General features: G+C 67.7%; 424 protein-coding genes, 5 tRNA genes and 10 pseudogenes (2 of these 439 only partly in view). 215 read left to right on the top strand and 224 right to left on the bottom strand.

The annotated features are described in order from the left end of the window. On the top strand, nt 1–396 hold the end of the coding sequence (locus tag QE389_RS11145) for a beta-lactamase induction signal transducer (RefSeq protein ID WP_307367279.1). It extends 1272 nt beyond the left edge of the window; the window shows 396 of its 1668 coding nt (coding positions 1273–1668); its start codon lies beyond the left edge, outside the window; its stop codon occupies nt 394–396. 2 nt (nt 397–398) lie between these two features. Here the strand turns inward: QE389_RS11145 and QE389_RS11140 are convergent, their stop codons facing one another. Both QE389_RS11140 and QE389_RS11135 read right to left on the bottom strand, forming a co-directional pair. Then, on the bottom strand, nt 399–803 hold the full coding sequence (locus QE389_RS11140) for a YidB family protein (RefSeq protein WP_307367277.1): 405 nt from the start codon (nt 801–803) through the stop codon (nt 399–401). Nucleotides 804–896: 93 nt separating this feature from the next. Beyond that, a complete protein-coding gene (locus QE389_RS11135) occupies nt 897–1034 on the bottom strand; it encodes an entericidin A/B family lipoprotein (RefSeq protein ID WP_307367275.1) in 138 nt (45 codons plus the stop codon). A 147-nt stretch (nt 1035–1181) separates the two neighbouring features. On the opposite strand from QE389_RS11135, the gene QE389_RS11130 reads away from it, so the two are divergent. The 3 genes from QE389_RS11130 (at nt 1182) to rplS (ending at nt 2755) form a co-directional block, all read left to right on the top strand. Then, nucleotides 1182–1499, top strand: a complete 318-nt coding sequence (locus QE389_RS11130; protein ID WP_307367273.1) for a zf-TFIIB domain-containing protein — start codon at nt 1182–1184, stop codon at nt 1497–1499. A gap of 56 nt (nt 1500–1555) precedes the next feature. Then, a complete protein-coding gene (gene trmD / locus QE389_RS11125) occupies nt 1556–2260 on the top strand; it encodes a tRNA (guanosine(37)-N1)-methyltransferase TrmD (protein ID WP_307367272.1) in 705 nt (234 codons plus the stop codon). A gap of 69 nt (nt 2261–2329) precedes the next feature. Further along, a complete protein-coding gene (gene rplS / locus QE389_RS11120) occupies nt 2330–2755 on the top strand; it encodes a 50S ribosomal protein L19 (RefSeq protein ID WP_307367269.1) in 426 nt (141 codons plus the stop codon). Between the two features lie 114 nt (nt 2756–2869). Here rplS and QE389_RS11115 read toward each other — a convergent pair whose 3' ends face one another. The 11 genes and pseudogenes from QE389_RS11115 to trmB form a co-directional block, all read right to left on the bottom strand. After that, entirely contained in the window at nt 2870–3355 is a 486-nt protein-coding gene (locus tag QE389_RS11115) for a PA2169 family four-helix-bundle protein (protein WP_307367268.1), read from the bottom strand. Nucleotides 3356–3428: 73 nt separating this feature from the next. Then, complete coding sequence (locus QE389_RS11110; RefSeq protein ID WP_307367266.1) at nt 3429–4226, bottom strand: tryptophan 2,3-dioxygenase; 798 nt, start codon at nt 4224–4226, stop codon at nt 3429–3431. Between the two features lie 153 nt (nt 4227–4379). Next, complete coding sequence (locus QE389_RS11105) at nt 4380–4910, bottom strand: CHAP domain-containing protein (RefSeq protein WP_307367264.1); 531 nt, start codon at nt 4908–4910, stop codon at nt 4380–4382. Nucleotides 4911–4945: 35 nt separating this feature from the next. After that, complete coding sequence (locus QE389_RS11100) at nt 4946–6088, bottom strand: acyltransferase (RefSeq protein WP_307367262.1); 1143 nt, start codon at nt 6086–6088, stop codon at nt 4946–4948. A gap of 76 nt (nt 6089–6164) precedes the next feature. Further along, on the bottom strand, nt 6165–7643 hold the full coding sequence (locus tag QE389_RS11095; protein ID WP_307367261.1) for a carotenoid oxygenase family protein: 1479 nt from the start codon (nt 7641–7643) through the stop codon (nt 6165–6167). Nucleotides 7644–7664: 21 nt separating this feature from the next. Then, nucleotides 7665–8096 (bottom strand): DUF2141 domain-containing protein, encoded by a 432-nt coding sequence (locus tag QE389_RS11090; RefSeq protein ID WP_307367259.1) that lies wholly within the window; start codon nt 8094–8096, stop codon nt 7665–7667. A 248-nt stretch (nt 8097–8344) separates the two neighbouring features. Continuing rightward, nucleotides 8345–11410 (bottom strand): translation initiation factor IF-2, encoded by a 3066-nt coding sequence (gene infB, locus QE389_RS11085; protein WP_307367257.1) that lies wholly within the window; start codon nt 11408–11410, stop codon nt 8345–8347. A gap of 144 nt (nt 11411–11554) precedes the next feature. After that, nucleotides 11555–12178, bottom strand: a pseudogene (locus QE389_RS11080) (RNA-binding protein); the annotation flags it as partial. A gap of 18 nt (nt 12179–12196) precedes the next feature. Continuing rightward, on the bottom strand, nt 12197–13954 hold the full coding sequence (gene nusA / locus QE389_RS11075) for a transcription termination factor NusA (RefSeq protein WP_307367247.1): 1758 nt from the start codon (nt 13952–13954) through the stop codon (nt 12197–12199). After that, nucleotides 13954–14550, bottom strand: coding sequence for a ribosome maturation factor RimP (rimP, locus tag QE389_RS11070; protein ID WP_307367245.1), 597 nt, complete (start codon nt 14548–14550; stop codon nt 13954–13956). Before rimP ends, nusA begins: the two co-directional genes overlap by 1 nt. A gap of 129 nt (nt 14551–14679) precedes the next feature. Continuing rightward, nucleotides 14680–15393, bottom strand: coding sequence for a tRNA (guanosine(46)-N7)-methyltransferase TrmB (gene trmB / locus QE389_RS11065; protein WP_307367242.1), 714 nt, complete (start codon nt 15391–15393; stop codon nt 14680–14682). 150 nt (nt 15394–15543) lie between these two features. Between trmB and QE389_RS11060 the strand changes: the two genes are divergently transcribed. The 4 genes from QE389_RS11060 (at nt 15544) to arfB (ending at nt 19380) form a co-directional block, all read left to right on the top strand. Then, nucleotides 15544–17025 carry an amidohydrolase gene (locus QE389_RS11060; RefSeq protein WP_307367240.1) on the top strand — a complete coding sequence of 494 codons (1482 nt, stop codon included), beginning with the start codon at nt 15544–15546 and terminating at the stop codon, nt 17023–17025. Then, nucleotides 17025–18404 carry an amidohydrolase family protein gene (locus tag QE389_RS11055; RefSeq protein WP_307367238.1) on the top strand — a complete coding sequence of 460 codons (1380 nt, stop codon included), beginning with the start codon at nt 17025–17027 and terminating at the stop codon, nt 18402–18404. The genes QE389_RS11060 and QE389_RS11055 overlap by 1 nt, the downstream gene beginning before the upstream one ends. Before the next feature lie 119 nt (nt 18405–18523). Continuing rightward, nucleotides 18524–18982, top strand: a complete 459-nt coding sequence (locus QE389_RS11050) for a YaiI/YqxD family protein (RefSeq protein WP_307367236.1) — start codon at nt 18524–18526, stop codon at nt 18980–18982. Further along, the gene (gene arfB, locus QE389_RS11045) at nt 18979–19380 is read left to right on the top strand and encodes an alternative ribosome rescue aminoacyl-tRNA hydrolase ArfB (RefSeq protein WP_307367234.1); all 402 of its coding nucleotides are present in this window, start codon (nt 18979–18981) and stop codon (nt 19378–19380) included. The genes QE389_RS11050 and arfB overlap by 4 nt, the downstream gene beginning before the upstream one ends. A 15-nt stretch (nt 19381–19395) precedes the next feature. On the opposite strand, the gene QE389_RS11040 is transcribed toward arfB, so the two are convergent. The 5 genes from QE389_RS11040 to QE389_RS11020 all read right to left on the bottom strand — a co-directional run bounded on the left by QE389_RS11040 (nt 19396) and on the right by QE389_RS11020 (nt 23794). Then, complete coding sequence (locus tag QE389_RS11040) at nt 19396–20016, bottom strand: hypothetical protein (RefSeq protein WP_307367232.1); 621 nt, start codon at nt 20014–20016, stop codon at nt 19396–19398. 179 nt (nt 20017–20195) lie between these two features. After that, the gene (locus QE389_RS11035; protein ID WP_307367230.1) at nt 20196–20687 is read right to left on the bottom strand and encodes a hypothetical protein; all 492 of its coding nucleotides are present in this window, start codon (nt 20685–20687) and stop codon (nt 20196–20198) included. A 14-nt stretch (nt 20688–20701) separates the two neighbouring features. Then, nucleotides 20702–22189: a 2-polyprenylphenol 6-hydroxylase gene (gene ubiB / locus QE389_RS11030; protein WP_307369052.1), complete on the bottom strand. Its 1488-nt coding sequence runs from the start codon at nt 22187–22189 to the stop codon at nt 20702–20704. An 80-nt stretch (nt 22190–22269) separates the two neighbouring features. Further along, nucleotides 22270–23058 (bottom strand): class I SAM-dependent methyltransferase, encoded by a 789-nt coding sequence (locus QE389_RS11025; protein ID WP_307367227.1) that lies wholly within the window; start codon nt 23056–23058, stop codon nt 22270–22272. Between the two features lie 31 nt (nt 23059–23089). After that, on the bottom strand, nt 23090–23794 hold the full coding sequence (locus QE389_RS11020) for a Crp/Fnr family transcriptional regulator (RefSeq protein ID WP_307367225.1): 705 nt from the start codon (nt 23792–23794) through the stop codon (nt 23090–23092). Between the two features lie 114 nt (nt 23795–23908). On the opposite strand from QE389_RS11020, the gene QE389_RS11015 reads away from it, so the two are divergent. From QE389_RS11015 to QE389_RS11005, 3 genes are all read left to right on the top strand, one after another. Continuing rightward, nucleotides 23909–24214, top strand: a complete 306-nt coding sequence (locus QE389_RS11015) for a 4a-hydroxytetrahydrobiopterin dehydratase (RefSeq protein ID WP_307367224.1) — start codon at nt 23909–23911, stop codon at nt 24212–24214. Further along, nucleotides 24211–25005 carry an SDR family oxidoreductase gene (locus QE389_RS11010; RefSeq protein ID WP_307367222.1) on the top strand — a complete coding sequence of 265 codons (795 nt, stop codon included), beginning with the start codon at nt 24211–24213 and terminating at the stop codon, nt 25003–25005. The genes QE389_RS11015 and QE389_RS11010 overlap by 4 nt, the downstream gene beginning before the upstream one ends. Before the next feature lie 89 nt (nt 25006–25094). Continuing rightward, nucleotides 25095–25171, top strand: a tRNA-Arg gene (locus QE389_RS11005). Nucleotides 25172–25239: 68 nt separating this feature from the next. On the opposite strand, the gene QE389_RS11000 is transcribed toward QE389_RS11005, so the two are convergent. From QE389_RS11000 to QE389_RS10990, 3 genes are all read right to left on the bottom strand, one after another. Next, complete coding sequence (locus tag QE389_RS11000) at nt 25240–25530, bottom strand: DUF167 domain-containing protein (protein ID WP_307367220.1); 291 nt, start codon at nt 25528–25530, stop codon at nt 25240–25242. Between the two features lie 72 nt (nt 25531–25602). Beyond that, the gene (locus QE389_RS10995; protein WP_307367218.1) at nt 25603–26532 is read right to left on the bottom strand and encodes an electron transfer flavoprotein subunit alpha/FixB family protein; all 930 of its coding nucleotides are present in this window, start codon (nt 26530–26532) and stop codon (nt 25603–25605) included. A gap of 1 nt (nt 26533) precedes the next feature. Further along, complete coding sequence (locus tag QE389_RS10990) at nt 26534–27298, bottom strand: electron transfer flavoprotein subunit beta/FixA family protein (protein WP_307367216.1); 765 nt, start codon at nt 27296–27298, stop codon at nt 26534–26536. Nucleotides 27299–27414: 116 nt separating this feature from the next. On the opposite strand from QE389_RS10990, the gene QE389_RS10985 reads away from it, so the two are divergent. Then, on the top strand, nt 27415–27759 hold the full coding sequence (locus QE389_RS10985) for a hypothetical protein (RefSeq protein ID WP_307367214.1): 345 nt from the start codon (nt 27415–27417) through the stop codon (nt 27757–27759). Nucleotides 27760–27784: 25 nt separating this feature from the next. Here the strand turns inward: QE389_RS10985 and QE389_RS10980 are convergent, their stop codons facing one another. Beyond that, the gene (locus QE389_RS10980; protein WP_307367212.1) at nt 27785–28357 is read right to left on the bottom strand and encodes a cob(I)yrinic acid a,c-diamide adenosyltransferase; all 573 of its coding nucleotides are present in this window, start codon (nt 28355–28357) and stop codon (nt 27785–27787) included. Between the two features lie 4 nt (nt 28358–28361). Next, nucleotides 28362–28565: a twin transmembrane helix small protein gene (locus QE389_RS10975; protein WP_307367210.1), complete on the bottom strand. Its 204-nt coding sequence runs from the start codon at nt 28563–28565 to the stop codon at nt 28362–28364. Between the two features lie 140 nt (nt 28566–28705). Between QE389_RS10975 and QE389_RS10970 the strand changes: the two genes are divergently transcribed. Beyond that, complete coding sequence (locus tag QE389_RS10970) at nt 28706–30883, top strand: TonB-dependent receptor domain-containing protein (RefSeq protein ID WP_307367208.1); 2178 nt, start codon at nt 28706–28708, stop codon at nt 30881–30883. A gap of 123 nt (nt 30884–31006) precedes the next feature. Further along, a complete protein-coding gene (locus tag QE389_RS10965) occupies nt 31007–32161 on the top strand; it encodes a hypothetical protein (RefSeq protein WP_307367206.1) in 1155 nt (384 codons plus the stop codon). Nucleotides 32162–32202: 41 nt separating this feature from the next. Here QE389_RS10965 and QE389_RS10960 read toward each other — a convergent pair whose 3' ends face one another. Further along, the gene (locus QE389_RS10960; protein WP_307367204.1) at nt 32203–32952 is read right to left on the bottom strand and encodes a dienelactone hydrolase family protein; all 750 of its coding nucleotides are present in this window, start codon (nt 32950–32952) and stop codon (nt 32203–32205) included. 118 nt (nt 32953–33070) lie between these two features. On the opposite strand from QE389_RS10960, the gene QE389_RS10955 reads away from it, so the two are divergent. Together QE389_RS10955 and QE389_RS10950 are read left to right on the top strand one after the other, a co-directional pair. After that, entirely contained in the window at nt 33071–33697 is a 627-nt protein-coding gene (locus tag QE389_RS10955) for a PadR family transcriptional regulator (RefSeq protein ID WP_307367202.1), read from the top strand. Then, complete coding sequence (locus tag QE389_RS10950) at nt 33694–34497, top strand: siderophore-interacting protein (RefSeq protein ID WP_307367201.1); 804 nt, start codon at nt 33694–33696, stop codon at nt 34495–34497. The genes QE389_RS10955 and QE389_RS10950 overlap by 4 nt, the downstream gene beginning before the upstream one ends. Here QE389_RS10950 and QE389_RS10945 read toward each other — a convergent pair. Next, nucleotides 34484–35104 carry an alpha-ketoglutarate-dependent dioxygenase AlkB gene (locus tag QE389_RS10945; protein ID WP_307367198.1) on the bottom strand — a complete coding sequence of 207 codons (621 nt, stop codon included), beginning with the start codon at nt 35102–35104 and terminating at the stop codon, nt 34484–34486. The genes QE389_RS10950 and QE389_RS10945 overlap by 14 nt on opposite strands. A 240-nt stretch (nt 35105–35344) precedes the next feature. Here QE389_RS10945 and dnaK point away from each other — a divergent pair. From dnaK to QE389_RS10925, 4 genes and pseudogenes are all read left to right on the top strand, one after another. Then, nucleotides 35345–37250 (top strand): annotated as a pseudogene (gene dnaK, locus QE389_RS10940) (molecular chaperone DnaK). Between the two features lie 172 nt (nt 37251–37422). Next, nucleotides 37423–38625, top strand: a complete 1203-nt coding sequence (gene dnaJ / locus QE389_RS10935) for a molecular chaperone DnaJ (RefSeq protein ID WP_307367196.1) — start codon at nt 37423–37425, stop codon at nt 38623–38625. After that, on the top strand, nt 38622–39371 hold the full coding sequence (gene dapB, locus QE389_RS10930) for a 4-hydroxy-tetrahydrodipicolinate reductase (protein WP_307367194.1): 750 nt from the start codon (nt 38622–38624) through the stop codon (nt 39369–39371). The genes dnaJ and dapB overlap by 4 nt, the downstream gene beginning before the upstream one ends. A 112-nt stretch (nt 39372–39483) precedes the next feature. Then, entirely contained in the window at nt 39484–40407 is a 924-nt protein-coding gene (locus QE389_RS10925) for a DMT family transporter (protein ID WP_307367192.1), read from the top strand. Between the two features lie 3 nt (nt 40408–40410). Here QE389_RS10925 and dut read toward each other — a convergent pair whose 3' ends face one another. After that, nucleotides 40411–40872 (bottom strand): dUTP diphosphatase, encoded by a 462-nt coding sequence (gene dut, locus QE389_RS10920; RefSeq protein WP_307367190.1) that lies wholly within the window; start codon nt 40870–40872, stop codon nt 40411–40413. Then, entirely contained in the window at nt 40869–42095 is a 1227-nt protein-coding gene (gene coaBC, locus QE389_RS10915) for a bifunctional phosphopantothenoylcysteine decarboxylase/phosphopantothenate--cysteine ligase CoaBC (RefSeq protein ID WP_307367188.1), read from the bottom strand. The genes dut and coaBC overlap by 4 nt, the downstream gene beginning before the upstream one ends. 109 nt (nt 42096–42204) lie before the next feature. On the opposite strand from coaBC, the gene QE389_RS10910 reads away from it, so the two are divergent. Further along, nucleotides 42205–42735: an S-type pyocin family protein gene (locus QE389_RS10910; RefSeq protein WP_307367186.1), complete on the top strand. Its 531-nt coding sequence runs from the start codon at nt 42205–42207 to the stop codon at nt 42733–42735. Between the two features lie 34 nt (nt 42736–42769). Then, on the top strand, nt 42770–43624 hold the full coding sequence (locus QE389_RS10905) for an HAD family hydrolase (RefSeq protein WP_307367184.1): 855 nt from the start codon (nt 42770–42772) through the stop codon (nt 43622–43624). 2 nt (nt 43625–43626) lie between these two features. Here QE389_RS10905 and QE389_RS10900 read toward each other — a convergent pair whose 3' ends face one another. Genes QE389_RS10900 through sdhC form a run of 6 tightly spaced genes read right to left on the bottom strand, consistent with a single transcriptional unit; the run spans nt 43627 to nt 47844 of the window. After that, nucleotides 43627–43974 carry a PilZ domain-containing protein gene (locus QE389_RS10900; protein WP_307367182.1) on the bottom strand — a complete coding sequence of 116 codons (348 nt, stop codon included), beginning with the start codon at nt 43972–43974 and terminating at the stop codon, nt 43627–43629. Nucleotides 43975–44016: 42 nt separating this feature from the next. Beyond that, on the bottom strand, nt 44017–44337 hold the full coding sequence (locus QE389_RS10895; RefSeq protein WP_307367180.1) for a 2Fe-2S iron-sulfur cluster-binding protein: 321 nt from the start codon (nt 44335–44337) through the stop codon (nt 44017–44019). Between the two features lie 53 nt (nt 44338–44390). Further along, nucleotides 44391–45185: a succinate dehydrogenase iron-sulfur subunit gene (locus tag QE389_RS10890; protein WP_307367179.1), complete on the bottom strand. Its 795-nt coding sequence runs from the start codon at nt 45183–45185 to the stop codon at nt 44391–44393. A gap of 1 nt (nt 45186) precedes the next feature. Beyond that, the gene (gene sdhA, locus QE389_RS10885) at nt 45187–46971 is read right to left on the bottom strand and encodes a succinate dehydrogenase flavoprotein subunit (protein ID WP_307367177.1); all 1785 of its coding nucleotides are present in this window, start codon (nt 46969–46971) and stop codon (nt 45187–45189) included. 7 nt (nt 46972–46978) lie between these two features. Then, the gene (gene sdhD / locus QE389_RS10880) at nt 46979–47383 is read right to left on the bottom strand and encodes a succinate dehydrogenase, hydrophobic membrane anchor protein (protein WP_307367176.1); all 405 of its coding nucleotides are present in this window, start codon (nt 47381–47383) and stop codon (nt 46979–46981) included. Further along, a complete protein-coding gene (gene sdhC, locus QE389_RS10875; protein ID WP_307367173.1) occupies nt 47380–47844 on the bottom strand; it encodes a succinate dehydrogenase, cytochrome b556 subunit in 465 nt (154 codons plus the stop codon). The genes sdhD and sdhC overlap by 4 nt, the downstream gene beginning before the upstream one ends. 163 nt (nt 47845–48007) lie before the next feature. On the opposite strand from sdhC, the gene QE389_RS10870 reads away from it, so the two are divergent. Both QE389_RS10870 and alaS read left to right on the top strand, forming a co-directional pair. Beyond that, nucleotides 48008–48874 carry a pirin family protein gene (locus QE389_RS10870; protein ID WP_307367171.1) on the top strand — a complete coding sequence of 289 codons (867 nt, stop codon included), beginning with the start codon at nt 48008–48010 and terminating at the stop codon, nt 48872–48874. Between the two features lie 144 nt (nt 48875–49018). Beyond that, complete coding sequence (gene alaS / locus QE389_RS10865; protein WP_307367169.1) at nt 49019–51667, top strand: alanine--tRNA ligase; 2649 nt, start codon at nt 49019–49021, stop codon at nt 51665–51667. Nucleotides 51668–51671: 4 nt separating this feature from the next. Here the strand turns inward: alaS and QE389_RS10860 are convergent, their stop codons facing one another. From QE389_RS10860 to QE389_RS10850, 3 genes are all read right to left on the bottom strand, one after another. After that, a complete protein-coding gene (locus QE389_RS10860; protein ID WP_307367167.1) occupies nt 51672–52238 on the bottom strand; it encodes a DUF2939 domain-containing protein in 567 nt (188 codons plus the stop codon). Next, on the bottom strand, nt 52235–52825 hold the full coding sequence (locus QE389_RS10855; RefSeq protein WP_307367165.1) for a DUF2939 domain-containing protein: 591 nt from the start codon (nt 52823–52825) through the stop codon (nt 52235–52237). The genes QE389_RS10860 and QE389_RS10855 overlap by 4 nt, the downstream gene beginning before the upstream one ends. Before the next feature lie 151 nt (nt 52826–52976). Next, nucleotides 52977–54197, bottom strand: a complete 1221-nt coding sequence (locus tag QE389_RS10850; protein WP_039246750.1) for an NADP-dependent isocitrate dehydrogenase — start codon at nt 54195–54197, stop codon at nt 52977–52979. A gap of 151 nt (nt 54198–54348) precedes the next feature. Here QE389_RS10850 and QE389_RS10845 point away from each other — a divergent pair, with 151 nt between their 5' ends. Both QE389_RS10845 and QE389_RS10840 read left to right on the top strand, forming a co-directional pair. Next, nucleotides 54349–54561, top strand: coding sequence for a DUF2945 domain-containing protein (locus QE389_RS10845; protein ID WP_307367161.1), 213 nt, complete (start codon nt 54349–54351; stop codon nt 54559–54561). Beyond that, nucleotides 54558–55706 (top strand): DUF1176 domain-containing protein, encoded by a 1149-nt coding sequence (locus tag QE389_RS10840; RefSeq protein WP_307367158.1) that lies wholly within the window; start codon nt 54558–54560, stop codon nt 55704–55706. The genes QE389_RS10845 and QE389_RS10840 overlap by 4 nt, the downstream gene beginning before the upstream one ends. Nucleotides 55707–55725: 19 nt before the next feature. Here the strand turns inward: QE389_RS10840 and QE389_RS10835 are convergent, their stop codons facing one another. The 10 genes from QE389_RS10835 to QE389_RS10790 form a co-directional block, all read right to left on the bottom strand. Beyond that, nucleotides 55726–57567, bottom strand: coding sequence for a DUF885 family protein (locus QE389_RS10835; protein ID WP_307367156.1), 1842 nt, complete (start codon nt 57565–57567; stop codon nt 55726–55728). Nucleotides 57568–57787: 220 nt separating this feature from the next. Then, nucleotides 57788–60022: a polyribonucleotide nucleotidyltransferase gene (pnp, locus tag QE389_RS10830; protein ID WP_307367154.1), complete on the bottom strand. Its 2235-nt coding sequence runs from the start codon at nt 60020–60022 to the stop codon at nt 57788–57790. A gap of 251 nt (nt 60023–60273) precedes the next feature. Further along, a complete protein-coding gene (rpsO, locus tag QE389_RS10825; RefSeq protein WP_307367152.1) occupies nt 60274–60543 on the bottom strand; it encodes a 30S ribosomal protein S15 in 270 nt (89 codons plus the stop codon). 81 nt (nt 60544–60624) lie between these two features. Then, nucleotides 60625–61554 (bottom strand): tRNA pseudouridine(55) synthase TruB, encoded by a 930-nt coding sequence (gene truB, locus QE389_RS10820; RefSeq protein WP_307367150.1) that lies wholly within the window; start codon nt 61552–61554, stop codon nt 60625–60627. Between the two features lie 247 nt (nt 61555–61801). Next, nucleotides 61802–62254, bottom strand: a complete 453-nt coding sequence (gene rbfA, locus QE389_RS10815; protein WP_307367148.1) for a 30S ribosome-binding factor RbfA — start codon at nt 62252–62254, stop codon at nt 61802–61804. Between the two features lie 84 nt (nt 62255–62338). Next, the gene (locus QE389_RS10810; RefSeq protein WP_307367147.1) at nt 62339–63061 is read right to left on the bottom strand and encodes a DUF2459 domain-containing protein; all 723 of its coding nucleotides are present in this window, start codon (nt 63059–63061) and stop codon (nt 62339–62341) included. Nucleotides 63062–63072: 11 nt separating this feature from the next. After that, nucleotides 63073–63657, bottom strand: a complete 585-nt coding sequence (locus QE389_RS10805) for a hypothetical protein (RefSeq protein ID WP_307367145.1) — start codon at nt 63655–63657, stop codon at nt 63073–63075. Between the two features lie 43 nt (nt 63658–63700). Beyond that, complete coding sequence (locus QE389_RS10800; RefSeq protein WP_307367143.1) at nt 63701–64213, bottom strand: hypothetical protein; 513 nt, start codon at nt 64211–64213, stop codon at nt 63701–63703. A 38-nt stretch (nt 64214–64251) separates the two neighbouring features. Further along, a complete protein-coding gene (locus QE389_RS10795; RefSeq protein ID WP_307367141.1) occupies nt 64252–65184 on the bottom strand; it encodes a Gfo/Idh/MocA family protein in 933 nt (310 codons plus the stop codon). A gap of 4 nt (nt 65185–65188) precedes the next feature. Continuing rightward, nucleotides 65189–66346 (bottom strand): DegT/DnrJ/EryC1/StrS aminotransferase family protein, encoded by a 1158-nt coding sequence (locus QE389_RS10790; RefSeq protein ID WP_307367139.1) that lies wholly within the window; start codon nt 66344–66346, stop codon nt 65189–65191. A 207-nt stretch (nt 66347–66553) separates the two neighbouring features. Here QE389_RS10790 and QE389_RS10785 point away from each other — a divergent pair. The 4 genes and pseudogenes from QE389_RS10785 to QE389_RS10770 all read left to right on the top strand — a co-directional run. Next, nucleotides 66554–66976, top strand: a pseudogene (locus tag QE389_RS10785) (AGE family epimerase/isomerase); the annotation flags it as partial. 46 nt (nt 66977–67022) lie between these two features. Further along, entirely contained in the window at nt 67023–67643 is a 621-nt protein-coding gene (locus tag QE389_RS10780) for an AGE family epimerase/isomerase (RefSeq protein ID WP_307367137.1), read from the top strand. Then, nucleotides 67640–68155, top strand: a complete 516-nt coding sequence (locus QE389_RS10775) for an HAD family hydrolase (protein ID WP_307367135.1) — start codon at nt 67640–67642, stop codon at nt 68153–68155. Before QE389_RS10780 ends, QE389_RS10775 begins: the two co-directional genes overlap by 4 nt. Before the next feature lie 64 nt (nt 68156–68219). Beyond that, nucleotides 68220–69104 carry an alpha/beta fold hydrolase gene (locus tag QE389_RS10770; protein ID WP_307367133.1) on the top strand — a complete coding sequence of 295 codons (885 nt, stop codon included), beginning with the start codon at nt 68220–68222 and terminating at the stop codon, nt 69102–69104. A 6-nt stretch (nt 69105–69110) separates the two neighbouring features. Here QE389_RS10770 and QE389_RS10765 read toward each other — a convergent pair whose 3' ends face one another. Further along, on the bottom strand, nt 69111–70085 hold the full coding sequence (locus tag QE389_RS10765) for an ABC transporter ATP-binding protein (RefSeq protein WP_307367131.1): 975 nt from the start codon (nt 70083–70085) through the stop codon (nt 69111–69113). 185 nt (nt 70086–70270) lie between these two features. Here QE389_RS10765 and QE389_RS10760 point away from each other — a divergent pair, with 185 nt between their 5' ends. The 7 genes from QE389_RS10760 to QE389_RS10730 all read left to right on the top strand — a co-directional run bounded on the left by QE389_RS10760 (nt 70271) and on the right by QE389_RS10730 (nt 76445). Further along, nucleotides 70271–70633 carry a hypothetical protein gene (locus tag QE389_RS10760; RefSeq protein ID WP_307367129.1) on the top strand — a complete coding sequence of 121 codons (363 nt, stop codon included), beginning with the start codon at nt 70271–70273 and terminating at the stop codon, nt 70631–70633. Further along, nucleotides 70606–70845 carry a zinc-finger domain-containing protein gene (locus tag QE389_RS10755; RefSeq protein ID WP_307367127.1) on the top strand — a complete coding sequence of 80 codons (240 nt, stop codon included), beginning with the start codon at nt 70606–70608 and terminating at the stop codon, nt 70843–70845. Before QE389_RS10760 ends, QE389_RS10755 begins: the two co-directional genes overlap by 28 nt. 82 nt (nt 70846–70927) lie before the next feature. After that, entirely contained in the window at nt 70928–71368 is a 441-nt protein-coding gene (locus QE389_RS10750) for a VOC family protein (RefSeq protein ID WP_307367125.1), read from the top strand. Continuing rightward, nucleotides 71368–72003, top strand: a complete 636-nt coding sequence (locus tag QE389_RS10745; protein WP_307367123.1) for a DUF6655 family protein — start codon at nt 71368–71370, stop codon at nt 72001–72003. The genes QE389_RS10750 and QE389_RS10745 overlap by 1 nt, the downstream gene beginning before the upstream one ends. Before the next feature lie 47 nt (nt 72004–72050). Further along, nucleotides 72051–74972, top strand: a complete 2922-nt coding sequence (gene polA / locus QE389_RS10740; RefSeq protein ID WP_307367121.1) for a DNA polymerase I — start codon at nt 72051–72053, stop codon at nt 74970–74972. Between the two features lie 83 nt (nt 74973–75055). Then, entirely contained in the window at nt 75056–75535 is a 480-nt protein-coding gene (locus tag QE389_RS10735; RefSeq protein ID WP_307367119.1) for an Rrf2 family transcriptional regulator, read from the top strand. Between the two features lie 4 nt (nt 75536–75539). Then, nucleotides 75540–76445, top strand: a complete 906-nt coding sequence (locus tag QE389_RS10730) for an NAD(P)/FAD-dependent oxidoreductase (RefSeq protein WP_307367117.1) — start codon at nt 75540–75542, stop codon at nt 76443–76445. An 8-nt stretch (nt 76446–76453) separates the two neighbouring features. Here QE389_RS10730 and QE389_RS10725 read toward each other — a convergent pair whose 3' ends face one another. The 11 genes from QE389_RS10725 to QE389_RS10675 all read right to left on the bottom strand — a co-directional run bounded on the left by QE389_RS10725 (nt 76454) and on the right by QE389_RS10675 (nt 88156). Continuing rightward, entirely contained in the window at nt 76454–76918 is a 465-nt protein-coding gene (locus tag QE389_RS10725; protein ID WP_307367116.1) for an OsmC family protein, read from the bottom strand. A gap of 12 nt (nt 76919–76930) precedes the next feature. Continuing rightward, nucleotides 76931–77623 carry a GNAT family N-acetyltransferase gene (locus tag QE389_RS10720; protein ID WP_307367115.1) on the bottom strand — a complete coding sequence of 231 codons (693 nt, stop codon included), beginning with the start codon at nt 77621–77623 and terminating at the stop codon, nt 76931–76933. Nucleotides 77624–77699: 76 nt separating this feature from the next. After that, nucleotides 77700–78752 carry a tryptophan--tRNA ligase gene (trpS, locus tag QE389_RS10715; RefSeq protein ID WP_307367112.1) on the bottom strand — a complete coding sequence of 351 codons (1053 nt, stop codon included), beginning with the start codon at nt 78750–78752 and terminating at the stop codon, nt 77700–77702. Between the two features lie 127 nt (nt 78753–78879). Then, nucleotides 78880–80475, bottom strand: coding sequence for a murein biosynthesis integral membrane protein MurJ (gene murJ, locus QE389_RS10710; RefSeq protein ID WP_307367110.1), 1596 nt, complete (start codon nt 80473–80475; stop codon nt 78880–78882). Nucleotides 80476–80512: 37 nt separating this feature from the next. Next, nucleotides 80513–83248: a [protein-PII] uridylyltransferase gene (gene glnD / locus QE389_RS10705; protein ID WP_307367108.1), complete on the bottom strand. Its 2736-nt coding sequence runs from the start codon at nt 83246–83248 to the stop codon at nt 80513–80515. Between the two features lie 44 nt (nt 83249–83292). Continuing rightward, a complete protein-coding gene (gene typA / locus QE389_RS10700; protein ID WP_307367106.1) occupies nt 83293–85125 on the bottom strand; it encodes a translational GTPase TypA in 1833 nt (610 codons plus the stop codon). 156 nt (nt 85126–85281) lie between these two features. Beyond that, a complete protein-coding gene (locus tag QE389_RS10695) occupies nt 85282–85779 on the bottom strand; it encodes a GNAT family N-acetyltransferase (protein ID WP_307367104.1) in 498 nt (165 codons plus the stop codon). Then, complete coding sequence (locus QE389_RS10690; protein WP_307367102.1) at nt 85779–86213, bottom strand: DUF1178 family protein; 435 nt, start codon at nt 86211–86213, stop codon at nt 85779–85781. The genes QE389_RS10695 and QE389_RS10690 overlap by 1 nt, the downstream gene beginning before the upstream one ends. Continuing rightward, nucleotides 86210–87058: a carbon-nitrogen hydrolase family protein gene (locus QE389_RS10685; RefSeq protein WP_307367100.1), complete on the bottom strand. Its 849-nt coding sequence runs from the start codon at nt 87056–87058 to the stop codon at nt 86210–86212. Before QE389_RS10685 ends, QE389_RS10690 begins: the two co-directional genes overlap by 4 nt. Before the next feature lie 6 nt (nt 87059–87064). Next, nucleotides 87065–87322, bottom strand: a complete 258-nt coding sequence (gene grxC / locus QE389_RS10680) for a glutaredoxin 3 (RefSeq protein WP_307367098.1) — start codon at nt 87320–87322, stop codon at nt 87065–87067. Nucleotides 87323–87349: 27 nt separating this feature from the next. After that, the gene (locus QE389_RS10675) at nt 87350–88156 is read right to left on the bottom strand and encodes a ComF family protein (RefSeq protein WP_307367096.1); all 807 of its coding nucleotides are present in this window, start codon (nt 88154–88156) and stop codon (nt 87350–87352) included. Here QE389_RS10675 and QE389_RS10670 point away from each other — a divergent pair. Next, nucleotides 88155–89093: a methyltransferase domain-containing protein gene (locus QE389_RS10670; RefSeq protein ID WP_307367094.1), complete on the top strand. Its 939-nt coding sequence runs from the start codon at nt 88155–88157 to the stop codon at nt 89091–89093. The two genes, QE389_RS10675 and QE389_RS10670, sit on opposite strands and share 2 nt — an antisense overlap. Here the strand turns inward: QE389_RS10670 and QE389_RS10665 are convergent. From QE389_RS10665 to QE389_RS10650, 4 genes and pseudogenes are all read right to left on the bottom strand, one after another. Further along, entirely contained in the window at nt 89090–89284 is a 195-nt protein-coding gene (locus QE389_RS10665; protein ID WP_307367092.1) for a Flp family type IVb pilin, read from the bottom strand. The two genes, QE389_RS10670 and QE389_RS10665, sit on opposite strands and share 4 nt — an antisense overlap. A gap of 26 nt (nt 89285–89310) precedes the next feature. Next, a complete protein-coding gene (locus QE389_RS10660) occupies nt 89311–89709 on the bottom strand; it encodes a (deoxy)nucleoside triphosphate pyrophosphohydrolase (RefSeq protein ID WP_307369049.1) in 399 nt (132 codons plus the stop codon). An 11-nt stretch (nt 89710–89720) separates the two neighbouring features. After that, nucleotides 89721–91098, bottom strand: a pseudogene (gene argJ / locus QE389_RS10655) (bifunctional glutamate N-acetyltransferase/amino-acid acetyltransferase ArgJ). 1 nt (nt 91099) lies between these two features. After that, nucleotides 91100–91996: a peptidylprolyl isomerase gene (locus QE389_RS10650; protein ID WP_373458349.1), complete on the bottom strand. Its 897-nt coding sequence runs from the start codon at nt 91994–91996 to the stop codon at nt 91100–91102. A gap of 247 nt (nt 91997–92243) precedes the next feature. Here QE389_RS10650 and secA point away from each other — a divergent pair, with 247 nt between their 5' ends. Together secA and QE389_RS10640 are read left to right on the top strand one after the other, a co-directional pair. Then, on the top strand, nt 92244–95093 hold the full coding sequence (gene secA / locus QE389_RS10645) for a preprotein translocase subunit SecA (RefSeq protein WP_307367090.1): 2850 nt from the start codon (nt 92244–92246) through the stop codon (nt 95091–95093). 62 nt (nt 95094–95155) lie between these two features. Continuing rightward, the gene (locus QE389_RS10640) at nt 95156–96319 is read left to right on the top strand and encodes an aminotransferase class V-fold PLP-dependent enzyme (protein ID WP_307367088.1); all 1164 of its coding nucleotides are present in this window, start codon (nt 95156–95158) and stop codon (nt 96317–96319) included. Between the two features lie 7 nt (nt 96320–96326). Here QE389_RS10640 and QE389_RS10635 read toward each other — a convergent pair whose 3' ends face one another. Continuing rightward, nucleotides 96327–97250 carry a hypothetical protein gene (locus QE389_RS10635; protein ID WP_307367086.1) on the bottom strand — a complete coding sequence of 308 codons (924 nt, stop codon included), beginning with the start codon at nt 97248–97250 and terminating at the stop codon, nt 96327–96329. A 461-nt stretch (nt 97251–97711) separates the two neighbouring features. On the opposite strand from QE389_RS10635, the gene QE389_RS10630 reads away from it, so the two are divergent. Both QE389_RS10630 and QE389_RS10625 read left to right on the top strand, forming a co-directional pair. Then, the gene (locus QE389_RS10630; RefSeq protein WP_307367084.1) at nt 97712–102562 is read left to right on the top strand and encodes an NAD-glutamate dehydrogenase; all 4851 of its coding nucleotides are present in this window, start codon (nt 97712–97714) and stop codon (nt 102560–102562) included. Between the two features lie 129 nt (nt 102563–102691). Continuing rightward, nucleotides 102692–103159, top strand: coding sequence for a universal stress protein (locus QE389_RS10625; RefSeq protein ID WP_307367082.1), 468 nt, complete (start codon nt 102692–102694; stop codon nt 103157–103159). Between the two features lie 15 nt (nt 103160–103174). On the opposite strand, the gene QE389_RS10620 is transcribed toward QE389_RS10625, so the two are convergent. Further along, nucleotides 103175–104344 (bottom strand): MltA domain-containing protein, encoded by a 1170-nt coding sequence (locus QE389_RS10620; RefSeq protein ID WP_307367080.1) that lies wholly within the window; start codon nt 104342–104344, stop codon nt 103175–103177. Beyond that, on the bottom strand, nt 104344–104967 hold the full coding sequence (gene timA, locus QE389_RS10615) for a TIM44-related membrane protein TimA (RefSeq protein ID WP_307369043.1): 624 nt from the start codon (nt 104965–104967) through the stop codon (nt 104344–104346). The genes QE389_RS10620 and timA overlap by 1 nt, the downstream gene beginning before the upstream one ends. 192 nt (nt 104968–105159) lie before the next feature. Here timA and secB point away from each other — a divergent pair, with 192 nt between their 5' ends. Next, the gene (gene secB / locus QE389_RS10610; RefSeq protein WP_307367078.1) at nt 105160–105684 is read left to right on the top strand and encodes a protein-export chaperone SecB; all 525 of its coding nucleotides are present in this window, start codon (nt 105160–105162) and stop codon (nt 105682–105684) included. A 55-nt stretch (nt 105685–105739) separates the two neighbouring features. On the opposite strand, the gene dnaQ is transcribed toward secB, so the two are convergent. From dnaQ to QE389_RS10585, 5 genes are read right to left on the bottom strand one after another with little or no spacing between them, the layout of a single operon-like run. Further along, nucleotides 105740–106474: a DNA polymerase III subunit epsilon gene (dnaQ, locus tag QE389_RS10605; protein WP_307367076.1), complete on the bottom strand. Its 735-nt coding sequence runs from the start codon at nt 106472–106474 to the stop codon at nt 105740–105742. A gap of 50 nt (nt 106475–106524) precedes the next feature. Next, the gene (gene coaE / locus QE389_RS10600) at nt 106525–107154 is read right to left on the bottom strand and encodes a dephospho-CoA kinase (protein ID WP_307367074.1); all 630 of its coding nucleotides are present in this window, start codon (nt 107152–107154) and stop codon (nt 106525–106527) included. Continuing rightward, entirely contained in the window at nt 107151–107984 is an 834-nt protein-coding gene (locus QE389_RS10595) for a shikimate dehydrogenase (RefSeq protein WP_307367072.1), read from the bottom strand. The genes coaE and QE389_RS10595 overlap by 4 nt, the downstream gene beginning before the upstream one ends. Further along, complete coding sequence (locus tag QE389_RS10590) at nt 107981–108598, bottom strand: nucleoside triphosphate pyrophosphatase (RefSeq protein ID WP_307367070.1); 618 nt, start codon at nt 108596–108598, stop codon at nt 107981–107983. The genes QE389_RS10595 and QE389_RS10590 overlap by 4 nt, the downstream gene beginning before the upstream one ends. Next, nucleotides 108595–109455: a pyruvate, water dikinase regulatory protein gene (locus QE389_RS10585; RefSeq protein ID WP_307367068.1), complete on the bottom strand. Its 861-nt coding sequence runs from the start codon at nt 109453–109455 to the stop codon at nt 108595–108597. Before QE389_RS10585 ends, QE389_RS10590 begins: the two co-directional genes overlap by 4 nt. 459 nt (nt 109456–109914) lie before the next feature. On the opposite strand from QE389_RS10585, the gene hemE reads away from it, so the two are divergent. From hemE to QE389_RS10530, 11 genes are all read left to right on the top strand, one after another. After that, complete coding sequence (gene hemE / locus QE389_RS10580) at nt 109915–110985, top strand: uroporphyrinogen decarboxylase (protein WP_307367066.1); 1071 nt, start codon at nt 109915–109917, stop codon at nt 110983–110985. Further along, complete coding sequence (gene hemH, locus QE389_RS10575) at nt 110982–112043, top strand: ferrochelatase (RefSeq protein WP_307367064.1); 1062 nt, start codon at nt 110982–110984, stop codon at nt 112041–112043. Before hemE ends, hemH begins: the two co-directional genes overlap by 4 nt. Further along, nucleotides 112040–112507: a CopD family protein gene (locus QE389_RS10570; protein WP_307367062.1), complete on the top strand. Its 468-nt coding sequence runs from the start codon at nt 112040–112042 to the stop codon at nt 112505–112507. Before hemH ends, QE389_RS10570 begins: the two co-directional genes overlap by 4 nt. Nucleotides 112508–112730: 223 nt before the next feature. Next, nucleotides 112731–114155 (top strand): transcription termination factor Rho, encoded by a 1425-nt coding sequence (gene rho, locus QE389_RS10565; RefSeq protein ID WP_307367060.1) that lies wholly within the window; start codon nt 112731–112733, stop codon nt 114153–114155. A gap of 103 nt (nt 114156–114258) precedes the next feature. Beyond that, nucleotides 114259–114483, top strand: coding sequence for a DUF6489 family protein (locus QE389_RS10560; protein ID WP_307367058.1), 225 nt, complete (start codon nt 114259–114261; stop codon nt 114481–114483). 45 nt (nt 114484–114528) lie between these two features. After that, entirely contained in the window at nt 114529–115836 is a 1308-nt protein-coding gene (mnmE, locus tag QE389_RS10555; protein ID WP_307367056.1) for a tRNA uridine-5-carboxymethylaminomethyl(34) synthesis GTPase MnmE, read from the top strand. Nucleotides 115837–115930: 94 nt separating this feature from the next. Then, a complete protein-coding gene (gene mnmG, locus QE389_RS10550; protein ID WP_307367054.1) occupies nt 115931–117811 on the top strand; it encodes a tRNA uridine-5-carboxymethylaminomethyl(34) synthesis enzyme MnmG in 1881 nt (626 codons plus the stop codon). Then, nucleotides 117811–118443 (top strand): 16S rRNA (guanine(527)-N(7))-methyltransferase RsmG, encoded by a 633-nt coding sequence (rsmG, locus tag QE389_RS10545; RefSeq protein WP_307367051.1) that lies wholly within the window; start codon nt 117811–117813, stop codon nt 118441–118443. Before mnmG ends, rsmG begins: the two co-directional genes overlap by 1 nt. After that, nucleotides 118424–119242 carry a ParA family protein gene (locus QE389_RS10540; protein ID WP_307367049.1) on the top strand — a complete coding sequence of 273 codons (819 nt, stop codon included), beginning with the start codon at nt 118424–118426 and terminating at the stop codon, nt 119240–119242. Before rsmG ends, QE389_RS10540 begins: the two co-directional genes overlap by 20 nt. Nucleotides 119243–119282: 40 nt before the next feature. Further along, a complete protein-coding gene (locus tag QE389_RS10535; protein WP_307367047.1) occupies nt 119283–120173 on the top strand; it encodes a ParB/RepB/Spo0J family partition protein in 891 nt (296 codons plus the stop codon). Nucleotides 120174–120200: 27 nt separating this feature from the next. Beyond that, the gene (locus QE389_RS10530) at nt 120201–120392 is read left to right on the top strand and encodes a hypothetical protein (RefSeq protein ID WP_307367045.1); all 192 of its coding nucleotides are present in this window, start codon (nt 120201–120203) and stop codon (nt 120390–120392) included. 246 nt (nt 120393–120638) lie between these two features. On the opposite strand, the gene holA is transcribed toward QE389_RS10530, so the two are convergent. From holA to QE389_RS10510, 4 genes are all read right to left on the bottom strand, one after another. Next, nucleotides 120639–121691 (bottom strand): DNA polymerase III subunit delta, encoded by a 1053-nt coding sequence (holA, locus tag QE389_RS10525; protein WP_307367043.1) that lies wholly within the window; start codon nt 121689–121691, stop codon nt 120639–120641. A gap of 10 nt (nt 121692–121701) precedes the next feature. Then, a complete protein-coding gene (gene lptE, locus QE389_RS10520; RefSeq protein WP_307367041.1) occupies nt 121702–122193 on the bottom strand; it encodes an LPS assembly lipoprotein LptE in 492 nt (163 codons plus the stop codon). Then, nucleotides 122193–124772: a leucine--tRNA ligase gene (leuS, locus tag QE389_RS10515; RefSeq protein ID WP_307367039.1), complete on the bottom strand. Its 2580-nt coding sequence runs from the start codon at nt 124770–124772 to the stop codon at nt 122193–122195. Before leuS ends, lptE begins: the two co-directional genes overlap by 1 nt. 235 nt (nt 124773–125007) lie before the next feature. Next, on the bottom strand, nt 125008–125466 hold the full coding sequence (locus QE389_RS10510) for a DUF3576 domain-containing protein (RefSeq protein ID WP_307367037.1): 459 nt from the start codon (nt 125464–125466) through the stop codon (nt 125008–125010). A 363-nt stretch (nt 125467–125829) separates the two neighbouring features. On the opposite strand from QE389_RS10510, the gene QE389_RS10505 reads away from it, so the two are divergent. Then, a complete protein-coding gene (locus tag QE389_RS10505) occupies nt 125830–126213 on the top strand; it encodes an NtrZ family periplasmic regulatory protein (RefSeq protein WP_307367035.1) in 384 nt (127 codons plus the stop codon). Here the strand turns inward: QE389_RS10505 and QE389_RS10500 are convergent. Then, nucleotides 126203–126937 (bottom strand): thiamine phosphate synthase, encoded by a 735-nt coding sequence (locus QE389_RS10500; protein WP_307367033.1) that lies wholly within the window; start codon nt 126935–126937, stop codon nt 126203–126205. The two genes, QE389_RS10505 and QE389_RS10500, sit on opposite strands and share 11 nt — an antisense overlap. On the opposite strand from QE389_RS10500, the pseudogene QE389_RS10495 reads away from it, so the two are divergent. Further along, nucleotides 126867–127584 (top strand): annotated as a pseudogene (locus tag QE389_RS10495) (YggS family pyridoxal phosphate-dependent enzyme). The gene QE389_RS10500 and the pseudogene QE389_RS10495 overlap by 71 nt on opposite strands. Nucleotides 127585–127647: 63 nt before the next feature. Then, entirely contained in the window at nt 127648–128334 is a 687-nt protein-coding gene (locus tag QE389_RS10490) for a response regulator transcription factor (protein WP_307367031.1), read from the top strand. Here the strand turns inward: QE389_RS10490 and QE389_RS10485 are convergent. Next, on the bottom strand, nt 128325–128939 hold the full coding sequence (locus QE389_RS10485; protein ID WP_307367030.1) for a YitT family protein: 615 nt from the start codon (nt 128937–128939) through the stop codon (nt 128325–128327). The genes QE389_RS10490 and QE389_RS10485 overlap by 10 nt on opposite strands. Before the next feature lie 63 nt (nt 128940–129002). Here QE389_RS10485 and QE389_RS10480 point away from each other — a divergent pair, with 63 nt between their 5' ends. Then, nucleotides 129003–130502: a PLP-dependent aminotransferase family protein gene (locus QE389_RS10480; protein WP_307367028.1), complete on the top strand. Its 1500-nt coding sequence runs from the start codon at nt 129003–129005 to the stop codon at nt 130500–130502. Between the two features lie 3 nt (nt 130503–130505). Here the strand turns inward: QE389_RS10480 and QE389_RS10475 are convergent, their stop codons facing one another. The 4 genes from QE389_RS10475 to QE389_RS10460 all read right to left on the bottom strand — a co-directional run bounded on the left by QE389_RS10475 (nt 130506) and on the right by QE389_RS10460 (nt 136296). Continuing rightward, nucleotides 130506–131492, bottom strand: coding sequence for a hypothetical protein (locus QE389_RS10475; protein WP_307367026.1), 987 nt, complete (start codon nt 131490–131492; stop codon nt 130506–130508). A gap of 68 nt (nt 131493–131560) precedes the next feature. Further along, nucleotides 131561–132358, bottom strand: a complete 798-nt coding sequence (locus tag QE389_RS10470; RefSeq protein ID WP_307367024.1) for an exodeoxyribonuclease III — start codon at nt 132356–132358, stop codon at nt 131561–131563. 209 nt (nt 132359–132567) lie between these two features. After that, nucleotides 132568–133260: an outer membrane lipoprotein carrier protein LolA gene (locus QE389_RS10465; RefSeq protein ID WP_307367022.1), complete on the bottom strand. Its 693-nt coding sequence runs from the start codon at nt 133258–133260 to the stop codon at nt 132568–132570. A gap of 591 nt (nt 133261–133851) precedes the next feature. Further along, nucleotides 133852–136296, bottom strand: coding sequence for a DNA translocase FtsK (locus QE389_RS10460; protein WP_307367020.1), 2445 nt, complete (start codon nt 136294–136296; stop codon nt 133852–133854). Between the two features lie 166 nt (nt 136297–136462). Here QE389_RS10460 and QE389_RS10455 point away from each other — a divergent pair, with 166 nt between their 5' ends. After that, nucleotides 136463–137716, top strand: coding sequence for a UbiH/UbiF/VisC/COQ6 family ubiquinone biosynthesis hydroxylase (locus QE389_RS10455; protein ID WP_307367019.1), 1254 nt, complete (start codon nt 136463–136465; stop codon nt 137714–137716). A 118-nt stretch (nt 137717–137834) separates the two neighbouring features. Here QE389_RS10455 and lpdA (QE389_RS10450) read toward each other — a convergent pair whose 3' ends face one another. Beyond that, complete coding sequence (gene lpdA, locus QE389_RS10450) at nt 137835–139271, bottom strand: dihydrolipoyl dehydrogenase (RefSeq protein ID WP_307367017.1); 1437 nt, start codon at nt 139269–139271, stop codon at nt 137835–137837. A 167-nt stretch (nt 139272–139438) separates the two neighbouring features. After that, nucleotides 139439–142090, bottom strand: a complete 2652-nt coding sequence (locus QE389_RS10445; RefSeq protein WP_307367015.1) for a TonB-dependent receptor — start codon at nt 142088–142090, stop codon at nt 139439–139441. A gap of 453 nt (nt 142091–142543) precedes the next feature. Here QE389_RS10445 and QE389_RS10440 point away from each other — a divergent pair, with 453 nt between their 5' ends. Then, complete coding sequence (locus QE389_RS10440; RefSeq protein ID WP_307367014.1) at nt 142544–143662, top strand: phytase; 1119 nt, start codon at nt 142544–142546, stop codon at nt 143660–143662. Between the two features lie 115 nt (nt 143663–143777). On the opposite strand, the gene QE389_RS10435 is transcribed toward QE389_RS10440, so the two are convergent. From QE389_RS10435 to QE389_RS10415, 5 genes are all read right to left on the bottom strand, one after another. Beyond that, nucleotides 143778–144050 carry an HPr family phosphocarrier protein gene (locus QE389_RS10435; protein ID WP_307367012.1) on the bottom strand — a complete coding sequence of 91 codons (273 nt, stop codon included), beginning with the start codon at nt 144048–144050 and terminating at the stop codon, nt 143778–143780. After that, nucleotides 144047–144451 carry a PTS sugar transporter subunit IIA gene (locus QE389_RS10430; RefSeq protein WP_307367010.1) on the bottom strand — a complete coding sequence of 135 codons (405 nt, stop codon included), beginning with the start codon at nt 144449–144451 and terminating at the stop codon, nt 144047–144049. Before QE389_RS10430 ends, QE389_RS10435 begins: the two co-directional genes overlap by 4 nt. Nucleotides 144452–144570: 119 nt before the next feature. Continuing rightward, nucleotides 144571–144999: an HPr kinase/phosphorylase gene (locus QE389_RS10425; RefSeq protein ID WP_307367008.1), complete on the bottom strand. Its 429-nt coding sequence runs from the start codon at nt 144997–144999 to the stop codon at nt 144571–144573. Then, the gene (locus QE389_RS10420; RefSeq protein ID WP_307367006.1) at nt 144996–146639 is read right to left on the bottom strand and encodes a stimulus-sensing domain-containing protein; all 1644 of its coding nucleotides are present in this window, start codon (nt 146637–146639) and stop codon (nt 144996–144998) included. The genes QE389_RS10425 and QE389_RS10420 overlap by 4 nt, the downstream gene beginning before the upstream one ends. Beyond that, nucleotides 146608–147312, bottom strand: coding sequence for a response regulator transcription factor (locus QE389_RS10415; RefSeq protein ID WP_307367004.1), 705 nt, complete (start codon nt 147310–147312; stop codon nt 146608–146610). The genes QE389_RS10420 and QE389_RS10415 overlap by 32 nt, the downstream gene beginning before the upstream one ends. A 250-nt stretch (nt 147313–147562) precedes the next feature. On the opposite strand from QE389_RS10415, the gene QE389_RS10410 reads away from it, so the two are divergent. Continuing rightward, on the top strand, nt 147563–149272 hold the full coding sequence (locus tag QE389_RS10410) for a hypothetical protein (protein ID WP_307367003.1): 1710 nt from the start codon (nt 147563–147565) through the stop codon (nt 149270–149272). Between the two features lie 20 nt (nt 149273–149292). Here QE389_RS10410 and QE389_RS10405 read toward each other — a convergent pair whose 3' ends face one another. Continuing rightward, nucleotides 149293–150501: an NAD(P)/FAD-dependent oxidoreductase gene (locus QE389_RS10405; protein WP_307367001.1), complete on the bottom strand. Its 1209-nt coding sequence runs from the start codon at nt 150499–150501 to the stop codon at nt 149293–149295. A 42-nt stretch (nt 150502–150543) separates the two neighbouring features. After that, nucleotides 150544–151935 (bottom strand): adenosylhomocysteinase, encoded by a 1392-nt coding sequence (ahcY, locus tag QE389_RS10400; RefSeq protein WP_307367000.1) that lies wholly within the window; start codon nt 151933–151935, stop codon nt 150544–150546. Between the two features lie 147 nt (nt 151936–152082). Here ahcY and QE389_RS10395 point away from each other — a divergent pair, with 147 nt between their 5' ends. Beyond that, nucleotides 152083–152490 (top strand): Tat pathway signal protein, encoded by a 408-nt coding sequence (locus tag QE389_RS10395; protein WP_307366998.1) that lies wholly within the window; start codon nt 152083–152085, stop codon nt 152488–152490. 16 nt (nt 152491–152506) lie between these two features. Here QE389_RS10395 and QE389_RS10390 read toward each other — a convergent pair whose 3' ends face one another. Continuing rightward, on the bottom strand, nt 152507–154669 hold the full coding sequence (locus QE389_RS10390; RefSeq protein WP_307366997.1) for a primosomal protein N': 2163 nt from the start codon (nt 154667–154669) through the stop codon (nt 152507–152509). Nucleotides 154670–154879: 210 nt separating this feature from the next. On the opposite strand from QE389_RS10390, the gene fsa reads away from it, so the two are divergent. The 4 genes from fsa (at nt 154880) to QE389_RS10370 (ending at nt 158540) form a co-directional block, all read left to right on the top strand. Then, on the top strand, nt 154880–155533 hold the full coding sequence (gene fsa, locus QE389_RS10385; RefSeq protein ID WP_307366994.1) for a fructose-6-phosphate aldolase: 654 nt from the start codon (nt 154880–154882) through the stop codon (nt 155531–155533). 36 nt (nt 155534–155569) lie between these two features. Continuing rightward, the gene (locus tag QE389_RS10380) at nt 155570–156286 is read left to right on the top strand and encodes a DUF484 family protein (RefSeq protein ID WP_307369040.1); all 717 of its coding nucleotides are present in this window, start codon (nt 155570–155572) and stop codon (nt 156284–156286) included. Beyond that, nucleotides 156268–157212, top strand: coding sequence for a tyrosine recombinase XerC (locus QE389_RS10375; protein ID WP_307366992.1), 945 nt, complete (start codon nt 156268–156270; stop codon nt 157210–157212). The genes QE389_RS10380 and QE389_RS10375 overlap by 19 nt, the downstream gene beginning before the upstream one ends. 80 nt (nt 157213–157292) lie before the next feature. Beyond that, nucleotides 157293–158540 carry a retropepsin-like aspartic protease gene (locus QE389_RS10370; protein WP_307366989.1) on the top strand — a complete coding sequence of 416 codons (1248 nt, stop codon included), beginning with the start codon at nt 157293–157295 and terminating at the stop codon, nt 158538–158540. On the opposite strand, the gene QE389_RS10365 is transcribed toward QE389_RS10370, so the two are convergent. Further along, on the bottom strand, nt 158527–159318 hold the full coding sequence (locus QE389_RS10365; protein ID WP_307366987.1) for an SDR family oxidoreductase: 792 nt from the start codon (nt 159316–159318) through the stop codon (nt 158527–158529). The genes QE389_RS10370 and QE389_RS10365 overlap by 14 nt on opposite strands. Before the next feature lie 140 nt (nt 159319–159458). On the opposite strand from QE389_RS10365, the gene QE389_RS10360 reads away from it, so the two are divergent. Next, nucleotides 159459–159836 (top strand): hypothetical protein, encoded by a 378-nt coding sequence (locus QE389_RS10360; protein WP_307366985.1) that lies wholly within the window; start codon nt 159459–159461, stop codon nt 159834–159836. 15 nt (nt 159837–159851) lie between these two features. On the opposite strand, the gene QE389_RS10355 is transcribed toward QE389_RS10360, so the two are convergent. The 5 genes from QE389_RS10355 to dapF form a co-directional block, all read right to left on the bottom strand. Then, nucleotides 159852–160667, bottom strand: coding sequence for a transglutaminase family protein (locus tag QE389_RS10355; protein WP_307366983.1), 816 nt, complete (start codon nt 160665–160667; stop codon nt 159852–159854). Nucleotides 160668–160676: 9 nt separating this feature from the next. Then, nucleotides 160677–161096, bottom strand: coding sequence for a YraN family protein (locus QE389_RS10350; protein ID WP_307366982.1), 420 nt, complete (start codon nt 161094–161096; stop codon nt 160677–160679). Continuing rightward, complete coding sequence (rsmI, locus tag QE389_RS10345; protein ID WP_307366980.1) at nt 161093–161968, bottom strand: 16S rRNA (cytidine(1402)-2'-O)-methyltransferase; 876 nt, start codon at nt 161966–161968, stop codon at nt 161093–161095. The genes QE389_RS10350 and rsmI overlap by 4 nt, the downstream gene beginning before the upstream one ends. Before the next feature lie 7 nt (nt 161969–161975). Next, nucleotides 161976–164309, bottom strand: a complete 2334-nt coding sequence (locus QE389_RS10340) for an NADP-dependent malic enzyme (protein ID WP_307366978.1) — start codon at nt 164307–164309, stop codon at nt 161976–161978. A gap of 216 nt (nt 164310–164525) precedes the next feature. Further along, entirely contained in the window at nt 164526–165371 is an 846-nt protein-coding gene (gene dapF, locus QE389_RS10335) for a diaminopimelate epimerase (protein WP_307366976.1), read from the bottom strand. A 156-nt stretch (nt 165372–165527) separates the two neighbouring features. On the opposite strand from dapF, the gene QE389_RS10330 reads away from it, so the two are divergent. The 4 genes from QE389_RS10330 to QE389_RS10315 all read left to right on the top strand — a co-directional run bounded on the left by QE389_RS10330 (nt 165528) and on the right by QE389_RS10315 (nt 171850). After that, the gene (locus tag QE389_RS10330) at nt 165528–166325 is read left to right on the top strand and encodes a potassium channel family protein (RefSeq protein ID WP_307369038.1); all 798 of its coding nucleotides are present in this window, start codon (nt 165528–165530) and stop codon (nt 166323–166325) included. 97 nt (nt 166326–166422) lie between these two features. Continuing rightward, the gene (locus QE389_RS10325) at nt 166423–168624 is read left to right on the top strand and encodes a prolyl oligopeptidase family protein (protein WP_307366974.1); all 2202 of its coding nucleotides are present in this window, start codon (nt 166423–166425) and stop codon (nt 168622–168624) included. Nucleotides 168625–168790: 166 nt separating this feature from the next. Further along, a complete protein-coding gene (locus QE389_RS10320) occupies nt 168791–171022 on the top strand; it encodes a prolyl oligopeptidase family protein (RefSeq protein WP_307366972.1) in 2232 nt (743 codons plus the stop codon). A 66-nt stretch (nt 171023–171088) separates the two neighbouring features. Beyond that, nucleotides 171089–171850, top strand: a complete 762-nt coding sequence (locus QE389_RS10315; RefSeq protein WP_307366970.1) for a thioredoxin family protein — start codon at nt 171089–171091, stop codon at nt 171848–171850. Between the two features lie 7 nt (nt 171851–171857). On the opposite strand, the gene QE389_RS10310 is transcribed toward QE389_RS10315, so the two are convergent. After that, entirely contained in the window at nt 171858–172967 is a 1110-nt protein-coding gene (locus tag QE389_RS10310; RefSeq protein WP_307366968.1) for a phosphotransferase family protein, read from the bottom strand. 20 nt (nt 172968–172987) lie between these two features. Beyond that, a complete protein-coding gene (gene glpK, locus QE389_RS10305) occupies nt 172988–174499 on the bottom strand; it encodes a glycerol kinase GlpK (RefSeq protein WP_307366966.1) in 1512 nt (503 codons plus the stop codon). Nucleotides 174500–174565: 66 nt separating this feature from the next. Between glpK and QE389_RS10300 the strand changes: the two genes are divergently transcribed. From QE389_RS10300 to QE389_RS10290, 3 genes are all read left to right on the top strand, one after another. Further along, nucleotides 174566–175546, top strand: a complete 981-nt coding sequence (locus QE389_RS10300; RefSeq protein ID WP_307366965.1) for a threonine/serine dehydratase — start codon at nt 174566–174568, stop codon at nt 175544–175546. A 60-nt stretch (nt 175547–175606) separates the two neighbouring features. Continuing rightward, entirely contained in the window at nt 175607–176062 is a 456-nt protein-coding gene (locus tag QE389_RS10295; protein ID WP_307366963.1) for a MaoC family dehydratase, read from the top strand. 248 nt (nt 176063–176310) lie between these two features. Continuing rightward, nucleotides 176311–177471 carry an OmpA family protein gene (locus QE389_RS10290; protein WP_307369036.1) on the top strand — a complete coding sequence of 387 codons (1161 nt, stop codon included), beginning with the start codon at nt 176311–176313 and terminating at the stop codon, nt 177469–177471. A gap of 123 nt (nt 177472–177594) precedes the next feature. Here the strand turns inward: QE389_RS10290 and QE389_RS10285 are convergent, their stop codons facing one another. Then, complete coding sequence (locus QE389_RS10285) at nt 177595–177765, bottom strand: hypothetical protein (protein WP_307366961.1); 171 nt, start codon at nt 177763–177765, stop codon at nt 177595–177597. 143 nt (nt 177766–177908) lie between these two features. After that, the gene (locus tag QE389_RS10280) at nt 177909–178583 is read right to left on the bottom strand and encodes an OmpA family protein (RefSeq protein WP_307366960.1); all 675 of its coding nucleotides are present in this window, start codon (nt 178581–178583) and stop codon (nt 177909–177911) included. 210 nt (nt 178584–178793) lie between these two features. Between QE389_RS10280 and QE389_RS10275 the strand changes: the two genes are divergently transcribed. Next, the gene (locus QE389_RS10275; protein ID WP_307369034.1) at nt 178794–179705 is read left to right on the top strand and encodes an isopenicillin N synthase family oxygenase; all 912 of its coding nucleotides are present in this window, start codon (nt 178794–178796) and stop codon (nt 179703–179705) included. Nucleotides 179706–179722: 17 nt separating this feature from the next. Here the strand turns inward: QE389_RS10275 and QE389_RS10270 are convergent, their stop codons facing one another. The 5 genes from QE389_RS10270 to QE389_RS10250 all read right to left on the bottom strand — a co-directional run bounded on the left by QE389_RS10270 (nt 179723) and on the right by QE389_RS10250 (nt 184964). Continuing rightward, the gene (locus QE389_RS10270) at nt 179723–181663 is read right to left on the bottom strand and encodes a ubiquitin-activating E1 FCCH domain-containing protein (protein ID WP_307366957.1); all 1941 of its coding nucleotides are present in this window, start codon (nt 181661–181663) and stop codon (nt 179723–179725) included. Nucleotides 181664–181779: 116 nt separating this feature from the next. After that, nucleotides 181780–182472: a monofunctional biosynthetic peptidoglycan transglycosylase gene (mtgA, locus tag QE389_RS10265; protein WP_307366955.1), complete on the bottom strand. Its 693-nt coding sequence runs from the start codon at nt 182470–182472 to the stop codon at nt 181780–181782. A gap of 3 nt (nt 182473–182475) precedes the next feature. After that, nucleotides 182476–183441 carry a WD40 repeat domain-containing protein gene (locus QE389_RS10260; protein WP_307366953.1) on the bottom strand — a complete coding sequence of 322 codons (966 nt, stop codon included), beginning with the start codon at nt 183439–183441 and terminating at the stop codon, nt 182476–182478. A gap of 47 nt (nt 183442–183488) precedes the next feature. After that, nucleotides 183489–184391, bottom strand: a complete 903-nt coding sequence (locus tag QE389_RS10255) for a pirin family protein (protein WP_307369031.1) — start codon at nt 184389–184391, stop codon at nt 183489–183491. Nucleotides 184392–184475: 84 nt separating this feature from the next. Beyond that, a complete protein-coding gene (locus QE389_RS10250) occupies nt 184476–184964 on the bottom strand; it encodes an Lrp/AsnC family transcriptional regulator (RefSeq protein ID WP_292088488.1) in 489 nt (162 codons plus the stop codon). Between the two features lie 149 nt (nt 184965–185113). Between QE389_RS10250 and QE389_RS10245 the strand changes: the two genes are divergently transcribed. Genes QE389_RS10245 through QE389_RS10235 form a run of 3 tightly spaced genes read left to right on the top strand, consistent with a single transcriptional unit; the run spans nt 185114 to nt 189166 of the window. Beyond that, on the top strand, nt 185114–186361 hold the full coding sequence (locus QE389_RS10245) for a 3-methyl-2-oxobutanoate dehydrogenase (2-methylpropanoyl-transferring) subunit alpha (RefSeq protein ID WP_307366950.1): 1248 nt from the start codon (nt 185114–185116) through the stop codon (nt 186359–186361). A 59-nt stretch (nt 186362–186420) separates the two neighbouring features. Next, complete coding sequence (locus tag QE389_RS10240) at nt 186421–187488, top strand: alpha-ketoacid dehydrogenase subunit beta (protein ID WP_373458347.1); 1068 nt, start codon at nt 186421–186423, stop codon at nt 187486–187488. Between the two features lies 1 nt (nt 187489). After that, nucleotides 187490–189166 carry a 2-oxo acid dehydrogenase subunit E2 gene (locus QE389_RS10235; RefSeq protein WP_307366946.1) on the top strand — a complete coding sequence of 559 codons (1677 nt, stop codon included), beginning with the start codon at nt 187490–187492 and terminating at the stop codon, nt 189164–189166. On the opposite strand, the gene QE389_RS10230 is transcribed toward QE389_RS10235, so the two are convergent. Continuing rightward, nucleotides 189163–189651, bottom strand: coding sequence for a hypothetical protein (locus QE389_RS10230; protein WP_307366944.1), 489 nt, complete (start codon nt 189649–189651; stop codon nt 189163–189165). The genes QE389_RS10235 and QE389_RS10230 overlap by 4 nt on opposite strands. Nucleotides 189652–189712: 61 nt before the next feature. Between QE389_RS10230 and lpdA (QE389_RS10225) the strand changes: the two genes are divergently transcribed. Further along, entirely contained in the window at nt 189713–191107 is a 1395-nt protein-coding gene (gene lpdA / locus QE389_RS10225) for a dihydrolipoyl dehydrogenase (protein WP_307366942.1), read from the top strand. Here the strand turns inward: lpdA (QE389_RS10225) and QE389_RS10220 are convergent, their stop codons facing one another. Continuing rightward, complete coding sequence (locus tag QE389_RS10220) at nt 191108–191902, bottom strand: SDR family oxidoreductase (RefSeq protein WP_307366940.1); 795 nt, start codon at nt 191900–191902, stop codon at nt 191108–191110. A gap of 7 nt (nt 191903–191909) precedes the next feature. Next, nucleotides 191910–192380, bottom strand: coding sequence for an Rrf2 family transcriptional regulator (locus tag QE389_RS10215; protein ID WP_307366938.1), 471 nt, complete (start codon nt 192378–192380; stop codon nt 191910–191912). 169 nt (nt 192381–192549) lie between these two features. On the opposite strand from QE389_RS10215, the gene QE389_RS10210 reads away from it, so the two are divergent. The 7 genes from QE389_RS10210 (at nt 192550) to QE389_RS10180 (ending at nt 203487) form a co-directional block, all read left to right on the top strand. Further along, nucleotides 192550–194526 carry a potassium transporter Kup gene (locus QE389_RS10210; RefSeq protein ID WP_307366936.1) on the top strand — a complete coding sequence of 659 codons (1977 nt, stop codon included), beginning with the start codon at nt 192550–192552 and terminating at the stop codon, nt 194524–194526. A gap of 35 nt (nt 194527–194561) precedes the next feature. Next, complete coding sequence (locus QE389_RS10205; RefSeq protein WP_307366934.1) at nt 194562–195893, top strand: RsmB/NOP family class I SAM-dependent RNA methyltransferase; 1332 nt, start codon at nt 194562–194564, stop codon at nt 195891–195893. A gap of 47 nt (nt 195894–195940) precedes the next feature. Continuing rightward, the gene (rpe, locus tag QE389_RS10200) at nt 195941–196606 is read left to right on the top strand and encodes a ribulose-phosphate 3-epimerase (RefSeq protein ID WP_307366932.1); all 666 of its coding nucleotides are present in this window, start codon (nt 195941–195943) and stop codon (nt 196604–196606) included. Further along, nucleotides 196603–198420, top strand: coding sequence for a heparinase II/III family protein (locus QE389_RS10195; protein ID WP_307366930.1), 1818 nt, complete (start codon nt 196603–196605; stop codon nt 198418–198420). The genes rpe and QE389_RS10195 overlap by 4 nt, the downstream gene beginning before the upstream one ends. Nucleotides 198421–198500: 80 nt before the next feature. Then, a complete protein-coding gene (gene purH / locus QE389_RS10190) occupies nt 198501–200120 on the top strand; it encodes a bifunctional phosphoribosylaminoimidazolecarboxamide formyltransferase/IMP cyclohydrolase (RefSeq protein WP_307366929.1) in 1620 nt (539 codons plus the stop codon). Nucleotides 200121–200265: 145 nt separating this feature from the next. Beyond that, the gene (locus QE389_RS10185) at nt 200266–201165 is read left to right on the top strand and encodes a dienelactone hydrolase family protein (protein WP_307366927.1); all 900 of its coding nucleotides are present in this window, start codon (nt 200266–200268) and stop codon (nt 201163–201165) included. A 279-nt stretch (nt 201166–201444) separates the two neighbouring features. Further along, a complete protein-coding gene (locus QE389_RS10180) occupies nt 201445–203487 on the top strand; it encodes a S8 family peptidase (protein ID WP_307366925.1) in 2043 nt (680 codons plus the stop codon). A gap of 28 nt (nt 203488–203515) precedes the next feature. Here the strand turns inward: QE389_RS10180 and grpE are convergent, their stop codons facing one another. Together grpE and hrcA are read right to left on the bottom strand one after the other, a co-directional pair. Continuing rightward, complete coding sequence (gene grpE, locus QE389_RS10175; protein ID WP_307366923.1) at nt 203516–204178, bottom strand: nucleotide exchange factor GrpE; 663 nt, start codon at nt 204176–204178, stop codon at nt 203516–203518. Then, nucleotides 204175–205236, bottom strand: coding sequence for a heat-inducible transcriptional repressor HrcA (hrcA, locus tag QE389_RS10170; RefSeq protein ID WP_307369028.1), 1062 nt, complete (start codon nt 205234–205236; stop codon nt 204175–204177). Before hrcA ends, grpE begins: the two co-directional genes overlap by 4 nt. A gap of 116 nt (nt 205237–205352) precedes the next feature. Between hrcA and rph the strand changes: the two genes are divergently transcribed. The 3 genes from rph to QE389_RS10155 all read left to right on the top strand — a co-directional run bounded on the left by rph (nt 205353) and on the right by QE389_RS10155 (nt 207877). Then, nucleotides 205353–206078, top strand: a complete 726-nt coding sequence (rph, locus tag QE389_RS10165) for a ribonuclease PH (protein ID WP_307366921.1) — start codon at nt 205353–205355, stop codon at nt 206076–206078. 28 nt (nt 206079–206106) lie between these two features. After that, nucleotides 206107–206640 carry a hypothetical protein gene (locus tag QE389_RS10160; RefSeq protein ID WP_307366919.1) on the top strand — a complete coding sequence of 178 codons (534 nt, stop codon included), beginning with the start codon at nt 206107–206109 and terminating at the stop codon, nt 206638–206640. 334 nt (nt 206641–206974) lie between these two features. Further along, nucleotides 206975–207877 (top strand): dienelactone hydrolase family protein, encoded by a 903-nt coding sequence (locus tag QE389_RS10155; protein WP_307366918.1) that lies wholly within the window; start codon nt 206975–206977, stop codon nt 207875–207877. Nucleotides 207878–207919: 42 nt separating this feature from the next. Here QE389_RS10155 and glmM read toward each other — a convergent pair whose 3' ends face one another. Beyond that, nucleotides 207920–209269 (bottom strand): phosphoglucosamine mutase, encoded by a 1350-nt coding sequence (gene glmM, locus QE389_RS10150; protein ID WP_307366917.1) that lies wholly within the window; start codon nt 209267–209269, stop codon nt 207920–207922. Nucleotides 209270–209427: 158 nt separating this feature from the next. Here glmM and glmS point away from each other — a divergent pair. Next, a pseudogene (gene glmS, locus QE389_RS10145) lies at nt 209428–211243 on the top strand (glutamine--fructose-6-phosphate transaminase (isomerizing)). Here glmS and QE389_RS10140 read toward each other — a convergent pair. The 7 genes from QE389_RS10140 to QE389_RS10110 form a co-directional block, all read right to left on the bottom strand. Continuing rightward, nucleotides 211230–211877, bottom strand: coding sequence for a helix-turn-helix domain-containing protein (locus QE389_RS10140; RefSeq protein ID WP_307366916.1), 648 nt, complete (start codon nt 211875–211877; stop codon nt 211230–211232). The pseudogene glmS and the gene QE389_RS10140 sit on opposite strands and share 14 nt — an antisense overlap. A gap of 52 nt (nt 211878–211929) precedes the next feature. Then, the gene (locus QE389_RS10135) at nt 211930–212673 is read right to left on the bottom strand and encodes a Crp/Fnr family transcriptional regulator (protein ID WP_307366914.1); all 744 of its coding nucleotides are present in this window, start codon (nt 212671–212673) and stop codon (nt 211930–211932) included. Continuing rightward, entirely contained in the window at nt 212670–212933 is a 264-nt protein-coding gene (locus QE389_RS10130) for a hypothetical protein (RefSeq protein ID WP_307366912.1), read from the bottom strand. The genes QE389_RS10135 and QE389_RS10130 overlap by 4 nt, the downstream gene beginning before the upstream one ends. 72 nt (nt 212934–213005) lie before the next feature. Beyond that, a complete protein-coding gene (locus QE389_RS10125; RefSeq protein WP_307366910.1) occupies nt 213006–214505 on the bottom strand; it encodes a phosphomannomutase/phosphoglucomutase in 1500 nt (499 codons plus the stop codon). A 37-nt stretch (nt 214506–214542) separates the two neighbouring features. Further along, nucleotides 214543–215628, bottom strand: coding sequence for a glycosyltransferase family 1 protein (locus tag QE389_RS10120; protein WP_307366908.1), 1086 nt, complete (start codon nt 215626–215628; stop codon nt 214543–214545). Between the two features lie 109 nt (nt 215629–215737). Beyond that, nucleotides 215738–217954, bottom strand: coding sequence for an AGE family epimerase/isomerase (locus tag QE389_RS10115; protein ID WP_307366906.1), 2217 nt, complete (start codon nt 217952–217954; stop codon nt 215738–215740). 128 nt (nt 217955–218082) lie between these two features. Continuing rightward, the gene (locus QE389_RS10110) at nt 218083–218544 is read right to left on the bottom strand and encodes an Lrp/AsnC ligand binding domain-containing protein (protein ID WP_307366904.1); all 462 of its coding nucleotides are present in this window, start codon (nt 218542–218544) and stop codon (nt 218083–218085) included. Between the two features lie 109 nt (nt 218545–218653). Between QE389_RS10110 and putA the strand changes: the two genes are divergently transcribed. The 7 genes and pseudogenes from putA (at nt 218654) to QE389_RS10075 (ending at nt 227605) form a co-directional block, all read left to right on the top strand. Further along, nucleotides 218654–221785 (top strand): bifunctional proline dehydrogenase/L-glutamate gamma-semialdehyde dehydrogenase PutA, encoded by a 3132-nt coding sequence (gene putA, locus QE389_RS10105; protein WP_307366902.1) that lies wholly within the window; start codon nt 218654–218656, stop codon nt 221783–221785. A gap of 67 nt (nt 221786–221852) precedes the next feature. Continuing rightward, nucleotides 221853–222612: pseudogene (locus QE389_RS10100) on the top strand (IS5 family transposase). Nucleotides 222613–222696: 84 nt separating this feature from the next. Beyond that, complete coding sequence (locus tag QE389_RS10095) at nt 222697–224010, top strand: glycosyltransferase family 1 protein (RefSeq protein WP_307369024.1); 1314 nt, start codon at nt 222697–222699, stop codon at nt 224008–224010. Nucleotides 224011–224108: 98 nt separating this feature from the next. Further along, a complete protein-coding gene (locus QE389_RS10090; protein WP_307366899.1) occupies nt 224109–224885 on the top strand; it encodes an ABC transporter permease in 777 nt (258 codons plus the stop codon). Between the two features lie 18 nt (nt 224886–224903). Next, entirely contained in the window at nt 224904–226070 is a 1167-nt protein-coding gene (locus QE389_RS10085) for a chain-length determining protein (RefSeq protein ID WP_307366898.1), read from the top strand. Beyond that, a complete protein-coding gene (locus tag QE389_RS10080; protein WP_307366896.1) occupies nt 226067–226744 on the top strand; it encodes an ABC transporter ATP-binding protein in 678 nt (225 codons plus the stop codon). Before QE389_RS10085 ends, QE389_RS10080 begins: the two co-directional genes overlap by 4 nt. A gap of 3 nt (nt 226745–226747) precedes the next feature. Continuing rightward, the gene (locus tag QE389_RS10075) at nt 226748–227605 is read left to right on the top strand and encodes a hypothetical protein (RefSeq protein WP_307366894.1); all 858 of its coding nucleotides are present in this window, start codon (nt 226748–226750) and stop codon (nt 227603–227605) included. A 77-nt stretch (nt 227606–227682) separates the two neighbouring features. On the opposite strand, the gene QE389_RS10070 is transcribed toward QE389_RS10075, so the two are convergent. The 5 genes and pseudogenes from QE389_RS10070 to QE389_RS10050 all read right to left on the bottom strand — a co-directional run. Further along, complete coding sequence (locus tag QE389_RS10070) at nt 227683–228504, bottom strand: lipopolysaccharide assembly protein LapB (protein WP_307366892.1); 822 nt, start codon at nt 228502–228504, stop codon at nt 227683–227685. Beyond that, nucleotides 228501–229418, bottom strand: a complete 918-nt coding sequence (locus tag QE389_RS10065; RefSeq protein ID WP_307366890.1) for a hypothetical protein — start codon at nt 229416–229418, stop codon at nt 228501–228503. The genes QE389_RS10070 and QE389_RS10065 overlap by 4 nt, the downstream gene beginning before the upstream one ends. Next, nucleotides 229419–231650: a glycosyltransferase gene (locus QE389_RS10060; RefSeq protein WP_307366889.1), complete on the bottom strand. Its 2232-nt coding sequence runs from the start codon at nt 231648–231650 to the stop codon at nt 229419–229421. A 29-nt stretch (nt 231651–231679) separates the two neighbouring features. After that, the gene (locus tag QE389_RS14700) at nt 231680–232252 is read right to left on the bottom strand and encodes a glycosyltransferase (RefSeq protein WP_373458346.1); all 573 of its coding nucleotides are present in this window, start codon (nt 232250–232252) and stop codon (nt 231680–231682) included. A gap of 39 nt (nt 232253–232291) precedes the next feature. Continuing rightward, nucleotides 232292–232444 (bottom strand): annotated as a pseudogene (locus tag QE389_RS10050) (IS5/IS1182 family transposase); the annotation flags it as partial. A 60-nt stretch (nt 232445–232504) separates the two neighbouring features. Here QE389_RS10050 and QE389_RS10045 point away from each other — a divergent pair. The 5 genes from QE389_RS10045 to dapD all read left to right on the top strand — a co-directional run bounded on the left by QE389_RS10045 (nt 232505) and on the right by dapD (nt 237479). Continuing rightward, nucleotides 232505–233071, top strand: a complete 567-nt coding sequence (locus tag QE389_RS10045) for a hypothetical protein (protein ID WP_307366883.1) — start codon at nt 232505–232507, stop codon at nt 233069–233071. Nucleotides 233072–233213: 142 nt separating this feature from the next. Then, a complete protein-coding gene (locus QE389_RS10040) occupies nt 233214–234920 on the top strand; it encodes a glycosyltransferase (RefSeq protein ID WP_307366882.1) in 1707 nt (568 codons plus the stop codon). A gap of 89 nt (nt 234921–235009) precedes the next feature. Further along, a complete protein-coding gene (gene argB / locus QE389_RS10035; RefSeq protein ID WP_307366880.1) occupies nt 235010–235939 on the top strand; it encodes an acetylglutamate kinase in 930 nt (309 codons plus the stop codon). After that, a complete protein-coding gene (locus QE389_RS10030) occupies nt 235936–236613 on the top strand; it encodes a pyrimidine 5'-nucleotidase (protein ID WP_307366878.1) in 678 nt (225 codons plus the stop codon). Before argB ends, QE389_RS10030 begins: the two co-directional genes overlap by 4 nt. Continuing rightward, complete coding sequence (dapD, locus tag QE389_RS10025) at nt 236610–237479, top strand: 2,3,4,5-tetrahydropyridine-2,6-dicarboxylate N-succinyltransferase (RefSeq protein ID WP_307366876.1); 870 nt, start codon at nt 236610–236612, stop codon at nt 237477–237479. The genes QE389_RS10030 and dapD overlap by 4 nt, the downstream gene beginning before the upstream one ends. On the opposite strand, the gene QE389_RS10020 is transcribed toward dapD, so the two are convergent. The 8 genes from QE389_RS10020 to QE389_RS09985 form a co-directional block, all read right to left on the bottom strand. Then, entirely contained in the window at nt 237480–238802 is a 1323-nt protein-coding gene (locus QE389_RS10020) for a HAMP domain-containing sensor histidine kinase (RefSeq protein WP_307366874.1), read from the bottom strand. Between the two features lie 192 nt (nt 238803–238994). Then, the gene (locus QE389_RS10015) at nt 238995–240209 is read right to left on the bottom strand and encodes a tetratricopeptide repeat protein (protein WP_307366872.1); all 1215 of its coding nucleotides are present in this window, start codon (nt 240207–240209) and stop codon (nt 238995–238997) included. A 31-nt stretch (nt 240210–240240) separates the two neighbouring features. Then, a complete protein-coding gene (thrS, locus tag QE389_RS10010; RefSeq protein WP_307366870.1) occupies nt 240241–242169 on the bottom strand; it encodes a threonine--tRNA ligase in 1929 nt (642 codons plus the stop codon). A 3-nt stretch (nt 242170–242172) separates the two neighbouring features. Then, nucleotides 242173–242403, bottom strand: coding sequence for a membrane protein insertion efficiency factor YidD (gene yidD, locus QE389_RS10005; RefSeq protein WP_307366869.1), 231 nt, complete (start codon nt 242401–242403; stop codon nt 242173–242175). Between the two features lie 96 nt (nt 242404–242499). Next, entirely contained in the window at nt 242500–242955 is a 456-nt protein-coding gene (locus tag QE389_RS10000; protein WP_307366867.1) for an iron-sulfur cluster assembly scaffold protein, read from the bottom strand. 43 nt (nt 242956–242998) lie between these two features. Next, nucleotides 242999–243445, bottom strand: a complete 447-nt coding sequence (locus QE389_RS09995) for an SMI1/KNR4 family protein (protein ID WP_307366865.1) — start codon at nt 243443–243445, stop codon at nt 242999–243001. A 12-nt stretch (nt 243446–243457) separates the two neighbouring features. Next, nucleotides 243458–244129 (bottom strand): HAD-IA family hydrolase, encoded by a 672-nt coding sequence (locus tag QE389_RS09990; protein ID WP_307366863.1) that lies wholly within the window; start codon nt 244127–244129, stop codon nt 243458–243460. 42 nt (nt 244130–244171) lie between these two features. Continuing rightward, complete coding sequence (locus QE389_RS09985) at nt 244172–244891, bottom strand: tetratricopeptide repeat protein (protein WP_307366861.1); 720 nt, start codon at nt 244889–244891, stop codon at nt 244172–244174. A gap of 180 nt (nt 244892–245071) precedes the next feature. Between QE389_RS09985 and QE389_RS09980 the strand changes: the two genes are divergently transcribed. Next, nucleotides 245072–245809, top strand: a complete 738-nt coding sequence (locus tag QE389_RS09980) for a hypothetical protein (protein WP_307366859.1) — start codon at nt 245072–245074, stop codon at nt 245807–245809. Between the two features lie 49 nt (nt 245810–245858). After that, a complete protein-coding gene (locus QE389_RS09975) occupies nt 245859–247238 on the top strand; it encodes a M17 family metallopeptidase (protein WP_373458308.1) in 1380 nt (459 codons plus the stop codon). Nucleotides 247239–247240: 2 nt separating this feature from the next. Here QE389_RS09975 and QE389_RS09970 read toward each other — a convergent pair whose 3' ends face one another. Further along, on the bottom strand, nt 247241–247720 hold the full coding sequence (locus tag QE389_RS09970) for a hypothetical protein (protein ID WP_307366857.1): 480 nt from the start codon (nt 247718–247720) through the stop codon (nt 247241–247243). Nucleotides 247721–247903: 183 nt separating this feature from the next. Between QE389_RS09970 and QE389_RS09965 the strand changes: the two genes are divergently transcribed. Beyond that, entirely contained in the window at nt 247904–248689 is a 786-nt protein-coding gene (locus tag QE389_RS09965; protein WP_307366856.1) for an NlpC/P60 family protein, read from the top strand. Here QE389_RS09965 and mmcB read toward each other — a convergent pair. The 3 genes from mmcB to thpR are packed head-to-tail and all read right to left on the bottom strand — an operon-like array spanning nt 248686 to nt 250262. After that, entirely contained in the window at nt 248686–249129 is a 444-nt protein-coding gene (gene mmcB, locus QE389_RS09960) for a DNA repair putative endonuclease MmcB (RefSeq protein ID WP_307366854.1), read from the bottom strand. The two genes, QE389_RS09965 and mmcB, sit on opposite strands and share 4 nt — an antisense overlap. A gap of 48 nt (nt 249130–249177) precedes the next feature. Next, the gene (locus QE389_RS09955) at nt 249178–249726 is read right to left on the bottom strand and encodes a GNAT family N-acetyltransferase (RefSeq protein WP_307366851.1); all 549 of its coding nucleotides are present in this window, start codon (nt 249724–249726) and stop codon (nt 249178–249180) included. Further along, nucleotides 249723–250262, bottom strand: a complete 540-nt coding sequence (gene thpR / locus QE389_RS09950) for an RNA 2',3'-cyclic phosphodiesterase (protein WP_307366849.1) — start codon at nt 250260–250262, stop codon at nt 249723–249725. Before thpR ends, QE389_RS09955 begins: the two co-directional genes overlap by 4 nt. A 130-nt stretch (nt 250263–250392) precedes the next feature. Here thpR and QE389_RS09945 point away from each other — a divergent pair, with 130 nt between their 5' ends. Next, nucleotides 250393–251142 carry a Bax inhibitor-1/YccA family protein gene (locus QE389_RS09945; RefSeq protein ID WP_307366846.1) on the top strand — a complete coding sequence of 250 codons (750 nt, stop codon included), beginning with the start codon at nt 250393–250395 and terminating at the stop codon, nt 251140–251142. A gap of 161 nt (nt 251143–251303) precedes the next feature. Beyond that, on the top strand, nt 251304–252320 hold the full coding sequence (locus QE389_RS09940) for a hypothetical protein (protein ID WP_307366843.1): 1017 nt from the start codon (nt 251304–251306) through the stop codon (nt 252318–252320). Here QE389_RS09940 and QE389_RS09935 read toward each other — a convergent pair. Then, the gene (locus QE389_RS09935; protein WP_307366842.1) at nt 252317–252658 is read right to left on the bottom strand and encodes a DUF2794 domain-containing protein; all 342 of its coding nucleotides are present in this window, start codon (nt 252656–252658) and stop codon (nt 252317–252319) included. The genes QE389_RS09940 and QE389_RS09935 overlap by 4 nt on opposite strands. Before the next feature lie 287 nt (nt 252659–252945). Then, complete coding sequence (locus QE389_RS09930; protein WP_307366839.1) at nt 252946–254316, bottom strand: trypsin-like peptidase domain-containing protein; 1371 nt, start codon at nt 254314–254316, stop codon at nt 252946–252948. Nucleotides 254317–254456: 140 nt separating this feature from the next. Here QE389_RS09930 and QE389_RS09925 point away from each other — a divergent pair, with 140 nt between their 5' ends. From QE389_RS09925 to QE389_RS09910, 4 genes are all read left to right on the top strand, one after another. Then, nucleotides 254457–254756, top strand: coding sequence for a DUF6356 family protein (locus QE389_RS09925; RefSeq protein WP_307366837.1), 300 nt, complete (start codon nt 254457–254459; stop codon nt 254754–254756). Nucleotides 254757–254850: 94 nt separating this feature from the next. Beyond that, nucleotides 254851–256011: a 23S rRNA (adenine(2503)-C(2))-methyltransferase RlmN gene (rlmN, locus tag QE389_RS09920; RefSeq protein WP_307366836.1), complete on the top strand. Its 1161-nt coding sequence runs from the start codon at nt 254851–254853 to the stop codon at nt 256009–256011. 128 nt (nt 256012–256139) lie between these two features. Further along, nucleotides 256140–256580 (top strand): DUF350 domain-containing protein, encoded by a 441-nt coding sequence (locus tag QE389_RS09915; protein WP_307366833.1) that lies wholly within the window; start codon nt 256140–256142, stop codon nt 256578–256580. 6 nt (nt 256581–256586) lie between these two features. Further along, nucleotides 256587–257423 carry a serine protease gene (locus QE389_RS09910; protein WP_307366831.1) on the top strand — a complete coding sequence of 279 codons (837 nt, stop codon included), beginning with the start codon at nt 256587–256589 and terminating at the stop codon, nt 257421–257423. A gap of 77 nt (nt 257424–257500) precedes the next feature. On the opposite strand, the gene QE389_RS09905 is transcribed toward QE389_RS09910, so the two are convergent. Together QE389_RS09905 and QE389_RS09900 are read right to left on the bottom strand one after the other, a co-directional pair. Next, nucleotides 257501–260374, bottom strand: a complete 2874-nt coding sequence (locus QE389_RS09905; RefSeq protein WP_307366829.1) for a pitrilysin family protein — start codon at nt 260372–260374, stop codon at nt 257501–257503. A 104-nt stretch (nt 260375–260478) separates the two neighbouring features. Continuing rightward, complete coding sequence (locus QE389_RS09900; protein WP_307366826.1) at nt 260479–261348, bottom strand: isoaspartyl peptidase/L-asparaginase family protein; 870 nt, start codon at nt 261346–261348, stop codon at nt 260479–260481. Between the two features lie 183 nt (nt 261349–261531). Between QE389_RS09900 and QE389_RS09895 the strand changes: the two genes are divergently transcribed. Continuing rightward, nucleotides 261532–262533 carry an NADPH:quinone oxidoreductase family protein gene (locus QE389_RS09895; RefSeq protein ID WP_307366824.1) on the top strand — a complete coding sequence of 334 codons (1002 nt, stop codon included), beginning with the start codon at nt 261532–261534 and terminating at the stop codon, nt 262531–262533. A gap of 27 nt (nt 262534–262560) precedes the next feature. Here the strand turns inward: QE389_RS09895 and QE389_RS14695 are convergent, their stop codons facing one another. Next, nucleotides 262561–262947 (bottom strand): putative immunity protein, encoded by a 387-nt coding sequence (locus QE389_RS14695; RefSeq protein WP_373458307.1) that lies wholly within the window; start codon nt 262945–262947, stop codon nt 262561–262563. A gap of 37 nt (nt 262948–262984) precedes the next feature. After that, nucleotides 262985–263383 (bottom strand): YkvA family protein, encoded by a 399-nt coding sequence (locus QE389_RS09885; protein ID WP_307366820.1) that lies wholly within the window; start codon nt 263381–263383, stop codon nt 262985–262987. A gap of 54 nt (nt 263384–263437) precedes the next feature. Here QE389_RS09885 and QE389_RS09880 point away from each other — a divergent pair, with 54 nt between their 5' ends. Beyond that, the gene (locus QE389_RS09880) at nt 263438–264220 is read left to right on the top strand and encodes an SDR family NAD(P)-dependent oxidoreductase (RefSeq protein ID WP_307366818.1); all 783 of its coding nucleotides are present in this window, start codon (nt 263438–263440) and stop codon (nt 264218–264220) included. Nucleotides 264221–264427: 207 nt separating this feature from the next. After that, nucleotides 264428–264502: transfer RNA gene (locus QE389_RS09875), tRNA-Gly, on the top strand. 112 nt (nt 264503–264614) lie between these two features. Here QE389_RS09875 and QE389_RS09870 read toward each other — a convergent pair. The 6 genes from QE389_RS09870 to ccmA are packed head-to-tail and all read right to left on the bottom strand — an operon-like array spanning nt 264615 to nt 267800. Beyond that, nucleotides 264615–264890 (bottom strand): hypothetical protein, encoded by a 276-nt coding sequence (locus QE389_RS09870; RefSeq protein WP_307366816.1) that lies wholly within the window; start codon nt 264888–264890, stop codon nt 264615–264617. Nucleotides 264891–264924: 34 nt separating this feature from the next. Then, complete coding sequence (locus QE389_RS09865; protein ID WP_307366814.1) at nt 264925–265473, bottom strand: DsbE family thiol:disulfide interchange protein; 549 nt, start codon at nt 265471–265473, stop codon at nt 264925–264927. Beyond that, the gene (ccmD, locus tag QE389_RS09860; protein ID WP_307369021.1) at nt 265470–265688 is read right to left on the bottom strand and encodes a heme exporter protein CcmD; all 219 of its coding nucleotides are present in this window, start codon (nt 265686–265688) and stop codon (nt 265470–265472) included. Before ccmD ends, QE389_RS09865 begins: the two co-directional genes overlap by 4 nt. Nucleotides 265689–265704: 16 nt before the next feature. Next, nucleotides 265705–266424 (bottom strand): heme ABC transporter permease, encoded by a 720-nt coding sequence (locus QE389_RS09855; protein ID WP_307366812.1) that lies wholly within the window; start codon nt 266422–266424, stop codon nt 265705–265707. Between the two features lie 42 nt (nt 266425–266466). Further along, nucleotides 266467–267180: a heme exporter protein CcmB gene (gene ccmB, locus QE389_RS09850; RefSeq protein WP_307366810.1), complete on the bottom strand. Its 714-nt coding sequence runs from the start codon at nt 267178–267180 to the stop codon at nt 266467–266469. Beyond that, entirely contained in the window at nt 267177–267800 is a 624-nt protein-coding gene (ccmA, locus tag QE389_RS09845) for a heme ABC exporter ATP-binding protein CcmA (protein ID WP_307366808.1), read from the bottom strand. The genes ccmB and ccmA overlap by 4 nt, the downstream gene beginning before the upstream one ends. 236 nt (nt 267801–268036) lie before the next feature. Between ccmA and acnA the strand changes: the two genes are divergently transcribed. Together acnA and QE389_RS09835 are read left to right on the top strand one after the other, a co-directional pair. After that, nucleotides 268037–270763 (top strand): aconitate hydratase AcnA, encoded by a 2727-nt coding sequence (acnA, locus tag QE389_RS09840; RefSeq protein ID WP_307366806.1) that lies wholly within the window; start codon nt 268037–268039, stop codon nt 270761–270763. A 183-nt stretch (nt 270764–270946) separates the two neighbouring features. Next, entirely contained in the window at nt 270947–271405 is a 459-nt protein-coding gene (locus QE389_RS09835) for a hypothetical protein (protein ID WP_307366804.1), read from the top strand. 10 nt (nt 271406–271415) lie between these two features. Here the strand turns inward: QE389_RS09835 and QE389_RS09830 are convergent, their stop codons facing one another. After that, nucleotides 271416–272315 (bottom strand): hydrogen peroxide-inducible genes activator, encoded by a 900-nt coding sequence (locus tag QE389_RS09830; protein WP_307366802.1) that lies wholly within the window; start codon nt 272313–272315, stop codon nt 271416–271418. 120 nt (nt 272316–272435) lie between these two features. Here QE389_RS09830 and katG point away from each other — a divergent pair, with 120 nt between their 5' ends. After that, the gene (katG, locus tag QE389_RS09825; protein WP_307366800.1) at nt 272436–274706 is read left to right on the top strand and encodes a catalase/peroxidase HPI; all 2271 of its coding nucleotides are present in this window, start codon (nt 272436–272438) and stop codon (nt 274704–274706) included. Between the two features lie 155 nt (nt 274707–274861). Beyond that, the gene (locus QE389_RS09820) at nt 274862–275443 is read left to right on the top strand and encodes a DJ-1/PfpI family protein (RefSeq protein ID WP_307366798.1); all 582 of its coding nucleotides are present in this window, start codon (nt 274862–274864) and stop codon (nt 275441–275443) included. On the opposite strand, the gene QE389_RS09815 is transcribed toward QE389_RS09820, so the two are convergent. Further along, nucleotides 275430–276203 (bottom strand): glutaminyl-peptide cyclotransferase, encoded by a 774-nt coding sequence (locus QE389_RS09815; protein ID WP_307366796.1) that lies wholly within the window; start codon nt 276201–276203, stop codon nt 275430–275432. The genes QE389_RS09820 and QE389_RS09815 overlap by 14 nt on opposite strands. A gap of 5 nt (nt 276204–276208) precedes the next feature. Continuing rightward, nucleotides 276209–277036 (bottom strand): TerC family protein, encoded by an 828-nt coding sequence (locus tag QE389_RS09810; RefSeq protein ID WP_307366793.1) that lies wholly within the window; start codon nt 277034–277036, stop codon nt 276209–276211. Between the two features lie 388 nt (nt 277037–277424). On the opposite strand from QE389_RS09810, the gene QE389_RS09805 reads away from it, so the two are divergent. From QE389_RS09805 to QE389_RS09770, 8 genes are all read left to right on the top strand, one after another. Then, a complete protein-coding gene (locus tag QE389_RS09805) occupies nt 277425–277979 on the top strand; it encodes a F0F1 ATP synthase subunit delta (protein ID WP_307366791.1) in 555 nt (184 codons plus the stop codon). 73 nt (nt 277980–278052) lie between these two features. Further along, on the top strand, nt 278053–279585 hold the full coding sequence (gene atpA, locus QE389_RS09800) for a F0F1 ATP synthase subunit alpha (RefSeq protein WP_307366788.1): 1533 nt from the start codon (nt 278053–278055) through the stop codon (nt 279583–279585). Between the two features lie 8 nt (nt 279586–279593). Further along, nucleotides 279594–280136: a hypothetical protein gene (locus QE389_RS09795; protein WP_307366786.1), complete on the top strand. Its 543-nt coding sequence runs from the start codon at nt 279594–279596 to the stop codon at nt 280134–280136. After that, nucleotides 280136–281014, top strand: coding sequence for a F0F1 ATP synthase subunit gamma (locus QE389_RS09790; RefSeq protein WP_307366784.1), 879 nt, complete (start codon nt 280136–280138; stop codon nt 281012–281014). The genes QE389_RS09795 and QE389_RS09790 overlap by 1 nt, the downstream gene beginning before the upstream one ends. 37 nt (nt 281015–281051) lie before the next feature. Further along, nucleotides 281052–282590: a F0F1 ATP synthase subunit beta gene (gene atpD, locus QE389_RS09785; RefSeq protein ID WP_307366782.1), complete on the top strand. Its 1539-nt coding sequence runs from the start codon at nt 281052–281054 to the stop codon at nt 282588–282590. A 2-nt stretch (nt 282591–282592) separates the two neighbouring features. Beyond that, complete coding sequence (locus QE389_RS09780; protein ID WP_307366780.1) at nt 282593–282862, top strand: ATP synthase F1 subunit epsilon; 270 nt, start codon at nt 282593–282595, stop codon at nt 282860–282862. A 521-nt stretch (nt 282863–283383) separates the two neighbouring features. Then, nucleotides 283384–283698 (top strand): hypothetical protein, encoded by a 315-nt coding sequence (locus QE389_RS09775; protein ID WP_307366778.1) that lies wholly within the window; start codon nt 283384–283386, stop codon nt 283696–283698. Nucleotides 283699–283749: 51 nt separating this feature from the next. After that, the gene (locus tag QE389_RS09770) at nt 283750–284880 is read left to right on the top strand and encodes a serine hydrolase domain-containing protein (RefSeq protein ID WP_307366776.1); all 1131 of its coding nucleotides are present in this window, start codon (nt 283750–283752) and stop codon (nt 284878–284880) included. A 220-nt stretch (nt 284881–285100) separates the two neighbouring features. On the opposite strand, the gene rarD is transcribed toward QE389_RS09770, so the two are convergent. Together rarD and QE389_RS09760 are read right to left on the bottom strand one after the other, a co-directional pair. Continuing rightward, nucleotides 285101–286024, bottom strand: coding sequence for an EamA family transporter RarD (gene rarD, locus QE389_RS09765; protein ID WP_307366774.1), 924 nt, complete (start codon nt 286022–286024; stop codon nt 285101–285103). 159 nt (nt 286025–286183) lie between these two features. After that, nucleotides 286184–287230, bottom strand: coding sequence for an aspartate-semialdehyde dehydrogenase (locus QE389_RS09760; protein ID WP_307366772.1), 1047 nt, complete (start codon nt 287228–287230; stop codon nt 286184–286186). A 148-nt stretch (nt 287231–287378) separates the two neighbouring features. On the opposite strand from QE389_RS09760, the gene zapE reads away from it, so the two are divergent. Next, nucleotides 287379–288482 (top strand): cell division protein ZapE, encoded by a 1104-nt coding sequence (gene zapE, locus QE389_RS09755; RefSeq protein WP_307366770.1) that lies wholly within the window; start codon nt 287379–287381, stop codon nt 288480–288482. Nucleotides 288483–288610: 128 nt separating this feature from the next. Here zapE and mdh read toward each other — a convergent pair whose 3' ends face one another. Beyond that, nucleotides 288611–289573, bottom strand: a complete 963-nt coding sequence (mdh, locus tag QE389_RS09750; RefSeq protein ID WP_307366768.1) for a malate dehydrogenase — start codon at nt 289571–289573, stop codon at nt 288611–288613. Nucleotides 289574–289710: 137 nt separating this feature from the next. On the opposite strand from mdh, the gene QE389_RS09745 reads away from it, so the two are divergent. Both QE389_RS09745 and QE389_RS09740 read left to right on the top strand, forming a co-directional pair. Then, a complete protein-coding gene (locus tag QE389_RS09745) occupies nt 289711–290607 on the top strand; it encodes an SIMPL domain-containing protein (protein WP_307366767.1) in 897 nt (298 codons plus the stop codon). Nucleotides 290608–290609: 2 nt separating this feature from the next. Beyond that, a complete protein-coding gene (locus QE389_RS09740) occupies nt 290610–291008 on the top strand; it encodes an HIT domain-containing protein (RefSeq protein ID WP_307366765.1) in 399 nt (132 codons plus the stop codon). A 139-nt stretch (nt 291009–291147) separates the two neighbouring features. Here the strand turns inward: QE389_RS09740 and QE389_RS09735 are convergent, their stop codons facing one another. Further along, nucleotides 291148–291984 carry an aldo/keto reductase gene (locus QE389_RS09735; protein ID WP_307366763.1) on the bottom strand — a complete coding sequence of 279 codons (837 nt, stop codon included), beginning with the start codon at nt 291982–291984 and terminating at the stop codon, nt 291148–291150. A gap of 47 nt (nt 291985–292031) precedes the next feature. On the opposite strand from QE389_RS09735, the gene QE389_RS09730 reads away from it, so the two are divergent. Beyond that, the gene (locus QE389_RS09730; protein ID WP_307366761.1) at nt 292032–293018 is read left to right on the top strand and encodes an alpha/beta fold hydrolase; all 987 of its coding nucleotides are present in this window, start codon (nt 292032–292034) and stop codon (nt 293016–293018) included. On the opposite strand, the gene QE389_RS09725 is transcribed toward QE389_RS09730, so the two are convergent. Further along, nucleotides 293000–293992: an LLM class flavin-dependent oxidoreductase gene (locus QE389_RS09725; protein WP_307366759.1), complete on the bottom strand. Its 993-nt coding sequence runs from the start codon at nt 293990–293992 to the stop codon at nt 293000–293002. The genes QE389_RS09730 and QE389_RS09725 overlap by 19 nt on opposite strands. Before the next feature lie 86 nt (nt 293993–294078). Between QE389_RS09725 and QE389_RS09720 the strand changes: the two genes are divergently transcribed. The 8 genes from QE389_RS09720 (at nt 294079) to QE389_RS09685 (ending at nt 302493) form a co-directional block, all read left to right on the top strand. Then, a complete protein-coding gene (locus QE389_RS09720) occupies nt 294079–294339 on the top strand; it encodes a ribonuclease (RefSeq protein WP_307366757.1) in 261 nt (86 codons plus the stop codon). Nucleotides 294340–294414: 75 nt separating this feature from the next. Beyond that, complete coding sequence (locus QE389_RS09715) at nt 294415–294930, top strand: hypothetical protein (RefSeq protein WP_307366755.1); 516 nt, start codon at nt 294415–294417, stop codon at nt 294928–294930. Beyond that, entirely contained in the window at nt 294927–295739 is an 813-nt protein-coding gene (locus tag QE389_RS09710; RefSeq protein ID WP_307366753.1) for a PA-phosphatase, read from the top strand. The genes QE389_RS09715 and QE389_RS09710 overlap by 4 nt, the downstream gene beginning before the upstream one ends. Nucleotides 295740–296048: 309 nt before the next feature. Further along, nucleotides 296049–296675 (top strand): right-handed parallel beta-helix repeat-containing protein, encoded by a 627-nt coding sequence (locus QE389_RS09705; RefSeq protein ID WP_307366751.1) that lies wholly within the window; start codon nt 296049–296051, stop codon nt 296673–296675. Between the two features lie 68 nt (nt 296676–296743). Next, nucleotides 296744–298687 (top strand): M20/M25/M40 family metallo-hydrolase, encoded by a 1944-nt coding sequence (locus tag QE389_RS09700; RefSeq protein WP_307366749.1) that lies wholly within the window; start codon nt 296744–296746, stop codon nt 298685–298687. A 78-nt stretch (nt 298688–298765) separates the two neighbouring features. Further along, nucleotides 298766–300406, top strand: coding sequence for an MHYT domain-containing protein (locus tag QE389_RS09695; RefSeq protein ID WP_307366747.1), 1641 nt, complete (start codon nt 298766–298768; stop codon nt 300404–300406). A gap of 232 nt (nt 300407–300638) precedes the next feature. Further along, nucleotides 300639–301721 (top strand): recombinase RecA, encoded by a 1083-nt coding sequence (gene recA, locus QE389_RS09690; protein WP_307366746.1) that lies wholly within the window; start codon nt 300639–300641, stop codon nt 301719–301721. A 175-nt stretch (nt 301722–301896) separates the two neighbouring features. Continuing rightward, on the top strand, nt 301897–302493 hold the full coding sequence (locus tag QE389_RS09685) for a hypothetical protein (protein ID WP_307366744.1): 597 nt from the start codon (nt 301897–301899) through the stop codon (nt 302491–302493). Nucleotides 302494–302565: 72 nt separating this feature from the next. On the opposite strand, the gene QE389_RS09680 is transcribed toward QE389_RS09685, so the two are convergent. The 4 genes from QE389_RS09680 to QE389_RS09665 form a co-directional block, all read right to left on the bottom strand. Next, on the bottom strand, nt 302566–304758 hold the full coding sequence (locus QE389_RS09680) for a 3-hydroxyacyl-CoA dehydrogenase NAD-binding domain-containing protein (protein ID WP_307369018.1): 2193 nt from the start codon (nt 304756–304758) through the stop codon (nt 302566–302568). Between the two features lie 17 nt (nt 304759–304775). Further along, nucleotides 304776–305981 carry an acetyl-CoA C-acetyltransferase gene (locus tag QE389_RS09675; RefSeq protein ID WP_307366742.1) on the bottom strand — a complete coding sequence of 402 codons (1206 nt, stop codon included), beginning with the start codon at nt 305979–305981 and terminating at the stop codon, nt 304776–304778. Nucleotides 305982–306162: 181 nt separating this feature from the next. Beyond that, on the bottom strand, nt 306163–306381 hold the full coding sequence (locus QE389_RS09670; RefSeq protein ID WP_307366740.1) for a hypothetical protein: 219 nt from the start codon (nt 306379–306381) through the stop codon (nt 306163–306165). 55 nt (nt 306382–306436) lie between these two features. Beyond that, nucleotides 306437–307663: a PQQ-dependent sugar dehydrogenase gene (locus QE389_RS09665; RefSeq protein WP_307366738.1), complete on the bottom strand. Its 1227-nt coding sequence runs from the start codon at nt 307661–307663 to the stop codon at nt 306437–306439. A 181-nt stretch (nt 307664–307844) separates the two neighbouring features. Here QE389_RS09665 and QE389_RS09660 point away from each other — a divergent pair. Further along, nucleotides 307845–307921: transfer RNA gene (locus QE389_RS09660), tRNA-Met, on the top strand. Nucleotides 307922–308231: 310 nt separating this feature from the next. After that, nucleotides 308232–308573, top strand: coding sequence for a hypothetical protein (locus tag QE389_RS09655; protein WP_307366736.1), 342 nt, complete (start codon nt 308232–308234; stop codon nt 308571–308573). A gap of 4 nt (nt 308574–308577) precedes the next feature. On the opposite strand, the gene QE389_RS09650 is transcribed toward QE389_RS09655, so the two are convergent. Beyond that, complete coding sequence (locus QE389_RS09650) at nt 308578–309249, bottom strand: TlpA disulfide reductase family protein (protein WP_307366734.1); 672 nt, start codon at nt 309247–309249, stop codon at nt 308578–308580. A 70-nt stretch (nt 309250–309319) separates the two neighbouring features. On the opposite strand from QE389_RS09650, the pseudogene argH reads away from it, so the two are divergent. The 5 genes and pseudogenes from argH to QE389_RS09625 all read left to right on the top strand — a co-directional run bounded on the left by argH (nt 309320) and on the right by QE389_RS09625 (nt 314023). Beyond that, nucleotides 309320–310685 (top strand): annotated as a pseudogene (argH, locus tag QE389_RS09645) (argininosuccinate lyase). Continuing rightward, on the top strand, nt 310682–310918 hold the full coding sequence (locus tag QE389_RS09640) for a hypothetical protein (protein ID WP_307366733.1): 237 nt from the start codon (nt 310682–310684) through the stop codon (nt 310916–310918). The pseudogene argH and the gene QE389_RS09640 overlap by 4 nt, the downstream one beginning before the upstream one ends. A 3-nt stretch (nt 310919–310921) precedes the next feature. Beyond that, a complete protein-coding gene (gene lysA, locus QE389_RS09635; RefSeq protein WP_307366731.1) occupies nt 310922–312196 on the top strand; it encodes a diaminopimelate decarboxylase in 1275 nt (424 codons plus the stop codon). Between the two features lie 46 nt (nt 312197–312242). After that, the gene (locus QE389_RS09630) at nt 312243–312890 is read left to right on the top strand and encodes a hypothetical protein (RefSeq protein ID WP_307366730.1); all 648 of its coding nucleotides are present in this window, start codon (nt 312243–312245) and stop codon (nt 312888–312890) included. Nucleotides 312891–313030: 140 nt separating this feature from the next. Then, nucleotides 313031–314023: a cation diffusion facilitator family transporter gene (locus QE389_RS09625; RefSeq protein ID WP_307366728.1), complete on the top strand. Its 993-nt coding sequence runs from the start codon at nt 313031–313033 to the stop codon at nt 314021–314023. A 13-nt stretch (nt 314024–314036) separates the two neighbouring features. Here QE389_RS09625 and QE389_RS09620 read toward each other — a convergent pair whose 3' ends face one another. After that, nucleotides 314037–314894: a glutamate racemase gene (locus tag QE389_RS09620; protein WP_307366726.1), complete on the bottom strand. Its 858-nt coding sequence runs from the start codon at nt 314892–314894 to the stop codon at nt 314037–314039. Nucleotides 314895–315022: 128 nt separating this feature from the next. On the opposite strand from QE389_RS09620, the gene QE389_RS09615 reads away from it, so the two are divergent. After that, nucleotides 315023–317215, top strand: coding sequence for a M3 family metallopeptidase (locus QE389_RS09615; protein WP_307366724.1), 2193 nt, complete (start codon nt 315023–315025; stop codon nt 317213–317215). Nucleotides 317216–317338: 123 nt separating this feature from the next. Continuing rightward, nucleotides 317339–318304: a magnesium and cobalt transport protein CorA gene (locus QE389_RS09610; RefSeq protein WP_307366721.1), complete on the top strand. Its 966-nt coding sequence runs from the start codon at nt 317339–317341 to the stop codon at nt 318302–318304. A gap of 24 nt (nt 318305–318328) precedes the next feature. Here the strand turns inward: QE389_RS09610 and ppc are convergent, their stop codons facing one another. After that, nucleotides 318329–321028, bottom strand: coding sequence for a phosphoenolpyruvate carboxylase (ppc, locus tag QE389_RS09605; protein WP_307366719.1), 2700 nt, complete (start codon nt 321026–321028; stop codon nt 318329–318331). A gap of 194 nt (nt 321029–321222) precedes the next feature. Between ppc and QE389_RS09600 the strand changes: the two genes are divergently transcribed. Together QE389_RS09600 and QE389_RS09595 are read left to right on the top strand one after the other, a co-directional pair. Then, nucleotides 321223–322416, top strand: a complete 1194-nt coding sequence (locus QE389_RS09600) for a divergent polysaccharide deacetylase family protein (RefSeq protein ID WP_373458306.1) — start codon at nt 321223–321225, stop codon at nt 322414–322416. A 137-nt stretch (nt 322417–322553) separates the two neighbouring features. Then, entirely contained in the window at nt 322554–323030 is a 477-nt protein-coding gene (locus QE389_RS09595; protein ID WP_307366715.1) for an RNA pyrophosphohydrolase, read from the top strand. 52 nt (nt 323031–323082) lie between these two features. On the opposite strand, the gene QE389_RS09590 is transcribed toward QE389_RS09595, so the two are convergent. After that, nucleotides 323083–323556 carry an Hsp20 family protein gene (locus QE389_RS09590; RefSeq protein ID WP_307366713.1) on the bottom strand — a complete coding sequence of 158 codons (474 nt, stop codon included), beginning with the start codon at nt 323554–323556 and terminating at the stop codon, nt 323083–323085. A 268-nt stretch (nt 323557–323824) separates the two neighbouring features. On the opposite strand from QE389_RS09590, the gene QE389_RS09585 reads away from it, so the two are divergent. From QE389_RS09585 to QE389_RS09575, 3 genes are all read left to right on the top strand, one after another. Continuing rightward, complete coding sequence (locus QE389_RS09585) at nt 323825–324658, top strand: class I SAM-dependent methyltransferase (protein ID WP_307366711.1); 834 nt, start codon at nt 323825–323827, stop codon at nt 324656–324658. Between the two features lie 90 nt (nt 324659–324748). Further along, nucleotides 324749–325672, top strand: coding sequence for a class I SAM-dependent methyltransferase (locus QE389_RS09580; RefSeq protein WP_307366709.1), 924 nt, complete (start codon nt 324749–324751; stop codon nt 325670–325672). Continuing rightward, nucleotides 325669–326718, top strand: coding sequence for an alpha/beta fold hydrolase (locus QE389_RS09575; RefSeq protein WP_307366707.1), 1050 nt, complete (start codon nt 325669–325671; stop codon nt 326716–326718). The genes QE389_RS09580 and QE389_RS09575 overlap by 4 nt, the downstream gene beginning before the upstream one ends. A 7-nt stretch (nt 326719–326725) precedes the next feature. Here the strand turns inward: QE389_RS09575 and hisN are convergent, their stop codons facing one another. Both hisN and QE389_RS09565 read right to left on the bottom strand, forming a co-directional pair. Continuing rightward, nucleotides 326726–327511 (bottom strand): histidinol-phosphatase, encoded by a 786-nt coding sequence (gene hisN / locus QE389_RS09570; protein ID WP_307366705.1) that lies wholly within the window; start codon nt 327509–327511, stop codon nt 326726–326728. Between the two features lie 50 nt (nt 327512–327561). Continuing rightward, on the bottom strand, nt 327562–327933 hold the full coding sequence (locus tag QE389_RS09565) for a helix-turn-helix transcriptional regulator (protein WP_307366702.1): 372 nt from the start codon (nt 327931–327933) through the stop codon (nt 327562–327564). 178 nt (nt 327934–328111) lie between these two features. Here QE389_RS09565 and QE389_RS09560 point away from each other — a divergent pair, with 178 nt between their 5' ends. After that, complete coding sequence (locus QE389_RS09560) at nt 328112–328366, top strand: GlsB/YeaQ/YmgE family stress response membrane protein (RefSeq protein ID WP_307366700.1); 255 nt, start codon at nt 328112–328114, stop codon at nt 328364–328366. Between the two features lie 207 nt (nt 328367–328573). On the opposite strand, the gene QE389_RS09555 is transcribed toward QE389_RS09560, so the two are convergent. Continuing rightward, the gene (locus QE389_RS09555; RefSeq protein WP_307366698.1) at nt 328574–329122 is read right to left on the bottom strand and encodes a hypothetical protein; all 549 of its coding nucleotides are present in this window, start codon (nt 329120–329122) and stop codon (nt 328574–328576) included. A 448-nt stretch (nt 329123–329570) separates the two neighbouring features. On the opposite strand from QE389_RS09555, the gene QE389_RS09550 reads away from it, so the two are divergent. After that, nucleotides 329571–330935, top strand: coding sequence for a GNAT family N-acetyltransferase (locus QE389_RS09550; RefSeq protein ID WP_307366695.1), 1365 nt, complete (start codon nt 329571–329573; stop codon nt 330933–330935). 4 nt (nt 330936–330939) lie between these two features. On the opposite strand, the gene hemW is transcribed toward QE389_RS09550, so the two are convergent. Then, nucleotides 330940–332103 (bottom strand): radical SAM family heme chaperone HemW, encoded by a 1164-nt coding sequence (gene hemW, locus QE389_RS09545; RefSeq protein WP_307366692.1) that lies wholly within the window; start codon nt 332101–332103, stop codon nt 330940–330942. Then, nucleotides 332096–332698: an RdgB/HAM1 family non-canonical purine NTP pyrophosphatase gene (gene rdgB, locus QE389_RS09540; RefSeq protein WP_307366690.1), complete on the bottom strand. Its 603-nt coding sequence runs from the start codon at nt 332696–332698 to the stop codon at nt 332096–332098. Before rdgB ends, hemW begins: the two co-directional genes overlap by 8 nt. 466 nt (nt 332699–333164) lie before the next feature. On the opposite strand from rdgB, the gene QE389_RS09535 reads away from it, so the two are divergent. Genes QE389_RS09535 through QE389_RS09525 form a run of 3 tightly spaced genes read left to right on the top strand, consistent with a single transcriptional unit; the run spans nt 333165 to nt 334621 of the window. Further along, nucleotides 333165–333767, top strand: a complete 603-nt coding sequence (locus QE389_RS09535) for a DUF2975 domain-containing protein (RefSeq protein WP_307366689.1) — start codon at nt 333165–333167, stop codon at nt 333765–333767. A 24-nt stretch (nt 333768–333791) separates the two neighbouring features. Further along, nucleotides 333792–334031, top strand: coding sequence for a helix-turn-helix transcriptional regulator (locus tag QE389_RS09530; protein WP_307366687.1), 240 nt, complete (start codon nt 333792–333794; stop codon nt 334029–334031). After that, nucleotides 334028–334621 carry a Smr/MutS family protein gene (locus QE389_RS09525; protein WP_307366685.1) on the top strand — a complete coding sequence of 198 codons (594 nt, stop codon included), beginning with the start codon at nt 334028–334030 and terminating at the stop codon, nt 334619–334621. The genes QE389_RS09530 and QE389_RS09525 overlap by 4 nt, the downstream gene beginning before the upstream one ends. Nucleotides 334622–334688: 67 nt before the next feature. Here QE389_RS09525 and QE389_RS09520 read toward each other — a convergent pair whose 3' ends face one another. After that, complete coding sequence (locus tag QE389_RS09520; protein ID WP_307366683.1) at nt 334689–335327, bottom strand: TetR/AcrR family transcriptional regulator; 639 nt, start codon at nt 335325–335327, stop codon at nt 334689–334691. 192 nt (nt 335328–335519) lie between these two features. Next, nucleotides 335520–337355, bottom strand: coding sequence for a cation:proton antiporter (locus tag QE389_RS09515; protein WP_307366681.1), 1836 nt, complete (start codon nt 337353–337355; stop codon nt 335520–335522). A gap of 150 nt (nt 337356–337505) precedes the next feature. Between QE389_RS09515 and QE389_RS09510 the strand changes: the two genes are divergently transcribed. After that, nucleotides 337506–339626 carry a M13 family metallopeptidase gene (locus tag QE389_RS09510; protein ID WP_307366679.1) on the top strand — a complete coding sequence of 707 codons (2121 nt, stop codon included), beginning with the start codon at nt 337506–337508 and terminating at the stop codon, nt 339624–339626. Between the two features lie 364 nt (nt 339627–339990). On the opposite strand, the gene hisS is transcribed toward QE389_RS09510, so the two are convergent. Further along, nucleotides 339991–341481 carry a histidine--tRNA ligase gene (hisS, locus tag QE389_RS09505; protein ID WP_307366677.1) on the bottom strand — a complete coding sequence of 497 codons (1491 nt, stop codon included), beginning with the start codon at nt 341479–341481 and terminating at the stop codon, nt 339991–339993. A gap of 151 nt (nt 341482–341632) precedes the next feature. Between hisS and QE389_RS09500 the strand changes: the two genes are divergently transcribed. Both QE389_RS09500 and QE389_RS09495 read left to right on the top strand, forming a co-directional pair. After that, entirely contained in the window at nt 341633–341836 is a 204-nt protein-coding gene (locus tag QE389_RS09500; RefSeq protein WP_307366675.1) for a hypothetical protein, read from the top strand. Next, nucleotides 341833–342414: an ATP-dependent Clp protease proteolytic subunit gene (locus QE389_RS09495; RefSeq protein WP_307366673.1), complete on the top strand. Its 582-nt coding sequence runs from the start codon at nt 341833–341835 to the stop codon at nt 342412–342414. Before QE389_RS09500 ends, QE389_RS09495 begins: the two co-directional genes overlap by 4 nt. Before the next feature lie 90 nt (nt 342415–342504). On the opposite strand, the gene QE389_RS09490 is transcribed toward QE389_RS09495, so the two are convergent. Together QE389_RS09490 and hslV are read right to left on the bottom strand one after the other, a co-directional pair. After that, nucleotides 342505–343605, bottom strand: coding sequence for a DUF4268 domain-containing protein (locus tag QE389_RS09490; protein WP_307366672.1), 1101 nt, complete (start codon nt 343603–343605; stop codon nt 342505–342507). A gap of 59 nt (nt 343606–343664) precedes the next feature. Further along, complete coding sequence (gene hslV, locus QE389_RS09485; RefSeq protein WP_307369015.1) at nt 343665–344237, bottom strand: ATP-dependent protease subunit HslV; 573 nt, start codon at nt 344235–344237, stop codon at nt 343665–343667. A 152-nt stretch (nt 344238–344389) separates the two neighbouring features. On the opposite strand from hslV, the gene QE389_RS09480 reads away from it, so the two are divergent. Continuing rightward, nucleotides 344390–344797 carry a BLUF domain-containing protein gene (locus QE389_RS09480; protein WP_307366671.1) on the top strand — a complete coding sequence of 136 codons (408 nt, stop codon included), beginning with the start codon at nt 344390–344392 and terminating at the stop codon, nt 344795–344797. Between the two features lie 120 nt (nt 344798–344917). After that, nucleotides 344918–345656: pseudogene (locus QE389_RS09475) on the top strand (ThiF family adenylyltransferase). A gap of 6 nt (nt 345657–345662) precedes the next feature. On the opposite strand, the gene QE389_RS09470 reads toward QE389_RS09475, so the two are convergent. After that, nucleotides 345663–345914 carry a hypothetical protein gene (locus QE389_RS09470; protein ID WP_307366670.1) on the bottom strand — a complete coding sequence of 84 codons (252 nt, stop codon included), beginning with the start codon at nt 345912–345914 and terminating at the stop codon, nt 345663–345665. A 118-nt stretch (nt 345915–346032) separates the two neighbouring features. Beyond that, the gene (locus QE389_RS09465; protein ID WP_307366669.1) at nt 346033–347019 is read right to left on the bottom strand and encodes a D-glycerate dehydrogenase; all 987 of its coding nucleotides are present in this window, start codon (nt 347017–347019) and stop codon (nt 346033–346035) included. Between the two features lie 67 nt (nt 347020–347086). On the opposite strand from QE389_RS09465, the gene QE389_RS09460 reads away from it, so the two are divergent. From QE389_RS09460 to QE389_RS09445, 4 genes are all read left to right on the top strand, one after another. Next, a complete protein-coding gene (locus tag QE389_RS09460; protein ID WP_307366668.1) occupies nt 347087–347659 on the top strand; it encodes an SH3 domain-containing protein in 573 nt (190 codons plus the stop codon). 128 nt (nt 347660–347787) lie between these two features. Next, nucleotides 347788–348321 (top strand): 3-hydroxyacyl-[acyl-carrier-protein] dehydratase FabA, encoded by a 534-nt coding sequence (gene fabA, locus QE389_RS09455; protein WP_307366666.1) that lies wholly within the window; start codon nt 347788–347790, stop codon nt 348319–348321. A gap of 75 nt (nt 348322–348396) precedes the next feature. Next, nucleotides 348397–349614, top strand: coding sequence for a beta-ketoacyl-ACP synthase I (fabB, locus tag QE389_RS09450; protein WP_307366664.1), 1218 nt, complete (start codon nt 348397–348399; stop codon nt 349612–349614). Nucleotides 349615–350027: 413 nt separating this feature from the next. Continuing rightward, nucleotides 350028–351071 (top strand): aspartate-semialdehyde dehydrogenase, encoded by a 1044-nt coding sequence (locus QE389_RS09445; RefSeq protein ID WP_307366661.1) that lies wholly within the window; start codon nt 350028–350030, stop codon nt 351069–351071. Nucleotides 351072–351080: 9 nt separating this feature from the next. Here QE389_RS09445 and truA read toward each other — a convergent pair whose 3' ends face one another. The 9 genes from truA to QE389_RS09400 form a co-directional block, all read right to left on the bottom strand. Next, nucleotides 351081–351824 (bottom strand): tRNA pseudouridine(38-40) synthase TruA, encoded by a 744-nt coding sequence (gene truA, locus QE389_RS09440; protein WP_307366659.1) that lies wholly within the window; start codon nt 351822–351824, stop codon nt 351081–351083. Next, nucleotides 351824–352759, bottom strand: a complete 936-nt coding sequence (fmt, locus tag QE389_RS09435; RefSeq protein WP_307366657.1) for a methionyl-tRNA formyltransferase — start codon at nt 352757–352759, stop codon at nt 351824–351826. The genes truA and fmt overlap by 1 nt, the downstream gene beginning before the upstream one ends. 27 nt (nt 352760–352786) lie before the next feature. Next, nucleotides 352787–353029: a hypothetical protein gene (locus QE389_RS09430; RefSeq protein WP_307366655.1), complete on the bottom strand. Its 243-nt coding sequence runs from the start codon at nt 353027–353029 to the stop codon at nt 352787–352789. Then, a complete protein-coding gene (gene def, locus QE389_RS09425; RefSeq protein ID WP_307366653.1) occupies nt 353029–353619 on the bottom strand; it encodes a peptide deformylase in 591 nt (196 codons plus the stop codon). Before def ends, QE389_RS09430 begins: the two co-directional genes overlap by 1 nt. Before the next feature lie 72 nt (nt 353620–353691). Further along, on the bottom strand, nt 353692–354093 hold the full coding sequence (locus QE389_RS09420) for an acyl-CoA thioesterase (protein ID WP_307366651.1): 402 nt from the start codon (nt 354091–354093) through the stop codon (nt 353692–353694). A gap of 35 nt (nt 354094–354128) precedes the next feature. Next, nucleotides 354129–354701 (bottom strand): hypothetical protein, encoded by a 573-nt coding sequence (locus QE389_RS09415; RefSeq protein ID WP_307366649.1) that lies wholly within the window; start codon nt 354699–354701, stop codon nt 354129–354131. Between the two features lie 5 nt (nt 354702–354706). Then, nucleotides 354707–355864, bottom strand: coding sequence for a polysaccharide biosynthesis/export family protein (locus tag QE389_RS09410; protein WP_307366648.1), 1158 nt, complete (start codon nt 355862–355864; stop codon nt 354707–354709). A gap of 30 nt (nt 355865–355894) precedes the next feature. Next, entirely contained in the window at nt 355895–357175 is a 1281-nt protein-coding gene (locus QE389_RS09405) for a glycosyltransferase family 1 protein (protein WP_307366646.1), read from the bottom strand. Between the two features lie 10 nt (nt 357176–357185). Further along, nucleotides 357186–358178, bottom strand: coding sequence for an SIS domain-containing protein (locus tag QE389_RS09400; protein ID WP_307366644.1), 993 nt, complete (start codon nt 358176–358178; stop codon nt 357186–357188). A 168-nt stretch (nt 358179–358346) separates the two neighbouring features. On the opposite strand from QE389_RS09400, the gene otsB reads away from it, so the two are divergent. From otsB to QE389_RS09385, 3 genes are read left to right on the top strand one after another with little or no spacing between them, the layout of a single operon-like run. Further along, on the top strand, nt 358347–359105 hold the full coding sequence (gene otsB, locus QE389_RS09395) for a trehalose-phosphatase (RefSeq protein ID WP_307366641.1): 759 nt from the start codon (nt 358347–358349) through the stop codon (nt 359103–359105). A gap of 3 nt (nt 359106–359108) precedes the next feature. Beyond that, nucleotides 359109–360893 carry a glycoside hydrolase family 15 protein gene (locus QE389_RS09390; protein ID WP_307366639.1) on the top strand — a complete coding sequence of 595 codons (1785 nt, stop codon included), beginning with the start codon at nt 359109–359111 and terminating at the stop codon, nt 360891–360893. A gap of 57 nt (nt 360894–360950) precedes the next feature. Next, a complete protein-coding gene (locus tag QE389_RS09385) occupies nt 360951–362360 on the top strand; it encodes a trehalose-6-phosphate synthase (protein WP_307366637.1) in 1410 nt (469 codons plus the stop codon). Here the strand turns inward: QE389_RS09385 and QE389_RS09380 are convergent. From QE389_RS09380 to QE389_RS09360, 5 genes are all read right to left on the bottom strand, one after another. Continuing rightward, the gene (locus QE389_RS09380; RefSeq protein ID WP_307366635.1) at nt 362339–363328 is read right to left on the bottom strand and encodes an esterase-like activity of phytase family protein; all 990 of its coding nucleotides are present in this window, start codon (nt 363326–363328) and stop codon (nt 362339–362341) included. The two genes, QE389_RS09385 and QE389_RS09380, sit on opposite strands and share 22 nt — an antisense overlap. Nucleotides 363329–363342: 14 nt before the next feature. Then, entirely contained in the window at nt 363343–365253 is a 1911-nt protein-coding gene (cobT, locus tag QE389_RS09375) for a cobaltochelatase subunit CobT (protein WP_307366632.1), read from the bottom strand. A 91-nt stretch (nt 365254–365344) separates the two neighbouring features. Beyond that, on the bottom strand, nt 365345–365902 hold the full coding sequence (locus QE389_RS09370; RefSeq protein ID WP_307366630.1) for a phthalate transporter: 558 nt from the start codon (nt 365900–365902) through the stop codon (nt 365345–365347). Next, nucleotides 365899–366780 carry a 3-hydroxybutyryl-CoA dehydrogenase gene (locus QE389_RS09365; RefSeq protein WP_307366629.1) on the bottom strand — a complete coding sequence of 294 codons (882 nt, stop codon included), beginning with the start codon at nt 366778–366780 and terminating at the stop codon, nt 365899–365901. Before QE389_RS09365 ends, QE389_RS09370 begins: the two co-directional genes overlap by 4 nt. 114 nt (nt 366781–366894) lie before the next feature. Beyond that, nucleotides 366895–367218 carry a YggT family protein gene (locus QE389_RS09360; RefSeq protein ID WP_307366627.1) on the bottom strand — a complete coding sequence of 108 codons (324 nt, stop codon included), beginning with the start codon at nt 367216–367218 and terminating at the stop codon, nt 366895–366897. Between the two features lie 170 nt (nt 367219–367388). Between QE389_RS09360 and QE389_RS09355 the strand changes: the two genes are divergently transcribed. From QE389_RS09355 to QE389_RS09335, 5 genes are all read left to right on the top strand, one after another. Continuing rightward, nucleotides 367389–367464, top strand: a tRNA-Ala gene (locus tag QE389_RS09355). Then, nucleotides 367426–369030 carry a site-specific integrase gene (locus QE389_RS09350; protein ID WP_307369012.1) on the top strand — a complete coding sequence of 535 codons (1605 nt, stop codon included), beginning with the start codon at nt 367426–367428 and terminating at the stop codon, nt 369028–369030. Before QE389_RS09355 ends, QE389_RS09350 begins: the two co-directional genes overlap by 39 nt. A gap of 115 nt (nt 369031–369145) precedes the next feature. Next, nucleotides 369146–369445 carry a helix-turn-helix domain-containing protein gene (locus QE389_RS09345; protein ID WP_307366625.1) on the top strand — a complete coding sequence of 100 codons (300 nt, stop codon included), beginning with the start codon at nt 369146–369148 and terminating at the stop codon, nt 369443–369445. A gap of 17 nt (nt 369446–369462) precedes the next feature. Further along, complete coding sequence (locus tag QE389_RS09340) at nt 369463–370737, top strand: type II toxin-antitoxin system HipA family toxin (RefSeq protein ID WP_307366623.1); 1275 nt, start codon at nt 369463–369465, stop codon at nt 370735–370737. A 262-nt stretch (nt 370738–370999) separates the two neighbouring features. Further along, nucleotides 371000–371809 carry a site-specific integrase gene (locus QE389_RS09335; protein WP_307366621.1) on the top strand — a complete coding sequence of 270 codons (810 nt, stop codon included), beginning with the start codon at nt 371000–371002 and terminating at the stop codon, nt 371807–371809. Between the two features lie 421 nt (nt 371810–372230). Here the strand turns inward: QE389_RS09335 and QE389_RS09330 are convergent, their stop codons facing one another. Beyond that, nucleotides 372231–372887: a Panacea domain-containing protein gene (locus QE389_RS09330; RefSeq protein WP_307366619.1), complete on the bottom strand. Its 657-nt coding sequence runs from the start codon at nt 372885–372887 to the stop codon at nt 372231–372233. A gap of 618 nt (nt 372888–373505) precedes the next feature. On the opposite strand from QE389_RS09330, the gene QE389_RS09325 reads away from it, so the two are divergent. The 5 genes from QE389_RS09325 to QE389_RS09305 are packed head-to-tail and all read left to right on the top strand — an operon-like array spanning nt 373506 to nt 379717. Then, nucleotides 373506–375596 (top strand): TonB-dependent receptor domain-containing protein, encoded by a 2091-nt coding sequence (locus QE389_RS09325; protein WP_307366617.1) that lies wholly within the window; start codon nt 373506–373508, stop codon nt 375594–375596. After that, nucleotides 375596–376537, top strand: coding sequence for an alpha/beta hydrolase (locus tag QE389_RS09320; RefSeq protein ID WP_307366616.1), 942 nt, complete (start codon nt 375596–375598; stop codon nt 376535–376537). The genes QE389_RS09325 and QE389_RS09320 overlap by 1 nt, the downstream gene beginning before the upstream one ends. Continuing rightward, nucleotides 376534–377688, top strand: a complete 1155-nt coding sequence (locus QE389_RS09315; RefSeq protein WP_307366614.1) for an ABC transporter substrate-binding protein — start codon at nt 376534–376536, stop codon at nt 377686–377688. The genes QE389_RS09320 and QE389_RS09315 overlap by 4 nt, the downstream gene beginning before the upstream one ends. A 35-nt stretch (nt 377689–377723) precedes the next feature. Then, nucleotides 377724–378857 (top strand): YncE family protein, encoded by a 1134-nt coding sequence (locus QE389_RS09310; protein ID WP_307366612.1) that lies wholly within the window; start codon nt 377724–377726, stop codon nt 378855–378857. A gap of 2 nt (nt 378858–378859) precedes the next feature. Continuing rightward, on the top strand, nt 378860–379717 hold the full coding sequence (locus tag QE389_RS09305) for a class I SAM-dependent methyltransferase (RefSeq protein WP_307366610.1): 858 nt from the start codon (nt 378860–378862) through the stop codon (nt 379715–379717). On the opposite strand, the gene QE389_RS09300 is transcribed toward QE389_RS09305, so the two are convergent. Next, complete coding sequence (locus QE389_RS09300; RefSeq protein WP_307366607.1) at nt 379714–380484, bottom strand: ABC transporter ATP-binding protein; 771 nt, start codon at nt 380482–380484, stop codon at nt 379714–379716. The genes QE389_RS09305 and QE389_RS09300 overlap by 4 nt on opposite strands. Beyond that, nucleotides 380481–381566: an iron ABC transporter permease gene (locus QE389_RS09295; RefSeq protein ID WP_307366605.1), complete on the bottom strand. Its 1086-nt coding sequence runs from the start codon at nt 381564–381566 to the stop codon at nt 380481–380483. The genes QE389_RS09300 and QE389_RS09295 overlap by 4 nt, the downstream gene beginning before the upstream one ends. Before the next feature lie 35 nt (nt 381567–381601). On the opposite strand from QE389_RS09295, the gene QE389_RS09290 reads away from it, so the two are divergent. Together QE389_RS09290 and QE389_RS09285 are read left to right on the top strand one after the other, a co-directional pair. Next, a complete protein-coding gene (locus QE389_RS09290; protein WP_307366603.1) occupies nt 381602–382369 on the top strand; it encodes an alpha/beta hydrolase in 768 nt (255 codons plus the stop codon). Then, a complete protein-coding gene (locus tag QE389_RS09285; RefSeq protein ID WP_307366602.1) occupies nt 382366–383208 on the top strand; it encodes a rhamnogalacturonan acetylesterase in 843 nt (280 codons plus the stop codon). The genes QE389_RS09290 and QE389_RS09285 overlap by 4 nt, the downstream gene beginning before the upstream one ends. A 103-nt stretch (nt 383209–383311) precedes the next feature. Here QE389_RS09285 and QE389_RS09280 read toward each other — a convergent pair whose 3' ends face one another. The 5 genes from QE389_RS09280 to QE389_RS09260 all read right to left on the bottom strand — a co-directional run bounded on the left by QE389_RS09280 (nt 383312) and on the right by QE389_RS09260 (nt 388862). Next, nucleotides 383312–383932: a peptidylprolyl isomerase gene (locus tag QE389_RS09280; protein ID WP_307366600.1), complete on the bottom strand. Its 621-nt coding sequence runs from the start codon at nt 383930–383932 to the stop codon at nt 383312–383314. Between the two features lies 1 nt (nt 383933). Next, nucleotides 383934–385286 carry an MFS transporter gene (locus QE389_RS09275; protein ID WP_307366598.1) on the bottom strand — a complete coding sequence of 451 codons (1353 nt, stop codon included), beginning with the start codon at nt 385284–385286 and terminating at the stop codon, nt 383934–383936. Between the two features lie 16 nt (nt 385287–385302). Next, entirely contained in the window at nt 385303–385932 is a 630-nt protein-coding gene (locus tag QE389_RS09270; RefSeq protein ID WP_307366596.1) for a glutathione S-transferase family protein, read from the bottom strand. Between the two features lie 29 nt (nt 385933–385961). Further along, nucleotides 385962–388172 carry a TonB-dependent receptor gene (locus tag QE389_RS09265; protein ID WP_307366594.1) on the bottom strand — a complete coding sequence of 737 codons (2211 nt, stop codon included), beginning with the start codon at nt 388170–388172 and terminating at the stop codon, nt 385962–385964. A gap of 75 nt (nt 388173–388247) precedes the next feature. Then, nucleotides 388248–388862, bottom strand: a complete 615-nt coding sequence (locus tag QE389_RS09260; protein WP_307366592.1) for a TetR/AcrR family transcriptional regulator — start codon at nt 388860–388862, stop codon at nt 388248–388250. 254 nt (nt 388863–389116) lie between these two features. On the opposite strand from QE389_RS09260, the gene QE389_RS09255 reads away from it, so the two are divergent. The 6 genes from QE389_RS09255 (at nt 389117) to QE389_RS09230 (ending at nt 396103) form a co-directional block, all read left to right on the top strand. Further along, nucleotides 389117–389656, top strand: a complete 540-nt coding sequence (locus tag QE389_RS09255) for an RNA polymerase sigma factor (protein WP_307366590.1) — start codon at nt 389117–389119, stop codon at nt 389654–389656. A gap of 63 nt (nt 389657–389719) precedes the next feature. After that, a complete protein-coding gene (locus QE389_RS09250) occupies nt 389720–390658 on the top strand; it encodes a DUF4880 domain-containing protein (protein ID WP_307366588.1) in 939 nt (312 codons plus the stop codon). Between the two features lie 94 nt (nt 390659–390752). Beyond that, on the top strand, nt 390753–394346 hold the full coding sequence (locus tag QE389_RS09245; protein ID WP_307366586.1) for a TonB-dependent receptor domain-containing protein: 3594 nt from the start codon (nt 390753–390755) through the stop codon (nt 394344–394346). Between the two features lie 9 nt (nt 394347–394355). Then, nucleotides 394356–394946 carry a biliverdin-producing heme oxygenase gene (locus QE389_RS09240; protein WP_307366584.1) on the top strand — a complete coding sequence of 197 codons (591 nt, stop codon included), beginning with the start codon at nt 394356–394358 and terminating at the stop codon, nt 394944–394946. Then, nucleotides 394939–395367: a YbaN family protein gene (locus QE389_RS09235; protein WP_307366582.1), complete on the top strand. Its 429-nt coding sequence runs from the start codon at nt 394939–394941 to the stop codon at nt 395365–395367. The genes QE389_RS09240 and QE389_RS09235 overlap by 8 nt, the downstream gene beginning before the upstream one ends. Continuing rightward, nucleotides 395357–396103 carry an energy transducer TonB gene (locus QE389_RS09230; RefSeq protein WP_307366580.1) on the top strand — a complete coding sequence of 249 codons (747 nt, stop codon included), beginning with the start codon at nt 395357–395359 and terminating at the stop codon, nt 396101–396103. The genes QE389_RS09235 and QE389_RS09230 overlap by 11 nt, the downstream gene beginning before the upstream one ends. 165 nt (nt 396104–396268) lie before the next feature. Here QE389_RS09230 and QE389_RS09225 read toward each other — a convergent pair. Then, a tRNA-Arg gene (locus QE389_RS09225) sits at nt 396269–396345 on the bottom strand. Between the two features lie 150 nt (nt 396346–396495). Between QE389_RS09225 and QE389_RS09220 the strand changes: the two genes are divergently transcribed. Then, the gene (locus QE389_RS09220) at nt 396496–398286 is read left to right on the top strand and encodes a gamma-glutamyltransferase family protein (protein WP_307366576.1); all 1791 of its coding nucleotides are present in this window, start codon (nt 396496–396498) and stop codon (nt 398284–398286) included. Between the two features lie 61 nt (nt 398287–398347). Here QE389_RS09220 and QE389_RS09215 read toward each other — a convergent pair whose 3' ends face one another. Together QE389_RS09215 and QE389_RS09210 are read right to left on the bottom strand one after the other, a co-directional pair. Then, a complete protein-coding gene (locus tag QE389_RS09215) occupies nt 398348–399193 on the bottom strand; it encodes a lipid A-modifier LpxR family protein (RefSeq protein ID WP_307366574.1) in 846 nt (281 codons plus the stop codon). Between the two features lie 173 nt (nt 399194–399366). Then, complete coding sequence (locus tag QE389_RS09210; protein WP_307366572.1) at nt 399367–401262, bottom strand: ribonucleoside-diphosphate reductase subunit alpha; 1896 nt, start codon at nt 401260–401262, stop codon at nt 399367–399369. Between the two features lie 275 nt (nt 401263–401537). On the opposite strand from QE389_RS09210, the gene QE389_RS09205 reads away from it, so the two are divergent. Both QE389_RS09205 and QE389_RS09200 read left to right on the top strand, forming a co-directional pair. Next, nucleotides 401538–402287 carry a phosphatase PAP2 family protein gene (locus tag QE389_RS09205; RefSeq protein WP_307366570.1) on the top strand — a complete coding sequence of 250 codons (750 nt, stop codon included), beginning with the start codon at nt 401538–401540 and terminating at the stop codon, nt 402285–402287. A gap of 69 nt (nt 402288–402356) precedes the next feature. Continuing rightward, entirely contained in the window at nt 402357–403673 is a 1317-nt protein-coding gene (locus tag QE389_RS09200; RefSeq protein ID WP_307366567.1) for a sorbosone dehydrogenase family protein, read from the top strand. Between the two features lie 70 nt (nt 403674–403743). On the opposite strand, the gene QE389_RS09195 is transcribed toward QE389_RS09200, so the two are convergent. Then, on the bottom strand, nt 403744–404145 hold the full coding sequence (locus QE389_RS09195) for a DUF805 domain-containing protein (protein ID WP_307366565.1): 402 nt from the start codon (nt 404143–404145) through the stop codon (nt 403744–403746). A 140-nt stretch (nt 404146–404285) separates the two neighbouring features. Beyond that, nucleotides 404286–405524, bottom strand: coding sequence for an argininosuccinate synthase (locus QE389_RS09190; protein ID WP_307366563.1), 1239 nt, complete (start codon nt 405522–405524; stop codon nt 404286–404288). Nucleotides 405525–405742: 218 nt separating this feature from the next. Between QE389_RS09190 and QE389_RS09185 the strand changes: the two genes are divergently transcribed. After that, a complete protein-coding gene (locus QE389_RS09185) occupies nt 405743–408595 on the top strand; it encodes a pitrilysin family protein (protein ID WP_307366562.1) in 2853 nt (950 codons plus the stop codon). 260 nt (nt 408596–408855) lie between these two features. On the opposite strand, the gene yihA is transcribed toward QE389_RS09185, so the two are convergent. The 4 genes from yihA to rpmH are packed head-to-tail and all read right to left on the bottom strand — an operon-like array spanning nt 408856 to nt 411868. After that, nucleotides 408856–409509 (bottom strand): ribosome biogenesis GTP-binding protein YihA/YsxC, encoded by a 654-nt coding sequence (gene yihA, locus QE389_RS09180; RefSeq protein ID WP_307366560.1) that lies wholly within the window; start codon nt 409507–409509, stop codon nt 408856–408858. Then, nucleotides 409506–411302: a membrane protein insertase YidC gene (yidC, locus tag QE389_RS09175; RefSeq protein WP_307366558.1), complete on the bottom strand. Its 1797-nt coding sequence runs from the start codon at nt 411300–411302 to the stop codon at nt 409506–409508. Before yidC ends, yihA begins: the two co-directional genes overlap by 4 nt. After that, the gene (gene rnpA, locus QE389_RS09170; RefSeq protein WP_307366556.1) at nt 411299–411703 is read right to left on the bottom strand and encodes a ribonuclease P protein component; all 405 of its coding nucleotides are present in this window, start codon (nt 411701–411703) and stop codon (nt 411299–411301) included. Before rnpA ends, yidC begins: the two co-directional genes overlap by 4 nt. A 30-nt stretch (nt 411704–411733) precedes the next feature. Next, entirely contained in the window at nt 411734–411868 is a 135-nt protein-coding gene (gene rpmH / locus QE389_RS09165; RefSeq protein ID WP_003164000.1) for a 50S ribosomal protein L34, read from the bottom strand. 242 nt (nt 411869–412110) lie between these two features. Here rpmH and QE389_RS09160 point away from each other — a divergent pair, with 242 nt between their 5' ends. Together QE389_RS09160 and QE389_RS09155 are read left to right on the top strand one after the other, a co-directional pair. Continuing rightward, a complete protein-coding gene (locus QE389_RS09160; protein ID WP_307366554.1) occupies nt 412111–412740 on the top strand; it encodes a TVP38/TMEM64 family protein in 630 nt (209 codons plus the stop codon). Next, entirely contained in the window at nt 412737–414206 is a 1470-nt protein-coding gene (locus tag QE389_RS09155) for a sensor histidine kinase (protein ID WP_307366552.1), read from the top strand. The genes QE389_RS09160 and QE389_RS09155 overlap by 4 nt, the downstream gene beginning before the upstream one ends. A gap of 14 nt (nt 414207–414220) precedes the next feature. Here QE389_RS09155 and QE389_RS09150 read toward each other — a convergent pair whose 3' ends face one another. Further along, the gene (locus QE389_RS09150; protein WP_307366550.1) at nt 414221–414484 is read right to left on the bottom strand and encodes a hypothetical protein; all 264 of its coding nucleotides are present in this window, start codon (nt 414482–414484) and stop codon (nt 414221–414223) included. 143 nt (nt 414485–414627) lie between these two features. On the opposite strand from QE389_RS09150, the gene QE389_RS09145 reads away from it, so the two are divergent. Then, nucleotides 414628–415161, top strand: a complete 534-nt coding sequence (locus tag QE389_RS09145; protein WP_307366548.1) for a hypothetical protein — start codon at nt 414628–414630, stop codon at nt 415159–415161. A 144-nt stretch (nt 415162–415305) separates the two neighbouring features. On the opposite strand, the gene QE389_RS09140 is transcribed toward QE389_RS09145, so the two are convergent. Then, the gene (locus QE389_RS09140; RefSeq protein ID WP_307366546.1) at nt 415306–416355 is read right to left on the bottom strand and encodes a ribonucleotide-diphosphate reductase subunit beta; all 1050 of its coding nucleotides are present in this window, start codon (nt 416353–416355) and stop codon (nt 415306–415308) included. A gap of 267 nt (nt 416356–416622) precedes the next feature. On the opposite strand from QE389_RS09140, the gene QE389_RS09135 reads away from it, so the two are divergent. Further along, on the top strand, nt 416623–417009 hold the full coding sequence (locus tag QE389_RS09135) for a VOC family protein (RefSeq protein WP_307366543.1): 387 nt from the start codon (nt 416623–416625) through the stop codon (nt 417007–417009). A gap of 6 nt (nt 417010–417015) precedes the next feature. Here QE389_RS09135 and QE389_RS09130 read toward each other — a convergent pair whose 3' ends face one another. The 5 genes from QE389_RS09130 to QE389_RS09110 all read right to left on the bottom strand — a co-directional run bounded on the left by QE389_RS09130 (nt 417016) and on the right by QE389_RS09110 (nt 421367). After that, nucleotides 417016–418476, bottom strand: a complete 1461-nt coding sequence (locus tag QE389_RS09130) for an NAD-dependent succinate-semialdehyde dehydrogenase (RefSeq protein WP_307366541.1) — start codon at nt 418474–418476, stop codon at nt 417016–417018. A gap of 99 nt (nt 418477–418575) precedes the next feature. Further along, nucleotides 418576–418713 (bottom strand): entericidin A/B family lipoprotein, encoded by a 138-nt coding sequence (locus tag QE389_RS09125; RefSeq protein WP_307366540.1) that lies wholly within the window; start codon nt 418711–418713, stop codon nt 418576–418578. A gap of 43 nt (nt 418714–418756) precedes the next feature. Continuing rightward, entirely contained in the window at nt 418757–420448 is a 1692-nt protein-coding gene (locus QE389_RS09120) for a sensor histidine kinase (protein ID WP_307369009.1), read from the bottom strand. Between the two features lie 113 nt (nt 420449–420561). Further along, nucleotides 420562–421170, bottom strand: coding sequence for a sigma-70 family RNA polymerase sigma factor (locus QE389_RS09115; RefSeq protein WP_307366539.1), 609 nt, complete (start codon nt 421168–421170; stop codon nt 420562–420564). Continuing rightward, the gene (locus QE389_RS09110) at nt 421167–421367 is read right to left on the bottom strand and encodes a NepR family anti-sigma factor (protein WP_307366538.1); all 201 of its coding nucleotides are present in this window, start codon (nt 421365–421367) and stop codon (nt 421167–421169) included. The genes QE389_RS09115 and QE389_RS09110 overlap by 4 nt, the downstream gene beginning before the upstream one ends. Before the next feature lie 194 nt (nt 421368–421561). Between QE389_RS09110 and QE389_RS09105 the strand changes: the two genes are divergently transcribed. The 3 genes from QE389_RS09105 (at nt 421562) to QE389_RS09095 (ending at nt 424049) form a co-directional block, all read left to right on the top strand. Continuing rightward, entirely contained in the window at nt 421562–422356 is a 795-nt protein-coding gene (locus tag QE389_RS09105; RefSeq protein ID WP_307366537.1) for a response regulator, read from the top strand. A gap of 257 nt (nt 422357–422613) precedes the next feature. After that, a complete protein-coding gene (locus tag QE389_RS09100; RefSeq protein WP_307366536.1) occupies nt 422614–423633 on the top strand; it encodes an NADP-dependent oxidoreductase in 1020 nt (339 codons plus the stop codon). A gap of 8 nt (nt 423634–423641) precedes the next feature. After that, the gene (locus tag QE389_RS09095) at nt 423642–424049 is read left to right on the top strand and encodes an acyl dehydratase (RefSeq protein WP_307366535.1); all 408 of its coding nucleotides are present in this window, start codon (nt 423642–423644) and stop codon (nt 424047–424049) included. A 63-nt stretch (nt 424050–424112) separates the two neighbouring features. Here the strand turns inward: QE389_RS09095 and QE389_RS09090 are convergent, their stop codons facing one another. Together QE389_RS09090 and QE389_RS09085 are read right to left on the bottom strand one after the other, a co-directional pair. Further along, on the bottom strand, nt 424113–424895 hold the full coding sequence (locus tag QE389_RS09090; RefSeq protein ID WP_307366533.1) for a SapC family protein: 783 nt from the start codon (nt 424893–424895) through the stop codon (nt 424113–424115). Between the two features lie 110 nt (nt 424896–425005). Further along, nucleotides 425006–427051, bottom strand: a complete 2046-nt coding sequence (locus QE389_RS09085) for a TonB-dependent receptor (RefSeq protein ID WP_307366531.1) — start codon at nt 427049–427051, stop codon at nt 425006–425008. Nucleotides 427052–427162: 111 nt separating this feature from the next. Here QE389_RS09085 and QE389_RS09080 point away from each other — a divergent pair, with 111 nt between their 5' ends. The 11 genes from QE389_RS09080 (at nt 427163) to rimM (ending at nt 436590) form a co-directional block, all read left to right on the top strand. Continuing rightward, nucleotides 427163–427666, top strand: a complete 504-nt coding sequence (locus QE389_RS09080) for a Fur family transcriptional regulator (RefSeq protein ID WP_307366530.1) — start codon at nt 427163–427165, stop codon at nt 427664–427666. A 16-nt stretch (nt 427667–427682) separates the two neighbouring features. Then, a complete protein-coding gene (locus QE389_RS09075; protein WP_307366529.1) occupies nt 427683–428573 on the top strand; it encodes an alpha/beta fold hydrolase in 891 nt (296 codons plus the stop codon). Between the two features lie 168 nt (nt 428574–428741). Then, nucleotides 428742–429338 carry a nicotinate-nucleotide adenylyltransferase gene (locus QE389_RS09070; RefSeq protein ID WP_307369006.1) on the top strand — a complete coding sequence of 199 codons (597 nt, stop codon included), beginning with the start codon at nt 428742–428744 and terminating at the stop codon, nt 429336–429338. Between the two features lie 155 nt (nt 429339–429493). Next, the gene (gene rsfS, locus QE389_RS09065; protein ID WP_307366528.1) at nt 429494–429928 is read left to right on the top strand and encodes a ribosome silencing factor; all 435 of its coding nucleotides are present in this window, start codon (nt 429494–429496) and stop codon (nt 429926–429928) included. Nucleotides 429929–429946: 18 nt separating this feature from the next. Beyond that, nucleotides 429947–430411 carry a 23S rRNA (pseudouridine(1915)-N(3))-methyltransferase RlmH gene (gene rlmH / locus QE389_RS09060; RefSeq protein ID WP_307366527.1) on the top strand — a complete coding sequence of 155 codons (465 nt, stop codon included), beginning with the start codon at nt 429947–429949 and terminating at the stop codon, nt 430409–430411. Nucleotide 430412: 1 nt separating this feature from the next. Then, entirely contained in the window at nt 430413–431492 is a 1080-nt protein-coding gene (locus QE389_RS09055) for a murein hydrolase activator EnvC (RefSeq protein WP_307366525.1), read from the top strand. Nucleotides 431493–431658: 166 nt separating this feature from the next. Beyond that, nucleotides 431659–433029, top strand: a complete 1371-nt coding sequence (locus tag QE389_RS09050; RefSeq protein ID WP_307366523.1) for a S41 family peptidase — start codon at nt 431659–431661, stop codon at nt 433027–433029. 68 nt (nt 433030–433097) lie between these two features. Further along, nucleotides 433098–433478 carry a hypothetical protein gene (locus QE389_RS09045; protein WP_307366521.1) on the top strand — a complete coding sequence of 127 codons (381 nt, stop codon included), beginning with the start codon at nt 433098–433100 and terminating at the stop codon, nt 433476–433478. Nucleotides 433479–433821: 343 nt separating this feature from the next. Continuing rightward, complete coding sequence (ffh, locus tag QE389_RS09040) at nt 433822–435372, top strand: signal recognition particle protein (RefSeq protein ID WP_307366519.1); 1551 nt, start codon at nt 433822–433824, stop codon at nt 435370–435372. Nucleotides 435373–435396: 24 nt separating this feature from the next. After that, the gene (gene rpsP / locus QE389_RS09035; RefSeq protein WP_307366517.1) at nt 435397–435936 is read left to right on the top strand and encodes a 30S ribosomal protein S16; all 540 of its coding nucleotides are present in this window, start codon (nt 435397–435399) and stop codon (nt 435934–435936) included. 120 nt (nt 435937–436056) lie between these two features. Beyond that, on the top strand, nt 436057–436590 hold the full coding sequence (rimM, locus tag QE389_RS09030; protein WP_307366515.1) for a ribosome maturation factor RimM: 534 nt from the start codon (nt 436057–436059) through the stop codon (nt 436588–436590). On the opposite strand, the gene QE389_RS09025 is transcribed toward rimM, so the two are convergent. Further along, entirely contained in the window at nt 436587–436763 is a 177-nt protein-coding gene (locus QE389_RS09025) for a YegP family protein (protein ID WP_307366513.1), read from the bottom strand. The two genes, rimM and QE389_RS09025, sit on opposite strands and share 4 nt — an antisense overlap. A gap of 161 nt (nt 436764–436924) precedes the next feature. Here QE389_RS09025 and QE389_RS09020 point away from each other — a divergent pair, with 161 nt between their 5' ends. Together QE389_RS09020 and QE389_RS09015 are read left to right on the top strand one after the other, a co-directional pair. Next, nucleotides 436925–437626, top strand: coding sequence for a glutathione binding-like protein (locus tag QE389_RS09020; protein WP_307366511.1), 702 nt, complete (start codon nt 436925–436927; stop codon nt 437624–437626). 56 nt (nt 437627–437682) lie between these two features. Beyond that, entirely contained in the window at nt 437683–438078 is a 396-nt protein-coding gene (locus tag QE389_RS09015) for a DUF3597 domain-containing protein (RefSeq protein ID WP_307366509.1), read from the top strand. A gap of 129 nt (nt 438079–438207) precedes the next feature. Here QE389_RS09015 and QE389_RS09010 read toward each other — a convergent pair whose 3' ends face one another. From QE389_RS09010 to phnC, 7 genes are all read right to left on the bottom strand, one after another. Then, complete coding sequence (locus QE389_RS09010; RefSeq protein ID WP_307366507.1) at nt 438208–439377, bottom strand: benzoate/H(+) symporter BenE family transporter; 1170 nt, start codon at nt 439375–439377, stop codon at nt 438208–438210. Nucleotides 439378–439469: 92 nt separating this feature from the next. After that, a complete protein-coding gene (locus QE389_RS09005) occupies nt 439470–440267 on the bottom strand; it encodes an enoyl-ACP reductase (RefSeq protein WP_166622031.1) in 798 nt (265 codons plus the stop codon). Between the two features lie 101 nt (nt 440268–440368). Further along, complete coding sequence (gene galU / locus QE389_RS09000) at nt 440369–441247, bottom strand: UTP--glucose-1-phosphate uridylyltransferase GalU (RefSeq protein ID WP_307366505.1); 879 nt, start codon at nt 441245–441247, stop codon at nt 440369–440371. Between the two features lie 119 nt (nt 441248–441366). After that, complete coding sequence (locus QE389_RS08995) at nt 441367–442431, bottom strand: substrate-binding domain-containing protein (RefSeq protein ID WP_307366503.1); 1065 nt, start codon at nt 442429–442431, stop codon at nt 441367–441369. 91 nt (nt 442432–442522) lie between these two features. Then, nucleotides 442523–443338 (bottom strand): phosphonate ABC transporter, permease protein PhnE, encoded by an 816-nt coding sequence (gene phnE, locus QE389_RS08990; RefSeq protein WP_307366501.1) that lies wholly within the window; start codon nt 443336–443338, stop codon nt 442523–442525. Further along, complete coding sequence (phnD, locus tag QE389_RS08985) at nt 443335–444342, bottom strand: phosphate/phosphite/phosphonate ABC transporter substrate-binding protein (RefSeq protein ID WP_307366499.1); 1008 nt, start codon at nt 444340–444342, stop codon at nt 443335–443337. Before phnD ends, phnE begins: the two co-directional genes overlap by 4 nt. Continuing rightward, entirely contained in the window at nt 444339–445148 is an 810-nt protein-coding gene (gene phnC / locus QE389_RS08980) for a phosphonate ABC transporter ATP-binding protein (protein ID WP_307366497.1), read from the bottom strand. The genes phnD and phnC overlap by 4 nt, the downstream gene beginning before the upstream one ends. Nucleotides 445149–445490: 342 nt before the next feature. On the opposite strand from phnC, the gene QE389_RS08975 reads away from it, so the two are divergent. Further along, nucleotides 445491–446756: a type III PLP-dependent enzyme gene (locus QE389_RS08975; RefSeq protein ID WP_307366495.1), complete on the top strand. Its 1266-nt coding sequence runs from the start codon at nt 445491–445493 to the stop codon at nt 446754–446756. Nucleotides 446757–446969: 213 nt separating this feature from the next. Next, nucleotides 446970–448025, top strand: a complete 1056-nt coding sequence (locus QE389_RS08970) for a deoxyhypusine synthase (RefSeq protein WP_307366493.1) — start codon at nt 446970–446972, stop codon at nt 448023–448025. A 7-nt stretch (nt 448026–448032) separates the two neighbouring features. Here the strand turns inward: QE389_RS08970 and QE389_RS08965 are convergent, their stop codons facing one another. Then, nucleotides 448033–449175: a Rieske 2Fe-2S domain-containing protein gene (locus QE389_RS08965; protein ID WP_373458305.1), complete on the bottom strand. Its 1143-nt coding sequence runs from the start codon at nt 449173–449175 to the stop codon at nt 448033–448035. 110 nt (nt 449176–449285) lie between these two features. Between QE389_RS08965 and QE389_RS08960 the strand changes: the two genes are divergently transcribed. Both QE389_RS08960 and QE389_RS08955 read left to right on the top strand, forming a co-directional pair. Further along, a complete protein-coding gene (locus tag QE389_RS08960; RefSeq protein WP_307366492.1) occupies nt 449286–450257 on the top strand; it encodes an alpha/beta fold hydrolase in 972 nt (323 codons plus the stop codon). 106 nt (nt 450258–450363) lie between these two features. Next, nucleotides 450364–451920 carry the 5' portion of a transglycosylase domain-containing protein gene (locus tag QE389_RS08955; protein ID WP_307366490.1) on the top strand. 540 nt of this gene lie beyond the right edge of the window, so 1557 of the gene's 2097 nt are visible here — the first part of the coding sequence; it begins with the start codon at nt 450364–450366; its stop codon lies beyond the right edge, outside the window.

Raw genomic sequence — 451920 nt, 5'->3', positions numbered from 1 at the left:
ATGATGGACTTGGCCTTGGGCGCGCCGGTGATCGATCCTTTCATGCGAGCAACCGGGCTGTACGGCGTATTCTCGACCTTCGGGGTCGGCGCTCCTCTCGCTCGGCTGATGGTCGCCATCGCCGGGGAGAACATTGCTGGCGGCTTCGCCGGCGCCGCGTTTGTCGCCTATCTGTCAGCACTTTCAAACAGACTGTTCGGCGCGGTTCAGTTCGCTGTCTTCACATCCTTGGCGCTCCTCATCGGGACGCTGGGGCGCGCCCCCCTAGGCGAACTGGTGGACAGGGCTGGCTTCGCGCCGATGTTCCAGTTCGCCGCAGCCATCGGTCTGGTCGCCGTGGTGTTCTGCGTCCTCGAATGGGTCAGACTAACCTTGGAAAAGCGCCGAAAGCGATAGCCTCAGCGCTTCAGGAAGCCGCCGATCATGTCGCCCAAGCCGCCCGCAAGCCCGGCCGGCAGCTTGGCCAGCAGGTCGTCGGCGCCGTCGATCCGACCGCCGGGGGTCATGCGGTCGATGGCTTCGGGCAGCAGGCCCGCCAGGGTCTCGCCCGCCTGCTGGGGCGTGACGCCCATCTTGGCGGCCATGTCGGCCAGGGGGCCGTGGCCGATCACGGCGGCGATCTGTTCGGCCGAGATATTGGCGTTGGCGCCGGTCCCGATCCAGGAGCCGACCACGTCGGCCAGGCCGGCCTGATTGAACTTTTCGACCAGGCCGCCGACGCCGCCCTGGCCCCGCAGCAGATCGCCTAGGCCGCCGGCCGCGTCGCCGCCCAGGCCGTTCAGCACATTGTCCAGCATGCCCATGATCCGTCTCCTTCTGGGTTGAGAGCTCAAACTACCCTCTGACCGCAACGGAAACGAGAAGGCGGGTCGGCCCCTCGTCTCCCTGCAACGGCCTCAGTGTTTGGCGTCGTTGGCGCCCTGTGTCACGGCCGAACCGGCCGCCGACACGTCGCGGCCGACGCCGGCGATGGTGTTGCAGGCCGAGACAGCCAAGGCGGCGGCCACCAGCGACAGGGTGACGATCTTGCGCATGACGAACCTCCTTATGGTCAAGCTCCGTCCCAACGCCCAAGCTTGACCTTGGTTGCAGGGGTGCGGCGCGCGCCGACGCGGCAACGGGTCGCGCTGCGCCGGGGAAAGGTCGTCGCCATCTTGGGGACTGACCGATACGGAGATTCCATGCCGCTTCTGATGTGCCCCAACGACAGCGCGCCCATGACGACCGTCGAACGGTCGGGCGTTCAGTTCGATATGTGCCCGACCTGCCGGGGCGTCTGGCTGGATCGCGGCGAGCTGGAGAATCTGATGGCCGCCGCCTCGGGCGAGGCGCGCGGCGCCCCTGTCGCGCCGGCCCCCGCCTACGCTCCGCCTCAAGCCAGCCACGACAGCCGGACCCGCTTCGATGATCGGGAGCGTGATCGGGACCGCTATCGGAACGACGACGATGACCGGCGCAAGAAAAAGAAGCGCATGGATATCTTCGACATCTTCGACTGACGCCGACGACCGCCTCGCCTCGCGGGCAGCGGGGCTTTGGTGTATGAGCCGCCGCCATGCCCTTTACCGTCACCGTCCTGACCATGTTTCCCGAGTCCTTTCCCGGCCCGCTCGGCGTGTCGCTGATCGGCACGGCCTGGCGCGAGAAGGGCCTATGGAGCCTGGACACGGTTGACATTCGCGCCTTTTCCACAGATACGCGCGGCTTCCTGGACGACACCCCTGCGGGCGGCGGTCCGGGAGCGGTGTTGAAGGCGGACGTTGTAGCTCGGGCGGTCGATAGCCTGCCGGGGCCGAAACGGCCGCTTTTGTACATGAGCGCCCGGGGTCGGCCCCTGACCCAGGCGCGCGTCAAGGAATGGGCGCAGGCGGACGGAATCGTCGTGCTGTGCGGTCGTTTCGAGGGGGTGGATCAGCGGGTGCTGGATGCACGCGGATTCGAGGAGGTCTCGGTCGGAGACGCGGTTCTCGCCGGCGGCGAGGCGGCGGCCATGGTCGTGATCGAGGCGTGCGTAAGACTGATCCCCGGCGTGCTCGGCTCAGGCGACAGCCTGTCGTCCGAAAGCTTCGAGGACGGGCTTCTGGAACATCCGCAGTACACGCGACCGCGGACGTTCGAGGGGCTGGAGATACCCGAGGTGCTGCTGTCGGGCGATCACAAGAAGATCGCGGGATGGCGCCAGGCGCAGCGGGAGACGACGACGCGGGAGCGGCGGCCGGACCTCTGGGCGGCGCATCTCGCTCAGCCCCGCAAGGCTTGACCTTGCGGATCTGCGGGGCTCGCCCCGCCAAATGACAGGTAAAGAGCGCCAAGCTCGAGGAGAAATGACATGAACATCGTTCAACAGCTGGAAGCTGAAGAAAAAGCCCGCGTCCTGGGCGAACGCAAGATCCCGGAATTCCAGCCCGGCGACACCCTGCGCGTCAATGTGAAGATCAAGGAAGGCGAGCGCGAGCGCGTTCAGGCCTTCGAAGGCGTCTGCATCGCCCGTGACGGCGGCGGCGTGAACGAGACCTTCACCGTCCGCAAGATCTCGTTCGGCGAAGGCGTCGAGCGCAAATTCCCCATTCTGTCGCCGAACGTCGAATCCATCGAAGTGAAGCGCCGCGGCGTCGTGCGGCGCGCCAAGCTCTATTATCTGCGTGATCGTCGCGGCAAGTCGGCCCGTATCGCCGAACGCCAGACGGTCCGTCCGGCCAAGGGCGTCGTGATCCCTGAAACCGGCTCGGTCGACAAGAGCAGCGACGAAGCCTAAGTCAGGCCCTGTTTCGAAATGACGAAGGCCCCGGCGAAGACGCCGGGGCCTTTTTCATGTCTGCGCGCCAAGGTCAGTGGGCCAAGCTCAGTGGGCCAGGGTCAGTGGCCAGGGTCAGTGGGGAAAAAGGGGGCTGGCCTCGGTTCGCTGGCCTTTCAGACTGTGCTTCAGGGCCTCCATCTGCTCGTGCTCGGCCTTCACGGCCGCATGGGTCCGGCGAATGGTCTCGCGCGTGGTGGCGGAGATGGCCGTATCCTCCAGGGCCTTGTCGTATTTGTCGGCGATGAAGCCCTCGCCCGAATTGATCGACCCTACGACGGAATCATCGTTGCGAAGCAGGGCGTGCTTCACATCCAGGAAGGCGCGGTGGGCCTTGGCGAGGATGGAGCCGTCGGATTCCGGATCGCCGCCCAGGCTGCGCACGGCGGCCGACAGGTCGTCGGCGATTTGCTGGCGTTCAGCGGCTCGGCGTTCGAACAGGGCGCGATAGTGGGCGTCGTTCGTCTGCTGGGCGGCCTCGCGATAGCCGTCCGCGCTGTCCAGCGTCGTTTCGATCAGGCCGTTCAGGACCTTGATGTCGTGGGCGTTGGGATTGCTCATCTCATCCATTCCTTCCGCAGTTGCGGTTAGGGACGAAATGGACGGGCTGCGGCCTTGGTTGCCGCCTGCGACATCAAAGTTTGGTGCGCAGAGACCACAGCTCGGGGAAACAGCGCTTGGTCAGGGTCGAGGCCAGATAGGTCGCCCCTTCGGTGCCGCCGGTGCCGCGCCGCCGCCCGATGATTCGTTCGACCGTCACGACGTGCTTGTGCCGCCAGGTCAGAAGCGCATCGTCCAGATCGACCAGCTTTTCGGCCAGCTGATACAGCGCCCACCATCGCTCGGTATCGCGATAGACCTCCAGCCAGGCGGCCTCGACGGCCTCGGACGGCTCATAGGGTTGGGTCACGTCGCGGTTCAGCACGGCGGCCGGCGCCGGCAGGCCCGCGCGCGCCAGCTGGGCCAAGGCGTCGTCATAGAGGCTGGGTGCGGCGATGGCGGCCTTCAGCGCCGCATGGGCGGCCGGGCGTTCGACATGGAACTTCAGGAAGCTGGCGTCTTTCAAGCCCAGCATGGCCTCGAAGCGCCGAAACTGATCGCTCTGAAAGCCGGAGGACGAACCCAGCACGCCCCGGAACCGCAGATAGTCCGCCGGCGTCATGGTCGACAGGATGTCCCAGCTCTGGGTCATGACCGCCTGGATGCGGCTGACCCGCGCCAGGCTCTTGTAGGCGGGCACCAGATCGCCGCCGCGCACCAGGGTCTGGGCCAGGGCCACCTCGTGCAGCATCTGCTTCAGCCACAGTTCCTTGGTCTGGTGAATGATGACGAACAGCATTTCGTCATGCTGGTCCGACAGCGGATGCTGAGTCGAAAGCAGGTCGTCCAACGCCAGATAGCCGGCGTAGGTGATGTCGCTGGATTGGGTCATGGACCGCCTATCGCGCGTGTCTGGGAAAGGTGCAACCATGCCCTCGCTCATCCCCGGCGAAAGCCGGGACCCGACGTTCTGGGCGGTGATCTGTGCGAGCGATCCGAGCGACAGGACTGCGTCCCGGCTTTCGCCGCGATGAGCGCGATCAGATCAGTGCTGGCCTTGGCCAGTCGCGTTGGCGGCGATCTGACGGCCGGCGTCGAAGGCGTCGCGTGCGCCTTTGTAGATGAAGCCGTAGGTCGGATAGACGGTGGTGCCCAGGCCGTTGATCGGATTGTACCAGACCTTGACCTGCGACCAGTCGTTGGCGGGCGAAACGTCCACGACGGTGACGTTCTCCTCCACCTTGCCCCGGCTGCCGCCCCAGTTGGCGTGGGTCACGCGCACGACGCGGTCGGTCAGAATGTCGGAGACGACGGCGACGTGGCCCCGGCTCATGCGGCCCTCGGGACGGAACACCAGGACGGAGCCGGTTTCAGGCGCCTTTCCGGTGCGGAAGTTGGCGGTGGCCTGGCGCCACCAGGTCCAGGCGTCGCCGAAGATGTTGATGCCCGAGAACATGCGGGCGAAGGTCACGCATTGCCAATACGGCTCGTCAGCCTTTGCGGAAGCGGGCAGGGCGCCCAGCGCAAAAAAACCGAGGGTCGCCGCAACCGCGGCGGCTTTCAGCCGTTTGGTCATACTTAGGGTATCCCGACTTGCCTAAGGGAATCCCTTTAGGCCACGGGTTCACGCCCTGTAGCAAGTTGTTTCGGCGTATCGCCGTCCTTCATATTCCTGTCTAAATCCTTGCTCTTGCGCGCGGCCATACCGCGCAAAGCCTTGCGCGCCGGGTGTTCGACAAGGTGGTAGGACACGGCGGCCCCCACGGGCAGCAGGGCCAGAATTCCCAGCCACACGAAAATTTGAAGCTGCTTGTCCGGCGCATCCGTCAGCCTGGCGGCCAGGCCCACGGCCAGCAGTTTCCATGGCACGCAGACCATATAGACGGAATAGCTGATCTCGCCCAGATACACTGCGGTGCGCGAAGCCAGCCAGCCGGCGCGTTCGTTGGGCAGGGAGGCCAGCGACAGGATCAAGGCGCCGGCCAGGAGGACGGTGATCGCGTCCCACAGCCCCAGGGCGGCGCTGAGGACCATCAGGCCGAAGCTAATCGCCGCACATATCCAGGGCGCCTTCAGCGGCGCCTTGCGGTAGACGAGGTACAGGGCGCACCCCAGGGCGAAGCACGGCACGATCCGCAGCGCCCCCCAACGAATGGTGGCCTCGGTCAGGGAAAAGCCCGCCGCCTGCTCGAACCCGAAATACAGCACCGCCAGGAAGGCCGCGCCCCCCACCACGGCCGCGATCGGCTTGTCGCGCAGGCGCCAGAAGACGAAGGCGAACAGGGGAAAGCACAGATAGGCGAACCATTCGGCCGAAATCGACCATGACGGATGGTTCCAGCCCGCCACCGGCGCCAGGCCCCAGGCGTGGACCATCAGCAGATTGGCCGGCAGCGACGCCCAGGACAAGACATTGGCGTCCACGCTCATCCCCGCGATCAGGGCCGCCGCCGCCAGAAGGCCGACCCCGACCAGGGTGGCGACATGCAGCGGATAGATCCGCGCCACCCGCGCCCAAAGAAAGCCGCGATAGGAGAAACGCTTTTCGCCCGCCGCCTGCAGATAGACGTGGCTGAGGATGAAGCCCGACAGGACGAAGAACAGCTCAACCCCCAGATACCCCCTGGACACCAGGCCGGATGGCCCCGCCCCGGCCAGGTTTTCCCAGAAGGTATAGATGGCGACCCAGATCGCCGCGCCGAAGCGAAGGGCGGTGATCGGCTTCAGATCGGCGGGGGTCTGGACGGGGGTCATGGTGTCACCTTGGCACGTCAGCCTTGTCGAACCGTGAAGGCCCGCAAGGGTTGTGCCCGGCGCCTCCAGCCCCGGATCAGCCGATCCAGGCGCCGTGGAAGCCTGCCGGCAGGGCGACGTCGGCCTGCCAGGTCGCCACCGGCCCGTCCGCAATGCGCGCGACATCGAAGACGTGCAGTTCGGTGCGTCCGTCCTTCAGATTGACGGACGGGCCGACCAGCCAGGCCTGGTCTTCGGCCGCCGCGCCGGGCTTGGGCACGAAGACCGCCTCTTCCACCACCTGATGGACGCCGAATTCGAAGGCGTTCGACCGGCCGCTGCTCCAGTCGTGCACCGCGAGGCCCGTCGGCAGGGGGCGGCCGCGCGTCTCGCCCCAGGTGTGGGCGGTCAGGCGGCGTTTCAGGCCCGTGCGGCGCGGATCGGCCTTGGGGAATTCGCCGACCACATTGCTGGAGACCATGTCGGCGCGACCATCGGGGTGCAGGGTGACGAGAGCCAGCCTGGCCGGCTCGCCCGGCACCACGCCGCGCCCATCGACCAGCACCTTGGCCCCATCCACCGCAAAGCGGGGATCGCCGCTGGCGGCCACATCGAAGCGGATCGTTCCGTCCTGCTCGGCCCAGGCGTCGCCCAGGTGGAAGTGGAAGAAGGCCGGCAGCTCGTAAAGCCGGCGCTGCGACAGGTCGGCCTTGTCCAGCACCAGAACCTGCGTGCCGATCTCGGGCCGCCACTTCAGGGCCGAGACGACCGGCAAGGCGTGCCCCTCGAACACCCAAGGCTGCAGCACCAGGATCAGGTGCCGATCCGTGGCGGTGAAGTCGTGCATATAGCTGGCGCGCGGCAGGGTTATGATCTGGGCGTCGTTCAGACTGCGATCCGGATTCAGCCGCCAGATCACGGCCTGACCGCCGGCCGTGCCGACGTTCCAGATCGCGCCGTCGGGGGCATAGCGCGGGTGGGCTTGGAACGGCATGCCCTTCAGGTCGTCGCGCAGGGTGACGAACCCCTTGGTCGACAGGTCGGACGTCTCCATCGCCAGGGGCGATCCGGCCTCCCACAGAGCCCAGATCTTGTCGCCGGCCGCCATGACGGCGGTGTTGGCGGCGTTGGCGTCGTCGTTGGAGCCGATGCGCGCGCGCGCGTCGCCCTTCGTGCCGAAGCCCGGCGTGACCACGGCCTCCAGTTCGGTCTCGTTGCGGCGCTTGGGCGTATCGGCGAAGCGGGCCTCCAGCGTCGCCTGGCCGTCCCCGATACGGAAGGCCCGCATCATGCCGTCGCCGTCGAACCAGTGGGTGGCCGAGCCGCCGGGCCGACGAAACTTGGCCGGGCCGTTGCGGTAGAGGGCGCCCTCAAGCCCCTGGGGCGCGCGTCCATGGATCAGGCGCATCGCCTGACGCGGGGTATCGCCCTCGACGTCGCGGGTGGCCAGCGCCCAATCGGCCGGCGCGTTCTGGACCGCGTCCAGAGCGGCGGCGGCGCGCACCATTTCGGGCGTGGCGACGGCCGCAGACAGGGCGGCGGCGCCCATCAGGAAGGAACGGCGGGAAGGGGTCATGATGAGGCTCCGTCGACGCGCTTATTTCAGGTTGATGGTCTGAACGGTCGCGCCGGCGGCGGCGAACTTGGCGCGCTCCCACGACGCCGGCCCCATGTTGCCGACCGCATTGTTGGAGAAGGCGTAGGGTTCCGTCGGCAGGCCGAAGGGGTTGGTGTTCATCTTCGCGTCGCCGTTCAGGTCGTGGAAGGCGCGCACGGCGTAGTCGCCGTCGGGCAGGCCGTCGAAGGTGACGTGCGTCTCGCCCGCCGCCGCATCCAGCATGGCGACCTTGGCCGGCCGGCCCTGACCGCCATAGGCGGCGGCGCTGTCGAACACGGCGACCATGATCTTGCCCTGGTGTGCGGCGGTCGGGAAGGACAGGGTCAGGTCGGCGGCGAAGGCGGGCGAGGCGACAAGGGCCGCGACGGTCAGGGCGGCGACGGGAGCGAAGGCGGAGGACAGGGTCTTCATGGCTGGGGTCCAGTTCTGGACGAGGACCGCCGATCGGCCCTCGGTGACCCCAGGCTGCCGGCGCCCTCCCTGGATCGCCAGCGTTTCTGCGGCAACGCACGCCCTGCTTTCGCCAACGACCGAGTCCGACCGTTCACGAAGCGCGAACGGACAGCCGCGACCGCTGGCGAGGACAGCCCACGAAGAGACCATGAAAAAGGCCCGGAACCTGAGTTCCGGGCCTCGTCTGACGGCTTCGCCGTCCGGACCTAGTCCAGGGTGCGCTTGATCTCTTCGACCGTGAAGCACTCGATGTAGTCGCCTTCCTTGATGTCCTGGAAGCCCTGGAACTGCATGCCGCACTCCTGGCCCGAGGGCACCTCGTTGACCTCATCCTTGAAGCGTTTGAGCGTGTTGAGCACACCCAGCTCCAGCACCACCACGTCGTCGCGGATGATGCGGACGCGGGCGCCCTTGCGCACGACGCCTTCGGTAACGCGGCAACCGGCGATCTTGCCGATCTTGGAGATGTCGAAGACCTGCAGCACCTGGGCGTTGCCCAAGAAGGTTTCGCGTTGCAGCGGCGCCAGCATGCCCGACAGCACGCCCTTCATGTCGTCCAAGAGGTCGTAGATGATCGAGTAGTAGCGGATCTCCACGCCTTCGCGGTCGGCCAGTTCGCGCGCCTGTTTCGACGCACGAACGTTGAAGCCCAGGATCGGCGCGCCGGCCGACTTGGCCAGGTTGACGTCGCTCTCGGTGATGCCGCCGGCGCCGGAATAGACGATGCGGGCGCGGACTTCGTCGTTGCCCATCTTTTCCAGAGAGGCGGCGATGGCTTCGCCCGACCCCTGCACGTCGGCCTTGATGACCACCGGCAGTTCGCTGATCTTCTTGGAGCCCAGCTTGGCCATCATGTCGACCAGGGAGACCGAGCCGCCCGACACCTGGGCCTTCTCGCGCTTCACCCGCTGACGATATTCGGTCAACTCGCGGGCGCGGGCCTCGGAATCCACCACGGCGAAGACGTCGCCGGGCGACGGTGCCTCGTCCAGACCCAGGATTTCGACCGGGACGGACGGACCGGCTTCGGTCAGTTGCTCGTTGCGCTCGTTCAGCAGGGCGCGAACCTTGCCCCACGATCCGCCGGCGACGACGATGTCGCCGCGCTTCAGCGTGCCGCGCTTGACCAGGACGGTGCCGACCGGGCCGCGGCCCTTGTCCAGCTTGGCCTCGATGACCACGCCTTCGGCCGAACGATCGGCGTTGGCGCGCAGATCCATGACCTCGGCCTGCAGCAGGATGGCGTCGAGCAGACCGTCCAGGTTGATCCGCTCCTTGGCGGACACCTCGATGATCTGAGTTTCGCCGCCTAGGCTCTCGGCGATGACTTCGTACTGCAGCAGTTCGTTGACGACCTTGGTCGAGTTGGCGTCCGGCTTGTCGATCTTGTTGACCGCCACGATCAGGGGCGCATTGGCCGCCTTGGCGTGCTGGATAGCCTCGATCGTCTGGGGCATGACGCCGTCGTCGGCGGCCACGACCAGCACCACGATGTCGGTCACATTTGCGCCGCGCGCCCGCATGGCCGAGAAGGCGGCGTGGCCCGGGGTGTCCAGGAAGGTGACTTTCTGGCCGTCTTCCAGACGCACCTGATAGGCGCCGATGTGCTGGGTGATGCCGCCGGCTTCGCCCGCCGCCACGTCGGTGGTGCGCAGCGCGTCCAAAAGCGAGGTCTTGCCGTGGTCGACGTGGCCCATGATGGCCACGACGGGGGCGCGGGTCTCGGTGGCGCCCTCGTCGTCCGCCTCGGCGATGAAGCCGGTTTCCACGTCGCTCTCGGACACGCGCTTGACCGCCATGCCGAACTCTTCGGCCACCAGTTCGGCGGTGTCGGAATCGATCACGTCGTTGATCTTCATCATCATGCCCTGACGCATCAGGAACTTGATGATGTCGACGCCGCGCACAGCCATCCTGTTGGACAGTTCCTGCACGGTGATGACGTCGGGGATGACCACTTCGCGCGGACGGTTCGGGGCATCGGTGGACCCGCCCTTGCGCTTTTCCTTCTCGCGTTCGCGGGCGCGGCGGACCGAGGCCAGCGAGCGCATCCGCTCGGCGGCGTCGCCGTCGCCGACCACGGACTGGATGGTCATGCGGCCTTCGCGGCGCTTGGGCTCGCCGCGCGTGCGGCTGACCGCCTTGCCGGCGTCGGAGAAACGCTTCTCGCGGTCGTCGTCACGGCCGACCGGGCGGCCGAAACCGGCGCCGGGCGCGCGGCTGGGCCGCGCCACTTCCGGCGTGGCGGGCGGGGCGTTGGGGGCCGCACGGCCGCCAGGACCCGTGCGCGGACCGCCGGGACGGGCGGCGCCCGGCGCCGGACGCGGATTCAGGGCCGAATAGCGGACCGGCTCGGCCGGCTTGGCGCCTTGCGGACGCTGGCCGCCGGGGCGGGCGCCCGGACGATCACTCTGAGGACGGTCGCTTTGGGAACGATCGCCCTGGGGACGGTCGCCTTGCGGACGATCCGAATAGGACCGCTCTCCACCGCCCATCGCCTGTTCGCGGGCCGATCGGCCGCCGAAGGCGGGGCGTTCGGCCGGAGCGCGTTGAGGATTGCCGGGCTTGGGCACGCGCTGACCGAAGTTCACAACCGGGCGCGCAGGCGCGGCCGGACGGGCCGGAGCGGCGGGCGCCGGGGTCGCGGCGGTCGTCGGAGCGGGCGCAGCCGGAGCCGGGGTCGGAGCCGCAGCGGCGGGCGCGGCCGGCTTGGGCGCGGGCTTGGCCGGGGCGGGCGCGGCGGCGGCCAGCTTAGCGGCCTCGGCGCGGGCGGCTTCGGCGGCGGCCTTGGCGGCGGCGGCCTCGTCGCGGGCGGCCTGGGCGGCGCGCTCGGTGGCGGCGGCGCGTTCGCGCTCGGCGGCTTCGCGCGCGGCCTTTTCGGCGGCGGCGGCGCGTTCACGCTCGGCGTTGGCCTGGGTGGCCAGGGCGATGGCGCGGCGACGCGCCTCCTGTTCCTCGGGCGACAGGGCGCCGCCGGCGGGTTGGGCCGAACGCGACGCCTGCGGACGCGGCGTCTGAGGCGCTGCGGCTTGCGGACGGGCGACGTCGAAGCCCTGCGGGCGTTGCGGCCCGCCGGCGCCGACGCGGCGTTTGGTCTCGACCACCACCGTCTTGGAACGGCCATGGCTGAAGCTCTGCTTCACGGTGCCGGTCGAAACCGATCCCGCGGCGCGCGGCTTCAGGCTCAGCGGCGCACGCGGTCCCGTCTGGGACGGCGTTCCGCCGGTGTTCGAACCCTGGCCTTGGTTGGTCTTGTCGTTTTCGTCGTTCATCCGGTCGCTTTACTTGGGGCGGAAAAGCCCGCCGTCGTCTCGATACCCATAAACGGCCGTGAGCCCGTCTCCGCCCCAGGAGACAGGCCCGCGCCCGCCAAAATCCTCAGTTCGCCCCTGGGGGGCGCGCTCTCCCGCCGTTTCGTCCTCTTCACCGGAAATCTCCCAGTGAGGGGGACGAAGCGGCCGAAATCCAGCCAGTCGTTCGACCTCCAAGGTCCAGCGATCAGCGCGTCCGCCCGCAAGCAGGACGGCGTGTATCGCATTTTCCAGCCCAAGGGCCAAACTCAAATCGTCCGCCGTAAAGGCGCCGCAGACCTTGGCGGTCTGATGGCGAGCCAATGCGAGGATTTTACCACGGCCGTCAGAGGCCCCGTCAACGGCCTCGATCACCCAGGCGGCCTTGCCCGACCGCAGGGCCGCGGCGGACTTTTCGAAGCCAGAGATAAGCACGCCTTCGCGCCGGGCAAGACCCAGCTGGTCCAGACAGCGCCGCGCCAGAAGCCGCTCCACCGTGTCGGCCAGGCCCGCCGACGCGGTCAGGCGCGTCCTGGCGGCGCGGGTGAAGCCGTTCTTCTTGACCGCCGCCTCCACCGAGGCGCGGCTGGCCTCGACCCACAGGCCGCGACCGGGCAGCTTTCGCCCCAGGTCGGGAACCACCTGGCCGTCGGGCCCGGCGACGAAGCGGATCAGACGAGATTCGTCCATGACCTGGTGGCTGACCAGGTCGCGGCGTTCTCTATCGATCGTTGCGTCGCGCAAGCTCATGAACGGCCAGGGTCTCCATCAGGCGTTCGACGGTTCGGAGTCCTCAGAGAGGGCCTCCGCGTCGTCTTCGGTCACATCCGCGGCCGCGTCCTCGGCCAAGTCCTGGGAAGGAGCGTCGCCGAACACCTGGTCCGGATCGTATTCGCCCTCGGCGTAGTCTTCCTCGTACTCCGGCTCGGGCTGCGGCAGTTCCGAAGCATCGATCCAGCCGGCCGCCACGCGCGCCTGCAGGATCAGCAGCTCGGCGTCTTCCTGGGCCAGGTTGAAGCTTTCCAGGACGCCCGGGACCTTCACCCGTTCGCCGTTCCTGACTTCATAGCCGCCACGGATTTCGTCAGTGGCCAGGTCCGCCAGGTCTTCGACCGTCTTGACGCCGCCCTCTCCGAGCGCGACCGCCATGGCCAGGGTCACGCCCGGCACGTCCAGAACGGCGTCCTCGACGCCCAGTTCGACGCGCTTGGCGTCCAGCTCGGCGGCCTGCTTGTCCAGGAATTCGCGGGCGCGGGTCTGCAGCTCCTCGGCCGTCTCTTCGTCGAAGCCTTCGATCTCGGCGACCTCATAGGCGTCGACATAGGCCAGGTCTTCCACCGTGGCGAAGCCTTCCGTGACCAGCAACTGGGCGATGACCTCGTCCACGTCCAGGGCTTCCTGGAACAGGGCGGTGCGTTCGGTGAACTCGCGCTGACGCCGTTCCGAGTCCTGGGCCTCGGTGATGATGTCGATCTGCCAGCCGGTCAGCTGGCTGGCCAGGCGCACGTTCTGGCCGCGGCGACCGATGGCCAGCGACAGCTGCTCGTCCGGCACGACCACTTCCACGCGACCAGCTTCCTCGTCCAGCACGACCTTGGAGACTTCGGCCGGGGCCAGGGCGTTGACGATGAAGGTCGGCTCGTCCGGATTCCACTGGATGATGTCGATCTTCTCGCCCTGAAGCTCGGCGACGACCGCCTGCACGCGCGAACCGCGCATGCCGACGCAGGCGCCCACAGGGTCGATGGAGCTGTCGTTGGACAGGACAGCCATCTTGGCGCGCGAACCCGAGTCGCGGGCGGCGGCGCGAATCTCGATCACGCCGTCATAGACCTCGGGCACTTCCTGGGCGAACAGCTTGGCCATGAAGCCAGGGTGGGCGCGCGACAGCATGACCTGCGGACCCTTGGCCTCGGGCCGAACGTCGTAGATGTAGGTGCGGATGCGGTCGCCGATGTTGAACACTTCGCGCGGAATGGACTGGTCGCGGCGCATGACGCCCTCGCCCCGGCCCAGATCGACGATGGTGTTGCCGTACTCGACGCGCTTGACCGTGCCGTTGACGATCTCGCCGACGCGGTCCTTGAACTCTTCGTACTGGTTGGCGCGCTCGGCCTCGCGGACCTTCCCGGTCACGACCTGACGCGCCATCTGGGTCTGGACGCGACCGAATTCGAACGGCGGCAACTGCTCGACATATTCCTTGCCGACCTCGGCCTCGGGGTCGCGCTTCAGGGCGTCGCGCAGACGCACCATGGCGCTGTCGTTGAACTCTTCCAGTTCGTCTTCCGGCGTCCAGTCGTCCTCGACGATGGTGACGTGGCGGGTCAGGGACAGTTCGCCGGTCTTGTGATCGATCTTGGCGCGGATGTCGTGATGGGCGCCGTAACGCGACTTGGCGCCCTTCTGGATCGCCTCCTCGATGGCCTCGATCACGATCTCGCGGTCGATGTTCTTCTCGCGGGCCACGGCCTCGGCGATCTGCAGCAGTTCGAGGCGGTTGGCGGAAATACCGGTGACGGCCATCAGGCGTTGTCCTCAGAAGGGGTCTTGGTGTCGGTTGCGTCTTCGGCCGCCCCTTCGGGCAGGCCGTCGTCTTCAGGTTCGCCGCGGGCGGCGCGGATGGCGGCGCCCCGTTTCATCAGGGCGTCGGTCAGGACCAGCTTGGCGTCGCTAAGCCAGTCGAAGGGGATCAGGGCGGTGTCGTCCTCGCCCTCTAGGTCGATAAGGACATTGCCGTCCTCATAGCCGGCCAGCACGCCCTTGAAGCGTTTGCGGCCCTCGATCATCCGGTCGGTCTCCAGCCGCGCCTCCTCGCCCTCGAACAGGTCGAAGTCGATGGGGCGGGTCAGGGGCCGGTCGATGCCTGGCGAGGAGACCTCCAGCAGATATTCGCCGGGGATGGGGTCGGCGGCGTCGAACACCTCGGACACCGCGCGGCTCAGCTTGGCGCACTGTTCGACCGAGATGTCGTGGTCCGAGGGACGTTCGGCCATGATCTGCAGCCGCTGACGCTTTGAGCCCGACATCAGGCGCACGCGCACCACCTCCAGGCCGAGCGAGCCCGCGATGGGGTCGATCAGCTCCAGCAGTTGGCGGTCCTGGGCGGTCTTTGCGCGCAAGCGTCGAATATCCAAAACAAAAGCGGCGGTCCGTCCGGGCCGCCGCTTGGAACGACGCCGTTGGACGCCGGTCTAACGATGTGGAAGGCCATATAGGCCTTTCACATTCGCTTGTCAGCCCTCTTCTGTTCAGACTCGCCTGAACTCCAGAAAAACGGGCGTGGTGTCGCCCAGCTTCTTTTCCTCGTAGCGGGTGACGACATGGTCGACGGGCGGGACGAACCAATCCTGATCGGCCGCCCCCACGCGCGTCAGGCCCGGCGTGCGGTCCAGACGCTCCAGCGCCCATTCGGCGTAATCCAGCCAGTCGGTGACGAAGCGCAGGGCGCCGCCCGGTTTCAGGATGCGGGCGAAGGCCCGGGCCGTCTCGTCCTGCAACAGGCGGCGCTTGTTATGACGCGCCTTGTGCCAGGGGTCGGGAAACAGGATCAGCACCCGATCGACCGAGCCGTCGGGCAGGGCGTCCACCACATCGCGCGCATCGTCGGCGTGGATGCGGACGTTTTTCAACCCGCCCTCCTCCACATGACGCAGGGCCGAGGCGACGCCGTTCAGAAACGGTTCGCAGCCGATCATCAGCACGTCGGGCCGACGCGCCGCCTGGGCCGCCATATGTTCACCGCCGCCGAAACCGATCTCCAGCCAGACCTCCGTCGCACCCGGCATCATCGCCTGGGGGTCCAGCGGCCCGGCCCTGGGATCGGGCACGGCGATGGCCGGCAACAGGGTGTCCATCAGGGCCGCCTGGCGCGGCTTGATCGGGCGCGCCTTGATGCGGCCGAACGAGCGCAGCGGGCGATCCAGATGGGGATTGTCGTCCTCGGGGGGCAGATCGGCGGTCATGGGCTGCCGTTAGCCGCCGCCGCCTGCGACGTCTAGGACCGCCCCGCCCGGCGCGCGTCGAAACCTTTTGACGCTCCCGACCGAAACACTCTTCTATGCGCGCCGGAGGGACGTCGTCGCACGGCGTCCACATGGGATAAAGGGGTTCCGATGATCGGACATCATCTGCGGGGCGTCGGCCTCGCGGCGCTGGCCAGCGCGGCCTTGGGGCTGACGGCCTGCGCCACCACGGGCGAGACCAGGCCGGACACGGCCCAGGCGCGCCCGGCGCGCGATACGGCCCTGGCGGCCGGGCTGGATCCGTCCAAGACCCTGGACCCCTATCCTTCGACCTACCAGCCCCTGCCGCGAGAGAACTTCGCCGTGGTCGGGGCCACCGTCCTGACCGGCACGGATCGCAAGATCGAGAACGGCGTGGTGGTGGTTACGGACGGCCGCATCGCCGTCGTTGGCGACGCCTCCACCCCCGTGCCCGTCGGCTACAAGGTCGTGGACGCGCGCGGTCGCTATGTGACGCCCGGCGTCATCGACGTGCACAGCCACCTGGGCGTCTATCCCTCGCCCGGCGTGCAGGGCATGAGCGACGGCAACGAGGCCACCAGTCCCAACACCGCTCAGGTCTGGGCCGAACATTCGCTGTGGCCCCAGGATCCCGGCTTCAACACCGCGCGCGCGGGCGGCGTGACCACGCTTCACATACTGCCCGGCTCGGCCAATCTGTTCGGCGGGCGCGGCGTGACCATACGCAACGTGCCCTCGATCACCAGCCAGGGGATGAAGTTCCCCGGCGCCCCCTACACGCTGAAGATGGCCTGCGGCGAAAACCCGTCGCGCGTCTATGGCGGCCGCAACCAGAGCCCGGCGACCGGCATGGGCAATATGGCCGGCTATCGCGCCGCCTTCATCGCCGCGCGCGAATACAAGGCCAAGTGGGACAGATGGCAGGAAACCCACGAGGGAACGCCCCCGACCCGCAACCTGCAGAACGAGACGCTGGCAGGCGTTTTGGACGGCTCCATCCTGATCCAGAACCACTGCTATCGCGCCGACGAGATGGCGCTGATGATGGATATGGCCAAGGAGTTCGGCTACCGCGTCACCACCTTCCACCACGCGACCGAGGCCTACAAGATCGGACCGCGCCTGGCCGCCGAGGGTGTCTGCGCGGCCATGTGGACAGGCTGGTGGGGCTTCAAGATGGAAGCCCTGGACGCCATCGAGGAGAACGCGGCCCTGGTCGACGCGCCGCAGGGGTCCTGCGCCGTCATCCACTCCGACGACGCCGAACTGACCCAGCGCCTGAACCAGGAGGCCGCCGCCGCCTTGTCGGCCGGTCGCCGCGCGGGGCTGAACATCCCAGAGGAACACGCCATCGCCTGGTTCACCTCCAACGCCGCCAAGGCCATCGGCATCGCCGACCAGACCGGCTCGCTTGAGCCCGGCAAGCGCGCTGACGTGGTGATCTGGAGCGCCGATCCCTTCTCCATCTACGCCCGCGCCGATCAGGTGTTCATCGACGGCGCCCTGGCCTTCGACCGCGCCGACCCGGCCTATCAGCCGACCAGCGACTTCGAACTGGGCCAGCCCGGCTATGGGCTGAGCGCCGCCAACGTCAAGGAAGGAGCCCGCTGATGCGCCTGTCTCACATTCTCGCGGGCGCCGTCGCGGCCCTGTCTCTCGCCCCTGCCGCCTTCGCTCAATCCGGGCCTCAAACCGCGCGTAGCGCGGTAGGCCCCAATGAAGTCGTGGCCATCGTCGGCGGTCGTGTCCTGACCGGAACCTCCGTCATCGAAAACGGCACGGTCGTCATGCGCGACGGCAAGATCGTCTCGGTCGGCGCGGGGGCCGCCCCGGCTGGCGCGCGCGTCATCGATGCGGCGGGCAAGACGGTGGCGCCCGGCTTCGTCGCCGTCGATTCCGGCCTGGGCGGCGCCGAAGTCGGCTCGGTCAGCGGCACCAACGAGTTGCGCAATCGCTCCAACACCCTCAGCGCCGCCTTCGACGTCTCCTACGGCCTGGACCCCTGGTCCTTCACCCTGCCGGTGGCGCGCCTGGGCGGCATCACCCGCGCCGTGGTCGTGCCACAGCACCCGGGCTCGTCCGGCGGCCATGTGCACGAGGACGACACCGCCGGGGCCGGCGACGGCGGCTTCCAGACCCCCGGCCTGTTCGCCGGCCAGGCGGCCGTCATTCAGCTGGCTCAGGGGCCGGACATCCTGGTCAAGTCGCGCGTGGCCATGGTCGCCCCGTTCGGCGAGGCCGGAGCCGACATCGCCGGCGGAGCGCGCGGCGCCCAGTTCGTCCTGTTCAAGGAGACGATGGCCGAGGTTCGCCTCTACGCCCGCAACAAGGCCGCTTATGAACGCGCGGGCCTGCGCAGTCTCAGCCTGTCGCGCGCGGACCTGGAAGCCCTGATCCCCGTGGCCAATGGAACCCAGCCGCTGATCGTCACCGTCCACCGCGCCTCGGATATCCGTCAGGTGCTGCGTCTGGCGCGCGAGGAAGGGATCAAGATGATTCTGGACGGGGCCGAGGAAGGCTGGCTGGTCGCCGGCGACATCGCTGCGGCGGGCGTTCCGGTCCTTCTGAACCCCCTGTCCAACCTGCCCAGCGACTTCGAGATGCGGGCCGCGCGGGCCGAGAATGCGGCGGCTCTGAACGCCGCCGGGGTGCTGATCGCCATCAAGGGCAACGAAGGCTCGACCCACCGCGCGCGAGAGGCCCGCTACAACGCCGGCAACGCCGTCTCGCACGGCCTGCCCTATGGCGCGGCCATCGCGGCCCTGACGACCAACCCGGCCAGAATCTTCGGCATGGAGGGCCGGTTCGGCCAGATCGCGCCCGGCGCCGCCGCCGACGTGGTCGTCTGGTCCGGCGATCCGCTGGAGCCGCTCAGCCAACCGTCGGCCATCTTCATCGACGGGGTCGAACAGCCCCTGACCAGCCGCCCGCTGCTGCTGCGCGACCGTTATCGCCAACAGACGCCCATGCCGCCGGCCTATCGCAACTGAGGATCACACTGGGACGAACGAAGGGCGGGGCCGCATGGTCCCGCCCTTTTGCTTTGGGGCGCACATCCAAAACCACTATGCTGGGCCGCAAGAAGCGAAGCGCGATAGGCCCCATAAGAATGCCCACCGTCCTCTACATCGACGCCGACGCCTGCCCGGTGAAGGAAGAGGTCTATCGCGTGGCGCGACGCTATGGGCTGAAGACCTATGTCGTGTCCAACGGCTGGATGCAGGTCCCACGCGAAGCCCTGATCGAGCAGGTGGTGGTGGACGCCGGCCCCGACGTGGCCGACGACTGGATCGCCGAACGGGCGGGCGAAGGCGACGTGGTCGTCACCGCCGACATCCCCCTGGCCGACCGCTGCCTGAAGGCCGGCGCTCAGGCCTTGAAAGCCAACGGCCAGCCCTTCACGCCGGATTCCATCGGCTCGGCCCTGGCCGGGCGAATGATCGGCGAGCATCTTCGCTCCATCGGCGTGGCGACCTCGGGACCGCCGCTCTTTTCGACCGCCGACCGCTCGCGCTTTCTGCAGGCTTTGGACCAGGCCGTTGTCCGGGCGCGCAAGGCCGCGCCATGACGACCATCCCCGAGGAGGAGCTGGAGTTCCGCTTCTACCGCGCCGGCGGGCCGGGCGGGCAGAACGTCAACAAGGTCTCCACCGCCGTGCAGATGCGGTTCGACGCGAAGAACTCTCCCAGCCTGACCGAGCCGGTCAAGGCGCGGCTGATGAAGCTGGCGGGCAGCCGACTGACCCTGGATGGGGTCATCCTGATCAACGCCGTGCGTCACCGCACCCAAGAACGCAACCGCGCCGACGCCATGGAACGATTGCAGGCTATGGTGGACGAGGCCTCGATCAAGCCGGTCTTCCGCGTCCCGACCCGCCCGACCCGCGCCTCCAAGGAGCGCCGCCTTCAGGCCAAGACCAGCCGCTCCGCCATCAAGTCCGGCCGGGGCAGGCCCAGCCTGGACTGACATCCGGACGGACCGTCAGCATTCATATCGGCTGCAATAGCGGCGTCGAAGTTCCTTAAGGGCATCCAGTTCGCGCGGAGTTTCGGCGGGGATGCTGGCCATGAACGCCTCTTGCGTCGGCGTCGAAACCTTCTCGCCTCTCAGAATGCGCTTCAGATCGCGCTCGCTGAATAGATGAGTCAGTTGCACGGCGCGCACCTCCTTCAGATCGGCTTCACTGAAGGGCATGAGTTCGTCGATCCAGGCCGAAACCACCGCCCTCCGATCGTGATCCAGACCGTCCAGCCTGTCCCAGGACTCTTCCGTGGGATCATCCGCGCCAGAAACGACCTGCCGCGCCAAAGCCAGAACCTCAGGCGTCGGTGCAGGCAAAGAGCTCTGGCGACCTGGAGCCGATGGAAACGCCTCAACCGTGAAGTTGACCCGCGTGCGAAATGAGCCGCCGACGATTCGCTCGCCAGATCGCGCCGCCCGTATGGTTCCGCTCGCGGCGACGAGACGCGCCGCCGCCCCGAAACCCAGGCCGGGCGGGGACTCTGCGATCACTCGACAATTGAACGGATGGCCGTCCTCGTCGGCGCGGCATTGCAATGTGGCGGAACCGCCAATTCCCAACCAGGTCGCGAAAGCCGGCATCAGCGCTTGCGTCAGCTCACCGTCCGGGCATCGATTCCCATCGAGCCTCAACATAGGTCTGTGCGTAAGTTGGGGCGGCAAACGCCAACACGACGCACATCACGCTCAGTCCGAGAAGTTTCATCGCCACCCCGCTTGAGGCGATGATGATCAGAGAAGCTAGGCCGTGTCCAGAACGCTCAGTCCTGCGCGGGGCGGAACAGGAGAGCGGCGATCTTGTCGTCGGCGTCGAAGCCGATCATCCATTCCGTGACCTGATTGTCGAACGTCACCCTGAACAGTTGGGCTTCGCCTTCCTGACGTTGATAGGCGACCGACTTGATCGCGCCGAAGCTCTTGATCAGCGGCGTGACCTGCGCCGACTGCTCGCGGATCTTGGCGGCCAGATTGGGGGTGAAGGCCGAATAGTCGAAGCCCGAGCCTTGCGCCGCCGCGATGACGCCGCGCAGGGCCTCTTCCGCGCGGGCGATGTCGGGGGCCTGGGCCTCCGAGGCGGGCGCGGCGGGGCGAGCGGCCGGGGCTTGGGCCTGAGCCGGCGCATCGAAGCTGTTGGGCACGGCGCCGGCGGCCGCGCCGTCGGACTGGGCCAGGGCCGCGCAGGGCGCGATCATCAGGGCGGCGGCGGCAAGAGGCGCGCTTGCCAGGGAAAGAGTCTTCAGGGTCGTCTTCATGACGAAGCCTCCGGTCAGTGCAGATAGGGCCACAGGGACAGACCCAGGGACGCCAGGGCCGCGATTGTCGCGACCGTGACGGAAACCGCCACCCAAGCGGGGGTTCCCGACTTTTCCATGACCACCGTCGCAGGCGGCGGCGGGTTCTGCGCCAGGCGCGAGACGGCGCGGGCGGCGGCGATCATCTCGTTCAGGGCGTCACGGGCCTGGGCCTGCGGCCCCAGTTCGCGGCGGATCCAGCGTTCGACCACCGGCTGGGCCGCCTTCCACAGGTCGTGATCGGGGTTCAGGCGGCGGGCCACGCCTTCAACCGACACCATGGTCTTCTGCAGCAGGATCAGTTCGGGTCGCAGCCGCATGTCGAACAAGGCGGTGATCTCGAACAGCTGACCCAGCAGGCGGCCCATCGACACCTGGCTGGCGGCGCGGCCGATCACCGGTTCGCCCACCGCGCGCAGGGCCTGGGCGAAGGTCTCGACCGAATGGTGCGGGGGAACGTAGCCGGCCTCGAAATGCACGCGGGCGATGCGGTCGTAGTCGCGGCTGATGAAACCCCACAGGATTTCGGCCAGATAGCGCCGCTCGGCCGGTCCCAGCCGCCCGACGATGCCGAAGTCGATGGCGGTCAGGTGGGCGGGGGCGCTGGCGAACAGATTGCCCTCGTGCAGGTCGGCGTGGAAGGCGCCGTGGTCCAGCGCCTGCACCAGAAAGGCGCGCACCACATTGTCGGCCAAGAGGTCCGCGTCCAGCCCCGGCAGATCGCGCAGGGCCGGATCGGTCATGGGCACGCCCGGCGCCCATTCCAGCGTCAGCACCCGCTTGCCGACCCCGTCCCAGACCACGGGCGGGGCGGTCATGTAACCGTCCTTGGCCATGACCTCGGCCATTTCGCTGGCGGCGGCGGCTTCCAGCCGCATATCAAGCTCCAGGTCCAGCGACCGAGCGATGGTCTCGACGAATGCCTGGGGCTCCAGCCGCCGCGCGGCCGGTATGAAGCGCCAGACCAGGGCCGCGCCCAGCCGCATGGAGTCCAGGCCGTCGGCGACGCGCCGCTCCACACCGGGACGCAGCACCTTGACCGCCACCGCCCGGCCGTCGGCCAGGGTCGCGCGGTGCGCCTGGGCCAGGGAGGCGGCGGCCACCGCAGGCCCCAGGCCGATGAACAGGCTGTCGACCGGCCGACCCAGCGACCGTTCGATCTCGCGCCGCGCCACGTCCTCAGGGAAGGGCGGCAGGGCGTCCTTCAATCGCCCCAGGTCGCGGGCGAACGCCAGGCCGAAGATATCGGCGCGCGTGGCCAGCACCTGGCCCAGCTTGATCGCCACCGGCCCCAGATGCTCGAACGCCTGGCCCAGACGCTGGCCGGGCCGCCCCTGTCGTCCGGCGCGGCCTGAGAACATCTGCACGAAGCGGGCGAAGGGCCGGGTCCAGGCGGGCAGAAGCGGCGTCACCTCGCGCGGGATCAGGGCGTCGTGACGCGCCAGCACCCACAGCCAACCCATCAGCCGCAGGAACGCGGCGACCGGGTGCTGCACCGCCACGGTCGCGGGCGGCGGCGGAGCCGTGCGATAGATTCTGCTGGTCAGATCGCCCACCCGTGGTGGATGGCGGCGATCCCGCCCGACAGATTGGTCACGGACACCCGCTTGAAGCCGGCGTCCTCGATCAGGGCCTTGAACGCCGACTGGTCTGGAAAGCGTCGGATGCTCTCGACCAGATACTGATAGCTGTCGCGATCCTTGGCCACCCAGCCGCCGATGCGCGGAATGGCGTGGAAGGACCAGGCGTCATAGACCTTGCGGATCGGGCCGGTCGTAGGCCGCGAAAACTCCAGGCACAGGAACCGGCCGCCGGGCTTGAGCACACGCCGCGCCTCGGCCAGGGCCTTGTCGATATGGGCCACGTTGCGGATGCCGAAACTGATCGAATAGGCGTCGACCGAAGCGTCGGGAAGCGGCAGATTCATCGCGTCCCCGACCGACCAGCTCATTTCCGGCTCGCCGCCCTTGTGGACCCCCGCTAGGATCATTTCGGCGTTGTAGTCCAGCACGATGACCGAGGCGTCCTCGCCCCCGCGCCTCGCTTGCGCCGCGCGCGCCATCTTGGAATAGCGACGCGCCATGTCGCCGGTGCCGCCCGCCACGTCCAGGATCGTCTCGCCCGGACGGGGGTTCAGCTTGGCGGCGGCGATGTCCTTCCAGATGCGGTGGACGCCCACGCTCATCAGGTCGTTCATCACGTCGTAATTGGAGGCCACGGAATCGAACACGCCGCGCACCATCCTCACCTTCTCGCGCGCATCCACGTCGCGGAATCCGAAGGAGGATCGGTCGCCCTGGGAATGCGGGCCGTGCGGGGAGGCGTCGGTCATGGCGACGGTCTAGCGCGTCGCGGCGGCCGCGTCACGCCGCCTGAGGACGTGGAAGATGCAGCTCCCGAGCCACTTCGCGCATCAGGCCGTAACAGCCGCACGACGCCGCCTCCAACCCTTCGCGGTCGGCGACCCGGAGCCAACCGCGCCCCCGCTCGATCAGGCCCCGCTTCTCCAGCACCGCCCCGACCTCGGAAACCGTGGCGCGCCGGACCCCCAGCATGCCCGCGATGTCGGCCTGGGTCAGATCCAGCCGGTCGTCCTCGGCTCGGTCGTGCAGCGTCAGAAGCCAGCGCGCCAGCCGTTCGTCCAGGGTGTGCTGGGCGTTGCAGGCCGCGGTCTGCTGCACCTGGGCCATCAGTCCTTCGGTATAGCGCGACAGGGCCAGGCGCAGGCTATCGCTGACCTCCAGCGCCGCGCCGAAAGCCTCGGCGTCGCAACAGGCCGCCAAGCCCTCGCGCTGGCTGACCGCACGACTGACGGCGCGGGCGTTCATCGGACCGCACGTCACCCCGACCAAGCCTTCGCGGCCGATGGCGGCGGTCTCCACCGCCTTGTCGTCGGGAAGCAGGGTCATCAGGGAGACCACGCCCTTCAGCGGAAACCAGACCTGGTCCACCGGCGCCCCGGCGTCGAACAGCACCTGGCCCCGCGCCATGTCGCGCAGGTGCAGATGGGGCTCGATCCGCGCCCGGTCCTCGACGTCTAGGTCGGCGATCCACAGATTGTTTCTCATCGCGCACTCCCGGGTCAAACGGTGACGCTTGCTAAACGCCAAGCTTGGCCGCCCGTTCCCCCGCTTGCCGTCGTCGGCCGGGCGCCTTAGCCCTGTCGCAAAAGAGGAACGCTCATGACCCACGCCCGCCTTGACCCTGCGGAAATCCTGAATTCGCTTCCGCACTGGCGGTTGGCCGAAGACGTCCGGCCGGCCCTGACCCGCACCCTGCGCTTCGCCGATTTCAACGCCGCATTCGGCTTCATGACGCGCGTGGCCATGGCTGCGGACAAGATGGATCACCACCCCGAATGGTCGAACGTCTATGACCGGGTCGAGGTGCTGCTGACCACGCACGATGCCGGCGGCGTGACCGAAAGAGACGTGGCCCTGGCCCGCTTCATTGATCAAACCGCCGCCGAAATGGGGGTCCGTGCATGAGCGCCCAACATCCCGGCCGCGTCGCCGGCAAAAAGGTTCTGATCACGGGCGCCGCCGGCGGCCTGGGCGAGGCCATGGCCTTCATGATGGCGCGCGAGGGCGCGACCCTGGCCCTGTCCGACGTCGATGGCGACCGGGTCGTGGATCTGGCCCGCCGCGTCAACGCCCAGACCCCCGACGCGGCCTTCGCCTACGCCCACGACGTGGCCAGCGAGGACGACTGGGTCCGCGTGGTCGCCGACGCCGCGCGGGACCTGGGCGGCCTGTCGGTCCTGGTCAACAACGCGGGGGTCGGCGGCCCGCTGGCCTTCGTCGAACAGGACACGGTCCAGAACTGGCAGCGTCAGTACGAGATCAACCTGCGCTCCATCATGCTGGGCGCCAAACACGCCCTGCCGCATCTGCGCGCCTCAGCCCCGGCCTCCATCGTCAACATTTCTTCGATCGCCGGCTTGGCCGCCGCCCCCGGCATGGGCGCCTATAACGCCACCAAGGCCGGCGTCTGGATGTACACCAAGACCCTGGCGCTGGAGGCGGCCAAGGCGGACTGGAACGTGCGCTGCAACTCGGTCCACCCGGTCTTCATCAAGACCCCGATCCTGGACCCCTTCATCGCCATGGCCGGCGGGGACGAGGCCAAGGCCGCCGAACGCCTGGCGCGCGGCATTCCCCTGAAGCGGATCGGGGAGCCCGACGACGTCGCCTATTGCGTCCTCTATCTGGCGTCCGACGAATCCAAATTCGTCACGGGGTCCGAGTTCAAGATCGACGGCGGCATGACGGCCCAATAGGCTCCGAACGCCTCAATCCGCGCATTCGGGATTGAGGCGGCCCCCACCTTGCTGTAAGCGCGTCTTCCCGGCGGACCGATCCGCCCCGCGCACCCGTAGCTCAGCTGGATAGAGCGTTGCCCTCCGAAGGCAAAGGTCACACGTTCGAATCGTGTCGGGTGCGCCATTTCTCTCCGAGAGCATTCACGTCAGGCGTCACCCAGGCGAGATACGATGGCCTTACCGGGGCAAGCTTTAATCCGGGCGTGTGACGCCGCTCAGGCGCGCTTCCAAGGCGGCCTCGTCCAGGCCTTCGACCACGATCATCTTCAGGCGCGATTGGCCGCCGCGCGTCAGGGCCACCGACGATTTCGGCGTCCCCAGGGTCTTGGCCAGAAATTTGATCAGGGCGACGTTGGCCTCTCCATCCACCGGGCGGGCGCGCACGCGGACCTTCAGCACGCGCCGACCATCGGGATCGACGTCCCAGCCGTCGATGCGGTCGGCGGCCGCGCCGGGCTGAAGCTTGATCGGCAGTTGGGCCATGGGCGCTTTCACGAACGAAAAAGGGCGCGACGTCCGACGTCGCGCCCTTCTCTATAGGCCCGGCTGACCCGATCAGCCCAGAGCGGCCATCAGCTCGGGCACAGCGGTCTTGTAGTCCGCGACCAGGCCATAGTCGGCGACCTGGAAGATCGGGGCGTCCGGGTCCTTGTTGATGGCGACGATGGTCTTGGAGTCCTTCATCCCCGCCAGGTGCTGGATCGCGCCCGAGATGCCCACGGCGATATAGAGCTGGGGCGCGACCACCTTGCCGGTCTGGCCGACCTGATAGTCGTTCGGCGCGTAACCCGCGTCGACGGCCGCGCGGCTGGCGCCGATGGCGGCGCCCAGCTTGTCGGCCAACGGCTCCATGATCGCGTGGAATTCGTCGGCCGAGCCCAGGGCGCGGCCGCCCGAGACGATGATCTTGGCTGCGCCCAGTTCCGGACGATCCGACTTGACCATTTCCTCCGACACGAAGGCGGTCTTGGGCGCCTCCGCGCCGGCGACGACTTCCACAGGGGCCGAGCCGCCCTCGGGGGCGGCTGCGAAGGCGGTCGGACGCACGGTGATCACCTTCTTGGCGTCGGACGACTGGATCGTCTCCAGCGCATTGCCGGCATAGATCGGGCGCACGAAACTGTCCGACGAAAGAACCTCGACGATGTCGGAAATCGGGGCGACGTCCAGCTTGGCGGCGATGCGCGGAGCGAAGTTCTTGCCGTCGGTCGAGGCCGGGGTCAGGATCGCGTCGTAGCCGGCGGCCAGCGGAAGGACCGTCGCCTCGACCGCCTCGGCCAGGGCGTGACCCAGACCGGCGCTCTCGGCCAGCAGCACCTTGCGGACACCGGCGATTTTGGCGGCGCTGTCGGCGGCGGACTTGGCGTTCTGACCCACGACCAGAACGTCCACGTCGGACGACAGGGCCAGGGCGGCGGTCACGGTCTTGTGGGTGGTGTCGCGGACGGCGGAGCCGTCGTGATCGGCGATGACGAGGACGGCCATATTACAGCGCTCCCGCGGACTTGAGCTTGGAAACCAGTTCGGCCGCATCGGCGACCTTGACCCCGGCCGACCGCTTGGGCGGCTCCGTGACCTTGAGGACCTTCAGACGGTCGGCGACATCGACGCCGTAGTCGGCGACCGCCTTGAGGGCGATCTCCTTCTTCTTGGCCTTCATGATGTTGGGCAGGGAGGCGTAGCGCGGCGTGTTCAGCCGCAGATCCACCGTGACGACCGCCGGCAGTTCGGCGGCGAGGGTCTGCAGCCCGCCATCGACCTCGCGCGTGACTGTGGCCTTGCCGCCCTCGATGACCAGTTTCCCGGCGAAGGTGGCCTGGGGCCAGTCCAGAAGAGCGGCCAGCATCTGGCCCACCGCATTGTTGTCGCCGTCGATGGACTGTTTTCCCATCAGGACCAGATCGGGCTTCTCCTCCTCGACCACCGCCTTCAGCAGCTTGGCGACGGCCAAGGGCTCCAGGTCCGTGTCCGACTGGATCAGCAGACCGCGATCCGCGCCCATGGCCAGGGCGGTGCGGATCGTCTCCTGGGCCTGGGTCACGCCGATGGAGACCACGACGATCTCGTCCGCCGTTCCGGCCGCGTGATGCTCCTTGCCTTCCTTTAGACGCACGGCCTCTTCGACGGCGATCTCGTCGAAGGGATTCATGCTCATCTTGACGTTGGCCAGATCGACGCCCGACTGGTCCGCCTTCACGCGGGCCTTGACGTTATAGTCGATCACCCGTTTGACGGGGACGAGTACCTTCATGGGTCTATCCGTGAAATCGCCTGAATGCAGGGGCAGGACATGGAGCGGTCGCGAAGGCCTGTCAACGTAACGCCGCGTCAGGTTTTCCCGCCGACGCCCCCTTAACGGACCCCGAGATGAAGCGTTTCCTGACCTTTCCCCGCCTGGCCATGATGTTCACCGCCGCCTTCGCTCTGGTCGTGGCGGGCATCTTCGTCCTTCAGGACTATTGGGTCGCCCCCGGCAAGCGGTGCGAGGCGGAGGGCAAGTGGTACGATATGGACAATCGCATCTGCGCCCAGCCGATCTCCATCGCCCAGATCACCGGACGCCCCATCGGCGTCTCGCGCGCCCAAGCCTCGGACGAAAAGAACCGCGAGCTGATTCGGATCGAAACCGAACTGGCCGCCCAGGACCGCGCTCGCGCGGCCGAGGTCGAGCGCCAGAAAGCCGCCCTGTCCCGGGCCACCCCCGCGAACTGAGGCCGTTCAGCGCTGATCGCCGGGCTTATCGAGTCCCGCCCGGCTTCCATTTGACGTCGTCGGCGCCGTTGGCGTTGGCGCGACGACCGGCCACGAACAGGTGGTCGGACAGGCGGTTCAGATATTTCACCGCCGCCGGATTGACCTCTGCGCCCGCCTCCATCAGCCGAACCGTCTCGCGCTCGGCGCGGCGACAGACGGTTCGGGCGACGTGCAGATGGGCCGACAAGGACGAACCGCCCGGCAGGATGAAGCTGTCCAGCGGTTTCAGGCTTTCGTTCATCCAGTCGATCTCGCGTTCCAGCCGCTCGACCTGGCTGTCCAGGATGCGCAGGGCCTCCCAGGCGGGCGGCGGGTCCAGCGGGGTGGCCAGGTCGGCGCCCAGATCGAACAGTTCGTTCTGGATGCGGCCTAGCATGGCGTCGATCCGGTCGTTCTGGCCGCTGTTCAGCCGGGCCACGCCGATGACCGCGTTCAACTCGTCCACGGCGCCATAGGCCTCGACCCGACGATCCGTCTTGGACACGGGCGCGCCAGAGGCCAGGCGGGTCTGGCCCTGGTCGCCCGTGCGGGTATAGATTTTGTTCAGCGTCACCATGGTCTCAGCCCCCGCTGGTCGCCTTCCAGACCATGCCGCCGACCAGCAGAAGCACCGCCGCCGCCTGCAGGGCGACGCGCAACCGCATCAACCGATTGGAATGGGTCCGCGCATAGTCCCCGCCGCGAAATAGCGAATAAAGCCCCAGGCCCAGAGTGACCGTCACGGCCAGGATGGCGAGGGCGATCAGGATGTCGATCAACTGCATGGCCTCCTTCTAGGCCCGCCCCACCGCCCTGACCAGCGACGGCTTGCCGCCGTCCTCTTGCGACCGATGGGCGCACCCCCCTTGGTCCGGGCCTGCGAATGATGTTGAGAGGCGCTCGCAACTAAGGGGCCTGTTTGCTTATGACCATCTCGACCCGCGCGCGGCTGATGTCGGGCGCCGCCTTCGTCCTTACCCTGAACGTCGCCGGCGTCGCCCAGGCCAAAGGTCCAGCCGACGATCAGCCGCGCGCGCCGTCGTCGCCTGCGGCGGAACTGGAGGAGGTGGTGGTCACGGCGTCCGGGTTCGAGCAAAGGATCAACCAGGCGCCGGCTTCGATCAGCGTCCTGCCCCGCGCCGAGATCGAGGAGACGCGCGCCGTCTCCATCGCCGAGATCCTGAACACCGTCGAAGGCGTCGACACCGGCGCCGCCGTCGGCAAGTCGGGCGGCCAGACCATCAACATCCGGGGCATGGGCTCGGACTACACCCTGATCCTGATCGACGGCCGGCGCCAGAACACGGCCGGCAGCGTCACGCCCAACGGCTTCGGCGAGACCGCGACCAGCTTCCTGCCTCCCGTTTCGGCCATCGAACGGGTCGAGGTGGTGCGCGGGCCCGTGTCCACCCTCTACGGCTCGGACGCCATGGGCGGAGTGGTCAACATCATCACCCGCAAGATCGGCGACCGCTGGGCCGGCGGTGCGACCGCGCACTATACCGTCCAGGGCGACGACGAGTTCGGCCCGATCCGGGGCGGCGACCTCTATCTGGCCGGCCCCTTGGTCAAGGATCGCGTCGGACTGTCGCTGCGCGCCTCCCGTTCGGAACGCGAACAGTCGCGCCTGACCTTCCAGGACGCCTCCGGCGCCGAGGCGCCCGTGACCGGCTTCGGCCGCAGCGCCACCGCCAACCGGATCTGGTCCGCGGGCGCCCGCCTGGCCTTCGACCTGCACCCGGATCACGACCTCTGGATCGACGCCGACGTAGCGCGCCAGTGGTACGACAACGCCAAGGGCCAGATGGGCACGGCGACCACCGCCGGCGGCTATGACAAGTTCCTGGAGTTCAACCGCGACCAGATCGCGATCGCCCACAACTGGCGCCTGCCCTTCGGTGTCCTGGAATCCAACTACTCCATCGGCCGCACCGAGACGGTGGGCCGCATCATCCCCCACGGCGTCGCCGGCGCGGGCGGCCCCCGCACCCTGGAGAGCGAGAACCGCATCGTGGACGCCAAGCTGTTCTCGCAGTGGGGCGCGCACACCTTCACCGTCGGCGGCCAGCACTGGGAGGCCGAAATGACCGACGGGGTGGTCTCCGGCGCGTTCCGCCACACCCAATGGGCCGTCTTCGCCGAGGACGAGTGGCGATTCACCGACGCCCTGGCCCTGACGGTCGGCGCCCGCCACGACGACCATTCGACCTTCGGCGCCCACTTCAGCCCCCGCGCCTATCTGGTCTGGAACCCGTCCGAGGTCTGGACGGTCAAGGGGGGGATCAGCCAGGGCTTCAAGACGCCCCGGCTGGAACAGCTGGCGCCGGGCATCAACGGCTTCGGCGCCCAGGGCCGCCTGCCGCTGCTGGGCAGCCCCGGCCTTCAACCCGAGACCTCTACCTCGACCGAGTTCGCCGTCCTGTATGACGACCGCGACCGCCTGCGGGCCAGCGCGACCCTGTTCCACAACCAGTTCGACGACAAGATCGCCAGCGGCGTGCCCATCGCCAACTGCCTGTTCGGCCTGACCACTTCCCAGTACGCGGCGGGCGGATACAGCACCTCCGGCTGTTACGACGTGGGCTTCTACACCCCCTATATCGCCACGGTCGCCACCTTCGGCCAGTCGGTGAACATCGACGAGGCGGTGACGCAAGGAATCGAGGCCACCGCCCGCTATCGCTTCGCCGAAAGCTGGACGGTGCAGGGCAACTACACCTTCACCGACAGCGAGCAGAAGTCGGGCGCGGCGGTCGGAATGCCCCTGACCGACACGCCGCGCCACATGGTCAACGGACAGGTGCGCTGGACGGCGACGGACCGGATGAATCTGTGGCTGCGCGGCGATTATCGGTCCGAACGCTATCGGGGCGCGGGTGCGGCCCAGGACGCCCTGGGCGATTACGGCGCCTACAGCCTGTTCCACCTGGGGGGCGCCTATCGGGTGGACGATCACCTGACCGTCCATGCGGCGGTCTATAACCTGTTGGACAAGGACTTCGTCAGCCTGCTGCCTTATGGCGCGCCGGTCGCCTATGCGCCGGAGTACGCCAACAACCAGGAACCGCGCCGCCTTTGGGTCTCCGTCAGCGCGGCCTTCTAGGGCCTGAATAACGCTTCAGCCGGAACCGCAGAGCAGTGCCGTCTAAAACGATCAGCCTCTAAGCGTCTTTCTTTTTTGAACGGCTAAGCCATTGGTCATCATTGTCTGCATACAGTGCAGTCCATGATCGATCGCGCCGTCCGCAATCTGGAACATCTGAAAGGCTCGGCCTCGACCGCTCGGGTGCTGAACCTGCTGAGCGTGTGGGAAGAACATGGCGACAGCCGCGCGGATGGCGCCGTGCGCAATCCCGACTGGGCGGCGCGGCCCATCTTCCGCACCCCGGCGCTGAACAGGTCGCTGATCATCAAGCACCGGCTGCGCCGCAATGAGACGGATCTGTTCACCGGTCGTCGCCAGGTCGCCACCAAACTGCTGGTGCCCATCGACGACCACGAACTTAAGACCGGCGGCCGCTACGCCTTCGTCAATCAGATTGGTTTCGAGCGGGTGATGATGGAGGCGTTCGGCATCGCCCCCGGTCATCCGGACCTGCAGACCCTGCGTCTGATCGACAAGCTGCCGTCGCTGGACCCTTTTCTGCTGCGCGAGCAGCTGCGTCGGGGCGGCCTGGACCCTTCGCCCTGTTATTTCTCGATCAGCGAGAGCGATCTTCAGCGGATGCAGGCTTTCGTGCGCGCCGAGATCGAGCCGCTGGTGACGCTGAGCCTGGGCGAGGACACCTTGGCCGTGGCGTCCGATTCCGCCTCGCGCATGGCCGCCAAGATCCTGTCGAACTCGCCTGGCGATCAGCTGGACGCCCTGCGTCTGACCCTGCGCCTGGCGCCCGAGCAGTATCAGGAGGGCGTCTTCTGCTGGAAAGGCTTCCTCTACTACAAATGGACCTTGGGGGCCCTGCTGAGCGACGTGGCCGCCGTCGCCGAATCCGTCCGCACCATCAAGCCGATCGGCAGGGCCGACACGTCGGCCAAGGAATATATCGCCCGCAGCCGCGACGTGCTGCGCGCCCGCATCATCAAGACCTGCGACGAGGTCAGCCGCACCCTGCGCGTCTATGACGACGCCTACGCCAAGCTGACGCGCGAGGGCCAACCGACGGCCTTCCGCGACTTCCTGCTGGATGCGCCGGCCATGTTCGCCAAGCTGGGCGACCAGCTGGGCGCGGTGCAGCACATCGTCAGCTACTGGCGCTTCCGTTTCGCCCCCGGCGCCTCGCCCGTCAATGTCGACGAGCTCATGGACATCTTCATGGACTTCGAAACCGGCCTTCTGGGCCGGGGGGAATTCCCGGACGCCCTGCCCAGCGCCGCCGCCTGAGAAACGCACCCCTCCTGAGAACGGGGGCCTGAGACAGGGCGTCAGAACGCCGGCGCCACATCGTTCAGGAAGGCCTGGAACCGGCGAAGCGCTTCCTGCGTCAGGGCGGGGTCGTGGCGCATCGGCCCGTTGTTCGTCGGCTCGTCGAAGGCGTGGGTGCCCCCCGCGATCCAGCTTTCCACATCGGCGCCGCAGTGGCGGATCATGGCGTTGACCTGTTCGGCGTTCCGCACCGTGGTCAGATGGTCTTGCCTGCAGGTCACGGCCAGGACGCGGGGGCAATGCCGCCAGGGCTTCATCCGGTTGAAGGCGAACGGCCCGATATAGGGATAGGCCAGCCACACCGCCTTGACGCCGGACAGGTCGGCGGAGTCCGGGTCCATCACCCCCATGTCGCCGGGCCGTCGTTCGCCGCTCATCATCTCCATGATCGACCAGCCGCCGTGGCTCCAGCCGGCCAGGGCCAGGCGTCGGGGATCCACGTCCGATCGCGCCGACACGGCCTGAATGGCCGCCAGGACGTCGCCCGCCCTCTCATAGCCCCGAAACGTCAAGCCGGTGCAGACCGTCGTCAGGGTGAAGGCCCGACCCCAGCCGCGCGGACCGTAGGAATCGACGACGAAGGCCCGCCAGCCCGCCGCCTTCGCCGCCTCGGCATAGCGGGGCAGGTGGGCGCGCGGACCTCCGCAGCCGTGAAACAGCAGCACGGCCGGTCGAGGCTTGTCGTCGTTCGGGCCGACGACGGTGACATGGGGCGCCAGCCGCGCCCAGCGGCGTTTCAGATCGTCCATGTCTTCTTAGGCCGCAAGGCGGGTCCGAGCGCCAGCCCCCACGCTCCGCCCCTTGCGCATTTCGATATTTCGATATATCTGAACAGACGTGATTAGATATATCGAAAAGGAACGGGCGATGCGATCCCACAAGAGCTTCCGCGGCCACGGCTGCGGCGAAAAACATGAACGGCGCAGCTTCGGGGGGCTGGGCTTCACGGGTTTCGGCTTCGGCCGGGGCATGCGGGGCGGCGGCTTCGGCCCCGGCTGGAGCGATCGTCCCGAGGGGCGCGGCCACGGACGACGCGGCGGCGGCCGTCTGTTCGACCACGGCACGCTGCGCTGGGTGCTGCTGTCGCTGATCGCGGACAAGACCAGCCATGGCTATGAGCTGATCAAGGCGGTGGAGACGCGCCTGGGCGGCGCCTATTCGCCCAGCCCCGGCGTCATCTATCCCAGCCTGACCCTGCTGGAAGAGATGGGCGCTCTGGTGTCGGAGACTCAAGGCGGCAAGAAGCTGTATTCCATCACCGAGGCGGGCCGCGCCCTGTTGGCCGAGAACGTCGAGGTGCTGCGCGCGGCCGAGGCGACCATGGGCAAGTTCGCCGCCCGCGCCGTGCGCCCGGCCGCCATTCAGGACGCCATCGGCCGGCTGCGCCAGGCCGTCCACACCCGCGTGACCGGCGAAACCGCCCTGACGGACGCCCAGGTGGAGGCCATCGCCGCCGCGATCGCGGCCGCGGCCGAGACGGTGGAAAAGGCATGAGCGCCCGCGACATCCAGCGGGTCCGACATGCGCTGAAATTCCGCGCCCTGACCGTCGCCACGGTCCAGGACCTGACCCCCTCGCTGCGGCGTGTCGTGCTGGAAGGGCCGGATCTGGAAGGATTCATTTCTCTGGGCTTCGACGACCATGTGAAAATCTTCCCGACGGCGGAGGGCCAGCCGCCGATCCTGCCGACCCCTGGTCCGGACGGGCCGGTCTTTCCCGAGCCGCGCCCGACGATGCGCGATTATACCCCCCGCGCCTTCGACCCCGCGATCAACCGACTGACGCTGGACTTCGTAACGGGTCACGGCGGGCCCGCCACGGAATGGGCCATGGCCGCCCGGCCGGGCGCGATCCTGGGCGTGGGCGGACCGCGCGGTTCCTTCGTCGTGCCGACCGACTACGCCGACCACGTGCTGATCGGCGACGAGACGGCCCTGCCCGCCATCGCGCGACGGCTGGAGGAACTGCCCGCCCAGGCCCGCGCCCATGCGGTGATCGAGGTCGGGACCGCCGCCGACAGGATCGCTCTGGAAAGCCCGTCGCAGGCCGCCGTGACCTGGGCGACGCGCGACGGCGCGCCACGCGGCGAGGGTCTGGCCCTGCTGGAGGCGGCCGAAACCGCCCTGGCTAGGGTCGATTCGGCCGACGCCTATGTCTGGATCGCCGCAGAGGCGGCCGTGGCCAAGGCGCTGCGGGCGGTCGCGCTCGACCTCGGCTTCTCGCCCAGGGCGATGAAGGCGGCCGGCTATTGGCGGCGCGACGAGCCGGGCGGCGAAAAGATCAGCCTGGACTGAGGCCGGCGCGACGCAGCGTCAGATTCAGACGCCCGCCGCCCGGGATCAGGCGCGACGACCCTTCCAGCACCCGGTCGATCCCGTGCCGAGCCAGCCGCGCCGGGCCGGTCAGGGCGCAGACGTCCCCGCTCTCCAGCCTCAAGGTCAGGGTGCGCCCGGCTTCGGCCGGACCGATGCGAAACATCCCCGCGTCGCCCAGCGACACCGACAGGACCGGGATCGACAGGTCCGCCTCGTCCCGGTCCTGATGCAGACCCATCCGGGCGCCGTCGCGGTAAAGATTGACCAGACAAGCGTCCGGCGCCGGGCCGCCCACCGTCGCCGCCCACAGGTCAAGAAGCGCCTGGGGAATATCCGGCCAAGACGCGCCGGTCTGCGGATGTGTGGGCTGATAACGATAGCCGCGCCGGTCCGAGACCCAGCCCAGCGGCCCGAAATTGCTCATCTGCACCGACAGCGGCCGGCCGCCCGGCGTCACCGGCCGATACAACGGCGCCGTTTCCAGCCGTGCGAACACGGCGTCCAGCAGTTCGACCTGGGCGCCGACGCCCAGCGCGCCCGGCCACAGCCGAAACCCCGCCAAGGCGGTCTTGACCTCTGAAATCATGCACGGCCTGCGAACATGGGCCGATCCTGCGCGAAAACCGGCCGCATCGCACGGCTGAATCGCAGATCGCCCTTGCAGGCCAAGGGCTCTTTCCCATATCGGGGCCAGCTTCGGAGAAACCCCGCAAAAGCTGGGGCTATCCGGCCCACCTAAACGCCAACCCAACTGGGGGCGGTCACGCGCGGCGCTTCGTCGAAGGCCGCCGCATCGCCCGCCGATACGAAAGAGAACAGAACGCGCATGGCCAAGATCATCGGCATCGACCTCGGCACCACCAACTCGTGCGTCGCCGTCATGGACGGCAAGAACCCCAAGGTCATCGAAAACGCGGAAGGCAACCGCACCACCCCCTCGGTCGTCGCCATTCAGGACGGCGGCGAAACCCTGGTCGGCCAGCCGGCCAAGCGTCAGGCCGTGACCAACCCGGCCAACACCTTCTTCGCCATCAAGCGCCTGATCGGCCGCAACTTCGACGACCCCGTCGTGGCGAAGGACAAGGGCATGGTGCCCTATGACATCGTCAAGGGCCCGAACGGCGACGCCTGGGTGCGCGCCTTCGGCAAGGACTATTCCCCGCAGCAGATCTCGGCCTTCATCCTGACCAAGATGAAGGAAGCGGCCGAGGCATATCTGGGCGACAAGGTCACGCAAGCGGTCATCACCGTCCCGGCCTATTTCAACGACAGCCAGCGCCAGGCCACCAAGGACGCCGGCAAGATCGCCGGTCTGGAAGTGCTGCGTATCATCAACGAGCCGACGGCGGCGGCCCTGGCCTATGGTCTGGAAAAGAACGACGGCCAGAAGATCGCCGTCTATGACCTGGGCGGCGGCACCTTCGACGTCTCGATCCTGGAGATCGGCGACGGCGTCTTCGAGGTGAAGTCGACCAACGGCGACACCTTCCTGGGCGGCGAGGACTTCGACCTGCGCCTGGTCGACTACCTGGCCGACGAGTTCAAGAAGGAGCAGTCGGTCGATCTGCGCCAGGACAAGCTGGCCCTGCAGCGCCTGAAGGAAGAGGCCGAAAAGGCCAAGAAGGAACTGTCCTCGACCGCTCAGTACGAGGTCAACTTGCCGTTCATCACCATGAACGCCTCGGGCCCGCTGCACCTGAACATCAAGCTGACCCGCGCCAAGCTAGAATCCCTGGTCGACGACCTGATCCAGCGCACCATCGAGCCTTGCAAGAAGGCCCTGGCCGACGCCGGCCTGAAGGCATCGGACATCGACGAAGTGGTTCTGGTCGGCGGCATGACCCGCATGCCCGCCGTGCAGGAAGCCGTGAAGAAGTTCTTCGGCAAGGAGCCGCACAAGGGCGTAAACCCTGACGAGGTCGTGGCCCTGGGCGCCGCCGTCCAGGCCGGCGTTCTGCAAGGCGACGTCAAGGACGTGCTGCTGCTGGACGTCACGCCCCTGACCCTTGGCATCGAAACCCTGGGCGGGCGTGTTCACCCCGCTGATCGAACGCAACACGACCATTCCGACCAAGAAGAGCCAGACCTTCTCGACCGCCGACGACAACCAGTCGGCCGTGACGATCCGGGTCTTCCAGGGCGAGCGTCCGATGGCGGCCGACAACAAGCTGTTGGGTCAGTTCGACCTGATGGGCATTCCGCCCGCGCCGCGCGGCATGCCGCAGATCGAGGTCGCCTTCGACATCGACGCCAACGGCATCGTCAACGTCTCGGCCAAGGACAAGGCGACCAACAAGGAGCAGTCGATCCGCATCCAGGCCAACGGCGGCCTGTCGGACGCCGATATCGACAAGATGGTCAAGGAAGCCGAGGCCAACGCCGCTTCCGACAAGGCCAAGAAGGACCTGGTGGAGGCCCAGAACGCCGCCGACAGCCTGATCCACTCGACGGAGAAAGCCCTTGCCGATCACGGCGACAAGGTCGGCGCCGACGAGAAGGCGGCCATCGAGACCGGCCTGGCCGATCTGAAGACCGCCCGCGAAGGGACCGACGCCGAGGACATCCGCGCCAAGACCAATACCCTGGTCCAGGCGTCGATGAAGCTGGGCGAGGCCATGTACGCCGCCCAGCAGGGCTCAGGCGACGCGGCCGAGGGCCAGCCGGCCGACGACGGCGTGGTCGATGCGGAGTTCGAGGAAGTCTCGGACGAGGACGACAAGAAGAGCGCCTGACCCATGTCGGGCGGCTGAACGAAACGGCCCCGCTTGTCTTGCGATAGGCGGGGCCTTTTCTTGACGCTTGCATCATGCGTCCCGGCCCCCATGTCAGCCGGGACAGCGTTTCGACCAGCGTTCGCAAAGAGACGCGGCGGAACGTCAGGGGAAGTATGAGGACGAACGCCCTATGGCGCGTGACTATTACGAGGTTCTGGGCGTCGAACGCACCATCGACGCCGCCGGTCTGAAAGCGGCCTATCGCAAGCTGGCGATGGTCCATCACCCGGACCGAAACGGCGGGTCCGAAGAGTCGGTGACGGCCTTCAAGGAAATCTCCGAGGCCTACAGCGTCCTGTCCGACGACCAGAAGCGCGCCGCCTATGACCGCTACGGCCACGCCGGGGTGAACGGCAGCGGCGGCGGCAATCCCTTCGGCCAGGGCGGTCAGGGCTTTTCGGACATCAACGACATCTTCTCCCAGGTGTTCGGCGATGCGTTCGGCGACGCCTTCGGCGGCCGCCAGAGCCGGGGCCAGCAGAGCGGCCCGCGTCGCGGTTCGGACCTGCGCTACGATCTGGAGATCACCCTGGAGCAGGCCTACAAGGGCGCCGAGGTGGACATCGCCGTTCCCTCCACCCTGACCTGCGACACCTGCGAGGGGTCGGGCGCCAAGCCAGGCACCAAGCCCGTCACCTGCACCACCTGCCACGGCGCGGGCCGAGTGCGTCAGGCCAACGGCTTCTTCCAGGTGGAACGCACCTGCCCCCGCTGCCACGGCACGGGCCAGATGATCGCCGATCCCTGCACGACCTGCCACGGTCACGGCCAAGTGCGAAAGACCCGCACCCTGAACCTGAAAATTCCCGCCGGTGTGGACGACGGCTCGCGCATCCGCCTGTCGGGCGAGGGCGACGCCGGCCAGCGCGGCGGCCCGCGCGGCGACCTCTATGTCTTCCTGTCGGTCGCGCCTCACGATCTGTTCGAGCGGGACAATCTGGACCTGCTCGTCACCGTGCCCGTGCCCATGACGGTGGCCGCCCTGGGCGGCGAGATCGACGCCCCCTGCCTGGTCTCGGACGCCTGCGACGGCAAGTGCAAAGCCTCGGTCCAGGTGCCGGCCGGCGCCCAGACGGGCAAGACCGTGCGGATCAAGGGCAAGGGGATGCCCCACCTGAACGGCCGCAACCGGGGCGATCTGGTGGTTGAACTGTTCGTCGAGACGCCCACCGACCTGACCCCCCGCCAGAAGGAACTGTTGCAGGAGCTTGCCCTGTCGTTCGGGGAGGCGCAGAACCCCCGGAACTCCAGCTTCGCCGGAAAGGCCAAGCGCTTCTGGGCCGACATCCTGGGCAATCAGGACGCGGACGGGTCGAAAGAGAACGTGGTTTGAGCGCCATCTTCCACGCCGGCATTTCCGGCTATCGCGGCCGTATGGGCCGGGCGGTGTCCCAGGTGCTGGATGCGCGCGACGACGTGGTCGTCGCCGCCCGTTTCGACTGGGGCGAGACGGCCGATATCTCGCTGTGCGACGTCATCATCGACTTTTCGACGCCGGATGCTTCCGTGGCTCTGGCCCAGGCGGCGGCGGCGCGCGGCGCGCCCGCCCTGGTCATCGGCTCCACCGGCATGACGCCCGATCAGGACGCCGAAATCCTGAAGGCGTCCGAAACCGTGGCCATCGTCAAGAGCGGCAACTTCTCCCTGGGCGTCAACGTCCTGATCGGTCTGGTGCAGCAGGCGGCCCAGCGCCTGGACGCCCAGGAATGGGACATCGAGATCACCGAGAGCCATCACCGGCGCAAGGTCGACGCCCCCTCCGGCACCGCCCTGATGCTGGGCGAAGCCGCCGCGGAGGGCCGGTCCGCGGACCTGTCGGACCTGCGCAGCCCGCCCTATGACGGCGTGCAGGGCGAACGCGAACTCGGCAAGATCGGCTTTTCCTCCATCCGGGCCGGCGGCGTCATCGGCGAACATTCGGTCCTCTTCGCATCCGAGGCCGAGGTCCTGACCCTCGGCCATTCGGCTATCGACCGTTCCTTGTTCGCCAAGGGCGCCGTCGCGGCCGCCGCCTGGGTCCGTTCGCGCCGTCCGGGGCTCTACGACATGCAGGACGTGCTGGGCTTCAGACAGGCCTGACGGTCCGCCGCCGCATCGGCGGTGAATAGTGCTAGTGAGCGAGGGGGGTGAGCGGATGTCCTCGCCGTTCACGCTCACGTCTTGCTCACTAGCACTATTCACCAAAGGCCCCATGACTGCCCATCCCGACACAGAGACCGCCGCCAAGGGAATCGCCCTGAGGATCGCGGCGGCGGGCTGTTTTTCGATCATGGCGGCGGTGCTGAAGCTGGCGTCCCTAGACGGGGTGGGCGCGCCCGAGATGCTGTTCTACCGCGCCTTCTTCGGCCTGCCGGTGGTGCTGATCTGGGTGCTGGGCCGCCCGCACGGGCTGAAGGCCCTGACGACGCGCCGACCGTGGGCCCATGTCGGGCGCAGCGCCCTGGGCATCGCCTCGATCCTGTGCGTCTTCCAGCCCCTGACCCTGCTGCCTCTGGCCGACGCCACGACCCTCAGCTTCACCGCCCCGGTCTTCGCCACCCTGCTGTCCTTCCTGATCCTGAAGGAGCCGGTTGGACCGCGTCGCTGGGCTGCCGTGGCCCTGGGCTTCGTCGGCGTCGTCATCGTCATGCGGCCGGGTGCGGGTGATCACGCCGTTCCATTGGTCGGGATCGGGTTCGGCCTGGCGGCGGCGGTCCTGACGGCGGGCGTCACCATCACCCTGCGCCAGTTGCGCGACACCGAGCACGTCGCCGCCATCGTCTTCTGGTTCTTCGTCGCCTCGTCCGTCGTGGGCGCGATCTTGCTGCCCTTCGTCGGTCATTGGCGGTCGCCCCAGACTCTGGCGCTGCTGATCGCCTCGGGCATTGTCGGGGGTCTGGCCCAGTTGTTCATGACCGGCTCGCTGCAGAAGGCGCCGGTCGCCGTGGTCGCGCCCTTTGACTATCTGCAGATCATCGGGGCGGTGATCTTCGGCTGGTGGCTGCTGCACACGCCGCCGAGCCTGAACACCCTGGCCGGCGCCGCCCTGATCGCCTCCAGCGGCCTCTACACCGCCTGGCGCGAACACGTCCGCCGCAAAGGCGGCCTGATCCAGCCGACCGCGCCGCCGGTATAGGGCTCAGCGCCCCGTCGATCCGAACCCGCCGGTCCCGCGCGCGGTGTCGTCCAAGGTCTCGACCTCGACCCAGTCCGCCCGCTCATGCCTGGCGATGACCAACTGGGCGATGCGTTCGCCACGGCGAATGAGGAAGGGTTCGGCCCCAAGGTTGGCGAGGATGACGCCGCACTCGCCGCGATAGTCGCTGTCTATCGTGCCCGGCGCGTTGGGGCAGATGATGCCGTGTTTCAGCGCCAAGCCCGAACGGGCCCGCACCTGGGCCTCGTAACCCAGCGGCACGGCGATCTTCAGCCCCGTGGGCACCAGGGCGCGCTGGCCCGGGGCCAAGGTCATCGGCTGGTCGTCCGGCACGGCGGCGCGCAGATCCATGCCCGCCGCACCCGACGTCTCATAGGCCGGCAGAGGCAGGCCCTCGGCGTGAGGGAGGCGCTGAATCTCCACGGCGAGCGGGGCATGGGTCATGCGGGGTCCTTGAAATGTTCGGCGATGCGGGCGGCCAGAGTGCGGGCCACGGCGGTCTTTGATTGATGCGGCCAGGCCTCGGTTCCATCGGCCGAGATCAACAGGACGGCGTTGCCCTCCGCGCCGAACACCCCCTCCGAGACGTCGTTGGCCACGATCCAGTCGCAACCCTTCCTCGACAGCTTGGCCCGGGCGTTGGCCTCAAGGTCCGAGGTCTCGGCGGCGAAGCCGATGACCAGGGCCGGCCGATCGGGTCCCGGCGCGGCGATCCCGGCCAGGATGTCGGGGTTTTCGATCAGGGCCAGGGTCGGCGGCCCGCCCGGCCCCTTCTTGATCTTGCCCCCGGCGATCGTGTCCACGCGCCAGTCGGCCACGGCGGCGGACAGGACGGCGATGTCGGCGGGAAGCGCGGTGCGCGTCGCGGCCTGCATCTCCAGCGCGCTCTCCACATCGACACGCTTCACGCCCGCCGGCGCGTTCAGTCCCGTCGGCCCGGACACCAGCGTCACCTCCGCACCCAATTCGGCCAGGGCGGCGGCGATAGCGTAGCCCTGTTTGCCGCTGGAGCGATTGGTCAGGCCGCGCACCGGATCGATCGGCTCGAACGTAGGACCGGCCGTGACCACGGCGCGACGGCCCTTCAGCGGTCGTCCGGCGGCGGCCAAAAGACCTTCGATCGCCTCCAGAATGGCGGCGGGCTCTGCCATCCGGCCGGCGCCATACTCGCCGCAGGCCATCTCGCCCTCGTCCGGGCCGACGACGGCGACGCCGTGGAAGCCCTCGAAGCCCTTCAGCCGCGCCACATTGGCCTGAACCGCTGGATGCAGCCACATCCGCACGTTCATCGCCGGCGCCATCAGCACCCGCTTGTCCGTTGCGATCAGGGTGGTGGAGGCCAGGTCGTCCGCCAGGCCGTTCGCCGCCTTGGCGATCAGCCCGGCCGTCGCCGGCGCCACGACCACCAGATCGGCCCAACGCGACAGCTCGATATGGCCCATGCTGGTCTCGTCGTCGGGATGGAACAGGCCGGACCGCACCGGATGGCCGCTCAGGGCCGCCAGCGACAAGGGAGTGACGAACTCGGCCCCCGCCTCGGTCAGGATGACGCGCGTCTCGCCTCCCGCCTTGGCGATCAGCCGCACCAGTTCCAACGCCTTATAGGCGGCGATGCCGCCGCCGACGATCAGCAGCACCTTGCGGTTCGAAAGGGATCGGCTGTTCATGCTCTCGGTCTAGCCGTCCCGCGCGACCACGTCGAGACGGCAGACAAGAACATTGCATGAACTGATCGGTTGTGCTTGTCTCACGTCGAGCGAGCATCCGGAGGGACGAATGAGACAGAGAGCGAAGGGTTCGGGATGGGCGGGGACGGCGACGGCGCTGGCCCTGCTGGCTCTGGCGGGCTGCGACCGGCCCTCGGCGGTGGAGACGCGGGAACGGGCGGCGGGCGGCGATGCGCCGCTGGCCCTGGCCTCCACGCCCGAGACGGCGGACGCCCAGGCGCCGCAGACTGCCCAGCCCAAGTCGGTCCTGACCGCCAATCGGCGCGAGACGACGGACGCCAAGGTCGCCCGCCTGTTCGACCGCAACGGCGCCGCCTTCGGCGCTCGGACGCCCGACGACTATCTGACCAAGGTGGCGGCCTTCACCTCCAAGCCGCCGCGGGACGTCGAGACGGTGAAGCGCCCGAACGGCGACACCCTGATCTATCAGGCATCGACCAACACCTTCGCGGTCGTGGCCCGGGACGGCACGGCGCGCACCATGTTCAAGCCCACGACCGGCGCCGCCTATTGGAGCGAACAGAAGGCGGCGGCGCCCACCTTCGGCCGACGGCGACAATCGACGGACGCGGCCGGCTGATATAGACGGGCGGGATCAACCCAGGATCCCGCCCATGGCCGCTTCGATTCCGGCGCTGAAGACCGCCCTGATCTATGATTTCGACGGCACGCTGGCGCGCGGCAATATGCAGGAGGTCAGCTTCATCCCCTCGGTGGGCATGGACATCGGCGCCTTCTGGGCCGAGGCCGAGCGCCTGACCAAGCAGGCCGACGGCGACGGCATACTGATGTATATGCAGCTGATGCTGCACCATGCGCGCCAGAACGGCGCGCCCGTCACGCGCGACACCCTGCGCCAGCATGGCGAGGCGGTGGCCCTGTTCGAGGGGCTGAAGGACCTGTCCTGGTTCGACCGCATCAACGCCTTCGGCGCCCGATACGGGCTGGAGATCGAACACTACATCATCTCCGCCGGGCTAGAGGAGATGATCGACGGCACGCCGATCCGACCCGCCCTGACCCACGTCTTCGCCTCCCACTATGTCTATGACGACAAGGACGAGGCCGCCTGGCCGGCGGTGGGCGTCAACTACACCACCAAGACCCAGTATCTGTTCCGCATCAACAAGGGCGTGAAGAACCACTGGGAACACGAACGCATCAACCACTTCATCCCCGACGACGAACGCCCGGTGCCGTTCGAGCGGATGATTTTCATCGGCGACGGCGACACCGACGTTCCCACCATGAAGATGATGCACACCAAGGGCGGCTTCTCCATCGCCGTCTATGATCCGCGCTCGAACGAGAAGGACCAGAAGAAAGTCTATTCTCTGATCTCGGAGGACCGCGTGAACTTCGTCGCCGCCGCCGACTATCGCGAGGGCTCGGCCCTGGACCTGATCGTCAAGGGTCTGATCGGCCGGATCGCCATCAACGCCGGCGCCATGCCGTCCGACGCCGCCTGATCCTAACGCCCGCCGGCCCTCAGCCAGGCGTCCCGCGCCTGGACCAGACGCGCCGGGGCCAGGCCGCGCAGGGATTTGGCCCCGGTCTGTTTCAACCCGGCGTCGTGGGTCTTCTGCCATACGACGGTCGCCGGATAGGCGACGGCTTCGGCCACATCGACCACCACCACCTCACCCGGCAAGGCGGCGCCGCGATCCAGCCGCACCCGCATCCCCCCGTCCGACAGATCGACGATGACGCAGGCCGTCTCCATCCCCGGCGCGCAGACGACGCCCCGCGCGTTCAGGGGGCGTCGAGGCGCGGCGCGGCGCTCGTCCGTCGGGATCGACTTGGGCTTGAACAGGCTCATGCTGTTCCAACGCGCCAGATCGATCGTGGCGCCCGGATCATCTCAGTGCTGATTTTCCGGCAGGCGGACCACCAAGCCATTCAGGGCGTCGGAGACGCGGATCTGACACGACAGGCGGCTGTTCGGCTCCACCTCCTCGGCGAAATCCAGCATGGATTCCTCCATGGCGCTGGGCTTGCCCGTCGCCTCGCGCCAGGCATCGTCGACATAGACGTGGCAGGTGGCGCAGGCGCAGGCCCCGCCGCAGTCCGCGTCGATGCCCGGCACATTGTTGCGGATCGCGCCTTCCATGACGGACAGGCCCGGCTTCACGTCGACGACGTGTTCGGTTCCGTCATGTTCGATATAGGTGATGCTGACCATGCGCCGCTCTTAAACGAGGCGGCGCCGGAGGCAAGGCCCCCGGCGCCGGATACTCAGGCCGCCTTCTTGCGGCTGGGGGCGACCATCAGCTTCTTGGTCTCGGCGATGGCCTTGGCCGGGTTCAGCCCCTTGGGGCAGACCTGGGCGCAGTTCATGATCGTGTGGCAGCGATACAGTTTGAACGGGTCTTCCAGATCGTCCAGGCGCTTCTGGGTCGCGTCGTCGCGGCTGTCGGCGATCCAGCGATAGGATTGAAGCAGCGCCGCCGGGCCCAGATACTCTTCCTGGTTCCACCAGTAGCTGGGGCACGAGGTCGAGCAGCAGGCGCACAGGATGCACTCGTACAGGCCGTCCAGCTTTTCGCGCTCGGCCGGGGTCTGAAGGCGTTCCTTCTCGGGATCGGGCGTGTCCGACTGGAGATACGGCTGGATCGAGTCGTACTGGGCGTAGAACAGGCTCAGGTCCGTCACCAGGTCCTTGACCACCGGCTGGTGCGGCAGGGGGGCGATGGTGATGTTGGACGACGAGCACTCGTCCCATCCCTTGGTGCAGGCCAGAGTGTTGCGCCCGTCGATGTTCATCGAGCAGGAGCCGCAGATGCCCTCGCGGCACGACCGTCGGAACGACAGGGTCGGGTCGATCTGGTTCTTGATATGGATCAGGGCGTCCAGCAGCATGGGCCCGTGATCGTCGGACGACACCTCATAGACGTCCCAGCGCGGATCTGCGTCCACCTCGGGATCGTAGCGATAGACCTTGTAGGTCTTCACGTTCTTGGCGCCGGCCGGCGCCTTGTGAACCTTGCCCTTGCTGGGCTTGGAACCCTTGGGGAGAGACAGCTGAACCATCTTAGTAAACCCGCGCCTTCGGCTCGATGTACGAGACGTCGTCAGTCATGGTGTAGTTGTGCACCGGGCGATAATCGATCTGGACCTGCGCGCCGGGACGTTTCCACGCCAAGGTGTGCTTCATCCATTGAACGTCGTCGCGCTCGGGATAGTCCTCGCGGGCGTGGGCGCCGCGCGATTCCGTGCGGTTCAGGGCGCCTTCGATCGTCACCGTCGCCTGGGCGATCAGGTTGTCGTACTCCAGCGTCTCGATCAGATCGGTGTTCCAGATCAGGCCGCGATCGGTGGTCTTGATGTCGGCGCCGGCGGCGTCGATGGCGCGCAGCTTCTGCACGCCCTCTTCCAGCGTCTTGCCGGTGCGGAAGACCGCCGCATCGGCCTGCATGGCGCGTTGCATCGACAGGCGCAGCTCGGCGGTCGGGGTCGAGCCGTCGGCGAAGCGGAAGCGGTCCAGGCGCGCCAGGTGGGCGTCGATCTGGGTCTTGGGCGCCGACGGCACGGCTGACGCCTTGTCCACCACCTCGCCGCAGCGCAGGCCGACGGCGCGTCCGAACACCACCAGATCGGTCAGGGAGTTTGAGCCCAGGCGGTTGGCGCCGTGCACCGACACGCAGGCCGCCTCGCCCACGGCCATCAGGCCCGGAACCACGCTGTCGGGGTCGCCGTCGCGCAGCGTCAGGACTTCGCCGTGATAGTTCGTTGGGATGCCGCCCATATTGTAGTGGACGGTCGGCAGGACCGGGATCGGCTCCTTGGTCACATCGACCCCGGCGAAGATCTTGGCGCTTTCCGAAATGCCCGGCAGGCGCTGGTGCAGGATTTTCGGATCCAGGTGGTCCAGGTGCAGGAAGATGTGGTCCTTGTTCGGACCCACGCCGCGGCCTTCACGGATTTCGATGGTCATGGAGCGCGAAACCATGTCGCGCGGGGCCAGGTCCTTCACGGTCGGCGCGTAACGCTCCATGAAGCGTTCGCCTTCCGAGTTGGTCAGATAGCCGCCCTCGCCGCGCGCACCCTCGGTGATCAGGCAGCCGGCGCCATAGATGCCGGTCGGGTGGAACTGCACGAACTCCATGTCCTGCAACGGCAGGCCGGCGCGCAGCACCATCGCATTGCCGTCGCCGGTGCAGGTGTGGGCCGAGGTGGCGCTGAAATAGGCGCGGCCGTATCCGCCGGTCGCCAGAACCACCATCTTGGCGCGGAACTGGTGAAGCTGGCCGTTGTCGAGCTGAAGCGCGGTGACGCCGGTGCAGGCGCCGTTCTGCATGATCAGGTCCAGCGCGAAATATTCGACGAAGAACTTCACTTCCCGACGCACCGACTGGCCGTACAGGGTGTGCAGGATGGCGTGGCCGGTGCGGTCGGCGGCGGCGCAGGTGCGCTGCACCGGGCCTTCGCCGAAGTTGCGGGTCATGCCGCCGAAGGCGCGCTGATAGATCTTGCCTTCTTCGGTGCGGCTGAAGGGCACGCCCCAGTGTTCCAGCTCATAGACCGCCTTGGGGGCGTTACGGACCAGATATTCGATGGCGTCCTGATCGCCCAGCCAGTCCGACCCCTTGACGGTGTCGTACATGTGCCATTGCCAGCTGTCCTCGCCCATGTTGCCGAGCGAGGCGGAGATGCCGCCCTGGGCCGCCACGGTGTGGGAGCGGGTCGGAAAGACCTTGGTGACGCAGGCGACCTTCAGCCCCTGCTGGGCGGCGCCCAGGGCGGCGCGCAGGCCCGATCCGCCGGCGCCGACGACGACGACGTCGTATTCGTGATCGATGAGTTCGTAAGCAGCCATTGGACGATCAGGCTCCGAAGCCGGCGGGCAACGGCGCGGATCCCAGCGCCATCCGCGTGATGAAGAAGACGCCGGCCGCCGCCAGCACCAGGCAGATCAGATTGACCAGCAGCACCAGGGCGCGCCGCGCGCCCGCATGGGGCACATAGTCCTCCAGGATGACCTTCCAGGCCAGGCTGGCGAAGCCGCAGAAGATCACCAGGGTCAAGCCCGCCAGGACGGCGTTCAGCGCATTGGCGAACCAGGCCGAGACCGCGCCATAATCGGCGCTGGCCAGGGTGTGGATAGTCGACAGCACCCACAGCCCCAGCGGCATCAGGGCCAGTTGCAGCACGCGCTCGTTCAGCCATTCCGAGGCGCCGTGGCGCTCGGAAACCTTGACGTTGTTCTTGAACTTGACCGGGCTGCTCACAGCGCGACCCTCCCTGAAGCGAACAGCACGACCCAGAACAGGATGGCCAGAGGAACCGGCGCCCAGACCGCGATATGGGCCATCAGCGTCGCAGGCTTCAGCGTCAGGCCGTGACCGGTGTCATTGACCAGGTGGCGGCCGCCGTTCAGCACGAAGGACAGGACCACCACCGTCAGGCCGAACCCGACCAGCAGCCCCAGGGGCGAGCCCGCCAGGGACAGGAAACAGGCGTAGTGTTCGGGGCCGAACGCCAGGGCGCCCAGCCAGCCGACGACGATCACGGCACCGACGCTGGCGGCGATGATGGTGGCCCGGAACAGGATGGAGGCGGCCATGGTGACGTGCCAGCGCCACACCTCCATGAAGGGCGACATCGGCGTGACGCGGCCGTTGGGCTGGGTGACGTAACGGCCGGTTCGGTCGCCAGGCGCACCCCGATGGGTCGGGTTGGGCTGAGTCATGCGAATCGTTCTCAAAAGCGAATGAATTCAATCGCCGTGTGCGGTTGCGAAGGCTTTTGTGACCCCAAGGGGCCGGTGTCAACGGACGGGGGAAAAACATCGTCGCCGCGGCGTTCGGTTTCGCTCGCTCGCCATCGCCAAACCGCCACCCTATATGTAGCGGATGTCAGACCTGACCCCGCGCCCCGTCCGTCGCCTCCATCCCGCCCATCGCGACGACATCGGCGATCTGGTCACGCGCCGCCCCCTGCCCGGCCCCGGCCTGGAGCAGATCGACCCTTTTCTGTTCCTGAATCATCACGGCCCTCAGACCTATCCCCCGAACAACGCCGGCCTGCCGTTCGGCCCCCACCCGCACCGGGGCTTCGAGACCGTGACCTTCATCCTGGAGGGCGAACTGGCCCACAACGATTCCGGTGGCGGCGAGAGCATCATCAAGGCGGGCGGGATCCAGTGGATGACCGCCGGCTCGGGCCTGATCCACGCCGAACTGTCCCCGGCCGCCTTCAAGCGCGACGGCGGGCCGATGGAGATTCTGCAGCTGTGGGTCAACCTGCCGTCGCGGCTGAAGATGACCAAGCCGGACTATATCGGCCTGCAGAAATCCGACATCCCGACCTTCACCACCGAGGCCGGCGTCACGGTCGAGCCCGTCTCCGGCGAGTGGCTGGGCGTCAAGGCGCCGATCCAGTCCCTTATCGACATCCATCTGGCGGTGGTGCGCCTGCCGGCCGGCGCACGGTTCAAAGCGCCGATCGCCCCCGGCCGCAACGTGTTCCTCTATGTCGTGAAAGGGGCCGTCGCGGTCGCCGGTTCGCCCGTGTCCGAATGGAACCTGGCCGGTCTGGGCGACGGCGACGGGGTCGAGATCACCGCCGCATCCGACGCCGTGATCCTGCTGGGCCACGCCGAACCTATCGACGAGCCGGTCTTCAGCCACGGCCCCTTCGTCATGACCACACGCGAAGAGATCATCCAGGCGATCCAGGACTATCAGGCCGGGAAGTTCGGTCCGCCGCCGAAGGTGTAGCGTCCCTCTCTTCTCCTCATCCTGAGCCTTGCGCCCGAGATGAGGAGCAGGGGAAAGGAGCCCGCCCTGCAGATGATGCGTTCGCCGCCGAAACCCTATATGACGCCGGTTCCTTAGCGACCGCCGAGCCGAAGACACGCCCAAATGCCCAGCCTGAACGAGATTCGCGCCACCTACCTCGATTTCTTCGCGGCCGACGGTCACGAGAAGGTGCATTCGGCCCCCCTGGTGCCGCAGAACGATCCAAGCTTGCTGTTCGTCAACGCGGGCATGGTGCCGTTCAAGGATTATTTCACCGGCGCCGCCAAGCCGCCCTATCCGCGCGCGACCAGCTCCCAGAAATGCGTGCGCGCCGGGGGCAAGCACAACGACCTGGACAATGTCGGCTACACCGCGCGTCACCTGACCTTCTTCGAGATGCTGGGGAACTTTTCCTTCGGCGACTATTTCAAGGAACACGCCATCGAGAAGGCGTGGAGCCTGGTCACCCAGGACTTCGACCTTGATCCCAAACGCCTGCTGGTCACCGTCTATATCGACGACGACGAGGCCGCCGGGATCTGGAAGAAGGTCACGGGCTTCTCCGACGACAAGATCATCCGCATCGCCGGCTCGGACAATTTCTGGGCCATGGGCGACTCGGGTCCGTGCGGCCCCTGCACCGAGATCTTCTGGGATCACGGCGACAAGATCGCCGGCGGCCCTCCCGGTTCGCCCGACGAGGACGGCGACCGCTACGTCGAAATCTGGAACAACGTCTTCATGCAGTATGAGAAGGAGAACGATCAGATCGTTCGCAGCCTTCCCAAACCCAGCGTGGACACCGGCATGGGTCTGGAGCGGATGACCACCGTGCTTCAGGGCGTGCATTCGGTCTTCGAGACCGACCTGTTCAAGACCCTGATCGCCGCGTCCGAAGACGCCACCTCGACCAAGGCCGAGGGCGACCAGGCCGCCAGCCACCGCGTCATCGCCGACCACCTGCGGTCTTCGTCCTTCCTGATCGCCGACGGCGTCACCCCGTCGAACGAGGGTCGGGGCTATGTCCTGCGCCGCATCATGCGCCGCGCCATGCGCCACGCCCACCTGCTGGGGGCCGCCGATCCCCTGATGCACCGTCTGGTGCCGACCCTGGTTTCCCAGATGGGCGACGCCTATCCCGAACTGGCCCGCGCCCAGCCCTTCATCGAGGACACGCTGAAGCAGGAGGAAATCCGCTTCCGCACCACGCTCGGACGCGGCATGACCCTGTTCGACACGGCGGTTCAGGGCTTCAAGCCCGGCGACATGCTGGACGGCCAGACCGCCTTCACCCTGTCCGACACCTACGGCTTCCCGCTGGACCTGACCCAGGACGAGGCCCGCCGTCGCGGCTTCTCGGTCAATGTCGACGGCTTCGAGGCCGCCATGGCCGAACAGCGCCAGCGTTCGCGCGAGAACTGGAAGGGTTCGGGCCAGACCGCCAACGCCGGCGAATGGCTGGCCGTGCGCGACCGGATGGGGCCGACCGTCTTCACCGGCTATGACGCGGTCGAGGGCTCGGGCGAGGTCCTGGCGATCATGAACGGGGGCGCCCCCGTCGAAACGGCCGAGGCCGGCGACATCGTCGAAGTGTTGTTCGACACCACCCCCTTCTACGCCGAGAGCGGCGGCCAGACCGGCGACCAGGGCGCGCTTGAATGGCCGGGCGGTGCGGCCGAGGTGCTGGACGTCAAGAAACACGCGGGCGACCTGCACGTCCTGTCGGCCCAGATCACGGCCGGCACGCTGGAGATCGGCGCCCGCGTCGCCCAGTCGGTCGACGCCGACAAGCGTACGACGACTCGCGCCAACCACTCGGCCGCCCACCTGCTGCACACCGCGTTGAAGAATGTGCTGGGCCCGCAGGTCGCCCAGAAGGGCCAACTGGTGGACGCCGAGCGCGCCCGCTTCGACTTCAGCCACGCCGCCCCCGTCACCGAGGACGAACTGGCCGCCATCGAGGCCGAGGTCAACGCCGTCATCCGCCAGAACGTCCCGGCGGAGACGAAACTGATGGCCCCCGCCGACGCCATCGAGGCCGGCGCCATCGCCCTGTTCGGCGAAAAATACGGCGACGAGGTTCGCGTCCTGACGCTGGGTCGTTCGCTGGTCAGCGACAACGCCCCCTATTCGGTCGAACTGTGCGGCGGCACCCACGTCGCCCGCACCGGCGACATCGGCCTATTCAAGGTGATCCAGGAAACCGGCGTCGCCGCCGGCGTCCGCCGCATCGAGGCCCTGACCGGCGAGGCCGCCCGCCTGTATCTGGAAGGTCAGGCCAAGGTCGCGCGCAACCTGGCCCGGGACTTCAAGATTCAGACCCTGGACGTGCCGGCCCGCGTCGAGACCCTGCAGGGTTCTGTCCGGGCGCTGGAAAAACAGGTCGCCGAACTGAAGAAGCAGCTCGCCCTTGGCGGCGGCTCTGGCGCGTCCGCCGCGCCGGAGGAGATCGGCGGCGTCAAGCTGATCGCCCGCGTGCTGGACGGCGTGGACGGCAAGGGTCTGCGCGGCGTGGCCGAGGACTTCCGTAAACAGGTCGGCACGGGCGTCGTCGCCCTGATCGGCGTCACCGAAGGCAAGGCCGCCGTCACCGTCGCCGTCACCTCGGACATCGTCGGCTCGGTCAACGCCGCCGACCTGGCGCGCGCGGCGGTCATCGCCATGGGTGGTCAGGGCGCGGGCGGAAAGCCCGACTTCGCCCAGGGCGGCGCGCCCGACGGGTCCAAGGCCGAAGAGGGTCTGGCCGCCGTACGGGCCGCCATGGCGGGCTGACCCGTCAGGCCATCGGGTCGGGCGTCAGATCGACGCCCGAAAGCCGCCAGGTGAACGGCCCGCGCCGGCTCATCAGCAGCACCAGCGGATCGTCCGGCCGATCCTCCCGCGTCAAGGTGACGGCGAAGGTGTTCAGCCCGCGATAGGCCCAGGACTGATGCACTTGGTCCTTAGGCGGCGCCGGGGTGTCGGAGGGCGGCGCCCCCGCTTCGGGCTCCGGCTTTTCGGCCGAACGCACCATGGCCGCGACAGCCTGGGGCGTGACCAGATTGTCGACCGCGCCGTCCACCAGCGACGGAGCCAGCAGCATGCCCAGGGCCGTCAGGCCCACATCCCCCTTGGCCCGCTCGCGGATTTCCAGAGGGGCCCGGGCGTTCAGCTCCTCGCGCAGGCTGGCGCGCAAAGCCGGAAAGTCGACCCGCCGCTCCAACTGGGTCGCGTCGCCCGCCCGCGCCGCCTGGATCAGGCCCTGGGCCGCCAGGAAGGGTGAGACGAACAGGGCGATCGACAGGCCGCCCGCGACGACGATCACAGCCCCCCACAGAAGCGTCTTGGTCGAGGGTCGGCTCATGGCGTGTCCTTTCGCGGGGTCTGGGCAGGCGAGGTCGGGGCGGGCGGGGCGGCGCCGTCGGGCAGGCCGATCTGAACCAGGGTCCAGGCGAACGGTCCGCGCCGCTCGAAGGTGAAGAAGGTGCGCGATCCGCCCTTGTCGGGGATCGCGAAGCGCGCGCGGTTCACGCCCCAGAACGTCGGCCGGGGCCAGGGCTTGTCCACGCGGGCGTCGGTGGCGGCCGTGGTTGTCCACTGGTTCGCGTAACGGCCTTCGCCCCGCGTCAGGGCTGACAAGGCGGCAGGCGTCAGATAGGCGTCCACGTCCGGATGGCGCAGGATGGGGTTCTGCTCGAACTGGCGACGCACCGCGCCGATAGGATCTTCCAGAAAGGAGGGGGCGGGGGCCATCGCATCGGGCCGCCCGGTAAGCTGCGGCCGCAACGATTGACGCACCGCCGAAAAGTCGATCAGCCGAGACAGCCCCTGAACATCGCCGGCCTCGGCCGCCGAACGGATGGCGAAGAAGGCCACCCCGGGCGCCGCGAAGAAGGACACGGTCGCCAGGACGACCGCCGCCAGCAGCAGATTTGCGAAAAGGCGCCTCACCCGAACTCCCTCATGACCCCGATCATGCACGGCTTGCACCCGGGCACAACGAAAAGCCCCGCCGGAGCGATCCGGCGGGGGTGGGAGTTCTTTGTCGTCCTGCCGCGCTTCGCGCGACTTGAGGACTGCGCCTTGCGCGAGGGTACGAGCCTCAGCCGACGTCGGGCAGGGCGGTCTTCAGGTTCTCGGCGACCTTGTCGAGGAAGCCCTCGGTGGTCAGCCAGCCCTGTTGGTCGCCGACCAGCAGGGCCAGGTCCTTGGTCATGAAGCCGGCCTCGACGGTGTCCACGACCACCTTCTCCAGCGTATCCGCGAACTGGTCCAGCGCCGCGTTGCCGTCCAGCTTGGCGCGGTGCTTGAAGCCGCGCGTCCAGGCGAAGATCGAGGCGATGGAGTTGGTCGAGGTGGCCTCGCCCTTCTGGTGCTGGCGATAGTGGCGGGTCACGGTGCCGTGGGCGGCTTCCGTCTCCAGCACCTTGCCGTCCGGCGTCATCAGCACCGAGGTCATCAGACCCAGAGAGCCGAAGCCCTGCGCCACCACGTCGGACTGCACGTCGCCGTCATAGTTCTTGCACGCCCAGACGAAGCCGCCCGACCACTTCATCGCCGCCGCCACCATGTCGTCGATCAGGCGGTGCTCATAGGTCAGGCCGCGCGCCTTGAACTCGGCGGCGTAGTGTTCGTCGAACACTTCCTGGAACAGGTCCTTGAAGCGGCCGTCATAGGCTTTCAGGATCGTGTTCTTGGTCGACAGATAGACCGGGTAGTTGCGCTGCAGGCCATAGGCGAAGCTGGCGTGGGCGAACTCGCGGATCGAGGCGTCCTGGTTGTACATGGCCATGGCCACGCCGGCGCCCGGGGCCTTGTAGACCTCGTGCTCGATCACTTCGCCATCCTCGCCGACGAACTTGATCGTCAGGGTGCCGGGGCCGGGCATCAGGAAGTCGGTGGCCTTGTACTGGTCGCCGAAGGCGTGACGGCCGACGACGATCGGCTGGGTCCAGCCGGGCACCAGGCGCGGCACGTTCGAGCAGATGATCGGCTCGCGGAAGACCACGCCGCCCAGGATGTTGCGAATGGTGCCGTTCGGCGACTTCCACATCTTCTTCAGGCCGAACTCCTGCACGCGGGCTTCGTCCGGGGTGATGGTGGCGCACTTCACGCCGACGCCGTGTTTCTGGATCGCGTGGGCGGCGTCGATCGTCACCTGGTCGTCGGTGGCGTCGCGGTGCTCCATGCCCAGGTCGTAGTAGTCCAGCTCGAGATCCAGGAACGGGAAGACCAGCTTGTCCTTGATCATCTGCCAGATGATGCGGGTCATTTCGTCGCCGTCGATGTCGACGATGGGGTTTTCGACCTTGATCTTGGCCATGCTTGGGGTCCGCCTCTGGATATGGGGGAAGGAATGTCGTGGCGGCGGTATAGCGAGGCCGCGCGCCCGCGCAAAGCCCGCCGTCTTCCAGCGGAACCGATGCGTCGGCGGATCGCTAAAGCTTAAGCCAGATCATCACGGAGCGAAGCCCATGTCCCGCAAGACCTTCAAGGCCGGCGACAAGGTGAAATGGGATCATAGCCAGGGGACGACCACGGGCACGGTGCTCAAGAAGGTCACATCCGAAACTCAAGTCAAGGGTCACAAGGTGGCGGCCTCCAAGGACAATCCGGAATATATCGTCGAAAGCGCCAAGACCGGCGCCCAAGCCGCGCACAAACCATCGGAACTTAGGACGGCATGATCGCCCGCGAACTGAAATCCCTGATGCTCGGCGTCGCCGCCCTGACGCTGCTGGCGGGCTGCGGGGATCGAACGGACAAGACGGCGCCCGCCGCGCCCGCCGCCCAAGCCCCGTCGGCCGCGCCGTCCGACCCGCCGGTTCTACAAATCCGCAGCGAGACCCGCGCCTTCATGGATTGGCAGGCCAGCTGCGGCAACGACGGACACTGCTGGGCCTTTGGCTTTGCGCCCGATTTCGGCGCAGGCTGGATACGCATCGCCCTGGCGCCGGGTCCGGACGCCCAGCCCCAGGTCGCCTTCGGCTTCTGGCCCGACAGCGACGGCGCCGCCGTGCAGCGGCTGTCTCTGGACGTCGACGGTCGGGTCTTCCCGGCCAGCCTGAGCCCCGACGGAACCAAGGAGGCGCCGATCGGCGTGATCTTCGGGGGCGACGCCCGCAGGGTGATCGACGCCTTGGCCCACAGCAAGACCCTGACCCTCCGAGGCGGCGCGAACCAGGCCGTGTCGCTGAACGGGGCGGCGGCCTCCCTGCTTTGGATCGACGACAAGCAGGGCCGTCTGGACACCCCGACCGCCCTGATCCGGCGCGGGACCAGGCCGATCTCCGCCGTGCCGACGGCCCCGCCCCTGCCGACCGTGACCTTGGCCTCGGCGGTCAGTCAGGCCGGCTTCGGCGACACGGACCAGACCGTGCCGAGCGCGCTTCTCAGCCGCAGCGATGTCGCCAACTGCCTGAAGGAATCCGCGACGCCCGACGTTACGGACACTGTCGCTTCGGCGCGACTGGACGCCAATACCGAGCTGTGGGCCATTCCCTGCGGCGCCGGCGCCTACAACATAACCCAGGCCTGGTTCGTGACCGGACCGGGCGGCCGGGACGCGCGACCCGTCGCCCTGGTCGGAACCGGCGGCCCAGGCGCGGACCCCACGACGCCCGACAACACCACCATAAACGGCGCCTACGATCCCAAGACCCGCCTGCTGACGGCCTTCCCCAAGGGGCGCGGGATCGGCGACTGCGGGACGCTGCAGACCTGGGGCTGGACCGGGCGTCAGTTCGTCCTGACGCAGGAGCAGACCATGGGCGAATGCGCCGGGGTCGATCTCGACTACTGGCCCACGACCTGGCGCGCCCGAACTAACTGACCGACGTTAGGCCCAGGCGTCACGCCTGGGTCGCCGTCCAGTCCTGCACGATCCGTTCGAGCACCGACAGGGGCACGCCGCCGGCGGCCAGGGCGGTGTCGTGGAAACCCTTGATGTCGAACCTGGGGCCCAGCGTCGTCTTGGCCCGCTCGCGCAGCCGCACCCATTCGTTGTGACCAACCTTGTAGGCGCAGGCCTGACCGGGCCAGCCGCAATATCGCTCGACCTCTGACGTCGCCGCGCCTTCCTGATCGCCGTAGGCTTCCATCATGTAGCGGATGCCCTGTTCGCGGCTCCAGCCCTTGGAATGGATGCCGGTGTCGACCACCAGGCGCGCGGAGCGGAACATCAGCGACTGCAGATAGCCGATCCGACCGACCGGATCGTTCTCGTAGACGCCCAGTTCGTCGGCTAGCTGCTCGGCGTACAGGCCCCAGCCCTCGACATAGCTGGAGAAGCCCAGGAGGTTCATCAACAGCGGAGCCGAAGGGCTTTCCTGCTGCAGGCTGATCTGCAGGTGATGGCCCGGCGTCGCCTCGTGATAGGTCAGGGTCGGAAGGGTCCAGGACGGCCATTCCGCCGTATCCTTCAGATTGATCCAGTAGATGCCGGGCCGCGTCCCATCCAGGCTGGCCGAGTTGTAATAGCCCATGGGCGCCCCGGCCTCGATCTCGGGCGGAACGCGCTTGATCTCGACCCTGGCCTTGGGCAGGCGGCCGAAGGCGTTGGGCAGGCGGCCTTGCATGTCGGCCATCTGGGCGTTCAGCTTGGCGATGAGCTCGGCCTTGCCCGCGTCCGTGTTCGGATAGACGTATTTGGAATCGTCCCCCAGGGCCTTGATCCGCTCGGCGACCGAGCCCTGCGTCATCCCTTGCGCTTTCAGCAGTTCGTCGGCGCGCGCGGTCAGCTCGGCCATCTGATCCAGGCCCGTGCGGTGGATCTCCTCGGCCGTCAGCCGGGTGGTGGTGATGAACTTCAGGCTGTTGGCGTAATACCGCTCGCCCTGCGGCAGACGGCGCACCGAGGCTTCATGAGAGGCCCCCGGCTGGGCCGCCTTCAGGACCGCGTTCTGGGCCGCCAGGGCCGGATAGACGCGCTGGGTCAGCAACCGCTCGACCTGGGCGTCCCAGTCGCCGCTCAAACCCTTCTCGCGCGTCCGGTCGCGCACCGACTGGGTCAGGGGCGAGGCGGCGACAGGCGTGGCCAGAAAGCCGTCCTGCTGGCGCACGGCCTTGGCCAGGATGAAGTCGGGCGGCACGACGCCCAGGGCGTAGTCCTCCTTCAGCCGGTCAGTCTCGGCCAGCAGGACGTCTGCGAAGGCGTTGACGCGGGCCACATAGGCGTCGGCGTCGGCCGCCGTCTCGATGGTGTGCTGATTGGCCAGAAAGTCGGGCGTCGACTGATAGGCGCCGCCCTGCTGGCTGACACGATACGGATTAGGCCAGCCGCCCTGGCCATAGGGGATGGCGTAGGTGGCGATGGTGTCGTCCAGACTGGCCTTCAGGCTGTCGTAATAGTTGAGGTTGCGCGGCGTCAGGGCGGCGCGGTCGATGCGCGCCAGTTCTGCCGCCTGGCGGCGGGTGAAGGCGCGCTGGTCGTCCTCCTGCGCGCGGGTCGGCGCGGTCAACTTCGACTTGGCGGCGGCCCGTGCGCCCTTGTCCAGGCCGAACAGGGTCACGACCTCGGGCGAGCGATCCAGCGTCTCCTCGAACGTCCGATCCATGAAGGCGCGGAAGGTCGCGTCCGCTGGGCCGCCCTCGACGGATGCGGCGGTCTGGCTGCGGGCGAAGGCGCATCCGCCCACGGCGGCGAGACCCGCGCCCACGGCGGCGGACTGAAGCAGGCGACGACGATCGAGCATGAACCTTCTCTCCACGAAAACGACGCCGCAATGGAGACTCGCAGCGCCCCACCCGCAAGTGAAATCCGCGACAGGCGCCGGCGACCCTGCACGGTCCAACGCACGAAAAAGCCCGGCGGAGCGCTCCGCCGGGCCTCTTTCGTCAGGGGTGACGCCGTCTCTTGGAGACATAATCGCCTCAGCCGGAATCGCGTAGCGATTCCGGCTCAACCGACCAGGCTTAGTCGCGACGACGACGGCCGCGGTCGCCGCCGCGATCACCGCCCTCGCGCTTCGGGCGACCGCCGGTGTCTTCCGACAGCGGGGCTTCGCCGCGTTCGGCGCGTTCGGCGTTGATCTTGTCGGTGATGTCTTCGCCGGTTTCCTGATCGACGACCTTCATCGACAGCTTGGTCTTGCCGCGATCGTCGAAGCCCAGGAACTTGACCTTGACCTCCTGGCCTTCCGACAGGACGTCGGCCGGGTTGGCGACGCGCTCCAGAGCGATCTGGGACACATGGACCAGGCCGTCCTTGGCGCCGAAGAAGTTCACGAAGGCGCCGAAATCGACGACCTTCACCACCTTGCCGGTGTAGATCGCGCCGACTTCCGGTTCCGAGGCGATGGACTGGATCCAGGCCTTGGCGGCGTCGATCTTCTCCTGGTCGTTGGCGGCGATCTTGATCGTGCCGTCGTCCTGGATGTCGATCTTGGCGCCGGTCTTTTCGACGATCTCGCGGATCACCTTGCCGCCCGAACCGATCACTTCACGGATCTTGTCGACTGCTATCTTGACGGATTCGATCTTGGGCGCGAACTCGCCCAGTTCGGTGCGGGCGCCGTCGATGGCCTTGTCCATCTCGTCCAGGATGTGCAGACGGCCGGCCGAGGCCTGGGCGATGGCCTGCTTCATGATCTCCTCGGTGATGCCGGGGACCTTGATGTCCATCTGCAGCGAGGTGATGCCTTCGCGGGTGCCCGCGACCTTGAAGTCCATGTCGCCCAGGTGGTCTTCGTCGCCCAGGATGTCGGACAAGATGGCGAACTCGCCCGACGGCTCCAGGATCAGACCCATGGCGATGCCCGAGACCGGACGGGCCAGCGGCACGCCGGCGTCCATCAGGGCCAAGGACGAACCGCAGACCGTGGCCATGGAGGACGAGCCGTTGGACTCGGTGATCTCCGACACCAGACGGATGGTGTAGGGGAAGTCTTCGCGCGAGGGCAGCATCGGACGGATGGCGCGCCAGGCCAGCTTGCCGTGGCCGATCTCGCGGCGGCCGGGCGATCCCATGCGGCCCGCTTCACCCACCGAATAGGGGGGGAAGTTGTAGTGCAGCAGGAAGCTTTCCTTGTAGGTGCCGGTCAGGCTGTCGATGTACTGCTCGTCCTCGCCGGTGCCCAGGGTGGCGACCACCAGGGCCTGGGTCTCGCCGCGAGTGAACAGGGCCGAACCGTGGGTGCGCGGCAGGACGCCGACTTCCGACACGATGGCGCGGACCTTGTCCAGGGCGCGGCCGTCGACGCGGTGGCTGTTTTCGATGATGTCGCGGCGCAGGACCTCGGCTTCGCACTCCTTGAAGGCGGCCGAGAATTTGGAGGCGTCGACGCCGTCCGGGTTCTCGTCGGTCTTCACCAGGGCGGCGGCGGCGGTCTTCTTGGCCGCATCGACGCCCGAGCGGCGCTCGTACTTGCCGGGGTGGGTGTAGGCGGCCTTGATGTCCTCGCCGACCAGCGACTTGATCGAGGCGACCACGTCCGAGTGATCCTCGGCCTGGAAATCGAAGGGCTCCTTGGCGGCGTGTTCGGCCAGGTCGATGATCGCGTCGATCACCGGCTGCATGCCGGCGTGGGCGAACATCAGAGCCTTCAGCATCAGGTCTTCCGACAGCTCCTTGGCTTCGGATTCGACCATCATCAGGGCGTCCTGGGTGCCGGCGACCACCAGGTCCAGGTCCGAAGTCGGCATCTGGTCGATGGTCGGATTCAGGACCAGTTCGCCGTCGATCACGCCGACGCGCGCCGCGCCGATCGGGCCCATGAAAGGCACGCCCGAAATGGTCAGGGCGGCCGAGGCGGCGACCATGCCCAGGACGTCGGGATCGTTTTCGAGGTCGTGCTGCAGCACCGTGACGACCACCTGGGTCTCGTTCTTGAAGCCCTTGACGAACAGCGGGCGGATCGGACGGTCGATCAGGCGGGAAACCAGGGTCTCCTTCTCGGTCGGACGGCCTTCACGCTTGAAGTAGCCGCCCGGGATCTTGCCGGCGGCGAAGGTCTTTTCCTGGTAGTTGACGGTCAGGGGGAAGAAATCCAGGCCGGGCTTGGGCGAGCGGCCATAGACGACGGTGGCCAGGACCACGGTCTCGCCATAGGTCGCCAGCACGGCGCCGTCGGCCTGACGGGCGATACGGCCCGTCTCCAGGGTCAGCGGGCGTCCGGCCCACTCGATCGTCTTGCGTTTGATATCGAACATGTCTCGTCTTTCGTGTCCCGGGCGGCGTATTCCGCGCGGGGTCCCATCATGGGGCGGATGCGTCGGCGTTCAGTCCTTCGATCCAGAGGCTCCCGCGCCATCGCGGAAACCCGGTGAGGACCGGCATTGGCCCTCGCGTCTGCGCCGTTGTCCTGCGGCGCCCAGGTCGTGCGAGGGGACGTCTAGGCACACAACGAGGCGCGGACGTGACCGCCCGCGCCTCGAAATGATCTCTACGTCCGTCCGGCGCCTTAGCGGCGCAGGCCCAGCTTGGCGATCAGCGCTTGGTAGCGGGCGCTGTCGGTCTTGTTCAGGTGGTCCAGAAGGCGACGACGCTGCGACACCATCTTGAGCAGGCCGCGGCGCGAGTGGTTGTCCTTCTTGTGGGTCTTGAAGTGTTCGGTGAGGTTGGAGATGCGTTCCGACAGGATCGCGACCTGAACCTCGGCCGAGCCGGTGTCGCCGGCGGAGCGGGCGTTATCGGCGATGATCTCGTGCTTGCGTTCAGCAGTAACCGACATCGAAAGAGTCCTTTCTTGGCCTATCGCGCTTTCGCGCTGCTTGAGGCCGTGGGGTCTCGGCCCTTGCCTTATGGCGCAGACCTAGAGGTTGAAAACGCGGTCGGGTTCTAGCCGGCCGGCCCGCAACTGACAGAGGGCGACGAGGGTCTGGCCCTGAAAGGCTGAAACCGTGCGCGAACCGTCCGAAAGACGGCCTTTGAGGGTTTCCACCTGACGGGGGAGCAGAACGATCGAACGTCCCTGCCGAAGCGAGAAGGCGTCCTGGTCCGTCACGGCCAGCTCCGGGATGTCGTCCAGAGCGGTCGCTACGGCAAGCAAGCCTTCCGAGGCGGCGCTCCTATGCACCATTTCCTCCAGAGAATCCAGCGTCACCGCATTTTCCGTGCTGAACGGGCCGACCCGCTCGCGCCGCAAGGCCGACACATGACCCTCGGCGCCCAGGGCCTGGGCCAGGTCGCGGGCCAGGGACCGGACATAGACGCCCTTGCCCGTCAGGATGCGGATCTCGACATGGTCGGGGTCGGGCGCGCCGGTCATCTCGGCCGAATGAATGACGACGCGCCGGGCCTGAAGCTCGAACGCGGCCCCCTCGCGCGCCAAGTCGTAGGCGCGCGCGCCGTCCACCTTGATAGCCGAAAAGCGCGGCGGGACCTGGTCGATCTCGCCCACGAAGGCCGGCAAAGCCGCGCGGACCTGTTCGACCGTAGGCCGCACGTCGGAACGCGCGACGATCTCACCCTCGCGGTCCACGCTGTCGGTCGAGACGCCCCAGTTGATCGTGAAACGATAGACCTTCTTCGCCTCCATCATGAAGGGCACGGTCTTGGTCGCCTCTCCCAGCGCGATGGGCAGGATGCCGCTGGCCAGGGGGTCCAGCGTCCCGGCGTGACCCGCCTTCTGGGCGTTGAACAGGCGGCGGATGCGACTGACGGCCTCGGTCGATCCCATCTCGAACGGCTTGTCCAGGCAGACCCAGCCATCGACGATGTCGCCCCTCTTCTTGCGCGCCATTATGCTTGGCCTACCGCGCTTCGCGCTGCTTGAGGCCGGAAGGATGCTTGGCCTACCGCGCTTCGCGCTGCTTGAGGCCGGAAGGATGCTTGGCCTACCGCGCTTCGCGCTGCTTGAGGCCGGAAGGATGCTTGGCCTACCGCGCTTCGCGCTGCTTGAGGCCGGAAGGATGCTTGGCCTACCGCGCTTCGCGCTGCTTGAGGCCGGAACATTTGGGACTCTGCGAACGCCGAACGAGGCTTGGCCATCAGGCGTCGTCCTCATCGTCGCGGCGTTCCAGATCGGCCTGGACGCGAGGATCGGCGAACAGACGGTCCATGTGGCTGGCGGCGTCGAAGCTTTCGTCGTGACGGAAGCGCAGGTCGGGCGTGAACTTCATGTCCAGCTTGGAGCCCAGGCGCCCGCGCAGGAATTTGGCGTGGACGTTCAGGGCCTTGATGATCTCGCTCTCGTGGCCTGTGGTTTCGGCCGCCTCGACGCCCGCGCCCAGAGGCTCCACGAAACAGGTGGCGTGCTTCAGATCGGGTGACAGCCGCACCTCGGTCACGGTGACGGAGACGCCGTGCAGGGCCTCGTCGTGGATTTCCTCCTCGCGGAAGACATCGACCAAGGCGTGACGGATCAGCTCGCCGGCGCGCAGCTGGCGCTGGCTGGGACCGGCCGGGCCGGAGGCGTTGCGGGTGTGTTGCTTGCGGGACATCGGCCCCTCCTTCTTTCATCGCCGACGGCCGATTATCGGCGCGACCGGGGATCGGACCCGGCGGACTGGCGGAAGCCGGGCGGTCTAGTCACCTAGCGCGGCCCTGTCCAGTTCGGGTTCAGTCCCGGCCCAGTTCCGGCCATGTTCCGGCGAGGTCTGGCGACGCGCCGTGCGCAGCACCTCGACCGAGAGGATCGACCGGACCGGCCGGATGGGCAGGCCCGCCGCATTCAGCACCTGGGCGCTCCAGTGATTGCACAGATGTAGGATGGAAAAGGTTTCTCGGCTGGCGAAGAAGCGGGCATCGTCGCCAGGCCGAACCGCCGCGACGCGGGGTCCGCCATTCGAAAGGTCCAGCGACGCCTCGATCCGATCCGCCATCCGATCGAAGGCGGGCCGCGTCAGAAGCAGGGTCGCACGGCCATCGGCGGCATAGCGCGCCTGCGGGTCTTGGATTTCCGGGTCCAGCATGAGGACTGAGGGATTGCCCGGCCGGAAAAAAGCGCGGGCGCCGTCAGACAGGCGACTGCTGATCGGGCTTTGATCGACATAGAATTTCGCATCGCCCCAGCCGATCACGATCCAGTCGCCCGGCGCCAATTCGGCGACCGCCTGGGCCAGCCGACCGCCGCGCTGCATCAGGGCCGCGCGCGGAACGACCAGGTCCGTGTGGAAGCCATTGTCCAGCAGATAGGCGGTGATCCGCTGCGATCCCGCGTGGGACGACGTGGAACGACCGGGCGTCGTCCAGGTCAGAAGCGCGGCTGTAACGCCCAAAAGAACGGCCAGGATCAGACCCCGTCGCATCGGATCGGGCCTCAGCGGTTGAGAGCGACGACGGGGCACAGCCGGTCGTCGGTCGCCAAGCGTCCCGGCGGCGGCCCCTGGCGCACCGGCAGGACAATCACCCCGTGGCGATGAACGGCCAGGGCCAGCCAGCCCACCGCATGGCCGGCGCACAGGCGCGAGCCCTGATCCGCGACGACCCGGCGGACCTCGACCTGAGCGGCCCGCGGCGCCTGCATGATCTCGGCGAAGGTGCGGGCGGCGCTGGCGGGCTGATCGGCCGGGACCAGGCGATGCGGCGCCGTCTCCAGTCGTGCTCTATCCCCGCGCGCCGCCGCCGCACCCGTCACCGTCGCCCCATCGAACGCCAGCGTCATGGCCCCATCGGCCGTGCGATAGGCGCCGGACAGAATTGCATCCCCGATCTCGACCCGGTCGGGCGACAGGATCGACAGGGGCGGCTGGCTATGCGGCAGGGCGTCAGCGAAACTCAGCCGATGCAGGGCCGGCTTCACCACCACGGCCCCGATCAGGACGCAGGCGAAGGCGCACAGGCCAATGGCTGTCAGCAACCAGGCCGGCGGGGGTGCGTCAGAGGCTGTGTGGGACACGCTCATGCGCCCAATCTAGAACGCCGTGCGCCGGGGGTCGAATCCGTCGTCAGTCGGCGCGGGGGGACACTCCGGCCGGAGCCGTCTGCCACTCCCCCCGCCAATCGTATCGCAGGGTGACGCAGTGACGGAAGGCCCCGTCGCTCCATCGGCCGACCGCCTGCATCGTCAGGGGACGCGGCGCGCGCATCCGCCCCACGATCAGCCAGGTCTCATCGGCGCCGGGGCACAGGGCGCGCGCCAGACCGCGGCCGTCGCCCGCAGGGTCGATGGCGTAGAGATCGCGCTCCTCGGCGCCTTGCGGCAGGACACGCAGAGCGCTGTCAGGCCCGCCGCGCGTGAAGGCCGCCGTCCCCCGCTGCGTGGTCGAGAACAGCCGCTCCACCGTGACGGCGCCGAACAGGCCGCGCCGCACCTGCAGCGTCACCCCCTTGGTCAGGGCCTGGGTGATCCGATCCGAAGCGTTATAGGCGTAGTAGCGCGTATCGGCCCGGGCAGGCGTCACGCTGAGGGCCGAAATCAGTCCGAGGGCGACGACGGCGGGGAGAAGAAGGCGGCGCATCATTCTTCCTTTCCCGCCCTTTGCGGCGACAAAGCGGCTCAGCCCTCGCCCAGGCAGCGCAGGGCGACCTCCAGGTTCCTCAGGCCGTCCTCGCCCGTCACGGCCGGAGTCTCGCCCGTCGTGATGGCGCGGGCGAAGGCTTCCAGCTCCTTCCTCAGCGGCTCGGCCGGCCAGCTGTTCAGCATCCGCGTGGAATAGGAGCCGTCCGGCTGCTGGCCGAAGTACTCCGTCACCTGACGGGTGATCAGGTCGGCGACGATGAATTTGGTCTTGGTGGCGACCTGCAGCGTTCGGGTCTTGTAGGGCGTGACCCAGTTGGTGGTGATGTGGGCGATCACGTCGTTGTCCAGCCGGAACTGCAGCAGGGCCGTATCCTCGCGGTCGGCGCGGGTGCGGGCCAGTTGGGGCTGGACCTCGACGATCTCGGAGCCCGTCAGGTGGCGGATGATGTCGATGTCGTGGACCGCCAGGTCGATGACCACGCCGACTTCGCCCATGCGGGGCGGGAAGGGGCCGACGCGGGTGATCTGGATCGAGATGATGTCGTCGTCGGCGACCGCGCGCTTGACCGTCTCGACCGCCGGATTGAACCGCTCGACCTGACCGACCATCAGGACGCGGTCGTTGGCGCGGGCGGCGTCGATCATCCGCTGGGCGTCGGCGACGCTGGCGGCGATGGGTTTTTCGACCAGGACGTGAACGCCCTGCTCCAGCAGGGCCACCCCGACCTCGGCGTGGAATCGGTTGGGCGTGGCCACGATGGCGGCGTCCAGACCCGCATCGACAAAGGCCCGAGCCGTCGTGACGGCTTGCGCTTCATAGGCGGAGGCCACCCCCTCGGCCGTGACGCGGTCGGGATCGAAGATGGTGGTCAGCGCGAACTCGCGCATCTCGGCCGCGACCCGCGCATGGTTGCGGCCCATGACGCCCGCGCCGGCGACGCCGATCTTGAGGACGGGAGTGTTCGGCATCGGCTTAACCCTTGAAACTGGCGACGGCGGCGATGACGCGGTCCTGAGTCGCGGCGTCCAGATCGGAATGCATCGGCAGGCTGACGACGACGTCCTTCAGCCGCTCGGTTACAGGCAAGCCGCCGGCGCCGCGCGGATAGTGCTCATAGGCAGGCTGCAGGTGGAGCGGGATCGGATAATAGACCGCCGTGGGCACGCCCTGTTCCTTCAGATGCGCGGCCAGACCGTCGCGGTTCGGGTGTTCGATCGTATATTGCGCCCAGTTGGAGATGTTTCCGGCCGGAACGTCCGGGACCTTTGCGACGTGGGGGCGCAGACCGTCGTTGTAGCGAGCGGCAGCGGCGCCCCGCCATTCGATCTCCTGGGCGAAGACCTTCAGCTTCTCGATCAGGACGGCGGCCTGGATCGTGTCCAGACGGCTGTTCAGGCCAATTCGCATGTTCAGATATTTCGGGTCGTGATCGAAGGCGCCATCCTTCAGGTCAGACGCCACCGCCTTGCCGTGGACGCGGATGGAATCCATCAGCTGGGCCAGTTCGTCGTCGTCGGTCAGCACCGCTCCGCCGTCGCCGTAGCAGCCCAGCGGCTTGGCCGGGAAGAAGCTGGTGGTGGTGACGTCGGCCCATTTCAGCGGGTGGGCGTCGTGGATGGTGCAGCCGAAGCCTTGGGCAGAGTCCGAAATCAGCTTCAGCCCGTGTTTGTCGCACAGGGCCTTGATGGCCGGATAGTCGGCCGGCTGTCCGAACAGGTCCACGGCAATGACCACGCGGGGCGTCAGCCGGCCTTCGTTCCTTATCCCCTCGATGGCGCGTTCCAGCGCGGCCGGGTCCATATTGTAGGTGTCGGCGTCCACATCGACGAAGACCGGCTCGGCGTCGAACCATGGCACGACCTCGGCTGTCGCGGCGAAGGTGAAGCTGGGGACGAAGACCGCGTCGCCGCGTCCCACGCCCCACGCCATCAACGGCAGGGCCAGGGCGTCGGTGCCGTTGGCGCAGCCCAGGGCGTGTTTCGCCTGGCCGAAGGCCGCCAGATCGGCTTCGAACTGGCGGACCTGCGGGCCCATGACCCAGGCGCCGCCGACGACGACTTCCTGAACGGCGGCTTCGATCTTGCCGCCGAGGCGCAGGCGCTGGGCCTGGAGGTCGATGAAGGGGATCATGGGGTCGCGCTCTCTGGAACTGGGGCGGGCAGGGTCGGGCGGCGGCGCGGCCGGACCCGGAACATGAGGTCGTCCTAGCAAGATCGGACGCGGGGGCCAAATCGCGCGGCCTCACTTCGCGTTGCCCTTTGCAACGAGCCACACCCTTCGTGCGCCACCTGGAGCCTGGGCCTTGGCGCCCGCCGCTCAGCGCCTTAAGCCGAGGCCATGACGACGCTTTCCGCCGCCAAAGACCGGATTCGGATCTGGCTGTTCGACCAGGCTCTGCCGCTGTGGGCCGAACACGGCCTGGACAATCAGGGTCGCTTCTACGAGCAGCTGGATTTCGAGGGCCGGCCGGTCACGGGCCGCCCCCGCCGCACCCGCGTCCAGGCGCGCCAGGTCTATGTCTTTTGCGAAGCGGCGGCCCTGGGCTGGACGCCCGGCCGCGCGGTCGCTGAACGGGGCCTGGACCGATTGATCGCCGACTATCGCCGTGACGACGATCTTTGGGTCACGGCGACGGACGACGCGGGCGCCGTCGTGGACGACGCGCCGGATCTCTACGACCTGGCCTTCGTCCTGTTCGCCCTGGCGGCGGCGCATCGTGTGCTGAACGACTGCCGCGCCCGCCCTCTGGCGGTGGACACCCTGGCCGCGCTCAACGCCCGCATGACCGCGCCGCACGGCGGCTGGCATGAAGCCCTGCCGCCTCGCCCTGCCCCGGCGCCAGAACCCCCATATGCATATGCTGGAGGCCCTGCTGGCCTGGCAGGCGACCGCGCCCGATCCGGCGTTCGAGGCGGCGGCGCGATCCCTTCTGGCCCTGGCCCGCGACCGGCTGATCGTCGATGGCGCCGTGCGCGAGTATTTCACCGCCGACTGGTCGCCAGATCCGGCGACGGGTCGGGTGATCGAGCCGGGTCATCTGGAGGAATGGGCCTGGCTGCTGACCCTGGCGGCCGGTCTCGGCCTGGATGACGGTTCGGCGGCGCACGGGCTGCATCGTCAGGCGACGACACACGGCCGACATGACGGTTTCCTGATCCGGGAGACCGGGCCGGACGGCGCGACCCTCGACGCCGGCCGCCGCCTGTGGGCCCAGACCGAGGCGATCCGCACGGGCTTCGCCCTAGGCGATCCGGAAACGCCCGCCCTGATCGCACGGACTTTCGAAACCCATTTGGCGACCGAAATCCCCGGTCTGTGGATCGACAGCTATGAGGCGGACGGCCGCTCGCCGGACAGGGCCGCGCCGGCCTCCAGCTTCTATCATCTGATGACCGCCTTTTCGGAACTGCTGCGGAGCGAAGCATGACCGGCCGACCCGCCGCCTTCCTGGACCGCGACGGCGTCCTCATCGAGGACTGCGGCTATCCGCACCGGCCCGAGGATTTGAAGCTGATCCCCGGCGCGGCGGCCGCCGTTCGGCGGATGAAGGCCGCCGGCTATCGGACCGTCATCGTCACCAATCAGGCAGGCGTGGCGCGCGGCTTTTTCAGTGAAGAGCGGATGCACGCCTTCAATGCGGAACTGGTCGAACGTCTGGCCCAGGACGGGGCGGTGATCGACGCCGTCTATGCCTGCCCCTTCCACGAGAATGCGGTCCAAGCCCGCTATCGCCACCCCGATCATCCGGATCGCAAACCCAATCCCGGCATGCTGCTGCGGGCCATCGCCGATCATGGACTGGACCCCGCCGGGTCCTTCATCATCGGCGACAAGGACAGCGACCTTGAGGCCGGCGCCCGCGCAGGGGTGGCGGGCCATCTGTTCGCCGGCGGGGACCTGGACGCCTTCGTGCGCCAGACGGTCCTGGGGCAGGACTGACCGCGGACATCGCAATTCCGCAGGCGATGAATTACTCTGGTCCAAAAGACAGAGGAAACCGCCCGTGCCCGCTCAAACGCCGCCCTTCGTCGATCGCCGCTGGACCTCGCCGGAGGGGCTCAGCCTCCATGCCCGCGACTACGCCCCTGCGGCAGGACCGGCCCGGCCGCCGGTCATCGCCATCCACGGCCTGACCCGAAACAGCGCCGATTTCGAAGCCATCGCGCCCCTGCTGGCGCAAAGCGGTCGGCGCGTCCTGGCGGTGGATGTGCGCGGCCGGGGTCTGTCGGATCGCGCACCCGACCCCATGACCTATACGCCCGACGTCTATGCCCGCGACGTCCTGGCCCTGATGGAGCAGGCCGCCATCGACCGCGCGGTCTTCGTCGGCACCTCCATGGGCGGGCTGATCACCATGGCCCTGACGGCGATTCGGCCCAGAGCCGTAGTCGCGGCGATCCTGAACGACATCGGCCCGGAGGTCGCGCCCGAGGGCCTGGCCCGCATCGCCGCCTATAGCGGCCAGCCGGTCGAGATCGGGTCCTGGGCCGATGCGGCCGCCTATGCCAGACGCATTAACGCCGTCGCCTTTCCTCATTATACGGACGCGGACTGGGACGCCTTCGCCCGGCGCATCTTCCGCCAGCAGCCGGACGGCGGGATCGGCCTGGACTATGATCCCGATATTTCGGCGCCCATCCGCGCGGCCGGGGCCAAGGCTCTGGTTCCCAATCTCTGGCCCATGTTCCGGCGACTGGCGCGAAAGAAGCCGACGCTGCTGGTGCGCGGCGCCACCTCGGACCTGCTGAGCCCCGACATCGTCGAGCGGATGAGAAAGGCGGCCCCAGCCATGGCCTATGTCGAGGTTCCGGGCGTCGGCCACGCCCCCATGCTGGACGAGGTCGAGGCGCGCGCCGCGATCTTCGAATTCCTGGCGGAGCTCGGCTGACGGAGATCAGTATTTGGTCGGATCGTCCTGAGAGGCGTCGCCATAGGTCAGGGCCAGAAAGACGTCCTCCAGGTCCGGGTCTTCGGTGGTGATGTCGGCGATGGTGACGCCGGCGGCCCGCACGGCGTTGATGACCTGTTCGACCGACGACTGGCCCTTCTTGTAGGTCACGGCGAAGGCCCCGCCGGGACGCGACGTGACCTCGAAACCGGGCAGGACGGGCGGGGTCGCCTGGGGCGTTTCGGGCGTGACCACCACATTGCGGCTGTCCAGACGGCGCAGCAGTTGGGGCGTCGGCTCGCAGGCCACCACCTCGCCCCGGTTGACGATGGCGATGGTGTCGCAGAGCTCCTGCGCCTCTTCCAGATAGTGGGTGGTCAGGACGATGGTCACGCCCTCTTCGTTGATGCGCCGGACATAGGCCCACAGCTGGCGGCGCAGTTCGACGTCCACCCCGGCGGTCGGCTCGTCCAGGATCAGGATGGGCGGATTGTGGACCAGGGCCTTGGCCACCATCAGACGTCGCTTCATGCCGCCGGACAGGGCGCGGACATAGGCGTTGGCCTTGTCTCCCAGGCCCAGGGCGGCCAGCAGTTCGTCCGAGCGACGCTCGTCCTTGGGCACCCCGTAAAAGCCGGCCTGGACCTCCAGCGATTCGCGCGGGGTGAAGAAGACATCGGCGACGATCTCCTGCGGCACCACGCCCAAGGCGGCGGCGGCGTCGCGCGGCTCCTTGTCGATGTCGCGGCACCAGATCGTGACCGTGCCTTCCGACTTTTTCACCACCCCGGCCAGAATGTTGATCAGCGTCGACTTGCCCGCGCCGTTCGGGCCCAGAAGCCCGAAGACCGAGCCGCGCGGAATGACCAGATCGACGCCTCTGAGCGCCGTTTTCGGCGGCGCCTTCTTGGACCCGGCGTAGGTCTTCTTCAGCCCCCGCACCTCGATGGCGTTGTCGGGCAGGGCGTCGGTTTGGGACATGGATCAAGAGCGCTCGGGAAGGGTCGGGTGGCTTAGGTAGGGCGGGCAGGCCCGTTCGCCAAGCCGGCGTTTGACACGCCGAAAGGCAAGTATGCTTGTCTCTGTGTCAATGTCGCTTGACTGTAATCCCCACTCTGTCTAGCGTGCTTGTCATAACGTCAAACCTGCTTGATGGAGATCTTGTTATGACCCAGACTCGCCGCTTGGCCAAAACCCGACTGATCGGCTTCGCCGCCATGGGCGTCTGCGCCTTGGGCTACGTCGGCGCCGGGCTGGCGTTGCTGGCCGGCAAGACCGGCCAGATCGATATGGCGGCGGCGGGCCTGGCCTTCGCCGTCCTGGCCCTGATCGGCGAGATCGGACTGTGGGTCGGCGCCGCCTGTCTGGGGCTGACCCTGTTCAAAAAGCGCAAGGCGATGCTGAACCGGCTGCTGGGACGGCGCCCTGCGGCCTCCGGAGGTTTGACGCGCGGGTCCGGTCCGCCTAGGAACGCGCAAGCCCTCCAGCCCCGGACCGGACCATGCCTCCCCGCCATCCCGAAGCCCTGATCCTGCCGCCCGAAGAGATCGTCGTCTCCACCAAGCGCGTGGCCTGCGACGGCGGCGGGGGCGCCCTGGGCCATCCGCTGGTCTATCTGGACATGGGCGGCGAAGACTTCGTCGAATGTCCCTATTGCGACCGGCGCTTCGTGCTGTCGGCCCATCCGCACGACGAGAACGAATATCTGAGCCCGGCGGCCCGCGCGCCCGAGGCCCACTAGAGGGCGTAACGCCAGTTCAGTCCCTGGGCGGAGTTCGCATCCTATAGACCGCCCATAAGCCGTTCGGATGGAGACGAGCCCCTTGCGTTATCTGCACACCATGGTCCGGGTGAAGGACCTTGAGGCGTCGCTGTATTTCTATTGCGATCTCCTGGGTCTTCAGGAAGTGCGCCGGACAGAGAACGAAGCCGGACGATTCACCCTGGTCTTCCTGGCCGCGCCGAAGAACCTGGAACAATCCCAGGCCGAACATGCGCCCGAGCTGGAGCTGACCTTCAACTGGGATCCGCAAGACTATTCCGGCGGCCGAAACTTCGGCCACCTAGCCTACAAGGTCGACGACATCTACGCCGCCTGTCGCCGGCTGACGGACGGAGGCGTCACGATCAACCGACCGCCGCGCGACGGCTATATGGCCTTCGTCCGGTCGCCGGACGGGATCTCCATCGAACTGCTTCAGGAAGGCGACGCCCTGGCCCCGGCCGAGCCCTGGGCCTCCATGCCCAATACGGGAAGCTGGTGATGGTCCGGCGTCATGCGACGCGGACGAGCCTGAAAGCCGCGCTTCTGGCGACGGCCCTGATGGCGTCGGCCTGCGCCTCGACCACGGAATCGAACATCGGCCGCACCGCGACCGAACAGCTGCTGCTGGCCCGGGCCGCCGACAAGGCGGTCGAGGGGCTGTCGCTGCCCCTGCCGACAGCGGCGGCCATCTTCGTCGACGAGACCTATTTCCAGGCGGAGAATTCCCGCTACGCCATCAGCGCGATCCGCGCGGCCCTGTCGGACGCCGGCTATCGGCTGACCCGCAACCGGGAAGACGCCGACGCGGTGTTCGAACTCCGTACCGGCGCCCTGGCGCTGGAACAGATGCGGCGCGTGGTCGGCATTCCGGAAATGCGGATTCCGATCAACGAGAGCCTGAACGTCGTCTCGCTGCCGGAACTGTCGATCTACAGCAACCGCGACCGCGCGGGCGTGGCCGAATTCTCCGGCTTTCTCTACGAAGCCAAGACCGGGGCGCCTCTGGGGGCGGTTCTGCCGATGATCGGTCAGTACCGTATCCGCAGCCACAAGCTGTTCATGATCGTGACCTGGGGCCAGCAACAGGCGCAGCCTGGCCGGCGCAATCCGGGCTCCAGCTGGACCGAATTCTAGGCCTCTAGACGGCTGACGCGGCGGCCCGACCCGCCTATGGTCCGGCCATGACCGACGAGCACGCCCCCGACGCCGCCGACACTCAGGATCGCCCGCTGACCCAGGATGGGCCGGCGCTGCGGCTGTGGATGATCGACGCCTCGGCCTATATCTTCCGCGCCTATCACGCCCTGCCGCCGCTGACGCGCAAGTCCGACGGACTGCCGGTCGGCGCGGTCCAGGGCTACTGCAACATGCTGTGGAAGCTGTTGAAGGACATGAAGGGGGCGGATGGACCGACCCATCTGGTCGCCATCTTCGACCACTCGGAAAAGACGTTCCGCAATACCCTGTACGACCAGTACAAGGCCCACCGTCCGCCGCCGCCCGAGGACCTGATCCCCCAGTTTCCGCTGGTGCGCGAGGCGACGGCGGCGTTCGGCGTTCACTGTGTCGAACTGCCCGGCTACGAGGCCGACGATCTGATCGCCACCTACGCCTGCAAGGCGCGAGAGGCGGGGGGCGAGGCGGTGATCGTATCTTCCGACAAAGACCTGATGCAGCTGATCGGCGGCGGCGTGGTCATGTGGGACCCGATGAAGGACCGCCGCCTGGCCGAGCCCGAGGTATTCGAGAAGTTCGGCGTCGGGCCCGAGAAGATGATCGACCTCCAGGCCCTGATCGGCGACAGCGTCGACAACGTCCCCGGTGCGCCGGGCATCGGCCCCAAAACGGCGGCCCAGCTGCTGGACCAGTACGGCGACCTGGACACTCTGTTGGCCCGAGCGCAGGAGATCAAACAGCCCAAGCGCCGCCAGACCCTGATCGACTTCGCCGACCAGATCCGCCTGTCGCGCGAACTGGTGCGCCTGACCTGCGACGCCCCGGCGCCCGAGGCGATCGAGGATTTCGCCGTCAAGGATCCCAATCCCGAAATCCTGTCCGCCTTCCTGGAGACGATGGAGTTCCGCTCCCTGGCGCGGCGGGTCGGCGACGGCAAGGCCGGGCCCAGCGAGACCTCGGCCTTCGCCCCCAAGCGCGCGCCCAATCTGTCGGCGCCGGTGGCCACGCCCCGCTATGCACCCAAGGAAGTCGCCGCCCCGGCCGAGCCGCACCTCTTCGACCTGAGCGCCTATGAATGCGTCCAGACCGAGGAGGCGCTGGAGCGTTGGATCGCGCGCGCGACCGAGGCGGGCGTGGTCGGGTTCGACACCGAAACGGACGCCCTGTCAGCGACCCACGCCGGCCTGTGCGGCGTGTCCCTGGCGATCGGGCCCAACGACGCCTGCTACATTCCCCTGACCCATGAGCATGAGCCGCAGGAGGGCGACGGCGGCCTGTTCGGCGCGCCCGGCGAGACGGCGCGTGAACCGCTCGCCCAGCTGGACAAGGCCACGGCCCTGGCGCGATTGAAGCCCCTACTGGAAGACCCGTCGGTGCTGAAGATCGTCCAGAACGGCAAGTACGACATCGCCGTAATGGCGCGTCGCGGCATCCGCGTCGCTCCCTATGACGACACCATGCTGATCTCCTACGTCCTGGAGGGCGGGCTGCACGGCCACGGCATGGACGATCTGGCCCGACTGCACCTGGGCCACGACCCCGTCCCCTTCAAGAAGGTGGCGGGGACGGGCAAGAGCCAGAAGTCGTTCAAACACGTCGCCCTGGAGCCCGCGACCCAGTATGCGGCCGAGGACGCGGACGTGACCCTGCGCCTGTGGCGGCTGCTGAAGCCTCGGCTGGCGCGCGAGGGCCTGTCCACCGTCTATGAGACGCTGGAACGGCCGATGCCGACCGTTCTGGCCGAGATGGAGCGGGCGGGCGTCCGCATCGACCCGGACCGGCTGAAACGCCTGTCCAGCGAGTTCGGCCTGCGCATGGCCGAGCTGGAGACCAAGGCCCATGAGATCGCCGGCCGGCCCTTCAACATCGGCTCGCCCCGCCAGATCGGCGATATCCTGTTCGGCGAACTGAACCTGCCCGGCGGCAAGAAGACCGCCTCGGGCCAGTGGGGCACCGACGCCAGCGTGCTGGAAGACCTGGCCATGACACACGATCTGCCGCGCGTTCTTCTGGACTGGCGCCAGCTGTCCAAGCTGAAGGGCACCTATACCGACGCCCTGATCGCCGCCGCCGACCCCGAGACCGACCGGGTCCATACCTCCTATCAGCTGGCGGCCGCCTCGACCGGACGTCTGGCCTCGTCGGACCCCAATCTGCAGAACATACCGATCCGCACCGAAACCGGCCGCGAGATCCGCCAAGCCTTCATCGCCTCGCCGGGCAATCTGCTGATCTCGGCTGATTACAGCCAGATCGAACTGCGTCTCCTGGCCCATATCGGCGACATCCCCGAGCTGAAACGCGCGTTCAAGGCCGGGCTGGACATTCACGCCGCCACGGCCTCGGAGATGTTCGGCGTGCCGGTCGAAGGCATGCCGTCCGAGACGCGCCGCCGGGCCAAGGCCATCAACTTCGGCATCGTCTATGGCATTTCGGCCTTCGGCCTGGCGGCCCAGCTGGGCATCGATCAGGGTGAGGCCGGGGCCTATATCAAGACCTATTTCGAGCGCTTCCCCGGCATCCGCGCCTATATGGACAAGACTAAGATCGAGGTGCGCCAGGCCGGCTTCGTCTCCACCGTGTTCGGGCGTCGCATCCATATCCCGGCCATTCAGTCCAAGTCGGGGGCCGAGCGCCAGTTCGGCGAACGCGCGGCCATCAACGCCCCGATTCAGGGCGCCGCCGCCGACATCATCCGCCGCGCCATGATCCGGATGCCGGACGCGCTGGCCGAAGCCGGGCTGACGACGCGGATGCTGCTGCAGGTGCACGACGAACTGGTGTTCGAAGCCCCCCAGGCCGAGGCCGAACGCGCCATCGCCGTCATCAAGCGCGTGATGGAAACCGCCGCCGAACCTGCCGTCGCCCTGACCGTTCCCCTGGTCGTCGACGCCCGCGCGGCCCCCAACTGGGACGAGGCGCACTAGGACGAGGCGCAATAGACGCTCCTTGAAAAAGGCCGACGTCGCCGTCTTGACGTGCGCCTCTTCACGTAACAAATTGAAGTTACATGAAAAGGGATTCCCGCCTTTCCAACGTCCTGCACGCCCTGTTGCACATGGCCGAGTACGAGGCGCGTCAGGGTTCGCCGATGACCTCGGACCAGTTGGCGACCTGCCTGTCGACCAATCCGGTGGTCGTGCGCCGCATCATGGCCGGCCTGCGCGAGCAGGGCCTTGTCGCCTCGGAGAAGGGGCACGGCGGCGGATGGCGGCTGGCCCGGCCGCTGGATCAGGTCAGCCTGGGCCAGGTCAACCGCGCTTTGGGCGAGCCCGGCCTGATCGCCGAAACGCCGGCGGTCGAGGCCGATGGCTGTCTGGTCGAGGCGGCGGTCAACGCCGCCCTGGCCGACACCTACGCCGCCGCCCGTGCTCTGCTGATCGCGCGGCTGGACGCCGTCACCCTGGCGGACCTGGCCGAAGATTTCGCGCGCCGTCTGGCCGCTCATCCCCAGAGAGACTTGCTCCATGCCCATGTCCGAAAGGCCTGATCCCATGCCGCACGACGCCGTGATCATCGGCGGCTCCTACGCCGGCCTGTCCGCAGCCTTGCAACTGGTCAGGGCGCGTCGTCGGGTTCTGGTGATCGACGACGGCCGGCCACGCAACCGCTACGCGGCCCGCGCCCACGGCGTCCTGGCCAACGACGGGCGGCCGGGCGCCGAGATCGCCGCGACGGCTCGCGCCCAGGTCGCCGCCTATCCGACCGCCGCCTTCCGCATGGCCGAAGCGGTGGACGTGGCGCGCGTCGACGGCGGCTTCTCGGTCGTCTTCGCCGACGGGACACGGACGACCGGCCGGCGGCTTCTGCTGTCGCACGGTGTGGAGGACGTCCTGGTCGACATTCCCGGCGTGAAGGAACGCTGGGGCCGCACGGCCCTTCATTGTCCCTGGTGCCACGGCTACGAGGTGGGCGGCGGCCCCATCGGCGTCCTGGGCCGCGGCGAGATGGCGGCGCATTACGCCGCCACGGTGGCCGAATGGGGCGACGTAACCCTGTTCCTGGACCTGGACAACGCCTTGTCGCCCGAAAACGCGCGCCTGCTGTATCGCCGGGGCGTGACGATCGAGCCGACCCCGATCGCACGGCTGGAGGGGGAAGCCCCGACCCTGACCGGCGCGCGTCTGGTCGATGGTCGGTTCGTTCCGCTGAAAGCCCTCTTCGTCGGCGCCGCCGTCCGCATCGCCTGTCCCTTCGCCGAGACCCTGGGCTGCGACATGACCGACACGCCGCTGGGGCGGATCGTCAAGGTGGACGCGACCCAGCAGACCACCCAGCCCGGCGTCTTCGCCGCCGGCGATCTGGCGCGGGCGGCCTCGAACATAACCCTGTCGACGTCGGACGGCCTCACGGCGGGCCACGCCCTTTTCCGCTCCCTGGTCGAGGAGGAAACGGCCTGACGACCGCGTCAGCCGACAGCGGCTTCGACGGTGATGGTCGCCTTGACCGAATGCGCCATTTCGCAGTGGTCATGCGCCTGGTGATGCAGGGCGTCCAGTTCGGCCTGGTCCGGCCGACGGCCGGCGAAGATCGTGATCGGGCGCAGAGTCACCTGGGCCAGATAGCGGCGACCCGCCTCGTCCTTGCCCATCTGGCCGTCCGCCTGGTCGATATAGCGGTCGATCACTAGGCCGGCGTTGGCGGCGAAAGCCAGGAACCACAGCATATGGCAGCTGGACAGGGAGGCGATCATGGCCTCTTCGGGATCGACGGCCGCCGGGTCGGACATCGGCAGGGGCACGCTGGACGGCGCAGACGAGGCCGGAACCACAGCTCCGCCGTCGAAGCTCCAGAGGTGGGCGCGGCTGTAGCGCTTGTCCGTGAACGGCTGGTCGCCCCGCCGCCAGTCGATCTTCGCCTCATAGAGGCTCATGACGCCCTCCTGTCAGTCGGTCAGAACGGTATAGGTCATCCTCGCCCGAACCTCGAATCCCAGTTGGTGGTAGAAGGTGATGGTCGCAGAATGATCGGCAAAGGCATGCAGGAAGGCGGTCTCTCCGCTGGCCAGAATGTCGGCGACCACCGCCCGAGACAGGGCCGCCGCCAGACCCTTGCCCCGATGGTCGGGTCGGGTGCAGACGCCGCTGAGTTCGGTGAAACCGTCCACCCGAAGGCGGCGGCCCGCCATTGCGATCAACGCACCGTCCTGTTTCACGCCGATGAAGGGGCCCAGCTTACGGGTCGCCGACCGGAACGGACCGGGCCGGGTCAGGGTCGCCAGCGCCAGCATGGCCGGGGCGTCGGCCTCGGTCAGGATCTCATAAGTGATCGACGGGCCGCCCCCCGTCAGGGCCTGCGCCCTCATCTGAACCAGAGGGATGCGCCCAGCGACCGAAACCCCGTCCGGCAGGACGTCGGCGATAGGCGCTCCCTCGACCTCTATCAGGCCGCTGCCGGGATAGGTCCGAGCCAGTTCACCCAAGGCCGCCACGCTGTCGGGCAAGTCATCGGCGCAGGCCAGGAAAACCCCGACTTCCGGGTCGATACGGACCGCATTGGCGTTGGAATCCGGCGTCGTAAAAGACGACAGACGGGTGTTCAGGGCGTTCCAGACGGCGCGGTCGAGGGGATGGTTCATGACCCGCTGATCTAGGGGTTCACAGCGTCGGGCGGAACCGCCCGCCCGGACGCCGCGTCCGATAATCGCCAGCGTCTCAGGGCCGCCAGAAGCCGACGATCTTCTTGACCTCTTCCACCACCGGATCGGCGACGGCTGCGGCCCGCTCGGCGCCGTCTTTCAGCACACGGTCGATCTCGGCTGGATCGTCCATCAGGCGGCGCATCTCGGCCGTGACCGGGGCCAGGCTGGAGACCGCCAGATCGGCCAGGGCCGGCTTGAAGGCGCCGAAACCCTGGCCGCCGAACCGTTCGATCACCTGTTCGCGCGTCAGTCCGGCCAGGGCGGCGTAGATGGCGACCAGATTCTTCGCCTCGGGCCGGTCGTTCAGGCCGTCCAGGGTTTCGGGCAGGGGTGCGGGGTCGGTCTTGGCCTTCCTGATCTTGGCGGCGATGGTGTCGGCGTCGTCGGTCAGGTTGATGCGGCTGTTGTCGGACGGGTCCGACTTGGACATCTTGGCCCCCCCGTCGCGCAGGGACATGACGCGCGTGGCCGGCCCCTGGATGATGGGTTCCGGCAACGGGAAATAGCCGGGGGCGCCGAAGTCGGTGTTGAACTTCTGGGCGATGTCGCGCGTCAGCTCCAGATGCTGCTTCTGGTCCTCGCCCACCGGAACTTCGGTCGCCTTGTAGAGCAGGATGTCCGCCGCCTGCAGCACCGGATAGGTGTAGAGGCCGACCGAGGCGCGCTCCTTGTGCTTGCCGGACTTCTCCTTGAACTGGGTCATCCGGTCCAGCCAGCCGAGGCGGGCCACACAGTTGAAGATCCAGGCCAGGTCGGCATGGGCGCGCACGGCCGACTGAGGGAAGATGGCCGCCTTGGCCGGGTCCAGACCCGAGGCCAGATAGGCCGCCGCGATCTCGCGCGTCTGAGCCGTCAGCTTGGCCGGGTCCTGCCACACAGTAATGGCGTGCATGTCTGCGACGAAGACGAACAGGGGCGCGCCTTGGTCCTGAAGCTCGACGAAGCGCTTCAGCGCGCCGAGATAGTTGCCCAGGTGCAGGGCGCCGGAGGCCTGGATGCCGGACAGGATGCGGCGCGGGCCGTCATAGGCCGGGGCGGCATCGGAAGCCGGGTGCGGTTCGGTCATGGGATCGGGTCTCGAAGATACGCAAAGGGCAGGCGAAGGGGTGCGGTGGCGGATCAGCCGCGCCATCGCCGGTCGAAGACAGGGCCCGAGGTCGTCATGGTCCTCGCGCTTATCGGTTCGTCGCCCGTCAGTCCAGACCGGAGACGCCGCCGCCGCCCGGTTCGCGCCGCAGAACGCCCTTCAGCTCGCCCGGCGTCACGGCCCGGAACAGCAGCAGACAGGCGCCGTAAAGCCCCGCCCCCACGCCGCACACCACCAGGACCGCGATCTCCTTGGCCAGGAAGATGCGGCTCAGCAGCGGATACTCCACGCTGGCGACGAACAGGACGGCGGCCATCACCAGGCTGGCCGCGACCACCCGGCCCAGGCGAGACAGGAAGGCGGGCGATGGCCGCCAGCTGTTCTCCCGGATCAACACCCCGCCCAGCAGGGCCACATTGACCCAGGCGGCGGTGCTGGTGGCCACGGCCAGGCCCAGCACCCCGTCCCAGCCCCGGCTGCGGAACCAGAAGAACAGGGCGGATCCCAGAACGACCGTCACCGCCACGCTGGCGATGGCGAAGATCATCGGCCGGCGCGTGTCCTGCCGCGCGAAGAAGGGCGGCGTCAGCACCTTGGCCAGGACAAAGGCCGGCACGCCCCAGGCGAACTGGCGCAGCACGTCGGCCGTGCGGGCCGCATCGGCCGAGGTGAAAGCCCCCCGCGTCACGGTGGCGTCGATGATGAAGAAGGGAATGACGAACAGGGCCACGGCCGCGGGCAGGGTGAAAGCCATGGCCAGATTGATGCCGTCGTCCAGCGTCCGCTGGCCGCCCTCATGATCGCCGTCGACGAAGGCCTTGGTCAGGCGCGGCACCAGGGCCAGGCCGATGGCGACCCCGACCAGGCCCAGCGGCAGTTGATAGAGACGGTCGGCGTTATACAGCACCGAGCGCGCGCCCTCGTCCGACCCCGTCAGGTACTGCGACACCAGGGAGTTGATTTGCAGGGCGCCCCCCGCCAACGCGCCGGGCACGGCAAGGGCCAGGGTGTGGCGGACGTTGGGCGTGATCCGGGGCAGGCCGATCTTTAGACGCACCCCCAGCCGCCGCACACCCCACCACAACAGGCCCGCCTGGATCAGGCCGGAAATCGTCACCGCCGCCGTCACCATCAACAGCACCGTCTCCTGCGGCATCGGCAGGACCATCGGCGGCAACAGGGCGGCCAGGGTGCACAGGTTCAGAAATACCGGCACGGCGGCGGACAGGGCGAACCGCCCGCCCGTATTCAAAACGCCCGACAGCAAGGACGCTACGGTCATGCAAGCCAAGTAGGGCATGGCCAGCTGGGTCGCCGTCACAGCAACGCGCAGCACCTCCGGCTGGGCCTGATAGGCCGACAGCAGCCACGGCATGATCCACGGCATGACCACCTGCAACAGGATGCAGAAGCCCGCGACCACCGCCAGCAGGAAGCTGAGCGCCTCGGACGCGGTGACGGCCGCCGCTTCCTCGCCCTCGTGCGCCCGCACCTCGCCATAGATGGGCACGAAGGCCTGGGCGAAGGCGCCCTCGGCGAACAGGCGCCGGAACATGTTGGGCAGCATCAACGCCGTAGTGAAGGCGTCCATCATCGGCCCCTGGCCGAAGCGGGCGGCCAGCGCCATGTCCCGCGCGAAGCCGAGAATACGACTGCCCAGGGTCAGGCTCGACTGAACCAGGGTGTTGCGGGCGAGGCTCATGCGGACGTTCGGCGAGATCGATGGAAGGGTAGGAGGCTTAGCGCGCTTCCGGCGCCCGCGATACAGGCTTGCGCGCCCGGCGCCCCAGTTCAGAAACGTCGCGGGCGCTGGCGCGGGCCGAGGCGACCTTGCGACCCGCCGGCGCCGGCGCGCGGCTGTCCAGCACCGTCTCCAGCCCGGTCTTCAGCTCTTCGATCCGCTGTTCTGAGGCGACCTTTCGCCCTTTGCGGTCCACGACATAGAAGCTGTCCACCGCCCGCTCGCCGAAGCTGGCGACGTGGGCCGAGCGGATGTTCAGCCCCTCGTCGTTGAAGACGCGCGACAGGGCCGCCAGAAGTCCCGGCCGGTCGGCGCCCGACACCTCGACCACCGTGGCGGTCTCGCTGGCGTGGTGATCGACCATGACGACGGGCCGAACCTCGAAGGCGGCCCTGCGCGCATTGCCGGCGGGTTCGGGCGCCTTGCCGATGCGGCCTTCGCCTCTGGCGGCGCGCTCCAGCGCCTCGACCAGGGTTTTGAGGCGGCGGGGTTCGGCCTGGCCATAGGGCTGACCCGCCCCGTCCTGAACGCGAAATACGTCCAGCACCACGCCCTGGTCGCTGGTCGCCACGCGGGCGTCGGTCACGTCCGCCCCCAGGGCGGCCATGGTCTGGGCCAGGTCTGCGAACAGGCCGGGCCGGTCCGTGGCGGCGATGGAGATTTCGGTGGTCTGGACCGGCAGGCCCTCGACCGTCGGCGTCGGCCGCGCGCGGGCCGCCGCCCCCTCGACCCGCGCCCGCGCGACCAGTTCGGCCTCATCGGCCAGGGGATCGGCGCGCGCCACGTCCTCGCCCCGGAACAGGGCGGCGACCTGATTGTAGAGGGTGCGCATCAGCTGGCCCTTCCAGCCGTTCCAGACGCCCGGCCCCACAGCTCGGATGTCGGCGACGGTCAGGACCAGCAGCATGCGCAGACGCTCCGGGTCGCCGACCAGTTCGGCGAAGGCCCGAATGGTGGCGGGATCGGACAGATCGCGCTTCTGGGCGTGATCGCTCAGCGCCAGGTGGTTGCGGACCAACCAGACGACCAGTTCGATCCGGCGCTGATCGACGCCCAGACGTTCGCACGCGCGCCGCGCGGCGATGGCCCCGTCCTCCAGCTGACCACGCTCGCCCCCCTTGCCGACGTCATGCAGCAGCATGGCCAGCATTAAAGCCTCCATGTCAGAGATCAGATGCACGATCTCGGACGCCAACGGGTGGTCGTCCCTCAGCTTGCCGCGCGCGATGTCGTTGATGATCCCGATGGCCTGCAGCGTATGCTCGTCCACCGTATAGGCGTGGTACATGTTGAACTGGGTCTGACCCACGATCCGACCCCATTCCGGCAGGAACCGGCCCAAAAGACCCGTCTCGTTCATCAGGGTCAGCACGCGATAAGGCCGCTGGCCGTGCGCGACGATGCCGATGAAGGCCTTGCTGGCCTCCGGATCTCGCCTCAGCCGTGGCGTCACCAGCGACAAGGACCGCGTCACCGCCGAAAAGGCGTCGGGGTGCAGGTCCAAGTCGTGCCGATCGGCGCAGACGAACAGGGTCAGAAGCTTGATCGGATCGGCGGCGAAGACCTCGGCGCCCTCCACCGACAGGCGGCCCTGGTCGATCCAGAAGCCGTCCACCTCCAGTCGCCGACGCGCCGGTCGGAACGGGGTGATCAGGCGCGACAGGCCCATGGCCGTCTTCTGATGACGGGCCTCCAGCTTGGCCGACATGGCGCGGGTCAGGGCGCCGACATCGCGCGCGACCAGGAAATAGCGCCGCATGAACCGCTCCACCGCCGGTTCGTCGCCCCGTCCGCGCCAGCCCATGCGACGCGCCACCTCGGGCTGCAGATCGAACGTCAGCTTCTCTTCCGCGCGACCGGCGATCAGATGCAGGTGGATGCGGACCCGCCACAGGAAGTCGAACGCCTCGTCCGAGGTGCGGCGTTCGCGCGGCGTGAACAGTTCGTCCATCACCCGCGCGCCCAGGCGGCTGTCGGGCGCCAGCGACCGGGCGATCCAGTACAGGGTGTTCAGGTCGCGGAGCCCGCCCTTGCCGTCCTTCACATTGGGCTCGACCTTGTAGCGGGTGGAGCCGGCCTTCAGGTGGCGCGCGGCGCGTTCGTCCAGCTTGGCCATGATGAAGGGGCGCGGATCGGCCCGCGCGACCATGTCGCGGAACCGATCGATCATCAGGTTCGACAGGGCGGCGTCGCCGGCCAGAGACCGGGCTTCGAGCAGGGCCGTCCGCACCGTCATGTCGGTGCGCGACAGGGTCAGGCATTCCTCGACCGACCGGACCGCCGGGCCCACCTTCGCCCCCAGGTCCCACAGGACATAGAGGATGAATTCTATCACCCGCTCGCCGCGCGGCGTGGCCTTGCCCGAGCGCAGGAAAAGAAGGTCCAGATCCGAAAAGGGCGCCAGAACGCCCCGGCCGTATCCGCCGACCGCGACCAGGGACAAGCGTTCGGCCTCGACCGGCGAGATGGGCCACAGGGTCTGGGCGGCGACCCGCCACAAGGCCGACAGCATCTCGTCGGCGGCGGCGGCGTACAGGCGGGCCACCTCTCGGCCAGGCGCTCCGGCGTCCAGCCGACGCTCGGCCCGCGCCCGCGCGATCTCGAAGGTTTCGCGCAGAACCCCCGCCACGGCCGCGCGCGGATCGTCCGATCGCGCGGCGACGTCCAGACGCTCATTCAGAACGGTCGGCGGAACGGGCGTCAGAGCGGACGGCGCGGCGGTCATATCGGCCATATAGGCGGCCCCGACCGTCGCGTCGCGGAAGATTCGTCAGCCGATCAGTCGGCCTTGACGCGCTTCTTGCGGAAGGAGGGGTTCAGAACCTCCTTGCGCAGGCGGATCGACTTGGGCGTGACCTCGACCAGTTCGTCGCTCTCGATATAGGCGATAGCCTGTTCCAGCGAAGGACGACGCGGCGGGGTCAGGCGCACGGCCTCGTCCTTGCCGGCGGCGCGGACGTTGGTCAGCTGCTTGCCCTTGATCGGGTTGACGTCCAGATCGTCGGATCGGCTGTTCTCGCCGATGATCATGCCCTGATAGGTCTTTTCGCCAGCGCCCACGAACATGACGCCGCGATCTTCCAGGTTCCACAGGGCGAAGGCGGCCGTGTCGCCGTCCGAGTTGGATACCAGCACGCCCTTCAGGCGACCTTCGATCGGACCCTTGTGCGGCTCGTAGTGGCTGAACACGCGGTTCAGCACGCCCGAACCGCGCGTATCGGTCAGGAACTCGCCCTGATAGCCGATCAGCGAGCGCGATGGGCACATCAGCTGGATGCGGGTCTTGCCGGCGCCCGAGGGTCCCATGTCCTTCAGCTCGGCCTTGCGGGCCGACAGCTTCTCGATGACCACGCCGGTGAACTCGTCGTCCACGTCGATGACCACATCCTCGATGGGCTCCAGGCGTTCGCCGTTCTCGCCGGTCTGATAGACCACGCGCGGACGGCTGATCGACAGTTCGAAGCCCTCGCGGCGCATATTCTCGACCAGAACGCCCAACTGCAGTTCGCCGCGACCGGCGACCTCATAGGCGTCGGCGCCCGGCGTCTCGGTGACACGGATGGCGACGTTGGCCTCGGCCTCCTTCAGCAGGCGGTCGCGGATGACGCGCGACTGGACCTTGTCGCCTTCACGACCGGCCAGGGGGCTGTCGTTCACGCCCACGGTCATGGAGATGGTCGGCGGGTCGATCGGCTGGGCGTCCAGGGCCTCGGTCACTTCCAGGGCGCACAGAGTGTCGGCCACGGTGGCCTTGGACATGCCGGCGATGGCGACGATGTCGCCCGCTTCCGAACCCTCGTCCAGCGGCTGGCGCTTCAGACCGCGGAAGGCCAGGACCTTGGTGATCCGGCCCTGTTCGATCTGCTTGCCTTCGCGGTCCAGCGCCTTGATCGGCATGCCGGGCACGGCCTTGCCGCTCTCGATGCGGCCGGTCAGCAGACGCCCCAGGAAAGGATCGCTTTCGATCAGCACGTTCAGCATGCGGAACGGCTTGTCGATATTCTGGGCGACCGGCGACGGCGGGACGTGATCCACGATCAGGTCGAACAGCGGCGCCAGATTGTCGGACGGCTGGGCCAGGTCCAGCGTCGCCCAGCCGTTGCGGCCGGAGGCGTAGATGTGCGGGAAATCCAGCTGTTCCGGGGAGGCGCCGATGGCCTCGAACAGTTCGATGGTCTCAAGGTGGACGCGATCCGGGTCGGCGTGGGCGCGGTCGACCTTGTTGATGCAGAGGATGGGCTTAAGCCCCATCTTCAGGGCCTTGGTCAGCACGAACTTGGTCTGGGGCATGACGCCCTCTTCCGCGTCGACCAGCAGGACGCAGCCGTCCACCATGCCCAGGATGCGCTCAACTTCGCCGCCGAAGTCGGCGTGGCCGGGGGTGTCGATGATGTTGATGCGGGTCTCGCCGGCCTTGCCGTTCCACAGGACCGAGGTGGCCTTGGCCAGGATGGTGATGCCGCGCTCGCGCTCCTGGTCGTTGGAGTCCATGGCGCGTTCGGTCGTCGCCTCATTGGCGCGGAAGACGCCGGACTGGGCCAGGAGTTGGTCCACCAGGGTCGTCTTCCCGTGGTCGACGTGGGCGATGATGGCGACGTTGCGCAGATTCATGAAGGGCTCGGGCGGACTGTGTTCGGTCGCGGAGAATCCGCGCCGCTGCAAGGAATGCAGGCATTGGGGGGAGAGAGTTTCGCGCGCCTCTTACAGGCAAGAGCGCCGAAACGCCAGAGCGGGCGTTTTCGAGGCCCGCAACCCGCAAGCCCTGTCTTAGAGCGGGCGCACCATGTAGCGAGCGTCGGACCCGTAGCTGGCCAGCTTCTCGGCCAGGGCGGCGGAGCTTCGATCCTGAAAGCCATGACGCCGCCAGAAGTCGGCGGCGTCGTTGACCGCCACGAGGGCCACGGCGGCCCAGCCGTCCTCGGCCGCCTGGTCGGCCAGACGCTCCACGACGGCGCCGGTCACGCCGCCGCCCCGCGCCTCGGGGTGCAGGGCCAGGTCGTGCAGATAGATCAGGTCCGGCTCGGCCGGCAGGCCCTCGATCACCGTGTTCAGCGGGGGCGCGCCGCCAGCCTTCCACGGATAGGCGATCAGATAGCCGCGCGCCGGCCCGTCGCCCTCGGCCAGAACGAAACAGCCGCGCGGATATAGCGCCAGCCGGTTCTCGAAACAGGCGCGGTCCTCAAAATGATCGGGAAACGACAGGCGCGCCACATCGACCACCGCCGCGATGTCGTCGGGCCGCATCGGCCGCCAGCTCGAAGTCATCAGTGAACCTTTCCGGGATCGGGCGGGGCGGCCGGCAGGGGGGCGACCGGCACGCCGTCATCCTTCAGCTTCCTGACCTCGGCCGGCGTCGCCTCGCCGTAGATTTCCCGCTTTTCGGACCGACCCTCGTGAATGTCGCGGGCCTCGCGGGCGAAGGTGTCGCCGACATAGTCGAAATTGGCCTCGACATGGGCGCGCACCTCGCGGGCCGCCTCCATCATCATGGTCTGCATCCGAGCCGCCACGTCAGGCGTCGGCTCGGCCTTGCGCGTTCCGCTGACCGCCGGCGCCATCACGGCCTTGTCCACGGCGCGCGAGCCGCAGAAGGGGCATTCGACCAGGCCGCGCGCAGCCTGGTCGTCATAGTCGGCGGAAGAGCCGAACCAGGCATCGAAACCATGATCCTGGTCGCATTTCAGAGCGTAGCGGATCATGAGGGGTCCGAAACAGGTCGAAAATCGCGGTCGTGGGTCAGGGCGGGCACGGCGGCGCGGGCGCGGGGCACGGCCGTAAGGTCCAGGCTCGCCCGCAGCACGCAGGGGTCGTCGTGATCCGTCTTGGCGACGATCTCCCCCCACGGCCCCACCACGGTGGACCGGCCCCAGGTCCGGCGACCGTCCTCGTGGGTTCCGCCCTGGGCCGGGGCCAGGACGAAGGCGCCGGTCTCTATGGCCCGGGCGCGCAGCAGGGTCTCCCAGTGCGCCTCTCCGGTCGGGGCGGTGAAGGCGGCGGGAACCGCGATCATCGTCGCCCCCGCCTTTGCCAGCTGACGATACAGGTGCGGAAAACGGATGTCGTAGCAGACGGTCAGACCCAGCCCGCCCCAGGGCGTCGGAGCCATCACCGCCCGGTCGCCGGGCCTGACCGACGCGCTTTCACGATAGGTCTCCCCGTTCGGCAGATCGACGTCGAAGACGTGCAGCTTGTCATAGCGGGCGACGACGGCCCCGGCCGGGTCGATCAGCAGCGAGCGGTTGGCGGCTCGCCCTTTGTCGGTCTGCCCGAAACGCACCAGGGCCGAGCCGATCAGCAGCCAGACGCCCAGTTCGGACGCCAGCGCTCGCAGGCCCGTAACGGCGACATCCGCCGCCTCGTCCGCCAGCGCCGCCTCGCGCAGGGCGCGGCGCTGCTCCAGGAGATTGGTTCCCTCGGGCGTCAGGATGAAGCGCGCGCCGCCGGACGCCGCCTCCCGGATCAAGGGCGACACATGGGCCAGCCCGCCCGCCGACGTCGCCGGCGTGCGGGTCTGGATCAGGCCGATGTCCAACCTCTCGCTCACGGCGCGTCAGGCGGCCAGCAGCGGGTCGAGCTTGCCGTCGCGGTCCAGGGCGTGGAGGTCGTCCGAACCGCCGACATGGCGGCCGTCGATGAAGATCTGCGGGAAGGTCATGCGTCCACCCGAGCGTTCGACCATCTCGGCCTTCTTCTCGGGATCGTTGGACGCGACGATCTCGACATAATCGACGCCCTTTGTCTTCAGCAGACTCATCGCGCTGAAGCAGTAGGGGCAGCCGGGCTTGGTGTAGATGACGACGTCGGCCAAGGCGGATCTCCAGATTGTGGTTGGAGCCTACATAACGATCTCGCGCGCGTTTCGCACCCTCGCCACCACCGCCAGGTCCACGGCGCGTGCTCCGGCGGCGATCAGGGCCCGCGCGCAGGCCTCGCTTGTGGCCCCGGTGGTCAGAACGTCATCGATCAGCAGCACCCGCCGTCCCTTGATGCGACGCCGCCCCGCCTCGGTCACGGTGAAGGCGGCCTTGACGTTCAGCCGCCGTCCGCGCCGACTGCGCCCGCCCTGGCTGGCGGTATGGCTGATCCGGATCAGGGCGTCGGGCGCATAGTCGAGGCCAGCCGCACGAGCCAAGGGCCGAGCGATCTCGGCCGCCTGGTTGAACCGGCGCGACAACAGGCGGAACGGGTGCAGGGGCACGGGCGCGATCACATCGGCCTCGATGATCAACTCGGCGGCCGCACGGCCGATCCAGCGGGCGAACAGGGAGGCGAATTGCTGCTGATCGCCGTGTTTGAACCGCAGGATCAGACCGCGCGAATGCTCGTCATAGAGGCAGGCCGCCCGCGCCCTCTGAAAGGCGTAGGGCCGGGCCAGGCAGGCCGCGCAACGGCTGTCGGCGAACTCGCCCCCGTCCATCTCGAACGCCGCGCCGCAGCCGTCGCAGACCGGCGCCTCCAGAAACCGGATGCGGCTCCAGGCGTCGGGCGTCAGGCCGGCGGCGGCCGTCGCCTCGCGGCTGTCGTGGGCCATCGGCGGCAGGATCAGATCCGCCATTCCCCGCGCCCACAGTCGAGATCCGTCGCGCAAACCCCGGCCCGCCCCTTCCCAGGCCCGCCGCCAGACCCCATTCTGCCCTGCCATGTCCCCCGCCTCGCTCCAGTCGCCGCCTCCGTCATCGCCCCAGTCGCTGCAAAAGGCCGACGGCCCGCCGCTGATCTTCGACGCCGCCCGCCGCGCCGCGCGTCTGAGCCGGTCGGCCTCGCGGTTCGATCAGGCCGACTTCCTGCATGTCCGAGCCGCCCAGAACGCGGCCGAGAGCCTGGAAGCCATCCTGCGCGATTTTCCCGTCACGGTCGATACATCCGCACACCCTGACGTGTTCGAGACGGTCGTGCGCACCAGCGACGCCACCGGGCGGGTCGGACCTGTCGTGGCGCCCTTGGGCGTGGATCAGCGCGCCGCGCCGGGGTCTGCGCCCCTGCCGCTGGAGGCGGACGGCGCCGACCTGATCGTATCCTTGCTGTCATTGCACTGGGCCAACGACCTGCCCGGCGCCCTGGCCCAGATTCTTCAGGCCCTGAAGCCGGACGGACTGTTCATCGGCGCCCTGTTCGGCGCGGGCACGCTGAAGGAGTTGCGCGCCGTCCTGACCGAGGCCGAACTGGCCGAACGCGGCGGAGCCCAGGCGCGGATCTCCCCGTTCGCCGACGGTCACGACGGGGCGGCCCTGCTGCAGCGCGCCGGTTTCGCCCTGCCGGTCTCTGACGTGGATCGGTTCACCGTCCGTTACACCGATCTGTTCGCCCTGATCCGCGACCTGCGCGCCATGGGCGAAACCAATGTGCTCAGCGGCCCCATCCGCCCCCTGACCCGATCCATCGTCGCCCGGGCGGCCGATCTCTACGCCCGTCGGCACGGCGACGCCGACGGCCGCATCCCCGCGACGTTCGAGATCATCCATGTCGCCGGCTGGAAGCCTCACGAAAGCCAGCAGAAGCCCCTGCCGCGCGGATCGGCCAAGATGCGCCTGGCCGACGCCCTGGGCGTGAAGGAAAGAACCGGCGAGGAAGCCGATTAGTTGGCGTTGATCGCGGCCTGCATGGCGTCGCCCAACCTCTGAACCGTCCTGGCGAAGCCGCCCGTGCTGGAATTGCCGAGCGCGGTGATCGAACCCACGATCGCCAGGAAGATCAGGGCGCAGATCAGCCCGTACTCGATGGCGGTCGCGCCGGTCTCGTCGCGCAGGAACCGGCCGATAAAACGTCGCATGGCCGGCCTCCCTTGGTCGGCGGTGGTCAGAGCAGGTCGCGCAGCCAGGCGACCAGGGGTTCGTCGGCCGGCGGCATGGGATAGTCCGACAAGTTGTTCGGCTTCACCCAGGCCAGGGCGTCGTGTTCGCGCGCCGCGACCACGCCGTCCCAGCGCCGGCACAGATACAGTGGCATCAAGAGGTGAAAGGAATCGTAAGCGTGGCTGGCGAAGACGAAGGGCGCCAGGCAGCTTTCCTTCACGTCGATGCCCAGTTCTTCCTTCAGCTCGCGGATCAGGGCCTGTTCGGGCCGTTCGCCGGGCTCGACCTTGCCGCCTGGGAACTCCCACAGGCCGGCCAGTTTCTTGCCCTCGGGCCGTTTGGCGATCAGCACGCGGCCATCCACGTCGATGAGGGCGACGGCGACGACCAGGACGGTGGGCAGGGGCGCGTCGGTCACGAGCGATAATCGCCGTTGATCTCGATGTAGCCCTTGGTCAGGTCGCAGGTCCAAACCGTGGCCGAGGCCCGGCCGGCGCCCACGTCGACGGTGATGTCGATCTCGGGGTTCTTCATATAGGCCGTCATCTTGGCCTCGTCATAGGTCGGGGCCGGGGCGCCGTCGATGGCGGCCTGGTGGGGGCCGAACCTGATCGCCAGACGGTCGCGATCGACCGGCTCCTCGGTCTTGCCGACTGCCATGACCACCCGGCCCCAGTTGGCGTCCTGACCGGCGATGGCGGTTTTGACCAGGGGGCTGTCGGCGATGGACTTGGCCAGCTTGCGGGCCGAGGCGGGACTGGCGGCGCCGTCCACCGTCACCTTGACGAACTTGGTCGCGCCTTCGCCGTCGCGGACCAGCTGGTGCGCCAGGTCCAGCATCACCCTGTCCAGAGCGGCCGAGAAGCTCTTCAGCCGCCGGTCCCCGACCCGACCGATGCGTGGCGCGCCCGAAGCGCCGGTGGCGAACAGCAGGCAGGTGTCGTTGGTGGAGGTGTCGCCGTCCACCGTCACCGAATTAAAAGTGGTGCGGACGTGAAGGCCCAGAAGGGCGCGCAGCACGCTGGGATGGATGTCGGCGTCGGTGACGATGAAGGCCAGCATGGTCGCCATGTCCGGGGCGATCATGCCCGAGCCCTTGGCGATGCCGGCGATGCGGACCTTGTAGCCCTCGATCTCGGCCTCGGCGTAGGCGCCCTTGGGGAAGGTGTCGGTCGTCATGATGCCGCGACCGGCCTTGGCCCAGGCGTCGGCGTCCAGGCCGTGTTCGACCTCGGGCAAATTTGGCAAGGATCTTCTTTTCGTCCAGAACGACCCCGATCACCCCGGTCGAGGCCAGCATGACGTCACGCTGACGACAGCCGAAGCGTTTGGCCACCTCGGTGGCCGTGCGTCGGGCGGCGTCTGCCCCGGCCTTGCCGGTGAAGGCGTTGGCGCAGCCGGCGTTGATCACCAGGGCCCTCACGTCCTTGCCCTCGCCGGCGGCCAACTGCTTCTTGCACCAGTCCACAGGGGCCGAGCCGATCTTGTGACGGGTGAAGACGCCGGCGCAGCTGGTCCCGCGCGCAAAGCGGAACACAACCAGGTCGTCGCGCTCGTGCCTGTAGAAGCCCGCCCGCGCCGTCGCCATCTCCACCCCGCCGATGGGCGGAATGGCTGGAAACGGCGTCGCCAGGGGCGAGACGGCCAGGCCCGGCTTTCCGGCCGGCGGCGGCGCGACGGTCTCCGATCCCGATGGGCGGGTCGCGCGCTTCAGGGCCGTCGCCAAAGGGTCCAGCGCCTTTTCAAGCGCGTGTTCGATCTTCTGGCCGGTGGTGGAGGGGGTCTTGGTCATGTCAGGCGGCCGGAACGGGAGCGGAAGACGATGGGGTGGAAGCGGCGGGCGAGGCAGGCAGCAGGACATCCACCTTGGCCTTGCCGCGCAACTGCTCCAAGAGGCGGCGCACCCCGTCATAGGTCAGGTAGCGCACGATCTGCGGCCGCGCCTGCTCCAGGGTGGGCGGGGTCTCCTTGCGCCGGTCCTCGACCCTCAGAACGGCCCAGCCGCCTTCGGTCTGGAACGGCCCGACGATGGACCCCGCCGGCCTGTCGCGCAGGGCGGCGGCGTAGCTTTGCGGCATGACGTCCAGGGTCGAATAGCCCAGGTCGCCGCCCGAGAACCGGGTCGCCTCGTCGATGGAGCGTTCGGTGGCCACCGCCTCAAAGGTCGCGCCCTGACGCAGAATGCCCAACACGGCGTCGGCCTCGGCCTTGGTGCGGCTCAGAATCAGGCGGACGCGAATCTCTTCCGACGTCTTCGCCAGACGAAGCTGCTCATTATAAAGCGTCTGGACCGCCTGGTCGGACACCGCCCCATCGACGACGCTCTCGACCAGCATGTCCCCCAGGATGCGTTCGCGCGTGGCCTCCAGCCGGCGCTGGGCCAGGGGTGAGGAATCCAGCCTTCGCCGTTCGGCCTCGCGCGCCAAGAGCTTCTGGTCGATGACCTCGTCCAGCACCCGGCGGAACAGCTCGGAGGTCGTATCCAGCGGTTCGTTCTCGCCGATCAGCCCCTGGGCCACCGCTTCGCGGCGCACGTCCGAAGCCCAGATCGTGGCGTCCTGCACCTTGGCGACCGCCTTGTCGCCGGCCTCAGGCGCACGATCGTCGCCGCCTTGCGCGCACCCGGCGACGGTCAGGCTAGCGACCATCAGGGCCGTCGCCAGTACGCCGAAAGGTCGCCGGAAGGGGATCAAGGGGTCGCTCCGTCGAAGGCGGCCGAAAGCCCCTCGCGTTGACAGGGGTTAGGCCGGTGCTTAAGTCCCGCCTGCGCCCAAGTCGAGGGGTTTTGATCGTCTGCGCGGCCCTTCGCGCGCGCCCGTTGCGGCGTGCACGGGGCCGGCGCCGCTCAGGGCCTCTCTCGCGGCGTCAAAAGACTCGCCGCCCCTCTCGGGATTTCTGAGCCGTTCGAAACGACGCTCGACCCATACCGGATCTGCCATGCTCGGCTTCGCCAAGAAACTTTTCGGCTCTTCCAACGATCGCAAGGTCAAGGCCTTCCAGGACCAGGCCCAGCGCATCAATGCGCTGGAGCCCCAGTTCGCGGCCCTGTCCGACGACGAGCTGCGCATGATGACGGACACGTTCCGCGACCGCCTGGCGACCGGCGAAACTCTGGACAAGTTGCTGCCCGAGGCCTTCGCCGTGGTGCGCGAGGCGTCCAAGCGCGTCCTGGGCCAGCGTCAGTACGACGTGCAGTTGGCCGGCGGCATGATCCTGCATCAGGGCGGCATCGCCGAGATGCGGACTGGCGAGGGCAAAACCCTGGTCGCCGTGGCTCCGGTCTATCTGAACGCCCTGGCGGGCAAGGGCGTCCACGTCATCACCGTCAACGACTATCTGGCCCGGCGCGACGCCGAGACCATGGGCCGGGTCTATCGCTTCCTGGGCATGGAGGTCGGGGTCATCGTCAACGGCCTGTCCCAGGGCCAGCGTCAGGCCGCCTACGCTGCCGACGTCACCTACGGCACCAACAACGAATTCGGCTTCGACTATCTGCGCGACAATCTGGTCTATGACCGGCGCGAGATGGTGCAGCGCCCGCACAACTTCGCCATCGTCGACGAGGTCGACTCCATCCTGATCGACGAGGCGCGCACGCCCCTGATCATCTCGGGCCCGACCGAGGACCGTTCGGACCTCTACAAGGTGCTGGACGCCCTGATCAAAGAGCTGATCAAGGACAAGGACACCTTCGAACTCGACGAAAAGCAGAAGCAGGTCCTGCTGACCGAACTGGGGTCGGAGCGTCTGGAAGAGGCGCTGGAGAAGGGCGGCCACTTCGCCGAAGACACCACGGGCCTTTACGACGCGGCCAACATCACCCTGGTCCACCACTCCAACCAGGCCCTGCGCGCCAATACCCTGTATCAGCGCGACAAGGACTATATCATCAAGGGCGGCGAGATCGTCCTGATCGACGAATTCACCGGCCGCATGATGACCGGCCGCCGCCTGTCCGAAGGTCTGCACCAGGCCATCGAGGCCAAGGAAGACGTCAAGATCCAGCCCGAGAACCAGACCCTGGCCTCGGTCACGATCCAGAACTATTTCCGCCTCTACGAAAAACTGTCCGGCATGACCGGCACGGCCGCGACCGAGGCGCAGGAATTCCTCGACATCTACAAGATGGACGTCCTGGAGGTGCCGACGAACCGGCCGATCCAGCGCAAGGACTACGACGACGAGGTCTATCGCACTCACGCCGAGAAGAACCAGGCCATCGCGCGCCAGATCGCCGAATGCCACCTGGCGGGTCAGCCCATCCTGGTCGGCACGGTGTCGATCGAACGCTCGGAACAGCTGTCGGACCTGCTGAACCGCTACGAGTACAAGGTCGAGGTCTCGCGCGCCCTGAAGCCCGAGTACGTCGGCAAGACCAAGGAAGCCGAAAAGATCGGCGACGCCGCCTACGACATCACCTATGAGACCAAGCTACGCGGCATCCCGCACAGCGTCCTGAACGCCCGCCAGCACGAACAGGAAGCCTATATCGTCGCCGACGCCGGCCTGCCGGGCGCCGTGACCATCGCCACCAACATGGCCGGCCGCGGCACCGACATCCAACTCGGGGGCAACCTCGAAATGAAGATGCAGAAGTGGCTGCTGGACCAGCGCAACATGGCCGTCGAGGTCACGCCGGAAATGGAAGCGGCCAAGGAGGCCGAGTTCAAGGCCGAGATCGCCGTTCTGAAGGAACAGGCCCTGGCTGCCGGCGGTCTGTTCGTCCTGGGCACCGAACGCCACGAGAGCCGTCGTATCGACAACCAGCTGCGCGGCCGGACCGGCCGTCAGGGCGACCCCGGCGTATCGAAATTCTATCTGTCCTGCGAGGACGACCTGCTGCGCATCTTCGCCGGTGATCGTCTGGACTCGATCATGAAGACCTTCGGCGTCGCGGAGGGCGAGGCCATCACCCACCCCTGGCTGAACCGCGCCATCGAGACCGCCCAGAAGCGCGTCGAGACCCGCAACTACGACATCCGCAAGAACCTGCTGAAATACGACGACGTCGTGAACGATCAGCGCAAGGCCGTGTTCGAACAGCGCCAGGAGTTCATGGACTCCGACGATCTGTCCGAACTGGTCGGCGACTTCCGCCGCGACGTCGTTTCGGACCTGGTCGAACGCTATATGCCGCCCAAGGCCTATGCCGAACAGTGGGACATCGACGGCCTGGACGAAAGGGTCCGCTCCACCCTGGGTCTGGAGCTGCCGCTGCATGACTGGGCCGCCGAGGAAGGCGTCTCGAACGAGGAGATCGAGGAGCGGCTGCTGGCCGCCGCCGACGCCCGCGCCGCCGAACGTCTGGAGATGATCGGCGCCGAACAGACGCGCGGTCTGGAAAAGCAGTTCCTGCTGCAGATGATCGACATGCAGTGGCGCGAGCATCTGGTCCACCTGGACCACCTGCGCGGCGTCATCGGCCTGCGCGGCTATGGGCAGCGCGATCCGCTTCAGGAGTACAAGACCGAAGCCTTCAACCTGTTCGAGGGCCTGCTGCACGACCTGCGCCACAACGTCACCCGCTGGCTGATGACGGTGGAGTTCCGCTTCCAGCCGCCGCCCGAAATGCCCGAGTTCCAGGAAATCCACCTGAACCCCGGCACGGGCGAGAACGAGATGGCCAACCCGGCCGCCCAGAACCCGGAAGGCGCGCTGATCGGCGACGACCGTTCCAAGCTGCCGGTCCAGGCCCTGCCGCCCGGCTGGGAGACGACCGGCCGCAACGCCCCCTGCCCCTGCGGCTCGGGTCGCAAGTTCAAGCACTGCCACGGCGCGCTCATTTAAGGCGCGCCGTCAGGCGGCGCCGTGCGGCTTGAGCGCGAGATAAGATGTCCTAAAGATGAGGGATGACCCATAAATCCCTCTTCTCCCGCGCCCTGTCGGCGGCGCCTGGCAGGCTGCATTTCGCGGCCCACAGCCACCATCTGTGGCCCGACGTCAGTTTCGAGGCGCAGCAGCAGGCTTGGCTGGACGCTAACGCCCATGCCGATCAGAAGTGGGACCTGGTCTTCGGCCGGGTGATCCCCGAGGCTCGGACCCATGTGGCGGCCGAACTGGGTCTGCCGACGACGGACGGGCTGGTGTTCTCCTCCAACACCCACGACTTCCTGCTGCGAATCTTCTCCGCCTTCGAACCGAAGCGGCCGGTGCGCATCCTGGCCACGGACGGCGAGTTCCATTCCTTCCGCCGCCAGGCCCAGCGCTGGGAAGAGGCCGGTCTGGCGGTCGTCACGCGCGTGCCCCTGGCGCCGTTCGGCACCTTTCCCGATCGTTTCGTCCAGGCGGCGCAGGGGGGCGGGCACGACTGGATCCTGGTCAGCCAGGTCTTTTTCCGAACCGGCGGACTGTTCGACCGGATCGAGGACCTCGCCGCCCTGGCGCGCCCCGAGGGGCCATGGATCACGCTGGACGGCTATCACGGCTTCATGGCCGTCCCGACCGACCTGTCGGCGGTGGCGGATCGGGTCTTCTATGTCGCGGGCGGCTACAAATACGCCATGGCGGGCGAGGGCGCCTGTTTCCTGCATGCGCCGGACGGGTTCGGCCCCCGCCCCGTCGTCACCGGCTGGTTCGCCGAGTTCGGCGATCTGGAAGGGCCGCCCGGCGGGGTTCCGTATCGGCGGGACGGCGGCCGTTTCTGGGGCGCGACCTTCGACTGTTCGGCCCTGTATCGCTTCAACGCCGTGCGCCGCATGCTGCAGGATCAGGGCCTGACCACCGCCGACGGCGCCGACCACGCGCGCGGTCTGGCGACGCAATTCCAGGCGGCCATCGAAGAAGATCGGGCCGGAGTTCTGTCCCAGGCCGACATCCTCAATCCTGTCGAGGGCGACCGTCCTCGCGCGCGCTTCCTAGCCTTGCGTCACCCCCAGGCGCCGGACTGGCGCGCCAAGCTGCTGGCGGCGGGCGTCGTCTCCGACGTGCGCGACGACGTGATCCGCTTCGGCTTCGGCCTCTATCAGGACGAGGAGGACGTGGCGCGTCTGATCGACGCCTGCCGCACCCTCTGATCCCGCTTCAGAAGAAGGTCGTGTCCTCCTCGCGCCGGGGCAGGGGCGCCGGGCGCGGCGTCTTGGCCGCTGGCGGTCGGGCGCCCGTCGGCGGGTTGCGCGGACGCTCCGCAGCCGGCGCCTGAGGCTGGGCCGTCGGGGACGCAGGCGCAGCTGCGCCGGGCGTGGGGATCGGCCTTGCGGCAGGCGGCGGCAGCTCCGGATAGGCCAGAGACGGGCGCACGGGGGCGGCGACATCCCGTTCCTGCCGACCTGGCGCGGACCTGGCCTCGGGTCTCGGCGTTGCGGCCGTCTCCAGATCGTTTTCGATCCGGGCCCACGTCCGGCTGTCGGAACAGCCGCAGGCGGTCAGGGTCCCGTTCCGGTCCCGCCAGAGGATCAGCGGATAGCGGATCACGACCCCGGCCGGCCGCAGCTTGGCGGTCAGGTCCGCGTCGAACCGCCGCCCGGCCTCGACCATGGCGGCGCGGGACAGGTCTTGATCGGCGCTCGGCAGGCCCGCCGCCGTCCAACTGCGCGCCGGCGTCTCGGCCCAGCGGCGATACAGGCTCCAGTCACGGCTCAGCCACAGTTCGGCGACGGTGGCCCTTTCGGTCGCGGTGGAGCGGGGCGTTCCGTCCTGGTCGGGTCGCGCGAACAGGATCAGCCGGGTCTCCACACCGAGGGCGCGCAGGCGCGGCGCTTCGTCGCGCATGAAGCGTTCCACCGCTTCGCTGTCGCGCCAGCCGACCACATAGACCGGCGGTCCTCCGGCGCCGTCCGACACCCAGGACGCTTCGTCCAGAAGACGCTGCACCCCCTCGGCGTTCGCGGTCGGCAGGACGACGGGCTCGAACCGCGCATGCAGCATCCAGAAGGCGCCGAACCCGACGCCCGCCAGGACCACGCCCATCAGAGCCGACAGCACGGACCAGAAGAAAAAGCGACGCAACGCTGGGGCACTCCGACTTCACCGGACGGCCTTGGATCGAACCCGCGCGCCCACGCTCTTGTCTCCCGAAGCGGCGGCCTTTTCCAGCCTGCTTCCGACCTGCGCGCGCCTGCGGCGTCTTGTCCTCGACAAAGGCTGCGGCAAGGGCCTTGAACCGCGAAGGGCGCATCCCATCTTGGGTCGGACGGCACGGGTTTCTCCCCCCTCCAACCCGTGACGACAGCGAAGCCGACGCCCTCCCCTCCCCAAGTCGGCTCGCGCAGGCCGCCGGACTTCCCCCAGTCCGGCGGCTTTCTCTTTTTGCGGCGCTGCACAATAATTCCAAGGTGATCGCTGTTCATGACAACGATCAGCCCGCAGGGGCTTCCCGAGCGACCGGACCTGGCCTAGTCAACGGGAGTGGCGCTGCGTCGCGCCGCATCCTTTAGCGGCCCCGCCGCGTCGCCCGAGACTGCTTGTCCATGACCGCCCTCGATCCGAGCCCCGTTCCAGTTCAGCCGATCACCAAGGCCGCGCTTGAGGCGGCCTTCGCCCGGATCGCAGGGTCGGGTCCGGGCGCTGCGGAACGGGACTTCCTGGCCCAGGCGCACGAGGACTACTCCGCCGACGAAACGCCCGAACTGGGCGGCGAGGATCTGGCCGCCCTGCTGGCCGCCTCGTGGGAGGCCGCCAGGACCTATCCGACCGGCTCGCCGCCCCAGATCACCGTCGGAGCCCTGACCGGCGCCAACGGCCAGGCGCTGGACTATGACCTGATCCGCATCGTCCAGGCCGACGCCCCCTTCCTGGTCGACAGCGTCATGGGCGTGCTGGCCGAGGCCGGGGTTTCGGTCCGCGCCCTGTTCCACCCCCTGGTCGAGATCAACGACCGCCGCCTGTCGGTCATCATGCTGGTGATCGACGCCGTGCCGCAGGAGCGCCGCGACGTCCTGGGCGAGGGCCTGGCCCAGACCCTGGCCGACGTCCACGCCGCGGTGGCCGATCACGACGCCATGAACGGCCTGATGCGCCAGGCTGTGAAACGTCTGGAAGAGACCCCCCCGCCGGTCGATCCGGCCGTCCTGGCCGAGAATATCGCCTTCCTGAAGTGGCTGAAGGGCGACCATTTCGTCTTCCTGGGCGCGCGCGACTACGACTATCCCCGCGCCGCCGACGGCGACTACGAGGCCGAGGCCGCCCTCAGCCAGTCCGGCGCGGGCCTGGGCATCCTGGCCGATCCGGAGCGCACGGTGCTGCGTCGCGCATCCGAACCCGCCGTCCTGACCCGCCAGATGCGCCGGCAACTGGACCTGTCCGAGCCGGTGACGGTGGCCAAGGCCAACTCCCGCTCGCGCGTGCATCGCCGCGCCTACATGGATTACGTCGGGGTCAAACGCTATGGCCCGGACGGCAAGGCGACGGGCGAGACCCGCTTCGTCGGCCTGTTCACCTCCGACGCCTACGACAAGTCGGCCAGCGAAGTGCCACTGGTCCGGCGCAAGGTCGCCAACGCCCTTACCCGCGCCGACAAGGCCCCCGGCAGCCACAACGAAAAGCGGCTGAAGAACATTCTGGAGAATTATCCGCGCGACGAGCTGTTCCAGATCCGCGAGGACGAGCTGCTGTCCATCGCTCTGGGCATCCTGCACCTCTATGATCGGCCGCGCATCCGCCTGTTCTCGCGTCAGGACCCGTTCGACCGCTTCGTCTCGGTCCTGTGCTTCATCCCGCGCGAACGGTTCGACGCGGCGGTGCGCGAGCGCATCGGCCAGATCGTGGCCCGCGCCTGGGGCGGCCGCATCTCGGCCTGGTATCCGCAACTGTCCGACGCGCCCCTGGTCCGCGTCCATTACATCATCGGCGTCGAGCCCGGGAACCATCCGATCCCCGATCCGGTCCAGCTGGAGCAGGACGTGGCCGAGGCCGGCCGCGGCTGGGTCGATCGGTTCGAATCCGCCCTGCGCCGCGCCGACATCGACGATGTCGAGGTAGGGCCGCTCAGCGCCCGCTGGGCCCGCGCCTTCGGCGCCGCCTACCGCGACCGCTACGACGCCGACGAGGCGGCTGTGGACCTGCGCGAAATGGATCGGCTGAACGCCGACGGCCGCATCGGGATGGGCGAGCCTGTCGCCGTGCGCGCCTTCCGCCGCGACGACGACAGCCCCCTGCAATTCCGCTTCAAGATGTATCGGCGCGGCCCGGCCGTCCCCCTGTCGGACGTCCTGCCGATCATGGCCGACATGGGTCTGAAGACGCTTGAGGAATACGGCTATCCGATCCGTCCGGCGGGCGATGAGGAAATCCACGTCCACGAGTTCCTGATGGAGGATCCACGCGGCGGCGACCTGATCTTCGCCGACGTCAAGGCGCCGTTCGAGCGCGCCTTCGCCGCCGTCTGGAATGGCCGGACCGAAAGCGACGGCTTCAACCGCCTGGTCATCGAACTGGGCGTGGAATGGCGCGAGGCCGCCCTGATCCGCACGCTGGCCCGCTATCGCCAGCAGACCGGCCTCGATCCGTCCCAGGCGGTGCAGGAAGAAGCCCTGCGCGAATATCCCGACGTGTCGCGCGCCCTGTTGTCGCTGTTCAGGGCCAAGTTCGACGAGGCCGACGGCGATGTCGCGGCCCGTGAGGCGCAGGTGGTCGAGCTGGACGCCAGGATCACGGCCCTGCTTCAGGACGTGAAGAGCCTGGATCACGACCGGGCGCTGCGGCGGATCGCGGCCCTGATCGGAGCGATCAAGCGCACCAATTATTTCCAGGTCGATGCGGACGGCCAGCCCAAGCCGCATATTTCGATCAAGATCGCCTCGCGCGAGCTGGAAGACCTGCCCCTGCCCAAGCCCTACCGCGAAATCTTCGTCTGGGCGCCGCATGTCGAGGGCGTGCACCTGCGTTTCGGGCCTGTCGCGCGCGGCGGCCTGCGCTGGTCCGACCGCCGCGACGACTTCCGCACCGAGGTCCTGGGTCTGGTCAAGGCCCAGCAAGTGAAGAACGCCGTCATCGTGCCCGTCGGCTCCAAGGGCGGCTTCTATCCCAAACAGCTGCCCCGCACGACCGACCGCGAGGCGGTTCAGGCCGAGGCCATCCGCGCCTACCGCACCTTCCTGTCCGGCCTGCTGGACATCACCGACAACATCGCCGCCGACGGGTCGGTGGTGCGGCCGGCCCATGTGGTCGCCTGGGAGCAGGACGACCCTTATCTGGTCGTCGCCGCCGACAAGGGCACGGCGACGTTCTCCGACATCGCCAACGGCGTGTCGGCCGCCTACGGTTTCTGGCTGGGCGACGCCTTCGCGTCCGGCGGGTCTGTCGGCTACGACCACAAGGGCATGGGCATTACCGCCCGCGGCGCCTGGGAGGCGGTCAAGCGTCACTTCCGCGAGATCGGCAAGGACATCCAGACCCAGCCCTTCACCATGGTCGGCGTCGGCGACATGTCCGGTGACGTCTTCGGCAACGGGGCCCTTCTGTCCAAGGCCACGCGCCTGGTCGCCGCCTTCGACCACCGCGACATCTTCATCGATCCGAACCCGGACCACGAGACCGGCTGGATCGAGCGCAAACGCCTGTTCGACCTGCCGCGCTCGTCCTGGCAGGACTATGACAAGGCCCTGATCTCGGAAGGCGGCGGCGTCTTCTCGCGCGCGGCCAAGTCGATCCAGCTGACGCCCCAGATCAAGGCGGCGCTGGATATCGCCGAGGACGTGCTGGACCCGGTCAGCCTGATCCGCGCCATACTGAAGGCGCCGGTCGAGCTGCTCTATCTCGGCGGCATCGGCACCTATGTGAAGTCGCCCGCCGAAACCGACGCCCAGGTCGGGGACAAGGGCACCGACGCCCTGCGCATCAACGGCGACGAACTGCGGGTCCAGGTGGTGGGCGAGGGCGCGAACCTGGGGTTCACCCAGGCCGGCCGGATCGTGTTCGCCCAGAACGGCGGACGCATCAATACCGACGCCATCGACAACTCGGCCGGCGTGGACACCTCCGACCACGAAGTCAACATCAAGATCCTGGTCGGTTCGGCCGTGACCAACGGCGTCCTGCCGGTGGAGGAGCGCGCGGCGCTTCTGGCCTCCATGACCGACGAAGTGGGTCTGAAGGTCCTGGCCCACAACTACGACCAGACCCTGGCCTTGTCGCTGCAGCAGGCCGAAGGCGCAGCCGCCCTGGACGCCCAGGAACGGTTCATGCAGACCCTGTCGGCGCGCGGCAAACTGGACCGCAAGGTCGAGGGCCTGCCCAGCAGTCTGCGGATCAAGGAGATGATGGCGGCCAGCATCCCGCTGGCCCGGCCCGAATTGGCCGTGCTGACGGCCTATGGCAAGCTGGAGCTGTCGGACGACATCGTGGCTTCCAGTGCGCCCGAGGATCCGTTCTTCGAGCAGATTCTGGTCCGCTACTTCCCGGACGCCCTGGCGCGGTTCGAGCCCGAGATGAAGAGCCACCGGCTGCGGCGCGAGATCATCGCCACCGTCCTGTCGAACGAAGTGGTCAACATGTGCGGCCCGACCTTCCCCGACCGCCTGCGCGGCTCGGCGGAATGCGACACCACCGCCCTGATCATCGCCTTCGAGGCCGCGCGGCGGGCCTTCCGCCTGGACGAGGCCTGGGATGTCGTCTCGGCTCTGGACCTGAAAATCTCGGCCGAGGCCCAGATCGCCCTGTATCAGGAGATCGCCGTCGTCCTGCGTCGCCAGACCTTCTGGCTGGCCCGCCGCGCCAAGAAGGGCATGACGGTCCAGGCCCTGATCGACCAGTATCGCCCTGCCGCCGACGCGCTTCAGACCGAAGGCCAGGACGTGCTGTCGCGCTTCGAACAGGGTCGTCTGGAGGACCGCGTGCGTCGTTTCGCCGACATGGGCGCGCCCGAGGACCTGGCCCGCTCCATCTCGATCATGCGGCCGCTGGTCGCCGTCGCGGACATCGGCGACCTGGCCCAGGAGGCCGGCTGGCCAGTCGCGGCCATGGCGCGCCTGTATCACCAGGTCGGAGCCGCCTTCGATTTCGACCGCCTGCGCGCCGCCGCCGGCTCCATCCCCTCGGCGGACCATTTCGACCGTCTGGCGGTGCGTCGTCTGATCGAGGACCTGATGAACGAGCAGGCGACCCTGACGCGGGCGGTGGCCAAGGCGTCGGACCCGTCCGTCGGCGTCAGCGAAGATGCGGCCGAGGCCGCCGTCGACGCCTGGATCGGCTCCAAACAGGCGGTGGTGGAGGGCGTCCGCGCCTCGGTGGACGAGATCGAACAGTCCGGCTCGGGCTGGACCTTCGCCAAGCTGACCATCGCCAACGCCACCATCCGCGACCTGGCGACGGCGGCGCTCTGACCGGCCTGCCCGTCGTCCTGTCCGGCCAGACGCTCGGGCCATGCCGTCGGGCCGGGCGACGGGACCGCTTGACGAAGTCCGCGCCGCACGGCCTCTTCGTCGTCCCATAGGCGGGCAGGGGAGGTCGTCATGCCGAGAAAATTCCTGATCGTCGTCGACGACAGCCCCGAGTTCGAGGCGGCGCTGCGCTTCGCCTGCCGGCGCGCCCGCTCGACCGGCGGCCATGTCGTCCTGCTGCGCGTCCTGCCCTCCAACAGCGACGCCCACTGGTCTGGCGCGCGCGAGGAGATCGAGCGTCAGCAGCGCGAGGAGGCGGAGGCCCTGCTGAACCGCCTGGGGGAGGAGGTGCTGGAGCGCGCCGGCGCCGCCCCCGTCTTCCTGATCGAGCAGGGCGAGCCCCAGGACACGATCAGGAAGGTCGTCTCGGCCGACCCGGACATCAAGATCCTGGTTCTGGCCGCCGGCTCCGGCTCGCGCGGGCCCGGCCCCCTGGTTTCGGCCATCCTCAAACAGGGCGCCCAGATCGGCGGACGCAAGCTGCCGGTCACGATCGTGCCGGGCGAACTGACCGAGGAGGAGATCGAGGACCTGGCCTAGAGACCGATTTGGGCCTCAACCCTTCGGGACCAGGCGCCACATCCGCAGCGGATGGCGAACCGTGCCCGCCTCGGCGCCGGCCCGGTCTCCGCGCCCCATATAGAGATCGGCCCGCACCGGGCCGCGAATGGCCGAGCCGGTGTCCAAAGCCATGGCCAGGCCGCGATAGCTGGCGGTCGCCCCGCGCAGATCGCCCCCATCCGCCTCCAGCCAGACCAGGTCGCCATAGCGCCAGCGGGACGGATCGACCGCCACGGCGCGCCGCTCGGTCAGCGGCAGGCCCGCCGCGCCGGGCGGATGGCCGCTGTCGTCCGGGTCAAGCCGGAAAAAGATGTAGCGGGGGTTCAACGCCATCACCGCCTGGGCCTCCGGCCCCCGATGCGAGGCCAGCCAACCCCGGATCGCGTCGCCCGATGTGCCGTTCTCCGGCAACAGGCCCTGGCGCGCCATGGGGCGGGCGACGCCCACGAAGGGCTTGCCGTTGTCAGCGGCGTAGGCGGCGCGACCGCGCGTCCCGTCCTCGAACGTCAGATAGCCGGAGCCCTGGATCTGCATGAAGAACAGGTCTTCCGGACGCATCCAGGCCAGGGCCTGGTCGGGCCGGGCGCGCGCCTCGATGGCCGCCCGGTCGCCTGCACCGCGCGGATCGGCAGGCTTGGGCAGGACGGGAGCCGAGAATTCGGCGTCGGGCGCGCGTCGGGCCGGATACTCCGGCGCGAAATAGGCGGTCAGCATGCCCGGTCGACCATCGGCCGTCGCTACCGGCTGGGCGCTGAAACCCGCTTCGAAGAAGGCGCGGGCGTCGGACGGAGTGACGGTCGTTGTCGTCGCCAGGGCCTTGGCCCGGCTGCAGACGGCGCGGGCGACCGTCTCGCGCGCCGCGCCGCAGCCGTCCACATAGGCGCGGAAGGCCGCCAGATGATCCTCGTCGTTCCAGCCGGGCAGGACCGCCGGGCTGACCGCATCGCCCGGCCGGACCGGCGCCGGTTCCGGCAGGGGCGACGGTGGCGGCGTATAAGGGACCGGCCCACCGATCTGTCCGGTTGCCGCCGTGGTCGTCGGCGTCATCGGCCCGGTCGAACAGGCCGCCAAAATCGAGGCTGCCAGAATCGAGGCTGTCAGGGTCAAGGCCGGCAGGACCGAAGCCCGTCCCAGCCCCGGCGGCCCTCCGGCCGAGGACGCCATCAGGCGCTGGCCGGTTCGACGCGCGCCAGGACCCAGTTCGGGTCCGCCGCGCCCAGGGCGCGTTCGAAGGTCCAGTGTTCGGCCGTGCGGCGCTCCTCGATCACAGGATCGCCCTCGCCCGAAGCCTTGGCGACCTGGCTGCGCAGTTCGGCCAGGAAGCGGATCTTGGCCACGGCCTTGTCCCCCTCTGCGGTCGCCGCTTCCAGGTCGGCGCGGGGCGGAAACAGGAACTCCACCGTCTCGGTCTCGCCGCGCGCCTCGCGCGCCGCGATGCCGGCTTCGAACGAGGCCATGACGGCCGGCGTCAACAGGGGCTTCAGCGCGGCGCGGTCGCCGGCGGCGTAACCGCGCACGATGATCTCATACGCCTGGCGCGCGCCCTCGACGAAACGGACGGGATCGAAGGCGGGGTCGCGCGCCTTCAGGCCGGCGACGGCCGCCTGGGTGGCGGCGTCCACGGCCGACTGGGACTTGGCGGCCTCGGGCGCGGTCGGGGCGGGCAGGGGGGTCTTGGCGTCTTCCTGGGGCTGACGGCCGACCTTCTTGCCCAGCACATTGTACAGTTGGAACAAGACGAAGGCCGCGATTACGGCGAAGACGACGATCTGGAACTGGACCGGCAGATTCAAGACGACATTCCTGTAGCGGCGACGGGCGCGCGCTGGCGCGCCCTGGAGGATTAGGGGCTCATATAGGGCGAAGCAAGGCGCGGCGCGCCCCCTGAAAGCGGCCGACGTTGCGGCGAAGCGTCCCGGCATGGTAGTCGCGGCCCCTCATTCCCGGCCGGACCGGCCCTGATCCGAAGACTGCCTTTCATGACCGACGCTGCACCGCCCGCCGAAACGCCGAACGGCGACCAACCGCAACAGGGCCAACTTCAGGGCCAACCCGCCGGACCCGGCTTCCGCATCCTGGCCCAATATGTGCGCGATTTCTCGTTCGAGAATCCGCGCGCGCCGGAATCCCTGCGCATCGACGGCAAGCCCGCCATCGACCTGGGCGTGGAGATGGCCGCCCAGGGTCGCCCCGACGGCCTGTTCGAACTGGACCTGAAGCTGTCGATCAAGGCCACGCACGAGAACCAGCCGGTCTTCCACGTCGAACTGGTCTATGGCGGCCTGTTCCAGCTGGCCAATGTGCAGGAGCAGGACATCGAGCCCATGCTGCTGATCGAGTGCCCGCGCTACCTCTTCCCCTTCGCCCGCGAGATCATCTCGGGCGCGACAGCGGACGGCGGCTTCTATCCCCCGTTCCAACTGGATCCGATCGACTTCGCGGCCATCTACATCGCCCGCCAGCAGCAGATCGCCCAGCAACCGGTCGAGACCGGCCAGGCCTGATCCAGCGGTTCAGGACAATGACGAAACGAGGCGGCCCTTGGCGGGGCCGCCTTTTTCATGCGGGTTGGGTCGCAGGGATCTCCAGAAAGGTCACGCCGTGGGCCTGCCACAGCGACTGGTCCTTCAGAACCGAAGCCAGGAAGGCGACGTGGGCCGCCTGTTCCGCCTCGGTCGAGCGCGGGGCCAGGGGACGCGGGCGGGCGCCATAGGCCGCGACCTCGATGCGGCCGCCGGGGCCGCGTCCGCTCACGGCCGACGACAGGTCCAGCACCCGCTCCTTGCCGCCCCTCAGCTCCAGATAGACCTCGGCCAGCAGCCGGGCGTCGATCAGGGCGCCGTGCAGCGTCCGCTCGACCAGCGACACCTTGTAGCGTTTGCACAGGGCGTCCAGCGAGTTGGGCATGCCCGGAAACCGCGTCTGCGCCAGCTTCAGCGTGTCGATCCAACGCGGTTCGCCGGTGATCGGGCGGCCGCAGCGGTTCAGTTCGAAGTCGATGAAGTTACGGTCGAACGCCGCGTTGTGGGCGATCATCTGGGCGTCGCCGACGAAGTCCATCAGATCGTCGACGATCTCGTGAAACTTCGGGGCGTCCTTCACCTTCTCATCGGTGATGCCGTGCACCTTGATGGCGTCGGCGGGGATGGACCGTTCGGGGTTCACGAAGCGGTGGAAGGTGCGGCCCGTCGGCAGCAAGTCCAACAGCTCGATGCAGCCGACCTCGATCAGCCGATCACCCGTCCTGGGGTCGAAGCCGGTGGTTTCCGTATCCAGAACGATCTCGCGGGCCATAGTCTCTTAATGAGGCGGTTCGCGGTCGCGGGAAAGGCCCCCGGCCCCTTTCAGTCGGGGATGGATCGCCTGGATCGGCGCGGCGCCCAGTCCGGGTCCAGCACCGTGGCCACAATGGCCTCGACCTGGGCGCGGGCGGCTTCCAGTCCCTTTCCGGTGTCGACGATGAAGTCGGCCCGCGCGCGTTTTTCGGCGTCGGGCGTCTGGCGCGCCAGAATGGCCTCGAACCGTTCGCGCGTCATGCCTGGACGGGCCAGGACGCGCTCGGCCTGAACCGCCGCCTCGGCCGTCACAACCACGACGGCGTCCACCGCCCGGTCTCCGCCCGTCTCGAACAGCAGGGGGATGTCCAGCACCGCCAGACGCACCCCGGCCCGCCGCGCCGCCTCCAGATCGGCCCGCCGTCCCTGGGCGACCAGCGGATGGACGATGTTCTCCAGCCGGCGAAAGGCGGTTTCGTCGCGGCCCAGGACCTGGGCCAGGCGTGTGCGGTCCACCGCCCCGTCCACCACCACGCCCGGAAAGGCCTGGCCCACCGGGGCGACCGCCGCCCCGCCGGGGGCGTACAGCCGATGCACGGCGGCGTCGGCGTTCCAGATCACGGCGCCCAGATCGGCGAACAGAGCCGTCGTCGTGGACTTGCCCATGCCGATGGAGCCGGTCAGGCCCAGGACGATCACGCCGGCGCCTCGCCCAGATGCGCCAGCAGCAGGGTCCTGAGGTCCAGCGGCGGCGGCGGGCGACGGAACAGGGCCTCGAACGAGGGCGCCGCCTGGCCGATCAGCATCGACAGGCCGTCCACCGTCTTCAGACCCCGCGCCCGCGCCGCCATCAGGAAGGGCGTCCACAAAGGCTTGTAGGTCATGTCCATCACGACCGTTCCGGGCGCGATCCGGTCGAAATCCACATCAGGCTGGACACTCAGCGCGTTGATGATCAGGGCCGCGCCGTCGAACGCCGCGCTGGCCGGCATGACCCGCACCGACGGCCCCAGGTCGGCGGCCAGAGCCTCGGCCCGTTCCAGCGAGCGGTTGACGATCCGCACCTCTGCGCCGGCCTCGACCAGGGCGCCCGCCGCGGCCCGCGCCGCGCCGCCGGCGCCCAGCATGATCACCGCCCGTCCGTTCAGCGCCAGTTCCGGCGCCTGTTCCTTCAGGCCGCGCATCAGGCCGATACCGTCGGAACTGTCGGCCCGCACCCGTCCGTCCTCGAACGTCAGAATGTTGGCCGAGGCCGTCAGCCGCGCCGCCGCCGTCGCGTCGTCGGCCAGGGCGAACGCCTGTTCCTTGAACGGAGCGGTGACGTTCAGTCCCTGCACCAGACCTGCGCGGCCGGCCGCCACCAGGGTCTGGAACCCCGCCGCGTTCCGCGGCGCAAAGGGGGCATAGACGCCGTCGATCCCGCCCGCCGCCAGCCAGGCGTTGTGGATGATCGGGCTCAGCGAATGGGCGACCGGCTGGCCGGCGATACCGGCGACGACCGCCGCCCCGGAGATGCGATGTCCGATCATGCCGTCAGAACTCCTGTGCGGCGCAGTTCCGCCAGGACGGGCCACAAGGGCAGACCCAGAACAGTGAAATAGTCTCCGTCCACCGCCTCGAACAGCTGAGATCCCATCCCTTCCAGCCGATAGGACCCGACGCAGGCCAGCAGGGCCTCGCCCTCGGCTTCAAGATAAGCGTCCAGAAAGGCGTCGGAAAAGTCGCGCATCCGCATCCGCACCGTATCGACGCCGGACCAGACCACCTGGCCCTTGGTCGCCAAGGCCGCGCCGGAATGCAGATGGTGCGTCTTGCCGCGCATCGCCCTCAGCCGCTCGCGCGCCGTCTCCAGTGTCGGCGCCTTGGAGATCAGGCGGTTCTCGAAGGCCAAGGTCTGATCCGATCCCAGGACCCAGGCCGTCTCGTCGTCGCGCGACACGGCCACAGCCTTGGCCTCGGCTAGACGCACCGCCAGGGCCGCGGCGTCCAGATCGCCCGACTCCGCCTTGATCGCCGCCTCGTCCACCCCGGCCACGCGCACCGCGAAAGGCACGCAGGCGTTCTCCAGCATGGCCCGACGCGCGGCGCTCTTGGACGCCAGGATCAGGGCGCCGGGTCCAGCCCCCAAAGCGATCTCGCTCACCACGTCGTCCCGATCTTCTGGTTTCTGTGCTCGCTGAGCAGGTTGGTGATGGCGGCCGCCGTCTCCTCGACCGAGCGGCGAGTCACGTCGATGGTCGGCCAGCCCCGCCGTTCGAAGGCTCGGCGCGCCTTGATCGTCTCTTCGCGCACGGCGTCCTGATCGGTGTAGCTGGAGCCCTGGTTGGCGTTCAGGGTCTCGATCCGGTTGCGGCGAATCTGGACCAGCCGGTCGGGCGAGACGGTCAGGCCGATCACCAGCGGGTTCTTCAACTGGGTCAGGCGCTCGCCGTCCTCCTGGCCCGGCACCAGGGGCACATTGGCCGCCCGGATGCCTCGGTGCGCCAGATAGATGCAGGTCGGGGTCTTGGAGGTGCGGCTGACCCCGCACAGCACGACGTCGGCGCCTTCCAGCTGTTCCAGCGTGCCTTGGCCGTCGTCATAGGCCATGGCGAAGTCCAGGGCCGCGATCCGGTTGAAATAGTCGTGGTCCAGAGCGTGCTGGGCGCCGACGCGCGACGACAGAGCCGCCCCCAGATAGCGCGACATGGCCCCGACCAGCGGGTCCAGCGCCCCGATCTGCGGCATGTCCAGCCGTCGACAGCCCTCTTCCAGCTGTTCGCGCAGATCCCGGTCCACCAGGGTGTGCAGCACCACGCCCGGCGCCGAGGCCACCTCCTCCAGCACCCGCTCCATCTGTTTGGTCGAGCGGACCAGGGCGTAGATGTGTTCGATGGGAATGACGCCGTCGAACCGGGCCGTGACGGCCTTGGCCATGGCGTTCAACGTCTCGCCGGTCGAGTCCGACACCAGATGCACATGGAAATAGGTCGCCAGGCGAAGCGGTCGGGCAGGGCTCATTCGAACAGTCCGGACGGTTCCGGTCCCTGTGGAAAGGGTGGGGGCGATCCGGCAAGGCCGGGGCGCCGTTCTCCATAGCCGCTGATCCGACGGGGGGCGAGCGGGGATGACGATGGGCGACGCCGCCGCCTGGCGCCCGGTTGATCCCAAGGCGGATGACCGACTTCGCCTCGGCTGTGGAAAATCCTAACGAGAGGTTAACGCCGCTTAACCGCGTTCACAGCCTCGCGGCCCGCAAAGTCCGGCGCTTTAAGGCTTTGTTAAGGATTATCCACGGGTGGAAGAACTGGTCCAGCCATCCCCTTTAAGGATGGGGCCGGCGGGGATATCCGCTTTTGTTCCGGGGGCGACGACGGAGTCTTCCCCGACTTTCCACGGCCCTACCTGCCTCTACGAATCTTTTAATTCTTATTCTGATTAGGGATTGAGAGCGGGGAACTGTGACCTTAATCGTCCGACATGACCGATCTCGACGCGATCCAGACCCCGACGGCCCAGCCGGTCCCCCGGATCATCCGCGCCCTGGCCGGCGAGACCTTGGATCGGCCCCCCGTCTGGTTCATGCGCCAGGCTGGACGGTATTTGCCCGAATATCGACGCCTGCGGGCCGAGGCGCCGGATTTCGTCGCCTTCTGTCTGAACCCCGAAATGGCCGCCGAGGCGACGCTTCAGCCCATGCGCCGGTTCGGTTTCGACGCGGCCATCGTTTTCGCCGACATTCTTCTGATCCCCCGCGCCCTGGGCCAGGACGTGTGGTTCGAGGCGGGCGAGGGGCCGCGGCTGGGCGAAATGCCGATCCCGGGCCGTATGGCCGAGCGGGCCCCGGCGGCGGGCGAGCATCTGGCGGCCGTGGGTCAGACCCTGTCCCTGGTGCGCGCGGCCCTGGAGCCGGAGCGGGCCCTGATCGGGTTCGCAGGCGCGCCCTGGACGGTGGCGACCTATATGTTGGACGGCGAACACCGCACCATCGGCAAGGGCGAACGCGCCCAGGCGCGCACCTACGCCTATGCCGACCCTAGGCGCGTGGACGAGACGCTGGAGGTCCTGGTCGAGGCCACGGCCCGCTATCTGAAGATGCAGGCCGACGCCGGCGCCCAGGTTCTGAAGATATTCGAGAGCTGGGCCGAGGGCCTGCCGGACGACCTGTTCGAACGCCTTGTCCTGAAACCACACCAGGCCCTGGTCCAGCGCGTGCGCGACTTGGGCGTCACCGTCCCGCTGATCGGCTTTCCGCGCGGTTCGGCCGCACTTGCCGAACGATACGCCGAACAGGTGGCCGTCGACGCCGTCGCCCTGGACACGGCCTGTCCGCTTGAGGTCGGTCGGCGCGTGCAGCAGATCAAGCCGATCCAGGGCGCGCTGGACCCCCTGCTTCTGCGCGCGGGCGGCGAACTGCTGGACCACCGGGTCGATCAGCTGATGGACGCCTGGGGCCAGGGGCCGTGGATCTTCAATCTGGGCCACGGCATCCTGCCGGACGTGCCGATCGACCATGTCGAACGGGTTCTGAAACGGATCGGCGCCCAATGACGGGAGCGAAGCCAGGGCGTCGCATCGCGGTGGTGCTGTTCAATCTGGGCGGACCGGACGACCAGGCTTCGGTCAAACCCTTCCTGTTCAACCTGTTCAACGATCCGGCCATCATCGGCCTTCCCGGGATCGTGCGCACGCCGTTGGCGCGACTGATCTCCAGCAGGCGCGAGGCCGGCGCCCAGGCGAACTACGCCCTGATGGGCGGGGGATCGCCCCTGCTGTCCGAAACCCGTCGCCAGGCCGAAGCTCTGGAAGCCGTGCTGAACGGCCGCCTGGACGCCGATACGGTGCGGGTCTTCATCGCCATGCGCTACTGGAGCCCCCTGACCGAGGAGACGGCCGCCGATGTGGCGGCCTTCGGGCCGGACGAGGTGGTGCTGTTGCCGCTTTACCCTCAGTTCTCGACCACCACGACCCAGTCTTCGTTCAGGGCCTGGGCCGCCGCCTACGCCGGGCCGGGCGTCAGCCGCGCCGTCTGCTGCTATCCGGCCGCGACCGGCTGGATCGAGGCCCAGGCCCAGGCCATAGGCGAAAAGCTGGACGAGGCGGCCGGTCGGCCCGTGCGGGTGCTGTTCTCGGCCCACGGCATCCCCGAGAAGCTGGTGACGGCGAAGGGCGATCCCTATCAGGAACAGATAGAAACCACGGTCTCCGCCGTGGTCGCCGCCATCGAGGCCCGGCGCGGCCCCATCGACCACGCCATCTGCTATCAGAGCCGGGTGGGACCGATGAAATGGCTAGGCCCCTCGACGCCGGACGCCATCGAACAGGCGGCCAAGGACGGGGTGGGCGTCGTCATCACCCCCATCGCCTTTGTCTCCGAACATATCGAGACCCTGGTGGAGTTGGACATCGAATACGGCGAACTGGCCCATGAAAAGGGGGCCAGTCCCTATCTGCGGGCGCCGGCGGTGGGGATCGAACCGTTGTTCATCGAGGCTCTGGCCGACGCGGCCCGCGATGCTCTGTCCCGCACCGGGGTCGCCCCGTTCGGTCTGGGCTGCAAGGCGGGCTGGAAGGCCTGTCCCCATCGTCACGCAAAGGATGCGGCATGAACGCCTATGACACCGCGCGCGGCCTGCACATTCTGGCGGTGATCGCCTGGATGGCCGGTCTGTTGTTCCTGCCGCGCCTTTACGCCTATGACGCCGAGCAGAACGCCAAGCCCGAGCCCTTGCGCGGCGAGATGCAGGCCCTGCTGCGTCAGTGGCAGACCCGGCTTTTACGCATCATCCTGAACCCGGCCATGATCCTGGCTTGGGGTTTCGGTCTGTGGCTGATCCATCTGGACGTCGCCGCGCGCGGTGTGGGCTTTCTCGCCGAACCCTGGATGATCGCCAAGCTGACCGGCGTGGTCCTGCTCAGCGGCTGGCACGGCTTCCTGGCCGCCCAGCGCAGGAAGATCGCCGCCGGCGCGTCGAAATACTCCGGCAAGTTCTGGCGTATGACCAACGAGATCCCGTTCCTGCTGGCCATCGTCATGGTGCTGTCGGTGACGACGGAGTGGACGTTCCGCTGATCGTCGGCTGACCCTGGCTTGTGCGGCGCCGCTTGACCCGCAGGTCCGCCTGTGGTTTCGCTGGCCGCGAACCGTTCGGCCTGACCGGCGGTCCCTCTCTCTTCGCGACGCCCGCTGGCCTTGATCGGCGGGAGCCCGTCGCGCCCTCCCTTCCGGCCCCAGGGCCAGACCATTCCGAGACCCGACGCCGCACCGCCCCGGTGCGCGCCCGCGAGCCTGCATCATGACCGACGTCCGCGACACCGACACCGATTCCCCCGAGGTCGAAGCCCTCGAACCCGCCCATCACGGCGCCGCCCATGAGCCGGGCGAGGCCGCCGGCGCCGATTCCGGCGTGGACACGACGGCCGAGGACGAAGAGGACGGCGAACCCGTCGTTCCCAACGGCCGCATCACCTTGGCGGAGCTGAACGAGAAGACGCCGGCCGATCTCGTGGCCTTCGCCGAACAGCTGGAGGTCGAGAACGCCTCGAATCTGCGCAAGCAGGATCTGCTGTTCGCCATCCTCAAGGCTCTGTCGGACGAGGAAGTCGAGATCATCGCCGACGGCGTGCTGGAAATCCTGCCCGACGGTTTCGGCTTCCTGCGCAGTTCCGACGCCAACTATCTTCCGGGGCCGGACGATATCTATGTGTCGCCGTCCCAGATTCGCCGCTTCGGCCTGCGGTCGGGCGACACCGTCCACGGCGCCGTGCGCGGCCCGCGCGAGGGCGAACGCTACTTCGCCCTGCTGAAGGTCGACACGATCAATCTGGAAGACCCGGAACTGGTCAAGACCAAGGTCCTGTTCGACAACCTGACGCCCCTCTATCCCGAGGAGCGGCTGCACATGGAAATCCAGGACCCGACCCTGAAGGACCGATCGGGCCGGGTCATCGACATCGTCGCCCCGCTGGGCAAGGGTCAGCGCTGCCTGATCGTGGCCCCGCCGCGCGTCGGCAAGACGGTGATGCTGCAGAACATCGCCAAGTCGATCGAGAAGAACCACCCCGAGGTCTTCCTGATCGTCCTCCTGATCGACGAGCGCCCGGAAGAAGTCACCGACATGCAGCGCACGGTGAAGGGCGAGGTCGTGGCTTCCACCTTCGACGAGCCCGCCACGCGCCACGTCGCCGTCGCCGAAATGGTGATCGAAAAGGCCAAGCGTCTGGTCGAGCACAAGAAGGACGTGGTGATCCTGCTGGACTCCATCACCCGCCTGGGCCGCGCCTATAACGCCACCGTCCCGTCGTCGGGCAAGGTGCTGACGGGCGGCGTCGACGCCAACGCCCTGCAGCGGCCCAAGCGCTTCTTCGGCGCCGCGCGCAATGTGGAGCAGGGCGGTTCGCTGACCATCATCGCCACGGCCCTGATCGACACCGGCAGCCGCATGGACGAGGTGATCTTCGAAGAGTTCAAGGGCACCGGCAACTCGGAAATCGTGCTGGACCGCAAGGTGGCGGACAAGCGCATCTTCCCCGCCATCGACGTGCTGAAGTCCGGCACCCGCAAGGAAGATCTGATCACGCCCAAGGATCAGCTGGCCAAGACCTATGTTCTGCGCCGCATCCTGAACCCCATGGGGCCGCAGGACGCGATCGAGTTCCTGCTCGACAAGTTGCGTCAGTCCAAGAACAACGCCGACTTCTTCCAGTCCATGAACACCTGATCGGGCGCCATCGCGGGCAGGGTCGGCGCCTCGAACAGTCGCCTGAGTTGCGCTGGCGTTGGGAGAGCACAGACATGTTTCACATGAAACAGGAGACAGTGCGATGAAAATCAATGTCGAGGTGGACTGCACACCGGCCGAGGCGCGGGCCTTTCTGGGCCTGCCCGACGTCGCGCCCTTGAACGAGGCCATGGTGTCCGAGATGCAGAAGCGGATGCAGGCCAATGTCGCGGCGATGCAGCCCGAAGAGCTGATGAAGACATGGACCAGCTTCGGCCTTCAGGCCCAAGACCAATTTCGTCGCCTGATGGAAGCCGCCGTCAAGTGAACCCCGCCGGTCCGCTCAGTGCCGGCTGAGAGGCGGCCGCCCATCATGACCGACACCATCTTCGCTCTGGCCACCCCGCCCGGTCGCGGGGCTATCGCCGTGATCCGCCTGTCCGGGCCTGCGGTCGATGCGACCCTGACAGCTCTGGGCGCCACGCGATTGAAGCCTCGCCTGGCGGCCGTGCGCGACCTGATCCACGACGGCGCGGTCATCGACCAGGCGCTGGTCCTGCGCTTCGTCGCGCCCAACAGCTATACGGGCGAAGACGCCGCTGAACTGCATCTGCATGGCGGCCGGGCGGTGGTGGAGGCGGCCAGCCGCGCCCTGATCGATCTGGGCGTCCGGCCCGCAGAGCCGGGGGAGTTCACGCGCCGCGCTTTCCAGAACGGTCGGATGGACCTGACCCAGGCCGAGGCGGTGGCCGACCTGATCGACGCCGAAACCACGGCCCAGGCGAAACAGGCCCTTGGCCAGCTGGATGGTCGACTCAGCGAGACCTATGCCGGCTTCCGGCGTGATCTGCTCCAGGCCCTGGCCTTGGTCGAGGCCGAGATCGACTTTCCCGACGAGGAGGTGCCGGACAATCTGGCCCGCACCGCCGGGCCGGTGCTGGATCGGTTGGCCGAGGATCTGAGCCGCGCCGTGGAGACGGGCCGACGCGGCGAGCGGGTCAGAGACGGTTATCGCATCGTGCTGATCGGAGAGACGAATGCGGGCAAGTCGTCGCTGTTCAACGCCCTGGTCGCGCGGGAAGCGGCCATCGTCACGCCTATCGCCGGCACGACCCGGGATGTGCTGGATGCCGACCTGATCATCGGCGGCTACGCCGTGACCCTGTCCGATACGGCCGGCCTGCGCGACAGCGATGATCCGGTGGAAGCGGAAGGGGTGCGCCGCGCCCGCCAGCGCGCCGAACAGGCGGATCTTCGCCTGTGGGTCCGGGCCCCGGGCGATCCTGCTGGAACCGCCGCCGACTACGTCCGCCCTGGCGACCTGATCGTGGCGAACAAGGCGGACCAGGGCGCGGTCGTTCACGACCCGGCCTTCGCAGCTTTGTCGGTCAGTACGGCGACGGGGCAGGGGTTGGCCGTGTTGCGGGACTGGATCGCCGCGCGTCTGGCAACGGACCTGTCCGGCGCCGACTTCCCCGCAGTAACGCGGGAACGCCATCGCCTGCGGTTGGCCGAGGCCCTGGGTGCGGTTCAGGCGGCCCGCAGCGCCCTGGAGGTGGCGCCCGAGATGGCCGGCGACGATCTGCGCCGTGCGGCTGACGCCCTGTCCCGTGTGACGGGGGCCATCGGGGTGGAAGACATTCTGGGGCAGGTCTTTTCAACCTTCTGTATCGGCAAGTAGGGCCGGCGTTTCACGTGAAACACCGTCGGTCAGGCCGCCATCCCCTTCTCTCCTCGCGCTGGCGAAATAGCCCGATCTGGACTATGGGACGCGAATGTCCTCCCTCACCGATCTCTCCTTCGATGTCGTCGTCATCGGCGGCGGCCACGCCGGCTGTGAAGCCGCTGCCGCCTCGGCCCGCGCTGGAGCGCGCACGATTCTGTTGACCCAGAAGCTGGAAACCGTCGGCGAAATGAGTTGCAACCCGGCTATCGGCGGCCTGGGCAAGGGCCATCTGGTGCGGGAGATCGATGCGCTGGATGGTGTCATGGGCCGGCTGGCCGATGTGTCTGGCATTCAGTTTCGCCTGCTGAACCGATCCAAGGGGGCGGCCGTGCGCGGACCGCGCAGCCAGATCGACCGCCGTCTGTACCGCGAGGCGATGCAGGCCGAACTGGCCGGGACGCCGAACTTGACTCTGAAGGCGGGTACGGCCGAGAGCCTGGTCCTGGACCGAGACCGCGTGGTCGGTGTGACGACCGGGGCGGGGGAAACGATCCGCGCGGGCGCCGTCGTCCTGACGACCGGCACCTTCCTGAACGGCGTGATCCATCGGGGTGAGGACCGTATTCCCGCAGGGCGTCATGGCGAGGCGCCGTCGACCGGACTGGCGGCCGATCTGCATGTGGCGGACCTGACGATGGGGCGGCTGAAGACCGGCACGCCCGCGCGACTGGACGGCCGGACCATCGCCTGGGATCGACTGGAGACGCAGCAGGCGGATCGGACGCCGTCCGCCTTTTCGTTCCTGACCGACCGGATCACCGTGCCGCAGATCGCCTGCGGCGTGACCCATACGACGGAGGAGACCCACCGCATCATCGCCGAGAACCTGGGCGAGAGCGCCGTCTATGGCGGTCGGCTGTCGGGTCGGGGGCCCCGCTACTGTCCCTCGATCGAGGACAAGGTGGTGCGGTTCGCCGACAAGACCAGCCATCAGATCTTCCTGGAGCCCGAAGGTCTGGACGATCCGACCGTCTATCCCAACGGCGTTTCCACGTCCGTCAGCGAGGCGACCCAACTGGCCTTCCTGCGGACCATCCCCGGTCTGGAGGCGGTCGAGGTGTTCCGCTATGGGTACGCCATCGAATACGACTATGTTGATCCGCGCGAGTTGAGCCCGGCGCTGGAGGTCAAGAAGCGGCCGGGGCTCTATCTGGCCGGCCAGATCAACGGCACGACCGGCTATGAGGAGGCGGCGGCGCAGGGGCTGATGGCCGGGCTGAATGCGGCGCGCGCGGCGGCGGGGCAGGGCGCGGTCGTTCTGGGTCGGGACCAGGCCTATATAGGGGTGATGATCGACGATCTGGTGACGCGCGGCGTGACCGAGCCCTATCGCATGTTCACCAGCCGGGCCGAGTATCGGCTGACGCTGAGAGCCGACAACGCCGATCAAAGGCTAACGTCGCTGGGGATCGAGCTCGGGATCGTGGGCGCTCAGAGGCGCGCGCGGTTCGAGGCGAAGGCGGCGCAGTTGGCCGAAGCGGGTCGCGTTTCACGTGAAACCCTTTTCACGCCAAACGAGGCCAAAGCCCTGGGCATCGCCGTCAACGCCGACGGCCGCCGCCGCTCGATGCGCGAGCTTCTGGCCTTCCCCGGCGTGTCGCTGGATCGATTTCTTTCCGTCCATCCGGCCATCGCCCGCTGGAGCGACGACATCCGCGAGCAAATCGAGATCGACGCCGGCTACGCCAACTATCTGGACCGACAGGCGGTGGAGGCCGAGGCGCTTCGAACGGAAGAGGGGCTGCAACTGCCGCCCGACCTGGACTATGGCTCCATCGGCGGTCTGTCGAACGAGGTGCGCGAGAAGCTGATCCGCATCCAGCCCCGCACCCTGGGTCAGGCCGGCCGTATCGAGGGCATGACGCCGGGCGCCCTGACCGCCCTTTTGGCCCATGTGAAGCGGGCGCCGCGCACCGTGGCGGCCGCCTGATGCTGGAGGCCGAAAGGGCTGTCTTCCAGGCGAAGACGGGCGCCAGCGAACAGCAGATGGCCGATCTGGAGGCTTTCCGCGTGCGTTTGACCGAGGCGAATGCGGTGATGAACCTGGTGGGGCCCGACAGCCTGCCCGATTTTTGGAACCGCCACGCCTGGGACAGCGCGCAACTGCTGGCCCATGCGCCGGACGCCCGGACCTGGGCCGACCTGGGCGCCGGGGCGGGGTTTCCGGGCGTGGTCCTGACCATTCTGTCGAAGGGGAGGGACGGGGCCCATGTCTGGCTGATCGACAGCCTGGGGAAGCGGTGCCGCTTCCTGCAGGAGATCGTCGATACCCTGAAGCTCCCGGCCACGGTTCTGAACGGCCGGGCCGAGGCGCAGAGCGTGACGTGCGATGTCGTCACGGCGCGGGCCGTGGCCCCGATGGACCGGTTGCTGGGTTATGCACAGCCCTACTTCGAAAGGGGTGCACAAGGTTTGTTTCTGAAGGGCGAGAAGGCGGAATCGGAGTTGATCGAGGCCCGCAAATCCTGGCATTTCGACGCTGAACTGGCCCCGTCGCAAAGCGACCCGCGCGGCCGCATCGTGACCATTCGGAGCCTTCGCCGTGTCCGCACAACGCGCTAAAAAGCCTGCTCGCGTGCTTGCCGTGTCCAATCAGAAGGGCGGGGTCGGCAAGACGACCACGGCCATCAACCTGGGCACCGCCCTGGCCGCCATCGGTGAAAAGGTGCTGATCGTGGACATGGACCCGCAGGGCAACGCCTCCACGGGCCTGGGTGTTCCACGTGAAACACGTCGCGTCACCATCTATGACGTGGTGGTGGATCAACGCTCCATCGACGATGCGGCGGTCGAGACGACGGTGCCGGGCCTGTGGATCGTGCCGGCCGACGCCGACATGTCGGGCGTGGAGATCGAATTGAGCCAGGCGGATCGCCGCTCCTATCGGCTGCGGGACGCGCTGCGCGTCCATGACAGCGGCCCTACCGCGTATGACTATGTGCTGATCGACTGTCCCCCGTCGCTGAACCTTCTGACGCTGAACGCCATGGCGGCGGCGGATGCGGTCCTGGTGCCGCTGCAGTGCGAATTCTTCGCCCTGGAAGGTCTGAGCCAGTTGATGAGGACCATCGACATGGTCAAGCACAGCCTGAACCCGGCGCTGGAAATCCAGGGCCTGATCTTGACCATGTACGACCGGCGCAGCGCCCTGTCCGGACAGGTGGCGAACGATGTGCGGGCCCATTTCGGCGACAAGGTCTATGACAGCGTGATTCCGCGCAACGTGCGGGTCGCCGAGGCGCCGTCCTTCGGCAAGCCGGCCCTGATCTACGACCTGAAATGCGCGGGCAGTCAGGCCTATGTGCGCCTGGCCAAGGAAGTGGTGAAGCGCGAGCGCGAACGGACCAAGCTGGCGGCCTGAAATCGGCGGCCTGAACAATAGAAGAAACGGAAACAGTATCTTGGCTGAACGACAAAGAGGTTTGGGCCGCGGCCTGTCGGCATTGCTGGGCGAGAACGCCGAGGCGCCGGTCACATCGGACGCGCCGGCCCCTGCGGGCGTGCGCCGCGTGCCGATCGAAAGCCTGAAGCCCAATCCCGACCAGCCGCGCAAGACCTTCCGTCAGGAAGACCTAGAGGAACTGACGGCCTCGATCCGCGACAAGGGCGTGCTGCAGCCGATCCTGGTGCGGACCCAGCCGGGCGAGGACGGGGTCTGGCAGATCATCGCCGGCGAGCGGCGCTGGCGCGCTTCCCAGGCCGCGCGCCTGACCGAGGTGCCGATCGTGGTCCACGAGATGGACGACGTGGAGGTGTTCGAGGTCGCCATCGTCGAGAACGTCCAGCGCGCCGACCTGAATCCGTTGGAAGAGGCCGAGGCCTATCGCGTGCTGATGGAGCGGTTCGGCCGCACCCAGGACGCGGTGGCCGGCGTGGTCGGCAAGAGCCGCAGCCATGTGGCCAACACGCTGCGGCTGCTGCAACTGCCGGAACGGGTGCTGTTCTATGTGCGCGAGGGCAAGTTGACGGCGGGTCATGCGCGTGCCCTGATCAACACGCCCGACCCGGCGCAGCTGGCCGACATCGCCTTCGTGGACGGGCTGAGCGTGCGTGAGACCGAGGCCCTGGCGCGGCGCGCGGTCGAAGGCCCCAAGTCGGCCAAGGCGCGGACGGGCGGAGCGAAGGGGGGCACCGAAGGCGCGGCCGACGTGGCCGCCCTGCAGCAGGATCTGGCCGACGCCCTTGGCCTGAACGTCCAGCTGACCGACCGGAACGGCAAGGGCGAGCTGACCATCCGCTATGGCACCCTGGAACAGTTGGACGACCTGTGTCGGCGTTTGATGCGGGGTTGAGGCGCGCAATGTGCTAAGGGCTTGGGCATGACCGAACCTGACACACCGAGCCCCGCCGACAAGCTGAAGGCCGCCCTGGCGGCCAAGAAGGCCAAGAAGGCCAAGACCGGCCATGGCTTCGGCGCCCAGCCCGGCGCCAAGGCCGAGGAAAAGGCGGTCGCCGCGCGCAATGTGGCCCTGGCCAAACCCGCCTTCCGTCGGGCGTCGAAGCGGGGCTGAGGCGCGCGCCGCCGAAAGCCTGTGCGAAATTGAACTGCACACCGAAAAACGCTGCAAAATGCAAAAGGGTGCAATTCGGCCGGTAGGCGGGACGTGGGCGCGCATGGCCCGATCGTGCGCCCCTTTTCGCCTATGGCGCGTCGATTGCGGCGATAAATCCGCAAGACATTGAAACAGAAACATTTTTACCGCGAGACCATCCGAGGTCGGGCCGGGCTTGTCAGCAGCGGAATGCTCAGGCCGCTTTTATAGGCCCAGCCGGCGCGCGCGGCCGGCGATCTCCAGCAGCAGCCGCTCGGCGATCAGTTGGTCGGGCATGCCGGTCGTCTTGGTGGCGACATCGGCGGTGTTGATGCTGTCCATCACCTCGTCCAGAGCCTCCAGCCGCCAGGCGCGAGCCTGACGCAGCATTTCCGCCTCCTGCTTCCAGAAGACGCCGGCGGCCTTGGCGGCCTCCTTGGCGTGGGCGCCGTTCGCCTGCAAGACATTGATCCGGCGAAGCTTTCCTAGATGCAACGCGGCCGAACGCACGGCCAGGACCGAAGATTCGCCCTCGGCGAAGGCGCGCCGGAGGCCCGACTGCGCCGGGCCGGGCCGGGCGCCGAAAGCCTGCAGCGCCGCGTCGGACAGGGAGGCGTCGGGCTCGACCCCCAGATGCTGCTCCAGTTCGTCCACGTCCAGGGTGCGACCCGAGCCGGGGCCGATGAACAGGACCAGACGCTCGATCTCCTGTCGCATCAGGCCGCGTTCGCGGGGCAGGCGGGCGACGAACCGATCCAGGGCGTCGGCGGTCAGGGCGGTCTTGTCGGCGGCCAGGGCCTCGCGCGTCATACGGGCCACGTCGCCCGTCTCGTCCTCGTAGCAGACGATGCCGACCGCGCCGTTCTCCTTCTCGGCGGTCTTGCGCAGGGCGGAGTCGCGGCCCAGCTGGTCGGCCTCGACCACCAGCATGGCGTCGGGATTGTAGCCGCCCGAGGCGTGGATCTTGACGGCGGCGGCCACGGCCTTGTCCACGCCGGGTTTCAGGGCCGACAGGCGCACCCGCACCAGACGTCGCCCTCCCATCAGGGACAAGGCGGTCAGGGCCTCTTCCAGCCTGGTTTCGTCGCTGTCGATGTCGCTGTCGGTCAGGACGGTGACGTTGAACGGGTCGTTCAAGTCCGGCGTGACGGTGCGGCACAGAATCTCGGCCCGCTCGGCGACGCCGGATCTGTCCTTGCCGTGGATCACGGCCGCGCGGATCGCCGGATCGGGCGCCTTCAGGAAGCGGTCGATCTCGGGGCGTTTGGCCAGGATCATCGGGGCCGGCTCACCGCGCCGCCAGGGCCTGCATGACGTCCAGGCGGATCAGGCGCGCCAATTCGGCGGCGGCGCGTTCCTCGCCGTCCTGCTGGGCGGCGATGGCGGCGTAGGGCTGGTCGGCGGCGGCGTAGGTGGTGGTGACGGTCTCGCTGCCGCTGACGGGGCTTCCGCCCGTCGCCGGGGTCAGGGTCCAGTCCGCCTTGACCGTCAGCTCGTAGCGGGTGGCCGTGTCGTCGATGCGGCGGCCCAGGGGACGGCGGCTCTGACGCACATGGGTCTCCAGCCGATACAGCGGCGTCGCCGACCGATCCCAGGCCAGAGCGTCCTCCAGCTGCTCGCGCAGGCGATAGCCCAGCCGGTCGTCCTGGCCGATCACGGCGATGCGGCGCAGCGGCGACCCGACCGCCGGATCGGCGTAGAGAGGGGTGAAGCCGCAGGCCGAAACGCCGCAGCCTGCGCCCAGGACCGCCACGGCCGACAGGATCGCCGCGCGCCGCATCAGCAGGCCACCAGATTGACGATGCGGTCCTTGACCACGACGATCTTCTTCACGCTCAGACCCTCCAGCCGCGCCTTGACGGTGTCGTCGGCCAGGACCAGCGCCTCGACCTCGGCCGGTTCGGAACCGCGCGCCACGCGGATTTCCGCCCGTCGCTTGCCGTTGATCTGGATGGGCAGGACCACGTCGTCGTCGGCCGCCAGCGCAGCGTCCCACATGGGCCACGGCGCGTCCAGAACCATCCCCTCTTCGCCCAGTCGGGTCCAGCCTTCCTCGGCCAGGTGCGGGGTGAAGGGGGCGATCAGCCGGGCCAGGGCCGAAAGGGCCTGCCGCCGGGCCTCGCCGCCCGCCTGGGCCGCGTCGCGGATGACGGCGACGAAGGCGTAGAGCTTGGCGATGGCCGAGTTGAAGCGGAAGCCCTCCACCCCTTCGGACACGGCCTTGATCGCCTTGTGCGTTTCGCGGATCAGTTCGGCGTCGGCCTTGGCCTCGCCGGGGGCGGCGGGGTCGAAGCCGTCGAACAGGGCCCAGACCCGCTGAACGAAGCGGCTGGCGCCCTCGATGCCGCCGGGGGTCCACTGGATATCGCGCTCGGGCGGGCTGTCGGACAGGACGAACAGGCGGCCGGCGTCCACGCCGTGAGTGGACAGGATTTCCGCCGGCGCCACGACGTTCTTCTTGGATTTGGACATCTTCTCGATGTCGCCGATGATCACGGTCTGGCCGGTGGACAGCTGGCGGGCCGAGCGGACGCCGTTGGCGTGGGTCAGTTCGACGTCCGTGGGCTCCACCCAGACGCCGTCGGGGCGGCGATAGGTTTCGTGGACCACCATCCCCTGGGTGAACAGGCCCGCGAACGGCTCCTTGACGCTCATCAGGCCGGCGTCGGTCAGGGCGCGGGTGATGAAGCGGGCGTACAGCAGGTGCAGCACCGCATGCTCGACCCCGCCGATATACTGGTCCACCGGCAGCCAGCGGTCGGCGGCGGCCTTGTCGATCGGCGCCTCGGCCTTGGGGTCGGTGAAGCGGGCGAAATACCAACTGGAGTCCACGAAGGTGTCCAGGGTGTCGGTCTCGCGCGTGGCGTCCGCGCCGCAGCACGGGCATTTGACGTGTTTCCACGTCGGATGACGGTCCAGCGGATTGCCGGGCGTGTCGAAGGTCACGTCGTCGGGCAGGACGACGGGCAGCTGATCCGCCGGTACCTCCACCGGGCCGCACGACGGGCAGTGGACGATGGGGATCGGGCAGCCCCAGTAACGCTGGCGGCTGACGCCCCAGTCGCGCAGGCGATAGATGGTCTCGGCCCGGCCCTGGCCGGCGGCCTCGACACGGGCGATGGCGGCCGCCTTGGCGGCGTCCACGTCCAGCCCGTCCAGGAAGGCCGAGTTGAACAGGCGGCCCGGCCCCACATAGGCTTCGGTCCCGATCTCGATGGCGTCCACGTCGTCGGGCTTGACCACCGGGGTGACGGGCAGGTCGTATTTGCGGGCGAAGTCCAGGTCGCGCTGGTCGTGCGCCGGGCAGCCGAAGATGGCGCCCGAGCCATAGGTCGACAGGACGAAGTTGGCCGCCCAGACCGGCACGGTGCGCGCGGGGTCGAACGGGTGCTGCACCCGCACGCCCAGATCGACGCCCAGCTTTTCGGCCTTTTCGATATCGGCCTCGGACGTTCCCGACTGGGCGCAGCGTTTGACGAACTCGGCCACGTCCGGGCGGCGCCCGGCGATGGCCCTGGTCAGGGGGTGGTCGGGAGCCAGGGCCAGGAAGCTGGCGCCGAACAGGGTGTCGGGCCGGGTGGTGTAAACCTCGATCGGCTCGCGGGCATGATCGGGTTCGCCCCCGGGCGAGGCGGGCAGGAAGTCCGGTGCCTCGACCACCTTCCACCACAGGGTCGCGCCCTGGCTTTTGCCGATCCAGTTCTCCTGCATCAGCCGGACCTTTTCGGGCCAGCGGTCCAGGGTCTTCAGGCCGTCGATCAGGTCGTCCGCATAGTCGGTGATGCGCAGGAACCACTGGTTCAGCTTGCGCTTCTCGACAGGTGCGCCCGAGCGCCAGCCGCGCCCGTCGATGACCTGTTCATTGGCCAGGACGGTGTTGTCGACCGGATCCCAGTTGACCACCCCGTCCTTGCGATAGACCAGGCCGCGCCGATACAGCTCCAGGAACCAGCCCTGCTGCTTGCCGTAGTAGTCGGGGTCGCAGGTGGCGAACTCGCGCGACCAATCCAGCGACAGGCCCAGCAGCTTCAGCTGCTCGCGCATGTTGGCGATGTTGGAATAGGTCCAGCCCTTGGGGTGGATGCCGCGCTCCATGGCCGCGTTCTCGGCCGGCATGCCGAAGGCGTCCCAGCCCATGGGATGCAGAACGTCGAACCCTTGCGCGCGCTTGGACCGCGCCACCACGTCGCCCATCACATAGTTGCGGGCGTGGCCCATGTGGATGGCGCCCGACGGATAGGGAAACATCTCCAGCACATAGTATTTCGGCCGACCCGTATCCTTGGTCACGAAGGCGGAGGCCTCGGCCCAACGGGCCTGCTGGCGGGGTTCGGCGGTCTTGGGATCGTAACGGGCCACGGTCGTCCTGAAAGTCGAAAAGGGCGCTGACGCCCTCCCGACTGAACTAGCCCGAAGGACGACAGCGCCCAAGAAAATTGCGCCTCAGCGGGCCAAGAGCCTTGTGCTCAAGCAGCCCGAAGGGCGTTAGCACCCAAAAAGCCGCTCAAGCAGCCCGAAGGGCGTTAGCACCCAAAAAAGCCGCTCAAGCAGCCCGAAGGGCGTCAGCACCTACGAAAGACACCTACGCGGGCTTTCAGCCCGCGTTGGACAGGTTCAGCTGGCGCGCCTTGGTCAGGATGGCGTTTTCTAGGTCCGTCTCGGTCTGGGCGGCGACCGGGGCGGCGGTCCACTGGCCGTCGGCGCCCTTGACCTCCTTGGTCACGGTGACGTTCAGGGCGTCGGCGCGCAGGCGCGTGTCCAGGATGAAGACGGTCGCCTTGAACCGTTCGTTCGGGGCCTGGGGGTTGATGTACCAGTCATAGTTGATGACGCCGCCCCACGGGTCGGCCGTCAGCAGGGGCATGAAGCTGAGGGTGTCCAGCGAGGCGCGCCACAGATAGCCGTTGACGCCGATGCCTTGCTGCACATTGGCTTTCGGGGCGGTCTTCTTGCCGCCGACGAACGGGAGGCTGGAACAGCCCGCCGCGCCCAGGGCGACGCCCGCGACCAGGGCGACCGCGACACCGCGAACCAGGGCCTTGTTGAGGCTCATCAAGGAAGTCTCCGTAAACTCAGGGACGTGGGGGCCCTCGCCCACACGCGCGGACGGCTTCGCGCTTCGTCAAAGGCCGTTGCTGCGCTCTATAACACGGCGAAAAGGGGCGATGACAAGGCGAAGTCGGCGCCATCGCCCCCTGTCGGACGACCGAGGGTCGCGCGGACGCTCGTTTTCGGACATTTCCCGTGACGCTCGCGCCACATCGCACTGCAACAATTCGCCCGGATGCGACTCTCTGGCCTCGGTCGCGTTGACCCGCCGGGCGCCCGGTGTCTAATCGCGCCTGCTACCCCATATGATGTGGGATGGTGTTTCGAAATCCGCCCGACAGCGGCGGAGTTCAAAAGGGATCTGGGAATGCGTTTGGGCGGCGTCTTGGCGATGGCGATGGCGACGGGGGTTCTGACCGCCGGCGCGCCCGCGCTGGCGCAAAGCCACGCGCCCGCCGTCTCCCTGTCCGAAGCCCAGGCCGCCCAGCGCAATGCGCCCGCGCCGCAACGCCGGGGGCTGCGCCTGAACCAGCACGGCCGCTGGGGTCTGGACTTCAATCTGAATCAGCCCGTCGGCCGCGAGACCGAATGGGGCGATGTGGAGGCCGGGGCCTACTATCGACTGAATGACCGTCTGCGCGTCGGCGCCGCCGCTTCGGTCGCCACGCCCGAGGCGGACCCCGCCCGCGCCCCGGAAACCAACGGCCGCGCCCAGAACCGCGTCCGTCTGGAAACCATCTTCAAGTTCTGATGGCGGGTTCGGCGAAGGCCGCCTGTATCGCCGCCACCCCGGCCAGGCCGCAGGCGCCCGATGCGGTCAGGCCGTCGGCCGTCTTCGCGTCGATTCCGCCCAGGGCGTAAACGGGCAGGGCGGCGCGCCGGGCTTCCGCCGTGAAGCCGTCCACCCCCAGTGGCGGCCTGTCGGCCGAGGCGCCCCCCGCCGGAAACACCGGCGACAGGATCAGGGCGTCCAGCCCCAGGACCGGCGCCGCCGTCGTCCCGTGCCAGGCGGCCGTCATCAGGGCGCCCGGCCAGGCCGCGCGGAGGGCGGGCGCCGCCGCCGCCGCCCGCTCGGGCAGATGCAGGCCGTCGGCCTGGACCGCCCGGGCCAGATCGAGATCCAGCCCGACCAGCAGTTTCGCCCCGGCGGTCCGGGTCGCCGCGCGCAGGCGCCGGCCCGTCTCCACCGCGTCCGACGCCCCGAAGGCGCGGAAGACCACGGCCGATCCGGCCGGCAGGCGCGCCGCCGTCGCCCACGGTCGAGGAGTGCGCGCCGGATCGGTGAAGAACAGAAGGGGCGGCAGGGCGGCCGCGCGCGGGCTGACAGCGGCGGCGGCGCGGTTTAGAGCGGTCGCCACGTCCCAGAGCGCGCGCGCCTCAGCGCTGTAACCGGCCGGCAGGTTCATGACCCCTTCTTCCCCCGCTTCCGCCCCGCCGTCCATCGCCGAACGGGTCGCCGAGGTGCGGGTCCGCATCGCCGCCGCCTGCCGAGTCGCCGACCGCGACCCGGCGTCGGTGGTGCTGACGGCCGTGTCCAAGACCCAAGCGCCGCAGGCCATAGACGCCATCCTGGCGACGGGCCCAGCGGGTGTTCGGCGAAAACCGGGTGCAGGAGGCCCAAGGGCGCTGGATCGCCCGTCGATCGGCGCTGGAGGGACTGGAGCTTCGTCTGATCGGCCCGCTGCAAACCAACAAGGTGGTCGAGGCGGTCGATCTGTTCGACGTGATCGAGACCCTGGACCGCGAGCGGCTGGCCCGCGCCCTGGCCGAGGCGGCGTTGAAGCGGGGCCGTTCGCCGCGCCTGCTGGTCCAGGTCAACACGGGCGCCGAGCCGCAGAAGGCCGGCGTCCTGCCCGATCAGGCCGACGCCCTGATCCGGGCGGCGCGCGAAACCTACGGCCTGGCCCTGGAGGGGCTGATGTGCATCCCGCCGGCGGATCGGGACCCGACCCCCCATTTCGCACTGCTGCGCGACATGGCCGAACGCCACGGCCTGCCGGTCCTGTCGATGGGGATGAGCGGCGATTACGAGGCGGCGATCCGGTGCGGCGCGACCCATGTTCGGGTGGGAACGGCGCTGTTCGGGGAACGAATTCGATCCGAAACCACCTCTAGGCCGTAACCCGACGTGATTATTCGCCCTCAAGCCTTGGCGCGGGGGCCAAGCCTCGCCATTGTCTGAACCATGCCCACGCCCAAGACCATCCTGATCATCGACGACGACGACGACCTGCGCGAAGCCCTGGCCGAGCAACTGAACCTGCACGAGGAGTTTCGCACCCTGCAGGCCGCGACCGCCACCGACGGGGTGCGGATGGGGCGCGAGGTGAGGGCCGACCTGATCCTGCTGGATGTCGACCTGCCGGACATGGACGGGCGCGAGGCCTGTCGTCTGTTGCGAAAGGACGGGGTGTCCACGCCGGTCATCATGCTGACGGCGCAGTCGGCCGACGCCGACGCCATCCTGGGCCTGGACGCCGGGGCCAACGACTATGTCACCAAGCCCTTTCGCTTTCAGGTGCTGCTGGCCCGCATCCGCGCCCATCTGCGCAGCCACGAACAGTCGGAAGACGCCGTCTTCACCATCGGCCCGTATGAGTTCCGGCCCGCCGCCAAGGTCCTGACCGACGCCAAGGGCAAGAAGGTCCGGCTGACGGAGAAGGAAACCAACATCCTGAAATACCTCTATCGCGCCGGGGCCAAGCCCGTGTCGCGCGAAGAGCTGCTGACCGAGGTGTGGGGCTATAACGCCGGGGTCACGACCCACACCCTGGAAACCCACATCTATCGCCTGCGCCAGAAGATCGAGCCCGAGCCGGGCCAGGCGCGGCTGCTGCTGACCGACGCGGGCGGCTATCGACTTCAGCCCTGAGAAGCCGGTTCGCCGGTTCGCCTGTGGAGGCTGAACATCGGCAGGAAGAGGTGAACCAGGGGGCCGATGGTAACGGCATAGAGAACCGTACCCGGTCCTACCGAGCCGCCCAACAGCCAGCCGGCCGCCACGACGGTCAGCTCGATGCCGGTGCGCACCCTTCTGACCGGCCAACCGGTCCGGGCGCAGAGGCCGGTCATCAGGCCGTCCCGCGGACCGGGGCCGAGACCTGCGCCGATATAGGCCCCGCTGGCGACGCCGTTCAGGACGATTCCGCCGATCAGCAGGCCCGCCCGCAGCGGCAGGCCCAGGCCCGACGGAATCCAGTCCATGCCGAAGTTGGCGACCGTGCCGATGACCAGCACATTGGCCACCGTGCCGACGCCCGGCTTCTGGCGCAGCGGAATCCACAGCAGCAGCACGGCCATGCCGATCAGATTGACCACCATGCCGAAGCTGATTCCGGCCGGCGCGGCGAACCGCTCGAACACCCCCTGGTTCAGCACGTCCCACGGGTCCAGCCCCAGATCGGCGCGAACGATCAGGGCGATGGACAGGCCGTAGAGGAACAGGCCGACGAAGAGCTGGACAAGGCGACGAGTCATGAGTGTCGTCCTCTGCAGCAAACTGGCTATGCAAAAAAGGTCCAGTTCTGTCATTCTGGCCTGATGTCGTCCCGATCCATCGGCCTGGTTTCGATCACCCGCCACCTGGGGCCCTGGCGCGCGCCGGGCGCCGGACCCGCCTATCGCCAACTGGCGGATGCGGTGCGATTGCTGATTCTGGATGGTCGTCTGCCGCTGGCGGCGCGCCTGCCGGGCGAAAGAGAGCTGGCCCTGGCCCTGGGCGTCAGCCGAACGACGGTGTCGGCGGCCTATGGCCGGCTGCGCGACGAAGGTTATCTGTCGGGCGGCCAGGGGGCGGCGGCGCGCACGGGTCTGCCGATCCCGTCCGGCGCGGGACTGACTCTTGGCGGGAGTGAATCTGCTGGACCGGGTCTGATCGACCTGACCACCGCCGTCCTGCCGGCCGACCCCAACGTCCACGCCGCCTATGTCCGCGCGCTGGAGCGTCTACCGGCGAGCCTGCCGGGCCACGGCTATGAGACGGCGGGGCTGGAGGAACTGCGGGAGGCGGTGGCGGCGGGCTATCGGCGGCGCGGCCTGCCGACCTCGGCGGGCCAGATTCTGATCACCCACGGCGCGCACAACGGCCTGGTCCATCTGCTGCGCCTGGCGGTGCGGCCGGGCGCGGCGGTCGTCTTCGATCACCCCACCTATCCGCAAGCCATCGACGCCATACTGGCGGCGGGCGGCCGCGCCGTTCCGGTGGCCCTGCCGGACGGCCCGTGCGCGGACGGCCCAGGCGCGGACGGTATGGGCGCGGACGGAATGGAGGCAGACGGTTGGGACGTCGAAGGACTGGTATCGGCCTGTCGCGGCAGCGGCGCGGCAATGGCCTATCTGGTTTTGGACCACAACAATCCGACGGGCCGGATGATGCGCAAGGCCGATCGGATCAGGCTCCTGGCGGGCTTGAAGGGGTCGGAGACCCTGCTGGTGCTGGACGAGACCCTGGTGGACCTGACGCTGAGCGGGCCTCCGGCGCTCGGCGCCTCGGCGGTGGATGCGCCGCGCGTGGTGCGGCTGGGTTCCCTGTCCAAGAGCGTGTGGGGCGGCCTGCGCATCGGCTGGATTCGCGCCGACCGGGCGGTGGTCCAGCGACTGGCCCACAGCCGCGCCAGTTTCGACCTGGGCGTGCCGATCCTGGAGCAGTTGGCGGCGGTGGAGCTGTTGAGCGACGGGGGCGCGGCCCTGGCGGCGCGTCGGCCCCTGCTGCGGGCGCGGCGCGATCACCTGCGGGCGCGGCTGGCCGAGCGGCTGCCGGACTGGGTCTGCCCGCGACCGACCGGCGGCCTGTCGCTTTGGGTCCAGTTGCCGGCCCCGATCAGTTCCGCCCTGACCATCCGGGCCGAGGCCGAGCGGCTGCGTCTGGCCGCAGGCCCCCGCTTCGGCGTCGACGGCGCCTTCGAACGCCGCCTGCGCCTGCCCTACACCCTGCCCGAGCCGGCCTTGGACGAGGCGGTCGCCCGGCTGGCCCGCGTGGCGAAAAAGGTCGGCAAGGGCCGCAGGTCCGGCACGCCCGTTCCGGAGGTCGCCGTCTATTGAAGGTCAGGTCCCTGGCGCCTCTGGCGTGCCGGCGGCCAATCTTCCCTGGACCGACAGCCGCCTGAGGTGACGTTCAATGGCGACGATCAGGAAGAAGAACATGACCACCAGGAAGCCGGCAGCGATCTGAAGAGCGGTCAAGAGTTTCGGCCCGATCTGCGCGCGTGTCGCCTGGCGTTCGGAAACCTTGTTCGCCGCTTCGGAAGCGTTTCTGTCGAACTTCTCCAGCCACAGTGTCCGGAACGCCTCGTCCGCCCGCCCGAAGGCGACGGCCGGACTGACGATCCCGTCGGGATAGGCGGGCACACACCGCTCGACGGGGACGCTGCGGGTCACTTCGCAGCCATAGGGTTCATAATACCAGCCGCGACAGGCGGTGCTGTAGGAATCCCAGACACGGCGGCGCTCATAGGCGGTGCTGCAGGACTGGGCGGTCTTCTCGGCCGCTTTGTATTCACGCAGCAAGCGCACGGCGTCGGCGCCGGCCAAGGCCGCCGTCACCGACGTCTTGATCTGGTTCTGATAGCTCGCGTCTTCCACGAACAGGCGCGTGGTCGGGTCTTGACCACCGGCGTAGGTTCCAAGGTCGTAACCCAGCGCATCGAGCAGTTGCTCCGAGGACAGGGTCTTGTCCTCTGGCTTCTTGTAGGCCTCCGAGGCCTGTCGATAGATGGCGTAATAGGCAGGGAAGACGTCCTTGACGAACTTCTGGTGCCGCGCACGGACGTGGGCCGGAATGGCGGGTCCGTCGGACGCGCGGTCCGCGTCGGGCGCGTCGCGCATCTTTGATGCGACCTCGGCGCCGGACACGGTCGTGGCCGCCGTCTCGACCTTGGTGGAAACGGCCAGTCGCCACAGGGCGTCGACAGCGAAATAGGCGGCGGCCAACAGGCAGATGGTGGCGACGGCCAGCACGGCCACACGCAGGATGGTCAGGTAGATGTCCTCGATCCGATCAAGGCGGATCGAGGAAATGATCGTTTTCTTCAAGGAACGCCCCCCCAGCGTGCTCCAGCGCCGAACCGACGCCAGGCTTTGCTATATCAAGGGCGGGCGTCCTACAACTCCAGGTCGACCGTCACGGGGGCGTGGTCGGAGGGGCGGTCCCATTCGCGGACGTCGTCGTGGATGCGGGCGGTGTCCCTGACAACGGCGGGGGTCAGGCCGGGGGAGGTCCAGATGTGGTCCAGGCGCAGGCCGCGGTTCGACTTGCGGAAATCGGCGGCGCGGTAGCTCCACCAGCTGGCCAGCTTCTGCGGCTCGGGGAAGCGGTCGCGCACCACGTCGGCGAAACCGCCCGTGGCCTGAAGCCGGTTCAGCACCTCCACCTCGATCGGCGTGTGGCTGACGATCTTGGACATGTAGCGGTGGTTCCACACGTCGCCTTCGCCCGGCGCGATGTTGAAATCGCCGGCCAGGACCAGGGGACGGGCCTTGTCCTGGCGCGCCACGATGGCTGTGAGCTGTTCGTAGAAGTCCAGCTTGTGGTCGAACTTGGGATTCAGGACGCGGTCGGGCACGTCGCCGCCGGCGGGGATGTAGAAGTTCTGCACGTCGATTCCGGCGACCCGGGCCGAGACGCAGCGGGCGTGGCCCAGCTTGCAGACCTGGAAGGTTTCGCTGTCGTCGAGCGGCAGGCGGCTGGCGATGGCCACCCCGTGCCAGCCCTTTTGGCCCGCCACGCGCAGGTGCGGCAGGCCCATCGCCTCGAAGGCGGCGCGCGGGAACTGGTCCGTGGTGCATTTGATTTCCTGCAGCATCAGGACATCGGGCGCGCGTTCGGCGACGAAACGCGCGACCTGGTCGATGCGCAGGCGGACGGAGTTGATGTTCCAGGTGGCGAGGCGAAGAGTCATGGCCCGCCATAGCAGGCCCGCGCGCGAAAAAAAGCCCGGCCGCTGGGGGCCGGGCTTGTAAAAGGTGTCTCTCTCGCCGCCGGGAAGGGGGGATGACATCCTGGCGTAGGAACGGCCGCCGCCGTTCCTGTGGTTCTAATGTCACGACCCGGCGAAAAGGTCAAACTGTCACAATTCTCGCTTGGCTGTACCTGAACGGCAACGCCCGATCAGTTTCGGCCGGGGCGGCGGGTCGGGTCGCTGAGCTGGAACAGACGGGACGACAGGTTCGATGCGGGCTGCAGCGCGTTCAGCTGGGTGCGGGTGCGCGCCTCCTGGGCGTCGGTAATGGTCCATTCCGTCAGACGCAGCGGCGAACCGGCGAAGGTCAGGACCACCTGACCGTCGTTGGGGCGGCGGCTGTCGCGCGCGGTGATCGAGAAGGCGCCGCCGGCCATGCGGTTGACGCTGTCGATGCGGACCCCCTGATCCAACCGCACGTTGCGGGCCAGGAAGACCGACAGGGGCGTGCGGCCCAGCGGGACCTGCTGGAAGCTGTTCAGCCGCGGATCGTAGCGTTTGACGTTATAGCCGTCCGACACGACCAGCAGGCCGGCCGGGTTGGTGTATTCGAACCGCATCTTGCCCGGCCGCGACAGATAGAAGCGGCCCTGGCGCGCGACGTTGTTCGGACCCGTCTCGACGAACGACCCTTGGGCGGCGGTCAGGCCCTGCAGATAGGTCTGGGCCTGCTGGACCAGGGCGCGGTCGGCGGTCGACAGATTGGCCTGGGCGTGCGCCGGGGCGGCGAGGCCCCCGACGGAGGCGAGCCCGGCCAAAAGGCCCGCGCCCAGAAGCAGGCGGCGGCGCTGGATGTCGGCGTCGGCCAGGACGGCGGCTTTCGAAACGGCGCGGTGGGTCATGGTATTTAAGTCTCCCGTTCGGGATGGTTGTCGATGCCGCACCCTCGCGTCCGGCTCTGGCGTCAGAATGACGCGAGCCTGACCATATTCCGGCGCTGCGATGAAGCCCTGTTCATCGAAATGCTGAAGCTTGGAGGTGATGGCGGGTCTAGGAACGTACTCGACGAGGATTTGTTGCTGGGTTGACTGGATCGTCCGAACCCACTCACCATGAGGCTGCGGACAAACCTCGATTCGCTCTTTGGGCACGACGTGTCAGCGCTTTTGGCGCGGCGCATGAAGCGTCGGTTAGCCGAAAGGAGGTGAGTTTAGTGTTCTACGCCGCAACCTACGGGGTTGCGGGTAAGGCGGTTTTTGTAAACGCCTATACCCGTTTCCGCCTTGGCAAACTGGAGTGGGTTACAGCCCACTACCGTTCCTGGCCCAAGAGCTAGGATAAAATCAGCGATGAAACTGCGGGGCAGCCGAAAGGCTGTCCCTTCTTTTATGTGCCTAGTCGTAAGCGATTCGGGTCAAGAATCAAGCGACGGACTCAATTCTTGTTTTGAGTCAACCGCCAAAAATCAGAAAAAGATTTTCATCTTCTGTGGATTAGATCATCGGCGGCGGGCCGGCCAGGACGTCGCGCTTGCCGGCGTGGTTGGCGGGGCTGACCACGCCTTCCTGCTCCATCCGCTCGATCAGGGAGGCGGCGCGGTTGTAGCCGATCTGGAGCCGACGCTGGACATAGGAGGTCGAAGCCTTGCGGTCGCGCGTGACCACGGCGACCGCGCGGTCGTACAGGTCGTCGCCCCCGCTCCCATTCGGGCCGCCGTTTCCGCCTTCGTCGCCGAAGCCGCCGTCCCCGTCGCCGTCCGGCTCATCGGTGATCAGGTCCAGATAGTCGGGCTCGGCCTGGGCCTTCAGGTGTTTGCACACCTCCTCGACCTCTCGATCCTCGACGAAGGGGCCGTGCAGGCGCGTGATGCGTCCGCCGCCGGCCATGTACAGCATGTCGCCCTGGCCCAGCAGCTGCTCGCCGCCCTGCTCGCCCAGGATGGTGCGGCTGTCGATCTTGGACGTGACCTGGAAGCTGATCCGGGTCGGGAAGTTGGCCTTGATGGTGCCGGTGATGACGTCCACCGACGGGCGTTGCGTGGCCATGATCAGGTGGATGCCGGCGGCGCGCGCCATCTGGGCCAGACGCTGGACGGCGCCTTCCACGTCCTTGCCCGCGACCAGCATCAGGTCGGCCATCTCGTCCATGACCACGACCAGGAAGGGCAGGGGTTCGGGACGGATCTTCTCGCTTTCATAGACCGGGCGGCCCTGGTCGTCGAAGCCGGTCTGGACCGTGCGTTCGAAATGCTCGCCTTTCGCCTGAGCCTCGCGGGCGCGCTCGTTGTAGCTGGCGACGTTGCGGACCCCCAGCTTGGACATGCGGCGATAGCGGTCCTCCATCTCGCGCACCGTCCATTTCAGGGCGACGACCGCCTTCTTCGGATCGGTCACGACCGGCGCCAGCAGGTGCGGGATGCCGTCATAGACCGACAGCTCCAGCATCTTGGGGTCGATCATGATGAAGCGGCATTCGGCCGGGCTGTGGCGATACAGGATCGACAGGATCATGGCGTTGACGCCCACCGACTTGCCCGAGCCGGTGGTGCCCGCGATCAGCAGGTGGGGCATCCGCGCCAGGTCGGCGACATAGGGTTCGCCGCCGATGGTCTCGCCCAGCGCCAGGGGCAGCAGATGGCCCTTCTTGTCGTACTCGGCGCTGGCCAGGAGGTCGCGCAGATAGACGGTCTCGCGCTTCACGTTCGGCAGTTCGATGCCGATCGCGTTGCGGCCCTGGACCACCGAGATGCGGCAGGCGCGGGCGGACATGGAACGGGCGATGTCGTCGGCCAGGGCCACGACGCGGCCGTGCTTCACGCCCGGCGCGGGAACCAGTTCGTACAGGGTGACGACCGGGCCGGGACGGATCTGGTCGATCACGCCGCGAACGCCGAACTCCTGCAGCACGCCCTCCAGCATCTTGGCGTTCTGTTTCAGCGAATCCTCGTCGACCGAGGCGACGCGCTGGCCCGGCTTGGCCAGTATGCCCAGGGGCGGCAGGTCGAAGGCGCCCTCGGGTCGGGTGAAGTCGAAGGTCTGCTGATCCAGGTCGTCCTTCCTGGCCTTGGGCGCCTTGACGGCCGCCACGCGCGGCTCGACCGAGCGGGCGGCGGCCGAGGCGGAAGGCGGGGGCGGAACCGCCTCGGCCTCTTCCCAAGGCGGCAGGTCGTCATAGGCGGTGGCGGCGACGTCGGGCGAGACGAAGGGGGCGGTCACGTCCAGCGGCGCCTCGGGCGCGGCGTCGCGCGGCTTGGTCCGGGGGCGTTTGGCGGCCGCCTTCGGGGCGGCCGGGCGCGGGGCCTGACGCGGCGGGGTCGGCGCGCGCAGCGATCGGCCCCAGTGCAGGGCGTCCAGGAAGTCCGAGGCGCGGATGCCGACGGCGTAGGCGGTCAGCCACAGCCCGCCGCCCAGGAACAGCAGGCCGGCGATGATCCGGCCGCCGGGCATGTGCAGGGCGCCGATTCCCCTGGCCGTCAGTCCGGTCAGGGCCTCGCCCCAGAGCCCGCCCAGGCCGGCGGCCAGGGGCCAGGCGGCGGGCGCGGCCAGGGCCGCCAGGGCGCCGGACAGCAGCAGGGTTCCGCCCGTCGCCGCCAGGGCCTTGACCGGCGTGGGCTTCAGGCGCGGCTGAAGCGCGTCGCCGACCGCGCGGGCCAGGCCGAAGGCGCCCAGCAGCAGGGCGGCCGGCCAGGCGGCCAGGCCCAGGGACTGCATGAACAGGTCGGCGAAAAGGGCGCCGTTCGCCCCCAGCCAGTTGGTCGGCGCCACGCTGGAGGCCGCGTTCAGGCTGGCGTCCAGCGGGTTCCACGACATCAGGGCGATCAGCAACAAGACCGCCAACAGGGCCTGCAGCACGCCCCGGAACCGCACGACGAAGGGGGCGTCCCACAGGATGCGGGCGCTGATCCAGGCCTGGCGGCCGACGGCGAGGGCGGTGGACATGAAGGGCGAAACCTTCCGGGCGGCTGACGTTCGACCGTCCTTGTCGCATCCGCAGGGTTAACGGCCTGTTCACCAGCTTGGCCTTGGCGCTTCTCGCGTCGCGGAAGGCGACCCTGGGGCGTTTGGCCCTCTGGACCTTTCGCCTTGGCGAGGCGACAAGCCTGTCATGGCCGACACCGAACCCTACGACATCGTCATCGCCGGCGCGGGCCTGGCCGGGGCCGCCTTCGCCCTGGCGGCGGCGCAAGGCGGACTGAAGGTGGTCATGGTCGATCCCCAGCCGTTCGACGCCCAGCTGGCGCCGACCTTCGACGGGCGGTCGACCGCCATCGCCTTTGCGACCTTCCGGATGCTGGACGCCCTGGGTCTGGGCGACGCCTTGCGGCCGCATGCCTGCCGGATGGACCATATTCTGGTGACGGACGGACGCCGGCCGGGCGCGGCCAGCCGCGCGGCCTCTCCGGCCTTTCTGCGGTTCGACGCCGAGGAGATCGGCGGGCGCACCGGGGGCGAGCCCCTGGGATACATGGTCGAGAACCGCCGCATCCGCGCCGCCTTGGCCGAGGCGGTGACGCGGGCCGGGATCGAGGTGCGCGCGCCGGCTGCGGTGGCGGACGTGCGGACCGATGCGGGGCGGGCGACCGTCACCCTGGCCGACGGCGCCGCGCTGACGGCGGCCCTGGTCGTCGGCGCCGAGGGCCGCGGATCGGCCGTGCGCCGGGCGGCCGGGATCGACACGGTCGGCTGGGGCTATGGTCAGAGCGGCGTGGTGGCGACGGTCCGGCTGGGCCGCGACCACGGCGATGTCGCCCACGAATATTTCCTGCCGGGCGGCCCCTTCGCCATCCTGCCCCTGACCGACCAGCGCGCCAGCCTGGTCTGGACCGAGACCACGCGGCGGGCCGAGGCGCTGCGCGCGGCGTCGGACGACGCCTTCCACGCCCATCTGATGCGGCGGTTCGGCGAATTTTTGGACGGTGTGACGGTCGAGGGGCCGCGCTTCGTCTATCCCCTCTCGCTCAGCCTGGCCGAACGGCTGGTCGCGCCGCGCATCGCCCTGATCGGCGACGCCGCCCACGGCGTTCACCCGGTCGCGGGCCAGGGGCTGAACATGGGGCTGAAGGACGCCGCCGCCCTGGCCGAGGTGCTGGCCGAGGCCGCGCGCCTGGGCGAGGATCCGGGCGCCGAAACGGTGCTGGAACGGTATGCGCGCTGGCGCCGGTTCGACAATGCGGCCCTGGCGGCGGGCTTCGACGCCTTCGTGCGCCTGTTCTCGAACGACATCGCTCCGATCCGGCTGGCGCGCGATCTGGGCATGGCGGCGGTCAACCGCATCGGTCCGCTGCGTCGCGCCTTCATGCACGAGGCGGGCGGCGCGACCGGCGACCTGCCCCGCCTGTTGAGGGGCCAGCCCGTTTAGAGCCTCATCCGGCCGCCGTCGGTCGCCGGAAAGAAAAGACCCCGAAGGCGCGACGCCTCCGGGGTGCTTGAAGTCTTGGTGCGAGCTTGTCCCGATCCTCGCGCCGGGACGGGACGGATCAGACCTGCATGGCCCAGCCTTCGACGTCCATGGCCGCCTGACGGACGGCTTCCGAACGGGTCGGGTGGGCGTGGCAGGTGCGGGCGATGTCTTCCGAGGCGCCGCCGAAGCTCATGGCGATGGCGGCCTCGTGGATCATCTCGCCGGCCTGCGGACCCATGATGTGGACGCCCAGCACCTTGTCGGTCGCGGCGTCGGCCAGAACCTTCACGAAGCCGTCGGTCTCGTGATTGATCTTGGCGCGGCTGTTGGCCATGAAGGGGAACTTGCCCTTCTTGTAGGCGACGCCCGCGGCCTTCAGCTGGTCCTCGGTCTGGCCGACCCAGGCGACTTCCGGGGCCGTATAGACCACGCTGGGCACCAGGGCGTAATCGACGTGGCCGTACTTGCCGGCGATGATGTCGATGGCGGCGACCGCGTCCTCTTCCGCCTTGTGCGCCAGCATCGGACCGTGGGTCACGTCGCCGATCACCCAGACGCCGCCCTCGTTGACTTGGCCGGCCACCTTGAAGTGGTTGTGGTCGATGAAGCCGCGCTTGTCCGGCGTGACGCCGATGGTCTCCAGACCCAACCCCTCGGTGTAGGGACGGCGGCCGATGGCGACCAGGACGACATCGCCCTTGATCTTTTCGGGCGCGCCGCCGGCCGAGGGTTCGACCGTCAGCTCCACCCCGTCCTTGTCCGACTTGGCGCCCGTGACCTTGGCGCCCAGTTTGAAGCTCATGCCCTGTTTGGTCAGGGTGCGTTGGAAGGCGGTGGCGACCTCGGTGTCCATGCCCGGCGTGATCCGGTCCAGGAACTCCACCACCGTCACCTCGGCGCCCAGGCGGCGCCACACCGAGCCCAGCTCCAGGCCGATGATGCCGGCGCCGACCACGATCAGCTTCCTGGGCACGGCCGGCAGGGACAGGGCGCCGGTGGAATCGATCACCTTGCCGTCCTCGAAGGCGACGCCCGGCAGGGGGGTCGGCTCCGAGCCCGTGGCGATGACGATGTTCTTGGCCTCCAGCGTCTGCACCGATCCGTCGGCGGCGGTGACTTCGACCTTGCCCCCCCCCGCAGCAGAATGGCCGGCGATCTTGCCCTTGCCCTTGATCCAGTCGACCTTGTTCTTCTTGAACAGGAACTCGATCCCCTTGGTCAGGGCGGTGACGCTCTCGTCCTTGGCCTTGTGCATCTGGCGAAGGTTCAGCTTGGGCGAGACCTCGATGCCGATCTTGGCGAACTCGCCGTTGGCGGCGTCCCACAGTTCCGAGGCGTGAAGCAGGGCCTTGGACGGCATGCAGCCGACGTTCAGGCAGGTGCCGCCCAGCGTCGCGCGCATCTCCACGCAGGCGACCTTCAGGCCCAGCTGGCCGGCGCGGATCGCGGCGTTATAGCCGCCGGGCCCCCCGCCGATGATGACGACGTCGTAGGGAGCGGGGGCTTCGGCCATGGTATCCTCTGATCGTTCGGCGCTGCGGCAGGGCTCGCGCGGGGCTTAGGCGCCAGACCCGTCCGGGTCAACCGCCAGGCGCAATATGGGACTTGTTCGCCCGGTTCGCACAGAAAAAGGGCCGGACGTCGCCGCCCGGCCCCCGTCTCTCGTCCGGCGATCGGCGCCTACAGCTTGAAGCGCAGGCCCACGAAGACGTTGTAGCCGAACTTCTCGTACTCGTAGGTCCGCTCCTTGACGCCGTAGTAGCGGACGCCCGCGCTGTCGGTCAGGTTCTTGGCCTCGCCGAACAGTTCGATCCCGTTGCCGAAGTCGTAGCTGGAGGTGAAGTCCAGCTGACCGCGCCCTTCGACCCACAGATCCAGGCCGGGGTTGGTGGCGTTGATCGCCTCCAGGAAGTCGCCGCGATGGGTGTACGACAGGCGGGCGCTGAAGCCGTACTTCTCGTAGAACAGGGCGGCGTTGTAGGTCGCATCCGACTGGCCCGGCAGGGCGAAGGCGTCGCGGCCGGCGAAGGCGCGGCTGGTTTTGATCTCCGCGTCCGTCAGGGTGTAGTTGGCGAATAGGCCCAAGCCCGAGGCCCAGCCCGGCAGGAAGTCGAATGTCTGCTGCCAGTTGAACTCGACGCCCGCCAGATGCCCGTCGCGCGCATTGCGGGCCTCCGTCACCTGGGCGACCGTGGTGGTCGGGGTCACATAGGGCACACCGTCCGTGACCAGGGTGAAGCGGTAGTTCGACAGGTCCTTGTAGAAGGCGTTGGCCGAAATCACGCCCAGCGGACGCAGATAGTATTCCAGGCCCAGGTCGAGGTTGTTGGACAGAGTCGGCTTGAGGTCGGGATTGCCGCGCGTCACGGTCGTCTTGCCGCTGTCGGTCGTCTCCAGCACGCGCGGCACGATGTCGGCGTAGTCGGGGCGTGAGATGGCCCGCGTCAGGGCGAACCGGCCGATCAGATGATCGCTGAAGCTGTGGCGCAGCGTCAGGTTGGGGAAGAAGTCCGTCTGGTCGCGCTTGACCGAAACCGGCATCTGGACGTTCGTGGCGCTCACGCTGGTCGCGCCGCCTTCGAAATCGGTCTTTTCGACGCGCAGGCCAAGCAGGACATTGGTGGCGCCGATGTCGAACCTGGCCTGGCCATAACCGGCCAGAATGTCTTCGTTGGCGGTATAGTCGGCGGTGACGGACTGGGGCGTGCGGCGCGACGCCGCCGTGGTGGAGGTGGCGCGGATGCCGTTCAGATAGTCTGTGGCCAGGCCGTGATCGAACTTCACGCCCAGGTCATAGTCATAGTTGCGCGACGGGCGACCGCTGAGCAGATCGGCCAGCGCGCCGGGGTTCACCGGCGACGTCTTGGTGCGGTCGCGATAGCGTTCCTCGTCCGCCGACACGTCGCGGGTCGAATATTTGGCGCCGAACTTCAGCGTCACTTCCCGTCCGGCGATGATCGTCGGCAATTCGTAGTTCGTCTTGAACGACACGTCTTCCTGGTTGGTGTCGTTGCTGCGGAACGTATTCTCGCGGAAGGTGAAGTTCGCCGGCGTCGAATAGTAGGTCGAGGCGAACGGCGAATAGGTCGGCGCATAGTGGTCGGTCGTGTCGTAGTTGATCTTCTGAGGATCGTTCGAGCGATAGACGACCTCGTCACGGTGGGGATAGGTCTGTTCGCTGCGGGCCCACGCCAGTGTAGCGTCCCAGACCGCGCCATTGCCGAAGGTGTATTCGCCGCCCGTGTTCAGGGTGGTGATCTTGTTGTCCTGCTCACGGTGACGCAAAGCCTTGTGGATAGATGCGCCCTCGTAGGTCGCGGCCTGATCCGTCACCGTGCCCGTGGCGACGCCGTCCGAATAGGTGAAGCGCAAGGTGTCGCGGTACTCGTCGTCGTTGAACTCGGCGAACGACCCCCTGACCCAGGCCCGAAGCGCGTCGTCGGGCCGCCACTCCAGAGCGCCCGTGACCGCTGTGCGGGTGCGTTTCGTCTCATAGTCCTTGAACAGCGCTTCATCGAGGACATAGTGGTTATAGGCAGGGTTTGCCTTGGCCTTGGCGCCGCTTCCGATCGTCTGCCGGTCATCGAAGATCCACGCATTCTCGACATTGTCCGGACGGCGGTTGGTTTCGGAATAGCTGACCGACAAAAGGGCGCCGAAGGTGTGGTCGGGGCCGAAGACGTTGGAGACGGTCGCGCCCGCGCGGCTGTCCGAACCGCCGTAGTCGTTATAGCTGCCGCCGGCGTAGCCGCTGACCGCCAGGCGGCGCTTGTCGAAGGGCGAGCGGGTCTTGATGTCCACGGCGCCGGCGATGGAATCGGCGTCCTGGCTGGGACGCAAGGTCTTGGAGACCTCCACCGTCGAGACGATGTCCGAGGGCAGGGTGTCCAGATCGACCGCGCGGGTGGTCGGCGACACGGCCGGAATGGCGACCCCGTCGACCGACACGGCGGTGAAGGCGGCCGGCGCGCCACGCACGTTGATGTAGCGGCCTTCGCCCTGGTCGCGCTGGATGGCGATGCCCTGCACACGTTGCAGGCTTTCGGCCACGTTCGGGTCGGGATAGCGGCCGATGGCGTCGGCCGACAGGACGTTGACCGTGCCGTCGGCGTTCTTCTGCTGGTTCAGCGAGCGGGCCACGCCGTCGGTGATGACGCCGGTTACGATCACGTCGGCCACCTGGGTCGCCGTCGCGGCGCCCAGGACGATGGCGACGTTGGCGTCCTGGCCTGGCGTGGTCACGACCGTCTGGCTGGCCGAGGGCAGGCCCAGGTAGCGGACGTCCAGGAATGACCGATCCGGTCGTCGCCGCCGGCAGGGTGAACTCGCCATGGCTGTTGGCCACGACCCGCTGGCCCGACCCGCGCACCAGGATCTCGGCTCCCGGCAGGGGCGCGCCTGAGGCGTTGGTGACGCGCCCGAAAATCACGTCCCCGGCGACGGCGGAGGCGACCGCAGCGGCGGTGTCGGCCTGGGCGGCCGGCGCCATCGGCGCCAGGATCAGAGGCGCCAGGGCGGCGCTCAGCAGCAGAGAAGGTTTCATGTCGGTCGGTCCCCTCCGGCGAACACGGGTGAAGTCCGACCGGCGACGCGCCGCTTAGCCACCCGCGACGACGCGAAAACGACGGTTTGACGACACGGATTTCGCGGTTTTTCGAACGAAGGACGACATTCCGTCCCGACCCGTCGTGTTTTTCACCGAACGTCGATCAAACCGTCACGCCAATGCCGTTGACCCGGCACGGCCCCTTCCCGAGAGACGGGACGGATCATCCGGAGATTGTCATGCGCCCCGTTCCCGTTCCCGTCCGCGCCCTGGCCCGAGTCTCGGCCGTCGCCGCCCTGACCCTGCTCGGCGCCTGCGCCACGCACGAGGTCGATTTCCAGGGCGAGGGCGACGGGGTGGTGGGGCGCGGCGCCGTGGTCCACGCCTTGTTGGAGACGCCGCCGGTCGGACAGCCCGGCCAGGACGCCGCGGACGACCCCGCCGTGTGGGCCTCGGCGCGCCCGGTCCGGGTGAAAGGCGTGGCCACGCCGGGCTTTGTCGCCGGCACTGACAAGAAGGCGGGTCTCTATATCTATGGGCTGGACGGGCGGGTCCTGCAGTTCCTGCCCGAAGGTCTGCTGAACAATGTGGACGTGGTCGAGGGCCTGTCGATCGGCGGCCGGCCGCAGGTCGTCCTGGGCGCCAGCGACCGCACGCCGGGCAGGGTGGGCGTCGCCCTCTATCGTTTCGATCCCGCCGCGACCTCGGCCGACAACGCCGTCCAGTCCTGGGGCTCGATCCGCACCGACGTGGTGGAACCGTATGGCTTCTGCTTCGCCCGGCGCGGCGATCAGGTCCACGCGGTTCTGGTGGGCCACGAAGGCGAGCTGCGACAATATGTCCTGGGGGTCGACGCCGCCGGCCAACCCACGGCCCGCGAGGTGCGCCGGGCCGAGATCGGCTCCATCTCCGAAGGCTGCGCCGCCGACGAGGCTTCGGGCGCCCTGTTCGTCAACGAGGAGAACGTCGGCCTGTGGCGCTATGATCTGGACCCGGCCTCGGGCGCGGCCCGCACCCTGATCCAGCCCATAGCCAAGGACATTCTGGTCGCCGACGCCGAGGGCCTGACCACCATAACCGACGCCTCGGGCCGCTATCTGATCGCCTCCAGCCAGGGCGATTCCGCCTTCCCCGTCTGGCGCATCGACGCCGGCGCTCCCCAGTACAAGGGCCGGTTTGTGGTCAAGGACGGGACGGTCGACGGCGTCACCGGCGCCGACGGCCTGGCGGCGGCCGGCGGCGTGGTCGGCCCCTTCCCCGAGGGCGTCGTGGTCATCCAGGACGACGTCAACGACGGCGGCGGCCAGAACTTCAAATACGTCGACTGGCGCGACATCCGCCGGGCGCTGGGGCTGTAAGGCTCGTCATCCTCTCGACCCGGGGATCGGATGCGGATCGGGCCGTGGGCCACTCTTGGCGCAAGGCGGCCTGCAGTCCGGCCCTCGGGTCAGGCGCGAGGGTGACGGCGGGCCGTCACTGATCCTCGTCGAACTTGCGCGCGACCAGGTCGGTCAGGGCGGCCATCGCCTCTTCGGCGTCCTCGCCCTCGGCCGTGACGTCGATGGTGCAGCCGATGCCGGCGCCCAGCATCAACAGGCCCATGATCGAGCGGGCGTCCACCGTCACCCCGTCGCGGGTGACGTGGATTTCGCTGTCGAAGCCGGAGGCCAGTTTGACGAACTTGGCCGAGGCGCGGGCGTGCAGGCCGCGCGTGTTGCAGATGTTCAGGGTGGCGCTGACGGTCATTTTTCGCCCGCGAGCACCCACGAGGCGACCGAGATGTATTTGCGCCCGGCGTCCTGGGCGTGGGCGACGCAGGCTTCCAGCGTCTCGCGCCCGCGCACGCTGGCCAGTTTGATCAGCATGGGCAGGTTCAGGCCCGCGATGACCTCGGCGCGGGTCTGCTCCATCACCGAAATGGCCAGGTTGGACGGGGTGCCGCCGAACATGTCGGTCAGCAGGATGACGCCGTCGCCGTCGTCCACGGCCGCCGCCGCATCGACGATGTCGCGGCGGCGGCGCTCCATGTCGTCGTCCGGCCCGATGCAGATGGCCGCGACCCCGCGCTGCGGGCCGACCACATGCTCCATCGCCGAAAGAAACTCAGACGCCAGCCCGCCGTGGGTGACGATGACCAGACCGATCATAAGGACTTCACTCGCATCCCGCCCCGAACCGCGCCCGACGGCCGCGCGCCGGCCGCAAGCCCCGGTCGCCGCCCGCCCTGGACCGCAAGGGGCGTGTCATAGACCCGTCGCGTCCGGTTTCAAAGCGTCTGCAACGCGGCTGCGACCTTGGCGACGGTCGAGCCCCGTCCGAGGTCCAGGGTCAGCAGGGGGACTGCCACCCCGTCTATCCGCCGGGTTACGGGTTCGGGCAGCCGCTCGGACGGCGTCTGTTCCGCCTCGACCGCCAGCACCACGCGGGCCACGGGCCAGGTCGGGGCGGTCACGATTCCCACCCCCCGCGCCTCGATCCGCCCGGCGATGGTCTCGGGCGCTGCGGCATGGAGGGCGCCGCCCGAGGCCCAGACGCGCGTGTAGTCGTCGCTGATCAGACGCCAGCCCCTGTCGATCAGCCGCAGGGCCAGGTCGCTCTTGCCCGCGCCGGATCGGCCCAGGATCAGCACCGCCTTCCAGGCGCCCCGGCATCGCAGGGCGACGGCGGTGGCGTGGATGGGCGACCGGGCCGTCACGGCCGCCGACCGGGCAGGACAGGATCGAAGGCGGGCAGATTGATCTCGAACAGGGCGCCGACGATCCGGCCGTCCCGGGTCCGGTTCTCGGCCCAGACGCGCCCGCCGTGGGCCTCGACGATCTGGCGCACGATGGACAGGCCCAGGCCCGAGTTGGAGCCGAAGGCCGCCCCCTTGGGCCGCGAGGTGTAGAACCGCTCGAACACCGTCTCCAGATTGTCGGGCGGAACGCCGGGGCCGTCGTCCTCGACCCGCACGCGGATCGGCCGGTCGCTCTCGCCCCGGTCCAGCTCCACGCGCACCTCGCCGCCCGGCGGGCTGAAGGAGCGGGCGTTGTCGATCAGGTTGCGGAACACCTGACCCAAGGGCCCGTCGCGCCCCATGACCTGCAGGGCCTCGGCCGGCGCGGTCAGCCGCACGGGAATGTCGCCGGGCTTGGCCGTGGTGTCATAGACGCCGACGATGTCGGCCAGCAGCTGGTTCAGTTCGATCGGACGCGGGCGATCGCGCGACAGTTCGGCGTCCAGGCGCGAGGCGTTGGAGATGTCGGTGATCAGCCGGTCCAGCCGCCGCACGTCCTGCTGCAACAGGCCGGTCAGCGTCTCGCGCTGGGCGTCGGTCTTGACCAGGGGCAGGGTCTCCAGCGCCGAGCGGATCGAGGTCAGGGGGTTCTTGATCTCGTGCGAGACGTCGGCGGCGAACCGTTCGATGGCGTCCATCCGCGTGGACAGGGTGTCGGTCATGGATTCCAGCGACCGGGCCAAGTCACCGATCTCGTCGCGGCGATCCTCCAGATCGGGCAGGGAGATGGCGCGCGCGCGTTGCAGCTTCACCTGATCCGCCGCCGCCGACAGACGCATGATGGGACGCGCCACGAACAGATGCAGCAACAGAGACGCCAAAAGGTTCACCGCAAGGGCCACCAGGGCGAAGGGCACAAGGGCGCGGCGCTGGGCGCTCAGGATCTGATCGACGTTGCCCGCCTCCAGCGTCATCACGCCCAGGACCTGGCGGACATGGCGGATGGGGATGGAAACGGACACGACCCGGTCGCCGGATTCGTTGCGGCGCACGGTGGTCTGGGGCTCTCCGGCCAGGGCGCGTTCGACCTCGGCGGTCACTTCGCGGTCGGCGGCGTCCTTCTGGTGGACGTTGCGGGCGATCCGGTCCTTCAGGTCCGACGGCGGCGGCGTGCCCGCCGGATGGGCGGGCGGCAGGGGCTGGCCCGGAATGTTCTCCGTCACCTGATAGCTGTCGATCAGCGGCAGGCCGTTGATGTCGTATAGCCGCACCCGCTGACCGGCCGGCACGAAGTTGTCGCGCAGCCACCGGGCGGCCTCCTGCACGTCCAGTTCCGGCGTCGGTTCGCCCTTGGTGATGCTGAGCTGGCCCAGCACATTGCCCAACAGCTCGGCCTGGGCCTTCAGCGATTCCTGGCGCGCCTGGACCAGACCGCGATTCCATTCGTTAAGCGCCAGGGCGCCGCCGAACAGGATCAACAGACTGAGCAGGTTCAGCGCCAGGATGAAGCCGCCCAGCCGCGACCCGCCAAAACGGATCAGCGGACGTCGGCCGGGCCGGACCTTCCCCTCGCGCGGCGCGGCGGGATCAGCTCTCGCGGTAGCGGTAGCCGACGCCATACAGGGTCTCGATCGCGTCGAACTCGGGGTCCACGGCGCGGAACTTCTTGCGCATCCGCTTGACGTGGCTGTCGATGGTGCGGTCGTCGACATAGACCTGATCGTCGTAGGCGGCGTCCATCAGATTGTCGCGGCTCTTCACGAAGCCGGGGCGCTGGGCCAGGGCCTGGAGCAGCAGGAATTCGGTGACGGTCAGCTTCACCGGCTTGCCGTCCCAGGTGGATTCGTGGCGCGCCGGGTCCATCGACAGCTTGCCGCGCTTGATCGCCTTGCCCGACACCTCGGCCGAGGGCTCGGCCTCGATCCCGTCGGCGCCCGTGCGACGCAGCAGGGCCTTCACCCGCTCGATCAGCAGGCGCTGGCTGAAGGGTTTGTGGATGTAGTCGTCGGCCCCCAGGTTGAAACCCAGAATCTCGTCGATCTCCTCGTCCTTGGACGTCAGCATGATGACCGGGATCTGCGAGGTCTGACGCAGCCGACGCAGCACCTCCATCCCGTCCATGCGCGGCATCTTGACGTCCAGAATGGCCAGATCGGGCGGCGTCGATTCCAGGGCGGCGAGCCCCGAGGCCCCGTCGTGATAGGCCGTGATCTTGTGGCCGTGGCTTTCCAGGGCCAGCGAGACGGACGCCACGATGTTTTCGTCGTCGTCGACCAGGGTGATGTTGGCCAAGGGTGTCTTCTCCTGAACTTCGCGTTCCCGCCAGCGTCAACGCACGCCAAGCGTAACCGTTCGATCACGGTCACATTAGGGCCGATTCAATCCACATTGAAGCGCGCGCAGACCCGATGAGGCGCCAAAACCCGCCTCGACCCTGTTTCGAGATGGGCGCCGCGCCCGACCGTGTCAACGCAGACGATTCCGGAGCGCAAGGCCGCGCGTCGAAAACCCGGCCTTAAGCCTTGGCGGTTAGCACTGCGTCATGGCCGGTCCCGTTCATTACGAAGTGTTCGTGCGCAAGACCGCGCCGTCGGCCTGGTCGTTGCTGATCGCCACCGAGGATCGTAAACAGGCGTTGGAGGCGGCCGAAGAGCAGATGAAGGCCCGCCAGGCCGCCGCCGTCCGCGTGACCAAGGAGACCCTGGACCCCGACACGCTGGAGTTCAGCAGCGTCACCATCCTGAACCTGGGCGCGCCAGAGCCCAAACGTCGCGCGGGGCCCGAATCCGCCCCTTCGCCCGCCTGCAGCCAGCCGGTCGAACTCTATTCGCCGCACGCCCGCGTCACGATCGGTCGGGTTCTGGAGGAATGGCTGAAGCGACAGGACGTGACCGCTTTCGAACTGCTGCACCGCCCCGACCTGGCCGAGCAGCTGGACGCCTCGGGGGTGGAGCTTCAGCATGCGGTGCAGAAAGTCTCGGTGCCCGAAAGCCAGGCCCTGGGCCTCGATCTGCACGCCACCGTGCGCCATTATCTGCGCCTGTCGGAAGCGACCGTCGCCCGTCTGGTGAAGGCGGGGCGGGAGGGGCGTTTCCCCAGCCTGGCCGATGCGCCGATCGCCGACGTCGCCGCCCGCCTGACCGGCGCGGCGGACCGCGCCTTCGTCATGGGCGGCGTCGTCGCCCGCGCCCTGAAGGACCGTCGCGGCGCCCGCGCCCGGCTGGACGCCCTGATGGACCTGGTCGACGCCGCCCCGGCCGAGGGGCCGCCGCGCGCGCTTGTGGTCGTCGCGGTCGAACAGATCGCCGCCGAAATGCTGGCCGTGAGGCGAAATCTGACCGAACTGCTGGGCCCGGCGCTGGACCAGGGCGCGACCCTGGCGGCGGTGGTCCGCATGGCCGCCCCGGGCGAGGTCGATCAACTGATCCGCGCAGACCCGCGCACGGGGTTGCTGACACCGCCGGTCGAGGGCGCGGCCGCGCGGCTGGGGCGGCATCTGGCGGCAGGGGAGTTTCCGCTTCTGGGCTCGTCGCTGGCGCGGATGGTGGTTCGCGAGCTGACCAGTTCGCGGCGTCTGCGGCCCAACGACGCTGTGGGCGAGATCGAGATCCTGCGCGTTCTGGCCATGGCCCTGACCGCCGCCGCCGGTCGTCTGTTGAGCCTGGAAGAGGTTCAGGACGCCTTCGTCCAACGCTCCAAGAGCCTGATCACCGCCGATTTCGTCGCCGCCTACGTCAAGGACTGTCCGACCGTCCTGGCCGAGGCCGAGCAATTGACCCGGCTGTGCGAGAACGTCACCGGGGCCGCCAACAAGCGCGCCGCCGCCCGTTGGCTGTCGGCCTGCATCGGGGCGCTGCGGTTCGAGACCGAGATGCGCCAGAGCGTCGCCGCCGCGCCGCAGAAGCTGACGGCCCTGGCCAGACTGCAACGTTCGGTGCGGGCCGCCGCTCTGGCCGAGCGCGACACGGCCGAAATCCTGGGCGTCATCGGGGCGGTCGGCGGGACGGTGGAGGCCGAAGCCGGCCTGGTCGCCCAGATCGCCCGCGCCTCGGCCGGCGCGCCGCAGAAGCTGACGGCCCTCTTGAAACTGGCGACGGGCCAGACCGCGCCGTCAGGTCCCGCCGCAGACCGCGCCCGAACCGAGGCCATCCGACTGTTGCGGGCGCCCCAGACCCGCGCCGCCCTGGCCGCCGCCCCGGAAGAGATCGCCCCGCTGAAGGGGCTGATGCAGGCCGCCGGCCTGGCCGCCTGACCCCGACCTGAACGCCACCCTTAGCAGACCTGTCCGGCGGCCCAGCCGGAAGACCAGGCCCACTGAAAATTATAGCCGCCCAGCCAGCCGGTCACATCCACCGCCTCGCCGACGAAGAACAGGTCGGGCACGCTTTTGGCCTGCATCGTCTGCTGGTCCAGCGCCGCCGTGTCGACGCCGCCCAGGGTCACTTCGGCGGTGCGATAGCCCTCCGACCCGACGGGCTTGACCGTCCAGCCGTTGACCGCCTGATCCAGCCGACGCAGCAGCTTGTCGGGAGCGTCGGCCAGGTTTCCCGAGGCGCCCTCGCGTTCGCACAGGCTTTCGGCCAGGCGGCGCGGCACGATATGGCCCAGGGCCGTGTGCACGGCCTGTCGGCCGTTGGCGGCCTTGGCGGCGCGCAGCTCCTCGAACACGTCGCGCCCCGGCGCCATGCAGGCGACGATGGCCTCACCCTCGCGCCAGTAGGAGCTGATCTGCAGGATGGCCGGGCCGCTGAGCCCCCGATGGGTGAACAGCATCGCTTCATTGAAAGCGGGCCTGCCGCCCTTCGGGCGGCTTGAGGCCGTGGATATGCGCGCCTCCACAGCCACCCCCGCCAGCGGCTTCAGCGTTTCCAGCAGGCCCGCCTCGAACGTCAGGGGGACCAGGGCCGGCCGCGTCTCGGTGACGCGGATGTCGAACTGGCGCGCGACCTCATAGGCCCAGCCCGTCGCCCCCATCTTGGGAATCGACTTGCCGCCGGTCGCTACGACCAGCGACGCCGCCGCGACCTGGGAGCCGTCGGTCAGATTGACTATGAAGCCGTCGGCGCCGCGGGCCAGACGGGTCACGCCGGTCTTCATCGTCAAGGTCACGCCCGCGGCCGCCATGTCGTCGGTCAGCATACGCACGATCTGCTTGGCGCTGCCGTCGCAGAACAGCTGGCCCAGCGTCTTCTCTTGCCAGGCGATGCCCGCCTTATCGATGCGTTTGACGAAGTCGTGCTGGGTGAAGCGGCGCAGGGCCGAGGTGGCGAACCGGGAATTCTCGCCCAGGAAGTTCGCCGGCCCGCAGCCCAGATTGGTGAAGTTGCAGCGTCCGCCGCCGGAAATGCGGATCTTCTCGCCCGGCCGGTCGGCGTGATCCACGACCAGAACCCGCCGGCCGCGTCGGCCCGCCTCCAGGGCCGCCATCATCCCCGCCGCCCCGGCGCCGATGACGAGGACGTCGAAGGACGTCCCCGTCATCGCAGCCCCTCCGACGGAGGGGCCGGCCTCGGGGAGAGCCGCTTAGTAACGGTAGTGGTCCGCCTTGAAGGGGCCTTCGACCGGCACATTGATATAGTCCGCCTGGGCCTGGGTCAGGGTGGTCAGCTTGGCGCCCAGCTTGGCCAGGTGCAGGAAGGCGACCTTCTCGTCCAGGTGCTTGGGCAGGGTATAGACCTTGTTCTCATAGGCCGAGGCGTTGGTCCACAGCTCGATCTGCGCCAGCGTCTGATTGGTGAAGGAGGCCGACATCACGAAGGACGGGTGGCCCGTGGCGTTGCCCAGGTTCACCAGACGGCCTTCCGACAGCAGGATGATCTTCTTGCCGTCCGGGAACTCCACATGGTGGACCTGGGGCTTGATCTCGTCCCACTTGAAGTTCTTCAGGCCCGCGACCTGAATTTCCGAGTCGAAGTGGCCGATGTTGCAGACGATGGCGTTGTTCTTCATCCGGCGCATGTGATCGACCGTGATGACGTCCTTGTTGCCCGTCGTCGTGACATAGATGTCGGCGCGGTCGGCGGCGTCGTCCAGGGTCTGGACCTCATAGCCTTCCATGGCGGCCTGCAGCGCGCAGATCGGGTCGATCTCGGTCACGATGACGCGGGCGCCGCCCTGACGCAGAGACGCGGCTGAACCCTTGCCCACGTCGCCGTAACCGCAGACCACCGCCACCTTGCCCGACAGCATGACGTCGGTGCCGCGACGGATGGCGTCCACCAGGCTCTCGCGGCAGCCGTACAGATTGTCGAACTTGGACTTGGTCACGCTGTCGTTGACGTTGATGGCGGGGAAGGGCAGCTCGCCCTTTTCGGCCATCTGGTACAGGCGGTGGACGCCCGTGGTCGTCTCTTCCGACACGCCGCCGATGGCGTCGCGGATGGCCGAATAGAAGCCGGGCTTCTCGGCGATGTAGCGCTTCATCACCGCGAACAGGGCTTCTTCTTCCTCGTTCTGCGGGTTCGACAGGACCGAAATGTCCTTCTCGGCCTTGGGGCCCAGCACGCACAGCAGGGTCGCGTCGCCGCCGTCGTCGAGGATCAGGTTGGGATAGCCGCCGTCGGCCCATTCGAAGATCTTGTGGGCGTAGTCCCAGTATTCCTCCAGCGTCTCGCCCTTGGTGGCGAAGACCGGGGTGCCGGCGGCGGCGATGGCGGCGGCGGCGTGATCCTGGGTCGAGAAGATGTTGCAGGACGCCCAGCGCACCTCGGCGCCAAGGGCTTCCAGCGTCTGGATCAGCACCGCCGTCTGGATGGTCATGTGCAGCGAACCGGCGATGCGGGCGCCCTTCAGCGGCTTGGCGTCGCCGAACTCGTCGCGCAGCGCCATCAGGCCCGGCATTTCGGTTTCGGCGATGGCGATTTCCTTGTTGCCCCAGTCGGCCAGGGAAATGTCGCGGACGATGTAGTCGGTCATGATCGGGCTCCGGCCGAACGAAAGATTTGACGGCCTCATAGCCTGAGCGAAGCCGGGGGGCAATGATCGTATAAAGATATCCTTATACGATGCTGTGTCATCGGCGCGTAAGGCGTTCCTTAAATCTCGACGGCTACAGCGTCCGGCATGGAACGCCGCGCCCTTCTCGGCCTCGCCGTCACGGCGACCGCCGCCACCCTGTCCGTCGCCCGTCCGGCCTCGGCCTCCAGCGAGGGCGGGGCCGCGCCGGTCGCCACCTATCAGCGCCTGCCCATCGTGACCGCCTCGATCCTGCGCGCCGACGGCCTGCGCGGCGTGCTGTCGATCGAGACGGGGCTGGACACGCCCGACGCCGCCCTGCGGGCGCGGGTGCTGCAGTCGGTCCCGCGCCTGCGCGCGGCTTACGCCACCGCCGCCCAGACCTTCGCCAACGGCCTGCGACCCGGCATGCCGCCCGATGTGGACCGGCTGGCCGCCCTGCTTCAGGCCGCGACGAACACCGCCCTGGGCCGACCCGGCGCCCGCTTCCTGCTGGGCGCCGTCCTGGCGGTCTGATCCGCCCAGGCCGTCTCTACAGGAACGAGTAGGGGTCCACGTCCACCGTCAACCGGACGGACGCCGGCGTCTTCACCCGTTGAAGCCAGGCGCGAAGAAAGGCCTGGATATCGACGTCGCGGTCGGCCCGCACCAGCAGCCGCTTGCGCCGACGTCCGCGCACCAGGGCCAGCGGCGCGTCGGCCGGGCCATAAACCTCCAGCCGTTCGGCGTTGGGAATGGCCTTGGCCAGGTCGGCGGCGGTCTTCTCCACCGCCTGCGCGTTCTCGCTGGACAGGATGATCGCCGCCAGTCGGCCATAGGGCGGCAGGGACGCCGCCTCGCGCTCGGCCATCTCGGCCTCTACGAAGGCGTCGCGGTCGCCCGCCGCCAGGGCCATCAGCACCGGATGTTCGGGCGTCCAGGTCTGAAGCAGGGCCCGCCCCGGCCGATCCGCCCGCCCCGCCCGCCCCGTCGCCTGGGCCAGCAGTTGATAGGTGCGTTCCGCCGCCCGCAGGTCGCCGCCGCGCAGGCCCAGATCGGCGTCCACCACGCCCACCAGCGTCAGGCGCGGGAAGTTGTGGCCCTTGGCCGCGGCCTGGGTCGCCACCAGAATGTCGATCTCGCCGTCGGTCATGCGCTGGATCAGCGCGCGCGCCGAACGGGCGTCGGGCGCGGTGTCGGAGCTGAAGACTGCGGTGCGCGCCTCGGGGAACAGTTGGCGCACCTCTTCCTCGACCCGCTCGACCCCCGGCCCGACCGAGACCAGACTGTCCTCCGCGCCGCACGACGGGCACAGCTTGGGCCGCGTCATCGAGAAGCCGGTCAGGTGACAGACCAGCCGCCCGGTATAGCGATGCTCGACCAGCCAGCTGTCGGTGTCCGGCGCCGTCAGTCGATGGCCGCAGGCGCGGCACAGGACGACGGGCGCATAGCCGCGCCGGTTCAGGAACAACAGGGTCTGCTCGCCCCGCATCAGGGTCTCGCCGATGGCCAGCCGCAGCGGTTGCGACAGCCAGGTCTGGGGATCGGGCGGCGCGGCGCGCAGGTCGATCAGATCGATGTCGGGCAGCACCGCCGCCCCGTGCCGCGCCCCCAGTTTCAGCCAGTCGTAGCGGCCGTTCTGCGCGTTCCACAGCGTCTCCAGCGACGGCGTGGCCGAGGCCAGGACCACCGCCGCTCCCTCGATCCGCGCCCGCGCCACCGCCAGGTCGCGGCCGTGATAGACCAGCCCCTCTTCCTGTTTGAACGAGCCGTCATGCTCCTCGTCCACCACGATCAGGCGCAGGTTGACGAAGGGCAGGAACAGGGCCGACCGCGCCCCGACCACGATGTTGCAGCGCCCGGCGACCACCGCCTCCCACACCTGACGGCGGCGCGGCGGGGCGACGCCGGAATGCCATTCGGCCGGGGCTGCGCCGAACCGGGCCGTGATCCGATCGATCAGCGCCTGGGTCAGGGCGATCTCAGGCAGCAGGATCAGGATTTGCGCCGCCGGATCGGCCCGCAGCACCCGCGCGACGGCCTCCAGATAGGCCTCGGTCTTGCCCGACCCCGTCACCCCGTCCAGCAGGAAGGGACGGAAGCCGCCGCCCGCCACGCCCTCCGCCATGGCCGCCGCCGACGCCGCCTGGTCGCCGTTCAGCGACGCGGGCGCATGGTCGGGATCGGGCCGGTCGAACGCCGCCTCGGCGGCGATCTCGATGATCTCCAGCACGCCTTCGTCGATCAGCCCCTTGACCACGCCCGACGACACGCCCGTCGCCCGCGCCAGATCGGCCGCCGACATGGCGCGCTCGCCCAGGGCCTCCAACACGCCCGTCCGCGCCGGGGTCACGCGCGCCGGAACCCGCTCGCCCACGCGCCGCACCCGGCGTTCGGGCCGGGGACGCGGCGCGCGCAAGCCCTTCAGCGCCGTGGCCGCCATCTCGCCTGGCGCCGAAAGAGTCCAGCGCCCGGCCCATTCGACGAAATCCATGACGCCCGCCGGCAGGGGCGGATCGTCCAGCCGACTGTCCACCGCCTTCAGCCGCCGGTTCGATCCGGTCGTCTCGAACACCTCCGACACCACGCCCCGCATCAGGCGCGGCCCCAGCGGCACCGCCACCTGATCGCCACGCGCCAGGATCAGCGCCTCGGGCGCCTCGTAGTCGAAGGCTTCCTGCACCGGCAGGGGAATGAGGACCGAAGCGACTTTCATAAATCCTCCCCCGCAACGCGGGGGAGGGGGACCGCGCGCAGCGTGGTGGAGGGGGCGGACGCCGCATCGACGGCGGCCAGCCTGAACCGAGCCGAAGCGGCGAAGAGCCGAACTCGGTTCCGCCCCTTCCACCGCTTCGCGGTCCCCCTCCCCCGCGTTGTTGCGGGGGAGGATCGACGCGGCGCTTTTGCAACGCTAAAAGCCCTGCCCATGAAACTCTTTCTCGATACCGCCGACGTCGCCGTCATCAAGGACATGGTCCCCACCGGAATGGTGGACGGCGTCACCACCAATCCGTCCCTGATCGCCAAGTCGGGTCGCAACATCGCCGAGGTCATCGCCGAAATCTGCGCCCTGGTCGAGGGGCCGATTTCCGCCGAGGCTGTCTCGCTCGATTTCGAGACCATGGTCAAGGAAGGCGACAAGCTGGCCGCCATCGCCCCGAACGTGGTCGTGAAACTGCCCCTGACCTGGGACGGTCTGCGCGCCTGCCGTGTCTTCTCCGACAAGGGGATCAAGACCAACGTAACCCTGTGCTTCTCGGCCGCCCAGGCCATGCTGGCCGCCAAGGCGGGCGCCACCTTCGTGTCGCCCTTCGTCGGGCGGCTGGAAGACAATGGCGCGGACGGCATCGGTCTGTTGGAGGAAATCCGCGTCCTGTATGACGTGCATGGGTTCGACACCCAGATCCTGGCCGCATCCCTGCGCAACGTCGCGCATGTCGCCGCCGCCGCCGTGGCCGGATCGGACGCCGCCACCTTCGGCGCCGACACCTTCAAGGCCCTGGTAAAGCACCCGTTAACCGACAAGGGTCTTGATGCCTTCGTGGCGGACTGGGCCAAGACGGGTCAGTCTATTCTGTAGCATCGCACGTCCCGGAGAGGTCTGTTGAGCGGCTCATTGGACCTGTTCGAAACGTCGGAAACGGACGCACAGGCCCCGCGTCTGGGCGACGGCCTGTGCTGGCCCGAGGTGCGCGGCTGGCTGCAGACCCACCCCCAGACCCTGCTGGACGACCGATCCCTGCTGGAAGAGATCGGCCTGCGCCCGCACGGCCGCAATGTGGTGGAGTTCGGGGCCGCCGCCCTGACCCGGCTGGAAGCCGTGGCCAAGCGCGAAGCCGGCGCCCGGCGCGAGATCGAGACGATCGCCCGCGCCAACTTCGCCGCCCAGACCCAGACCCATGTGGCGACCCTGGACCTGATGGAGGCGCGCAACCCTTCCGACCTGGCCCGTCGGCTGGACGCGGCCGCCCAGGGGCGTTTCGGCCTCAGCGGCGGCGCCATCGCCCTGGAGAAGCCCGGCGGCGTGCCTTTCGGCTGGCGCGCGCTGGAGCCGGGCGCGGTCGACGGCCTGTTGGGCGAGCATGGCCTGACCTGGCTGGGGCCGGCGTTCGCGGGACTGGACCTGTTCGGGGCCGTCGAGGCCGAGGTGCGGTCCTTCGCCCTGATCCGCATGGCCCCGCATCTGACGCCGGGCGAACCGCCCCGCCCCAGCCTGTGCGCCTTCGGCTCGCCCGATCCTGAGGGTTTCACCCCCACCATGGGCTGCGAACTGGCCGCCTTCCTGGCCCGCGTGGTCGAGCGGATGGCCGAACGATGGCCCGTCCTGAACTAAAGTCCCCCGCGCTGACGGCGTCGGACGCCCTGCGCGCCTGGCTGGACCATCTGGCGCACGAACGCCGCCTGTCGCCGCGCACCCTGGAAGCCTATGGCCACATCGGCCGGCTCTATCTCGCCTTTCTGGAGCGGCATCGCGGCGAGGCCCTGTCCCTGGCCGATCTCGGCGCGGTGACGGCGGCCGAGGTCCGCGCCCATATGGCTGATCGACGCGGCGGCGATCACCCGCTGGCCGCCCGCTCCCTCAGCCAGAGCCTGTCGGCCATCCGGGGCTTTCACGCCTTTCTGGACCGGCGACTGGACACGCCCGCGCCCCAGCTGGCCCTGGTGCGCGGCCCTCGGATCAAACCGTCCCTGCCGCGCCCGGTCACGGAGGATCAGGCGCGCGGCCTGCTGGCCGAACCGGACGCCGACCCCGACGCCGACCCGTGGGAGGCGGCCCGTGACCGCGCCGTCCTGACCCTGCTCTACGGCTGCGGCCTGCGGATTTCGGAGGCCCTGTCCCTGACGCGCGCCGACGCGCCGCTGGGCGAGACGCTGCGGATCGTCGGCAAGGGGGCGAAGACCCGGATCGTTCCGGTCCTGCCCGCCGTGCGCCAGGCGACGGACGCCTATCTGGCGCTCCAGCCGTTTCCGCTCCAGCCCGCCGAGGCCCTGTTCCGCGCCCGGCGCGGCGGACCCTTGAGCCCCCGTCACGTCCAGGCGGCGGTCCAGCGGCTGCGCGGACGCCTCGGCCTGCCCGAACGGACGACGCCCCACGCCCTGCGCCACAGTTTCGCGACCCATCTGCTGGGCGCCGGCGCGGACCTGCGCGCGATCCAGGAACTGCTGGGCCACGCCAGCCTGTCGACGACCCAGAAATACACGGGCGTGGACGCCGAACGGCTGCTGAACGCCTATGCCGCGGCCCATCCGCGCGCCTGATCAAGGGCGATGACGGCGCCTTCAAAGCCGCCTATCCTGAGGACAGACGCCGGTTCGCGGCGCGCGAGGAGACCAGGCGGTTGCGGCCTTCCCTTATCGGCTCCGGCTCCGGCTGGCGCGCCGCGATCCCGTCGCGGCGCGACGCCCTGGCCCTGACGGCCGCCCTGCCCCTTGGCGCGTGGTTCCTGACCGCTTCGCCCGCCGCCGCCCAGACCCAGGCCGAAGCGACGACCCCTGCGCCCGAGACGCTTCGGCTGTTTCGCAATCTCCTGACCCGCATGGGGGTGGGCGTGCGCCTGAACGGCGGGCCGGAGCGGACCTTCATCATCGACACCGGGGCCGAACGCAGCGCCGTCTCGCGCGAACTGGCCCTGGCCCTGGGCCTGCCCCCCGGTCCCGACGTGATGGTTCACGGCGTCACCGCCGCCGAGGCCACGCCTACGGTCCATGTAGAGGCCGTCGAGGTCGGCCGACGCCGCTTTCCGGCTCTGGAGCTGCCGGTCTTCCCCCGCCAGGCCCTGGGCGCGGACGGCCTGTTGGGCCTGGATCTGCTGTCGCGGTTTCGTCTGGTGCTGGACGTGCAGGCGCGGCGCGCCCTTCTGACCCGGCCGGGCGAGGGCGTCTCGGTGGGCGGGGCCGGAGAGATCGGCGCACGTCGCCAGGCGGACCTCGTCGTCTCGGGGCGGCGCGGTCCCTCCGGCCAGCTGATCCTGGGTCGTCTTGTGGTCGACGGCGTCGAGACCAGCGCCTTCATCGACAGCGGCGCCCAGTATTCGATCGGCAACCTGGCCCTCATGCGGGCGGCCCGGATCGCGCCCGAGACCGATCCCGGGCCGCCCGACCCGGATGGAGGGCATCGTGGGCGGCGCCGTTTCGGTTCAGACCGGCGGGGTCCGCGACCTGAAGATCGCCGGCCGGACGCTTGGCCCCACGCCCCTGCTGTTTGCCGACCTGCACGCCTTTCACCTGCTGAACCTGATCGAGGAGCCGGCCCTGCTGCTGGGTGGAGACCTCCTGACGCGGTTCAGCCATGTGATCCTGGACTATGGCCGGGGGCGGGTCGCCTTCGGCGGACTGCTGCGCCGGGCCTGATTCACCGCATCGCAGCGCCGTGGTCGCCGAATCCAGCGGGGGCGTCCCAGGGATTTCAGCCGCTTGGCGCGACCCAGCTGCAATCGATGTGGCGCCCCTTTCGCCCGGGTTACACTTCGCCCGTGTTACACTGGCCCCACCCGCGGACTCGACGGCGACGAAAGGCGCGAAATCGGACTGCTCGGACTCGTTGGACTCCTTTTTTGGCGTCCGATCCCGATCCTAGATCGCCTTAACCGCCCCGCCGTCCAGCCGGATCAGGGAGCCGGTGACATAGGCCGCCAGCGGACTGGCCAGGAAGGCGGCCGTGGCGCCGAATTCCTCCGGCGTCCCGATGCGGCCGACGGGGATGGACGTCACCGACGCGGCGCGCGCCTGTTCCGGCGTCACGCCCGTCCGCTCGGCCGCCGCCCGATCCAACCGGTCGATGCGCGGCGTGTCGATCCGCCCCGGCAGCAGGGTGTTGACCGTCACCCCGTCCGGCCCCACCTCGGTCGCCAGGGTCTTGGCCCAGGCCGCCACCGAGGCGCGCAGGGTGTTCGACACCCCCAGCGCCGCCGAAGGCTCGATCACGGTGACGGAGGCGACGTTCAGAATGCGGCCCCAGCCGGCCGCCCGCATGGCCGGCAGAACCCGATCCGTCAGCCGGAAGATCGACAGCACCATGGCCTCGAAATGATCGCGCCAGACCGACGGCTCCAGGTTCGACACGCCCGACGGCGGCGGCCCGCCGGTGTTGTTCAGCAGGATCTCGATGGATCCGCCCAACAGGGCCTCGGCCGTATCCACGGCCCGCAGCAGGGCTTGGTGATCCGCCAGATCGGCCGTCGCCACGACCGCCCGGCCGGGTCCTGCGGCATTCAACTGGTCCGCGACGGCCTGAAGCGCCTCGGCGTTGCGCGACAGCAGGGCGACATGGGCGCCCTCGGCCGCCAGGGCCGTCGCCACCGCCCGGCCCAGCCCCGACGAGCCGCCGCAGATCAGGGCGCGCTTGCCCGTCAGTTCCAGGTCCATGTGGGGATCTCCTCGGTCTGTCCAGGTCCGCATATCGACCGTCGGGCCGCCCGACGCAACGCGGCGTTAACCAAGGCGGCGCACCTTCCCCCGGCGCGGCCCGTCTCGGCCGTTTGGCAGGCTTGCGGGAGGGCCGGCCCATGTCGACCAAGATGACCTCGAGCGTGCGTCGCCACAGCGACCATTTCGAGCCGCAGGACACCGATCCTCAGGAACAGCGCCGCCTGCGCGGCCAGCTGGAGCAGATCGACTACGCCGCCTATGTCGCCAACAAGGAGGTGATCGGCCAGACGTTGACCGGCGTGGACGCCGCCTCGCTTCAGAAGCTGGCGGTCCTGACCGCGACCGCGCGGGCCAAGTGGGTCGCCGAATCCCTGCGCCTGGCCCACTCCGGATCGGCCGTGACGCCCGACCAGGTGGCCCGCCTGACCTCGGCCCGCACCGCCTATGACGAACTGGCCGAGGCCTACGAAGCTCTGCGCCGGATGGTGGAACGCGGCTACGTCGCGCTGAAATAGGGCGCTGGGGCGGGGTCAGTTCAGGCGCATCCGCACCCGGTCGAAGCTGGCGGCGCGCCGGGCGGCTGCGGCGCCGTCCAGTCCGCGCGCTCGCGCCAGGGCGGCCAGGGCTCCGGCCAGGGCGCCCTGTTTCTCGCGGGCCGAGGCGACGTCCAGCCAGGGGCGGTGATCCTCGGGGTCCAGAAGGGCGCGGCGCAAGGCGGAACGTTCGGCCGCCTCATAGTCGTGGCGGGCCAGGGCGCGGCTGAACAACACGTTCTGCAGGCGGATCAGGGCCTGGCGGTCGCTGACGGGCGCCATCAGCAGGTCCAGCCGATCCGCCACCTGGGGCGTCAGGCCGGCGCGCAGAGCCCGTCGGGTCAGTTCGCTGGGCATGACCAGCCGACCGTGGCTGAAAGGGTCCAGGGCGACCGGCCCTTCCGCCGTCTCGACCCGCACCAGGAAATGGCCGGGGAAGTCGACGCCCGCCGCCTTGATCCCGGCGGCCGCCGCCGCGTGCAGATAGAAGACCGCCAGGGCGGCCGACAGGCCGCGCCGCCGCTCGGCCACGTCGATGACGTCGGTGTTGGCCGTCAGGTCGTGGGTCAGAAGGTCGCCGTTCAGTCGGAAGTCGGCGGCCATGGTCTCGGACAGGGCGTCGTCCGGCGCTTCGCCGCCGATCCGCTCCTTGAGACGCTGGCCGGCGCCGCAGGCCAGGGCGCGCACGGGTTCGGGATCGCGGAAGGGGCGGTCGTGAACGGCGCAGGCGATCGCGGCCTCCAGCAGGGGGAAGCCCGCCTCGCCGGCCTCGCCGGCGGCCGTCAGGACGGCTTCGGCCTCATCCCGGTTCATGGCGTTCCTTCAGTCGCCGCGTTCGACGCCGCGAAGATGACGCGGAAACCGGCCGGGGGCCAGCGCCACCATATCGATTCTCAGATCCAGGGCCTGAAGGGCGGGGCGTTTGCGGCGGATGGCCTGACCCGCGGCGACCAGCCGGTCGTACTGGGCGGGCTTCAGGGCCAGGCGTGCGGCGTCCAGGGTCATGCGGCGCTTGACCTCGACCACGGCCAGGACGCGCCCGCGTCGGGCCAGAAGGTCGATCTCGCCCGCCCGGTCCTTCAGCCGGAACCCCAGGATCCGATAGCCCTTGGCCATCAGAAGCGCGGCGGCGATCCATTCGGCGGCGTGGCCGCGGCGGAAGGCCGCCCCGCCCTTGGCCTGACGCCAGGCCGCCTTGGGGCGCGGCGCCGGGGCCGGGCGGGGAAGGCGGGGCGGCTTCATCTGCCCTGCAGGGCCAGGGCGCGCCGATACAAGGTCTTGCGGTTCAGACCCAGGGTCCTGGCCACCTCGGCGGCGGCCTCTCCGGTCGGCAGCCGGGTCAGGGCCTCGGCCAGGGCGGCGTCCGCCTGGGCCTCGGTGGCCTGTTCGACGTCGCCGGGACCGATCACCACCACGATCTCGCCCTTGGGGGCGTCCAGGCGCGGATCGGTCGCCAGGACGTCCAGCGGGCCGCGCACGCATTCCTCGTAAAGCTTGGTCAGTTCGCGCGCCACGGCGGCCGGGCGGGGGCCCAGGACGGCGGCCATGTCGGCCAGGCTGTCCTTCAGGCGCGGGCCGCTCTCGAAGAACACCAGGGTCTGGCGCGGACCCCTCAGCGCTTCCAGGGCGGCGCGACGCCCGGTGGTCTTGGGCGGCAGGAAGCCGGCGAACAGCACCCGGTCGGCGGGCAGGCCGGCGATGCACAGGGCCGCCAGCAGGCTGGAGGCGCCGGGGATCGGGTGGACCGGCAGCCCTTCGGCGATGACGGCGCGGGCCACGACGAAGCCCGGATCGCTGACCAGGGGCGTGCCGGCGTCCGACACCAGGGCCACCACCTGGCCCTCGCGCAGGCGCTCGACGGCCAGATCGGCGGCGCGGACCGAGGCGTGGTCGTCGCAGCGTTCCAGCCGCGCCTTCAGCCCATAGGCCGTCAGCAGCTTGGCCGTGACGCGCGTGTCTTCGGCCAGCACCAGGTCGGCGGCGGCCAGCACATCCAGCGCCCTCAGGGTGATGTCCCTCAGATTGCCGATGGGGGTGGCGACCAGATACAGGCCCGGCTCCACCCGGCGGGGCGGGGGGGCGGTCAGGGGGAGGGGCTGGGGCGCGGTGTCCAAGCGGGGATCAGCGCTCGACGGTCGAGGCGGCCGGGGGACGCGGGGCCGAGGTCAGGCCCGACCCCCGGAACGCCGGGCCGGCGTCATAGGCGGCGAAGGTGGCGGCCGTGATGATCTCGCTGACTGAGGCGCTCAGGGACACGATCTGCACTGGCTTCTCCAGCCCGACCAGCAGGGGGCCGATCACGGTCGCGCCGCCCAGGGCCTGAACCAGCTTGGTCGAAATGGCGGCCGAATGGATGGCGGGCATGACCAGGGTGTTGGCCGGCTTGGTCAGGCGGTTGAAAGCGTAGGCGGGATGGCCCTGGGGGTCCAGGGCGACCTCGGGCGGCATTTCGCCCTCGTATTCGAAATCGACGCCCTTCTTGTCCAGGATGCGGATGGCCTCGCGCACCTTTTCGGCGCGGTCGCCGGGCGGGTTGCCGAAGGTGGAATAGCTGAGGAAGCCCACGCGCGGATTGCGGCCCAGCTTTCTGACCGTTTCGGCGGCCTTGATGGCGATGTCGGCCAACTCCTCGGCGTTCGGCAGTTCGTGAATTGTGGTGTCGGCCACGAACAGGGTGCGGCCTTTGGCCAGCAGGATCGACAGGCCGATCAGGGTGTCGTCCACGTCCAGAACGCGCTGAACCTCCTTCAACGCCATGTTGAAGTTGCGGGTCACGCCGGCGACCATGCCGTCGGCCCGGCCCTTGGCGACCAGGGTGGCGGCGAAATAGTTGCGGTCCTGATTGATCATCCGCTGGACGTCGCGGCGCAGATAGCCCCGCCGCTGAAGCTTCTGATACAGCCAGTCGGTGTCCTCGACATTGTGGCTGGAGACGCGGGCGTTGGTGATCTCGATGCCCAGATCGTCGAAGTTCAGACCTGCTTCGGCGGCGTTCTGGCGGATCAGATCCTCGCGGCCGACCAGGACGGGCGTGCCCAGGCCCGCCTGTTTGAAGCCCCAGGCGGCGCGGATGACGGCGGTCTCCTCGCCCTCGGCGAAGACGATCCGCTTGTCCGGCCCGCCGCGCACGGCCGAGTTGATCTTCTGCATCAGGGCGGCCGACGGATCGACACGCGAGCGCAGGGCGTTGCGATAGGCGTCCATGTCCTCGATCTGGACGCGCGCCACGCCCGTATCCATCGCCGCCTGGGCGATGAAGGGCGGGATGTACCAGATCAGGCGCGGATCGAACGGCGTCGGGATGATGTAGTCAGGGCCGAACTTCAGCTTGCGCCCGCGATAGGCGGCGGCCACCTCGTCCGGCACGTCCTCGCGCGCCAGGGCCGCCAGGGCCTGGGCGCAGGCCACCTTCATCTCGTGGTTCACCCGGCGCGCGCGTACGTCCAGCGCGCCCCGGAACAGATAGGGGAAGGCCAGGACGTTGTTGACCTGGTTCACATAGTCCGAGCGGCCGGTGGCGATGATGGCGTCGGATCGCACCGACTGCACGTCCTCGGGCGTGATCTCCGGGTCGGGGTTGGCCATGGCGAAGATGATCGGATTGGGCGCCATGGAGGCGACCATCTCCTTGGTGATGGCGCCCTTGGCGGACAGGCCCAGAACCACGTCGGCGCCGACCATGGCCTCGGCCAGGGTGCGGAACGGGGTGTCGGTCGCATGGGCGGCCTTCCACTGGTCCATGCCGAACTCGCGGCCCTTGTAGACGACGCCGTCGCGGTCGCAGATCACGGTGTTCTCGGCCCTGACGCCCGCAGCCTTCATCAGGGCGATGGAGGACAGGCCCGCCGCGCCGGCGCCGGCCAGCACCACCTTGACCTCGTCCAGCTTCTTGCCGGCGACGTGGACCGCATTGATCAGGCCGGCGGTGGAGATGATGGCCGTGCCGTGCTGGTCGTCGTGGAAGACGGGGATGTCTAGCAGGTCCTGCAACTCGCTTTCGATGACGAAGCATTCCGGGGACTTGATGTCCTCCAGATTGACGCCGCCCCAGGTGTCGCCGATGTTCTTGACGACTGTGATGAACTCCTGCGGATCGGTGGTCTTCACCTCCACGTCGAAGCTGTCGACGTCGGCGAACCGCTTGAACAGGACGGACTTGCCCTCCATCACCGGCTTGGAGGCCATGTGGCCCAGATTGCCCAGCCCCAGGATGGCCGTGCCGTTGGAGATGACGGCGACCATATTGCCCTTGGCCGTATAGTCGTAGGCCGCGTCCGCGTCCTTGGCGATGGCCAGGACCGGCACTGCGACCCCCGGCGAATAGGCCAGCGACAGGTCGCGCTGGGTCGCCATCGGCTTGGTCGGGCTCATGGAGATCTTGCCCGGGGTGCCCAGGCGGTGGAAATCCAGCGCTTCCTGGTCGGAGAAGGTCTGTTTTTCGGTCTGGTCGGGCATGGGGCAGGCGTTTCCGGCGCGTCGTCTGTGGACTGTCCCCTCGTTCCTAGTGCGGGCCGCCGCGCGGGACAACCGCACAGCCGCCCGGCGTTGCGCGGCGCCGCGACGGCGGTTGAAGGCGCGCGGACGGTGCGGGTCGTGTGGAAAGGGTGATCGCGCCGGACCGGATCGTGCGGCTTTTCGCCCAAACCGGGCGCCAAGGACCGAGCGCCAAGCCTAGAAGAGCAGCACGCCCGTGCGTTCTATCTCGACCGGGCCGGTCATCAGGACATGGTCGGTTTCGGCGTCCCAGTCGATGACCATTTCGCCGCCGTCGACGATCACGGCCGCCTTGCGGTCGGCCAGGCCGCGCCGGGCCGCCGCGACCAGGGCGGCGCAGGCGCCGGTGCCGCAGGCCCTGGTCAGGCCGGCGCCCCGCTCCCAGACCCGCAGACGGATGCGGTCGCGCCCCTGCACGTCGGCGAAGCCCACGTTCACCCCTTCGGGAAACAGCGGATGATGTTCGATCAGCGATCCCGAGCCGGAGACGAAGCCGTCGTCCTGACGGTCGGTGAAGAAGACGACGTGCGGATTGCCCATGGAGACGGCGCCGGGCGTATGCAGCACCGGCGCGTCGATGGGGCCGACCTGCAGTTCGATCCCGCGCGTGTCCATCGCTTCGGACAGGGGCACCTGGGTCCAGTCCAGGCGCGGCCGGCCCATGTCCACGGTGACGCGGCGGTCGCCCGCGCGGGTCGCCGTCGTCGGGCCCGCGGCCGTGTCGATGACGACCCGATCCGACCCCGCCGCCTCCATCAACAGCCAGCCGACGCAGCGCAGGGCGTTGCCGCAGGTCTGGACCATGGAGCCGTCGGCGTTCCACACACGCATGAAGGCGTCGGCCGTGCCGGACGGCTCTATGGCGATCAACTGGTCGAAGCCTTCGCCGCCGGCGCGGTCGCCCAGCGCCCGGACCTGATCCTCGGTCGGGCGGAACGGGCGCTCCAGCGCATTGACGACGACGAAGTCGTTGCCGGCGCCGTTCATCTTGACGAAGGGCCTTTCGGCGGCGGTGTGGCTCATGGTTCGCCATATAGGGGCGATCCGGGCCGGTGGAAATCGTCCCGCTTTCGTCGCGTTGGCGGAACCTGTTGGACAGGTCGGGCGTCAGGCTGTTGATTGAGGGGGTGCGAAGCGATCCGGAACGCCGGACGAAGGGGGCGCGTGACCAAGGACAGGATGGACGATCCGCCCAGGGCCACAGGCGACGACGGCCTGCGTCTGCGCGCGCGGGTGCGTTATCTCTATCACGGCTCCCAACCGCCGGCGGTGCGGTTCCGCCTGGCCGTGATCGGGGTGGACCTGGTCATCATCGCCTTCTTCCTGGCCGCGCCGATCCTGCGCAACATGGGCTGGGCCTTCTATGTCATCGACTATCTGATCGCGGTGGTCCTGGCGGTCGATCTGGCGGCGCGGGCCTATGCCTATGCCGACATCCGGGACTGGCTGAAGCGGCCTATCGTCTGGGTCGATCTGTTCGTCCTGGCGACCCTGCTGTTCCCAGCCTGGCTGTTCAACCTGGGCTTCCTGCGGATGCTCAGGCTTTGGACCCTGCTGAACTCGGACTTCTTCTGGCGGACGGTAGGCCGGAAGTTCGACGACACGCGGGTCGAGGGGGTCGTGCGCGCCCTGGCCAACCTTGTGACCTTCGTCTTCGTGGCGACGGGCTTCGTCTATGCGACGTTCCGGGGCGCGCCGGGCGTCGGCGGCTATGTGGATGCGCTGTATTTCACCGTGGCGACCCTGACCACGACGGGGTTCGGCGACGTGACCCTGCCCGGCGCCTGGGGCAAGCTGTTGTCCATCGCCATCATGCTGACGGGCATCACCCTGTTCCTGCGGCTGGCCCAGGCCCTGATCCGGCCGTCCAAGATTAGCTTTCCGTGTGATCGCTGCGGGCTGCACAAGCACGATCCGGACGCCGTCCACTGCAAGGCCTGCGGCAATCTGCTGTGCATTCCGGATGAAGGTCTGTAGGGCCGATCATGACAAAGCCGTAAGGTGGCCGGCGCCTCGCTTGCCGTGCGGGGCCGCGTCGTTAAGGTGCGCCGACTTCATCCGACCGGGGGCCTTAATGATCCGCACGTCCGTCGCCGCCCTTGCGGCCCTTCTCGCCTCCACCAGCCTGACACCGAGCGCCATGGCCCAGACGACTTCCGCTGCTTCTTCGGGCGCCGTCCCAGCCGCCGCCACTGTCGCGCAGGCCGGCGGATTCGCCGCCAGCCCCGAGACCGATCCCTACCTGTGGCTGGAAGAGGTCGACGGCGCGCGGGCGATGGAATGGGTCCACGCCCAGAACGCCCGCACCCTTAGCATCCTTCAGGGCGACCCGCGCTATGCGACCCTGCATCAGGAGGCGCTGGACATCGTCCAGTCGCGCGACCGCATCCCGTCGCCCGGCTTCACCCATGACGGCCATATCGACAACTTCTGGCAGGACGCCCAGCATGTGCGCGGCGTCTGGCGGCGGACAACCCTGGACAGCTATCGCACCGCGACGCCGCAATGGGAGACCATTCTGGATGTCGACGCCCTGGCGGCGGCCGAGGACGCCAACTGGGTTTACAAGGGTTCGACCTGCCTGCCGCCCGAAGAACGCTACTGCCTGATCAGCCTGTCGAACGGCGGCAAGGACGCCGTCACCCTGCGCGAGTTCGACAGCGTCGAGCGCAAGTTCGTCGAGGGCGGCGTCGTCCTGCCCGAATCCAAGGGCGGCGCGTCCTGGATCGACAAGGATACGCTGCTGGTCTCGCGCGACTTCGGCCCCGGCACCCTGACCGACTCGGGCTATCCGATGGTGGTCAAGCGGATGAAGCGCGGCCAGACCCTGGAGCAGGCCGAGACCCTGTTCACCGGCCAGCCGACCGACGTGTCCGTGTCCGGCTATACGCTGCGCGACGCCGACGGGGCGGTGAAGGCGGTGCTGATCAACCGGGCCGTCGACTTCTATTCGTCCGAGACCTGGCGCGTGACCGACGACGGCGCCCTGATCCAACTGCCGCTGCCGGCCAAGTCCGACATCGCCGGCCTGGTGGACGGGCGGCTGCTGGTCACGCTGAAGCAGGACTGGACCGCGCCGTCGGGCCAGACCTTCCAGACCGGCGACCTGATCGCCTGGCCGCTGGAGGCGTGGCTGGCCGACGCCAGGACCCTGGCCCAGCTGGTTCTGCGCCCGACCGAGCGTCAGGCCATCGAGGGTATGAACGTCACCCGCAATCGTCTGGTGGTGGCCCTTTACGACAATGTGCGCGGTTCGGTCCGCGTCTACACGCCGGGCGAGGGCGCGTGGGCCTATACGACCCTGGACTTGCCGCAGAACGTCTCGGTCGGCGTCGGTTCGGCCTCGGAGAAGGACGACAAGGTCTTTGTCAGCGTCACCGGCTATCTGAATCCGTCCAGCCTGTGGCTGGCCGATGCCGCGACCGGCGTGGTCGATCAGGTCAAGTCCATGCCCGCCAAGTTCGACGCGACCGGCATGAAGGTCGATCAGTTCCAGGCGCGTTCGGCCGACGGAACGATGATCCCCTATTTCGTGGTGCATAAGGCGGACATGCCGCTGGACGGGTCGAACCCTACGGTCCTCTATGGCTATGGCGGGTTCGAAAGCTCGCTGCTGCCCGGTTATTCGGCGACGGTCGGCAAGCTGTGGCTGGAGCGAGGCGGCGTGTATGTGATCGCCAATACGCGCGGCGGGGGCGAGTTCGGCCCGCGCTGGCACGAGGCGGCCCTGCAACAGAACCGCCAGCGCGCGCACGAGGACTTTCAGGCGGTGGCGCTGGACCTGATCGCCCGCGACATCACCAGTCAGCCGAAACTCGGCATCATGGGCGGCTCGCAGGGCGGGCTGTTCATGGGAGCGATGCTGACCCAGCGTCCGGACCTGATCAACGCCGCCGTCATCCAGGTGCCCCTGTTCGACATGCTGCGCTTCCACAAGCTGTTGGCGGGCGCCTCATGGATCGGCGAATACGGCAACCCGGACATCCCCGAACAGCGCGCCTGGATCGAGCAGTATTCGCCCTATCAGAACCTGCGCGCGGGCCAGCCCTATCCGGAAGTCTTCATCCACACCTCGACTAAGGACGACCGCGTCCATCCGGGCCATGCACGCAAGGCGGCGGCGCGTCTGGAGGAACTGGGCTATCCGGTGCTGTTCTACGAGAACACCGATGGCGGCCACGCGGCCGGCGCCAATCTGCAGGAGACGGCCCGCCGCCTGGCGCTGGAATACACCTATCTGTCGCGTCGCCTGATGGACACGCCGGCGCAGCAGTAAGTCCGATCCTCCCCCGTGAGCGCTTGCGAACGGGGGAGGGGGACCACGAAGTGGCGGAGGGGGCGACCCCTGGCGCCCTGTCTGGTTCCGCCCCCTCCACCGCCTGACGGCGGTTCCCCTCCCCCCGCGATGCGGGGGAGGATCAGATTTGCGGAGTGTTTAAGCCATGCGTCACCTGATCCTGTCCGCCGCCATTCCGGCCCTTCTGCTGGCCGCCTGCGCGAGTACGCCGGTCGCCAGAGGTGTTGACGAAATCGTCATGACGACCAACGACAGCCCTCCGCCTCACTTCCCTCGCGACCTGACGCCCGCCGGCGTCGCGGCGGCGGACGATCATCTGGCGCTGGAGCAGGTGGACGGGGCCGCGGCCATGGCCTTCGTCGCCGAGGAGAACAGGAAATCCCTCGCCGTCCTGACCGGCGATCCGCGCTACGAGACCTTCCGCGCCGAGGCCCAGGCGATCCTGACCGCGACGGACCGCATCCCCAGCCCGTCCTTCCTGGGCGACGGGATCGGCAACTTCTGGCAGGACGCGACCAATCCCAAGGGCGTCTGGCGTCGCACGACGCTGGACAGCTATCGCGCCGCGGCGCCGCAGTGGGAGACGCTGCTGGACCTCGACGCCCTGTCCAAGGCCGAAGGCAAGGACTGGGTGTTCAAGGGCGCCGACTGCCTGGCGCCCGACGATGCGCGCTGCCTGATCATGCTGTCCGACGGCGGCAAGGACGCGGTGGTGGTTCGCGAGTTCGACATCCCGACCAAACGGTTCGTGGACGGGGGCTTCAACCTGCCCGAGGGCAAGCACCGCATCGAATGGCTGGACCGCGACACCCTTCTGGTCGCCACGGACTTCGGCACAGAGAACGGCAAGCCGACGATGACCGAGTCCGGCTATCCCTTCATCGTCAAAGCGCTGAAGCGCGGCCAGACCCTGGCCCAGGCGACCGAGGTTTATCGCGGCGAGCAGTCGGACGGCGGCTATGGCGTCAGCCCGGCCGTCTATCGTGACAGGGCCGGCAAGGTCACGGCCGTTATCATCACCCGCCCGCTGGACACCTTCCGGTCGGAGACGTGGCGGCTTCTGGATGGCCGAACCTACAAACTAAGGATTCCCGAGAGGGTGAGCATCTACGGCGTGCTCGACGGCATGCTGGTGTTCACACCCGAGGAAGTCTTCGACAAGCAACTTCTAGGGTATGGCGGCGGTCCCGCCGGTGCGCTGATGGCTATGGCGCTAGACAGTTTACATGACCGCCCCGACGGTTCGCGTTCAGGGCCGAGTTATCAAGATACGCAGATATTCGTTCCGACACCCCGCCAATCCATTGCGGACGTCCGGGTGCTTTCCGATCGGATCGTCGTCGCCATCAACGACAACGTCAGCGGCCGACTCTCGATCTTCGCCCCAAGGGGCGAGTTCCCTTGGACCGTGCAGTCCATCGAAGTGCCGGCCAACCTCGCCGTCGGTTTGGGCGATTTCTCCAAGTCGCGGGGCGAGGTCTTCGTCTCGACCCAAGGCTTCCTCGTGCCGCCAACCCTCAGCCTGGCCGATGCGAACGCCGCGACCTTGACGCCGCTGAAATCCGCCCCGGCCAAGTTCGACGCTTCGCGCGACGTGACCGAACAATATGAGGCGACCTCGGCCGACGGGACGAAGATTCCCTACTTCATCACCCGCCCGCGCGACATGAAGCTGGACGGATCGAACCCGACCATCATGCTGGGCTATGGCGGTTTTCAGGTCAGCCTGAACCCGGCCTACAAGCCCGAGATGGGCAAGCTGTGGCTGGAGCGGGGCGGCGTCTTCGTGCAGGCCAATATCCGGGGCGGCGGCGAGTTTGGTCCCGACTGGCACCAGGCGGCGCTGGACGGAAACCGCCAGAAAGCCTTCGACGACTTCGCCGCCGTGGCGCGCGACCTTGAACAGCGCGGGATCACCAGCCCGCGTCGCCTCGGCATCTACGGCCGCTCGAACGGCGGGGTTCTGACCTCGGTGTCGATCACCCAGCATCCGGAACTGTTCAACGCGGCGGTGATCGAAAGCCCGCTGGTGGACATGCTGCGCTATCACGAGTTGCCGGCCGGCGCCTCGTGGATCGGCGAATACGGCGACCCGCGCATCCCGGAAGAAGCCGAGTGGATCGCGAAATATTCCGCCTATCAGCAGCTCCGTCCGGGCCAGCCCTATCCGCGCGTCTATCTGACCACCAATACCCGCGACGACCGCGTCCACCCCGGCCATGCCCGCAAGTTCGCCGCCCGTCTGGGCGACCTGGGCTATGACCACCTCTATTACGAGGACACGGCGGGCGGTCACTCCAACGACGCCGATCCGGTGGCCAACGCCCGTCGCTGGGCCCGCCATTATGTCTATCTGTCGCAACAGCTGATGGACTGAGGCGGTCATCGGTTCACGGACTTCTTATGACCGCCGCCGTCCGGCGCGGAGGCTAAGAACGAGGGCATGAAACGCAAGGCTTGGATCCTCGCGGCGGCGGTGACGGCGTGCGCCTTCGCCTCGGCGGCCGTCACGGCCCAGCCGACGAACGGGCGTTCGTCCCATGCCCCGCGCCGCGTGGCCCAGTCGGCGCCGGCCACCCCGGTGGTGGTGGAGCTTTTCACGGCCCAGGGCTGCGCCGCCTGTGTCGAGGCCAATGCGGTGGTCGAGCGCGCGACGGCCGAGCCGGGCGTGGTCGCCCTGACCTATGGCGTCGATTACTGGGACTATCTGGGCTGGACCGACACCTTCGCCCGGCCCGAATTCTCGGCGCGTCAGAGGGCCTATCGCGCAGCCCTGCGGCTGCGCGGCGTCTCGACGCCCGAGGTGGTGATCGACGGCCGCCGCCAGGTTTCGGGCGCGCGCGGCGCCGAGCTGGAGGCCGCCATAGGCGAGGAGGCCGTCCGCCACGTTTGGCCCCCGCAGATCGAGTTCCGGGAGACCGGCGACCGCGTCGGCGTCGGCTCGGGCCGCCCGCCGCCCGGCGGCGCCGAGGTTCTGGCCGTCATCTATACCCCCGGCCCCCAGGTGGTTCAGGTCCGCGCCGGCGAGAACCGTGGCCAGGCCGTGCGCCACGTCAATGTCGTGCGCGACGTGGTCCGTCTGGGCGAATGGCGCGGCCGTCCGGTCCTGTTCGACCTGCCCCCGGCGACCGAAGGTCAGGGCGTCGTGGTCCTGATCCAGGCCAAAGGCGACCGCCACATCATCGGGGCCAAGGTCCGGAAATAGACCGGCGTTACGCCCCAGCCTTTTTTGCAAAGCCCCAGGCGGCGTCGCTGAGGGGACCGACCTGGGCGGCCATGGTCCTGGCGTGGGCGCTGGCGGCGGTGCCGTCGCGGACGCGGCCGGCGATGCCTTGGCAGATGGCGGCCAGGCGGAACAGGTTGTAGGCGTAGAGCCAGTCCAGATTGTCGGGCCGCATGCCGGTCGCGGCGGCGTATCGCTCCATCGTCTCCTCGACCGAGGGAATACCCAGGGCCTTCAGGTCCGCGCCGGCCAAGCCGTTGCGCAGGCTGGCGGGAATGGCCCAGGCGATCAGCAGATAGGAAAAGTCCGCCATCGGATCGCCCAGGGTCGACAGCTCCCAGTCCAGCACGGCCCGGACATGCGCCCCATCGTCGTTTTTGGCGTGCGCCAAGATCATATTGTCCAGGCGGAAGTCGCCGTGGACGATGCGGCTGGGCCCCTCGGGCGGCAAACTGTCGGGCAGGAAGGCGATGAGCCGGTCCATGGCGGGCACGGGCTCGGTCTCGGACGCGCGATACTGTTTGGTCCAGCGCCCGACCTGGCGAGCGAAATAGTTTCCGGCCTTGCCATAGTCGCCCAGGCCGACCGCGACGGGGTCGAAGGCGTGCAGCCGAGCCAGCGTATCCGTCTGGGCCTCATAGATCGCGCGGCGTTCGGCCGGAGCCAGGCCGGGCAATTTCAGGTCCCAGAAGATGCGCCCCTCGACCCGTTCCATAACATAGAAGATCGAGCCGATGACGGCCTCGTCCGTGCACAGGGCATAGGGCCGCGCGACCGGAAAACTCTGGGCGTGCAGCGCCGAGACGACCTGAAATTCGCGGTCCACGGCATGGGCGCTGGGCAGCAGGACGCCCGGCGGCTTTCGGCGCAGCACATAGGCCGCGCCCGGCGTGGTCAGGGCGTAGGTCGGATTGGACTGGCCGCCCTTGAACTGTCTGATGGTCAGCGGCCCGGCGTAGCCCGCCACACGAGCCTGCATCCAGCGGTCCAGCGCGGTTTCGTCCAGGCGATGGCGGGGATCGACCTCGCGCGTGCCGGAAAAGGCGTCTTGAGCGTCCATCGGGGTGTCTGGCTGGGCCTCCAGCGGGTTTTCGGTCATGGGCGGTCCCGTCGTTTCCTTCAGCCGCCCGGCTCTTGCGCCCGGTCCGGCGCGGCGATGATGGCGGCCTTCACCGCCCGACGCCAGCCGGAAAGCAGTCGTTCTCGTTCCGCGGCCGCCATGCGCGGCTTCCAGCAGGCCGGAGCCTCGGTCGGGCGCGCCTCAAGATCGGCCAGCAGACCCGCGCCCAGGGCCGCCAGGCGCGCCGCGCCCAGGGCCGTCATCTCCTGAAACGCCGGACGCTCCACCTCCACCTCGCAGATGTCGGCGACGAACTGCATGGCGAAGCTGTTGGCGGTGACGCCGCCGTCCACCTTCAACGTCTTCAGCGGCGGGGCGCCGTCGGCGGCTAAAGCGTCCAGCAGGTCGCGCGTCTGATAGGCCAGGGCCTCCAACGCCGCACGGACGAAATGGGCCGGGCCGGAATCCCGGGTCAGGCCCACGACCGTCCCGCGCGCTTCGGGCTCCCACCACGGCGCGCCCAGGCCGGTGAAGCCCGGCACCAGATAGACGCCGCCGTTGTCCGTCAAGCCCTGGGCCATCGCCTCCGACTGGCGCGATTCCGAGATCATCTTCGCCCCGTCGCGCAGCCACTGAATGGCCGATCCGGCCGAGAAGATCGATCCCTCCAGGGCGTAGGCCGTCCGTCTTTCCGCCTGATAGGCCAGGGCGCCCAACAGACGCCGGGTCGAGGCGACGGGGGCGGCCCCGACATTGGCCATCAGAAAGGCGCCGGTGCCATAGGTGATCTTGGCGTCGCCGGGGTTCAGGGCGCCGTGACCGATCAGGGCCGCCTGCTGGTCGCCCGCCGATCCGGCGATGGGCAGGGCGCGCCCGAACAGGGCGGGATCGGTGTTGCCCATGACCCCGGCGCAGGGGCGGATCCCGGGCAGGGCGGCGCGCGGCACGTCGAACAGGGCGCACAGGTCGTCGCGCCATTCGACCGTTCTCAGGTCCATCAAGGCGGTGCGCGAGGCGTTGGAGGCGTCGGTGACGTGGCTTTCGCCGCCGGTCAGCTTCCAGATCAGCCAGCTGTCGATGGTGCCCAGCCGGACCTCGCCCCGCACCGCCCTCTCTCGCGCGCCCGGCACGGCGTCCAGCAGCCAGGCGAACTTTGTGGCCGAGAAATAGGGGTCCAGGATCAGGCCGGTGGCCGCCTGGACCGCCGGCTCACGCCCCTCGGCGATCAGCCGCGTGGTCAGGTCGGCCGTGCGTCGGTCCTGCCAGACGATGGCGCGGTGAAGAGGCTCGCCCGTCACGGCGTCCCACAGAACGGCGGTCTCGCGCTGGTTGGTCAGGCCGACGGCGGCGAAGCGGGCGACCCCGCCGGCCTTGCGCACCACCTCGCGGCAGGTCTGGAGGGTCGCGGTCCAGATTTCGGCGGCGTCATGTTCGACCCAGCCCGAGCGGGGGAAGTGCTGGCCCAGTTCGATCTGACTGACCGCGACGGGGCTCAATGTCTTATCGCGCACCTCGAAGGCGATGGCGCGTGTGGAGGTGGTGCCCTGGTCGATGGCGAGGATCAGGCTCATGCGGTTCGCTCCCGGTCGGCGTTCGACGTCTTGGGCGTCGTGTGCGGTTCAGGCTAAAGGGAGCATATGACGAACCCCCTGCCCAGCTACGAAGGCGTCCTGGACGCCGCCCGCCGCATCGAAGGCGTCGCCGTGCGCACGCCGCTGTTGGAAAGTCCCGCCCTGAACGCCGTCGTGGGCGGTCGGGTGCTGATGAAGGCGGAAAGCCTGCAGCGCGCCGGGGCCTTCAAGTTTCGCGGCGCCTATAACCGAGTCTGTCGACTGGACGATGACGAGCGGCGTCGCGGCGTGGTCGCCTTTTCGTCCGGCAATCACGCGCAAGGGGTGGCCGCGGCCGCCGCCCTGGCCGGGACGCCCGCGATCATCGTCATGCCGTCGGACTCGCCCCGGGTGAAGGTAGAGGGGGTGTTCGGCTTCGGCGGAGAGGTGCGGACCTACGACCGCTGGACCGAGAGCCGGGAGGCCATCGGCGCCGCCATCGCCGCCGAACGCGGCGCGGTTCTCGTGCCGCCGTTCGACGACCCCTTCGTCATCGAAGGGCAGGGGACCACGGCGCTGGAGATGCTGGACCAGGCCGATGCGCCGCTCGATCAGCTTTTGTGCGGCGCCTCGGGCGGAGGGCTGATCGCCGGAATAAATCTGGTTCTGGCTGAACGTTCGCCCGAAACAAGGGTCATGGTGGTGGAGCCCGAGGGGTTCGACGACACGGCGCGGTCTCTGGCGGCCGGCGAACGGGTCGGTCATCCGCAAGGGTCGCCCTCGATCTGCGACGCCCTGATGGCCCCCATGCCCGGGGAACTGACCTGGCCGATCAACCGGCGGCTGGCCTGCGCCCTGACCGTGTCGGACGCCGAGGTGGCCGAGGCGATGCGTTTCGCCTTTCGACATCTGAAACTGGTGGTGGAGCCGGGCGGCGCCGTGTCCCTGGCCGCGCTCCTGGCCGGCAAGGTCGAGGCGCGCGACCGGACGACGGGAATCGTTCTGTCCGGCGGCAATGTCGATCCCACGCTCTACGCCGAGATTATCGAGGGGCGTTTCAAGGGATAGGGCTTTTCAGGTCGCCGCGGCTCGGACAAGCTCGCCTTCAAACAAAACCGGGAGGACAGGATGACCGCCGTCAGCGCGCTGCAGGGATTGATCGGCCAGGAGGTCGGCGTCTCCCGATGGATCGAGGTGACGCAGGCCCGCATCGACGCCTTCGCCGACTGCACCGAAGATCACCAGTTCATCCACGTCGATCCCGAGGCCGCCAGGGCCACGCCCTTCGGCGGCACGATCGCTCACGGTTTTCTGACCCTCAGCCTGGCCTCGGCCATGAGCTACGACGCCGTGGCGCCGCTGGACGGGGTCACGATGGGGGTGAACTACGGCTTCGACAGGTTGCGTTTCCTGGCGCCGGTTCCCGCCGGAGCCCGCGTCCGCGGCCGGTTCAAGCTGTTGTCGGCCGAAGACAAGGGCGCCGGCCGTTGGCTGTTGAAGCACGAACTGACGGTCGAGATCGAAGGGGGAGACAAGCCGGCCCTGATCGCCGAATGGCTGGGCATGCAGATGGTGGCGCCCTAGGCCCGTTCCAACCGTCGCCTAGTCGGTTGCGCGGCGACGGCCTGAGATTGCGGCCTGAACAGGGTTAAAGCCGGGACCTAGCCGCCGATGCGTGCAAATTTACCTGTATCATCAAGGCCACGGTACATGTTTTCGCGCCCTTTTGCGCCGCGTTTCCGCCTCGACCTTCCAAGGCAACGCTGATAAGAGCCGAAACAGGCGGTGGAATCCGCCCTACATCAACAGGCGGAGGGCTAACCCCTATGCGTATGAAGAGTATCGTGCTGGCCTCCAGCGCAGCGGCCGCCCTGGCCCTGTCCGCTGGTGCGGCGTCGGCGGAACCGAACGGCTGGTACGGCGCGGTCGACGCCGGTTATCAGTGGATCGACAAGATCAACGCCGAGTCGTCGACGACGGGCGCCAACTGGAACTGGGAAGTGAACGACGGTTGGGCCGCGTTTGCGCGCCTGGGCTATCGCTTCAACCCGAACTGGCGCGTCGAACTGGAAGGCGGCTATCGCTCGGGCGACATCGGCACCGTGCGCGCCGTTTCGGGCACGCAGGGCCTGTGCAACCTGACGCCGGCCACCGGCGGCTGCTTCTCGCCCGAAGGCGACATCGAATCGGCCACCCTGATGGCGAACGTCATCTATGACTTCGGTTACGAAGCCTGGGGCGTGCGTCCGTTCGTCGGCCTGGGCGCCGGCGTGAACCGCGTGAAGGTCGATACGGTCGGCGCGCTCCGCGCCAACCGCGGCGCCAGCTTCGCTGCGGACGACACCTCGACCAAGTTCGCCGCTCAGGCGATCGCCGGTCTGGCCTGGGCGATCGGCGACCGCGCCAACATCGACCTGACCTATCGCTATCTGACGGGCGACGCCTCGTGGGATTCGAGCACGGTCGGCACGGGCGCCGGCGCGACCAGCTTCGGCACCTGGGACGGCGACTACGATCAGTCGCACACCGTGACCCTGGGTCTGCGCTACAGCTTCGGCGCCGAAGAGGCCCCGCCGCCTCCGCCCCCGCCGCCTCCCCCGCCGCCTCCGCCGCCCCCGCCGCCGCCTCCCCCGCCGCCGCCGGTGGTGCAGAAGCCGGCCGCGCGTCAGTTCGTGGTCTATTTCGACTGGGATCGTTCGGACCTGACGGCGGAAGCCCGCTCGGTCGTGACCCAGGCCGCCAACTACGCCAAGTCGGGCAGCCCAACCCGCGTGCTGATCGTCGGCTACACCGACACCTCGGGTTCGGCCGCCTATAACCTGGGCCTGTCCAACCGTCGCGCCCGCACCGTGGCCGACGCCCTGGTCGCCCAAGGCGTCAACGGCGGCGTCATCGCCCTGGACGGCAAGGGCGAGACCAACCTGGCCAAGCCGACCGCCGACGGCGTGCGCGAACCGCTCAACCGTCGCGCGACCGTCGACATCAACTTCTAAGACCCCAACGACATCCGGCCCGGAGCCCTTCCGGGCCGGACATCCAAACGGGACCAAGAAGGTCGATAAGATCAACCGCCGCTTCCGGTCCGGAAGCGGCGGTTTTTCTATGATCGGCCGATGTCAGTTCGACTGAGGCGAGGTCTGCGAAGAGCCGTCAGAGACCAAGGCCGGCGGATGACGCAGCAGAGCCTCGCCGATTCCGATCATCAGCATGGCTGTCACGATGGCGAAACCGATGGCTATGCCTGCCAGTTTCAAGCCCTCGGTGATTTCGCGGTGTTCTGACGTCATGACCTGAGCGTTCTGTCCGACCTATCGGAATCACGAGGGCGAGCCGAACGCAACTCACGGAACGGTGTGACGACGATCGCTGTAGGCATGGAAAAGGGCGACGCCGAGCGCCGCCCTTCCACCCTGGAAGCCCTTGCCGATCGTCAGCCGGTGAACGGCCGGATCAGGATTTCCACGCGCCGGTTCTGAGCCTTGCCTTCCGGCGTGGCGTTGGAGGCGATCGGGTTGCGCGCGCTTTCTCCGGCGACATAGATCCGCTGGGCCAGGACGCCGCGACGCACCAGTTCCGACGCCACGCTGCTGGCCCGGCGCTCCGACAGCGGCTGGTTGATCGCGTCGCCGCCCGAGGAGTCCGTGTGGCCGATCACGTCGATGGTGGATTGATCGTACTGCTGCAGCACCTGGGCCACATCGTCGAGCACAGGCATGAAGCGTGGATCGACCGAGGACTGGTTGGTGGCGAAGGTAACGTCGGAGGGCATGCGCAGGATCAGACTGTCGCCCTGGCGCGCCACGCCGACGCCGCTGCCCGACAGCTGGGATTCCAGCGCGCGCTGCTGGTTGTCCATGTAACGGCCGACGGAGGCGCCGCCCAGAGCGCCGATGCCGGCGCCGATCAGGGCGTTCTTGCGCCCCTGTTCGCCGTTGGACGTGTTGGTCAGATAGCCCAGCAGGGCGCCGCCCAGGGCGCCGGCGATGGCGCCCGTGCCGGTGTTGTTGCGCTGGGGGGCGGAGCGATACGGGTCGGTCGTGGTGCAGGCGGCGGCGCCCAGCAGGGCGGCGATGGAGACGCCGGCGACGAAGATCTTGGCGCGCATGATGGTATCCTTCTTGGTTTTTCAGTCTGGCGCGGAAAACGCAGCCCTACTGTCTAGGTTCCAAGCTGTACCGTTGCTGAACAAGGCCGTGTCCTGACATTGGGCGGGAAAGGGCGTATGGGAGCCGCCGCAACCGATCAAAACGAGGACGACGCCGTGAGCGCGACCCAGACCGAAACCCCTGCCAGCCGCGCCATCGTTCCCGTATCGATGAGCCTGTATGATGTCGATTTTCAGGGCTTCAGCGACGCTCTGGGCGCGTCTTTCGCCCGCTATGGCTTTGCGGTGATCGCCGATCACGGTCTGGACGAGGCGCGGATCGCCGCCGCACTGGACGACGCCAAGACCTTCTTCGCCTTGCCGGAAGAGGTCAAGCGCCAGTACCACCAGCCAGGCACGGGTGGCGCGCGGGGCCTGACGCCCTTCGGCGTGGAGGCGGCCAAGGGCGCCGCGACCGTCGATCTGAAGGAGTTCTGGCACGTCGGCCGGGAGCTGCCGGACGGTCATCCCTACCGCAAATATATGCGCGACAACGTCTGGCCGACCGAGATACCGGGCTTCCGGACGCACCTGTACGGCATGTACGAGGATCTGGACCGGCTGGGCGCACGGGTGCTGCGCGCCATCGCCCGCTATCTGAAGCTGGGCGACGGCTTCTTCGAGGACAAGGTTCAACTGGGCAACAGCGTGCTGCGCATGCTGCATTATCCGCCGGTGCCGGCGGATGCGCCGGGCGTGCGGGCCGGGGCGCACGAGGACATCAATGTCATCACCCTGCTTCTGGGCGCCGAAGAAGCCGGGCTTCAACTGCTGGACCGGGACGGAGAATGGCTGGACATCGCGCCGCCGCCCGGCGCCCTGGTGGTCAACATCGGCGACATGCTGCAGCGCCTGACCAACCACGTCCTGCCGTCGACCACGCACCGGGTGGTCAATCCGGCGCCCGAACGGCGCGGCTTCGCCCGCTATTCGACGCCCTTCTTCCTGCACTTCAATCCTGACTTCCCGATCGAGACCCTGCCCAGCACGATCACGCCGGACAATCCCGATCGCTACGCCGGCAAGACCATCCTGGCCGAGGACTATCTGACTGAACGCCTACGCGAAATCCGGCTGCTCTGAGCCGACTGCGCCTTCGGTCAGCGCGAGATACGCAATCGGGTGATGTCGCGGCCGATGGCCTTGAAGGATTCGGTGAGGTCGGCGCCGCTCGCCGGCAGAAAGAAGTTGGAGGGGCTGGTGGCGCAGTCGCGCAGGAAGCGGCCAGCGGTGCTGTTGGCCGAGACCTGGAAGCCGACGGTGTAGAGGATGATGTCCTTGTTCTTGATGGCCTCGCAAAGGGCTCTGGATTGGCCGTAGGGCTCGCCGTTAGGCGCCGGGCAGGCCGCACGATCCGATCCGCCGAACGAGGCGTTGCTGGCCAGGACGCCCGAGCAGTAGGGCGCATTGAACTCGCCGTCGGTCATCAGGATGACGGCTTTCAAGGTCTTGCGCGGGTTGTATTCGGCGGCGGGAAACTGGCGCCACAAGGCATTGAAGGACGGGGAGACCGCATACCAGCCCCAGGCCAATCCGATCTGGGCCGCCGTATAGCCGTCTGCCTGAAGGCCCTGTCTGCTGTTGTTCGCCGGCCCGATCAACTGATTGATCGCATTGCGGTCGTCGGTCAGGGGCAGCAGCGGCGACACCGTGCATTTGGCGTTGGATCCCCCGGCGTTGGCGTAGTAGCGGCCGACCAAGGCCGTGCTCGGCGATACGTCGTCATAGGCGTGGGGGCCGGTTCGTTCGCTGACGCAGTCGCTGATGGGGTAAACCTTGGTCGCGCCCGAGGTGTTGGCGTAGATTCGCCATTGGCACCCGTCGTATCCGCACCACACCCTGCCTCCGGACGTGTAGGGGCTCGCCGTCGGGCCGACCACGTTCAACGAGAAGGTGTTGGCGGTGACGTTGAAGATCGGCCAGTAGGAGGTCGAAGATGTCGTGTTCAGCTGGCTCATGCCGCCCACGTCGGTGATGCGGATGCTGGACTGGGCGCCGGTCGCCGGGTCCGTGGCGGCCAGGCCGTGGTTGGGCGCCGTCACGACCACCGTACAGTCGGACAGCAGGCACTCCGTCGCCGTCCCGTTGCGGCTATAGTTGCTGTAGCTGGACGTGTTGACGTTCTGCCACGACGATCCGTTCCAGCTTTGCAGTGAGAAGCTGTTGGAGGAGGCGTTGGCCACCCGATAGGCCTTGCCGTTCAGCTGAGTCATGCCCACCACGTCCTTGATCCAGACGTAGTCGCCGTTCTTGAAGCCGTGGTTGCTGGCGGTGATGTAGCCGGGATTGGCGCGGGTCGCGTCGGTGATGGACTTGGCGTCCCCGGTGGACCAATCGACCCGGGTGATCGAGGTGAACTGGATCGGCGCGCCGCGCGCCGTGGCCGCGAGCGAGCCCAGGTTCACGCCGGTCGAATAGGGAACGACGGCCAGGCGGGAATAGTAGGGCTGCTGCTGATCCTGGACGACGATGGTCGTCAGTTGACGTGCGGCGTCCTTCAGACTGGCGATCCGCGACCCGCCCATCGAGCCGGTGATGTCCAGCACCATGGCTACCTCGATGTCCTTCGACGAGCGATTGACTTCGGAGCGCACACTGATCGGAATGAAGTCGTCCAGCAGCTTGCCATAGGGCGGCAGCACGATATTGGCGACCAGGGTCTTCACGCGCACCTGCAGGTTCGAGATCACGACCTGGTCTTCGGTCAGGACGATCTGGAAATCCGAGTCCTTGAAAGGCTCCACATCGGCGTTGCGCAGGTTGGCGTTCAGCGTGGTCAGGGCCACGCGCTTCAAGTCCGCCACGTCGGTATAGGAGGACCGGGCGGCGGCCAGGGTGGCGGCGTCCAGCGCATCCTGCATCCGCGCCTTGACCGTGGTGATCCGGCTGATGTCGATGCCGCCCAGGGTCAGCATCAGCAGCATCGGCATGGCGAAGGCGAACATCATCACCACGTTTCCGCGCCGGTTCGACGCCAGCCGGCGCGAAAGCGCGCCGAGCCGTCGAATGACCGTGCCGATTCGTTCCTGAGCCGTCGCCATCTGTTTTCCCGAGGCGCAGATCGCCTCTCTTTGCGGCAGTCTGCGCCCTTAGGGTTAGGGAAGCGCCAAGCGGCGCGGTTAACGACGGTTAAGGCGGGGCCAGAATCAGCCCAGGCTCAGCCCAGGACGCAGGCGTCCAGACCCCGGTTGCGAACCGTCCCCATGGCCGCCTGGATGCGGGTGGCGCGCCGGCGGACGTAGGGGCCTGGCGCGACGGCCTCGTACCGACGAGGCGAGGGCAGGATGGCGGCCAGGCGTGCGGCCTCGGTGCGCGTCAGGGATCGGGCGTCCTTGCCGAACCAGTGCTGCGACGCGGCCTGGGCGCCATAGACGCCGGGGGCCCATTCCACCACGTTCAGATAGACCTCCATGATCCGGCGCTTGCCCCAGACGGTCTCGATCAGGACGGTGTAGCCCGCCTCCAGACCCTTTCGGACCCAGTCGCGCGAGGGCCACAGGAAGACGTTCTTGGCGGTCTGCTGGCTGATGGTGGAGCCGCCGCGCAGCCGCCCGCCGTCGGCGTTATGGTCCAGCGCCTTTTCGATGGCCGTGAGGTCGAAGCCGCGGTGACTGCAGAAGCCGGCGTCCTCGGCGGCGATGGCGGCGTCCACCAGATGGGGCGATATGGCGTTCAGACCGCGCCAGCGATAATCCAGCCCCTCGCCGCGCGCGGCCTGTTGAAGCATCAGGATGGTGGGCGTCGGAGGGACTATGGCGAACAGCAGGACCCCGCCGACGGGAACGCCGACGACGATCAGCAGCAGGGCCAGCCAGACGCGGCGCCAGCGGGATTCGCCCGAGCGCGCCATGCCTTAAAGCACCGCGACGCCGGCGGCCCCGTCCTCGTCGGCCCAGGCGACCTTGTCGGCCTCCGGACTCAGGGCCAGGGCGACGATGGCGGCGCCCCTGTCGGCCTTGACGAAGTTCAGGCCCTGGCCGGCCGGGTGGGCGATCCACACCCGGCCGTCGGCCAGACCCGCCGCGAGCAGGGGCTGGTTCGGCCGGGCGGCGACCCGGTTGACCAAGGTGGTGTCGTCATAGCCGATCTCGGTCGCCTCGCGCCCCATGGGGCCGTTCGATCCGACGAAGGGCCACAACACCGCCCCTTGCGCGCCGGAGGTCGCCAAAATCTGGCCGTCGGCCAGGAAGGCCAGGGACCGCACCTTGGACGGATAGCCGCCCATGCGCAGGTTCTTGGCGTCCTTCAGCCGCCAGCCGTGCAACTGGTTGTCCTGCATGGTGGTGACGACGAAACCGCCATCGGGCGAAAAGGCCACGCCGGTGTGCGAGCCGGCCCAGGCCAGCCGGGTCGGCTGCTGTTTTTCGATGCGAGCGTACCACAGGGCGGCCCCGCCATAGGTTGAGGCGGCGATGCGCCGGCCCTTGGGATCGAAGGCCACGCCGGACACCGTGCGCTCGTGCTGAAAGTCGCGGCGGAAGCCGACTTCGGCGGCGTCGATCACCGACAGGGTGCGCCCCTGGGTAAAGGCGATCAGGCCCGAGGCGGGCGCCGCGTCGATGGCGTCGATCCACTGGTTCCTGGCCGTGGCCAGCACGACCGGCCCCTCGTCGCGGCGGGTCCAGACGACCTTGCCGTCATCGCCCCCGGTGACGATTCCGTCGCCGGTCGGATGGACGCACGCGCACAGCACGGCCCCGTCGTGCGCCTCGACCCGCGTGCGATCCTCGAACCGGACCGAACCGTCGCCCAGGGCGAAGACGGCCCCGGTCTGGTCGAACAGGGCGGCGGTGATCTGGGCGTCGAAATCGAAATTCATGGTCAGGCGTTAGCGGGTTGCGCGGACGGCTGCAAATGGGCGGCGTCTCAGACCGGATCGGTCGGAGGGGGTGGCGTCGGCTCTTCCGGCAGGGGGATGAACTCCAGATCGTCCTCGCTGGGCAGGGCCATGCGGCCGGCCTTCCAGTCGGCCTTGGCCTGATCCAGCCGCGCCTGACTGGAGGAGACGAAATTCCACCAGATCAGCCGTTCGCCCACCGGCGCTCCGCCCAGGACCATGACGGTGGCCTGGGTCAGGGCCTTGACGGTCGGCTCGGCGCTGGGCTCCAGCACGATCATCTGGCCCTCGTGGAAGGTGCGGTCGCCGACCTCGATGGAGCCCTTGGCGACGAACAGCGCGCGTTCGCTCATCTCGCGCGCGGCGGGCGGTGCGGTGCGCACGCCCGGGTGCAGCTCCCAGTGGACATAGAACAGGGGGGACGACACGGGGGCCGCCGCCTTGGCGCCATAGGCCTCGCCCGCCACAAGCCGCGCGAACAGGCCGCCGTTCTCATAGGTCGGCTGGGCGTCCTCGCCCAGGTGATGGAAGGAGGGCTCGACCTCCTCGGCCTCGGTCGGCAGGGCGACCCAGGCCTGCATGCCGTGCATCGGACCGCCCCGGCTTTTCTTCAGGGGGTCGGTGCGTTCGGAATGGACGATGCCGCGCCCGGCTGTCATCCAGTTGACCTCGCCCGGCCGGATCGCCTGATTATAGCCGAGGTTGTCGTGGTGCATGATCTCCCCCTCGAACAGATAGGTCAGGGTCGACAGGCCGATGTGCGGGTGGGGCCGAACGTCGATGGCCGTGGCGCCGGGCGCGAACTCGGCCGGTCCCATCTGGTCCAGGAAGATGAAGGGGCCGACCATCCGCCGCGCATGAAACGGCAGGACGCGCCCGACCTCGAACCCGCCCAGGTCCTTGCGCCGCGCGTCGATCACCAGTTCGATCATGATTTTCATCCTCCGAGCCTGATCGCCTTTCGGCGGCGTGAATCAGGCTCTCGCTTGAAACCTGGGGCCGAGTATTCCGCAGCGCTATCCGACGTGGGGCGTGACGATGCCAAGGGGCAGGGCGGTCACATTCTTCACGCCGCGCGTCACGATATGGCTTTCGCAGTCGGACACCAGACCCAGGGCCAGCAGTTTCTCGCGCAGGAAGCGGTCGAAGGCGTGCATGTCGGAGGTGATGATCCGCAGCACATAGTCCTCGCGCCCCGTGATGGTGGCGCACTGGACGACCTCGGGCCATCCGGCCACGGCCTTGTCGAAGATTTCGAGATTCTCGGACGACGGCAGGGTCAGTTTGACGATGGCGTAAACCTCGAAGTCCAGGCCCAGGAGCTGCGCGTTCAGCAGGGTGACGCGCTTGGTGATCAGGCCGGAATCCTCCAGCCGCTTGATCCGTCGCCAGCAGGGCGAGGCCGACAGTCCGACCCGATCCGCGACCTCCGCGACCGACAATCCGGCGTCTTGTTGAAGGATATCCAGGATCCGGGCGTCGATGGGATCGAGTTCGTCCGCCAAGGTGTTTCTCCGATTATGATTATGGCGAAATAAAATACCCGAAATCGGGAAGATGCAAGGTCAAATTGAGCGAGCGCCGGCGTGAGCGTCGTGTTATCACACGGCCAGGGGAAACACGGACGGACTCCGAAAGGAACAGGGACGCCCGCATGAACGATAAAAACATGAAGAAGAACAGCCAGCCGTTGTCCTTGCATGTGCCTGAACCGGCAGGGCGGCCGGGGGACGCGCCGGACTTCGGCCATCTGGTTCTGGACGCCGCCGGCGCCGTGGAGCGGCCCGAGGTCGGCGCGAAACCCTATGAGATGCGCGACCTGGCCTTTGGACTGATTCGCGTCCTGGACGATGCGGGCGAGGCGGTCGGCCCCTGGAATCCGCGCCTGGACCCCGAGACATTGCGTCGCGGCCTGAAGGCCATGATCCTGACGCGCGCCTTCGACGACCGGATGCACCGCGCCCATCGTCAGGGCAAGACCAGCTTCTACATGAAATGCACCGGCGAGGAGGCGATCGCGGTCGCCCAGGGGATGCTGCTGAGCCGCGAGGACATGGGCTTTCCCACCTATCGCCAGCAGGGGCTCTTGATCGCGCGCGGCTATCCGCTGGTCGACATGATGAACCAGATCTATTCGAACGCGGCGGACCCTATCAAAGGCCGCCAGCTGCCGATCATGTATTCGGCCAAGGACCATGGCTTCTTCACCATATCGGGCAATCTGGGCACCCAGGTGCCGCAGGCCGTCGGCTGGGCCATGGCCAGCGCCTACAAGGGCGACGACAAGATCGCCATCAGCTGGATAGGCGACGGGGCCACGGCGGAAGGCGACTTCCACAACGCCCTGACCTTCGCCAGCGTCTATCGCGCCCCGGTCATCCTAAACGTCGTCAACAACCAGTGGGCCATTTCGTCCTTCATGGGCATCGCCGGGGGGCTGGAGACCACCTTCGCCTCCAAGGCCATCGGTTACGGCCTGCCTGCCCTGCGGGTGGACGGCAACGACTTTCTGGCGGTCTGGGCCGCGACCCAGTGGGCCGAAGAGCGGGCGCGGTCAAACCAGGGCGCCACGGTGATAGAACTGTTCACCTATCGCGGGGCCCCGCACTCCACCTCCGACGACCCCAGCCGCTATCGTCCGGGCGACGAGCACGACAAGTGGCCGCTGGGCGATCCGATCGAGCGGCTGCGCCAGCACCTGGTCCTTATCGGGGAGTGGGACGACGACCGCCACGCCGAGGCCCTGAAGGCGGCGGTCGAACAGGTCCGCGCCGCCGGCAAGGAGGCCGAAGCCATCGGCACCCTGGGCCAGTCGCGGCCCAGCGTGAAGACGATGTTCGAAGAGGTCTATGCGACCGAGGACTGGCGCCTGGTCGAACAGCGCCGCGAGGTGGGGGTCTGACCATGGCTGAGCAAACCACCTTCACCGAGGCCGACCGCAACGACGGCGTCGAACCCGACATGGTCGATCAGAACGCCGCCCCGGCCTCTGAGGCGACCGGCGCCGGCATCCAGCCGATGAACATGATCCAGGCCCTGAACTCGGCCATCGACGTCAAGATGGCCGAGGACCCCGACGTCCTGTCGTTCGGCGAGGACGCGGGCTATTTCGGCGGCGTCTTCCGCGTCACCGACAAGCTGCAGCAGAAGCACGGCCTGACCCGCAGCTTCGACGCCCCGATCTCGGAGTGCGGCATCGTCGCCGCGGCCATCGGGATGGGCGCCTATGGCCTGCGCCCGGTCGTGGAGATTCAGTTCGCCGACTACATCTATCCCGCCTACGACCAGATCGTCTCGGAAGCGGCCAAGATGCGCTATCGCTCGGGCGGCCAGTTCACCAGCCCGATCACGATCCGCAGCCCCTATGGCGGCGGCATCTTCGGCGGCCAGACGCACAGCCAGTCGCCGGAAAGCCTGTTCACCCATATCGCGGGACTGAAGGTCGTCATCCCGTCCAACCCCTATGACGCCAAGGGCCTGCTGACCGCCGCCATCGAGGACGACGACCCGGTCGTCTTCTTCGAGCCGAAACGCCTCTACAACGGCCCGTTCGACGGCTGGCACGAGAAGCCGGTCTCGCCGTGGAAGACGCAGGACCTCGCCCAGGTCCCGACCGGCAAATATGTCGAGCCGATCGGCAAGGCGCGCGTGATGCGCGAAGGAAACGACGTCACCATCCTGGCCTATGGCACCATGGTCTGGGTTGCGCTGGCGGGCGCCGAACACGCGGGCGTGGACGCCGAGGTCATCGACCTGCGCTCGCTCGTGCCGCTGGACATCGAGACCATCGAGGCCAGCGTGAAGAAGACCGGCCGCTGCGTCATCGTGCATGAGGCGCCCAAGACCTCGGGCTTCGGCGGCGAACTGTCGGCCCTGGTTCAGGAGCGCTGCTTCTATCACCTGGAGGCGCCCGTCGCGCGCGTGACGGGCTGGGACACCCCCTATCCCCATGCTTTCGAATGGGAATATTTCCCCGGACCGCAACGGGTCGCAGACGCCTTGAAGAGCGTCATGACGGGAGGTCGTTAAGATGGGTCGTTTCGTCTTCAAACTGCCCGACGTGGGCGAAGGCACCGCCGAGGCCGAACTGGTCGCCTGGCACGTCAAGGTCGGCGACATGGTCGCCGAGGACCAGATCGTCGCCGACGTCATGACCGACAAGGCCACGGTGGAGATCACCGCGCCGGTATCCGGCAAGGTTACGGCCATCCACGGCGAACCCGGCCAGATGATCCCCGTGCGCGGCCCTCTGGTCGAGTTCGAGGTCGAGGGTGCGGGCAATGCCGCCGATGCGCCCGAACCGGCGTCCCCTCCTGCTGTAAAGCCCGCCGCAGAAGCCGCGCCCAAGCCAGCAGCCAAGCCGCCGGTCGCGCCTGCGCATACAGTGGAAACGGCGGGCGGCAACTATGTCTTCAAACTGCCGGACGTCGGCGAAGGCACCGCAGAGGCCGAGCTGGTCGGCTGGCACGTCAAGGTCGGCGACGCGGTCGAGGAAGACCAGATCATCGCCGACATCATGACCGACAAGGCCACGGTGGAGATCACCTCGCCTGTCGCCGGCACGGTCGTCGCCCTATACGGCGAAGCGGGCAAGTCGGTGCCGGTCGGCGGTCCTCTGGTCGCGTTCGATGTCGAGGGGCGGGGCAATGTCTCGACGCCCGGGCCCGCTTCGGCCCCCTCCACCGCTTCGCGGTCCCCCTCCCCCGATGGGGGAGGATCGACAGCGGCGCCTGCACCCAAGTCTCCCCCCGTCGGGGGGAGTACCCGCGCAGCGGCGGAGGGGGGCAAACCCGTCCCCGCCTTGACCGGCCGCGCACCGGGCGAACGCCCGCTGGCCTCGCCCGCCGTGCGCAACCGGGCGCGCGACCTGGGCGTGGACCTGACCTTCGTGCCGGGGTCCGGCCCGGCCGGGCGGATCACGCACGAGGACCTGGACGGCTTCATCGCGCGCGGCGGATCGGTCCCCGCCTCCGCCCCCGCGGCAGGCGGATCGGCCTTCGCCCGCGCCGAGGGGACCACAGAGGTCCGCATCATCGGCTTGCGCCGCAAGATCGCGGAGAAGATGGCCGAGAGCGTGCGCCGCATCCCGCACATCACCTATGTCGAGGAAATCGACATGACGGCGCTGGAGGAGTTGCGCGCCCACCTGAACGCGACGAAGCAAAAGGACCAGCCCAAGCTGAACGTCCTGCCCTTCATCGCCCGCGCCATCGTGGTCGCCCTGCGCGACCAGCCCCAGATCAACGCCACCTATGACGACGAGGCGGGCGTCCTGACCCAGCACGCCCCGGTCCATCTGGGCATCGCCGCCCAGACGCCGAACGGCCTGATGGTGCCGGTGGTCCGCCATGCCGAGGCGCGCGACGCCTGGGATACGGCGCTGGAGATCGCGCGTGTGTCTGGCGCGGCCAAGGACGGTTCGGCCAAGCGCGAGGAACTGTCGGGTTCGACCATCACCATCACCTCCCTGGGCACGCTGGGCGGGGTGGTCCACACCCCGATCATCAACCACCCCGAGGTCGCCATCGTCGGCCCCAACAAGATCGCCGAACGGGTCGTGGTCAAGGACGGCCAGACGGTCGTGCGCAAGATGATGAACCTGTCGTCCAGCTTCGATCACCGCATCGTCGACGGGCATGATGCTGCGGTATTCGTGCAGCGGATCAAGGGGCTCTTGGAAAACCCGGCGACGCTGTGGATGGGTTAGGCGTTTGCTCGCTTGAGGACTGCAAGCATAGCTGCGCCAACCGCCTGGCTGGCTAACACTACTTCCTGCGGCTCAAAGTCTCGCCCAACCAAGGTGAGGCGCTGGTCCCAGAATTGCGTCGCTACCAAGGAAGGGAAATATGGAACGTTTTCGCCGTCCATTCTGCGCTGCACGAGACCTGAAACCAAGGTCATGTCTTCGTGCAACATCGCCCAAGCGGCGTCGTATTCTGGTTGCGAATAATTGCCGGGTCCGCCGAGAACCGCCACACAAACCAAAGCTCTGAGTTCTCGGAGAACCACCTTCGGATCGTAAGCGGGGTCAAAAGTTCGATAGTGAAGAACTAGGGCAGCCCAAGACGGAGCGGTAAGCAATCGTAAGGTCAAGCTTGCTGCGTCACGTCGCTCTGGGAGAAATATCCCTGACCGCACTAGGCGCTCAGTTTGATCGACAAGCTCGTCCAACATCTGGGTGGCGATATCCACCTCATCCAAGCGTCGCTTTCCAAACACAGCCCGGCTGCTCCATCCTGTTGTTGAGATCATAATGCAGAACATCAAAACCAAAGTCCTCATCATCGGCGCAGGCACCGGCGGCTATGTCGCAGGTATTCGCTGCGGCCAACTGGGCTTGGACACCGTACTGGTCGATGGCGGCGACGGGCTGGGCGGGACCTGCCTGAACGTCGGCTGTATTCCGTCCAAGGCCATCATCCATGCGGCGGGCAAGTTCGAGACCGTGGCCAAGGCGGCGGATGGGGGGACGCTGGGCGTCACGGCGGCGGCGCCCGCCATCGACCTGTCGCAGACGGTCGCGTGGAAGGACGGGATCGTCCGTAAGCTGAACGCGGGCGTCGCGGCCCTGCTGAAAAAGGCCAAGGTCAAGGTCGTCAAGGGCTGGGCGAACTTCGAGGACGCCAAGACCTGCATCGTCCAGACCGACGACGGCGACGTGAAGATCACCGCCGAACACGTCATCCTGGCGACGGGGTCCGAGCCGGTCGAGCTGCCCTTCCTGCCGTTCGGCGGCGACGTCATCTCCTCGACCGAGGCGCTGAGCCTGTCGGAGGTCCCCAAAAAGCTGGTCGTGGTCGGCGGCGGCTATATCGGGCTGGAGCTGGGCATCGCCTTCAGGAAGCTGGGCGCCCAAGTCGCCATCGTCGAAATGGCCGAGCGCATCCTGCCCCTCTATGACAAGGCCCTGACCGATCCGGTGGCCAAATGGCTGGAGAAGCACGGCGTCGAACTGCATCTCGGCGCGCGCGCCGGCGGCTTCGGCGACGGGAAGCTGTCGATCACCACCAAGGACGGCGAGCCGCTGCAACTGGACGCCGACAAGGTGCTGGTCACGGTTGGCCGGCGTCCGCGCACGCGAGGCTGGGGTCTAGAAAACATGGGCGTGGCCATGGCCGGCCCGTTCGTGAAGATCGACCAACGCTGCGCCACCTCGATGAAGAACGTCTGGGCGGTCGGCGACCTGACCGGCGAACCCATGCTGGCGCACAAGGGTTCGGCCCAGGGCGAGGTGGTCGCGGAGATCATCGCCGGTCATGACCGCGTGTTCGATCCCATGACCATCGCCGCCGTCTGTTTCACCGAGCCGGAGATCGTTTCGGCCGGTCTTGGTCCGAACGAGGTCACGGGCCGCGACGACGTGATCCAGTCGGTCTTCCCCTTCTCCGCCATCGGTCGCGCCCTGGCCATCGAGGCGGGCGAGGACGGCGGTTTCGTGCGCGTCATCGCCTCGAAACCCGACCACCGCATCCTGGGCATCCAGGCGGTGGGCCAGCATGTGTCGGAACTGTCCAACAGCTTCGCCCAGATGCTGGAAATGGGGGCGGTGCTGGAAGACGTCGCCGGGACGATCCACGTCCACCCGACGCTGGGCGAAGCCTTCCACGAGGCCAGCCTGCGCGCCCTCGGGCACGCCATCCACATCTGATCAGATCCGGTCCAGCCGCTTTGCGTGGTTCGCCACCATGCGGAGCGCGAGACCGTCGGGCAGGAAGCGCGCCAGTCCGGCCATGACGTTGTTCATGACGCCGGGCGTGACGCTGGGTCGGTTGGCCTCGCAGGCGTCATGGCCGATGCGGGCCACGCGGGCCGCGTCCATCCACATCCAGGCCGGATAGGCGCTGGAGACCTGATCGCGCGATCCGTTGACGTCGTGGAACTCCGTCAGGGTGTAGCCGGGGTTCAACACCGTCACGTGGACGCCGGTCCCCTGCGTCTCCAGATGCAAGCCCTGCGACGCCTTGATCAGGAAGCTCTTGATCGGCCCGTACAGGGTGTCGCCGCCGGTCGCGGGCATCTGGCCGGCCAGGGACGCCACATTCAGCACCCGGCCGAAGCCGCGTTCGATCATGCCGGGCAGGAACAGGCGCGACAGCTCGACCGGCGCCGTCAGCATGACCTGGATCATGGCGCGGTGGGCCGAAAGCTCGGTGTCCAGAAAGCCGGTGACGCGGCTGAAGCCCGCATTGTTGACCAGGCCGTCGACGGTCAGGCCGCGCGATGCGACGGCGTCGATCAGCCGTTCGGGCGCGTCGGGATCGGACAGGTCTTCGGGGACGACCGTGGCCGTCGCGCCCTTGGCCGACAGTTCGGCGGCAAGGGTTTGCAGCGGACCTTCGCGCCGTGCAGTCAGGATCAGGTCCCAGCCGTGATCGGCATAGACCCGCGCCAGGGCCGCGCCGATGCCGGCCGACGCGCCGGTGATCAGGACAGTCCGGCGCATCGGACCCTCAAGCCGCGACGGGGCAGGACGGGTGGACAGTAAAAGCCGCCAGCGAGGCCGGGTTCTCGGCCAGCAGGTCGGCGATGGTGATCTTGGACAGGGCCTCGGTCGCCGCCTCGTCGGCGGCGGTCAGGGCCTTGGCCACCTGGCGCGGGATATGTTCGCTGATCGGGCAGCCCTTGGCGCCGGCGGGGGGAGAGCCGATGTGGGCGCAGCCGTTGACCGCCTTCAGCACCAGATCCAGGCCGATGTCCTCCGGTCGGCGCAGCAGCCAGGAGCCGCCGGTGGCGCCGGGACGGGTGGCGATCAGACCGGCCTTGGCCAGAAGGGCGGTGACGCGCCGCACCACCACCGGGTTGGTCGGGATGGACGAGGCCAGGACGCCGCTGGGCATCGCCTGCCCAGGCCCGAACGCGCCCCCGTGGGCCATATAGGCCAGGGCGTGGGCGGCGACGGGAAAGCGCTGGCTGTCTGACATGGTTCGGTTCCTGATGGGAAAATAGGCCCTCGGACGCCGAATCACAAATCCGCCCGTCGAACGTCGAAACCGAATCCCGCGCGACACGATTGAAGCGGACGCGGAATGCGCCTAAAGGCTCGCGGCTTTGAAGGGACCGGCGAGGCCGTCGGCGACCCGGAGGATACGCATGGCCGGGGATACTCCCCACGACGCGAGCGCTCCCTCGCCCGCGTCGCACACGCCGGACGCAAGCGCCCCCGCCACGGGTCCGGAGTCCCATAGTCCCGCCGGACAGGTCGCCAAGCACGGCGGATTCTGGGCCCTGACGATCGGCGCGATCGGCGTGGTGTTCGGCGATATCGGCACCAGCCCGCTGTACGCCCTGCGCGAGGCGATCGACCATGCGCGCACCGGCGTCGGCGGCGATCTGGCGGTCGTGGGCGTCGTGTCTCTGGCCTTCTGGGCGCTGATGGTCGTGGTGACGTTCAAGTACGTCTTCTTCCTGATGCGCGCCGACAATAAGGGCGAGGGCGGCACCCTGTCGCTGATGGCCCTGGCCCAGCACGCGGTGGGACGGCGCAGCGCCTGGATCTTCATCCTGGGCGTCTGCGGCGCCGCGCTCTTCTATGGCGACGGCATCATCACGCCGGCCATTTCCGTCCTGTCCGCGGTCGAGGGCCTGCAGGACGCGCCGGGTCTCAGCGGCCGGCTGGACCTGTTCATCGTACCGATCTCGGCGGGCATACTGATCGCCCTGTTCATGGCCCAGTCGCGCGGCACCGCCAGCCTGGCCAAATATTTCGGCCCGATCACGGCCGTCTGGTTTCTCAGCCTCGGGGGCCTGGGCCTCTATCACATCTTCGACGACGTCAGCATCCTGCGCGCCCTGTCGCCGCATTACGGCGTCCAGCTTCTGCTCCAGGACGGCTTCCTGGGCTTCATCATCCTGGGCAGCGTCTTTCTGGCGGTGACGGGCGCCGAGGCGCTCTATGCCGACATGGGGCATTTCGGAAAGGCGCCGATCCGCATGGGCTGGCTGGCCTTCGTCCTGCCGTGCCTGACGCTGAACTATCTGGGCCAGGGCGCCCTGATCCTGGACAACCCGGCCGCGTCGGACAATCCGTTCTGGAACATGGTGCCGCACCTGGCCTATTGGCCGATGCTGATCCTGGCGACGGCCGCGACGGTCATCGCCTCGCAGGCCGTGATCACGGGCGCCTTCTCGGTGACGCAGCAGGCGGTGCAACTGGGCCTGCTGCCGCGCATCGATATCAAGAACACCTCCGAAACCCAGGCCGGCCAGATCTTCGTGCCCGCGGTCAACAGCTTCCTGATGATCGGGGTGCTGGTCCTGCTGGTGGTGTTCCAAAGTTCGCACAACCTGACCGCCGCCTATGGGGTGGCGGTGACGGGCACCATGCTGGTCAATACGCTGATGGCCTATTCGGTGATCCGCAAGGGCTGGAAATGGCCGCTGTGGGCGGTCGCGGGCACGCTGATCCCCTTCGCCTTCATCGACGGCGTCTTCCTGACCTCCAATCTGCTGAAGATTCCGGACGGCGCCTGGATGCCGCTGGTGCTGGGCGTCCTGCTGGTGGTCATCATGTGGACATGGGTGCGCGGCACCCAGATTCTGACGACCAAGACCCGGAAGGACAGCCTGCCGCTCGGCGACCTGATCGAGATGCTGCACGCTCGACCGCCGCACCGGGCGCCGGGCACGGCCATCTTCCTGACCTCGGACCCCGACGTCGCCCCGGTCGCCCTGATGCACAATCTCAAGCACAACAAGGTGCTGCACGAGAAGAACGTCATCCTGACCGTGCGCACCTCGGATCGGCCGCGCATCAAGGAAGCGGACCGCGTGCGGATGGAGCCGATCAACGACGACTTCAAGAAGCTGACCGTCACCTATGGCTTCATGGAGACGCCGAACGTGCCGCGCGCCCTGGGCCTGTGCCGCAAACAGGGACTGAAGTTCGACATCATGTCGACCAGCTTCTTCCTGGGCCGTCGCTCGCTGATCCCGTCGGCGCGCCAGGGCATGCCCCTGTGGCAGGACAAGCTGTTCATCTTCCTGATGCGCAACGCCGCCAATCCGACCGACTTCTTCCACATCCCGCCCGGCCGCGTGGTCGAACTGGGCGCGCAGGTGGCGGTTTGAGGCCGGGTCAGAACTCCGAAGCGCGCGGCCGCCGGATGGCGACCAAGGGCAAGCCGCGTCCGGCCTCGACCGAGGCCGCGCCGGTTCAGGACGACATCGGCGTCGAGGCCCGCGTCGTCGCCGGCCTGCTGCTGAACGCGGCCCTGGACAAGCGCAACGGTCTGGACGAGGCCCTGGCCCAGCCGCCGGCCCGCCCCCTGGCGCCGGTGGACCGCGCCTTCGCCCGCGCCGTGGCGATGGCGGCCCTGCGTCGGTTGGGCGAGATCGACCAGATTCTGGATCGCCGGCTGAAGAAGTCGCCGCCCGAGGCGGTTCGCACCTTGATGCGCATCGCCCTGGCCCAGACCCTGGTGTTGGAAACTCCGGCCTTCGCCGCCGTGTCGACCGCTGTGAAACTGGCCGAGCGCGACCCCAAGACCCGGCCCTACAAGAACCTGGTCAACGCCGTGCTGCGCGGCATAGGGCGGGAGGGGCCGGGTCTGACAACGGCGGAATCCAACCTGCCCGACTGGATCGCCGCGCGCTGGCGGGCGGCCTATGGCGAGGCGGTGCTGACCGGCCTGGCCCTGGCCGCGCGCGAGGAGCCGCCGACCGACCTCAGCCTGAAGCCGGGCGTCGACGCCATGTCGGTCGCCGAAGCCGTGGAGGGCGAAGTCCTGCCCGGCGGCACGGTGCGGACCGGGCGGCGCGGCGACGTGGCGACCTGGCCGACGTTCGAGACCGGCGACTGGTGGGTGCAGGATGCGGCGGCGGCCGCGCCCGCTCGCCTGCTGGCCGTGAAGTCCGGCGAGACGGCTCTGGACATGTGCGCCGCGCCTGGCGGCAAGACCCTGCAACTGGCGGCCGACGGCGCGGCGGTCACGGCCCTGGACCGCTCGGCCGCGCGCCTGAAACGCCTGACGCAGAACCTTGAGCGGACCGGCTTGACCGCCGAGGTGGTCGCCGTCCCGGCCGAGGCGTGGGAGGACGCCCGCACCTTCGACGCCGTCCTGCTGGACGCGCCCTGCACGGCGACGGGCACCTTCCGCCGCAATCCCGAGGTTCTACGCGCCACCCGCCCCGCCGACGTGGCCAAGCTGGCGGATGTTCAGCACCGACTGCTGGACGCCGCCGCCGAACGGGTGAAGCCGGGCGGCCGTCTGGTCTATTGCACCTGTTCGCTGGAGCGCGAGGAGGGCGAGACCCAGATCATCGCCTTTCTGCGTCGCAACCCCGCCTACCGCACCGTCCCGGTCGATCCGGCCGCCGTCGGCGCCCCGGCCGAGGCCCTGACGCCCGAAGGCTGGCTGCGCATCCTGCCGTCATTCTGGCCCGAACGCGGCGGGCTGGACGGCTTCTTCGCCGCCCGGCTGGAGCGGATTTCCTGAGCGGGCGCGCCTTGCTCCCGCCCGCAAGCCGTCCTATCCCCCAGGCCATGGCCCTCACCCCTCTGATCTGCCCGTCCATCCTCGCCAGCGATTTCGCGCGGCTGGGCGAAGAAGTGCGCGCGCTGGAGGCGGCGGGCGCCGACTGGATCCATGTCGATGTGATGGACGGGCATTTCGTGCCGAACATCACCCTGGGGCCGGACATCGTGAAGGCGATCCGGCCGCATACGACCCTGCCGTTCGACGTCCACCTGATGGTCGCCCCGGTCGATCCGTGGCTGGAGGCCTTCCGCGCGGCGGGCGCCGACATCCTGAGCGTCCATCCCGAGAGCGGCCCGCACGTCCATCGCACCCTGGGCCGCATCCGCCAGCTGGGCGCCAAGGCGGGCCTGGTTTTCAATCCCGGCACGCCTCTGTCGGTGCTGGAAGAGGTGGTCGATCTGGTCGATCTGGTGCTGATCATGTCGGTCAATCCGGGATTCGGCGGGCAGACCTTCCTCGACGCCTCCCTGCGCAAGATCGCCGCCGCCCGGTCCATTCTGGATCGCGCCGGTTCTGCGGCCCATCTGCAGGTGGACGGCGGCGTGACCTCGGCCAATGCGGCGGCCTGCGTGGCGGCGGGGGCGGACGCCCTGGTCGCCGGCTCCTTCGTGTTCAAGGGCGATTACGCCGCCAATATCACGGCCCTGAAAGCTGGCCCGGGCGCCGCGTGAGCCCGATCGGCCCCTTTGCGCCGCGCGGGTCGGACGCCGCGCCCGATATCGGGCCGGGCCAGATTCCCGGCCTGCCCGGCGCCCCGGTCCGCACGCCGGTGCGTTCGGGCGAGGCGGCGGTCGGCGCCGGCCTGTGGCCCGCCATTCTGGGCCGGCTGGCGACGCGGCAGTTGTGGATCGAGCTTTACGGCCTGCCGGGCTACGGCCTGACCCTGGGCGGGCGCAAGGTGACGGCCTTCGCCGCCACGCCCCGCGATTTCCGGCCGCACGATCCGGCGCCGGGCAAGGGTTTTGTGGTCGGCCGGTTCATCCTGGCCGGCGCCTCGATGGAGGTGGAGCCTCCGGCCGATCCGTGGAACAGGCCCAGCCCAACCCGGCCCTTCGCGGTCGAGCTGCACGCCTTCAACTGGATGCCGGCCCTGATGGCCCAGGGGGAGCGCGGGGCGCGCGAGGCCCTGCGCCTGACCCTGACCTGGATCGACGCCTTCGCCCGCTGGTCGCCCTTCGCCTGGGGTCCCGACATCCTGCCGCGCCGGGTGATCAACCTGGCCTGCGCCGCGCGCCGCATGGGGGCGGTGGCGACCGAGGCCGAGCGGCTGCGGCTGGCCGACAGCCTGGCGCGCCAGACGCGCCAGCTGCTGCGTCCGCCGGGGGGGCTGGCCACCAGGGCCGAGCGACTGACCGCCGCCGCCATCGGCGGCTGCGTCCTGGCCGGCGCGCCGGGCCAGGACCTGCGTCGCCGGGCTCTGAAGGCCCTGCCGACCGCCCTGAAGACCACCGTCCTGCCCGACGGGGGCCACGCCTCGCGCAGTCCTCAGGCCGGGCTGGAGCTGTTGCTGGACCTGCTGACCCTGGACGACGCCCTGTCGAAGCTGTCGGAGCCGACGCCCGACCCCGTGTCGGAGGCCATCGCCCGGCTGACGCGGGGCCTTCGCCTGTTGACGCTGCCGGACGGCGGCCTGGCCAGTTTCCAGGGCGGCGGGCCGTCCAGCGCGGCCCGCGTCGCCGCCGCCCGCGCCCATGACGAGGCCGTCGAAGAGGCTCCGGTCGGCGTCGTGGCCGGCCTGTCCCGCATCGCCGGATCGCTGCTGACGGTGGTGGCTGATGTCGCCGCCCCTGCCCAAGGCGCCTGGAGCGCGACCGCCTGCGCCCAGCCGTTGGCGCTGGAGGTGGTCTGCGGCAAGGACCGGCTGTTCACCGGCTCGGGCTGGACCCCGGCGGCGACCGACCGTCAGGCCCTGCGGCTGACGCCCGCCCATTCGACCCTGACCCTGGGCGAGCGGTCCTTGAACGAGCCCCTGGGGGGCTGGAAGGGCGAGCTTCTGGGGCCGCGCCTGGTGGGACCGCCGATCCATGTGACCCATGACCAGCGCACGGGCGACGGGGCCATCTGGTTGGAGATGGAGCATGACGGCTGGGCCGAAGCCTTCGGTCTGAACCATCAGCGCCGCCTCTATCTGGATCAACGGCTGGACGAACTGCGGGCCGAAGAGCGGCTGTTTCCCACACCCGGTCGCCGGGATGTGCTGCGCCCCATCGCCGCCCCCTACGCGATCCGGTTCCAGCTGGAGCCGGGTGTGCAGGCGTCCCTGGCGCGCGACCGGCGCTCCATCCTGCTGCGCGGCGCCTCCGGCCGGGGCTGGTGGTTCCGCACCGACGGCCCGGACCTGGCGGTGGAGCCCAGCGTCCATATCGACGCCGGCCTGACGCGCCGCAGCCTTCAGATCGTGGTCCGCGGCTCGGCCCGCACCGACGCCGAAACCAAGGTCCGCTGGAAACTGAGCCCGGCCGGCACGAGCGGCGAGGCGGGCTGAAACCCGCCGTGGGGTGACGGGCGGCCGGATTGGCGCTAGAGGGCGCGCCATCCTCCCCAGCCTGCACCGGACCGCCGCCCATGCCCGCCGCTCCCGATTTCCCGCCCGCCCCCGATCAGGTGAAGCCGCAGCGCGCCCTGATCTCCCTGTCGGACAAGGCCGGTCTGGAAGAGGCGGCGCGCGCCCTGCATGAGGCGGGGGTCGAACTGGTGTCCACCGGCGGCACCAAGGCGGCCATCGCGGGCTTCGGCCTGCCGGTTCTGGATGTGGCCGACCTGACCGGCTTCCCCGAGATGATGGACGGCCGGGTCAAGACGCTCCATCCGGTCGTGCACGGCGGCCTGTTGGGCGTTCGCAACGCCCCGACCCATGCCCAGGCCATGGACCAGCACGGCATCGGCCCCATCGATATCGTCTGGATCGACCTCTATCCGTTCGAGAAGACGGTGGAATCGGGCGGCGGCTTCGAGGCGGCGATCGAGAACATCGACATCGGCGGCCCGGCCATGATCCGGTCCGGGTCCAAGAACCACGGCCATGTGGCGGTCGCGGTGGACGGCGAGAGCATCGCCCTGATCGTCGCAGCCCTGAAGGCGGACGGCGCCACCACCCTGGCCCTGCGCAAGCAACTGGCCGCCCGCGCCTTCGCCCGCACCGCCGCCTATGACGCCGCCGTCTCGGGCTGGTTCGCCGGCCAGCTGGAAGACGCCGCCCCGGCCCGCAAGTCCATCGCCGGTTCGCTGGCCCAGACCCTGCGCTATGGCGAGAACCCGCACCAGACGGGCGCCTTCTACCGCACCGGCGAGCGCCGTCCGGGCGTGGCCTATGCGGAACAGGTTCAGGGCAAGGAACTGGGCTACAACAACATCGCCGACGCCGACGCCGCCTATGAGTTGGTCGCCGAGTTCGAACAGCCCGCCTGCGTCATCGTCAAACACGCCAATCCGTGCGGGGTGGCGGTCGGAGGCGATCTGTCCGAAGCCTATGCCCGCGCGCTGGAATGCGACGCCGTCTCGGCCTTCGGCGGGGTCATCGCGGTCAACCGTCCGCTGAACGGCGATGACGCCCGCGCCATCACCGAGATCTTCACCGAGGTCGTCATCGCCCCCGGCGCCGACGAGGAGGCGAAGGAAGTCTTCGCCGCCAAGAAGAACCTGCGCCTGCTGATCCCGGATGGTCTTCCAGATCCGCACGGGCCGGGCGAGGTGTTCCGTTCGGTCGCCGGCGGCTTCCTGGTCCAGTCGCGTGACCGGGCGCTGATCAAGCCTTCGGACCTGAAGATCGTGACGAAGCGCCAGCCGACGCCGACCGAGATTCAGGACATGCTCTTCGCCTTCACGGTCGCCAAACACGTCAAGTCCAACGCCATCGTCTACGCCAAAGACGGCCAGACCGCCGGCATCGGCGCCGGCCAGATGAACCGCCGCGACTCGGCCCGCATCGCCGCCATCCGCGCCCGCGAGGCCGGAGAGGCCCAAGCTCTAAGAACGGGGGGACCGGCCCATTCGCTGGCCGAGGGTTCCGCCTGCGCCTCCGAGGCCTTCTTCCCCTTCGCCGACGGCCTTCTGGAAGCCGTCGCCGCCGGCGCCACCTCGGTCATCCAGCCGGGCGGCTCGATGCGCGACGCCGAGGTTATCGCCGCCGCCGACGAAAAGGGGATCGCCATGGCCTTCACCGGGGTGCGGGTCTTCCGCCACTGAGGATCGCGGAGAGATGCGCTCCAGCCGCGAGACGCCGCGCGTCGAGCGGCACGCCTCTCCTTCGTCCTGGCGGCTTCGCGTTCGTGATTGGACGATGAAACAAGGGCGTGATGGTCTGACGGTTCACCCGTTTCTGGAGCGTCCCATGACCACCCTGATCCGTCCCGAAGGCCAGAGCGCCGATGATCTGAAGCTGAGCCGCAGGGCGGTCGGCGCCCTGGGCGGCCTGCTGTTTTCTGGCTACGCCGTAGCGGCCCTGGCGAAGGAGGCCAAACCGATCATCACCGATGCGCAGGGGCTGGTCACGGCCGAGGTGCGCTATCCTGCGCCCGACGGCTTCGACCTGCCGGCCTATGTGGCCCGGCCGGCCGGCGACGGTCCCTTCCCCGTCGTGATCGTGGTGTCCGAAATCTTCGGCGTTCACGACTATATCAAGGACGTCTGCCGCCGCCTGGCCAAGGCCGGCTATGCTGCGGTGGCGCCGGCCTTCTTCGTGCGGGTCGAGGATCCCGCGCCCCTGTCGGACACGGGCCGGATCATGCAGATCGTCGGCGCAGCCGGCTATGAACAGGTGATGGGCGACATCGCCGCGACCCTGGACTGGACCAGCCAGCAGCTATGGGCCAAGGACGGCAAGATCGGGATCACGGGCTTCTGCTGGGGCGGCAAGGTGGTGTGGCAGGCCGCCGCCCGTTTCGCCGTCGTCGGCGCAGGCGTCGCCTGGTACGGCCGCCTTGCCCCCGCGCCCGACGCCACGCCGGTGCAGATCGCCTCGGGCCAGCCCTGGCCGGTCGATCTGGCCAACGACCTCAAGGCGCCGGTGCTGGGCTTGTACGGCGGTCAGGATCAGGGCATCCCCCTGGCCAGCGTCGATCGGATGCGCCAGGCCCTGACCCGCGCGGGCCAGACCCACAGCGAGATCGTCGTCTATCCCGACGCTCCGCATGGCTTCCACGCCGACTATCGCGCCAGCTATGTCGAGGCCGACGCCCGGGACGGCTGGCGACGCCTGCTGGCGGTCTTCGATAAAGCGTTAAAGAATTGAAGGCTTAGTAGCCAAGACCGTCGAGAGCGACGGGCCGATCTGGGAGCGATCGACATGGGTGCGAGACGGAGCCGCGCGGCGCTGCTGGGGCTGAGCTTGTTGTTCCTGCCGCTGGTCACGGCCTGTGGCGGCGGCGGGTCCGGCGGCGGCGGCGGTGTGGTGACGCCTCCACCTCCGCCACCACCACCACCACCTCCTCCTCCTCCTCCTCCTCCTCCTCCACCCCCGCCGCCTTCGACGGCCTCGCGCGAGTATCTGCGGAACTATAGCCTGGCCAATATGAAGGCCGAGGTCGGCTGGCAGGCGGGCGCGACGGGGGACGGGATCACGGTCGGCGTGATCGATTCCGGGATCAGTTCGTCCCAGGGCGACCTTCAGGGTCGAATCTCAAGCGCCTCCACCGACGTGGTCTCGGGCCGCAATACCCCCTATGTGGCCAACGACAGCCACGGCACCCTGGTCTCGGGCGTGATCGCCGCCAACTTCAATAGTTTCGGCACGGTGGGCGTGGCCTATCAGTCGACCATCCTGTCGATCCGCGCCGACATCTCGGACTGCAAGGACAAGGACGACAAGGTCTGTTTCACCGGTTCGGATCTGGCCAAGGCGCTGGACTACGCCGTCGCCAACGGGGTGAAGATCATCAATATGTCGCTGGGCGGCGACGGCCGGATGGGTTCGGCCTTCGAGGCGGCTCTGTTGCGCGCGGTGAACTCGGGCGCTGTCATCGTGGCGTCGTCGGGCAACGACGGCGAGGCCAATCCCGGCTGGCCGGCCCGTTACGCCGTCGATTCGCGCTTCGCCGGTTCGGTGATCGCGGTCGGGTCGCACAATGCGTCCAACGTCATGTCCAGCTTCTCCAACAAGGCGGGGGACACGGCCAGCGCCTACATCTCGGCGCCGGGCGACAAAATCATCACCGGCTGCGACGGGACGTCCTGCTATGAAGTCAGCGGCACCTCCTTTTCGGCGCCGTATGTGGCGGGGGCCCTGGCCCTGTTGATGGACGCCTTTCCGAACCTGACGGGGAAACAGGCCCTGGCCATCCTGGTGGAGACCGCCCGTGACGCCGGCGATGCGGGGACCGACATCGTCTATGGCCGCGGCCTTCTGGATCTGGGCCAGGCATTCCGACCCGTCGGTTCGACCTCGACCCCCATGGCCGACGGCACGACCATCGTGCCCGAGGCCATGCCGGGCAGCTTCATCGGCGGGGCCTTCGGCGACGCCTTCGGTCGTCAGACGGCGCTGGAGACGGTGTTGTTCGACAAATACGACCGGATGTTCGCGGTCCAGTTGGGCCAAGCCTATCGCGCCGCGCCCGCGCGCTCCTATCAGGCGGCCCCCTTCGAGCCCAGCCGCACGGCCAGCACCAGCCTGGCTCTGCCCAACGGCGGGCGTCTGAACCTGATTGCAGCCCAGTCGGCGGCTTCGCCCGAGCCGATCGCCCCGCGCCACGACCTGCTGAACGCGCCCTGGATGGGCGACGAGCCGCGCCAGGAAGCCATGCTGAACCTGGAAAGCGGCCGGCTGAGTTTCGCCGCCTGGCAGGGCAGGGGCGGGGCCGTTTCCCCCTTCGGCGGCGGCGCAGGCGACGGCTTCGCCGCCCTGGCCCAGGCCGACCATGCCGTGCGGGGGGCCATGCGCTTCGGCGCCTTGACCCTGTCGGCCGAAAACGGGGGCGGGGATCGCCGCATGCCGTTGAGCCGGGTGGAGCAGGACGCCTCGACCTACAGCCGTGCGACCCTGGGCTGGCGCGGCGCCAAGGGCGGCCTGTCCTTCAGCGCCGGAGCCTTGAGCGAAAGACTGGGGCCCCTGGGCGCCTATATGCCCGGCGGGTCGGACTTCGCCCTGCCGTCGCAGACGCGCTTCTACGCGCTAGGCGGCGACTGGGCGCTGCGGCCGAACCTGCGGCTGATCGGCGAGGCGGGACTGGGCTCCACGCGCGTCGAGGGGCGGTTCCTGTCGATGGATCAGGCGGCGATCAGCTCCAACTGGCGGCTGGGACTGCTCAGCGGCTGTTCGACCCTCTGCGACAGTTTCAGCCTGACACTGTCGCAGCCGTTGCGGATCGAGCGCGGGACATTCGCCGCCTGGCTGGCGGATGTGCCGATCGACTATTTCGATCCCCTGACCTATTCGCGCCGCACCTTCTCGGCCACGCCCAGCGGGCGGCAGCTGGACCTGATCCTGGGCGGCGAGCGTCGTCTGTGGGACGGGTCCAGCGTCACCCTGCAGGCCGTGGCCAGCCGCGAACCCAGCCATGTGACGGATGCGCCGCCCGCCTACGCCCTGATCGGGGCCTGGCGGCGTCAGTTCTGAGCGCCGCCAGCCCGATTCGGAGCGGCGCTCAGGCCTTGCTGTCGAACGCCTGGCCGCCAAGGGTCTGGCCGTCAGCGGCGGATTGCGCCCCGTAGGGATTGGCGGCCTGGGCGCCCGCGCCCTTGGCGGCGACCACCACCATGGCGGGGCGGATGGTGCGGCCGAACAGTTCGAAGCCCGACTGCATGGTCTGGATCACCGCCCCGCCCGGCACGGTGTCGGAGGGCTGCTCCATCATGGCCTGGTGCAGATGCGGGTTGAACGCCTCGCCCGCCTCGGGCTTGACCAGCTTCAGCCCGTTGGTGTCGAACGCCTGAAGCAGGGCCTTCTGGGTCATTTCCAGACCCGTCACCAGGCCAGCGGTGGCGCCTTCTGCGTCCTTGGGCGCGGCCATCAGGGCGCGTTCCAGATTGTCGGCCACGCCCAGCAGGTCCTTGGCGAAGCGCTGGATGGCGAAGGCGCGGGCGTCGTTCTGCTGGGTTTCGGCGCGGCGTTTGAGATTCTCCATCTCGGCGGCGACGCGCAGGGCCCGGTCCTTCCATTCGTCGCGTTCGGCGATGACGGCGTCCAGCGGGGCCAGGTCGTCGCCCCCGTCCTTGGCAGGATGGGCGTTCAGCCCATGGTCGGCGTCGGTCTCGGCCGCCTCTGCAGCCTGGGTTTCGGCGGTGTCGTTCAGGGGTTTGTCGCTCACGTTTCTTTCCCGTCCAGCATTCGGCCCAGCACCCGGGCGGTATAGTCCACCAACGGAATGACACGGGCGTAGTTCAGTCGCGCGGGGCCGATGACGCCGATGGCGCCCAGGACCCGCTGTCGGCCGCTCATATAGGGCGCCGCGATCACGGCGGAACCCGAAAGTGAAAACAACCGTGTTTCGGCGCCGATGAAGATGCGGACACCTTGCGCCGCATCGACCCCGTCCAGGAGGCCGATCAGCTGCTCCTTCTGCTCCAGGTCGTCGAACAGGACGCGGACCCGTTCCAGGTCGGCCAGGCCGTCGCGGTCCTGCAGCAGATTGGCGCGGCCCCGCACGATCAGGGCGCGTTCCCGGTCGGGGCCGCCCGACCAGGCGGCGAAACCGTCCTCGATCAGGCGGGCGGCGGTCTGGTCCAGCTCGCGCCGGGCGACCTCCAGCTCCTGGGCCATCTCGCGCCGCGCCTCGGCCAAGGGCCGGCCGCGCAGACGGGCGTTCAGGAAGTTGGACGCCTCCTGCAGGGTCGAAGGGGTGACGCCCGCCGACAGGCGCATGATCCGGTTCTCGACCGTGCCGTCGTCGGCGACCAAGACGGCCAGGGCCTGATCGCCGCCCAGGGCCACGAACTCCACATGTTTGACCCCGGCGTCGCGCACCGGACTGGAGACGACGCCGGCCCCCCCGGCCAGGCCCGACAACAGGTTGGACGCCTCGTCCAGGGCCGCCTCGAAACTCCCGCCCCGGCCGGCTAGTCGCCCGTCGATCTCGCGCCGTTCCTCGGCCGTCAGGTCGCCGATCTCCAACAGGCCGTCGACGAACAGACGCAGGCCCGCATGGGTCGGGATACGCCCGGCCGAGGTGTGGGGCGCAATCAGAAGGCCGGCCAGGGTCAGGTCCTGCATGGTGTTGCGGATGGAGGCCGGCGACAGGGCCACCCCGCCCAGGGACAGGGTGCGCGACCCGACCGGCTCGCCCGTCTCCAGATAGGTCTCGACGATGCGCCGGAAGATGTCGCGCGCGCGCGCATCCAGCCCCGCCAGCCCGGTCAGGGACGACAGGCCGTCGAACGGCGGCGGTTTGGGGGCATACAGGCTCACGCTTTCAGGATAAGCAGCGCCGCTGCGGCTTCCAAGGCCCCTGATGCCTCGGGTCCGGCCGCCAAGGGACCATGCTCATGCGCCACTCGCAACGCACCGACGACCAGATGCGCCTCGTCACCATCGAAACGGGGGTCAACCGCTACGCCGAAGGCTCGTGCCTGATCGGCTTCGGCAACACCAAGGTCCTGGTGACGGCCTCGGTCGAGGAGAGCATTCCCGGCTGGATGCGCGGCAAGGGCCAGGGCTGGGTCACGGCCGAATACGGCATGCTGCCCCGCGCGACCCACACGCGCGGCCGGCGCGAAGCCGCGGCCGGAAAACAGACGGGCCGCACCCAGGAGATTCAGCGGCTGATCGGCCGGTCCCTGCGCGCTGTGGTCGATCTTAAGGCGCTGGGCGAGCGTCAGGTGGTGCTGGACTGCGACGTCATCCAGGCCGATGGCGGCACGCGCACCGCCGCCATCACGGGCGCCTGGGTCGCCCTGGCCTCGGCCCTGACCTATCTGCGCGACGAAGGCGTGCTGAAGGTCGATCCCATCCTGGACCAGGTAGCGGCCGTGTCGTGCGGCGTCTGCGACGGGGTTCCGGTGCTGGACCTGGATTACGAGGAAGACTCCCAGGCCGAGGCGGATTCGAACTTCGTCCTGACCGGCGCGGGCCAGATCGTCGAGATTCAGGCGACCGGCGAAAAGCGCGGCTTCACCCGTGCCGAATTCGACCGGCTGTTCGCCCTGGCCGAGGTAGGCTGCGCCGAACTGTTCGCCCTGCAGAAGGCGGCGCTGGCGGCGGTGAAGCGATAGGGGGTTTCGCCTCCGCTCAGGGCCGGGCATGGTCGCCGGACTGGTCCTGACCGGAGACAAGCCCGTGCGCCTCACCCCCTCGATCCTGACCCTGTGGATTCCTCTGGCCGCCTGCGTCCTGCTCGTGACCGGCTGTCACAGGACCGGCCCGGCCGATCCGGGCGGCTCGGCCCCTGGCGCCCCTCCGACCGACGTGATCGACGCCGTGCCCCTGGCGCCTGAGGAGACGCCCAGCCCGGCGCCTCGGCCTCGGCCTCGGCCTTCGACGCCCGCGCCCGAACAGCCCAAGCCCGCCGAGACCCCGTCCGAGGAGCCGCAGGCCACGATCCCGGAAGGCCCGGACATGGCGCCTGTTCGCGTGCCGGTCAGCGAGGTCGCCTGCCGCGACGCCATCGGCGCCAGCGCGGCCGCCCGCCTGGTCGAACGCTGCATCCAGGTCAGCCCGGCGACCCGCCCGCCCTGCAACGCCGCCAATCCGTGCGCCCTGATTCAGAACGAGATCGATCGCTCCTGCAGACTGTCGGCCCGCGACGGCGCTCCGCCCGCCGCCTGCAAATCCTGAACCCACCGCTCGGGGTGCGAACGGCGGCGCGGACCCCGAGAAGGTTTTTTGGGCAAGCGACGGCGCGCCGCCGGCGGCCGATACGGTCCGAGGATCAGGTCTGCACCGAATCTGCGCCAGGCCTGCGCTGACAATCCCTGGGCGGCGCAACCGAACTCGACGGTCTTGGCGCAAGTCCTTCCCGACAGGGAGGCTCGTTCTGGTTCAGGACCGGGCTCGGCCTCGTCTTGGACGGTTGCGAAGGCGCAGATGGAGGATGTGACCGCGCCGATGCGTCAAGGGGGCGTAAGGGGCGCCGAAAGGCGTGGCCGCGGCGAGGATGGAGACAGCGAGAATGAAGCGAGCGATTTTTGCGGCGGCGGCCGTTCTGCTGGGCGTCTCAGGCCCGGCCCTGGCGCGGCAAGACCCGCCTGCCGCATCGACGCCCGTTCGAACGGCGCAAGCGGCGGAGCGCGTGACCTTCCGCAGCATGGATGAACCGCGCACTGAACTGGTCGGCTATCTTTTCAGGCCCGCGGGCGGGGCGTCGCGGGACGGGGCGCCCGCTGTGGTTCTGATGCACGGTCGAGGCGGGGTCTATTCGTCTCAGGCGAACGGCGTCTATGCAGCCTCCACCCTGACCCGGCGCCTGAGGTTTTGGGCCGAATACTGGACCGAGCGCGGCTTCTATGTCCTGATCGTCGACAGTTTCGGGCCGCGCGGCTATCCTACGGGCTTCGCCGCCGGAACCTATTCCACGCGGCCGCCCGAGGTGAACGAGGTGACGATCCGGCCGCTGGACGCCTATGGAGCGATGCGGTTCCTGCGGAGTTTGGACGGCGTGGCCGACGACCGCATCGGTCTGATGGGCTTCTCCAATGGCGCCAGCGCGACCCTGGCCGCCCTGGCCGACGACAAACCGGGCGACATGAGGCGCCTTGGCTTTCGGGCCGGCGTCGCCCTGTATCCCGGATGCGGCCTGCAGAACCGTTTCGCCCGAGGATACAGGCCCTATGCGCCGGTTCAGGTCTTCGTCGGCACGGCCGACGAAGAGGTGTCGCCCGAAAGCTGTCGACGGCTGGTCGATCGGGCGCGCGCAGCGGGCGAGCCGGTCGAACTGACCGTCTATGAGGGCGCCGTCCATGGCTTCGATGACCCCAGCCGAAGCCGCCAGGCCGTCCCGGCCAACGCCGCCGCCACGGCAGACGTGCGCCGCAGGGTGGGGGCCTTCTTCGAGGCGCAGCTGGCGCCGCGCTGATCCCCACGCTGCGTTCCAAGGGCGAGGCTGGGCCTCGGGTCCTCAGCCCGCCGTCTTCACCGCGGCGGCGACTTCGGCGACCACGCGCTTGACCAGGGCTTCGTCGTCGCCTTCGGCCATGACGCGGATCAGCTTTTCGGTGCCCGAGGGGCGGACCAGAAGCCGGCCCTGACCGTTCAGGGCGGCCTCGGCCTCGGCGATGGCGGCCTTGACCTTTTCGGTCTCCAGCGGCCTTTCGGCGGTGAAGCGGACGTTTTCCAGCTTTTGCGGCACGGGATCGAACTGGCGGGCCAGGACGCTCATCGGCCGGCCGGATTCGACCAGGACGGCCAGGACCTGGAGCGCCGCCATCAGGCCGTCGCCGGTCGTGGCGTGGTCGTGCAGGATGATGTGGCCCGACTGTTCGCCGCCGATGTTGAAGCCGCCTTCGCGCATTCGCTCCATCACATAGCGGTCGCCGACCTTGGTGCGCTCCAGCGTCAGGCCCTCGGCCTTCAGGCGGCGTTCCAGCCCCAGGTTGGACATGACGGTGGCGACCACGCCGCCGCCGGTCAGCAGGCCGCGCCGCGCCCAGTCCAGCCCGACCAGGGCCATGATCTGGTCGCCATCCACCACCTGGCCCTTCTCGTCGCAGACGATCAGGCGGTCGGCGTCGCCGTCTAGGGCGATGCCGATGTCGGCGCGGTAGCGTTTGACCGCCTCCGCCAGGGTCTCGGGGTGGGTCGAGCCGCAGTCGGCGTTGATGTTGGTCCCGTTCGGCTCCACCCCCACGGGGAAGACCTCGGCCCCCAGTTCATAGAGGGTGGTGGGGGCGACCTTGTAGCCAGCGCCGTTGGCGCAATCGACGGCGATGCGCAGCCCCTGCAGCGTCAGACGCTTGGGGAAGGCCTGTTTGGCGATCTCGATGTAGCGGGCCTGGGCGTCGTCGATGCGCTTGACCCGGCCCAGACGGTTGGAGGCCGCCAGGCCCTTGCCCAGGTCGTCGTCCATCATGGCCTCGATCTTCAGCTCGATCTCGTCCGACAGCTTGTAGCCGTCGGGGCCGAACAGCTTGATGCCGTTGTCGGCGTAGTCGTTGTGCGAGGCCGAGATCATGACGCCCAGATCGGCGCGCATGGACCGGGTCAGCATCGCAACGCCCGGCGTCGGCACGGGGCCGAAGGTGCGCACGTCCATCCCCACCGAGGCGAAGCCCGAGACCAGGGCCGGCTCGATCATATAGCCGGACAGTCGGGTGTCCTTGCCGATCACCACCAGATGTCGGCGGTCGTCGCCGGTGTTGAACAGACGGCCGGCGGCCAGACCGACCCGCAGGGCCACCTCGGCCGTCATCGGATGGCTGTTGGCGCGCCCGCGAATGCCGTCGGTGCCGAAATATTTTCTGTCGCCCAAGGCCGATCCTTGTGTGTCGGGTAACGATCCGAAACCCCATTTTTGATGCGGGCCGCCCAAAGATTGCCTAGACGGCCGCTCAAGGGGCTCCATCGCGTGGATTAGTCCCAGACGGCCGCCAGTGCAAAGCGGTCCTTTATTCTTTCGGAGCGTGCGGCATGTGCGGCATTATCGGCGTCACGGGAAACGGTCCCGTCGTTCCTCGTCTGATCGACAGTCTGAAGCGGCTGGAATACCGGGGCTACGACTCCGCCGGTGTCGCGGTCATGACCGATGACGGGGTCGAGCGCCGACGCGCCAAGGGCAAGATCCGCAATCTGGAGGCTGAACTCGCCGAGGCCCCGCTGAAGGGGACGGTCGGCATCGGCCATACGCGCTGGGCCACTCACGGCGCCCCCACCACCGCCAACGCCCACCCGCACAAGGCCGGGTGCGTCACCCTGGTCCACAACGGCATCATCGAGAATTTCGCCGAGCTGAAGGCCGAGCTGGCGGCCGAGGGCCATGTCTACGAGAGCCAGACCGACACTGAGGTCATCGCTCACCTGCTGGACGCCGAACTGAAGACGGGCAGGCCGCCGCTGGAGGCCTTCAAGGCCACCCTGGATAGGCTGACGGGCGCCTATGCGCTGGCGGTGCTGATCGACGGCGAGGACGACCTGATCCTGGGCGCGCGGCGCGGCAGCCCCCTGGTCGTCGGCTGGGGCGAGGACGAGATGTATCTGGGCTCCGACGCCTTGGCGGTCGGCCCGTTCACGCAGAAGATCTCCTATCTGGGAAGAGGGCGACTATGTCGCCGTGACCCATCGCGGCGCCCGGATGTTCGACAGCGCCGGCCAGTCGGTCGAGCGTGCGGTAGTCCAGGTCTCGGCCTCCTCGGCCCTGGTCGAGAAGGGCGAATATCGCCACTTCATGGAAAAGGAGATTCACGAACAGCCCGACAGCGTCCAGCACACCCTTTCGGAATATCTGGACCTGGTGACGGGCAAGGCCAAGCCGCAGGGCGTGGATTTCGCCGCCGTGGACCGCATCCAGATCGTCGCCTGCGGCACCGCCTTCTACGCCGGTCAGATCGGCCGCTACGCCTTCGAGAAGCTGGCGGGCCTGCCCTGCGACGTCGAGATCGCGTCGGAATTCCGCTACCGTTCCCCCGCCGTGTCGCCGCGCACAGTGGCGGTCGCCGTCAGCCAGTCGGGCGAAACGGCCGACACCTTGGCCAGCCTGACATGGTGCAAGGCGCAAGGGTTGCAGACGGCGGCGGTGGTCAACGTCCATTCCTCGTCCATGGCGCGCGAGGCGGCGGTGCTGTGGCCCACCCACGCCGGACCCGAGATCGGCGTCGCCTCGACCAAAGCCTTCACCGCCCAGGTCGCCGCCCTTCTGGCCCTGGCCGTGACGGCCGGCGTGGCGCGCGGCCGGATCGGCGCCGCTCAGGAAGCCGAACTGGTCAAGGCCCTGTTCGAAAGCCCCCGCCTGATCGCCGAGGCCCTGACCATGGGCGACAGCATCCGCGCCGTGGTTCAGGACCTGTCCAAGGCCGACGACGTGCTGTTCCTGGGCCGGGGCGCCATGTTCCCCCTGGCCATGGAGGGCGCGCTGAAGCTGAAGGAGATCAGCTATATCCACGCCGAAGGCTATGCCGCCGGAGAGCTGAAACACGGTCCCATCGCCCTGATCGACGAGGCGACCCCGACCATCGCCCTGGCCCCCCTGGACGACGTGTTCGAAAAGACCGCCTCGAACCTGCAGGAGGTCGCCGCGCGCGGCGGTCCGGTCATCATGATCGCGCCGCAGTCCGCGCCCGATCCGCACGGCGCCGGCATCAGCCGCGTCGACGCCCCCGACTGCCACCCCCTGATCGCGCCCCTGATCTATGCGGTGCCGGTGCAGTTGCTGGCCTATTATACAGCCGTCCAGAAGGGCACGGACGTCGACCAGCCCCGCAACCTGGCCAAGTCCGTCACGGTGGAGTGACGGACCGCTCTATGATGCGGCGCAGGATATCGGGATCGACGATCTCGATCGCGCCGCGTCGCAGGCGGATCGCACGGGCGTCGCTGAGGGCGTTGCAGGCGCTCGATACGCTGGCCCGGCGCACTTGCATCAGATCGGCCAGATCGCTCTGACGCAGCCCCAGAACATCGCCGCCGCCCAGGTCGTGCATGTTCAGGATCAGGGCGGCTAGGCGATGTTCGACCTTCAGCCCGGCGTGACGCGCCAGTTCGGCCTCCAGCGCCGCATTCCGACGTCGGAGGTCCGCCAGGCCGGTGTCGATCAGGGTTCCCTTGTCGATCTTATCGATCAGCCGCCTGGCGGACACGGTCAGGAACCGACCAAGCGTCAGCCAGATCGCGGTCTCGGCCTGGCCCGGATGCAGGACGGCGTCGAAGTTGATCAACTCGTCCTGTCCCGCGAGGCCTTGAGACAGAATCTGATGCGGCCCCAACCGCGCGGCGACGCCGCCCAGGATGAACGTGACCTGCGGCTCTCCGCGGGGGTCTTCGGGCAGCGTCCGGGCGCCGGGCAGGGCTAGGCGCATGTCGCCTTCATCTATCCCCTGGACAGCCAGCATCGACAGCAGCGAAGGCAGTAGGAGGGAAGTCGGCATGGAGCGTCTAGACCGCGCTCCGCCGCAACCTGCGATAACATGGGTTAAGCGTTCAGACCGGCTCGCTCTGAAGGCGCAGATAGGTGGGGTCGAACTCGGCGATCTCGGCCAGGCGGCGCCAGTCCAGAATCTCGACCCGGCCGCCCGACCATTGAACCACCCCTTCGGCCCGCAATTCCGAGATCAGCCGGCTGACATGAACGGTGGACAGACCCAGGGCGTCGCCCAGAACGCTCTGGGTCAGGGGCAGTTCGAAGCCGAGGCCGCCGGTCTGACCCACCGCCTGAAGGCGTAGATAGAGTTCGCAGACCAGGTGGGCGAGGTGGCCCAGGCCGCTACGACGTCCCATGGCCACCAGCCATTGCCGATGGATGGCGGCGTCGATGATGGTGTCGAGCCACAACAGGCGCGCCAGGTGTGGATGGCGCTCGGTGATGTCGATCAAACGGGTGTGCGGCGCGTCGGCCACCACGCACTCGGTCAGGGTGACGACCCCATGATCCATCTGCTTCATCAGCAGACTGTGCAGGTCGATGAAGTCGCCCGAGACGTTGATCTCGGTGATCTGGCGCGACCCGTCCTCCAGGCTGGAGTATCGTGCGGAGAAGCCGGAAATCAGCAGAGTACTGGCCGACGGCCGGGTGTGTTCGCGCACGATGTCGGCGCCGACAGCCACGGATCGCGGCGGTTCCAGCGCCTTTTTCAGGGCGACGATCTCGTCATCCGAAAGCCGATCGCGCCGACTCAGCTTGTCGACCAGGGTCTGGATTCGAGGCGCGGATCGGGTCTTGGTCATCGCGGCGTTTCCGACCCGGTCCAGTACTCTGGCGGGCTGTCGGACGCGGCCGCCGTAATGCTGACCACCGTCCCACCGGCGTCGTCGGTCACGACAACGCTGAATCGCCGTGTCGTCCAGAAGGCCGCGCCGCGATAGCGCAGGATTTCGCCCAGGACCGCGACCGCCTCCTCCCGCGCCGCCTCGACCCCGCGCAATTCCTCGCCCTGGTCGTCCCGGACGATCTCGCCGTTCTGGGTATGGAAAAAATAGCGGGGCAATCCATCCTCCGACCGTGTGGCGGGAGAAGCGGTCTGAACCCCGAATGGTTCAGCGGGCCGGCGCCTTAAGTGTCAGATTTCCTGATTGAAGGCGCCGATCTCGGGGTAGGCGGCCAGACGCGGCTTTATCTCCTTGCGGAACAGGTCGCGCATGTCGTCTTCGGAACGCATGCTTTCGACCACCACGACCAGTTCCGGCTTGTTGGACGAGGCGCGGACCAGGACCCATGAGCCGTCTTCCAGGTGCACGCGAACGCCGTTGACGGTGATGGCCTCGACGATCCTGCGGCCCAGGATCTCGCCACCCGCGTCGGCCAGGTCGGAATAGTCCTTCACGATCCGCTCCAGCACCCCGTATTTCAGCTCGTCGTCGCAGTGAGGCGACATGGTCAGGCTGGTCCAGGCGTCGGGCAGGGCGGACTTCAGTTCCGAGAGTTTTTTGCCGGGATTACGATCCAGCATGGCCAGAACGGCGCCCGCCGCGACCAGGCCGTCATCGTAGCCGTGGCCCAGGTCGCCGGCCATGAAGAAGTGACCCGACTTCTCGAACCCGGCCAGGGCGCCCAGTTCGGCGGTCTTGCGCTTGATGTAGGAGTGGCCCGTCTTCCAATAGACAACCTCGGCACCGTTGGCCTTCAGCACTTCGTCGGTCTTATAGAGGCCCGTCGACTTCACATCGACGACGAAGGTGCTGTTCGGATGGACCTTGGACAGGTCGCGGGCCAGCATCAGACCGATCTTGTCGGCGAAGATTTCATCGCCCGTGTCGTCCACCACGCCGCAGCGGTCGCCGTCGCCGTCGAAGCCCAGGGCCAGGTCGGCGCCTGTGTCCTTCACCCGCTGCGCCATCTGCACCAGCATGGCGTGATCCTCGGGGTTCGGATTGTATTTGGGGAAGGTGTAGTCGAGGTCGGTGTCCATCTCGATCACCTCGACGCCCATCCGCCGCAGTGCGTCGGGGGCGAAGGCGCCGGCGGTGCCGTTGCCGCAAGCGCAGACCACCTTCAGCGGGCGCTTGATCTGAACCTTGGACGCCACATCGGCGACATAGGTTTCTCGGAAGTCATCGACCCGCACCAGCTTGCCATTCGGCCGGGCCACGCCCTCGCCGTTCAGTACGATCTCCTTCAACCGGCCCATCTCGTCGGGACCGAAGGTCAGGGGCTTGTTCGCCCCCATCTTGACGCCGGTCCAACCGTTCTCGTTGTGGCTGGCCGTCACCATGGCGACGCAGGGGGCGTCCAGTTCGAACTGACCGAAATAGGCCATGGGTGACAGGGCCAGACCCACGTCCAGAACCTCCATTCCGCCTTCCAGCAGCCCGAGGATCAGGGCCTGTTTGACGCTGAGGCTATAGCCGCGGAAGTCGTGGCCGACGACGATCTTCGGCTGGACGCCGATCTCGTGGACGTAGGTCGCCAGCCCGAGACCCAGCGCCTGAATCCCCAGAAGGTTGATCTCCTTCTCCAGCACCCAGCGCGCGTCGTATTCGCGAAAGCCGGTCGGCTTGACCAAGGCCTGAGTTTCGTAAGCCGCCGTGTTCGGCTTCAGGTCCTGATGGGGTTTCATCATGGCTTGTCCTAGGGGGGAGGCTCGACGGGCCGGTCGATCAGGCGGCGGCCCGTTTGCGAATACGGGCGATGCGCCGCAGGCGACGCCAGAAGCGGCCGCGCTCGGGTTCGGGATAGGGTTGCAGGTTTTCGACGAACTGCTCGGCCGAGGCGCGCCAGCTGAACTTCTCCGCATAGGCGCGCACCGCCTTTCGATCGAGATCGAGGCAGGCCAGGCAGGCGGTCTTCAGGTCCTTGTCGATCGCCCCGGCGCCCGATCCCGGGATGATGTCGATGGGGCCATGCGCCGGATAGGCGGCGACCGGCGTGCCGGTGGCCATGGCCTCAAGGATCACCAGGCCGAAGGTGTCGGTCCAACTGGGGAAGACGAACACATCGGCGTCGCGGAAACAGCGGGCCAGTTCGTCGCCGAACCGGGCGCCCAGGAACTTGGCTTCGGGATATTTCTCCTGCAGCTCGGCGCGAGCGGGGCCGTCGCCGACCACGATCTTGGTGCCGGGCAGGTCCAGCTGAAGAAAGGATTCGATGTTCTTCTCGACCGCCACCCGGCCGACGTTCAGGAAGAAAGGGCGGGGCCAGTCTTTTCCGCCCAGTTCGTCGTAGATGCGGTCCAGATCGGGGTTGAACACATCGGTGTCCACGCCGCGCGACCAGGGGGAAACGTTCTTGAATCCATGCTCGACCAGTTCGTCGCGCAGGGTCGGCGTCGCCACCATCAGCCGGCCCGACGGCTTGTGGAACCATTTCATATAGGCGTAGCCGACCTGGACCGGGATCGGGAACCGCGCCGAGACATATTCGGGGAATTTGGTGTGATAGCTGGTCGTGAACGGCAGCTTCCATTCCACGCAGATGCGGCGCGTGGCGATGCCGATGGGGCCTTCGGTCGCGACATGAACCGCCTCTGGCTCGAAGGCGCGCAGCATCTCGCGGATCTCTTCCTCCGCCCCCAGCGCCAACCGGATCTCCGGATAGGTGGGGCAGGGGATGGTCTTGAACAGGCTGGGTTCGATGACTTCGACCTCATGACCCATGGCGCGGCACTCCGCGACCGTGCGGGTCAGGGTGCGGACGACGCCGTTGACCTGAGGTTCCCAGGCGTCGGTGGCCAGAACGATGCGCATTGAGGCGGGCGGACCCTGAGCCGTTGAGTAAGGGCGGAACTTCTAGACGGTTCGCATGACGAAGGCGAGACGGTCATACAATGGACCGCCTAAGCCGTTGGATGACCAATTAGACCAGTCGAAGGCTTTCAACGTTCGCCATGCCCACCGCCGTCGCTGTCGCCAGCAACTGGCCGTGCGCCGCCATGATGTGGTAAAATGAGCTGGCCGGGGCGGGCTCGTCGATGAAGTCGTCGTTCTCCAACAGCTTGTCGCGCCACAGCCCTTGCGGCGTGAGATACCGCCATACCGCCCTCTGTGCTCTGGCGGCTTGGTCCAGGCACTCGATGCGTTTTGAGCCGTCGCTGAGTTCGGCGAGAATCAGGGAGGCCTTCAGCCACTCCGTCTGGGGCCATAGTCTGGCCCGACCGCTTCGCACGCCGCCATCGATATTCATGGCGTCGACGGCGATTCCGCGCTTCAGATCCACTCCGCGCCCTCCGTTCTCATAAAGTCGCCAAGCATCCTTCATCGCAGCGGCGTCACCGCGACGCCGGCCGTATCGCGCGATAAGCCACGCCCATTCGAACTGGTGTCCTGGCTCGATCAGGCGACCATCCTCTCCGGCCGCCGGCGACCAGTCGGATTGGAAGAATTCTCTCAGAGCGCCGGTTTCGACGTCCATGAACCGGCTTCGCGCCAAGCCGACGATGCGGTCCGCCAGTTCGGACCAAGCCTTGTCGCCGCCGATCTCTTCCCACGCCAGAGCGGCTTCCAGCAGGTGCATATGGGCGTTCGACTGATAGGGGTGACGACCATTCTCCTTAATGCCGCCTTCAGCGTCAGCCGACTTGATCAGAAGATCGCGAACGGCTGCGGCCTTGGATTGCAACGCATAGTCAGCCGTCGCGCTGGATGCGCACGCGAGCGCGAACATCAGAAACGCCTGGTCATAGACCATGGCCGTTTCATCGATTGGCGACCCATCCGGGGCCACGACGGTGCGCATCTGGCCGTCTGGACGAAGATAGTTGGCGGCGAGGCTTTCCAGGCCAGCGTCGACAGTGGCGCGCCATGGCCCTCGCCATCCCTGCCGTCCCGCTTCGGCATAGACCTGCAGTTGGCGGGCCTGAACACGGGCGCGACGGGCGGTTGCGACGTGCCGGCCGTCAAGAGCCAGGACTTCCTCGAAGCTGCCGTTGCGATCCTGGCCCAGGCTTGCCCAAACAGGCAACGCCGCCTGTCTCAGCCAGGTCGTCAGCCGAAGGGCGCCGTCGTTCAAGGTCTCCAGAGGCTCGGCCTTGGGGAAGTCGAGGTGTTGAGGCGACAGCCTCCGCAGGCGCTCGACCACCTTTTTGACGTCCTGGCTCTTTTTCAGGTCGGTAACGAGGACGGCGTCACGCTCAACGATGATGCCGACATCGCGCAACCCAATGGCGGCGACCATGACGCCGTCGCAGGCGCGCACCAGGCAGCCTTCCGAATCCTCCAGCACGTGCAATCCGACATCGCCTTCGCCCGATGCGTGAACCGAGTCCCATGCGCCAAGGTCGGACCAGGCGAACTGGACAGGCAGAACTGAAGCCCGACTGGTCTTCTCCATAACCGCGTAGTCGATCGAAATCTTCGGGGCCGCCAAAAAGCCGGACCCGAGAGTCAGGCAGTCGCCATCGACATCGGCCTGGCCAAGCCCGTTGCGAACCGCTGTGTTCACCGCTGCGGCCCGTCGTTGAATCTCCTCCACGAGGACGTCGGCGCGGACGATGAAATTGCCGCTGTTCCAAAGATAGCCGTCGGCGATGTAGCGTCGTGCAGTTTCGGTGTCCGGCTTTTCGACAAACGCCGAGACTTCGGACAGCCCAGGACCGGACGGGGCGATATAGCCATAGGCCGACGAGGGCTCGGTCGGAACGACGCCCAGCGTGACGATACGCCCTTCGCTGGCTGCGGCTGCGGCCGTGACAACCGCTTTTCGGAAGGCTTCGTCGTCGGGAATATGGTGGTCGGAGGCGACGAACAGATTGACCGCGTCCTGAGAGCGATCCGCCGTCCAAAGCGCGGCTGCGGCCATGGCGGCCGATGAATCGCGCCCTTCCGGCTCAAGCAAAATCACCGCCGATACGCCGATCTCGTCGAGTTGGTCTTGAATAGCGGCCCTGTGGCCGATGCCGCCAACCACAACCAATTGGCCTTTCTGAGCCAAGGCGGCGACGCGGCTCACCGTCTCCTGGAACAACGAGCGATTGCCGGCCAACGGAATAAATTGTTTCGGAAGGGACGGCCTGGACGCAGGCCAAAGACGCGTTCCGGAGCCGCCGCACATGATGACGGGATAGATGGTGGCCATTTATCAACGCTATGAGCTTTCAGTCTGACCGGTATCTTAGGTCGGGAGCTTGGCGGCGTCATCCTATTTCGCCCATCCAAAGTTGTAGACCGATCAAATGCTGTTCGCTCTACGCATTGACGCGGCGGCTAGAGCGGCAACACCGTCGTCGATTTGACCTCTTCCAACACCGCATAGGTCCGCGTCTCCCGCACCCCGGGCATGCGCACCAACACGTCGCCCAAGAAGGCGCGATAGGCGTCCATGTCGCCGACGCGGGCCTTGATCAGGTAGTCGAAGCCGCCGGCGACCATGTGGCACTCCAGCACCTCCGGCTGACTGCGGACGGCGGCGGCGAAGGCTTCGAAGACGTCGCCGGTGGTGCGGTCCAGCAGGACTTCGACGAAGATCAGCAGGTCTCGACCAACCTGAGCCGGGTCGATCATGGCGGCGTACCCGGTGATGACCTTCTTGTCGCGCAGGCGGCGCACCCGTTCGAAACAGGCGGCGGGCGACAGATTGCAGCGCCGGGCCAGTTCGGCGTTGGAGATGCGGGCGTCGGTTTGCAGCACCCGCAGGATGCGGCGATCCACGGCGTCGATATCGATCATCGGAAAAGCGCCCTTGAATGCGAATGATCTTCGGCTTGATGATCTATCATACGAAGCACTTTCAATGAACTCCGACATATAGGAGATGAATCCACAGGATTTGTCCGCCATGACCGCTTCAGCCTTCACGCCTTCGAGCCTGGCCGCCTGGGACGGGCTGGACCACGACAAGTTCCGCGACGAGCGCGCGGCCGTCGCCGCCAACCTGGCCCGCATCCCCCTGAATGCGGACGAACGTCGCGCCGTCGTCGCCGAGGCTACGGCCCTGGTCGAGCACGCGCGCCGCAGCCAGAAGAAACAGGGAGTGGTCGAAAGCTTCCTGCAGCAGTTCAGCCTGGGCACCCGCGAGGGTCTGGCCCTCATGTGTCTGGCCGAGGCCCTGCTGCGCGTGCCGGACGAGGAGACGCGCGACCGCCTGATCGCCGAAAAGATCGGCTCGGCCGACTGGGCGGCACACCTCGGCCAGTCCGACAGCCTGTTCGTCAACGCCTCGACCTGGGGCCTGATGCTGACCGGCAAGCTGGTCGATGTGGACGAGGAGGCGCGCACCGACCTGTCCGGCTTCCTGAAACGGATCGCGGGCCGGATCGGCGAGCCGGTCATCCGTCAGGCCGTGGCCACCGCCGTCAAGATCATGGGCGAGCAGTTCGTCGTGGGCCGCACCATTCAGGCGGCGCTGAAGCGGTCGAACAAGGAAGGCTGGCTGTGCAGTTTCGACATGCTGGGCGAAGGCGCCCGGACCATGGCCGACGCGGATCGCTACGAAACCATCTACGCCGACGCCATCGAGGCGGTGGGCAAGACCTCAAAGGGCCAGGGGCCGGAGCACGGCCACGGCGTGTCGGTGAAGCTGTCGGCCCTGTCGCCCCGTTATGAGGCGACGCACGAGGACGATGTGTGGGCGACCCTCTATCCACGCATCCTGCGCCTGGCCCAGATCGCCGCCAAATATGACATCAACTATACGATCGACGCCGAGGAGGCGGACCGTCTGGCCCTGTCGCTGAAGCTGCTGGCCCGACTGGCGCATGAGCCGTCGCTGGGTGGCTGGACCGGCCTGGGTCTGGCGGTTCAGGCCTATCAGAAGCGGGGTCTGGAGACGATCCAGCGGGTCGCCGACCTGGCCCGCCGTTCGGGCCGTCGCCTGATGGTGCGTCTGGTCAAGGGCGCCTATTGGGACACCGAGATCAAGCGCGCCCAGGTCTTCGGCCGCACCGACTATCCGGTCTTCACCACCAAGGCGGCGACCGATCTGAACTATCTGGTCTGCGCCAAGGCGATGATCGAGGCCGCGCCGGCGATCTACAGCCAGTTCGCCAGCCACAACGCCCACACCCTGGCCGCCGTGCGCCGCATGGCGCGCGATCGTGGCGTCACGGTCGAGCATCAGCGCCTGCACGGCATGGGCGAGGCGCTGTATGACGCCGCCATCGACAAATGGTCCGACGAGACGGTGATCGTACGCGCCTATGCGCCTGTCGGGGGCCACGAAGAACTGCTGCCCTATCTGGTGCGGCGCCTCCTGGAAAACGGCGCCAACTCCTCCTTCGTCCACGCCTTGCTGGACGAGCGTGTGCCCGCCTCGGCCGTCGCGGCCGATCCCATCTCCCTGGTCGAGCAGGCGCCCGACCGTCACCCCAAGATTCCGGTTCCGAAAAACATGTACGGCGATCGTCAGAACTCCCTCGGCCGCGACTACAGCCAGGCCGCAGACCGTGAAGCCCACGCTAAGGCGCTGCAGTTGGTTGATCGCGAAAAGCTGACCTCCGGTCCTCTGATCGGCGGACGCCTGCGCGCCGGGATCAACGCCCAGGATGTGACCAATCCGTTCGATCGCACTCAGGTGCTGGGCCATGTGTCGGAAGCGACCGAAGCCGACATCGACGCCGCTGTTGAAGCCGCCGCCAACGCCCAGGTCTCCTGGGACCGTCAGGGCGGCGCCAAACGCGCCGTGATCCTGCGCGCCATGGGGGAGGCGCTGGAGGCGGACATGGATCGCCTGGTCGCCCTGCTCAGCCGCGAGGCGGGCAAGACGCTTAACGACGGCGTCGCCGAGGTGCGCGAGGCCGCCGACTTCTGCCGCTACTACGCCCTGCTGGCCGAACGCGACTTCTCGGCGCCCGAAACCCTGAAGGGGCCGACCGGCGAAACCAACCAGCTGTTCCTGCACGGACGCGGCGTCTTCGCCTGCATCTCGCCATGGAACTTCCCTCTGGCCATCTTCACCGGCCAGATCGCCGCCGCGCTCGCCGCCGGCAACGCCGTCCTGGCCAAGCCGGCCGAACAGACGCCGCTGATCGCCGCAGAGGCCGTGCGCCTGTATCACAAAGCCGGTCTGAAACCCGACCTGCTGGCCCTGGTCCCCGGACGTGGCGAGACGGTCGGCGCCGCCCTGGTCACGCACCAGGGCGTCGACGGCGTGGCCTTCACGGGCGGCACGGACACGGCGGCGGCGATCAACCGCTCCATCGCCGCCCGCCCCGGCGCCATCATCCCCTTCATCGCCGAGACCGGCGGCCTGAACGGCATGTTCATCGACACGACGGCGCTGAAGGAACAGGTTATCGACGATGTGATACAGTCGGCCTTCGGCTCGGCCGGCCAGCGCTGCTCGGCGCTTCGCGTCCTCTATGTGCCCAAGGATTCGGCCGACGCCCTGATCGAGGGCTTGAAGGGCGCGCTGGCTGTCCAGACCGTCGCCGACCCCGCCGATCCCAAGACCGACATCGGCCCGGTTATCGATCCCGATTCCCGCCGCGCCTTGGAAGCCCACGTCGAGCGACTGTCGAAGGAGGCGAAGATCATCGCTCGCGCCGCCCTGCCGATAGGCGCCGAGAAAGGCGACCTGTTCGCCCCGACCATCGCTGAAATCCCGACGCCCGACTTCCTCGAACGCGAGGTCTTCGGCCCTATCCTGCACATCTATCGCTACGATAGCGCCGACCTGAGAACCGTCGCCTCCAAACTGGCCGCGCGCGGCTACGGCCTGACCCTGGGCGTCCACAGCCGCATCGAAGCCTTCGCCGCCGAAGTCGTCGATCTGGTCCCCGCCGGCAACGTCTACGTCAACCGCTCGATCACCGGCGCGGTGGTCGGCGTGCAGCCATTCGGCGGCGAGGGCTTGTCGGGCACCGGCCCTAAAGCCGGCGGCCCCAACAGCCTGATCCGATACGCGGCTGAAAAGGTGATCAGCGTCAACATCGCCGCGCAAGGCGGGGATCCGGCGCTGTTGAATCTCTAGGCCGTGGTGACAATTTAAGATATCCTGGATAGATGAGGTTCTGATTCAACGCTTCTCTTTGGAGGCGATGATGGAAGGCGAGGTTCTTCGGGACGACCAGTGGGCGCGGATCGAGCCGTTCGTTCCGGGCGGTCGCAAAGGCAAACGGGGTCCGCGCAGCAATGGTCGGCTGTTCGTGGATGCGTTGTTATGGATGGCGCGGTCGGGCGGGCGCTGGCGTGACCTGCCGGAGCGGTTCGGCCCCTACCAGGGGGCCAAGCGGCGATGTTATCGCTGGATCGAGATGGGGTTCTGGATCGCCTGTTCGAGGCGGTCGCCGCCGAGCCCGACCTGGAATGGGTCATGCTCGACGCGACCGTCATCCGGCTCATGCCCAGGCCGCCGGCGCGCGGCTAAAAAGGGGGGCGGACGCCCAGGCGCTTGGCCGTTCTCGCGGCGGCTTCGGAACCAATATCCACGTCTGCGTAGATGCACTGGGCCTGCCGGTGCGCATCCTGCTCGGGCCGGGCCAGCAGAACGACATGGCCCCCGCCTGCGACCTGATCGACGGTCTGGCCGCCCAGAACGTCCTTGCCGACAAGGCCTATGATGGCGACCGCCTGTATAAGAAGATCATCGATCAGGGGGGCGATCCCGTCGTGCCGCCCCGACGCCACCGCAAACGACAACACACCTACGAAGCCGACCTCTACAAGGAGCGCAATCGCGTCGAACGCTTCTTTAGCCACATCAAGCACTTCAGGCGCGTCGCCACCCGATACGACAAGCTCGCCTCCAACTTCAAAGGCTTCACCACCCTCGCCAGCATCATGCTATGGCTCAAATAGCTAAATCGTCACCGCAGCCTAGAGGGGGTTGACGATCCGTCTTCACAATCGTCCAAGGTGCCTTTGGCATACTTGCTGGTGACCATGACCTCGATCTGTATTGACGGCTTTAATCTCGCTCTCGCTAGGGGCTCCGGGATCGCGACATACGGCCGAAATCTCTTGGAGAATGTGCGTGCCCTAGGCATGGGGACGCAGGTTCTCTATGGGCCGTCTGGTGTTAAAAAGCCGCAGAACGTTCTCAACGAGGCCATGCTCGTTGATGCTGAACGTCCCCCTCAGAAGCTGAACCGTAAGCAAAAGGCGCGTCGTTGGAGAAATACGCTCACGTCGCCGCTTGGTCGGTCGCCTTATCCAATCATGCCGTCGGGGGAGGTTATTTGGCCGTCGCGTTCAGGCGGGATGCCGGCTGCAGACCGTTTCTGGGCCGCCCAGGATCTGTATTTCCTGGCTAACCGCGCTTTTCATGCCTACGGGCGATCAACGCCTGTTTCGTTTGCAGCGACATCCGACGCTCCGGCGCCCGACATCATGCACTGGACAGCTAATCTGCCGCTCCATGCTAAGGGCGTGGCGAACATCTACACTTTCCACGACCTGATACCGTTGCGTCTTCCTCACACCACGTTGGACGATAAAGCCAACTACATGAAGTTGAGCCGAGAGGTCGCGAGCCGTGCGGATCATATCGCGGTGGTGTCGGAAACCACGCGGCAGGATGTGATACGCTTGCTGGGTGTCGATGAGCGCCGGGTTACAAATACATATCAGGCCGTAAGCATACCGTCTTCCCTTTCTGATAGGCCACAAGCCGAAGTAGAGATGGAACTCGAAGGCGTATTCAACTTAGGTTGGAAGAATTACTTCCTTCATTTCGGCGCTATCGAACCTAAGAAGAATCTTGGACGCATCGTTGAGGCTTACTTGGCTTCAGGAACCCGAGCTCCTTTGATAATAATCGGCGGTCGGGCTTGGCTGGATGAAGGCGAGACGGCGCTTCTGGCACAGGTGAAGCGCGACGGCGGGCCCAATGCAGACCGCATCCGACAATACGATTATATGCCGTTCTCTCTGTTGATCAGCTTGGTCCGTGGCGCGAAGGCGACATTATTCCCCTCGCTTTATGAGGGCTTTGGATTGCCTGTTTTGGAATCGATGGCCCTGTCGACCGCTGTGCTGACGTCCACCGGCGGGGCGCTGCCGGAAGTCGCTGGGGACGCGGCGCTGATTGTCGATCCTTACGACGCACGCGCCATCGCTCGTGGAATTCAGGCGCTCGACGCAGACGCGGACATGCGGCTTAATTTCGAGACCCTTGGAAAGGTTCAGGCCGAGGCGTTCAGCCCGGCCGCCTATCAGCTCAAGCTTCGCGATCTTTACGCGAAGGTCGTAGGTTGAGTATCCGGCCCTTGACCCGGTCTTCCAATCGAGCGCAAACGAAGAAAAGGTCGATCTGCTCGGTCGAGGTTTATTCCTAGGTCCATTGCGGCAGTGCCATGATCGCTTCTATAAAAAGACATTGCAGGACCGTTCTCGCCTTGCTGATGAGGGAGATCATCACGCGTTTCGGGCGTGAGGGGCTTGGCTTTGTATGGCTGGTGGCCGAGCCGCTTGCCTTCTGTTTCGGAGTGATGGTGCTGTGGAGCTTCACCAAGCCCGCATACGAGCACGGAATTCGCCTCGCGCCATTCGTTATGACGGCCTATATGTCGCTGATTCTTATCCGACACTTGATTGGCTATCTAGCTGGTGCGCTGCAAGGCAACATGGGGCTACTCTACCATAGGCAGATTGGTTCATTTCATATATTCACAGCACGTGTCTTGTTAGAATTTGCAGGCGCTACGATCGCCTATGCGGTCGTTTATGTCTTTTTGCTTGCTGTGGGTCAGGTAAGTCCTCCAAGTAACTACCTGTTGCTGTATGAGGGGTGGTTTCTTCTTGCCTTCATATCCACAGGCTTTGCCCTGATCCTTACCGGGTTGGCCATGCGTTTCGATGTGATGGAGCGGTTGATCGGCCTGATTGGTTACTTGATGCTGCCTCTTTCGGGCGTGTTCACGATGGTTGCATGGCTGCCGGCGGGGTTTCGAAAAGTCCTCCTCATATTGCCTTTCGTGCATCCGGTTGAGATGATGCGCTCATCTGTATTTGGCGAGTTTGTCAAAACCTATTACGATGTTCCTTATGCGCTGGCTTTTGGTGCAGTTTTCAACATTGTCGGCCTTTTGCTTATCTCAAGCGCTCGACCACTAATCGAAACCGAATCCTAACTCCGCTGGGCGAAACCAATGAGCGAAACAAAGATCAATTATGTGGGTCCGATCCCCCAGCTCATCACGTCATCCCCCACGGAGACGCGCTGGTGGCGTCGCCTGCCGACGGGCTTTCTGAGCGTTGTGGTGGTTCCGACGCTTCTGGTTGCGATCTACTATCTGTTGATTGCGTCACCGCTTTATGTGTCTGAAGCGCGGTTTGTCGTCCGGCAGGCCAATCAATCGCAGGCGACGTCCCTGGGCTTCGTCTTGCAAGGCGTGGGACTGTCTGCCTCGGCTTCTGACGCCTTCGCTGTGCACGAATATGTGCTGTCTTCGGATGGAATTCAGGAGTTGCGCCAGCGCTTTGACCTTCAGAAGATTCTCGCGCCCCGAGGCGGTGATCCCCTCACGGGGTGGCCTCGGTTTTGGGAGGGCGACTCTGACGAGGGCTTGCGAAAAGCTTTCAAGCGGTTTGTCGTCACCGGATATGACGCAACGACAGGGATCAGCACCCTGCGTGTCGAGAGTTTTGATCCAAAGATCGCGCAGTCGCTCAATGTCGCCATGCTTGATGGGGGGGAGCGGCTCGTCAACCGAATGAATACACGCGCGACTGAAGACGCGGTTCGTGACGCCAAGCGAAGCCAGGAAGAGGCGCGGACGCGACTATCGGAAATCCAGTCTCAACTGGCGGCGTTTCGTAACCGGGAACAATTTATAGATCCTGCTCGCACCGCGACGGAGGGCTCTGCTCTCGTAGGCAACCTTCTTGCGGCGATCGCGAACTTGAAGGCGGAGCGTACGCAACTCGCCGCCGACGCACCCCGAAGCCCTCAACTTCCTATGCTGGATTCTCGTATCGCGGCTTACGAAAGTCAGGTTGCCACCGAACGCGCCAAGATCGCGGGGTCGTCAAACTCTCTCGCCAGCAAGATCAGCGGCTATGAGGACCTGTCGCTGCGGCGCGAACTCGCCAACAAGGAACTGGCGGAAGCCACCGCAGGCGTCGTCACGGCCGAACAGGAGGCTCGACGCCAGAAACTTTACCTAGAGCGCATCGTCAGCCCTAGCTACCCGGACAAGCCGACAGAGCCGCGTCGCCTCGTTGCGGTTCTTACGATGTTCTTTTCTACAATGCTGATTTACGGTCTGGGTTGGCTGATATGGGCGGGAGTGCGTGAACACCGTCAGCTCGGATGACCGATTTGGTGCCTAGCGAAATAGGGTTGCTGATCCAGGGGTTGAGTCGTACGCACCCGGGCGCGCACAAACCCTTGTTTTCTGATCTAAACCTCTCCTTGCGTCGAGATGGACGGCTAGCTCTGCTTGGTCGCAACGGGCAGGGCAAGTCATCCTTCATACGCATGCTCGGCGGGATCGACCGGCCTACGGAAGGCACGATTACCTGGAGGATGACTTCGTCTTGGCCCATTGGCTTCGCAGGGGGCTTTCAAGGCTCACTGACGGGAATCGATAATGTAAGATTTTTGGCGCGGCTCTACGACAGGGACTTCAAAGACCTGATGGCGAGGGTGGATGATTTTGCTGAACTAGGGAACGCTATGCGGCGGCCCGTGAAGCAGTATTCGTCTGGTATGCGGGCGCGGCTGGCTTTTGGGCTGTCCCTCGCGGTCGAGTTCGATTGCTATCTGATTGACGAATTGGTTGCGGTTGGTGACGCACGCTTCCAGCGCAAGTGTCAGGAAGAGTTGTTCCAGAATAGAGCGCATAGGGCGTTTGTAATGGCATCTCACAACACCGATATGGTTGCGAGTTATTGCGATCAGGCGCTGATCATAGAGAGCGGAAAGGCTAAGCTTTTTGACGATGTGCAAGAAGCTGTTGAAGTATACACGTGGTTGAGGGCTGCATAATTTATGGCGTTGCCTACTCATTGCGTTGTGCTGCCGCCGTGCAGGTCCTGGACGGGCTGGCGAAATGCAATTGCAAGCCAAGCCACTTTAAAAGGATGGCGCCTGTCCGATGCTTTGAAAAGAGACTCGATCGAAGATTGGCGTGACGGCGTTCTCTTCATCTGCACTTCTGTCGAGGCGGCTTTGGACAGAGGGGCAGATGTTTCTGAAATCGTGATACTGCTGGGTTTGCCAGATCTCGATGACGAAAGTCATGGTTCTTGCAACATCGAATCTATTTCCCGCTGCCTCTGGGACGCTGCTCGACTCGAAGGCGTGCGGCGGCTTGTACTGCCAACTGAAGCAGGCCGGCTGATAGAGATCGCTCCGGGGCTCGAAGTCGCTTGTCCAGATCAGCCGAAATCCGTCAGTTCGCGATCAGAGGCTGCGGCGGAAGCGCTTGGCCTGCTTATGGGTGAGGCTTCTGCGATCTGGTCGCCAGAACTCTTTAGTTACGATGTGCGATCTGTCGACCTAGCGATGTCGGGCCTGCCCTTCGACATCACAGGAAAGCCGCGTTTTTTGATCTCTGGACCTTATATCGTCATGCGGCCGGCAACCTGGCAGGCCAAGATCAAGTTTGGATTCGACGAGGGGGCGAGCCGTTCTCGTTTTCGCGTCGATTGGGGCGGCGTAGAGGTTTATGAGGCTCAGGAATTTTCCCCATCCAGACCTGGGTACTTCGAGATCATCATGGAGCACCGGTGGACTGAGGCCGCCTCCAGTGAAGTGCGGCTGGTTCAGCTGGAAGGCGTGTTCGACGGGCACATAAGTTTCGGCGGGGTTGAAATTACCGAAGTGTCAAATCCACCTAGCCTCTGAGAGGCGAGATTTGCGTTGGCTTTGTTCAAGCATCAGACGCCTTGGAACCCACAAAGGCTGCAGGCTCGGATCGTCGCTTAACGAAGACGCGACGTGTCGAGGGCGGGGTGGACCTGGCGGATGCAGATGCGGATTTGTTCGAGGATGTGATCCTCCGACCCGGCCCAGCCTTCGGTTTCCATGCGCAACATGCGGGCAGTCGAAAATTGCTGGGCCGCCTCGCTGAACCGCTGAGCCAGTTGCAGTGCATTGGCGTACTGTAGTCGGGCTTCGTAGGCGCGCGCGCCGACCTCGGGGGTCACGTATTGCAGGTACTCGCTGTACAGGGCCACGGCGTCCTTCAGCCGGCCCTGTTCCTTCACCGCATGGGCGAGGAGAAGCAGATAGTTTCGGCGACCGGCATCCACCAGTTCTTGCAAATCCGTTTCGGCCGCCGCCCATCGTCCTTGCGCCATGGCGGCCATCGCCGCATCGACCCGACCCTGCCAGGGGGCGTCAGCGGCTCTGGCCGCGCCGACGCGAAGCGTTTCGGCTATAGCTCCATCATTGGGGGCCAATTGCGCAGCGCGTTCATAGTAGTGGAGCGATTTCTCGGCATCGCCCTTCACCCAGAAGAAATGGCCGATCTGAACATTGAGGTCGGCGTCGTCAGGTCGCTGCTTGAGGGCTTCGAAATAGGCCGCTTCCGCAGCATCAAGCTCGCCGGCCTCCTTGAGCATGTGGCCCAGTTGCACACGCGGTCCGAAGCCGTCGCGAAGAACCAGAGCGCGGCGATAAAGATCCGCTGCGCCACGCCAGTCGTGCTGCGACTTGGCGACCTTGGCATCCTGAAGGATTCGTTTCCGCTCTGCGCTTGAGCGGGCATCAGCGATGCGTCTGAATGCAACATCGAGTTTCATTCGGCGACCCAGGTGAGGCTGACTTCTTGCGGCTTTACGATCCAGGGCTGATCGTCCGGCTCGCCTTTTCGGATGGCGAAAATCAGGACTTCGCACACCAGATGTTCCGGCAGTGTGCGAAACTCGCTGCAGAATGTCGCCTGGCCGGCGAAGGACATCGAGAAAAGCTTTTCAAGCCCTGCGTTGGCCGTCGCCTCTACACATATGACCGAGTCACGATGCTGCCGCCAATCCACGTTGAGACGCCAAAGGCCTGGCCGTAAGGGCTTCTTTGGCCCGGCAAGGACCAAGCCTTCGCTCACCTCCAGTCCGTCGTCCTTATAGCGCGCATTGTCCGAAAGCGCGTCGCCTGTGACCATTAGCCCGCGATCACCAAGCGACAACATCAGCACCAAGCGCTCGCTACGTTCCGCCGAGATGAGCGAGAACGGCGTGTCGCCGGTCATCCGGGCTACGATGGGATTTCGTCCTTCCGCACGTGCGATATCGATGATCTCTTGAATGATCTCCAATCGGCTGACGCCGGCATTCAGGCGATCCTGGAAGCGAAGCCGTTCATGAATCTGCAAATTCCGGCTCATGAGCCGATAGGCGGCGTAATCCAAAAATACGGCGTCGTCAGACGGCGCATGGCTCGTCAAAATCTCTTCCACCGCAATCTCGTCGTCCGGGCGGACAATGGCGGTTGGCACAACAGGCGGGGGCGAACTGGGCGTTCCGCTGCTGCGCGCCTGCAGGGCTGCCCAGATCCGAGATTTGTTCACCCCCCGGAGAATGGCCTGGGTAAGGGCATTGGCGTCGCGTGGCGTGACCGTCGTCGCTCCGAGCGATTCGATCGCAGCCCGGACAAACGCTTCAGCCGGGAGTTTCAACAGGGCAGCTGGTATTGCAGCGATATCGCGCGGCTTCGTCATTCAAGAAATCCTCATCAGATTGGCAGCGCGCTGGCCAACCACTTCCCAGCTGTGGGTTTCGGCGTAACGTCGCCGGGCGCGGTCATGCAAGGTGCGTATCGCATTGTCTTGGGCGAGACCCAGTATGGCTTCGGCCAGAGTTTCCACATCCAAGTTTCGCACGAGATGGCTGAAAGGCAGCAGGTCTCGGAAAACGTCCGAGTTCGAAAGCAATGTGGGTCGGTCCAGAGCTATGGCCATCCTAGCGGCGCCCGAAGCGCCTTCGGGAGAGGGGCCATAAGGAAACGCTAGCAGATCGCAAGGCGCCAGGAGCTTGACCACCTCTTCATCCGGCAAGAAATCATAGTTGGCCGTGACATGGTCTTCAAGTTTCAACGTCTTGATCAAGGCGTCTACCCGCGACCGCGCTACGCGGCTTTGACGCTCTACCCTCTGTGCGTTCGCCAGAACCAGACGGATGCGCGGGTCCGATTTGCGAGCCAAGGCGACCGCACTGACAAGAAGTTCCAGATTCTTGTGTTCTGTCAGGAATCCGAACGTGCCGACAACGAAGTTGTCGGGGTCAGGTCGTTGGGGGGCGCCCAAGATTCGGACGCCGTGTGGAAGGACTTCGCCCCGAAAACCCGCGCGGCCGAGTTCTTCCACGTCCTCAGCTGAGTGGGCGACGATGACGTCAAAGCCACTCAACCAGTCCGCATTAGACTGCAAGGTTTCGTGAACGTTGTGCAGCGTGATGATAAGTCGATCCCGACCGCGGCGAAGTGCGGGTACGACCTTTCTCATGTCTTCTGCGGAAAAGTACCCGGGATGGTGCTGGAACCAGATTACGGGCGCTCGGGTTGTGTTGCCGACTTGGTCGGCGAAGCGCTGCAGAGACGCGCCATCATAACCCCACAGTCTCGTCACGCCATTTTCTTTTGAGTTCGCTTCTGTCGGCTTGAGAGACCGCCGCGCCCAAACGTGGGCCAATCCGTCCTTGAGTGCAGACTCGCCATAGAGTTGCTCGGAGTACGTCGCGATCCCGCACTCCTCGTTCCAGGTCGAAACGACTTCAAATGAGGGGGTGGAAGAGCGTGATATCTGCTGCGTCGATAGTGATGAAATGACGCGGCTAGCCACGGCGTCCCATGTCAGCGAATCGGACGCTAATCGCCGTGCATTGGCAGACAGACGCCGCGTCAGTTCGGGTTCATCCACCGCCTGCTGAAGCGCCTTCGCGAAACTTTCAACATCGGGATCTTCCCAAAGACCGTAAGCAGAAGCGACGTGTGATTTGGATTTTGCCGGTCGGCTTTCGACAAGCAAAGCTGTTCTCTCAGTACAGAAATCGGCCTGCCCTCCTAAGCGCGCAGCGACGACAGGGATGCCCAGGTGCATCGCTTCTGCCAAAGGAAGCCCGAATCCTTCTCCCTTACTGACCAAAACGACGGCTGTGGCGCTCTGATAAAGACGGGCGATCCCGGCACCGTCGAGTGTTGAATCATCTATCACAATCCTTGGCGGGGTCGAGAACCGTGACTGCGTGTCCTCCACAATGCGGCGTACGACATTATGAGGGTTAGGGCTGGTCTTGATATAGAGTTCTACGTCGTCTCGATCGTTGAAAGCTCGACAGAAAGCTTCAACTAATTCGTCCGGCGCTTTCCGGGGAAGGCACGTTGAAATATGTAGTAGTCGTTTGGCGGTTTTTTCGAGCGGTTGATTGTGGCGCACCTGAGATAGAATCTGATCTGCGCCATTTCCTACAACGGGACACGGGATGTTGACGCCTGATCGTCTAAGGGCGTCGGACACATATCCGGCCGTCGTCATGATGAGGTCGAGGTCGCGATTGAAGCGCATGGCCATGAGGGGAGGAATCTCGCTTTCCTCCCAGGCCCAGCACACCAGCCCGTTCCTCTTGCCGGCCATACCGTGTGTCACGGGCGGCCAGGCATTGCGCAAATGCACGTCTACAGGATCGGCGTGGGCGACGGTTATGCCAGCCAAGCCGGCGCGTTGGAGTTCTCCTTCGCCTTCGCTGCGGTCGGTCGGTAAAATTCGAAGATCCAGCCCGCGCTGCAGCAGAGCTTTCGCCAGATGTCGGTTGACGATCGAGAGGCTGGCGAAGCCGCAAAACTGCCCTTCGATAAGCACACGGCCGATTGTCGAAGGATCGCCTGAATGCGTCATTCTGATTTCTTGCCTATCCATTAATTCGCCGTTCGGCCTGTCTCGGGTGGAATCGACCACCGAATTCCTACTCAGTCTGAATCCGACGACTACAATTCGGCGCGCGATTCAAGGGGCGGTCTTAAGCGCGAGAAAGGTTGCCCGGTACGGTCAAAGTGACGATTGTAATATGGGTCAGGGGTGAATTTGCCCGACCACATCTCCCATAGTCGAGCAAGTGATTGCTGCGCCTTGTCGCGCGCCGCTTCCGTTGCGCCGTAACCGCGCGTCTTGGACTTAAGATGATAAAGAGTGGCGTAAGGCGTGTAGATCACCGAATAGCCCGCATCACGCACCCTAAAGCAGAAATCTACGTCATTTCCGTCGATCGGGAATTGAACAGCGTCGAAACCTCCAAGAGCTTGGAACAACTCGCGACGTACAGCGATGCAAGCGCCTGTGACCGCACTCGTCTCGTGCACGAGGGCGTGCCGGCCGAGATAGCCTCCCTCACTTCCTTCCTCGCCGACGCCTTCGTGCGTCAAGAAGTCGTCAGCGGTTTCCCGCGCGACAAAGCCTGCATGTTGCAGAGTGCCGTCCTCATAAAGGAGCCGACATCCAACAGCACCTACCCCCGATTGAAGGGCGCGAGAAACAAGCTCGTCAAGCCAGTCTTGGCTCAGAACTATCGTATCATTGTTTAGAAATACTAGGATTCGGACTCATTTAGCCCATAGGATGATTGCGGCGACGATGCAGAGCCCGGCGAGATAGTTTCTGGCGGTCTTGTCGTATCGGGTGGCGACGGCGCGGAAGTCCTTGAGGCGGCAGAAGGCGCGTTCGACGGCGTTGCGGAGCCTGTAGGCGGCGAGGTCGAACGGGTGTCGGTTCACGCGGTTGCACTCGCGTGTTCGTCGTGGTGTGATCCGCAACCTTTGGATCTCTCCAGTCTGAGCGCCCAGCAGTTGGAGGGTTTTCGGCGACGCGCCGGCGAAAAATTGCGGGACGAGTACGGTGAGAGCGATACGATCGTCATCAAGGATCCTCGCATTTGTCGCTTCTATCCGTTTTGGCGCGAAGTTTTGGTGGAATCCGGCTATCAGCCGTTTGTAATCATCCCGGTGCGTGAACCAAAGGAGGTGGCGGCATCCTTGCATGAGCGTAACAATCTCCGTGTTGACGAGGCGCTCTCTCTTTGGCGGCGGCACGTTGAGGATGCGGAAATCGCCAGCCGCGGACAGCCGCGTCACATTCTTTTCTGGGATGATCTGCTTCAAGACTGGCGTGGTGTGCTGGATGCGCTTAGGCACAACAGCGACATGCGACTTTTCGGCAATGAATCCGAGATCGACGCATTTTTGACGCCGGCGGTCTCTCTGCATTATCGTCGCGAGCTAAAGCCTGCGGACGATGTCAGCATGGTCTTGTTTGAACGGATGAAAACGATTGCCGCTCAGGAGTCTTCCGGCGCATCTTTTAAAGCGAGCGTGAGCCATTCCTAGCGGAGCGTGTAAAATCCCTCGCCAAGGAAGTTCGTCATAGCTACTGGAGGACAGTCGTCCAAAAGCGCGGCTACGCGGCTAATGGCTCTCTCGGCCATTGTGACGACTGTTTTAGTGAATTAGTCAAGTCTAGAGGAAGATTGTGAAAATATTTTCTAGCGCGTTTCACACAAGTTACCAGTACAATCTTGCATCGGCTTTCCCTGAACATGAATGGACCTTCTTGGGGCCTTGGTCTCAGAATAGGCCTGAGTGCGGTAATGTTGTTACGGACCGTGCGGGTGATCTCGCTGACTACGATTTCTTTCTCGCTCATTCTCCGGCTGAATATATTTCCTTGGCAGGGAAGTTGGATGTGCGAGGGATTAGTCGATCAAGGTTAGTTTATATATCTCACTGGGGTTATCAGCCACACCAATGGGTTCATGTTTATAATGGGGTGAATTTTGATTACTTTATAAATGACGTTTCAGGATCTCCAATAGTTTGTGTTTCGCATTACATGGTGCCTCAATTCGGATTTTATTCTGAACAGAGTGTATCGGTTATACCGCATTTTATTCCTTCCGATTTGTTTGGCGAATGCGCTTGGCGTGATGAGGGTGAAGAATTCATCAACGTCGTAAATTCTTTCTATCAACCAGAGCGCGGAGTTGGAGCAGCGTTTTGGGATTCTTTGCCTGTGGCAAAAAAGTTGTATGGAGGAGGTAATAAGCCGACAGATGGCGGAGAGCTTCATACTATAGATGACTTCAAGTCGGCGGTTAGCAGGTCGAGAGCATATCTTTGGACTGCTGACGCTGTTGCAACTTCTTTTGCGCCTTTAGAGGCGATGGCCCTTGGGTGCCCACTGGTCGCGCCAGATAATCTTGACTGGCGCAAGGAGTTCGAGCACGGACGAGAGGTGTTGCTATATAAGGCGGGCGATATTGATTCGTGTCTTGAGCAAGTAAATTTACTTAATAACAGCTCCTCTATGAGGAGTTCTCTATCTATAGCGGGTAGGGAAGCTGTGCTCTCGCGATTCACAAAAGAGCTCTTCCGGCAGAGATGGAAGCAGGTATTTGATGGTGTGCTTTCTACAGATCTGATTCGTCCCAAAAAATCTGGCTTCAGTATGCGTCGAGGCTCCGGCGTCATGCTTCGTGATGACGGAACCTTTGATTTGGCAACTGAGATTTGTCTGAAGGCTGGGTCTCTTTGTGTTGTACATCCGCAATCTGATGAGTCTGAGATTCGGCTCTCTTTGAGAAATAAATCAAATTCCGTAGATCTTTTGGAGGGTTTTGCTTGTCTTGCTGCTCGCGGAAATTTGTCACGCCATGCTGTTACAATGGCTGACGATTTTGGAAGCACAACTCAAGCTGTCATAAAGTCTGGTCGTTCTGTTTGCGTCTATAATGATAAATATTTTTCAGAATTTGAGAGAAAAACGAATGAATTCAATAGGGATGTTTATCCGATATATTATGTTTCGAGCGTTGATTTCATCGAAGATCCAGCGTTGGAAGCCTTGGGGGGTGGCGCGTCTGGTCCGATTTTCTGTGATGAACAATTTCCCGATGGCGATTTTTCGCTATTTATAAGTTATGACGGTCGGGAACCTGCGCTTATTAAAAATATGTTTGAGCGTGGTGTTTTTCCATCTGAGATCGTTGCGAACTGTATGCCTGACGCATCATGGGCGATGGGATGTCATGTTGAGGTGCTCGTAGAAGCACTCGTTCAGAACGAGTATGCTGTGCAGTTTCTTTCTATTCCCGAACTTGAGGATATCAGCGCCCTAATCGCTCCTGGCGATACAATTCCAAAGTTGCATCGATACATTCTCAGGGCGGTTCGGGTGTAGCCGCAACATTCAGACGTAGAGCATGCTATCGTCGAACTGGTGATTCCTAGCGTGACACCCTGCCCATCCCCCGCTATCTCGCGCGCGTGATGAACGAAACAGAACGCCAGTCGGAAGAACGCAGCTGGGAGACGGCGAAGACGCTCGCCGAGGCCCTGCCGTATATTCAGGTTTATGACCGCGAGACCGTGGTCATCAAATACGGCGGGCACGCCATGGGCGAGAGCGCGGTGGCGCGGCAGTTCGCGGCCGATGTGGTGCTGCTGAAGCTGATGGGGGTCAACCCGGTCGTCGTGCATGGCGGGGGGCCGCAGATCAGCGCCATGCTGGACAAGGCGGGGGTGAAGTCGGCGTTTGTCGATGGCTTGCGTGTGACCGATCCGGCGACGATGGAGGTCGCCGAGATGGTGCTGTCGGGCGCGGTGAATAAAGAGATCGCTCACTGGATCACCATGGCCGGCAAGGAGGCGGACGTGCGCGGCGTCGGCCTGTCGGGCAAGGATGCGGGTCTGCTGACGGTCGAGAAGACGCGCCGGACCAAGCGCGATCCCGACAGCATGATCGAACACGAGGTCGATCTGGGCTATGTCGGCGAACCGACGAAGGTGGATCCCAAGCTGATCGCGGGCCTCATCGCGTCCGAGACCGAGGACTGGGTGCCGGTCATCGCCCCCATCGGCGTGGCCGAGGACGGTCAGACCTACAACGTCAACGCCGACACGGTGGCGGGCGCCGTGGCGGGTTCGCTGAACGCCAAGCGGATGCTGCTGCTGACCGACGTGCCGGGCGTCAAGGGCGCCGACGGCGACATCATCCGTCAGATGACGCTGGAAGAAGCGCAAAACCTGATCGACACGGGCGTCGCCACCGGCGGCATGATCCCCAAGCTGGAGACGGCGATGGCCGCCGTTCGCGCGGGCGTCGAGGCGGTGGTCATTCTGGACGGGCGTCGGCCGCACGCCATGCTGGTCGAACTGTTCACCGAGTTCGGGGCCGGCACCCTGGTGAAGGCGTCTTGATCGACCCCCGGTCCGCATCTCTGTCGCATGTGCGCGCCTGGGTGTTCGACATGGACGACACCCTGTATCCGCGCGAACAGGGGCTGATGCGGCTGGTCCAGGCGCAGATCAACGCCTTTGTGGTCGAGGCCGTGGGCCTGGCGCCCGAAGAGGCGGCGGTGATGCAGCGTCAGTTTCTGGACGAGCATGGCACGACCCTGGCGGGGCTGATGGCCAACTATGCGGTGGATACCGAGCGCTTCCTGAAAGAAGTCCATGACGTGCCGCTGGACTCGGTAGAGCCGAACCCGCGTCTGGCCGAGGCGCTGAAGGCCCTGCCCGGCCAGTGTTTCGTCTTCACCAACGGCGCGCGCGACTATGCGCACCGGGTGCTGGACCGGATCGGGGTTTCCGACTGTTTCGCCGGCGTCTTCTCCATCGAGGACGGGGACCTGACGCCCAAGCCCAATCCGGCGACCTTCCGACGGATGCTGGAACGGTTCGACATCGCGCCGCACCGCGCGGCCTTCTTCGAGGACACGCCGAAGAACCTTGAGCCGGCCAAGGCGCTGGGCATGGCCACCATCCTGATCGGCGACGGCCACGGCAAGCCGCTGGGCGATCACATCGACCACGTCGCGCCCGATCTTCTCGACTTCCTCTCCGACCTGACCTTCAAGGACGCCGCCGCATGACCGACCTGTCGCATCTGGAATCCGTCATCGAAGCCGCCTGGGACGACCGGGCGAACGTCTCGGCTGCGACCCGGGGCGAGGTGCGCGACGCGGTGGATACGGCCCTGGCCCTGCTCGATTCCGGCCAGTCGCGCGTCGCCTCGCGCGGGGCGGACGGCGTCTGGATCACGCATCAGTGGCTGAAGAAGGCGGTGCTGCTGTCCTTCCGTCTGAACGACAATCAGATCATGCGGGCGGGGCACGCTTCCATCGTGCCGCTGTCGGTGGATCATCCGGCGGCCGTGGGTCCGTTCTGGGACAAGGTGCCCAACAAGTTCGGCGACTGGAGCGCCGGCGACTATCAGGCGGCGGGCTTCCGCTCGGTTCCCGGCGCCATCGTGCGGCGCGGGGCGCATATCGCCAGGAACGTGGTGCTGATGCCGTCCTTCGTGAACATCGGCGCCTTCGTGGACGAGGGGTCGATGGTCGACGCCTGGGCCACGGTCGGCTCCTGCGCCCAGATCGGCAAGAACGTCCACCTGTCAGGCGGCGCGGGCATCGGCGGCGTTCTGGAGCCGCTGCAGGCCAATCCGACCATCATCGAAGACGGCTGTTTCATCGGCGCCCGCGCCGAGGTGGCGGAGGGCGTGATCGTGCGCGAGGGCGCGGTCCTGGCCATGGGCGTCTATCTGTCGGCCTCGACCAAGATCGTGGACCGGGCGACCGGCGAAGTGTTCCGGGGCGAGGTGCCGGCCTATTCGGTGGTCGTGCCGGGTTCGCTGCCAGATGCGAACGGCGGGCCGTCGCTGTACTGCGCCGTCATCGTCAAGCGCGTGGACGCCCAGACGCGAGCCAAGACCGGCGTGAACGAACTGCTGCGCGACTGATCAGGCGGCGCCGGATGGGGCGGGATCGGCCGCCCACTCCGGCGCATCGACCACGACCGCGATGGTGAAGACCGAGCCACGTCCGACCTCGGACCGGACGGTGATCTGACCGCCCATCAACACCGCGAGGCGGTGACAGATGCTGAGGCCCAGACCCGTGCCGCCGAACCTCCGGGTGGAGGAATCGTCGATCTGGGTGAAGGGCTGGAACAGGCGCGCCTGATCCTCGGGCGCGATGCCGATGCCGCTGTCGCCGATATCGATGCGCAAGGCCAGCCGGCCGTCGGGGCGGCGTTCCCCCTCCATGACGAAACGAACCTCGCCGGCGGCGGTGAATTTGACGGCGTTGCCCAACAGGTTGTTGCTGATCTGGGCCAACCGCAGAGGGTCCAGACAGGCTAGGGCGGGCCAGTCGCCGCGCTGCTCGGCGGTGAAGCGCAGACCCTTCGCCTCCGCCTGGGCGCCGAACGGGCCGATGAGGCGCTCCATCAAGCCTTCCGTCTCGACCAGCGCGGGAGCCAGGTCCATGCGTCCGGCCTCGATCTTGGTCAGATCCAGAATGTCGTTCAGCAGCACCAGCAGGCCGTCGCCAGACTGGGTGATGATGTCGACGAAGCTGGACTGGCGCGCGTTCAGATCGGTCATCCGCAGCAAATGCGCGGCGCCCAGCACCCCGTTCATCGGCGTGCGCAGTTCGTGCGATATGACCCCGAGGAAGTTGGACTTGGCGGCGTTGGCCGCGTCCGCCCGGTCCCGGGCGATCTCCAGCTCCGCGATCAGATCGGCCTGGCGATGGTTCACCGCCACCAGTTCCGCATCCTTCATCTGGGTGATCGTGACCTTGATCAGCAGGGCCAGGCCGAGGACGGGCGTGACGGCCAGCAGAACCCAGAAGCCCGGCGATCCCCACTCCTGAACCAGCAGCCAGACCGACGCGGCGGAATAGGGGGCCGAGACGATCAGGGCCTCGCGCGGGGCGGCGCGCATCTGGGTAAAGACCAGCACATAGCCCGCCATCAGCAGCGCGACCGCCAGGGCCGCGCCATAAACGCTCCCGGATCGGAACGACAGGATCGGCGCCGCCGCCCAGCAGGCGCACGACAGCGTCGCCACGATCAGGCGTATTTTCGGCGTCGACCGTCTGTCGAGATACCCTCGCCCCACGCCCACGACCGTCGCGACGAGGAACCAGACGCCGGCGATGACCAGGTCGGTCGTAGTCAGCAGCGCCAGCGCCCAACTGGCGATCAGCCAGTACCGCAGATCACCGGTGGCGATGAGCCGATGAAGAAGCGGGCGCTGGACGTAATCATCAGGAAGCATGGCCGCACTTTCGAAGAGTCGATATCGAATGGTGACATGCGTCCTGCTAAGGGACTATGAATAAAAGACTTTCTGCGATCACAGCGTGCGGTGTCGCGCCAACTCGATGTGGCGCAAAAGACTCAATGGATTATTTTGCGTGACCACGGACAGGAGAGCCTTCCTCACGTCGCCACATTCCGACGATCAAGCTCAACCGTCGTCCGATGAGAGCTTTAAACGCATCCGCGCCAATACCCGTCGAAATCGAGCGGCAATCGATGTATCGATTTTGTAAGCAGAGGCAAGCTGGTGGTAGTTGGGTTCATCAGGGTGAAGCGCCAATGCCCGATTTACAGCCCTTGACGCCTCCCGAAGCTGGCCCGCTTGCCAAGCAATCATGCCGTGCCAGGCGTGCAAGTGCGCCAAGCCGGCAGCATCGGGCCTAACGATGATATCGCGTGCTATCGTCAAGGCTTCCTGGCTTCGCCCCATTCGGGCGAGGCCATCCGCAAAAGGAATCAAACCGGCGATGCTGCCTTGGGCGGCATCGACTGCGCGCCTGTAATAGGTCATCGCTTCCTCATGCCTTCCAGCGATGACGAGGTTCTCAGCCAGATAACGCAATGAATCGACGTGAAGAGGCTGCAGGCTCACTGCGCGTTCTGCGAGGGCGAGAGCGATATGGCTTTTCCGCGCGGGAAGCGCTCGCGCCAAGTGAATAAGATAGGTGGAGCTCTGTTTCCGAGCGGCCTGCACAGCTTTGGTGTAATGGGATAAGTCTTCCACGCCATTGAGGACGTCCAACAAGAGCGGCGTCAAAAGATGTGTGTCCGCAACAACAGGTCCTGATGGGTGGCCGGAGTATCGCACCGGGATCGTGGTGGCGGGAGCCTCCGACGTGATCAGATGGACGTGTTGTGCGTCGATTGTGGTGGGATCATAGACGATTACGGCGCGTGCCGTTGTCGGTAAGGATGGCTCAAGTTCCGGCTTCCATACGATGCGACTTGCGTCCTGAAGCCAGCGCGTTTCGAACGGCGCCTTCTCGGGGTTGATCGAATACTGCGGAGAAAGCGCAAGAACAGCATCCACCCCCAGTAGGTCGGCAAAGCGCAGGGCTGCATATCCCCCCATGCTTGAGCCATATGTAATCATGCGTTCTGGATTCGGCAGGTGCCTTCTGATCGCGTCGATGGCGTCCTTCATATCAGGGTACTGGTACCAGTCTTCCCGACGTCCCATGATGTGAATGGCTGAAAGGCCTTTTTCCTTTAAGAAGCCTTCGGAGAAACCCTCTCGCTCGAAACCGTGGCCTATACTGTAGTTATCGAAAGTAATCACCCAACGAGAAACATCATCGCACGCTATGGCTCGCGCGACGATGTTTTCACTGCGATAGACGTCAGTTATCTCGTTGGCGGGCATTCAAGCACGCATACGGATGAAAACGGCGAAATCACGCCAGGCGCCTCAAATCCGGCGGGGTCGCTTCGTCGGTCAGGATGCGGATGGCTTCCTCGACCGTGACCAGGGTCTGGGCCTGGCTGCCCAGGCGGCGGATGGCGACCATGCCGTCTTCCGCTTCCTTGCGGCCGACGACGGCGATGACCGGCACCTTGCCGACCGAGTGTTCGCGGACCTTATAGCCGACCTTCTCGTTCCTCAGGTCGATCTCGGTGCGCAGACCGGCCGCCTTGAACCGGGCCACTACGTCGCGGGCGTAATCGTCGGCGTCCGAGGTGATGGTGGCCACCACGGCCTGGGTCGGGGCCAGCCACAGGGGGAAGGCGCCGGCGTAGTTTTCGATCATGATGCCGATGAAGCGCTCGAACGACCCCAGGATCGCGCGGTGCAGCATGACGGGCCGGTGCTTCTGGCCATCCTCGGCGATGTAGGTGGCGTCCAGCCGTTCCGGCAGCACATAGTCCAGCTGGATCGTGCCGCAGGTCCATTCGCGGCCGATGGCGTCCTTGACGATGAAGTCCAGCTTGGGCGCGTAGAAGGCGCCGTCGCCTTCGGTCACGACCGGCTCGGTGCCGGCGGCGCGGGCGGCCTCGGCCATCAGGGTCTCGGCCTTGTCCCAGAACTCGTCCGTGCCGGCGCGGTTTTCGGGCCGGGTGCCCAGGCTGATATAGGCGGTCTCCATGCCCAGGTCGGCATGGACGCTGCGGGCCAGTTTGATGAACGCGGCCGTCTCCTCGACGATCTGGTCCTCGCGGCAGAAGATGTGGGCGTCGTCCTGGGTGAAGCCGCGCACCCGCATCAGGCCGTGCAGCGAGCCCGACGGCTCATAGCGGTGGCAGGCGCCGAACTCGGCCATGCGCAGCGGCAGTTCGCGATAGGACCGCTGTCCCTGGTCGAAAATCTGCACGTGGCCGGGGCAGTTCATCGGCTTGAGGGACAACTCCTCGCCCTCGACCGTCTCGCAGACGAACATATTGGGACGATACTTGTCCCAGTGGCCGCTCTGTTCCCAGAATTTGCGGTCCAGCACCTGGGGCGTCTTGACCTCGACATAGCCGGCGGCGTCCAGGCGACGACGCATATAGGCCTCCAGCACGCGCCATAGGACCCAGCCCTTCGGGTGCCAGAAGACCATGCCCCGGCCCTCTTCCTGCATATGGAAGAGCTCCATCGCCTTGCCGACCTTGCGGTGGTCGCGCTTTTCGGCCTCTTCCAGACGCTGCAGGTGGGCGTCCAGATCCTCCTTGGTCGCCCAAGCGGTGCCATAGATGCGTTGCAGCTGTTCGCGCTTGGAATCGCCCCGCCAATAGGCGCCGGCCAGTTTGGTCAGTTTGAACGCCTTGCCGACGTGGCGGGTCGAGGGGAAGTGCGGCCCCCGGCACAGGTCGATCCAGTCGCCCTGTTTGTACAGGGTGATGGTTTCGGTCCCCGGCAGGTCGCGGATCAGTTCGGCCTTGAACTTCTCGCCGCGCGCCTCGAAGAATTGGATCGCCTCGTCCCGCTCCCAGACTTCGCGTTCGAACTTGGCGTCGCGATCCACGATCCGGCCCATCTCCTTTTCGATGGCGGCGAAGTCGTCGGTCGAGAAGGGCTCTTCGCGGTAGAAGTCGTAGTAGAAGCCGTCCTCGATGGCCGGGCCGATCGTGACCTGGGTGCCGGGGAACAGGGTCTGGACCGCCTCGGCCAGGACGTGGGCCGTGTCGTGGCGGATCGTATAGAGGGCTGCGGGGTCGTCGCGCATGATCAGGCGGAAGTCGCCGCCCGTCTCCAGCACCCGGCCCATGTCGCGCTGTTCGCCGTTCAGTTCGGCCAGCACGGCCTTCTTGGCCAGCGACGGAGAGATCGAGGTGGCGACGTCGCGCGCCGTGGAGCCGGCCGGGTATTGGCGCACGGCGCCGTCGGGGAATTTCAGGTCGATCATGTGTCAGTCTTTAGCTGGCGGGACCGGGTCGTATCCCGATCCCCCGAAGGGATGGCATTTACAGAGCCTGCGCACGGTGAGCCACCCCCCCTTGACCGGCCCGTGCCGGATCAGGGCGTCGCGCCCGTAATCCGAACAGGTCGGCAGGAACCGGCACTGCTGGCCGATCAGGGGAGACAGCGTCAGCTTATAGCCCCGGTGGGCCGCGCGCACGCCGCGTTCATAGAGAGACATCGCGTCCCTTTGCCGGGGTTTGATGGGGCCGGGGGCTGAATGGGTTCGCCGCGCTTATCCCCTGTCATTGCAGGGGGATCAACCGGTCGTCGCCCGTCAGGCCGCGCCGGCGAGGCGAGTTCGGGCGGCGAGGGCGTTCTTCATCGCCTCCAGCGTCGCCTCCAGCGAGACCAGGGTCGAGGCGTGGCGGGCCGGATAGTCGGCGACCTGTTTCAGCAGGCGCAGATCCTGGAACCGGCCGGTCGGGCCGTCGCCGCCGGACTTCAGCATGGCGATCATGGCGTCGCGGGCGTCCTGGATGTCCTGAACCGTTGCGCCCATGACGTGCTGGCCCAACACGCCGGCGGCGGCCTGACCCAGGGCGCAGGCTTTTACGTCCTGAGCGAAGGCGGCGACGCGGCCCTGATCGTCCAGCGTCACATCGACCGTCGCCCGCGACCCGCACAGCTTGGCTGTCCGCTCGCCCGTGCCGTCCGGCGTCGGCAGACGCCCCGCATGCGGCAGGTTGGCCGCCAGCGTCAGGATGCGCGCGCTGTAGAGGTCGTCGATCATGGGGCGAAGATAGGGCGGGACCGATCAATCGGAAAGACGGAGCCTAGGCCGCGCGTTGTGGAACGTCGCCATAGACTTTCAGCCACGCCTCGAATGACGGCGCTACCGACTTCACCGTGAGGAAGTCATGGTCGAACATCCAGACGGCGTCGTCCGCCGTGTCGCTCCGGAACACAAACAGGTTGCCGCCGCTGTCTGACGCGAAGCCCACGAGATTGGCCGGCATTCCTGCATCCCTGTAATCGCGCGTCGTCGAGACCGTTTCCTGCGGGGTCAGGAAGTCGCATAGGTGGGGGAGATCAAGTCCGGCCGCCTCAATGTCTTCCCACAGTTCGGTCGTCAGCCGTGGAAGGCCCGTCGCTAGCACCGAATCACGGTACGTGGCCGGAAAGCTGAAGGACAAGTTGCGTTCGGCCTCGGCGATCTCCTCCGCCGAAACCGGGGTCGGCGGATAGTCCGGGACGGACCAGCGACGGTTCAGTTCAGCCAAGTTCGACACGGCTTACCCTCGATCCATTGGAGACAGTCTCAAGCGCCCATCCGTCTCGATCTCCAGCCGGGCTTCGCCATAGTTGGCCAAGGTCGGATGCGAAGTCGCCAGCGGATGCGTCCAGGCGGCCGTCACCACCACCACCTCGGCGCCGGCCGCTTCGCCCGCCTTGATGCCGGCCTCGGCGTCCTCGAACACCAGACAGTCGGCGATGTCGACGCCCAGGGCGGCGGCGGCCTTCAGATAGCCGGCCGGGTCGGGCTTGCCGCGTTCGACATCCTCGGCGGTGATCAGGACGGCGGGCGGGACGACGCCGGCGGCCTTCAGACGCGCGCGGGCGAGTGGGGTGGAGGCCGAGGTGACGACGGCCCAGCGGTCGGGCGGCAGGCGGTCGACGAAGTCAACGGCGCCGGGAATGGGGGCGACGCCGTCCAGATCCTCGATCTCGGCGCGTTCGACCCAGGCGATCTCGGCGTCCAGGTCTATGTCGGGCAGGTTCTGGCCGCGGATGGTGTCGGCGGCCCGCACGCCATGCATGACGGACAGCAGGGCCGCCGCGTCCAGACCGTGCCGCGCGGCCCATCGGGTCCAGACCCGTTCGGCGGCGGCGGTCGAGGTGATCAATGTGCCGTCCATGTCGAACAGGAAGGCCTGGTAGGCGCGGGACGCGGGGAGGCGGGTCATGGCCTCATCCACCACGCGCGGGCGTCCGCCGCAACGGTCGGATCAGCCGCCCTGAAGCGAATTCCAGGTTCGGGCCGTGTCGCTGCCGGGGACGGAGGCGGCGACCTGGGGCGGCGCGGCGGCGGCCGTCGCGCCGGGCGCGGAACGGGCGCGCAGCCAGTTCAGGTTCTGCTCGGCCTGTTCCGGCGGCAGTTCGCGGCGCAGGATCTGTTCGGCCTCGCCCATCTTGCCCTGAAGACCCAGGGCCAGGGCCAGGTTCTGGCGCACCTTGGCCGAGGCGGTCGGCTGGGCGGCGGCGCGTCGCAGCAGGGCCTCGGCGCCCGGCGCGTCGCCGTGCGTCAGGGCGGCGGTGGCGGCGTTGGCCAGGACGTCGGGGTTGTCGGGCGACACGACCAGCGCCTGATTCCAGGCGGCGCGGGCGTCGTCGAAGCGGCGCACCTGCTCATAGGCCACGCCCAGCAGCGAATAGGGCCGCCAGTCGCGCGGGGCCAGGTCGCGCGCCTTCTCCAGCGGGGCGACGCCATAGAAGGCCTGGCCGCGCGCGATATGGGCGCGACCCAGCTCCAGCAGGGCGTCCAGATCGGTCGGTTTCAGGTTCAGCGTGACCTGGGCCGCCTCGGCCGCCTGATCGTAGCGGCCCAGTTCGCGCAGGGCCTGGGCCAGTTTGACGCCCGCGACCGCATCGGTGGGATCGGCCTGCTGTTCCGATGCCCAGAAGACCGACCGCGACAGGGCGTCCATCCGGTCATAGGTCGCGCGCACCTGGGCCGACGACGGGCCGCGTTGCTGAGCAGCTGAGGTAGCGGCTGGGTCGCCAGCTACGTTGGCTGCTGGGAGGCCTGATCCCAAAGACAAAGCCAAACCGGATCGGAATAATATGAAAAAGCAGCGCCCCACTTAATGTCTTCCTTGCGTGGACACGTCGGAGGATCATCTCTCTTTATGGTTAATGAAATGATGCCAAAACCTATCAATGGGGCGATTCTGTCGTCATTGCCATTATGTGAAGGCGAGGGTAGCTACAAACATATTGGCAGAACTGTATGGTGTGGAAAATTGCGCTTTATATCGCTTGGAGGGAACTGCATGGTGGCTGGCCAGTTGAGGCGAATTTTTCGTCCCAAAACCAGCTATTTCGACAATTTAGTCACGCCATTTGACGGCTTGATCAAGGCGTTGAATCGCGGGTGCCACAAACCTCTGCGAGCTGAAGATTTCGAAATTGGAATCTGGGAGGGTTTTCCCAGCGCTAGAGAAATCGAGACTGGGATTTATTTTCACCACGAATTTAAGGGTGGAAATCCAGCTGCCACAACTAACGAATCTTTTGTGCGTCAAGATATTGATGGTGTTAACGAGAAATTTTCTTATCTGGCCAAGCGATTTTTAGAAGTAGCGCGTAGCTCTGATCCAAAATGCTATATAAGAAGAGAATATAACGGAGATTCTCTGGATTCAGTTCGGATGCATGAAATCAGAGATGCTCTTGTCGATTTAGGGGCGCAAAATTTCGTATTGGCAAATGCGCATCAGAGCGAATTTTACAAAGGTTTGATTGTGCATGATGACATTAGATACATCCAAGTTCCAAAGGGTGATGATGATGGTTGGATGGGGTCTGATCTCAACTGGAATGCCGCTTTCTTATCGCTTTGTGTAGATTTGGGTCTGATACGATAGCGATGTGATTTATTATTTCGATTAATATATTTGATGAATGATAAGCTTTATGGGGCAGCAGGTTGAGCTTGTTTTGGCGGGGGAGTGTGCTGCGGTGCAGATCCACTTTGCAACTCCTTTGCAGGAGTTGTGCGGTGTCGCCAAGCAATGGGCAGAAGCGCAGCGGTTTGAAGGCAAGCTTGGTCAGGTTTTGACCGTTCCAAACGCCGAGGGCGGTGTCGCCGAGGTCCTGGTTGGAACTGGCCGGACCTTCGATCCGATGATGGCGCGGGGCCTGTCGGCGCGGTTGCCGGGCGGGCTGTACCGGCTGGCGCTGGAGGGCGAGACGGCGCATCAGGCGGCCCTGGCCTTCCTGTTGGGGGCCTATGTGTTCGACCGCTACAAGGCCCGGCCGGATCGTGCGCCGGTCAGGCTGGTCGCGCCAGAGGGGCTGGACGCGGCCGAGGTCTCGCGCATCGCCGCCGCCTGCGCCCTGGCGCGCGAGATGGTCGACACCCCCGCCGCCGACATGGGGCCGCTGCAGATCGAGACCATCGCCCGCGAGATCGCCGAAAGCGCGGGAGCCGAGATCACCGTCACGACCGGCGACGCCTTGCTGGACGACAACTATCCCGCCATCCACGCCGTCGGCCGCGCCGCCGCCCCGCACCGCGCGCCGCGTTTGATCGAGATCGGCTGGAAGCTGGACCGCGCCGACCTGCCGCTGGTGGCCCTGGTCGGCAAGGGGGTGGTGTTCGACACCGGCGGATTGGACCTGAAGCCCGCCGCCGGGATGCGGAACATGAAGAAGGACATGGGCGGTTCGGCCCACGCCCTGGCGCTGGGGCGGCTGGTGATGCAGGCCGATCTGCCGGTGCGGCTGGTGGTGATCGTGGCGGCGGTGGAGAATGCGGTGTCCGGCGACGCCTTCCGGCCCGGCGACATCCTGAACAGCCGCAAGGGCCTGACCATCGAGGTCGGCAATACGGACGCCGAGGGGCGGCTGATCCTGGCCGACGCCCTGACGCGGGCGGGCGAACACGAACCGGACCTGACGCTGGATTTCGCCACCCTGACCGGGGCGGCGCGGATCGCCCTGGGGCCGGACCTGCCGCCCCTCTATACGGACGACGAGACGCTGGCGGGCCAGTTGCTGGCGGCGGCGGCCGAGGTGCGTGATCCGCTGTGGCGGATGCCGCTGTGGCCCGGCTATCGCGCGGCGCTCGACACCGAGATCGCCGACATGAAGAACGACTCCTCGGCCTGGGCTCAGGCCGGATCGGTGACGGCGGCCCTGTTCCTGCAGCAGTTCGCGCCGACGACGGGAGCCTGGGCGCATATGGACATCTTCGCCTGGAACCCCCGCGCCCGCCCCGGCTTCCCCGAAGGCGGCGAGGCCCAGGCGCTTAGAGCCTGCTACGCCATGCTGAAGGCGCGCTACGCCGGTTGAGTTCAAGCGAAGGCGAAGCCCGCGTCCGGCTCGTCTTCGTTGGAGAGAGATCGCGTCGGCCTAGGTTTTCTGGCCCGCGCCGACCGTGACCGCGCCTCGCGTCCGATCCGGCCGATCAGGGCGCGGATCAGGCCAAGGGCCATGTCCCGCTGTCGTACTACGCCGCGCCAGCCTGCTGCGGCGCGCAGACTGATGGCCAGGATGACCAGATCGAAGATGACGGTCACGTCGAACATCAGGACCCACGCGATCATATCCGGCGCGGCCATCGAGAAGAGCCGCACGCCTTCCGTCTCGAACAGAACGATGGCGGCGACCCCGAGCAGTACGATCAGGCCTATGCCCACCGCCCGACCTCGGGACACACGCGCCAGACGTCGCACCGGCTCTTGCACAAGCCATCGCCGCAGAGCGACCCCGAGAGGCCCTCCGTCGGCCACGGTCAGGCAAAGCACGATCAGCAGAAGCAGCGACAAAAGCACCAGAACCTCCGATACGCCGGAACGGCGTCCATCATTCAAAATGGAGTCCTGCGGCGAAGCTTCAATATGGCGTCTCGATCTAGAGAACAGAGTTCTGTTGATTTCCTTCGAAAAAGCGACGCGCGTTAACGGCCCCTAAGCCATCGGGCGCTAACGCTGCGGGCTCAATCACGCGAGTTCACGTTGACCGACGTCCTCGATCTTGTTCCGCCCGGCGACCGCCTCGCCCGTCCCGACCTCGCCGAACAGGCGTTGGAAGGTCTGGTGCGCGCGGAGGTCTATCGCGCGACCCAGGCCATGCATTGCCGCGTGGCCGTGGCGGATGTGCTGTCGGACGCAGAGACACGGATCGACCAACTGCTGCATGGCGAAATCTTCGACGTTCTGGAGCGATCGAACGGCCGGGCGTGGGGCCGGGCGCGCCGCGACGGCGTGGTCGGCTGGGTGGTGGCGGACAGTCTGTCGGCCGGCGCGCCGCTGGCGACGCATCGGGTGGCGGGCGTGGACGGCGCCCTGCCGCTGAACGCCCTGGTGGTCGAGGGGCGCGAAGGGCGGGATGCGGGCGCGCTCAGCCCCGTCGGCGCCTTCGAGACCGATCTGGTCGCGGTGGCCGAGCGTCTTTTGGGACGGCCGCACGAACTGGGCGCGCGATCCTCGATCTCCACCGACTGTTCGGGACTGGTGCAGCAGACCTTGCTGGCCTGCGGCCTGCCGGGACCGCGCCGCTCGGACGGACAGGCGCGGCTGGGGCATGCGGTCGCCGCGACCGACGCCCGGCGAAACGACATCGTGGTCTGGCTGGCACCCCGGGGCGATCACGACTGGACCGGCCATTCGGCCCTGATGCTGGACGGCGAACGGATCATTCACGCCACCGGCGGCAAAGGGGTGGTGATCGAGCCCCTGGCCGAGGTCGAGGCCCGTCTGGTCGCCGAAGGGTTCGAAACGGCGATGTTCCGCCGCCTCTAGTCGCGCATCGTCCGCAGCGCGCCCAGCCGGGCGAAGGCCAGGGTCAGGGCCTTGCGCCGCGCGGGCGCCAGCGGCGTCAGGCCCGCTTCGCGCACCACCGCCCCGCCGAAGCCGTCGGCGACGATCAGGCCGGGCTCTTCGGGCAGGATGCCCTGCGGAAACTCGGGCGCCACGGCGAAATAGAAGGCGTCGCAGAAGGGGCCGTACTCCTGCCATTTGCGGTCGACGCGATAGTCGTCGACGCCCGACTTCACTTCGCAGATGACGATGTCGCCGCGCCGCCCCACGCCCATGACGTCGGCCCGCCGCCCGTTCGGCAAACAGACCTCCAGCAGCGGCGCATATCCCAGGTCCATAAGCAGCCGTGCCGCGCCGCGCGTCACCGACAGGGTCGTCTCCGGGCGGCTGAAGACGAGTTCGAGAGGGACGGCGGCGGTCATCTGACCCTTATGTTCCCTCTACGTTCTTGTCGCAAGGGCGGGGGCCGTTCAGGCGTTCAGGGTCTCGCGGTTGACCGCCCATTCTTCGCGCGTCTGGCCCCACACGTCGGCGACGACGTCGGCGAAGGGTTCGGGCAGGCTGGCCTTGCCGCGATTGCGCGACCCCAGACGCTGGGCCAGGCGGGCCGAGGCGGCGTTGCCGCCCTCGATGGTGTGGATGACGTCGTCCCAGCCCAGAACATCGAAGGCGTAGTCCATGCTGGCGACGGCGGCCTCCAGCGCATAGCCCTTGCCCGTGGCGTCGGGGTGCAGCGACCAACCGACCTCCGACCCTGGCCAGCCGTGCGGCCGCCACGGCCCGATCCGACCCAGCCACTGGCCGGTGGATTTCTCGATGACCGAGAAGAAGCCCACGCCCGTCAGGCTCCACGCCCCGGCGACGGTCGCCAGGATGCGCCAGGTCTCGGCGGGCGTCTTGACCCCGCCGATGAAGCGCGTCGTCTCAGGGTCGGCCTGAAACTCGGCCCAGCGCGGAAAGTCCTCCAGCGTCGGCGGGCGAAGGATCAGGCGTTGGGTTTCAAGTCTGGGTTCGATCACAGCAGATACTCCCGCTCCAGTTCGTAATGGCTGCCGCTGTCGGTCAGGACGCTGGAATACAGGCCGAAGCGGTCGATGCGGATCGGCGGCGAATGCAGCAGATTGTGCCCGGCCATCCAGGCGCCGATGCGGTCCGGGTTCGTCTGGGGTTTCAGATAGGCCAGGGTGACGTGGGGGCGATAGTCGCGCGTCTCCATGACTGCGCCCGCGCGCTGGCCCGCCGCCTTGCAGCGTCCGGCCAGGACCGACAGGCGGGCGTTGGGCGTTTCGACCCCGGCCCACAGCGTGTGGCTGCGGTGGTTGTCGCCGAAGGCGCCGACCCCTTTCAGCACGATCTCGAAGGGGGCGCCGGCGACGCGGGCCAGTTCCGAGGCCAGGTCGTCGGCCCGGCGCTCGTCGGTCTCGCCGTAGAAGGCCAGGGTGACGTGCAAGGCGTCCAGCGGCCGCCAGCGGGCGCCGGGCAGGCCGGACTGACGCCGCTGAAGCATCTCGCCGACATCGGGCGGCAGGGTCAGGGCGGTGAACAGGCGCAACATGCGACCGTTGGTAGCGGCCGGAACCGCCGCTTCCAAGTCCGGTTTTCCTTGCACTGGGAGCCTCGGCTCCCGATATTCAAGGCCTGTGACCGGGGAAGTCTCCCCGGCCAAACGGAGAAAGTTCGTCGCCATGAGCGATTTCAATAACGGCTACGCCCGACCCTTGCCGCAGACGGCCGACATGTCGGTCGACGCCGGCCTGCGCAGCTTCATGCTGGGCGTGTACAACAAGCTGGCCTTGGGCCTCGTTGTCGCGGCGGCCCTGGCCTATGTGACGGGCAATGTCGAAGGTGTCCGGGATCTCTTCTACGTACAGACGGTCGATGGGCGCCTAGGCCTCACCATGCTGGGCATGATCCTCCAGTTCTCGCCCCTTGTCCTGCTGTTCGGCTCGATGTTCTTCATGAAGAACCCGACGGCCAAGGGCGTGAACCTGCTCTACTGGGCCGTGGTCGCCACGATCGGCGCGGGCCTGGGCATCCTGTTCCTGCGCTATACGGGCGGTTCGCTGGCCACCACCTTCCTGGTGACGGCGGCGGCCTTCGGGGGTCTGAGCCTGGTGGGCTACACCACCAAGAAGGACCTGACCGGTATGGGCACCTTCCTGATCATGGGCGTGATCGGCCTGATCGTCGCCTCGATCGTCAACATGTTCCTGCAGTCGGGCGTGTTTTATCTGATCATTTCGGGCCTGGGCGTTCTGATCTTCTCGGGCCTGATCGCCTACGACACCCAGCGTCTGAAGATGACCTACTACGCCTTGGGCGGCGACCAGAACGCCATGGGCGTGGCCACCGGCTTCGGCGCGTTGAGCCTGTTCATCAACTTCGTGAACCTGTTCCAATTCTTGCTGGCCTTCCTGGGCGGCAACCGGAACTAAGGTCTTTCGAAAGATCGGTGCGGAAAGGGCCCCTCGCTGGGCCCTTTTCATTTGGCTACCGGATTGATCGGTTCCTCGCCTATCTTGGGTATGTATTTCTGCACCTTCGGCTGATTTTGTCGCTATCAGGTGAGCTTGACCTCGACGTCTGGGAATTTTGTATGATTCAGAACGGCCTTGGACGCCTGTTGCGGCCATTCTTTCGGCTGAGCCGGTTGCCGTCGCGCTTTGCCGCCGTAGAACGATCCGTGCGTCGCATGGAGATTAGTCACCGCGAACACCGCCGCGAGATGCAGCAGGCATTGGCGCAACTGATGCTGCCTGCGGATTCGGTCTGGCGAGGGCAGCCGCCCTTATTAGACGCTTCAGTCCCCGGCGAGAGGGTGTTTGAACAAAGCGCGATGTGCCGCCAGGACAGTTTCCATCAACCGTATTTCTCTTACTGGACAAGACGGCTGGGCGAAGGGCTGAGGTATCATCGCAAGCTCTGGGAGTTCGTGTTTGTCGCTCAGGCGTTATGGGAACGCGGCGTCTGCACCAGCGGGCGTCGCGGCCTGGGATTCGGCGTTGGACGTGAGCCGTTGGCGGCTCTGTTCGCTTCGGAAGGCGTGGCCGTGACGGCGACCGATCTGGCTCCCGACGGCATCGTCGAGGCGGGTTGGCAGGCCACGAACCAACATGCCGGAGGCAAGGAAGCGCTTAGAAACAGCGTCGTCTGCCCGGACGACCTGTTCGACCGAAACGTCGAGTTTCGTTTCTGCGACATGAACCACGTCGCCGCCGATCTGATCGGCTACGATTTCTGCTGGTCGGCGTGCGCGCTTGAGCATCTGGGGTCCATCGAAAAGGGGCTGACGTTCATCGAGCGCTCCGTCGAGTGTCTCCTCCCGGGCGGATGGGCGGTTCACACGACGGAATACAACGTCTCGTCCGATACCGACACCGTCGATAATCTGGGAACGGTGCTGTTCCGCAGGCGTGACCTTGAAGCCCTTGCGCAACGTCTTCGGGTCAAGGGGCACAAAGTGGCGACCATGGACTGGAACCCGGGCGAGGGGCAAGTCGATCGATACTTGGATATGCCGCCCTATCGCCAAGACCCGCATTTGAAGATGATGCTGAGCGGGTTCACCACGACCTCGATCGGCATAATCGTGCGCCGAGGCCTGGGGACTTAACCATAGTCCACCAACTGGAATTTCCGGCCGTCGAACACCCGCAGCACCTGGGCCAGGTCGCGGCCGCGGCGGAGAATCTGGCCGCCTTCGCCGATGACGGCCCATTGCCCCTGACGGGTCTGAAGCGCTGGGCGCTTTTCGATGCGGTAGGCGGGGGCGTCGCCCGAGCGGCGGAAGACGGCGAACTCGGCGAAATCCTTGTGGCCGACCACGGCGTAGTCGCGCCATTCGCCCTGGGCGACCATCCGGCCATAGACGCGGAGTACGGCGTCCAGCTCTCGCCGGTCGAAGAAGACGGGGCCGGGAAGGGGCGCCGCGTCGTGCGGGGTCATGCTCATGGTTTCAACTTAGGCGACGACGTCGCCGACGCCAGGGCCTGGGAAAAGCGCGCGGAACACCAAATCGCCTCGATTCCGTCCTTCGCCCGCCCGGTTGGGCGGTGAAACAGAGACCATCGGCCCGTCGGAGTTCGGAAGCGTCCGGAACCTGAACAGCCCCCCAGCCCCCTGGATGTTTCCAGCAAAAAGGGCTCCGGCGGCCGATGCTTTCCTCCAAGCGAGCGCCCGCCCTGCCGTTCCCCTCCCCCTCCCAGGCAAGGCGGGCGTTTCGCTGTCCGGGGGTGTGGTCAGGACGCCGCGGACAGCTGCAACGTCAGCGTCTGGGCTTCGCCATTGTGCATCACCGTCAGATCGACCGCGCCCGTTGCGCCGCGCACGGCCGCGACCACGGCGGCGGCCTCCGTCGTCTCCCGTCCGTCCACGGCGGTGATCAGATCGCCGGCTGTCAGGCCGGCCTGGGCTGCGGGCGAGCCCGCCTCCACCGCCGCCAACTGAACGCCGCCGTCCTGATCGCGCAGGGTCGCCCCATAGACGACGACGGCCGAGGCGCCGGCCGTGATCGGTTCGGCATGCGGCGTTTCCACCGCCAGGGCGGTCGTCCGCTCTCGTCCATCGCGCAGATAGACCAGGTTCAGGTTGGACCCTGGCGCGGCGATGCCGACGGTGGCGTTGATGGCGCCGGCGTTGGCCACGGGGCGGCCCTGTATGCGGGTGACGACATCGTCGAGGCGCAGGCCCGCCCGCTCGGCCGGAGAGCCGGGCGCCAAGTCCGCCACCACGGCGCCGCGCACGATGCCCAGGCCCAGTTCGCGCGCGCGCTTGGCGTTCAGGGAGCCGAAGACGGCGCCGGTCTCGCCGCGCCTGACCTCGCCGTATTTGCGAATCTGGTCGGCGACATAGAGCATGATGCGGGTCGGCACGGCGAAGGCGATGCCGTCGTTGCCGCCGCCCATGCCGCCAGACAGGATGGAGGTGTTGATGCCGATCAGCCGGCCCCGGCTGTCTAGTAGCGGCCCGCCGGAGTTGCCCGAGTTCACGGCCGCGTCGGTCTGGATATAGTCTTCGACCGCATCGCCCAGGCCGGAACGGTTCAGGCCCGAAACGACGCCCATGGTCAGGGTCTGGTCCAGGCCCAGCGGATAACCGACGGCGAAGGCCAGGTCGCCGGTGCGCAGGGTGTCGGAATCGACCGTCTGGACCTGTTTCAGATTCAGCGGCCGGCCGTCCGGCGTGATCTTCAGCACCGCGATGTCGGTGGCCTTGTCCGCCCCGATCAGGGTGGCGTTGAACAGGCGGCCGTCGGTCAGGTCGATGGTGAACTTGCGTCCGCCCTCGACCACATGATTGTTGGTGATCAGTATCCCTTGCGCCGCATCCACGATGACGCCGGAGCCCGAGGCGTAGGGCTTGGGATCGGCGGCGTCCGAACTGGGGCCGCGCGACTGGCCCAGGGTCGTGACCTGGACCACGGCCGGCAGGGAGCCTTCAAGGTCGGGCGCAAAGCTGAACACCCCACGCCGGGCGTCATAGGGCAGGGCGCTGGCGGGCGGGCCGCTGCGAGACGCAGGCGCCAGGGCCAGGGCCGTTTGCGGGGCCGTCGCGCAGAAGACGGCGAGGGCGACGGCGAGGGACGACACGGCCTTGAGGCGGACTGGCATGGACGGTTCCTTGATCGAAGCGCGAGCCTAGCGCGAGATCCAGCGTCTGACGATGGGGTGATTTGGGGGGATCGGCCCTTGCGAAAGAGCCGCCCGCGCGAGACCATGGGATCCGGTTTTTATGTTTTCGGAGCCCTCGCATGAGCCAGACGACGATGGACAGCGCGCCCGCCCGCGCCTCCGCTTTCGACCGCCTGTTCCGCGATCATCCGCGCGAGGTGGGCGAGACCTATCTGGAGCATATGGCGGCCTCTTCCGCGTTCGGTTTCAAGCTTCTGGGCCTGGCCTGCGCCGCCTTCGCCCACGCCTTGGTTCCGGGCGTGCACAAGGCCACCGTCTCCACCGCCGTCCGAGGCATGGCCAAGGAGATGGGCGGTCGCGCCGAAGAGGCCCGCGAGAGCCGGATGCGCGACGCCGGGGTCTGGGACGTCGGTCTGTGACAAGGGGCTGATACGGCCCGGTCCTGCACCCGGTCATGCAATTGCCGGGGTTTGTGCTATAGAGGGCGGCTAAATCTCATTCAGGATCGCCGCCTTGAGCATCACGCTCGACCTTTCGCGCGTCTCGACCGCGCCGACTGAAAAGCCCCTCGTCAACCTCAGCGGCCTGACGCGCGCGGGCCTGCGCCAGGCCCTGATCGACGCCGGCGTCTGCCCGCCCGAAAAGGCCAGGATGCGCGCCAGCCAGATCTGGGGCTGGATCCACCACTACGGCGTCACCGACTTCGCGGCCATGTCGAACGTGGCCAAGGACATGCAGGCCAAGCTGGCCGAGCATTTCACCCTGGCCCGCCCCGAGGTCGTCGAGCGTCAGGTGTCCAAGGACGGCACCCGCAAATGGCTGATCCGCACAGCGCCGGGCATAGAGATCGAGACCGTCTATATTCCCGACGTCGGTCGCGCCGGGGCGCTGTGCGTCTCGTCCCAGGTCGGGTGCACTCTGAACTGCACCTTCTGCCACACCGGCACGCAGAAACTGGTCCGAAACCTGACCGCCGCCGAGATCGTGGCCCAGGTCCAGGTGGCCCGCGACGATCTGGAGGAGTGGCCGTCCCCCAAGGAAGACCGCCGCCTGTCCAACATCGTCTTCATGGGCATGGGCGAACCGCTCTACAATCTGGACAACGTTTCGGACGCCATCGACATCATCTCGGACAACGAGGGGATCGCCCTGTCGCGTCGTCGGATCACGGTCTCGACCAGTGGCGTGGTGCCCCAGCTTCAGGCCCTGGGCGACCGCACGGCGGCCATGCTGGCCATCAGCCTGCACGCCACCAATGACGCCCTGCGCGACGTGCTGGTGCCGCTGAACAAGAAATACCCGCTGGAGCAGTTGATGGCGGCGATTCGGGCCTATCCCGGCCTGTCGAACGCGCGGCGGGTGACGTTCGAATATGTCATGCTGAAGGGCGTCAACGACAGCCCCGAGGAGGCGCGCGCCCTGGTCAAGCTGATCTCGGGCGTTCCGGCCAAGGTGAACCTGATTCCCTTCAACCCCTGGCCCGGCACAGACTATCAGTGCTCGGACTGGAAGACGATCGAAGCCTTCGCCGCCATCCTGAACAAGGCCGGCTACGCCTCGCCCATCCGCACCCCCCGCGGCCGCGACATCCTGGCCGCTTGCGGACAGTTGAAGTCCGAGAGCGAAAAGCTGCGCGCCAGCGCGCTCAGGAAGGCCGAGCCGGCGGCGGCTTAAGCGCGCCTTACAGGGCCGCACGGCAGTCCAACCCCTGGCCGGGCCACAACGCCCTGTAATCTTTCGTCACAAGGTGTGGCCGTGGCGCGCTTGCGGATTGGGGCGGCAATCGGGCAAGGCGTTGGGTCATGGACCCGTCCTTGTCCGATGTGTTGTCGAGCGCCGAGATGCAGGCTTTTGCGTCCGGCTTTCCGGTCATGGTCACGCACCTGATCGTGACCCTTCTGCTGCTGACGGCGGGGGCGGCGGTTTATGTGCTGATGACGCCGTGGCGCGAGATCAGCCTGATCCGCGAGGGCAATCCGGCGGCCGCCATCGGCTTTTCCGCCATACTGGTCGGCTTGGCCATTCCATTGGCGGTGTCCTTGTCGGTATCGAGCACGGTGCGCGACATAGCCATCTGGGGCGTGGCCACCCTGGTTCTGCAACTGCTGGTCTTTCGCATCGTCGACCTGATCCTGACGGGCCTGCCGCAGCGGATTCAGAACGGCGAGGTCTCGGCGGCCGTGGTGCTGGCGGGGGCCAAGCTGGCGACGGCGCTGATCCTGTCCGCCGCCCTGACGGGCTGAGCGGCCTTGCCGCGTCTTCGTCTGCCCGACTGGGCCGTCTATGCGGCGGTGGCCGGCGTTCTGTTGACCGTGTCGCTGGTCCGCCGCGAAAACGCCGACGCCCCGCCGGCCTCGCCGGCCGCGCCCCAGGCGAATGAGGAGGGCGAATTTCTCGGGCCCGTCACCCCGTTCGACGCCGCCGTGACCCTGGAGGCGCCGGACGCATCGTTCCAGCCGACGTCTGGCACGGCCTTTTCCATCGCTGGGCGCGGGCGTTGGGTCACGGCGCGCCATGTGGTCGAAGGCTGCCGCAAGCCCGCCCTGGTGGTCGGCGGCGGACGGGCGGTGGCGGCGGACGTGCGCCTGGCTTCTCGGGCCGATGTGGCGGTCCTGATCACCGACGGGGGCGCGCCGGCCCTGCCTGTCGCGGCCGAGGCGCCGCTGCGCCGGGGCCAGAGGGCGTTTCATCCCGGCTTCCCCCAGGGTGAACCGGGCGAGGTGACGACCCGCTTGCTGGGCCGCGAAACGCTGAAAGTGTTCGGTCGCGGCGCCCACGAGGAGCCGGTGCTGGCCTGGGCCGAGGTGGGGCGCACCGACGGTTTGGTCGGGACGCTGGCGGGCCTGTCGGGGGCGCCGGCGCTGGACGGCCAGGGGCGGGTGCTGGGCGTGACCATCGCCGAAGCGCCGCGTCGGGGACGCATCTATACGACTGCGCCGGAATCCTTCGGCCCGGCCGTGCGGGGCCAGCAGGCCGCGGAGGAGGACGCCCCGAGCCAACCCATGACGGTCGAGGATTATGGTCCCGTTTCGGACGCCCTGCGCCGGGACCTGCGCGTGGCCCAGGTGGTTTGTCTATCGACCTGAAGGCTTGCCGCCCGTTCGGCGCCCTGTCTCAGCGCCCCGTCCCGGCTCCATGCCCAGGACGGGGCGGCCGGCGCGCCCTACTTCAGGGCGCCGGCGTTCAGGTTCAGCGCATCGGCCGGGACGACCTCCAGGTTCGGATGCTTGGCCCTGAGCGCGTCCAGGAATTTGGAGGCGTCGCCGACGATCACCAGACTGGCCTGGTTGACCGGCAGGTGGCGGGCGAAGGCGGCCTCCACCTGATCCGGCGTCACGGCCCGCACACGCCCGGCGTAGTCGGCCAGATCGCTGATCGGCAGGTCGTAGAGCGCCAGGTCGGCGACCAGGGCGCCCAGGCCGTCCACCGTCTCCAGAGAGCGACCGAAGCCGCCGATCAGGGTGGCGCGGCGCGGGGCCAGGTCGGCGGCCGTCGGTGTCTCGGTTCCCAGTTTGGCGATCTCGGCCAGGATCAGGTCGGCGACCTCGTCGGCGGTCTCGTTCTTGGTCTGGGTCGAGGCGGTGAAGACGCCCGCGTCCGCGCGCACCCCCAGAGAGGAGCCGGCACCATAGGACAGGCCGCGCTTGATGCGGATCTCCTGGTTCAGGCGCGAGGAGAAGCCCCCGCCCAGCAGGGTGTTGCCCAGGGTCAGCGGGAAATAGTCCGCATCGGTGCGCGACACGCCGCGAATGGCGGCGACCACGGCGGCCTGACCCGCGCCAGGCTGATCGACCACGACGATGCGCGGGGCCTGGGCCTGGCCCGCCGGATGGGCGGCCGGGGCGGCGGCCTGACCGGCCGGGCGCCAGTCGCCAAAGGCCTGCTGGGCCAGGGCGCGAGCGGCGGCGGGGGTGATGTCGCCCGAGAAGACCAGGGTGGCCTCGGACGGGCGGTAGCGCGCGGCGTGGAAGGCCGCCACGTCGGCCGCGGTGATGGCCGGCACGGTCTGGGGCGTGCCCGAACCCGGCGCGCCATAGGGGGCGTCGCCATAGACGACACGGCCCACGGTCATGCGGGCGATGGCGGCCGGCTGGCTGAGGGCGACGCGCAGGCCGTCCAGCGTCTGGGCCTGCTGACGCTCCAACTCCTCGGCGGCGAAGGTCGGGTTCCGCACCAGATCGGCCATCAGGGCGACCGTCTGCGGAAAGGCGTTGGCCGGTGCATTGGCGTAGACATTGGTGAAGTCCACGCCGGCGCCGGCGCCCAGGGACGCGCCCAGTTGTTCGATCTGGGTGGCGATCTCGGGGGCGGTGCGGGTCTTGGTGCCCTGGGTCAACAGGCCCGCCGTCAGGGCGGCGGTCCCGGCCTTGCCCGAAGGATCGTCGGATGAGCCGGCGCGGAAGCTGAGACGGGCCGAGACCAGGGGCAGGCCGCGGGTAGGGGCGACCAGAACGCGCAGGCCGTTGTCCAGGCGGAAGTCCGCCACCGCCGGGGTCGCGGGCGCCACCTCGGGTCCGGGCTGGGGCAGGGGCGTGCGCTGGGCTTCGGGCAAGAGGACCGCCGGCTCGCCCGCCGGGGCCAGGTCGGCGACCGTGACCGGCGCGCCGACGTTCATCTTCTGCACCGAGACCGGGTGTTCGGCGTCGGCGGCCAGATAGCGGATCGTCGACTGGCGCTGTGGCGTCAGATACTTGCGGGCCACGCGCTGGACGTCGGCGATGGTGACGGCCTGAATCTGGGCCACCTCTTCGTCGGCGGCGGCGGCTGAGCCGGTGTTGATCAGGGCGTAGCCCAGGGCCGAGGCGCGGTCGTCGATGGTCTCGCGGTTGCGCAGGGTGTTGGCCACGATCTCGTTCTTGGCCTCGGCCAGTTCGATCTCGCTGATCGGTTGGTCGCGCAGTTTGGCGATTTCCACGTTCAGGGCGGCGACGCCTTCTTCGGCCGTGTGGCCCTGAGCCATGATGGCCAGGGCCGTCAGATTGCCGGCCTGCTGGGCGAAGTCGGGGGTCGAGCCGATCTGGGCCGCGATCTGCTTGTCATAGACCAGCGACCGATACAGTCGGCTGGATTCGCCGGTGGACAGCACCCCGTCCAGCACCGTCAGGGCGGCGCGATCCGGATCGGCGTATTTGACCGTCGGCCAGCCGATCACCACCGCCGGAAGCGGCACGTTGGGCGCATGGTAGGTGACGTCCTGCGGGCCGGTCGGCTCGGGTTCGACCACATGGTTGGCCGGGATCGGGGTGGTCGGGTTCTTAAGCGGGGTGAAATACTGATCGACCCAGCGATCCAGCTGGGCCTGATCGAAATTGCCCGCCACGATCAGATAGGCGTTGTCGGGTCGGTAGTAGGTGGCGTGGAAGCGGCGAACGTCGTCCAGGGACGAGGCTTCCAACTCTTCGATCGAGCCGATGCCGGGACGGCGATAGGGGCTTTCCTTGTACAGGGTCTCGGGCACGAACAGGCCGAACAGGCGACCGTAAGGTGTGGCCAGGATGCGCTGACGGTACTCCTCCTTCACCACGTCGCGCTCGGCGACGAAGGTGGGCTCGTCCACGACCAGCGAACCCATGCGGTCGGCTTCGGCGAACAGCATCCGCTGCAGGTGGTTGGCGGGAACGGTCTCGAAATAGGCGGTGGTGTCGTCGGCGGTGAAGGCGTTGTTGGACCCGCCCACGTCCTCGGTCAGCCGGTCGAAGGTCTCGGGCGGCAGGTTCCGGGTCGCCTTGAACATCAGGTGTTCGAACAGGTGGGCGAAGCCCGAGCGACCGGCCGGATCGTCCTTGGACCCGACCTTGTACCAGACCTGGACCGTGACGTTGGAGGCGGCGGGGTCGCGCGACGTATAGACTTCCAGCCCATTGGGCAGGACGCGCCTGGCGAAGCCCAGCGGCGGCACGGTCAGGCCCTGGGGCGCGGCTTCGGCGGCCCTTGCCGGCGCCTGTGCGGGTGCGGCGAAGGCCGGCGCGGCGAGGCCGAGGAGGAGGGCCGAGGCGGCGACCCCGGCCTTGAGGGGGGCGGACAGGCGGATGATCATGGCTTTCTCCGAAGACCCCGAACGGGGTCGATAGACTGTATCAACGATCGCCCGACGCGCACCTTACCGAGCTGTAATGAAACCAAGCGGCCCCTGTCCGGGCTTCAGTCGCGGAAAACCTGGACCCCGATCGCGCCGTCGGGGGTCAGCCAGGCGTGCTTCATTCCCTGGCTGTTGAAGGGGGCGGCGATGTTTCCGGCGGCGTCGAGCGCGATCAGGCCGCCGTCGCCGCCCAGGGCGCCGATTTCGTCGATCACGGCCTGGGCCGCCTGGGCCAGGGGCTGTCCGGCGGCGACGCGCCAGGCCAACTGGGCGCCGGCGGCGACGCGGATGAAATATTCGCCCTGGCCGGTGCAGGAGGCGGCGGCCTTGTCGTCGGCCCAGGTCCCGGCGGCGGGGATGGGGGTGTCGCCCACCCGGCCGGGCATCTTGCCGAACACCCCGGCGGTGGAGGTTGCGGCGGCCAGTCGCCCCTGGCCGTCCAGCACGCAGCAGCCCACCGTGCCGTGGCCGAGGGTTCCGGGCGGATGGTTGTCCTCGCCCTGTCCGGCGCCGGTGTACCAGGCGGTCTCGTCGGCGATGGGCTCCAGCCTCTGGTCGTGGGCGAACAGGGCCGCGCCCTCGCCCACCAGCATGACATGGGGGGTGCGCTCCATCACCGCGCGGGCGGCGACGACAGGATTGCGGAAGCCCTGCAGGGCGGCGACCGATCCGGCGCGGCGGGTCGACCCGTCCATCAGGCTGGCGTCCAGTTCATAGGCCCCGGCCAGGTTCGGGGAGGCCCCCTTGCCCGCGACATAGAGGCCGGAGTCCTCCAGCATGACGACGGCGGCCGTGGCGACGTCCAGGGCGCTGTCGCCCGCGTCCAGGCGCGTCTTCATCGCCTCGACCACCTGGCGCATATGCAAGACCTCGGCGTCGTAGTTGCGTTCTCGCCGGGCGCCGGCGCCGCCGTGGAGGATGAGGGCGGTCATGTCGTCTTCCTGAGCCTTGTCTTCATCGCCTCTTTCAAACGGGCGTGGCGCTCTTTAGCGTCGTGATGAAGGCCGCGCCATGTCGGTCGAAGGGAAACGGGCCTCAAGCAGCGAAGCGATAGGCCAAAGGAAATGCAAACGGCCTCAAGCACCGCGAAGCGGCAGGCCAAGAAAGGAAACCTTATGCGTGCTGTTCTGTCGAAAGCCCCCGGCGGCCCCGAAACGCTTGTGGTCGAGGAGGTGCTGGACCCGACGCCCAAGGCGGGCGAGGTGGTGATCGAGGTCAAGGCAGTGGGGATCAACTATCCCGACACATTGATCATCGAAGACAAATACCAGTTCCGCCCCGAACGGCCCTTCTCGCCCGGCGCGGAGGTCGCCGGCGTGGTCGAGGCGGTGGGCGAGGGCGTCAAGGACGTGCGCAAGGGCGACCGGGTCATCGCCGTGCCGGGCTGGGGCGGCCTGGTCGAGCGGCTGGCGGTGCGGGCCGAGACGGTCATCCCCATCCCCGACGCCATGAGCTTCGAAGAGGCGGCGGCCCTGATCATGACCTATGGCACCAGCTACTACGCCCTGAAGGACCGGGCGGAGCTGAAGGCCGGGGAGACGCTTCTGGTGCTGGGCGCGGCCGGGGGCGTCGGGGCTGCAGCGGTGGAGCTGGGCAAGGCCATGGGGGCCAGGGTGGTCGCCGCCGCCTCCACCAACGACAAGGTCGAGTTCGCCCTGGAGCTGGGGGCCGACAACGGCCTGATCTATCCGACCGGCCCGATGGACAAGGCCGCGCAGAAGGAACTGTCCGGGGAGTTCAAGCTGGCCACGGGCCGCGACGGCGCCGACGTGGTCTATGACGCGGTGGGGGGCGACTACGCCGATCCGGCGCTCAGGGCCATGGACTGGAACGGGCGCTATCTGGTGGTCGGCTTCCCAGCCGGGATTCCGTCCCTGCCGCTGAACCTGACCCTGCTGAAGTCCGTGTCGGTGATCGGCGTCTTCTGGGGCGCGGCGGTGATGCGCGATCCCAAGGCCCACGCCGCCAATATGGCCGAGCTGATGCAGATGTACGCCGAGGGCAAGATCAAGCCGCGCGTCTCCAGGACCTTCCCTCTGGAAAAGGCCGGGCAGGCGATCAAGGCCCTGGGGGACCGTCAGGCCCTGGGCAAGATCGTGGTGACGGTCGAGAGCTGAGGTCAGCGCGCACCCCCAAGACTGGTTTCAAAAGGGGGCTTCCACGCCGTCAGGCAAGCGGCTGATTTGCCATTCACGCTCGTCATCAAGGCCTTCATCATGGGCGTTTCGAGCCCTTTGCGCATACCTTGCGGCGTGGATGGCGTGAGTTTCGACATGCGCCGTAGCTGCGGCATGACCGGCCGCTCTTGCCGCAGCAATCGCGGCGCTATTGGTCGCCTGTCTTGCGGCCGCGTGGGCCGCAAACGCCTTCTTCCTCGCAATGGTCATGGCTATGTCGCCGCTTTGCCATTGCCGAACGGCTTCGATCGCTTGTCGGGGCCGCTGATCTTCCCCGTGCTCAGCTTCGAACAGGGCAAGGACATGCTCGGCGCAATCGGCGGCCCACAATGCAAGCTTCTGATGCCGGTTCACCGTTCAAATCTTTAGACGTCGAGTGCGCAAGAGGTCATCAGTTGGCCTTCAGACGCTGCACCGCGTCCTCGGCCTGGTCGCGGTGGCGGCGTTTGATGTTGGCGCCGACCAGGGCCAGCAGGGCGGTGATGACGGCCGCGTCGTCGGTGTAGCCGATGCCCGCAAAGATGTCGGGAATGGCGTCCACCGGCATGACGAAATAGGCCAGACCCGCGAAGATCATGCCCTTGGCCGCCATCGGCGTCTGCGGATCGCGCGCGGCGTACCAGGCGGCCAGGGCCTGGTCGGCGAAGGGAATGCGGGCGGCCGTGCGCTGGATCTTGGGCCAGAAGCCCTTCGCCACCCGCGCCTCGTTGATCTTCACGACCGACGGCACGAGCGCCTTTTTCGGGTCCAGCACATCCGATGGTTCGGCGGGTTTGGCTTTGGCGGTCATGGCCGCTAAATCCTCGAACGAAACTCAGGTTCACGACAATATAGGGACGAACAGATGAAACTCGACAGCAGCATCGCCGCCGTGGTCACGGGCGGCGCCTCGGGCCTGGGCGAGGGCACGGCGCGCGCCATCGCCGCCACGGGCGCCAAGGTGGCCCTGTTCGACCTGAACGCTGAGAAGGGCGAAGCCATCGCCGCCGAAATCGGCGGCGTCTTCTGCCAGGTTGACGTGACCGACGACGCCTCGGTCGCCTCGGCCTTCGAAAAGGCCCGCGCGGCCCATGGTCAGGAGCGTCTGACCGTCAACTGCGCCGGCATCGCCACGGGCATGAAGACCGTGTCGCGCAAGAAGGACACCGGCGAGGTCAAGGCCCACGACATGGCCCAGTTCGAGCGCACCGTGCGAGTCAATCTGTTCGGCACCTTCCGCGTCCTGTCGCAATCGGCGGCGGGCATGGTGACGTTGGAGCCGATGGCGGACGGCGAGCGCGGCCTGATCGTCAACACCGCCTCGGTGGCGGCCCAGGACGGCCAGATCGGCCAGGCGGCCTATTCGGCGTCCAAGGGCGGGGTCTACGCCATGACCCTGCCGGTCGCCCGTGATCTGGCCCAGGAAGGGGTGCGCTGCAACACCATCCTGCCCGGCATCATGTGGACGCCGATGATGGCCGGCATGGACCAGAAGATCCAGGACGCCCTGGCCGCCGCCATCCCCTTTCCCAGCCGCCTGGGCACGCCCGCCGACTATGCGTCGCTGGTGCTGGAGCTGGCGCGCAACGTCTATATCAACGGCGAATGCATCCGTCTGGACGGCGCGATCAGATTGGCGCCGCGTTGATGCGTGAAAGGGCGTTATGCTCGCGACGCGGTCGCTCGCTGCTTGAGCGCTAAGGCGCTCAGGCGGTGAGAATCCGGCGGACACGGCCATCTTCGGCCTGAAGTCCCGAGAAGCGAGATCGCCGCAAAAAAAGAGCTTGCAGGATCGTTCAACCCTCCGCTATACGCCCCCTCCTCGACGGGGCGCACATGCGGCGCCTTACGGATTGCGGGCGTAGCTCAGGGGTAGAGCACAACCTTGCCAAGGTTGGGGTCGGGCGTTCGAATCGCCTCGCCCGCTCCATGTCGAGATGCGGATAAAAACGGGTCTGGCCAGTCGGTCAGGCCCGTTTTTGCGTTCAGGCCCCGACGCTTGACGACGGAGGCGGAATAGGCGGTTCCGAGGCGGGAGCGGATCAGACCTTGATGTCGAGATAGGAGCCAGGGCGCAGGATGCGCGGCTCCTCTCGCGGCGGGGCGACGGGCGCAGGCTGGGCCGGACGAGCCGGCGTTGCGGTGCGAATGGCGGACGTGACGGCGGCAGAAGGCGCGGGCGTCGCCGGCTTGGCTGCAGCAGACGCCTGATCCAGGGCTGCGCGGAAAAAGGCCGCCTGGGCGCTGCGGGCGCTGGGCAGGTCGAGACCCGACGCGGCGGGCGTTGTCGGCGGCAGGCCGGGACGAATCACGCTCATGCCGACAGGGTTAACGCAATCCCTAGAAAAAGGGTTAACGCGATGGCGCCGGCGCTTGAAGAGAGGCGACCAGGCGTTCGATGTCTGCGTCGTTCAGCAGGGGGCCGGACTGTTTGGCGGTGATGCGGCCCATGGCGTCGACGGCGAAGGTCTCGGGCACGCCGGAAATGCCCAAATCCAGGCCGGCGCGGCCGTCGTGGTCGACCAGAACCATCGCATAGGGATCGCCCATCTCGTCCAGGAAGGCCCGGGTGGCGACCGGCTCGTCCTTGTAGGCCACGCCGACGACGGCGATCCCGCGTTCCTTCAGCGCCAGCAGTCTGGGATGTTCGATCCGGCACGGCGCGCACCAGGAGGCGAAGACATTGACCAGCATGGGCTTGCCGACGCCGGCGGTCTTCAGGTCCAGATTGCCCGGGCCTGCGCGGTCGCCGGTCAGAAGCGGCAGCACGGTCTCGGGGATCGGCTGGCCGACCAGAGCGTCGGGCTTGAAGGCGGGATCGCGCTTCAGCGACCAGCCGACGAACAGGACCGCCAGGGCCGCCAGCACGACCAGGGGCAGAAGGGCCAGCCAGCGGGTCACGGGCGAAGCCCAGTTTTTTTTGGCTCTATCGCGCTTCGCGCTACTTGAGGGCCGTTTGGGTCTGCTGCGTCCTGAGGCGTGCCTTGCTCTGCCTCTAGTCTGGCCAGTTCGCGCCTCCATCGGCGAGAGGCGGCGAAGGCGCGGACGGTCAGGGCGGCCAGAACCAGGGCGCTGACGCCCCAGGCGGGCCAGACGAAGGCGGCGTAGGGGCTCATGTCCAGGTCGAGCATCTCAGGCCTCTTGCGCCCTGCGCGCGCGCAGGGTTACGCCGCGGCGGCGACGGATTTCGGTGCGGATCGCCGTCAACCACAGGGCCAGGAACAGCACCCCATAGGCCGCCAGCATGGTCAGGAAGGGCGGCAGATAGACGGGGTCCAGGCCCGACGATCCGGGGGTCAGGAAGCTGGCGGGCTGGTGCAGCGTGTTCCACCAGTCGACCGAGAACTTCACGATCGGCAGATTGATCAGACCGACCAGGCCCAGAACGGCGGCGGCCCGTGCGGCCTTCTGCTCGTCCTCGATGGAGGCCCGCAGCGCCAGATAGCCGAGATAGAAGAGAAACAGCACCAGAACGCTGGTCAGACGCGCGTCCCACACCCACCAGGTCCCCCACATCGGCTGGCCCCACAAGGAGCCGGTAATAAGGGCCAGGGCGGTGAAGGCGGTTCCCGGCAGGGCGGCGGCGCGGGCGGCGGCGTCGGCCAGGGCGTGGCGGAACACGAGCGCGAAGAAGCTGGACACGCCCAGCGCCGCATAGGCGCCGAGGCCCAGGGTGGCGGCGGGGACGTGGACGAACATGATCCGCACCGTGTCGCCCTGCTGATAATCGGCCGGAACGGTGAAGCTGAGCCAGGCCCCGACGCCCAGCAAGACGACGGCGAGGCCCCACAGCACGGTCGTCAGCGGGCCGGTGAAGGCCATGAAGCGCTGCGGGTTGGACAGGCCGAACATGGTCTCAGCGCTTACGCAACGAATGGGCGACGGGCAAGCCGCTCACCCTTGGGCGTTACGAACGGCGGCGGCCCCGGCGAAGGGGGCGACCACGGCGGCGAACAGGACGTAGGCGCTCAGCAGGGCCAGGGCCGGTCCCACAGGCTGGCCCGAGGCGGCGCGCTCCAGGGCGCCGGCGCCGAAGACCACGGGCGGGATGAACAGGGGCAGGACCACGACCGCGATCAGCAGGCCGCCGCGCCTGGCGCCTAGCGCCAGGGCTGCGCCCAGCGCCCCAGTGAAGGCGAAGCCTGCTCCGCCGATCAGGGCGGTCAGCGCGACCAGGGGCGTCAGCGACGCGGGCAAGCCCAAGGCCAGGGCGGCGACGGGGGCGGTCAGGGCCAGGGGCAGGCCGACGGCGATCCACTGCGCCAGCGCCTTGATCAGCACCACCTGCTCCAGCGTCAGATGACCGAGCGCCAAAAGGTCCAGGGCGCCGTCCTCCAGATCGCGCTCGAACAGCCGCTCCAGCGACAGCAGGGACGCCAGCGCCAGGGCCAGCCAGGCGACGCCGCCCGCCACCGGGGCCAGGGTGCGCGGATCGCCGCCCGCCGCCAGAGGCAGGAGGGCGGTCAGACAGGCGAAGAAGCCGCAGGCCAGAAGCGGCCCGCCGCCCCCGCCCCAGGCCAGGTCCAGTTCGCGCTCCAACAGCACGCGGGTCGCGCCGCGCAGGCCGGGCGGACGCGGTTCCTGATCCTGTGGGGATGCGCGGTTCATGTCCGCCTCCCCAAGTCCAGAGTGCGGCTCGGCAGGGGCAAAGGGTCGTGGACGGCGGCGACGATCAGGCCGTCGGCGTCCAGGTGGCGACGCATCTGGTCGGCGAAGGCGCCGCGCCAGCGGGCGTCCAGCGGCGCCATCGGTTCGTCCAGCAGCCAAAGGGCGCGGGGCGATCCGACCAGTCGGCCCATGGCCAGGCGCCGACGTTGGCCGGCGGACAGGCGGCGCACCTCAAGGTCCAGCAGGGGGGCAAGCCCGAAAGCCTGGACGGCGTGATCGACGCCGTATTGGGTGTGGCCCAGCCAGTCGCACTGAAAGCCCAGCTCCTCGCGCGCCGTGCGGCTGGTCTTCAATCCGTCCTGATGGCCCAGGAAATGGACCTCTCGCCCGCGCGCCTGCCGCTCATCCAGCGGATTGCCGTCGTCGTCGTGGAAGGCGACCGTTCCGGCGTCCGGCCGCAGCAGTCCGGCGATAGCCCGCAACAGGCTGGTCTTGCCCGCTCCGTTGGCTCCGGTCAGGGTCAGCAGCTCCCCGGCCTTCAGCGTCAGGTCCAGGCCGTCGAACAGCCGCCGCTCCCCGCGCGAGACGGTCAGGCCGGAAAGGGTCAGGGCGTGGATCATGTGTGATTTACCCCTCCTCGGCGCGGCGAGGGAGAGAGAGGGCGCGATTTTTGCGAACCTTTCTCAATGTCCCTGTCAAGGGTGTGGACACATGGACGCTCGGTTCAGGCGGGGCTATAGGCACCGTCGCCGCAGCAGGCTTTCGCCGCGCGCGCAGGGGTCCTGTGAGCCGCTGCGTCTGTCGCGCGAAGGCGCAACCGGATTGTCGGGCGGCGCTGACCAGAGGAAAACTCTCCATGCCGTCGATCGACAGCCTCAAGACCCGCCAGGACCTTTCCGTCGGGCGTAAGAAATACGCCTATTACAGCCTTCCCGCCGCCGAGGAAGCGGGTCTGACCGGGATTTCCCGCCTGCCGCGCTCCATGAAGGTGCTGCTGGAGAACCTGCTGCGGAACGAAGACGGCGTCTCCGTCACCGAAGACGACCTGAAGGCCGTCGCCGCCTGGATCGAGAACAAGGGCTCGGTCGAGCACGAGATCGCCTTCCGTCCGGCCCGCGTCCTGATGCAGGACTTCACCGGCGTTCCCGCCGTGGTCGACCTGGCCGCCATGCGCGACGCCATGAGCGCCCTGGGCGCCGACGCGGCGAAGATCAACCCGCTGGTGCCGGTCGATCTGGTGATCGACCACTCGGTCATGGTCGACCATTTCGGCACGCCCAAGGCCTTCGGCCAGAACGTCGAGCGCGAGTACGAGCGCAACATCGAACGCTACAACTTCCTGCGCTGGGGCTCCTCGGCCTTCAACAACTTCCGCGTCGTGCCGCCCGGCACCGGCATCTGCCACCAGGTGAACCTGGAGAACCTGGCCCAGACCGTCTGGACCCTGGAAGAGGGCAAGAAGACCGTCGCCTATCCCGACACCGTCGTCGGCACCGACAGCCACACCACCATGATCAACGGCCTGGCCGTCCTGGGTTGGGGCGTCGGCGGCATCGAGGCCGAGGCCGCCATGCTGGGCCAGCCCATCCCGATGCTGATCCCCGAGGTCATCGGCTTCAAACTGACCGGCAAGCTGCCGGAAGGCGCGACCGCCACCGATCTGGTGCTGACCGTCACCCAGATGCTGCGCAAGAAGGGCGTTGTCGGCAAGTTCGTGGAATTCTTCGGCGACGCCCTGCCGAGCATGACCATCGAGGACCAGGCCACCATCGCCAACATGGCCCCGGAATACGGCGCCACCTGTGGCTTCTTCCCCGTCTCGGCCGCCACCATCGGCTATCTGACCGCCACGGGCCGCGACAAGGCGCGCGTCGCCCTGGTCGAGGCCTACGCCAAGGCCCAAGGCCTGTGGATCGACGAGACCAGCGAAGACCCGGTCTTCACCGACGTGCTGGAACTGGACATCTCGACCGTTGTGCCGTCGCTGGCCGGTCCCAAGCGTCCGCAGGACCGCGTCGAACTGACCACCGCCGCCCCGGCCTTCGAGACCGCCCTGGTCGAGACGTTCAACCGTCCGTCCGACGCCCCGCGCGCGGCGGTCGAGGGTGAAGGCTTCACCGTCGGCGACGGCGACGTGGTGATCGCCGCCATCACCTCCTGCACCAACACCTCCAACCCGTCGGTCCTGATCGCCGCCGGTCTGGTGGCGCGCAAGGCCAATGCGCTGGGCCTGAAGGCCAAGCCCTGGGTCAAGACCTCGCTGGCGCCGGGATCGCAGGTCGTGACCGACTATCTGACCGACGCCGGCCTGCAAAAGGATCTGGACGCCCTGGGCTTCAACCTGGTCGGCTATGGCTGCACCACCTGCATCGGCAACTCGGGCCCGCTGGACCCAGCGATCTCCAAGGCGATCAACGACAACGCCCTGGTGGCCACCTCGGTCCTGTCGGGCAACCGCAACTTCGAAGGCCGCGTGAACCCTGACGTTCAGGCCAACTATCTGGCCTCGCCCCCGCTGGTCGTGGCCTACGCCCTCGCCGGCTCGATGCGGATCGACATCACCAAGGATCCGATCGGTCAGGACAAGAAGGGCAACGACGTCTTCCTGAAGGACATCTGGCCCACCAGCCAGGAAATCGCCGACATCCAGAAGAAGTCGGTCACGCCGGCCATGTTCGCCAAACGCTACAAGGACGTCTTCAAGGGCGACAAGCACTGGCAGGCCATCGAAGTCGCCGGCGGCCAGACCTATCAGTGGGACGACAAGTCCACCTATGTCGCCAACCCGCCCTACTTCGAAGGTCTGTCGATGGAGCCGGCCCCGGTTCAGGACATCGTCGAGGCGCGCGTTCTGGCCATCTTCGGCGACTCGATCACCACCGACCACATCAGCCCGGCCGGTTCGATCAAGAAGACCTCGCCCGCCGGCGTCTATCTGACGAACCACGGCGTCGATGCGGCCGAGTTCAACAGCTACGGCGCCCGTCGCGGCAATCACGAAGTGATGATGCGCGGCACCTTCGCCAACATCCGCATCAAGAACAGGATCACGCCCGAGATCGAAGGCGGCGTGACCCGGCACTTCCCGTCGGGCGACACCATGTCGATCTACGATGCTGCGATGAGATACCAGTCGGAAGGCCGCCCGCTGGTCGTCTTCGCCGGCAAGGAATACGGCACGGGCTCGTCGCGCGACTGGGCGGCCAAGGGCACGAACCTGCTGGGCGTGCGCGCCGTCATCGCCGAAAGCTTCGAGCGCATCCACCGCTCGAACTTGGTCGGCATGGGCGTGGTGCCGCTGCAGTTCAAGCAGGACGGCTGGCTGAAGCTGGGCCTGACGGGCGAGGAGATCGTCACGATCCGCGGCCTGTCGGACGCCAACATCGGCAAGCTGAAGCCGCGTCAGGACCTGTGGGTCGAGCTGTTCCGCCCGTCGGACGGCAAGATGGCCCGCTTCCCCGTCCGTTGCCGCATCGATAACCAGACCGAACTGGACTATCTGCGCGCCGGGGGCGTCATGCCCTACGTCCTGCGCAACCTTGCGCGCGGCCCGGAAGCTGAAGCCCCGATCGCCGCCGAGTAAGCGCTCGAAGCGACCAAGAAAAAGGGCCGGCGGAGCGATCCGCCGGCCCTTTTTCCATGGTCGGTCGCGCGTCGCGTTCCGCTTGTCGAACGACGGTTTAAGATCTAGGGGCGAGAGACCTGATCATACTGCAGAGCGAGCTGGCTTTCGCGCTCGGCTTCCACCGCTAAACAATGGTTCTTGATGTCCGCAGTCGTCTTTGCTCGATATGATCGCACCAAGGTCATCGTCCTTACGGCCTTCTTCTATGCATTGGCCGTGCTGGTGACTTGGCTGATCGTCGATATGCTCTTGTTCGGTTATCAAGGTCGGCGCGATCCGAGTGTGGCCTTTTTAAAGCTCGTATTGGCGGCGGTCGCGGCTGTTCCGATCCTTATCATCGCCACCATTCATCTGATGAGGGCGCTGCGCGATCATCGCGCCTGCCTCTTGGATGATGGTCGATTGGTGGTGCGGGGCGTTACGTTCAGGACGGTGCAATGGGCTGACGTCGTTGCGGTTCGTCAGAGCCGTCTCGATCAAGGGCGCATCTTGTTCGAGACGGCAGGTGGCCAAAAACTCGCTTTGCGATCCTCGCTCATGCGAGAAAGCGAAGCCGAAATAATCGCTTCGGTCGAATCCGAACTCGCCCATCGCCCATAGGCGCCGGTCGCTAATCCAGCCTCAGCGCTTCGGCCAGCAGCCGGGCCTCGGCGGCGCGGCTGGAGCCGGCGCGCCAGGCGACGACGATCTCTCGCCGTGGCGGGGCGCCGTCGGCCTGGGGCTCGAACGGGCGAATGGCGACGGATGGATTGTCGGCCAGGCCCGCCTGGACCGCCATCTTCGGCAGGAAGCTGACGCCGAGCCCCGAGCCGACCATCTGGACCAGGGTGTGCAGGCTGGTGGCGGCGAAGACGTCGTCGCCGCGCGGCGCCTCGATGTCCAGGGCCGCCAGGGCGTGGTCGCGCAGACAGTGTCCGTCTTCCAGCAGGATCAGGTCCTCGGCCCGCAGCGCGCCGGGACGGATGGGGCCGGGCGCGGCCAGGGCGTGGTCGGCCGGGGCGGCGGCCATGATCTCGTCGTCGCCGATGCGGGCGTGTTCGATGCCGTGCGCCTCATAGGGCAGGGCGATGACGGCGGCGTCGATCTGGCCCGCCTTCAGGGCCGCGATCAGGCGCGGCGTCAGGTCCTCGCGGATGAACAGCTTCAGGCTGGGATAGGCGGCGCGGACCGAGGGCAGTTTGGCTGGCAGAAGGAAGGGGGCGACCGTCGGGATGACGCCCAGGCGGAACCGCCCCGACAGCAGGCGGCCGGCGTTCTTGGCCGCCTCCACCAGGTCCTCGGTGCGGGCCAGAACGTCCTCGGCGCGTCGCACGGCCTCGGCGCCCACCGCCGTCATGATGACGGCCCCGCGCGCGCGTTCGACGACGGGCGCGCCCAGGATGCGCTCCAGTTCCTGCACCCCGGCGCTGAGGGCGGGCTGGCTGACGTGGGCGGCCTCGGCCGCGCGCGAGAAGCTGCCGTGTTCGGCCAGGAGCTTGAGATACTGAAGCTGTCGCAGGGTGGGAAGCATGGCTTTAGAATAGGATCAGACTATGGAAAACGCAAAGATAATCGATTTGCTTGATGGTTTGTCCGGGTGCGAACCTCCGGCATCGAAACGCCGCGCCGACCTCGCGCAGGAGAACGCCCCATGTCGACCGAAGCCAAATGTCCCTTCTCTGGCAAGACGCCCGCCTCGGTCGCCGGCGGCGGCCGTCAGAACCGCGACTGGTGGCCCAACCAGCTGCGGGTCGATCTGCTGAACCAGCATTCGTCCCGCTCGAACCCCCTGGACGAGACCTTCAGCTATCGGGAAGCCTTCGCCAAGCTGGACTATGAGGCGCTGAAGGCGGACCTGCGCGCCCTGATGACCGATTCCCAGGACTGGTGGCCGGCCGACTTCGGCCACTATGGGCCGCAGTTCATCCGCATGGCCTGGCACAGCGCCGGCACCTATCGCGTCGGCGACGGCCGCGGCGGCGGCGGGCGGGGCCAGCAGCGGTTCGCGCCGCTGAACTCCTGGCCCGACAACGTCAATATCGACAAGTCGCGCCGCCTGTTGTGGCCGATCAAGCAGAAGTACGGCCAGGCCATCTCCTGGGCGGACCTGCTGATCCTGACGGGCAATGTGGCGCTGGAGACCATGGGGTTTCGCACCTTCGGCTTCTCGGGCGGTCGGGAAGACACCTGGGAGCCGGATCAGGACGTCTATTGGGGACGCGAGACGACCTGGCTGGGCGGCGACGACCGCTACGCCCACGGATCGCCGGGCGTGGTCAAGCCGGACGACGAGGCGGTGCTGGTCTCGGACGACACGGCCGATGGCGACCGGCACACGCGCGACCTTGAGAACCCCCTGGCCGCCGTGCAGATGGGACTGATCTACGTCAATCCCGAAGGGCCGGACGGCAATCCGGACCCGGTCGCCGCCGCGCGCGACATCCGCGACACCTTTGCGCGGATGGCGATGAACGACGAGGAGACGGTGGCCCTGATCGCGGGCGGCCACACCTTCGGCAAGACCCACGGCGCGGGTCCGGCCGATCATGTCGGCCCCGAGCCGGAGGCCGACGGCCTGGCGGCGCAGGGGCTGGGCTGGGCCTCCAGCTTCGGGTCCGGCAAGGCCGGCGACGCCATCACCAGCGGCCTGGACGTGACCTGGACCCAGACCCCGGCCCAGTGGAGCAACTTCTTCTTCGAAAACCTGTTCGGCTTCGAATGGGTGCTGGAGGCGTCCCCGGCCGGCGCCCACCAGTGGGTGGCCAAGGATGCGGGCGAGATCATTCCCGACGCGCACGACCCGTCCAGGAAGCGCCGCCCGACGATGTTGACCACCGACCTGTCGCTGCGGTTCGACCCGGAGTACGAGAAGATCTCGCGCCGGTTCCTGAACAACCCCCAGGCCTTCGCGGACGCCTTCGCCCGCGCCTGGTTCAAGCTGACCCACCGCGACCTGGGGCCGCGTTCCCGCTACATCGGCCCTGAAGTCCCCAGGGAGGAATTGGTCTGGCAGGATCCTGTGCCGGCCGTCGATCATCCGCTGATCGACGCGGCGGACGCCGATCTGCTGAAGGCGCGGATTCGGGACTCAGGTCTGAGCGTCGCCGAACAGGTGGGCGCGGCCTGGGCGGCCGCCTCGACCTTTCGGGGCGGGGACAAGCGCGGCGGGGCCAACGGCGCCCGCATCCGCCTGGCGCCGCAGAAGGACTGGGCCGTCAATCAGCCCGAACAGTTGGACCGGGTGCTGAGGACGCTGGAGGATATCCAGATCGCCTTCAATCGGGCGCAGACGGACGGCAAGCGCGTGTCCATGGCCGACCTGATCGTTCTGGCGGGCGACGCCGGGGTTGAGGAGGCGGCGCAGGCGGCGGGACAGACGGCGCGCGTGCCCTTCCATCCAGGCCGCACCGACGCCAGCCCGGCGCAGACGGACATCGGGTCCTTCGGCTACCTGGAGCCGGTGGTCGACGGCTTCCGCAACTATCAGAAGGCGCGCTACGCCGTGCCGGCCGAGGCCCTGCTGATCGACCAGGCCCAGCGCCTGACCCTGACGGCGCCGGAGATGACGGTGCTGATGGGCGGCCTGCGCGCCATCAACATCAATGTCGGCGGATCGACCCACGGCGTCCTGACCGAACGGCCCGGCGTCCTGACCAACGACGTTTTTGTCAACCTGCTGGACATGGGCGTCAAATGGACCGCGACCTCGGACGCTCAGGACGTGTTCGAGGCGACGGACCGCAGGACGGGCGAGGCCCGCTGGACGGGCACGCGCTTCGACCTGGTGTTCGGCTCCAACGCCGTGCTGCGCGCCCTGGCCGAGGTCTATGCGGGCGCCGACGCGCAAGGAAAGTTCGTGACGGACTTCATCGCCGCCTGGACCAAGGTGATGGAGCTGGATCGGTTCGACCTGAGGGCCTGATCGGCGGTCGATGCGGCGACGAAGGCAGGGCGGGAAGACAAGCCGGGAAGACAAGCCGGGAAGACGGGGCGGATGTCGCACGGCGCCCGCCGTTCGACGGATAAACCGTCACGCTGCGCCGCTAGATTGAGGGGGCTCAAGCAGGGGAAGCCGCCATGACTGCCATCGTCACCCTTCTCACGCCCGACTACGCCGACTGGGAGACGGCCCTGATCATGGCCGCGGCGCGCAGCCACTATGGCTTTGAAACCCTGTTCGCCGCCCCCGACGGGGAGGAGGTCGTGTCCGCCGGCGGGCTGTTGGTCGTTCCCAACCTGTCGATCGACGACATCGACGTGGAGGATGTCGATGCGATCCTGGTCAATGGGGGGTCCATCTGGCGTGAGCCGAACGCCCCGGACGTGTCCGATCTGCTGCGACAGGCCCACGGCGCCGGCAAGACGGTCGGCGGCATCTGCGACGGAACCCTGGCCCTGGCCCGTGCGGGATTGTTGGACCATGTGGCGCACACGGCCAACGGACCGGACAGTCTTTCCGTGGTCGGCTACGGCGGCGGCGCCCACTATCGCGATCAGCCGCAGGCCGTGCTGGCCGACCGGATCGTCACGGCCCCAGGCACGGCGCCGGTCAGCTTCATGGGTGCGGTGTTGGCCTCGCTGGGTTTGAAGAGCGCAGAACTGGACGCTTATCTGCGCCTGTTCGGCGCCGAGCATTCGCCGCGGGTCAGCGCAGCCTGATCTCGAACACCTGGGGCCAGCGCTTGCCGGTGACGAACAGCCTCTTGCCGGCGGCGTCCCAGGCGATGCCGTTCAGGACGTCGTCGTTGGGGTCCAGGCCGGTGTCCTTGGGGACCAGGGCGGTCAGGTCGATGAAAGCCTTGACCACGCCCGTCTCGGGGTCGATGCGGGCGATGCGGTTGTCCTGCCAGATGTTGGCGAAGACCTCGCCGTCGATCCATTCCAGCTCGTTGATCTGGGTCAGCGGCTTGCCGTCGGCGGTGACGGAGACGCGGCCGGTCTCGGCTAAGGTCTCGGGATCGAGGAAGCGCAGCTGGTCGGTGCCGTCGCTCATGATCAGGCGGCGGCCGTCGGTGGTCAGGGCCCAGCCCTCGCCCGGATAGGAAAAACCGCCCAGCGGCGAGAAGTCGTCCAGCTTCCAGATGAAGCCGATGTGGTTGCGCCAGGTCAGGCTGTAGAGCCTGCCGTTCAGCGTGGTCATGCCCTCGCCGAAATAGACGGTCGGCAGGTCGCGCTGGCGCTGAACCGCGCCGGTCTCCAGGTCCACCTTGCGGATGAAGGACGGATAAAGGCCCGTGCTCTCGTAAAGGGCGCCGTCGTGGAAGAAGAGGCCCTCGGTGAAGGCCCCGGTGTCGTGCGGATAGGCGCGCACGACCTCGTAGGACTGGACCGGAACCTCGGCCCAGGCGGGCAGGGCTGCGCCCGCCGCCATGAGCAGGCCGGCGAACAGGCCGGCCAGCCGCGACGACGGACGCGCCATGATCCTCAGCCCCGCTCGGCGGCGGCTTCGGCCTCGGCCTTCTGGGCGCGGGCCTCGGCGGCGTCGGCCTCGGCGCGGGCCAGTTCGGCCTTTTCCTTCTTGGACGCGGACCTGCGACCCAGCATGTTCAACGCCTCCACCCCGGCCGAGAAGGCCATAGCCGCATAGATGTAGCCCTTGGGCACATGATAGCCGAAGCCGTCGGCGATCAACACCATGCCGATCATCAGGAGGAAGCCGAGCGCCAGCATGACCACGCTGGGGTTCTTGTTGATGAAGTTGGCCAGCGGATCGGCGGCCAGCAGCATGACGGTCACGGCGACCAGGACGGCGACGACCATGATCGGCAGATGCTCGGTCATGCCCACGGCGGTTAGGATCGAGTCGATCGAGAAGACGATGTCCAAGAGGATGATCTGGAAGATGGCCGCGCCGGCGTTGGCGATGACCACGTCCTTTTTGTCCAGGACGGCGTCGCTGGGCGTGGGATCGACCGTGTGGTGGATTTCCTTGGTCGCCTTCCAGACCAGGAACAGGCCGCCCGCGATCAGGATCAGGTCCTTCCACGAGAATTCGTTGCCCATGACGGTGAAGACCGGCTGAACCAGGCCGACCAGCCAGGCGATGATCGACAGCAGGGCCAGGCGCATGATCAGAGCCAGGCTGATGCCGATGCGGCGCACCTTCTGGCGCTGATGCTCGGGCAGTTTGTTCGACAGGATGGAGATGAAGATCAGGTTGTCGATCCCCAGCACCACCTCCATGACGATGAGAGTCACCAAGGCGGCCCAAGCGGCCGGATCGGAGAGAAGCGGGGTTATGCTGTCGAGCATCGGGCGTCCTGACGGGGATGAAGCTTGAGCGGAAAGCGCTAGGGCCGACGCCGGTTCCGATCAAGCGGCCAGGTGCGGCGTCATGGTCGCACCCCTTGTCGCGCCCTCGGGGGCCGGATCGGCCTCATTAATGAGGAATGGGGCCTGAAAGCCGTCATCCGAAGATGAAGAGGCGGGGTGGGGCCCTCGTTTCCTCCCTGCGGCATCGGCGCGCCTTCACGCAATGTTGCGACTGGCGAAACCCCGTGCTATCAGGCGCCCGGCTTGAAGGGGGCGTATTCACGGATACGGCCTCCGTCGTGCTTTCCCTAAGCATTTCAAGTTTTTGACCGTTGTGAGCCTTCGCAGTCGGTCACGACCCTGACACAACGACCTCGGACCCTTATCAGTGGCTGATGATTTCAGAACGACGGAAGTCGGCGATCGCTACGCACAGGCGCTGTTCGATCTGGCGCTGGAAACCGGCCGCCTGGACGCCGTGCGCGCCGATGTCGTCGCGCTGAAGACCGCCTGGACCGAAAGCGCCGACCTGCGCCGTCTGGCCCGCTCGCCGGTCATTTCGGCCGAGGATCAGGTCAAGGGTCTGGTCGCCGTGGCGACGCAAGCCAGATTCGAGAAGAGCACCGTCAACTTCCTGGGCCTGCTGGCCCAGAACGGCCGCGCCAGGGACCTGGGCGCCGTGATCGCCGGGTTCGAGCGCCTCTACGCCAAACACGCCGGCATCGTCGCCGCCGAGGTCGTCTCGGCCCAGCCGCTGGACGCCAAGCAACTGGCCGAGATCAAGGCCGCCCTGAACAAGAGCCTGGGCAAGGCGCCGGAACTGACCACGCGCGTCGATCCGTCGATCCTGGGCGGCCTGAAGGTCAAGGTGGGGTCGAAGCTGTTCGACGCCTCGCTGAAGACCAAGCTCGACCAGATGAAGTTCGCCCTCAAGCGCGCCTGAGGCGCCTCGATCCAATCCGACTGCAGCGCGCCTGACCGGCCCGCCCCGAAGAAGACCTAGACAGAGAGATCCCATGGACATCCGCGCCGCTGAAATCTCGGCCATCCTGAAGTCGCAGATCGCCAACTTCGGCGTCGAAGCCGACGTTTCCGACGTCGGCAGCGTGCTGTCGGTCGGCGACGGCATCGCCCGCATCCACGGTCTGGACAACGTCCAGGCCGGCGAAATGGTCGAGTTCACCAAGGCCGGCGTGAAGGGCATGGCCCTGAACCTGGAACGCGACAACGTGGGCGCCGTGATCTTCGGCGCCGACGCCGCCATCGCCGAGGGCGACGACGTGCGCCGCCTGGGCGAGATCGTGGACGTGCCGGTCGGCAAGGGCCTGTTGGGCCGTGTCGTCAACCCGCTGGGCGAGCCGATCGACGGCAAGGGCCCGATCCAGTTCACCGAGCGCCGCCGCGTCGACGTCAAGGCGCCGGGCATCATCCCGCGCAAGTCGGTTCACGAGCCGATGCAGACCGGCCTGAAGGCCATCGACACCCTGATCCCCGTCGGTCGCGGCCAGCGCGAGCTGATCATCGGCGACCGTCAGGTCGGCAAGACCGCCGTCGCCGTCGACACCATCCTGAACCAGAAGAACGTCAACAAGACCGATGACGAGAGCGCCAAGCTCTACTGCATCTACGTCGCCATCGGTCAGAAGCGTTCGACCGTGGCCCAGATCGTGAAGACCCTCGAAGAGTCGGGCGCGCTGGAATACACCATCGTCGTGGCCGCCACGGCGTCGGAGCCGGCCCCGCTGCAGTTCCTGGCGCCCTTCGCCGGCACCGCGATGGGCGAGTTCTTCCGCGACAACGGCATGCACGCCCTGATCGTCTATGACGACCTGTCCAAGCAGGCTGTGGCCTATCGCCAGATGTCCCTGCTGCTGCGCCGTCCGCCCGGCCGTGAAGCCTATCCGGGCGACGTCTTCTACCTGCACAGCCGCCTCTTGGAACGTTCGGCCAAGCTGAACGAAGATTACGGTTCGGGCTCCATGACCGCCCTGCCGATCATCGAGACCCAGGCCAACGACGTGTCGGCCTATATCCCGACCAACGTGATCTCGATCACCGACGGCCAGATCTTCCTGGAATCCGACCTGTTCTACCAAGGCATCCGTCCGGCCGTGAACGTCGGCATCTCGGTGTCGCGCGTGGGCTCCTCGGCCCAGACCAAGGCGATGAAGAAGGTCGCCGGCACCATCAAGGGCGAACTGGCCCAGTATCGCGAGATGGCCGCCTTCGCCAAGTTCGGTTCGGACCTGGACGCCTCGACCCAGAAGCTGCTGGCGCGCGGCGAGCGCCTGACCGAACTGCTGAAGCAGCCGCAGTACTCGCCCCTGGCGATGGAAGAGCAGGTCGTCTCGGTTTACGCCGGCACGCGCGGCTATATCGACGGCATCGCCACGGCGGACGTCGGCCGCTTCGAAAAGGAACTGCTGGCCCGCATCCACGCGAACCACGCCTCCTTGCTGGAAGGCATCCGCACCAAGAAGGACCTGACCTCGGACCTCGAAGCCGAGCTGAAGGACATCCTGGCCGCCTTCGTGAAGACCTTCGCCTGATAGTTCGAATGTCCTTCAATCGAGTCATCCTATCAGGGCTTGTTGCAGCGGCGTCTTTGACGTTCGCTCAAAACGCTGCGGCGCGGGCTGATCCGTCTTCGGATGGCGCCTATATGGCGGCGTTGGAGCGGACAGGTGCGCGTATGACGCTCGATATGGATGCGAGCCATCGATGCTTCGTTCAACTTACGCTGCTGTCTGGAACATTCCAGACTGCGAATCCTGATCTCGTCAAGGTCAACCGCCAGCTGTTTCAGTTCGCGGCGGACGCTATGAACGTTCGAATTCGCGATCTGCTGGCGGGTGGGCAATCCATTCCATCGAACTGGGTTTGGGTCGGTGATACGTTTCGCGCCGGCGCCAACGCGACGGCCACGCCACAGGGGGTGGCGTTTCTCCGCGAGTTACAGGCCGATCCGCAAGCTTGGAATGCCTCTAATGAACGGTGTGTCTCGGCTTTCAGAGAGGCGGCATCCAAAGACGACATGACTTTCTTTCAAAGGCGCGCCGTTTGGCGCGCTGACGCCCAAGCCGCCGCGGAGCAGCGTTGATGGCCAGCCTCAAGGAAATGCGCAATCGGATCGGAAGCGTGAAAGCCACGCAGAAGATTACGAAAGCCATGCAGATGGTCGCCGCGGCCAAGCTGAAGCGCGCCCAGGACCAGGCCGAAAGCGCCCGGCCCTATGCGCAGAAGATGGCCTCGGTCATCGCCAACCTGGCCGCCGGCGTGTCGGGCGCCGACGCGCCGCGCCTGCTGGCCGGCACGGGCGGTGATCGGCGTCACCTGATCGTGGTGGCGACGGCGGACAAGGGTCTGGCGGGCGGTTTCTCCACCAATGTCATCCGCGCCGCGCGCGAGCGGATCAACAGCCTGATCGCCCAGGGCAAGGACGTCCAGATCATCGCCGTCGGCAAGAAGTCGCGCGATCAACTGGCGCGTCTGTATGGCGACAAACTGGTCCGCACCTTCGAACTGAGCGAGCACAAGACCCTGGGCCTGCCTTCGGCCCAGCCCATCGCCGAGATGATCGCCACGGCGTTCGAGGGCGGTCAGGCCGATGTCGTCACCCTGTTCTACAGCCAGTTCAAGTCGGTCATCTCTCAGGTCCCGACCGGCAAGCAGCTGATCCCCGCCGTGGTCGAAGGCGACGCCAAGCCCATCGACCTGAACGGCGCGGTCTATGAATACGAGCCCTCGGAAGAGGACATCCTGGAAACCCTGCTGCCGCGCAATCTGACGACCCAGATCCTGGCGGCGCTGTACGAGAACCAGGCGGGCTTCTTCGGCTCGCAGATGGCGGCGATGGACAACGCCACGCGCAATGCGGGCGACCTCATCAACGCCCTGACGCTGCAGTTCAACCGCAAGCGCCAGGCCCAGATCACCACCGAACTGATCGAGATCATCGCCGGCGCCGAAGCCCTCTGATCCCGAACGCCCAGACATTCCGACACGGACCCCAGCCATGACCGACACCGTCGCCCCCGCCAAGAAGCCCGCCGCCCGCAAGCCGGCCGCCAAGAAGGCCGCGCCTGCCGCGGCCCCCGTCTCCGCCGCCGCCACGGGCCGCATCGCCCAGGTCATCGGCGCCGTCGTCGACGTGGAGTTCGAGGGCCACCTGCCGGCGATCCTGAACGCCCTGCACACCCAGAACGTCGACCAGAAGACGGGCGAGCCCTTCACCCTGGTTCTGGAAGTCGCCCAGCACCTGGGCGAGAACATGGTCCGCGCCATCTCCATGGACACGACCGAAGGCTTGACGCGCGGCCAGCCGGTCACGGACACGGGCTCCTCGATCCAGGCCCCGGTCGGCCCCGGCACCCTGGGCCGCATCATGAACGTCGTCGGTCAGCCGATCGACGAAGCCGGCCCGATCAAGACCACCGAATATCGCCCGATCCACAAGGACGCGCCCAGCTTCGAGGAACAGTCGACCTCTTCGGAAATCCTGGTCACTGGCATCAAGGTCATCGACCTGATGTGCCCCTACACCAAGGGCGGCAAGATCGGCCTGTTCGGCGGCGCCGGCGTCGGCAAGACCGTGACCATGCAGGAGCTGATCAACAACATCGCCAAGGCTTACGGCGGTTATTCTGTCCTGGCCGGCGTGGGCGAACGCACCCGCGAAGGCAACGACCTGTATCACGAGATGATCGAGTCCAACGTGAACGTGGACCCGGCCAAGAACGACGGCTCGACCGAAGGCTCCAAGTGCGCCCTGGTCTATGGCCAGATGAATGAACCGCCCGGCGCCCGCGCCCGCGTCGCCCTGACCGGCCTGTCGATCGCGGAATATTTCCGTGACGAGGAAGGCAAGGACGTGCTGCTGTTCGTCGACAACATCTTCCGCTTCACCCAGGCCGGTTCGGAAGTGTCGGCGCTTCTGGGCCGCATCCCCTCGGCCGTGGGTTATCAGCCGACCCTGGCCACCGAGATGGGCAACCTGCAGGAGCGCATCACCTCGACCAAGAAGGGCTCGATCACCTCGGTCCAGGCCATCTATGTTCCGGCCGACGACCTGACCGACCCGGCGCCCGCCGCCTCCTTCGCCCACCTGGACGCCACGACCGTTCTGAGCCGCGACATCGCCGCCCAGGCCATCTTCCCGGCCGTGGACCCGCTGGACTCGACCTCGCGGATCATGGACCCGCTGGTCATCGGCGAGGAACACTATCAGGTCGCCCGTTCGGTCCAGGAAGTCCTGCAGCAGTACAAGGGCCTGAAGGACATCATCGCCATCCTGGGCATGGACGAGCTGTCGGAAGAGGACAAGCTGGTCGTGTCGCGCGCCCGCAAGATCCAGCGCTTCCTGTCGCAGCCCTTCTTCGTGGCCGAACAGTTCACCAACTCGCCCGGCAAGTTCGTCGAGCTGGCCGACACGATCCGCTCGTTCAAGGGCATCGTCGCCGGTGAGTACGACCACCTGCCGGAAGCCGCCTTCTACATGGTCGGCGCCATCGAAGAGGCCGTCGCCAAGGCCGAGAAGATGGCGGCGGAAGCCTGATCATGGCCGGCAAGCTGAACTTCTCCCTCGTCTCGCCGGAACGCGAGGTCTTTTCGGGCCTCGTGGACCAGGTGGACGCGCCGGGCGTCGAGGGCGACTTCGGCGTGCTGCCGGACCATGCGCCCTTCATGACCGCCCTGCGCGAAGGCATCGTCACCGTCTATAACGGCGGCGCCAAGACCCAGTACGACGTCCAGGGCGGCTTCGCCGACGTCAACGGCGAGGGCCTGACCATCCTGGCCGAACGGGCCACCGAGGTCGTCGCGGCCTGATCCAGTCCGAGGATTGAACGATCAGAGGCCTCCCGTTTCAGCGGGAGGCCTTTTTCGTGACCGGCGGGCCTCTCCGTCACTCCGCTTCGCTCCGAGCCACCCCAGGGGGAAGGACTTGGATGTTGCGCTCCTCCCCCGCTGGAAGAGGGGTCGCCGCAGGTGATGGATAGCGCACGTCCTTACCGAAGGGGACGGTGTTGATCTTTGAGTGGGTGGGGCGCATCTTTGGCGTGTCAACGGGTGGGGGACGTATGACTGGTCGTCTGAAAGGCTTGAGCGCCGTTTTGGGCTTGGCCGCCACCCTGGCCGGTTGCGCAATCAATTCGGCCCTTCGTCCGACCCAGCCAGCGCCTTGGGCCGCCCTGACCTCACCGTCGGCCGCTATGGAGGTGGTGGTCTCCGACGTCTGCCTAACGGCTGTTCGAGAGAATCGGTCAGTTGAAGCGCTGGCGTTGGATCATTGGTTGCGACCCGTGCCGCTCCGGTCCACGGGCTCGCCCCTGGCTATAGGCGCCTGGAGGTTGGCCTCCTATTCGGAGGTCTATGTCATGGCCCTGCCGGATGGCGGGTGTTCGGCCTCGGTCGAGGGGGGCGATCCAGAGAGGCTCAATCAGGCGGCTGTGGCCTTGCTGGCGCGACACGGGGATTTTCTCGAGGGCGAAACCCTGGCCGCCGATGACCATAGCCGTACCGCCTGGTGCACCGGGGAGATGGACAGACCAATGGTCGTCGCCCTGGCCAAGGCGAACAAGAGCCGGATGAGTGGTGGGCGGCGACCGGCGCTTCTTGTAAACGTCTTCCGCGCCGAGGGGGCGAGGCCCCGCTTCTGTTCCTAGATCTCCTCAGACTCTTCCCCCGCAAGCGAGGGACGGTCTATGAACGGCGCCATGACCGATATCGAGATCCACGGCTCCTGCGACCCGCGCTTCGGCGCGGTGAAGGATGTCTTCGTCGCCAACTTCTCGGACGCTCCGGAAGGGCTGAACGAGCAGGCGGCCCGGTTCAGCGTGGTGCTGGACGGCGAGGCGGTGATCGACCTGTGGGCCGGCTGGGCCGACACGGCGCGAACGACCGCCTTCAACGCCGATACCCTGGCCCCCGTCTTCTCCACTGGCAAGGCGGTCATGGCCATCCTGATGGCGACGGCGGTGGAGGCGGGGCAGGTGGACTATGACCAGACGGTCGCGTCCCTGTGGCCCGCGTTCGGGGCGGCCGGCAAACAGGCTGTGACGGTGGCCCAGTTGATGAGCCACCAGGGGGGCCTGCCAGGCTTTTCAGAGGCGGTCGATCCGGCCCTCTGGTTCGATCCCCAGGCGGTGCTGGAGCGGCTGGCGGCCCAGGCGCCGATGTGGGAGCCAGGGACGGCGTCAGGCTATCACCCGGTCACGGTCGGCTATCTGGCCAACGAGGTCTATCGCCGGGCGACGGGGCGGACCATGGGCCAGGCCCTGCGACAAGACTTTCCCGATCTGGACCTGTGGATCGGCCTGCCGGAAGGCGAACACGGGCGCGTGGCGCAGATGAGAAAGCCGACGGCGGCGCCCAGCCTGGGCCCCATCGATCCGATCAAACAGGCGGCCTTCCTGGATCGCGGCTCTGCCCCCGGCGGCCGAGGCTCGGCCGAATGGCGCAGGATGGAGATTCCTTCGGCCAATCTGCACGGCACGGCCCTGGGGCTGGCGCGGATGCTGGGGGTGGTGGCGAAAGGCGGGCGCCTTGAGGGGCGATCGGTCCTGTCGGCGGGAACGTTGGAGCAGCTGACGCGCGAACGCATCCACGGGCCGGACAAGGTGCTGCCCTATGTCGTCAGCTGGGCGGCGGGGCTGATGCGGAACGACGGACTGGACGTCTTCGGGCCGGGCGCGGCGCTGGGTCACTACGGCTGGGGCGGGTCGATGGCCATGGCCGATCCGTCGCACCGCCTGTCGGCCGCCTATGTGATGACGCGCCAGTCGCCGCACCTGATCGGCGACCCGCGCCCGCGTCGCCTGCTGGAGGCCCTGTACAGCGCCTTGTGAGAAGAAGAATCCGGCCAGGGCGTCCGACGTCGCCGGCGCGGCGAATTGCACTGCACAGGCGAAAACGGTGCAATTGGGACCTCCGGCCGATCCATGACGCGGGGAGCTTAGTCCCGTTTTCGACCCAGGCGGCTTGATCGCGTTATCGCCCGATCAAGCCGCTGGAAACCAAGCGAATTCCTGCACGAATTACGGGCGCAGAGCGCTTTCCGGTTTCCTGTCAGCCCGGTTCGGCCAAGGCCACGGCGCGTCGGGCGGCGCGTGACCGGAAAGCCGCCCCCAGGGCGAAGACGCCGGCCCCGGCCCAGATGAAGACGAAGGACGCGATCCGCAGGACCGTCAGCGGCTCTCCGGCCCATACTCCGCAGGCGAACTGCAACGTCGGCGCCAGGAACTGGATGAAGCCGACGGTGGACAGGGGCAGACGCCGCGCCGACCAGGCGAACAGGGCCAGGGGAATGACCGTCGCCGGCCCGTTGACCAGAGCCCAGGCGAGGCCGGAGGGCGATGAAAAGCCGGTCGCCTGCCCATGGGTCGCCAGCCAGGCCAGGAACAGGGCGCCGAAGGGCAGAAGCACCAGACATTCGACGAACAGTCCGGTCTGCGCCGAGGCATGGACGCGCTTTCGGATCACCGCATAGGCGCAAAAGCTGACGGCCAGGGTCAGGCCGATGATCGGCACATGACCCAGGGCCACGGTCTGGATCGCCACGCCGACGGCGGCCAGGGCGATGGCCGCGCCGCTCCAGCGGTCGATCCGTTCGCGGAACAGCACCGCTCCCGCCGCCATGTTCAGCAGCGGGTTGATATAATAGCCGAGGCTGGCCTCCAGCGTCGCATGGTGGGTGGTGGCGAAGACATAGAGGCTCCAGTTGATTGCGATCATTATCGCTGAAAGGGCCAGCCAGGCGAAGATGCGCGGCGTCGCCAGCACCTGTTTCGCCTCGCCCCACTGACCCGCCAGCAGCAGGACCAGGCCCGCGACGAAGACCGACCATACCGCCCGGTGGGCCAGGATCTCGGGCGCGCCGAATCCATGGGCGGCCATGGCCATGAACAGCAGGGGCAACAGGCCCCACAGGGTGTAGCAGGCGATGGCGGTGCCGACGGCGCGGGGGTCGTTTGCGGCGAGGGATCTGGTCATGGGTCGCGTGTCCTTTCCCGCCCGCCCGTCATCCTCGGGCTCGACACCAGGATCGGAGGGGGCGGGCGATTATGCATTGCTCGTTCGCGCCAGCGGCGAAACCGCCGATCCTGGTGTCGAGCCCGAGGATGACGGGAGGAAAGCAGGCGGCGCGGAGCGTCACACCGTCAGGGTGCGATACCCCGACGACGACGTGATCACGCCCGTCTCGTCCAGCAGTTGGGCGATCTGGACGGCGTTCAGGGCCGCGCCCTTTCGCAGGTTGTCGGACACGACCCACAGGTTCAGGCCGTGCTCGACGGTCGTGTCCTTGCGGATGCGCGACACATAGACGGCGAACTCCCCGGCAGCGTCGACCGGGGTGATGTAGCCGTCGTGCTCCTGCTTATCGACGACCAGGACGCCCGGCGCCTCGCGCAGGACGGCGCGCGCCTCGTCCGGCTCCAGCGGGCGTTCGAACTCCACCGTCACGGCCTCGGAATGGCCGACGAACACCGGCACCCGCACGCAGGTCACGGTCAGCTTGATGTCAGGATCGAGCATCTTGTGCGTCTCTTTCCACATCTTGGTCTCTTCGTCGGTGAAGCCGTCGTCGTTGAAGGCGCCGATGAAGGGGATGACGTTGAAGGCGATCTGTTTGGGGAACGTCTTGGGCGTGGCGTCGCCCAGGCCGTAGATGGCCTTGGTCTGGTTCCACAGCTCGTCCATGCCTTCCTTGCCGGCGCCGGACACCGACTGATAGGTCGAGACCACCACCCGCTTGATCCTGGCCGCGTCATGCAGCGGCTTCAGCGCCGTGACCAGCTGGATGGTCGAGCAGTTGGGGTTGGCGATGATGTTCTTCTTCTTCGCGTCCTTGACCGCGTCGGGGTTCACCTCGGGCACGATCAGCGGCACGTCCGGGTCCATGCGCCAGGCCGAGGAATTGTCGATGACGATGGGGCCGGCCTTGCCGATCTTCTCGGACCATTCCCGCGACACGGCGCCGCCGGCCGACATCAGGACGATGTCCACCGTGGAGAAGTCGAACTGCTCGATGTCCTGGCATTTGACGGTCTTGTCGCCGAAGGAGACCTCGACGCCCTTGGACTTGCGCGAGGCGATGGCGTGGATTTCATCGACGGGGAATTCCAGCTCCTCGAGGATGTTCAGCATTTCGCGGCCCACATTGCCCGTGGCTCCGACGATGGCGACGCGATAACCCATTTTGTTTGGTCCTTCGGACGCGCTAACGCTCGGCTCGCGGAGCCTCGCTACTTCAGCGCGAAATAGAGGGGGAGAAGCGTCTTGCATTTAGGCGTTCGCAGCCGCGAAGCAATCGCTTTTCGGCGGAGGGGGCTTTAAGCAACGCTCCATGACCTCGCGCATCCGCAACGCCTACGACATCCGTGTGGAAGAGGGGGTGCTGACGCCCGATCCGGCGCAGGCGGACGTGATCACGGCGCTGGAGCGGCTGGAGACGGACCTGGCCCGGCGCGGCCTGTTCGGCAAGGCGCCGGAGGTGCGGGGAATCTATCTGTACGGCCCGCCGGGACGCGGCAAGTCGATGCTGATGGACCTGTTCTATTCGGCGACGCCGGAGCCGCGAAAGACGCGCGCCCACTTCCACGCCTTCATGGCCCGCATCCACGACCTGGTGAAACAGTGGCGCGAGGGGGATGCGAAGACGCGAAAGGCCGTGTTCGGAACCCAGCACTCCCGCAAGGGGGGCGACGACCCCATCCCGCCGATCGCGAAGCTGATCGCGTCGGAAGCCCGGCTGCTGTGTTTCGACGAGCTTCAGGTGACGGACATCGCCGACGCCATGATCCTGGGCCGGCTGTTCGAGGCCCTGTTCGAGGAGCGGGTGGTCCTGGCCGTCACCTCCAACCGCGCGCCGGAGGACCTGTACAAGAACGGCATCAACCGCCAGCTCTTCACCCCCTTCATCGACATCATCCGCACTCGCTGCCAGGTGGTGGAGACGGCCGGGGCGCGCGACTGGCGGCTGGACCGGATGACCTCGGCCCAGGTCTGGCATACGCCCGACGACCGGGCGGCGTTCGAGGCGCTGTGGCGCGAACTGAAGGGCGGAGAGCCGGAAGAACCCGCGCACCTGACCATCCTGGGCCGCGACGTGGTGGTGGAGCGCACCGTGGGGTCGATGGCGCGGGCGACCTTCGCCGAACTGTGCGCCCGGCCACTGGGGCCGCAGGACTATCTGGCCATCGCCCAGCGGTTCCACACCCTGTTCCTGGAGGACGTGCCGATCCTGAGTTCGGCCAACCACCATGAGGCGCGCCGTCTGGTGACGCTGGTGGACGCCCTCTACGAGGCCAGGACCAAGCTGATCGTGCTGGCGGCGGCCAAGCCGGAGGCCCTCTATACGGAAGGGGTTGGGGCGTTCGAGTTCGAACGGACCGTTTCACGCTTCAACGAGATGCAGAGCCAGGATTGGCTGGCGCACGTGCGGGATTGAGGCTCCCTCTCCCGTCGGGAGAGGGCAAAAGAAAAGGGCCTGCGGATTGCTCCGCGGCCCCTTCCGTATCAAAAAGCGCTCAAGCAGCGCGGCTCCGCGAGCCGCGCGATAGCGCCCTTCGCTGGCTATTAAGCCAGCGAGGAATCAATATCCTTGCAGGCCTGCAGCAGGCCCTGGACCGAGGCGACGGACTTTTCGAACATCGCCTTTTCCTCGTCGTTGGTGGTGAACTCGACCACCTTTTCGACGCCGCCGGCGCCGATCAGCGCCGGGACGCCGACGTAGAGGTCCGACAGACCGTATTCGCCCGACAGCCAGACGGCGCAGGGCAGGACGCGCTTCTGGTCCAGCAGGTAGGACTTGGCCATGGCGATGGCGGATTCAGCCGGGGCGTAGAAGGCCGAGCCGGTCTTCAGCAGGGCCACGATCTCGCCGCCGCCCTTCCTGGTGCGGTCGACGATGGCGTCCAGTTCGTCCTGCGACAGGAAGCCGGCCTTGACCGCGTCCGGCAGGGGCAGGCCGCCGACGGTCGAATGGCGCACCATCGGCACCATGTCGTCGCCGTGACCGCCCAGGGTCCAGGCGTGGATGTCCTGCACCGACACGCCGGTCTTTTCAGCCAGGAAGTAGGCGAAGCGGGCCGAGTCCAGCACGCCAGCCATGCCGACCACCTTCTCCTTGGGGAGCCCTGAGAACTTCTGCAGGGCCCAGACCATGGCGTCGAGCGGGTTGGTGATGCAGATGACGAAGGCGTTAGGGGCGTGGGCCTTGATGCCTTCGCCCACGGCCTTCATGACTTTCAGATTGATGCCGATCAGGTCGTCGCGGCTCATGCCCGGCTTGCGCGGCACGCCGGCGGTGACGATGCAGACGTCGGCGCCCGCGATGTCGGCATAGTCGTTGGCGCCCTTCAGGGCCACGTCCTGGCCGAAGACGGCCGAGGCCTCGGCGATGTCCAGGGACTTGCCCTGCGGCGTGCCTTCGGCGATGTCGAACAGGATCACGTCGCCCAGGGCTTCGCGCGCGGCCACGTGGGCCAGGGTTCCGCCGATCATGCCGGCGCCGATAAGGGCGATCTTCGCGCGAGCCATGGATGTCTCCGTTTATTGCGTGTGCGAAAGGGGATTAATCGTGCGGGCGGTCTAGACCCCTCGCGCGGCTGTCGCAAGAACCTCGCTTTACGGCCTTGGTCTGAGTTGCGAAGGTCGGCGACAACCGGAGGATTTCGATGCGCCGCTCATTCGCTTTCGCCCTGCTGCTGGCTTCGATCGCCACGCCTGTGCTGGCCCAGACGCCGCCCGCGACCATCGGCGACCGCTATATTCCCGCCCCCTGGTGGATGCGCGATCCGGTCATCGCCTCGGTGGGTCAGGTGCGGGTCGAGATCCAGGCCAATCGCGCCTTTGTCTCCGCCAGCTTCCAGTCGGTGGACCGCAGCGTAACGGAGGCTTCGCGCGCGGCCGCCGATCAGGTGCGGGCGTTGAGCCAGGCGCTGTCGGCCTACGGGGCGGACAAGGTGCGGGTCGAGACCAGCGTCACCACCCGCCCCATCTACGACCAGTATCGAGACGCGGACGGGGTGATGCGCGACAATGTGCGGGCCGACCGGGTGGCGCGCTATCAGGCCGACGCCGCCGTCAATGTGACGGTGCGCGACGTCGCCCTGATCGAGCGGGTCTATGCGACCATCGTGGCTTCGCGCCCGACGGCGATCGGTCAGGTGAACTTCAACCTGGAGCCGGAGAATAGCTGGAAGGCCAATCTTCAGGCCGAGGCGATGAAGGACGCGCGCAGGCGCGCCGAGGCGGCGGCGACCAATGCGGGCGCGACCCTGGGCCGGGTCAAGATCATCGATCCGTCGGGCCGGGTCTGCCAGACCGATGTGCTGGCGGGCTGGCCCTCCTATGCCGCAGGGGGCGGGCCGGCGACCTCGGTGGATGAGGTGGTGGTGATGGGCGCGCGAGCCGAGGCGCGGATGGCGTTCGCGCCGCCCCCGCCGCCGCCCGCGCCGACGGCCGGGGGCGCAGGCCCCAGCGAGGCGGACATCCAGGCGGCGCGGCTGGCCCTGCAACCGCCGTTGCGGACCCTGACCGACAGCGCCTGCGTCATCTACGGGCTGAACTGAGGATGGGGTTTGTCGTCGCACCGGCCTTCGTGGCCGGATCGGTCGCTGCCACCGAATGGCCGCTGTGCCATGTGCGGCTGCAGGACGATGCGCGCTTTCCCTGGCTGATCCTGATCCCGCGCGTCGCGGGGGCGGTCGAGTTGGAGGATCTGAGCGTCGCCCAGCGCGCCGCGCTGATGGAGGAGATGGTGCGGGCCGGGGCGCTTGTCCGACGGCTGGGGGCGGTCGAAAAGCTGAACGTCGGCGCCATCGGCAATGTGACGGCGCAACTGCATGTCCATGTGGTCGGCCGTCGCCGCGACGACGGCCTGTGGCCCGATCCGGTCTGGGGTCGCGGGCCGGCGGTTCCGTATGAAGACGATGATCGGGCGCGGTTGCTGGGCGTGATCGCGGGCGGCTGATCCTTCCTCTTCTCGTCATCCCAGGGTTTGCCCCGGGATCCCTACGCCCGGTTCTGACGACGACGCACGCGGCGAGAAGACCGGAAGTATGGATCTTCGCCACAAGGGCGAGGATGACGGATTAAAGGAGGTGTCTTCTTTAGATGATGTCCAGCGGAACGGCCTGTTTCGGCGGCGGGAAGGCGCGGTCCAGGCGTTCCAGGTCTTCCAGATCGAACTGGACCTCCAGGGCGTCGGCGTTGGCCTCGACGTGTTCGACGGAGCTGGCCTTGGGGATGGCGATGACGCCGTCGTGGCGCAGCACGGCCGCCAGGGCGATCTGGGCCGGCTCGGCGCTGTGGCGATTGGCGATGTCCAGGATCAGCGGATGCTCCAAGAGGCCGCCGCGCCCCAGGGGCGAATAGGCCATCATCGGCATGTCGCGCGCCTGCATCCAGGGCAGGAGGTCGAACTCCGCCCCGCGCGAGCCCAGATGATAGAGTAGCTGGTTTGCGGCGCAGTCCTCGCCGCCCTCGACCTGCATCAGGGCCTCCATGGCCCGCAGGTCCAGGTTCGACACGCCCCAGCGGGCGATCATCCCCTCGTCCACCAGCTCCTGAAATGCGGCGACCGTCTCTTCCAGCGGCACACGCCCTTCCCAGTGCAGCAGATAGAGGTCCAGCCGCTCGACGCCCAGCCGTTCCAGCGACTTCTCGCAGGCCAGCATCATCTTCATTTCCGAGGCGTTCTCGGGCTTGACCTTGGAGACGATGAAGACCTCGTCGCGGCGTCCGGCGATGACCTCGCCCACCAGCCGTTCGGACCGACCGTCGCCATACAGTTCGGCCGTGTCGATCAGGGTCATGCCCAGATCGATGCCGCGAGCCAGGGCTTGCTGCTCCTCGTCGCGCCAGGCGGGGTTGTCGCCGATCTCCCATGTGCCTTGGCCCAAGGCAGGAACGGTCGTACCGTCGGCGAAGGTGACGAGGCGGGTCATGTCCGTCCTGAACGAAGCGTGGTGCGAACACCACCAAGAGGGTTTGGATGCGAACGCGGCTTATCAAGACCGACGGCCTTGTCCAACAGGTGCTGGAAGCCGGGTTCGAGACAGACAACGCGCCGCTGGTCCTGCTGATCCACGGCTTTCCCGAATTGGGCGTCAGCTGGCGCGCCCAGGTCCAGGCGCTGGGTGAAGCGGGGTGTCACGTCGTGGCGCCCGACATGAGGGGTTACGGCGGGACGGAGAAGCCCGAAGGCGTAGCGGCTTATTCCATCCTGAACCTGGTCGGCGACATGGTCGATCTGGTGCAGGCGCTGGGGAGCCAAAGCTGCGTCGTCGTAGGCCACGACTGGGGCGCGCCGGTGGCCTGGCACTGCGCCCTGTTGCGGCCAGACGTGTTTACGGCGGTCGTCGGCCTGTCGGTCCCGTTCCAACCGCGCCGCCCCAAAGGCCCGCCCACCGCCGCCATGGCGGCGATCTCCAGACGCGCGGGCCTGGGCGATCTCTACATCAATCGGTTTCAGGACCCGGACGCGCACCGGGCGCTGGACGCCGACCCGGCCGTGGCCCTGCGAAAGCTGTTCTACGCCTATGACGGCGCGACGCCGGCCGAGAAACGCGCCACCGGCTTCCTGCCCGAAGGCGTCGATCTTCTGGGCGCCATAGACGACGGCGCGACCCTGCCGCCGTGGATGAGCGCGCGCCATTTCGCCGACTATGTGAAAGCGTTCTCGGCCGGCGGTTTCGACGGGCCGCTGAACTGGTATCGGGCGCTGGACCTGAATTGGCGCCAGACGCCATTCGTGCAGGATCAGAGGATCACGCCGCCCGCCCTGTTTGTGGTCGGCGAGAACGACCCGGTGCGCCATTACGCCGGGAGCGCCGAGGCGGGACTGAAGGACTGGGTTCCGAACCTGACGCGCTCTGTCGTCGTGCCCGGGGCCGGACACTGGATCCAGCAGGAACGGGCGGACGCGGTGAACGCGCTGTTGCTGTCGTTCCTCGGCGGACTTCAGGCCGCCAAAGCCTGACGCGCCTCGGCGACGATCTCCAGGCTGCGGATGCGGGCGGCGTTGTCGAACATCATGCCCGTGACCATCAGCTCGTCCACCCCGGTCAGGGCGATGAAGTCGGCGATCTGGCGTCGCACCGTCTCGGGCGCGCCGACGGCGGCGTAGCGCAGGCGGCTTTGGGCCGCTTCGATCTGCTGCGGGGTCAGGACGCGCGCGATGTCGTCGACGGGCGGGGGCAGGCGTCCCGGCTTGCCGGTCGAAAGACGGGCGAAGCTCTGCTGCATGGAGGTGGCCAGGCGCGCGCCCTCGGCGTCGGTCTCCGCCGCGAAGACATTGATAGCGGCCATGGCGTGGGGTTTGGCCAGGCGGTCGGAGGGCGTGAATTCCCGCCGGTAGAGGGCCAGGGCCTCCAGCAGCAGTTCGGGGGCGAAATGGCTGGCGAAGGCATAGGGCAGGCCCAGCTGACCGGCCAGTTGGGCGCTGAACAGGCTGGAGCCCAGAAGCCAGATCGGCACGCGCAGGCCGGCGCCGGGCACCGCGCGGACCGGCTGGTTCTCGGACGCCGGTTCGAACCACTGGATCAGTTCGACGACGTCGCGCGGAAACTGGTCGGCGCCCTCGAAATAGCGGCGCAGGGCGCGGGCGGTCGCTCCGTCCGTGCCGGGCGCGCGACCCAGGCCCAGGTCGATGCGGCCGGGAAACAGGGTCTCCAGCGTGCCGAACTGTTCGGCCACGACCAGCGGGGCGTGGTTGGGCAGCATGATCCCGCCCGAACCGACGCGGATGCGCCCCGTCCCCGCCGCCACATGGCCGATCACCAGGGCGGTGGCGGCGCTGGCGATGCCGGGCATGTTGTGGTGTTCGGCCAGCCAGAACCGTTCATAGCCCAGCCGGTCGGCGGCCTGGGCGAAAGCCAGCGTCTCGTCCAGGGCGCGGCGGGCGTCGCCGCCCTCGACGATGGGCGACAGGTCAAGAACGGAAAAAGGGATCATGACCTTTAGATCGGGTCCGGCCGGGCGGGTTCAAGGGGAACCGCAACCGCGCCTGCGCCTTTTGTCAGGCTGAACAGGAGACCGCCATGACCGATCCCGATCCGGAATGCGAAGACGCCCGCGAGGCCGCCGACATGGGCGAGAAGCCCGATCTGGGCCATAAGGCGGACGCTCTGATCGAGGCGCTGGACGGGTCCGACTCGGGCTCGGACACCCGCGCGGGCTCGCTGGAGGGCGGATCGGCCTCGGGCTCGGACGACGATCCCGACTCGCGCAAGATCAACGAACGCCTGGCCCAAGAGGGGCGCGAGGCTGCGGCCGATCAGGACGCCGACCGACAAGACTGAGGCCGGCGCCTTGCTGGCGCCGCAACCATGCGCCACGGTGGCGCTTCGACCATGGGTCCAAGGAACGATCTCGCGATGATACGCCGTCTGGCGGTTTCGGCCGCTGCTGTTTCGCTTTGTCTGGTTTCGGCCGCCCTGTCCGGCTGCGACGGGTCGAAGACGCCCAAGACGCCCGAGGCGGCGTCCGGGTCTGCGCCCCAGACGGTCCAGGTCCCGCCCGCCGCTGCGAAGCCGACGGCTCCGGTCGAAACACCGACATCCGACGCCTCGCCCATTGTGGCCGGCGCCCCCGCCTTCGCCGTCCTCTACCCGGGCGCGGAGCTGGAGGGCGCGCCCACCCTGGCGGGCGGACACGCCGATGGCGGCATCGTGACCTTCCGCACGTCCGCGTCGCCCGACGCGGTGGTGGAATTCTATCGCGCCAGGGCCGAAAGCGCGGGTCTGCGGTCCGTCACCGGCATGAATCAGGGCGACGCGCGGGCCTATGGCGCGGCGGGCGGCGCCGCCAACGATGTGCGGCTGCAGGTAGTCGCCGCGCCGGGCGAAGGCGATCAGACGTCCGTGCAACTGACCTGGAGCGGCGCGCAGTGAACCCGTCCTGGGTCGTTGTGGCCGTGCTGGCCGCGACGGCGTCGGCGGGACTGGCGCTGGGCGGCTGCGCGGCCGGCAAGCCCCCGGCCTGGGCCGCGCCGACGACTCAGGGCTATCTGGCCGAGGGCGTTCTGGCGCGACTGTCCGCCGCCGCGCCGCCGCCGCCCGCGCCCGGTTCGCCGACCGATCGGGCCGACAAGGCGGCCTCGGCGCGCATGGTCGCGCTTGAAGACACCGATCGCTGGCTTCTGGCCACGTCCCACGCCGAAGTGCGGCCGCCCCTGGGTCTCCAGCATTTCGATTGCGCCCTGGGCGTGCGTCTGGGGTCGGCCGAAACCCCCGGCCTGGACCGCCTCATGGCGCGGGTCTTCCACGACGCCCAGTCCGTGGCGGAAAGGGTCAAGGCCCAGGCTGCGCGCAATCGCCCGGTCGGGGACGATCCGGATCGGCGCCCTTGTCAGCGGCTGGACGCGGCCGGCCGGCGGAGCCCCTCCTATCCGTCCGGCACGGCCGGGGCGACCGCCTATGCCGAGGTCTTCGCCTTGCTGGAGCCCGAACGGGCGGCGGCCGTGCGCCGGATCGGCGCGGCCATCGGCGACAGCCGCGTGATCTGCGCCATGCACTATCCCAGCGACGTGCGCGCCGGCGAGGATATCGGGCGGGCGGTCGTCGCGGACATCGCGGCCCTGCCGGCGTTTCAGGCCGATTTGGCGACGGCGCGCGCCGAGCTGGCCCGGGCGCGGGCGACCGGCCTGACCAATCCCGGCTGCGCGGCGGAACGGGCCGCCCTGGCCACGCCCCTGCCCTGACGCCATGGTCCAGACGCCGGACCTGCCCGTCGCTGCGCCCTGTTCGGCCGAGGTCGTGCAGCAACTGGCGACCCCGTCGGACCAGCCCTTTCCCCTGGTTTGTCGCGCGGCCATGAACGGCGTCGAGGTGCGTCGGCCGGTCCTGATCCAGGGCGCCGAGGCCTCGGGCGCCGGCCTGGACTGCGGCGGCGGCCGGATCGCGCCTTCCGCAGACGCCACGACCGCACGGCCGACCGTTGCCGTCTGGTCCCGGCGCGACGGGACGGGATGGAGCCGGCCAGTCGGCGTGACAATCAAAGACTGTGTGTCGTGGTCGGCAATGTGCGGATCTGGGGCATGGGCGCGGGCGGTTCGATGCGCGACCTGCTGGCGTCCTCCCGCACGGTCGGGCACACCTTGGCGGCCCAGTCGGCGGCGCCCCTGGCCACGACGCTGGAGGGGGTGCGGTTCGAGGGCGTGGGGACCATTCCTCTCTATGTCGGGCCGGGGGTCACGCGCACGACGGTGGTTCGTTCGCGCTTTCGCGGCCTCTCGACCTCGGTGGCCGTCTATCTGGACGCCGAGAGCGCCGGGGCCGTGATCCGCGACAACGACTTCGACATCCGCACGGGACGCGAGCAGATCGCGGTCGACGGCTCGGGCGCCAACCGGATCGAGGATAATCGCTTCGTGCTGAACGGGCGGGGCGGCGTCTTCCTCTATCGCAACTGCGGCGAGGACGGGGTCATTCGACACCAGACGCCGTCCTACAATCGGATTACGGACAATCTGTTCTTCCGCGCCGCCTGGCTGAGACCGCGCCTTGTCGTGGTGGGGTCGCGCGAGGGCCGCCGGCCCTACTGCGGCGACGACGCGGGCTGGCCCTTCGGATCCAGCCAGGACGACCGCGACGGGGCGATCGGCAATCGGGTCAGCGGCAACCGCGCCGTCCGCTGAGCCGAGACGCCCTTGCGGAACGCCGAGCGGACGGGCCAAGTGTCGGCTCGACGATCAGGGAGGCGGGGATGCGACTGTTTCTTTTGCCAACGTCGCTGGCGGCGGCCTTCGCCCTGGCGGTCCTGACGACCCAGACCCCGGCTCCGGTTGCGGCGACCGCTCCGGGGCGCGTCTTTTCCGCCGAGCGGGCCATGATAGACGTGCGGCGCATGGCCCGCGCGCCGCATCCCGTCGGATCGGCCGAACACGGGGTGGTCCAGGCCCATCTGTTCCAGCGGATGACGGCCCTGGGGCTGAGGCCCGAACGTCAGGCGGGAGGGCTGTCGCCCGCCGCCGTGCGCCGTATCGAGGCGCGGGGCGAGACGGCCGACGGTCTCTCGGTCGTCAATCTGGTCGGGGTGCTGCCGGGGCGGCGTCCAGACCTGCCGGCCGTTCTGCTGATGGCTCATTACGACAGCGTGCCCGGCTCGCCCGGCGCGGCCGACGACGCCGCCGGCGTGGCGGCCGTTCTGGAAGCGGTGCGGGCCATCAAGGCGCGCGGCCCCGCCGACCGCGACCTGATCGTCCTGCTGACGGACGGAGAGGAGTTGAACCTGGACGGGGCGCGCGCCTTCTTCAGCGAGCATCGCCTGCGGACGCATGTGGGGGCGGTGGTCAATCTGGAGGCCCGGGGCGGCGGCGGCCGGGCCATGATGTTCGAGACCGGGCCGGGCAACGCCGAGACGATCGATCAGTACGCCCGTTTCACACGCCACGCCTCGGGCGGGACGACCGGCAACGCCCTGGCGGTGTTCGTCTATCGGTTGATGCCCAATGGGACGGACTTCACCCTGGCGGCGGATCGGAGGCTGCCGGGCGTGAACCTGGCCTTCGTCGGTCGCCCCGACCAGTATCATTCGCCGCGCTCTACCCCCGACGCCCTGGACCAGGGCAGCGTTCAGCATATCGGCGGTCAGGCTCTGGAGGCGACGGACGGCTTTCTGCGCGCGCCGACCCTGCCGCGGGCGACGGTCGACGCCGTGCACGCCGATGTCTTCGGCTTGGGCATGGTGCGTCACTCGCCGGGATTCGGCTGGGTGTTGCTGGCGGCGGCGGGCGCGCTGACGGCCTTCGCCGCCTGGGGCGCGCGTCATGCGACCGGCCTGGGCTGGCGGTCGGTCGCCAGGGGCGCGGCCGGCGGCCTGTGGCTTGTCAGCGCCTCCCTGGTCGTCGCCCACGCCGTGCGGAGCCTGGCCGGACCGATGGGTCAACGGGTCGATACGCCCGAGACCTACTACACCCTGCTGCGACGCTTGCCGTGGACGGAGGCGGGCGTGAGCCTGGGCGTCCTGGCCGTGGCCCTCGTGGTGCTGGCAGGGCGCGCGCGGGTCGGTCGTCGGCGGGTGGCGGGGGTCCTTGTCGGCGCGGCCCTTCTGGCTCTGGTTCTGGGCGGGATCAGCCCGCTCGTCATCGGGGCGGCCGTCCTGGCCGTGGGCCTGAGTGGGTGGATCGGCGACGTGGCGGCGGGCGAAAGCGAGGCCGAGAGCGTTTGGGGCGGCTGGCTGGGGATGATCGTCCTGGTGCTGACCTTGGGCGCTGTCGCCCAGGCTGTGGCGCCCGAGGCGGCCTTTCTGCTGATCTGGACCGGGCTCGTGGCGGCGCTGGCGGCGGCGGCGGCGGCCCTGATCGGCGCCCGACTTGAACGACCGACGACCCTGATCCCCTCGGTCGTGGCCACTGTTCTTGTCGGCGGCTGGATGCTGGGGCTGGGGCATTTCGTCTTCCTGGGCGTGGGCATGGACCTGCCCGGCGCCCTGGGACTGGTCGCCCTGCTGATCGTCCTGCAGGCGCGGCCCCTGACGGGCGAGGGCTTGACGGGCGAGGGCTTGACGCCGGGCGCCGGACGGACGCCGCACGACGGGCGGTCGGCGCGGGTCCTGGCGGTCGCGGCGGCGCTGTGCCTGATCCTGGGTTGCGGCGCGGCCCTGGCCGGGCGTGTCGCGGCGCCGGCCGTCGCGGACGCGCCCGCCTGATTTGAAGATGTCCTGAGGCGCGCTTCGGTCTATGGCTTAGTCATCGGTCCATTCGACGCCACAGGGAGGGACGTCTTCGTGTATCATGTGCATCTGACGCCATTTTCTTTGCTGGCCCTGGCGGTGGCGCTTCTGGGCGCATGGACCGCCCTGGATCTGTTCAACCGGGCGCGTCATCACACGGGACGCGGCCGACGACTTTGGCTGGGGGCGGCGGCGGTGTCGCTGGGTCTTGGCGTCTGGTCGATGCATTTCATCGCCATGCTGGGCTTCCGGCCCCAAGGCGGGGCGACCTATGACGGGGCGCTGACGCTGTTGTCTTTCGTCCTGGCCGTGGTCGGCTCGGGCGCCGGCTTCCTGACCGTCGGCGGGGCAGGGGCGGCGCGCTGGCGGCTGGCGCCGGCGGCCCTGCTGATGGGCGGCGCCGTCGCCTCCATGCACTATGTCGGGATCGCCGCCATGCGGGTGGAGGCGCCGGTCGCCTATAGGCCCGTTCTGATGCTGCTGTCGGTGGCGATCGCCGTGGCCGCCGCCTTGGCCGCCCTGGTCGCCGCGCGGCGAGAGCGAAGCCTGGGCTGGCGCGCCGTGGCGACCGTTCTTTTGGCCCTGGCCATCGTCGCCATGCACTACACCGGCATGGCCGCCCTGATCCTGACGCCGGAAGACGGGGTCAATCCCGCCGCCGACGCCTGGCGGTTGATCCTGGCCGTTTCCGTCACCGCCGGGGCGGTGGTCATCCTGTTCATGGCCTTGGGCGCCTCCCTGTTGGAGCGGCGGGCCGATATTCTGGCGGCTGTCGATGCGGGGGGCATCGGCTTCTGGGAGGCGGCGATCCCGCTTCGAACCACGGTCATGTCCGAACGGGCGCGTGAAATCCTGTCCATTCCGAAGGAGGCCCGGCTGGGGCCGGCCGAGATCAGCCAGCGCCTGGCGCCGGAGGATCTGCCCCTGCACCAGGAAGCCCTGGCCCGCGCCGTGTCGGGCGAGGCGGACTATGATCAGGAATGGCGGCTGCCGACGACGGGACGCTGGATCCATCTGAGAGGCCGGCTGATCCGCAGTCGCTCGGGCCGACCTATGCGGATGTCGGGCGTCATCACCGACACCACTGACCGCCGCGAAGCCTTTGCGGCCCTGGGCGACAGCGAACGCCAGCAAAGGCTGCTCATCAACGAACTGAACCACCGGGTGAAGAACACCCTGGCCACGGTGCAATCCATCGCGCGCCAGACCGCCCGCCGCACGCCGGACGTTCACACCTTCACCGAACTGTTCGAGGCGCGGCTGCTGGCCTTGTCCAACACCCAGAACCTGCTGACGGCCGGGAATTGGGAACGAGTCGATCTGGCGGCCCTGCTGGGGGGTCAGGAAATGGCGCCCTATGCCCACGAACAGGTGCGAATCGCCGGCCCGGCCGTCGATCTGGATCCGCAGAAGGCCCTGGGCCTGGGGATGGTGTTCCACGAACTGGCGGTCAACGCCGCCAAATACGGCGCCCTGTCCACGCCGTCGGGCTGCGTGCGCATCGACTGGTCGGTCGCGGGCGGGGACCTGCTGCTGGACTGGATCGAGACGGGCGGGCCGCCGGTCTCGCCGCCCACCCGTCGCGGCTTCGGCGGCGACCTGATGGAGGCGACGCTGAACCGCACCCTGAAGGGGACGGTGGTGACGACCTATGAGCCGCAGGGCTTCAGCTTCAGTGTGCGTCTGCCGATCTAGAGCCTGATCGTTTAGACGGAACCGCGCGCTGCGGTTCCGGCTGAAGCGGGAATCAGGCTCTAGGGTGCGTCAAAATCGGACGTGCTTCCGGAGACTTTCGGGCGTGCCGAAAGAGAACATCTTGTGAACAAGAACAAACCGTGCACATAGTGCCGCTCACGAAACGGGGGCGGGTCCATGGCGGGTCTCTCCCAGGCTTTTGACGGGAATCATGGCAAGGGAGACGAAGGCAATGGCATCGCAGGCGGCTTTGAAACTGGTGGGCAAGGAAGACGGCGACAAGCAACGCGCCCTGGAGGCGGCGATCGCGCAGATCGATCGCGCCTTCGGCAAGGGCTCGGTGATGAAGCTCGGCAAGGCCGGGGTGGTGAACGAGATCGAGAGCGTCTCGACCGGGTCCTTGGGCCTGGACATGGCGCTGGGCATCGGCGGCCTGCCGGTCGGGCGGGTGATCGAGGTGTTCGGCCCTGAATCCTCGGGCAAGACGACCCTGGCCCTGCATACGGTCGCCGAGGTGCAGAAGAAGGGCGGGGTCGCCGCCTTCGTCGACGCCGAACATGCGCTGGACCCGGTTTACGCCCAGAAGCTGGGCGTCAATCTGGACGACCTGCTGGTGTCCCAGCCCGACACGGGCGAACAGGCGCTGGAGATCGTGGATACGCTGGTGCGTTCCGGCGCCGTGGACATCGTGGTCATCGACTCGGTCGCCGCCCTGACGCCGCGCGCCGAGATCGAAGGCGAGATGGGCGACAGCCTGCCGGGTCTTCAGGCCCGCCTGATGAGCCAGGCGCTGCGCAAGCTGACCGCTTCGATTTCAAAGTCGAAATGCATCGTCCTGTTCATCAACCAGATCCGTCACAAGATCGGCGTCATGTACGGCTCGCCCGAGACGACGACGGGCGGCAATGCGCTGAAATTCTACGCCTCGGTGCGTCTGGACATCCGCCGCACCGGCGCGATCAAGAACCGCGACGAGGTGGTCGGCAACACCACCCGGGTCAAGGTGGTCAAGAACAAGGTCGCCCCGCCGTTCAGGGAGGTCATCTTCGACATCATGTATGGCGAGGGCATCTCCAAACTGGGCGAAATCATCGACCTGGGCGTCAAGGCGGGCGTCATCGAGAAGTCGGGCAGCTGGTTCAGCTATGATTCGACCCGGATCGGTCAGGGCCGCGAGAATGTGCGCGAGTTCCTGAAGCAGAACCCCGACATCGCCGCCTCGATCGAAAAGGCCGTGCGCGCCTCGACCAACAAGATCGCCGACGAACTGCTGGGCACGCCCGAGCCGGACGAAGGCCAGGATCTGGAAGGCTGAGGCCAGCATCCGAGGCTGGGCGGACTGTCAGAGTTTGTCCCGGTCTCGGTCCGGTCTTTTCACCGCTACTCCGTCGCCCCTAGCGACCCGCCACCGACCCCGCGAAGGGCGGCGGAGCGACCCGCTCGACCTCGTGTCGGGCGGGTCTTTTTCTTATCTGGGCGTGCGATTGCGATTGGCCCAGAGCCGCGCGATAACGATGGCCATGCGAAACCGCTTTGGGTGTCTGGCTTTGCTCGCCCTCTTGGTCTGCGCGCCTCTCGTGGGTTGGCAGATCTACCAGTACATCTGGTATCAAAGCCTCTTGCCTCATGGCGTCGAGGCAAGGTGGATCGAATATCGTAAGCAAGCGGCTTGGGGTTTTGGACCCGGAGCCGACGAGGTCGGACTGATCATATATCGGCTGGACAAGGCTTCGCTTTCAAAGATCGAAGACGGAGGATTGGCTTATCTGTCTGACGCTTCTGAAAGCCCGGTGCTGGTGAATACATCTCAGCGGACGGCGCATGAGCGTCGAACCTACTGGGACTGGAAGCGCACTCCGATCGTTCCATTGTGGTCTGGACATGGGGAGCATAACTGCGGCCGCGAGCCCGGCATCGGGGCCTTCCTGGATCGCAATGATTTCCGCTGCAAACTCGATCCGAAAACCGTGTCGCGGGTCAATGCCATCATAAGCTCTGACAATGCGTTTTACGCCCACGGGCGAGGTGGGAGCATCGTCATCGTGGCTCCGGCTGAGAAACGCGTGATCCTGACGTACAGCGGCTAACAAAGCCTCTTCAACAAGAACGGGCGACCCGAAGGCCGCCCGTTCCGTAACCTAAGAGATGTCCGCAGCCGATCAGGCGGCGGCCTTCTCCGGGGCGAACTTGCCGTAGAAGGTCTCACCCTTCGCCGCCATGTCGCGAAGCAGTTGCGGGACCTTGAAGCGGTCGCCGTAGGTCGCGGCCAGACGGTCCGCCGTCTCGACGAACCGGGCCAGGCCGATGCCGTCGATCATGCTGATCGGGCCGCCGGTCCAGGGCGCGAAGCCCCAGCCCAGGATGGCGCCCAGGTCGGCTTCGCGCGGATCGTCGATGACGCCCTCTTCCCAGCAGCGCGCGACCTCGACCGCCTGGCGATACAGAAGGCGCGTCTTCAACTCGTCGATCTGGGCGAAGGCGGTCGGCTCCTCAGGGCTCTCGATGCCCTTGGTGGTCGGGGCCAGTTCGGACAGACCCTTCCAGATCGTTTTGGGCTTGCTGTCATAGTCATAGAAGCCCTTGCCGTTCTTGCGGCCGAAGCGTCCGCCCTCGACCATCTTGGCGACGATGTCTGCGCCTTCCGACGGGACATATTTGTCGCCCAGATCGATCGCCGTCTGTTTGGCGATCTTGTAGGACAGGTCCAGCGCGACGTCGTCGTGCATCTCCAGCGGGCCGCGCGGCATGCCGGTCATGCGCCCGACATTGTCGATCAGGGCGGGGCCGTAGCCCTCCTCCAGCATCGCCATGCCCTCCATCAGGAAGGTGGAGAAGCAGCGCGAGGTGTAGAAGCCGCGGCTGTCGTTGACGACGATCGGCGTCTTCTTGATCTTCAGCACATAGTCCAGCGCCTTGGCGATGGCGGCCTGACCCGTCTTTTCGCCCAGGATGATCTCGACCAGCATCATCTTGTCGACCGGCGAGAAGAAGTGGATGCCGATGAAGTCCTCCGGCCGCACGCTGGCCTCGGCCAGGCCGGTGATCGGCAGGGTCGAGGTGTTGGAGCCGAACACGGCGCCGTCGGCCAGTTGCGCCTCGGCCCGTTTCGTCACATCGGCCTTGATCTCGCGGTTTTCGAACACGGCCTCGACGACCAGGTCCGAACCCTTGATCAGCTCATAGTCCGTCGTCGCGGTGACGGAGCCGAGCAGGGCGTCGTACTTCTCCTGCGTCAGCTGACCGCGCGACAGGCGCTTCTTCAGCAGTTCCTCGACATGGGCCTTGCCCTTGTCGGCGGCTTCCTGGGTCTGGTCGATCAGGATGGTCTCGATGCCCGCCAGCGCCTGCACATAGGCGATGCCCGCGCCCATCATGCCGGCGCCGATGACCGTGACCTTCTTCGGATCGGCCTTGGGAATGCCCGCCGGACGAACCGCGCCCTTGTCCAGCTCCTGTTTCGACAGGAACAGGCTGCGGATCATGGCCTGGGCCTGCGGCGTCATCAGGGTCTTGATGAAGTAGCGCGTCTCGATGCGCAGGGCCGCGTCCATTGGAACCTGGGTTCCTTCGTAGACGGCCTTCATCAGGTTCACCACAGCCGGATAGTTGCCGTAGGACTGTTTGCGCAGCATGGCGTTGCCGACCATGAAGTTCTGGATGCCGGCCGGGTGATAGGGGCCGCCGCCGGGCAGTTTGAAGGATTTCTCGTCCCACGGCTGGACGGCCTTTCCGACGCCTTTGATCCAGGCCTTGGCGGCCTCGACCGACTGGCCCTTTTCGACCACCTCATGGACGATGCCGGCGCCCTTGGCGTCGTTCGGACGGAAGGACTTGCCCTCGCTCATGGCCATCATGGCGTTCTGCACGCCGACCAGGCGCGTCAGGCGCTGAGTGCCGCCGCCGCCGGGGAACAGGCCGACCTTGATCTCGGGCAGGCCCAGCTGAATCCGGTTGTCGTTCTCGACCACGCGATAGTGGGTCGCCAGGGTGAACTCCAGACCGCCGCCCAGCGCCAGGCCGTTGATCGCGGCCGCAATGGGCTTGCCCAGGGTCTCCAGCGCGCGGAAGGCGCCGTTCAGCTTCCATCCGGCGTCGAACGCCTTTTGCAGGTCGCCGCCGCCCGACAGGACGCCGCCGGCCATGTCGCCCAGGTCCGCGCCCGCGCAGAAGCCCGACGCCTTGCCCGAGGTGATGACGGCGCCCTTGATGGCGTCGTCGGTCTTGATGCGTTCAACCAGTTGCGGGATTTCCGCCATGACCGAAGAGGTCAGGGTGTTCATCGAACGGCCCGGCACATCGAAGGTGATCAGGGCGATTCCGTCGGCGTCGACGTCGATCTTGAAGTTTTCCATGTTCATTCGCTCCCGGATCAGATGCGTTCGATGACGGTGGCGGTGCCCATGCCGCCGCCGATGCACAGGGTGATCAGGGCGGTCGACTTGTTCGAGCGCTCCAGTTCGTCCAGCGCGATGCCGGTGATCATGGCGCCGGTGGCGCCCAGGGGGTGGCCCATCGAGATGCCGCCGCCGTTCACGTTCATCTTGGCGTGGTCGATGTTCAGGGCCTGCATATAGCGCAGGACGACGGCGGCGAACGCCTCGTTCAGCTCCCACAGGTCGATGTCGTCGGGCGTCATGCCCAGCTTCTTCAGCAGTTTGCGGGTCACATATTCCGGGCCGGTCAGCATGATCGACGGCTCCGAGCCGATCGAGGCGCCGCCCAGGATCTTGGCGCGCGGCTTCAGGCCGAGGGCCTGGCCGGCTTCCAGCGAGCCGATCAGGACGCCCGCCGAACCATCGACGATGCCCGAAGAGTTGCCCGGGGTGTGGACGTGGTTGACGCGCTCGACCTCGGGGTAGCGCTGGTTGATCACGCCGTCGAAGGCCATTTCGCCCATCATGGCGAAGGAGGGGTTCAGGCCGCCCAGGGTCTGCATGTCCGTGTTCGGACGGATCGTCTCGTCATGGTCCAGGATGGTCAGGCCCAGCTGGTCCTTGACCGCCAGGACCGAGTTCCTGAACCGGCCCTCGGCCCAGGCCCTGGCCGCGCGCTTGTGGCTTTCGACCGAATAGGCGTCCACGTCATCGCGGCTGAAACCGTATTTGGTGGCGATCATGTCGGCCGACACGCCTTGCGGCACGAAATAGGTCGGGAAGGCCGAGGACGGGTCGGTGGGCCAGGCGCCCATGTCCGAACCCATCGGCACGCGGCTCATGACCTCGACCCCGCCGCCGACGGCGAAGTCGGCCTCGCCGGACTTCACCTTGGCGGTCGCCATGTTCACGGCTTCCAGGCCCGAGGCGCAGAAGCGGTTGACCTGAACGCCCGCCGTATCCTGCGACCAGCCGGCCGACAGGACCGCCGTGCGGGCGATGTCGGCGCCCAGTTCGCCCACCGGCGTCACGCAGCCCAGGATGACGTCGTCCACCTTGGAGGTGTCCAGATCGTTGCGGTCGCGCAGGGCTTCCAGCACCTGGGTCGCCAGGCTGAGGCCGGTGATCTCGTGCAGCGAGCCGTCCTTCTTGCCCTTGCCGCGCGGGGTGCGAACGGCGTCGTAGATATAGGCGTCAGCCATCAGGCGTCTCCATCTTTGGTCCCTTGGCCCATTTGCGCGGCGGTCCGCGACAGGAGGGACAGGGCGGTTCCAAGCGTCGACGCCAAGAACCCTACGTTTACGTCAACGTCAAGTAATAAGCCGACTGACGCCGCGCCAGGGGAGGCTGGGACATGTCCCGAAAAGGCGAACGCCTCGGGCGTCAGTTCCGGGAAATGCGGGTCGCGCCGCCCACGATGGTGCAGGCGTATTCGGTCTCGGGGTGTCCGGTCTGCATGCCGGTGGGGGTCAATATGCCTTCGCGGGCCTTGCAGGACGCCTCCAGCCGATCGAGATCTTTCTGATAGCTGCTGACGCCGCCGGTGGAGGCGCAGGCGCTCAACAAGGGCAGGGCGACGGCGGCGAGGACTAGACTGCGCATGGGCGTGATCTCCTTCGGGAGGTTGGGACGCGGCCCCCGCCTGTCGCCGGCCATCCTACGCCGCCGGGGTCAGTCTGACCAGTTTGCCGTTCTGCTCGTCCGTTATGGCCCAGACCGCGCCGTCCGGTCCGATCGCCACGTCGCGGACGCGCTCGCCCAGGTCGGTCAGCAGACGCTCCTCGCCGACCACACGGTCGTTCCGGATCACCAGCCGGGCGATGTGCTTGTCCTTCAGGGCGGCGATCAGCAGGTTTCCGGTCCACTCGGGGAACATCGCCCCTTGATAGAATACCGCCCCGCCCGGCGCGATCACCGGGTCCCAGTAATAGACCGGCTGTTCCGTGCCGGGTCTTTGCGTCGCGCCGGTATTGATCGCCCCGCCGGCGTATTCGAGCCCATAGGCCGCATCGGGCCAGCCGTAGTTGGCGCCCGGCTTTTCCAGGTTCAACTCGTCGCCGCCGCGCGCGCCGTGCTCGATGGTCCAGACGGCGCCCGTTCCGGGCTGAACGGCGATCCCCTGAACATTGCGGTGGCCCAGGCTCCAGATCTCGGGCCGCGCGCCGGGGCGGCCGACGAACGGATTGTCGGCGGGGACGGAGCCGTCGGCGTCGATGCGGATCGTCTTGCCCATATGCGAGGCCAGGTCCTGGGCCTGGGGCCGCATCGGCCTGTCGGACCGCTCGCCCAGGGTCACGAACAGCTTGCCGTCCGGCGCGAAAGCCAGGGACGAGCCGTAATGCTTGTCGCCGTCATAGACGGGCAGGGCGCGGAAGATGACCTGGACATTGTCCACGCGCGATCCGTCGTCCGACAGGCGCCCGCGCGCGACCGAGGTGGCGTTGCCGCCCTCACGCGGTTCGACATAGCTCCAATAGATCAGGCGGTCGCGGGCGAAGTCGGGGCTGACGACGACATCCAGCAGCCCGCCCTGGCCGCGCGCATCGACGGCGGGCAGGCCGGTGATCGGCGCGCCGACCTGACCGGCGGCGGTGACGATCCGCATGCGTCCGGGCTTTTCCGTCACCAGCCAGTCGCCGTCGGGCAGCAGGGCCAAGCCCCAGGGGTGGACCAGGCCGGACGCCGCCACCGTGTGGGTCAGGGCTCTTTCCGTGCGGACGGCCGGCGCCCGCGTCTGATCCTCGAACGCCGGGCGTTGGTCGGGACTGTTGGCGGGGCGGGTCTCCAGCGGCGCGCCCGCCTGGGGCCGGGCCTCGCCCTGGGAACCGCAGGCGGCGGCAAGGACGAACAGGGCGCTGGAGGCGGCGAGGGCGGCGGGGCGCATGGCGAAAGCTCCGGGCGGTGACGGGTGTGGACGCCAACGGCGGACATCCTGTCCCGTTCCTCGCGCGATGGCGAAGGAGGCGCATCGCGGCACGATGTCGCGCGTCATGACTTGAACCCAGCGGCCGGCGGCGATATAGGCACGCCTCTTCCGCGTGGCCCCGGCCGCGCGCAGGGCCCATGGTTGGGTAGCTCAGATGGTTAGAGCGGTGGATTCATAACCCACAGGTCGGCGGTTCGATCCCGCCTCCAACCACCACCCTTCTCCTGAAAATCGGTCGCCGGATGTCCCCCCTTTGCCGGCGGGCTCGTAACGTCTCCTGTTTGAAAGCGTGGGAAGCGGCCCGGCCCGACGGGTGTAGGGAGTGGGCCAGGCCGCCTCGGACGACCCTGACCGGCGAGGGACGGGATCATCGACGACGAACCGTCGGGGTTCGCGCAATCGAGGGATAGGCGGCTCTGTTTCTCCGGAACAGTTGGTGGAAATACGAGGCCGGCCGGCGACGCGGGCGCAACCGTCGCCTTTGTCCGACGTTCTGGCGCAGAGCAAACTTGACCGGACAAGACCCATGCTGAAACGCGCCGCCGCCCTGCCGATCGTCGCCGCCGTCGCCTTGACCTTGGGCGTCGGCGCCTGCACCCGCAACGAAACCGCCGAGGCCGAACAGAAGGCCGAGGTCGCGGGCGACCACGCCCAGGCCGCCGCGAGCCAGGCGGGCGAAGCGTTGGAATCGGGCGCCAGCCAGGCCGGCGAGGTTCTGGAGGCCGGGGCGATGAAGACCGCTCAGGCGGTCGAAAGCGGCGCGGGTAAGATCGCCGACACGCTGGAGGAAAAGCAGGCCGAGGCCGCGGCCCAGGGCCGCCCCGGCGCCGTCGATCCCGCCACGGACCGGCGCGTTCCCGCGAACTGATCGGTCAGGCGGTCGGCGCGCTCTCGGCCAGAAGGGCGTCGATCAGCGCCCGGGCTTGCGCGCTGTTCCAGTCCGCGTCGCCGGCCAGGCTGGCGCGGATGCGGCCCTGCCGGTCCAGGATGATGGTCTGGGGCATCATCCCCTTGCCCGGAAACTCGAACGGCAGTTGGAACCGAACGTCGTTGTAGAAGGGCAGGGGGGCGTGGGCGTCGATGAAGGTCTTGGCCTGGGTCACGCCGTCCGGCGTCGCATCGACGTTGATCGGCAGGACGATCAGATCGGGATTGGCCTCGTAGGATCGCGCCAGGGCCGCCAGGGTGGGCATCTCGGCACGGCAGGGCGCGCACCACATGGCCCACAGATTCACCACCGTCACCCGACCCTCGAATGCCTGAAACCGCACGGCGGTGCCGGTGCGATCACGGAAGACATAGCCGGGCGCGGGCTTCGGTTCGGCCGGCGTCTGCAGCCTGGCCATCGCGCCGACCGCGAACCGGGTCAGGTCGCTGGGGGCGGCGGCGTCGCCGGCCTTGTCGATTGCGGGCGCCGTGGGGGCTTGCGCCGCCTGCCTATGATTGGCGTATAGCGAAATCGCCATTCCGCCGGCGCCGGCGATGGTGCTGACCAGCACGATCGCGCCGACGACCGCCCAAATCGCCTTTCTAGAGCCGCTCATGACAGATACGCCCTCCATCGACGCCGAACACGGCGGTTCGACTGCGCCGGTCCGTCCTGCGGGTCAAGACATGTGGGGCGGGCGCTTTTCGTCGCGGCCGGCCGACATCATGCAGGCGATCAACGTCTCCATCGGCGTGGACCGGCGTTTGTGGCGTCAGGATCTGGCCGGGTCGCGCGCCCATTGCCGCATGCTGGCCAAACAGGGGGTGATCCAGCAGGCCGACGCCGAGGCGATCCTGAAGGGGCTGGACGCCATCGAGGCCGAGATCGTGGACGGGACCTTCCCGTTCCGGGATCGGGTTCGAGGACATCCACATGAATGTGGAGGCGCGACTGAGCGAACTGATCGGCGAGCCCTCGGGGCGCCTGCATACGGCGCGCAGCCGCAACGATCAGGTGGCGCTGGACTTCCGCCTGTGGGTCCGCGACGCCTGCGACCGCTCGGTCGCCCAGCTCAAGGCCCTGCAGGCGGCGCTGCTGGACCGGGCCGAGCAGCATGCCGGCGATCTGATGCCGGGGTTCACCCACCTGCAGACGGCGCAGCCCGTGACCCTGGGCCACCATCTGATGGCCTATGTGGAGATGTTCGGACGCGACGCGGGCCGCTTCGCCGACGCGCGCGCCCGCATGAACGAAAGCCCCCTGGGCGCCGCCGCCCTGGCGGGTTCGCCCTTTCCCATCGACCGCCACATGACGGCGGCCGAATTGGGTTTCGACCGGCCGATGGCCAACAGCCTGGACGCCGTGTCGGATCGGGACTTCGCCCTGGAGAGCCTGGCCGCCGCCTCGATCACGGCCGGCCATCTGTCGCGCCTGGCCGAGGAGATCGTGGTCTGGATGACGCCGATGTTCGGTTTCGCCAGCTTGCCGGACGATCTGACCACCGGCAGCTCCATCATGCCGCAGAAGCGCAACCCCGACGCCGCCGAACTGGTGCGGGCCAAGACCGGGCGGATTCTGGGGTCTCTGGTCGCCCTGTCCACGGTGATGAAGGGCCTGCCGCTGGCCTATTCCAAGGACATGCAGGAGGACAAGCCGCCGGTGTTCGAGGCGTTCGACGCCCTTGATCTGGCGCTGACGGCCATGACGGCCATGGTCGCCGCCCTGATCCCGAACACCGAACGGATGGCGGCGGCGGCGGGCGCCGGCTTCTCCACCGCCACCGACCTGGCCGACTGGTTGGTGCGCGAACTGAATCTGCCCTTCCGCAAGGCGCACCATGTCACCGGGGCGGCGGTCAAGCGGGCCGAGACGCTGGGCGTGGACCTGGCGCAACTGCCGCTGGATGAACTGCAGAAATTGGAGCCGGGCGTGACCGAAGCGGTTTACAAGGTGCTGACCGCCAGGGCGTCTTGCGAAAGCCGCCAGAGCTATGGTGGGACCGCGCCGGAACAGGTCCGTGCGCGCATCGCGGACTGGAGGCGACGCCTGTGAAGAAGACCCTGATCCTGGCCGGGGCGGCGGCCCTGGCCCTGACCTCGGCCGGATGCGGCCGGATGGCGGACCTGGAATCCCCGGTGCGCGAGACCGAACGCGCGCCGCGCAGCAGCCGGGCGCCCGGCCTGCCCGAGCCCGCCACCCTGAACCGCCCATCCAGCAGCGTGCCGATCGACGGCGGCCCCTCCAACCCGATCGGCGCCGGCGCCGCCCAGAACGAACCGCGCTAGACCTTGCACCATTTCGACCTCAAGGACGGGACGCTGCATGCCGAGGGCGTGCCGCTTGAACTGATCGCCGACGAGGCGGGCACGCCCGTCTATGTCTATTCCACCGCGACGCTGAAGCGGCACTACGGCCTTTTGCGCGCCGCCGCCGACGCCCACCGCGAGGCCCTGGGCGAGGCGCTGATCGCCTTTGCGGTCAAGGCCAACTCCAACCTGTCGGTGCTGGCGACCCTGGCCAGGCTGGGCTGCGGCGCCGACACCGTGTCCGAAGGCGAGATCCGGCGGGCCCTGGCGGCGGGCGTGCCGGCCGACCGGATCATCTTCTCCGGCGTAGGCAAGACGGACATGGAGCTGGCCTTCGCCATCGGCGTGGGCGTGCGCCAGATCAACGTCGAGTCAGGCGCGGAACTGGACCGCCTGATCGCCGTCGCGGCCATGATGGGCGCGTCCCCGGCCATCGCCATCCGCGTCAATCCCAATGTCGGCGCCGGCGGCCACGCCAAGATCACCACGGGCGGCAAGAGCGACAAGTTCGGCGTTCCGGCAGCCGAGGCGATGGACCTCTACCGCCAGGCCTCCCAGTCCACCCACGTCACCCCCGTGGGCCTGGCCTGCCATATCGGCAGCCAGATCACCGACCTGGCGCCGCTGGAAGCCGCCTTCCGCGTCTTGGCCCAGATGACCCGCGACCTGCGCGCCCAGGGCCATGCGGTGACGCGGCTGGATCTCGGCGGAGGGCTGGGCGTGCCCTATTCCGGCGGCAGCGAGCCGCCGTCCCCGGCCGACTATGTCGCCATGGCCGCCCGCGTCCTGGCCGGACTGGAGGTCGAGGCGGCGTTCGAGCCGGGCCGGCTGCTGGCCGCCAACGCCGGGGTGCTGCTCAGCCAGGTGATCCAGATCAACGAGCGTTCGGACGGTCGGCGCTTCCTGGTGCTGGATGCGGCGATGAACGACCTGATGCGGCCGGCGCTCTACGAGGCCTATCACGACGTCCTGCCGGTCACGCCGCGCCCTGGCGCGTCGCAACCCTATGACGTGGTCGGTCCGGTGTGCGAGACGGGCGACACCTTCGCGCGCGACCGCGCCCTGCCGCCGCTGGAGGCCGAGGATCTGGTGGTCTTCACCGGCGCCGGCGCCTATGGGGCGGTGATGGCCAGCGAGTACAACAGCCGACCCCTGGTTCCAGAGGTGTTGGTCGAAGGCGAAAACTGGGCCGTCGTCCGGCCGCGCCCGACCTATGAGGAGATGCTGGACCGGGAGCCCTTCGCCGACTGGCTGTGACGATTTGGGCTCGATTGTTATAAAGTAACACGATATAGGGCGCGGCATGTCTTTCGGTTCCGACCCGTCCATCATGATGTCTCTGCTCGGCGGGGGCTTTGTAGCCGCCTTCCTGCACGCGGCCCTGCCGACCCACTGGCTGCCCTTCACCCTGGTGGGGCGGGCGCAAGGCTGGCGGCCGTCCCGCATCCTCGCGGCGGTGGCGACAGCCGGTCTGGCCCATATCGTTTCGACCGCGGTGGTGGGCGCTCTGATCGTGGCGGCGGGCCTGGCGCTGGATCACTGGATCGATGGGCTTCTGCCGCATCTGGCGGCCGTGTTGCTGTTTCTGTTCGGCGCCTTCTATCTGACGCGGGCCATGTTGCGCCGGGCCGCGCCCGTCGACGCCCCCGCGCCTCCGGCGGCGGTGTCGGACAGGGCCGCCTTTCTGGGTCTGATCGCCATGATGGCCGTATCGCCGGGCGAGGTGCTTTTGCCCATCTATCTGTCCACCGCGCCGCAGGGTCTGGCCGCCCTGGCCCTGCTGACCTTGATGTTCGCCTTGGGCACGGTGGCGGGCATGGCGGTCTTTACGGCCCTGGCCAGCGCGGGCGCCTCCCTGCTGCGGCTGGAGCGATGGGCCCGCTATGAGGGCGCCGTCCTGGGCGCGGCCCTGATCCTTCTGGGTCTGGTGGTCGCCACCCACCAGCACTGAAACCTGGTCGTTTCAGACGGAACCGCATAGCGATTAGTCCTTGGCGGATCAGGCTCTGATGAGAGCATTATATGATAACATTCAATGCGTTATCATATAGCGACTTGGCCTTTTCCCGAAACGGCGTATAGCGTGGCCTTATGAGCGTTCACGGACACAGCCACGCGGATCACGATCACGCCCCGGATCATGACCATGACCATGGGGAGGGCGGTCACGGTCACAGCCATGGCCATGGCCACGGTCATGCTCACGGTCATAGTCCGGTCGATACGGGGGACTGGCGTTACGCCGTCGCCCTGATCGTCAATCTTGTTTTTGTGGCGTGCGAGTTCGCGGCTGGCTTCGCCGTCAACTCCACCGCCCTGCTGGCCGATGCGGGGCACAATCTCACGGACGTCCTGGGTCTGGCCATGGCGGGGGGCGCAGCCGTGCTGGCGCGCATGGGCGGTCACGGCCGGGCAGGCGGGCGTCGCACCTACGGCCTGGGCAAGGCGACGGTGCTGGCGGCCCTGGGCAACGCGCTGCTGCTGATCTTCGCCTGCGGCGCCATCGTGTTCGAGGCGGTCAGCCGCTTCACCGATCCGGCCCCGACCCATTCCCTGACCATCATGGCGGTAGCCGGCGTGGGGTTCATCCTGAATCTGGCGACGGCGCTGCTGTTCATCCGGTCGCAGCACGATCTGAATGCGCGGGGCGCCTATCTGCACATGATGGCCGACGCGGGCGTGTCCCTGGGCGTGGTGGTGGCGGGCGGACTGATGATGATGACCGGCTGGTCGGTGATCGATCCGATCGTCAGCCTGATCATCGTGGCGGTGATCCTGTGGTCGACCTGGGGCCTGTTCAAGGATTCCGTCAACCTGGCCATGGACGGCGCGCCCGCCCACATCGACGTGGCGCGGCTGGAGGCGGCCCTGGCGGCCTTGCCCGGCGTGACGGCTGTGCACGATCTGCACGTCTGGGGCCTGTCGACCAGCGAGGCCGCCCTGACCGCCCATCTGGTGCATGACCGCACCGACGCCCTGGCCCTGCTGCAAGAGGCGCAGAGCCTGGCCAAGGCCCGCTTCGGCGTCAATCACACGACCTTGCAGCTGGAGAGCGAGCCTTTGCCCGACTGTCCCGGCTGCTGAGACCGCCCGGCTTCTAGGCTGGGCCGAACGTCACCGGCGCGCCCCAGAACTGGGACACCAGGTCCGACTGCGGCCCGGCCTGGCCGGTGGTCAGGAAGTCGCGCCGGCCGCTGTCGCCCAGATCGTATTCGGGATGCTGCTGAAAATAGCGATCCAGGGCGTCGGCCACCGCCGTCGGCTGTTCGATCAGGGTCGTGCCGGGCGGCAGGGCCTGGGCGAACAGATCGGCGACGATCTCGTAGTGGGTGCAGCCCAGGATGGCCTTGTCCGGGTGGCGGCCGATGCGGCGGCGCAGGGCGTCGACATGGTCGCCGATCACGACCTTCAGCTCCTCGGGCGGCGCGCCCAGTTCGATCAGACCCGCCAGGCCGGGGCAGGGCTCTGAAAAGACGGCGATGTCCTCGCGTCGTTTGTCGATCTCAATCTCATAGACGCGGCTGATGGCTGTGGCGGCGGTGCAGAAGACGCCGGTGATGGCGATGGATTGGACCTTTTCCCCCTCCAGGGGGCGCTGGGCCTCGAAGCTCCACGGCACGCCGGTCGCCGCCTCTATGGTCGGCACGATGATGCCCAGGATGTTGACCGGGCGGCCCAGCCGTTCGCGCAAGGCGGGCAGCCAGGTCTGCTGCAGGCGACGCAGGGCGATGGCCGAGGCGGTGTTGCAGGCCAGGACGACGACCGAGGCGCCGGCCTCGAACAGGCGTTCGCAGCCCGCCTGGGTCAACTGGACGATGTCCTCGCCGCCGCGCCCGCCATAGGGGGCGTGGGCCTGGTCGGCCAGATAGACGAAATCCCGCGTCGGGAACCGCCGGGTCAGTGCGCGGTGAACGGTCAGGCCGCCCACGCCGGAGTCGAAAACGCCAATAGCCATAGGCGCGCTTTAGAACAGTGCGACGCCGTATCCAACCGCCGCCCACGAAGATTACGGCCCTGTCAGTCGACGCGGCCGCCGCCTGCGCCTAAGTGTGATCCAGACATGATCTTCTATCGGAGCATTCCATGCATAGACGCCAGCTTCTCATCGCGGGCGGAAGCCTGATGGCCCTGTCGGCCTGCGCCACGACCACGACTGGCGCGCCGGGCGCGCCGGGCGCTGTGGGAACGAGCGGCGTCAGCCTGGCCGAGGAAGCGCGGATCGCGCGCGCCGTCCTGCCGGCCCAGACGCCCCGCGCGGAACTGCTTCAGCCCTGGACCGGGCCCTATGACGGCGTTCCGCCGTTCGACAAGGTGACGCCGGCCAAGCTGCGCGAAGCCATGCTGGAAGCCATGGAACTGGCCCGCGCCGACGTCGCCGCCGTGGCGAACAATCCCGAGCCCCCGACCTTCGCCAACACTCTGGCGGCGATGGAGCTGTGGGGCCAGCCGTTGGATCGCGCCTACAACATCTACAGCGTCATGACGTCGAACATCGGGGGTGACGAATACGACGCCCTGGATACCGAGATGTCGCCGATGACCTCGGCCTTCTTCGACGAGATCAACTTCAACGACGCCCTGTTCCAGCGGGTCAAGAGCGTCGCCGACAACGCCGACGCCCTGGGTCTGACGGCTCAGCAGAAGCGCCTGGCCGAACGCCGTCGAGACGCCTTCATCCGTTCGGGCGCCAATCTGGATGCGGCCGGCAAGGCCGAGCTGGGCCGGATCAACACCGCCCTGTCCAACGCCTTCACCCGCTTCGGCCAGAAGGTGGTGGCCGACGAGAACGCCTGGACCGTGATCCCGAACGAGGCGGGTCTGCGCGGCCTGCCCGAGTCGAACAAGGCCGCCGCCGCGGCGGCCGCCCGCAGCCGCAACCTGCAGGGCTGGGCCATTCTGAACACCCGTTCGGCGGTCGATCCCTTCCTGACCTTCGCCGATGACCGGGCCCTGCGTGAGCAGGTGTGGAGGAAGTTCGTCAACCGGGGCGACAACGGCGACGCCAACGACACCAACGCCACCATCGCCGAGATCGTCAAGCTGCGCGATCAGCGCGCCAAGCTGCTGGGCTACAAGAACCACGCCGAACTGCGCATGCAGGACACCATGGCCAAGACCCCGGCCAACGCCCAGCGCCTGATGGACCGCGTCTGGGCCCCGGCCAAGGCCCGCGTCGCCGAGGAGGTCGCCGATATGAAGGCGATCGCCGGCTTCGACATTGAGCCGTGGGACTACCTCTACTTCGCCGAGAAGGTCAGGAAGGCGAAGTACGACCTCGATCAGAACGAGTTGAAACCCTATTTCGAGCTGAGCGCCGTGCGCGAGGGCTCCTTCGCCATGGCCGAGCGTCTGTACGGCTTCCAGTTCAAGAAGCTGCCCAAGGGGACGGCGCCGGTGTTCGAGCCGGACGTGGAAGCCTACGAAGTCTATGACAAGACGCGCGGCGGCCGCCTGATCGGCCTCTATTACGCCGACGACTACGCCCGTCCGGGCAAGCGTTCGGGCGCCTGGATGACCACCTATCGGTCGTTCTCGCAGTTGGACGGTTCCAAGGTCATCCTGGCCTCGAACAACAACAACTTCACCAAGCCCGAGCCGGGTCAGCCGGTGCTGATCTCGCTGGACGACGCCGAGACCCTGTTCCACGAGTTCGGCCACGCCCTGCACTATCTGTCGTCGGTCGTCACCTATCCGTCCTATGGCGAGACGCCGCGCGACTTCGTCGAATATCCGTCGCAGGTGCACGAGCACTGGGTGCTGAGCCGCCCGATCCTGGACGGCTATCTGAAACACTATCAGACCGGCGCGCCCATGCCCCAGGCGCTGGTGGACAAGATCGAGGCGTCCAAGACCTTCAACCAGGGTTATGCGACGGTCAGCTATCTGTCCTCGGCCATCGTGGACATGGACCTGCACACCCAGGCCGCGCCCCCGACCGACATCGACGCCTTCGAAAAGCAGAGCCTGGCGCGCATCGGCATGCCCAAGGAGATCGTGATGCGGCACCGCCTGCCGCAGTTCAATCACCTGTTCACCTCGGACGGCTATTCGGCGGGCTATTACAGCTATCTGTGGTCCGAGACGATGGACGCCGACACCTGGTCCTATTTCGAGGAGTCGGGCGACGTGTTCAATCCGGACATCGCCGGCCGTTTCCGCTCCATCATGCTGGCGCCCGGCAACACCACCGACCGGGCCGAAGCCTATCGCGCCTTCCGCGGCCGCGATCCGGACGTGGCGGCCCTGCTGAAGGTCCGGGGCTTCCCGGTCAACTGATCGCCTTCTGATGAGCGACGGATCGCCGCCGGGGTCCCCTTCGGCGGCGATCTGCGTTTCGGGGGCGTGACGTCACCGGGCTTTCGGGCTCTAACCCATCGGGAAATCGGTTCGGAGGACGCCATGCCGGTCGTCGCATCCTATGTCTATCAGAACGGGCGTCGGGTCCGCGCGGCGCCCCTCAGCGACGAGGGGCTGACGCTGGCGGCGGGTCAGTTCGTCTGGATCGGCCTGGTCGATCCGACGGATGCGGAGTTCGACATTCTGGTCCGCCGCTTTCGCCTGCACCCGCTGGCGGTCGAGGACGCCCTGGCCGCCCACCAGATGCCCAAGGTCGAGGTCTATGGCCACGAACTGTTCGTCGTCGCCCGCACGGCGACCCGGATCGACGAGCGGATCGCCTATGGCGAGACCCACGTCTTCGTCGGCGACGACCATGTCATCAGCATCCGCCACGGCTCGGCGCGCGCCCACAACGCCCTTAGGGCCCAGCTGGAGGCGTCGCCGGAGCAGTTGAAAAAAGGCCCGGACTTCGTCCTGCACGGCATCCTGGACTATATCGTCGACGCCTACGCCCCCATCGTCGACGCGGCCGAGGACAGCGTGCTGGAGATGGAGCAGCGGACGCTGGACGCCTTCCTGTCGCGGGTGGAGATCAGGCGTCTGTTCACGCTGCGCCGCGAACTGCTGAAGTTCCGGCGCATCCTGGGTCCGATGGAGGAGGCGGCGCGACGCCTTCAGTCGCTGGACCTGCCCTGTATCGACCCCGACGTCCGCCCCTATTTCCGCGATGTCAGCGACCATGTGCAGCGCGTCAGCGCCCGCCTGGGCGGACTGAACGACATCCTGTCCTCGGTGTTCGAGGTCGCCAACCTCCTGGAACAGCAGCGCCAGGGCGTCATCACCCGCAAGCTGGCGTCCTGGGCCGCGCTGCTGGCCGTGCCGACCGCCATCGCCGGCGTGTACGGCATGAATTTCGAGTTCATGCCCGAGTTGCACTGGCGTTACGGCTATTTCGCCGTGATGGCGCTGATGGCGGCGATCTGTACGGGTCTGTTCGTCACCTTCAAGAAGACGAAGTGGCTGTAAACATAATCGGCAGCCAGAGGCCGATCAGCCGCTGTTCCTCAACCCCGCCGCCACGCCGTTGATGGCCAGAAGAATGCCTTCGCGGACGCGCGGGTCCTCGTCGCCGGCGCGGCGACGGCGGATCAGCTCGATCTGCACATGGTTCAGCGGCTCGACATAGGGCATTCGCAGGCGGATCAGCCGGTCCAGTTCGGGCTGGCCGCCCAGCAGCCGGTCATGGCCCGTGACGGCCAGGACGGCGGCGAGGGTGCGGTCCCATTCGGCCTTGATTTCTCCATAGATGTGCGAGGCCAGCGAGGCGTCGGGAACCAGGGTCGCATAGCGTCGGGCGATAGTCATGTCGGCCTTGGCCATGACCATCTCCATGTTCTGAACCAGGGTCTTGAAGAAGGGCCAGGTCTCGGCCATCGCCTTCAGCTCCTCCATGTCGCAGCCCTGGACCGCCGAGCCGAAGCCGAACCAGCCGGGCAGCATCACCCGGCTCTGCGACCAGCTGAACACCCAGGGAATGGCGCGCAGGTCCTCGATGCGGGGCGAGGCGGTGCGCGACGACGGACGAGAACCGATCTTCAGATCGGCGATCTCGGCGATCGGGGTGGCGGCGCGGTAATAGTCGACGAAGCCGTCGGTCTCATAGACCAACTTGCGATAGGCGGCCATCGACCGGGCCGACAGGGTCGACAGGGTCGCGCCATGTTCGGCGGCGAAGGCATGGTCGGTCCCCTGGCCCAGCGAGGCCAGAACTGCGCCGCAGGTCAGGGCGTCCAGGTTCCGCAGCGCGATCTCGGGCTCGCCGTACTTGTTGGCGATGACCTCGCCCTGTTCGGTGGTGCGGATGCGGCCCTGGACCGTGCCTTCGGGCTGGGCCAGGACGCCGGCGAAGGCCGAGCCGCCGCCGCGCCCGACCGTGCCGCCGCGTCCGTGGAACAGCTGCAGCTTCAAACCATGCGTCTGCGTCACCTCGACCAGGGCGCGCGACGCCTCGTGCAGCTCCCAGCCCGAGGTCAGATAGGAGCCGTCCTTGTTGGAGTCCGAATAGCCGATCATCACCTCCTGCACGCCGCGCGCCTTGGCGACGGCGAGGGCCGACGGTTCCTGCAGAAGCCGCTCCAGCGTCGGGCGGGCGGCGCGCAGGTCCTCGATGGTCTCGAACAGGGGGGCGGCCTGGATCGGGCAGGCGGCGGGGTCTTCGGGCCGGTAGAGGCCGACTTCCTTCAGCAGCAGATAGACCTCAAGCAGGTCGGAGGCCGCGTCGGTCTTGGACACGATATGGGTGCGGACGGCCTGGGGGCCGAAGGCGGCCAGGGCCAGGGCCGCCGCCTGCAGAATGGCGCGCTCCTTCAGCGTCTCGGGCGCATAGTCGGCATAGGCGCTGAACAGCAGACGGGGAGAGGCCAGTTCGGCCGCCAGCAGCGCCAGCCGTCCCTCCTCGCCCAGGGCGGCGTAGTCGGGGCAGACGCCGGCGACCTTCAGCAGGTCGGCGACGACCCGTTCGTGGACGTCGGAGTTCTGGCGCAGGTCCAGCGTGGCCATGTGGAAGCCGAACACCTCGACCGCCGTGATCAGGTCGTTCAGCCGGTCGTCGGCGAAGACGGCGCCGTTGTGGGCCACCAGACTGTCGTGCAGCACCCGAAGATCGGTCTCGAAGGCGTCGGGGCCCGGATAGGGCTGGGCCTGAACGGCCGCGCGACGCGGGGGCGGCGCCCTGCCCAGGGTTTCGTGGGTCGCGGCCAGGCGGGCGTAGATGCCGGTCAGCGCCCGACGATAGGGCTCGTCCGCCCGGTGCGGCGACGGATCGTGGGCCGCGTCGGCCAGGGCGGTCAGTTCGGGCGAGACCTGGGCCAGATCGGCGGCCAGACTGAGCTCGGCGCCCAGGGCGTGGGTCTCGTCCAGATAGAAGCTCAGCACGGCGCGCGCCTGGGTGCGGAAGGCGGCGGCCAGGACGCCGGCGTCGACATTGGGATTGCCGTCGCGGTCGCCCCCGACCCAGGTGCCGACCCGCATGAAGGGCTGCAGGTCGGGCGCTTCCAGCAGACGCCGCCAGGCCGCCAGCTGGCGCGGCGCCACATGCAGGAAGATGCGGTCCAGGAAGGAGACGACGGTGTCGATTTCGTCCTGCACCACCAAGCCCTGGCTGCGCACCAGACGGGTCGCCCACAGGATGACGATCTGGCGGCGCAGCGGTTCGTTCGACGTCGCCGGGTCGCCGGCGTCGCCCGCCCGGTCACGGGCGTCCAGCAGGTCGGAGATGGCGGCGATCCGGTCGATCACGCTCTTGCGCCGCACTTCGGAGGGGTGTGCGGTCAGGACCGGAGAAATCAGGGCCTCCTCCAGCAGGGCGCGCACCGCCGCGCGGTCGACGCCCTGATCGGCCAGCCGCTTCAGCGCGCCCTCGGGCGTGTCGGGCCGGGCGCCCGCCTCGGCCTGATCGCGGGCGCGGCGGCGACTGGCCCGGTCCTCGGCGATATTGGCCAGAAGCGAGAACAGGGCGAAGCCGTGCGCCAGGCCGGCCGCCTGATCGACGGGCAGGGCGGTCAGCAGCTTTTCCAGCCGCTTGGCCGGATGGGAGGCGGGATCGCGGTGATAGGCGACGGAGGCCTGACGCACCGCCTCCACCTGGTCGAACAGGGCCTGGCCGCCTTCGGCGCGAATGACCTCGCCCAGCAGCCCGCCCAGCAGGCGGACTTCGTCGCGCAAGGCGTCGTCGGCGGCGGGGTTGTTCATTGTGGCGTCCTGGCGTTTGTCGGCGAGGGGCGCATGTGAGGGCGCGAAAACCGCCACGTCAACGCACGAAACGTGTCCAAACGCGCGGCCTCGTCCTGTCGCCGAAATCATGGTGAACCGGGCGTTAGGGTTTATTAACCGCAGCGGGGCCAAGATCGGCTGGAAGGATTCCGCTTCGGTCCCGGCTCTCAACCATGTTCGCCAAACGCCAATCCGCCCTCGCCGCCACCGCCGGCCTCGCACCCCGCCCACGCAGTCGGATGGGGATGAAGCCTGTCGTCGCCGCGCTGAAGAAGCCGCCGGTGGTCGCTGGTCTGGCCGGCGTGTTCCTCTTGACCACCAGCGCCCTGTTCCTGACGGTGCTGGGCGATCCGCGCGCCGGTTCGCCCTCGGCCCGCGTCGCCCTGGAGCGGGAGCAGGCCGCGCCGGCCCCCGCGCCCTCGGGCTTCGACGCCTTCTCCAGCGGCGCCATGGGCCTGTATCAGAACCTGACGGGCTCCGGCGCCGATCCGGCCGCCATGGGCGGCGAGGCGGTGATCACCCTGCCGGACGGCGCCAGCGTGGCCGGCGGCGGGGCCTCCTATTCCGCGCCCGTCCATGTGGCCTCGCCCCTGAGCCGGGCGCCGATCGCCGGCCTGTCGCAGCCCGGCCCCAACGGTCCGCTGCCGATGATCGCGCCCGACGGCCGGGTCCCGGCCCAGGCCTACGCCCGCCCGTTCCGTCCCAACGGCAAGCCGCGCGTGGCCCTGATCGTGGGCGGCCTGGGTCTGAACGCGGTGACGACCCGCGCGGCCATCGAACGCCTGCCGCCGGAAGTGACGCTCAGCTTCGTGCCCTATGCCGAGAATCTTCAGTCGTGGATCGACCAGGCGCGGGCGCAAGGCCATGAGGTCATGCTGGAAATGCCGATGGAGCCCACCGGCTATCCCAACAACGATCCCGGCCCCTACACCCTTCTGGCCGACGGCGGTTCCGATGACGTTCAGGCCAAGATGGAATGGCTGCTGGGTCGCGCCACCGGCTATTTCGGCGTGACCAACTATCTGGGCGACCGTTTCGCCGCCTCGGACGCCGGCATGGGGGCCTTCCTGACGATCCTGCGTCAGCGGGGGATCGCCTTCCTGGACGACGGCTCGTTCCAGCGTCGCCCCGGCGCCTGGGCGCGCGCCAGCGCCGACCGGATCATCGACCAGACCCAGTCTCCGGCCGCCATCGTCTCCGCCCTCAACAGCCTGGAGGCCCAGGCCAAGCTGCGGGGTTCGGCTCTGGGAACCGGCTTCTCCTATCCGGTGACGGTGGAGGCCGCCGCGCGCTGGACCGCCGGTCTGGAGCAGCGCGGCCTGCAACTGGCGCCCGCCTCGGCCATGACGCTGCGGCCCGGACGTTAAGGCGTGGCGAGTAGCGAGTGGCGAGTGGCGAGAGATGACCTCGTCACTCCGAAACAGGCGTTTCCTGACCCTTCGGAGGCGATCGCCCGCTGTTGGCGGGCTAGGCTCGCCACTCGCCACTCGCCATTCGTCACTCGATGACCGACCTCACCCTCTACCGCCCGAATGTCGGGGTCGTGCTGTTCAACGCCGACGGCCAAGTCTGGTATGGCCGACGTCACGCCACGCCCGGACCCTATAACTGGCAGTTCCCCCAAGGCGGGGTGGACGAAGGCGAGGACCTGATGGACGCCGCCCGGCGCGAACTGCGCGAAGAGACGGGCGTTGGGTCGGTGGAACTGCTGGGCCGGACCGACGACTGGATCCTTTACGACTTCCCGCCCGAGGCGATGAACAACCCGAAGGCCTGGCGTGGATTCAAGGGGCAGAAGCAGATGTGGTTCGCCTTCCGCTTCATCGGTCAGGACGGCGAGATCGACCTGGACGCCCAGGACGAGGTGGAGTTCGACGCCTGGCGCTGGGGCGATCTGTCGGAAGCCTGCGACCTGATCGTGCCGTTCAAGCGCGACGCCTACGCCCAGGTGGTCAAGGCCTTCGCCCGCTTCGCCGCATAGAAAAAAGGGCGGCGCGAACGCCGCCCTTCCCTGGCTCTCGACGTGGGGCGGATCAGGCCGCCTTGGACGTCTTTTCGACCTTGCCCTCGATCAGGGGCTGGCCGACGCCGATCTCGATCCGGCGGGGCTTCAGCGCCTCGGGCAGTTCGCGCTTCAGCGCGATGGTCAAGAGGCCGTTGACCAGGCTGGCGTCGGTCACGACGACATAGTCGGCCAGCTGGAAGCGACGCTCGAAATCGCGCTCGGCCAGGCCGCGGTGCAGATAGGTCTTCTGCGCCCCGTCGTCGTTGGCCGTCTTGCGGCCGGTCACGGTCAGCAGGTTTTCCTTCACCTCGATGTTCAGCTCGTCCGGGGTGAAGCCCGCGACGGCGATCTCGATGCGATAGGCGTTCTCGCCCGTGGTTTCGATATTGTAGGGCGGATAGCCGCTGTCCGAGCTGGTCCGCGCGGCGGTTTCCAGCAGATTGGCCAGACGGTCGAAACCGACGGCCGAACGGTACAGCGGGGTGAAGTCATAGGTACGCATCAGCATCCTCCTGAGGATCAGCAAGGTTGAGCCGCCCGGCGGTTTGGCCCGGACGGTTGGGGTTCAGACAGGCGGCCCGATAGCGGCGCCGCCAGCCCGGAGAGCCCGTGACCGGCGCTCTCGGAAAATCAGATGGGATGGGCGAAACCGGCGTCAAGGGGTCGGCGCGGGGGCGTGCGACGAAATCGCCGTGAGGCTGGGGGCGGGCTTTGCGCGGCCTCGACCGGGTCGTAAGACGGGCGGATCGCCCTTTCAGGAACGCCGACCCATGCGCCCCATGACCTACGGCCTCTTCGCCCTTTCCGTCGCCGCCCTTTCCGTCGCCGTGGCCGGCCCCGTGCTGGCCCAATCCGCCCCGCCGGCGGGCCAGACCGAAGGGGCGTGGAAGCCGCCGCGTTCGGCCCTGTCCAGCGCCATCCCGACGCTGGCCGAGGATACGGCGCTGCAGGCGGCCGTCGCGTCGGAGGCCCGACCGGTCGCCGACCGCGCCCGCGACGCCGCGCGTCACCCCTACGAATCGCTGACCTTCTGGGGCCTGACGCCCGGTATGACGGTGGTGGAGATCGAGCCGGGCGGCGCCAGCTGGTGGCGTCACATCCTGGAGCCCTACGCCGCCGGGACCGGCGGGCGCTATGTGCCGGTCAACAGGCCCCTGGAGTCCATGGGCGTGGCCGAGGGTTCGGCGGACCTGATCCTGGTGGCGCGGGCCTTTCACAATTGGGCGCGCGACGGCCGGACCCAGCCCTACCTCCAGGCTTTCTACAAGGCGTTGAAGCCCGGCGGGGTCCTGGCCGTGGAGCAGCACCGCAGCGCCGAGGGCCTGAACGTCGCCGACGTGGCCTCCACCGGCTATGTCCCCGAAAGCTATGTGATCCGAGAGGCCCGGAACGCCGGCTTCGTCCTGGAGGCGCGCAGCGAGCTGAACGCCAATCCCAGGGACGATCACGACCATCCCTTCGGCGTCTGGACCCTGCCGCCGGTGCGCCGTTCGGCGGCGTCCGACGACCCGGCCGCCCCACGTCTGTCGGCCGAAGAGCGCGCCGCCTTCGACGCCATCGGCGAAAGCGACCGGATGACGCTGCGGTTTCGCAAGCCGGAATAGCGATCGCGTTTTGACCGGGACGGCGAACCTGACTAATCCCGTCTGACCAAGGCTGTCGGCGCGGGGGTCGGCGTCCTGCGGGAGTATTCGATGACTGACCATACTGCCGCCCCGAACGGCCTGTCGCGCCGCCTGCTCATGGCCGGCGCAACCGGCCTGGCGCTGGGCGGCCTGGCCGCCTGCGGCCGAAAGGAAGACAAGACGCCGACCCCGGCGCCGGCGCCCGCCGCTGCGAACGGCCCGCCCGAGGGGTCGCTGGAATGGGCTGTCGCCGGTCCCTGGCGCAGCGCCCAGGACCGGGCGCGCGATGCGGCGCGCCACCCGATGGAGACCTTGCGCTTCTTCGGTCTTCAGCCGCGCATGACGGTGGTGGAATTCTGGCCCGGCGGCGGCTGGTACACCGAGATTCTGGCCCCCTATCTGGCGCGGGGCGGCGGGACCTATGTGGCGGCCCTGTTCCCCGAGGGGCCGACGGCGGACCCGGTCCAGGTGACGCTGAACACCGCCTTCAAGACGCGGTTCAGCAGCGACAAGAAACTATACGGCGAGCCGCGATTCGCCAGTTTCGGCGCAGCGTCGGGGCCGGTCGCGCCGCTGGGCGCGGCGGAACTGTGTCTGTTCATGCGCACCCTGCACGGCTGGATGGCGGCGGGCATCGCGGAAAAAGCCTTCGCCGACGCCTTCGCCGCCCTGCGTCCCGGAGGCATACTGGGCGTCGAGCAGCACCGGCTGGCGCCCGAGCAGGACCAGGACCCGGTCGCCGCCAACGGCTATGTGCAGGAGGCGTTCGTGCGCCAACTGGCGGCCGAGGCCGGGTTCGTCTTCGTCGCGGCGTCCGAGATCAACGCGAACCCCGCGGACACCAAGGACCATCCCTTCGGGGTCGACACCCTGCCGCCCACGCGCCTGACGGCCCCCAAGGGCCAGCCCGCCGATCCGGCCTTCGACCGCGCGAAGTACGAGGCGATCGGCGAAAGCGACCGCATGACCTTGAAGTTCAGGAAACCCGAGTGAACCGCGCCCAAGCCTTCGCCGCCCAGGCTCCCCTGATGGGGGTTCCGGGCGCCGCGTCCCCGCCCGGCGGCCGGGGCGAATGGTTCCGGGGCGCCGGCGGCATGCGCCTGCGCGCGGCCCTGTGGCGTCCGACGCATCTGGCGGAGGGCCAGGCGCGCGGGACGGTGGTGCTGAGCCCCGGCCGCACCGAGCCGATCGAGAAATATTTCGAGATCATCGGCAACTTCCTGGCGCGCGGCTGGTGCGTCCTGGCCCACGACTGGCGCGGCCAGGGGCTGTCGGCGCGGCTGCTGCCCGACCGGTTGAAGGGTCACGCCCGCGCGGTGGAGGAGTTTCTGGACGACTATGGGCGGCTGCTGGGCGCCTTCGAGAGTCAGTGTCCGAAGCCGTGGATCATGGTCGGCCATTCCATGGGCGCCTGCCTGAACCTGCTCAGCCTGGAGGCGGGCGAGGATCGGTTCGTCGGCGCCGTCCTGTGCAGCCCGATGTTGCGCATCAAGACCGGCAAGCGGTCGATGTGGTCGGTCAAGCTGGCGGTGCGCTGGAACATCCGTCACGGCCTGGCGGGCGACTATGTGCTGGGCGATCCCGACGATCCGTTCGACCACAATTTCGAAGAGGACGCCCTGACCTCGGACCGGGAACGGTACGAGGCGTGGCGCCAGCAGCTGTTCGCCTGTCCGCACCTGGGCATCGGCGGTCCGACCTATGGCTGGCTGGCCTTCGCCCTGGACGCCGGGGAGCGCGCCCTGAAGCCCAAGGCGCTGAAACAGGTGCGTATTCCCGTCACCATCGTCCAGGCCGGCGCCGACGACGTGGTCTGGAAACAGACCACGCGCTGGGCCGCCAGCCGTCTGCCGCGCGGCCGCTATGTGGAGGTGGTCGGCGCCAGGCACGAGGTCATCATGGAGGCCGATCCCATGCGCGGCGAGTTCCTGGAGGCGTTCGACGCCCTGGCCGACGACGTGTCCCCGACGCCGGACGCCGCGCGCGACCCCTCCGCCCGCACCGAGGACGCGACGGCGGGGTCCGCCTCGGTGGCCTGACGCGCCCTTAGAGGGCCGCCGGCCTCAGCAAGGGCAGGGCCTGGTCGATCAGGCCGGCGTCGCCCACGGCCAGAATCTGGCCCCGGTCGTCCGGCGCCCCGCCGCCCCAGTTGACGACCTGGCCGCCGGCGGCGGCGATCACGGGCGCCAGGGCGGACCAGTCCCAGGGCTTCAGGCTGGTTTCCGCGACCATGTCCATGCGTCCGGCCGCCACCATCGCATAGGCGTAGGCGTCGCAGCCCAGGCGGGCCAGCCGAGCGGCGGCGCGCAGCTTCGTCCAGGCGGCGCGTTCGGCGACGTCGAAAATGTCGGGATCGGTAGTGGAGATGACGGCCTGGTTCAGCCGCGGGCAGGCCCGGACGGCCAGCGGCGTCTCGGTGTCTCCCCGAATGAGGCGCGCGCCGGTCGGGCCGCCCAGGAAGATTTCGTCCAGATAGGGCTGGGCGATCACCCCGACCGTCGGCTGACCGGCCTGGCGCAGGGCGATCAGGGTGGTCCACAGCGGCAGGCCGGAAATGAAGGCGCGGGTGCCGTCGATGGGGTCCAGCACCCAGACCTGTTCGGCCTCGGGCCGGTCTTCGCCATACTCCTCGCCGATGACGCCGTGGTCGGGATAGCGTTCGGCGATCAGGCGGCGGATGGCCGCTTCGGCCTGTTTGTCGGCTTCTGTCACGGGGTCGAAGCCCGCCGCGCCGCCCTTGTCCTCGTATCCGAGGTCCGAGCGGAAGAAGGGCAGGGTCACGCGCGCGGCGGCTCGCGCCAGTTCGATGGCGAAGGCTTCATATTCGGTCATGGCCGCCTCTTAGCGCGCTTCGACCGTCTTGGGCGCCCTCTGTCGCGGAGTCAGGCCGGCCTCTCGTCCGAATGCAGCGACTTGGCCAGGTCCAGAAGCCGCCTGCGCGGCCGTTCGCCCAGTTGGTAATAGGCATGGATCAGATCCAGCGTCTCCTTGCGGGAGAAGACTTCGCCGCCCGCGCCTTCGTTTCGTTCCAGCGCCTCGGTCACGCCTTCGTAGAAATAGGAGACGGGGATTTCCAGCGCCTCGGCCAGCTCCCAAAGCCGGGCGGCCGACAGGCGGTTGGCGCCGCATTCGTATTTCTGAATCTGCTGGAAGCGCACGCCGATCCGCACGGCCACCTGTTGCTGCGTCAGGCCCAGCAGGCGACGGCGGCGGCGCAGTCTCTTGCCCAGATGAAGATCGATGTCGGCGGCCATGGCGCGGGCTCCTGGATCACGACCTGTCCCGGCGCGGGACGGTTCGCCTGTCAGGACGCAACCCCCGTGCCGGATCGCCTGGCGCGAGAATGGGACACGAGAATGGGGCGCGCGACGCAACCCCACGGTCGGACGCGCATTAAGCAGGCAGCTTGGCTTTTGAATGGAGGATACGAGCATGGGTTTGGGTCTTATCGGATGGCTGGTCATCGGCATCGTGGCGGGCTGGCTGGCTGAGAAGGTCATGGGTCGCAATCACGGCCTGCTGACCAATCTGATCGTCGGCGTCGTCGGCGCTCTGCTGGGCGGTTTCATCGCCAACAATCTTCTGGGCACGCCGGTCGGCGGGTTCAACTTCGTCACCCTGATCGTGGCGTTCCTGGGGTCGTGCCTGCTGCTGTTCCTGCTGGGCCTGATCAAGCGCCGCGCCTAAGGCCGACGCTGCAACTACGGAAAGGGCGGTGCTTAGGCGTCGCCCTTTTTGCTGTTCGGTCGATCAAAGGATTCTGGAAGACCATCGCGCATGACAAAGGCGGCCGGGATGTCCTGGCCGCCCTTTTCATTTCAACCCTGGCTCGGAGCCTGATCGTTTTAGCCGGAACCGCGCTGCGGTTCCGGCTGAAGCGTCGTGAGTCAGGCTCTAGTTGGGCTGGGTCGGAGGCGTCGCCGGCTCGGTGGGCTCGGTCGTCGGCTCCGTAACAGGGTCCGTCGGCAGCGGCGGGGGCGGAGCGCCGGTCGGCGGGGTGGTCGTGGCCGGATCAGAGGCGGGCGGCGTCGCCGTGTCGTCGGACGTCGGCGCGGCGGCCGGATCGGTGGGTTCGGCCGCAGCCGGGGCGGCGGTCGTGTCCGCGATCGGAGCGGCGGCGTCGAACTCGGCCTTGGTGTAGGCCACGGCGACAGCCTGGCCGTCCTGACGGATGCCGGCCAGCGGCACGCCCCGCAGCTGGCCGTCGCCGCCGCGAACGGTCAACTCCTGGCGGCCTTCGGCGTTGGTGCGCACGCCTTCCAGCGTGCCCAGATCGCCGTCAGGGCCACGCACCGTGGCGCCCGGCGTCAGCGACAGGCTGGGCTGGGCGGCCGAAGCAGAGGCAGGGTCGGCGGCCGGTTGTTGAGCCTCTTGGGCCAGGGCCGGCGCGGCGGTCAGAACGGTGGCGGCGGCGCTGGCCAGGAAGAAGGTTTTGATGGTCATGGGAACATATCCCCGGTTACGCGGGCCCGACGCCCGCAATCTACCAACTCGCCGTGTTACGGATTGTTTCAGCGGCCCTGAAATGACCCCGGCCTCGCCCCAGTTCGACAATTCTTGGTCTATGATGCGGCGTTCCGCCGAATCAGCAGGTCCCGCTTGTCCCGACGCGCCGCGCAAATGCCTGGTCTGGTCCGCCGTCTGGGTGGACTGGCCTTTGAACTGACGCCGCAGGTCTTCGCCATTCTGGCCTTCCTGGCCGGCGGCCTGATGCTGATTTCGGCCGTGACGCCCGAGTTCGACGACCGCCTGCGTCGCCTGACCGGCGTGGTCTCGCCGGTGTTGATCGACCTATCGCACTTCGTGGCCAGCATCGCGGCCTTTCTGCTGATCCTGTTGTCGGCGGGCCTGTGGCGTCGGCGGCGCGGGGGCCTATTGGGCCGCCCTGGGAGTGCTGGCCCTGGGCGCGGTCTTTTCGGTCCTCAAGGGCCTGGACTGGGAGGAGGCGCGGGACCTGATGGTCGTCGCCGCCCTGCTGGCGCCCTGCCGCACGGCCTTCAATCGTCGATCGCGTCTCAGCGAGCCGCTGCGGCCCAGCTGGCTGTTGCTGCTGATCGCCGTGGTGGGCGCCATGCTGTGGCTGGGCTTCTTCGCCTATCGCGACGTGACCTATACCGACGAATTGTGGTGGCGCTTCCTGACCGACCGCCAAGCCTCGGGCTTCCTGCGGGCCGGCCTGGTGCTGGCCATACTGACGGTGGTGGTGGCCGGGCGGTCGCTGCTGGGATCGCCCGGCGCGCACAGTCACGGCCCCGCCAGCGCCGAGGAGATCGCGCGCGCCCAGGCCGCCCTGGCCCAGGCCGACCGCGCCACGCCCGAGGCCTGGCTGGCCATGCTGGGGGACAAGGCCCTGTTGTTCAGTCCTTCGGGACGCAGTTTCCTGGCCTATCGGGTGCGCGGGCGACGCTGGATCGCCATGGGCGAACCGGCGGGCCTGAGAAGCGAGCGTCTGCCGCTGCTGTGGGCCTTCGCCGAAATGGCCGACAGCTACGGCGGGGCGGCCGTCTTCTATTCGGTCGGCGAGGACATACTGGGCGACCTGGCGACCATGGGTCTGGCTGTCCGCAAGGTGGGCGAGACCGCGGTCATCGACGCCCACCGTTTCTCGACCGAAGGCAAGGGCAAGCAGAACCTGCGCACCGCTCTGAACCGGGCCGAGCGCGAAGGCGCGGTCTTCGAGGTGCTGCCGCCTGGATCGGTCGGACCCATCGCGGACGAGCTGCGAGCCGTGTCCGACGCTTGGCTGGCCATGCACGAGGGATCTGAAAAGTCCTTTTCCATGGGACGGTTCGACCCCGACTATCTGGACCTGACGCCGCTGGCGCTGGTGCGCGAAGGCGGGCGGATCGTGGCCTTCGCCAATCTGTTGATCGCGCCTGAGGAGGCGGCGGTGGACCTGATGCGCCATCGACCGGACGCGCCCCACGGGGTGATGGACTATCTGTTCATCCGCTGCGCCCAATGGGCCAAGTCCGAGGGACTGGCGCGCTTCGATCTGGGCATGGCGCCCCTGGCCGGGCTGGAGGATCGGCGTCTGGCCCCCGTGTTCGCCCGCGTGGGCGCCCTGGTGTTCGAGGAGGGCGGGGCGCTTTACGGTTTCCAGGGCCTGCGCAGCTACAAGGGCAAGTTCGGCCCCGTGTGGCGGTCCCGCTTCATCGCCGCCCCCGTGTCGACTCCCCTGCCGCTGGCCCTGCTGGATGTGGCCCTGCTGACCAGCGGCGGCTGGCTGGGCTTGCTGGGTCTGCGCAAGGGCTGATCGGTCAGGTCAGCAGGGCCTTCAGAACCCCGTCCAGCACCGGCCGTCCCTTGGCGGTGGCGATCAGGCGACCCGCCGTGAGGTGTAGAAACCCGTCCGCGATCAAATCGGTCGCCGGCCCGGTCTCGATCGACAGGCCCAGGTCGGACAGCAGGGACGCAGGCGCGCCCTCGACGGTGCGCAGACCCAGCAACAGACGCTCTTCCGCCGCGTCGGCCGTCGACAGGCGGTCCCGCTCGACCCAGGGCGTTCCGGCCGAGACGCCCTGCACATAGTCGCCGATGCGGCGATGGGCGACGGTCGCGGTGCGCGCGCCCTCCAGCGTCAGACGCCCATGGGCGCCCGGGCCCAGACCCAGATAATCGCCGCCGCGCCAGACGTGCAGATTGTGGATCGAGCGGGCGGCGGCTCCCCGCGCGTGGTTGGACACCTCATAGGCCTCGAACCCGGCGCCGCTCAGCACCGTCTGGGTCGTTTCATAAAGGGCGGCGGCGCGGTCTTCGTCCGGCGGGACCAGGGTTCCCCGCGCCAGGGCGCGGCCGAAGGCGGTCGTCGGCTCGATGGTCAACTGATAGGGCGAGACGTGTTCGAACCCCAGCGCCAGCGCCGCCTTCAGTTCGGTCGCCCAGGACTCGGGCCTCTGGTCCGGCCGGGCGTAGATCAGGTCGATGGACAGGCGCTCGAAGGCGCATCGGGCCAGACCAACGGCGCGCAGGGCCTCGTCCGCCGAATGGTCGCGCCCCAGGAACCGTAAAGCCGCGTCGTCCAGCGCCTGCACCCCCATCGACAGCCGGTTGATCCCGGCCTGGGCCAGGTCGGCGAACCGGCCCGCCTCGGCGTCGGTGGGGTTGGCCTCCAGGGTGATCTCGATCTTCGGAGACGCAGGGGGGAACAGATCGTGCGCCGCCCCCAGGATGCGGGCGACCGCCTGCGGCCGCATCAGCGACGGCGTGCCCCCGCCGAAGAAGACGGACGCCAGCCGCCGCGGTCCGGTCCGGGCGCGCTGGGCCGCCAGATCGGCCAGGATCGCCTCGACCAGCCGATCCTGCTCGTCCGTCCGCCCCCGATCGCGCACGACGTTGAAGTCGCAATAGGGACAGATGCGAGCGCAATAGGGCCAGTGGACATAGAGGCCGACGTCCGTTCCGGGATCGAGCGGATCAGTCAATCAGCGCGGCCCGCAGCTTGGCGAAGGCGCGGGCGCGGTGGCTGATCGCGTCCTTCTCGGCCGGCTCCATCTCGCCGAAGGTCTGGGTTCCGCCGTCGGGGATGAAGATGGGATCGTAGCCGAAGCCCCGGTCGCCGCGCGGCGGGAAGGTCAGCGCGCCTTCGACCACGCCTTCGACCACCAGGCACGGGCCGTCGGGCCAGGCTACGGCCAGGGCCGAGGTGAACCAGGCGCGGCGGTCGGGGTCGCCTCGCTCTTCCAGCCGCGTCTCGACCTTCCGGATCGCCAGGGCGAAATCCTTGGAGGGGCCGGCCCACCGCGCGGAATAGACGCCTGGCGCGCCGTCCAGGGCCGCGACCGACAGGCCGGAATCGTCGGCCAGGGCCACCTCGCCCGACAGGCGGGCCGCATGGCGCGCCTTCAGCATGGCGTTGCCGCCGAAAGTGGTCTCCGTCTCCTCCGGTTCGGGCAGGGCCAACTGTCCCGCGGTTAGAATCTCGTAATCCTGGCCCAGAAGGGCGGCGATCTCGGGGACCTTTCCGGGATTGTGGGTCGCGGCCACGATCCGCATCCCTTTGATAAGCTTCAGATTCATTGGCGATCACATCCCTGAAACAGTCTATTGCCAAAGTTTAATATCGTTAAACGATATGTAACGTGCTTTTCCGCTCGGCACGGCCTATCTATTCAACATCAGGAACGGGGCCGCACCGTTCCAGACTTCCGCAGAAACGGAAACAATCATGCGGGCTCAGGAAAATATCGGGTGATAATCGCCCAATCAAACGACGGAGAAACACAATGCATACGATGAACGCCTCGATGTGGCTGGACAAGGTCGGCTCGCTGCTCGTCAACACCATCATGATCGCCGCCCTGCCGACGGCCATTGTCGCCGTCCTGATCCAAGCCCTCTGATCGAAGACGTCTGCACCGTCTTTACCGATCACGAGGGGCTTTGACGATCTTGACCAAGACCGCGATGTATAGAGCTGCGCGTGGGTTCGCCGGACCCCGCGCGGCCATCGCGCCAACCCCTCCGGCCTGAGAGCCGCCTCGCCATGCGACTGCCGACGCCGAACAATCCGTTGAAGCGGGGCCTGGCGCGCACCTCCCGCTGGATCGACGCCCTGCGGACGCTGGGTCCGAGCTCCGTCTCCAGCGTGCTGAAAGTGGCGCTGGACGTCGCCTATGTTCTTCTGTGGCTGATCACCGGGCTTCTGCTTCTGTTGCTGATCGCCGCCGTCTTCATTCCGCTCGACAACGTCAACATCACCGTCAGCGGCGCGTCGGGCGGGCGACAACTGCCTTTGACGCGGCTTCTGCTGCTGTTCGGCCTGGGCGCCGCCACGGCCTATTTCGGCGGTTTCATGCTGATCCTGCGCAGCCTACGCCGTATCTTCCGTACACTGACCATGGGCGATCCCTTCCATCCCGCCAATGTCCGCCGCCTGCGCCACATCGGCCTGATCCTGGCCGTCGTCACCGGCGGCGTCTGGCTGGCTCAGGGGTTCGTGGCGGCTCGCCTGGCGCCGGGGGTCATGGACCCGCAAGGGCCGGGCGAACTGCTGACCCCGATCTTTTCCGTTCTGATCGTCTTCGTCCTGGCCGAGGTGTTCCGCGAGGGCGCGCGCCTGCGCCGCGAATCCGAACTGACGATCTGATCCGTTTCCACTAAGGGTTTTCGCATGGCCATCCGCGTCCAGCTTGATCGCATTCTCGTCGAACGCCGCATGTCGCTGACCGAACTCGCCGACCGGGTGGGGGTGACGGTGGCGAACCTGTCGATCCTGAAGACGGGCAAGGCGCGCGCAGTGCGGTTCTCGACCCTGGACGCCCTGTGCCGCGAACTGGAGTGCCAGCCCGGCGACCTGCTGTCGCACGAACCGGGTCCGGGCGACCTGATCGAGGACGAAACAGACGAATGAAGCGCAAGGGCGCCGGACGCGACGACAACGGCCTGACGCCCGAGGACCGCCGAATCTGGGGGCGCGTCGCCGGCTCGGTCACGCCGCCGCGCCTGCGCAAGGCCGATCGCATCGCCGCCAAGGGACCGGCGCTGGATCTCGATCCCTCCGCGCCTCCCGCCGCCGTCGCCAAGCCGACGGCGCGGCCGACGACCAAGCGCGCCCCGCCCACGCCCTCCGCCCCGATCAAAACCGTGCTGCCTGGTCTGCCCCGCGCGCGCAACGCGCCCGAAGACCTGGAGCCGCGCCGCAAGCAGCGGATCGCGCGCGAACGCGACCCGATCGAGGCGCGCATCGACCTGCACGGCTTCGGCCGGTTCGAGGCCGAGGATCAGCTGCGCGGCTTTCTGACCGCCTGCCAGGCGCGCGGCCTGCGGGCGGTTCTGGTCATCACCGGACAGGGACGGCGGGGCGGCGGGGTGATCCGCGCCTCCTTCGCCGAATGGATGCAGGCCCCGGCCCTGCGCGCCGTGGTGTCCGGCTATACGGTCGCACACCAGCGGCACGGCGGCGACGGCGCCTTCTACGTCACCCTGCGGCGGCGCGGCTGAAGACAAAGAAAAAGCCGGATCCGCGCGGACGGCCCCGGCTTTTGTTTCGATGGCGGCGGATACGGCCTTATTCGGCCAGGGCGCCGGCCAGGATGACGTCGATCTGCTTGCCCAGGTGGTCGGACAGGGCCTGAGCGTCCCACTTGTCATAGGCCGCGCGGCGATAGTTCGACAGATAGGCGTCCCAGATCAGTTCGACCAACAGGCGCACGTCTGCGTCCTTGCGCAGTTCGCCCTTGGCGACGGCCTCCTGCAGCAGGCCGCTGACGACCAGAAGCAGGTTCTTGGTGGCGGCCCGCGCCCGCATCTCGGCGGCCAGGGGCTGGAACCACGAGCGGGCCACGATGGCCTGGAACAGCGGCAACTGATCCAGCGACGACTGATAGCCGGCGCTCAGGGCGCCCACCAGGCGGCCGCGCACGGGCTGATCGGCGGGCACGCCCGCTTCGACCACCTCGGCCAGGCGGGTCATGTCCTCGGTCAGGACCGCTTCGAACAGTTCGGCCTTGTCCTGGAAGTTGGCGAAGACGGCGCCGGTCGACATTCCGGCGCCCTTGGCGATGTCGCGGATGGTGGCCGGCTCGTAGCCGCGCTCGGCGAACAGGGACCGGGCGGCGTCCAGCACTTTCTGACGGGTGCGGATCTTGGCGGCCTGGCGCCGGTTCATACGGGGTTCGTTGGCGGAAATCGCGAGGGAATCAGTCATGAATACAAACTTTTACTCTACTCAAAGTCTCGAAACTCCAAGGCTCCGGCATCGACTTTTGGGTGAAGACTCGCCTCCGAAGAGGGCGATCAATGGCGGCGGCGCCCGAACGGACGCCACGATAGAGGAAGGTGGAGCTTCGATCACGGAACCATGACGAAAATGGGTCCAGCCTGGGGCAAAGTCCCTGTCCTACGATGGGCTGTCCGGGGGAGGGACCACGCGAGATCGCAGGGCGCGGGTCGGACGGTTGCGCCGCTCGGGCGGGGTCGCGGCCTGGAAGGTCTGGCGGAACCGATCGCGGCGTTCATGGATGGAGGCCAGGACCAACCCCATCGGCACGCCCAGGTCGACCAGGGTGTTCTCGGCCAGTTGCAGGCTGGCCTCGGTGGTTTCCGGCACGGCGTCGGTGACGCCCAGCCTGTACAGCCGCACCGCATGCTGATCGTCTCGCGCGCGGGCGATCAGGATCAGATCCTCGCGCAGGGACCGGGCGGTCGCCACCACCTCGTCCACCTTGGCGGGCGTGTCCATGGTGACGACCAGGGCGCGGGTGGAGGCCACGCCGCAGTGCTGCAGCATCTCGCGGCGGCCCGCGTCGCCGTAGAAGACGTCGAAGCCGTCGCGGCGGCCGGCTGCGACGATGGCGGGATCGGAGTCCAGGGCGATGAAGGTCTGATCGTGCGCCTTCAACAGCTCGCCGATCAGCCGCCCGACCCGACCGAAGCCGACGATGATGACCGCGCCGTCGGCCGTCTCCATCGGCGGAGGGGGCTCGCTCCCCGCCGTCGTCCTGGGGACGGCGCGCCGTCCGAGCCTCTGACCCAGTTGGGCCATCAGCGGAATCGAGAAGATGCTGAGGGTGGCCGACAGGGCGACCGTGCTTGTCAACTGGGGCGAGGCGATCCCCTCCACCATGCCGGTGGCGAAGACGACGAAGGCGAACTCGCCCGCCGGCGCCAGGACCAGGGCCGTCTCCACAGCCGTTCGGGCGCTGAGCCCCCACAGACGCGCCAGGCCGAAGATGACCACCGCCTTGGCCGCGGCGATGGCCAAGGCCAGGCCGATGACCCCGGCCGGGTCGGCGGCGACCGCGTCCAGATCAAGCCCCAGGCCGACGCCGACGAAGAAGACCCCTAGCAGCAGGCCCTTGAACGGCTCGATCGACACCTCGACCTCGCGGCGGAACTCCGTCTCGGCCAGCAGGACGCCGGCGACCAGGGCGCCGATGCTCATCGACAGGCCGCTGGCCTGGGCGGCCAGGCCCGCGCCGACCACCACCAGAAGGCTCGCGGCCACGAACAGCTCGCCGCCCTGATCCACCTTGCGCGCCCGGGCCACCGACCGGAACATCGGCCGCAGCACCAGCCGCCCCAACAGGACCAGAAGCCCCAGGCCGATGGTCGCCGGCGCCAGGGTCAGCAGCGAACGCCCCAGCACCTGCGGATCCAGCGTCCCGCCCTGCTGGGCCACGGCCGCCAGCACGCTGACGGTGATCAGGATCGGCGCGACCGACAGATCCTGCGCCAGAAGAACGGCGAAGGTCGACCGGCCGACGGCCCCCTTCAGCCGCCCTCGCTCGGCCAGGACGGGCATGACCACGGCGGTCGAGGACAGGGCCAGGCCCATGCCCAGCACCGCCGCCCCGGCCAGCGATTGGCCCGTCAGCATGAAGGCGGCCGACAGCACCCCCGCACAGGCTGCGACCTGCATCAGGCCCAGGCCGAAGACCAGCCGGCGCATGGCGCGCAGCCGCTCCCACGACAGCTCCAGCCCGATCATGAACAGAAGGAAGGCGACGCCCAGCTCCGACAGCTGGGCCAACTGGGAGGGTTCGCGGATGGTGATCCACGACAGCCAGGGCGCGGCCTCGGCGAACCGAGCCAAGCCGTCCGGTCCCAGGACGACGCCGGCGGCCAGGAAACCCAGCACCGGACTGATCTTCAGTCGGTTGACCAGGGGCACGATGACGCCCGCCGCGGCCAGGAAGACCACCAGATCCTTATAATCGCCGCCGTGTCCGTGCATCCGCCCCCCGTCGCGCCATCAAACCCGGACGATGGGCCTGTGACGAGACGCCGCGTGCATTTCATGAACTTTTTTTAAGGCGACACCCCTCCTGCCGGGGATAGGGTCCGCCCCGACCCGCCCGTCAGGGGCGGCTGCTAGGATATTGTGATGAAAAGACTGCTCATCGCCGCCGCCGTCGGCGCGCTTCTCCTGCCTTCCGCCGCCTTGGCGCAGGACGTCGTTCACGACCACGCCTGTCTGGACGAAAGCTGCACCCTCATCTCGCTGTTTTCCGGCGAGGAGAGCGCCGCCGGCTGGCAGGGAACCGAGGCGCCCAGGTACGGGACCTGGGGCTTCAACCTGGCGGGGCGCGACACTGCGGTGAAGCCGGGCGACGACTTCTTCCGTTACGCCAACGGCAAGGCCGTGGACGCCCTGGTCATTCCGTCGGACCGCACCAGCTACGGCTCCTTCGCCCTGCTGCGCGAACTGTCGGACAACCGGATGAAGCAGTTGATCACCGGCCTGGCCGCGCGCACGGACCTGGCGCCCGGTTCGGACGAGGCGAAGATCGCCGACGCCTATCGCTCCTACATCGACCAAACCCGCGTCGATCAGCTGGACGCCCAGCCGCTGCAGCCCTATCTGGCCGCCATTCGCGCCGCCGACAGCCACGAGAAGATGGCCGTCTATATGGGCCAGACGGTCGGCCGCTTCGGCGGCTCCTTCTTCGGCACCGGCATCACCATCGACGCCAAACAGCCGACCCGCTACGTCGTCTCGACCGGCCAGTCGGGCCTGGGCCTGCCCAACCGCGACTACTATCTGGACGCCCGCTACGCCGACAAGAAAGAGAAGTATCAGGCCTATGTGGCCCGGATGCTGGGCATGATCGGCTGGTCTGCCCCGGCCGAGACCGCCGCGCAGATCGTCGCCCTGGAGCAGAAGATCGCCGAGGCCCACTGGAGCCCGGCCGAAAACCGCAACCGCGACAAGACCTATAACGAGTTCACCATCCGTCAGCTGAACGAACAGGCGCCGGGCTTCGAATGGCAGGCCTATTTCGACGCGGCCAAGCTGGGCGGCGTGCCGCGGCTGATCGTGCGTCAGAACACGGCCCTGCCGAAGATCGCGGCGATCTACGCCGAAACGCCGGTCGAACTGTTGCGGGCGTGGGAAGCCTTCCACACGGTCGACGACATGGCGCCCTATCTGTCGCAGCGTTTCTCGGACGCCCAGTGGGAGTTCCGCGCCCGCGACCTGTCGGGCCAGCCCGAGCAGCGCACCCGCGAGAAGCGCGCCATCTCCTTCGCCGAAGGTTCGCTGGGCGAGGCCACGGGCCGGCTTTATGTGGGCCAGTATTTCCCGGCCGAATCCAAGGCCAAGATGGAAGAACTGGTCGCCAATCTGCGCACGGCCCTGTCGCACCGCATCGAGAACCTGACCTGGATGGGCGCGGAGACCAGGGCGGCGGCGCAGGAGAAGCTGCGGAAATTCACCGTCAAGATCGGCTATCCCGACAAGTGGCGCGACTATTCCGGCCTGGACATCCGCGCCGACGACCTGGTCGGCAACGCCGAGCGGCAGGGCCTGTTCGAATGGAACTATGACCTGGCCCGCCTGAACGCGCCGGTGGACAAGGCCGAATGGGGCATGACGCCCCAGACGGTCAACGCCTACTACAACTCGGCCAACAACGAGATCGTCTTCCCGGCCGCCATCCTGCAGCCGCCCTTCTTCGATCCGGACGCGGACCCGGCCGTCAACTACGGCGGCATCGGCGGCGTGATCGGCCACGAGATCGGCCACGGCTTCGACGATCAGGGCTCCAAGTCCGATGGCGACGGGGTGCTGCGCAACTGGTGGACGGCCGAGGACAAGGCCAAGTTCGACGCCCTGACCACGCGCCTGGGCGAGCAGTACGCCACCTATGAGCCGCTGCCTGGCTATCACATCAATCCGGGCCTCACCATGGGCGAGAACATCGGCGACGCCTCGGGCGTGGCCGTGGGTCTGGAGGCCTATCATCTGTCGCTGAACGGTCGGCCCGCGCCGGTGCTGGACGGCACGACCGGCGATCAGCGCTTCTTCTACGGCTGGGCCCAGGTCTGGCAGTCGAAGTACCGCGACGAGGCGCTGAAGCAGCAGGTCGCCACCGATCCGCACTCGGCCGCGCAGTTCCGGGTCATCGGCCCGCTGCGCAACGTCGACGCCTGGTACGAAGCCTTCGATGTCCAGCCCGGCGCGAAATACTATCTGAAGCCCGAGGATCGCGTTCGTATCTGGTAGGGCGAGGAGGATCGCCGACCGAGGAAGGCCGGGGTTCGCCCCGGCCTTTTCCATGGACATTTCAGGGAAATCTCAGGGACAAGACCTGGAGAATTTCTCCAGGTTCTCCAGGTCGGGCTTGGGATTTCAGGCATAGAAAAGCCCGCTGCGGGGGATACATCGCAGCGGGCTATCTTGCTCTTTAAAGAGCGGACGTTTCCTCCCCGAAACGCCTTCGAGTGCTGCGCGCTTGAGCAACGCTTGCCCTCGAGTGAGTTCATTTGGCCTGGTCGACGGGGGCGGGTCAACGGCCGGTTCGGCCATAATCGAAATTTCTTCGACTTATCGCCGATAACTCAGGGTTTCGGGCTAATTTTATCGAAGCTTATTCGATAATGCGCCGAACGGCGGCGACCAGTTCGGTGCGGGGCGTCTTGAACTGGCCCGGACGGGCGGCCTTCCAGGCTTCGTTGTCGGCGATGCCGGCGGCGGCGGCGCGGCCCGCGTCCAGATCCTTGATCGTGACCTCCCCGGCGGCGATCTCGTCCCCGCCCAGGATGACGACGGCCGGGGCGTTGCGCCGGTCGGCGTATTTCATCTGGGCCTTCATGCCCGCCCGCCCCAGGTAAAGCTCGGCGGCGATTCCGGCGGCACGCAGTTCGGCGACGGCGCTCAGATAATGGGCCATGTCGTCTTCGGAAAAGACGATGACCACCACGGGGCCGCGCACCGCGCCTTCCGCGCCGCGACCCGCCGCGCGCAGGGCCGAGGCCAGGCGCGACACGCCGAAGGAGAAGCCGGTCGCCGGCGTGCTCTGGCCGGTGAAGCGGGCGACCAGATCGTCATAGCGTCCGCCGCCGCCGATGGAGCCGAAGCGGACCGGCCGGCCCTTGTCGTCGGTGGTGTCCAGCAGCAGTTCCGCCTCGAACACGGCGCCGGTGTAGTATTCCAGCCCGCGCACGATGGTCGGATCGAACTTCACCGCCTCCTGACCCACCGACATGGCGTTCAGCGCCCGGTCGATGGCCGCCAGCTCGTTCAGCGCCGCCTCGCCCGCCGCGCCCAGGTCGCCGGAACGGGCTACGGCCGACAGGGTGTCGGCGCGCGACAGGCCGGACATACTGGCCGACGCCAGAAACGCCTCGATCGCGGCCGTCACCTTGGCGGGCAGTTGCGCCCCCTTGGTGTAGTCGCCGGACTCGTCCAGACGGCCTTCGCCCAGCAGTTGGACCACGCCGTCCCAGCCCAGGCGGTCGAACTTGTCGATGGCGCGCAGCGCCGTCAGACGCTGGCCCGCCTCGGTGACGCCGCCCGCGTCGAACAGGCCGTCGAACAGTTTGCGGTTGGAGACGCGAATCTGGGCCTGGCCGGCGTCCAGCCCGGCCGCGCCCAAGCCTTCGCAGGCCATGGCGATGATCTCCGCGTCGGCCTGCGGCCGATCCGAGCCGACCGTGTCGGCGTCGCACTGCCAGAACTCGCGGAAGCGGCCGGGGCCGGGCTTCTCGTTGCGCCAGACCGGCCCATAGGCGTAGCGGCGGAAGGGTTTGGGCAGGGTCTCCCACGTCTGGGCCGCGAACCGGGCCAGGGGCGCGGTGTGGTCGTAACGCAGGGCCATCCAGTCGCCCGGCTCGTCCGAACCGGCGTCGTCCTGAAGCGCGAACACGCCCTCGTTCGGACGGTCGGCGTCGGGCAGGAACTTGCCCAGGGCGTCGGCGTATTCGAAGGCCGGCGTCTCCAGCGGCTCGAACCCCCAGCGCTCGTAAACCTCGGACACGCGCGCGACGATGCGCCGTTCGGCGATCAGGTCGCGGCCGCGCTTGTCGGCGAAACCCCGCGGATTGCGGGCCAGGGGACGGATGGGGGCGTCTTCGGTCATGCCGGGCGCTTAAGCCAAGGGGCGCGGCGGCGCAAATCGCACCGAGGACAATCGCCGCCCCCTCAGGGCCTCTGGCTTTGCAATAGGTTGTTGCAAAAGGAAAAAAAGACAATCGGGCGGAACTGCGGCGCACAGACTTCGTTCAGCCTTCATGACGCCGCACGCCCTGATCTTTCGCCGCACCTGCAACACCTCCGACCGGCGCACCATCCGGTGGTTCGAGTGCGAACTGATCGACGACAACGGCGCGCGGCGGGTGCGAAGCCAGGCGTTCTTTTCCGTGGGCGAAGCTAAATCCTGGGCCACGGCCCAGGGCTATCCGGTGGACGACGCCGGCGTGCAAGAGGTCCAATGACCGACGCTCCTTCGGCCGGCCGGCTGGACGCCAGCGCCTTCGACACGCCGCGCATCCTTCTGGCCGGCGCCGTCGACTACGCCCTGTACGATCGGTTCCGGGATCAGCTGGCCCAGGCGCCCGACAGCGGCCTGGTGGTGATCGAACTGTCCACCCTGGGCGGCGATCCGGAGGTGGCCCGGATGATGGGCGAGGACGTGCGGTTCCAGAGCGACATCAATCCCGCGCGACGACTGGTCTTTCTGGGCAAGGCGGCCATCTATTCAGCCGGGGCGACCTTCATGAGCTTCTTCGCCGTGGAGAACCGCTATCTGACACGCGGGGCGCGGGTGATGATCCACGAGCGGAAGATGGACAAGCACCTGCACGTCACCGGGCCGCTGACGACCTGCATCGCCTCGGTCAAGGCGATGCTGAACGAATTGGAACACTCCATCGCCATCCAGAACGAAGGGTTCGAGAACCTGGTGCGCGGCAGCGCCGTCACCATGGACGAGGTGCTGCGCCGCGCGCCGGAGAACTGGTATATCGAGGCGCAGGAGGCCAAGACCCTGGGCCTGATCGCCGACGTTCTGTGATCCGGAAGGGTCAGGTTCAATCGACATTCTTGTCCATCATTCCGGGCTGCTAGAGACCTACGGGGCCGGTACACCCGGTTCCGACGGGGCTCAGCCTTCGTTGAGCCTCGGCTTCAGGGCACGTTCCAGTCGAACCATGGCGTCGGTCATGAAGGCGATCATCGCCGGCCACTGCTCTTTCTGGAACACGTCGGCGGGCTGTTCGAGCTTGATGCGGCAGGCCCGGCGATGGTCTAGACGCTCCCAGGTCAAAGACGTTCCGACGCTGACCTCGATGGCTGCGCGATCTGCATAAAGCCGGTCGAACACTGCTTCATTCTCGGCCGTATCGCCTCGGTCGATATAGAGTTCGGCGCGGGCGTAACGCTGCGTCGCCCCGAAGTTGAAGCCCACGCCGCGCGTTCCCGAACCAGCGCTGATCCAGCTTTCCTTACCCGGAGAGATGTTCGCGTAAAGCTTTGAAGGCGTGGCGTTCATGGCGCGGATCAATTCGGTCCAGAACTGCCGTCGGATCGGATGGCGACGGGCTTCCGTTTCCACGCCTTCAATCTCCTCCTTGGCCTTATCAGCCAGGCCGATGGTGAATTCTTCGGTGTCCTTGACCGGGATGATCTGCTCCATGTTGAGGAACAGGTCGTCGCCCAGCGTGAAGGGTGTCGCGCGGAAACACTGGATGCGCAGCCGGAAGCTGCTGAGCCAGAGCACGGTGGACGTGACTTCCTTGCGGAATTTCGCGGCGACGAGAATGATTCGCTGTGTGACGCCCTTGTTGAGGGTCAGGTCGTCGTATTCCTGCTCGAAGAAGACGCCGAGCGCCTCTTCAGCCGTATCGGTCCTGCCGCATTTCCGCAGGTAGTCCTGATAGATCTGGCGGATGTCTTCCTTGGTGAGGGCCGAGCAATAGGAAGCGTATTTGAGCGCCTGCCAAGTCACGTCGCGCCCGGTGTCGTCCAGCTTGTTCTCGATGATGACGAGCGAGCCCTGCTTGTCCAGGGCAAGCAGGTCCAGACGTTCGCTCGTGTCGGAAAAACCGGCAAACTCCTTCTGGATGATCAGCAGGTCCTCGCCCAGCGCCGAAGGTTGGCGAGCGATCCATTCCTGAAGATGCGTCCTTTCGCGAAAGCCGAGTTCGCGAAAGGACACCTTTTTGAGAGCCTGGATTGAGTTGGTGGCGCGGTCGATGCGGTACATGCTGCAAGCTTAGCAGGATTTTCTGGCGCAACCACCGGTCGCGATCTGCGTTTCGCGGATCACCCCTCCAAGGTCTCCACCGTCAGATTGCCGTTGGTGTAGACGCAGATGTCGGCGGCGATCTTCATCGCCTTGCGCGCGATCTGTTCGGCGTCCAGTTCGGTTTCCTCGATCAGGGCGCGGGCCGCCGACAGGGCGTAGTTGCCGCCAGAGCCCACGGCCGCGACGCCGTGTTCCGGCTCCAGCACGTCGCCGACGCCCGTGACGGTGAAGATGGACGCCTTGTCCGCCACCAGCAGCATGGCCTCCAGCCGGCGCAGATAGCGGTCGGTGCGCCAGTCCTTGGCCAGGTCGACGCAGGCGCGGGCCAGTTGGTCCGGATACTGCTCCAGCTTGGCCTCCAGCCGTTCGATCAGGGTGAAGGCGTCGGCCGTCGCCCCGGCGAACCCGGCCACCACCCTGCCGCCGGCCAGGGTGCGCACCTTGCGCGCCGCGCCCTTGACGATGGTTGGTCCCATCGAGACCTGGCCGTCGCCGGCGATCACGGTGCGGCCGTTCTTGCGCACCGCCAGAATGGTGGTGCCGTGCCAGTCGGGAAAGGACGAGGCGGTCGAGGAGGCGGAATAGGTCATGGTCGGCAGATGGCGCGCGGCGCGCCCCGGATCAAGGTCGTCGTCCACAACCGACGCCGAGCCGAAGCACCGTAAATCCTTAACACTCTGACGCTAGGCGGCTAACCGAGGCCGTTCGCCTCCAGTATCCTCCCCAGTATCCAGAGTACCCCATGAGTTTGTTTCGTATCGTCTATGTCAGCGACGCCGTCGGCGGCGTCGGAGACAAGCTGATGGTGCTGGTCGATATCATCGGGGTTTCGGATCGCAACAATCGGCGCGACCACATCACCGGCGTTCTGATGCGTCACGACGGCCGGTTCTTCCAGGCGATCGAGGGTCGGCGCGTCGATCTGGATCGATTGATGACCCGGATTCGGGCCGACCGCCGCCACGCCAATATCCGCATCCTCAGCGACCGCCCTGTCCAGACCCGACTGTTCGCGGACTGGGCGCTGGCCCAGGTCGACGCCTCCCCGGCGCTGGAGCGGCTGCTGGCGGAAGATGCGGGCGCCCCGGCGCTGACCGCCCGGATCGAACGGCTTCTGATCGACACGAGCCAGGCTCTGGTCGCCGCCTGAGCCCGGCCTTTTCGGCGAAGGGCTCTAGCGCCCCGGCGCGCCGGGGCGCTAGAGCCTGATCGTCTGGACGGAACCGCGCAGGGATTCCGCCTCGACGGATCAGGCTCTAGAGGGGTCGCCATGGCCTTCACCGAAGACGAAGTCGAACGCTACGCCCGGCATCTGGTCCTGTCCGAGGTCGGCGGGCCGGGGCAGCAGGCGCTGAAGCGGGCGCGCGTGCTGATCGTCGGCGCGGGAGGCGTGGGGGCCCCCCGCCGCCCTCTATCTGGCGGCGGCGGGTGTCGGGACCCTGGGCCTGATCGACGACGATGCGGTGGCCGTGTCCAATTTGCAGCGCCAGATCCTGTTCGACACCGCCGACGTCGGCCGCCCAAAGGTCGAGGCGGCGGCGGGGCGACTGCGGGGCCTGAACCCTCACGTCGCGATCCAGACCTTCGAAGAGCGGCTGACGGTCGAGAACGCGGCGGCGCGGATCGCGGCCTTCGACCTGGTGCTGGACGGAACCGACGATTTCGAGACGCGGCTTCTGGTCAATGCGGCCTGTGTCGCCGCCGGTCGGCCCCTGGTCTCGGGCGCCCTGGGACGCTGGACCGGTCAGGTCGGGGTGTTCGCGGGGCGGCCCTGCTATCGCTGCCTGGTGCCGGACATTCCGCCGGAGGCAGAGACCTGCGCCCGGGTCGGGGTGGTCGGCGCCCTGGCGGGGGTGGTCGGCTCGATGGCGGCGCTGGAGGCGATCAAGCGGCTGACCGGCGCGGGCCAGCCGCTGACGGGGCGGCTTCTGCTCTATGACGGTCTTGCGGGGACCGCGCGCACCGTGCGGGTCGCCGCCGATCCGGCCTGTCCGGTCTGCGGCGGCTGAGGCCGATCAGGCGGCGGTGGCGAAGCGCACGTCCGCCAGGGGCAGGTCCGGCAGAGGTTCGGCGAAGCCCAGGGCCGGGTTGCTGAGCACCGTCACCATCCGCTCGCCGCAGTACAGATAAAGGGTCTCGAACCCCGCCCAGCGCCGGGCCACCTGTTCCAGCGCCTGATTGGCCGCCGCGTCGGAGGCGGCGTCCAGAACGCAGATGTCGCGCACTGGCACGCCGGGCAGATTGACGATGCAGTAGTAGGAGTCCAACGCACGCTTCCTCGGAACAGGACGCCGAAAACGATGCGCGTCCCCAGCGGTTCCGCCTGTGAACGCCGTTTTCGACAGCCGTGTGAGGCCATGCCGACAGCCGTGTGAAATCCGCCGCTTACAGCATGGCGGGGATGACGCGGTCCGGCGGACGGTGGCCGTTCTGATAGGTCATGACATTGGCGATGACCCGGTCGCCCATGTCCTGGCGCGCCTCCAGGGTGGCGGACCCCAGATGGGGCAGAAGCACCACGTTCGGATGGCCCAGAAGCCCCGGATGGATGGCCGGCTCGTTCTCGAAGACGTCCAGGCCGACCCCATACAGACGCCGCGCCGCCACGGCCTCGGCCAGGGCCGCCTCGTCGATCAGTTCGCCGCGCGCCGTATTGATCAGGATGGCGTGGGGCTGAAGCCGGGCCAGGCGCTCGGCCGACAGCAGATGGTGCGTGTCCTTCGTCGCCGGGCAGTTCAGCGAGACGACGTCCATCCGCGCCAGCATCTGGTCCACATCGTCCCAATAGGTCGCGCCCAGCTCTTCCTCGACCAGGGCCGAGACAGGCTTGCGGTTGTGATAGTGGACCTGCAGGCCGAAAGCCTTGGCGCGGCGGGCCAGGGCCTGGCCGATCCGACCCATGCCGACGATCCCCAGCCGCTTGCCCCACAGCTTGCGGCCGCACATCCAGGTGGGGGTCCAGCCCTCGAAGCGGTTGTCGGCGACCACCTGGGCGCCCTCGACGATGCGACGGCTGACGGCCAGGATCAGGCTCATGGCCAGGTCGGCGGTGTCCTCGGTCAGGACGCCGGGGGTGTTGGTGACGATGATTCCGCGCGCGACCGCCGCATCGATGTCGATGTGATCGACGCCCGCGCCGAAGTTGGCGATCATCTTCAACTGTTCGCCCGCCCCGTTGATCAGCGCGGCGTCGATGACGTCGGTGATGGTGGGAACCAGAACCTCGGCGCGCTGGACGGCGGCTTCCAGGGCCGCGCGGTCCATCGGCTGATCCTTGAGGTTCAACTCGGCGTCGAACAGTTCGCGCATCCGCGTCTCGACGGCGTCGGGCAGGCGTCTGGTTAATACGACCTTAAGCTTGCGGGCGGACATTGCGGGCCTTGGTTTGCGGGCGGCGATTTCACAGGATCGAAGCCCGCGCGACGGGTCGTTCCATCCAGTGTCTAGCAAAGCCGCCGCCATCTTCCAAAGCCTGCGACGCCGCATCGCCCTCGCCTGCGCCCTGACGGGACTGGGCGTGGCCTTGGGGGCGGGCGCGACCATGCCGGACGGGCGGCCGACGCCCACGGGGCTGGAGGTGCCGCGCTGGATTTCGCTGAAGTCCTCGCACGTCCGCGCGCGCCAGGGGCCGGGCCTGGACTATCCCATCCTGTGGGAATATCGCGCCGCTGGCCTGCCCGTTCAGGTGATCGCCGAGACGGCCGAGTGGCGCAAGATCTGCGACCCCGACGGGGCCGTGGCCTGGATCCACCGCACGGTGTCCTCGGGTCGGCGCTCGGTCTTCAACACCACCGCCGAGGAGATTCCGATCCGGGCCAATCGCTCCGAGACGGCGCCGGTTCGCGCCCGGCTGTCGCCCCGCGCCCTGGTGTCCCTGGACGAATGCGAGGAGGGCTGGTGCCGGGTGCGAGCGCGGCGCCTGCGCGGCTGGGTGCCGCAAAGGGCCGTGTTCGGGGCCCAGGAACGCGCCCTGTGCAACGCCAACCGTCCGGCGGGGACGGGCCGCAACTAAAGCCTGATCGTTTTAGACGGAACCGCGTCGCGATTCCCCTCTCGACGGATCAGGCTCCAGCCGTGGCTGTTGAGCGAAGCGGCCGGGTCGTGTAACCCGCGCGCAACGCCTGAAGAAACGGAAGCGCCTTGACCCAGTCCCAATATCCCTCGTCCTTCGATCATGAGGCCCTCTTGGCTTCGGGCCGCGGCGAGCTGTTCGGTCCCGGCAACGCCCAGCTGCCCGCCCCGCCGATGCTGATGTTCGACCGCATCACGACGATCAACGCGGACGGCGGCGACCACGGAAAGGGCTATGTCGAGGCCGAACTCGACATCCATCCCGACCTCTGGTTCTTCCAGTGCCATTTCATCGGCGATCCGGTCATGCCGGGCTGCCTGGGCCTGGACGCCATGTGGCAGCTGGTCGGCTTCTATCTGGGGTGGATCGGCGGCCCCGGCCGCGGCCGCGCCTTGGGCGTCGGCGAGGTCAAGTTCACCGGCCAGGTGACGCCGGACATCAAGAAGGTGGTCTATAAGATCCACCTGAAGCGCGTCATCAACCGCAAGCTGGTCATGGGCATCGCCGACGGCGTTCTGGAAGCCGACGGTCAGGTCATCTACACCTGCAACGACATGCGGGTGGGCCTGTTCGGCGCCAAGGACGAGGCGGCGGGCGGCTAGGCTCCCTATATAGCCTCGAAGAAGGCGGAAGGTCCCTCGGGACCGAACTGAAAAGAGACTCGAGAAGGAAACACCATGCGTCGTGTCGTCGTCACCGGCCTGGGCATCGTCTCTTCCATCGGCCATGGCGCCGAGGAAGTGACCCAATCCCTGCGCGAGGCCCGCTCGGGCGTCGTCCATGCCCCGGACCACGCCAAATACGGCTTCCGCAGCCAGGTCTGGGCGCCGCCCAGGATCGGTCCGTGGGAAGATCTGGTCGACCGTCGCGCCGCGCGCTTCCTGGCCAATGGCACGGCCTGGGCCCACATCGCCTTCGAAGAGGCGCTGAAGTCGTCGGGCCTGACGGCGGACGAGATCAAGGACGACCGGATCGGCCTGATCGTCGGCGAGGGCGGCCCCTCGACCCAGGTGATCCTGCAGGCGGCGGCGACCACGGTGGAAAAGGGCGCGCCCAAGCGCATCGGCCCCTTCGCCGTGCCCAAGGCGATGGCGTCGGGTCCGTCGGCGGTGCTGTCGACCTGGTTCCAGATGCGCGGGATCAACTATTCGATCAGCTCGGCCTGCGCGACGTCGGCCCACTGCATCGGCGCCGGGGTCGAACAGATCCAGTGGGGCAAGCAGGACGTGGTCTTCGCCGGCGGCTGCGAGGACATCGACTGGTCCATGTCCAACATGTTCGACGCCATGGGCGCCATGTCGTCGGACTTCAACGACAATCCGTCGGTCGCCTCCAGAGCCTATGACGCGAACCGCGACGGCTTCGTCATCGCCGGGGGCGCCGGCATCGTGGTGCTGGAGGAATACGAGCGGGCCAAGGCGCGCGGCGCGACCATCTACGCCGAGGTCACGGGCTATGGCGCCAACGCCGACGGCTACGACATGGTCGCCCCCTCGGGCGAAGGCGCCCAGCGCTGCATGAAGATCGCGCTGGAGCAGGCGGGCAACCCGAAGATCGACTATCTGAACCCGCACGGCACCTCGACCCCCGTGGGCGACGCCAAGGAGATGGAGGCCGTCCGCGCCGTCTTCGGCGACCAGATGCCGATGATCTCCTCGACCAAGTCGCTGACGGGCCACTCGCTCGGCGCGGCCGGCGCGCAGGAAGCCATCTACTGCCTGCTGATGATGCAGAACGGCTTCGCCGCCGAAAGCGCACACATCGAGACCCTCGATCCGGCGTTCGAAGGCATGCCGATCCTGCGCCAGCGCCACGACGGCGAACTGACCCACGTCATGTCCAACAGCTTCGGCTTCGGCGGCACGAACGGCACGCTGATCCTGTCGAAGGTCTGAGGCACGAAAGCCAGCCCCGTCATCCTCGGGCTTGACCCGAGGACCGGGCGTTGGTCGGGCGGTGCGTCTGGATCGCGAGCGGTGCGGCGGATCATCCGATCCTCGGGTCAAGCCCGAGGATGACGGGATGAGAGATGGCGACGGCTTTATTGCCGTGAAAAGCCTGTTTCATTTCTCCAGGCGTCATTTCTTTCGCCGCAGACGGTTTACACGACCGTTTCTCGCCCTTAGAGAGCGTCGCCGTGTCCATGCTCATGACCAAAGCGATGACCTCGAAAACCACCGGCTTCGGCGGGGCGGTTTCGGGTGTGCGCAAGGTCTAGCGACGAACCCCGATCCCAAGCCCCGCCGATGCGCGGGGCGGTCGATCCGGCTGTACCCCGCGCCTCCAACCTTCCCAGGAGACGCCTTCCATGACCTTTTCCCCGTCCAATCCGCCCCATGTCGGCATCGTGGGGGCCACCGGCCTCGTCGGCGAGATGATGCGCAATCTGCTGGCGGAGCGGAACTTCCCGCTGGCTTCGCTGCGGCTGTTCGCCTCGGCCCGGTCGGCGGGCAAGACGATCCGCTTCGGCCAGACCGACATCGTGGTCGAGGATGCGGCGAGCGCTGACTACGCCGGTCTGGACATCGTCTTCTTCTCGGCGGGCGGCGAGACGTCCAGGGCCCTGGCGCCTAAGGTGGCGGCCGCCGGCGCCGTGGTCATCGACAATTCCTCGGCCTTCCGCAGCGACCCGGAGGCACCGCTGGTCGTCGCCGAGGTGAACCCCCACGCCCTGGCGAACCGGCCAAAGGGCATCATCGCCAACCCCAATTGCACCACCATGGCCGCCATGCCGGTGCTGAAGCCCCTGCATGAAGCGGCGGGTCTGAAGCGCCTGACCGTCTCGACCTATCAGGCCGTGTCGGGCGGCGGGGTCGAGGGCATCCGCGTGCTGGAGACCCAGTCGCGCGCTTCGGTCGATCAGGGCGCGGCCCTGGCCCGCGACGGCGGCGCGGTCGATTTCGGCGCCCCCGAAAAGTGGGTCGTGCCGATCGCCAACAATGTGGTGGCCCTGAACTACACACTGTCGGAGGACGGCTACACCGACGAGGAGCTGAAGCTGCGCGACGAGAGCCGCAAGATTCTGGAGATTCCCGGCCTGCCGGTGTCGGGCACCTGCGTCCGCGTGCCGGTCTATTCGGGCCATTCCCTGTCGATCAACGCCGAGTTCGAACGTCCGATCTCGGTCGCGGCGGCGCTTGAGACTCTGGGTCAGGCGCCGGGCGTGGTCGTGACCGATGTGCCGAACCCGCTGGACGCCACGGGCAAGGACCCGGTCTTCGTCGGCCGGGTGCGACCCGATCCGACCGTCGCACACGGCCTGGCTCTGTTCCTCTCCAACGACAATCTGCGAAAGGGCGCGGCGCTGAACGCGGTCCAGATCGCCGAGGTTCTGGTCCAGCAGAACGGCTGATGGGCGGGTTCAGTCGTAGCGCACGCCGCTGAGATAGAGCCCCGCCGAGGGGGCGACGGGGCCGCACCGCGAGCGGTCCTTCGCCTCCAGCGCCGCCTTGACATCGTGGGCGCTCCAGCGGCCCAGACCCACCTCGACCAGGGTGCCGGCCATGGAGCGGACCTGGCGGTGCAGGAAGCTGCGCGCCTGAAACACCAGATGCACCTCCTCGCCGAAGCGGGACACGCGCGCCACGTCCAGCGACTTGAGCGGCGATTTCGACTGGCAGCCGACGTCGCGGAAGGTGGTGAAGTCGTGATGGCCGACCAGGACCTGGGCCGCATGGTGCATGGCCTCGGCGTCCAGGGCCTTCTTGACGTGCCAGACCCGGTCGCGCTCCAGCACCGGCTGGGGCCGCCGGTTCAGGATGCGGTACAGATAGCCACGACCCGTCGCCGAAAAGCGGGCGTGCCAGTCGGGATCGGGGGCGTATTCCGCCGACAGGACGCAGACATCCTGGCGCACCAGATGGGCGTTCATGGCGTTCAGCACCGTATCGACGGGCCAGTCGCGTTCCAGATCGGCATGGATGACCTGGGCCGTCGCATGGACGCCAGTGTCGGTGCGGCCGGCGGCGGCGATGCGGATACGCTCGCCGGAAAAGGCGTGGATCGCCGTCTCCAGCGCACCCTGCACGGTCGGCTGGCCATCCTGCGCCTGGAAGCCGTTATAGGCCGTGCCGTCGTATTCGATCGTCAGCTTGTAGCGCGGCATCAGCCGAGCACGGTCCCGACGGGCAGGGGGAAGCCGCGCAGCATCTCCTCGGCCGATTGCGCCGCCTTGCCTTCGCGCTGAACGCGGATCAGACGCACCGCCCCGGTTCCGCAGGCCACGGTCAGGGCGTCGTCCAGCACGGTCCCAGGCGCGCCTTCGCCGTCCGCCAGGGCCGACAGCAGGGCCTTGATCCGTACGGGGCCGGCCTCCGCCACGCCAGACCCTTGGGCTTCGAACCAGGCGCCGGGGGAGGGCGACAGGCCGCGGATATGGGCGTCCACTTCGGTCGCCGGGCGGGTCCAGTCGATGCGCGCCTCGGCCGGGGTGATCTTCCGGGCATAGGTCGCCTCTCCGACCTGTTCCGTCGGGGTCACGCCGCCGCGTTCGATGGCCGCCAGGGCGCGGGGCCACAGGGCGGCGCCGACATGGGCCATGCGTTCGGACAGGCTGGCGGCCGTGTCGTCGGCGCGAATGTCCATCAGTTCGCTGAGCAGGATGGGGCCTTCGTCCAACCCCTCGCTCATCTGCATGATCTGCACGCCGGTCCGGGCGTCGCCGGCCATGATGGCCCGCTGGATGGGCGCGGCCCCGCGCCAGCGCGGCAGAAGCGAGCCATGCAGGTTCAGGCATCCCAGACGCGGCGCCTCCAGGACGGCGGGCTTCAGAATCTGGCCATAGGCGACGACGCAGGCCGCATCCAGGTCCAGGCTCTGGAAGGTGTCGATGGCGTCCTGCGCCTTCAGGCTCTCGGGCGTGAAGACCGGCAGGCCCATGGTCTCGGCGAAGGCGTGGACCGCCGACGGCGTCAGCTTCTGCCCCCGGCCCCTGGGGCGCGGCGGCTGCGAATAGACGGCGACGATCTCGTGGCCCGAGGCGATAAGCTCGGCCAGGGACGGCACGGCGAAGTCGGGAGTTCCCATGAAGGCGAGGCGCATGCCCCGCCCTTTAAAGCGTCGCGGCGCTTACTGCCAGCGGGTGAAGACGCCGCCGCCCTCGTCCCATTCGCCGCCGGCGTCCAGGGCGTCGTCGAAATCGAGCAGGCGGTCCAGCAGGAGGCCCGCCACTACGCCGATCAGGGCGACCCCGGCCAGGGCGGCGACGCCGGCGACGCCGACCTTCTGGCTGCGCGTCAGGCGACGGCGGCCCTGGGTGTCGATGACCAGGGACTGGCCGCGCCGTTTCGAGCGAGGGAGACGACGGGTCATCAGGCGGCCATCCTTTCGCGGGCGACCTTCTTGACCTTGCTGACCGCGCGTTCGCGCTTGAGCCGCGACAGATGGTCGATGAACAGGACGCCGTTCAGATGGTCCATCTCGTGCTGGATGCAGACGGCGTAGAGACCCTCGGCCTCCTCTTCCACCTGGGCGCCGTCGCGGTTCAGATAGCGGATGCGGACGCGGGTGGGCCGTTCGACCTTGTCGAAATATTCGGGGATCGACAGGCAGCCCTCTTCGTAGGCGTAGAGTTCCTCCGACGCCCACAGGATTTCGGGATTGGCGAAGAAACGCGGGTTCTTGCGCGCCTCGGCGTTTTCGGCCGCCTCTTCCTCGGTCTCGCAGACCACGCCGTCCCTGTCGCCCAGGTCCCTATCGCCCAGATCCATGACGATGACCCGGTCCAGGGCGCCGATCTGCACGGCGGCCAGGCCGATGCCCGGCGCGGCGTACATCGTCTCCAGCATGTCGTCCATCAGGGCGCGGACGGCGTCGTCCACGGCCGCGACGGGCTTGGAGACCTGTTTCAGCACCGCCAGGTCGGCGGCGTTGTCGATGGTGAGGATGCGACGGATGGCCATGGCCCGCAGGTAAGCCCGCGTCGGCGCAAGGTCAAGATTTCCGACCTGCCGGGTCGGGTTTGGCGCGCCGCCCTATTCCCGCCCGGGCAGGGGGCGGGGTTTGCGGTCCTGGTCGATGGCGACATAGGTGAAGACGCCCTGGGTGACGCGGACCGAGGCGTTGGACGGATGGGTCCGGGCGCGCTTCCACGCCTCTACATGGACGCGGATCGAGGTGCGGCCCGTGCTTACCACATGGGCGTACAGGCTGATCTCGTCGCCCACCGCGACCGGCTGGTGGAAGACCATGCCGTCCAGGGCCACGGTGGCGCACCGGCCATGGGCCAGTTCGAACGCCGGGGTCGCCCCGGCCAGGTCCATCTGCGCCAGCAGCCAGCCGCCGAAGATGTCGCCTTCGGGGTTGGTGTCGGCGGGCATGGCGATGATGCGGCCGACGGGCTGGCTTTGGGGCGGGGTTTCGGCGGGCTCGGACATGATCGGCTCTGACGCTGTTCGGGGAGAACGGCCTTTTAGTGCGAACCGCCACGCTTGTCGCGCGTCCGTCTGGCCTTTGGCGGGGCGGCGGGCGTCAGGGTCAATCGGCTGTCGCGGATGGCCTGGGCGTCGCGCAGCGCCCGCCAGGCCCCGCCCAACTCCAGCGCGACCAGCAGATGCTCGCGGGTCAGCGGACCGTGGCGCGCGGCGCGCAGGTCTGCGATGTCGTTGAGCAGGCGGGCGGCGCGGCGGACGTCCTCGCGCGTTTCGCGCAGGCCCAGATCCTGCAGTCGGGCGAAGCGCCAGCCGTCTTCGGGCGGGTGGTCGAGCGCCAGTTGGAAGCGCTCTTCGGGCGTCAGGCGCGCGGCGACGAAGGCCCACCGGCCGTCCTGGGGATCGCGGCGATAGTGGCCCAGCCGCGTCGGCAGGCCGGCGGCGGCGTAGACCGACAGCGCGCCCTGCTCGATCTCGTCCAGGGCTTGATCGACGGCGTCGGCCTCGATCGGCTGGGGCTCGAAACCCGCGAAGGGATCGGACAAGGGCGTCTCGGGCGACGCCGCGCGCCCCCGTCCGAACAGGGCGGACAGTCGGGACAGGCGGCGCGCCACGAGGATCAGTTGACGTTCAGGGCGCTCGTCACCGACACGTCATAGACGACGCGCGTCACGCTCTGCACGAATTCGAAGAATTTGCGCGCCTCCGCCGCGCCCGCCAGGGGGACGTAGATCACGTCCTCGGGCATCACCTCCATATTGGTGGCGGCGAAGACGCTGGCGGCGTCGTTGAAGTTCAGCTCATAGACCACCGGCACGCCGCGCGGGGTGGCCGGTTGTGTGATGCCCAGGGCCTGGGCCACCTCGGGCCGTTCGAAGCGGAAGACCATGACGCGCCGGGCGTTGGCGGTGTTGGTGTTCAACCCCCCGACCTTGGACATGGCGCCGGTCAGGGTCATCGGTCCGGCGGGCATGTCGCCCTGGGTCACGGCGTTCAGGGCGCCGAAGGTGGAGAAGCGGCGCGGCTTGTACTGAACGTTGATCACGTCGCCGCGCTGCAGCCTGACGTTCTCTGCGAACTGGGTCGTCACGGCGGACAGGGGCGCGGTGTAGGTCCGGCCGTCGCGCTGGATGCTGATGGTCAGATCGTCCACCGAACGGGCCGAGCCGCCGGCGGCGGCGATCACGTCCAGGATGCGGTCGCGGTTGACGCCCACGGGCACGCGGCCGGGCTGGCGCACGTCGCCCAGCACATTGATGCTGTTGGAGACATTGCCGGCGATGGCGACCATGACCTGCGGATTGGCGACCTTGCCGACCAGGGCGCGACGAATGGCGGCGGCGGCCTGGGTCGAGGTCAGGCCCTGGACGCGGATCTGGCCCGCAAAGGGCACCGAGACCGAACCGCTGCGGTCCACCACGGCGCCGGGCAGGGCCTGGGCGCCGCCCTCGATGCTGGTCGCGCGGCTGGAGGCGCTTGCGCCGCCGAACAGCGAACCGGAGGGATCGTAGATGGAGATGGCCAGGGTGTCGCCCTCGCCGATGACATCGACGGGCTGTTCGCTGGAGGCCGAGGCCAGGGTGCCGAAGAACTTGGGCGGCACCTGTTTGATCCGCTCGGTCACTTCGAACGTCAGCGGCACCAGGGCGTAGCTGCCCATGGCCTGGGGCGTGGTGGCGCCGGCGTCGATCGAGGCGCCAGACGGTCCGTCGCGCGGCAGGGTGGAGCAGCCGCCGAGAATGGCGACGATGGCGAGAGGCAGGATGGTGCGCGTCATGAAGCCGGATAGCCCTTGTTCGCGTGTTGATTACAAGCCTTTGTCGCCGCTCGCCAGAGGCGAAACGGGCGCCAGGCCGATGGCCTGCGCGACCGTGTCGAAGTGGGCCTCCCACGACGGCGCGCGATAGTCGGCCGGTGGCGGCGGCGGCGAAAGCGCCGCGCGCTCGACCGCCGCCAGCCAGCCCAGGCCGTCCAGCGGGTCGATCAGTTCCGCGCCCGGCGTCAGTTCGCGGTGGGGCGCGATGTCCGAGGCGATCAGCAGCAGGCCCATGGCGCACGCCTCCACCGCCGGCAGGTCGAACCCCTCCACGGACGACGGCGCCAGGACGGCGCGGGCGCCGCGCATCAGGGCGGCCAGGGTGGTGTCGGACAGGTTGGACGCCTGATGCACCACGCCCCGCAGATTGGGCGAACGCTCCAGGTGATCCAGCACCGCCTCGTTCTCCCAGCCGTAGCGGCCGACCAGGACCAGGGACGGCGTGCGGTCGCCCATCCGCTCTTCCAGCCGACGCCACATCGTCAGCAGCAGGGCCAGGTTCTTGCGCGCCTCGATGGTGCCGACATGCACGAAATAGGGCCGGGCGGCCTGGACCGCCTCGCCCGCCGTAAAGGCCGGCTCCAGCCCCAGATGCGCCACATGGATCGGCGGCCGGGGCAGGTTTTCGCGCACCGCGAAGGCCCGCAGTTCGTCGCCCGTATAGGCCGAGTTGACGATCACCCGGCTGGCGTGGCGCAGGGTGTTGGCGACGCGGGCGTGATGCTTGTCGCCGTCGCCGGGGCGGCAGAACTCGGGGTGGGTCACGGGGATCAGGTCGTGGATCATCACGACGCGCTCGACGCCGGCCGCCGCCAGATCCCGCAGCGCCGACGGCTCCTGCAGCGTGGTGTGGCCGACCGTCAGATAAAGGTCCGCCGGCGGCAGGGGCGTCGTGTGGCGCGACCGGAAGAATTGCCTGAACACCCGCATCCGGTCGGCCGGCCTGTCCGGCGCGGGCGTCGGCGGCGGACTGATGACCGAGGCGACGGGCCGCGTCGGGCCGGTCAGGGCCGCCAGCAGACGGGCCTCGTGGCCGTGGTCGCCGTTCGCCCCGTTCCCGTTCCACCTTTCCCGCAGATCGACCACGCACCGGCGGAACCACGCCTTGTCGACCTCCACCAGCCGATTCTTGCGGCCTCGCACCGGCAGGACCAGAACGTCGGGCCGCGCCAGCAGCCATTCGGCATAGGCCAGACAGACCCGATCGACGCCGGTGGGCGAGGAACGGTCGGCCCGGCTCATCAGCCGGCTGGCGTCGTAAAGGATTCTCATCTGCGGGGCGTCAGGCGACGTAGCCGGCCTGCATCAGTTCGGCGATGTGGACGATGGCGGTGGGCCGCCCGTCCTCGACCACGAACAGGTTGGAGATCTTGTTGGCGGTCAACAGATCGACGACGTCGCTCATGCGCGCGTCGGGGTCCACGGTGATCGGATTGGCGCCCATGATGTCGGCGGCCTTCAGGCTGGCGACATCGCGCTGAAAGGCGCGGCGCAGGTCGCCGTCGGTGACGATGCCCGCCAAGGTTCCGTCGGCGTTCAGCACCGCGACCGCGCCCTTGCGGCCCTGGGTGATGGCCGAGACCACCTCGCTGAAGCTGGCGTCCAGCGCCACATTGGCGGGGGCGGCGGCGTTGTCGCCCATCCATTCGCGCACGCTCTGAAGGCTCATGCCCAGGGCCCCGCCCGGATGATGCAGGCCGAAATCCAGGGCCGTGAAGCCGCGCCGGTCCATCAGCACCATGGCCAGGGCGTCGCCCAGCGCCAGGGTCATCAGGGTCGAGGTCGTCGGCGCCAGGCCGTTGGGGCAGGCTTCCGCCACCTTGGGCATGGTCAGGCAGACGGCGGCGTTGCGGCCCAAGAAGCTGGTCGGGCGCTGGGTGATGGCGATGATCGGGATGCCGTTGCGCTGGCAGAACAGAAGCGGGTCGCGCAGTTCGCGGCTCTCGCCCGAGTTGGAGATGGCCAGGACCGTCACATCGGGCCGCAGCATGCCCAGGTCGCCGTGGCTCATCTCCGCCGGGTGGACGAAGAAGGCGTTGGTGCCGGTGGAGGCCAGGGTCGCGGCGATCTTGCCCCCGATATGGCCGGACTTGCCCATGCCGGTGACGACCACATAGCCGGGCCGGCTCATGATCACGTCCACCGCACGCGCCAGGGCGCCGTCCACGGTCCGCTCCAGGGCCTCCAGCGCCTCGATGTTCAGCCGGATCACCGACCGGGCGCGGTCGGTCATGGCGGCGATCTCGTCCGGCGTGGAATGCAGGGTCTCGGTCATGCTCTACAGGCCCGTTGCCGGGTTCTCCTTGGTTCGAGGCGCGCGATCCGCCGCAGCCGTAGAGCGCGCGCAACCCTTCCTTTCAGACGCCTTTGTCGATTTTGCGTCAACCTTTGCCGCTCTGGCGCGTTAGTCGGACTGGGGAAGTCGAAGAAAGCCAAGGGTTCCATGACGTCTCACGCCAGAGCCGCCGATCTCATCTTGCCGTCGCCGCCCGTGCGGGCCGAGGGCGTGGCCCTGTTTCTGGACATGGACGGCGTGCTGGCGCCCCTGGCGGCGACGCCGGACGCCGTGGTTCCGTCGCCCCGCCGGACCGCCGCGCTGAAGGCCGTGGCGGCGAAGCTGGACGGTCGCGTCGCCATCGTCAGTGGGCGGACGATCTCCGAGATCGACCGGATCGCCGACCATGCCCTGATGTCCGCCTCGGGCGTGCATGGGCTGGAACGGCGGTTGAAGGACGGCACGATCCAACGCAAGACCGCCGACGCGGGCGTGGCCCAGGCGTTGCGCGCGTTCAAACTGTTCGCCGCCGACCGGCCCGGCATGATCGTGGAGGACAAGGGCGTTTCGGCGGGCCTGCACTATCGCCAGGCGCCGGATCAGGCCAAGGCGGCCGAGGATCTGGCTCATCGCCTCCAGGCCGAGACGGGCCTGACGCTTCAGCCCGGCCATATGGTGCTGGAGCTGAAGACCCCCGGAGCGGACAAGGGCACGGCCGTGACCGCCTTCATGCAGGAGGCGCCGTTCAAGGGCGCCGCGCCGGTCATGCTGGGCGACGACCTGACCGACGAATACGGGTTCGAGGCGGCGGCGGCCCTGGGCGGCTACGGCGTCCTGGTCGGCCCTGAACGCCCCACGGCGGCGCGCTATCGGCTGGAGGATGTGGACGCCGTCCTGATCTGGCTGGAAGCAGTGGCGGGGGTTTGATCGATGACCCCCAATCTCGATCTCTTTCCCATCGGCAACTGCGCCGTCAGCGCCCTGATCGACCGTCAGGGGCGATTCGTCTGGGCCTGCGCGCCGCGCGTCGACGGCGACCCGGTCTTTTCCGCCCTGATGAACGGCGAAGCGCCGGATCACGGCTTCTGGGCCATCGAACTGGAAGGTCTGTCGCACGTCTCCCAGTCCTATGTCCGAAACACCCCGGTGCTGCGGACGGTGTTGACCGACGACGACGGGGCCTCGGTCGAGATCATCGACTTCGCGCCGCGTCATCCGAAGCATTCGCGCACCTATCGGCCCCTGGCCTTCGGGCGGATCGTCCGGCCGCTGGAGGGGACGCCGCGCATTCGGGTGCGGCTGCGCCCTTCCGCCGACTGGGGCGCGCGGCCTGCGCCCCACACCTCGGGCTCGAACCATATCCGCTATGTCTGCCCGGACGTGGTGTTCCGTCTGACGACGGACTGCCCCGTCTCCCATGTGCTGGAAGAGCGGGTCTTCCGGCTGGAGCGGCCGCACGCCTTCTTCTTCGGTCCGGACGAGGGCTACGACCAGGATGTCGGGCCGGGCGTCGAGGCGGCGCTGAACCGCACGGTCGCCTATTGGCAGGACTGGGTCCGCAAACTGTATCTGCCGCTGGACTATCAGGAGGCGGTGATCCGTGCAGCCGTCACCCTGAAACTATGCGCCTATGAGGAGACGGGCGCCATCGTGGCGGCCATGACGACCTCGGTGCCCGAGTTCAAGGAGAGCGGCCGGAACTGGGACTACCGCTACTGCTGGATCCGCGACGCCTATTATACGGTGCGGGCGCTGAACCGGCTGGGCGCGGTCGACATCCTGGAGAACTATCTGGGCTATCTGCGCAATCTGGTCGACGATTCCCGCGGCGGCCATGTCCAGCCCGTCTACGGCGTGGGGCTGGAGCCCGGCATCGGCGAAAGCATCGTGGAGACGGTGGCCGGTTATCGCGGCATGAAGCCGGTGCGGATCGGCAATCAGGCGCACGAACATCTGCAGCATGACGTGTACGGACAGATCGTCCTGCCGCTGGTTCAAGCCTTCTACGACCAACGCCTGCTGCGGCCCGGCACGATCGACGACTTTCATGCCCTGGAGAAGGTCGGCGAGCGCGCCTACGCCATGCACGACCAGGCCGACGCCGGCCTGTGGGAGTTCCGCACCATCGCGCGGGTCCATACCTATTCCTCGGTCATGTGCTGGGCGGCCTGCGATCGCCTGGCCAAGGCGGCGGATCACCTTGGCCTGCACGCGCGGGCCGAGGTCTGGCGCGAACGGGCCGGCGAAATCCGCGAACGGGTCGAGACGGAAGCCTTCCTGCCGGACGAGGGGCGGTTCGCCGCCAGCTTCGGCAATAGGGAACTGGACGCCTCCCTGCTGCAACTGACGGACCTGGGCTTTCTGGACGCCCATGATCCGCGTCAGGTCGCCACCTTCGACGCCATCGAACGCGATCTGAAGAAGGGCGCCTATCTGTTCCGCTATGTCGAGCCGGACGATTTCGGCGAGCCGGAGACGGCGTTCAACTTCTGCACCTTCTGGTTCATCGAGGCCCTGCATCAGAACGGCCGCATCGACGAGGCGCGCGCCATCTTCGACGAGATGCTGAGCCGCCGCACCCGCGCGGGTCTGCTAAGCGAGGACATCTCCATCGAGGACGGAGAGCTGTGGGGCAACTATCCGCAGACCTATTCCCTGGTCGGCATCATCAATTGCGCCGTGTTGTTGAGCCGTTCCTGGACCGACGTGCGTTAGGGTCTCGACCGCCTGTTTTTCGTCCCCGGGGCTGGGGACGCCGCCTGAAGTGAAGTCATGTCGCGCCTGATCGTCGTTTCCAACCGCGTTTCCGCACCCGCCGACCCCGCCGCCGGTTCGGCGGGCGGCCTGGCCATGGCCCTGTCGGCGGCGCTCCGAAAATACGACGGCCTGTGGTTCGGCTGGTCCGGCGAGACGGTGGATCACTTCACCGGCGAGATGAAGCTGGAGGACCGGGCCGGCGTCACCGTCGGCCTGGTCGATCTGGAGGCCCAGGACGTCGACGAATATTACAACGGCTACGCCAACAAGACGCTGTGGCCGCTGTTTCACCACCGCATCGACCTGGCTCAGTACGAGCGCAGCTATGGCGAGGGCTACGAGCGGGTGAACCGGCGCTTCGCCGAGGTTCTGGCGCCCCGCATCCAGCCGGACGACGTGATCTGGATCCACGACTATCATATGATCCCGATGGCGCGCGACCTGCGCCGCCTGGGGGTCCGGAACCGGATCGGCTTTTTTCTGCACACGCCCTGGCCGACGCGGCAGTTGCTGGTGACGCTGCCGCATCACAGACGGCTGGTGGAATCGATGTTCGATTTCGACCTGATCGGCTTCCATACACGCGAGTGGAGCGATCTGTTCACGGACTATGTGGTGACGGAGGCGCGGGGCGAGCTGGACGGCGACGGCGGGCTGGAGTGTTTCGGCCGTCGCGTGCAGACCGGTGTTTTCCCCATCGGCATCGACGTGGACGGGTTCCTGGCGGCCCGCAACTCGGCCCTGGGCGAGCGCACCTACGACCGGATGGCGGCCTCGGCGGCCTTCCGCAAGATGATCGTCGGCGTGGACCGGCTGGACTATTCCAAGGGGCTGGAAGAGCGGCTTCTGGGCTATGAGCAGTTCCTGCACGACAATCCGTCCATGCCGGGCGAAGTATTCCTTTTGCAGGTCACGCCCATCTCCCGCGACGACGTCGACAGCTATCAGGACATTCGTGCGCGGTTGGACGCCCTGGCCGGGCGGGTCAACGGCGCCTTCGCCGACATGGACTGGCAGCCGATCCGCTATCTGAACCGCACCTATCGCCGGGACCAGTTGGCGGGCATCTATCGGGCGGCCAAGGTGGGGCTGGTGACGCCGTTGCGCGACGGCATGAACCTGGTCGCCAAGGAATATGTGGCGGCTCAAGACCCCCAGGACCCCGGCGTCCTGATCCTGTCGCGCTTCGCCGGGGCGGCCGAGCAGATGGGGGAGGCCCTGCTGGTCAATCCCTATAGCCGCGAGGAACTGTCGGAGGCGATCCATAAGGCCCTGACCATGCCGCTGGCCGAACGGATAAGGAAGTGGGAGACCCTGATGCAGGTGGTGCGCGACACCGACGTCTCCATCTGGCGCGACGCCTTCGTCAACGCCCTGGTCGGCGACTTGACCCCCGCCGCCGATCAGTGGGCCGGCGCGGCCTGAGGCAGGTCGAAGGCCAGCAGCAGGGTGCGCTGGGCCGGGTTGAAGTTGTCGTCGGACAGGATGTAGAGGCGCGTGCCTGCGGGCCGGGCCTGGGCGGCGATCCCTTCGAAATTGTCGGTCGTTCCGGGCAGTTTCAACTCGACCAGCACCGGCCCCAGGCTTCCGTCGGGCGCCATGCGGCGGATGCGGCCGCGCGCATCGAACGGCGGGCGGAAGCGGCGCTCGACCACGAACCAGCCGTCGCCGGACGGATCGCGGTCCATGCCGGTGATGCGGTACTCGCTGTCGGGAACAGGCTCGGCCGGGGGCGGCGTGACGACGACGCAACGCGCAGGCCCGCAGTCCCACACCCCGCCCGCCTCGCCCGCCACGCGCCAGCCGCCCGGCGCGGCGGCGACGCCCTCCAGCCCGTCGTTCTCGGTGAAGGGGAAGTCCGGGATGCGCAGGGGACGCGGCGTGGTCAGGGCCGACAGCGGGCCATAGGTCCAGAGCCGATGACGGCGTTCGAAACTGATCAGCAGGTCGCCCTGCGGCGTCAGGATCAGCCCCTCGGCGTCGCCGTCCGCCTTTTCGACGATGGGAGACCCGTCCGGCAAGGTCAGACGGCGCGCGCGGATGCGATCCAGTCCGATAAGGCGGCCGCGCCGATCCAGCCGCAGATCCGCCTGAACCAGGTCTCCGACGTCGGAGACGCTGACCAGACCACGCTCGCCCGTCAGTTTCAGGTCCGACAGGCTGTGCAAGGCCGAGCCTGGCGCCGCCACGATCTCCAGTCCGCCGGCGAAATCGACGCCGGGCGCCAGGACCGCGCCGCCGGGCAGACCCAGTCCCACCGCCTTCAACCGCGCCTCGGTCGGCGTCCACCCTTGGGCGGGATGCGGATCAGGCGCGGGCGGACCCAGGGTGGTCGCACAGGCCGTCAGGGACAGGGCCGCCCAGACGGCGGCGATACGGGGCAGTCGGGTCATGGGAGACGGACAGGTCATGCGGCGCGGCCGGCTCTGTTCGCAGCCCTGTTCGCGGGTTTGGGCGCGCCGCGGCGGCCGGCCCCGGCGGGCTCGGTTTCGAACAGTTCGGCCAGCTTCTCGGTCATGGCGCCGGCCAGCTGCTCCACATCCACGATGGTCAGGGCGCGGCGATACCAGCGGGTCACGTCATGGCCGATGCCGATGGCCAGAAGCTCGACCGGCGAACGATCCTCGATCTCGGCGATGACCTGGCGCAGGTGCTTGTCCAGATAGAGGGCGGCGTTGGCGCTCTGGGTCGAATCGTCGACCGGCGACCCGTCGGAAATGACCATCAGGATGCGGCGCTGCTCGCTCCGGGCCAACAGGCGACCATGCGCCCACTGCAGGGCCTCGCCGTCGATGTTCTCTTTCAGCAAGCCCTCGCGCATCATCAGGCCGAGGTTCTTCTTGGCCCGGCGCCAAGGCGCGTCGGCGGCCTTGTAGATGATGTGGCGCAGGTCGTTCAGACGGCCCGGATTGGCGGGCTTGCCGGCGCTGATCCACGCCTCGCGCGACTGACCGCCCTTCCAGGCGCGGGTGGTGAAGCCCAGGATTTCGACCTTGACGCCGCACCGCTCCAGGGTGCGCGCCAGGATGTCGGCGCAGACCGCCGCCACCATGATCGGCCGCCCGCGCATGGAGCCCGAGTTGTCCAGCAGCAGGGTCACGACCGTGTCGCGGAACGGGCTTTCGCTTTCGGCCTTGAACGACAGGGGCGCAGTGATGTCGGTCACGATCCGCGTCAGCCGGGCCGTGTCCAGCATCCCCTCTTCCAGATCGAAGATCCACGACCGATTCTGCTGGGCCAGAAGGCGGCGCTGCAGCTTGTTGGCCAGGCGCGAGACCACGCTGGACAGCACCGCCAGCTGCCCGTCCAGGAGGCCGCGCAGCCGGTCCAGCTCCATCGGATCGCACAGGTCGGCGGCGTCCACCACCTCGTCATAGGCGGTGGTGAAGACGCGATAGGCGTCCACCGCCCGGCCGTCGTCGGGCGTCTGCCGGCGGTCGGGCTGTTCGCCCTCCTGCAGTTCCGGCCCATCGTCGGAGACCTCGCCGTTCGGGTCTGCGGGGGCGCCTTCGGGACGGCTTTCGCGCTCGTCCTCGGCCGACCGATCGTCGGCGTCGCCCTCCATGGACTGGTCGCCTTCGCCGCCGTCCTGATCCTCGTCCTGGTCCTGATCGTCGTCGGCGGTCGGGTCCTGAGGATCGGGCTCGTCCTGGCCGGGGTCGTCGGCGCCGTCGTCGCCTTCGGCGTCGCCGGGGTTCAGGTCCAGGTCGCGCAGCACGTCGCGCAGTTTCAGGGCGAAGTCCCCCTGGTCGCCGGCGGCTTGGGCCAGGGCGTCCAGACTGGCCCCCGCGCGGGCCTCGATGCCCGATCGCACCAGGTCCAGCATGGCGCGCGCCCCATCCGGGGTCGGCCGGTCGGTCAGACGTTCGCGCACCAGAAGCGCCACGGCCTCGGCGACGGGCACCCGCTCGGCCTCGTTGATCCGCAGGGCGCCGGTCCGCTCCAGCCGCGTCAGAAGGGCGGCGTCCAGATTGCCGCGCACCCCGGCCAGGAACTGGGATCCCACGGCCTCGATCCGCGCCTGTTCGGCGGCCTCGAACACCTCGGCGGCCCGGACGTCGGCCGGGCGCAGCCGCCCGTCCAGGGCGGCGTCATGATTGGCCAGGCGCAAGGCCAGCCGGTCGGCCTGACCCCGCAGGGACGCGCTTTCGGGACCGGAAGGGTCGCGCGGCGGATGGGGCAGGGTCAGGACGCCGTTCGCCAGCCGGGGACCGTCCGATCCGAACTGAACCTCAAGCTCCGGCTGTTCGGCCAGGGCGCGGGCGGCGTGACCCAGCGCGCGCTTGAAGGTTTCGGCTGGGGTGTCGGGGGCGGCCATGCCCCTCAGTTAGTCGGTTCGCGCCTGCGGGAAAAGCGTCGTCGGGCCGCTTTTCGGATCGGCGCTTGCGGCCGGGCCTCGGGCGAACCCGTCAGCGCTTGGGCATCAGGCCCAGCCGGTCCTTGACCACCGGCCGCGCCTCGAAGGCGATAAAGGCGGCGCACAGCCCGGCCCACAGGGCGTAGCTGACCCCCACCACTATGGCGATGGGCAGGCCGCCGACGCCGAAGATCAGCAGGGTCGTCTCCGTCGCGCCCAGGGCCGCCGTCACGCCGCCGGCTTCGAACCAGCCCAGGATCGACATCCCCAGCGCCAGGATCACCTGCAGCGCCGCCGCCGCCAGGCCGCCGAACAGCAGGAAGCGCCACACCACGCCCAGCCGCGTGCTGGGCCGGCCGTCGCGGGCGCGCTCGGCCCGGATGCGCAACAGGATCAGCGGCGCGGCGATCAGACCCACGATCAGCACGGTCAAACGCCAGTCCAGGTCCCGACCGAACTCCAGCGCCTGGGGCGGCCACAGCGGCAGGGTCAGAATCAGCGGCGGCCAGGCCGCGCCGGCCAGGGACGCCAGCACCAGCGGCAGGGTTCCCGCCCGCGCGTGGATGGTCGTCTGTCCAGGCAGGTCGCCGTAGCTGTCGATCCGTTTCATCGCGTGGGCGCCGGGGTTTCGCCGGAGTAGTCGTAGAAGCCGCGCCCGCTCTTGCGGCCCAGCCAGCCGGCCTCGACATATTTCACCAGCAGCGGGCAGGGGCGGTATTTGCTGTCGGCCAGGCCGTCGTACAGCACGTTCATGATGGCCAGGACGACGTCCAGCCCCATGAAGTCCGCCAGCTCCAGCGGCCCCATCGGATGGTTGGCCCCCAGCCGCAGCGCCTTGTCGATGGAGGCGACGTTGCCGACCCCTTCGTACAGGGCGAAGATCGCCTCGTTCATCATCGGCACCAGGATGCGGTTGACGATGAAGGCCGGGAAATCCTCGGCGTCGGTCGTGGTCTTGCCCAGGCTCTCGGCGAAGACCACGGCGGCGGAATGGGTCTCGGCCGAGGTGGCGATGCCGCGGATGATCTCCACCAGCTTCATCACCGGCGCCGGCTTCATGAAGTGCAGGCCGACGAAGCGGTCGGGCCGGTCCGTCGACGAGGCCAGGCGCGTGATCGAGATGGACGAGGTGTTGGACGCCAACAGGGCGTGCGGCGCCAGGAAGGGGGTGATCTCGGCGAAGACGGCCTTCTTGACCGCCTCGTCCTCCCGCGCAGCCTCGATCACCAGATCGGCGCCCCCCACCGCCTCGGCCAGGGTGTCGGCGATCCGGATGCGGGCCAGGGCGGCGTCGGCCTGGCGCTGATCGACCAGACCGCGCCCGACATGACGCGCCAGACTGGCCGCGACCTCGCCCAGGGCCAGGGTCGCCCGGCCGGTCGCCACGTCGTACAGCCGGACCGTATAACCGCCCAGCGCCACTGCGTGGGCGATGCCTGCGCCCATCTGTCCGGCGCCCAGGACGGCGACTGTGGTGATCGTGCTCATGAACCGTGGTCGAATGTGATCGGGGCGGGCACCTTAGGAAGGTCAGGGCGCGGCGCAAGAGCGGAGTCGCACTTGCGATAGATAGGCCAACTCCTGAGGCCAGCAAACATCACCTCAATAGGCGCCGATCAACTGGAGCAGACCGAATTTTGCGGCGGGCAGCAGAAGGCTGCGGGTTCCCGCAATCACGATCCAGGCGATGATCGGTGTGATGTCGATGCCGCCCAGGTTGGGAACGATCCGGCGCAGCGGATGTAGGAACGGACCCGTGACAGCGTCCAGAAAGCTGGCGATCTGCCGCACGGCCTGATTTCGATAGTTGATGACGTCGAAGGCGAACAGCCAGCTCAGGATCGCATTGACGATGATGGCGAGCAAAAGCAGTCCCAGAAGCGAATCCAGGACGAAAAAGATAAAGTTGATAATCGCTACGATCATGAAGCGTTGTCCTGGCGCTTGAAATGGAACCTCGGCTTCTAGCCCGACCGTGCCGCGTCCGACAATCTTTGCGATGCGCCTGCGCCGATTGCGCGCACAAGGCCGTTGACACCCCGCCCGCCCGCCTTCTATGTCCCGCCCTCGCCTGGAGGCCCGCTCCTGACTGGAACGGGGCCGTAGCTCAGTTGGTAGAGCGCGTCGTTCGCAATGACGAGGTCAGGGGTTCGACTCCCCTCGGCTCCACCAAATCCTTGCTCCACAAGGGTTTGGACGGAAACAGGCGATAAAACTGACACTACGCTGCTACACACGGCGACCAAGAGGCCGTCGAATAAGCGTTCTGCTACAATCACTTCACCGTCCAGAGCCTGTAGCACCACGCTGCTACACACACCGTCCAAACGGCCCCTTCGACCGTCTCCACGGTCACCCAATGCTGGACGGCGGCAATCGTCTGGCCTGATCGTCAGGGGATCGACCTACTATCTTCGACTTCGTGTCCCGAGATCGTTGGCTGAGATCATCGGCAAGACGGAAGTCATGAAGTCTCTCGGCACGGGCTATCGGGCTGATGCTGTCCGCAAAGCTCGGATCGTTGCGGCGGCGTTCGAGCAGGAGTGGCGGGACATTGAAGTGCACGGCGTTCGGCCTGTCATTGCCATTCAGGACGAGCGACCGAAGCCCGCGCCGCCGCCTCCGGCGTCTCCAGCGGATAAGACACTACGAGAAGCCTTTGAACTCTTCCGATCCGATCCTGCGAAGCACCGCAGTCGCAAGACGGACCTTCACTATCTAAACCTCATTGACCTGACGGTCGGCCTCTGGGGAGAGGGCCGCACGATCCGCTCCATCGACCGTGAAGCCTCGCGTGAGCTTCTCGATGTGCTTCTCTGGTTGCCGTCGAACGCCGAAAAGAAATTTCCCAAGCTGTCGCCGCTCGCGGCTGCAAGGATGGCGAAGGAGAAGGGCCTGACCGGGAGGCTCTCGCCAGCCTCGGTCAACGGCTACATGTGCAAGTTCCGGGCGGTGATGAACTTCTGCCAGAACGAGGGCTGGATCGAACGGAATCCGGCTAAGGGGCTTCAGGTCATCGACCGGGTGAGACGGCGGGATAAACGCCTACCATTTTCAACCGAGCAGCTACGTCTGATCTTCGATACGCCGGTTTACCGGGGATGCGTTGACGACTGGGCAGGATACTCCACGCCCGGCCCCGCACGTCCGCGTCGCGGGCGTTTCTGGGTGCCGCTCATCGCCTTGTTTTCGGGCATGAGAATGAACGAAATTTGCCAGCTACACGTCGCAGACATCCATCGGTTGGATGGCATTGACTGCTTCTTCGTGACGGAAGGCCCGTCCGATAGCGACAACGGCAAACGCCTGAAGACCGCCGCCAGCGAGCGGTTCATTCCCATCCACCCGACGCTCATTGATATTGGGTTCATGACCTTCGTCGCGGAAAGGCGCGCGGCTGGCTCCGTGCGCCTGTTCTCCGAACTCCAGAAGTCGAGCACCGGCTACTATAGTGACCCCTTTTCGAAGTGGTTTCGACGCTTCCTTCAACGGGCCGGAGCAGACAGGCCGAAGACCTGCTTCCACTCGTTTCGACACTGCTATCGGGATGCGTTGCGCGAAGCCCGCATCGAGCATGAAGTCGCGCTCGCCCTCGGAGGTTGGTCGTCTGGCAATGGAACCGAAGGCGGCGAAACCGCCGCCGCCTACGGCCGAGGCTATCGCGCCCAGATGCTCTATAACGCGATGGGTCGGATTGCCTATCCAGACCTCGATCTCTCACATCTCACACTGGGATAACGGAGTGGCGTGTGCACGATCCTGCACACTTGGTGGAGTGCATTATCGTGCACATAGACACAAGTGCATTATTGTGCACAAATGCGCTTGTGAACAATCGTGCACATAGGCCGTCATGCTGATCTATACGCCTCGCGATCTCGGAGCCTCCATCCGCGAGCGGCGAAAGGCCCTCGGTCTGGATCAAGTTGAACTCGCCAAACAGATCGGGGCGAGCCGACGCTGGCTAATTCAGGTCGAGAACGGAAAGGCCGGGGCGTCCTTCGGCCTGCTGTTGCGGACCTTGAACGCACTGGGCATGCAACTTGATCTGAAGACGCCGAGCGACGAACCGACATCCTCTCAAGAGCCACTAAGCACGCCAGACCTCGATTTCGTTCTCGCGCGTGCGCGTCGGGGCGCCGCTTCGGAATGAGCCGCCTCATCGTCCTGATGAACGGCGTCGAGGCGGGCCATCTCGACTACGAGCAGGGGCGCCTATCGTTCACCTACAGCGAAGACTGGCGGTCGCGGGGCGGCGCCGTCCCGCTGTCGCTCAGCATGTCCTTGGCGGCGCCCACCCACACTGGAGCGACGATCAACGCCTTCATCTGGGGCCTTCTGCCTGACAACGAGCAGATCATCCGTGAATGGGCCGCGCGTTTTCATGTCAGCGCGCGCCAGCCGTTCGGTCTGATCGGCGCGGTCGGCGAGGACTGCGCGGGGGCGGTTCAATTCGTTCAGCCAGATCGCTTGGACGCCGTGGTCAGCGGCGACCGTGATGGTGTCGAGTGGCTCGACACAAAGGAGGTCGCCGAGCGTCTCGCCGGTCTGCGGACCAACCGGGGCGCATGGCGCCGCGCCGGTGACGGAGGCCAATTCAGCCTTGCGGGCGCCCAGCCCAAGATCGCCCTGATGCAGCAGGACGGCCGATGGGGCATTCCGATGGGCAGATTGCCCACGACCCACATCCTGAAGCCGCCGTCCGCCGATCTCGAAGCTCAAGCCGAGAACGAGCACTTCTGCCTGTCGGTCCTGCGATCCCTTGGCCTGACGGTCGCCCAGTCTCGGGTGCAGAGGTTCGAAGACGAGGTGGCCATCGTCTTGGAGCGGTATGATCGCATCCCTACGCCCGAGGGGGGTGTCCGCGTCCATCAGGAAGACTTCTGTCAGGCTCTCGGCGTGCCGCCTGAGCGCAAATACCAGAACGCGCCCGGTCCCGGCCTCAAGGACATCATCGCCTTGGTGCGCGCGGTATCCGTGGAGCCGCAGGAAGACGTCGATACGCTCGTTGATGCGAGCATCTTCAACTGGATGGTCGGCGGCTCAGACGCCCACGCCAAGAATTTCTCGCTCTTGCTGGCGGCCGGGGGACGCGCGCGCCTCGCGCCGATCTACGACGTCGCGAGCATCCTGCCCTATGCCCCGCAGGTGCAGTTCCAAGACGTGAAGCTGGCCATGAAGATCGGCGGCGAATATCGCCTCGCCGACATCGGCCTGCGTCACTGGCAGCGGTTCGCCGATGAGAACCGGTTGGACTTCGATGTCGTCAGGGGTCGGATCGAGGCGTTCGCTCAACAGCTTCCCGATCTCGCTTCGACCGTCAGGGATCAGATCGCCGCCGAAGGCGCCGCTCACGCTCTTAACGACAAGCTGGCGACGATTTTCGCTGATCGAGCCAAGTGGGTTCGAGTTCAATTGGACCGTGGGCAACCGGAGACCCGATGATCTCAGCCAACGATCTCGGGACACGAAGTCGAAGATAGTAGGTCGATCCCCTGACGATCAGGCCAGACGATTGCCGCCGTCCAGCATTGGGTGACCGTGGAGACGGTCGAAGGGGCCGTTTGGACGGTGTGTGTAGCAGCGTGGTGCTACAGGCTCTGGACGGTGAAGTGATTGTAGCAGAACGCTTATTCGACGGTTTCTTGGGGACCGTGTGTAGCAGCGTGGTGTCAGTTTTATCGCCTGTTTCCGTTTCCGGGCGGTGATGAACTTCTGTCAGAACGAGGGCTGGATCGAGCGGAACCCAGCCAAGGGGCTTCAGGTCATCGACCGGGTGAGACGGCGGGATAAACGCCTTCCATTTTCCGCCGAGCAGCTACGCCTGATCTTCGATGCGCCGATCTACCGAGGCTGCGTTGACGATTGGGCCGGATACTCCACACCCGGCTACGCGCACCCACGACGTGGGCGGTTCTGGGTGCCGCTCATCGCCCTCTTCTCGGGCATGAGGATGAACGAGATATGCCAGCTACATGTCGCGGACATCCACCGTCTTGAAGGAGTGGACTGCTTCTTCGTGACGGAAGGACCGTCTGACGCCGACAACGGGAAACGCCTGAAGACGGCGGCCAGCGAACGGTTCATCCCTATCCACCCCCAACTGGTCGAGATCGGGTTCTTGTCCTTCGTGGAGCAGAGGCGAACGGCTGGCGCCGTGCGCTTATTTTCCGAACTCCAAAAGTCCAGCACCGGCTACTACAGCGACCCGTTCAGCAAGTGGTTCAGGCGGTTCCTTGAGCGCGCTGGGGCGTCTCGTGATAAGACCTGCTTCCACTCTTTCAGACACTGCTACCGGGACGCTCTACGCGAGGCCCGCATCGAGCATGAGGTCGCTCTCGCCCTTGGTCGTTGGTCTTCTGGCAACGGCAACGAAGGCGGTGAAACTGCTGCTTCGTATGGTCGAGGTTATCGCGCTCAAACCCTCTATGAGGCCATGAGCAAGATTGGATACGAAGACCTCGATCTTACACACCTCAAACAGAACGAGATGTCGGCGATTGCTGCTCTGGAGTAGGGGCCGGTGCCGACTCACCATCCTGCGTCGGCACTTCGCACCCTATGTATTTTTTCACTTTCCTCGGAGTTTGCGGAGAAGCGCAGATGCCCTTTACGATCCGAAGAAAGGACTGTGCATTCATATCGTCGTGGGACGTAAATGTTCCTCGCTGTAGGCCCGTGGCGAGGGCCGACTGGCTCTCAATGCTGGCCTTCCGATAGAAGACAAAAGACTCCTTCGTCAGAAACCGATGCTCATGCGATTGCAGGATGCATGTCGGGTCGCACAAAGAGTTCACTCGTGTCGAAACCGATACGATTACCTGCTTCCCCTCAGGGCACGGGTCAGAGCAGACAACGAACAGATGCATTCTGCCGGGGTCTTGCGGCGGCCCTGAAGGGATGAGGATTGTGCCCCGCTTGGCGACCGTCACGCGCTTTTAACTCAGGGAGGCGAACAGACGGTCGATCTTGCGATGATCTCGAATGAGATCGGCTTGAGCATCGGCATTCTCGATGCCGACCATCGTCATGATCCGTTCCAAGGGGATAGGGCGTGAACTTCCGCTTGGGTCTTCCCACTCAGGCACATTGTTCCGGTCGTGGGTCCAATCGCGGATTTGCCACTTGGTCATATGCTTGAACTGCGCCCAGACCGAATCCAAAGATTGGATGTCCGCATCGGACAACTCATCCAACTCATCGGCAGTCACGCCTTCGACGACGCCCACTACATGGTTGGCTTGATCCTCCAAGTAGTCGGCCCAGCCACATGCCGCGAGGTCGTGCTCACCGTTCAAATGAGAGTAGGTGGATGAGTTGACCGGACCGTGCGGCATTGACACATGCTGCTCGTCCAAAATTGGCGCACCCCACGTTTTCAAACTGTCGCGGTCAGCCAGATAGACAAGCTTCACAGCCTTCAGAACATCGATACGCCCGCCCGCTTGGAGTGCGAGATAGGCAATGACCTGTGCTGCTTTGCGAGGGTTGAACATCGAGTGGCCTGTTAGCGACGGCAATCCATCGCGCTCCGCGCGCTTGTAAGCCCTTTCGGTGAACAAATCCAGAATGAAATGGAATTGTTCTTGACTCACGCACGCAAGTCGAATCCGGAATTTGCTGCCGATTCCGGCCCAGCTTTACGAAGTCGAAGGTAGTAGGTCGATCCCCGAACGATCAGGCCAGACGATTGCCGACGCCGAGCATCAGGTGACCGAGGAGACGGTTGAAGGGGCCGTTTGGACGGTGTGTGCGACGAGGTGGTGCTACAGTCTTGGGACGGTGAACTGACTGTAAGGGAACGCTTTTTCGACGGCCTCTTGGGAGCCGTGTGTAGCAGCGTGGTGTCAGATTTATCGCCTGTTTCCGTCCAAACCCTTGTGGAGGAAGGATTTGGTGGAGCCGAGGGGACACCAGGCGTTTCTGATCAGAGACTTGCGCCGGACCGAACAGCACTGTCGCTGACAGTTGCCGCCCACAGGTCCGATGTCGCTTGTCACGACCGTCGCCGTCGCGGTGGTTTTACTACTCCGGACCGGAGTTCCGACACACTGCCGGGCCGTGGTTGGCCGACGCGAACTGGGAACGACGGGGCGAGTTTCTGAAAGCTGTCTGGCACGGCGCGGGTCAGGTCCGAATTCTCGTCGACGATCTGGTTTCTTGCATTTGCGAACCAGTCGCATTAAGTGCGGGGCGGGTTTCAAGGATATGTCATGCGCCGTTGTCTGCTTCTCGCCACTGTCTTCGCCGTGGCGCCTGTTTCCGCCTTCGCCCAGAGCCAGATCGCAGGCCAGAAACAGGGCCAGAATCAGGCTCAGCAGCCGGCGGCGCTAGAGGATGTGGTGGTCACGGCCTCGACCCGGGCGCAGCGGGTCGTGGAGGCGCCGGCCTCGATCTCGGTGGTGACGGCCGAAACCCTGGCCAATCGCCCGAACGCGGACCTGACCGATGCGCTGCGGGATGTGGAGGGGGTGTCGGTCAGCGGCGGCTCGAACAATCAGGACGTCTATATTCGCGGCCTGCCGGGCAGCTACACCCTGATCCTGGTGGACGGAAAACGCCAGTCGACGCGCGACAGCCGCGTCAACGGCAACGCCGGTTTCGAACAGAGCTTCACCCCGCCGTCGGGCGCCATCGAACGGATCGAGGTGGTGCGCGGGCCGATGTCGTCGTTGTACGGATCGGACGCCATCGGCGGGGTGATCAACATCATCACCAAGAAGGTGCCCGAACGTTGGGGCGGCTCCATCGGCGGCGACTATGTCGCCCAGGAGAACGGCGCGTCCGGCGACTGGCGCCAGGCGCAGGGCTATCTGGCCGGGCCGCTGGTGGACGGCGTGCTGGGCGCCCAGATCTGGGGGCGCAGCTACAAGCGCGACGAGGATCGCATCCTGGGCGGCGTCAACGGCGGCGAGGACTGGAACCTGACCGGCCGCCTGGCCTGGACCCCAAACACCGATCACGAGGTGCTGTTGCAGGTCGACCGGACCGATGTGAAGCGCGAGAACACGGCGGGCGCGACCCTGGCCGCCACGGCCGCGTCCAACTACAACACCAATGAACGCACGGCCGCGTCCCTGGGCTGGAACGGCCGTTGGGACTGGGGGACCAGCGCCCTGTCGGTCCTGCGCGAGGAAACCCAGCGCGAGACCTTCACGCGCCGCGCCGGCGTCTTCACCCAGGATGCGCGCGCGCCAAAACTGACCAACACCGTCTATGACGCCCTGTTCAACATCCCGCTGGAGAGGTCGCCGCTGGGCGATCACCAGCTGGTCGTGGGCGGCCAATATGTCGAGAACAGGCTGGTGGACCTGAATCCCGGCGTCAATGCGACCCAGCCGGGAACCTTCACCGTGTGGCAGCGCGCCCTGTTCGTCGAGGACGAATGGCGGCTGAACGCGCGTCTGGCCCTGACCGCCGGCCTGCGTTTCGACGATCACGAACGCTATGGTTCGCACTGGAGCCCGCGCCTTTACGCCGTCTGGACGCCGACCGAGGCGTGGACGATCAAGGGGGGCGTCTCCACCGGCTTCCGCGCGCCCGAACTGCGCCAGGTGGCCCAGGGCTATGCCTACACCACCGGCGGGGCCAATTGCTCGGTCGGGCCGAACGGGACGTGCGGCGTCATCCTGGGCGATCCGAGCATCGCGCCCGAGACCAGCACGAACTATGAGGTCAGCGTGCTGTGGAATCCGTCCACGACCCTGTCGGCCAGCGCGACGGTCTTTCGCACCGCCTTCAAGGACAAGATCGACAGCGCCCTGGTCTATAATCAGGATGGGTCCATCGCGCGCTGGAGCGAGAACCCCAACTATCGCCTCTACTATTGGTACAATCTTCAGGACGCCGATCTGCAGGGGGTGGAGCTGTCGGGTCGTTGGCGGCCCATCGACCGGCTGGGGCTGAAGGCGGGCTATACCTATACCGACTCGGAACAGAAGTCGGGGACCTACAAGGGGCTGCCGCTGTCGCGCACGCCCCAGCACATGGCCAACTTCCGCGCCGACTACGACGCCAGCGAGCGGCTGAACCTGTGGGGCGCCGTCAACTATCATGGCGAGGAGCTGAACGCGGGCCTGCGCGTCGGTTCGAACGGCCAGCCGATCCTGAACGGCGCCACCCAGGTGGGCCGCCGCTACCCCAGCTACACCACCGTCGACATCGGCGCGAACTGGCGCGTGACCCCGACGGTCAGCCTCAAGGCCGGCGTCTATAATCTGGGCGACGAGGCGATCAATGTCGCCGACTATGACTTCCAGGGCGATGGGCGTCGCGGCTGGATCGGCGTGAACTACAGCTTCTGATGCGTCGCGCCCTGCTCATCGCCGTCCTGGGTGTGGCGGCCCTGGCCGCCGCCCGGACCCCGGCCCTGGCCCAGCCGGCCCAGGCCGCGCCCTTGGGGCGGACCATCGCCGATGTCGGTTCGGCCTATTATCGGTTCGAGCGGCTGTCGGTCACGTCCGAGGACGGCGCGCGCGTCTATCGCATCTGGGTCGCCACGCCCCGGAAGGCCGCGCCGCCTTCGGGCCGTCCGGTCGCCTGGCTGCTGGACGGCGACGCCGCCCTGGCGCGGATCGACGAGGCCCTGCTGGCGCGGCTGGACGCGGGCGACCCGCCCGTGATCGTCACCATCGGCTATGAAGGCGACCGCCAATTCGATGTCCTGGCGCGGGCCTTTGACTATACGCCGCGCCCCTCGGGCGATGTGGCGGCCGTCGATCCGGCGGGGCGGCCGGGCGGCGGGGCCGACGCCTTCCTGACCCTGCTGCACGACCGTATCGGGCCGGAGGTGGCCCGCCGCGTCGCCGTCGATCCGAGGCGCAGCCTGATCTGGGGCCATTCCTATGGCGGCCTGTGCGTGCTGCACGCCGCCCTGACGCGGCCCGACGCCTATCACGCCTTCGTGGCGGCCAGCCCGTCGCTGTGGTGGGGCTATGGCGCGGTGTTGAAGGAGGCGCCGCCCCTTCTGGCGCGGCCGTCGCGCCCGGACATGACCCTGACCCTTCTGGTGGGCGAGGACGAGGCTAAGGGCCGGTCGTCGCGTCTGCATGTGCATCCGATGTGGACGTCCGTGCCCGTCGGCGCGACGCGCGACCTGGCGACGCAGTTGACCGGGGCGGGGGTCGATGTCCGCTATGGCCAGATGCCGGGCCAGGGGCATGGCGGAATGCTGGCCGCCTCCCTGATCCCGACCCTTCTGTCCCTGGCCGGCGTGGGTCCGGCGCCCGGAGAGCCCCTGTCATGATCGCCTCGCCCCATTGCGTCTTGTCGCGCCGATCCGCCCTCCTGGGGCTGGGCGGTCTGTCGGTGGGCGGCCTCTCGTTGCTGGCGGCCTGTGGTCCGACGGAGAAGGCGGCCAGCGGCGCCGCCCTGAAGGACCTGCGCGACCGGCCGGTCCAGCCCCTGTCGCCGGGCCAGAAGATCAGCATCGACGACGGCCGCTATCTGACCGCCCTGGCCCTGATCCATCCCGATCCGGTCTCCTTGCTGGCGGCCTGGAGCGGGGATGTGAACCGGATCAGCCCGGACATGTACAGGGCCTATGTCGAGAAATTCCCGGCTCTGGCGACCCTGCCCAAAATCCCCCGTTCGGGCGAGCCGTTCAATCTGGAGGCGGTCCTGGCCGCACGGCCGTCGATGGCGGTGGTCTCGGTCGAGTCTGGCCCCAGCGACGAACAGGCGGCCCAGCTTCAGGCGGCGGGCGTGCCTGTCGCCTTCATCGACTTCTTCAACCATCCGTTCGAGAACCAGGCCCGCAGCCTGGCCCTGCTGGGCGCCCTGATCGGCCGCGGCGAGCGGGCCGCCGCCTTCAACGCCTTCAAGAAGGCCCGGCTGGACGCGATTTCCGCCAAGGTGGCGACCGTGCCGATGGACCAGCGGCCGACGGTGTTCCTGGAACCCCACGCCATGATCACGCCGGACTGCTGCAACTCGCCGGGGCGGGGCAATGTCGGCGACTACATCGCCTTTGTCGGCGGGCGCAACATCGGGGCCGACGTCCTGGCCGCGCCGACCGGCAAGCTGAACCTGGAATATGTCATCCAGCGCGACCCGGACGTCTATATCGCCACCGGCGGCCCGCACCTGGCCAAGGCCGGCGGCTTCGTCGTGGGGCCGGACTTCACGCCGGAACAGTCGCAGGCGGGCCTGCGCCGCGTCACGGGCCGTCCGGGCATTTCGACCCTGAAGGCGGTGCGTCAGGGGCGCGCGCACGGCCTGTCGCATCAGCTGATCAACTCGCCCATCGACATCGTCGCCACCGAGGTCCTGGCCAAGTGGATTCATCCCGAACTGTTCGGCGATCTGAACCCGCGCGCCACTCTGGATCTGATCAATCAGCAGTTTCTGGCCGTGCCCTATCGCGGCGACTACTGGGCCGACCTGACGCCCGCCTGATCCATTCCCCCGAAGACTGCAGAAGGACTATGCCGATGACCTCCGTTCGTTTCACCGCCTCCGCCCTGGCCTATATGGCGGCGACCGCCGTTCTGGCCGCGACGGCCGCCCCCGCCCTGGCCGATACGGCCGCCATCGGCGCGCCCGCAGCCGCCCCCGTCGCCGGGGCTTCGGCGCCCAGCATCGTCAAGTCCGTCAAGGTCGCGCCGGGCGGCCTGTACGAGATCGTCTTCAACCCCGCCGACAGCAACATCCTGATCGCCGCCGTCGGTCCGCGCGGCGAGACGCGCGGCGCCATCGCCCGCCTGAGCGCCGACCTGACGCCGGGCCAGGCCATCGACGTCTCGGCCAACCCCCTTTACGGCCTGGGCTTCAACAGCCGCACCCAGATGCTTTACGGCACGGCGACCCGTTCGGGCTCGGTTGGGGTCGTGGACGTCAGGACCGGCCGCCTGGTCGCCACCATCAAGGACGGGGATGACGATTCCGCCCACGTCCGCGAGGTCGTCGTCGATGAGGCGCGCAACAAGGCCTATGTCACCGTCGTCGGCGGCGAGGCGAACGACGCCAGCCGCCCGAACCAGATCTGGGTCGTCGACGGCGCGACCCACACCATCGAGCGCAAGATCGTCGCCCCCGTCGGCGGCCTGACCGGCGCGGCCCTGGACGCGCGCAACAACCGCCTGTTCGTCACGGGCATGAGCTCCAACGACGTGGGCGTCATCGATCTGAACACGGGCCAGTCCGCCGGCGTCTGGCCGACGGGCAGCGAAAAGCCCACCAATGTCGCCTTCGATGCGCGCGGCAACCGTCTGTTTGTCGCCAGCCAGGGCACGGGCGACCTGACCGTCATGAACGCCGCCGACGGCGCGGTGATCAAGAAGGTGCCGACCGGGGAGGGCGCGCTCAGCGTCGCCTACAATCCCGGCGTCGATCAGGTCTATGTCGCCAACCGCCAGGCGGGCACGGTGACGGTGGTGAACGGCGCCGACTACGCCGTCGTGGCCAATCTCCAGACCGGCACCTTCCCCCAGACCATCGCCATCGATCCGGCGACCAACGCCGTCTATGTGACCAACAAGGCGCGGGGCCTGCCGCGCAACGCCCCGGCCGGCACGCCCGTCCCGGTCGATCCGGCCGGCGACACCGTCACCCTGATCCGGCCCTGAGCATGAGCGGGGCGGCGGCCTCGCCCACGCTGGACTGGAACGGCGACAGCGGGCGACGCTGGGTCGAGAACCAGGATCGGCTGGACCGAATGCTGGCGGCCTATGGCGAAGCCCTGGCGCGCGCCGCCGACCCGGCCGTGGGCGACCATGTGCTGGACGTCGGCTGCGGGGCCGGGGCCACGACCTTCGACATGGCCGCCCGCGTCGGGCCGGGCGGACGGGTCGTGGGGCTGGATATTTCGGCGCCGTTGATCGAACGGGCGCTCGATCTGGCTTCGGCGCGGGGCGAGACGGTCGATTTTCGTCTGGCCGACGCCGCCTCGACCGATTTCGCGCCCGACTTCGACCGGGTCGTCTCGCGCTTCGGCGTGATGTTCTTCGACGATCCGGTCGCGGCCTTCGCCAATCTGCGTCGGGCGCTGAAGCCGGGCGGGCGGATGGTCTTCGTCTGCTGGCGCGCGGCGGCCGAAAACGATTGGACGCGCCTGCCCATGGGCGCGATCCGCGACATCGTTCCCCCTGCGCCGCCGCCCGGTCCCGACGCGCCCGGCCCGTTTTCCTTCGGCGACCGCGCCCGGATAGAGCGGATCATGACCGAGGCCGGCTATGCCGACGTCGACATCCGGCCGTTCGACAGCCTGATCCCCTTCGGCGTGGGCGACACGGCCGACGCCGCCCTGGACGATGCGGTCGATCATGCGATCCGCGTCGGGCCGCTGGAGCGGGCGTTGAAGGACGTGTCGGATGCGGTGCGCGCCCAGGCCCTGGCGGCGGCGCGGCTGGCCTTCGCCGGCAAGCTGCGCCCCGACGGCGTCTGGATCGACGGCGCGGCCTGGATCGTCAGCGCGCGTCCGGCCTAAAGCACCGCGTCCACCATCACCTGAATCTGGCCGCGCGCGCAGGGTTCGACACGGGCGCGCACTTGCCAGACCTCGGCCAGGACGGCGGGGGTGACGGTCTCGGCCGGGCTGCCCTCGACCTGCACCCGACCACCCGCCAGGACCACGATCCGGTCAGAGACCCGCGCGGCGGCCTGCAGGTCGTGCAGCACCATCACCACCACGGCCTGGTTCTCCCGGGCGTAGGCGCGGGCCAGGCCGAACAATTCCAGCTGATGGCGCAGATCGAGCGCGCTGGTCGGTTCGTCCAGGAGCAGGACGCGCGGCTGGCGCACCATGGCCTGGGCCAGACCGGCGATCTGGCGCTGGCCGCCCGACAGCCGATCCAGCCGCTTCAGCGCCAGATCGACCGCCCCCACCCGTTCCAGCGCCGCCAGGGCGCGCGTTTCGGCCTGGGTCGAACCGGCGGCCGAGGGCGAGGCCTCCAGCGCCGCGATCACCGTCTCCAGCACCGTCAGGGCCACGTCCTGCGGCAGGGTCTGGGGCATGTAGGCGACATGGCGCGCCCGCTCGGCGATGGACATCCGGTTCAGGTCCTGTCCATCCAGCAGCACCTGGCCCGAGGCGGGCGTCAGGCCGGCGATGGCCCGCATCAGGGTTGTCTTGCCCGCCCCGTTCGGCCCGATCAGCGATACGACCTGGCCGGCGGCCAGCGGCTGCAACGCCACGTCGGACAGGATGGTCCGTTCGCCATAGCGGGCGGTCAGATGCTGGACGACCAGGCTCATCCCCGCGCTCCGCTGCGGAAGATCAGGATCAGGAAGGCCGGCACGCCGATCACCGCCGTCACCACCCCGACCGGCAACAGGGCGCCCGGAACCAGGGCCTTGGACGCCGCCGAGGCCAGGGACATCAACAGCGCCCCGCTCAGCACGCTGGCGGGCAGATAAAGCCGGTGATCCTCGCCCACCAGCAGCCGGGCGATGTGCGGCCCGACCAGACCGACGAAGCCCACCACGCCGACGAAGGCGACGGCGGCGGCCGACAGCAGGCTGGCGCGCAACAGGGAGAAGAACCGCAACCGCCCCACATCGACCCCGGCGCTCAAGGCCCGATCCTCGCCCAGCCGCAGCGCCGTCAGCGCCCGCGCCGCCGCCCAGGAGAAGGGCAGGGTCAGGACGACGACCGCCGCCAGCACGGCGACAGAACGCCAGCTGGCGCGCGACAGCGACCCCATGGTCCAGAACACCAGCTGCTGCAACGCCTCCTGCGAGGCGACGAACTGCACCAGGGCGGTCAGGGCGTTGAAGGCGAAGACCAGGGCGATGCCGAACAGGACGATGCTCTGCACCCCGCCGCGCCGCGCGCGCGCCAGGGCCTGCAGCAGCAGCACCGAACCGAAGGCGAAGACGAAGGCGTTCAGCGCCACCACCCCGTCCGCCGGCACGAAGGGCAGACCCAGCCCCAGCACGATGGCCAGCGACGCCCCGAACGACGCCGCCGACGAAACCCCCAGGGTGAAGGGGCTGGCCAGGGGATTGTTCAGCACCGTCTGCATCTCGGCCCCGGACAGGGCCAGGGCCGCCCCGACCAGGATCGCCGTGAGGGCGTAGGGCAGTCGGATCTGCCAGATGATGGCGGCCTCCGACGGGCTCAGCAGGTCGGGCCGAACGATGCCGGTGACGATCCGCCAGGCCGACAGGCCCGACGGCCCCGTGGCCGCGTCCAGGCACAGCGCCGCCACGCAGGCGACCGCCAACCCGGCCAGCAGCAACCGACGACGCAGGCGCAGGCGTCGATGCTGCTTCAGAACCTGAAGCGCGGCGTCGGCAGAGGAAAGGGAAATGTCCATCATCAGATTGCGTCGCATTACAACAGGCGGCGTCGATGGGCTAGGAAGGGTTCATGACCGACGACGTTCTTTCCGCCTGGACGCCCTGGACCGCGCCGGGCTGGCGCGTCCGGGCCCTGGCCGGGCCGGAGGGCCGAAGGCTGGATCTGATGCTGGCCGCGCCCCAGGGAACGGCCCCGTCCGGCGGCTGGCCCCTGCTGTTCGCCTTGGACGGCGGGCGGTTCTTCGCCGCCCTGGCCGGCGCGGCCGAGGCTCTGTCGCACCGGACCGAAAAGACCGGCGTGGTCCCGATGGTCGTCGCCGCCCTGGTCCATCGCCCCGACCAGGGGCCGCTCGCGGATCAGCGCGCGCGCGACTTCACGCGGAGCCCGGGTCCCGAGGCCGCTGCGCCATCCGGCGGCGCCGGGGCGTTGCGCGATCTGCTTGCGGAAGCGGTGCTGCCGATGCTCGCCGGGGCCGCCCTGATCGACCCGGCCCGCACCACCCTGTTCGGCCATTCGCTGGGCGGGCTTTTCGTGCTGGAGACGCTTCGGTCCGATCCCGCCCTCTTCGCGCGCTGGGTGGCGATCAGCCCGTCCCTGTGGTGGACGACCCCGCCCGCCGACATCGCCGCGCCGTCGCTGATGGTCGGGTGCGGCGAGGCGGAGACGGGCCGCGACATGCGCGGCCGGATCACCGCCTGGGTCGCCGAAAAGCCCGACGGCGCCGTCTTTCGCCAGGTTTCCGGCGCCGATCACGGCTCGGCCCCCTTCGCCCTGATCCCCGACATCCTGCGCCACGCCAGCGGCGGTCCGGCGCAAAGACCCGAGACTGCGCCATGATCGCCGCCCTCGTTTCCGTCCTTGTTTTCGGGACAACGCCCCAGGCGGCGCCTGTCGCACCCGTGGGCGGCCAGACGGTCCGGATCGTCCTGGTGGGCGATTCGACCACGGCCAATATCAGCGGCTGGGGCGCCGCCTTCTGCGCCGACCACGTCGCGCCTTCCGTCGCCTGCGTCAACCGGGCGCGCGGCGGCCGAAGTTCGGGCAGCTATATCGCCGAGGGGCTGTGGGACGGGGTTCTGGCCGAACTGTCGACGCCGGGCTTTCGGCGGACCTATGTGCTGATCCAGTTCGGCCATAACGATCAGCCGGGCAAGCCGGGACGCTCCACCGATCTGGCGACACAGTTTCCAGCCAATCTGACGCGGTATGTGATCGAGGCGCGCGCGCAGGGCGCCATTCCCGTTCTGGTGACGCCGCTGGCGCGTCGCCAATTCGTGCATGGCCGTCTGCAGAACGACCTGGCGCCCTGGGCCGAGGCGGTTCGGCGGGTCGCGCGCGACACCGGGGCGCCCGTGGTCGACCTGAACGCCTCCAGCGCCGCCGCCATCCAGGCCCTGGGGCCGCTGGAATCGGCCCGGTTCGCCGCCGCCGCGCCCTCGCCGGAGCAGGCGGCGGCGTTGTCGTCGGACATGGCCGCAGAGCAGGCGCCCGGCGCGCAGGCGACCCCCCGTTCGACGCCGTCGCGCAACGCCGCCGTCGCCGAGCCGCAAGGCGCGCCCCGCGTCGCCTTCGACCACACCCACCTGGGCCGCGAAGGCGCGAAATTCTTTTCCGCCCTGGTCGCGGCCGATCTGATCCGGGCGGTCCCGGACCTGCGTGACGATCTCGCGCCCTGAGAGAGGGCGGTCATTCGAAAATGCGGTGAAGCAGGCTCCAGATTCAAGCGAGAGCCTGCTTCACGCTTCCCGACGGAACGCAGCGCGGTTCCGGCTGAAACGATCAGTCGCTATAGGCGCTGGGTCGTCGGAGCCCGATGCGAAGGGGGATCGGCGTGTCCAGAAACTGACCGGCCAGACGTTCGTCGCCTCCGGGAACGGGGGCGTCGCTGGGCCGCTGGTGGATGGCGCGAACGACATCCATGCCCGAGATCACCTTTGCGAAGGCCGGAAACCCGGTTCCCTGCCCCTCGGGCGGCGGCGGACCACCGCCGTTCAGGATGTCCTGATCGCCGATACAGATGAAGAACTCCGAACGGGCGGGGGCCTCCTGGCGTTTGGCCAGGGACACGACGCCGTCGCCGTGGCGCAGGCCGGTGTCCACCGTGTTCTCATGCGGGACGGGCGGGGCGTGGTCCGCGCGCGCAAAGCCCAGGCCGCCCTGGATCACGTCGATGGTCGGCGGACCCTCGCCCTCCGGGCGAGAACGGACCACCCGATAGAAGCACGCCTGGTCCAGCCAGCCATCGCGCACCAGCGTGACGAAATGCGCCGAGGTCAGGGGCGCGCGGGCGTAGTCGGGGCGGACGACGATCTCGCCCAGGGGACTGGACAGAACGATGTCCGGCGTTTCGGGCTCTGGGTGCGCCGTCCGGGCGGGATCGTCTTGCGTCTCATGGCTCATGTCAGGCTTCCGACTTCAGGAGGGTTTCACGGGCGCGGCGGGCGGCAAGACGCCGGGCGACGACGGACTGGCGGCGGCGGTTCAGCGGGAAGCGCGCGGCGAAGGCGAAACTGATCAGGTTGAGCAGGATGGGCACGATGATGAAGGCCAGGAAGAACCCGCCCATGGCCCAGCCCCGGTTGCCGCCCTGGGGGTCGAATCCGAATAGGCCAGCGACGATCAGAGACACGCCGCCGCCGACCGCCATGCCGATCTTCACGATCAGGGTGACGAGGGAGAAATAGCTGGCGGCGTTGTTCCGACCCGTGCGCCATTCGTCATAGTCGGCGACATCGGCCATCAGAGCGAACATGGCGACGTTCAGGCTGGCCGCCGTGATCGACGACAGGCCGAAGACCAGCAGCATGCCGGGAAAGGCCAGGGGGCCGGGGCGCAGAAAGGCCATCAACACCAGGGTCGCGGCCGTTCCGAACACGCCGACGGCCAGGGCGCCATGCTTGCCGATCCTTTTCATCGCCAGGGGCCAGACCTGGGTGCTGGCCAGCATGATCAGGCTGACGCCCACGGCGACATGGGCCACCTTGTCGGCGATGCCCAGATAGGCGCCCATGTAGAAGACGTAGAGGGCGCCCACCATGCCGCTGGCGACCTGCCCCAGCAGCAAGGCGATGAACAGCACCCGGAAGGGGCGGTTGCGCCAGACGCCGCGCAGCACCTTCAGCGGATTGCGGTCCGCCTCGGGGATGGCGACCGGGCGGCCCTTGGGGGCGAAACGGAAACTGATCGCGATCGTGACGGGCAGCAGGATCAGCGCCAGCCAGGACACGACCCGGGTTGTCTCTCCGGTGATCTCGGTGGTGGAGAAGATCGGCAGCAGGGGAACGATGAAGAACAGCAGCCGCCCCACCAGTTCGGCGCTGCTGCGCCAGGCCGACAGGCGCGAGCGTTCGTCATAATCGTCGCTGAGGTCGGCCAGCCAGGCCGAATGCGGCACCTCCAGCAGGCTCCACCCCAGATAGACGACCAGCGACCACAGCAGGAAATAGCCCACGCCCGTTCCCGGCGACGGGCGGAACCAGAACCAGCAGCCGACGGCCACGATCAGGGCGCCGAGGGCGATCCACAGCTTGCGCGGCCCCCAGCGGCTGCGGGTGCCGTCCGACAGATAGCCGATCGACGGGTCGATGACCGCGTCGAACAGGCGGGTGACGAACAGCACGGTTCCAAGCGCCGCCAGGCTGACACCGGCTTCCTTGGCGTAGATCGACGGCAAAACGGACAGGGCCGGGGCCTGAACGATGGCCAGGGGCAGGATGGGGGCGGCGTAGGCCGCGCGTCGCAGGGCTCCGCTCATCTTTTCGGCTGCTTTCTCAGGCCGCGGCCTGTTTCAGATCGAAGGCCAGGGTACGGGCTGCGGCGATGGACGGATGAGCGCCCACCGCCTCGGCCCAGGTCTGGAACCAGGCCGGAACGGCGATGGCGTCGCCCGACCAGTCCGGCGCGCGGCCCAGGGTGTCGAAAAGCACCTGATAGCCGATATCGACCAGACCCAGCCGCCGGCCGTTCCAGAAGGGGGCGATGCGGTCTGCGGCGAAGGCGGGATGCTCCAGCTGAAGCAGGGCCGCCTCCAGGGTCGAACGTCGCGCCGCCCTGTCGTCCGGGGTCGCGCGGGCCAGGGCGATCACGAGAGGAAAGACCTCGCGGTCGCAATGCCACATCCACAGGTCCGCAAGGGCCTGTTCCTCCGCGTCCGCCGCCCCGAGCCGGGGCTCGGGGAAGACCCGGTCCAGGTATGCGGCGATGGCCCAGGACTCCCAGACAGGGGTTTGTCGGTGGCGGATCGCCGGCGTTCGGGCGTAGGGGCTGTCGGCGCGCCAGGCGACGAGGGCGTCGTCGTCGCCGGCCTTGACGTCGATCAGTCTGAACGGCGCCTGTTTCTCGATCAGCACCGCATAAACCCTGACGGCCCAGCCGCAGGTCGGGGAGGTATAGACCTTCACCTCCTCTGCGGACGACTCTGTCGTTCCGCTCACTGGCCGAAGCGCCGGGTCAGTTGCACGCCGAAGGTGCGCGGACGGATGCTTGAGACGATGTCGGCCTGGGTCGCCACCGTAGCCGGGAAGATCTGCAGCCAGGGGCGTTCGTCGGTCAGGTTGTTGACATAGACCTTGATCTCGGTCGGGCCGAAGGCCAGGCCGGCGGAGGCGTTGAAGACGTCCTGACGCGGGACCAGGATATTGCCGTCGCTGCGATCGAAGCCCTTGGTCGAGCTGGCGTCGCGGTGCCAGTAGTTGGCCCGAACGAAGGCGTCGTGACCGCCCAGGTCGAAGTCGTATCCCGCGTTCAGCGCCCAGGTGTTGCGCGGCGTCCTGCGCAAATGATCGCCCTTGGCCACCAGCAGGCGCACGCCGGGGAAGACGCGGGCGTCTTCGGTGAACGCATTTTCGGTGAAGGCGAAGTTCGCGCCCAGCGACAGGCCGCGCAGGAAGAGATCGCGCGTCGACGCCTCCAATTCGAAGCCCTTGGCCTCCAGGCTCGGCGCATTGGTGGTGAAGGCGAAAGTCCCGGTCGCGTTGAACACCACCGTCTGGACGTCTTTCCACTCGGCGGAATAGGCCGAGCCGCCGTACAGCAGCCGTCCATCGAAGGCCGAGCCCTTGGCCCCGATCTCATAGTTCACCAGGGTGTCGGGATCGAACTTGATGAAGTCCAGCGGAATGTTGAGCACCGGACCGACGAAGGGGTTGAACCCGCCGAAACGGAAGCCTTCCGAACGCAGGGCGTAGAGCAGCAGGGTCTTGGTCGGGCGATAGTTGACCTGCAGCTTGTAGAAGGAGTCCTCGCCGCCGATCTTGCCCGTCGCCTGCTGATAGTTGACCGAGCCGAAATAGGTGAACTGTTGCTGGTTATCGACGCTCCAGTCGAAATAGCGGCCACCCGCCAGCACGTCCCACTGGTCGTTGAGGCGGTAGGTCAGTTCGCCGAAAACGGCGGTTTCGCGCGTCGATTGCGGCCCGCCCAGGGTGAACAGGGGAAAGCCGACGGAATAGGTCGGCGTATCGCCGGGAACGATGGGATTGAGGATTTCCGTCTGTTCGCTGAGTTTGTTTTCGTCGAGGGCGTCGTGATAGAGGCCGACGATCCACCCCAGCCGTTCGCCCGCTTTTGAGCTGAGCCGCAGTTCGTGGGTCCAGGCGTGCTGCTGCAGGGTCTCGCGGGTCCAGCCGAGGGTGCCGGGTATGCCGAATGCGTCCGGTTGGGCGTCGTAATAGACATTGTCCAGTTCGAAGCGCGAGCCGGTGTAGGACAGGGTCGCCCAGCCCAGATCGCCGTTGACGATCAGGTTGAACAGGTCCAGCCGCTGGTCGGCCGGACGGTAGGTGACGGGGTTGTCGGTCTTCAGGTCGCCCAGCCCCAGTGTCATATAGGATGGGGCGTCCGTGTGCAGGTCGTCGCCGTGATAGATGAAGGTCGCGTCGAAACGGTCGCTGGGACGATAGAGGGCGGAGACGCGCCAACCCAGCTCCTTGACGTCGTTGATCGCCTCGGCGCCCGTGGCGACATTGTCGATATAGCCGGTTTCGTCGATCCGCTGGCCCGCCACCCGGACGGCGAAGTCGTCGCCGAGCGGCAGGTTGACGAAGCCGGCGAAACGGTTGCTGACCCCTCCGTCGTTCTTCGTGGCGTAGGCGTCGCCTTCCGCCTGGGCCGAGAAGCCCGACAGGCTGGGCCTGTTGGAGCGGATGGACACCAGACCGCCCACGGCCTGGGCGCCCCACAGGGTGCCCTGGGGACCGCGCAGCACCGACACCTCGCCGATGTCGAACAGGCGGTAGTTGTTTCCAGTGCGCGGGGAGCCGTCCAGATACTGAGCCACCACTCCGGCCGTATTGTCGCCCACGGGGGACAGGCCGCGGATGGAGGCGACCTCGTTGCCCCGACCCGGACCGCCGTTGTCGAGGAAGTTGGCCCCCGGAACCTGAACCACCAGATCGTCGAAGGCGGTGACGTTCAGCTTCTCGATCCCGGCGCCGTCGAAAGCGGTGATCGACAAAGGCACGTCATGCGCCCGCTGGTCGCCGCGCTTGGCCGCCGTCACGACGACGTCGTCGACCACGGCGGTCTGCGGAGCCGACGGGCTCTGGGCAAGGGCCGGTCCGGCGGTCACGGCCGCCAGAATGGGCGCCGCCGCCGCCAGCATGCGCAGGCGCCGCGTCTGGACGTTTGAAAAGACAGTCATATGAGCATCCCCGACAGACCGGCCCCTCGCCGGTTTCATGCCGGAACTCATTTACAGGTCAATTGACCCGCAATGTCACGAATTAGAATCGATGACAGAGGAGATTTTCTGCTCGACTGCGGTTTCCACCATGGCGACGAACAGTTCGAACAGGGCGTCGGCCCGGGCCGTGGGGCGCCCCCGAGACTCCAGCGACAACCCCCTGAGGAAGGCGCCGACCACGCCGATCATGCGTTCCGGTGAAGCCAGGGCCGCGAATTCCGGGAACATTCTCTCCCAGGCGGCGACCATTTCGGCGCGCCGTCCGTTGATGCGCGCCTCATAGGCGGTTTCCAGGTCGGGATCGGTGCGGGTGGCGACCATGATTTCGAAACCCACCGGCGCCCAGGCGTCCACATCCTCGCGGAAGATGCGCAGGCGTTCCGACAAGTTCAGACTTTCGCCCCCCTCGGTGATCAGGCGGCGTTCGAGGCGCTCGAAGCGCTGCTCGTAGAAATAGGCGACCGCCTCGGCCACCAGGTCCAACTTGTTATTGAAATGATGATCGACCGCCCCGCGGGATAGGCCGGACATCTTCACCACCTCGCCGATGGAAGCGCCCGCGTAGCCCTTCTCGCCCAGGCAGCGGAGCGTCGCTTCCAGCAGCGCCGTGCGCGTCGCGGCGCGGCGGTCTTCCTGTCGGCGTCTCATGGCTCGCTGCCGGGCGGGTTCATCACAGGCGATCTCTACTCTGCATGCACAGGGTCCAACATTCCGCCCCAGGGCGCTCTCCGAACACACCCGTAAATTCATGTGTGGAAAAGGCCCTATCCGACCCTAATCCAATAGGATGCGTCGAAACCTTCTGTACATCCCTTCGGCACGCGGGTCTGACCGGCCGCTGCTGTCGCGTTTGGTTTGTTGCGAGTGAATCGCAAATCATGTAGGGCGTGGCCCCATTGGGGATGTCCGTCTTGTCTCTTGGTCGCCTGCACGTTCGCCGAGATGTTGAAGCTGTCGATCGGCAGCTGCGCCGGATGGCGCGTGGGCGGTTGCGGAACCTTCAGGACGCCGAGGACGTGGTTCAGGACAGTTGGCTGCGGGCGGCCGTGGCGGCGGAGGCGGCGGACCCGCCGCCGATCCGCAATCTTCAGGCCTATCTGTTCCGCATCGCTCGAAACCTGATCGTCGATCATCGCCGCCGTGCGGCGGCGCGTCCGATCGTCGAGGTCGAAGAGGTCGTGCTGCTTCAGGCGGCCGACCCGGCGCCGACGCCCGAGGCGGCCGTCATCACGCGCGACGAGTTGAATCGCATGAACCGCATCATGGCCGCCATGCCGGCCAAGCCCCGCGAGGTGTTTCGCCTCGCGCGGGTCGAGGGACTGAGTTACGCCGACATCGGCCGCCGACTGGGGTTGTCGCGGCAAACGGTGCATCAGCACATGGCCCGCGCCCTGCTGGCGCTGCAACTGGCGACGCGCGCCGATTTCGACGCCGAAACCTGACAAGCGGCAGGGGTATTCGTCTGATCCTATGAAGGCCGTGACAGCCGCCCCTGGAAAGACGTCTTGAAAGACCGTCGCCACATCACCGGACTGACGCCCGCCATGGAGGCGGCGACCGAATGGTTCGTGCGCCTGCACGCCTCGCCCGAGGACGAAGCGGCGCGCCCGGCGTTCGAAACCTGGCGGGCGGCCGATCCGTCCCACGCCGCCGCCTATGCGCGAATCCAGCGCCTGTGGGGCGCGTCGGCCCATCTGCCGGCGCTCGTCGAGACCGGCGCGCAGCCCGACCGCCGGGCCATTCTGGCGGGCCTGGCGGGTGTAGGCGGGGGCGCGCTGCTGCTGGCGGGGGCGGGACGGCTGGCGCTGGGACCGCATCCCTTTTCGGACTACAGGACCGGAGCGGGCGAGACGGCGACGATAGACCTCAAGGACGGGGTTCAGGTCACGCTCTCGACCGCCAGCGCCCTGGACGTGGAGCGCGGGGCGGATCGCCATCGACTGCGGCTGCTGGAGGGCGAGGCCTGGGTTCAGACGGGGGCGGGGCGGCCGGGGCCGCTGGTGGTCGCGGCGCACGGCGGCGCCATCCATGTCGGGGCCGAGGCCGCCTTCGGTCTGCGCGTCCTGAAAGGCGCGGCGGGACTGGGGGTCGCGTCCGGATCGGTCGATCTGGACGCCGGCGGCCGCCGTCGGCGACTGACGGCCGGACAGGCGGCGGACTTCAGCCGGCGAGGGTTCGGGGCCGCAACGCCCTTCGATCCCTCGGAATTCGCCTGGCGCGAGGGACAACTGGTCTTTTTGAACCGGCCGCTGAAGGCCGTGCTGGCGACGCTCGACCGCTGGAACGGCACCAGGACCTGGATCCGCGACGAAGATCTGGCGCGCCAGCCGGTCACGCTGCTCGGCCGCACAGCCGAGGCGGGGCAGGCCGTGGAACGTCTGGCGCAGGCGGCGGCCTTCACGGTCGAACGACTGGGCGCGCTGATTGTCGTTCGGCCGATTTAAAAATAATAATCATTCGCACTGACATCGGGGCGGCGTCTTCGTCTTTCGAAGGGAGGGGCGGCGCGATGGGCGCGCTCAGGTCGAAGAGGCGAAGATGAAGGCGAATCGGATCGTGCGGCGGACGGCGGCGCTCGTACTGCTGATGGCGTCCAGCGGGATGGTCACGGTGCTGACGGCCGAACAGGCGCAGGCTCAGACCCAATCCGTGGCGACCTATGCGATCCCGGCGCAGCCGTTGGGCGGCGCGCTGGCCGCGTTCAGTCGCACGGCCGGGGTCAGCATCGTCTATGGCGACGCCATCCCCGACGTCCGCTCGGCCGGGGTGTCGGGACAGATGACGCCCGCCGAGGCCCTGTCGCGCCTGTTGGCGGGCGCCGGCCTGACCTATCGGTTCGTGAGCGCCGACACGGTGCGCCTGGAGCGTGCCGCTTCGGGGACGCCGGGCGCCGTTCAGCCGGGCGCCATTCAACTGGGCGCCGTGCGGGTGGAGGGCGCGTCGGGCGCGACGGGGCCGGTCTCGGGCGAGGGCCTGTCGGACGACACGGTGTTCACCACGGCCGCGCCCGTCGAACATATCGGCGCGGACCGGATCGACCGATATCGCGGCTCCAGTCCCGCCGACATCTTTCGCGGGACGCCGGGCGTCATGTCCGGCGAGGCTCGGAACGGCGCGGGGGCGATCGATCTGAACATCCGGGGGCTGCAAGGCTTCGGCCGCGTCACGACCACCATCGACGGCGCGGAAAACGCCGTCACCATCTATCAGGGCTATCAGGGCGTCTCGAACCGGACCTTCGTGGATCCCGATCTGATCGCCAGCGTGGATATCGCCAAGGGCGCCAATGCGGCCAGTTTCGGCAATGCGGGGTCGGTCGCGATCCGCACCGTGGACGCCGCCGACATCGTGAAGGAGGGGGAAACCTGGGCTCTCAGGGTGCGCGGCGGGTTGCGGACCAACACTTCCGATCCGACGCCGGGCGCCGTCAGCGGCTATCGCTACATCTCCGGTAGGGGCGTGGCGGAGCCGTCCCCGACCGGCATGGATCGGCCCGACGCCCTGGAGCCGACCGATGGGTGGGGCAGCATCGTGGGGGCCTTCCGAGGCGACGCCCTCGACGTCCTGGCGGGCTATACTTGGCGTCGACAAGGCAATTATCACGCGGGGGCGCACGGCCCGATCGCCGACCCCGTGAACATCGGCGACACCCAGACCTCCTGGGGCGGGACGCAGTCCAACACCATGATCAATGCGGGGCTGCTGAACTTCCGGTCCGGCGAAGAGGTGCCGAACACCCAGCTGGAGACGCAATCCTGGCTGGCCAAGGCCACGGCGCGCTTTGGCGACGGTCAAAGCCTGCAGATGGGCTACACCGGCTTTCGCAGCGAGGCGGGCGACCGCATCGCCTCGCGCCTGACCAGCAAGACGGGGCGGTCGATCCAGCAGGCTCAGACGGCCGGGACCGCCCTGGACACCTACACCGCCCGCTATCGCTGGACGCCGTCCGACAGCGACCGGATCGACCTGAAGGCCAATCTCTACTGGTCGCATCTGGAACTGCGCAATCCGGTGCGGGGCGGGCGTCTGCTTACCGCCGCCGATCTGGGTCTCGATCCCAATTTCCGGATCGGCTCGGACAGCGACCTGTGGGGCGCCGAGATCAGCAACCAGACCCGGCTGTTTCCGCCGCAGGGCGATCTTCGGCTGAACTATGGCCTGTCGTATCGCGCGGAAGACACCCGTGGCAGCCGGCACGCCGACATACTGGAGGGCTGGAACACGCCCAGAAACGGCGCGCGTCAGGAAATCGCAGGCTTCATCAAGTCGGACTTTTCGCCCCGCGACTGGCTGACCGTCGAAGGCGGCCTTCGCTATACGCATTACTGGTCCGAGGATCGCGTCGACCCCTATGAACGCTATCAGGTCCAGGGAGATCGGGTGCGTCTGGGGTTCAAGAAGGACGAAGGGGGCTTCAGCCCGTCCTTGGGGCTGATCGTGACGCCGTTGGCCGGTCTGCAGGCCTATGTGCGTTATTCCAGCACGCTGCGCGCGCCCGCGCTGACCGAGACGGTTTCGGCCTTCAACAGCTTTGTCGCCAACACCGAAATCCGCCCGGAGCGGTCGCGCAACTGGGATCTGGGCGCCGGCTACAGCCGCGACAATCTGTTGGCGGACGGCGATCGGGGCCAGGTCAAGTTCGGCTATTTCAACTGGGATGTGGACAACTATATCGCGCGAAACGTTCGCCCCGAGACCTTGAGCCTGAACATAGAGAACATCGACAGCGCTCGCTTCGAGGGTCTGGAGCTGAGCGGACGTTATCAGCGCGGCGGGTTTACCGCCGATCTTGCGACCAACTACTATCTGAACGTCGAATATTGCCGCACGGCCGACACCTGCGGCGCCAAGTCGTTGTACGGCGACTATGCGACCAACCATGTGCCGCCCGAATATGTGATCGACCTCTCGGTGTCGCAGGCCCTGCTGCAGAACCGTCTGACGCTGGGCGGCCGAGTGCAGCACACGGGACCCCGCGCCATCGGTCACGGAGACGTCACGGCGCAAGGGGCGGGCCAGTTCATCGCCCTGATCGACTGGGAACCCTACACCCTCACGGACCTGTTCGCCGACTATCGCCTGACGCAGGACCTGACGTTCAGCGCCCGGGTCGAGAACCTGTTCGACCGCTTCTACGCCGATCCTTTGAGCCTGGTGGCGCAGCCGGGACCGGGGCGCACCTTCACCGTCAGTCTGACGCACCGTTTCGGCGGGGCTCAGAATCTGGGTTGGCTGTCGGGCGACCTGGGCCGAGGCGAGGTCACGCGCGACTGGACCGGCTTCTATCTGGGCGCCCTGACCGGCGGACAAGGCGTCTCGATCAAGGGGGATACGACCAACATCACAGGAACGGCCAATCCGGCCGCCGCACTGGAATCCGCAGACGCGCACGCGCAGAGCGGCCTGTTCGGCCTGCAGGCCGGCTATAATCGGCAGTTGTCCAATCGCTGGGTCGTCGGTCTGGAGCTGGAGGCCGCCCGCACCTGGCTCCACGCCGGACACAAGGTTCTGTCGGTCGATCCGGGAATGGCCGCCCAAGGCTGGCGCGAGGCGGCGATGGATTACAATGTGGACTGGACGGCAGGGGTCAACGCCCGTCTCGGCTACGCCTTCGGGGATCGGTTCATGCTGTTCGGCCTGGGGGGGCTGGCGCTGGCGCGCGAGGTCGAAGGCCGCGACCAGTATCGCTCGACCTCGGCCGATCAGCAGAATCCGCTGGGCCGCGAAACCGGCGTCGCCTTCGTCGAGCGCGTCGATCATGTCCGCAAGGGATTCACGGTCGGCTTCGGCGGCGACTATGCGCTGAGCGATCGGTGGTCCCTGCGCGCCGACTATCGCTACACCCATTTCGACGCCGAGGAATTCGACTTCGAGAAGGCGACGCGGGGCACGGGGCTGAGCTATACGGTCACGAAGGCCATCCAGATCGGCACCGAGATCGTTCCGCCGTTCCTTCAGCCCGGCGACCCCCTGTGCGACGAGATACCGGAGTTCTGCCAGCCGTCGGAAAACCCCGTCTATCGCTACGAAACCACGAACTTCCCCGGCACATCGACCATCACAGAGGGGCGGCGGGCGTCGAACGAGATGGACGTCCACGCCTTCCGGCTGGGCCTGAGCTATCGATTCTGAGGCCCTGCGATGACCGACGTCCAATCCTCGTCCCGCGCCCTGACGCTCAAGGCCCTGACCCGCGAGACCCACGATCAGCTCGACGCCTACATCACCGGCGTGGCGTCGTTCCAGACCATCGAGGCCTATGGCCGGTTTCTGACGGTCCAGCATCGGTTTCACAGGGACATCGACGCCCTGTACGACGATGCGGCTCTGGTCGCGGCCTTGCCCGGCCTGAAAGACCGACGGCGCCTGCCGGCGATCCTCCAGGACATGGCCGACCTGGGGCTGGCGCCGCCTCGCGTCGACGCCCCGCCGCTGTTCGGGGCCGGCGCGACCCTGAACGTCGCGCACGCCCTGGGCTGGCTGTATGTGGCGGAGGGGTCGAACATGGGGGCGGCCCTGTTGCGAAAGCAAGCCGCGCGGCTGGGCCTGTCCGACGAACACGGCGCGCGACATCTTGCGCCCGCGCCGGAGGGACCGGCGGCCCACTGGCGAAGCTTTACGGCCGCGCTCGACGCCGTGACGCTGCCCGCACGCGCCGAACCGCGCGTGATCGAGGGGGCCGAGGCCGCCTTCAGACAGGTTCACGCCTATACCGTCGAACACCTTGGCTGACCCGTCCGGATCCGACAGGGACGCGCGCGTATCGCCATGGCGGGTCTTCTGGTTCGGGCTCGGGGCCTTCTGGCTGATCGTCGGCGTCGTCGGCGTCTTCGTGCCCCTGTTGCCCACCACCGGACCCCTGATCGCCGCCCTGGCCTGTTTCGCGCGGTCGTCGCCCCGTCTGGAGACCTGGCTGCTGACCCATCCGCGGTTCGGCCCCAGCCTGCGCGCCTGGCGCGAGCAGGGGGCCGTGCCTCGGTCGGGCAAGGTCGCCGCCTGCCTGGGCGTCGCTCTGGGATTCGGTCTGTTCTGGCTGCTGGTGCGGCCCGGCCTGCTGCTCGGCGTCTGCGTCGGGGCCGTGCTGATCCTCTGCGCCGCCTATGTCGTCAGCCGCCCGGCCCCGAGGCGGGGAGGGCCGCACGATGGCGTTTGACGGCCTCGATCCCAGGCCGCCGGTCCTGGTTCGATCGGTGTCGCCCGCACGGGCGCGCGGGCGGCGTTGGATCGTGGGTCTCGGCCTGTCCGCGATGGCGCATGGACTGCCCCTGCTCGTCTTCGCCGGATACTGGGCCAGCCGCCCGCCGCCAGCGCCGCCCCCGGCGCCGGTCTTCGAGGTGGAGTTGGTCCGGTTCCAGGCGCCGCCCCAGCCGCCGTCGGAGCAACCGCCCGGACCCGAGCAGACCGAGGCCAAGGCTCGACCGCCCATCCCTCGCCCCCCCGTGACGCCGCATCTGGCCGCCCCGCCGCCGCCCGACGTCGAACCCCTGACCGTCCCGCCGCCCGTGCCGCGCGTCGAGCCGGCCTCGCCCCGACCGCCTGCGCCGGAAACGACCGCCCCGCCCAGCCGGCCGGCGCCGCCCGCGCGCCTCCCGTCCTCATCGCCGTCCTGGGAGGGCCGGCTCCTGGCCCATCTCGAACGCCGCAAACGCTATCCGGCCGAAGCGCGCGCCGCTCGGCAGGAAGGGGTCGCCAGCGTGCGGTTCACGATGGATCGGAGGGGCCGCGTCCTTTCGGTCGTTCTGGCCCAAAGCTCGGGCCACGCCGCATTGGACCGCGAGGCCGTCGCCCTGATCCAGCGCGCCCAGCCTCTGCCCGTCCCCCCGGACAGCGTTCCCGGCGACCCCCTCGTCCTCACCGTGCCGGTCGAGTTCTTCGTGAGACGCCGGTAGGGTTTCGTCGTCGGTCAATCCCATCGACAGCGGATAAGGCTCACGCGCCCACCGGAATAGGCCGCTCCACGCCAAGGCGCATCGCTAGAACCGGACCTGATCCAGAAATCAGGTCCCGGCTGTCTTGGGAAGGGAGTCGGCGCGCTGAATTTTATCAGGAGAAAGTGGCGCACCCGAAGAGATTCGAACTCCTGACCCCCAGATTCGTAGTCTGGTGCTCTATCCAGCTGAGCTACGGGTGCGCATGCCTTGCGGCGAGGGCGGGTCTTTAGCCGCTGGATCGGAAGGACGCAAGCGGGCGATTGCAGTTTCTGCGCATTGGCGGTTGGCGCGGGCGTCGTGACGGCTTAGGTCCGATGACGACACCGTTTCCTCGCCGCCTGGATCCCGCCATGTCCGTCTCTCGTCGTCGTCTCGCCGCCCTGATCGCGCCCCTGGCCCTGATGGGGTGTCAGACCGCAGGCGCGGCGTCGATCGCCGCAACATCGGCCCCGACGACGACTACGACGACTACGACGACGACCACACCGGCCTCGCCTTCGGCTCTGGCGGGTCCGAGCGTCGCGTCGGTCCAGCCGCCGCGCGGGCCGTTCGTGGCGGCGGCCAACCCTCTGGCCGCCGAGGCCGGGATGGAGATTCTGCGGCGCGGCGGATCCGCGGTCGATGCGGCGGTGGCGATCCAGGCGGTGCTGGGCCTTGTCGAGCCGCAGTCGTCGGGCCTGGGCGGGGGCGCCTTTCTGATGAGTTATGACGCCGGGACCGGCGCCGTCACCGCCTATGACGGGCGCGAGACGGCGCCGACGGCGGCGACGCCTCAGCTGTTCTACGAAAACGGCAAGCCGCTGCCGTTCATGGACGCGGTGCTGTCCGGGCGTTCGACGGGCGCGCCCGGCGCGGTGGCCATGCTGGCGATGGCGCAGAAGGATCACGGCAAGCTGGCCTGGCGCGATCTGTTCGGCGCGGCCGAGCGTCTGGCGCGCGACGGTTTCGAAGTCAGTCCCCGCCTGGCCGGGATGATCAACAGTCCGGCGCCCCAGGCCCAGACGCCGGCGGCGACCGCCTATTTCACCCGGCCTGACGGAGGCCGTTATCAGGCGGGCGACGTGCTGAAGAACCCCGCCTACGTCCGCACCGTGGCGCGACTGGCCGAGGAGGGGCCGGGGGTCTTCTACGGCGGGGACATCGGGCGCGACATCGCCCAGGCGGTGGCCGAAGGGCCGCGCCCCGGCGCCCTGACCGAGGCCGACATCGCCGCCTATCGCCCGCTGCGGCGCGATGCGATCTGCCGCCCGTACCGGATCTATGTCGTCTGTGTGCCGCCGCCGCCGTCCAGCGGCCTGTCGCTGCTGCAGTTCCTGGGCATGGCCGAACGGACGCCGGACCTGACCAAGGGCGCCGACAGCCCCGAGGCCTGGGTCGCCTTCGGGCGGTTGCAGCGGCTGATGTACGCCGACCGGGACCGCTATGTCGGGGATACGGATTTCGTGGGCGTGCCGATCGCGGGCCTGCTGGACCCGGACTATGTGGCGTCGCGGGCGGCGCTGGCGCCCACGCTGAACGGGCCGGCCTCGCCGGGTCGTCCCACAGGATCGCCTCCGCGCGGCGAGGATCGCACCGCCGAACCGGGCGGCACCACCCATTTCGTCGTCATCGACGCCGAAGGCGACGCCGTCAGCATGACCACCACGGTGGAAAGCCTGTTCGGCAGCGGGCGGATGGCGGACGGCTTCTTCCTGAACAACCAGCTGACCGACTTTTCGTTTGATCCGATGGACGGCGACCACCCGGCGGCCAACGCCGTGGCGGCGGGCAAGCGGCCGCGTTCGACCATGACGCCGGTGCTGATCCTGGACCGGCAGGGTCATCTGGTCGGCGCCCTAGGCTCGCCCGGCGGGTCCAGCATCCTGGCCTATGTGGCCAAGGCCCTGGTCGGGGTGATCGACTGGAATCTGTCGATGGCCGACGCCATCGCCCTGCCGAACCTGGTCGTGCGCGGATCGACGATCGGGGCCGATACGGAGCAGATGTCGCCGGCGATCCGCGACGCCCTGGGGCGGGTGGGCATGCCGCTGCGGCCTAATGCGACCGAGACCTCGGGCCTGCACGGAGCGATCTGGCGCGACGGCCGCTGGGACGGCGGGGCGGACCCGCGCCGCGAAGGGGTGGCGCTGTCGGCGCCCTGACGTCAATGGTCTGTGGCGCCGCTGTCCTGCGTTCCGAGGCCGGCGCCGTGCGCCGCGCCGGTCAGTTGCGCGGCTTGATCGACAGCTGGAAGGCGATCAGCCCCTCGCTGACGTCGGTGTCCAGACCGTTCGTGCCGCGCAGGCCCTTGCCGGCGTCGATCTCCCGATAGACGACGCCTATTGAGGTCTGAACGTCGCCCCGGCGGTAGGCCACGCCGATGGAGGCGTCGCCCAGGAAGGCCCCGCGATCCTGGGTGTAGCCCGAACGGGCGTAGTCGCCGTCGCGCGTGCGGGCGAAGTTGTAACCGACCGCCCGGCCCGATCCGGCGGCATAGACATACCAGCGCGGGCGGTCGCCGAAGCGTTCGCGCCCGTCGGGCGCCAGACGCTCCAGCCCCTCGCCGATCTTCAGGGTGACGCCCGCCTCGGCGGATCGCCCCTCGCTGCCGACGCCAAGGCCGGCGTGGGGCGTCAGGCTGACTTCCAGGCCCGAGGCCGTATGGCCGTGCGCCCCTTTGAAACCGCGCACATAGCGCAGGTCGTAAGCCTCGGGCGACAGTTCGGCCCGCTCGCCCAGGCTGACCGGCATCGGCGCGCCGTCGGCGCGACGCAGACGGCCGGCGGTCTCCAGCGTCAGCCGATCGGTGAAGTCTGCCCGGTCGATCCAGACGTCCTGGCGCGTGGTGGCCACCAGGCCAGCGCCGCTCTCGGCGCGGCGGAAGGCCGAGGGGATGTCGATTTCGCCCCCGAAGCGGGCCTGAGGATCGATATGGACGCCGGGTTGCAGGGCCAACCGGGCCGGGTTTTCGTCAAAGGCGTTGGGAACCCGGGTCTGAGCCGAGGCGGCGCCCACGCCGGCCATCGCCAGCGCGCTCCCCACTCCGATCATCCAGGCCGTCGAACGCATTCGGTCTCCCCACCGTCCGCTGGCCCTTACCCTGCACCACGCGGCGCAGGAGTCCAACAGACATTTATCGACACGGTTTCGTCACTTTTGAACGACGACGGCGGGACGGGGTTCCCGATGCGAAAGAGGGCTCCGCATCGCGGAGCCCTCTGCAAGGTCTGATCGGCGTCGGCCTATTGGCAGGCCAGACACTCGTCATAGTCGGTCTTGGGCATGGAGAAGAGGTCCGGCTGGTTCGGATCGATCTCGGCCCCGGCCTCGGCCTTGTCTTCGGCGCCGGCGAAGGCGGCGCGCTGCACCGACTTGGAGCGCAGATAGTACAGGGACTTCACCCCGCGCTCCCACGCCGACCAGTGCAGCATGTGCAGGTCCCACTTGTTGACGTCGCCGGGGATGAACAGGTTCAGCGACTGGGCCTGGCAGATTTCCGGCGCCCGGTCGGCGGCCAGTTCGACCACCCACCGCTGGTCCAGTTCGAAGGCGGTCTTGAACACGCCCTTCTCGTCCTCGGTCAGGGCGTCGATGTGCTGGACCGAACCCTCGTGCTCGAGGATCGAGCTCCAGACGGCCTCGGTATTGATGCCCTTCTGGTCCAGCAGGCGCTCCAGATAGGGGTTCTTGACCGCGAACGAGCCCGACAGGGTCTTGTGCGTATAGATGTTGGCCGGGATCGGCTCGATGCCCGCCGACGTGCCGCCGCAGATGATCGAGATGGAGGCGGTGGGGGCGATGGCCAGCTTGTGGCTGAACCGCTCCATGACGCCGCGCTCCTGGGCGTCCAGGCAGGGGCCCTTCTCCTCGGCCAGCAGGCGGCTGGCCTTGTCGGCCTCGCGGCGCAGGTGTTTGAACAGGCGCATGTTCCACGACTTGGCCATGGCGCTTTCGAAGGCGACGCCCTGACCCTGCAGGAAGGAGTGGAAGCCCATCAGACCCAGGCCCACCGAACGCTCGCGCTTGGCCGAATAGACGGCCGCGGCCATGGCGGGCGGGGCGCGGCGGATGAAGTCCTCCAGCACATTGTCCAGGAACCGCATCAGGTCCTCGACGAAGCGCGGCTCCTCGCGCCATTCCAGGAAGGTCTCGGCGTTGACCGACGACAGGCAGCAGACGGCGGTGCGGTCCACGCCCAGGTGGTCGCGGCCGGTGTGCAGCATGATCTCGGCGCACAGGTTCGACTGTTTGACCTTCAGGCCCAGGTCGCGCTGGTGCGGCGCCATCTGGCGGTTCACCGTATCGGAGAAGATCAGATAGGGCTCGCCGGTCTGCATCCGGATGTCGAGCAGCTTGGTCCACAGCGAGCGGGCGTCGACCGTCTTCAGCACCGCGCCATCCTTGGGCGACTTCAGGTCGAAGGTTCCGCCGACCTTGACCGCCTCCATGAATTCGTCGGTGACGTTGACGCCGTGGTGCAGGTTCAGGGACTTGCGGTTGAAGTCGCCCGACGGTTTGCGGATCTCCAGGAACTCCTCGATCTCCGGGTGGTGGATGTCCAGATAGACGGCGGCCGAGCCGCGACGCAGCGACCCTTGCGAAATCGCCAGGGTCAGGCTGTCCATCACGCGGATGAAGGGAATGATGCCCGAGGTCTTGCCCGCGCCCTTGACCTTTTCGCCGATGGAGCGGACGCCGCCCCAGTAGGTGCCGATGCCGCCGCCGTTGGACGCCAGGGCCACGTTCTCGTTCCAGACGTTCTGGATGCCGTCCAGGCTGTCGCCCACCGCGTTCAGGAAGCAGGAGATCGGCAGGCCGCGATCCGCGCCGCCGTTCGACAGCACCGGGGTCGCCGGCATGAACCACAGGCGGCTCATATAGTCGTAAAGACGCTGGGCGTGGTCGGCGTCGTCCGAGAAGGCGGTCGAAACGCGGGCGAACATGTCCTGATAGCTTTCGCCCGGCAGCAGATAGCGGTCTTCCAGCGTCTTCTTGCCGAAGTCGGTCAGCAGATCGTCCCGCGAACGGTCCACCTGGACCGATTTCACCACCGTCAGATGCGGTCGTTCAGGCGTCGCCGTCGTCGCAACGCCTTGGAATTCCGTCGTCTTCAACGCCTCGCCGCCAGCCATGATCATTCCGCGTCCTGAACAGAAACAGCCTAGAGCCACCTGCGCTTCAACCACATCATCTAGTGGCCTTCACGCTCCCCGAGCCCACATATAGGGCGCATATGCCTAATGACCCGTCAACGGGTTGACGTCGGCCTTTGTGGGCGAATCGGTCGGACAACTGTTCGCACGCTGTTGAAAAGCCAGACGCCGCGCCTGCGACACGCCCATGACAGGTCTGCGCCAAAAGATCACGAAGGCGTGATTGGAACGCGGTTCCAGCTTTGCCGTTTCAGTGCGCTATGACCCTGGCTCCGAACCGTCCCTTTCTGGCACGCCTTCTGGCGACGGCGCGCACCGAACTGGCCGCCTTGAGCGCCCTGTTCGTCGCGGCGGTGGGCGTTCTGGTCTTCGTCGAGGTCGCGGACGACATGACCGAGGCCGACGGCCAGGCCTTCGACCATCACGTCCTGGCCCTGATGCGGCCCTATGCCGACGATCCGGGCCGACCCTGGGGGCCGTGGTGGTTGAAGGAGGCGGCGGCCGACCTGACGTCGCTGGGCGGCATAGCCGTGCTGGGTCTGTTCGCCCTGATCGCCATTCTGTTTCTGGTGATCCAGCGCAAATGGCTGTCGGCCGTGCTGCTGCCCCTGGGGCTGGCCGGCGGCGTGGCGCTCAGCGAAGGCTTGAAGGCGGTGTTCGAGCGCGAGCGCCCGCCCGCCGCCGTCCAGGCGGTGGAGACGATCAACGCCAGCTTCCCCTCGGGCCATGCGCTTCTGTCCACCGTCTTCTATCTGACCGTCGCCGTCATGCTGACCCGCGCCTTTCCGAAACGACGGTTGAAGGCCCTGGTCCTGGGCGTCGGCGTGGTGCTGGCGTTGCTGGTGGGTGTGACCCGCATCTATCTGGGCGCCCACTGGGCCTCGGACGTCATCGCCGGCTGGGCCGTAGGCGCGGCCTGGGCCATGGTGCTGTGGCTGGCCGCCTATGGGATCGACCGCTTGCAGAGGCGACGCCATGCGCCGTTGCGCGATCGCGCCGATCCGGCCTGATTCATCCGTCAGGGCTTGATCCGTAAACGACCTGCGCCTTGTCTGGGCCGGATCAGCCTGGAGGTTCCCGTGCCGCGCCGTCTGTCGTCCCTCGCCGCCGCGTTAGTCGTTGGCCTTGTCGCCGCCGCTGTCGTGGCGAACGCCGATCCGGCTGCGGCGGCCGCGCCGCGCCCCTATGCGGTTCAGGGCGATTGCGCCGGGCGGCCCGCAACCGCCGTCGGCATGGCGGCGGGCTACTGCATGGGGCTGGTCTGGCAGGGCGACGGGACGGACGGCCCGCGCACGCCGCGCGGCCTGTCGCCTCTGGCGAACGGCGACTGGCTGGTGACGGACCTGGGGGCCTGGACGGCGGGACAGGGCGCGGTCTGGCGTCTGTCGTTCGACGCCGAGGGCGCGCCGCGCTTGCGTCGCCTGGTCCAGGGGCTCAGCCTGCCCCATACGGTGGCGCGCGGACCCGACGGCCGCATCTATGTGTCCGAGATGAACCGCATCCTGACGCTGGACCCGGACGCCGCTGACCCGCAGGCCAGCGTCCGCACCGTCATCGGCGGCCTGCCGGACAACCGGCTGCACGACAACCGCCACCCGCTGTCCAGCTTCATCTTCGACGGGGACGGGGCGCTGCTGGTCAATGTCGGGGCGCCCAGCGACCGTTGCGTGGACGCCCAGGGCCGGCCGCACACGACGGCCTCTGGCGCCTGTATCGACAGCGCCGAGACGGCCCAGGTGCGGCGTCACGCCTATCTGGGAAACGGACGGTGGGCCGAGGACAGCACGGTCTTCGCCTCGGGCCTTCGAAACTCCATCGCCCTGGTGCGGCATCCGTCGGGCACGATCCTGCAGGGCGAGAATTCGGTCGATCTGACCACGCCCGACCATCCCTATGACGAGATCAACGTGCTGCGCCGGGGCGGAGATTACGGCTGGCCCTATTGCGTCGATCTGGGGACACCCCTGCCCGGCTGGAGCGCGGCCCAGGCGCGATGCGGTCAGCGACAGAGGCCGGTCGCCCTCTTGCCCCCGCACGCCGCGCCGCTGGACCTGCTCTATTACGACGGCGCGATGTTCCCCGAACTGCGCGGCAGGCTGCTGATGACCTGGCACGGCTTTCGCCGCACGGGCGGACGGATCGTGGCGGTCGAGACGGACGGGCAGGGGCGGCCCCTGACCGACATCGGCGGCCGCTACGCCCTGTATCCACGCGGTTCGGCGCCCTATCCGACAGGCGCGCCCAGCGTGCGCGGCAAGGTGCTGACGCCCGGCTGGGATCTGGTCGCGGGCCGTCAGCCGCGCGGCTCGCCGGTGGTCATGGCCGTCGCCGCCGACGGCGCGATCTGGGTCACGGACGACCGCAGCCGGGCGATCCTGAGGATCGCGCGGAAGTAGAAACCACCCTTTGGAGAAGTCGCCGTTTGCGGCCGGATCACTCCGTCCAGAAATAGCGACTCCTTAGAGATCAGGCATGGCGGAGGCTGGCGCTCTCGACGGACCGGGTCTCTGCGGAGGGGCAGAGAGATAGGGCGATCATGATCGGCACAGTCACGCCCGAAGCCACCACCAGCACGGTCCACCACAGAGACTGACCGAGGTCACGGAGCCTCCCTACGGTCAAGGCGCAGAACAACCAGAGCAGCGGAAGGGCCACAGCGAGGGAAGCCATCACGTCGAGGGGGCCGGGGGACAGGTGGACAAGGCCGTCCAGAGCACGCCCCAAGACCATCCAGGGCGCACTCAACAACTGGGTGAACGGCTGGCCCGCAGGGGCGGCAAGAATAAACACCAGACCCGAGAAGACGGCTGTCAGAAGACCATAGGACTCACGACCCAAACGGCCGGAGAAACGCAGCAGCGACAGCATCGGATGATCCATGCATCTCACGATCGACAGAGATGCAGAACCGCGTTCTCAATCCTGAGTCAAGCGAGGGGCGCATCCTTGAGCGAAAGGAGGAAGGCGAGCGTCGCCCTGCGCTCCCTCTCTCGCGCCGGCGGGAGTTTTCAGCCTTTGCGCGCGTCGCGCTTGGCCAAGACGCGCAGGCGAAGCGCGTTCAGCTTGATGAAGCCGGCCGCGTCCTTGTGGTCGTAGGCCTGGACGCCTTCCTCGAACGTCACCAGGTCCTGATCGTACAGGCTGTAGGGGCTCTCGCGGCCGATGATCGAGACATTGCCCTTGTACAGCTTGACCCTGACCGTGCCCGTGACCTTTTCCTGCGACCTGTCGATGGCGGCCTGCAGCATCTCGCGCTCGGGCGAGAACCAGAAGCCGTTGTAGATCAGCTCGGCGTATTTCGGCATCAGCTGGTCCTTCAGGTGCATGGAGCCGCCGTCCAGGGTGATGCTTTCGATGCCGCGGTGGGCCGCGATCAGGATGGTCCCGCCGGGGGTCTCATAGACGCCGCGCGACTTCATGCCGACGAAACGGTTCTCGACCAGGTCCAGACGGCCGACGCCGTTGTCGTGGCCGTACTGGTTCAGGGCGGTCAGGATCGTCGCCGGGCTCATGGCCTCGCCGTTGATGGAGACGGCGTCGCCCTTCTCGAAGCCGATCTCGATGACGGTGGCCACATCCGGCGCGTCTTCGGGGCTGATGGTGCGCTGGTGGACGAACTCGGGCGCCTCGACCGCCGGGTCCTCCAGCACCTTGCCCTCGGAGGAGGAGTGCAGAAGGTTGGCGTCGACGCTGAAGGGCGCCTCGCCGCGCTTGTCCTTGGCGATGGGGATCTGGTTCTTCTCGGCGAAGTCCAGCAGGGCCTCGCGGCTGCGGAACTCCCACTCGCGCCAGGGGGCGATGACGCGGATGTCAGGCTCCAGGGCGTAGTAGCCGATCTCGAAGCGGACCTGGTCGTTGCCCTTGCCGGTGGCGCCATGACAGACGGCGTCAGCGCCGACCTGACGGGCGATCTCGATCTGGCGCTTGGAGATCAGCGGCCGGGCGATGGAGGTGCCCAACAGATAGTCGCCCTCGTACTGGGCGTTGGCGCGGAACATGGGGAAGACGAAGTCGCGCACGAATTCTTCGCGCAGGTCGTCGATGAAGATGTTCTCGGGCTTGATGCCCAGCTTCAGCGCCTTCTCGCGCGCCGGGCCCAGTTCCTCGCCCTGGCCCAGGTCGGCGGTGAAGGTCACGACCTCCGCGTCATATTCGGTCTGCAGCCACTTCAGGATGATGGAGGTGTCCAGCCCGCCGGAATAGGCGAGGACGACTTTCTTGACGGGCTTGTCGGCGGGGGCGGACATGGCGGCTCTTTCGAAAACAAGTGGCGCGACGGACGGGGAGTTGAGGCGCGCATAAGACCGGGGGTCCGGCGATGCAACCTTTTCCGCCCTGTTTCGGGCCCGCCGCCGGCGTCCGGGCGGACCAAGATTAAGCTTTTGTCATGGTCATTCCGTCGCGTTGTCACACGAGCGACCGGGGTTATGGTTCCAACATCTGAAATCCAAGGATGTCTGCTTTCATGCGCCGCACCGGGTCTCTCGTCGCCGCCGCCGCCCTTCTGGCGGTTTCCACCCCTGTCTGGGCCTCGGCCCCCGCCGCTCGGAACGCCCCGGCCGCCGCGCCCGCCGTTCAGGCCGCGCCGGTGTCCGAACTGGTCCGCGAAGTGGACATCCCCTACGCCAAGTTCACCCTGGCCAACGGCCTGACCGTCCTGGTGCACGAGGATCACAAGGCGCCGGTGGTGGCGGTTTCGGTCTGGTACAACGTCGGCTCCAAGGACGAGCCGGCCGGCAAGACGGGCTTCGCCCACCTGTTCGAACACCTGATGTTCGGCGGGTCCGAGAATGCGCCGGGCAGCTATTTCACCCCGATGCGCAACATGGGCGCGACGGACATGAACGGCACGACCTGGTTCGACCGCACCAACTATTTCGAGACCGTGCCGACCCCGGCGCTGGAGCAGGCCCTGTTCCTGGAGAGCGACCGCATGGGCTATATGCTGGGCGCCATCACCCAGGAGACGCTGGACCTTCAGCGGGGTGTGGTCCAGAACGAGAAGCGCCAGAACGACAACCAGCCCTATGGTCTGAATCAGTACAGGCAGCTTGAGGCCCTGTTCCCCGAAGGCCACCCCTATCGCCACACCACCATCGGCTCCATGGCCGATCTGGACGCCGCCTCGATGCAGACGGTGCGCGACTGGTTCACCTCCAACTACGGCCCGAACAACGCCGTGCTGGTGCTGGCCGGCGACATCACCCCGGCCAAGGCGCGCGAGCTGACCGAGAAGTATTTCGGCCCGATCCCGCGCGGCCCGGTCAACACCCCGGCCCAGGCGTCCGTTCCGACGCTGGCGGCGCCGATCAACGAGACCATCCGCGACCGCGTCGCCAACGCCCAGGTCGAGATCAGCTGGGCCGTGCCGGGCATGCTGGATCCGGATTCTGTGCCGTTGAGCGTCGGGGCCTCGGTGCTGGGCGGCCTGGCGTCCTCGCGCCTGGACAACGAACTGGTGCGGGGCGAACAGTCGGCCGTGTCCGTCAGCGCCGGGAACAGCGCCTTTCACCGCGTGGGCCTGTTCGAGATCACCCTGAACATCAAGCCGGGCCACGACCCGGCCGCCGTGGAGGCCCGGGCGCGCGAAATCCTGAACGGCCTGATCGCGAACGGCCCGACCGCCGACGAGGTGGAGCGGGTCAAGACCCAGTATCTGTCGCGCCGCATCCAGGGGCTGGAACAGGTGGGCGGCTTCGGCGGCAAGGCCGTGGCCCTGGCCGAGGGGCAGCTGTATGCGGGCGATCCCGAGTTCTACAAGAAGCAGTTGGCCGCCTATGCCGCCGTCACGCCGGCCCAGGTCCAGGCCGCCCTGCAGAAGTGGCTGACGCGCCCGGCCTACACCCTGACCACCCTGGTCGGGGAACGCGAAGCCTATCAGGAAGCGGCGGCCAATCCGGCCGGCGCCAATCACACCCCGGCGCCGCCCATCGAGCGGGTCGCGCGGATGGCCAAGCCCGAAATCGGCCAGGTCGCCAACGTCGACTTCCCCGCCGTGGAGCGCGCGCGCCTGTCGAACGGCATGGAGGTGGTCTACGCCCAGCGCGACGCCGTGCCGGTGACGAAGATCGCCGTGGACTTCGACGCGGGCCTGGCCGCCGACGACCGCGCCAAGCTGGGGCTGCAGACCCTGATGCTGGACCTGATGGACGAGGGCACCCAGACGCTGGACGCCCGCCAGCTGGCCGAGGCCCAGGAGGTGCTGGGCGCCGCCATCTCGACCGGCGCGACCATGGACCGCTCGGTGATCAGCCTGAACGCGGTCACGCCTAACCTGGTCCCCTCGGTCGCCCTGCTGGCCGATGTGATCAAACGCCCGGCCTTCGCCCCGGCCGAGCTGGAGCGGCTGCGCGCCGCCCGCCTGTCGCGCATCGCCGCCGAGCGGACCCAGCCGGCCGCCCTGGCCAACCGCGCCCTGCCGGAACTGATCTATGGGGCCGACAGCCCCTATGGCCGTCCGTTCAGCGGCAATGGCGACGAAGCCAGCATCCGCTCCATCACCGACGCCGATGTCCGCGCCGACTACGCCAAGTGGATTCGTCCGGACAACGCCAAGGTCTTCGTCGTCTCCGACAAGCCGCTGGCCGAAATCCTGCCCATCCTGAACGCCCAGCTGGGCCAGTGGGTCCCGCCCGCCTCGCCCAAGCCGGTCAAGGACTTCTCGGCCCCGATCCCGGCGGCCACGCCCAGGATCGTGCTGATCGACCGGCCCCAGTCGCCCCAGTCCTATATCATGGGCGGGGAGGTGCTGAGCGCCTCGGGCACGGACGATCTGCTGGTGCTGAACGCGGCCAACAACGTCCTGGGCAACGACTTCCTGTCGCGCATCAACTCGGACCTGCGCGAGACCAAGGGGTGGTCCTACGGGGTCGGCGCCTATGTCTCCGGCTTCCAGCACCGCGTGCCCTATCTGGTGACGGCGCCGGTCCAGGCCGACCAGACTGGGCCGGCCATCGCCGCCCTGAACACCCAGTTCAACGACTTCCTGAAGGGCGGCAAGGGCGTCACTCCGGCGGAGCTGGAACGGACGGTCAACGGCAACACCCGTCGTCTGGCCGGCAGCTACGAGACGTCGGGCGCCGTCCTGGGCGCTCTCAGGACCAACGACATGCTGGGCCGTCCGGACGACTATCCGGAAACCGTCGCGGCCCGCACCAACGCCCTGACGGCGGACCAGCTGGACGCCGCCGCGCGCGCCGCCATCGACCCGGCCCGGTTCGTCTGGGTGGTCGTGGGCGACGCCGCCAAGGTCAAGCCGCAGCTGGACGCCCTGGGCCTGCCGGTCGAGGTGCGCGCCGCCGCCCCGACCGCCCAGTAAGGCGCTTCAGGCGACTGAAGCATCGAGGCCCGGCGGCGACGTCGGGCCTTTTTCTGTTTGTGCACCCGACAATTTTTTAGTGCACAAAAGTGCACTTTTCGGCGGTCCTCCTGGGCGCGGCTTCGGGGCCCGCAGCATCGCAGGGGTTTCAGATCAGGCGCGCGGAAGGGCGCAGCGGCTCGGCAAGTCGCTGAAAACGCAAGACGCCGCCGATGCAGTTGGGGGATCGCGCCCCGATCCGGGCGCGCCCGTCGGCGGTGTCAGTCCAGGGTCGCGCCGGTGGTGCGCATGATCTCGGCGCGGAGTTCGGGCAGGCCGTCGCCCTTTTCGGACGAGGTCAGGGCCACCACGGGGAAGGCGGCCGGGCGTTTGGAGATGGCCTTCAGCGTGGCCTCCTGCACCTTCTCGCCCTCCCCCTTCTTCAGCTTGTCGGCTTTGGTCAGGACGATCTGATAGCTGACGGCGGCAAGGTCCAGGGCGTCCAGCGCTTCGGCATCCACGGACTTCAGGCCGTGTCGGCTGTCGATCAGCAGATAGACCCGCTTCAGCGTGACCCGCCCGCGCAGATAGTCGCGGCCCAGGTCCTGGAACTTCTTGACGGTGGTTTTCGACGCCTTGGCCCAGCCGTAGCCGGGCAGGTCGACCAGGCGCAGCCGGCCGTCCAGATCGAAGAAGTTGACCTCTCGCGTGCGCCCCGGCTCGTTGGAGGCTCTCGCCAGCTTGTGCATGCCGACCAGGCCGTTGATCAGGCTGGACTTGCCGACGTTGGAGCGGCCGGCGAAGGCGACTTCGGGCAGGTCGGGATCGGGCAGTTGCTCGATCTTGGCCGCGCCCATCACGAAGGTCGCCGGCCGCGCGAACAGGATGCGGCCGGCCTCGATCTCCTCGGGCGTGAAGTCGGTTTCCTCGGTCACGCCGGCGATTTCTTGAACCGGGCGAAGAAGGCGTCGATCGGGTTCTCGGCCTTGTAGCGGTGCATGATGACGTACTGCTGCAGGATGGTCAGGATGTTCGACCAGGCCCAATAGACCAACAGGCCCGCCGCGAAGGGCGCCATGATGAAGGTGAAGACCAGCGGCATGAACTGGAAGATCTGACGCTGGACCGGATCGGCCGCCGGCGGGTTCATCGCCGTCTGCAGCCACATGGTCAGGCCGTAGGCGATGGCCAGCAGGCCCAGGTGCAGCGGACCGGCCAACAGGCCGCCGATCAGCGGCGCCGCCGCCGGATCCCACGGGATCAGGCCGAACAGGTTCCAGATCGAGGACGGGTCGCGCGCCGACAGGTCGTGGATGAAGCCCAGGAACGGCTGGTGACGCATCTCGATGGTGACGGTCAGCACCTTGTACAGGGCGTAGAAGACGGGAATCTGCAGCACCAGCGGCAGGCAGCCCGCGACGGGATTGATCTTTTCCCGCTGATACAGGGCCATGGTTTCCTGTTGCTGCTTCTGCGGGTCGTCTTTGAACTTCTTCTTGATCTCCTCCATCTTGGGCTGGAGGTTCCGCATCTTGGACATCGAGGCGTAGGCGTTGTTGGCCAGCGGGAACATGATCAGCTTGACGATGACGGTCAGGGCCAGGATGGCCACGCCGAAGCTGCCGACCAGGCCATAGACGTTCTCCAGCACCCAGAAGATCGGGCGCGTCAGGAACCAGAACATCCCCCAGTCGATCGCATAGACGAAGCGCGGCAGGTTCAGGCTCTGCTCATAGGACTTCAGCACTTCGGCGCGCTTGACCCCGGCGAACAGGCGTTGGGTCTCGGTCGCGGTTCCGCCCGGCTGGACGGTGCGGGTCGCGCCCAGGACATTGGCTTCCAACTGCTGGGCGCCGCCGTTCTCGCGCACGCGGAATTCGGTCTCGACCGCTTCGTTCTGCGGGGGCAGCAGGGCCGCCAGCCAGTATTTGTCGGTGACGCCCAGCCAACCGCCGGTCGAGGCGTTCTCGATGCGGGGCTCCTTCAGCCAGTCTTTGTACTTCTTCTGGACGGTGCGGTACTCGCCGGGCTTGCCGAAGGTGCCGATCGCGCCCTCGTGGACGATGTGGGAGGAGCCGGCGGCCTGGGGCACGCCCAGGCGCTGGACGCTGCCGTAAGGGGCGATGGTGATGGCCTGGGTTCCCAGGTTCTGCACCGTGTCCTGGACCGAGAAGACGTATTTGTCGTCGACGGACACCACGCGGGTGAAGCGCAGACCTTGGCCATTGTCCCAGGTCAGGGTGACGGGCGTGGCCGGGGTCAGGGTCGCGCCGTTGGTCAGGCGCCAGACGGTGTTGGGACCGGGCACGCCGCCGGGGACATTGGGGCCGGTCCAGCCGAACTGGGCGAAATAGGCGTTCTGCATCCCCTGCGGGCGGAACAGCTCCACCGGGGCGGGCTTGTCCTGGACCTCGCGGTAGTCGGTCAGGAACAGGTCGTCGATGCGGCCGCCCTGCAGCGACAGCGACCCCTTCAGCGTGCCCGACTGGATCGGCACGCGCGCGGCGCTGGACAGGGCCTGGGCGCGGTTGGTCACGAAGGTCGGCGCCTGGGGGCTGAGGGCCGTGCGCGCGGCGTTGTCGGCCGATTGCGACTGTTCGGCGTGGGCGCGCTGCTGCATGGCGCGGCGCTCGGCCTGCGGGCGCAGCACGGTGAAATAGTAGATACCCAGGATCAGGGCCGAGCACACGATGAAGATGATCGTGTTGCGCGAGTTCTCGTTTTTCATGGATTCTGGCGGTCCTGGCCGGAAGGGGCGCGGGCGGGCGAAGGCGGATCGGCCTTCGGTCTCGCCAGCCTTGTAAGCGTCGATTTCACGTCGTCAAGCAAACGGTCCCAGGCGCGCTCGGTCGTGCCCATGCGGGCGATGAAGACATAGTCGCTGCCGGGCACGCCGTGCTGGGGCAGAAGGGCGCGGGCGGCCTCGCGCAGGCGGCGCTTGGCGCGGTTGCGCTGGACGGCGCCGCCGATCTTCTTGGTGGCGGTGAAGCCCAGGCCGACGTGCGGCGAACCGTCGCCACGTTCCAACCGTTGGATCACCACGCCGCCGCGGGCCTCTGAAACGCCTTTGGCGGCCGCCAGGAACTGGGGCCGCCGCAACAGACGCTTGATCTGTAAAGGGTCGCTCATGCGTCCTTGGCTTTCGGACGCGAGAGCCGCTTACGCCGTCAGGCGCTTGCGGCCCTTGGCGCGACGGCGCGCAACGATCTTCTGGCCGTTCTTGGTGGCCATCCGGCTGCGGAAGCCGTGACGGCGCTTGCGCACGAGTCGCGACGGCTGATAGGTCCGCTTCACGGTCGGCTCCTGACGTTAAAAGGTTGGGCGACGGGACAAAAGGCGTCCGCCGCAGGAAGGGCGGGCGTATAAGTCGCATGGTCGCGCGAGTCAACGCTCGGCCGGCATTTCGGGAACTGAAGAGCGCATGACGAAACGAACGGCGAGGGAATGGGCGTTGCGGCTGCTGCCGCTCGCGCGCCGTCGCCGGCCTGGCCGTCGCCTTCTTCGCCCTGGGCTGGAATCGGTATCTGTCGATGGAGATGCTGCGCGCGCACGGGCTGAACCTTCAGACCTATGCGCGCGACCACTGGTGGATCGCCCTGGCGGGCTTCATCGGCGTCTATGCCCTGGCGACCGCCTCGACCATTCCGGGGCCGGTGTTCCTGACCCTGCTGGGCGGGATGATGTTCGGGCCCTATGTCGGCGCCCTGGCCCAATCGACGGGGGCCACGATCGGTTCGGTCGTCATCTATTGCGTCTATCGCACCTCCATCGGAACGTGGCTGAGGGCCAAGTTCGCGGCCGATGCGGGCTTCATGGACCGCCTGGCCCGGGGCATAGACCGCAACGCCTTCACCACCCTGTTCACCCTGCGGGTGATCCCCAGCGTGCCCTTCGTGCTGGTCAACGCCACGGCGGGGATGATGGCCGTGCCGCTGCGGCCCTATGTGATCGCCACCTTCATCGGCCTGCTGCCCTCGACCTTCATCTACACCTGGATCGGGTCCGAACTGGGCGAGTTGCTGAAGGCGGGCGTGCGTCCGGACCTGCCGATGTTGCTGAAACAATTCTTCTGGCCGCTGATGGGGGTGGTCTTCCTGTCGCTGCTGCTGCCGCTGGGGCTGAAGCTGGGCCAGATGGCGCGCGGCCGCCGCGCCGGGGTCGCATGAGCGCCCTGTTCGACAGGATGGCGGCGCGGCTGGGTCTGTCGGCCGAGGCGGCCGAGATCTGGCGCGAGCGCCTGCGCCCGCGCGCGCCCGACGGCCTGTCGGCGCGGCTGCTGCTGTTGACGGTGGCCTTCACCCTGGCGGTCGAGGCGGCGATCCTGGCGCCCAATCTGGCGGCCTTCCACGAACGCTGGCTGCGCGACCGGCTGCAGGCGGCCGAGCTGGCCTCGGTCGGGGTCGAGGCCCTGCCCTATAGCGCGGTGGAGGACGACACGGCGGCCGAGCTGATGCGGATCGGCGGGGTCCAGGCCGTGGCCCTGACCGAACAGGGGGTGCGCCGACTTCTGCTGCAGGCGCCCAATCTGCCGCGCGCGCCCGAACTGATCGACCTGCGGCGCGAGAACACCTGGGCGCGGTTGAGCGACCCGTGGCGCACCCTGTTCGGCCACCCCGACCGCTCGCTGCGGGTCCAGGCCAAGCCGCGCTATCGCTCGGGCGACTTCATCGAGATCGTCACCCCGGCCCAGCCGCTGAAGATCGAACTGCGGGCCTTCCTGCTGAACAGTCTTCTGGTGTCCCTGCTGGTTTCGGCGACGGCCGGCGCCCTGCTGTACGGCGGCCTGGCGCTGCTGGTGCTGCGCCCGCTGCGGCGCGTGACCCGCTCGATGGAGCGGTTCGCCGCCGATCCCGAGAGCGATCCGGAAGCCCCCTCCGACCGGCACGACGAGATCGGCCGGGTCGAGCGCGAACTGGCGCGGATGCAGGAAGAAGTGCGTCAGTCCCTGCGTTCGCGCGCGCGGCTGGTGGCCCTGGGCGAGGCGGTGGCCAAGATCAACCACGACCTGCGCAACATGCTGACCTCGGCCCAGATGGCGTCGGAGCGGCTGGCGACCTCGGCCGATCCGCAGGTGGCCAAGGCCCTGCCCCGGCTGGAGCGGGCGCTGAGCCGGGCGGCGGCCCTGTCGCGCAATGTGCTGGAGTACGGCAAGAGCGAAGAGCCCGCGCCGCAGAAGACCCGCGTGGTCCTGACCCAGGCCCTGACCCTGGCGGCCGAGGACGCCGGGCTGGACCCCGACGGCGTGCGCCTGATCAAACAGTTGCCGGCCCGGTTCGCGGTCGAGGCCGATCCGGACCAACTGTACCGCATCCTGGTCAATCTGATGCGCAACGCGCGCCAGGCCATCGAGGCCGATCCCGGTCGCCCCGCCGAACGGCGCGGCAAGGGGGCGATCACCGTCAGCGCCTTCGGCGACGACGGCTTCTGCGTGATCCGCATCGCCGACGACGGGCCGGGCATTCCGTCGCGCCTAGCCGAACGGCTGTTCGAACCCTTCGTCAGCTCCAAGAGTTCGGACGGATCGGGGCTGGGCCTGACCATCTCGCGCGAGCTGGCGGCCCTGCACGGCGGCGACCTGAGGCTGGTCCCCAGCGAAGGCGGCGCGACCTTCGAGCTGCGCCTGCCGGACTGATCCTGTTCCGGAGCCTATTCCAGGCCGTCGTCGGAGACGACGAAGGGGCGGTTCTCGGCCTTGGCCTGGGCGGCCAGCTCCTCCTGCACCAGATGCCAGCGCCGCAGACGCTCGTAGTCGATGGCGTGTTCGGGCGAGGCGTCCAGCCAGTGGCGGAAATCCTCCATCTGCAGCCGCGCGTCGAGGGCCGACGGATCGGGCAGGGCGGGCACGTTCGGCAGCAGGCGCGCGACCTCGGCCGGAATGGGATAATCGCCGGACGTGGTGCTGAGGATCATGGGGTGTCTCGAATGGCGGCGCTGGTCCGGGAACCATGCCGTGAAGCGGGGCTTTGCGCCACCTTTTCGTCTGCGGCGCCGTGTTGCGGATCGGCGCGTCCAGGGCCAAGCTGGCCGTCCGTCGGTTCGTTTAGGAGACGTCCATGATCGCCCTGCGTAACGCCGCCTCGGTGGGCGTGGTCCTGACCGCCGCCTTGACAGGCGCGCCCCTGTCGGCCGTCGCCGCGATCCAGGTCGACAAGAGCCAGGCCGCCGCCGATCCCTATCGTGACCAGCGCATCCTGCCGGACCCGTCCGATCCGGCGTCGCGCGACGCCGTGCTGAAGGCGCGGGGCGAAGCTTATCACCACGCGCCCGATTCCCAGCAGACCCCGGAGGAACTGGCCGAGACCCGCCGGCTGAACGACCGGATCGCCGCGGCCAATGCGGCGGCGGACAGGGCGGATGCGGCGGCCCGGCTGGACTATGACGCCGCCCTGGCCCGCTATCAGATCGAGGTGCGCCGCAATGCGGAACAGGCCCAGGCCGCCGCCCAGGCGACCCGCGCCGCCCAGGAGCGGTATGACCGCGACTACGCCGCCTGGCGCGAGCAGGTGCGTCTGTGCCAGTCGGGCGTCCGCAGCGCCTGCGCGGCCCCGGCGGCGGCGACCGCCGATCCGACACCTGGGCCGCGCTAGAGCCTGATCATTTTAGACGGAACCGCGCATCGGTTCCGGCTGAAGCGTGAATCAGCCTCTCGCTCATGTCTGGAGCCTGAATTCCGCCGACACGGATCCGGCTCTAAGCCGAGACGGTCTTTGGCGCCGCGAACGGGGCGGGGATCAGCCCGCCACCAGGCTCATGTCGCGGCGGGCCATCATGCGGTCGAACTCGGTCCAGACGCCGTCCGCGCCGTGCCAGTTCCCTTGCGTCGCCGCCTTGGAATATTCGGTGGCGCGGGCCTCGAAGAAGTTGGCGTGTTCGACGCCCGACAGCAGCGCCTGCAGCCAGGGCAGGGGGTTCTCCTTCACCCCATAGACTTCCGGCAGTTTCAGCTGACGCAGGCGCCAGTCGGCGATGAAGCGGATGTACTGCTTGATGTCGTCCGGGGTCATGCCGTCGACCGCGCCCATTTCGAAGGCCAGGTCGATGAACTTGTCCTCCATCTTCACCACGGTCTGGCAGCAGTCGACGATGTCGTCGGCGACCGTCTTGGTGACGGCGCCCGTCTCCTTGTTGAAGGCGTGGTACAGTTTGATGATGCCTTCGCAGTGCAGGCTCTCGTCGCGCACCGACCAGGACACGATCTGCCCCATGCCCTTCATCTTGTTCAGGCGGGGGAAGTTCATCAGCATGGCGAAGCTGGCGAACAGCTGAACACCCTCGGAGAAGCCGCCGAACATGGCCAGGGTCCGGCAGATGTCGGCGTCGCTGTCGACCCCGAACTGGCCCATGTAGTCGTGCTTGTCCCGCATGGCCTCGTATTCCATGAAGGCGCCGAACTCGCTCTCGGGCATGCCGATGGTTTCCAGCAGCAGGGCGTAGGCCGCGATATGGATGGTCTCCATATTGCCGAAGGCGGCCAGCATCATCTTCACCTCGGTCGGTTTGAAGACCCGGCCGTAGCGCTCCATGTAGTTGTCCTGAACCTCGATGTCCGCCTGGGTGAAGAAGCGGAAGATCTGGGTCAGCAGATTGCGTTCGTTGTCGTTCAGGGTCGAGGCCCAGTCCTTGACGTCCTCGCCCAGCGGAACCTCTTCGGGCATCCAGTGGACCTGCTGCTGCTTTTTCCACATGTCGAAGGCCCACGGATAGCGGAAGGGCTTGTAGGCGGCCGAGGGGGTCAGAAGGCCGGGGGTTTCGGGGCGGATGATCGGGGTGATGGCGTTCATCGGGGCGAGACCTGACACGAATCCGGAAGGAGACCCTCACCATGCGCAACGGCGACGGCGGCGCCAAGCCGGAAATCACCTATGTTGCGATCACATTTTCAAGTGACGCTATATCTTGTGGTTTATGCCTTAAGAAATTGGGGATGGGTCAAGCTTGGCCTGGGGACGCTTCCGCAGGGCTGACCGGATCGTGTCGGAATAGGCGACAAATGTTCTTGATTTGTACCGGTATGCGGTCCAGGCTTGGCCTTGGATAGGGAGGACGACATGCTGGGCTACGTCACGATCGGTGCAAACGACGCCGAAACCGCGCACCGCTTCTATGACGCCGTGCTGGGCACGCTGGGCTGGAAGGCGCATATGACGTTCGGCGAATGGCGCGGCTATTCGCTGGACGGCCAGGGCGAGGGGCAGTCCGTGTGGGTATGCAAGCCGTTCGACGGCGCACCCGCCAGCGTCGGCAACGGGATGATGGTGGCCTTTTCGGCCCGCGATCACGCCCAGGTCGACGCCTTCCACGCCGCCGCCCTGGCCAACGGCGGAACGGACGAGGGCGCGCCCGGACCGCGTCCCGATTACGGCCCCCACTGGTACGCCGCCTATCTGCGCGACCCCACGGGAAACAAGCTGGCCATCGTCTTCAATCGGCCTTGAACGCCGTCAGGCGGGCTTCAGCGCCAGGGTGACGGTCTTGACGTTCACATAGTCGTCGATGCCGTGGACCGAGCCCTCTCGACCATAGCCGGACTGTTTGACCCCGCCGAAGGGTGCGACCGGCGTGGAGATCAGGCCGGTGTTCACGCCGCACATCCCCGCCTCGATCCGGCGGCTGAACCGCATGGCCCGGTCCAGATCGCGGGTGAACAGATAGGAGGCCAGGCCGAAATCGCTGGCGTCGGCCTTATCCAGCACCTCGGCCTCGCTGTCGAAGGGGAAGACCGGGACCAGGGGCCCAAAGGTCTCCTCCTGACGGAACAGGCGGTCGTCGCCGCCCAGGGTGACGGTCGGCTGGAAGAAGCGGCCGCCGAGGTCGTGGCGCGCGCCGCCGGTCAGAAGCCGTCCGCCGTCCGCCAGAATGGCGGCGACGTGGCGTTCGACCTTGTCGACGGCCTTGTCCTCGATCAGCGGACCGACCTTGACGCCGGGCTGGAAGGCGTCGCCGACCTTCAGGCGCACGACCTCGGCCGCCAGCTTTTCGGCGAAGACCTCGGCGACCGCGCGTTCGACGTAGACGCGGTTGGGGCAGACGCAGGTCTGGCCCGCGTTGCGGAACTTGCCCTTGAGGGTTTCGGCGACGGCCAGGTCCAGATCGGCGTCGGCGAAGACGATCAGGGGCGCGGCGCCGCCCAGCTCCATCGACACCCGTTTCAGGGTCGGGGCGCACTGTTCGGCCAGCTTTCGGCCCACGCCGGTCGAGCCGGTGAAGCTGAGCTTGCGGATGTCGGGGCTGTCGCACAGGACCTTGCCGATGGTCGCGGCGTCGCCGGTGACGACGGACAGGGCGCCGGCCGGCAGTCCGGCTCGATAGGCCAGTTCCGCCAGGGCGATGGCGGTGAAGGGCGTCTGGCTGGCCGGCTTGACCACGGCGGTGCAGCCGGCGGCGAAAGCGGGGCCGAGCTTGCGCGTCAGCATGGCGGCGGGGAAGTTCCAGGGCGTGATCAGGGCGCAGGGACCGACCGCCTCGCGGTAGGTCAGGATCAGATGGCCCAGGGGGCTGTCCTGGGTCTCGCCGATCAGCCGCTCGGCCTCGCCCGCGAACCATTTGATGAAGCCGTTGGCGTAGGCGATCTCTCCCTTGGCCTCCTCGAAGGGCTTGCCGTTCTCCAGGGCGCACAAGGCGCCCAGGGCCTCGGTGTTTTCGTCGATCAGGGCAGCCCAGGCGCGCAGGAAGGCCGCGCGCTTGTGCGGATCCTGGCGCGACCAGTCGGGAAAGGCCTGGACGGCGGCGGCGATGGCGCGCTGCGTCTCGGCGGCGCCCAGATCGGGCGCATGACCCAGCAGGGACCCGTCGGCGGGATTGTCCACCGTCACCCCGGCGCCGTTCGCGGGGATCGGCTCGCCCGCGATCAGGGCATGTTGACGCAGAAGGGACAGGCCGGCGTCGCGAGCGGCAGGGGTCAAGGCGATCTCCAGAAATCGGGTCGGAAAAGCAGCAAGGCCCCGCCGGGAGACGGGGCCTTGCGTGTCGTCGGGGGCGGCGGTCGCCGCCCCTCAAGGCGATCAGTTCTTGGCGTCGTTGGCGGCGCCGGTCACGGCCTGGCCGGCGGCCTGGGTGTCGCGGCCGACGCCGGCGATGGTGTTGCAGGCGGCGGTGGTCAGGGCGGCGGCGACGGCGGCCAGAACGAAGATCTTGCGCATGAGAACTCTCCAGTTTGCCGACGCGGCGCGCCGGTTCGGCCCTCTAACGCGAGCTGTGCGCGGCGGTTCCGGCCTTGTCGGCGGGATCGTTGGGGGTCAGGGCCTCGGGGGTAACGAAGGTCATGCGGGCCGTCGTGCCGCCCGAAGGCGATTCCACCATCTCCGCCTCGCCGCGCAGCTGTTTGGCGAAGGCGCCCATCAGGATGCGGCCCACCCCGGCCTCGGCGGCGTCCGACGCGCCGGGGCCGTCGTCCTCGACCTCCAGGGTGCTGCTCTCGCCATTGACCTTGAAGCGGACCTTCAGCTCGCCGCCGCGTCCGGCGAAGGCGTGTTTCTGGGCGTTGCTGACGGCCTCCACCAGCCACAGGGCCAGGGGCGCCAGCTTGTCGGGGTCGACATAGAGGGAATCGGCCTCGACCGAACTGACGACCACGGGACCGCGTCCCACTTCGGCGGCGATCAGCTGGCCGACCAGTTCGGTCAGGAAGTCGCGCGCATCGGCGTGGCGGATGTCCTCGCTCTGGTAGAGGGTGCGATAGATCAGGGCCAAGGCCGAGATGCGCTGGCGCGTGTCGCCCAGGGCCGCCTTGGCCGCCGGATCGGTCACGCCGCGCTGCTGCATCGAAAGCAGGGACGAGATGATCTGAAGGTTGTTCTTCACCCGGTGGTGAATTTCGCGCATCAGCGCGTCCTTCTCGGCCAGGGAGGCGTTTAGCTCTTGGTCGCGCACGGTGATGGCCTCGGCCATCTCGTCCAGGGTGCGGGCCAGGGTGCGGATTTCCGACGGGGCGTTCATGGCCTGAAGCGGGCGCACCGAGAACCGCCCCTTGGCGTAGATGGCGGCGATCCGCTCCAGATAGTCCAGCCAGCGGATGAAGATGCGCTCGGACAGCAGCATCACCGCCGCAAAGGCCGTCAGCCACGCGCCCAGAGGCAGCAGAAGTGCGCCGATCGGGTTCAGCCGCGCCCAGGACAGCAGGCCCGGGGCGGGCGCGGACAGCAGCACATAGACGTCGCCGCTGGCCAGGACGGCGCCGGCGTAGTCGCGGCGATGCCCGCGGCTGTCCACCGCCTCGAACACGGCCGAGCCCTCGTCGCGGGCGCGATCGACCCAGCCCGAAACGTCGCGCCCGTCGGACAGACGCATGGCGTCGGGGCGGCTGGCGACCAGGATACGGCCGTCGGCGTCGGTCAGGGCCGCCTCGGACCCGACGGGCAGGGCGGGGTCGTCCGTGTCGGGTTGCAGGGACGACAGGGGGATGACGGCGGCCATGGCCCCGTCGAACCGACCCATGGGCCGTTCGGCGCGGATGGCGATGACGAGGGCGGACGGATAGCCGGCGCTGGCAGGGGCGCGCACGACGACCAGACGCTCGCCGTCGCGCAGACGGCGGAACCAGTCGGACCGGCCGGCGGGCGTCAGGGCCGAAGGGCGTCCGTCGGACCGGCTGGAGGCGCAGACGGCCTCTCCTGTGGGGCTGAGGCGATACAGGCCCTCGTAGTCCTCAAGCTGCTCGACCAATGCGGTCAGGCGGGGGCCGCAATAGGGGCCCATGGCGTCGGGACTGAGCGCGCGCAGCAGGACCTGGGCGCTGTCCAGGCGGGACTTGGCGCTGACCGCGCTGCGCTCGGCCGCCAACTGGAGGTCTTGTTGACGCGCCTCGCGTTGATTGCGGAAATCGGCCTGGGTCTGGATCAGGCTGAGGACGAAGATCGGCAGCAGGGCCAGGGCCATGGCCAGGCCCAGGCGAAAGCGGATGCCCTGAAAGCGGGGCGCGTTCCACTTGCGGCCGAAGCGGACGACCGGAGCCTCTTCGGTTCGACCCTGGTCCGTCACGAACCGTTCCGTCAGGACCGGAAGCCGGACAGCCTGTCGGCCTCGCCCAGGATGGAGCGCATGGCGTCGCCGGCCGCCTGACCGTCCCGGGCGTAGCCGCCCTTCTCAAGCGCGGCCTGCAGGGCGCGGCGGGCGCGGCTGACGCGGCTCTTGACCGTGCCGACGGCGCATCCGCAGATCTCGGCCGCCTCTTCGTAGGCGAAGCCGCCGGCGCCGACCAGGATCAGGGCTTCGCGCTGCTCTTCGGGCAGGGTTTTCAGGGCTTGGCGCAGCTCGTCCAGGGCGACCGGCGCCTCGGGGTCGTCGACGGCCACCAGGGTGCGTTCGGCCGCCTCCTGATCCAGCTGAGACTGGCGCCAGGACCGGCGCTTCTCGGAATAGAACTGGTTGCGCAGGATCATGAAGGTCCACGCCTTCATGTTGGTGCCCATCTGATAGCTGGCGCGTGCGTCCCAAGCCTTCATCATGGCGTCCTGCGCCAGGTCGTCGGCGGCGGTGGGGTCGCCGGTCAGGGTGCGGGCGAAGGCGCGCAGGTGCGGAATCAGCGCCACCAGCTCGGTCTTGAAGGCGTTGTCGTCAGCCGACGGCGGCTTGGGCTCCGCGCCCAGGCGCGCGCTCATGCGTCACCGCCGGTGGCCTTGGCGTCGGCGCGCTTCAGAATTTCCAGAAACTCGTCCGGCACGGGCTCGTTGACCACCTCGTCGAACATATGGCGCAGCTTCACGCCGATGGCCTGCTGACGGAGGCGTGCTTCTTCCAGCCCGGCGCCCTCCTTCTTGCCGGCTGCGGGCCGCGAGGAGTCTGAGGAGTCAATCATCGAAGAAATACCGCCCACCGAACTTTGCGCAGAGATGCAGGGCCGATAACGTGCCCTTGCCGGGCAGGTTCCTCCCATTTCGGGATTTAATGCTCAAGCTTGTTGGCTGCGGCGGAACCGTGATGCATTTGATACGTTTGGACAGGCTGTAGCGGCCCCATCGCATCGAGGGCCTTTGTCGGGGACTATCCATAATGAGCCTTTTGGCCAGACTTGCGCCGCACCTGCCCTATGTGCGTCGTTACGCGCGCGCTCTTACCGGCGACCAGGCGACGGGCGACAATTATGTGCGGGTGGCGCTGGAGGCCCTGGCGGCCGGCGAACAGCAGCTATCGCCGGACATGACGCCGCGCGTCGCCCTTTATCATGTGTTCCACGCCATCTGGTCGTCGACCGGCGCCCAGTTGGAGGACGTCTCGGGCGTCGAAGCCCGCGACGACGCCTCGCGCCGCCTGATGCGGATCGCGCCGCGCTCGCGCCAGGCGTTCCTGCTGACGGCGCTCGAAGGGTTCACGCCTTCTGAGGCCGCCCAGATCCTTTCCGCCGACCCGCGCGAGATCGAACGCCTTATCGCCGACGCCCAGTCGGACATCGACGCCGAACTGGCCACCGACGTTCTGGTGATCGAGGACGAGGCCATCATCTCGGCCGACATCCAGAGCCTGGTGAAGGAGTTGGGCCACCGCGTCACCGGCGCCGCCACCACCTATGACGAGGCGGTCGAGGCGGTGGCGCGTCACAAGCCGGGCCTTGTCCTGGCCGACATCCAGCTGGCCGACGGCTCCTCGGGCATCGACGCGGTCAAGGACATCCTGAAGCGGATCGACGTGCCGGTGATCTTCATCACCGCCTTCCCCGAACGCCTGCTGACCGGGGAACGGCCCGAGCCGACCTTCCTGATCACCAAGCCTTTCCAGCCGGAAACGGTGAAGGCGGCGATCAGCCAGGCCCTGTTCTTCCACCCCTCGCGGCACAAGGAAGCCGCCTGAGGCGCGACCTGAGGTGCGGCGCCGAATTCGGGTTCGGCGCGGGAACCGGATCGCGGCGACGTCGTTATCGGCATGCGGAGGCGGATACGCCCCCGACTTGATCGGCGAAAGCCGATCGGCCGCTTTCCGCACCTCATTCTCGATGATGCCACTTCAAGGCGGTCCCATGGGGCCGCCTTTTTTCTTCGGGTCCGTATCGACCCCGCGCCCAAGGTGCGGCAGGATCGTCCTCAAAGAAAACGCACGGAGACGCCGCCATGACCAAGACGAACCGCCAGTGGGTGCTGCGCCAGCGGCCGCGTGGACTGATTCAGCCCGGCGACCTGGAACTGGTCGAAAGCCCGATCCCGGACCTGAAGGAGTCCGAAGTGCTGGTCCGCACCGTCTATCTGTCGCTGGATCCGACCAACCGCACCTGGATGAACGACGCCGAAGGCTATCTGCCGCCGGTGGGCCTGGGCGAAGTCATGCGCGGCCTGACTTTGGGCGTGGTCGAGGACAGCCGGTCCGACCGCTTCAAGGTCGGGGATGTCGTCTCGCCCCTCTCGGGCGGCTGGGCCGACTATGCGGTGGTCGACGAACAAGGATTGCGACCCGTCCACCGCGCGCCGGGCCTGCCGCTGACGGCCAATATGTCGGTGCTGGGGATGACGGGTCTGACCGCCTATTTCGGCGTGACCGAAGTGCTGAAGGCCAAGGAAGGCCAAACCCTAGTCATCTCGGCCGCCGCCGGAGCGGTGGGCTCCATCGCCGGTCAGGTCGCCAAGCAGCGCGGCTGCCGCGTCATCGGCATCGCCGGCGGGCCCGAGAAATGCGCCTGGCTGACGGACGATCTGGGTTTCGATGCGGCCATCGACTACAAGAACGAGGATGTGGGCGCGGCCTTGGACCGGCTGGCGCCCGACGGGATCGACCTGAATTTCGAGAATGTCGGCGGCGACATCATGATCGCCGTCTTCAACCGGCTTAAGGTGCATGGACGGATGGCCGTATGCGGCCTGGTCTCGGCCTACAATGCGACCAAGGCGCCGCCCGCGCCGAACTTCGCCCGGATCATCACCCACCGTCTGAACGTCCAGGGATTCCTGGTGCTGGACTACGCCCCCCGCGCCCGCGAGATGGTCGCCGAGATGGGGCCCTGGCTGGCCGATGGACGGGTGAAGTGGAAGGTCCACGTCGATGACGGGCTGGAAGGGGCGGTCTCTTCGTTGAATCGCTTGTTCACCGGCGATCATGACGGCAAGCTGCTGGTTCGCGTCTCCGAAGAACCGGCCTGAGGATTTCCATGAGCGACCCGCTGCTGGTCCATTTCGAGGATCTGGAAACAGGGCAGGTCGTGCCTCTGGGCGCCTGCGCGGTCGATCAGGCCGCGCTGGATGTTTTCGTGGAGCGGTTCGCGCCAGGGTGGGACACCGCCTATGGGGCGCCCGACGCCATGATCTACGCCCTGTGGAGCCGCCTGGCCGTCGAGAAGGCTGGGGCCTGGGCCCAGACCAAGCTGCTGGCCGTCGACGGGCTGCGCTATATGCGCAATCCGCCGCCGGGCGAACTGCTTCGCGGCCGGATGACGGTCATGGGCAAGGACCCGGTGGGGGACGAGAAGGGCATCGTCATCGCCCAGCACGACCTTCTGGACGAGGGGGGGCGACTGGTCTTCTCCTGCCTGACCCGCGCCCTCTTCACCCGGCGCTGAATACGAAAAAGGCCCCGTCGGCGAACCGGCGGGGCCTTTCCCTTAGGGTGACGGCGAAGCGGCTTAGTTGATCGCGCCGTTCGCTTCGGCCTGACGCTGGAAGGTCAGGGCGATCAGACGGTCCCAGCCCAGCAGCGACACCAGGTGGGCGTAGATCTGGCCCAGGGCGCCGTTGTCGCGCAGTTCGGCCAGCTTCTCGGCCGGCAGGGCCTTCAGCTTGTCTTCCGACACGGCATAGTATTCGGCCAGCTTCTGCGGCTCGCCGGGCGTGCCGTCGGGGTTGCGCGGGGTGAAGGCGGCCTCGCGGATGTCCAGCAGGTCCAGGTCTTTCAGCAGCTGAACGAAGCTTTCGGTGCGCAGGCGCTCTTGCTCGAAGTTGTTGCAGAACTCCATCGCCATGTTGGTGTAGTCGCTGGGCTGGCCGTTCACGAACAGCGGGTTCTCGCCGCCGTCGGCGACGATGGCCGCGCCGCGGTCGATGCACAGGATCAGGCGCTGGTTCTGCTTGTCGTCGGCGAAGACGAAGGGATAGCGGCGCACATAGGCGGGCACATAGGCGTCGGCGCGGAAGTCGCCGGCGTCCGACACATAGAGGTTCTGACCCTGGTTCAGGCCCATGACCACGACCGGCTGACGGTTATCGCCGGTGAAGATGATCGGATAGGACAGGGCGGCGGCCGCGAACTCCGTGACCGTCAGCGGCACGATGTTGGTCTGGCCCACGAAGGCGTAGGGCTTGTCGGTCGGATTGACGCCCAGGCCGCCGTGCAGCGCGGGGTCCAGCGGCTCGGGGTTCGAATAGAAGAGAACATTGCCTTCGAGCGGCGAATTGGTCGTGTCGGTCATGAAAGCCAGACGCTTTTAGGAGTGGAAAGAGGCGCGCCTTCTAGCCCATGCCCGCCCGAGCGGCAAACGGCGTGGCGGAGACAGGCCCCGCCACGCCGTCCAAGGCCGGATCAGAAGGCGTAGGTCACGCCCACGCGCAGGTTGCGGCCCGGCAGGGCCGCGATGTCCTTCAGGAAGGAGGCGTGCTCGCGCGCCTCCTGGTCCGTCAGGTTATGCCCCTCGGCGAAGAGGGTGATGTTGCGGTCCGCGAAGGGCCGCACGGCGCCGCGCAGATTGACCATGGTGTAGCCCTTGGTCGGCAGTTCGCCTTCCGACAGGCGGTCCTGTTCGCCGACGCGGCGCACTTCGCCGGCCAGATCCCACAGGGTCGAGGTCCAGGCCAGGCGGGCGGTCGCCGACCACGGGGGGATGCGGGCGGCCGGCCCCAGGTCGGTGTCGGCATGCACATAGTCGGCGGCGCCTTCCAGCGACAGCTTGCGGTCGCCGCTCCGCCACAGGGCGTAGGCCGCCTCGGCCTCGAAGCCGTAGAAGTCGGCGCCGGTCTGAACGAAGCGATAGACGGGGAAGGTGTCGCCTTCGTCCGTCGTGACCTCGGCGCCGGTGCGACGCTCGTCGATGAAGCCGTCGTACCAGGCGCGGTAGGCGTGCAGGTCGGTCGTCAGCGGGCCGCGATCATAGTGGATCGTGCCCTCCAGGGTCGTGACCTTTTCGCTGTCCAGATTGCGGTCCCCGGTCTCATAGGCGGCGGTGGCGACGTGGACGCCGTCGGCGAACAGTTCGACCTCGCTGGGCGCGCGTTCGGTGCGCGACAGGCTGACGCCCAGGAACAGGCCCGCCTGCGGGCGGAGGAAGGCGGCGGCCGACGCCGACCAGTTGTCGAACTTGCGTTCGACCTGGGCGGTTTCGCCCAGCGGCACGGCGCTGAGGGTGCGGCGGTCGAAGCGCAGGCCGCCCTCGAAGCCGTAACGGTCGCGGTCGTAACGCTGGACGGTGTAGAGGCCCTGTTCGTCGATCTTGGTGGTCGGGACGAAGGCTTCCTCGCCGATGGCCTCGAAGTTGCGTTCCAGCGCCTGGACGCCGACGGCGCCGTTCCATCCGTCACGGGCGCGCTGAACCAGTTCGCCGCGCGTTTCCCAGCCGTCCGAGTTGAAGACGGTGCCCGGCTGGCCCGGTCCTTCGAACTCGGTGTGGGTGTAGTCGGAATGGCCGTAGGAGGCGCGGGCCTTGGCGAAGGGGCCGTCGTCGAAGCGGTATTCGCCGCGCGCATCCCAACGCTTTTGCTCCAGCTTGATGAAGACTTCCGGCTCGGCGACCGTGCCGTAGTCGTTCTGGGTCGACTTGTAGGACACGCCGACGAAACCCTTGTCGCCGATATAGGAGCCGCCCAGGCCCCAGGCGTTCAACTTGGACCAGCTGTTGGGCTGTTTGTCGGCGTCCGCGCGGGCCACGCCTTCCGCATCGGCAAGGGCCTGGGAGATGGGCGAGGAGGGGATGTGGTAGTCGTCGGTCTGGCGCGTCACGCCGCTGACGTTGAAGGCGAAATTGCCCGCGCCGACCGTGGCGTGGCCCGAGGCGCCGCGGCCGTTGTCGACCGTGGAGTACTGCGTCGAGACGCGGCCTTCCAGCCCGCCTTCCGGAAGCTTCTCGGGGATGCGGTCGTCGATGATGTTGACGACGCCGCCGATGGCCGAACCGCCGTAAACCAGGGTTGCGGGGCCGCGCACGATCTCGATGCGGTGCGCTTCGCCCGGGTCGGTGGCGACGGCGTGGTCGGGCGAGACCGAGCTGGCGTCGATCTGGCCCAGGCCGTTGGTCAGGACCTGAACGCGCGGGCCGGCCAGGCCGCGAATGACCGGACGGCTGGCGCCCGGCGCGAAGTCGGTCGAGCGGACGCCCGGCAGACCGTTGACCAGGTCGCCCAACGAGACGGCGGGGGCCTGGGCCAGGTCCTGGTCGTTCAGAACGTCGGTGGCGATGGTGGTCGCACGCTGGGTCACGCCATAGGGGGTGGCGGTGACGATGACGTCGTCGACCTGGGCGGGGGCGGACTTCGCGGGAGCCGTCTGGGCGTGGGCCACGCCGCCCAGGGCCAGGCTCAGGGTGGTCCAGGCGCAGGCGGACAGGAGTAGGGGGCGTGAAACGCGGGTAGGACGCATGGGGGCGTAACCTTTTGGGGGAGGAGAACGGATTTTGTTATGAGATAACGTCACATGGCGTCAAGCTGTGTTCTGTTGCGGCGGAGCCCTCCAGACATTAGCTGTGGCGTCATGAGCACTCCTTGCGATCACGATCACGCCCGATCCGGCCTGCACGGGCCCGCGCTGGCACAGGCGCTGGATGTCGCCGAGGCGCGCCTGTCCCAGGCCGGGGAGCGGATGACCGCGCCGCGCCGGCGGGTGCTGTCGCTGCTGTTGGAGACCGGAGAGCCGGTCAAGGCCTATGATCTGATCGCGCGCTTCGGGGCCGACGGCCAGGCCGCCAAGCCGCCGACCGTCTATCGCGCCCTGGAGTTTCTGGAGCGCCAGGGCATGGCCCACCGCATCGCCTCCATCAGCGCCTATGTCGCCTGCGCCGGCCATGCGGACGAACCGCCAGGCGCGGCGGCCCATGCGGCGGCCTTTCTGATCTGCGACTGCTGCGGCGCGACCCGCGAGGTGCATGGACCCGACCGGGGCGGCATCGCCGCCGCCGCCGCCGCTGCGGGCTACGAGATCGCGCGCACCACGATCGAGGCGCACGGCCGCTGCCATGCCTGCCGCGCGGCTGCCTGATCATGGACTTCTGACCATGGACGCCGCCCTGCTATCGCCGCCGCGGCGTCTCCGCGTCCCCATCGACAACCGCTGGGGCGCGGGCGAGATGGCGGTGCTGGACTTCGGCGATCCGGCGCGGCCGGTCGATCTGATCTTCGTCCACGCCAACGGCTTCAACGCCGCGACCTACCGCTGCCTGCTGTCGCCCCTGGCGTCGTCGCTGCGCATCTGGGCGCCGGACCTGCGCGGACATGGGCGCTCGTCCCTGCCCATCTTCGCGCAGCCCAAGACGAACTGGCGCGATCACCGCGACGATCTGCTGGGCCTGCTGGCGAAGCTGGACGGGCCGCCGGCGGTCCTGGCCGGCCATTCGATGGGCGGGACGGCCTCGCTGCTGGCCGCCGCCGTCGCGCCGTCGCGCGTGTCTTCCCTGGTGTTGTTCGATCCGGTGATCTGGAAGCGGTCGTCCACCCTGATGTTCAACCTGCCGCTGGCCGCGCGGCTGCTGGCGGGCGCGCCGATCAGCCGCGCGGCCCTGCGCCGCCGCCGCCTGTTCGACAGCCGGGAGCAGGCCCTGGCCGCCTATCGCGGGCGGGGCGTCTTCAAGGGCTGGCCCGACGCCGTGCTGGCCGACTATCTGTCGGACGGCCTGACCGAGACGCCCGACGGCCTGAGCCTGAGCGCCGCCCCCGAGTGGGAGGCCGCCAACTACGCCGCCCAGGCCCACGATCCCTGGCGCGCCCTGCGCCGCTATGGCGGGCCGGTGCGGATACTGAAAGCCGAACGCGGCGCCTTGACCTCGCTTTCGCCGCATCCGCGCGGCTTGCCGAACGTCACGGTCGAGGTGGTGCCGGGCGGCGGGCACCTGTTTCCCATGACCCACCCCGACGTGGCCCGCGACGCCCTGTTCGAGGCGGCGGTCTGAACGTGTCCGCCTCTCCGGCGCGGAGAGGGAGAAATCGGTATGCGGACGGTCGCGCCCCATGATAGGCCCCTGCTGAGCATAACCGCCGAGACGTCGTCCTTGTCCTTTTTCCACGCCGGTCCCGCGCCGCGAAGCGCTGGTCCCCGTTCCGGGGCGTTGCGCGACGGTTTGATCCTGACGCCGGGGATGAAGGTCGGTCTGTTCGGGGGCTCCTTCAATCCTGCGCACGAAGGCCACGCCCATGTGGCCGAGACGGCCATGCGTCGCCTGGGGCTGGACCGGGTCGTCTGGCTTGTGTCGCCGCAGAATCCGCTGAAGGACGCCCGCCACAGCGCGCCCCTGGCCGAGCGCATGGCCTCGGCCCGGCGACAGGCGCGGGGGCCCTCCATGATCGTGTCGGACTTCGAGACGCGGGCCGGGGTGGTGTGGACGATCGACACCCTGCGCCTTCTGGTCGCGCGCCACCCGGGCGTGCGGTTCGTCTGGTTGATGGGGTCGGACAATCTGGCCGACTTTCACCGCTGGCGCGGCTGGACCGACATCATGCGGCTGATGCCGATGGCGGTGATCGCCCGGCCCGGCTCGCTGCTGGACAGCCGCATGGCGCCGGCGGCCGCCCGCTTCGCCGGTTTCCGCGTGCCGGCCCAGCAGGCGGGCCTGCTGCCCAGCCTGTCGGCGCCGGCCTGGACCTATCTGACGGCGCCGTTGAATCCCCTGTCCTCGACCAAGATCCGGGCGGTCAAGGCGTCTCGCGCCCAGTCATGATCGGGCCGTGATCGCGCCGTGATCCGGCCGGCGGTTCACGTTGCGCCCCATCCGTGCTAAGGGTCCGCTTTAGTCAACGCTCCCGGAGCCCTCCGCTGACCCCCTCGCCCGCGTACGATACGCAAGACGCCGCCGTTTCGAACACGGCGCACGAGATGGACGCCATCGAACCTCTCCATTCCGAAGACGGCCCTGATTTCGACGACGCCGGCCCCGCGTTCGGCGACGCCGCGCCGCGCCCCCTCGGCTCCACCCCTCTGGAAGAGGCCGTGCTGAGCCGCCTCGACGAGGACAAGGCCCAGGACATCGTCCTGATCGACCTGAAGGGCAAGAGCGCCATGGCCGACGCCATGATCGTCGCCTCGGGCCGGTCGCACCGCCACGTCGGCGCCATCGCCGACCACCTGCTGCGCACCCTGAAGGACCAGGGCCTGGGCAAGGCCCGGGTCGAAGGTCTGCCGCACTGCGACTGGGTGCTGATCGACGCGGGCGATGTGATCATCCACCTGTTCCGCCCCGAAGTGCGCACCTTCTACAACATCGAGAAGATCTGGGCGGTCGATTCCGCCCACCGCACCGCGCGCGACTGATCCGCTGAGGCTGGCCTTATGAAGCTGGGCGTCGTCGCCATCGGCCGGCCCGGCCGCGGGCCGGAAGCAGCCCTGGCCGACGACTACGCCCGGCGGGCCACCCTGGCCGGGCGCGCTCTGGGCCTGGGGCCGCTGGAGCTGATCGACCTGGAGCCCAGGAAGCCGGGCAAGGCGCCGGAGGCCGAGCTGATCCTGGCCGCCGCCGAGGGCGCCCATCTGATCGCCTGCGACGAACGGGGCAAGACCTATGGGTCGCGCGCCTTCGCCGAACACATCGCCCGCCTGCGCGACCAAGGCGAGCGGCGGTTGGTCTTCGCCATCGGCGGGGCGGACGGGCTGGACGCCAGCGTGCGTCGGGCGGCGTCCTCGACCCTGGCCTTCGGGCCGCAGACCTGGCCCCACGCCCTGGCGCGCGCCATGCTGGCCGAGCAGCTGTATCGGGCCGTGACCATCCTGGCCGGATCGCCCTATCATCGCGACTGAGATGCGCCGCGCCCTTCCCCTGAGCCTCGCCCTGCTGACGGGCTTCGTCTGCGCCGCGCCGGCCGTGGGGCGTCAGGCGCCGGAGGGCGAACTGCCGCGCCTTCAGGCCGAGTTCCGGGACGAGGCCGTGCGTGCGCGTCGCCTGCGCGCCGACGCCGAGGCAGCCAAGGCCGAACTGGCCCAGCTGGAGCGGAAACTGTCCGGCCTTCGGGTCGACGAATCCGTCGACGACCGCCAGATCGAGGAGCAGCGCGCCCGTCTGCGCCAGCTCAGCGAGCGCGAGGCGGAATTGGTGGCGAACCTGGCGCGCGAACGCGGCGCCCAGGCCCGGCTGCTCGGCGCCCTGCAAATGATGAGCCGCCGTCCGCCCCCGCCCCTGCTGGTGCCGGCGGACAGGGCCATCGACACGGTGCGCGCTTCCATCATCCTGAAGGCCATGACGCCGGAACTGGAGACGCGCGCCAAGGCTCTGAGCGAGCGCCAGGCCGAGATCATGCGTATTCGGCGCCTGGCCGTGCTGTCGTCCGAACAACTGCTGACGACCGAGAGCGCCCAGGGCGACCGCCGCGCCCAGATCGAGGACCTGACGGCGCGCAAGACCGCCCTGACCGCCGTGCTGAACGCCGAGGCCCGCGCCTCCGAACGGGCGGCGGCGGCGCTGGAGAAACGCATCCGCGACCTGGGCGGCGCCGTGCCCGCAGCGAACGACGAGGACATCCCGTCGACGCGCCTGCCGGCCGGGCGCAGTCGTCTCAGCCCGCCGGTCGCGGGCGCGCCCAGCCAGACCTGGGGCGAGGGGACCAGCGGCTGGCGCTGGAGGGCGGATCGGGCGACGGTGCGGGCGCCGGCGGACGCCAGGGTGGCCTACGCCGGCCCCCTGACCGGCTGGGGCGAGGTGGTGATCCTGGACCTGGGGCCGGGGTGGCGGGCCGTGATCGCCGGGCTGGACAGTCTGAACGTGGCCTCTGACGCGCGGGTCGCCGACGGTCAGGTCCTGGGCCGCAGCGGTCCCGGCGGCGATGTCTATTTCGAACTGCGGCGCGAGGAGCGGCCCATCGACCCCGGCCCCTGGCTGCGCTGAGCCGGGGAAAAGACCCGCCGGGCGGCCCGATCCGCAATCGCGCCTTGCTTTCCGCCCGGACGCTGATTTTATCGGTTTGACGCTGCGTCGCCACGATTCCGTCGTGTCTTCGGGGCCATGCACTTTAAGAACGGGCGTCATGACCGGCCCGACCGAAAGAGACCGAATGCGTAAACTGCTTCTCGTCGGCTGCGCCGCGCTCGTGCTGGGCGGCTCGGCCGCCGCCGTGTCCAGCCAGACGCCGCGCAACGAAACCTTCCGCATGCTGGAGCTGTTCGGCGACGTCGTCGGCATCGTCGAGAAGGTCTATGTCGTTCCGGTCGACAACAAGAAGCTGATCGAGGCCGCCCTGGCCGGCATGATGACGGCCTTGGACCCGCATTCCAACTACCTGCCGCCCTCCAACTACGACGAACTGCGCGAACGGACGGAGGGCCAATATTCGGGCGTCGGCCTGACCATCAGCGCCGACGGCGGCATGGTGAAGGTCATCTCGCCGATGGACGACAGCCCGGCCGCTCGCGCCGGGGTCCAGGCGGGCGACGTGATCTCGGCCATCGAGGGTCAGAACGCGGCCGGCCTGACCGTCAGCCAGGTTTCGGAGAAGCTGCGCGGCCCGGTCGGGACCAGCGTGAAAGTGACCTTCCTGCGCGACGGCTCGGACCCGCTGGACGTCACCCTGACCCGCGAGGTCATCAAGGTGCAGTCGGTGACGGGCCGGGTCGAGGGCGACTTCGGCTATCTGCGCATCTCGACCTTCAACGAGAACACGGGCCGGGAGCTGAACGAGGCCATCGCCAAGATCAAGACCGAGAAGCCGGGGGTGAAGGGCTATGTCCTGGACCTGCGCAACAACGGCGGCGGGCTGCTGAACGCCGCCATCGACGTGTCCGACGCCTTCCTGGAGCGCGGCGAGATCGTCAGTCAGCGCGGCAGGAAACCCGAGCAGATCCAGCGTTACACGGCCAAGCCCGGCGACCTGACCGGGGGGCTGCCGCTGGTGGTCCTGGTCAACTACGGCTCGGCCTCGGCCTCGGAAATCGTCGCGGGCGCTCTGAAGGATCATCAGCGGGCGACGGTCGTGGGCCTGACCAGCTTCGGCAAGGGGTCGGTGCAGACGGTGATCCCGCTGCGGCAGGGCCAGGACGGCGCCCTGTCGATCACCACGGCGCGCTACTACACCCCCTCGGGCGCCTCGATCCAGAAGATCGGCATCGAGCCCGATCTGGAGGTCGCCCGCAACGAGGCCGAGGCCCGCATCGTCTCGCGCTCCAGCTTTATCTATTCCGAGGCCGCCTACGCCACGGCGCTGGACGCCTCCATCGGGGCCGAACGCAAGGGGCCGCACACCCCGCGCGAGGCGCCGGGCGAGGGCTTCCCCAAGGACAGGGACTATCAGCTGGAACGCGCCCTGGACGTCCTGCGCGCCGGCGGCGATCTGTCCAAACTGTCGCCGGCGCCCGAGGGCGTTGTGGTGACTGAGCCGGGTTCGAAACCGAAGACGGACGAGCCCAAGCCGGAGACGCCGGAGCACTGATCCCGGCACGATGTTTGCACCTTTTCGACCTGCGGCGCGGCCTGACGATCCGCAGGTCGGAGATTCTCATGTCGATTTCATCGGTTGGCGGTTTCCAGGGCGCCATTGGAGCCATGGGCTTCGTTGGCGCGGCCAATGCCGCCCGGCAGGAAAAGCCCAGTTCATCCCTGGCGGGCGATCTGGATCAGATTCGTCAGAAGGGGTTGGGCGCCTGGGCGCACGACCAGCAGATGGAGAAGCTGAGACAGCGCCTGCGGGCCGAAGTCCTGTCGGATCGTCATATGACGGAAGGCGACGTCGCGGCCATGAAGCCGGAGTCGCGCGCTTCGATCGAGGACGAGATCGCCAAGCTGATCGATCAAAAGCTTCAGGAGGCGATGAAGGCCAAGGTCGAGGACGCGGCCGGGAAGGGCAAGACCGAGGCGGTGTTGCTGAACATCTCGGTCTGAACGGGCCCAAGAAAGGGGCGCGCCGTAGGATTCGACATTCCCTTCGTTTTCCTTCATAAGCCGCCGCTTCCGACGCAAGTGAACCTCGCGTCTCCACCGGGACGACAGCTCTTTTGTCGTGCTACCGCGCTCCGCGCTGCTTGAGCACAGCCCATTCGGGCTCAGGCAGGCCGCAAGGCCGATAGCCCAAAAGAGAACGAGCCCGGCGAGAACCCCCCGCCGACGTGATCGTCGCCGGGGGTCGTTGTCGTGTGGAGCCGTTTCACCCGTCGGTTGGCTGGTTGCCCATTGTTCTGGATTCAGGTCGTCCCGACCTGAAGCGAAAATGGGCGTGAGGTAGTGAATGTTCGAGGCTCTGAACGAGCGGCTGACAGGCGTTTTCGACCGGATCACCGGTCGCGGCGCCCTGTCCGAAAAGGATGTCGCCGAGGCGATGCGCGAAGTGCGCGTGGCCCTGCTGGAGGCCGACGTCGCCCTGCCGGTCGTCAAGGAATTCATCGCCTTCGCCACCGAGCGCGCGACCGGCGAAGAGGTCATCCGTTCGGTCAAGCCGGCCGATCAGGTGGTCAAGATCGTCTATGACGGTCTGATCGAGATGCTGGGCGGCGAAGAGCCGGTCCCGCTGAACACCAACGCCAATCCGCCCGCCGTGGTGCTGATGGCCGGCCTGCAGGGGTCGGGCAAGACCACGACCTCGGCCAAGCTGGCGCTGCGCCTGACCAAGTTCGATCGCAAGAAGGTCATGCTGGCCTCCCTGGACACGCGCCGTCCGGCCGCGATGGAGCAGCTGGCCACCCTGGGCAAGCAGATCGAGGTCGCCACCCTGCCGATCGTTCAGGGCGAGAGCGCGGTCCAGATCACCCGCCGGGCGCTGCAATCGGCCAAGCTTCAGGGTTTCGACGTCCTGATCCTGGACACCGCCGGCCGCATCACCCTGGACGAAGGGCTGATGAACGAGGTGGCCGAGGTCGCCGACATCGCCAAGCCGGTCGAGACCCTGCTGGTCGCCGACAGCCTGACCGGCCAGGACGCCGTTCGCACCGCCCGGGCCTTCCATGAACGCCTGCCCCTGACCGGCCTGGTCCTGACCCGCGCCGACGGCGACGGGCGCGGCGGCGCCATGCTGTCGATGCGGGCTGTTACGGGCCTGCCGATCAAATATCTGGGCGCCGGCGAAAAGGTCGACGCGCTGGACGTCTTCGACGCCCGCCGCGTCGCCGGCCGCATCCTGGGGCAGGGCGATATCGTCGCCCTGGTCGAAAAGGCCAGCCAGGACCTGGACCAGGCGAAGGCCGAGAAGATGGCCAGGAAACTGGCCAAGGGACAGTTCGACCTGGACGATCTGGCCGGCCAGCTTCAGCAGATGAAGCGGATGGGCGGTCTTCAGGGCATCATGGGCATGCTGCCTGGCGTGGCCAAGATGAAGAACCAGATGGCCGACAGCGGCATCGACGACCGCATGATCCTGCGTCAGGAAGCCATCATCTCCTCGATGACCAAGGTCGAGCGCAAGAAGCCCGACCTGTTGAACGCCAGCCGCAAGAAGCGCATCGCCGCCGGCGCCGGGGTCGAGGTCCAGGACGTGAACCGGGTCCTGAAACAGCACCGCCAGATGGCCGACATGGTCAAGCAGATGGCGCGCGGCGGACCCCGCAAGATGCAGCAGATGGCCGCCATGCTGGGCGGCCTTCCGGGCGGCGGAACGCCCGGAATGGGCGGCGGCCCCGATCTGAACCGACTGAAAGCCCTGGGCGGCGGCAAGGCGCCGGAACCCAGCGCCGAAGACCTGAAAGCCATTCAGGACCGCCTGGCGGGCCTTGGAAACCCCCTCGGGGGCGGCGGACCACTTCCGGGAGGGCTTCCGGGTCTTCCCGGCTTCCCTCCCAAGAAATAACGACTACCTGGAAAGAGACTTGAAATGCTGAAGATTCGTCTGGCCCGCGGCGGCGCCAAGAAGCGCCCCTACTACCACATCGTCGTCGCCGACTCGCACGCCCCGCGCGACGGCAAGTTCATCGAGAAGGTCGGCAGCTACAACCCGATGCTGCCCAAGGACAGCGCCCAGCCGCGCGTCGCCCTGAAGGTCGAGCGCATCGCCGAATGGCTGGGCAAGGGCGCCCAGCCGACCGACCGCGTCGCCCGCTTCCTGTCGCAGGACGAAACCCTGTCGGCCAAGGTGAAGTGGACCCAGGGCAACAATCCGAACAAGGCCCAGCCCGGCAAGAAGGCCCAGGAACGCGCCGCCGAGCGCGCCCAGCGCGAAGCCGACCGTCTGGAAGCCGAAGCCGCCGCCAAGGCCGAGGCCGCCGAAGCCGCCGCCCGCGCCAAGGAAGAGGCCGAAGCCGCCAAGAACGCCCCGGCTGCTGAAGAAGCCCCGGCCGAAGAAGCGCCCGCCGCCGAGGCCGCCGCTGAAGAGGCCCCCGCTGCTGAAGCGACCGAGGAAAAGGCCGAAGGCTAAGCCTTTCGGTTCGACGATGATCGGGGCGGCGTCTTTCGACGCCGCCTTTTTCATGCGCTAAAGCCTGATCCGTTGAGGGAATCGCTAGGCGGTTCCGTCTAAAATGATCGGGCTCTGGGGGTGAGCATGACCACGGACAGCAGATTGATCCTCGTCGGCCAGATCGGCGGCGGTTTCGGGGTGCGGGGCGAGGTGCGGGTGACGGCCTTCACCGCCGATCCCCTGGCCCTGACGGAATACGGCCCCCTGCTGCGCGCCGACGGCTCGGTGGGGCTGACCCTGACCGCCGCGCGGCCCGACAAGAACGGCGTGGTCGGCCGCGCCAGGGAAATCGGCACCAAGGAAGAGGCCGACGCCCTGCGCGGACTGAAGCTTTATGTCCCCCGCGACCGCTTTCCCGAACCCGAGGAGGACGAATTCTATCTGGCCGACCTGATCGGTCTGGAGGCGCGCGGCGTGGGCGGCGTCGTGATGGGGCGGGTCAAGTCGGTCCAGAATTTCGGCGCCGACGACATGCTGGAGATCGCGCCCGCCGCCGGCGGCCCGACCTGGTATCTGCCCTTCACCAAGGCGGCGGCGCCCGAACTGCACCTGGCCGACGGCTGGCTTTTGGCCGTGCCGCCGACCGAGGTGGGCGAGCGAGAGCCCGACTAGCTGTTGTCTTCGACCGGGGCGTCCGGTCCGTTCTTCTTGATGGACTCGATGGCGTTCTGGGCGGAAGCCTTCGAGGCGTAGCCCTCGGTCGAGAACATGGTCTCGGAATTGTATTTGAACCGGACGCGGAACTCCCCCGCCTTGTCTTTGTAGATTTCGAACTTGTGCGCCATCGAGCGTCTCTCCGTATGCGACCGGGCAGCGGTCAAAGCCAAGCTGGCGCCGCGACGTGTGCGGTTCCAGACACAAGCGCGCGATCAAAACGGCGCCCGCGACCGTTGCCAAATCGGCGCCGCCTCCCGACATCAGGGCCTCCAAACCGCAGAGGCCCGCCATGATCGACCTGTCCGCCTTCCCCATCACCAAGCGCTGGCCGGCGCGGCATCCCGACCGGCTGCAACTGTATTCGCTGCCGACGCCCAATGGGGTGAAGGTGTCGATCATGCTGGAGGAGGTCGGCCTGGCCTATGAGCCGCACCTGATCGACATCATGGCCAACGAAACCTGGGGGCCGGAGTTTCTGTCCCTGAACCCCAACGGCAAGATTCCCGCCATCCTGGATCCGAACGGACCGGGCGGTCAGCCGCTGGCCCTGTTCGAATCCGGCGCCATCCTGATCTATCTGGCGGAAAAGACCGGAAAGCTGCTCTCGGTCGATCCGGCGACCCGTTACGAGACGATCCAGTGGGTCATGTTCCAGATGGGCGCCATCGGCCCGATGTTCGGCCAACTGGGTTTCTTCCACCGCTTCGCCGGCAAGGAGTATGAGGACAAGCGCCCGCGCGATCGCTATGTCGCCGAAAGCCGCCGCCTGCTGGGCGTGCTGGAGACGCGGCTTGAGGGCCGGGACTGGCTTGTAGGCGACTATTCCATCGCCGATGTCGCCACCCTGGGCTGGGTCCGCAATCTAATCGGCTTCTATGAGGCGGGCGAGATCGTTGGCTTTGCGGACTTTCCCCAGGTCGCCGCCTGGCTGGAACGCGGTTTGGCCCGACCGGCCGTGCAGCGCGGCCTGAACATTCCGGCGCGCGAATAGGCTGAACCTCGCCGTTTCGGTCGCGTTGTATGCGGACATCAACAGGAGCACGACCGATGGGCATCTTCTCTTCGATCTGGAACAAGATCACCGGCCACAAGCCGAAGGCGGCGCCTGCGCCGACACCGACGCCCACCGTCGGCGCGCAGACCACGCCCGGCGCCGGCCCGGTCCCTGTCGCGCCCGCCGTTCAGGCGGTCGATGTGGAGGCGGTGCTCAGCGACCTGGCGGCATCCAAGGGCGGCGGGGGCAACTGGCGCACCTCGATCGTCGATCTGCTGAAGCTGCTGGACCTGGATTCCAGCCTGGAGGCCCGCAAGGAGCTTGCCGAGGAGTTGAACGTCCATGCCGGTGCGCATGGCTCGGCCGAACAGAACATCGCCCTGTCCAAGGCGGTCTGGCAGAAGCTGGCCGAAAACGGCGGCCAGGTCCCGGCCTCGCTGCGGGACTAAGCCGGCCTCAAGCAGCGCATAGCGCGGTAGGCCAAATAGCCGGCCTCAAGCAGCGCGAAGCGCGGTAGGCCAGATACACGGCCTCAAGCAGCGCGAAGCGCGGCAGGCCAAGAAAGAAGCGACGCTGGATCAGGCCCTCGGTCTGATCCAGCGCATCGCCGCCAGAGCGGCAAACCCCACGACCAGACCCCAGAAGGCGGCGCCGATCCCGAGCAGGGCGACGCCAGAGCCCGTGGCGGCGAAGGTCAGGACAGCGGCCTCCCGCTCCGGCTTGGCCAGCATGGCCCCCATCGCTCCGGTCAGGGCGGCGATCAGGGCCAGGCCTGTTATGATGGCCAGCACCGCAGGCGGCATGGCGATGAACAGTCCGGCCAAGGGCGCCGCAAACAGCGCCACAACGACATAAAACCCGCCATAGATGGCGCCGACCATCCATCGTTTCGCCGGATCGGGATGGGCGTCCGGGCCGGTGCATATGGCGGCGGTGATGGCGGCCAGATTGACGCCGTGGGCTCCGAACGGAGCCGCGATCAGGCTGGTCAGGCCGGTGGCGAAGATCAGGCGGTTGGCGGGCGGCTCATACCCGGCGGCCCTCAGCACCACCAGTCCCGGCAGGTTCTGCGAGGCCAGGGTGACCAGAAACAATGGAAAACCGAGGCTGACTGCGACCTTCCAGTCGAAGACGGTCATGACCGGCGACAGACCGCCGAACAGGCCCGTCCCCGGCGGCAGGCCGATCTGCCCCCTGAAGCCCAGAACTGCAAAGGCGGCGATCAGCACCGCAGGCAGGCTCCAGGCGGGCCACATCCGCCGCGTGACGATGAAGACGGCCAGCAGTCCGACCGCCAGGCCCATCTCTTCCGGCACGACCTTGAACAGCCTGAGCACGAAAGGCAGCAGCACGCCCGCCAGCATGGCCGAGGCGACGGACGCCGGCATCTTCTGCGCCAGCCGCCCCAGTGCGGGCAAAAGGCCCGTCAGCACCATCAACACCGCCGCAGACACGAACGCCCCGACGGCGTTGGCCCAACCCAGGCCCAGCGTCGAGGCCGCCAGAAGGGCCGCGCCTGGCGTGGACCAGGCCAGGACCACCGGCATCCTGAACCGCCAGCTCAGCAGCATCCCCGGCAGGCCGATCCCCAGGCAGAGGGCTGTCACCATCGAAATGATCTGGGCGGGGTCGGCCCCCAGAACCTGGCCCGCCTGAACGACCAGGGCGACCGTGCCGCCGAAGCCGACAACGGTGGCCACGGCGGCGGCGGAGAAGCTGGCGGGGGGCGGGAGGTCGGACGCGCTCATGGCTCTACGGATAAGCGGGGCCGTTGCGCCCTGAAAGCAAAAAGGGCCGCCGGTGATCCGACGGCCCCTCATTGTTCGCCGATCCGTCGGGATCAGCCTTCGATGTCTTCCGGCAGGCCCACGGCGTGGAAGCCGGCGTCGACGTGGACGACCTCGCCCGTGGTCGAACGGCCCAGGTCCGAACACAGCCACAGGGCCGCGCCGGCGACGCCCTCCATCGAGGTCTCTTCCTTGATGAGGGAGAACTGGGCCGACTTGGAATGCAGGCCGCGTCCGCCCGAGATGCCGGCCAGCGACAGGGTGCGCATGGCGCCGGCCGAGATGGCGTTGACGCGGATGTTCTTCGGCCCCAGGTCGCGCGCGATATAGCGGGTCGCCGCCTCCAGCGCCGCCTTGGCCACGCCCATGGTGTTGTAGTTCGGAATCACACGCTCCGACCCCAGATAGGTCAGGGTGATCAGGCTGCCGCCATTGGGCATCAGCTTGGCGGCGCGACGCGACACGTCCACGAAGCTGAAGGCCGAGATGTTCAGGGCCAGAAGGAAGCTGTCGCGCGTGGTGTTGTCGACGAACGACCCCTTCAACTCGTCCTTGTTGGCGAAGGCCACCGAGTGGACGACGAAGTCGATCGTGCCGAAGGTCTTTTCCAGCTCGGCGAAGGCGGCGTCCATCGAGGCGTCGTCGGTGACGTCCGCCGGGATCAAGAGCTTGGCGCCGACGCTTTCGGCCAGGGGGCGCACGCGGCGCTCCAGGCTTTCGCCCAGATAGGTGAAGGCCAGTTCGGCGCCTTGGGCGGCCAGTTGCGAGGCGATGCCCCAGGCGATGGAGCTGGAGTTCGCAACCCCCATGATCAGGCCCTTCTTGCCCTTCATGAGGTCGCCGGTCGGCATGTCCCAGCCTTCGGAAGTCGCCATGGTTCGTCTCCTGATGATGTGCGCGGAGGGTTAGCAGGGGCGGGCGTAAACCGGAACCCCCGCCGCCTTCCCTTGCGTCAGAGCAGGCCCGAGATCGCGGCGCGCGCGGCCTCGCCCAGGTCGGGGCGTTTCAGGGCCAGGGCCACGTTGGCGCGCAACAGGCCGATCTTGTCGCCGCAGTCATGCGTCACGCCCGCATATTCGACGGCGGTGAAGCTCTGGTCCGCCATCAGGCGCGCCATGGCGTCGGTCAGCTGGATCTCGCCGCCCGCGCCCTTTTCCTGCGTCGCCAGAAGGTCGAAGATTTCCGGCTGCAGGATATAGCGGCCCGAGATCGACAGGTTCGACGGCGCCGTGCCGGCCGCCGGCTTTTCGACCATGCCCTTCATGACGATGCGCGAACCGTCGCGGCTGACGGGATCGACGATGCCGTATTTGTGGGTCTGATCCTCGGGGACCGATTCCACGCCGATGATGTTGCCCCCGGTCTCGGCATAGACCTCGGCCAACTGCTTCAGGGCGCCGGGCTGGGCGTCCACGATCACGTCGGGCAGGATGACGGCGAACGGCTCATGGCCGATGATGTCGCGCGCGCACCAGACGGCGTGGCCCAGGCCCTTGGGCTGCATCTGGCGGGTGAAGCTCATCTCGCCGGCCGACGCCAGTTCGGCGTTCATCATCTCCAGGATTTCGGTCTTGCCCTTGGCCGCCAGCTGGGCCTCCAGCTCGATCTGGTGATCGAAATAGTCCTCGATGGCGCCCTTGGAGCGGCCGGTGACGAAGACGATGTGTTCGATCCCCGCTTCGCGGGCCTCTTCGACGATATAGGACAGGATCGGCCGGTCGACGACGTTCAGCAGTTCCTTGGGCGTCGTCTTGGTGCCGGGGAGGACGCGGGTGCCGAGGCCCGCGACGGGCAGTACGGCCTTGCGCAGGCGCGCGGGCGTGGTGGTCATCAAATATTCCTGACAGCTATCCCGCCCCTTCTAGGGCTTCATCCGCTCCAGTTGAAGCGCATAGCGCTTCAAAGGGCGGACCGGCGAAAGAAGGGGCGGGAGCGCCGTCGGGTTCCGCCTTACTTGGCGGGACGTTTCATGGGGGTCATGGCGGCGATGATCGCGCGCTGGGCCAGCAGTTGATCTTCCGGCAGCGGGATCAGGCCGCGGTCTGCCAGATAGCCGCCCTTGCCCGCCGCGCCTTCGGACAGGAACTCCTGCACGAACTGCTGCAGGCCCGGAATGACGCCGATGTGGGCCTTCTTCACATAGATGTAGAGGCTGCGCGACAGCGGATAGGCGCCGCTGGCGATGGTGTCGGCGGTGGGGGAGACGCCGTCGATGGTCTCGGCTTTCACCGTGTCCAGGTTCTGCTCCAGGAAGGAGTAGCCGAACACGCCCAGAGAGCCAGGGGTGCGGGTCAGGGTCTGCACGATGGCGTTGTCGTTCTCGCCCGAGTCGATCCAGGCGCCGTCCTCGCGCAGGGTGTGGGCGATGGCTTCGAACCGCTCCTTGTCGCTCTCGATCGCCTTGACCGCCGGCACCAGCTTGGCGCCCGGCGTCATGCCCAGCTCCAGGAAGGCGTCGCGCGTGCCCGAGGTGGGCGGCGGGCCATAGACCTGGATGCGCTGGTTCGGCAGGCCGGGGTTGACCTGGTTCCAGGTCTTGGCCGGGTTGGCGACGAACTGGCCGTTCGCGCCCGGCACTTCCTTGGCCAGGCCCTCGTACAGGTCGTTCAGTTCGAAGTTGAAGCCGTTGCCGTTGCGAGCCGTGGCGATGACGATGCCGTCGAAGCCGATCTTGATCTCGACGATGTCGGTGACGCCGTTCTTGGCGCACAGGTCGAACTCGGACTGCTTCATCTGGCGCGAGGCGTTGGCGATGTCCGGGGTGGTCGGACCGACGCCCTGGCAGAAGGCCTGGATGCCGCCGCCGGTGCCCAGCGATTCAACGCGCGGCGCGGCGCCGCCCGAGGTGCGGGCGAAGTTCTCGGCCACGCGGGTGGCGAAGGGGAAGACGGTCGACGAGCCGGCCGCCCAGACGCCCGACCGCGCGCCCGAAGCGGCCCCGCCGCCGTTGTCGCCACAGGCCGCCAGGGCCAGAAGGGCGGCGGCCGACGCCGCCAGTTTCAGTGTACGGATCATCCAAGGCTCTCCCTGAGCATCGATTTCGCGATGCTTAGAGCAGAGGATTATGACAGTCCCGAGAATGGGCCCGCGAACGGGACTGTCGCCGTCACAGCAGGCGACGACGCATGACCTGCGACAGGGTGTCGATCAGGGTCACGGCGATCACCACGATGATGACGATGGCCGAGACGGCGCGGAAATCGAAGGCGTTCATGCTGTCGAACAGCACCTGACCGATGCCGCCCGCGCCGATCAGGCCCAGGACGGTCGCGGACCGGCTGTTGGATTCGAAACGATACAGGGCGAAGGAGGTCCACAGCGGCGCCACCTGCGGCAGGACGCCCCAGACGATCTCGTGCAGCTTGCCCGCGCCGGTGGCGCGCACGCCCTCGACCGGCCCCTTGTCGATCGACTCGACCGCTTCGGAGAACAGCTTGGCCAGCACGCCGGCGGTGTTCAGGGTGATGGCCAGAACGCCCGCCAGCGGCCCCAGGCCGACGGCGGTGACGAACAGCAGGCCGATCACCAGATCGGGAATGGAGCGCAGCAGGTTCATGATCCAGCGCACCGGCGTCACGACCCAGACGGGCGCTATGTTGCGGGCCGCCGCCAGGCCCAGGGGAATGCCCAGGATCACGGCCAGGAAGGTGCCCCACAGGGCGATCTGGACCGTTTCCCACATCTTGGCGACGAAGATGCGCCAATCGGAGAAGTCGGGCCGCAGCAGGTCATGGGCGAACAGGCGCGTGCTCTCGTTGCCGGCGAACAGGCGCGCGATATTGCCCAGGTCCACGGCCTTGACGCTGTACAGCAGGACGACGGCGACTCCGCCCCAGACCAGGAGGTCGGCGGCCCAGGCCAGGGCCGACTTGCGCGGCGCGGCCGGAATCGCCGTCGCCGTCAGGGGAGACGCTGCGCTCAAGGCTGGACCTCGTGCTTGGCGCGCAGGCGTTGCAGTTCGCGCTCGGCGGCGGCGACGGCGGCCTTGTCGCCCTTGGCGCGGGCTTCGCCCAGCTTCTGATCGGCGATCATTTCGCGGATCGGGTCCAGATAGCTGTCGTCAGCCGCGGCGAAGCGCGAATACTCCAGCCCGGCCAGAACCTGGCGCTGGCGCTCGGCCTCGGGCCCCTGACCCTGGCCGTAGCTCAGGAAGAAACTGCGGATCTTTTCCTTCAGCGCCGGGTCCAGATCTTCGCGCACGACGATGCCGCTCTCGGGGATGGGGGGCGAGGTCCAGATGTCCTCGATCTGGCTGGCCAGCTGCGGGTTCTCCTTGCGCATGAACAGGGTGTTCACGCTGTTGGAGGTGGCCACGTCGATCACGCCGGTCGCCACGCCGAAGGCGTTGGCCTGGTGGTTGGCCGAACGCACGGTCTTGAAGCACTGCGAGGGCGTGATGCCGCGCGGATTGAAGAAGTAGGTCAGGGGCGCCAGCGTGCCCGAGGTCGACTGGGCGTCGCCGATGCCGAAATTGTACTGCTTGCCGCAGGCCGCCACCTTGTCCAGCGTGATGCCCGAGCCCTTCTTGACGATCAGGGTCGACTGATAGCTGTCCAGGCCCTCGCGGTTCACGGTGCGGGCGATGACTTCGGCGTTGGCGCGGTCGATGGCCTCCACCTCGGGCTTGGCCGAGAACCAGCCGACCTGGGTGTGGTTGCCGCGCATGGCCTCGACCAGAACCGTGTAGTTCGAGCCGAAATAGGGTTTCACCGGCACGCCGATGGCCTTGGACATATCGTCCAGCAGGGGCTGCCACAGGGGGCCGGCCGAGGCCTGTCCTTCCGCCGACAGGATGGAGAAGGTGATCTCGCTGGGCGCGCCGGCGGGTTTCCGCTCGCCGCCGCCGCAGGCCGACAGGCCCGCGACCAGAACGGCGACGCCGGCGCCAGCCAGGGTCTTGGAGATGAAACGACGCGACAGGCTCATGCCTTGGTCTCCCAGAACGCATCCTCGAATTCGGGACCGTAGATTGCGATCAGGCGCTGTTGATCCAGGCCCGTGGACGGACCGTCATAGACGATCTTGCCGCCCTGCAGGGCGATGACGCGCTCGCAATAGCGGATGGCGTAGTCGACCTGGTGCAGGGTGACGATCACCCCCATGCCGTCGCGCTGGTTCAACTCGACCAGCAGCTCCATGACCTTGCGGGCCGAGACGGGGTCCAGGGAGGCGACCGGCTCGTCGGCCAGGATGGCCTTGGCGCCTTGAACGATGGCGCGGGCGATGGCGCCGCGCTGCTGCTGACCGCCCGACAGGGTGTTGGCGCGCTGGGCCGCATAGTCGGCGACGCCGACCCGGTGCAGGGCCGCCATGGCCTTGTCCTTGTCCGCCTGGGGCCACAGGCCCAACAGGCCCTGCCACGACGGCAGACGCCCCAGGGCGCCCAGCATGACGTTGGAGAACAGGCTCAGCCGGCCGACCAGGTTGAACTGCTGGAAGATCATGCCCAGCTTGCCGCGCGCCCGGCGCACGGCGCCGGTGACGCGACCGTCCTTCTGCACCGTCTCGCCGAAGACGGCGATGGTTCCCGCGCCGCCGTCGATGGACTGCAGGCCCGTGATCGAACGGAGCAGGGTGGATTTCCCGGACCCCGAAGGTCCGATCAGGGCGACCATCTCGCCTGAGGCGACCTCGACCGAGACGCCGTCCAGCGCCTTTCGCGATCCGAAGGTCTTCGACACGTCGCGCGCCAGGACCAGGCCCGGGACGACGGCGGCTGCGGATGAACTCATGAACTCGCTGAGAAGCTGTGGCGAAGAGGCGCCGCATGACGCGACGGGCGCGCTTGGGCAAGTCTTAATCGCATGGACCGCGTCATTTCGCCAGAGCGTCAGATCGGGCCTCAGATTGAGCGTCGGATCGGGCGCGAAATTCGGGCGGAGATCGGGCCGCCACATCGCGCATCGAGGCCGCAGCCGGCCGGCGTCGCCCCCTTCGGCGGCCCGCCATGAAAAAACCCCTTTACATGACAGGGCCGGACCCCCATATCGCGTCTTCCGGCGGACCCCGTAGGTCTAACCGTTACGCGCTGCTAACGCCGGTCTGGGTTAACAATTAACAGGGGGTTACGTGAATTGCGCACGTACCAGCTTCCCCTGGACCTGGTCCGTGAGCGGCCTCCTGAGCGTCCCGTCGCACTCGTGCGGCCGCGCTCGGTTTCCGTAGCGGCGCGCTGGTTCCAGGATAATCTGAAAGCCGACGTCTTCTATGCGGTGAAGGCGAACCCTTCGCGTTGGGTCATCGAAACCCTGATCGCGGCGGGCGTCCGCAGCTTCGACGTGGCCTCCATCGCCGAGATCGAACTGGTGCGTTCGGTCAGCGCCGACGCGCGCCTGGCCTTCATGCATCCGGTCAAGAGCCGGTCGGCCATCACCAGGGCCTATTTCGACCACGGCGTCCGCACCTTCTCGCTGGACTGCGTGGACGAGCTGAACAAGATCCTCGACGCCACCGGCGGCGCGGACGACCTGAACCTGGTCGTGCGCATGGCCGTGTCGGCGGACGGCGCGGCCTATACGCTGTCGGGCAAGTTCGGCGTCTCGACCGATCAGGCGCCGGCCCTGCTGCTGGCGACCCGTCAGGCGGTCAAGGATGGCTTGATGGGCGTGTCGTTCCATGTCGGTTCGCAATGCATGCGCCCCACCGCCTATCAGGCCGCCATGGCCCAGGTCGGCCGGTCGATCAGCCGTGCGGGCGTGATCGTGGACATCGTCGATGTCGGCGGCGGCTTCCCCTCGGTCTATCCGGGCATGGTCCCGCCGGACATGAGCGAATACGCCGACGCCATCCACCGCGGCTTCAACGAGATGCCGGTGTCGGAAACGACCGAGCTGTGGTGCGAGCCCGGCCGGGCGCTGGTCGCCGAATCCTCGTCGATCCTGGCCCGCGTGGACCTGCGCAAGGGCGACGCCCTTTATCTGAACGACGGCTCCTACGGCTCGTTGTTCGACGCGACCCACTCGCGCTGGCCCTTCCCGACCAAGCTGGTCCGGGACGGTGACAGCTCGGGCGAGCTGAAGGCGTTCCAGTTCTATGGTCCGACCTGCGATTCCATCGACCATATGCCGGGACCGTTCTGGCTGCCGGCCGACATCCGCGAAGGCGACTTCATCGAGATCGGCATGCTGGGCGCTTACGGCGTGGCCATGTCGACCGGCTTCAACGGCTATGGCGAACATGACATCGCCGCGGTCGAGGACGCCCCGATGGCCTCGCTCTACGGCCTGGCGCCGCGCTCCATCCCGACCGTGCGCACCACGGCGGAAGAGAACGCCCGCAAGGTCGTGCGCCTGTCACGTCCCAAGGGTAAGGCCGGCCAGCGCAAGTCGCGCCGGAAGTAGGTCGCTTCAAACCTATCCGTCATCCTCGGGCTCGACCCGAGGGTCGGGCCGTCCGCGTCTTCTCTTTCGGAAGTCGTGCGGCGGCGCATCCGGCCCTCGGATCAAGTCCGAGGGTGACGGCTTACGGTTGGGAGTCTATCGGTCCTGTCGGTCGCTCCGTCCCGGCACGTCTGCTTGTTCGACGGGCGCTCAAATCACAGGGAAACCGCCGAAATGAACGCTCCCGTTCAATCGAACACCAAGGCCCAGCTGCTGCAGGACGTGGTCGAGCACGTGGACATCACGTCGTTCGACGCCCGCCCCATCATCGACTCGATGCGCAAGATGTCCTTCTCGTCGCGCGACACCGCACGCGCCGCCGACATCTTTTCGATGGCGATCGAGGATGCGGACTGCTCGCCCTGGCTGATCCTGGCCGGTTCGACCTCGGCCGGCGGCTGCATGCACGTTTACCGCGACATGGTGAAGTTCGGCATGATCGACGCGGTGGTCGCCACCGGCGCCTCCATCGTCGACATGGATTTCTTCGAGGCCCTGGGCTTCCGGCACTATCAGGCGGCCGGCGAGGTGGACGACAACGTCCTGCGCGACAACTACGTCGACCGGATCTACGACACCTATATCGACGAGGAAGAGCTTCAGGCCTGCGACCACACCATCCTGGAGATCGCCAATCGGCTGGAGCCGCGCGGCTATTCCAGCCGCGAGTTCATCTGGGAGATGGGCCGGTGGCTGTCCGAAGGCAACGCCAAGAAACCCGGCAGCCTGATCCAGACCGCCTATGAACAGGGCGTGCCGATCTTCTGCCCGGCCTTCGTCGATTCGTCCGCCGGTTTCGGCCTGGTCAAGCATCAGAAGGAACGCGCCGCCGCCGGCCAGCCGTATCTGATGCTGGACGCCATCGCCGACTTCCGCGAACTGACCGACATCAAGATCGCGGCGGGCGTCACCGGCCTGTTCATGGTCGGCGGCGGCGTGCCCAAGAATTTCGCCCAGGACACCGTCGTCTGCGCCGAAATCCTGGGGGTCGAGGCCGAGATGCACCGCTATGCCGTCCAGATCACGGTCGCCGACGTGCGCGACGGCGCCTGCTCGTCGTCCACGCTGAAAGAGGCGGCGTCGTGGGGCAAGGTTCAGACCACCCACGAACAGATGGTCTTCGCCGAGGCGACGACGGTGGTGCCCCTGATCGGCTCCGACGCCTATCATCGCGGCGCCTGGAAGACCCGCACGCCCCGTCGCTGGCAAAAGCTGTTCGAAAGGGCCTGAGCGGCCGTCAGCTCTTCCAGCGCAGGGTGACGGGCGCGATCGGGTTGACGAAGGGCCGCCCCTCGGCGCGGCTCCTGCCCCATTCGCGCTTCAGCTGCTGATACCATTTGGCCTGGCGGTCGGCGTCGTCGATCCAGATCAGGGCCGGGTCGTAGCGCAGGCCCTCGTTCTGCAGGTTCACCATGCCGCCGTCCTGTTTCAGGAAGGCGACCACGCCCATCCGCAGGAAGGGCTTGGCGATGTCGAACACCCAGTGGTCGGACCAGAAGATCTGGGTGATTCGGGTCCTGGTCTCGGTGATCGGGGTCAGGCAGGTCAGGGCCAGGACCTGTTTTTCCCCGACCTGGATATGCTCCCAGCGAAAGCCGGGCAGCCGGAAGGTGATCTCGGTCGCGGGGGCGCCGCCCAGGATCTTGTAGAGGCGGCTGTTGGACGAGGGGGCGTGGCGCACCATGGCCCAGCCGAACTCGGTCGGGGCGAAGGCCTTGGCCTTCTCGTGCATCGAATGCTCGGATCGCCACCACCATTGCTGATGCACATAGGGGCCGTGGGCCGGGTCCATCAGGCCGACGACCGCATGGTCGATATGGCTGTCGAAATCCATCGCCTCGACCAGCCTGGCCTCTCCGCCGACGACGCCGGGGAAGACGGGCGGCTCATGATCCGGTTCGGACGGATTGCGGGCGTCCGCCGCCATCCAAACGAAGACCAGGCCCTGGCTTTCACGCACCGGATAGGACCGCACCCTGATGCGGTCCGCCTCGAACGCCTGATCCTCGACCAGGGAGGGGATGGCGGCGCAGACTCCGTCGGGCCGGAAGCGCCAGCCGTGATAGGGGCATTCGACCGTCTCGCCTTCGCCGGGCTTCTGGACCAGCCGCCCGGCCGACAGGGGCGCGGCGCGGTGGGGGCAGATGTCGCGCATCGCATAGACCTGGCCCGCCCGTGTGCGCCCGATCAGCACCGGCTCGCCCATGATCTCGTGGCGTTTCAGACTGGCGGGCGCGATGTCGCGGCCCTGGGCGACGAAATACCAGGCGTCGGTCACGAAGCCCTTGCCGAACGGCTGGGCGCCCGCCTTGCCGGGCATCGGGGCAGGGGTGAATTCCGCCTGAGACGGCTGGACGGCGGCGGGTGCGTCGGGCTTCATGGCGCCTGTCTAACAGAGGGGCGCGGCGTCTGTCCCGTCTGACTGATAAAAGTGCCTTACATCTCAAAGTGTGAGCGCCATAAGCCGACGACCAAACGGGGAGTTTCGCCATGACCGCCACAATCCTGATCCGCACCACCGCCGCCGCAGCGGTCGCCGCCCTCCTGTTCGCCGCACCGACCGCCTTGGCCCAGGACGGTCATGGAAGCCACGCCGAGGCCGGCCACGCCCACGGCCATCAGCATGCGAACTTCCAGTCCGACCGCATCCATGTGCGCGTCGACGGCGCCGAGGGCGGGCGCGACATCATCCTGATCCCGGGCCTCAGCTCCTCGCCGGAAGTCTGGCGGGGGACGGTCGATCATCTGGGCGCCGGATGGCGGGTCCATCGCATCCACATCCAGGGCTTCGCCGGCGCCCCCGCCGAGGGCAACGCCCAGGGCGCGACGCCCAGCCCCGTCGCCGCCCCGGTCGCGGAGGAGATCGCCCGCTATATCCGCGAGCAGGGACTGACCAAGCCCGTCGTCGTCGGCCATTCGATGGGCGGCACCATCGGCCTGATGCTGGCCGCCCGCCATCCCGACGCAGTCGGCAAGCTGATGGTCGTGGACATGATCCCCTTCATGGGGGCCGTGTTCGCCGCGCCGGGCGCTTCCAACGCGGCGATCGCGACCATGGCGGACCAGGTCTATGCCAGCATGGCGGACGTTCCGCGCGCCGACTACGATCAGCACGCGACGACGTCGCTCAACGGCATGATCAAGACCGAGAGCCTGCGCGCCGGCCCGCTGGAGGATAGCCGCACCAGCGACCAGAAGGTCTCGGCCGCCGCTTTCCGCGAACTGATCGTCACCGACATGCGACCTGAACTGGCCCGGATCACCGCTCCGACCGAGGTGCTTTACGTCAAGTTCAACGATCCCCGCGTGACGCCGGAGATCACGGATCAGATTTTCCGCGGCAGCTACGCCTCCCTGCCGGGCGTGACCCTGAAGCGGATCGACGACAGCGCCCACTTCATCATGCTGGACCAGCCCCAGGTCTTCTACGCCGACCTGGACGCCTTTCTTTCGGCGAAATAACCCCTCACGTTCGCGTGAAGGCGGCGGGACCGTTTCGACGGCGCTTCAATCCGGATAGACAGGGTCGAAGCGACAACCCGCCTGTGCGCGGCATCTGAGGATAGACATGGCGGGTCCAGGTTACGGGGGCGGACAGCAGCAGGGCGACGCCAGGCCGCGTCGGCCGTTGTGGAAGCGGCTGTTCTACTGGAGCGCGGTCCTGGCGGTCTGGGGCCTGATCTTCCTGGTCGTCTTCTTCGCGGTGTTCGCGCGCGGCCTGCCCGACACCTCCAGCCTGTACAAGGTCGATCGCCAGCCCTCGATCACCTATCTGGATCGGAACGGCGCCCTGATCGCCACGCGCGGCACCCAGATGGCGCCGCCCGCCGATCTGGACAGCCTGCCCGACTATGTGCCGGCCGCCTTCATCGCCATCGAGGACCGGCGCTTCTACAAGCATCCCGGTTTCGACCCGATCGGCATGGCGCGGGCCATGGCGACCAATCTGCGCGCCGGGCGGGTGGTGCAGGGCGGTTCGACCCTGACGCAGCAACTGGCCAAGAACCTGTTCCTGACGCCCGACCAGAACCTGCGCCGCAAGGTGCAGGAGCTGATGCTGGCCGTCTGGCTGGAGATGAAATTCTCCAAGAAGGAGATTCTGGCCCTCTATCTGAACCGGGTCTATTTCGGCGCCGGCGCCTATGGGATCGAGGCGGCCTCGCAACGCTATTTCGACAAGCCGGCCAAGAACCTGACGGTCGGAGAGGCGGCCCTGCTGGCGGGTCTGCTGAAAGCGCCGTCGCGCTACTCGCCGGTGTCCGAAAGCGAACGCGCCGCCGCCCGCGCCACCGTCGTCCTGAACGAGATGGAAGAGGCGGGGGTCATCACCGCCGCCCAGCGCGAACAGGCCGTGACCCAGCCCATCATCGTCTCACGCACCCTGGCCAGCCAGCACGCCCAGTATTTCATCGACTGGCTGGACAAGTCGATCCGCGGCCTGGTCGGCGAACCGACCGAGGATCTGGTAGTGGAGACCACCCTGGACCTGACGTTGCAGACGGACGCCGAGCGCGCCGTCAGCCGCATTCTGGACCGCGACGGCGGCAGGGGCGTGCAGCAGGCGGCCCTGGTCGCCCTGGACGGCGACGGCCGCGTCCGGGCCATGATTGGCGGCGCCTCCTACGCCGACAGCCAGTTCAACCGCGCCGTGGATGCGCGGCGTCAGGCGGGGTCGTCCTGGAAGCCCTTCGTCTATCTGACGGCGATGGAGGCCGGCTATACGCCGCAGAGCCCGGTGGTCGATCAGCCGATCACCATCGGCGCCTGGTCGCCCAAGAACTATTCCGGGACTTTCAGCGGGCCAATGACCATGGCCCAGGCCGTGGCTCAGTCGATCAATACGGTTGCGGCCCAGGTCGCCGACCAGGTCGGACGCGACAATGTGGCCCGCACCGCGCGTCGTCTGGGCGTCGAAAGCCCCATCGGACTGGCGCCGTCCATGGCCCTGGGCGCTGTCGAGGTGTCCCCCCTTGAGATGGCGACCGCCTACGACGCCTTCGCCAATGGCGGAAAGCGGGTTCAGGCCTATGGCATCAGCCGCATCCGCACGCCCCAGGGCCGGGTCATCTATCAACGCCAATCGGGCCAGATCGGCCAGGCCATCAACAATCCGCCGCTCTACTAC

This window comes from Brevundimonas sp. SORGH_AS_0993 (assembly GCF_030818545.1).
Classification (GTDB): domain Bacteria; phylum Pseudomonadota; class Alphaproteobacteria; order Caulobacterales; family Caulobacteraceae; genus Brevundimonas.
Note: the sequence above shows the minus strand (reverse complement) of the source record. Positions and strands in the feature narration are given on the sequence as shown.

Coding starts and splice junctions, on each gene's coding strand:
- QE389_RS10860 (WP_307367167.1), bottom strand. CDS start 52,238: ATGAGCCGACCCTCGACCAAGACGCTTCTGTGGGGGGCTGTGATCGTC.
- ppc (WP_307366719.1), bottom strand. CDS start 321,028: ATGAACAACCCCGCCGCCGACGACGCCTTGCGCGACGAAGTCCGCCTG.
- QE389_RS10510 (WP_307367037.1), bottom strand. CDS start 125,466: ATGAGCCTCAACAAGGCCCTGGTTCGCGGTGTCGCGGTCGCCCTGGTC.
- QE389_RS10280 (WP_307366960.1), bottom strand. CDS start 178,583: ATGCGCGCCAAGATCTTCGTCGCCGGCGTCTCCATCGCCGCCCTGCTG.
- QE389_RS10350 (WP_307366982.1), bottom strand. CDS start 161,096: ATGAAGCCGCCCCGCCTTCCCCGCCCGGCCCCGGCGCCGCGCCCCAAG.
- QE389_RS10905 (WP_307367184.1), top strand. CDS start 42,770: ATGGCCGCTTCGATTCCGGCGCTGAAGACCGCCCTGATCTATGATTTC.
- QE389_RS10255 (WP_307369031.1), bottom strand. CDS start 184,391: ATGATCGAACTGGTGATCGACGCGCGGCGCAAGGACCTGGGCGGGTTC.
- QE389_RS09280 (WP_307366600.1), bottom strand. CDS start 383,932: ATGAGCCATGAGACGCAAGACGATCCCGCCCGGACGGCGCACCCAGAG.
- QE389_RS09320 (WP_307366616.1), top strand. CDS start 375,596: ATGCGTCGCGCCCTGCTCATCGCCGTCCTGGGTGTGGCGGCCCTGGCC.
- QE389_RS10480 (WP_307367028.1), top strand. CDS start 129,003: ATGTCGTCCCGATCCATCGGCCTGGTTTCGATCACCCGCCACCTGGGG.
- QE389_RS09680 (WP_307369018.1), bottom strand. CDS start 304,758: ATGGAAAACTTCAAGATCGACGTCGACGCCGACGGAATCGCCCTGATC.
- QE389_RS10290 (WP_307369036.1), top strand. CDS start 176,311: ATGAAGAGTATCGTGCTGGCCTCCAGCGCAGCGGCCGCCCTGGCCCTG.
- thpR (WP_307366849.1), bottom strand. CDS start 250,262: ATGTTGCGCCTGTTCACCGCCCTGACCCTGCCGCCCGATGTCGGCGAG.
- QE389_RS10095 (WP_307369024.1), top strand. CDS start 222,697: ATGACCTCGATCTGTATTGACGGCTTTAATCTCGCTCTCGCTAGGGGC.
- QE389_RS09740 (WP_307366765.1), top strand. CDS start 290,610: ATGGGGTTTGTCGTCGCACCGGCCTTCGTGGCCGGATCGGTCGCTGCC.
- QE389_RS10925 (WP_307367192.1), top strand. CDS start 39,484: ATGACTGCCCATCCCGACACAGAGACCGCCGCCAAGGGAATCGCCCTG.
- QE389_RS10975 (WP_307367210.1), bottom strand. CDS start 28,565: ATGCAGTTGATCGACATCCTGATCGCCCTCGCCATCCTGGCCGTGACG.
- hisN (WP_307366705.1), bottom strand. CDS start 327,511: ATGACCGAATATGAAGCCTTCGCCATCGAACTGGCGCGAGCCGCCGCG.
- QE389_RS10160 (WP_307366919.1), top strand. CDS start 206,107: ATGGTCGCCGGACTGGTCCTGACCGGAGACAAGCCCGTGCGCCTCACC.
- QE389_RS09565 (WP_307366702.1), bottom strand. CDS start 327,933: ATGGCCGCCGACATCGATCTTCATCTGGGCAAGAGACTGCGCCGCCGC.
- QE389_RS10810 (WP_307367147.1), bottom strand. CDS start 63,061: ATGCGACGGGGTCTGATCCTGGCCGTTCTTTTGGGCGTTACAGCCGCG.
- QE389_RS11000 (WP_307367220.1), bottom strand. CDS start 25,530: ATGGCCCAACTGCCGATCAAGCTTCAGCCCGGCGCGGCCGCCGACCGC.
- QE389_RS10300 (WP_307366965.1), top strand. CDS start 174,566: ATGACGAACCCCCTGCCCAGCTACGAAGGCGTCCTGGACGCCGCCCGC.
- QE389_RS10470 (WP_307367024.1), bottom strand. CDS start 132,358: ATGACTCTTCGCCTCGCCACCTGGAACATCAACTCCGTCCGCCTGCGC.
- QE389_RS10895 (WP_307367180.1), bottom strand. CDS start 44,337: ATGGTCAGCATCACCTATATCGAACATGACGGAACCGAACACGTCGTC.
- QE389_RS11105 (WP_307367264.1), bottom strand. CDS start 4,910: ATGACCAAACGGCTGAAAGCCGCCGCGGTTGCGGCGACCCTCGGTTTT.
- QE389_RS09925 (WP_307366837.1), top strand. CDS start 254,457: ATGAGCCAGACGACGATGGACAGCGCGCCCGCCCGCGCCTCCGCTTTC.
- QE389_RS10115 (WP_307366906.1), bottom strand. CDS start 217,954: ATGGCCACCATCTATCCCGTCATCATGTGCGGCGGCTCCGGAACGCGT.
- rbfA (WP_307367148.1), bottom strand. CDS start 62,254: ATGTCCCGCAAGCAACACACCCGCAACGCCTCCGGCCCGGCCGGTCCC.
- QE389_RS10485 (WP_307367030.1), bottom strand. CDS start 128,939: ATGACTCGTCGCCTTGTCCAGCTCTTCGTCGGCCTGTTCCTCTACGGC.
- QE389_RS09285 (WP_307366602.1), top strand. CDS start 382,366: ATGATCGCCGCCCTCGTTTCCGTCCTTGTTTTCGGGACAACGCCCCAG.
- QE389_RS10325 (WP_307366974.1), top strand. CDS start 166,423: ATGATCCGCACGTCCGTCGCCGCCCTTGCGGCCCTTCTCGCCTCCACC.
- QE389_RS11100 (WP_307367262.1), bottom strand. CDS start 6,088: ATGACCCCCGTCCAGACCCCCGCCGATCTGAAGCCGATCACCGCCCTT.
- QE389_RS09980 (WP_307366859.1), top strand. CDS start 245,072: ATGGTTAATGAAATGATGCCAAAACCTATCAATGGGGCGATTCTGTCG.
- QE389_RS09790 (WP_307366784.1), top strand. CDS start 280,136: ATGGCCAGCCTCAAGGAAATGCGCAATCGGATCGGAAGCGTGAAAGCC.
- QE389_RS09045 (WP_307366521.1), top strand. CDS start 433,098: ATGTCGATTTCATCGGTTGGCGGTTTCCAGGGCGCCATTGGAGCCATG.
- QE389_RS09315 (WP_307366614.1), top strand. CDS start 376,534: ATGATCGCCTCGCCCCATTGCGTCTTGTCGCGCCGATCCGCCCTCCTG.
- QE389_RS09945 (WP_307366846.1), top strand. CDS start 250,393: ATGAGCGATTTCAATAACGGCTACGCCCGACCCTTGCCGCAGACGGCC.
- QE389_RS10760 (WP_307367129.1), top strand. CDS start 70,271: ATGACCCAGACTCGCCGCTTGGCCAAAACCCGACTGATCGGCTTCGCC.
- QE389_RS10955 (WP_307367202.1), top strand. CDS start 33,071: ATGCGATCCCACAAGAGCTTCCGCGGCCACGGCTGCGGCGAAAAACAT.
- QE389_RS10960 (WP_307367204.1), bottom strand. CDS start 32,952: ATGGACGATCTGAAACGCCGCTGGGCGCGGCTGGCGCCCCATGTCACC.
- QE389_RS10285 (WP_307366961.1), bottom strand. CDS start 177,765: ATGACGTCAGAACACCGCGAAATCACCGAGGGCTTGAAACTGGCAGGC.
- QE389_RS09420 (WP_307366651.1), bottom strand. CDS start 354,093: ATGTCCGAGCCCGCCGAAACCCCGCCCCAAAGCCAGCCCGTCGGCCGC.
- rarD (WP_307366774.1), bottom strand. CDS start 286,024: ATGACCAGATCCCTCGCCGCAAACGACCCCCGCGCCGTCGGCACCGCC.
- QE389_RS10765 (WP_307367131.1), bottom strand. CDS start 70,085: ATGTCCCAAACCGACGCCCTGCCCGACAACGCCATCGAGGTGCGGGGG.
- QE389_RS10730 (WP_307367117.1), top strand. CDS start 75,540: ATGCCGCACGACGCCGTGATCATCGGCGGCTCCTACGCCGGCCTGTCC.
- QE389_RS10015 (WP_307366872.1), bottom strand. CDS start 240,209: ATGCCCGCCAACGAGATAACTGACGTCTATCGCAGTGAAAACATCGTC.
- QE389_RS10295 (WP_307366963.1), top strand. CDS start 175,607: ATGACCGCCGTCAGCGCGCTGCAGGGATTGATCGGCCAGGAGGTCGGC.
- QE389_RS09465 (WP_307366669.1), bottom strand. CDS start 347,019: ATGTCCGCCCGCAAGCTTAAGGTCGTATTAACCAGACGCCTGCCCGAC.
- mtgA (WP_307366955.1), bottom strand. CDS start 182,472: ATGGCGCGCTCGGGCGAATCCCGCTGGCGCCGCGTCTGGCTGGCCCTG.
- QE389_RS10135 (WP_307366914.1), bottom strand. CDS start 212,673: ATGACCAAGACCCGATCCGCGCCTCGAATCCAGACCCTGGTCGACAAG.
- trmD (WP_307367272.1), top strand. CDS start 1,556: ATGCCCTTTACCGTCACCGTCCTGACCATGTTTCCCGAGTCCTTTCCC.
- sdhA (WP_307367177.1), bottom strand. CDS start 46,971: ATGGCTGCTTACGAACTCATCGATCACGAATACGACGTCGTCGTCGTC.
- QE389_RS10065 (WP_307366890.1), bottom strand. CDS start 229,418: ATGACGAAGCCGCGCGATATCGCTGCAATACCAGCTGCCCTGTTGAAA.
- lpdA (WP_307367017.1), bottom strand. CDS start 139,271: ATGGCCGAAGCCCCCGCTCCCTACGACGTCGTCATCATCGGCGGGGGG.
- rplS (WP_307367269.1), top strand. CDS start 2,330: ATGAACATCGTTCAACAGCTGGAAGCTGAAGAAAAAGCCCGCGTCCTG.
- QE389_RS09290 (WP_307366603.1), top strand. CDS start 381,602: ATGACCGACGACGTTCTTTCCGCCTGGACGCCCTGGACCGCGCCGGGC.
- QE389_RS09535 (WP_307366689.1), top strand. CDS start 333,165: ATGCGACTGCCGACGCCGAACAATCCGTTGAAGCGGGGCCTGGCGCGC.
- hemE (WP_307367066.1), top strand. CDS start 109,915: ATGACCGATCTCGACGCGATCCAGACCCCGACGGCCCAGCCGGTCCCC.
- QE389_RS09010 (WP_307366507.1), bottom strand. CDS start 439,377: ATGAGCGCGTCCGACCTCCCGCCCCCCGCCAGCTTCTCCGCCGCCGCC.
- QE389_RS09760 (WP_307366772.1), bottom strand. CDS start 287,230: ATGGGTTATCGCGTCGCCATCGTCGGAGCCACGGGCAATGTGGGCCGC.
- QE389_RS09500 (WP_307366675.1), top strand. CDS start 341,633: ATGACGCCGCACGCCCTGATCTTTCGCCGCACCTGCAACACCTCCGAC.
- QE389_RS11055 (WP_307367238.1), top strand. CDS start 17,025: ATGCGCCTGTCTCACATTCTCGCGGGCGCCGTCGCGGCCCTGTCTCTC.
- fsa (WP_307366994.1), top strand. CDS start 154,880: ATGAAACTCTTTCTCGATACCGCCGACGTCGCCGTCATCAAGGACATG.
- QE389_RS11115 (WP_307367268.1), bottom strand. CDS start 3,355: ATGAGCAATCCCAACGCCCACGACATCAAGGTCCTGAACGGCCTGATC.
- phnC (WP_307366497.1), bottom strand. CDS start 445,148: ATGAGTTCATCCGCAGCCGCCGTCGTCCCGGGCCTGGTCCTGGCGCGC.
- QE389_RS10805 (WP_307367145.1), bottom strand. CDS start 63,657: ATGAGCGTGTCCCACACAGCCTCTGACGCACCCCCGCCGGCCTGGTTG.
- QE389_RS09895 (WP_307366824.1), top strand. CDS start 261,532: ATGCGTGCTGTTCTGTCGAAAGCCCCCGGCGGCCCCGAAACGCTTGTG.
- QE389_RS09620 (WP_307366726.1), bottom strand. CDS start 314,894: ATGGCTATTGGCGTTTTCGACTCCGGCGTGGGCGGCCTGACCGTTCAC.
- QE389_RS09490 (WP_307366672.1), bottom strand. CDS start 343,605: ATGTACCGCATCGACCGCGCCACCAACTCAATCCAGGCTCTCAAAAAG.
- QE389_RS09445 (WP_307366661.1), top strand. CDS start 350,028: ATGACCTTTTCCCCGTCCAATCCGCCCCATGTCGGCATCGTGGGGGCC.
- QE389_RS09815 (WP_307366796.1), bottom strand. CDS start 276,203: ATGGCGCGTCCGTCGTCGCGGCTGGCCGGCCTGTTCGCCGGCCTGCTC.
- QE389_RS10270 (WP_307366957.1), bottom strand. CDS start 181,663: ATGGCGACGGCTCAGGAACGAATCGGCACGGTCATTCGACGGCTCGGC.
- QE389_RS09655 (WP_307366736.1), top strand. CDS start 308,232: ATGCTGAAACGCGCCGCCGCCCTGCCGATCGTCGCCGCCGTCGCCTTG.
- QE389_RS11060 (WP_307367240.1), top strand. CDS start 15,544: ATGATCGGACATCATCTGCGGGGCGTCGGCCTCGCGGCGCTGGCCAGC.
- QE389_RS10595 (WP_307367072.1), bottom strand. CDS start 107,984: ATGATCGGACATCGCATCTCCGGGGCGGCGGTCGTCGCCGGTATCGCC.
- QE389_RS11140 (WP_307367277.1), bottom strand. CDS start 803: ATGGGCATGCTGGACAATGTGCTGAACGGCCTGGGCGGCGACGCGGCC.
- QE389_RS09900 (WP_307366826.1), bottom strand. CDS start 261,348: ATGACCGCCCTCATCCTCCACGGCGGCGCCGGCGCCCGGCGAGAACGC.
- QE389_RS09810 (WP_307366793.1), bottom strand. CDS start 277,036: ATGCTCGACAGCATAACCCCGCTTCTCTCCGATCCGGCCGCTTGGGCC.
- QE389_RS11040 (WP_307367232.1), bottom strand. CDS start 20,016: ATGCCGGCTTTCGCGACCTGGTTGGGAATTGGCGGTTCCGCCACATTG.
- mnmG (WP_307367054.1), top strand. CDS start 115,931: ATGTCCTCCCTCACCGATCTCTCCTTCGATGTCGTCGTCATCGGCGGC.
- QE389_RS10460 (WP_307367020.1), bottom strand. CDS start 136,296: ATGTCCACCGCCCTCGCCGTCGGCCGCCAGGCCTGGATCAGCGCCCGC.
- QE389_RS10120 (WP_307366908.1), bottom strand. CDS start 215,628: ATGCGCATCGTTCTGGCCACCGACGCCTGGGAACCTCAGGTCAACGGC.
- QE389_RS09835 (WP_307366804.1), top strand. CDS start 270,947: ATGTCCGCAGTCGTCTTTGCTCGATATGATCGCACCAAGGTCATCGTC.
- hisS (WP_307366677.1), bottom strand. CDS start 341,481: ATGACCGAAGACGCCCCCATCCGTCCCCTGGCCCGCAATCCGCGGGGT.
- QE389_RS09350 (WP_307369012.1), top strand. CDS start 367,426: ATGACGAGGTCAGGGGTTCGACTCCCCTCGGCTCCACCAAATCCTTGC.
- QE389_RS09880 (WP_307366818.1), top strand. CDS start 263,438: ATGAAACTCGACAGCAGCATCGCCGCCGTGGTCACGGGCGGCGCCTCG.
- QE389_RS09590 (WP_307366713.1), bottom strand. CDS start 323,556: ATGCGTACCTATGACTTCACCCCGCTGTACCGTTCGGCCGTCGGTTTC.
- QE389_RS09185 (WP_307366562.1), top strand. CDS start 405,743: ATGCGCCGCACCGGGTCTCTCGTCGCCGCCGCCGCCCTTCTGGCGGTT.
- QE389_RS10640 (WP_307367088.1), top strand. CDS start 95,156: ATGACCCATAAATCCCTCTTCTCCCGCGCCCTGTCGGCGGCGCCTGGC.
- QE389_RS09855 (WP_307366812.1), bottom strand. CDS start 266,424: ATGTTCGGCCTGTCCAACCCGCAGCGCTTCATGGCCTTCACCGGCCCG.
- QE389_RS10845 (WP_307367161.1), top strand. CDS start 54,349: ATGTCCCGCAAGACCTTCAAGGCCGGCGACAAGGTGAAATGGGATCAT.
- QE389_RS09745 (WP_307366767.1), top strand. CDS start 289,711: ATGCGCCGCTCATTCGCTTTCGCCCTGCTGCTGGCTTCGATCGCCACG.
- QE389_RS09265 (WP_307366594.1), bottom strand. CDS start 388,172: ATGACTGTCTTTTCAAACGTCCAGACGCGGCGCCTGCGCATGCTGGCG.
- QE389_RS09115 (WP_307366539.1), bottom strand. CDS start 421,170: ATGAGCGCGCGCCTGGGCGCGGAGCCCAAGCCGCCGTCGGCTGACGAC.
- rpsP (WP_307366517.1), top strand. CDS start 435,397: ATGCTGAAGATTCGTCTGGCCCGCGGCGGCGCCAAGAAGCGCCCCTAC.
- QE389_RS10440 (WP_307367014.1), top strand. CDS start 142,544: ATGCGCCCCGTTCCCGTTCCCGTCCGCGCCCTGGCCCGAGTCTCGGCC.
- QE389_RS09140 (WP_307366546.1), bottom strand. CDS start 416,355: ATGAACGCCATCACCCCGATCATCCGCCCCGAAACCCCCGGCCTTCTG.
- rph (WP_307366921.1), top strand. CDS start 205,353: ATGCGCCACTCGCAACGCACCGACGACCAGATGCGCCTCGTCACCATC.
- QE389_RS09430 (WP_307366655.1), bottom strand. CDS start 353,029: ATGACCCGTCGTCTCCCTCGCTCGAAACGGCGCGGCCAGTCCCTGGTC.
- QE389_RS10405 (WP_307367001.1), bottom strand. CDS start 150,501: ATGACGGGGACGTCCTTCGACGTCCTCGTCATCGGCGCCGGGGCGGCG.
- QE389_RS09135 (WP_307366543.1), top strand. CDS start 416,623: ATGCTGGGCTACGTCACGATCGGTGCAAACGACGCCGAAACCGCGCAC.
- QE389_RS09975 (WP_373458308.1), top strand. CDS start 245,859: ATGGGGCAGCAGGTTGAGCTTGTTTTGGCGGGGGAGTGTGCTGCGGTG.
- polA (WP_307367121.1), top strand. CDS start 72,051: ATGACCGACGAGCACGCCCCCGACGCCGCCGACACTCAGGATCGCCCG.
- QE389_RS09385 (WP_307366637.1), top strand. CDS start 360,951: ATGTCGCGCCTGATCGTCGTTTCCAACCGCGTTTCCGCACCCGCCGAC.
- infB (WP_307367257.1), bottom strand. CDS start 11,410: ATGAACGACGAAAACGACAAGACCAACCAAGGCCAGGGTTCGAACACC.
- QE389_RS10070 (WP_307366892.1), bottom strand. CDS start 228,504: ATGAAACTCGATGTTGCATTCAGACGCATCGCTGATGCCCGCTCAAGC.
- galU (WP_307366505.1), bottom strand. CDS start 441,247: ATGACCACCACGCCCGCGCGCCTGCGCAAGGCCGTACTGCCCGTCGCG.
- purH (WP_307366929.1), top strand. CDS start 198,501: ATGCCCGCCGCTCCCGATTTCCCGCCCGCCCCCGATCAGGTGAAGCCG.
- QE389_RS09005 (WP_166622031.1), bottom strand. CDS start 440,267: ATGCCGACCGGCGACCTCATGAAGGGCAAGAAGGGCCTGATCATGGGG.
- ccmB (WP_307366810.1), bottom strand. CDS start 267,180: ATGAACCGCGCATCCCCACAGGATCAGGAACCGCGTCCGCCCGGCCTG.
- QE389_RS09795 (WP_307366786.1), top strand. CDS start 279,594: ATGTCCTTCAATCGAGTCATCCTATCAGGGCTTGTTGCAGCGGCGTCT.
- secA (WP_307367090.1), top strand. CDS start 92,244: ATGCTCGGCTTCGCCAAGAAACTTTTCGGCTCTTCCAACGATCGCAAG.
- QE389_RS11050 (WP_307367236.1), top strand. CDS start 18,524: ATGCCCACCGTCCTCTACATCGACGCCGACGCCTGCCCGGTGAAGGAA.
- QE389_RS09340 (WP_307366623.1), top strand. CDS start 369,463: ATGAACGGCGTCGAGGCGGGCCATCTCGACTACGAGCAGGGGCGCCTA.
- QE389_RS08965 (WP_373458305.1), bottom strand. CDS start 449,175: ATGAAGCCCGACGCACCCGCCGCCGTCCAGCCGTCTCAGGCGGAATTC.
- QE389_RS10980 (WP_307367212.1), bottom strand. CDS start 28,357: ATGGTGACGCTGAACAAAATCTATACCCGCACGGGCGACCAGGGCCAG.
- QE389_RS09025 (WP_307366513.1), bottom strand. CDS start 436,763: ATGGCGCACAAGTTCGAAATCTACAAAGACAAGGCGGGGGAGTTCCGC.
- QE389_RS09215 (WP_307366574.1), bottom strand. CDS start 399,193: ATGCGTTCGACGGCCTGGATGATCGGAGTGGGGAGCGCGCTGGCGATG.
- QE389_RS09085 (WP_307366531.1), bottom strand. CDS start 427,051: ATGCGTCCTACCCGCGTTTCACGCCCCCTACTCCTGTCCGCCTGCGCC.
- QE389_RS10320 (WP_307366972.1), top strand. CDS start 168,791: ATGCGTCACCTGATCCTGTCCGCCGCCATTCCGGCCCTTCTGCTGGCC.
- QE389_RS09670 (WP_307366740.1), bottom strand. CDS start 306,381: ATGCGCAGTCTAGTCCTCGCCGCCGTCGCCCTGCCCTTGTTGAGCGCC.
- QE389_RS09530 (WP_307366687.1), top strand. CDS start 333,792: ATGGCCATCCGCGTCCAGCTTGATCGCATTCTCGTCGAACGCCGCATG.
- QE389_RS09915 (WP_307366833.1), top strand. CDS start 256,140: ATGGACCCGTCCTTGTCCGATGTGTTGTCGAGCGCCGAGATGCAGGCT.
- QE389_RS09715 (WP_307366755.1), top strand. CDS start 294,415: ATGATACGCCGTCTGGCGGTTTCGGCCGCTGCTGTTTCGCTTTGTCTG.
- QE389_RS09400 (WP_307366644.1), bottom strand. CDS start 358,178: ATGACCGAGACCCTGCATTCCACGCCGGACGAGATCGCCGCCATGACC.
- QE389_RS11020 (WP_307367225.1), bottom strand. CDS start 23,794: ATGAGAAACAATCTGTGGATCGCCGACCTAGACGTCGAGGACCGGGCG.
- QE389_RS09930 (WP_307366839.1), bottom strand. CDS start 254,316: ATGCCAGTCCGCCTCAAGGCCGTGTCGTCCCTCGCCGTCGCCCTCGCC.
- QE389_RS10310 (WP_307366968.1), bottom strand. CDS start 172,967: ATGACCGAAAACCCGCTGGAGGCCCAGCCAGACACCCCGATGGACGCT.
- QE389_RS11130 (WP_307367273.1), top strand. CDS start 1,182: ATGCCGCTTCTGATGTGCCCCAACGACAGCGCGCCCATGACGACCGTC.
- rdgB (WP_307366690.1), bottom strand. CDS start 332,698: ATGAATCTGAAGCTTATCAAAGGGATGCGGATCGTGGCCGCGACCCAC.
- QE389_RS10670 (WP_307367094.1), top strand. CDS start 88,155: ATGTCCCCCGCCTCGCTCCAGTCGCCGCCTCCGTCATCGCCCCAGTCG.
- acnA (WP_307366806.1), top strand. CDS start 268,037: ATGCCGTCGATCGACAGCCTCAAGACCCGCCAGGACCTTTCCGTCGGG.
- trmB (WP_307367242.1), bottom strand. CDS start 15,393: ATGACCGCCGATCTGCCCCCCGAGGACGACAATCCCCATCTGGATCGC.
- dnaJ (WP_307367196.1), top strand. CDS start 37,423: ATGGCGCGTGACTATTACGAGGTTCTGGGCGTCGAACGCACCATCGAC.
- QE389_RS10945 (WP_307367198.1), bottom strand. CDS start 35,104: ATGATTTCAGAGGTCAAGACCGCCTTGGCGGGGTTTCGGCTGTGGCCG.
- QE389_RS10125 (WP_307366910.1), bottom strand. CDS start 214,505: ATGATGAAACCCCATCAGGACCTGAAGCCGAACACGGCGGCTTACGAA.
- recA (WP_307366746.1), top strand. CDS start 300,639: ATGGCATCGCAGGCGGCTTTGAAACTGGTGGGCAAGGAAGACGGCGAC.
- zapE (WP_307366770.1), top strand. CDS start 287,379: ATGACCTCGCGCATCCGCAACGCCTACGACATCCGTGTGGAAGAGGGG.
- QE389_RS10455 (WP_307367019.1), top strand. CDS start 136,463: ATGGCCGACACCGAACCCTACGACATCGTCATCGCCGGCGCGGGCCTG.
- thrS (WP_307366870.1), bottom strand. CDS start 242,169: ATGATCGACCTGAAATTCCCCGACGGCGCCGTGCGCCAATACCCGGCC.
- QE389_RS10260 (WP_307366953.1), bottom strand. CDS start 183,441: ATGAATTTCGATTTCGACGCCCAGATCACCGCCGCCCTGTTCGACCAG.
- QE389_RS09600 (WP_373458306.1), top strand. CDS start 321,223: ATGTTCGCCAAACGCCAATCCGCCCTCGCCGCCACCGCCGGCCTCGCA.
- QE389_RS09120 (WP_307369009.1), bottom strand. CDS start 420,448: ATGGCCCTGGCCCTGCTGCCGATCTTCGTCCTCAGCCTGATCCAGACC.
- QE389_RS09525 (WP_307366685.1), top strand. CDS start 334,028: ATGAAGCGCAAGGGCGCCGGACGCGACGACAACGGCCTGACGCCCGAG.
- QE389_RS10870 (WP_307367171.1), top strand. CDS start 48,008: ATGTCAGACCTGACCCCGCGCCCCGTCCGTCGCCTCCATCCCGCCCAT.
- QE389_RS10570 (WP_307367062.1), top strand. CDS start 112,040: ATGAACGCCTATGACACCGCGCGCGGCCTGCACATTCTGGCGGTGATC.
- QE389_RS10665 (WP_307367092.1), bottom strand. CDS start 89,284: ATGCGACGTTTTATCGGCCGGTTCCTGCGCGACGAGACCGGCGCGACC.
- QE389_RS10985 (WP_307367214.1), top strand. CDS start 27,415: ATGAAGCGTTTCCTGACCTTTCCCCGCCTGGCCATGATGTTCACCGCC.
- QE389_RS10990 (WP_307367216.1), bottom strand. CDS start 27,298: ATGAAGGTACTCGTCCCCGTCAAACGGGTGATCGACTATAACGTCAAG.
- QE389_RS10420 (WP_307367006.1), bottom strand. CDS start 146,639: ATGGCGTCGGCTACCGCTACCGCGAGAGCTGATCCCGCCGCGCCGCGC.
- QE389_RS09885 (WP_307366820.1), bottom strand. CDS start 263,383: ATGACCGCCAAAGCCAAACCCGCCGAACCATCGGATGTGCTGGACCCG.
- nusA (WP_307367247.1), bottom strand. CDS start 13,954: ATGGCCGTCACCGGTATTTCCGCCAACCGCCTCGAACTGCTGCAGATC.
- QE389_RS08960 (WP_307366492.1), top strand. CDS start 449,286: ATGACCGCCACAATCCTGATCCGCACCACCGCCGCCGCAGCGGTCGCC.
- QE389_RS10620 (WP_307367080.1), bottom strand. CDS start 104,344: ATGGCGTCCTCGGCCGGAGGGCCGCCGGGGCTGGGACGGGCTTCGGTC.
- hemH (WP_307367064.1), top strand. CDS start 110,982: ATGACGGGAGCGAAGCCAGGGCGTCGCATCGCGGTGGTGCTGTTCAAT.
- QE389_RS09735 (WP_307366763.1), bottom strand. CDS start 291,984: ATGACCCGCCTCGTCACCTTCGCCGACGGTACGACCGTTCCTGCCTTG.
- QE389_RS10395 (WP_307366998.1), top strand. CDS start 152,083: ATGGAACGCCGCGCCCTTCTCGGCCTCGCCGTCACGGCGACCGCCGCC.
- QE389_RS10735 (WP_307367119.1), top strand. CDS start 75,056: ATGAAAAGGGATTCCCGCCTTTCCAACGTCCTGCACGCCCTGTTGCAC.
- rpsO (WP_307367152.1), bottom strand. CDS start 60,543: ATGTCGGTTACTGCTGAACGCAAGCACGAGATCATCGCCGATAACGCC.
- QE389_RS10775 (WP_307367135.1), top strand. CDS start 67,640: ATGACCGGCCGACCCGCCGCCTTCCTGGACCGCGACGGCGTCCTCATC.
- QE389_RS09345 (WP_307366625.1), top strand. CDS start 369,146: ATGCTGATCTATACGCCTCGCGATCTCGGAGCCTCCATCCGCGAGCGG.
- QE389_RS10210 (WP_307366936.1), top strand. CDS start 192,550: ATGGCCGGGGATACTCCCCACGACGCGAGCGCTCCCTCGCCCGCGTCG.
- QE389_RS10795 (WP_307367141.1), bottom strand. CDS start 65,184: ATGCCGAACACTCCCGTCCTCAAGATCGGCGTCGCCGGCGCGGGCGTC.
- QE389_RS10245 (WP_307366950.1), top strand. CDS start 185,114: ATGAACGATAAAAACATGAAGAAGAACAGCCAGCCGTTGTCCTTGCAT.
- QE389_RS09075 (WP_307366529.1), top strand. CDS start 427,683: ATGGACGCCGCCCTGCTATCGCCGCCGCGGCGTCTCCGCGTCCCCATC.
- rpe (WP_307366932.1), top strand. CDS start 195,941: ATGGCCCTCACCCCTCTGATCTGCCCGTCCATCCTCGCCAGCGATTTC.
- QE389_RS10205 (WP_307366934.1), top strand. CDS start 194,562: ATGGCGACCAAGGGCAAGCCGCGTCCGGCCTCGACCGAGGCCGCGCCG.
- QE389_RS09090 (WP_307366533.1), bottom strand. CDS start 424,895: ATGACCGACACGACCAATTCGCCGCTCGAAGGCAATGTTCTCTTCTAT.
- QE389_RS09095 (WP_307366535.1), top strand. CDS start 423,642: ATGAGCGACCCGCTGCTGGTCCATTTCGAGGATCTGGAAACAGGGCAG.
- QE389_RS09940 (WP_307366843.1), top strand. CDS start 251,304: ATGATTCAGAACGGCCTTGGACGCCTGTTGCGGCCATTCTTTCGGCTG.
- QE389_RS11090 (WP_307367259.1), bottom strand. CDS start 8,096: ATGAAGACCCTGTCCTCCGCCTTCGCTCCCGTCGCCGCCCTGACCGTC.
- QE389_RS10465 (WP_307367022.1), bottom strand. CDS start 133,260: ATGACCCACCGCGCCGTTTCGAAAGCCGCCGTCCTGGCCGACGCCGAC.
- QE389_RS10970 (WP_307367208.1), top strand. CDS start 28,706: ATGACCATCTCGACCCGCGCGCGGCTGATGTCGGGCGCCGCCTTCGTC.
- QE389_RS10315 (WP_307366970.1), top strand. CDS start 171,089: ATGAAACGCAAGGCTTGGATCCTCGCGGCGGCGGTGACGGCGTGCGCC.
- QE389_RS09520 (WP_307366683.1), bottom strand. CDS start 335,327: ATGACTGATTCCCTCGCGATTTCCGCCAACGAACCCCGTATGAACCGG.
- yidC (WP_307366558.1), bottom strand. CDS start 411,302: ATGAAAAACGAGAACTCGCGCAACACGATCATCTTCATCGTGTGCTCG.
- QE389_RS10390 (WP_307366997.1), bottom strand. CDS start 154,669: ATGAAAGTCGCTTCGGTCCTCATTCCCCTGCCGGTGCAGGAAGCCTTC.
- QE389_RS10780 (WP_307367137.1), top strand. CDS start 67,023: ATGAAGCCCTGCCGCCTCGCCCTGCCCCGGCGCCAGAACCCCCATATG.
- QE389_RS09665 (WP_307366738.1), bottom strand. CDS start 307,663: ATGCGCCCCGCCGCCCTCGCCGCCTCCAGCGCCCTGTTCGTCCTTGCC.
- QE389_RS10180 (WP_307366925.1), top strand. CDS start 201,445: ATGAAGGCCGAGGTCGGCTGGCAGGCGGGCGCGACGGGGGACGGGATC.
- lptE (WP_307367041.1), bottom strand. CDS start 122,193: ATGCGGCGCGCGGCGATCCTGTCGGCCGTGGCGGTCCTGGGCGCAGGC.
- QE389_RS09870 (WP_307366816.1), bottom strand. CDS start 264,890: ATGAGCGTGATTCGTCCCGGCCTGCCGCCGACAACGCCCGCCGCGTCG.
- QE389_RS09610 (WP_307366721.1), top strand. CDS start 317,339: ATGCCGGTCGTCGCATCCTATGTCTATCAGAACGGGCGTCGGGTCCGC.
- QE389_RS11015 (WP_307367224.1), top strand. CDS start 23,909: ATGACCCACGCCCGCCTTGACCCTGCGGAAATCCTGAATTCGCTTCCG.
- QE389_RS09195 (WP_307366565.1), bottom strand. CDS start 404,145: ATGCTGTCGCTGCTGCGTTTCTCCGGCCGTTTGGGTCGTGAGTCCTAT.
- QE389_RS10950 (WP_307367201.1), top strand. CDS start 33,694: ATGAGCGCCCGCGACATCCAGCGGGTCCGACATGCGCTGAAATTCCGC.
- QE389_RS10220 (WP_307366940.1), bottom strand. CDS start 191,902: ATGCGCCGGACTGTCCTGATCACCGGCGCGTCGGCCGGCATCGGCGCG.
- QE389_RS09240 (WP_307366584.1), top strand. CDS start 394,356: ATGACCGACGTCCAATCCTCGTCCCGCGCCCTGACGCTCAAGGCCCTG.
- QE389_RS11110 (WP_307367266.1), bottom strand. CDS start 4,226: ATGACCCAATCCAGCGACATCACCTACGCCGGCTATCTGGCGTTGGAC.
- otsB (WP_307366641.1), top strand. CDS start 358,347: ATGACGTCTCACGCCAGAGCCGCCGATCTCATCTTGCCGTCGCCGCCC.
- QE389_RS10965 (WP_307367206.1), top strand. CDS start 31,007: ATGATCGATCGCGCCGTCCGCAATCTGGAACATCTGAAAGGCTCGGCC.
- QE389_RS10505 (WP_307367035.1), top strand. CDS start 125,830: ATGCGTTTGGGCGGCGTCTTGGCGATGGCGATGGCGACGGGGGTTCTG.
- QE389_RS09205 (WP_307366570.1), top strand. CDS start 401,538: ATGACCCTGGCTCCGAACCGTCCCTTTCTGGCACGCCTTCTGGCGACG.
- QE389_RS09050 (WP_307366523.1), top strand. CDS start 431,659: ATGCGTAAACTGCTTCTCGTCGGCTGCGCCGCGCTCGTGCTGGGCGGC.
- QE389_RS10275 (WP_307369034.1), top strand. CDS start 178,794: ATGAGCCTGTATGATGTCGATTTTCAGGGCTTCAGCGACGCTCTGGGC.
- argB (WP_307366880.1), top strand. CDS start 235,010: ATGAACGAAACAGAACGCCAGTCGGAAGAACGCAGCTGGGAGACGGCG.
- QE389_RS10085 (WP_307366898.1), top strand. CDS start 224,904: ATGAGCGAAACAAAGATCAATTATGTGGGTCCGATCCCCCAGCTCATC.
- QE389_RS10435 (WP_307367012.1), bottom strand. CDS start 144,050: ATGACCGTCAGCGCCACCCTGAACATCTGCAACACGCGCGGCCTGCAC.
- QE389_RS10585 (WP_307367068.1), bottom strand. CDS start 109,455: ATGAGCCCTGCCCGACCGCTTCGCCTGGCGACCTATTTCCATGTGCAT.
- QE389_RS09725 (WP_307366759.1), bottom strand. CDS start 293,992: ATGATCCCTTTTTCCGTTCTTGACCTGTCGCCCATCGTCGAGGGCGGC.
- QE389_RS09220 (WP_307366576.1), top strand. CDS start 396,496: ATGTCCGTCTCTCGTCGTCGTCTCGCCGCCCTGATCGCGCCCCTGGCC.
- QE389_RS09515 (WP_307366681.1), bottom strand. CDS start 337,355: ATGCACGGACACGGCGGCGATTATAAGGATCTGGTGGTCTTCCTGGCC.
- QE389_RS09700 (WP_307366749.1), top strand. CDS start 296,744: ATGCGACTGTTTCTTTTGCCAACGTCGCTGGCGGCGGCCTTCGCCCTG.
- QE389_RS09650 (WP_307366734.1), bottom strand. CDS start 309,249: ATGAGCGGCTCTAGAAAGGCGATTTGGGCGGTCGTCGGCGCGATCGTG.
- QE389_RS09230 (WP_307366580.1), top strand. CDS start 395,357: ATGGCGTTTGACGGCCTCGATCCCAGGCCGCCGGTCCTGGTTCGATCG.
- QE389_RS09405 (WP_307366646.1), bottom strand. CDS start 357,175: ATGAGAATCCTTTACGACGCCAGCCGGCTGATGAGCCGGGCCGACCGT.
- sdhC (WP_307367173.1), bottom strand. CDS start 47,844: ATGACTCAGCCCAACCCGACCCATCGGGGTGCGCCTGGCGACCGAACC.
- QE389_RS10500 (WP_307367033.1), bottom strand. CDS start 126,937: ATGCGGACCCGCACCTCGGCGACCCGTTCGGCGATGGACGGCGGGGCG.
- QE389_RS10890 (WP_307367179.1), bottom strand. CDS start 45,185: ATGGTTCAGCTGTCTCTCCCCAAGGGTTCCAAGCCCAGCAAGGGCAAG.
- QE389_RS10530 (WP_307367045.1), top strand. CDS start 120,201: ATGACCGAACCTGACACACCGAGCCCCGCCGACAAGCTGAAGGCCGCC.
- katG (WP_307366800.1), top strand. CDS start 272,436: ATGTCGACCGAAGCCAAATGTCCCTTCTCTGGCAAGACGCCCGCCTCG.
- QE389_RS09770 (WP_307366776.1), top strand. CDS start 283,750: ATGACCGATATCGAGATCCACGGCTCCTGCGACCCGCGCTTCGGCGCG.
- QE389_RS09615 (WP_307366724.1), top strand. CDS start 315,023: ATGCATAGACGCCAGCTTCTCATCGCGGGCGGAAGCCTGATGGCCCTG.
- QE389_RS10490 (WP_307367031.1), top strand. CDS start 127,648: ATGCCCACGCCCAAGACCATCCTGATCATCGACGACGACGACGACCTG.
- QE389_RS09480 (WP_307366671.1), top strand. CDS start 344,390: ATGAGTTTGTTTCGTATCGTCTATGTCAGCGACGCCGTCGGCGGCGTC.
- QE389_RS09275 (WP_307366598.1), bottom strand. CDS start 385,286: ATGAGCGGAGCCCTGCGACGCGCGGCCTACGCCGCCCCCATCCTGCCC.
- secB (WP_307367078.1), top strand. CDS start 105,160: ATGACCGACGCTGCACCGCCCGCCGAAACGCCGAACGGCGACCAACCG.
- QE389_RS10695 (WP_307367104.1), bottom strand. CDS start 85,779: ATGACTTCGAGCTGGCGGCCGATGCGGCCCGACGACATCGCGGCGGTG.
- QE389_RS09510 (WP_307366679.1), top strand. CDS start 337,506: ATGAAAAGACTGCTCATCGCCGCCGCCGTCGGCGCGCTTCTCCTGCCT.
- QE389_RS11025 (WP_307367227.1), bottom strand. CDS start 23,058: ATGACCGACGCCTCCCCGCACGGCCCGCATTCCCAGGGCGACCGATCC.
- QE389_RS10910 (WP_307367186.1), top strand. CDS start 42,205: ATGAGACAGAGAGCGAAGGGTTCGGGATGGGCGGGGACGGCGACGGCG.
- QE389_RS10375 (WP_307366992.1), top strand. CDS start 156,268: ATGGCCCGTCCTGAACTAAAGTCCCCCGCGCTGACGGCGTCGGACGCC.
- QE389_RS10365 (WP_307366987.1), bottom strand. CDS start 159,318: ATGGACCTGGAACTGACGGGCAAGCGCGCCCTGATCTGCGGCGGCTCG.
- QE389_RS09560 (WP_307366700.1), top strand. CDS start 328,112: ATGGGTTTGGGTCTTATCGGATGGCTGGTCATCGGCATCGTGGCGGGC.
- QE389_RS09780 (WP_307366780.1), top strand. CDS start 282,593: ATGGCCGGCAAGCTGAACTTCTCCCTCGTCTCGCCGGAACGCGAGGTC.
- QE389_RS09305 (WP_307366610.1), top strand. CDS start 378,860: ATGAGCGGGGCGGCGGCCTCGCCCACGCTGGACTGGAACGGCGACAGC.
- QE389_RS10185 (WP_307366927.1), top strand. CDS start 200,266: ATGACCACCCTGATCCGTCCCGAAGGCCAGAGCGCCGATGATCTGAAG.
- QE389_RS10240 (WP_373458347.1), top strand. CDS start 186,421: ATGGTCGATCAGAACGCCGCCCCGGCCTCTGAGGCGACCGGCGCCGGC.
- QE389_RS10000 (WP_307366867.1), bottom strand. CDS start 242,955: ATGATCGACGACCTCTACAGCGCGCGCATCCTGACGCTGGCGGCCAAC.
- ccmA (WP_307366808.1), bottom strand. CDS start 267,800: ATGATCCACGCCCTGACCCTTTCCGGCCTGACCGTCTCGCGCGGGGAG.
- QE389_RS09020 (WP_307366511.1), top strand. CDS start 436,925: ATGATCGACCTGTCCGCCTTCCCCATCACCAAGCGCTGGCCGGCGCGG.
- QE389_RS09630 (WP_307366730.1), top strand. CDS start 312,243: ATGTCTTTCGGTTCCGACCCGTCCATCATGATGTCTCTGCTCGGCGGG.
- QE389_RS09080 (WP_307366530.1), top strand. CDS start 427,163: ATGAGCACTCCTTGCGATCACGATCACGCCCGATCCGGCCTGCACGGG.
- truA (WP_307366659.1), bottom strand. CDS start 351,824: ATGCCGCGCTACAAGCTGACGATCGAATACGACGGCACGGCCTATAAC.
- rsfS (WP_307366528.1), top strand. CDS start 429,494: ATGGACGCCATCGAACCTCTCCATTCCGAAGACGGCCCTGATTTCGAC.
- glpK (WP_307366966.1), bottom strand. CDS start 174,499: ATGAGCCTGATCCTCGCCATCGACCAGGGCACCACCTCCACACGCGCC.
- coaBC (WP_307367188.1), bottom strand. CDS start 42,095: ATGAACAGCCGATCCCTTTCGAACCGCAAGGTGCTGCTGATCGTCGGC.
- putA (WP_307366902.1), top strand. CDS start 218,654: ATGACCGCTTCAGCCTTCACGCCTTCGAGCCTGGCCGCCTGGGACGGG.
- atpD (WP_307366782.1), top strand. CDS start 281,052: ATGACCGACACCGTCGCCCCCGCCAAGAAGCCCGCCGCCCGCAAGCCG.
- QE389_RS11035 (WP_307367230.1), bottom strand. CDS start 20,687: ATGAAGACGACCCTGAAGACTCTTTCCCTGGCAAGCGCGCCTCTTGCC.
- alaS (WP_307367169.1), top strand. CDS start 49,019: ATGCCCAGCCTGAACGAGATTCGCGCCACCTACCTCGATTTCTTCGCG.
- fmt (WP_307366657.1), bottom strand. CDS start 352,759: ATGCGCCTCGCCTTCATGGGAACTCCCGACTTCGCCGTGCCGTCCCTG.
- rho (WP_307367060.1), top strand. CDS start 112,731: ATGACCGACGTCCGCGACACCGACACCGATTCCCCCGAGGTCGAAGCC.
- ccmD (WP_307369021.1), bottom strand. CDS start 265,688: ATGAGCCCCTACGCCGCCTTCGTCTGGCCCGCCTGGGGCGTCAGCGCC.
- QE389_RS10560 (WP_307367058.1), top strand. CDS start 114,259: ATGAAAATCAATGTCGAGGTGGACTGCACACCGGCCGAGGCGCGGGCC.
- hslV (WP_307369015.1), bottom strand. CDS start 344,237: ATGACCTATTCCGCCTCCTCGACCGCCTCGTCCTTTCCCGACTGGCAC.
- QE389_RS09625 (WP_307366728.1), top strand. CDS start 313,031: ATGAGCGTTCACGGACACAGCCACGCGGATCACGATCACGCCCCGGAT.
- QE389_RS09160 (WP_307366554.1), top strand. CDS start 412,111: ATGCTGCGCGCGCACGGGCTGAACCTTCAGACCTATGCGCGCGACCAC.
- holA (WP_307367043.1), bottom strand. CDS start 121,691: ATGATCCTGGCCAAACGCCCCGAGATCGACCGCTTCCTGAAGGCGCCC.
- QE389_RS09190 (WP_307366563.1), bottom strand. CDS start 405,524: ATGTCCGCCCCCGCCGACAAGCCCGTCAAGAAAGTCGTCCTCGCCTAT.
- QE389_RS09935 (WP_307366842.1), bottom strand. CDS start 252,658: ATGAGCATGACCCCGCACGACGCGGCGCCCCTTCCCGGCCCCGTCTTC.
- QE389_RS09555 (WP_307366698.1), bottom strand. CDS start 329,122: ATGACCATCAAAACCTTCTTCCTGGCCAGCGCCGCCGCCACCGTTCTG.
- QE389_RS10630 (WP_307367084.1), top strand. CDS start 97,712: ATGACCGCCCTCGATCCGAGCCCCGTTCCAGTTCAGCCGATCACCAAG.
- rlmH (WP_307366527.1), top strand. CDS start 429,947: ATGAAGCTGGGCGTCGTCGCCATCGGCCGGCCCGGCCGCGGGCCGGAA.
- ubiB (WP_307369052.1), bottom strand. CDS start 22,189: ATGGGTTGGCTGTGGGTGCTGGCGCGTCACGACGCCCTGATCCCGCGC.
- QE389_RS10720 (WP_307367115.1), bottom strand. CDS start 77,623: ATGAACCATCCCCTCGACCGCGCCGTCTGGAACGCCCTGAACACCCGT.
- mnmE (WP_307367056.1), top strand. CDS start 114,529: ATGACCGACACCATCTTCGCTCTGGCCACCCCGCCCGGTCGCGGGGCT.
- QE389_RS09905 (WP_307366829.1), bottom strand. CDS start 260,374: ATGATCATCCGCCTGTCCGCCCCCCTCAAGGCCGGGGTCGCCGCCTCG.
- QE389_RS09210 (WP_307366572.1), bottom strand. CDS start 401,262: ATGATCATGGCTGGCGGCGAGGCGTTGAAGACGACGGAATTCCAAGGC.
- QE389_RS09300 (WP_307366607.1), bottom strand. CDS start 380,484: ATGAGCCTGGTCGTCCAGCATCTGACCGCCCGCTATGGCGAACGGACC.
- QE389_RS09410 (WP_307366648.1), bottom strand. CDS start 355,864: ATGACGCGCACCATCCTGCCTCTCGCCATCGTCGCCATTCTCGGCGGC.
- QE389_RS09255 (WP_307366590.1), top strand. CDS start 389,117: ATGTCCGTCTTGTCTCTTGGTCGCCTGCACGTTCGCCGAGATGTTGAA.
- QE389_RS10340 (WP_307366978.1), bottom strand. CDS start 164,309: ATGCCCGACCAGACCGAAAAACAGACCTTCTCCGACCAGGAAGCGCTG.
- QE389_RS09245 (WP_307366586.1), top strand. CDS start 390,753: ATGAAGGCGAATCGGATCGTGCGGCGGACGGCGGCGCTCGTACTGCTG.
- QE389_RS10215 (WP_307366938.1), bottom strand. CDS start 192,380: ATGTCAGACAGCCAGCGCTTTCCCGTCGCCGCCCACGCCCTGGCCTAT.
- QE389_RS09365 (WP_307366629.1), bottom strand. CDS start 366,780: ATGAGCACGATCACCACAGTCGCCGTCCTGGGCGCCGGACAGATGGGC.
- QE389_RS09380 (WP_307366635.1), bottom strand. CDS start 363,328: ATGACCCGACTGCCCCGTATCGCCGCCGTCTGGGCGGCCCTGTCCCTG.
- dapF (WP_307366976.1), bottom strand. CDS start 165,371: ATGAGCCACACCGCCGCCGAAAGGCCCTTCGTCAAGATGAACGGCGCC.
- QE389_RS10110 (WP_307366904.1), bottom strand. CDS start 218,544: ATGATCGATATCGACGCCGTGGATCGCCGCATCCTGCGGGTGCTGCAA.
- QE389_RS09585 (WP_307366711.1), top strand. CDS start 323,825: ATGCGCCCCATGACCTACGGCCTCTTCGCCCTTTCCGTCGCCGCCCTT.
- QE389_RS09055 (WP_307366525.1), top strand. CDS start 430,413: ATGCGCCGCGCCCTTCCCCTGAGCCTCGCCCTGCTGACGGGCTTCGTC.
- pnp (WP_307367154.1), bottom strand. CDS start 60,022: ATGTTCGATATCAAACGCAAGACGATCGAGTGGGCCGGACGCCCGCTG.
- dut (WP_307367190.1), bottom strand. CDS start 40,872: ATGACCCATGCCCCGCTCGCCGTGGAGATTCAGCGCCTCCCTCACGCC.
- QE389_RS09260 (WP_307366592.1), bottom strand. CDS start 388,862: ATGAGACGCCGACAGGAAGACCGCCGCGCCGCGACGCGCACGGCGCTG.
- QE389_RS10835 (WP_307367156.1), bottom strand. CDS start 57,567: ATGCTCGATCGTCGTCGCCTGCTTCAGTCCGCCGCCGTGGGCGCGGGT.
- QE389_RS09990 (WP_307366863.1), bottom strand. CDS start 244,129: ATGACCCGCCTCCCCGCGTCCCGCGCCTACCAGGCCTTCCTGTTCGAC.
- typA (WP_307367106.1), bottom strand. CDS start 85,125: ATGAATCTGCGCAACGTCGCCATCATCGCCCACGTCGACCACGGGAAG.
- QE389_RS10360 (WP_307366985.1), top strand. CDS start 159,459: ATGTCGACCAAGATGACCTCGAGCGTGCGTCGCCACAGCGACCATTTC.
- atpA (WP_307366788.1), top strand. CDS start 278,053: ATGGACATCCGCGCCGCTGAAATCTCGGCCATCCTGAAGTCGCAGATC.
- dapD (WP_307366876.1), top strand. CDS start 236,610: ATGACCGACCTGTCGCATCTGGAATCCGTCATCGAAGCCGCCTGGGAC.
- QE389_RS09100 (WP_307366536.1), top strand. CDS start 422,614: ATGACCAAGACGAACCGCCAGTGGGTGCTGCGCCAGCGGCCGCGTGGA.
- QE389_RS09820 (WP_307366798.1), top strand. CDS start 274,862: ATGACTGCCATCGTCACCCTTCTCACGCCCGACTACGCCGACTGGGAG.
- QE389_RS09830 (WP_307366802.1), bottom strand. CDS start 272,315: ATGCTTCCCACCCTGCGACAGCTTCAGTATCTCAAGCTCCTGGCCGAA.
- QE389_RS11095 (WP_307367261.1), bottom strand. CDS start 7,643: ATGACCCCTTCCCGCCGTTCCTTCCTGATGGGCGCCGCCGCCCTGTCT.
- QE389_RS10075 (WP_307366894.1), top strand. CDS start 226,748: ATGGCGTTGCCTACTCATTGCGTTGTGCTGCCGCCGTGCAGGTCCTGG.
- trpS (WP_307367112.1), bottom strand. CDS start 78,752: ATGACCGAACCGCACCCGGCTTCCGATGCCGCCCCGGCCTATGACGGC.
- QE389_RS10090 (WP_307366899.1), top strand. CDS start 224,109: ATGATCGCTTCTATAAAAAGACATTGCAGGACCGTTCTCGCCTTGCTG.
- QE389_RS10430 (WP_307367010.1), bottom strand. CDS start 144,451: ATGATCGGTCTGGTCATCGTCACCCACGGCGGGCTGGCGTCTGAGTTT.
- QE389_RS10790 (WP_307367139.1), bottom strand. CDS start 66,346: ATGATCCCCTTCATCGACCTCCAGGCCCAGCGCCTGCGCCTCGGCGGC.
- QE389_RS10330 (WP_307369038.1), top strand. CDS start 165,528: ATGGACGATCCGCCCAGGGCCACAGGCGACGACGGCCTGCGTCTGCGC.
- QE389_RS10850 (WP_039246750.1), bottom strand. CDS start 54,197: ATGGCCAAGATCAAGGTCGAAAACCCCATCGTCGACATCGACGGCGAC.
- QE389_RS09675 (WP_307366742.1), bottom strand. CDS start 305,981: ATGGCTGACGCCTATATCTACGACGCCGTTCGCACCCCGCGCGGCAAG.
- QE389_RS09110 (WP_307366538.1), bottom strand. CDS start 421,367: ATGATTGACTCCTCAGACTCCTCGCGGCCCGCAGCCGGCAAGAAGGAG.
- lpdA (WP_307366942.1), top strand. CDS start 189,713: ATGCAGAACATCAAAACCAAAGTCCTCATCATCGGCGCAGGCACCGGC.
- QE389_RS09150 (WP_307366550.1), bottom strand. CDS start 414,484: ATGATCCTCAGCACCACGTCCGGCGATTATCCCATTCCGGCCGAGGTC.
- QE389_RS09595 (WP_307366715.1), top strand. CDS start 322,554: ATGACCGACCTCACCCTCTACCGCCCGAATGTCGGGGTCGTGCTGTTC.
- QE389_RS09730 (WP_307366761.1), top strand. CDS start 292,032: ATGCGAACGCGGCTTATCAAGACCGACGGCCTTGTCCAACAGGTGCTG.
- QE389_RS09325 (WP_307366617.1), top strand. CDS start 373,506: ATGCGCCGTTGTCTGCTTCTCGCCACTGTCTTCGCCGTGGCGCCTGTT.
- QE389_RS10995 (WP_307367218.1), bottom strand. CDS start 26,532: ATGGCCGTCCTCGTCATCGCCGATCACGACGGCTCCGCCGTCCGCGAC.
- QE389_RS10690 (WP_307367102.1), bottom strand. CDS start 86,213: ATGATCCGCTACGCTCTGAAATGCGACCAGGATCATGGTTTCGATGCC.
- QE389_RS10800 (WP_307367143.1), bottom strand. CDS start 64,213: ATGCGCCGCCTTCTTCTCCCCGCCGTCGTCGCCCTCGGACTGATTTCG.
- QE389_RS10445 (WP_307367015.1), bottom strand. CDS start 142,090: ATGGCGAGTTCACCCTGCCGGCGGCGACGACCGGATCGGTCATTCCTG.
- QE389_RS09015 (WP_307366509.1), top strand. CDS start 437,683: ATGGGCATCTTCTCTTCGATCTGGAACAAGATCACCGGCCACAAGCCG.
- QE389_RS10900 (WP_307367182.1), bottom strand. CDS start 43,974: ATGAGCCTGTTCAAGCCCAAGTCGATCCCGACGGACGAGCGCCGCGCC.
- mmcB (WP_307366854.1), bottom strand. CDS start 249,129: ATGACCGCCGCCGTCCCTCTCGAACTCGTCTTCAGCCGCCCGGAGACG.
- ffh (WP_307366519.1), top strand. CDS start 433,822: ATGTTCGAGGCTCTGAACGAGCGGCTGACAGGCGTTTTCGACCGGATC.
- QE389_RS09310 (WP_307366612.1), top strand. CDS start 377,724: ATGACCTCCGTTCGTTTCACCGCCTCCGCCCTGGCCTATATGGCGGCG.
- QE389_RS10140 (WP_307366916.1), bottom strand. CDS start 211,877: ATGCCGACTTCCCTCCTACTGCCTTCGCTGCTGTCGATGCTGGCTGTC.
- glnD (WP_307367108.1), bottom strand. CDS start 83,248: ATGGCCGATATGACCGCCGCGCCGTCCGCTCTGACGCCCGTTCCGCCG.
- QE389_RS08995 (WP_307366503.1), bottom strand. CDS start 442,431: ATGATCCGTACACTGAAACTGGCGGCGTCGGCCGCCGCCCTTCTGGCC.
- dnaQ (WP_307367076.1), bottom strand. CDS start 106,474: ATGGCCCGCGAGATCGTTCTGGATACGGAAACCACCGGCTTCGACCCC.
- QE389_RS09495 (WP_307366673.1), top strand. CDS start 341,833: ATGACCGACGCTCCTTCGGCCGGCCGGCTGGACGCCAGCGCCTTCGAC.
- QE389_RS10020 (WP_307366874.1), bottom strand. CDS start 238,802: ATGCTTCCTGATGATTACGTCCAGCGCCCGCTTCTTCATCGGCTCATC.
- def (WP_307366653.1), bottom strand. CDS start 353,619: ATGGCCATCCGTCGCATCCTCACCATCGACAACGCCGCCGACCTGGCG.
- QE389_RS09295 (WP_307366605.1), bottom strand. CDS start 381,566: ATGCGACGCAATCTGATGATGGACATTTCCCTTTCCTCTGCCGACGCC.
- QE389_RS10625 (WP_307367082.1), top strand. CDS start 102,692: ATGCCGAGAAAATTCCTGATCGTCGTCGACGACAGCCCCGAGTTCGAG.
- murJ (WP_307367110.1), bottom strand. CDS start 80,475: ATGAGCCTCGCCCGCAACACCCTGGTTCAGTCGAGCCTGACCCTGGGC.
- ahcY (WP_307367000.1), bottom strand. CDS start 151,935: ATGACCGACTACATCGTCCGCGACATTTCCCTGGCCGACTGGGGCAAC.
- QE389_RS10155 (WP_307366918.1), top strand. CDS start 206,975: ATGAAGCGAGCGATTTTTGCGGCGGCGGCCGTTCTGCTGGGCGTCTCA.
- rsmG (WP_307367051.1), top strand. CDS start 117,811: ATGCTGGAGGCCGAAAGGGCTGTCTTCCAGGCGAAGACGGGCGCCAGC.
- QE389_RS09360 (WP_307366627.1), bottom strand. CDS start 367,218: ATGATCGTAGCGATTATCAACTTTATCTTTTTCGTCCTGGATTCGCTT.
- phnD (WP_307366499.1), bottom strand. CDS start 444,342: ATGAGCCTGTCGCGTCGTTTCATCTCCAAGACCCTGGCTGGCGCCGGC.
- QE389_RS10755 (WP_307367127.1), top strand. CDS start 70,606: ATGCCTCCCCGCCATCCCGAAGCCCTGATCCTGCCGCCCGAAGAGATC.
- QE389_RS09720 (WP_307366757.1), top strand. CDS start 294,079: ATGACCGATCCCGATCCGGAATGCGAAGACGCCCGCGAGGCCGCCGAC.
- QE389_RS09125 (WP_307366540.1), bottom strand. CDS start 418,713: ATGCGCAAGATCTTCGTTCTGGCCGCCGTCGCCGCCGCCCTGACCACC.
- fabB (WP_307366664.1), top strand. CDS start 348,397: ATGCGTCGTGTCGTCGTCACCGGCCTGGGCATCGTCTCTTCCATCGGC.
- QE389_RS10080 (WP_307366896.1), top strand. CDS start 226,067: ATGACCGATTTGGTGCCTAGCGAAATAGGGTTGCTGATCCAGGGGTTG.
- QE389_RS10675 (WP_307367096.1), bottom strand. CDS start 88,156: ATGGCAGGGCAGAATGGGGTCTGGCGGCGGGCCTGGGAAGGGGCGGGC.
- QE389_RS09390 (WP_307366639.1), top strand. CDS start 359,109: ATGACCCCCAATCTCGATCTCTTTCCCATCGGCAACTGCGCCGTCAGC.
- yidD (WP_307366869.1), bottom strand. CDS start 242,403: ATGTCTCTCTATGAACGCGGCGTGCGCGCGGCCCACCGGGGCTATAAG.
- QE389_RS10235 (WP_307366946.1), top strand. CDS start 187,490: ATGGGTCGTTTCGTCTTCAAACTGCCCGACGTGGGCGAAGGCACCGCC.
- rnpA (WP_307366556.1), bottom strand. CDS start 411,703: ATGAGCGACCCTTTACAGATCAAGCGTCTGTTGCGGCGGCCCCAGTTC.
- truB (WP_307367150.1), bottom strand. CDS start 61,554: ATGGCGCGCAAGAAGAGGGGCGACATCGTCGATGGCTGGGTCTGCCTG.
- cobT (WP_307366632.1), bottom strand. CDS start 365,253: ATGGCCGCCCCCGACACCCCAGCCGAAACCTTCAAGCGCGCGCTGGGT.
- QE389_RS10410 (WP_307367003.1), top strand. CDS start 147,563: ATGGCCGGTCCCGTTCATTACGAAGTGTTCGTGCGCAAGACCGCGCCG.
- QE389_RS10355 (WP_307366983.1), bottom strand. CDS start 160,667: ATGAACCGGGATGAGGCCGAAGCCGTCCTGACGGCCGCCGGCGAGGCC.
- QE389_RS09370 (WP_307366630.1), bottom strand. CDS start 365,902: ATGAAACGGATCGACAGCTACGGCGACCTGCCTGGACAGACGACCATC.
- mdh (WP_307366768.1), bottom strand. CDS start 289,573: ATGGCTCGCGCGAAGATCGCCCTTATCGGCGCCGGCATGATCGGCGGA.
- QE389_RS11010 (WP_307367222.1), top strand. CDS start 24,211: ATGAGCGCCCAACATCCCGGCCGCGTCGCCGGCAAAAAGGTTCTGATC.
- QE389_RS08970 (WP_307366493.1), top strand. CDS start 446,970: ATGAACGCTCCCGTTCAATCGAACACCAAGGCCCAGCTGCTGCAGGAC.
- QE389_RS09105 (WP_307366537.1), top strand. CDS start 421,562: ATGAGCCTTTTGGCCAGACTTGCGCCGCACCTGCCCTATGTGCGTCGT.
- QE389_RS09580 (WP_307366709.1), top strand. CDS start 324,749: ATGACTGACCATACTGCCGCCCCGAACGGCCTGTCGCGCCGCCTGCTC.
- arfB (WP_307367234.1), top strand. CDS start 18,979: ATGACGACCATCCCCGAGGAGGAGCTGGAGTTCCGCTTCTACCGCGCC.
- QE389_RS09155 (WP_307366552.1), top strand. CDS start 412,737: ATGAGCGCCCTGTTCGACAGGATGGCGGCGCGGCTGGGTCTGTCGGCC.
- QE389_RS09145 (WP_307366548.1), top strand. CDS start 414,628: ATGATCGCCCTGCGTAACGCCGCCTCGGTGGGCGTGGTCCTGACCGCC.
- QE389_RS10725 (WP_307367116.1), bottom strand. CDS start 76,918: ATGAGCCTCTATGAGGCGAAGATCGACTGGCGGCGGGGCGACCAGCCG.
- QE389_RS10745 (WP_307367123.1), top strand. CDS start 71,368: ATGGTCCGGCGTCATGCGACGCGGACGAGCCTGAAAGCCGCGCTTCTG.
- QE389_RS10840 (WP_307367158.1), top strand. CDS start 54,558: ATGATCGCCCGCGAACTGAAATCCCTGATGCTCGGCGTCGCCGCCCTG.
- QE389_RS11135 (WP_307367275.1), bottom strand. CDS start 1,034: ATGCGCAAGATCGTCACCCTGTCGCTGGTGGCCGCCGCCTTGGCTGTC.
- QE389_RS09335 (WP_307366621.1), top strand. CDS start 371,000: ATGAACTTCTGTCAGAACGAGGGCTGGATCGAGCGGAACCCAGCCAAG.